This window comes from Gordonia sp. LMA167, assembly GCF_058130025.1.
On sequence record NZ_CM176708.1, the window covers coordinates 1,488,916 to 1,947,071 of the forward strand.

At 67.0% G+C, this 458,156-nt stretch carries 404 protein-coding genes, 1 tRNA gene, 2 pseudogenes and 1 riboswitch (2 of these 408 only partly in view); of the genes and pseudogenes, 230 read left to right on the forward strand and 177 right to left on the reverse strand.

From position 1 onward, the window contains the following. The 15 genes from ACVT6V_RS06710 to ACVT6V_RS06780 form a co-directional block, all read left to right on the forward strand. Window positions 1–559, forward strand: partial view of a hypothetical protein gene (locus ACVT6V_RS06710; RefSeq protein WP_489899019.1) — the 3' portion only. The gene continues 512 nt to the left of window position 1, outside the view; 559 of the gene's 1,071 nt are visible here — the last part of the coding sequence; the start codon falls outside the window, past its left edge; the stop codon is at window positions 557–559. Between the two features lie 98 nt (window positions 560–657). Further along, window positions 658–951 (forward strand): metal-sensitive transcriptional regulator, encoded by a 294-nt coding sequence (locus tag ACVT6V_RS06715; protein ID WP_489899020.1) that lies wholly within the window; start codon window positions 658–660, stop codon window positions 949–951. 76 nt (window positions 952–1,027) lie between these two features. Beyond that, window positions 1,028–1,231 (forward strand): heavy-metal-associated domain-containing protein, encoded by a 204-nt coding sequence (locus tag ACVT6V_RS06720; RefSeq protein WP_489899021.1) that lies wholly within the window; start codon window positions 1,028–1,030, stop codon window positions 1,229–1,231. Further along, window positions 1,228–1,374 carry a hypothetical protein gene (locus tag ACVT6V_RS06725; RefSeq protein ID WP_489899022.1) on the forward strand — a complete coding sequence of 49 codons (147 nt, stop codon included), beginning with the start codon at window positions 1,228–1,230 and terminating at the stop codon, window positions 1,372–1,374. The genes ACVT6V_RS06720 and ACVT6V_RS06725 overlap by 4 nt, the downstream gene beginning before the upstream one ends. Before the next feature lie 15 nt (window positions 1,375–1,389). Further along, window positions 1,390–3,657: a heavy metal translocating P-type ATPase gene (locus ACVT6V_RS06730; RefSeq protein WP_489899023.1), complete on the forward strand. Its 2,268-nt coding sequence runs from the start codon at window positions 1,390–1,392 to the stop codon at window positions 3,655–3,657. A gap of 456 nt (window positions 3,658–4,113) precedes the next feature. Then, on the forward strand, window positions 4,114–5,457 hold the full coding sequence (locus ACVT6V_RS06735) for an IS4 family transposase (protein WP_489899024.1): 1,344 nt from the start codon (window positions 4,114–4,116) through the stop codon (window positions 5,455–5,457). A gap of 433 nt (window positions 5,458–5,890) precedes the next feature. Further along, window positions 5,891–7,348, forward strand: a complete 1,458-nt coding sequence (locus tag ACVT6V_RS06740) for an FAD-binding protein (protein ID WP_489899025.1) — start codon at window positions 5,891–5,893, stop codon at window positions 7,346–7,348. 73 nt (window positions 7,349–7,421) lie between these two features. Continuing rightward, window positions 7,422–8,984, forward strand: coding sequence for a molybdopterin-dependent oxidoreductase (locus ACVT6V_RS06745; RefSeq protein ID WP_489899026.1), 1,563 nt, complete (start codon window positions 7,422–7,424; stop codon window positions 8,982–8,984). Window positions 8,985–9,098: 114 nt separating this feature from the next. After that, window positions 9,099–10,424 carry a PE-PPE domain-containing protein gene (locus ACVT6V_RS06750; protein ID WP_489899027.1) on the forward strand — a complete coding sequence of 442 codons (1,326 nt, stop codon included), beginning with the start codon at window positions 9,099–9,101 and terminating at the stop codon, window positions 10,422–10,424. A gap of 84 nt (window positions 10,425–10,508) precedes the next feature. Then, complete coding sequence (locus ACVT6V_RS06755) at window positions 10,509–12,059, forward strand: hypothetical protein (protein ID WP_489899028.1); 1,551 nt, start codon at window positions 10,509–10,511, stop codon at window positions 12,057–12,059. A gap of 236 nt (window positions 12,060–12,295) precedes the next feature. Continuing rightward, window positions 12,296–13,378, forward strand: a complete 1,083-nt coding sequence (locus ACVT6V_RS06760) for a Re/Si-specific NAD(P)(+) transhydrogenase subunit alpha (RefSeq protein WP_489899029.1) — start codon at window positions 12,296–12,298, stop codon at window positions 13,376–13,378. Then, on the forward strand, window positions 13,378–13,698 hold the full coding sequence (locus tag ACVT6V_RS06765; protein ID WP_489899030.1) for an NAD(P) transhydrogenase subunit alpha part 2: 321 nt from the start codon (window positions 13,378–13,380) through the stop codon (window positions 13,696–13,698). Before ACVT6V_RS06760 ends, ACVT6V_RS06765 begins: the two co-directional genes overlap by 1 nt. A 23-nt stretch (window positions 13,699–13,721) precedes the next feature. Continuing rightward, window positions 13,722–15,221, forward strand: a complete 1,500-nt coding sequence (locus ACVT6V_RS06770; protein WP_489900731.1) for an NAD(P)(+) transhydrogenase (Re/Si-specific) subunit beta — start codon at window positions 13,722–13,724, stop codon at window positions 15,219–15,221. A 132-nt stretch (window positions 15,222–15,353) separates the two neighbouring features. Then, window positions 15,354–15,785 (forward strand): DoxX family protein, encoded by a 432-nt coding sequence (locus tag ACVT6V_RS06775; protein ID WP_489899031.1) that lies wholly within the window; start codon window positions 15,354–15,356, stop codon window positions 15,783–15,785. Window positions 15,786–15,934: 149 nt separating this feature from the next. Next, the gene (locus tag ACVT6V_RS06780; RefSeq protein WP_489900732.1) at window positions 15,935–16,960 is read left to right on the forward strand and encodes a YdcF family protein; all 1,026 of its coding nucleotides are present in this window, start codon (window positions 15,935–15,937) and stop codon (window positions 16,958–16,960) included. Between the two features lie 422 nt (window positions 16,961–17,382). Here ACVT6V_RS06780 and ACVT6V_RS06785 read toward each other — a convergent pair whose 3' ends face one another. Both ACVT6V_RS06785 and ACVT6V_RS06790 read right to left on the reverse strand, forming a co-directional pair. Further along, complete coding sequence (locus tag ACVT6V_RS06785; RefSeq protein WP_489899032.1) at window positions 17,383–18,633, reverse strand: HNH endonuclease; 1,251 nt, start codon at window positions 18,631–18,633, stop codon at window positions 17,383–17,385. Window positions 18,634–19,019: 386 nt separating this feature from the next. Then, the gene (locus ACVT6V_RS06790) at window positions 19,020–19,727 is read right to left on the reverse strand and encodes a GntR family transcriptional regulator (protein ID WP_489899033.1); all 708 of its coding nucleotides are present in this window, start codon (window positions 19,725–19,727) and stop codon (window positions 19,020–19,022) included. Window positions 19,728–19,896: 169 nt separating this feature from the next. Between ACVT6V_RS06790 and ACVT6V_RS06795 the strand changes: the two genes are divergently transcribed. The 6 genes from ACVT6V_RS06795 to ACVT6V_RS06820 are packed head-to-tail and all read left to right on the forward strand — an operon-like array spanning window position 19,897 to window position 25,971. Further along, window positions 19,897–20,880, forward strand: coding sequence for a BMP family ABC transporter substrate-binding protein (locus tag ACVT6V_RS06795; RefSeq protein ID WP_489899034.1), 984 nt, complete (start codon window positions 19,897–19,899; stop codon window positions 20,878–20,880). 12 nt (window positions 20,881–20,892) lie between these two features. Beyond that, the gene (locus ACVT6V_RS06800) at window positions 20,893–22,440 is read left to right on the forward strand and encodes an ABC transporter ATP-binding protein (protein WP_489899035.1); all 1,548 of its coding nucleotides are present in this window, start codon (window positions 20,893–20,895) and stop codon (window positions 22,438–22,440) included. Beyond that, window positions 22,437–23,591, forward strand: a complete 1,155-nt coding sequence (locus tag ACVT6V_RS06805; RefSeq protein ID WP_489899036.1) for an ABC transporter permease — start codon at window positions 22,437–22,439, stop codon at window positions 23,589–23,591. The genes ACVT6V_RS06800 and ACVT6V_RS06805 overlap by 4 nt, the downstream gene beginning before the upstream one ends. Further along, the gene (locus ACVT6V_RS06810; protein WP_489899037.1) at window positions 23,588–24,514 is read left to right on the forward strand and encodes an ABC transporter permease; all 927 of its coding nucleotides are present in this window, start codon (window positions 23,588–23,590) and stop codon (window positions 24,512–24,514) included. The genes ACVT6V_RS06805 and ACVT6V_RS06810 overlap by 4 nt, the downstream gene beginning before the upstream one ends. Before the next feature lie 24 nt (window positions 24,515–24,538). Further along, window positions 24,539–25,519 (forward strand): ornithine cyclodeaminase family protein, encoded by a 981-nt coding sequence (locus tag ACVT6V_RS06815; protein ID WP_489899038.1) that lies wholly within the window; start codon window positions 24,539–24,541, stop codon window positions 25,517–25,519. Further along, window positions 25,516–25,971 carry a nucleoside deaminase gene (locus ACVT6V_RS06820; protein WP_489899039.1) on the forward strand — a complete coding sequence of 152 codons (456 nt, stop codon included), beginning with the start codon at window positions 25,516–25,518 and terminating at the stop codon, window positions 25,969–25,971. The genes ACVT6V_RS06815 and ACVT6V_RS06820 overlap by 4 nt, the downstream gene beginning before the upstream one ends. 9 nt (window positions 25,972–25,980) lie before the next feature. On the opposite strand, the gene ACVT6V_RS06825 is transcribed toward ACVT6V_RS06820, so the two are convergent. Further along, window positions 25,981–26,739, reverse strand: coding sequence for a metallophosphoesterase (locus ACVT6V_RS06825; RefSeq protein ID WP_489899040.1), 759 nt, complete (start codon window positions 26,737–26,739; stop codon window positions 25,981–25,983). 137 nt (window positions 26,740–26,876) lie between these two features. Between ACVT6V_RS06825 and ACVT6V_RS06830 the strand changes: the two genes are divergently transcribed. Further along, window positions 26,877–27,728 carry an SDR family NAD(P)-dependent oxidoreductase gene (locus ACVT6V_RS06830; protein WP_489899041.1) on the forward strand — a complete coding sequence of 284 codons (852 nt, stop codon included), beginning with the start codon at window positions 26,877–26,879 and terminating at the stop codon, window positions 27,726–27,728. A 6-nt stretch (window positions 27,729–27,734) separates the two neighbouring features. On the opposite strand, the gene ACVT6V_RS06835 is transcribed toward ACVT6V_RS06830, so the two are convergent. After that, the gene (locus ACVT6V_RS06835) at window positions 27,735–28,490 is read right to left on the reverse strand and encodes a dienelactone hydrolase family protein (RefSeq protein WP_489899042.1); all 756 of its coding nucleotides are present in this window, start codon (window positions 28,488–28,490) and stop codon (window positions 27,735–27,737) included. 17 nt (window positions 28,491–28,507) lie between these two features. Then, window positions 28,508–30,898, reverse strand: coding sequence for an ATP-dependent DNA ligase (locus ACVT6V_RS06840; RefSeq protein WP_489899043.1), 2,391 nt, complete (start codon window positions 30,896–30,898; stop codon window positions 28,508–28,510). 72 nt (window positions 30,899–30,970) lie between these two features. On the opposite strand from ACVT6V_RS06840, the gene ku reads away from it, so the two are divergent. Together ku and ACVT6V_RS06850 are read left to right on the forward strand one after the other, a co-directional pair. Beyond that, complete coding sequence (ku, locus tag ACVT6V_RS06845; RefSeq protein ID WP_489899044.1) at window positions 30,971–31,951, forward strand: non-homologous end joining protein Ku; 981 nt, start codon at window positions 30,971–30,973, stop codon at window positions 31,949–31,951. Between the two features lie 544 nt (window positions 31,952–32,495). Continuing rightward, the gene (locus tag ACVT6V_RS06850) at window positions 32,496–33,794 is read left to right on the forward strand and encodes an MFS transporter (protein WP_489899045.1); all 1,299 of its coding nucleotides are present in this window, start codon (window positions 32,496–32,498) and stop codon (window positions 33,792–33,794) included. Window positions 33,795–33,940: 146 nt separating this feature from the next. Here the strand turns inward: ACVT6V_RS06850 and ACVT6V_RS06855 are convergent, their stop codons facing one another. Continuing rightward, window positions 33,941–34,864: a LysR family transcriptional regulator ArgP gene (locus ACVT6V_RS06855; RefSeq protein WP_489899046.1), complete on the reverse strand. Its 924-nt coding sequence runs from the start codon at window positions 34,862–34,864 to the stop codon at window positions 33,941–33,943. Window positions 34,865–34,945: 81 nt separating this feature from the next. Here ACVT6V_RS06855 and ACVT6V_RS06860 point away from each other — a divergent pair, with 81 nt between their 5' ends. Then, window positions 34,946–35,566: a LysE/ArgO family amino acid transporter gene (locus ACVT6V_RS06860; protein ID WP_489899047.1), complete on the forward strand. Its 621-nt coding sequence runs from the start codon at window positions 34,946–34,948 to the stop codon at window positions 35,564–35,566. Between the two features lie 21 nt (window positions 35,567–35,587). Here ACVT6V_RS06860 and ACVT6V_RS06865 read toward each other — a convergent pair whose 3' ends face one another. Together ACVT6V_RS06865 and ACVT6V_RS06870 are read right to left on the reverse strand one after the other, a co-directional pair. Then, the gene (locus tag ACVT6V_RS06865) at window positions 35,588–37,828 is read right to left on the reverse strand and encodes an MMPL family transporter (protein ID WP_489899048.1); all 2,241 of its coding nucleotides are present in this window, start codon (window positions 37,826–37,828) and stop codon (window positions 35,588–35,590) included. Window positions 37,829–37,962: 134 nt separating this feature from the next. Beyond that, window positions 37,963–38,880: an oxygenase MpaB family protein gene (locus tag ACVT6V_RS06870; protein WP_489899049.1), complete on the reverse strand. Its 918-nt coding sequence runs from the start codon at window positions 38,878–38,880 to the stop codon at window positions 37,963–37,965. Between the two features lie 94 nt (window positions 38,881–38,974). On the opposite strand from ACVT6V_RS06870, the gene ACVT6V_RS06875 reads away from it, so the two are divergent. The 5 genes from ACVT6V_RS06875 to ACVT6V_RS06895 all read left to right on the forward strand — a co-directional run bounded on the left by ACVT6V_RS06875 (window position 38,975) and on the right by ACVT6V_RS06895 (window position 43,438). Next, window positions 38,975–39,655 carry a TetR/AcrR family transcriptional regulator gene (locus tag ACVT6V_RS06875; RefSeq protein WP_489899050.1) on the forward strand — a complete coding sequence of 227 codons (681 nt, stop codon included), beginning with the start codon at window positions 38,975–38,977 and terminating at the stop codon, window positions 39,653–39,655. Between the two features lie 57 nt (window positions 39,656–39,712). Next, window positions 39,713–40,366 carry a TetR/AcrR family transcriptional regulator gene (locus tag ACVT6V_RS06880; RefSeq protein ID WP_489899051.1) on the forward strand — a complete coding sequence of 218 codons (654 nt, stop codon included), beginning with the start codon at window positions 39,713–39,715 and terminating at the stop codon, window positions 40,364–40,366. Window positions 40,367–40,471: 105 nt separating this feature from the next. Then, entirely contained in the window at window positions 40,472–41,686 is a 1,215-nt protein-coding gene (locus tag ACVT6V_RS06885) for an acyl-CoA dehydrogenase family protein (protein ID WP_489899052.1), read from the forward strand. Continuing rightward, window positions 41,683–42,708, forward strand: a complete 1,026-nt coding sequence (locus ACVT6V_RS06890; RefSeq protein ID WP_489899053.1) for a phosphotransferase family protein — start codon at window positions 41,683–41,685, stop codon at window positions 42,706–42,708. The genes ACVT6V_RS06885 and ACVT6V_RS06890 overlap by 4 nt, the downstream gene beginning before the upstream one ends. After that, a complete protein-coding gene (locus tag ACVT6V_RS06895) occupies window positions 42,701–43,438 on the forward strand; it encodes an SDR family NAD(P)-dependent oxidoreductase (protein ID WP_489899054.1) in 738 nt (245 codons plus the stop codon). Before ACVT6V_RS06890 ends, ACVT6V_RS06895 begins: the two co-directional genes overlap by 8 nt. Before the next feature lie 374 nt (window positions 43,439–43,812). On the opposite strand, the gene ACVT6V_RS06900 is transcribed toward ACVT6V_RS06895, so the two are convergent. Continuing rightward, window positions 43,813–44,499: a histidine phosphatase family protein gene (locus ACVT6V_RS06900; protein WP_489899055.1), complete on the reverse strand. Its 687-nt coding sequence runs from the start codon at window positions 44,497–44,499 to the stop codon at window positions 43,813–43,815. A gap of 109 nt (window positions 44,500–44,608) precedes the next feature. On the opposite strand from ACVT6V_RS06900, the gene ACVT6V_RS06905 reads away from it, so the two are divergent. Continuing rightward, the gene (locus ACVT6V_RS06905; RefSeq protein WP_489899056.1) at window positions 44,609–45,025 is read left to right on the forward strand and encodes a VOC family protein; all 417 of its coding nucleotides are present in this window, start codon (window positions 44,609–44,611) and stop codon (window positions 45,023–45,025) included. Between the two features lie 28 nt (window positions 45,026–45,053). Here ACVT6V_RS06905 and ACVT6V_RS06910 read toward each other — a convergent pair whose 3' ends face one another. Then, window positions 45,054–46,100: a sigma-70 family RNA polymerase sigma factor gene (locus tag ACVT6V_RS06910; protein WP_489899057.1), complete on the reverse strand. Its 1,047-nt coding sequence runs from the start codon at window positions 46,098–46,100 to the stop codon at window positions 45,054–45,056. Window positions 46,101–46,744: 644 nt separating this feature from the next. Between ACVT6V_RS06910 and ACVT6V_RS06915 the strand changes: the two genes are divergently transcribed. Beyond that, window positions 46,745–47,908, forward strand: a complete 1,164-nt coding sequence (locus ACVT6V_RS06915; RefSeq protein ID WP_489900733.1) for an ROK family transcriptional regulator — start codon at window positions 46,745–46,747, stop codon at window positions 47,906–47,908. 97 nt (window positions 47,909–48,005) lie between these two features. Here ACVT6V_RS06915 and ACVT6V_RS06920 read toward each other — a convergent pair whose 3' ends face one another. Next, window positions 48,006–48,854: an ABC transporter permease gene (locus tag ACVT6V_RS06920; RefSeq protein ID WP_489899058.1), complete on the reverse strand. Its 849-nt coding sequence runs from the start codon at window positions 48,852–48,854 to the stop codon at window positions 48,006–48,008. Then, complete coding sequence (locus ACVT6V_RS06925) at window positions 48,851–49,867, reverse strand: ATP-binding cassette domain-containing protein (RefSeq protein WP_489899059.1); 1,017 nt, start codon at window positions 49,865–49,867, stop codon at window positions 48,851–48,853. The genes ACVT6V_RS06920 and ACVT6V_RS06925 overlap by 4 nt, the downstream gene beginning before the upstream one ends. 244 nt (window positions 49,868–50,111) lie before the next feature. Here ACVT6V_RS06925 and ACVT6V_RS06930 point away from each other — a divergent pair, with 244 nt between their 5' ends. From ACVT6V_RS06930 to ACVT6V_RS06945, 4 genes are all read left to right on the forward strand, one after another. Beyond that, complete coding sequence (locus ACVT6V_RS06930; protein ID WP_489899060.1) at window positions 50,112–50,513, forward strand: TOBE domain-containing protein; 402 nt, start codon at window positions 50,112–50,114, stop codon at window positions 50,511–50,513. An 83-nt stretch (window positions 50,514–50,596) separates the two neighbouring features. Next, entirely contained in the window at window positions 50,597–51,355 is a 759-nt protein-coding gene (gene modA / locus ACVT6V_RS06935) for a molybdate ABC transporter substrate-binding protein (protein WP_489900734.1), read from the forward strand. Window position 51,356: 1 nt separating this feature from the next. Continuing rightward, a complete protein-coding gene (locus ACVT6V_RS06940; protein WP_489899061.1) occupies window positions 51,357–52,139 on the forward strand; it encodes an ABC transporter permease in 783 nt (260 codons plus the stop codon). Further along, window positions 52,136–53,242 (forward strand): sulfate/molybdate ABC transporter ATP-binding protein, encoded by a 1,107-nt coding sequence (locus ACVT6V_RS06945; protein ID WP_489899062.1) that lies wholly within the window; start codon window positions 52,136–52,138, stop codon window positions 53,240–53,242. The genes ACVT6V_RS06940 and ACVT6V_RS06945 overlap by 4 nt, the downstream gene beginning before the upstream one ends. Here ACVT6V_RS06945 and ACVT6V_RS06950 read toward each other — a convergent pair. Together ACVT6V_RS06950 and ACVT6V_RS06955 are read right to left on the reverse strand one after the other, a co-directional pair. Then, complete coding sequence (locus tag ACVT6V_RS06950) at window positions 53,182–54,144, reverse strand: adenylate/guanylate cyclase domain-containing protein (protein ID WP_489899064.1); 963 nt, start codon at window positions 54,142–54,144, stop codon at window positions 53,182–53,184. The genes ACVT6V_RS06945 and ACVT6V_RS06950 overlap by 61 nt on opposite strands. Before the next feature lie 80 nt (window positions 54,145–54,224). Further along, on the reverse strand, window positions 54,225–55,394 hold the full coding sequence (locus ACVT6V_RS06955) for a TetR/AcrR family transcriptional regulator (protein WP_489899065.1): 1,170 nt from the start codon (window positions 55,392–55,394) through the stop codon (window positions 54,225–54,227). A 129-nt stretch (window positions 55,395–55,523) separates the two neighbouring features. On the opposite strand from ACVT6V_RS06955, the gene ACVT6V_RS06960 reads away from it, so the two are divergent. From ACVT6V_RS06960 to ACVT6V_RS06970, 3 genes are all read left to right on the forward strand, one after another. Continuing rightward, window positions 55,524–56,735 (forward strand): acetyl-CoA C-acetyltransferase, encoded by a 1,212-nt coding sequence (locus tag ACVT6V_RS06960; protein WP_489899066.1) that lies wholly within the window; start codon window positions 55,524–55,526, stop codon window positions 56,733–56,735. A gap of 267 nt (window positions 56,736–57,002) precedes the next feature. Next, on the forward strand, window positions 57,003–59,177 hold the full coding sequence (locus ACVT6V_RS06965; protein WP_489899067.1) for a 3-hydroxyacyl-CoA dehydrogenase NAD-binding domain-containing protein: 2,175 nt from the start codon (window positions 57,003–57,005) through the stop codon (window positions 59,175–59,177). Window positions 59,178–59,343: 166 nt separating this feature from the next. Further along, entirely contained in the window at window positions 59,344–60,300 is a 957-nt protein-coding gene (locus tag ACVT6V_RS06970) for a hypothetical protein (RefSeq protein ID WP_489899068.1), read from the forward strand. Window positions 60,301–60,352: 52 nt separating this feature from the next. Here ACVT6V_RS06970 and ACVT6V_RS06975 read toward each other — a convergent pair whose 3' ends face one another. The 10 genes from ACVT6V_RS06975 to sfnG form a co-directional block, all read right to left on the reverse strand. Then, window positions 60,353–61,210, reverse strand: a complete 858-nt coding sequence (locus tag ACVT6V_RS06975; protein ID WP_489899069.1) for an alpha/beta fold hydrolase — start codon at window positions 61,208–61,210, stop codon at window positions 60,353–60,355. Window positions 61,211–61,406: 196 nt separating this feature from the next. Beyond that, complete coding sequence (locus ACVT6V_RS06980; RefSeq protein WP_489899070.1) at window positions 61,407–62,363, reverse strand: R2-like ligand-binding oxidase; 957 nt, start codon at window positions 62,361–62,363, stop codon at window positions 61,407–61,409. A 163-nt stretch (window positions 62,364–62,526) separates the two neighbouring features. After that, window positions 62,527–64,581, reverse strand: a complete 2,055-nt coding sequence (locus tag ACVT6V_RS06985) for an MMPL family transporter (protein ID WP_489899071.1) — start codon at window positions 64,579–64,581, stop codon at window positions 62,527–62,529. Window positions 64,582–64,663: 82 nt separating this feature from the next. After that, the gene (locus ACVT6V_RS06990; RefSeq protein ID WP_489899072.1) at window positions 64,664–65,179 is read right to left on the reverse strand and encodes a hypothetical protein; all 516 of its coding nucleotides are present in this window, start codon (window positions 65,177–65,179) and stop codon (window positions 64,664–64,666) included. Then, complete coding sequence (locus ACVT6V_RS06995; RefSeq protein ID WP_489899073.1) at window positions 65,160–65,462, reverse strand: hypothetical protein; 303 nt, start codon at window positions 65,460–65,462, stop codon at window positions 65,160–65,162. The genes ACVT6V_RS06990 and ACVT6V_RS06995 overlap by 20 nt, the downstream gene beginning before the upstream one ends. A gap of 32 nt (window positions 65,463–65,494) precedes the next feature. Beyond that, window positions 65,495–66,943, reverse strand: coding sequence for an LLM class flavin-dependent oxidoreductase (locus ACVT6V_RS07000; RefSeq protein WP_489899074.1), 1,449 nt, complete (start codon window positions 66,941–66,943; stop codon window positions 65,495–65,497). Window positions 66,944–67,011: 68 nt separating this feature from the next. After that, the gene (locus tag ACVT6V_RS07005; protein WP_489899075.1) at window positions 67,012–67,539 is read right to left on the reverse strand and encodes a flavin reductase family protein; all 528 of its coding nucleotides are present in this window, start codon (window positions 67,537–67,539) and stop codon (window positions 67,012–67,014) included. A 28-nt stretch (window positions 67,540–67,567) separates the two neighbouring features. Then, window positions 67,568–68,731 carry an LLM class flavin-dependent oxidoreductase gene (locus ACVT6V_RS07010; RefSeq protein ID WP_489899076.1) on the reverse strand — a complete coding sequence of 388 codons (1,164 nt, stop codon included), beginning with the start codon at window positions 68,729–68,731 and terminating at the stop codon, window positions 67,568–67,570. 26 nt (window positions 68,732–68,757) lie between these two features. Further along, window positions 68,758–69,942: an SfnB family sulfur acquisition oxidoreductase gene (locus tag ACVT6V_RS07015; RefSeq protein WP_489899078.1), complete on the reverse strand. Its 1,185-nt coding sequence runs from the start codon at window positions 69,940–69,942 to the stop codon at window positions 68,758–68,760. Then, on the reverse strand, window positions 69,942–71,051 hold the full coding sequence (sfnG, locus tag ACVT6V_RS07020) for a dimethylsulfone monooxygenase SfnG (protein ID WP_489899079.1): 1,110 nt from the start codon (window positions 71,049–71,051) through the stop codon (window positions 69,942–69,944). The genes ACVT6V_RS07015 and sfnG overlap by 1 nt, the downstream gene beginning before the upstream one ends. Before the next feature lie 185 nt (window positions 71,052–71,236). Here sfnG and ACVT6V_RS07025 point away from each other — a divergent pair, with 185 nt between their 5' ends. The 3 genes from ACVT6V_RS07025 to ACVT6V_RS07035 all read left to right on the forward strand — a co-directional run bounded on the left by ACVT6V_RS07025 (window position 71,237) and on the right by ACVT6V_RS07035 (window position 75,106). Then, entirely contained in the window at window positions 71,237–72,442 is a 1,206-nt protein-coding gene (locus tag ACVT6V_RS07025; protein WP_489899080.1) for an acyl-CoA dehydrogenase family protein, read from the forward strand. A gap of 52 nt (window positions 72,443–72,494) precedes the next feature. Beyond that, window positions 72,495–73,844 (forward strand): styrene monooxygenase/indole monooxygenase family protein, encoded by a 1,350-nt coding sequence (locus ACVT6V_RS07030; RefSeq protein ID WP_489899081.1) that lies wholly within the window; start codon window positions 72,495–72,497, stop codon window positions 73,842–73,844. A 134-nt stretch (window positions 73,845–73,978) separates the two neighbouring features. After that, a complete protein-coding gene (locus ACVT6V_RS07035; RefSeq protein ID WP_489899082.1) occupies window positions 73,979–75,106 on the forward strand; it encodes an NDMA-dependent alcohol dehydrogenase in 1,128 nt (375 codons plus the stop codon). Window positions 75,107–75,342: 236 nt separating this feature from the next. Here the strand turns inward: ACVT6V_RS07035 and ACVT6V_RS07040 are convergent, their stop codons facing one another. Both ACVT6V_RS07040 and ACVT6V_RS07045 read right to left on the reverse strand, forming a co-directional pair. Next, window positions 75,343–75,924 (reverse strand): potassium channel family protein, encoded by a 582-nt coding sequence (locus tag ACVT6V_RS07040; protein WP_489899083.1) that lies wholly within the window; start codon window positions 75,922–75,924, stop codon window positions 75,343–75,345. Continuing rightward, a complete protein-coding gene (locus ACVT6V_RS07045) occupies window positions 75,881–77,869 on the reverse strand; it encodes a M13 family metallopeptidase (protein ID WP_489899084.1) in 1,989 nt (662 codons plus the stop codon). The genes ACVT6V_RS07040 and ACVT6V_RS07045 overlap by 44 nt, the downstream gene beginning before the upstream one ends. A 76-nt stretch (window positions 77,870–77,945) precedes the next feature. On the opposite strand from ACVT6V_RS07045, the gene ACVT6V_RS07050 reads away from it, so the two are divergent. Continuing rightward, window positions 77,946–79,397: a dihydrolipoyl dehydrogenase family protein gene (locus tag ACVT6V_RS07050; RefSeq protein ID WP_489899085.1), complete on the forward strand. Its 1,452-nt coding sequence runs from the start codon at window positions 77,946–77,948 to the stop codon at window positions 79,395–79,397. Between the two features lie 36 nt (window positions 79,398–79,433). On the opposite strand, the gene ACVT6V_RS07055 is transcribed toward ACVT6V_RS07050, so the two are convergent. After that, a complete protein-coding gene (locus tag ACVT6V_RS07055) occupies window positions 79,434–80,180 on the reverse strand; it encodes a pirin family protein (protein WP_489899086.1) in 747 nt (248 codons plus the stop codon). Window positions 80,181–80,330: 150 nt separating this feature from the next. Here ACVT6V_RS07055 and ACVT6V_RS07060 point away from each other — a divergent pair, with 150 nt between their 5' ends. Then, the gene (locus ACVT6V_RS07060) at window positions 80,331–81,971 is read left to right on the forward strand and encodes an NTF2-like N-terminal transpeptidase domain-containing protein (RefSeq protein ID WP_489899087.1); all 1,641 of its coding nucleotides are present in this window, start codon (window positions 80,331–80,333) and stop codon (window positions 81,969–81,971) included. On the opposite strand, the gene ACVT6V_RS07065 is transcribed toward ACVT6V_RS07060, so the two are convergent. Both ACVT6V_RS07065 and ACVT6V_RS07070 read right to left on the reverse strand, forming a co-directional pair. After that, window positions 81,964–82,437 carry a DUF3054 domain-containing protein gene (locus ACVT6V_RS07065; RefSeq protein WP_489899088.1) on the reverse strand — a complete coding sequence of 158 codons (474 nt, stop codon included), beginning with the start codon at window positions 82,435–82,437 and terminating at the stop codon, window positions 81,964–81,966. The genes ACVT6V_RS07060 and ACVT6V_RS07065 overlap by 8 nt on opposite strands. A gap of 6 nt (window positions 82,438–82,443) precedes the next feature. Continuing rightward, entirely contained in the window at window positions 82,444–83,595 is a 1,152-nt protein-coding gene (locus tag ACVT6V_RS07070; RefSeq protein ID WP_489899089.1) for a lysylphosphatidylglycerol synthase transmembrane domain-containing protein, read from the reverse strand. Window positions 83,596–83,629: 34 nt separating this feature from the next. Here ACVT6V_RS07070 and ACVT6V_RS07075 point away from each other — a divergent pair, with 34 nt between their 5' ends. Beyond that, window positions 83,630–84,931 (forward strand): AI-2E family transporter, encoded by a 1,302-nt coding sequence (locus ACVT6V_RS07075; protein WP_489899090.1) that lies wholly within the window; start codon window positions 83,630–83,632, stop codon window positions 84,929–84,931. Between the two features lie 78 nt (window positions 84,932–85,009). Here the strand turns inward: ACVT6V_RS07075 and ACVT6V_RS07080 are convergent, their stop codons facing one another. The 4 genes from ACVT6V_RS07080 to trmB form a co-directional block, all read right to left on the reverse strand. Further along, a complete protein-coding gene (locus ACVT6V_RS07080) occupies window positions 85,010–86,368 on the reverse strand; it encodes an MFS transporter (RefSeq protein ID WP_489899091.1) in 1,359 nt (452 codons plus the stop codon). Window positions 86,369–86,502: 134 nt separating this feature from the next. After that, window positions 86,503–89,634 (reverse strand): MMPL family transporter, encoded by a 3,132-nt coding sequence (locus tag ACVT6V_RS07085; RefSeq protein ID WP_489899093.1) that lies wholly within the window; start codon window positions 89,632–89,634, stop codon window positions 86,503–86,505. 139 nt (window positions 89,635–89,773) lie between these two features. Further along, a complete protein-coding gene (locus ACVT6V_RS07090; RefSeq protein ID WP_489899094.1) occupies window positions 89,774–90,502 on the reverse strand; it encodes an NYN domain-containing protein in 729 nt (242 codons plus the stop codon). Further along, on the reverse strand, window positions 90,499–91,278 hold the full coding sequence (gene trmB, locus ACVT6V_RS07095) for a tRNA (guanosine(46)-N7)-methyltransferase TrmB (RefSeq protein WP_489899096.1): 780 nt from the start codon (window positions 91,276–91,278) through the stop codon (window positions 90,499–90,501). Before trmB ends, ACVT6V_RS07090 begins: the two co-directional genes overlap by 4 nt. A gap of 102 nt (window positions 91,279–91,380) precedes the next feature. On the opposite strand from trmB, the gene ACVT6V_RS07100 reads away from it, so the two are divergent. From ACVT6V_RS07100 to ACVT6V_RS07130, 7 genes are all read left to right on the forward strand, one after another. Further along, entirely contained in the window at window positions 91,381–92,229 is an 849-nt protein-coding gene (locus ACVT6V_RS07100; protein ID WP_489899097.1) for a hypothetical protein, read from the forward strand. After that, window positions 92,226–93,692, forward strand: coding sequence for a GTPase domain-containing protein (locus ACVT6V_RS07105; protein WP_489899098.1), 1,467 nt, complete (start codon window positions 92,226–92,228; stop codon window positions 93,690–93,692). The genes ACVT6V_RS07100 and ACVT6V_RS07105 overlap by 4 nt, the downstream gene beginning before the upstream one ends. Before the next feature lie 104 nt (window positions 93,693–93,796). Then, window positions 93,797–94,126: a DUF6802 family protein gene (locus ACVT6V_RS07110; protein WP_489900736.1), complete on the forward strand. Its 330-nt coding sequence runs from the start codon at window positions 93,797–93,799 to the stop codon at window positions 94,124–94,126. Window positions 94,127–94,289: 163 nt separating this feature from the next. After that, the gene (locus ACVT6V_RS07115; protein WP_489899099.1) at window positions 94,290–96,119 is read left to right on the forward strand and encodes a phosphoenolpyruvate carboxykinase (GTP); all 1,830 of its coding nucleotides are present in this window, start codon (window positions 94,290–94,292) and stop codon (window positions 96,117–96,119) included. 223 nt (window positions 96,120–96,342) lie between these two features. Further along, window positions 96,343–97,362 carry an esterase-like activity of phytase family protein gene (locus ACVT6V_RS07120; protein WP_489899100.1) on the forward strand — a complete coding sequence of 340 codons (1,020 nt, stop codon included), beginning with the start codon at window positions 96,343–96,345 and terminating at the stop codon, window positions 97,360–97,362. A gap of 104 nt (window positions 97,363–97,466) precedes the next feature. Continuing rightward, a complete protein-coding gene (locus ACVT6V_RS07125; RefSeq protein ID WP_489899101.1) occupies window positions 97,467–98,366 on the forward strand; it encodes an ABC transporter ATP-binding protein in 900 nt (299 codons plus the stop codon). Window positions 98,367–98,370: 4 nt separating this feature from the next. Continuing rightward, window positions 98,371–100,929 (forward strand): ABC transporter permease, encoded by a 2,559-nt coding sequence (locus tag ACVT6V_RS07130; protein WP_489899102.1) that lies wholly within the window; start codon window positions 98,371–98,373, stop codon window positions 100,927–100,929. A gap of 30 nt (window positions 100,930–100,959) precedes the next feature. Here the strand turns inward: ACVT6V_RS07130 and ACVT6V_RS07135 are convergent, their stop codons facing one another. Then, window positions 100,960–102,558, reverse strand: a complete 1,599-nt coding sequence (locus ACVT6V_RS07135; protein ID WP_489899103.1) for an MFS transporter — start codon at window positions 102,556–102,558, stop codon at window positions 100,960–100,962. Window positions 102,559–102,610: 52 nt separating this feature from the next. On the opposite strand from ACVT6V_RS07135, the gene ACVT6V_RS07140 reads away from it, so the two are divergent. After that, entirely contained in the window at window positions 102,611–103,231 is a 621-nt protein-coding gene (locus ACVT6V_RS07140) for a TetR/AcrR family transcriptional regulator (protein ID WP_489899104.1), read from the forward strand. Between the two features lie 314 nt (window positions 103,232–103,545). Continuing rightward, complete coding sequence (locus ACVT6V_RS07145; RefSeq protein WP_489899105.1) at window positions 103,546–104,289, forward strand: hypothetical protein; 744 nt, start codon at window positions 103,546–103,548, stop codon at window positions 104,287–104,289. A gap of 66 nt (window positions 104,290–104,355) precedes the next feature. Here the strand turns inward: ACVT6V_RS07145 and ACVT6V_RS07150 are convergent, their stop codons facing one another. Further along, window positions 104,356–105,129: a class I SAM-dependent methyltransferase gene (locus ACVT6V_RS07150; protein ID WP_489899106.1), complete on the reverse strand. Its 774-nt coding sequence runs from the start codon at window positions 105,127–105,129 to the stop codon at window positions 104,356–104,358. Further along, window positions 105,122–105,799: a TetR/AcrR family transcriptional regulator gene (locus ACVT6V_RS07155; protein ID WP_489899107.1), complete on the reverse strand. Its 678-nt coding sequence runs from the start codon at window positions 105,797–105,799 to the stop codon at window positions 105,122–105,124. Before ACVT6V_RS07155 ends, ACVT6V_RS07150 begins: the two co-directional genes overlap by 8 nt. 251 nt (window positions 105,800–106,050) lie before the next feature. Here ACVT6V_RS07155 and ACVT6V_RS07160 point away from each other — a divergent pair, with 251 nt between their 5' ends. Continuing rightward, window positions 106,051–107,205, forward strand: a complete 1,155-nt coding sequence (locus tag ACVT6V_RS07160) for a glycosyltransferase family 4 protein (protein ID WP_489899108.1) — start codon at window positions 106,051–106,053, stop codon at window positions 107,203–107,205. Here ACVT6V_RS07160 and ACVT6V_RS07165 read toward each other — a convergent pair. Together ACVT6V_RS07165 and ACVT6V_RS07170 are read right to left on the reverse strand one after the other, a co-directional pair. After that, window positions 107,138–108,877, reverse strand: coding sequence for an MmpA family trehalose lipid delivery protein (locus ACVT6V_RS07165; RefSeq protein ID WP_489899109.1), 1,740 nt, complete (start codon window positions 108,875–108,877; stop codon window positions 107,138–107,140). The genes ACVT6V_RS07160 and ACVT6V_RS07165 overlap by 68 nt on opposite strands. A gap of 12 nt (window positions 108,878–108,889) precedes the next feature. Beyond that, complete coding sequence (locus ACVT6V_RS07170; protein ID WP_489900737.1) at window positions 108,890–109,816, reverse strand: HpcH/HpaI aldolase/citrate lyase family protein; 927 nt, start codon at window positions 109,814–109,816, stop codon at window positions 108,890–108,892. Between the two features lie 121 nt (window positions 109,817–109,937). Here ACVT6V_RS07170 and ACVT6V_RS07175 point away from each other — a divergent pair, with 121 nt between their 5' ends. Continuing rightward, window positions 109,938–111,170: a polysaccharide biosynthesis protein gene (locus ACVT6V_RS07175; protein ID WP_489899110.1), complete on the forward strand. Its 1,233-nt coding sequence runs from the start codon at window positions 109,938–109,940 to the stop codon at window positions 111,168–111,170. Here the strand turns inward: ACVT6V_RS07175 and pgfA are convergent. After that, window positions 111,097–112,287 (reverse strand): cell envelope lipid trafficking protein PgfA, encoded by a 1,191-nt coding sequence (pgfA, locus tag ACVT6V_RS07180; protein WP_489899111.1) that lies wholly within the window; start codon window positions 112,285–112,287, stop codon window positions 111,097–111,099. The two genes, ACVT6V_RS07175 and pgfA, sit on opposite strands and share 74 nt — an antisense overlap. 58 nt (window positions 112,288–112,345) lie before the next feature. On the opposite strand from pgfA, the gene ACVT6V_RS07185 reads away from it, so the two are divergent. Continuing rightward, window positions 112,346–113,608 carry an acyltransferase family protein gene (locus ACVT6V_RS07185; protein WP_489899112.1) on the forward strand — a complete coding sequence of 421 codons (1,263 nt, stop codon included), beginning with the start codon at window positions 112,346–112,348 and terminating at the stop codon, window positions 113,606–113,608. Window positions 113,609–114,489: 881 nt separating this feature from the next. Here the strand turns inward: ACVT6V_RS07185 and ACVT6V_RS07190 are convergent. Continuing rightward, window positions 114,490–117,738 (reverse strand): annotated as a pseudogene (locus ACVT6V_RS07190) (alpha-(1->3)-arabinofuranosyltransferase); the annotation flags it as partial. A gap of 29 nt (window positions 117,739–117,767) precedes the next feature. Continuing rightward, window positions 117,768–117,968: a DUF2613 domain-containing protein gene (locus ACVT6V_RS07195; RefSeq protein ID WP_489899114.1), complete on the reverse strand. Its 201-nt coding sequence runs from the start codon at window positions 117,966–117,968 to the stop codon at window positions 117,768–117,770. Between the two features lie 315 nt (window positions 117,969–118,283). Here ACVT6V_RS07195 and hypA point away from each other — a divergent pair, with 315 nt between their 5' ends. From hypA to ACVT6V_RS07275, 16 genes are all read left to right on the forward strand, one after another. Next, window positions 118,284–118,658 (forward strand): hydrogenase maturation nickel metallochaperone HypA, encoded by a 375-nt coding sequence (gene hypA / locus ACVT6V_RS07200; protein WP_489899115.1) that lies wholly within the window; start codon window positions 118,284–118,286, stop codon window positions 118,656–118,658. Further along, entirely contained in the window at window positions 118,616–119,545 is a 930-nt protein-coding gene (gene hypB, locus ACVT6V_RS07205) for a hydrogenase nickel incorporation protein HypB (protein WP_489899116.1), read from the forward strand. Before hypA ends, hypB begins: the two co-directional genes overlap by 43 nt. Window positions 119,546–119,654: 109 nt before the next feature. Further along, window positions 119,655–120,713, forward strand: a complete 1,059-nt coding sequence (locus ACVT6V_RS07210; RefSeq protein WP_489899118.1) for an NADH-quinone oxidoreductase subunit B family protein — start codon at window positions 119,655–119,657, stop codon at window positions 120,711–120,713. Window positions 120,714–120,728: 15 nt separating this feature from the next. Next, window positions 120,729–122,525, forward strand: a complete 1,797-nt coding sequence (locus tag ACVT6V_RS07215) for a nickel-dependent hydrogenase large subunit (protein ID WP_489899119.1) — start codon at window positions 120,729–120,731, stop codon at window positions 122,523–122,525. Next, on the forward strand, window positions 122,518–123,423 hold the full coding sequence (locus ACVT6V_RS07220; protein WP_489899120.1) for a NifU family protein: 906 nt from the start codon (window positions 122,518–122,520) through the stop codon (window positions 123,421–123,423). The genes ACVT6V_RS07215 and ACVT6V_RS07220 overlap by 8 nt, the downstream gene beginning before the upstream one ends. Then, on the forward strand, window positions 123,420–124,067 hold the full coding sequence (locus ACVT6V_RS07225; RefSeq protein ID WP_489899122.1) for a DUF5947 family protein: 648 nt from the start codon (window positions 123,420–123,422) through the stop codon (window positions 124,065–124,067). Before ACVT6V_RS07220 ends, ACVT6V_RS07225 begins: the two co-directional genes overlap by 4 nt. Further along, a complete protein-coding gene (locus ACVT6V_RS07230; RefSeq protein ID WP_489899123.1) occupies window positions 124,067–124,711 on the forward strand; it encodes a DUF6084 family protein in 645 nt (214 codons plus the stop codon). Before ACVT6V_RS07225 ends, ACVT6V_RS07230 begins: the two co-directional genes overlap by 1 nt. Next, window positions 124,708–126,030, forward strand: a complete 1,323-nt coding sequence (locus ACVT6V_RS07235) for a hypothetical protein (protein WP_489899124.1) — start codon at window positions 124,708–124,710, stop codon at window positions 126,028–126,030. Before ACVT6V_RS07230 ends, ACVT6V_RS07235 begins: the two co-directional genes overlap by 4 nt. Window positions 126,031–126,048: 18 nt before the next feature. Further along, window positions 126,049–126,168 carry a DUF6893 family small protein gene (locus ACVT6V_RS07240; RefSeq protein ID WP_489899125.1) on the forward strand — a complete coding sequence of 40 codons (120 nt, stop codon included), beginning with the start codon at window positions 126,049–126,051 and terminating at the stop codon, window positions 126,166–126,168. Window position 126,169: 1 nt separating this feature from the next. Next, entirely contained in the window at window positions 126,170–126,673 is a 504-nt protein-coding gene (locus ACVT6V_RS07245) for a hydrogenase maturation protease (RefSeq protein WP_489899126.1), read from the forward strand. Between the two features lie 4 nt (window positions 126,674–126,677). After that, window positions 126,678–126,923 carry a HypC/HybG/HupF family hydrogenase formation chaperone gene (locus tag ACVT6V_RS07250; RefSeq protein ID WP_489899127.1) on the forward strand — a complete coding sequence of 82 codons (246 nt, stop codon included), beginning with the start codon at window positions 126,678–126,680 and terminating at the stop codon, window positions 126,921–126,923. Then, window positions 126,920–129,238 carry a carbamoyltransferase HypF gene (hypF, locus tag ACVT6V_RS07255; RefSeq protein WP_489899128.1) on the forward strand — a complete coding sequence of 773 codons (2,319 nt, stop codon included), beginning with the start codon at window positions 126,920–126,922 and terminating at the stop codon, window positions 129,236–129,238. The genes ACVT6V_RS07250 and hypF overlap by 4 nt, the downstream gene beginning before the upstream one ends. A 19-nt stretch (window positions 129,239–129,257) precedes the next feature. After that, a complete protein-coding gene (locus tag ACVT6V_RS07260) occupies window positions 129,258–129,572 on the forward strand; it encodes a HypC/HybG/HupF family hydrogenase formation chaperone (RefSeq protein WP_489899129.1) in 315 nt (104 codons plus the stop codon). Continuing rightward, window positions 129,569–130,693 carry a hydrogenase formation protein HypD gene (gene hypD, locus ACVT6V_RS07265; RefSeq protein ID WP_489899130.1) on the forward strand — a complete coding sequence of 375 codons (1,125 nt, stop codon included), beginning with the start codon at window positions 129,569–129,571 and terminating at the stop codon, window positions 130,691–130,693. Before ACVT6V_RS07260 ends, hypD begins: the two co-directional genes overlap by 4 nt. Further along, window positions 130,686–131,747, forward strand: coding sequence for a hydrogenase expression/formation protein HypE (hypE, locus tag ACVT6V_RS07270; RefSeq protein ID WP_489899131.1), 1,062 nt, complete (start codon window positions 130,686–130,688; stop codon window positions 131,745–131,747). Before hypD ends, hypE begins: the two co-directional genes overlap by 8 nt. Continuing rightward, window positions 131,741–132,469, forward strand: coding sequence for a DUF6390 family protein (locus ACVT6V_RS07275; RefSeq protein ID WP_489899132.1), 729 nt, complete (start codon window positions 131,741–131,743; stop codon window positions 132,467–132,469). The genes hypE and ACVT6V_RS07275 overlap by 7 nt, the downstream gene beginning before the upstream one ends. A 120-nt stretch (window positions 132,470–132,589) precedes the next feature. Here the strand turns inward: ACVT6V_RS07275 and ACVT6V_RS07280 are convergent, their stop codons facing one another. Further along, window positions 132,590–133,156, reverse strand: coding sequence for a universal stress protein (locus ACVT6V_RS07280; protein ID WP_489899133.1), 567 nt, complete (start codon window positions 133,154–133,156; stop codon window positions 132,590–132,592). Window positions 133,157–133,185: 29 nt separating this feature from the next. Here ACVT6V_RS07280 and ACVT6V_RS07285 point away from each other — a divergent pair, with 29 nt between their 5' ends. Continuing rightward, entirely contained in the window at window positions 133,186–134,388 is a 1,203-nt protein-coding gene (locus ACVT6V_RS07285) for a glycoside hydrolase family 3 N-terminal domain-containing protein (RefSeq protein ID WP_489899134.1), read from the forward strand. Window positions 134,389–134,429: 41 nt separating this feature from the next. Then, window positions 134,430–134,909 carry a hypothetical protein gene (locus tag ACVT6V_RS07290; protein WP_489899135.1) on the forward strand — a complete coding sequence of 160 codons (480 nt, stop codon included), beginning with the start codon at window positions 134,430–134,432 and terminating at the stop codon, window positions 134,907–134,909. On the opposite strand, the gene ACVT6V_RS07295 is transcribed toward ACVT6V_RS07290, so the two are convergent. From ACVT6V_RS07295 to ACVT6V_RS07305, 3 genes are read right to left on the reverse strand one after another with little or no spacing between them, the layout of a single operon-like run. After that, complete coding sequence (locus ACVT6V_RS07295; protein ID WP_489899136.1) at window positions 134,888–136,369, reverse strand: dynamin family protein; 1,482 nt, start codon at window positions 136,367–136,369, stop codon at window positions 134,888–134,890. The two genes, ACVT6V_RS07290 and ACVT6V_RS07295, sit on opposite strands and share 22 nt — an antisense overlap. Continuing rightward, window positions 136,366–138,162 (reverse strand): dynamin family protein, encoded by a 1,797-nt coding sequence (locus ACVT6V_RS07300; protein WP_489899137.1) that lies wholly within the window; start codon window positions 138,160–138,162, stop codon window positions 136,366–136,368. The genes ACVT6V_RS07295 and ACVT6V_RS07300 overlap by 4 nt, the downstream gene beginning before the upstream one ends. Window positions 138,163–138,191: 29 nt before the next feature. After that, the gene (locus ACVT6V_RS07305; protein WP_489899138.1) at window positions 138,192–141,251 is read right to left on the reverse strand and encodes an IniB N-terminal domain-containing protein; all 3,060 of its coding nucleotides are present in this window, start codon (window positions 141,249–141,251) and stop codon (window positions 138,192–138,194) included. 237 nt (window positions 141,252–141,488) lie between these two features. Between ACVT6V_RS07305 and ACVT6V_RS07310 the strand changes: the two genes are divergently transcribed. Beyond that, on the forward strand, window positions 141,489–143,162 hold the full coding sequence (locus ACVT6V_RS07310) for an Hsp70 family protein (RefSeq protein ID WP_489899139.1): 1,674 nt from the start codon (window positions 141,489–141,491) through the stop codon (window positions 143,160–143,162). A gap of 1,480 nt (window positions 143,163–144,642) precedes the next feature. Beyond that, window positions 144,643–144,837, forward strand: a pseudogene (locus tag ACVT6V_RS07315) (helix-turn-helix domain-containing protein); the annotation flags it as partial. Here ACVT6V_RS07315 and ACVT6V_RS07320 read toward each other — a convergent pair. Continuing rightward, entirely contained in the window at window positions 144,828–145,760 is a 933-nt protein-coding gene (locus ACVT6V_RS07320; protein ID WP_489899140.1) for a LysR family transcriptional regulator, read from the reverse strand. The pseudogene ACVT6V_RS07315 and the gene ACVT6V_RS07320 overlap by 10 nt on opposite strands. Window positions 145,761–145,863: 103 nt before the next feature. Here ACVT6V_RS07320 and ACVT6V_RS07325 point away from each other — a divergent pair, with 103 nt between their 5' ends. The 7 genes from ACVT6V_RS07325 (at window position 145,864) to ACVT6V_RS07355 (ending at window position 152,093) form a co-directional block, all read left to right on the forward strand. Then, window positions 145,864–146,931 (forward strand): MBL fold metallo-hydrolase, encoded by a 1,068-nt coding sequence (locus ACVT6V_RS07325; RefSeq protein WP_489899141.1) that lies wholly within the window; start codon window positions 145,864–145,866, stop codon window positions 146,929–146,931. A gap of 11 nt (window positions 146,932–146,942) precedes the next feature. Then, window positions 146,943–148,298 (forward strand): MFS transporter, encoded by a 1,356-nt coding sequence (locus ACVT6V_RS07330; protein WP_489899142.1) that lies wholly within the window; start codon window positions 146,943–146,945, stop codon window positions 148,296–148,298. Further along, complete coding sequence (locus tag ACVT6V_RS07335) at window positions 148,295–148,699, forward strand: YidH family protein (RefSeq protein WP_489899143.1); 405 nt, start codon at window positions 148,295–148,297, stop codon at window positions 148,697–148,699. The genes ACVT6V_RS07330 and ACVT6V_RS07335 overlap by 4 nt, the downstream gene beginning before the upstream one ends. Further along, window positions 148,696–149,061 carry a DUF202 domain-containing protein gene (locus ACVT6V_RS07340; protein WP_489899144.1) on the forward strand — a complete coding sequence of 122 codons (366 nt, stop codon included), beginning with the start codon at window positions 148,696–148,698 and terminating at the stop codon, window positions 149,059–149,061. Before ACVT6V_RS07335 ends, ACVT6V_RS07340 begins: the two co-directional genes overlap by 4 nt. 102 nt (window positions 149,062–149,163) lie before the next feature. Beyond that, a complete protein-coding gene (locus tag ACVT6V_RS07345) occupies window positions 149,164–150,582 on the forward strand; it encodes a hypothetical protein (RefSeq protein WP_489899145.1) in 1,419 nt (472 codons plus the stop codon). 113 nt (window positions 150,583–150,695) lie between these two features. Continuing rightward, the gene (locus ACVT6V_RS07350; protein WP_489899146.1) at window positions 150,696–151,310 is read left to right on the forward strand and encodes a TetR/AcrR family transcriptional regulator; all 615 of its coding nucleotides are present in this window, start codon (window positions 150,696–150,698) and stop codon (window positions 151,308–151,310) included. Window positions 151,311–151,484: 174 nt separating this feature from the next. After that, entirely contained in the window at window positions 151,485–152,093 is a 609-nt protein-coding gene (locus tag ACVT6V_RS07355) for a DedA family protein (protein ID WP_489899147.1), read from the forward strand. Window position 152,094: 1 nt separating this feature from the next. On the opposite strand, the gene ACVT6V_RS07360 is transcribed toward ACVT6V_RS07355, so the two are convergent. Next, window positions 152,095–153,090 (reverse strand): MaoC/PaaZ C-terminal domain-containing protein, encoded by a 996-nt coding sequence (locus ACVT6V_RS07360; RefSeq protein WP_489899148.1) that lies wholly within the window; start codon window positions 153,088–153,090, stop codon window positions 152,095–152,097. Next, on the reverse strand, window positions 153,090–154,445 hold the full coding sequence (locus tag ACVT6V_RS07365) for a 3-oxoacyl-ACP reductase (protein WP_489899149.1): 1,356 nt from the start codon (window positions 154,443–154,445) through the stop codon (window positions 153,090–153,092). The genes ACVT6V_RS07360 and ACVT6V_RS07365 overlap by 1 nt, the downstream gene beginning before the upstream one ends. Before the next feature lie 100 nt (window positions 154,446–154,545). Here ACVT6V_RS07365 and ACVT6V_RS07370 point away from each other — a divergent pair, with 100 nt between their 5' ends. The 5 genes from ACVT6V_RS07370 to ACVT6V_RS07390 all read left to right on the forward strand — a co-directional run bounded on the left by ACVT6V_RS07370 (window position 154,546) and on the right by ACVT6V_RS07390 (window position 159,514). Then, entirely contained in the window at window positions 154,546–155,841 is a 1,296-nt protein-coding gene (locus ACVT6V_RS07370) for an acetyl-CoA C-acetyltransferase (protein ID WP_489899150.1), read from the forward strand. A 384-nt stretch (window positions 155,842–156,225) separates the two neighbouring features. Further along, window positions 156,226–157,926, forward strand: a complete 1,701-nt coding sequence (locus ACVT6V_RS07375) for a VanW family protein (protein WP_489899151.1) — start codon at window positions 156,226–156,228, stop codon at window positions 157,924–157,926. Between the two features lie 70 nt (window positions 157,927–157,996). Continuing rightward, a complete protein-coding gene (locus ACVT6V_RS07380) occupies window positions 157,997–158,773 on the forward strand; it encodes an SDR family NAD(P)-dependent oxidoreductase (protein WP_489899152.1) in 777 nt (258 codons plus the stop codon). Window positions 158,774–158,877: 104 nt separating this feature from the next. Continuing rightward, window positions 158,878–159,111, forward strand: coding sequence for an AbrB/MazE/SpoVT family DNA-binding domain-containing protein (locus ACVT6V_RS07385; RefSeq protein WP_489899153.1), 234 nt, complete (start codon window positions 158,878–158,880; stop codon window positions 159,109–159,111). Continuing rightward, entirely contained in the window at window positions 159,095–159,514 is a 420-nt protein-coding gene (locus ACVT6V_RS07390) for a type II toxin-antitoxin system VapC family toxin (RefSeq protein WP_489899154.1), read from the forward strand. The genes ACVT6V_RS07385 and ACVT6V_RS07390 overlap by 17 nt, the downstream gene beginning before the upstream one ends. A 19-nt stretch (window positions 159,515–159,533) precedes the next feature. Here ACVT6V_RS07390 and ACVT6V_RS07395 read toward each other — a convergent pair whose 3' ends face one another. Genes ACVT6V_RS07395 through ACVT6V_RS07405 form a run of 3 tightly spaced genes read right to left on the reverse strand, consistent with a single transcriptional unit; the run spans window position 159,534 to window position 162,630 of the window. Then, a complete protein-coding gene (locus ACVT6V_RS07395; RefSeq protein WP_489899155.1) occupies window positions 159,534–159,908 on the reverse strand; it encodes a hotdog family protein in 375 nt (124 codons plus the stop codon). Further along, the gene (locus ACVT6V_RS07400; protein WP_489899156.1) at window positions 159,905–161,575 is read right to left on the reverse strand and encodes a flavin-containing monooxygenase; all 1,671 of its coding nucleotides are present in this window, start codon (window positions 161,573–161,575) and stop codon (window positions 159,905–159,907) included. The genes ACVT6V_RS07395 and ACVT6V_RS07400 overlap by 4 nt, the downstream gene beginning before the upstream one ends. Window positions 161,576–161,634: 59 nt before the next feature. Next, complete coding sequence (locus tag ACVT6V_RS07405; protein WP_489899157.1) at window positions 161,635–162,630, reverse strand: alpha/beta hydrolase; 996 nt, start codon at window positions 162,628–162,630, stop codon at window positions 161,635–161,637. A gap of 161 nt (window positions 162,631–162,791) precedes the next feature. Between ACVT6V_RS07405 and ACVT6V_RS07410 the strand changes: the two genes are divergently transcribed. Genes ACVT6V_RS07410 through ACVT6V_RS07420 form a run of 3 tightly spaced genes read left to right on the forward strand, consistent with a single transcriptional unit; the run spans window position 162,792 to window position 165,626 of the window. Continuing rightward, window positions 162,792–163,448, forward strand: a complete 657-nt coding sequence (locus ACVT6V_RS07410; RefSeq protein WP_489899158.1) for a hypothetical protein — start codon at window positions 162,792–162,794, stop codon at window positions 163,446–163,448. Then, a complete protein-coding gene (locus tag ACVT6V_RS07415) occupies window positions 163,441–164,814 on the forward strand; it encodes a glutamine synthetase family protein (protein ID WP_489899159.1) in 1,374 nt (457 codons plus the stop codon). Before ACVT6V_RS07410 ends, ACVT6V_RS07415 begins: the two co-directional genes overlap by 8 nt. Further along, window positions 164,811–165,626 carry a gamma-glutamyl-gamma-aminobutyrate hydrolase family protein gene (locus ACVT6V_RS07420; protein ID WP_489899160.1) on the forward strand — a complete coding sequence of 272 codons (816 nt, stop codon included), beginning with the start codon at window positions 164,811–164,813 and terminating at the stop codon, window positions 165,624–165,626. The genes ACVT6V_RS07415 and ACVT6V_RS07420 overlap by 4 nt, the downstream gene beginning before the upstream one ends. A gap of 31 nt (window positions 165,627–165,657) precedes the next feature. Here the strand turns inward: ACVT6V_RS07420 and ACVT6V_RS07425 are convergent, their stop codons facing one another. Next, window positions 165,658–166,332 (reverse strand): TetR/AcrR family transcriptional regulator, encoded by a 675-nt coding sequence (locus ACVT6V_RS07425; RefSeq protein ID WP_489899161.1) that lies wholly within the window; start codon window positions 166,330–166,332, stop codon window positions 165,658–165,660. 227 nt (window positions 166,333–166,559) lie between these two features. Between ACVT6V_RS07425 and ACVT6V_RS07430 the strand changes: the two genes are divergently transcribed. The 6 genes from ACVT6V_RS07430 (at window position 166,560) to ACVT6V_RS07455 (ending at window position 174,915) form a co-directional block, all read left to right on the forward strand. Next, window positions 166,560–167,465 (forward strand): phytanoyl-CoA dioxygenase family protein, encoded by a 906-nt coding sequence (locus ACVT6V_RS07430; protein ID WP_489899162.1) that lies wholly within the window; start codon window positions 166,560–166,562, stop codon window positions 167,463–167,465. A gap of 91 nt (window positions 167,466–167,556) precedes the next feature. Then, window positions 167,557–168,279 carry a transporter gene (locus ACVT6V_RS07435; protein ID WP_489899163.1) on the forward strand — a complete coding sequence of 241 codons (723 nt, stop codon included), beginning with the start codon at window positions 167,557–167,559 and terminating at the stop codon, window positions 168,277–168,279. Between the two features lie 20 nt (window positions 168,280–168,299). After that, the gene (locus tag ACVT6V_RS07440) at window positions 168,300–170,711 is read left to right on the forward strand and encodes an AMP-binding protein (RefSeq protein WP_489899164.1); all 2,412 of its coding nucleotides are present in this window, start codon (window positions 168,300–168,302) and stop codon (window positions 170,709–170,711) included. A gap of 2 nt (window positions 170,712–170,713) precedes the next feature. Further along, entirely contained in the window at window positions 170,714–171,814 is a 1,101-nt protein-coding gene (locus tag ACVT6V_RS07445) for a Zn-dependent alcohol dehydrogenase (protein WP_489899165.1), read from the forward strand. A 25-nt stretch (window positions 171,815–171,839) separates the two neighbouring features. After that, a complete protein-coding gene (locus ACVT6V_RS07450) occupies window positions 171,840–173,303 on the forward strand; it encodes an aldehyde dehydrogenase family protein (RefSeq protein ID WP_489899166.1) in 1,464 nt (487 codons plus the stop codon). 142 nt (window positions 173,304–173,445) lie between these two features. Beyond that, window positions 173,446–174,915: an MFS transporter gene (locus ACVT6V_RS07455; protein ID WP_489899167.1), complete on the forward strand. Its 1,470-nt coding sequence runs from the start codon at window positions 173,446–173,448 to the stop codon at window positions 174,913–174,915. Window positions 174,916–175,000: 85 nt separating this feature from the next. On the opposite strand, the gene ACVT6V_RS07460 is transcribed toward ACVT6V_RS07455, so the two are convergent. The 4 genes from ACVT6V_RS07460 to ACVT6V_RS07475 all read right to left on the reverse strand — a co-directional run bounded on the left by ACVT6V_RS07460 (window position 175,001) and on the right by ACVT6V_RS07475 (window position 180,440). Further along, window positions 175,001–177,133: an MMPL family transporter gene (locus tag ACVT6V_RS07460; protein ID WP_489899168.1), complete on the reverse strand. Its 2,133-nt coding sequence runs from the start codon at window positions 177,131–177,133 to the stop codon at window positions 175,001–175,003. A gap of 169 nt (window positions 177,134–177,302) precedes the next feature. Further along, window positions 177,303–179,138, reverse strand: coding sequence for an acyl-CoA dehydrogenase (locus ACVT6V_RS07465; protein WP_489899169.1), 1,836 nt, complete (start codon window positions 179,136–179,138; stop codon window positions 177,303–177,305). A gap of 272 nt (window positions 179,139–179,410) precedes the next feature. Next, window positions 179,411–180,181, reverse strand: a complete 771-nt coding sequence (locus ACVT6V_RS07470) for a deoxyribonuclease IV (RefSeq protein ID WP_489899170.1) — start codon at window positions 180,179–180,181, stop codon at window positions 179,411–179,413. Window positions 180,182–180,224: 43 nt separating this feature from the next. Further along, window positions 180,225–180,440 (reverse strand): hypothetical protein, encoded by a 216-nt coding sequence (locus ACVT6V_RS07475; protein WP_489899171.1) that lies wholly within the window; start codon window positions 180,438–180,440, stop codon window positions 180,225–180,227. A gap of 167 nt (window positions 180,441–180,607) precedes the next feature. Between ACVT6V_RS07475 and ACVT6V_RS07480 the strand changes: the two genes are divergently transcribed. The 3 genes from ACVT6V_RS07480 to ACVT6V_RS07490 all read left to right on the forward strand — a co-directional run bounded on the left by ACVT6V_RS07480 (window position 180,608) and on the right by ACVT6V_RS07490 (window position 182,953). After that, window positions 180,608–181,792 carry a phosphatase PAP2 family protein gene (locus ACVT6V_RS07480; RefSeq protein WP_489899172.1) on the forward strand — a complete coding sequence of 395 codons (1,185 nt, stop codon included), beginning with the start codon at window positions 180,608–180,610 and terminating at the stop codon, window positions 181,790–181,792. A gap of 10 nt (window positions 181,793–181,802) precedes the next feature. Further along, entirely contained in the window at window positions 181,803–182,216 is a 414-nt protein-coding gene (locus ACVT6V_RS07485; RefSeq protein WP_489899173.1) for a hypothetical protein, read from the forward strand. 104 nt (window positions 182,217–182,320) lie between these two features. Next, window positions 182,321–182,953: a DUF305 domain-containing protein gene (locus ACVT6V_RS07490; protein ID WP_489899174.1), complete on the forward strand. Its 633-nt coding sequence runs from the start codon at window positions 182,321–182,323 to the stop codon at window positions 182,951–182,953. Between the two features lie 72 nt (window positions 182,954–183,025). Here ACVT6V_RS07490 and ACVT6V_RS07495 read toward each other — a convergent pair whose 3' ends face one another. Both ACVT6V_RS07495 and ACVT6V_RS07500 read right to left on the reverse strand, forming a co-directional pair. Next, window positions 183,026–184,099 (reverse strand): glycoside hydrolase family 183 protein, encoded by a 1,074-nt coding sequence (locus ACVT6V_RS07495; RefSeq protein WP_489899175.1) that lies wholly within the window; start codon window positions 184,097–184,099, stop codon window positions 183,026–183,028. A 50-nt stretch (window positions 184,100–184,149) separates the two neighbouring features. Further along, window positions 184,150–185,031 carry an acyl-CoA thioesterase domain-containing protein gene (locus tag ACVT6V_RS07500; RefSeq protein WP_489899176.1) on the reverse strand — a complete coding sequence of 294 codons (882 nt, stop codon included), beginning with the start codon at window positions 185,029–185,031 and terminating at the stop codon, window positions 184,150–184,152. 66 nt (window positions 185,032–185,097) lie between these two features. On the opposite strand from ACVT6V_RS07500, the gene ACVT6V_RS07505 reads away from it, so the two are divergent. Further along, window positions 185,098–185,667 carry an HdeD family acid-resistance protein gene (locus ACVT6V_RS07505; protein WP_489899177.1) on the forward strand — a complete coding sequence of 190 codons (570 nt, stop codon included), beginning with the start codon at window positions 185,098–185,100 and terminating at the stop codon, window positions 185,665–185,667. A 664-nt stretch (window positions 185,668–186,331) separates the two neighbouring features. Here ACVT6V_RS07505 and ACVT6V_RS07510 read toward each other — a convergent pair. Next, a complete protein-coding gene (locus tag ACVT6V_RS07510; protein WP_489899178.1) occupies window positions 186,332–186,910 on the reverse strand; it encodes a hypothetical protein in 579 nt (192 codons plus the stop codon). An 85-nt stretch (window positions 186,911–186,995) separates the two neighbouring features. After that, entirely contained in the window at window positions 186,996–188,111 is a 1,116-nt protein-coding gene (locus ACVT6V_RS07515) for a DUF2189 domain-containing protein (protein WP_489899179.1), read from the reverse strand. A 156-nt stretch (window positions 188,112–188,267) separates the two neighbouring features. Here ACVT6V_RS07515 and ACVT6V_RS07520 point away from each other — a divergent pair, with 156 nt between their 5' ends. After that, window positions 188,268–188,777, forward strand: a complete 510-nt coding sequence (locus tag ACVT6V_RS07520) for a DUF5709 domain-containing protein (RefSeq protein ID WP_489899180.1) — start codon at window positions 188,268–188,270, stop codon at window positions 188,775–188,777. Between the two features lie 27 nt (window positions 188,778–188,804). On the opposite strand, the gene ACVT6V_RS07525 is transcribed toward ACVT6V_RS07520, so the two are convergent. Continuing rightward, window positions 188,805–189,548 carry a Clp protease N-terminal domain-containing protein gene (locus ACVT6V_RS07525; protein ID WP_489899181.1) on the reverse strand — a complete coding sequence of 248 codons (744 nt, stop codon included), beginning with the start codon at window positions 189,546–189,548 and terminating at the stop codon, window positions 188,805–188,807. Between the two features lie 271 nt (window positions 189,549–189,819). Between ACVT6V_RS07525 and egtB the strand changes: the two genes are divergently transcribed. The 3 genes from egtB (at window position 189,820) to ACVT6V_RS07540 (ending at window position 192,759) form a co-directional block, all read left to right on the forward strand. Next, window positions 189,820–191,247, forward strand: a complete 1,428-nt coding sequence (gene egtB / locus ACVT6V_RS07530; RefSeq protein WP_489899182.1) for an ergothioneine biosynthesis protein EgtB — start codon at window positions 189,820–189,822, stop codon at window positions 191,245–191,247. After that, entirely contained in the window at window positions 191,244–192,200 is a 957-nt protein-coding gene (gene egtD / locus ACVT6V_RS07535; protein WP_489899183.1) for an L-histidine N(alpha)-methyltransferase, read from the forward strand. Before egtB ends, egtD begins: the two co-directional genes overlap by 4 nt. 178 nt (window positions 192,201–192,378) lie before the next feature. Further along, window positions 192,379–192,759: an SHOCT domain-containing protein gene (locus ACVT6V_RS07540; RefSeq protein WP_489899184.1), complete on the forward strand. Its 381-nt coding sequence runs from the start codon at window positions 192,379–192,381 to the stop codon at window positions 192,757–192,759. Between the two features lie 334 nt (window positions 192,760–193,093). Here the strand turns inward: ACVT6V_RS07540 and ACVT6V_RS07545 are convergent, their stop codons facing one another. After that, complete coding sequence (locus ACVT6V_RS07545) at window positions 193,094–193,876, reverse strand: HAD-IIA family hydrolase (protein WP_489899185.1); 783 nt, start codon at window positions 193,874–193,876, stop codon at window positions 193,094–193,096. A gap of 106 nt (window positions 193,877–193,982) precedes the next feature. Between ACVT6V_RS07545 and ACVT6V_RS07550 the strand changes: the two genes are divergently transcribed. The 5 genes from ACVT6V_RS07550 to ACVT6V_RS07570 all read left to right on the forward strand — a co-directional run bounded on the left by ACVT6V_RS07550 (window position 193,983) and on the right by ACVT6V_RS07570 (window position 200,886). Continuing rightward, complete coding sequence (locus ACVT6V_RS07550) at window positions 193,983–194,972, forward strand: ABC transporter permease (RefSeq protein WP_489899186.1); 990 nt, start codon at window positions 193,983–193,985, stop codon at window positions 194,970–194,972. Between the two features lie 28 nt (window positions 194,973–195,000). Beyond that, on the forward strand, window positions 195,001–196,017 hold the full coding sequence (locus ACVT6V_RS07555) for an ABC transporter permease (protein ID WP_489899187.1): 1,017 nt from the start codon (window positions 195,001–195,003) through the stop codon (window positions 196,015–196,017). Further along, window positions 196,014–198,146, forward strand: coding sequence for a dipeptide ABC transporter ATP-binding protein (locus ACVT6V_RS07560; RefSeq protein ID WP_489899188.1), 2,133 nt, complete (start codon window positions 196,014–196,016; stop codon window positions 198,144–198,146). Before ACVT6V_RS07555 ends, ACVT6V_RS07560 begins: the two co-directional genes overlap by 4 nt. 11 nt (window positions 198,147–198,157) lie before the next feature. Then, a complete protein-coding gene (locus tag ACVT6V_RS07565; RefSeq protein ID WP_489900738.1) occupies window positions 198,158–199,813 on the forward strand; it encodes an ABC transporter family substrate-binding protein in 1,656 nt (551 codons plus the stop codon). A 209-nt stretch (window positions 199,814–200,022) separates the two neighbouring features. Continuing rightward, window positions 200,023–200,886 (forward strand): hypothetical protein, encoded by an 864-nt coding sequence (locus ACVT6V_RS07570; protein WP_489899189.1) that lies wholly within the window; start codon window positions 200,023–200,025, stop codon window positions 200,884–200,886. A gap of 547 nt (window positions 200,887–201,433) precedes the next feature. Here ACVT6V_RS07570 and thiD read toward each other — a convergent pair. Together thiD and thiC are read right to left on the reverse strand one after the other, a co-directional pair. Beyond that, window positions 201,434–202,294 carry a bifunctional hydroxymethylpyrimidine kinase/phosphomethylpyrimidine kinase gene (thiD, locus tag ACVT6V_RS07575; RefSeq protein WP_489899190.1) on the reverse strand — a complete coding sequence of 287 codons (861 nt, stop codon included), beginning with the start codon at window positions 202,292–202,294 and terminating at the stop codon, window positions 201,434–201,436. A 12-nt stretch (window positions 202,295–202,306) separates the two neighbouring features. After that, window positions 202,307–203,965: a phosphomethylpyrimidine synthase ThiC gene (gene thiC / locus ACVT6V_RS07580; RefSeq protein WP_489899191.1), complete on the reverse strand. Its 1,659-nt coding sequence runs from the start codon at window positions 203,963–203,965 to the stop codon at window positions 202,307–202,309. After that, a riboswitch (TPP riboswitch) is annotated at window positions 203,957–204,071 on the reverse strand. It overlaps the preceding gene by 9 nt. 237 nt (window positions 204,072–204,308) lie before the next feature. On the opposite strand from thiC, the gene ACVT6V_RS07585 reads away from it, so the two are divergent. After that, window positions 204,309–204,656 carry a GNAT family N-acetyltransferase gene (locus ACVT6V_RS07585; RefSeq protein ID WP_489899192.1) on the forward strand — a complete coding sequence of 116 codons (348 nt, stop codon included), beginning with the start codon at window positions 204,309–204,311 and terminating at the stop codon, window positions 204,654–204,656. A gap of 83 nt (window positions 204,657–204,739) precedes the next feature. Further along, window positions 204,740–205,519 (forward strand): siderophore-interacting protein, encoded by a 780-nt coding sequence (locus ACVT6V_RS07590; RefSeq protein WP_489899193.1) that lies wholly within the window; start codon window positions 204,740–204,742, stop codon window positions 205,517–205,519. A 45-nt stretch (window positions 205,520–205,564) separates the two neighbouring features. Here the strand turns inward: ACVT6V_RS07590 and ACVT6V_RS07595 are convergent, their stop codons facing one another. After that, window positions 205,565–207,253, reverse strand: a complete 1,689-nt coding sequence (locus ACVT6V_RS07595; protein ID WP_489899194.1) for a (2,3-dihydroxybenzoyl)adenylate synthase — start codon at window positions 207,251–207,253, stop codon at window positions 205,565–205,567. Window positions 207,254–207,427: 174 nt separating this feature from the next. Here ACVT6V_RS07595 and ACVT6V_RS07600 point away from each other — a divergent pair, with 174 nt between their 5' ends. From ACVT6V_RS07600 to ACVT6V_RS07610, 3 genes are read left to right on the forward strand one after another with little or no spacing between them, the layout of a single operon-like run. Continuing rightward, on the forward strand, window positions 207,428–208,768 hold the full coding sequence (locus tag ACVT6V_RS07600; RefSeq protein WP_489899195.1) for a salicylate synthase: 1,341 nt from the start codon (window positions 207,428–207,430) through the stop codon (window positions 208,766–208,768). Continuing rightward, window positions 208,765–212,319: a non-ribosomal peptide synthetase gene (locus ACVT6V_RS07605; protein ID WP_489899196.1), complete on the forward strand. Its 3,555-nt coding sequence runs from the start codon at window positions 208,765–208,767 to the stop codon at window positions 212,317–212,319. Before ACVT6V_RS07600 ends, ACVT6V_RS07605 begins: the two co-directional genes overlap by 4 nt. Beyond that, window positions 212,319–213,632, forward strand: coding sequence for a SidA/IucD/PvdA family monooxygenase (locus tag ACVT6V_RS07610; RefSeq protein ID WP_489899197.1), 1,314 nt, complete (start codon window positions 212,319–212,321; stop codon window positions 213,630–213,632). Before ACVT6V_RS07605 ends, ACVT6V_RS07610 begins: the two co-directional genes overlap by 1 nt. Before the next feature lie 8 nt (window positions 213,633–213,640). On the opposite strand, the gene ACVT6V_RS07615 is transcribed toward ACVT6V_RS07610, so the two are convergent. Next, entirely contained in the window at window positions 213,641–214,282 is a 642-nt protein-coding gene (locus ACVT6V_RS07615) for a GNAT family N-acetyltransferase (protein WP_489899198.1), read from the reverse strand. An 80-nt stretch (window positions 214,283–214,362) separates the two neighbouring features. Here ACVT6V_RS07615 and ACVT6V_RS07620 point away from each other — a divergent pair, with 80 nt between their 5' ends. From ACVT6V_RS07620 to ACVT6V_RS07645, 6 genes are all read left to right on the forward strand, one after another. Continuing rightward, on the forward strand, window positions 214,363–215,172 hold the full coding sequence (locus tag ACVT6V_RS07620) for a thioesterase II family protein (protein ID WP_489899199.1): 810 nt from the start codon (window positions 214,363–214,365) through the stop codon (window positions 215,170–215,172). Next, on the forward strand, window positions 215,172–216,491 hold the full coding sequence (locus ACVT6V_RS07625; RefSeq protein WP_489899200.1) for a beta-ketoacyl [acyl carrier protein] synthase domain-containing protein: 1,320 nt from the start codon (window positions 215,172–215,174) through the stop codon (window positions 216,489–216,491). Before ACVT6V_RS07620 ends, ACVT6V_RS07625 begins: the two co-directional genes overlap by 1 nt. After that, window positions 216,484–219,642 (forward strand): nocobactin polyketide synthase NbtC, encoded by a 3,159-nt coding sequence (gene nbtC / locus ACVT6V_RS07630; RefSeq protein WP_489899201.1) that lies wholly within the window; start codon window positions 216,484–216,486, stop codon window positions 219,640–219,642. Before ACVT6V_RS07625 ends, nbtC begins: the two co-directional genes overlap by 8 nt. Before the next feature lie 71 nt (window positions 219,643–219,713). Beyond that, the gene (locus ACVT6V_RS07635; RefSeq protein WP_489899202.1) at window positions 219,714–220,598 is read left to right on the forward strand and encodes an MTB12 C-terminal domain-containing protein; all 885 of its coding nucleotides are present in this window, start codon (window positions 219,714–219,716) and stop codon (window positions 220,596–220,598) included. Between the two features lie 43 nt (window positions 220,599–220,641). Further along, complete coding sequence (locus ACVT6V_RS07640) at window positions 220,642–225,945, forward strand: amino acid adenylation domain-containing protein (RefSeq protein WP_489899203.1); 5,304 nt, start codon at window positions 220,642–220,644, stop codon at window positions 225,943–225,945. After that, complete coding sequence (locus tag ACVT6V_RS07645; protein ID WP_489899204.1) at window positions 225,942–230,531, forward strand: amino acid adenylation domain-containing protein; 4,590 nt, start codon at window positions 225,942–225,944, stop codon at window positions 230,529–230,531. The genes ACVT6V_RS07640 and ACVT6V_RS07645 overlap by 4 nt, the downstream gene beginning before the upstream one ends. Before the next feature lie 365 nt (window positions 230,532–230,896). Here ACVT6V_RS07645 and ACVT6V_RS07650 read toward each other — a convergent pair whose 3' ends face one another. The 8 genes from ACVT6V_RS07650 to ACVT6V_RS07685 all read right to left on the reverse strand — a co-directional run bounded on the left by ACVT6V_RS07650 (window position 230,897) and on the right by ACVT6V_RS07685 (window position 238,405). Next, the gene (locus ACVT6V_RS07650) at window positions 230,897–232,147 is read right to left on the reverse strand and encodes an HNH endonuclease (RefSeq protein ID WP_489899205.1); all 1,251 of its coding nucleotides are present in this window, start codon (window positions 232,145–232,147) and stop codon (window positions 230,897–230,899) included. 415 nt (window positions 232,148–232,562) lie between these two features. Then, a complete protein-coding gene (locus ACVT6V_RS07655) occupies window positions 232,563–233,942 on the reverse strand; it encodes a SagB family peptide dehydrogenase (protein ID WP_489899206.1) in 1,380 nt (459 codons plus the stop codon). Between the two features lie 7 nt (window positions 233,943–233,949). Beyond that, on the reverse strand, window positions 233,950–234,927 hold the full coding sequence (locus ACVT6V_RS07660; RefSeq protein WP_489899207.1) for an ABC transporter substrate-binding protein: 978 nt from the start codon (window positions 234,925–234,927) through the stop codon (window positions 233,950–233,952). 43 nt (window positions 234,928–234,970) lie between these two features. Then, the gene (locus ACVT6V_RS07665) at window positions 234,971–235,756 is read right to left on the reverse strand and encodes an exodeoxyribonuclease III (RefSeq protein ID WP_489899208.1); all 786 of its coding nucleotides are present in this window, start codon (window positions 235,754–235,756) and stop codon (window positions 234,971–234,973) included. Window position 235,757: 1 nt separating this feature from the next. Next, on the reverse strand, window positions 235,758–236,264 hold the full coding sequence (locus ACVT6V_RS07670; protein WP_489899209.1) for a barstar family protein: 507 nt from the start codon (window positions 236,262–236,264) through the stop codon (window positions 235,758–235,760). Further along, window positions 236,261–236,713, reverse strand: a complete 453-nt coding sequence (locus ACVT6V_RS07675; protein ID WP_489900739.1) for a guanyl-specific ribonuclease — start codon at window positions 236,711–236,713, stop codon at window positions 236,261–236,263. The genes ACVT6V_RS07670 and ACVT6V_RS07675 overlap by 4 nt, the downstream gene beginning before the upstream one ends. Before the next feature lie 53 nt (window positions 236,714–236,766). Beyond that, window positions 236,767–237,774, reverse strand: coding sequence for an N-acetylglutamate synthase, CG3035 family (locus ACVT6V_RS07680; protein ID WP_489899210.1), 1,008 nt, complete (start codon window positions 237,772–237,774; stop codon window positions 236,767–236,769). A 22-nt stretch (window positions 237,775–237,796) separates the two neighbouring features. After that, window positions 237,797–238,405, reverse strand: a complete 609-nt coding sequence (locus tag ACVT6V_RS07685; protein ID WP_489899211.1) for a peptide deformylase — start codon at window positions 238,403–238,405, stop codon at window positions 237,797–237,799. Window positions 238,406–238,625: 220 nt separating this feature from the next. Here ACVT6V_RS07685 and napA point away from each other — a divergent pair, with 220 nt between their 5' ends. The 4 genes from napA to ACVT6V_RS07705 all read left to right on the forward strand — a co-directional run bounded on the left by napA (window position 238,626) and on the right by ACVT6V_RS07705 (window position 241,454). Further along, window positions 238,626–238,985 (forward strand): nucleoid-associated protein NapA, encoded by a 360-nt coding sequence (gene napA / locus ACVT6V_RS07690; RefSeq protein WP_489899212.1) that lies wholly within the window; start codon window positions 238,626–238,628, stop codon window positions 238,983–238,985. Window positions 238,986–239,053: 68 nt separating this feature from the next. After that, entirely contained in the window at window positions 239,054–239,542 is a 489-nt protein-coding gene (locus ACVT6V_RS07695) for a LytR C-terminal domain-containing protein (RefSeq protein WP_489899213.1), read from the forward strand. Window positions 239,543–239,600: 58 nt separating this feature from the next. Then, window positions 239,601–240,302: a superoxide dismutase[Cu-Zn] gene (gene sodC, locus ACVT6V_RS07700; RefSeq protein WP_489899214.1), complete on the forward strand. Its 702-nt coding sequence runs from the start codon at window positions 239,601–239,603 to the stop codon at window positions 240,300–240,302. Between the two features lie 27 nt (window positions 240,303–240,329). Beyond that, window positions 240,330–241,454 (forward strand): glutamate--cysteine ligase, encoded by a 1,125-nt coding sequence (locus tag ACVT6V_RS07705; protein ID WP_489899215.1) that lies wholly within the window; start codon window positions 240,330–240,332, stop codon window positions 241,452–241,454. Between the two features lie 8 nt (window positions 241,455–241,462). On the opposite strand, the gene mnhG is transcribed toward ACVT6V_RS07705, so the two are convergent. Genes mnhG through ACVT6V_RS07735 form a run of 6 tightly spaced genes read right to left on the reverse strand, consistent with a single transcriptional unit; the run spans window position 241,463 to window position 247,925 of the window. Continuing rightward, entirely contained in the window at window positions 241,463–241,795 is a 333-nt protein-coding gene (mnhG, locus tag ACVT6V_RS07710) for a monovalent cation/H(+) antiporter subunit G (protein ID WP_489899216.1), read from the reverse strand. After that, window positions 241,792–242,055: a monovalent cation/H+ antiporter complex subunit F gene (locus ACVT6V_RS07715; RefSeq protein WP_489899217.1), complete on the reverse strand. Its 264-nt coding sequence runs from the start codon at window positions 242,053–242,055 to the stop codon at window positions 241,792–241,794. Before ACVT6V_RS07715 ends, mnhG begins: the two co-directional genes overlap by 4 nt. Beyond that, window positions 242,052–242,816: a Na+/H+ antiporter subunit E gene (locus ACVT6V_RS07720; protein WP_489899218.1), complete on the reverse strand. Its 765-nt coding sequence runs from the start codon at window positions 242,814–242,816 to the stop codon at window positions 242,052–242,054. Before ACVT6V_RS07720 ends, ACVT6V_RS07715 begins: the two co-directional genes overlap by 4 nt. Further along, window positions 242,813–244,426, reverse strand: coding sequence for a Na+/H+ antiporter subunit D (locus tag ACVT6V_RS07725; RefSeq protein WP_489899219.1), 1,614 nt, complete (start codon window positions 244,424–244,426; stop codon window positions 242,813–242,815). The genes ACVT6V_RS07720 and ACVT6V_RS07725 overlap by 4 nt, the downstream gene beginning before the upstream one ends. Then, complete coding sequence (locus ACVT6V_RS07730) at window positions 244,423–245,016, reverse strand: Na(+)/H(+) antiporter subunit C (RefSeq protein ID WP_489899220.1); 594 nt, start codon at window positions 245,014–245,016, stop codon at window positions 244,423–244,425. Before ACVT6V_RS07730 ends, ACVT6V_RS07725 begins: the two co-directional genes overlap by 4 nt. After that, a complete protein-coding gene (locus ACVT6V_RS07735; protein ID WP_489899221.1) occupies window positions 245,013–247,925 on the reverse strand; it encodes a Na+/H+ antiporter subunit A in 2,913 nt (970 codons plus the stop codon). The genes ACVT6V_RS07730 and ACVT6V_RS07735 overlap by 4 nt, the downstream gene beginning before the upstream one ends. Window positions 247,926–248,002: 77 nt before the next feature. Between ACVT6V_RS07735 and ACVT6V_RS07740 the strand changes: the two genes are divergently transcribed. Both ACVT6V_RS07740 and ACVT6V_RS07745 read left to right on the forward strand, forming a co-directional pair. Then, complete coding sequence (locus ACVT6V_RS07740) at window positions 248,003–248,422, forward strand: hypothetical protein (RefSeq protein ID WP_489899222.1); 420 nt, start codon at window positions 248,003–248,005, stop codon at window positions 248,420–248,422. A gap of 134 nt (window positions 248,423–248,556) precedes the next feature. Continuing rightward, complete coding sequence (locus ACVT6V_RS07745; protein ID WP_489899223.1) at window positions 248,557–249,159, forward strand: hypothetical protein; 603 nt, start codon at window positions 248,557–248,559, stop codon at window positions 249,157–249,159. A 13-nt stretch (window positions 249,160–249,172) separates the two neighbouring features. Here ACVT6V_RS07745 and ACVT6V_RS07750 read toward each other — a convergent pair whose 3' ends face one another. Both ACVT6V_RS07750 and ACVT6V_RS07755 read right to left on the reverse strand, forming a co-directional pair. Further along, window positions 249,173–249,583, reverse strand: a complete 411-nt coding sequence (locus ACVT6V_RS07750; protein ID WP_489899224.1) for a YybH family protein — start codon at window positions 249,581–249,583, stop codon at window positions 249,173–249,175. Continuing rightward, on the reverse strand, window positions 249,555–250,106 hold the full coding sequence (locus ACVT6V_RS07755) for an antibiotic biosynthesis monooxygenase family protein (RefSeq protein ID WP_489899225.1): 552 nt from the start codon (window positions 250,104–250,106) through the stop codon (window positions 249,555–249,557). Before ACVT6V_RS07755 ends, ACVT6V_RS07750 begins: the two co-directional genes overlap by 29 nt. 65 nt (window positions 250,107–250,171) lie before the next feature. Here ACVT6V_RS07755 and ACVT6V_RS07760 point away from each other — a divergent pair, with 65 nt between their 5' ends. Further along, entirely contained in the window at window positions 250,172–250,810 is a 639-nt protein-coding gene (locus ACVT6V_RS07760; RefSeq protein WP_489899226.1) for a TetR/AcrR family transcriptional regulator, read from the forward strand. Between the two features lie 45 nt (window positions 250,811–250,855). Here ACVT6V_RS07760 and ACVT6V_RS07765 read toward each other — a convergent pair whose 3' ends face one another. The 4 genes from ACVT6V_RS07765 to moeA all read right to left on the reverse strand — a co-directional run bounded on the left by ACVT6V_RS07765 (window position 250,856) and on the right by moeA (window position 256,318). Then, the gene (locus tag ACVT6V_RS07765; RefSeq protein ID WP_489899227.1) at window positions 250,856–253,213 is read right to left on the reverse strand and encodes an AAA family ATPase; all 2,358 of its coding nucleotides are present in this window, start codon (window positions 253,211–253,213) and stop codon (window positions 250,856–250,858) included. Continuing rightward, a complete protein-coding gene (locus tag ACVT6V_RS07770) occupies window positions 253,210–254,262 on the reverse strand; it encodes a CDP-alcohol phosphatidyltransferase family protein (RefSeq protein ID WP_489899228.1) in 1,053 nt (350 codons plus the stop codon). The genes ACVT6V_RS07765 and ACVT6V_RS07770 overlap by 4 nt, the downstream gene beginning before the upstream one ends. 4 nt (window positions 254,263–254,266) lie before the next feature. Next, window positions 254,267–254,986, reverse strand: coding sequence for a phosphatidylserine decarboxylase (locus ACVT6V_RS07775; protein ID WP_489899229.1), 720 nt, complete (start codon window positions 254,984–254,986; stop codon window positions 254,267–254,269). Window positions 254,987–255,103: 117 nt separating this feature from the next. Beyond that, window positions 255,104–256,318 (reverse strand): molybdopterin molybdotransferase MoeA, encoded by a 1,215-nt coding sequence (moeA, locus tag ACVT6V_RS07780; protein WP_489899230.1) that lies wholly within the window; start codon window positions 256,316–256,318, stop codon window positions 255,104–255,106. A gap of 66 nt (window positions 256,319–256,384) precedes the next feature. Between moeA and ACVT6V_RS07785 the strand changes: the two genes are divergently transcribed. Then, a complete protein-coding gene (locus ACVT6V_RS07785) occupies window positions 256,385–257,185 on the forward strand; it encodes an HAD-IIA family hydrolase (protein WP_489899231.1) in 801 nt (266 codons plus the stop codon). A gap of 822 nt (window positions 257,186–258,007) precedes the next feature. Here the strand turns inward: ACVT6V_RS07785 and ACVT6V_RS07790 are convergent. From ACVT6V_RS07790 to ACVT6V_RS07805, 4 genes are all read right to left on the reverse strand, one after another. Then, the gene (locus ACVT6V_RS07790; RefSeq protein WP_489899232.1) at window positions 258,008–258,481 is read right to left on the reverse strand and encodes an SRPBCC family protein; all 474 of its coding nucleotides are present in this window, start codon (window positions 258,479–258,481) and stop codon (window positions 258,008–258,010) included. Window positions 258,482–258,585: 104 nt separating this feature from the next. After that, on the reverse strand, window positions 258,586–259,014 hold the full coding sequence (locus ACVT6V_RS07795) for a DUF350 domain-containing protein (RefSeq protein ID WP_489899233.1): 429 nt from the start codon (window positions 259,012–259,014) through the stop codon (window positions 258,586–258,588). 124 nt (window positions 259,015–259,138) lie between these two features. After that, complete coding sequence (locus ACVT6V_RS07800) at window positions 259,139–260,251, reverse strand: acyl-CoA dehydrogenase family protein (RefSeq protein WP_489899234.1); 1,113 nt, start codon at window positions 260,249–260,251, stop codon at window positions 259,139–259,141. Window positions 260,252–260,304: 53 nt separating this feature from the next. Next, a complete protein-coding gene (locus ACVT6V_RS07805) occupies window positions 260,305–261,501 on the reverse strand; it encodes an acyl-CoA dehydrogenase family protein (protein WP_489899235.1) in 1,197 nt (398 codons plus the stop codon). 171 nt (window positions 261,502–261,672) lie between these two features. Here ACVT6V_RS07805 and ACVT6V_RS07810 point away from each other — a divergent pair, with 171 nt between their 5' ends. After that, window positions 261,673–262,287, forward strand: a complete 615-nt coding sequence (locus tag ACVT6V_RS07810) for a TetR/AcrR family transcriptional regulator (protein WP_489899236.1) — start codon at window positions 261,673–261,675, stop codon at window positions 262,285–262,287. 82 nt (window positions 262,288–262,369) lie between these two features. Here ACVT6V_RS07810 and ACVT6V_RS07815 read toward each other — a convergent pair whose 3' ends face one another. After that, entirely contained in the window at window positions 262,370–263,626 is a 1,257-nt protein-coding gene (locus ACVT6V_RS07815; RefSeq protein ID WP_489899237.1) for an MFS transporter, read from the reverse strand. Window positions 263,627–263,819: 193 nt separating this feature from the next. Here ACVT6V_RS07815 and ACVT6V_RS07820 point away from each other — a divergent pair, with 193 nt between their 5' ends. Beyond that, the gene (locus ACVT6V_RS07820; RefSeq protein WP_489900740.1) at window positions 263,820–264,353 is read left to right on the forward strand and encodes a TetR-like C-terminal domain-containing protein; all 534 of its coding nucleotides are present in this window, start codon (window positions 263,820–263,822) and stop codon (window positions 264,351–264,353) included. Between the two features lie 9 nt (window positions 264,354–264,362). Further along, window positions 264,363–265,772: an amidase gene (locus ACVT6V_RS07825; protein ID WP_489899238.1), complete on the forward strand. Its 1,410-nt coding sequence runs from the start codon at window positions 264,363–264,365 to the stop codon at window positions 265,770–265,772. A gap of 92 nt (window positions 265,773–265,864) precedes the next feature. Here ACVT6V_RS07825 and ACVT6V_RS07830 read toward each other — a convergent pair whose 3' ends face one another. The 14 genes from ACVT6V_RS07830 to ACVT6V_RS07895 form a co-directional block, all read right to left on the reverse strand. Then, on the reverse strand, window positions 265,865–267,505 hold the full coding sequence (locus ACVT6V_RS07830; RefSeq protein WP_489899239.1) for a solute symporter family protein: 1,641 nt from the start codon (window positions 267,503–267,505) through the stop codon (window positions 265,865–265,867). Continuing rightward, window positions 267,502–267,861 (reverse strand): DUF485 domain-containing protein, encoded by a 360-nt coding sequence (locus ACVT6V_RS07835; protein ID WP_489899240.1) that lies wholly within the window; start codon window positions 267,859–267,861, stop codon window positions 267,502–267,504. Before ACVT6V_RS07835 ends, ACVT6V_RS07830 begins: the two co-directional genes overlap by 4 nt. Window positions 267,862–268,097: 236 nt before the next feature. Next, window positions 268,098–269,840, reverse strand: coding sequence for a sodium/solute symporter (locus ACVT6V_RS07840; RefSeq protein ID WP_489899241.1), 1,743 nt, complete (start codon window positions 269,838–269,840; stop codon window positions 268,098–268,100). Window positions 269,841–269,846: 6 nt separating this feature from the next. Then, window positions 269,847–270,218 carry a hypothetical protein gene (locus ACVT6V_RS07845; protein ID WP_489899242.1) on the reverse strand — a complete coding sequence of 124 codons (372 nt, stop codon included), beginning with the start codon at window positions 270,216–270,218 and terminating at the stop codon, window positions 269,847–269,849. Window positions 270,219–270,225: 7 nt separating this feature from the next. Next, window positions 270,226–271,014 carry a LytR/AlgR family response regulator transcription factor gene (locus ACVT6V_RS07850; protein WP_489899244.1) on the reverse strand — a complete coding sequence of 263 codons (789 nt, stop codon included), beginning with the start codon at window positions 271,012–271,014 and terminating at the stop codon, window positions 270,226–270,228. Window positions 271,015–271,041: 27 nt separating this feature from the next. Next, a complete protein-coding gene (locus ACVT6V_RS07855; RefSeq protein ID WP_489900741.1) occupies window positions 271,042–272,274 on the reverse strand; it encodes a sensor histidine kinase in 1,233 nt (410 codons plus the stop codon). A gap of 136 nt (window positions 272,275–272,410) precedes the next feature. Continuing rightward, on the reverse strand, window positions 272,411–273,988 hold the full coding sequence (locus ACVT6V_RS07860) for a polyamine aminopropyltransferase (protein WP_489899245.1): 1,578 nt from the start codon (window positions 273,986–273,988) through the stop codon (window positions 272,411–272,413). Between the two features lie 15 nt (window positions 273,989–274,003). Next, a complete protein-coding gene (locus tag ACVT6V_RS07865) occupies window positions 274,004–274,429 on the reverse strand; it encodes a DUF350 domain-containing protein (RefSeq protein WP_489899246.1) in 426 nt (141 codons plus the stop codon). Between the two features lie 61 nt (window positions 274,430–274,490). Continuing rightward, window positions 274,491–275,063, reverse strand: coding sequence for a DUF4247 domain-containing protein (locus ACVT6V_RS07870; RefSeq protein WP_489899247.1), 573 nt, complete (start codon window positions 275,061–275,063; stop codon window positions 274,491–274,493). Next, window positions 275,060–275,614 (reverse strand): DUF2617 family protein, encoded by a 555-nt coding sequence (locus tag ACVT6V_RS07875; protein ID WP_489899248.1) that lies wholly within the window; start codon window positions 275,612–275,614, stop codon window positions 275,060–275,062. The genes ACVT6V_RS07870 and ACVT6V_RS07875 overlap by 4 nt, the downstream gene beginning before the upstream one ends. Continuing rightward, on the reverse strand, window positions 275,611–276,243 hold the full coding sequence (locus ACVT6V_RS07880) for a DUF4178 domain-containing protein (protein WP_489899249.1): 633 nt from the start codon (window positions 276,241–276,243) through the stop codon (window positions 275,611–275,613). The genes ACVT6V_RS07875 and ACVT6V_RS07880 overlap by 4 nt, the downstream gene beginning before the upstream one ends. Before the next feature lie 135 nt (window positions 276,244–276,378). Further along, window positions 276,379–276,852: an Hsp20/alpha crystallin family protein gene (locus ACVT6V_RS07885; RefSeq protein WP_489899250.1), complete on the reverse strand. Its 474-nt coding sequence runs from the start codon at window positions 276,850–276,852 to the stop codon at window positions 276,379–276,381. 101 nt (window positions 276,853–276,953) lie between these two features. Next, the gene (locus ACVT6V_RS07890) at window positions 276,954–277,571 is read right to left on the reverse strand and encodes a response regulator (RefSeq protein WP_489899252.1); all 618 of its coding nucleotides are present in this window, start codon (window positions 277,569–277,571) and stop codon (window positions 276,954–276,956) included. Continuing rightward, window positions 277,568–278,800: a sensor histidine kinase gene (locus ACVT6V_RS07895; protein ID WP_489899253.1), complete on the reverse strand. Its 1,233-nt coding sequence runs from the start codon at window positions 278,798–278,800 to the stop codon at window positions 277,568–277,570. The genes ACVT6V_RS07890 and ACVT6V_RS07895 overlap by 4 nt, the downstream gene beginning before the upstream one ends. A 172-nt stretch (window positions 278,801–278,972) precedes the next feature. Between ACVT6V_RS07895 and ACVT6V_RS07900 the strand changes: the two genes are divergently transcribed. Together ACVT6V_RS07900 and ACVT6V_RS07905 are read left to right on the forward strand one after the other, a co-directional pair. Continuing rightward, a complete protein-coding gene (locus ACVT6V_RS07900) occupies window positions 278,973–280,013 on the forward strand; it encodes an FtsX-like permease family protein (RefSeq protein WP_489899254.1) in 1,041 nt (346 codons plus the stop codon). A gap of 28 nt (window positions 280,014–280,041) precedes the next feature. Further along, a complete protein-coding gene (locus tag ACVT6V_RS07905; protein WP_489899255.1) occupies window positions 280,042–280,776 on the forward strand; it encodes an ABC transporter ATP-binding protein in 735 nt (244 codons plus the stop codon). Window positions 280,777–280,847: 71 nt separating this feature from the next. On the opposite strand, the gene ACVT6V_RS07910 is transcribed toward ACVT6V_RS07905, so the two are convergent. After that, window positions 280,848–282,026, reverse strand: a complete 1,179-nt coding sequence (locus tag ACVT6V_RS07910; RefSeq protein ID WP_489899256.1) for a nitrate ABC transporter substrate-binding protein — start codon at window positions 282,024–282,026, stop codon at window positions 280,848–280,850. A 297-nt stretch (window positions 282,027–282,323) separates the two neighbouring features. Here ACVT6V_RS07910 and ACVT6V_RS07915 point away from each other — a divergent pair, with 297 nt between their 5' ends. From ACVT6V_RS07915 to ACVT6V_RS07955, 9 genes are all read left to right on the forward strand, one after another. Next, entirely contained in the window at window positions 282,324–283,103 is a 780-nt protein-coding gene (locus ACVT6V_RS07915; RefSeq protein ID WP_489899257.1) for an ABC transporter ATP-binding protein, read from the forward strand. Between the two features lie 197 nt (window positions 283,104–283,300). Continuing rightward, window positions 283,301–283,999: an ABC transporter permease gene (locus ACVT6V_RS07920; protein ID WP_489900742.1), complete on the forward strand. Its 699-nt coding sequence runs from the start codon at window positions 283,301–283,303 to the stop codon at window positions 283,997–283,999. A gap of 281 nt (window positions 284,000–284,280) precedes the next feature. Next, window positions 284,281–285,312, forward strand: a complete 1,032-nt coding sequence (locus tag ACVT6V_RS07925; protein ID WP_489899258.1) for an isopenicillin N synthase family dioxygenase — start codon at window positions 284,281–284,283, stop codon at window positions 285,310–285,312. Continuing rightward, window positions 285,309–285,962 carry a GntR family transcriptional regulator gene (locus ACVT6V_RS07930; protein WP_489899260.1) on the forward strand — a complete coding sequence of 218 codons (654 nt, stop codon included), beginning with the start codon at window positions 285,309–285,311 and terminating at the stop codon, window positions 285,960–285,962. Before ACVT6V_RS07925 ends, ACVT6V_RS07930 begins: the two co-directional genes overlap by 4 nt. A 441-nt stretch (window positions 285,963–286,403) precedes the next feature. Next, the gene (gene groL / locus ACVT6V_RS07935; RefSeq protein ID WP_489899261.1) at window positions 286,404–288,029 is read left to right on the forward strand and encodes a chaperonin GroEL; all 1,626 of its coding nucleotides are present in this window, start codon (window positions 286,404–286,406) and stop codon (window positions 288,027–288,029) included. A gap of 270 nt (window positions 288,030–288,299) precedes the next feature. After that, window positions 288,300–288,788, forward strand: coding sequence for a hypothetical protein (locus ACVT6V_RS07940; RefSeq protein WP_489899262.1), 489 nt, complete (start codon window positions 288,300–288,302; stop codon window positions 288,786–288,788). Between the two features lie 538 nt (window positions 288,789–289,326). After that, a complete protein-coding gene (locus tag ACVT6V_RS07945) occupies window positions 289,327–289,731 on the forward strand; it encodes a hypothetical protein (protein WP_489899263.1) in 405 nt (134 codons plus the stop codon). A gap of 336 nt (window positions 289,732–290,067) precedes the next feature. Beyond that, window positions 290,068–290,874, forward strand: coding sequence for a tyrosine-protein phosphatase (locus ACVT6V_RS07950; protein WP_489899264.1), 807 nt, complete (start codon window positions 290,068–290,070; stop codon window positions 290,872–290,874). A 177-nt stretch (window positions 290,875–291,051) separates the two neighbouring features. Beyond that, window positions 291,052–291,549 (forward strand): hypothetical protein, encoded by a 498-nt coding sequence (locus ACVT6V_RS07955; protein WP_489899265.1) that lies wholly within the window; start codon window positions 291,052–291,054, stop codon window positions 291,547–291,549. A 224-nt stretch (window positions 291,550–291,773) separates the two neighbouring features. Here ACVT6V_RS07955 and ACVT6V_RS07960 read toward each other — a convergent pair whose 3' ends face one another. Beyond that, window positions 291,774–292,250 carry a PaaI family thioesterase gene (locus ACVT6V_RS07960; RefSeq protein ID WP_489899267.1) on the reverse strand — a complete coding sequence of 159 codons (477 nt, stop codon included), beginning with the start codon at window positions 292,248–292,250 and terminating at the stop codon, window positions 291,774–291,776. A gap of 123 nt (window positions 292,251–292,373) precedes the next feature. Between ACVT6V_RS07960 and ACVT6V_RS07965 the strand changes: the two genes are divergently transcribed. From ACVT6V_RS07965 to ACVT6V_RS07995, 7 genes are all read left to right on the forward strand, one after another. Beyond that, window positions 292,374–292,913: a TetR/AcrR family transcriptional regulator gene (locus ACVT6V_RS07965; protein WP_489900743.1), complete on the forward strand. Its 540-nt coding sequence runs from the start codon at window positions 292,374–292,376 to the stop codon at window positions 292,911–292,913. A gap of 116 nt (window positions 292,914–293,029) precedes the next feature. Next, the gene (locus ACVT6V_RS07970) at window positions 293,030–293,707 is read left to right on the forward strand and encodes a DUF4166 domain-containing protein (RefSeq protein WP_489899268.1); all 678 of its coding nucleotides are present in this window, start codon (window positions 293,030–293,032) and stop codon (window positions 293,705–293,707) included. Window positions 293,708–293,817: 110 nt separating this feature from the next. Beyond that, window positions 293,818–294,258: an SRPBCC family protein gene (locus ACVT6V_RS07975; RefSeq protein WP_489899269.1), complete on the forward strand. Its 441-nt coding sequence runs from the start codon at window positions 293,818–293,820 to the stop codon at window positions 294,256–294,258. A gap of 145 nt (window positions 294,259–294,403) precedes the next feature. Then, window positions 294,404–294,922, forward strand: coding sequence for a DUF6764 family protein (locus ACVT6V_RS07980; protein WP_489899270.1), 519 nt, complete (start codon window positions 294,404–294,406; stop codon window positions 294,920–294,922). A gap of 86 nt (window positions 294,923–295,008) precedes the next feature. After that, window positions 295,009–295,971, forward strand: coding sequence for a polyphosphate kinase 2 (ppk2, locus tag ACVT6V_RS07985; RefSeq protein ID WP_489899271.1), 963 nt, complete (start codon window positions 295,009–295,011; stop codon window positions 295,969–295,971). A gap of 53 nt (window positions 295,972–296,024) precedes the next feature. Further along, window positions 296,025–296,840, forward strand: coding sequence for a hypothetical protein (locus ACVT6V_RS07990; protein ID WP_489899272.1), 816 nt, complete (start codon window positions 296,025–296,027; stop codon window positions 296,838–296,840). A gap of 625 nt (window positions 296,841–297,465) precedes the next feature. Beyond that, window positions 297,466–298,140: a rhomboid-like protein gene (locus ACVT6V_RS07995; RefSeq protein WP_489899273.1), complete on the forward strand. Its 675-nt coding sequence runs from the start codon at window positions 297,466–297,468 to the stop codon at window positions 298,138–298,140. On the opposite strand, the gene ACVT6V_RS08000 is transcribed toward ACVT6V_RS07995, so the two are convergent. The 4 genes from ACVT6V_RS08000 to ACVT6V_RS08015 form a co-directional block, all read right to left on the reverse strand. Beyond that, entirely contained in the window at window positions 298,104–300,146 is a 2,043-nt protein-coding gene (locus tag ACVT6V_RS08000) for a prolyl oligopeptidase family serine peptidase (protein WP_489899274.1), read from the reverse strand. The genes ACVT6V_RS07995 and ACVT6V_RS08000 overlap by 37 nt on opposite strands. A 50-nt stretch (window positions 300,147–300,196) precedes the next feature. Next, the gene (locus ACVT6V_RS08005; protein WP_489899275.1) at window positions 300,197–301,690 is read right to left on the reverse strand and encodes an amidase; all 1,494 of its coding nucleotides are present in this window, start codon (window positions 301,688–301,690) and stop codon (window positions 300,197–300,199) included. Continuing rightward, the gene (locus ACVT6V_RS08010) at window positions 301,687–303,066 is read right to left on the reverse strand and encodes a purine-cytosine permease family protein (protein WP_489899276.1); all 1,380 of its coding nucleotides are present in this window, start codon (window positions 303,064–303,066) and stop codon (window positions 301,687–301,689) included. Before ACVT6V_RS08010 ends, ACVT6V_RS08005 begins: the two co-directional genes overlap by 4 nt. Before the next feature lie 90 nt (window positions 303,067–303,156). Then, on the reverse strand, window positions 303,157–303,870 hold the full coding sequence (locus ACVT6V_RS08015; protein ID WP_489899277.1) for a GntR family transcriptional regulator: 714 nt from the start codon (window positions 303,868–303,870) through the stop codon (window positions 303,157–303,159). Between the two features lie 463 nt (window positions 303,871–304,333). On the opposite strand from ACVT6V_RS08015, the gene ACVT6V_RS08020 reads away from it, so the two are divergent. Continuing rightward, on the forward strand, window positions 304,334–305,989 hold the full coding sequence (locus ACVT6V_RS08020) for a serine hydrolase (protein WP_489899278.1): 1,656 nt from the start codon (window positions 304,334–304,336) through the stop codon (window positions 305,987–305,989). 83 nt (window positions 305,990–306,072) lie between these two features. Continuing rightward, window positions 306,073–307,479, forward strand: a complete 1,407-nt coding sequence (locus ACVT6V_RS08025) for a DUF1254 domain-containing protein (RefSeq protein ID WP_489899279.1) — start codon at window positions 306,073–306,075, stop codon at window positions 307,477–307,479. Between the two features lie 19 nt (window positions 307,480–307,498). Here ACVT6V_RS08025 and ACVT6V_RS08030 read toward each other — a convergent pair whose 3' ends face one another. Together ACVT6V_RS08030 and ACVT6V_RS08035 are read right to left on the reverse strand one after the other, a co-directional pair. Next, window positions 307,499–308,740, reverse strand: a complete 1,242-nt coding sequence (locus ACVT6V_RS08030) for an oxidoreductase (protein ID WP_489899280.1) — start codon at window positions 308,738–308,740, stop codon at window positions 307,499–307,501. After that, window positions 308,737–309,339, reverse strand: a complete 603-nt coding sequence (locus tag ACVT6V_RS08035; RefSeq protein ID WP_489899281.1) for a TetR/AcrR family transcriptional regulator — start codon at window positions 309,337–309,339, stop codon at window positions 308,737–308,739. Before ACVT6V_RS08035 ends, ACVT6V_RS08030 begins: the two co-directional genes overlap by 4 nt. Before the next feature lie 225 nt (window positions 309,340–309,564). Here ACVT6V_RS08035 and lpdA point away from each other — a divergent pair, with 225 nt between their 5' ends. Further along, window positions 309,565–310,974, forward strand: a complete 1,410-nt coding sequence (gene lpdA / locus ACVT6V_RS08040; RefSeq protein ID WP_489899282.1) for a dihydrolipoyl dehydrogenase — start codon at window positions 309,565–309,567, stop codon at window positions 310,972–310,974. 441 nt (window positions 310,975–311,415) lie between these two features. Then, window positions 311,416–312,294, forward strand: a complete 879-nt coding sequence (locus ACVT6V_RS08045) for a DNA-3-methyladenine glycosylase family protein (protein WP_489899283.1) — start codon at window positions 311,416–311,418, stop codon at window positions 312,292–312,294. Between the two features lie 7 nt (window positions 312,295–312,301). Here the strand turns inward: ACVT6V_RS08045 and ACVT6V_RS08050 are convergent, their stop codons facing one another. Both ACVT6V_RS08050 and ACVT6V_RS08055 read right to left on the reverse strand, forming a co-directional pair. Next, complete coding sequence (locus tag ACVT6V_RS08050; RefSeq protein ID WP_489899284.1) at window positions 312,302–312,943, reverse strand: class I SAM-dependent methyltransferase; 642 nt, start codon at window positions 312,941–312,943, stop codon at window positions 312,302–312,304. 30 nt (window positions 312,944–312,973) lie between these two features. After that, on the reverse strand, window positions 312,974–313,510 hold the full coding sequence (locus ACVT6V_RS08055; RefSeq protein ID WP_489899285.1) for a carboxymuconolactone decarboxylase family protein: 537 nt from the start codon (window positions 313,508–313,510) through the stop codon (window positions 312,974–312,976). Between the two features lie 25 nt (window positions 313,511–313,535). On the opposite strand from ACVT6V_RS08055, the gene ACVT6V_RS08060 reads away from it, so the two are divergent. Further along, the gene (locus tag ACVT6V_RS08060; RefSeq protein WP_489899286.1) at window positions 313,536–314,003 is read left to right on the forward strand and encodes a MaoC family dehydratase; all 468 of its coding nucleotides are present in this window, start codon (window positions 313,536–313,538) and stop codon (window positions 314,001–314,003) included. 274 nt (window positions 314,004–314,277) lie between these two features. On the opposite strand, the gene ACVT6V_RS08065 is transcribed toward ACVT6V_RS08060, so the two are convergent. The 3 genes from ACVT6V_RS08065 to ramB all read right to left on the reverse strand — a co-directional run bounded on the left by ACVT6V_RS08065 (window position 314,278) and on the right by ramB (window position 318,849). Beyond that, window positions 314,278–315,681: a lipase family protein gene (locus ACVT6V_RS08065; protein WP_489899287.1), complete on the reverse strand. Its 1,404-nt coding sequence runs from the start codon at window positions 315,679–315,681 to the stop codon at window positions 314,278–314,280. A gap of 185 nt (window positions 315,682–315,866) precedes the next feature. Beyond that, the gene (locus ACVT6V_RS08070) at window positions 315,867–317,282 is read right to left on the reverse strand and encodes a lipase family protein (RefSeq protein ID WP_489899288.1); all 1,416 of its coding nucleotides are present in this window, start codon (window positions 317,280–317,282) and stop codon (window positions 315,867–315,869) included. A gap of 148 nt (window positions 317,283–317,430) precedes the next feature. Continuing rightward, window positions 317,431–318,849 carry an acetate metabolism transcriptional regulator RamB gene (gene ramB / locus ACVT6V_RS08075; RefSeq protein WP_489899289.1) on the reverse strand — a complete coding sequence of 473 codons (1,419 nt, stop codon included), beginning with the start codon at window positions 318,847–318,849 and terminating at the stop codon, window positions 317,431–317,433. 41 nt (window positions 318,850–318,890) lie between these two features. Between ramB and ACVT6V_RS08080 the strand changes: the two genes are divergently transcribed. From ACVT6V_RS08080 to ACVT6V_RS08095, 4 genes are all read left to right on the forward strand, one after another. Beyond that, window positions 318,891–319,685, forward strand: coding sequence for a hypothetical protein (locus tag ACVT6V_RS08080; protein WP_489900744.1), 795 nt, complete (start codon window positions 318,891–318,893; stop codon window positions 319,683–319,685). Window positions 319,686–320,079: 394 nt separating this feature from the next. Continuing rightward, window positions 320,080–321,375, forward strand: coding sequence for an isocitrate lyase (gene aceA, locus ACVT6V_RS08085; RefSeq protein ID WP_489899290.1), 1,296 nt, complete (start codon window positions 320,080–320,082; stop codon window positions 321,373–321,375). A gap of 157 nt (window positions 321,376–321,532) precedes the next feature. Next, window positions 321,533–322,417: a 3-hydroxybutyryl-CoA dehydrogenase gene (locus ACVT6V_RS08090; RefSeq protein WP_489899291.1), complete on the forward strand. Its 885-nt coding sequence runs from the start codon at window positions 321,533–321,535 to the stop codon at window positions 322,415–322,417. A 359-nt stretch (window positions 322,418–322,776) separates the two neighbouring features. Continuing rightward, complete coding sequence (locus ACVT6V_RS08095) at window positions 322,777–323,535, forward strand: heparin-binding hemagglutinin (protein ID WP_489899292.1); 759 nt, start codon at window positions 322,777–322,779, stop codon at window positions 323,533–323,535. Between the two features lie 79 nt (window positions 323,536–323,614). Here ACVT6V_RS08095 and ACVT6V_RS08100 read toward each other — a convergent pair whose 3' ends face one another. Continuing rightward, complete coding sequence (locus tag ACVT6V_RS08100) at window positions 323,615–324,142, reverse strand: helix-turn-helix domain-containing protein (RefSeq protein WP_489899293.1); 528 nt, start codon at window positions 324,140–324,142, stop codon at window positions 323,615–323,617. Between the two features lie 72 nt (window positions 324,143–324,214). On the opposite strand from ACVT6V_RS08100, the gene ACVT6V_RS08105 reads away from it, so the two are divergent. Beyond that, window positions 324,215–325,393 carry a benzoate/H(+) symporter BenE family transporter gene (locus ACVT6V_RS08105; protein WP_489899294.1) on the forward strand — a complete coding sequence of 393 codons (1,179 nt, stop codon included), beginning with the start codon at window positions 324,215–324,217 and terminating at the stop codon, window positions 325,391–325,393. A 6-nt stretch (window positions 325,394–325,399) separates the two neighbouring features. Here ACVT6V_RS08105 and ACVT6V_RS08110 read toward each other — a convergent pair whose 3' ends face one another. Genes ACVT6V_RS08110 through ACVT6V_RS08120 form a run of 3 tightly spaced genes read right to left on the reverse strand, consistent with a single transcriptional unit; the run spans window position 325,400 to window position 327,925 of the window. Then, complete coding sequence (locus ACVT6V_RS08110; RefSeq protein ID WP_489899295.1) at window positions 325,400–326,269, reverse strand: polyphosphate kinase 2 family protein; 870 nt, start codon at window positions 326,267–326,269, stop codon at window positions 325,400–325,402. Beyond that, entirely contained in the window at window positions 326,262–327,080 is an 819-nt protein-coding gene (locus tag ACVT6V_RS08115) for an SDR family NAD(P)-dependent oxidoreductase (protein ID WP_489899296.1), read from the reverse strand. Before ACVT6V_RS08115 ends, ACVT6V_RS08110 begins: the two co-directional genes overlap by 8 nt. Beyond that, window positions 327,077–327,925 (reverse strand): TetR/AcrR family transcriptional regulator, encoded by an 849-nt coding sequence (locus ACVT6V_RS08120; RefSeq protein WP_489900745.1) that lies wholly within the window; start codon window positions 327,923–327,925, stop codon window positions 327,077–327,079. The genes ACVT6V_RS08115 and ACVT6V_RS08120 overlap by 4 nt, the downstream gene beginning before the upstream one ends. A gap of 40 nt (window positions 327,926–327,965) precedes the next feature. On the opposite strand from ACVT6V_RS08120, the gene ACVT6V_RS08125 reads away from it, so the two are divergent. The 6 genes from ACVT6V_RS08125 (at window position 327,966) to ACVT6V_RS08150 (ending at window position 333,199) form a co-directional block, all read left to right on the forward strand. Continuing rightward, on the forward strand, window positions 327,966–329,318 hold the full coding sequence (locus ACVT6V_RS08125; RefSeq protein ID WP_489899297.1) for a DUF445 domain-containing protein: 1,353 nt from the start codon (window positions 327,966–327,968) through the stop codon (window positions 329,316–329,318). A gap of 61 nt (window positions 329,319–329,379) precedes the next feature. Further along, entirely contained in the window at window positions 329,380–329,877 is a 498-nt protein-coding gene (locus ACVT6V_RS08130) for a helix-turn-helix domain-containing protein (protein ID WP_489899298.1), read from the forward strand. A 2-nt stretch (window positions 329,878–329,879) separates the two neighbouring features. Next, a complete protein-coding gene (locus ACVT6V_RS08135; RefSeq protein WP_489899299.1) occupies window positions 329,880–330,815 on the forward strand; it encodes a heparin-binding hemagglutinin in 936 nt (311 codons plus the stop codon). 77 nt (window positions 330,816–330,892) lie between these two features. Further along, the gene (locus ACVT6V_RS08140; RefSeq protein WP_489900746.1) at window positions 330,893–331,198 is read left to right on the forward strand and encodes a DUF2516 family protein; all 306 of its coding nucleotides are present in this window, start codon (window positions 330,893–330,895) and stop codon (window positions 331,196–331,198) included. A 59-nt stretch (window positions 331,199–331,257) separates the two neighbouring features. After that, entirely contained in the window at window positions 331,258–332,103 is an 846-nt protein-coding gene (locus tag ACVT6V_RS08145; protein WP_489899300.1) for a MerR family transcriptional regulator, read from the forward strand. A gap of 22 nt (window positions 332,104–332,125) precedes the next feature. After that, window positions 332,126–333,199, forward strand: a complete 1,074-nt coding sequence (locus ACVT6V_RS08150; RefSeq protein WP_489899301.1) for an alpha/beta fold hydrolase — start codon at window positions 332,126–332,128, stop codon at window positions 333,197–333,199. Between the two features lie 469 nt (window positions 333,200–333,668). Here the strand turns inward: ACVT6V_RS08150 and ACVT6V_RS08155 are convergent, their stop codons facing one another. Continuing rightward, the gene (locus tag ACVT6V_RS08155; protein ID WP_489899302.1) at window positions 333,669–334,766 is read right to left on the reverse strand and encodes a UDP-N-acetylmuramate dehydrogenase; all 1,098 of its coding nucleotides are present in this window, start codon (window positions 334,764–334,766) and stop codon (window positions 333,669–333,671) included. A 46-nt stretch (window positions 334,767–334,812) separates the two neighbouring features. Between ACVT6V_RS08155 and ACVT6V_RS08160 the strand changes: the two genes are divergently transcribed. From ACVT6V_RS08160 to ACVT6V_RS08185, 6 genes are all read left to right on the forward strand, one after another. Further along, on the forward strand, window positions 334,813–335,307 hold the full coding sequence (locus tag ACVT6V_RS08160; RefSeq protein ID WP_489899303.1) for a DUF2505 domain-containing protein: 495 nt from the start codon (window positions 334,813–334,815) through the stop codon (window positions 335,305–335,307). A 69-nt stretch (window positions 335,308–335,376) separates the two neighbouring features. Beyond that, window positions 335,377–335,886 carry a DUF2505 domain-containing protein gene (locus tag ACVT6V_RS08165; protein WP_489899304.1) on the forward strand — a complete coding sequence of 170 codons (510 nt, stop codon included), beginning with the start codon at window positions 335,377–335,379 and terminating at the stop codon, window positions 335,884–335,886. Window positions 335,887–335,926: 40 nt separating this feature from the next. Next, on the forward strand, window positions 335,927–336,676 hold the full coding sequence (locus tag ACVT6V_RS08170) for a class I SAM-dependent methyltransferase (RefSeq protein ID WP_489900747.1): 750 nt from the start codon (window positions 335,927–335,929) through the stop codon (window positions 336,674–336,676). A gap of 127 nt (window positions 336,677–336,803) precedes the next feature. Beyond that, window positions 336,804–337,622: a carbon-nitrogen hydrolase family protein gene (locus tag ACVT6V_RS08175; protein ID WP_489899305.1), complete on the forward strand. Its 819-nt coding sequence runs from the start codon at window positions 336,804–336,806 to the stop codon at window positions 337,620–337,622. 12 nt (window positions 337,623–337,634) lie between these two features. Beyond that, a complete protein-coding gene (locus ACVT6V_RS08180; protein ID WP_489899306.1) occupies window positions 337,635–338,666 on the forward strand; it encodes an LmeA family phospholipid-binding protein in 1,032 nt (343 codons plus the stop codon). A gap of 177 nt (window positions 338,667–338,843) precedes the next feature. Next, a complete protein-coding gene (locus tag ACVT6V_RS08185; protein WP_489899307.1) occupies window positions 338,844–339,671 on the forward strand; it encodes a DUF1542 domain-containing protein in 828 nt (275 codons plus the stop codon). A 238-nt stretch (window positions 339,672–339,909) separates the two neighbouring features. Here the strand turns inward: ACVT6V_RS08185 and purU are convergent, their stop codons facing one another. Next, a complete protein-coding gene (purU, locus tag ACVT6V_RS08190; RefSeq protein WP_489900748.1) occupies window positions 339,910–340,758 on the reverse strand; it encodes a formyltetrahydrofolate deformylase in 849 nt (282 codons plus the stop codon). Window positions 340,759–340,896: 138 nt separating this feature from the next. Between purU and deoC the strand changes: the two genes are divergently transcribed. Beyond that, complete coding sequence (deoC, locus tag ACVT6V_RS08195) at window positions 340,897–341,571, forward strand: deoxyribose-phosphate aldolase (RefSeq protein ID WP_489899308.1); 675 nt, start codon at window positions 340,897–340,899, stop codon at window positions 341,569–341,571. Window positions 341,572–341,576: 5 nt separating this feature from the next. Here deoC and ACVT6V_RS08200 read toward each other — a convergent pair whose 3' ends face one another. Together ACVT6V_RS08200 and ACVT6V_RS08205 are read right to left on the reverse strand one after the other, a co-directional pair. After that, window positions 341,577–342,548, reverse strand: coding sequence for an NAD(P)/FAD-dependent oxidoreductase (locus ACVT6V_RS08200; protein ID WP_489899309.1), 972 nt, complete (start codon window positions 342,546–342,548; stop codon window positions 341,577–341,579). Between the two features lie 29 nt (window positions 342,549–342,577). After that, window positions 342,578–343,516 (reverse strand): methyltransferase domain-containing protein, encoded by a 939-nt coding sequence (locus ACVT6V_RS08205; protein ID WP_489899310.1) that lies wholly within the window; start codon window positions 343,514–343,516, stop codon window positions 342,578–342,580. 48 nt (window positions 343,517–343,564) lie between these two features. Here ACVT6V_RS08205 and ACVT6V_RS08210 point away from each other — a divergent pair, with 48 nt between their 5' ends. Both ACVT6V_RS08210 and ACVT6V_RS08215 read left to right on the forward strand, forming a co-directional pair. After that, on the forward strand, window positions 343,565–344,128 hold the full coding sequence (locus ACVT6V_RS08210) for a helix-turn-helix domain-containing protein (RefSeq protein ID WP_489899311.1): 564 nt from the start codon (window positions 343,565–343,567) through the stop codon (window positions 344,126–344,128). Between the two features lie 116 nt (window positions 344,129–344,244). Continuing rightward, window positions 344,245–345,513 (forward strand): L,D-transpeptidase, encoded by a 1,269-nt coding sequence (locus ACVT6V_RS08215; RefSeq protein WP_489899312.1) that lies wholly within the window; start codon window positions 344,245–344,247, stop codon window positions 345,511–345,513. A 725-nt stretch (window positions 345,514–346,238) separates the two neighbouring features. Here ACVT6V_RS08215 and ACVT6V_RS08220 read toward each other — a convergent pair. Then, on the reverse strand, window positions 346,239–346,985 hold the full coding sequence (locus ACVT6V_RS08220) for an SDR family NAD(P)-dependent oxidoreductase (protein ID WP_489899313.1): 747 nt from the start codon (window positions 346,983–346,985) through the stop codon (window positions 346,239–346,241). 48 nt (window positions 346,986–347,033) lie between these two features. Here ACVT6V_RS08220 and ACVT6V_RS08225 point away from each other — a divergent pair, with 48 nt between their 5' ends. Genes ACVT6V_RS08225 through ACVT6V_RS08235 form a run of 3 tightly spaced genes read left to right on the forward strand, consistent with a single transcriptional unit; the run spans window position 347,034 to window position 350,133 of the window. After that, window positions 347,034–348,149: an ROK family protein gene (locus ACVT6V_RS08225; RefSeq protein ID WP_489900749.1), complete on the forward strand. Its 1,116-nt coding sequence runs from the start codon at window positions 347,034–347,036 to the stop codon at window positions 348,147–348,149. 54 nt (window positions 348,150–348,203) lie between these two features. Next, a complete protein-coding gene (locus ACVT6V_RS08230) occupies window positions 348,204–349,016 on the forward strand; it encodes a transglutaminase-like domain-containing protein (RefSeq protein WP_489899314.1) in 813 nt (270 codons plus the stop codon). Window positions 349,017–349,020: 4 nt separating this feature from the next. Further along, a complete protein-coding gene (locus ACVT6V_RS08235; RefSeq protein ID WP_489899315.1) occupies window positions 349,021–350,133 on the forward strand; it encodes a zinc-binding metallopeptidase family protein in 1,113 nt (370 codons plus the stop codon). Here the strand turns inward: ACVT6V_RS08235 and otsB are convergent. The 4 genes from otsB to ACVT6V_RS08255 all read right to left on the reverse strand — a co-directional run bounded on the left by otsB (window position 350,096) and on the right by ACVT6V_RS08255 (window position 354,159). Continuing rightward, window positions 350,096–350,884: a trehalose-phosphatase gene (gene otsB, locus ACVT6V_RS08240; RefSeq protein ID WP_489899316.1), complete on the reverse strand. Its 789-nt coding sequence runs from the start codon at window positions 350,882–350,884 to the stop codon at window positions 350,096–350,098. The genes ACVT6V_RS08235 and otsB overlap by 38 nt on opposite strands. After that, a complete protein-coding gene (locus ACVT6V_RS08245) occupies window positions 350,881–352,416 on the reverse strand; it encodes an alpha,alpha-trehalose-phosphate synthase (UDP-forming) (protein ID WP_489899317.1) in 1,536 nt (511 codons plus the stop codon). The genes otsB and ACVT6V_RS08245 overlap by 4 nt, the downstream gene beginning before the upstream one ends. A gap of 4 nt (window positions 352,417–352,420) precedes the next feature. Further along, complete coding sequence (locus ACVT6V_RS08250; RefSeq protein WP_419219850.1) at window positions 352,421–352,582, reverse strand: hypothetical protein; 162 nt, start codon at window positions 352,580–352,582, stop codon at window positions 352,421–352,423. Window positions 352,583–352,707: 125 nt separating this feature from the next. Further along, complete coding sequence (locus ACVT6V_RS08255; RefSeq protein ID WP_489899319.1) at window positions 352,708–354,159, reverse strand: threonine/serine exporter family protein; 1,452 nt, start codon at window positions 354,157–354,159, stop codon at window positions 352,708–352,710. 4 nt (window positions 354,160–354,163) lie between these two features. On the opposite strand from ACVT6V_RS08255, the gene ACVT6V_RS08260 reads away from it, so the two are divergent. Then, a tRNA-Thr gene (locus ACVT6V_RS08260) sits at window positions 354,164–354,238 on the forward strand. 96 nt (window positions 354,239–354,334) lie between these two features. On the opposite strand, the gene ACVT6V_RS08265 is transcribed toward ACVT6V_RS08260, so the two are convergent. Continuing rightward, window positions 354,335–355,174 carry a formylglycine-generating enzyme family protein gene (locus ACVT6V_RS08265; protein ID WP_489900750.1) on the reverse strand — a complete coding sequence of 280 codons (840 nt, stop codon included), beginning with the start codon at window positions 355,172–355,174 and terminating at the stop codon, window positions 354,335–354,337. A gap of 297 nt (window positions 355,175–355,471) precedes the next feature. Here ACVT6V_RS08265 and ACVT6V_RS08270 point away from each other — a divergent pair, with 297 nt between their 5' ends. Continuing rightward, window positions 355,472–357,016 carry a carboxylesterase/lipase family protein gene (locus ACVT6V_RS08270; RefSeq protein WP_489899321.1) on the forward strand — a complete coding sequence of 515 codons (1,545 nt, stop codon included), beginning with the start codon at window positions 355,472–355,474 and terminating at the stop codon, window positions 357,014–357,016. 120 nt (window positions 357,017–357,136) lie between these two features. After that, window positions 357,137–357,403: a hypothetical protein gene (locus ACVT6V_RS08275; RefSeq protein ID WP_489899322.1), complete on the forward strand. Its 267-nt coding sequence runs from the start codon at window positions 357,137–357,139 to the stop codon at window positions 357,401–357,403. A 126-nt stretch (window positions 357,404–357,529) separates the two neighbouring features. Here the strand turns inward: ACVT6V_RS08275 and ACVT6V_RS08280 are convergent, their stop codons facing one another. Further along, window positions 357,530–361,318, reverse strand: a complete 3,789-nt coding sequence (locus ACVT6V_RS08280) for a WD40 repeat domain-containing protein (RefSeq protein ID WP_489899324.1) — start codon at window positions 361,316–361,318, stop codon at window positions 357,530–357,532. 427 nt (window positions 361,319–361,745) lie between these two features. On the opposite strand from ACVT6V_RS08280, the gene ACVT6V_RS08285 reads away from it, so the two are divergent. From ACVT6V_RS08285 to ACVT6V_RS08305, 5 genes are all read left to right on the forward strand, one after another. Beyond that, window positions 361,746–362,144, forward strand: a complete 399-nt coding sequence (locus ACVT6V_RS08285; RefSeq protein WP_489899325.1) for a RidA family protein — start codon at window positions 361,746–361,748, stop codon at window positions 362,142–362,144. Continuing rightward, on the forward strand, window positions 362,144–363,346 hold the full coding sequence (locus ACVT6V_RS08290) for a winged helix DNA-binding domain-containing protein (protein ID WP_489899326.1): 1,203 nt from the start codon (window positions 362,144–362,146) through the stop codon (window positions 363,344–363,346). Before ACVT6V_RS08285 ends, ACVT6V_RS08290 begins: the two co-directional genes overlap by 1 nt. Before the next feature lie 298 nt (window positions 363,347–363,644). Then, window positions 363,645–364,370, forward strand: a complete 726-nt coding sequence (locus tag ACVT6V_RS08295) for a response regulator transcription factor (protein WP_489899327.1) — start codon at window positions 363,645–363,647, stop codon at window positions 364,368–364,370. Continuing rightward, window positions 364,367–365,854, forward strand: a complete 1,488-nt coding sequence (locus ACVT6V_RS08300; RefSeq protein WP_489899328.1) for a sensor histidine kinase — start codon at window positions 364,367–364,369, stop codon at window positions 365,852–365,854. The genes ACVT6V_RS08295 and ACVT6V_RS08300 overlap by 4 nt, the downstream gene beginning before the upstream one ends. A gap of 57 nt (window positions 365,855–365,911) precedes the next feature. Beyond that, entirely contained in the window at window positions 365,912–366,589 is a 678-nt protein-coding gene (locus ACVT6V_RS08305) for a DUF899 domain-containing protein (protein WP_489899329.1), read from the forward strand. A 31-nt stretch (window positions 366,590–366,620) separates the two neighbouring features. Here ACVT6V_RS08305 and ACVT6V_RS08310 read toward each other — a convergent pair whose 3' ends face one another. Genes ACVT6V_RS08310 through ACVT6V_RS08320 form a run of 3 tightly spaced genes read right to left on the reverse strand, consistent with a single transcriptional unit; the run spans window position 366,621 to window position 369,078 of the window. Then, entirely contained in the window at window positions 366,621–367,460 is an 840-nt protein-coding gene (locus tag ACVT6V_RS08310) for a hypothetical protein (protein WP_489899330.1), read from the reverse strand. Then, window positions 367,457–368,071, reverse strand: coding sequence for a hypothetical protein (locus ACVT6V_RS08315; RefSeq protein ID WP_489899331.1), 615 nt, complete (start codon window positions 368,069–368,071; stop codon window positions 367,457–367,459). Before ACVT6V_RS08315 ends, ACVT6V_RS08310 begins: the two co-directional genes overlap by 4 nt. A 5-nt stretch (window positions 368,072–368,076) precedes the next feature. Then, window positions 368,077–369,078 (reverse strand): DNA adenine methylase, encoded by a 1,002-nt coding sequence (locus ACVT6V_RS08320; protein ID WP_489900751.1) that lies wholly within the window; start codon window positions 369,076–369,078, stop codon window positions 368,077–368,079. Window positions 369,079–369,254: 176 nt separating this feature from the next. Between ACVT6V_RS08320 and ACVT6V_RS08325 the strand changes: the two genes are divergently transcribed. Continuing rightward, window positions 369,255–369,683, forward strand: coding sequence for an HIT family protein (locus tag ACVT6V_RS08325; protein WP_489899332.1), 429 nt, complete (start codon window positions 369,255–369,257; stop codon window positions 369,681–369,683). Window positions 369,684–369,746: 63 nt separating this feature from the next. On the opposite strand, the gene ACVT6V_RS08330 is transcribed toward ACVT6V_RS08325, so the two are convergent. Further along, window positions 369,747–371,867: a RecQ family ATP-dependent DNA helicase gene (locus ACVT6V_RS08330; protein WP_489899333.1), complete on the reverse strand. Its 2,121-nt coding sequence runs from the start codon at window positions 371,865–371,867 to the stop codon at window positions 369,747–369,749. Between the two features lie 132 nt (window positions 371,868–371,999). Between ACVT6V_RS08330 and ACVT6V_RS08335 the strand changes: the two genes are divergently transcribed. The 3 genes from ACVT6V_RS08335 to ACVT6V_RS08345 all read left to right on the forward strand — a co-directional run bounded on the left by ACVT6V_RS08335 (window position 372,000) and on the right by ACVT6V_RS08345 (window position 376,854). Continuing rightward, a complete protein-coding gene (locus ACVT6V_RS08335) occupies window positions 372,000–373,295 on the forward strand; it encodes a bifunctional glycosyltransferase family 2/GtrA family protein (protein WP_489899334.1) in 1,296 nt (431 codons plus the stop codon). Beyond that, window positions 373,292–375,463 carry an ArnT family glycosyltransferase gene (locus ACVT6V_RS08340; protein WP_489899335.1) on the forward strand — a complete coding sequence of 724 codons (2,172 nt, stop codon included), beginning with the start codon at window positions 373,292–373,294 and terminating at the stop codon, window positions 375,461–375,463. Before ACVT6V_RS08335 ends, ACVT6V_RS08340 begins: the two co-directional genes overlap by 4 nt. 173 nt (window positions 375,464–375,636) lie before the next feature. Then, window positions 375,637–376,854, forward strand: a complete 1,218-nt coding sequence (locus ACVT6V_RS08345) for a low temperature requirement protein A (RefSeq protein WP_489900752.1) — start codon at window positions 375,637–375,639, stop codon at window positions 376,852–376,854. 9 nt (window positions 376,855–376,863) lie between these two features. Here the strand turns inward: ACVT6V_RS08345 and ACVT6V_RS08350 are convergent, their stop codons facing one another. Next, entirely contained in the window at window positions 376,864–377,745 is an 882-nt protein-coding gene (locus tag ACVT6V_RS08350; RefSeq protein WP_489899336.1) for a hypothetical protein, read from the reverse strand. 161 nt (window positions 377,746–377,906) lie between these two features. Between ACVT6V_RS08350 and purD the strand changes: the two genes are divergently transcribed. Next, window positions 377,907–379,160, forward strand: coding sequence for a phosphoribosylamine--glycine ligase (purD, locus tag ACVT6V_RS08355; RefSeq protein WP_489899338.1), 1,254 nt, complete (start codon window positions 377,907–377,909; stop codon window positions 379,158–379,160). 336 nt (window positions 379,161–379,496) lie between these two features. Here purD and ACVT6V_RS08360 read toward each other — a convergent pair whose 3' ends face one another. From ACVT6V_RS08360 to ACVT6V_RS08405, 10 genes are all read right to left on the reverse strand, one after another. After that, on the reverse strand, window positions 379,497–380,456 hold the full coding sequence (locus tag ACVT6V_RS08360) for an alpha/beta hydrolase (protein ID WP_489899339.1): 960 nt from the start codon (window positions 380,454–380,456) through the stop codon (window positions 379,497–379,499). A 68-nt stretch (window positions 380,457–380,524) separates the two neighbouring features. Beyond that, entirely contained in the window at window positions 380,525–381,325 is an 801-nt protein-coding gene (locus tag ACVT6V_RS08365; protein WP_489899340.1) for an ABC transporter permease, read from the reverse strand. Next, complete coding sequence (locus ACVT6V_RS08370; protein WP_489899341.1) at window positions 381,325–382,308, reverse strand: ATP-binding cassette domain-containing protein; 984 nt, start codon at window positions 382,306–382,308, stop codon at window positions 381,325–381,327. Before ACVT6V_RS08370 ends, ACVT6V_RS08365 begins: the two co-directional genes overlap by 1 nt. Further along, window positions 382,305–382,832, reverse strand: a complete 528-nt coding sequence (locus ACVT6V_RS08375; RefSeq protein WP_489899342.1) for a GbsR/MarR family transcriptional regulator — start codon at window positions 382,830–382,832, stop codon at window positions 382,305–382,307. The genes ACVT6V_RS08370 and ACVT6V_RS08375 overlap by 4 nt, the downstream gene beginning before the upstream one ends. 66 nt (window positions 382,833–382,898) lie before the next feature. Next, window positions 382,899–383,162, reverse strand: a complete 264-nt coding sequence (locus tag ACVT6V_RS08380; RefSeq protein ID WP_489899343.1) for a DUF8730 family Cys-rich protein — start codon at window positions 383,160–383,162, stop codon at window positions 382,899–382,901. Continuing rightward, window positions 383,053–383,667, reverse strand: coding sequence for a mycothiol-dependent nitroreductase Rv2466c family protein (locus tag ACVT6V_RS08385; protein ID WP_489899344.1), 615 nt, complete (start codon window positions 383,665–383,667; stop codon window positions 383,053–383,055). The genes ACVT6V_RS08380 and ACVT6V_RS08385 overlap by 110 nt, the downstream gene beginning before the upstream one ends. Window positions 383,668–383,679: 12 nt before the next feature. Further along, window positions 383,680–384,090, reverse strand: a complete 411-nt coding sequence (locus tag ACVT6V_RS08390; RefSeq protein WP_489899345.1) for a DUF302 domain-containing protein — start codon at window positions 384,088–384,090, stop codon at window positions 383,680–383,682. A gap of 28 nt (window positions 384,091–384,118) precedes the next feature. Further along, complete coding sequence (locus tag ACVT6V_RS08395) at window positions 384,119–384,388, reverse strand: metal-sensitive transcriptional regulator (RefSeq protein WP_489900753.1); 270 nt, start codon at window positions 384,386–384,388, stop codon at window positions 384,119–384,121. Window positions 384,389–384,455: 67 nt separating this feature from the next. Continuing rightward, complete coding sequence (locus ACVT6V_RS08400; protein WP_489899346.1) at window positions 384,456–386,603, reverse strand: MMPL family transporter; 2,148 nt, start codon at window positions 386,601–386,603, stop codon at window positions 384,456–384,458. Window positions 386,604–386,845: 242 nt separating this feature from the next. Next, window positions 386,846–387,424 (reverse strand): TetR/AcrR family transcriptional regulator, encoded by a 579-nt coding sequence (locus ACVT6V_RS08405; protein ID WP_489899347.1) that lies wholly within the window; start codon window positions 387,422–387,424, stop codon window positions 386,846–386,848. A gap of 86 nt (window positions 387,425–387,510) precedes the next feature. On the opposite strand from ACVT6V_RS08405, the gene ACVT6V_RS08410 reads away from it, so the two are divergent. Next, window positions 387,511–388,416, forward strand: coding sequence for an SDR family oxidoreductase (locus ACVT6V_RS08410; RefSeq protein ID WP_489899348.1), 906 nt, complete (start codon window positions 387,511–387,513; stop codon window positions 388,414–388,416). A gap of 18 nt (window positions 388,417–388,434) precedes the next feature. Here ACVT6V_RS08410 and ACVT6V_RS08415 read toward each other — a convergent pair whose 3' ends face one another. Further along, entirely contained in the window at window positions 388,435–388,905 is a 471-nt protein-coding gene (locus ACVT6V_RS08415) for a nucleoside deaminase (RefSeq protein ID WP_489899349.1), read from the reverse strand. Between the two features lie 138 nt (window positions 388,906–389,043). Between ACVT6V_RS08415 and ACVT6V_RS08420 the strand changes: the two genes are divergently transcribed. The 3 genes from ACVT6V_RS08420 to purB all read left to right on the forward strand — a co-directional run bounded on the left by ACVT6V_RS08420 (window position 389,044) and on the right by purB (window position 391,585). After that, a complete protein-coding gene (locus ACVT6V_RS08420) occupies window positions 389,044–389,637 on the forward strand; it encodes a TetR/AcrR family transcriptional regulator (RefSeq protein ID WP_489899350.1) in 594 nt (197 codons plus the stop codon). Between the two features lie 95 nt (window positions 389,638–389,732). Then, the gene (locus ACVT6V_RS08425) at window positions 389,733–390,101 is read left to right on the forward strand and encodes a hypothetical protein (RefSeq protein WP_489900754.1); all 369 of its coding nucleotides are present in this window, start codon (window positions 389,733–389,735) and stop codon (window positions 390,099–390,101) included. Window positions 390,102–390,157: 56 nt separating this feature from the next. Continuing rightward, the gene (gene purB, locus ACVT6V_RS08430) at window positions 390,158–391,585 is read left to right on the forward strand and encodes an adenylosuccinate lyase (protein WP_489899351.1); all 1,428 of its coding nucleotides are present in this window, start codon (window positions 390,158–390,160) and stop codon (window positions 391,583–391,585) included. A 514-nt stretch (window positions 391,586–392,099) separates the two neighbouring features. On the opposite strand, the gene ACVT6V_RS08435 is transcribed toward purB, so the two are convergent. Continuing rightward, a complete protein-coding gene (locus ACVT6V_RS08435; protein WP_489899352.1) occupies window positions 392,100–392,384 on the reverse strand; it encodes an Rdx family protein in 285 nt (94 codons plus the stop codon). 34 nt (window positions 392,385–392,418) lie between these two features. Between ACVT6V_RS08435 and ACVT6V_RS08440 the strand changes: the two genes are divergently transcribed. Together ACVT6V_RS08440 and ACVT6V_RS08445 are read left to right on the forward strand one after the other, a co-directional pair. Then, a complete protein-coding gene (locus ACVT6V_RS08440; protein WP_489899353.1) occupies window positions 392,419–393,309 on the forward strand; it encodes a phosphoribosylaminoimidazolesuccinocarboxamide synthase in 891 nt (296 codons plus the stop codon). 3 nt (window positions 393,310–393,312) lie between these two features. After that, entirely contained in the window at window positions 393,313–395,463 is a 2,151-nt protein-coding gene (locus tag ACVT6V_RS08445; RefSeq protein WP_489899354.1) for a S9 family peptidase, read from the forward strand. Window positions 395,464–395,884: 421 nt separating this feature from the next. Here the strand turns inward: ACVT6V_RS08445 and ACVT6V_RS08450 are convergent, their stop codons facing one another. Both ACVT6V_RS08450 and ACVT6V_RS08455 read right to left on the reverse strand, forming a co-directional pair. After that, the gene (locus ACVT6V_RS08450; protein ID WP_489899355.1) at window positions 395,885–397,438 is read right to left on the reverse strand and encodes a DHA2 family efflux MFS transporter permease subunit; all 1,554 of its coding nucleotides are present in this window, start codon (window positions 397,436–397,438) and stop codon (window positions 395,885–395,887) included. Further along, a complete protein-coding gene (locus ACVT6V_RS08455; RefSeq protein WP_489899356.1) occupies window positions 397,435–397,995 on the reverse strand; it encodes a MarR family winged helix-turn-helix transcriptional regulator in 561 nt (186 codons plus the stop codon). The genes ACVT6V_RS08450 and ACVT6V_RS08455 overlap by 4 nt, the downstream gene beginning before the upstream one ends. Window positions 397,996–398,136: 141 nt before the next feature. Here ACVT6V_RS08455 and ACVT6V_RS08460 point away from each other — a divergent pair, with 141 nt between their 5' ends. From ACVT6V_RS08460 to ACVT6V_RS08480, 5 genes are all read left to right on the forward strand, one after another. Further along, window positions 398,137–398,619, forward strand: a complete 483-nt coding sequence (locus ACVT6V_RS08460; RefSeq protein WP_489899357.1) for a glutathione peroxidase — start codon at window positions 398,137–398,139, stop codon at window positions 398,617–398,619. A 672-nt stretch (window positions 398,620–399,291) separates the two neighbouring features. Continuing rightward, window positions 399,292–399,531, forward strand: a complete 240-nt coding sequence (purS, locus tag ACVT6V_RS08465; RefSeq protein WP_489899358.1) for a phosphoribosylformylglycinamidine synthase subunit PurS — start codon at window positions 399,292–399,294, stop codon at window positions 399,529–399,531. A 12-nt stretch (window positions 399,532–399,543) separates the two neighbouring features. Beyond that, window positions 399,544–400,224, forward strand: coding sequence for a phosphoribosylformylglycinamidine synthase subunit PurQ (purQ, locus tag ACVT6V_RS08470; RefSeq protein ID WP_489899359.1), 681 nt, complete (start codon window positions 399,544–399,546; stop codon window positions 400,222–400,224). Then, window positions 400,224–400,901: a hypothetical protein gene (locus ACVT6V_RS08475; protein ID WP_489899360.1), complete on the forward strand. Its 678-nt coding sequence runs from the start codon at window positions 400,224–400,226 to the stop codon at window positions 400,899–400,901. Before purQ ends, ACVT6V_RS08475 begins: the two co-directional genes overlap by 1 nt. Window positions 400,902–400,911: 10 nt before the next feature. After that, window positions 400,912–402,180, forward strand: coding sequence for a M18 family aminopeptidase (locus ACVT6V_RS08480; protein WP_489899361.1), 1,269 nt, complete (start codon window positions 400,912–400,914; stop codon window positions 402,178–402,180). Window positions 402,181–402,193: 13 nt separating this feature from the next. On the opposite strand, the gene ACVT6V_RS08485 is transcribed toward ACVT6V_RS08480, so the two are convergent. Next, window positions 402,194–403,510 (reverse strand): hypothetical protein, encoded by a 1,317-nt coding sequence (locus ACVT6V_RS08485; RefSeq protein ID WP_489899362.1) that lies wholly within the window; start codon window positions 403,508–403,510, stop codon window positions 402,194–402,196. Further along, window positions 403,510–404,490, reverse strand: coding sequence for a cupin domain-containing protein (locus ACVT6V_RS08490; protein WP_489899363.1), 981 nt, complete (start codon window positions 404,488–404,490; stop codon window positions 403,510–403,512). The genes ACVT6V_RS08485 and ACVT6V_RS08490 overlap by 1 nt, the downstream gene beginning before the upstream one ends. A gap of 144 nt (window positions 404,491–404,634) precedes the next feature. On the opposite strand from ACVT6V_RS08490, the gene ACVT6V_RS08495 reads away from it, so the two are divergent. Both ACVT6V_RS08495 and ACVT6V_RS08500 read left to right on the forward strand, forming a co-directional pair. Next, window positions 404,635–405,474 (forward strand): NAD(P)H-binding protein, encoded by an 840-nt coding sequence (locus ACVT6V_RS08495; protein ID WP_489899364.1) that lies wholly within the window; start codon window positions 404,635–404,637, stop codon window positions 405,472–405,474. Then, window positions 405,471–405,950 (forward strand): anthrone oxygenase family protein, encoded by a 480-nt coding sequence (locus ACVT6V_RS08500; protein WP_489899365.1) that lies wholly within the window; start codon window positions 405,471–405,473, stop codon window positions 405,948–405,950. Before ACVT6V_RS08495 ends, ACVT6V_RS08500 begins: the two co-directional genes overlap by 4 nt. Before the next feature lie 25 nt (window positions 405,951–405,975). Here ACVT6V_RS08500 and ACVT6V_RS08505 read toward each other — a convergent pair whose 3' ends face one another. Then, complete coding sequence (locus tag ACVT6V_RS08505; RefSeq protein WP_489899366.1) at window positions 405,976–406,842, reverse strand: NAD(P)H-binding protein; 867 nt, start codon at window positions 406,840–406,842, stop codon at window positions 405,976–405,978. 115 nt (window positions 406,843–406,957) lie between these two features. Between ACVT6V_RS08505 and ACVT6V_RS08510 the strand changes: the two genes are divergently transcribed. Then, on the forward strand, window positions 406,958–407,377 hold the full coding sequence (locus ACVT6V_RS08510; RefSeq protein WP_489899367.1) for a winged helix-turn-helix transcriptional regulator: 420 nt from the start codon (window positions 406,958–406,960) through the stop codon (window positions 407,375–407,377). Between the two features lie 35 nt (window positions 407,378–407,412). Here ACVT6V_RS08510 and ACVT6V_RS08515 read toward each other — a convergent pair whose 3' ends face one another. The 3 genes from ACVT6V_RS08515 to ACVT6V_RS08525 form a co-directional block, all read right to left on the reverse strand. Continuing rightward, entirely contained in the window at window positions 407,413–408,750 is a 1,338-nt protein-coding gene (locus ACVT6V_RS08515) for a VOC family protein (protein ID WP_489899368.1), read from the reverse strand. After that, a complete protein-coding gene (locus ACVT6V_RS08520) occupies window positions 408,747–409,298 on the reverse strand; it encodes an RNA polymerase sigma factor (RefSeq protein WP_489899370.1) in 552 nt (183 codons plus the stop codon). Before ACVT6V_RS08520 ends, ACVT6V_RS08515 begins: the two co-directional genes overlap by 4 nt. A 443-nt stretch (window positions 409,299–409,741) precedes the next feature. After that, the gene (locus ACVT6V_RS08525) at window positions 409,742–410,593 is read right to left on the reverse strand and encodes an alpha/beta fold hydrolase (protein ID WP_489899371.1); all 852 of its coding nucleotides are present in this window, start codon (window positions 410,591–410,593) and stop codon (window positions 409,742–409,744) included. A gap of 70 nt (window positions 410,594–410,663) precedes the next feature. On the opposite strand from ACVT6V_RS08525, the gene ACVT6V_RS08530 reads away from it, so the two are divergent. The 5 genes from ACVT6V_RS08530 (at window position 410,664) to ACVT6V_RS08550 (ending at window position 416,848) form a co-directional block, all read left to right on the forward strand. Continuing rightward, window positions 410,664–411,266: a TetR/AcrR family transcriptional regulator gene (locus ACVT6V_RS08530; RefSeq protein ID WP_489899372.1), complete on the forward strand. Its 603-nt coding sequence runs from the start codon at window positions 410,664–410,666 to the stop codon at window positions 411,264–411,266. Between the two features lie 75 nt (window positions 411,267–411,341). Next, the gene (locus ACVT6V_RS08535) at window positions 411,342–412,304 is read left to right on the forward strand and encodes a VOC family protein (protein WP_489899373.1); all 963 of its coding nucleotides are present in this window, start codon (window positions 411,342–411,344) and stop codon (window positions 412,302–412,304) included. Between the two features lie 249 nt (window positions 412,305–412,553). Next, complete coding sequence (locus ACVT6V_RS08540; protein ID WP_489899374.1) at window positions 412,554–415,100, forward strand: ATP-dependent Clp protease ATP-binding subunit; 2,547 nt, start codon at window positions 412,554–412,556, stop codon at window positions 415,098–415,100. Between the two features lie 113 nt (window positions 415,101–415,213). Next, window positions 415,214–415,639: a hypothetical protein gene (locus tag ACVT6V_RS08545; protein ID WP_489899375.1), complete on the forward strand. Its 426-nt coding sequence runs from the start codon at window positions 415,214–415,216 to the stop codon at window positions 415,637–415,639. A 363-nt stretch (window positions 415,640–416,002) separates the two neighbouring features. Continuing rightward, entirely contained in the window at window positions 416,003–416,848 is an 846-nt protein-coding gene (locus ACVT6V_RS08550; RefSeq protein WP_489899376.1) for a crotonase/enoyl-CoA hydratase family protein, read from the forward strand. 188 nt (window positions 416,849–417,036) lie between these two features. Here ACVT6V_RS08550 and ACVT6V_RS08555 read toward each other — a convergent pair whose 3' ends face one another. Together ACVT6V_RS08555 and ACVT6V_RS08560 are read right to left on the reverse strand one after the other, a co-directional pair. After that, entirely contained in the window at window positions 417,037–417,696 is a 660-nt protein-coding gene (locus tag ACVT6V_RS08555; protein ID WP_489899377.1) for a DUF305 domain-containing protein, read from the reverse strand. Beyond that, window positions 417,693–419,273 (reverse strand): LVIVD repeat-containing protein, encoded by a 1,581-nt coding sequence (locus ACVT6V_RS08560; protein WP_489899378.1) that lies wholly within the window; start codon window positions 419,271–419,273, stop codon window positions 417,693–417,695. Before ACVT6V_RS08560 ends, ACVT6V_RS08555 begins: the two co-directional genes overlap by 4 nt. Before the next feature lie 193 nt (window positions 419,274–419,466). On the opposite strand from ACVT6V_RS08560, the gene ACVT6V_RS08565 reads away from it, so the two are divergent. Further along, complete coding sequence (locus ACVT6V_RS08565; RefSeq protein WP_489899379.1) at window positions 419,467–420,372, forward strand: SGNH/GDSL hydrolase family protein; 906 nt, start codon at window positions 419,467–419,469, stop codon at window positions 420,370–420,372. 189 nt (window positions 420,373–420,561) lie between these two features. Here the strand turns inward: ACVT6V_RS08565 and ACVT6V_RS08570 are convergent, their stop codons facing one another. Both ACVT6V_RS08570 and ACVT6V_RS08575 read right to left on the reverse strand, forming a co-directional pair. After that, entirely contained in the window at window positions 420,562–421,974 is a 1,413-nt protein-coding gene (locus ACVT6V_RS08570; protein ID WP_489899380.1) for an acyltransferase, read from the reverse strand. Window positions 421,975–422,178: 204 nt separating this feature from the next. Then, on the reverse strand, window positions 422,179–422,802 hold the full coding sequence (locus tag ACVT6V_RS08575) for a TIGR03086 family metal-binding protein (RefSeq protein ID WP_489899381.1): 624 nt from the start codon (window positions 422,800–422,802) through the stop codon (window positions 422,179–422,181). Window positions 422,803–422,890: 88 nt separating this feature from the next. Between ACVT6V_RS08575 and ACVT6V_RS08580 the strand changes: the two genes are divergently transcribed. Further along, the gene (locus ACVT6V_RS08580; RefSeq protein WP_489899382.1) at window positions 422,891–423,829 is read left to right on the forward strand and encodes a helix-turn-helix transcriptional regulator; all 939 of its coding nucleotides are present in this window, start codon (window positions 422,891–422,893) and stop codon (window positions 423,827–423,829) included. A gap of 110 nt (window positions 423,830–423,939) precedes the next feature. Beyond that, window positions 423,940–425,070, forward strand: a complete 1,131-nt coding sequence (locus tag ACVT6V_RS08585; RefSeq protein WP_489899383.1) for a T6SS phospholipase effector Tle1-like catalytic domain-containing protein — start codon at window positions 423,940–423,942, stop codon at window positions 425,068–425,070. Window positions 425,071–425,158: 88 nt separating this feature from the next. On the opposite strand, the gene ACVT6V_RS08590 is transcribed toward ACVT6V_RS08585, so the two are convergent. The 5 genes from ACVT6V_RS08590 to ACVT6V_RS08610 form a co-directional block, all read right to left on the reverse strand. Beyond that, on the reverse strand, window positions 425,159–426,538 hold the full coding sequence (locus ACVT6V_RS08590; RefSeq protein WP_489899384.1) for an NAD(P)/FAD-dependent oxidoreductase: 1,380 nt from the start codon (window positions 426,536–426,538) through the stop codon (window positions 425,159–425,161). Window positions 426,539–426,626: 88 nt separating this feature from the next. After that, window positions 426,627–428,075, reverse strand: a complete 1,449-nt coding sequence (locus ACVT6V_RS08595) for an APC family permease (RefSeq protein WP_489899385.1) — start codon at window positions 428,073–428,075, stop codon at window positions 426,627–426,629. A 356-nt stretch (window positions 428,076–428,431) separates the two neighbouring features. After that, window positions 428,432–429,886, reverse strand: coding sequence for an aldehyde dehydrogenase family protein (locus tag ACVT6V_RS08600; protein WP_489899386.1), 1,455 nt, complete (start codon window positions 429,884–429,886; stop codon window positions 428,432–428,434). Window positions 429,887–429,918: 32 nt separating this feature from the next. Then, window positions 429,919–431,415 carry a GMC family oxidoreductase gene (locus ACVT6V_RS08605; protein WP_489899387.1) on the reverse strand — a complete coding sequence of 499 codons (1,497 nt, stop codon included), beginning with the start codon at window positions 431,413–431,415 and terminating at the stop codon, window positions 429,919–429,921. A gap of 239 nt (window positions 431,416–431,654) precedes the next feature. Beyond that, window positions 431,655–433,166, reverse strand: a complete 1,512-nt coding sequence (locus ACVT6V_RS08610) for a PAS domain S-box protein (RefSeq protein ID WP_489899388.1) — start codon at window positions 433,164–433,166, stop codon at window positions 431,655–431,657. A 145-nt stretch (window positions 433,167–433,311) separates the two neighbouring features. Here ACVT6V_RS08610 and ACVT6V_RS08615 point away from each other — a divergent pair, with 145 nt between their 5' ends. The 6 genes from ACVT6V_RS08615 to ACVT6V_RS08640 all read left to right on the forward strand — a co-directional run bounded on the left by ACVT6V_RS08615 (window position 433,312) and on the right by ACVT6V_RS08640 (window position 438,474). Next, the gene (locus ACVT6V_RS08615) at window positions 433,312–434,484 is read left to right on the forward strand and encodes an acyl-CoA dehydrogenase family protein (RefSeq protein WP_489899389.1); all 1,173 of its coding nucleotides are present in this window, start codon (window positions 433,312–433,314) and stop codon (window positions 434,482–434,484) included. 40 nt (window positions 434,485–434,524) lie between these two features. Further along, window positions 434,525–434,887, forward strand: a complete 363-nt coding sequence (locus tag ACVT6V_RS08620; protein WP_489899390.1) for a hypothetical protein — start codon at window positions 434,525–434,527, stop codon at window positions 434,885–434,887. Between the two features lie 67 nt (window positions 434,888–434,954). Further along, entirely contained in the window at window positions 434,955–436,232 is a 1,278-nt protein-coding gene (locus ACVT6V_RS08625) for an aromatic ring-hydroxylating oxygenase subunit alpha (protein ID WP_489899391.1), read from the forward strand. Next, complete coding sequence (locus ACVT6V_RS08630; RefSeq protein ID WP_489899392.1) at window positions 436,225–436,719, forward strand: aromatic-ring-hydroxylating dioxygenase subunit beta; 495 nt, start codon at window positions 436,225–436,227, stop codon at window positions 436,717–436,719. The genes ACVT6V_RS08625 and ACVT6V_RS08630 overlap by 8 nt, the downstream gene beginning before the upstream one ends. A 9-nt stretch (window positions 436,720–436,728) precedes the next feature. Then, entirely contained in the window at window positions 436,729–437,490 is a 762-nt protein-coding gene (locus ACVT6V_RS08635) for an SDR family NAD(P)-dependent oxidoreductase (RefSeq protein WP_489899393.1), read from the forward strand. Between the two features lie 33 nt (window positions 437,491–437,523). Continuing rightward, complete coding sequence (locus ACVT6V_RS08640) at window positions 437,524–438,474, forward strand: PDR/VanB family oxidoreductase (protein WP_489899394.1); 951 nt, start codon at window positions 437,524–437,526, stop codon at window positions 438,472–438,474. Here ACVT6V_RS08640 and ACVT6V_RS08645 read toward each other — a convergent pair. From ACVT6V_RS08645 to ACVT6V_RS08655, 3 genes are all read right to left on the reverse strand, one after another. After that, window positions 438,468–439,124 carry a response regulator transcription factor gene (locus ACVT6V_RS08645; protein ID WP_489899395.1) on the reverse strand — a complete coding sequence of 219 codons (657 nt, stop codon included), beginning with the start codon at window positions 439,122–439,124 and terminating at the stop codon, window positions 438,468–438,470. The two genes, ACVT6V_RS08640 and ACVT6V_RS08645, sit on opposite strands and share 7 nt — an antisense overlap. Before the next feature lie 76 nt (window positions 439,125–439,200). After that, complete coding sequence (locus tag ACVT6V_RS08650; protein WP_489899396.1) at window positions 439,201–439,494, reverse strand: hypothetical protein; 294 nt, start codon at window positions 439,492–439,494, stop codon at window positions 439,201–439,203. A 29-nt stretch (window positions 439,495–439,523) separates the two neighbouring features. Further along, window positions 439,524–440,813 carry an amidase gene (locus ACVT6V_RS08655; RefSeq protein ID WP_489899397.1) on the reverse strand — a complete coding sequence of 430 codons (1,290 nt, stop codon included), beginning with the start codon at window positions 440,811–440,813 and terminating at the stop codon, window positions 439,524–439,526. A 167-nt stretch (window positions 440,814–440,980) separates the two neighbouring features. Here ACVT6V_RS08655 and ACVT6V_RS08660 point away from each other — a divergent pair, with 167 nt between their 5' ends. From ACVT6V_RS08660 to ACVT6V_RS08680, 5 genes are all read left to right on the forward strand, one after another. Further along, window positions 440,981–442,444, forward strand: coding sequence for an MFS transporter (locus ACVT6V_RS08660; RefSeq protein ID WP_489899398.1), 1,464 nt, complete (start codon window positions 440,981–440,983; stop codon window positions 442,442–442,444). 2 nt (window positions 442,445–442,446) lie between these two features. Next, the gene (locus tag ACVT6V_RS08665; RefSeq protein ID WP_489899399.1) at window positions 442,447–443,658 is read left to right on the forward strand and encodes a flavin reductase family protein; all 1,212 of its coding nucleotides are present in this window, start codon (window positions 442,447–442,449) and stop codon (window positions 443,656–443,658) included. 22 nt (window positions 443,659–443,680) lie between these two features. Continuing rightward, window positions 443,681–444,235 (forward strand): nuclear transport factor 2 family protein, encoded by a 555-nt coding sequence (locus ACVT6V_RS08670; protein ID WP_489899400.1) that lies wholly within the window; start codon window positions 443,681–443,683, stop codon window positions 444,233–444,235. Between the two features lie 104 nt (window positions 444,236–444,339). Then, window positions 444,340–444,942, forward strand: a complete 603-nt coding sequence (locus tag ACVT6V_RS08675; protein ID WP_489899401.1) for a TetR/AcrR family transcriptional regulator — start codon at window positions 444,340–444,342, stop codon at window positions 444,940–444,942. Between the two features lie 79 nt (window positions 444,943–445,021). Beyond that, a complete protein-coding gene (locus ACVT6V_RS08680; RefSeq protein WP_489899402.1) occupies window positions 445,022–446,248 on the forward strand; it encodes a hypothetical protein in 1,227 nt (408 codons plus the stop codon). A 17-nt stretch (window positions 446,249–446,265) separates the two neighbouring features. On the opposite strand, the gene ACVT6V_RS08685 is transcribed toward ACVT6V_RS08680, so the two are convergent. The 3 genes from ACVT6V_RS08685 to ACVT6V_RS08695 all read right to left on the reverse strand — a co-directional run bounded on the left by ACVT6V_RS08685 (window position 446,266) and on the right by ACVT6V_RS08695 (window position 449,563). Then, entirely contained in the window at window positions 446,266–447,342 is a 1,077-nt protein-coding gene (locus ACVT6V_RS08685; protein WP_489899404.1) for an NADH:flavin oxidoreductase, read from the reverse strand. Next, the gene (locus ACVT6V_RS08690) at window positions 447,339–448,640 is read right to left on the reverse strand and encodes an MFS transporter (protein WP_489899405.1); all 1,302 of its coding nucleotides are present in this window, start codon (window positions 448,638–448,640) and stop codon (window positions 447,339–447,341) included. Before ACVT6V_RS08690 ends, ACVT6V_RS08685 begins: the two co-directional genes overlap by 4 nt. Window positions 448,641–449,128: 488 nt before the next feature. After that, complete coding sequence (locus tag ACVT6V_RS08695) at window positions 449,129–449,563, reverse strand: DUF1330 domain-containing protein (protein ID WP_489899406.1); 435 nt, start codon at window positions 449,561–449,563, stop codon at window positions 449,129–449,131. Window positions 449,564–449,799: 236 nt separating this feature from the next. Between ACVT6V_RS08695 and ACVT6V_RS08700 the strand changes: the two genes are divergently transcribed. The 4 genes from ACVT6V_RS08700 to ACVT6V_RS08715 all read left to right on the forward strand — a co-directional run bounded on the left by ACVT6V_RS08700 (window position 449,800) and on the right by ACVT6V_RS08715 (window position 453,932). Further along, entirely contained in the window at window positions 449,800–451,473 is a 1,674-nt protein-coding gene (locus ACVT6V_RS08700; RefSeq protein WP_489899407.1) for an APC family permease, read from the forward strand. 52 nt (window positions 451,474–451,525) lie between these two features. Beyond that, on the forward strand, window positions 451,526–451,978 hold the full coding sequence (locus ACVT6V_RS08705) for a MaoC/PaaZ C-terminal domain-containing protein (protein ID WP_489899408.1): 453 nt from the start codon (window positions 451,526–451,528) through the stop codon (window positions 451,976–451,978). Window positions 451,979–452,065: 87 nt separating this feature from the next. After that, the gene (locus ACVT6V_RS08710; protein ID WP_489899409.1) at window positions 452,066–453,163 is read left to right on the forward strand and encodes an enoyl-CoA hydratase/isomerase family protein; all 1,098 of its coding nucleotides are present in this window, start codon (window positions 452,066–452,068) and stop codon (window positions 453,161–453,163) included. Next, window positions 453,132–453,932, forward strand: coding sequence for an enoyl-CoA hydratase (locus ACVT6V_RS08715; protein WP_489899410.1), 801 nt, complete (start codon window positions 453,132–453,134; stop codon window positions 453,930–453,932). Before ACVT6V_RS08710 ends, ACVT6V_RS08715 begins: the two co-directional genes overlap by 32 nt. Before the next feature lie 19 nt (window positions 453,933–453,951). On the opposite strand, the gene ACVT6V_RS08720 is transcribed toward ACVT6V_RS08715, so the two are convergent. The 4 genes from ACVT6V_RS08720 to ACVT6V_RS08735 all read right to left on the reverse strand — a co-directional run bounded on the left by ACVT6V_RS08720 (window position 453,952) and on the right by ACVT6V_RS08735 (window position 457,624). Next, window positions 453,952–454,839 carry a vWA domain-containing protein gene (locus ACVT6V_RS08720; protein WP_489899411.1) on the reverse strand — a complete coding sequence of 296 codons (888 nt, stop codon included), beginning with the start codon at window positions 454,837–454,839 and terminating at the stop codon, window positions 453,952–453,954. Window positions 454,840–454,947: 108 nt separating this feature from the next. Further along, window positions 454,948–455,856, reverse strand: coding sequence for an AAA family ATPase (locus ACVT6V_RS08725; protein WP_489900755.1), 909 nt, complete (start codon window positions 455,854–455,856; stop codon window positions 454,948–454,950). A gap of 44 nt (window positions 455,857–455,900) precedes the next feature. Continuing rightward, window positions 455,901–456,755, reverse strand: a complete 855-nt coding sequence (locus tag ACVT6V_RS08730) for a mycofactocin-coupled SDR family oxidoreductase (RefSeq protein WP_489899412.1) — start codon at window positions 456,753–456,755, stop codon at window positions 455,901–455,903. Window positions 456,756–456,796: 41 nt separating this feature from the next. Then, window positions 456,797–457,624, reverse strand: a complete 828-nt coding sequence (locus tag ACVT6V_RS08735; RefSeq protein ID WP_489899413.1) for a mycofactocin-coupled SDR family oxidoreductase — start codon at window positions 457,622–457,624, stop codon at window positions 456,797–456,799. A gap of 127 nt (window positions 457,625–457,751) precedes the next feature. Between ACVT6V_RS08735 and ACVT6V_RS08740 the strand changes: the two genes are divergently transcribed. Continuing rightward, a protein-coding gene (locus tag ACVT6V_RS08740) for an acyl-CoA-like ligand-binding transcription factor (protein WP_489899414.1) crosses the window boundary here: on the forward strand, window positions 457,752–458,156 show its 5' portion. Its footprint extends 240 nt past the window's final position; the window shows 405 of its 645 coding nt (coding positions 1–405); the start codon lies at window positions 457,752–457,754; its stop codon lies off the right edge, out of view.

The window sequence follows — 458,156 nt, forward strand, 5'->3', positions numbered from 1 at the left end:
GCAGGGGTCGGGCCGGCAGACCCCACCTCCGCGCGCGCCGGGACAGACCGGACCCATGCCGCCGCCGACCGGGCCGCATCGAGTCGCACCACCGAACCGGCCGACCCCGCCCGGACCGCCGGCGGGACCGGCGCCACAACCCGCACACATGACCGCCGACTCACAGCGCCCTGACACCCGGGCGTCGTCGACCGCGTCGCCGACATCCGCGCCGCCGACATCCGCGCAGCCGCGGCCGTCGGGCTCGGACCCTCGCACGTCCTTTGCAACCGCCACGGCCGGCGGCCGCACCGGGTCAGGGCAGCTCGGTTACCGCCCGGGACGCCGTTCCACCGGGGCGGAGCCGCCCGCTGATACGGCGGTGCGACCGACCAATCGTCATCGGCTCCCCGACGCGGACGGCGGTGCGCCGTCGGCGGGCATGGAGCGCCCCGAGCCCGCGGCCCCGCGTGCGCAGCCGGGAGATCGGGACGGCACCGACGTCGCGGCCGCTCTCCGCGAGGTGGCGGCAGCGCTCGAGACGCTGGCCGCGGCGTTGCGCCCCTCGCGCGAGGACTGATCCAGACCTCTTCTGACCGGCGTCGCCGGCGGTGGGCAGGGTTGCGCCCGGTGTGTACCCTAGGGGGGTACCGGTATTTCGGGAGACAGGGCGGACCCATGGAACAGGCGCAGCACGGCTACATCGGCCGCAAGGACGACTACCTCCGACGCTTGCGTCGGATCGAAGGTCAGGCGCGGGGTCTGCAGCGCATGGTCGACGAAGAGGCTTACTGCATCGACATCCTGACGCAGGTCTCGGCGATGACCAAGGCGCTGCAGGCCGTCGGCCTCGGGTTGCTCGAGGAGCACATGAACCATTGCGTCGTGCACGCGGCGCAGGAGAGTGATGCCGCGGGGCAGGAGAAGGTCGACGAGGCCATGGCCGCGATCACCCGCCTGGTCCGGTCCTGAATCGACGAGAACCACTGCACGGCAACGTGTTGACAGCGGCGTCGACAGACGGCGTCGAGACTATGAGGAGGTACGGATGGCAACGGCGACCTACACGGTGACAGGAATGACCTGCGAACACTGCGTGTCCTCGGTCCGCGAGGAGATCGGCGAGATCGCCGGCGTCGAGAACGTGGACGTGTCACTCGACACCGGCTCGGTGGAGGTCACCAGCGACCACGAGCTCGACCGGGCCGCGGTGGAGGCCGCGGTGACCGAGGCGGGCTACCAACTGGCATGAACCCCGGCTACCGGATCGTCGGTTTCGTCGTCGCGCTCGCGGCGGTCTTCGGCGTGGCCTTCGGTATCGGCCGTGCCGTCGACCCGTGGGGCGACGACGCTCCGACCCAACCACCGGGCATGCACCAACAGCACGGCGGATAGGCGGCAATCGGGATCGTGACGACCAACAGCATCGACCATATCGACTTCGACATCGAGGGAATGACCTGCGCATCCTGCGCCGGGCGCATCGAGCGCAAGCTCAACCGCCTCGATGGCGTCAGCGCGTCGGTCAACTATGCCACCGAACAGGCGCACGTCGAATTTCCGACGGGCCTCGACGCGACGGACCTGATCACCGTGGTCCGCGACGCCGGGTACGACGCCTCCCCGGTCCGAGCGGCCGGCGATGAGGACACCGGTGCCCCGTCCACACGCGATCGTGAGGATCGCGAACTCGACGGTTTGCGGCAGCGGCTGATCGTGTCGGCGCTGCTGACACTGCCGGTGATCGTGTTGGCCATGGTTCCGGCCTGGCAGTTCACCTACTGGCAGTGGCTGTCGTTGACGCTGGCGGCGCCCGTGGTGGTGTGGGGTGCCTACCCCTTCCATCGGGCGGCGTGGATCAACCTCCGACATGGTGCGACCACGATGGACACCCTGGTGTCGATGGGCACACTGGCCGCCTTCGCATGGTCGGTGTACGCGCTGTTCTTCGGCACCGCCGGCGAGCCCGGAATGCGTCACGGGTTCGACCTCGTCGCCTCGCGCGGCGACGGCACCGCCAACATCTATCTCGAGGCCGCGGCCGGTGTGACCACCTTCCTGCTGGCCGGACGGTACTTCGAGAAGAGATCCAAGCGGCGCGCAGGCGACGCGTTGCGGGCGTTGATGGATCTGGGTGCCAAGGACGTCGCGGTGATCGTCGACGGTGTCGAGCGCCGGGTTCCGGTGTCCGAGCTCGCTGTCGGCGACGAGTTCGTCGTCCGGCCGGGCGAGCGGATCGCGACCGACGGCGTCGTGGTCGACGGTGTGTCCGCGGTGGACGCGTCGATGATCACCGGAGAATCGGTGCCCACCGAGGTCGCCGAAGGCGATGAGGTCATCGGCGCCACCGTGAACGCCGGCGGCCGGCTGGTGGTGCGCGCCAACCGTGTCGGCGCCGATACCGCGCTGGCCCAGATGGCGAAGATGGTCGCCGACGCCCAGGCCGGCAAGGCTCAGGTGCAGCGCCTCGCCGACCGGATCTCGGCGTGGTTCGTACCCGCGGTCATCACGATCGCCGTTGCGACACTGGGTTTCTGGCTCGGCGCAGGGGCTGATGCGAACGTGTCGGGTGGTGTGACGTTCGCCTTCACGGCGGCCGTCGCCGTCCTGATCATCGCGTGCCCCTGCGCGCTCGGACTCGCCACACCGACGGCCTTGATGGTCGGCACCGGTCGCGGCGCCCAGCTCGGCGTGCTGCTGAAGGGGCCGGAGGTCCTGGAGAACACGCGCCGTGTCGACACCATCGTGCTCGACAAGACGGGCACCGTGACGACCGGGGAGATGACGTTGCAGTCCAGCGTCATCGTGGCCGACGGACCCGACGAGAAACGGGTTGTGACGTCGGCGGCCGCGGTCGAGGCGGGTTCCGAACATCCGATCGGGAAGGCGCTCGTCGACGGCGTAGCGCGTCGATTCCCGGGTTCTCCGGCGAAGGTCACCGACTTCCGCGCGGTCGAGGGGGCAGGCGTCACCGGCACCGTGGACGGGGTTCACGTAGCGGTCCAGAAGCCTGGTGCGCTGGGCGGTTCGTTGCCAGGATCGTTCGCCGACGCCGTCACCCAGGCTCAGGGCGAAGGCGCCACCGCGGTGGTCGTGTCGTTCGACGAGCGGCCGGTCGGTGTGGTCGTCGTCGGGGACCGGATCAAGGAGACGTCGGCGGATGCGATCGCCGAACTCCGCCGGATGGGCCTGACGCCGGTGCTGCTGACCGGTGACAACGCCGGCGCGGCTGCGCACGTCGCCCGGGCCGTGGGCATCGACACCGTCATCGCCGACGTCACGCCGGGCGAGAAGCTGTCGGCCATCACGGACCTGCAGCGAGATGGCCACGTGGTGGCGATGGCCGGTGACGGCATCAACGACGCCGCTGCGCTCGCCCAGGCGGACCTCGGGATCGCGATGGGCACCGGCACCGATGTGGCCATCCAGGCCGGCGACCTCACCGTCGTCAGTGGCGACCTGTGGGCCGTGGTCGATGCCATCCGGCTAGCCCGCCGCACCCTGGGCACCATCAAGGGCAACCTGTTCTGGGCGTTCGCCTACAACGTCGCCGCACTTCCGATCGCCGCGGCCGGCCTGCTCAATCCGATGCTCGCCGGTGCTGCGATGGCACTGTCGTCGGTGTTCGTGGTCGCCAACAGCCTCCGATTGCGACGCCTCCGAGCCCATCCCCGCTGACAGAACCGAAGTCGCGCTGAGAGACCCAAAATCGCACCGTCACCCGATCCTTGAGGAGCAGCGCTTGCGTGGGTCCGTCACCCGATCCTTGAGGAGCAGCGCCTGCGTGGGTCCGTCACCCGATCCTTGAGGAGCAGCGCCTGCGTGGGTCCGTCACCCGATCCTTGAGGAGCAGCGCCTGCGTGGGTCCGTCACCCGATCCTTGAGGAGCAGCGCCTGCGTGGGTCCGTCACCCGATCCTTGAGGAGCAGCGCCTGCGTGGGTCCGTCACCCGATCCCTGAGGAGATCCGGAGCGCTAGCGGCAATGCCGCGCAGTTAAGGATGTGACTTCTGATGCAGAAGTGACACGCGGTATCGGCGTGTCGGGATTATAAACAACGGAACTCACGGTATCGATTGGATCGTCCGCCAAGACCATCCATCAACCAGGAGTTCCGTTGCCTGATCAGTCTGTCATGCCGACCACCGTTGTGACCGGTGTCGACCCGTTTGCTGCAGGTCAGCTCGGCGAGTTGACCCAGATCATTCCCCCTGAGATGGTCGATGCGGCACTGGCCGAAACCCGCACCACCCAGCGTCGGGTTCGGATGCTGCCCTCCCGAGTCGTGGTGTATCTGCTGCTCGCGGCCGGGCTATTCGCCGAGCTGGGCTATCAGCAGGTGTGGGCTCGGTTGACGTCCTCAGTACCCGCAGCGGCCTGCCCGGGCAGCTCGGCGTTGGCCCAGGCCCGCCGCCGGATCGGCCCGGCACCATTGCGCGCGTTGTTCGAGTTACTCGCCGGCGACACCGGCGGCGCCGCCCGCTGGCGCGGACTGCACGTGTGTGCGATCGACGGCACGACGATGGTGATCCCCGACAGCCCGGCCAATGGTGGCCGCTACCGACACGTCAAAGGCACCCACGGTGGCTCGACCTACCCGATCGTGCGGCTGGTGGCGCTAGTTACCTGCGGTACCCGCACACTGTGTGATGCGGTGTTCGGACCCGACACCATCGGCGAAATTGACTACGCAACACAACTATTACGATCAATCAGGCCCGGGATGCTCATCCTCTACGACCGCGGATTTGATGCCGCGGACCTGATGACCGCCATCCACGACACCGGCGCCGATTTCCTCATCCGCGGCCAGCGCACCCGCAAATCGCCCCGGTATGGCAGCTACCCCGACGGCAGCTGGCACACCATCATCGGCGGTGTCACGGTCCGCATCATCGACGCCGTCATCACCGTCAACACCACCACCGCCGACGGCCACACAATCGTGGGCACCGGACACTACCGGCTCCTGACATCGCTGACCGACTACCGCAGCTACCCCGCGGCCGACCTCGTCGAGCTGTATCACCAGCGATGGGAGATCGAAATCACCTACCTGGAACTGAAATCGAGCATCCTGGGCGGACGGGTGCTACGCGCCCGGACCCCGTCCGGGATCACCCAAGAGGTCTATGCCCTGCTCGTGGTGTACCAAGCACTACGCCTGGCCATCGCCGAGGCAACGATCAGTACCGACACCCAACCCGACCGCGGCAGTTTCACCGTCGCCCTCAACACCGCACGCGACGAAATCATCAAGGCCCGCAACATCATCGCCACAACCACCAGCACCGTCGACCTCATCGGCGCCATCGGCGCCGCCGTCCTTGCCCACCTACTCGGCCCCCGCCGCAACCGCCGATGCCCCCGCGTCACCAAACGTGCCATCTCCAAACACCGCGCGAAAGGAACCATCGACCGCACCAACTACCAGACCACCTACAACCTCACCATCGAACAATCTGCACCCGACGGTTGACAACACACCCCGAACACTAACTACGCGGCATTGGCGCTAGCGGAGGATCGTCACGAAGGGTCGCCCTTCGTGACGCATCGCTCGTTCCTCGCGAGGCTCCTCAGGGATCGGGTGGTGAGGTTTTGCTCGTTCCTCGCGAGGCTCCTCAGGGACCGAGTGGGAACGCTTCGCTCGTTCGTCGGGAGCGGGTGGTGAGGCATCGCTCGTTCCTCGCGAGGCTCCTCAGGGAGCGGGTGGTGACGTTTCGCTCGTTCCTCGCGAGGCTCCTCAGGGATCGGGTGGTGACGTTTTGCTCGTTCCTCGCGAGGCTCCTCAGGGATCGGGTGGTGACGCATCGCTCGTTCCTCGCGAGGCTCCTCAGGGGGCGGGTGGGAACTCCTCGGATCGGAGCCAGAACTAGAACATGTTCTAGTCGATCGTCTACCCTGTGGACATGGCTGGAACTGAGATCCCGGACACGATCGCATTGGACACGGTGGAGTCCTTCTCCGACGACGTGGACGTCCTGGTCATCGGGTGTGGCGTGGCCGGTGGCAGCGCCGCGGTCGAGGCGGCAGCCGCGGGTGCACGGGTGCTCGTCCTGGAACGTGCGGCGGCGGCCGGCGGCACCAGTTGCATGGCCGGCGGGCACTTCTACCTCGGCGGCGGTACCGCGGTGCAGCAGGCGACCGGTCACGACGACAGCCCCGAGGAGATGGAGAAGTACCTCACGGCGGTGTCCCGGGAGCCCGAGCCGGACAAGATCCACGCCTACTGCACTGACAGTGTCGAGCACTTCAACTGGCTCGAAGGACTCGGCTTCAGCTTCGAGCGCAGTTTCTACCCGGAGAAGGCGGTCATCCAGCCGCAGACCCAAGGGCTGATGTTCACCGGCAACGAGAAGGTGTGGCCGTTCAAGAACATCGCGAAACCCGCCCCTCGTGGCCACAAGGTCCCGGTTCCCGGTGACACCGGCGGAGCGTCGATGGTCGTCGACCTGCTGGTCAAACGCCTCACCGAACTCGGCGCCGAGATCCGTTACGAGACCGGCGCCCGGCACCTCGTCGTCGACGACGAGGGTGCGGTCGTCGGTGCGGCATGGCGAACGCCGGGGACCGAAGGAGTCATCCGCGCGAAGTCGGTGATCATCGCGGCCGGCGGGTTCGTGATGAACGAGGACATGGTCGCCCGCCACGTGCCGCACGTCGCGGAGAAGCCGTTCACCCTCGGCAGCACCTACGACGACGGCCTCGGCATCCGGTTGGGTGAATCGGTGGGAGCCGCCCTCAAACACATGGATCAGGCGTTCGTGACCGCCCCGATCTACCCGCCGAGCATCCTGCTCACCGGCATCGTCGTCAACAAGAACGGCGACCGGTTCGTCGCGGAGGACTCCTATCATTCGCGGACATCGGGCTTCGTGATGGATCAGCCGGATTCGGCCGCTTTCCTGATCGTCGACGAAGCGCACATGCAGCGTCCCGAGGTGCCGCTGATCCACCTCATCGACGGCTGGGAGACGGTCGCCGAGATGGAATCCGACCTGGGAATCCCCGAAGGCCGGCTGCAGAAGACGCTCGCCGACTACAACGCCAACGCCGCCGAGGGCCGGGACCCCGACTTCCACAAGGCGCCGGAGTTTCTCGCGGCACAGGATCACGGGCCGTGGGGAGCGTTCGACCTCAGCCTCGGCAAGGCGATGTACTCGTGTTTCACCATCGGCGGAATGGCGACGAGCCTCGACGCCGAGGTACTCGATGCCGACGGCAAAACGATCGGAGGCCTCTATGCCGCCGGAGCCTGCGCGGCCAACCTCGCGCAGGACGGCAAGGGCTATGCGAGCGGCACCCAACTGGGTGAAGGCTCCTACTTCGGCCGACGTGCCGGACGGCACGCCGCCGCGCGCGGCTGACCAGTTTGTGACCGAAGGATGACGGCCTGGCCCGGGCAGAACCATCGGCGCGATTACTGAGGTATCAAAGGATGTGACCTCCACATCGCGCGCGGCCGGACATCTCGCGGCGGCCGCCCTGGCCGGTGTCGTCGCCGTCGGATCAGGCCTCGCGTTCGGCGAACTCGTCGCCGTCACGGTCGATCCTGCTGCATCGCCCTACTTCGCGGTCGGCGCGGCCGTCGTCGACCACACACCGACGTCCGGTCGGGAGTTCGCGATCGGCACCTTCGGCACCTCCGACAAGTCCGCGCTGTATGTCGGCATGACCATCCTCATCGTGCTCATCGCCGCGATCTGCGGTGTGGCCGAACGGCTTCGGCCGCCGGTCGGGACAGTCATCGTCGGTGTGTTCGGTCTGGTCGGTGTCCTCGCGGCACTGGACCGCCCGGATTCCCGATGGACCTTCGCGATCCCGTCGGTCTTCGGTGCGGTGGTCGCCGTGATCGTGCTGCGGGTGCTGATCGGCATGCTGGCCTCCCGTACCACCGAGCCCGCCGGCGACGCATCCGACGACGAGTCGACCGTACGCGGGATCGACCGGCGGTTCGTCTTGACGGCGGCGGGCATCGCCGCGCTGGCCGTCGCCGTCGGCGCAGTCGGACGGCGCATGCTCGCCGACACCGCCCGTACGGTCGCCGACCGCACAAAGGTCGTCCTGCCGACTCCGCGAACGCCTGCGCCGCCCATTCCCCCGACGGCCGATCTCGATGTCCCCGGGGCGACTCCATTCGTCACGTCGAACGCCGACTTCTATCGGATCGACACGGCCCTGCAGGTGCCGAACCTGACGACGTCGGGGTGGTCGTTGCGCATCCACGGCATGGTCGACAACGAGGTACGGATCGGGTGGGACGAACTGATCGCGATGCCGATGACCGAGCGGCTCGTCACCCTGACTTGTGTATCGAACGTGATCGGCGGCGACCTGATCGGCAATGCGCGATGGCTGGGTGTGCCGATGAGAACTCTCCTCGACCGGGCGGGTGTGCATCCGCAGGCGGACATGCTGCTGTCGACGAGCTCGGATGGATTCACCTGCGGCACGCCCGTCTCCGCGGTCACCGACGGCCGCGACGCCCTGCTCGCGATCGGGATGAACGGGGAGCCGCTGCCCGTGGAGCACGGTTATCCGGTCCGGCAAGTCGTGCCCGGCCTCTACGGGTATGTCTCCGCCACCAAGTGGGTCGTCGACTGGGAACTGACCCGCTTCTCTGATGCGAAGGCCTATTGGACAAGCCGCGGATGGTCGGCGCTGGGCCCGATCAAACTCGCCTCGCGGATCGACCGCCCGGTGGGGTCCACGCAGCGGCGCGGGGAGGTCGTCGTTGCCGGTACCGCGTGGGCACAACACACCGGGATCGAGGCCGTCGAGGTGCGCGTCGACGACGGTGTGTGGCAGCCCGCCGACCTGGCCACCGAGTATTCGATCGACACGTGGCGCCAATGGCGGTTCACCTGGGTCGCCACTCCCGGAGAACACACCGTCTACTGCCGCGCGATCGACAAGAACGGCAAACAGCAGATCGAGGAGCACGCGTCGCCCATTCCCGACGGTGCGACCGGACTCGACTCCCGTCGGTACACGATCACGTAGTCCATTTGATCGAACACAGACCCACGGTCTGACTGAATCGTCGACTACGACACATCCAGTCCGCCGGGCGATACACTCTGCTGACTTCGTGGCATTTCGTGCGGGAGAGGGATCATGCGCCGAGTTCTTCTGTCGCTGAGCATTTTTCTCTCCGTTGCGGTGCTTCTCCAGCCGGGTTTCGGATCGGGTCCCGCCGACGCACTGAGGATCGGGCCGATCACGTTTCCGGACTCGGACTCGCCCGACCTGATCGAGCAGAAGCCGACGGTGGAGGCGAAGCCGGACTGGATGCCGGCGCTGAGCAGCCGTGACACCGTGATCCTGGTGCCGGGTACCACCGACTACGACGGCGCAGATCAACTCGGGCGCACCCGCGACATCGGCATGTTCGGCGTCGCACCCGCGACACGGCCGCCGGTACGGGTGGTGAACTATCCGGCTGCGTTCGGTCTGACCATCGGCGACTTCCCGATCTACCTGGCCGGCGAGGGCACATTCAACGACTCCGTCGAAGTCGGCACCGCGAAGGGGGTCGCCGCCGCCGAGGCCGCCTATGCCGCCCACCCGGATCAGACGGTGGTGATCAACGGTTATTCGCAGAGCGCGCCGGTCGCGATGAACATCGCCCACGTGCTGCGCCAGCGCGGGACGATCCCGGACGATCGGATCGTCGTCGTGGTCGGTGCCGATTCCCGATTCCCCACCACCGGAGTCGAGAACGTGGTGCCCAGCGTCATTCCCGGCATGTACACCAATGGTGACCGCGACCCGTCGGACACCGGTGACATCCCGGTGTACTCGTACTGTGTCCGCGGTGACGCGACCTGCGGCGTCGGCAATCCCTTCGCCAACCCGCTGTCCACGTTCTTCTACCTGGTTCCTGGCTTCTATGTGCACGGGTTCTTGACGTATCGCATCAACGAATACGACATCGCCAAGGAATGGGACAGTCCCGAGGGGAACACCCACTACGTCGTCTATGACGGCGGAAATCCGTGGGGCATGATGCTGCGTGACCTCGGCGTCCCCGTGCCGAAGGACGCCGACGACGTGGTGAGTGCGCTCGTTCCGGTCCCGATGCCCGGCCGCCAGGCGACGAACGCCGGTCACGCCGTTCCGACGCCACGCGAACTACAGGACACCATCTACGCCAGGCTCGGCTGGCCGGTCCCGGTGACCGATCCCGACACGAACCCCCAAGTGAACGATCGCCTTCGGGCCGATCGCACTGTCGACGACTCGTCGGTGGCCCCACCGGCGACGAAGAAGAAGCAGCAGCCGCCCCCATCGCCACCGCCGCCCCCGACGCTGGTCCGCGACATCGTCGAGCGCTACCTCGGACGGTCTCATCCCGGGGTCGGACGCCTCACGATGGCAGTACCAAATCGCGGCGCTACGCATGTGCGCACGCCGCATCATTCATCCAAATCGACGAATTGACGGCCGCACCGGTTTCGCTGTCCTACATCGCAGATTAATCGCCGTTAGACTCACCTCACCATTCCGCCGGAATCGAGGGTCCGCGTGCGTCGAGTTCTGTTGTCACTCACCGTCTTTCTGACGGTGTCCCTGTTCCTGCAGCCCGGTTCGGCGACGGGCGCCACGATCGGCGGGATCACCCTGCCGGAGGTCTCGGTCCCGGCGGACTGGACACAGGCGCAACCGGTGCGCTCCAAGCCCGTCTGGCTGCCGACGAACCTCGGCGACGATGCCACAGTCATCCTCGTGCCCGGAACCGACGACTTCGACGGCGCCGACCAGTGGGGCCGGACCGTGGCCATCGGCTTCTATGATCTCGGCACGGACGCCAGTGGGAACATCGATCCCACACGTGTCGTCATCGTCGGATATCCGGCCGCCTTCGGTTTCTCCTTGTTCGGGCAGCCGATCTATCTGGTCGGCGACGCGACCTACAACGACTCGGTCGATGCCGGGACATCGGCCACGGTGGCGGCAGCCGAGCAGGCATGGGCGAACGCCGCGGATCCCAGCCAGGTCATCATCATCAACGGATACTCCCAGAGCGGGCCGGTGGCGTGGAACGCTGCATACCTCCTGCACCAGAGCGGCAACATTCCCGACGAGAACATCGTCGTGTTGTTGGGGGCCGACACCCGCTTCCCGAACACCGGTGTGGAGACGGTGATCCCCAGCTTCATACCGGGCCTCTACATGAACGGTCCGCGTGACGAATCCGATACCGGTGACATCCAGGTCATCTCGTATTGCGTCCGCGGCGACTCCGCCTGCGGGCTCGGCAACCCGCTCGTACACCCGTTCACCACCCTGTTCTACCTGCTTCCGGGCGCCTACATCCATGGGGCCAACGGGGATTACGTGAACCAGTACACGGTCATCAAAGAGTGGCAGAGCGACGACGGCAACACGACCTACGTCGTACTCGACGGGGGCAACCCGTGGGGGATGATGCTGCGTGGACTGGGGATTCCGGTGGCGCCGGAGTTCGACACCGTGTTGAGCACTGTCGTGCCGGTCCCCATGCCGGGCGAGGCCAGCACCATTGCCGGGTATCCGGTCCCGACGCCGCGCGAGATCCAGCAGGACCTCTACGACGCACTGGGTTGGACCGTACCGGTCACCGATCCTGATGCGCTCGACAAGCAGGCCGCTGCGTCGGGCTACTCCACGATGCTCAGGACATCGAGTGCGGAGTCGACCGGTCCGCCGGATGTCGAGTCGATGAGCGGGGCGGTCGCCGCGGAGGAACCGGAAGGACCGCCTGCCGCTCTGACAGCACCTGAGGCGCCCGCCATTCCGGAGACCCCGGCCGCACCCGAGGCGCCGGCAACGCCGATGACCCCGCAGGCGCCGTCGCAGTCGACCACCGCCGCGGACGGCGGGGCCGACGGGGCGAACGCCGGCGACGACCCGGGCGACGGGCCGGGCGAGGACTCCGGGTCTCACGATTCGCCATCACCGAACGATTCGTCCGCCGACCTGGGGGAGGGTGGTGCGTCGAGCGACGCGACCGCCTCCGAACCCGCCGCCGACGAAGTATCGAATTCATCCTCGGCCACGTCCTCGAACGACGGTGTCTCCGCAGCTGACGAGTGATGTATTGGACAAGTGTCCAATTCTGGTAGAACGTGTTCCGTCAAGGGCTGAGTGACCAATCTGACTGACACGCCCCTTGCGGTTGTCCCCATGCTATGTTCGTCGCACGTTTTTGTGAGCCGGGTGACAATGCACTGTTCCGGCCCATCGCAGCCGCGATCCGAATGCGATGGAAGGGCGACCGCCGGGGTCCGGTCTGCCAGGTGCGTACCTGACCAGAACTAAGGGTGAGAACTATGAGTGTGGGTGTCGTGCGCGAGTCTGCCGCGGGCGAACGTCGGGTGGCGTTGGTCCCGAAGGTGGTCGGCTCGCTGGTCGGAAAGGGTGTCCCGGTGGTCGTCGAGTCGGGTGCCGGGTTGGGGGCGTTGATCCCTGACGAACATTACGTGGAGGCCGGCGCGACGATCGGCGACCCGTATTCCGCGGATGTGGTGGTGCGGGTTGCGCCACCGACCGATGAGGAGATCGGCAAGCTGCGGAGCGGACAGAAACTGATCGGTTTCCTGGCGCCGCGTAACGTCGACAACCAGATCGATGCGCTCAAGGCGGCGGGTGTGGAGGCCTATGCGGTCGAGGCGATCCCGCGTATCTCGCGTGCGCAGGTGATGGATGCGTTGAGTTCGCAGGCCAACGTGTCCGGCTACAAGTCGGTGATCGTGGCGGCCGATCTGTCGACCCGGTACTTCCCGATGATGACGACTGCTGCGGGCACGGTGAAGCCGGCGACGGTGCTGGTCCTCGGTGTGGGTGTGGCCGGGCTGCAGGCGCTCGCCACGGCCAAGCGCCTCGGCGGTCGGACGACCGGATATGACGTGCGCCCGGAGGTGGCCGAGCAGGTCCGTTCGGTGGGTGCGCAGTGGCTGGATCTGGGTATCGACGCGGCCGGTGAGGGCGGGTATGCCCGCGAACTCACCGATGAGGAGCGTGCGCAGCAGCAGCAGGCGCTCGAGAACGCGATCAAGGGTTTCGACGTGGTGATCACCACCGCGCTGGTGCCGGGTCGTCCGGCGCCGCGGCTGGTGACCGCGGCCGCGGTGGAGGGCATGAAGGCCGGCAGCGTGGTGATCGATCTGGCGGGTGAGACCGGCGGCAACTGTGAGTTGACCGAGCCGGGGCAGACCGTCGTCAAACACGATGTGACGATCTGTTCGCCGTTGAACCTGCCGGCGACGATGCCCGAGCATTCCAGCGAGCTGTATGCGAAGAACCTGCTCGCGTTGATCGAGCTGATGCTCGGCGACGACGGTGCGATCAACTCGAACTTCGACGACGAGGTGCTCGCCGCGTCGTGTGTGACACGCGAAGAGGCGGTGGCCTGATGTACAACGAACTGCTCGCGAATGTCGCGATCCTGGTGTTGGCCGGGTTCGTGGGGTTCGCGGTGATCTCCAAGGTTCCCAACACCTTGCATACCCCGTTGATGTCGGGCACCAACGCGATCCACGGCATCGTGGTGCTCGGTGCGCTGGTGGTGATGGGTTCGTTGCCGGCTGATGCGTCGTGGGGTGTTCGGGTCATCGCGTTCGTCGCGTTGGTCTTCGGAACCCTGAATGTGGTGGGTGGCTTCCTGGTCACCGACCGCATGCTCGGGATGTTCAAGGGCAAGAAAGAGACTGTGAGCAAGGAGACCGCGAAGTGAGCCCCCGTGTTGAGAGTCTTGGCGTGGTGAATCTCGCCGCCGAGTCGAGCGGTCAGGTGTCGGCGGGCCTCGGTTACGGGGTCACGGTTCTCTACATCGTCGCGTTCTCCATGTTCATCTACGGTCTGATGGGTTTGACCGGCCCGAAGACCGCGGTGCGCGGCAACTGGATCGCGGCCACCGGTATGGGGATCGCGGTGATCGCCACGCTGTTGGGTGTCTACAACAATGCCGGTGACGTCGGGGTGCCCGGCATCAACTGGGTGCTCATCGCGCTCGGCCTGGCGGTCGGTGTGGTGCTGGGTATTCCGCCGGCGTTGAAGACGAAGATGACGGCGATGCCGCAGCTGGTGGCGCTGTTCAACGGGGTCGGTGGCGGCACGGTCGCGTTGATCGCGTGGGCGGAGTACATCGAGTCCGATGGCTTCACCGCGATCGCGGAGACCCCGGACGTGCATGTGATCGTCGGGTCGCTGTTCGCGGCGATCGTCGGGTCGGTGTCGTTCTGGGGTTCGTTGGTGGCGTTCGCCAAGCTGCAAGAGATCATGCCGAAGGGGCTGGAGAAGGCGTTTGTCAAGAACGCCAAGGGCTTCCAGTTCGCGAACATGGTGCTGGCCATCGCGGCCGTGGCGATCGCCATCTACATCGGTGTGTCGGCCGATTCGCTCGATGCGACGGCGTGGTTCTGGATCGTGCTGCTGTTGGTGGTCGCGGGTCTGATGGGTCTGTTCGTGGTGTTCCCGATCGGTGGCGCGGACATGCCGGTGGTCATCTCGCTGCTCAATGCGATGACCGGTCTGTCGGCGGCCGCCGCGGGTCTGGCACTGAACAACCAGGCGATGATCGTGGCCGGCATGATCGTCGGCGCCTCGGGTTCGATCCTGACCAACCTGATGGCCAAGGCGATGAACCGGTCGATCCCGGCGATCGTGTTCGGCTCGTTCGGCGGCGGCGGCGATGCCGGCGGCGGTCCGACCGGCGCTGCGGGTGGCACGGTCAAGGCGACCTCGGCCGCCGACGCCGCGATCCAGATGGCCTATGCCAACCAGGTCATCGTGGTGCCCGGCTACGGTCTTGCGGTTGCCCAGGCCCAGCACGCGGTCAAGGAGATGGCGGCGCTGCTGGAGGAGAAGGGTGTCGAGGTCAAATACGCGATCCACCCGGTTGCCGGTCGGATGCCCGGGCACATGAACGTGCTGCTGGCCGAGGCCGATGTCGAATACGACGCCATGAAGGAGATGGACGACATCAACGGTGAGTTCAACCGCACTGACGTCGCCATCGTCATCGGCGCCAACGACGTCACCAACCCGGCCGCGCGTAACGATCCCGGCTCACCGATTCACGGCATGCCGATCCTCAACGTCGACGAGGCCCGCTCCACGATCGTGCTCAAACGATCGATGAGCTCGGGCTACGCCGGTATCGAGAACCCGCTGTTCTACGCCGACGCCACCAGCATGCTCTTCGGCGATGCGAAGAAGAGCGTCGACAGCGTCATCGAAGAACTCAAGGCGCTGTAACCCCCCTCCGAGGCCTGCCTCCGTTTGCCCCGACATCGGGGGAACGGAGGCAGTTCTCGTTTGGGCCGATGAGTTTTCCGGCAGTGGTGTGTCTATCCCGGCAGAACCACACACCACACACCGGAGGGCATCATGACCGCATCAACCATCGACACAACGTCGCACGCCACCGACCGGGTACGTGCCCGGAGTTGGCGTCACACAACGGGAGTCGCGATCAGCGTGCTGATCGGCGCCTTCCTCGTCTTCGACATCGTCGGGAAGCTGACACAGCCCGAGGCCGTCATCGAGGGCACCGCGAAGCTCGGGTTCCCGATCGACCAGGCCTATGTGATGGGCACCGTTCTGCTGGTCTGCCTTGTCGTGTACGCGATTCCCCGGACTGCCGTTCTCGGGGCGGTCGGGATCACCGCATACCTGGGTGGTGCGGTGACAGCGAACATGCGGATCGAATCGCCACTCGTCAGCACCACCTTGTTCGCGGTGTACCTCGGTGTGCTGATGTGGATCGGGCTGATCCTCCGGCGGCCGGAGCTGTTGAAGGTGGCCGGGATTCGGCGCTGAGCTGTCGTTGTTCGCAGGCAGGAGCTGCCCGTTTCCGTCCGAACTCTCGGACGGAAGCGGGATTTCTGCTGTGGTGGGTGTTATCGACTTGCGACCGGACAGGTGCGGGCCTGTAGCCGCTTGCCGATACTGTTACGCAAGTGACTCATGTGTCCAAAGTGAAGCGGACCAAGCTTGCTGCCGTGGCGGTGATCGCTGCCTCCGCGGTCGGCGGTGTGGTGGTCGGCACGCTCCCCGTCGATCGGTCGGTCCATGTCGACGTGGCGCCGGCGGTGACCGCGGTCGACCCGGCAGGACTCTACAATTCGGCGCAACAGAAGTTCGCGGCCGGGGATGTCCCGGGTGGACTCGACGCGCTGAAGCAGATGCTGACCATGGCACCGGCCGACGCCTACGCACTTGCGTTGCAGGCGATCTGGTCGGACCAGGCCGACGACCCCACGACCGGGCGTGCGGCGCTGTCCCGCCTCGGGGTGATCAACCCGGCGCTGTCCACCACGGCACGCAACGTCATCGACGGCGTCGCCGCCGCAGCCCAGATCGTTCCGGACACCACGCCCAAGACCGTGTCGGGGCGGACCGCGATCGTCGTGCTCGGGTACGGCCTGAACCGCAACGGAACGATGGCACCTGAACTCGTCCGACGGGTCACCGCCGGCAAGGCGCAGGCCGAGACCACCACGACGGCACCGATCGTCGTCACCGGTGGCGCACCGAAAGCGGGTGTCACCGAGGCCGCGGCGATGAAGAAATGGCTGGTTTCCAGTGGGGTCGACGCCACCCGCATCACCGAGGAGGGCAAGTCCGGGTCGACGGTCGCCAATGCCCAGAACACAGCAGACATCTTGCGTACCCAGGGCATCAGCACCATCATCCTGGTCACGTCTCCCAACCATATTCGCCGCGGGGCAGCAGATTTCGCGGCCGCAGGGTTGCGCACCGTCGCGACCGTGACGACCGCGACCGATCTCGCGAAGTATCAGACTCCCCTGACGAAGGATCAGCAGCGAGGCATTCGGCTCGAGGCCACACGTACCGCGAAGATTCCGGCAACCCGTGAGGCGGGACTGCCCGTCCCCGAGAATCTGCCAGACACCGGACCCGGGCTCATCACCGAGTTCGGTGGAAAGCTGCTGGAAACACTCCTCGGCACGGGGTCGTCGGCGACAGGGTGAGGCCAACGCCGGCCGACACACGGCGCCCGGTGTCGCGTACCGCGCACCACTGTGGTCCGGTTGTGGTGACCGGGTTTGGGTGGCCGTCGGGTACGCGACACCGTGTGGCGCCGTGTGTGTTTCACTCTATGGAGTTCTCAAGGGACAGATGCGGTCCCGGCCAGGGGTCGGGTGCGTGGGAAGTCGTTGGGTACGTGGGTTTACGCGCGTCGGGTGGGTCGCTCTTTTGCTGGTCGAGTAGCGGCGAACGAAGTGAGTTGCGTATCGAGACCGGGGTTGGGTGATCTCGATACGGTGCCTCGCCTAGCGGCTCGGAACCTACTCGATCAGCGGTGGGGTCGTCGGCGGGCGGCTCGGAACCTACTCGATCAGCGGTGGGGTCGTCGGCGGTGGTCTGGCGGTTGTGGTCACCGGGTTTCGGTTCAGGCGGCGGTGGGCAGGTTGTCGAGGTTGAGGGTGCGCCGGTTGTGGGCGGGGATCGGGCGTCGTTGCGGGTCGACGGATGCCGGTGGGATGAGCCAGGGGTGTTTGTCGAGTCCCATCACGACGTCCCAGCCGTTGTGGTGGACGTCGTGGTGACATGAGGGGCAGAACAGGCAGCCGTTTTCCAGGTAGGTTTTGCCTCCGTCGGCCCAATGTTTGATGTGGTGCGCGTGGCAGCGGGTGGCGGGTGCCCCGCATTTGATGCAGCCCCGATCGCGTTGGTGCAGTGCTCTTCTCAGAGGTGCGGGGAACAGGCGTTTGTCGTGGCTGATGTCGAGGGGGACGGCTTCGTCGTCGACGATCATGGTGGTGATGGTGCCGTCACAGGTCAGGGTGCGCAGGGTGGCTTCGGTGATCGACCCCATGAACTCGAGTTCGGCGTCTGCGGGTCGTTCGGCGGGTACCGTGATCAGGGTTTGGGTGCGCGGTGCGGACGCGGCATCGCCGCCGCGAGCAGCGATGTCCAGCAACGTTTCCAATGCGTCGGCTTGGCGACGTTCAGTGGACCGGGCGTCGGGGGAGCCGTCGGGTTCGGGACGGGGTTTGGCCAGTTCTTCGATGGCGGCGTGGAACTTTTCGCCGACGTCGGTGTTGAGGTCGGCGTGCACTTCGAGTCGTCCGTCGCTGGTGATGGCTTTGGACAGGGTGTTGAGGTTGCGGTCTTCCGAGGCGGGCAGACCACCGGTGTCGTCGGCGGCCCGGTTGCCTAACGCGCGGGCGTGTTTGGTGATGTCGGCGGGGGTGGCGCCGGAGAAGAACTGTCCGAGAAGATCTGTCACAAATCTTAGACGCGCTGCGTCGTCGATCGGTTCCGCTGATCTCTTGGCAATATGATCAATCCCTTTGACCACCGCGTCGGCGTGTTCACTGGAGATCGCACCGTCGGCGGCATGCGCGTGCAGGGTGGGCAGCGAGGACGTCGTGGCGGCGATGCGCTGTAGGCGAGCCGCGACCGCGGGTGCCAGGCCCATCACGATCAGCAACTCACTCATTGTGCGGCCGTGGTCTTTCGCCACACCGAGGCGGTCGAGGTGGCCGACCATGATCGCCAGGTGGTGGGCGATCAGGTTGCCCATCACGATCAGTGCCTGGGTCGTGTCGAAGGCCGACTGTTTGGTCAGGTCGGCCTCGACGATGGGTAGGTCACGGAGTGTATCGACAAGCGGTGAGAGTTCCCCCGACGTTCTCATGCCATCCAAGGTATTCGAACTGGCGTTCGATGTCAAGGGGTTTGTGGAGGAAGGTGCAGAGAATTTTTCGGGCGGTCGGGGTTTGTTGGTGTCGGGGCTGAATGGTTGTGTGGCAGGGGATCTCGATACGTCTCCTCGCTGCCGCTCGTCGACTACTCGATCAGCGGGAGGGTTGCGTCGTCTACTCGATCAGCGGAAGGGTTGCGTCGACTACGGGATCAGCGGGAGGGTTGCGTCGTCTACTCGATCAGCGGAGGGGGTTTCCGCGTTCGCTTATCGCCCAACGATCAGTGGATGGGTCTCCGCGCCGCTCATCACCCGCTCGATCAGCGGAACCCTTGATGCCTGGGTTCGGCCCTTGTCTCGTGTATCCCGCTCTTGCGCGCCTAGCGCCGTCGGCTCTTGGTGAGCGCAACCGGATCCAGGGCTGTACGTGACCATTCCGCTGCCATCGACAGACTCGCGTCGCGCCCGGAGTGGACATGATGAAACGCCGAACGTGCCGCGCGGTCGGGGTCGTGTGCAGAAATGGCGGCAAGGAGCTCCTCGTGCTCGCGGCACTGCACTCCGGGGTCGCGGTCGCGGGTCAGATGGAACAGCCACTGCGTGCGCGCCTCGAGTGGGCGCAGGATGTTCTCCAGCAGTGGGTTTGCCGCCAGATCGACGATGATCGTATGAAAGTGTGCGTTCGCGGCAGCGATGGCAGGTTTGTCGTCACGGGCGGTGGCGTCGCGGGCGATCTCGAGCTGAGCAGCCAGGGACGCGAGCCCCTGTTCGTCGGCGCGCTCGGCTGCCAGCCGGGCCGCGAGTACCTCGAGGCTTTCGCGGACGTCGAAGAGGTCGCGAACATCGTCGGCGGTGAAGGGTGCGACGATCGCTCCCTGTCGAGGTACCACGACCACCAGCCCGTCCTGCTGCAGCAACTGCATCGCCTCCCGCAGTGGTATCCGTGACACTTTCAGTTCGTCGGCCAGGTCACGCTCCACCAGCCGCGTTCCCGGTGGCAGGTCGAGGCCGACGATGCGCGCACGCAATTCGTCGTACACCTGCTCGCGCAACGACTTCTTTGTCGAATCGGAAGCGGCACTCGTCACCGGGGTCTCCTCTGTAGGGCGTTGAGGGACAGCTTAACCGGCTGAAAGTTAACGGTATACCGTTAACTGCTCTCTTACGGTCGCGTAATGCAGCGGAAATGAGCCGGGCGCACTCTCATTCATAACGGTATACCGCTAATGGTGCCGAAGGATTCAGGAGGGGCTGTCCATGAAACGCACACTTCCCATCGCGCTGGCAGTGGCCGGTGCACTTGCTCTCGGCGTCACCGGCTGCGGATCATCCGATTCCGGCGGGGGCGGCGACACGCTGTCGGTCGGAGTCTTCCTACCCGGCTCGGTCAACGACACCGGCTTCATGCAGTCGGCCTATGCCGGATATCAGCGGGTGAAGGAACAGATGGGCGACAAGGTGGATGCAAGCGACGTGGAACAGGTTGCCGCGGCCGACTACCAGCAGGCCCTGCAGCGGTTCGCCTCGGAGAACGATCTGGTGATCTCCGTCGGCGGACAGACCGATGCCGACCTCCGTAAGGTCGCACCCCAGTTCCCCGACGTGAAGTTCGTCGAGATCGGCGGGCCGTCCGATGCCGAACCGATGCCGAACCTGGCGTACTACGATCCGCAGCAGGCCGAGGCCGAGTTCGTCGCAGGCGCAGCGACGGCAGCAGACTCGAAGTCCGGCACCGTGGGATTCGTGGGTGGCGTCGAGCTTCCCGCAATTGTGAACTCGGCCAAGGCTTTTGCCAACGGTGCCAAGTTCGCCAGGCCGGACGTGAAGGTGCTGGCACCGCAGTACGTCGGCGACTTCAACGACCCGGCCAAGGCAAAACAGGCTGCTGCCACAGCCTATGCCGGTGGCGCCGACGTGCTGAGCCAGATCGTCAACCTCGGTAAGCAGGGCATGGAGCAGGCCGCGCAGGAGACCGGGAAACAGATGAGCGGCGGCCCGATCCCCGGTGACTGCACGAATTCCGTCTACAGCGGATACGTCAAGACCGACATCGGCACCGAGGTCGAGTATGCCGTCACCTCGACGCTCGACGGATCGTGGCAGGCCCAGCAGGTTCCATTCGGGTTGACCAGCGACAAGGCCGGTACCGACTACGTCGTCTGCTCCACCGATCCTGCGGTGAAGGACACTGTCGATCGGGCCAAGGCCGGCATCGCCGACGGCTCCATCACCCCGTACTGACGGCGGGCCACGATGACGATCACCACGGACGTGATGGCACGAAACGATTCTCCGCTGCTCACCCTCGACGGCATCGCGAAATCGTTCGGAACGGTGCAGGCACTTCACGACGTGAGCCTGTCGGTTGGCTCCGGGTCGGTGCACTGCATCCTGGGTGAGAACGGTGCCGGCAAGTCGACCCTGTGCAACACCATCTTCGGCACGGTGTCGCCGGATGCCGGCGCGATGAGACTGAGCGGGGCACACTACCGCCCGCAGAACCCCAGAGAAGCACTCACCGCGGGGGTCGCCATGGTGCATCAACATTTCTCGCTGATCTCGACGATGTCCGTCGCCGACAACCTCCTGCTGTCATCCGACGGGCTCCGGCCACCACGCCGACGGCTCGGCGCCGACCTCGACCGCATAGCCGACCTCTATGGATTGAGGATCGATCCGAAAGCGACGGTGAAGGATCTGAGCGTGGGCGCACGCCAACGTGTCGAGATCGTCAAGTCCCTACTCGGTGATCCACGGCTGATCCTGCTCGACGAGCCGACGGCGGTTCTCGATCCGTCCGAGATCGACGCACTCATCGAAACCTGTGTGGCGCTCACCGATACCGGCAAGTCGGTCGTTCTGATCACCCATAAGCTCGGCGAGGTGGCGCGGGTTGCCGACGAAGCCACGGTGCTTCGGGCGGGTACCGTCGTCGGCGGCGGCAAGCTCTCCGACGTCACGCCGGAGAACCTGCTCGAGCTGATGCTGGGCGACACACGACCACTCGAGCGTGCGGTCCGGCCTCCTCGCGCGATGCCGTCGGATGCGCCGATCTGCCTGCAGGTCAGGGGGATAGGGGTCACTCACGACGACGGCCGTCAAGCGCTCTCCGGCGTCGACCTCGACATCCGGTCCGGCGAGATCGTCGGGATCGCCGGTGTGGAGGGCAACGGGCAGTCAGAGTTGACCGGGGTGCTCTCTGGTGCGTTAACGCCCGACCGCGGGTCGGTGCGCCTCGACGGTGCCGACATCACCGTCGCCACGCCGGGCCGGCGCACCGATGCCGGGTTGGCGGTCATCCCGGAGGACCGCCACGCCGAGGGGATCATCGCCGAGATGACCATCACGGAAAATCTTGCCATGCCACGGCTGAAGCAGTACCGCCGCCGCTGGGGACTGCTCGACCGTTCCCGGATGCGTGCGGCGGCCGACGATGCCATCGCGGCTTTCTCGATCCGGGCATCGGGACCGGATGCGACGATCGGCGAACTGTCCGGCGGTAACCAGCAAAAGGTCGTACTCGCGCGCGAATTGGCCACTCCGGGCTTGCGCGTCGTCATCGCGGCGCAACCGACCCGGGGGCTCGATGTCGGCGCCGTCGCGTTCGTCCTCGACCGACTACGGGAGGCAGCCGACGACGGGGCCGCCGTGCTGGTCACCTCCAGCGAGATCGACGAACTCCTCGCCGTGTGCGACCGCGTCGTGGTCGCCTACCGCGGTGCGTTGAACGGGTCAGTCGACACCCGGTCACCCGATGCTGCACGCGAGATCGGCAATCTCTTGACAGGAGTGGCGGTGTGAGTCTCCCCCAACCACGGATCCGATCCGGCGGTAACCGCGCCGCCCTGCACCCCCGACATCCGGCAGTGGTGGCAGTCGGTGCGCTGATCATATCCGCAGCAGTCGGATTGGCACTCGCGGCCGCCGCCGGAGCCGATCCCGCCGAGGTGATCGACGCACTCGTCGACGGCACGTTGGGTTCGCCGTTCGCGATAGGCACCTCGATGAACAACGCGGCCATCCTCATGCTCGTGGCGATGGGATTCACGATCGCCTACCGTGCGGGGCTGGTGAATGTCGGTGGAGAGGGCCAGATCTGCCTCGGTGGAATCGCCGCCACAGCTGTCGGCGTGTCCTTGCCGACGTCGCTGCCGCCGGTCATCGCTCTTCCGGCCACTCTGTCGGCCGCCGTCGTCGGCGGCGCTGCCTGGGCGGCGATAGCCGCGTGGCTGCGGGTGCGGCGCGGTACGAGTGAGATCATCACGACGCTGCTGCTGAACTTCGTCGGCCTGGGGTTGGTCGTGCTCGTGGTGCACGAGCCTGCACTGCTGCGGCAGCCGATGACGTCGTCGGAGACGTTGCCGCAATCGGAGTCGCTCGTCGCATCGGCCCATCTACCGCTCCTCGGGCTGCCCAAGAACCCGGCCACGGTCGCGGTGGTGCTGGCCGTACTCCTCGCATGCATCGTCGGTATCATTCTGCGGCACAGTGCGGTCGGGCTCCGCCTGCGCGCGGTGGGATTGTCGCCCGGCGCGTCGGCCCGCTTGGGTGTACCCGTCGGTCGGACGGCCTTTCTCGGTCTGGCGGCCGCCGGTGGGTTCTCCGGGTTGGCCGGGGGCGTACTGGTCTGCACCGCGCCGTTCGTGCTCGCCGATGGCTTCTCGTCGGGCTTCGGTTTCAGCGGACTGGTGGTCGGTCTGCTGGCCCGTGGGTCGATGACAGCGGTCGGCGCGGTCTCACTGTTGTTCGGACTGTTGGTCTCCGGCGGTATCAATCTGCAACTCGAGGCCGGTGTACCGTCCTCCACCGTCACCGTGGTGCAGAGCGTACTGATCATCCTCATCGCCGGTAGCGCGTGGTGGGCGGCCTCCGCTCGGAAACGCCCACGCCCCGAACCCCTCGACGACCCCTCACCGACGACGAAATCCATGACCGAGGAGGTGTCGGCATGAATGTCGCCATGATCACCGAAATCCTCTCCAGCGGAGTCGCCTTCGCCATTCCGCTACTGCTGGCAGCAACCGGCGAATCGATCAGCGAACGGGCCGGAGTCCTCAATCTCAGCATGGAGGGGATGATGCTCTGTGGCGCGTTCGCCAGTGTGCTGGCTGCGGTCACCACCGGTTCTGCGCTCGTAGGTGTGGCGGCCGCAATTGTCGCCGGCCTGCTCTTCGGTCTGGGTAATGCGCTGCTCTGCGTGCGGTTTCGCGCCGATCAGATCGTCATCGGCATCGCCGCCAACGCCCTGGCGCTCGGGCTGACCACGTTCGGTTCGCGCATCCTGCTGGCCGACGGGAAGGGAAACGGTGTGCCGGCCTTCCACGATGTGCACATCCCGGTCCTCAGCGACCTACCGGTGATCGGACCAGCTCTGTTCGGGCAGACCCTTCTCGGCTATCTGTGTGTCGTGGTCGTGGGATTGCTCGCGGTCGCATTCTCCGGCCGGACCATGGCCGGTATCCGCGTCGACGCCGTCGGCGAGGATGCGACATCGTCGGGATGGACGGGTCTGCCGGTCAACCGGATCCGGGTGCTCGGGGTGCTGGTCGCGGCGGGCGCCGGTGGGCTGGCCGGTGCGCAACTCGCCCTGTCGGAGGTGCGTTCGTTCAGCGAGAACATGACCGCCGGCATGGGCTATCTCGCGGTGGTCGCGGTGATCGCCGGGCGCTGGCGGGCCTCCGGCATCCTGGTCGCGACGTTCTTCTTCGGCGTGGCCCGTGCGCTGCAGTTCGCCCTGCCGGCGGTCGGCGTCGACATTCCCTACGCCCTCCTGGTCATCCTGCCGTACGTCATCGCGATCATCGCGGTGGCAGGTTTCGTCGGTGGACGAAAAGCGCCGTCGTGCTTGACCGTTCCCTACGTGGGTCGAGTCTGACCCGTTTCTTGAAAGGTGCCGTTCATGGCCATCATCCTGACCCACCACGACATAGCCGAGCTGATCGACCGGCCGGCTGTCTACCGCGCGGTCGAACAGGCGCACATCGATCTGTCGACCGGCGACGCGTCCAACCCCGCGCCACAGGTACTTCCGATCGATGCGGGCTCCGTGTTGCCGATGGCAGCGACCGCTCGGCGCCAACGGTGCAGCGCGGTGAAACTGCTGTCGGACATGCCGCTGCACCGTGACGCGGGGCTTGCGGCCCAACGGTCGACCATCCTGCTGGTGTCGGCGGAGACCGGCGAATGTGAGGCGGTGCTCGACGGTCGGCTGATCACCGCCATCCGCACGGCCGCCGCAAGCGCCGTTGCCACGGCCCACCTCGCGCGTGCATCGAGTACATCGCTCGGATTGGTCGGAGCGGGAACGCTCGCCGTCGAGCACACCCGCGCGATCTCCCGCATCCGGGCGATCGAGAAGGTGTTCGTGTGGTCGAGGAGTCAACGAACCATAGACGAATTCCGTCGTCGCACAGAAGATATCGATGTGCAGATCGAGTCGGTGGAATCGCCGCGGCAGGTGGTCGCCGCATCCGACATCGTGTGTACGCTCACGCCGTCACGAGATCCGATCGTCTCGGGTGCGTGGTTCCGGCCGGGTATGCACATCAATGCGGTGGGCGCACCGCCGCGCCCCGACCATCGCGAAATCGACGGGATGGCGATGGGTTCGGCTCGTCTTGTGGTCGACAGCACGCCGACCGCCCTGGCGAAGTCGGGGGACGTGGTGCTCGCCCTGGCCGAGGGGCATCTCGGCACGGGTGACGTCGAGCTGGAGCTGGGCGACGTGATCATCGATGCCGCCAAGGGACGTCGTGACGATGACGATGTGACACTGTTCAATTCCGTCGGCATCGGGCTGCAGGACCTCGTGACCGCCCGCCTGCTGCTGGACGCGGCGCGGGAACGCGGTGTCGGTACGCGAGTGGAGATGGCCGGATGAGCCCGGACGAGCGGTATATCTCGCGGGCCATTGCTCTGGCTCGGGACGCCGCCGGTCACGGTGATCGACCGTTCGGTGCGGTCGTCGTGGCCGCGGACGGAGATGTGCTCGGGGAAGGGCGCAACAGTGCCTCGTCGTCCGGCGACATCACCGCGCACGCCGAGTTGGTCGCCATCCGGGCCGCCATCGACGCGGGTCAGGGAGAGCGTCTCGCAGGTGCGACAGTGTATGCCAGCGGTGAGCCGTGTCCGATGTGCGCCGCTGCGTGCGTGTGGGCCGGGGTCGGCCGGATCGTGTTCGCGGCGTCCACCGCGGCATTCTCGGTCATCCTGCCGGAGGGACCGCATTTCGGACTGGGGTGTGCTGATGTCGTCGGGGCGTCCGACAGCGTGATCGTGGTGCAGGGACCTGTCGCCGAGGATGAGGCGTTGCGGGTGATGGGCGGCGGGTGACGCCGACCCTCAGAACATCACCGAACGAAAATGGGTGATGAGTCGCCAATCGTCCGGGCCACCGTCGAGCCCGTGCAGCATGTGGAAGGCGATGCCCGGCGGCTGCCCGCGGTTGACGATCTCGGTGCCCTCGAAGGGCAGATTGAGAGTGGAGGCGACCCCGGGTGCGACGGCGAGGTGGCGGCCGGCGAACGTGGTGACGGCAGGGGTATGAGCGTGGCCGCACACGAAGCCGACGATGTTGGGGTGCCGGTCCACCAGTGCGGCCAGGCGCTGCTCCTCGGTCTGCCGGATGGAATCCATGAACGGCATGTCCAAGATCACCGGCGGATGGTGGAAGGCGACCACCACCGGCGTCTGCGGACCTGCCGAGACGATCTGCTCCGACATCCACGCCAGCGTCTCGTCGGTGAGGTACCCGTCGTTGCGCCCTGGGATGGAACTGTCGCAGACGACGAACAGCACTCCGTTGATGATCTCGGCGCTGTTGATCGGATCGCTGCCGGGCTTTCCCAACAGGCCGGCGTTGAATCGTTCGCGGTGGTCGTGGTTGCCGGCGGTGATCATCATGGGCAGCGGACTGTAGAGGACACCGAAGGCCTCACGGTATTCGGACTCGGTACCCTCGTCGGTGATGTCACCGGTCACCAGCAGCGCGTCGATGCCGTGCGCCCGCGCATGAATGTAGTCCAGCGTCGCTTCGATCCGGCGGCGGCTGTACCGCGTGCCGTTGAAATGCAGGTCGCTGATGTGGGCGACGACGAACACACACGCTCCTTGATCACTGACTGATCTGAGGCTAGTCAAGCGACACGGTATCGGCGCGCCGAGGGGCACCGATGGTGATCCGCGTGGGCGCAACGTCGTTGGTTGACACGCATCACCGTGCGTGTCAGGTTTGGCGAATGAAACGTGTTCTACCCCGCATTGCGTCGGATCGCTTCGCGGGTCATACCGCGATCGTGACCGGTGGTGGATCCGGTATCGGCGCGGCGCTCACCCGGGCGTTGGTCGAGGTCGGCGCGGACGTGGTCTGCACTGACCTCGATGTCGATGCGGCGGGTCGGGTCGCCGCCGAACTGGCCGACGGTCGGGGGACGGTGCGCGCCGCGGCCCTCGACGTGACCGACGGCGAGGCCGTGCGCGCGACGGTCGATGCCGTGGTCAGCGACCGCGGACGCCTCGATCTGATGTTCAACAACGCGGGTATCGCGCTGGGCGGCAACACCGAATTACTCACCGCCCGACAGTGGGACTCCATCATCGACGTGAACATCCGCGGTGTGGTGCACGGGGTCACCGCGGCGTATCCGCACATGATCCGGCAAGGTTCCGGACACATCATCAACACGGCGTCGATGGCGGGTCTGGCCGCGGCGGGTCTCCTCACGAGCTACGTGATGACCAAACACGCCGTCGTCGGGTTGACGTTGGCATTGCGATCGGAGGCCGCCGCCCACGGCGTCGGTGTCACCGCGCTGTGTCCGGCTGCCGTCGAGACGCCCCTGCTCGACGGCGAAGGGGTCGGCGGTTTCACCGGCCGTTCGTATTATCTGTCGGGGCAGGGCGTGCGGACGGCCTACGGCCCCGACCGCCTGGCGGCCGAGGCGCTCGAGGCCGTCGACCGCAACAAGGCGTTGCTCGTCGTCCCGGCCCAGGCGCGATTCGCGTGGCGGTTCTCGCGGTTCGCACCCGGACTCATGCAGGCGGTGACGACGAGGTTCGTCGAGCGGCAGCGGGTCGCGCAGGGTCTGTAGTCGCGCTCAGTGCAGGGTGCGCTTGAACAGCGCTTCGAGTTCCTCGAAGTGGCGTTCGGTCGCCTCCGGATGGAAGACCGCGGTGTCGGCCATCGTGTACCCGTGCAAGGCGCCCGGGAACACCGACGCCGAATGGGTCACGCCACACGAGGTCAACGCGTGCTCGAACACCGCAACCGCCTCCGGCGGCAGGAAACGGTCCTGGTCGGCGTGGATTGCCACGACGTCGGCGCGAACGTCCGGCAGGCGACGATGAGGACTGTCGGGATCGTCGGTGACCAGTCCGCCGGTGTGGAACATGCCGACAGCGCCGACCACGTCGGGGCGAGTCGCCGCGGCCAGCAGCGCGAGTCGACCGCCCATGCAGTAGCCGGTCACGCCGACGTCACCCTTCCCGACGCCGTCGAGCCCGCGCAACGTGTCCAGGTAGGTCGACAAGTCCGTCGTGGCCAGGTCATCGGTGAGGGCCTTCACCCGGGGCATCGCTTCGGCGAAGAAGGCACCACGACTGTCCGGATCGGTGAGGTCGACGGTCGGCTCGAGCTCGGTGGCGGTGCCGTTGCGATAGAACACGTTGGGTGCCATCACGACGTAGCCCCACGAGGCGATCCGGTCGGCCATCCTCTTGGTCTGTGGCCGTAGGCCGATCGCGTCCATGATGAACAGCACGCCCGGGAGCGGACCGGAAGCGTCGTCGGGTCTGGTGACGTAGGCCTCCGCGACCCCGTCTGCGGTGTCGATGCTGATCATCTCGTCGGTCACAGTGCACTACCTCTCTCTCACAGGTCGCCGGGAAGTTTGTCCCGGCGGATTCCGCGCCAACTCGGGTGGCGGAGGTGCCCGGTACTGGTCCAGTCCATGAATCTGACCTCGCCCACGATCTTCGGCAGCACCCAGATCGCACTCGACGCGACCGGACGGTCGAGCTTGTCGACGAAGGGACAGCGGTTGATGCGCAGCGGTTCGAGTTCGGCTGCCAGTGAACGTAACTGGGCGTCGCTGAATCCCGTCCCCACCCGGCCGACGTATCGGAGCCCGGTTTCCTCGGGCAGGCCGAGCAGTAGCGATCCGATGGTGTCCGAACGGTTTCCGCGACCCGGTCGGTATCCGCCGACGACGACCTCGATGTCGCTCCAGTTCTTGTGCTTGAGCCATTTCGTGGTGCGGCGGCCCTGTTGGTATGTCGACGAACGACGTTTCGCGACAACGCCTTCCCAACCCTGCTCGCGGCTCTGTTCGATTGCTGCGCGGCCCGGGCCTGGTAGCAGCGCGGGTACCTCCGCGAATGGGGAGCCCGAGAAGGCCGGCGCGAGTTCCTCGAGCAGTTCGCGTCGCTGCGACCACGGCCGCCGCAGCAGCGATGTCCCGTTCAGATACAGCATGTCGAAGACATAGAGCTTGAGAGTGAGGTCCTCATCGCTGTTCTTGCGCGCGGAGAGCAAGGTGAAATTGGTGCGGCCACTGGCATCGAGGGCCACCACCTCGCCGTCGAGGACGACGTCGATCAGCCCGAGGTCGTCGGCGATGGCACGCAGCTCCGGGAAATCGGCGGTCATGTCGATTCCCGAGCGCGACGTCAGACGGAAATCGCCATCGATGTAGCGCAACAGGATTCGATAGCCGTCCCACTTGCCCTCGAAGGCCCAGTCGCGTCCGTCGAGGTTCTCGATCGACTCATCGGTCGCCAGCATCGGTCGAGGATCGCGCAGACTGTCGGGCAGAATCGGGCGCGGCTCGTCGCTCATGAGATGGGCGAGCCAGTTCTTGTCGCCCGTCTTGATCAATGCGTAGCGGCCTTGCACGCGTTCGCCGTGAAGCCGGACGATCACCTCGTTGTCGCGCCATTTCTCCGTCTCGTACGTGCCGCGATCCCAGATCTCTACGTGTCCTCCGCCGTACTCGCCCGCCGGGATGTCGCCGGAGAAGTCGGCGTAATCCATCGGGTGATCCTCGGTGTGGACGGCGAGCCGGTTCTGGTCCGGGTCGTCGGGCAGATTCTTGGGGACGGCCCACGACACGAGGACACCGTCACGTTCGAGCCGGAAGTCGTAGTGCAACCGGCGGGCGTGGTGTTCTTGGATGACGAAGATGGGGTCGGTCTGCTCCTCGTCGGCGCGTTGCCGGTCACGATGGGCGTCGTCGCCGAAGGGTTCCGGGGTCTTGGCGGAATCGCGCTTGCGGCGGTATTCGCCGAGACTGACGACAGGGTTACCGGTCACCTCGATCAACTCGCGAGCCGACGGCGCGGCCTCGTCGTCGAGCTCGCCCTCGTCACCGTCGGTGGTGGCGAGGTGATGCGGGGCATCCAGGCCCGACAGCAGATCTCCGTCAGCGTCGACACGGTCGAGGACCTCGTGGAACAGGAGCTGTCCGATGTCGGGGTCGGCGAGTTCCTCCCAGCTACGCGGCGCGGCCACCCAGGGTTGCTCACGACCTCGCATCGAGTACGGAGCGAGCGTCGTCTTCGATCCGCTGTTCTGGCTCCAGTCGATGAAGACCTTGCCGCTGCGCACGGCCTTGGCCATCGTCGCGGTGATGGTGTCGGGGTGCGATGAGGCCAGGCTGGTGGCGATCTGTTTCGCCACGGTCCGGGCCGCCTCGGGTGACACGGGCCGGTCGAAGCGGGCGTACATGTGAAGTCCCTTGCCGCCGCTGGTGACCGGGTAGGAGGTCAGTCCCGCCGCCGACAACATGTCCCGGATCATCAGTGCCACCTCGGCACACTGCGACAGGGGGACGTCGGGGCCGGGGTCGAGGTCGAGGACCAGGCGGTCGGCCTTGGGTCGGGTGGCTTCGTGCTCGGGCACCCGCCATTGCGGGGTGTGCAATTCGAGCGCCGCCATCTGCCCGAACCACACGAGGTCGGCGCGCGAGGTGGCGAGCGGGTAGGTGATCACTCGTTTGCTGTGCTGTTCACCGAACCGTGCGAGCCAATCGGGTGCCGACGATGGCAGGTCCTTCTCGAAGAACGGCATCGACTCCACACCGTTGGGCCATCGCTTGCGGGTGACCGGGCGCCCCGCCAGATGCGGCAGCATGACATCGGCGATGCGGGTGTAGTAGTCGATGACCTCGTACTTCCGCGTGCCGGCGGCCGGGTAGAGCACTTTGTCGAGATTGGTGATCGGGATGCGACGACCGTCCACGTCGAGGCTCTCACCACCACCCATGACGACCATTGTCCACGGTGTGTGCCGCATTGTGTGCCGAGGATTTCCCAAACCGGTGGCACAATGAACGCCATGCGCTCGATCTGGAAGGGCGATCTGAGCTTTGGCCTGGTCAACGTGCCGGTCAAGGTGTACTCGGCGACGGAAAGTCACGACCGGAAGTCCTTTCAGGTCGACTCGAAGGACGGGACACGCATTCGCTATCGGCGTGTCCGCGAGGGCACCGACACCGAGGTGGACTACGCCGACATCGCCAACGCCTACGAAACCGACTCCGGCGAGACGGTGATTCTCACCAAGGAGGATCTCGCGACGCTGCCGGTGCACAAGAGTCCGGAGATCTCGATCCTGGAGTTCGTGCCAACCGAACAGGTCGATCCGATCTACTTCGACAAGCCCTATTACCTGGAGCCGGCATCGAAGTCGCCCAAGGCGTACACGCTGATGGCGCAGGCATTGGAGAAGACCGACCGCCTGGCCATTGCGACCTTCACACTGCGGAACCGGACCCGCCTTGCCGCGCTGCGGGTGGTCGACGGTGTGATGACCTTGCAGACGCTGCTCTGGCCCGACGAGGTGCGTGCTGCGGACTTCGGCTTCCTCGGCGAAGAGACGGAGATCCGTCCCCAAGAGCTCGACATGGCGGCCTCGCTGATCGAGACCATGGCCAAGGATTTTGACCCGTCTGAATTCGAGGACACCTATCAGAACGAGCTGTCCAAGCTCGTCGAGGCGAAAGCCGAAGGCGCCGAGGCGTTCCCGGAAAGTGACGAAGAACCGGCCGAGGACGAGGACTCCGAGGTCGCCGACCTGCTGGCCGCGTTGCGCGCGTCGGTGAAAGACAAGGGTGGGTCGAGCGATTCCGCCGGGAAGTCCGACGACGCCGAGGAATCCGAGTCGGCGAAGAAGACCACCGCCAAGAAAGCCCCCGCCAAGAAGGCTCCGGCGAAGAAGGCCGCTGCCAAGAAGACGGCGGCCAAGAAGTCGGCGTCCAAGTCCACCGCGGCCAAGAAGACCACCGCCAAGAAGTCGGCGGCGAAGAAGTCGGCGTAGGGATCAGTACGGTTCCCGAGCCGCGGTCCACTCGGTCCCTGAGGAGCGTCGCGAGGAGCGAGCGAAGCGTCCCCACTCGGTCTCTGAGGAGCCTCGCGAGGAACGAGCGATGCGTCACCACTCGGTCCCTGAGGAGCCTCGCGAGGAACGAGCGATGCGTCACCACTCGGTCCCTGAGGAGCCTCGCGAGGAACGAGCGATGCGTCACCACCCGCTCCCTGAGGAGCCTCGCGAGGAACGAGCGAGGCGTCACGAAGGGCGACCCTTCGTGACGATCCTCCGCTAGCGCTCCGGATCTCCTCAGGGATCGGGGTGGCCATCCCGCTGGCGCTCCGGATCTCCTCAGGGATCGGGGTGGCCATCCCGCTGGCGCTCCGGATCTCCTCAGGGATCGGGGTGGCCATCCCGCTGTGCTCCGGATCGTGGAGGATCGCGCTTGGCACTCCTCACGCTGCTCAGCCTGGGGCTCGACGCGACTCGACCACCAGCGGGCCGCCGGAAAAATCAGTGGCCGATACCAGAGGACATGCGAGAAACTCGTACCGTGAGCATGTCGGTCGATACCCGCCTGCCCGCGGCGTTGAAACCGTTTGCGCTGCGGCAGTACCGTTTGCTCGCAATCGGATTGGTGCTGGCGATGTTCGCCGATGGTGTGTGGACCGTCGGCGTGGTCTGGCAGGTCATCCAGATGGGCGGTGGCCCTGGGCAACTGTCGATGGTCACCGGCGTTGCTGCGGTGGGCATGGTGATCTCCACCCTCGGTGGGGGAGTCCTGGCCGACCGCGTCTCGCAACGGCGCATCATGATCGGACTCGAGATCGTCAAGCTCCTCGCGTTCGCTGTCGTCGGCGTCGCCGGCATGCTCGGCATGCTGAATCAGCCGACACTGCTCGTCGCCTCGCTGCTCGGTGGCATCACCATGGGCATGTACTACCCGGCCTACTCGGCATTGCTACCCAGTGTGGTGGAGGCCGCTCAATTGCAGGCGGCCAACGGAATCGAGGGCTTTCTGCGGCCGGTGATATTCCAGGCGTTCGGTCCGATGGTGGCGGGCGGGGTCATCTCGATCGCCTCCCCGGCCATGGCGATCGTGCTCGCAGGATTCGCCAGTGCGGCGTCGGCGCTCACCTATCTCGCGATGCAGCCGGTTGCGGTTCGCCGTGAGGCGACACCGTCGGGGCATCCCGTTCGTGATGTCCTCACCGACATCGCAGAGGGGTTCGCGTACATGTGGCGAACGCCGTGGCTGTGGGCGACGTTGTTCTTCGCCTGCATCCTGGTCCTCGCCGTCATGGGGCCCATCGAGGTGTTGGTGCCGTTCGCATTGCAGGAACGTGCGCACGGGGGCGCCGGCGATCACAGCCTCGTGCTGGCCGGATTCGGGCTCGGCGCAGCGTCGGCGTCGTTGGTGTTCGCATCGATCCCCATGCCGCGGCGGTATCTCAGCGTCATGTTCGGGATCTGGGGCTTCTCCAGCGTTCCGCTGGTCTTCATGGGTCTTGCCGAGAGCACCTGGATGTTCGTGGTCGCGGGTTTCCTGATGGGAGTGATGTTCGACGGCCCGATGGTCCTGTGGGGCACTCTCCTACAGCGTCGCGTGCCGCCCGCACTGCTCGGGCGGGTGGCGAGTCTCGACTTCTTCGTCTCGGTGGCGCTGATGCCGGTGTCGATGGCACTCGCCGCACCGGTGAGTCATGCCATCGGACTGTCGGCGACATTCGTGCTGGCCGGGTTGCTGCCGGTGCCGGTCGCCGGATGCTTCTACCTCGCCGCACGTCTGTGGCGCGACGAGACCGAGCATCCGCTGCGGTTGGAGATGCACGAAGTTGCGCCGCTGCGCTGAACCGGGGGAGTGCGGCGGCGCACCGCATCTCGGGCTCAGGGCGTGAGGACGACGAAGTCGGTGCTGTGTATTTTGCTGATGCGGCACCCCATCGCTCCGGCACACCCATTCGGTCACCAAGGTGCTCGACGAACTTGTCGGCGGTATCAGGACCAGTGCGGTGCTGTAGGTGTGGGCACCAGATGCTCGGCGGCCGCTGCGACCGTCAGTTCGGTCAACGAAGCGAGAAGCGGTGAACTGAGTTTCCAGTACTGCCAGAACAGTGGCACGTCGACGTGATCGTCCACGATCGGTGTCACGCGGCCGGCGTGCAGGGCGTCGGATATCTGGACTTCGGGCACAGCGCCCCAACCGATCCCGAGTTCGATCGCCCGATGGAACTCGGTCGATGCCGGGATGTAGCTGATCGGCGGCGACACCGGCCTGTCGGCGAGTCGGGTCAGCACGTTGCGTTGGATGTAGTCGTTGCGGTCGAACAACACCATGGGGGCGTTGGACAGTGCTTCCGGCGACGGCCCATCGGGCATCCAGCGTTCGATGAACTCGGGCGTGGCGACCGGCAGATAGCGCATGGCGCCGAGCGCGCGGGTGGTACACCCACGAACGCCGAGAGGGTCAGAGGTGATGGCGCCCAGTACTTCTCCCGACTGCAAGAAGCGGCTGTTCTGACTCTCGTCGTCGCGCAGCACTTCGATGGCCACCGGATACTCGGCATGCATCCGCGCCAGCACCGGCAGGAACCACGTGGCCAGTGAGTCGGCATTGGCGGCGATCGGCAGATGAATCCGCGAACGATCGGCGTCGCTGGTCCCTCCGCCGAGTAGTTCGGCACGTGCTTCGGCAACCAACAACTCCCATTGTTTGGCGAGTCGAACCAGGGCTTCACCGTCGGGGGTGGCCGTTGCGGGTTTCGTGCGGCGCACCACCACCCTTCCGACCGAGGCCTCCAATGCCTTGATCCGCTGACTCACCGCGGACGGCGTGATGTGCAACGCCGCCGCGGCCGCGTCGAACGTGCCTTCCCGGAGCACGGCCGACAGGGTCTGCAGACCTTCTTGGCTGATCTCCACCCAGTGATCTTAAGTTCTTCTGATGATTCATGAAAAACATTCGCTGGATTGTTGGCGAGGTCGTCTTTAACGTCTGTGGACATGACGACGTATGTGCTCGCGGCGATCGCGGGTTTGCTGACCGGTGCCGGTCTGATCATCGCTATCGGCCCACAGAATGTGTTCGTGCTCCGACAAGGAGTGGCACGAGCCCATGTGGTGCCGGTCGTCGTGGTGTGCGCGGTCTCCGACGTCATCTTGATCATCGCCGGCGTCGCCGGCCTGGGTGCGCTGGTCGCCGCGCATCCGGCCGTGGTGACCGTCGCGAAAGTCCTCGGGGGCGGATACGTGATCGTGCTGGGGTTGATGGCTGCCCGGCGCTGCCTGCGCAGCAACGAGGCGATCGTCACCAACCCCGGTGAGGCCTCCACGGCGACCCGCTGGGCGGCGATCGGGATGACGCTCGCGCTGACCTGGCTGAATCCGCACGTCTACCTCGACACCGTGCTCACCATGGGCGCGATCGCCAACAGTCACGGCAGCGCCAAATGGGCGTTCGCCATCGGCGCCTGCATCGCGAGCCTGCTCTGGTTCGCGTCGCTCGGAGGTGGCGCCAGCAAGTTGTCCCGATTCTTCGCCTCACCCCGCGCGTGGCGCGTGCTCGACGCGATCGTCGCGGTCGTGATGCTGGCGATGGGCACGATGCTGATCGCGTCGGTCTGATCGGCCGATCTCACACAGCGTTCAGACCCGGCTGGTCTCCGACTCCCACAGATCAGGGTCGACCTCGTTCTCGATCGGGATCTCGCGGATCGCGGTGCCCTCGACGTCGACGTTGGGCAGGATGCGGTCGAGCCACTTCGGAAGCTTCCACGCGGCGTCGCCGAGCAGGGTGATGATCGCCGGCACGACCACCATTCGGACGATGAAGGCGTCGAAGAACACCGCTGCGGCCAGAGCGAAGCCCATCATCTTGGCGGTGGTGTCCGGGGCGAGCATAAAGGCTGAGAACACCGAGATCATGATGACCGCAGCGGACGCGACCACCCGGGCGCCGTGCTGGTAGCCGATGATCACCGAGTCCTTGGCGGAGACGCCGTGTACGTATTCCTCGCGCATTCGGGTCACCAGGAACACCTGGTAGTCCATCGCCAGCCCGAAGACCACTCCCACCAGGAATATCGGCATGAAGGAGATGATCGGTTTCGTGTGGTCGATCAGGCCGAAATCGCCCTCCTGGAAGATCGCGACGGTTGCACCGAATGTCGCGCACACGGAGAACAAGAATCCGATCGTGGCGATCAGCGGCACGAGCAACGACCGGAAGACGATGGTCAGGATGATGAACGCCAGCCCGACAACGACGATGAGGAACGGAATCAGCGCCGAACTCAACTTCGACGAGATGTCGGACATGATCGCGGTCTGACCGCCGACGTTGACTGTCGCCCCGTCCGGACTCGTCGCGGCATAGTCGCGGATCTGCTCCATCAGCGCGTGCGTCTCCGGGCCGCTCGGGGACTGCTCCGGAGTGACCGAGATCAGCGCGGCACTCGCACCGGCCTGAGGATTCGCCCGATCAGGACCGTTGCCGATCCAGGTGATCTGCGTCGGGTTGGCGACGTTGTCGAGGGTCTTGACGTGAGCGACGACATCGTTGGCCGCGCCGGCGACGTCGCCGCCGTTTGCATCGCTGACCACCACCAGCAGCGGACCGTTCACACCCTCGCCGAACCCACGCTGCAGAAGCTGGGTCGCGGCATACTCGCTGTCGGTCGTCGACGACATGCCCAGTTCCATCTTGGTCATCGGAATCGCTGCGATGGCGAGCAACACCAAGCCGACGATCGCGACGGGCAACGGGTAGCGCGTGATGAACCGTGCGACCCGAAGACCGTTGGAGGGTTGTGTGTCCGGCTCGTCGCCGTGCCGGATGCCCGGAATCCGCGGACTGAACGCGAATCGGCCGAAGGCACCCAGCAGGGCCGGGATCAGCGTGATCGCGCCCAGAACCGCGATGAACACGGCGACCGCGGCAGCGATACCCATCTGCGTGATGAACGGGATGCCCACCACGCCCAGTCCCGCGACCGCGATCATCACGGTCAGCCCGGCGAACACGACCGCCGACCCCGCGGTGCCGACGGCCCGCCCGACGGCCGCCTCACGGTTGCCGTCCAGGTTCAGTTCGGACCGGTATCGGGACACGATGAACAGTGCATAGTCGATCGACACCGCGATACCGAGCATCGTGATGATCGTGGTCGCGCTCTGCTGGACGTCGATGATCTTGGCGCTCAACGTGACCAGAAGAATGGTGATGCCGACGCCGAGGATGCCGGTGATGATGGGGATGAAGGCGGCGATCAACGCGCCGAACGCCACGATCATGATCACGAAGGCGACCGCGAAGCCCAACAGTTCGGACACACCGCCCTGCTCGAAGACCTGCATCAGCGAGCCGGTGCCCTCGACTTCGAGTCCGTTGCCTCGGAACTCGGCGAGGAGATCTTTGAACTGATCCATCTCCGCGGCCGTCAGATCCTGGCGGGGGATGTCCTGGTGGATCTGGATCAGGCCGACTTTTCCGTCGTCACCGAGAACCGCCGACGCGATCGCCGGGTTGGCTTGCGCCGCCGTGACGGGGTTGACGATCGTTTGCGGCTCCAGCACCTTCGGGAGCGTGCGAGCCTTGGCGACCAGAGCGTCGATCTGGTCCGTGTGGTTCGCCAAGCCGTCGTCGGCGGCGACCACGATGCTCGTCGATGCCTCGAGTTGTTGTTCGTTGATCGCAGGGAAGTCGGACTTCATCACCGACATGGCGCGATCGGAGTCGGTACCCGGGAGTTCGAAATCCGTGGAGAACTTCGGTGCCACGGCCCCGACGATCGCACCGAGGGCGATCACTATCGCGAGCCAACAACCGACGAACCACCACTTGTGCCGGAACGCGAATCGTCCGAGCCGGTACAACCACAACGCCACGGCAACCTCCCCTTGAGTGTGTGAACCAGGGTAGTCGCGCGAACGGACCGGGCGATGTGACCGCGAGCACAGGAATGCCCGCGGATTTCGTGGCAGTGACCGGCAGCGATGGCGTGCCGGTCACTGCACGGGGATCAGACCAGCGGCCGACCCGTCCGGATGCGCCACCGGACGTCCCACAGCAGCACGTTGAAGGGGAACTCGCGCAATGGTTTCGGCAGACGGTCGCAGATCGCCTTGGCCAGAGTGTTGTGTGCGTCGAAGAGTCGGCGCTGCCACGGCGTGAACTCGAGACCCATCTTGTCGCGGAAGTTCTCCGGCAGGAAGCCGATGGTGAGCAGCTCGAACCACCAGCCGAAAATGGTGCTGACCCACCGGGGCAGGAACTCGGCGCGGGTGATGGACATGAGGTGCTCACGGATGATCGGGTCGATCTCGAAGGTCTCGACCGTCTCGTTCCAGTAGGTCTCGAACTCGGCCCGCGTCGCCGGCCACATCTCGCGCGGCACCTGCAATGTGGTGCCCAGCACCGCACCGTTCTGGTAGGCCTCCTCGGTGATGTCTGCGGGGTCGCCGTAGATGCGCTGCATGTCTTCCCACCCCTTGTAGAGGCAGGCGGCGACCCACAGCTGCAGTTGCGGATCGAAGGCGTTGTACTTCACCGGGCTGGTCTCGGTGGACCGAACCTTGGCGTGGGCCTTGCCGACCGCATGGCGATAGGTCTTGCGATCCTTCGGGCTGCCCATCATCGCGACCGCGAGATAGCTCAGCGTTGTGCGAGTCCGCTTGACGGGATGCTTGAACAGGTTGCCGGTGTCGACGCGGCTCTCGTAGACGCCATAGCCGACGGCGGGCATCGCGAGTTGCATGATGACGTTGGCGGGTCCGGCGAGCGTGGAGATGCCCTTCATCTCGTTCATGCGCGTCGGCAGAGCGTCGAGTTCCCCCCGGGTCATCCTCGCCTTCGGCGGTAGGTACTCGGTATCGGGCTCGACGGCGGTGAATGCCGGCGGCAGATCGATGTCGTCGTAGATGATGGGCTCGGTGCTCATCGTGACCCCCTTGACTCGCCAGAACCAAATTCTGACAACAGACGTTTTCTCTTACATTCAACGATGTCAAGATCATCGATGTCAAGATAGGTGGGTGGCGAGCACGGACAGTGAGACCTCGGTGACCAAGTCCGTCGGCGGCACCACCGTCGGTGACAACCTGCGTGCCTACGGGGGCGAGGACGGCGAGAGTCGGGTGGCTCGTCGGCGGGCGACGCTGATCGACGCTGCCCTGGAACTGTTGGGAGCCTCGGACGGTGGGTCGGTGACGGTCCGCGGAGTGTGCCGGGAGGCCGGACTGACCACGCGCTACTTCTACGAGAGCTTCGACTCGATCGAGGCGCTGGTGGGTGCGACGTTCGACGAGGTCATCGCCGAGATCTCGGCCGACGGCCTGGCCGCGTTCGCGGCCGGCGACGACGTCGAAGGCAAGGTCACCGCCGCGATCGGCGCCATCGTCCGCATCATCGACGAGGACCGCCGCAAAGGCAGGCTGCTGTTCTCGCAGTCCCTGCTGAGTCCGACGATCGCCGAGAAGCGGATGGAATCCACCGCGCTGTTCGCCGGGCTGACACTGCAGTCGGCGTCCGGGGTCATCGAGGTTCGGTCCGGTCCGAAGAGTGTCGCGGCGGCGCAGTTCCAGGTGGGCGGCCTCGCCCGGGTGCTCGGTGCGTGGCTCGAAGGGCACCTCGACCTGGACCGTGCCGGGGTGGTCGATGTCAGCGTGGGGCTGCTGATGGCACTCGCCGACGGTGTCGCCCGCTTTGCCGACTAGGCGTGCCCCGATGCTCCGATGGCGGACCGGTGGATGGCAACGACTATGTTGGAAGCCATGAGTAGTGGGGCCGGCGACACGGATGTCCGTCCAGAGTCCCTCGGCGAATGGCGAGACTACGGCGAGGCCGAGCTGCCCGTTCCGTTGGCGGCAGCGCTTGCCGCATTTGCCGAGCATGGCTATCACGGGACGTCGGTGCGGGAGATCGCCGCGCGGGCGAACCTGTCGGTGCCAGGTCTCTACCACCACTACCCGTCCAAGCAATCACTGTTGCAGGGGCTGCTCGAACGCACCATGACCGACCTGCTGCACCGCTCGGAGATGGCCATCGCCGAGGCTGGTGATCAGCCCGTCGACCAGTTCGACGCGGTCGTCGAGTCGTTGCTGCGTTTCCACATGTATCGGCGTGAACAGGCGTTTGTCGGCTCGACGGAGATCCGCAGCCTCGATGACAGCTACAAGCAGACCTACATCGGTCACCGCGACAGGCAGCAACGCATGGTCGACGAGATCGTCTTCGCCGGCGTCGCGGCCGGGGACTTCGCCACGCGCTATCCCAAGGACGCCTCGCGTGCGGTGGCGACGATGTGTGTCGGCGTCTCCACCTGGTTCAAGCTCGAGGGTGAACTCGGCGCGGACGAGTTGATCGCCCGGAATCTGCAGCTCGCCCGCGACACCGTGGGCTATCGGCCGGCCACTGTCGCCGACTGAGCGCATCGCCGCCATCGGCGCCTGGACTTGACCATCGAGGTCGCAGCTGGCATCGTGACGGTCGCCGAACGATCGCTCGGTCGGCGAACCTGATGAGGAGATGCGATGCCCGTGAATCTGCGATACGACCCCGAGGTCTCGGAGGTCGTCGACAAGACGAGCCGGTTCGTGCGCGAGTACGTCCTGCCGATCGAGGATGAGCACGGGGGAGACATCAACGCCGCCGGCGGTGACGAACTCCGGCGTGAGATGAATGCGAAGGCGAAGGCCGAAGGAATCTTCGCGCCGCACGCGCCGATCGAGTTCGGTGGTCTCGGACTGAACATGTCCGACCGGGTGCCCGTGTTCGCAGCCGCCGGCTACTCGACCTTCGGCCCGATCGCCCTGCACATCGGAGCCCCCGACGAGGGCAACGTGCACATGCTCGCCCATATCGCCAGCGATGAGCAGAAGCACAAGTATCTGGCCCCGCTGGCCGCCGGTGATGTCCGTTCGGCATTCGCGATGACCGAACCCTCACCCGGTGCCGGGTCGGACCCCAACGCGCTGAGCACCCTCGCGACAAAGGTCGATGGTGGCTGGAAGATCAACGGGGAGAAGCGATTCATCACGGGCGCGGAAGGCGCGGGATTCTTCATCATCATGGCCCGCACCGCGGGCTCGCCCGGTGACCGCGGCGGCGCGACGATGTTTCTCGCCCCCGCCGACACCCCCGGCATATCGGTGGACCGCCACATCGTGACCACCGATCGGTCGATGATCGGCGGGCACTGCGAGGTCAACTTCACCGACGTCTTCGTGCCCGATGAGGACATCCTGGGTGAGGTCGACGAAGGCTACCGATACGCGCAGGTCCGCCTGGGCCCGGCCCGGATGACCCATGTCATGCGGTGGTTCGGTTCGGCGCAGCGCTGCCACGACGTCGCCGTCGACTACGTGGCGCGCCGCGACGGCTTCGGCGGCAAGCTGGGTGACCTCGGCATGATCCAGCAGATGGTCGCGGACAACGAGATCGACCTCGCCGCGAGTATGGCGCTGCTGGTCAAGGCATGCCATGAACTCGATGCCGGCAGCCACGCGTCCAACGAGACATCGATCGCGAAAACCTTTGCGGCCGAGGCCTACACCCGGATCGTTGACCGCAGCATGCAGATGTGTGGCGGGATGGGTGTCTCCGACGACCTCCCGTTGGCGCGGCTGCAGCGTGAACTCCGGCCGTTCCGGATCTACGACGGCCCATCCGAGGTACATCGCTGGGCGATCGCCCGGCGTGCGGTTGGCCGGGCCAAGAAGGCCGCCCAGGCGGAGTCCAACGGATGAGCGACCATCCGGCCCTGAATTCCGCACTGCTGCGCGACTTCCTGGTGAATCGTGGCGTGGCCGTCGTCGGCGATCTGCGCGTGGACCTGATCAGCGGCGGCAAGTCCAACCTGACGTTCAGCGTCCGTGACGACGAAACCCGCTGGGTGGTGCGACGTCCGCCGATGAGTGGGCTGACTCCGTCTGCACACGACATGAACCGGGAGTGGGCGGTGACCAGTGCGCTACAAGCCACCGACGTCCCGGTCGCGACGACCGTGGCGATCGACGCGGACGGCGACGTTCTGGGCGCACCCTTCACGGTGGTGGAGTTCGTCGACGGCCGCGTGGTACGGACCGCGGAAGATCTGTCGGCACTGTCTGATGACGACGTGGCACGCAACCTCGACGGTCTCGTGGAGACATTGGCCCGCCTGCACGAAGTCGACTACCAGGCAGTGGGTCTGGGCGATTTCGGCCGCCCCGAAGGTTTTGCGGCTCGTCAGGTGAAACTGTGGGCCCGGCAGTGGGGCCACGTGAAGACGCGCGAGCTCGACGACGTCGACCGGCTGGTCGCGGAGTTGAGCGATCGGGTGCCGACGCAGGCGCGCAGCACGATCGTGCACGGTGACTACCGGGTCGACAACACAATCCTGTCCGCCGAGGACCCGGGTGTTGTTCGCGCGGTGGTGGATTGGGAGATGTCCACATTGGGCGACCCGATCACCGACGTTGCGTTGATGTGTGTGTATCGGCGTCCTGTGTTCGACCGTGTGGTCGGGTTCGAGGCGGCCTGGACCAGTGACCGCTATCCGTCGGCCGACGAGATCGCGCAGCGATACGCCGTGCGCGCGGGTCAGGATCTCGGCGACTGGGACTTCTACCTGGCGCTGGCGAATCTGAAACTCGGCGTCATCGCCGAGGGCATCACGCATCGGGCGCTGTCCGGGGCGGCGTCGGACGGTGCGGAGCGCGCCGCCGAGTCGACCGGCGATTTCATCGCCGCGGGTTTGACCACGTTGAGGGGGAAGAATCGTGTCTGACAACAAAGTTGCACTGGTCACCGGTGCATCCCGCGGCATCGGTGCGGCGATCGCCGAGCGATTCGCCGCCGACGGCTGGGATCTGACGATCTCCTCGCGTGGCCGGGAGGCGTTGGAGAGCAAGGCGAGTGAACTCGACGAGCTCGGCGCCGGTCGGGTCGAGGTGATTCCCGCTGACATGACCGATGCCGACGCCGTCGAGGCGCTGGCCACCGCTCACCGTGATGCGTTCGGTCGTTGCGATGCGCTCGTCATCAATGCGGGCATGGGTCAGAAGGGTCGCGTCGCGGATCTGCCGGTGCGTCGCTTCGACCGCTTGTATCAGGTCAATGTGCGTGCGCCGTACATCCTTTTGCAGTCGCTGATCCCGACGCTGCGGTCGACCGCGGAGGCCAACGGCGCGGCGAAGGTGATCGCGGTCGCATCGATCACCGGCGTCTATCCGGAGCCGGAACTCTCCGCATACGGCTCCACCAAGGCCGCGCTGATCTCGCTGTGTGAGACGTTCAATCTCGAGGAGTCGGGTAATGGTGTCAGCGCCACGACGATCGCGCCCGGATACGTGGACACCGACATGTCGGACTGGCTCAAGGACGAGATCCCCGGCAGCGAGATGATCACCGTCGCCGACGTGGCGACCATGGCGTACTCGGTCACCCAGCTGTCGCGGTATGCGGTGCTGCCCAACGTGATCCTGACCCGGCCGGGGACGAACCTGCACCGTGCGTGACCGGTGCCCTTCGTGACGCTTCGCTCGTTCCTCGCGAGGCTCCTCAGGGACCGGGTGGCGTTTGCACGCCTGCGGACGCGTGGCTTCCCGGGTGGTGAGGTGGCGTTCGCACGCCTGCGGACGGGTGGCTTTCCGGGTGGTGAGGCGAGGTTCGCTTTTTCGGTGAGTGGGGTGATGCCCGCGAACGGAGTGGCCGACAAACCCGCTCCCTGAGGAGCCCGCGAACGGAGTGGCGGCCAAACCCGCTCCCTGAGGAGCCCGCGAACGGAGTGGCGGCCAACCCCGCTCCCTGAGGAGCCCGCGAACGGGGCGGCCGCCCAACCCGCTCCCTGAGGAGCCCGCGAACGGAGTGAGCGTGCGTCACGAAGGGCGCGTCACCGGAAGGTGGCGACTCCCCCGTCACGGTCGGCGAGGTGGGCGTGCTCGTTGAACGACACCACCGACACTCCGCTGCGGCCGACGAGCAGTTTGGACACCGACGCGTTGACCATCGTCCGCGACAGAGCGGGCCAGGCCAACGGCGGGATCTGCCACAACTGGGCGAGCCACTGGGTGATGGTGCCGGCCGAGGAGACCACCACGACGGTCTGTCCGGAACCGGCCATCGCTGTCGCCCGCTCGGCAGCCGCGGACACACGCTTGGCGAAGTCCGCGTAGGTCTCACCCGTGCCGTGTTCGGTGTTGCCGGAGATCCACTCCGCGAGACCTTGGTCGAGCCGTCGTTGATAGTCGCGCCCGTCCCGGTACTCCTCGGCGCTCGCCGAGCCGACCAAGGCGGGGAGCGCGTACTCGTTCCAGTCGGGGTCGGTCTGGGCGGCCGGGGCGTTGTCGAACTGGCCGAGAACGCCGGTGAGCGTCTGCGACTGGCGGGCCAGATCGCCACTGACCGCAGTGGTCACCCCGTCGGTCAGACTCGCCAGCAGCGCGCCGCTGAGTCGCGCCTGCATGACACCCGTGTCGGTCAGCCCGCCGGGACCGTTGGGAGCCGGGTCGTCGGAATCGTAGATGCCGTACGCGTTCGGGTCCGCTTGTCCGTGCCGGACCAGGTAGATCACGCCCATGACTCACACCCTATGGCGTCGGCGACGTCCGCGATGAGTTCGGGTTGCCCGCACAGTCGGTATTCGTGTGTCCCGCGTGGCGTGGTCGGGCACCGAAGGAGTGTGCGATTTGTCGACGATGATGTTCGTCAATCTGCCCGTGGCCGATGTGGCGAGGTCGCGGGCCTTCTTCACACGGCTGGGTTTCCGGCTCGACGTCATGTTCTGCGACCGCGGCACCCTCTGTCTGGAGATCAACGAGAACTGTCGCGTCGTGCTCCACCGGACGGCGCGGTTCGCCGGTTACGCCGCCGGTGCGGTCGCCGATCCCCACAGCGGAGGGCGGGAGACGTTGGTGGCGGTGTCGGCGTCATCCCGCCGCGAGGTCGACCGATGCGTGGATGCCGCCCTGGCCCACGGCGGAACGGTGCTACGAGACCCCGAGGACCTCGGCTTCATGTACTGCCGAAGCTTCTGCGATCTGGACGGACATGCCTGGGAACTGGTGTGGATGGATCCCACCCAGATCCCCCAGGACGACGACTGACTGATCTCTCGGTACAGACCCGTCCGGGTCAGTGGAATGGGCTCGGCGCCGTGCGCGCCGGCGCCTCATACGGCGTGGCGGGCAGGCCGAACCGCGCGAAGTCCTCTTCCATCGTCGAGCTGAAGAATGCCACCACGTGATCGACCGCGCCGTCGCTGTCGAGCTCGAGTACCTGCAGCTGGAACGGTCGGTGCACCCCGTCGGGCTCCAGCATGTACAGCCCGAACGCAGGTTGCCCGTTCGCCGTGGTGGGCAGCAGGATCTGGTCGCCGTCCTTCTCGGCCGGGCAGTTGCGACGGATCAGGGTGCCGATCGCGTCGGCGCCCTGATACCAACCGGTGAACGGCGGCATCTCCCAGATGGACTTGTCGGTGAACATCTCGACGATGGCGTCGACGTCGTAGCGCTCGAACGCCGAGACGTACTTGGCCAGCAACTCACGCTTCGTGGCGTCGTCGAGCTCGCTCGGAGACTCATCGCGCGCCGGGACGTTCTTGAGCTGTTCGCGTGCGCGCTGGAGCAAGCTGTTCACCGTCGCGGTGGTCACGCCGATGGTGTCGGCCACCTCGGCGGCCTTCCACTGGAGCACGTCCCGCAGGATGAGCACGGCCCGCTGACGTTCGGGCAGATGCTGCAGGGCCGCGATGAAGGCGAGCCGGATGGATTCGCGGGCACCCACCACGAACGCGGGGTCGGCGTCGTCGCCGGGAGCGATCTCGTCGACCGTTCCTGCGAACGGCTCGAGCCACGGGACCTCGTGGTCCTGCAAGAGGTCGTCGGTCGGGTCGTATGCGTCCCCGCCGAGACCGGATGGCAGCGGACGCCGCTGTCGGCTCTGCAATGCCGTGAGGCACGTATTGGTGGCGATCTTGTGCAGCCAGGTGCGGACCGATGCCCGACGATCGAATTTCTCGTAGCCACGCCACGCCCGCAGATAGGTCTCCTGCATGAGGTCCTCGGCGTCGTGGTGGGACCCCATCATGCGGTAACAGTGCGCCAGGATCTCACGCCGAAACGGCTCGGAGACCTGGAGAAACTCTTCGTCGGAGGCGGTGCGGGTGGTCGCGGTGGACATGTGACCAAGGTTACTGGAACGCACCGACAGGTTCAGCCCCGAAAAGGTCGGCGTCATCTATGGAACCGATCCGTGCGTCGGTGCGTCCAAGAAGTACTCGTCGGCCCGGCGATCGTGAGGGGGATCGCCGGGCCGACGACGGTTTCCTCGGTGCCGGCCGTTTGAATCAGCGTGCGCGCAAACCGCGCGAGCGATGCCGCGTCGGCCTATCGTCGCCGGTGAGCGCCCATATCCGCCGCACGCCCAAGGCTGCGGCGCGGGCTCATCACGGGTTGCCACCCCGGTCGATCCGTTGCTAGCTTGATCGTCATGACGAGCCGCCAGCCCTACGTCCCAGAGGTCACGTATGTGACAACTGCTCTGGGCTGTCGGCTGCCGTTTGCCCGCGTCCTGTGTTGTCGCCGAATGCGCTGACCCCAGCATTCGATCCCTCGGGCCGTCGTCGGCCCAGATCTTCCCGCCCATCCGGGTGGCCTGCGCCGCATCAGGCGCGGAGCCGGTCCGGATGTGGCACATTCGATGAGGACACACAGATGACCGCCACGCTCGACCATCACACCCGTTCGATCACCTCCGCACCCCTTCGACCTCACGTTCGGTTGGCGTCACCCGCGAAGGCGCCGGTTCGGAAGGGGGTAACCGAGATTCACGTCGCCACCCCGCAATTACAGCTGTCGTCGAAGCCGGCCGCCCTGGTGCTGCGCACCGCTCGTCTCTCCGGCCCGGTGTTCCGTGATGTCGCCGCCGAGCAGACCGGGCTGAGTATCTCCACCGTCAACCGTCAGGTCGGCGCCTTGCTGAAGGCAGGGCTCATCCGCGAACGCGCGGATCTCGCGCCGGCCGGCGCGATCGGTCGCCCGCGGCTGCCGTTCGAGCTCAACGTCGCCGACTTCCTGACCCTCGGCATCCACATCGGCTACAAGGTCACCTCGATCACCACCCACGATCTGTTGCACCGGGTCGTCGGCGCCATCCAGATCCCCACCCCGGTCGCCGACACGCCCGAGCAGACGCTGTCCGCCATCGGAGAGAGCGCGCGGCGGTTCGTGTCCCGCTGGACGGGGCGGCGGGTGCTGTGGGCCGGTGTCGCCCTCGGTGGCCGCGTCACAGCGGGCGGCTTCGTGGACCATCCGCGACTGGGCTGGTCCGGCGCCCCGGTCGGCCGGATCATCGCCGAACGCGTCGGCCTGCCGGTCTCGGTCGCCTCGCACGTCGAGGCCATGGCCGCCGCCGAGCTCGTCGTCAATCCGGAGCAGAAGAAATCGAGCTTCCTGTACTTCTATGCGCGCGAGATGGTCGGTACCGCGTTCTGCGTCGACGGCATGGTGCACACGCCTGCGGCCGGTCCGCCGGTGATCGGCCATTTTCCGACCGGACCCACCAAACTGCTCGATCCCGGGAACACCGGCAGGCTGGAGCCGGCGACCAGCGACACCGGAGTCGTCGATGCGGCGCAGGCCGCCGGACTGTCGGTGAGCGACATCGAAGGAGTGCACGAACTCGCCCGTGGCGGGGACGCGACCGCGCGAGCGCTGCTGGAGGAGCGGGCCGAGGTGCTCGGACGCACTGTCGCGATGATCGCCGACATCTTCAACCCGGACCACGTCGTCCTCGGTGGGCAGGCGTTCACCGATTTCCCGGCGACGTTGCCGACCGTGGCCAAGGCTCTCAAGACCACCTCGGTGGTCGCCAACCGGGATGTGCGCGTGTCGCATTCGGGATCGACGGTGCAGCAGCAGGCCGCCGGCGCGGTGTCGCTCGACGCCATCTACGCCGATCCGCTGGAGGCGCTCGCCATCACGGCGTGAGCGGCCGATCGTTCGTCCGCCGGTTCTCCGCTCGTCCGTGCGAAATAACAGGGGACGAATGGGGCACCGGCGGACGAACTTCGGGGTATCGGGCAGCTCAATCGGAGGTGCGCTTGGTGTAGGCGCGCAGTGCGAACGGTGCGAACACGATCGTCAGCGCGATCGCCCAGATGATCGTCGCGATCTCGGGATGCTGCAGCGGCCACGGTGCGTCCGGGCCAGCCGCGGGTCCGTTGCCCCACAGCACTCGCATCGCTTGGACGAGCGCGGAGATCGGGTTCCACTCCGCGATCGTCCGCAGCCAGGTGGGCATCGGGGCCGTGGGCACGAAGGCGTTCGACAGGAACGTCAGCGGGAACAGCGTGGTGAACATGAAGCCGTTGACCGCCTCCACCGAGGTCAGCCACGAGCCGACGAGGATGCCGAACCAGATCATCGCGAAACCGAACAGCAGAACGAGCGCGAAGCCGAGCACCGCCTCACCGAAACCGTTGTGGATTCGCCACCCGATGGCCAGGCCGGTGATCGCCATGACCACGATCCCGATCGACGAATGCAGCAGACTGGCGATGCTGCGGCCGATCAACACCGACGAGCGGCGGATCGGCAGCGAGCGGAACCGGTCGATGATCCCCTTCTCGAGGTCGGCGGTGATACCGGTCGCCACGATGAACGCGGTGAACACGATGGTCTGACCCATGATGCCCGGCAGCAGGAACTCCTTGTAGGAGACACCTCCGGTGTTGGTGATGGATGCGCCGAACACGTACGCGAACAACAGCACGAACATAATCGGCTGGATGGTCACGTCGGAGAGCATCTCCGGCATGCGTCTGGTGTGGATCATGTTGCGTTTCACCATGATCCAGGACTGTTGCCAGATGCTGGTCTGATGTATCTCGGGACGCTGGGTCACCGAGTCGGTGGTGGTGATCGTGCTGGTCATGCGGATTGCTCCTCTTCGGAGGCCGAGTCGTCCTCGGCACGGTGACCGGTGAGTGACAGGAACACGTCGTCCAGGCTGGGTCGGGCGAGACCGAGGTCGTCCACGGCGATGCCGCTCTCGTCGAACCAGGCGACGACCCGGGTCAGATCGCCGAGTCCGTCGGCGGGTGCGGTGAGTCGTCGGGCGCCGTGGTCGATGAAGACGTCGGTGCCGGTCTTGCGCAGGAGTGCCTCGGCCTCGGGGATGTCGTCAGGGTCGGACACGGTGAGAACCAGACTCGCCGCACCCGCCTGCTGCTTGAGTTGCAGCGGGGTGCCGTGCGCGATGATCTTGCCTTTGTCGATCACCACGATGTCGTCGGCGAGTTGATCGGCCTCTTCGAGGTACTGGGTGGTCAGCAACAGGGTGGTGCCGTCGGCAACCAGATTCCGCAGTACCTCCCACAGCTCGGATCGGCTGCGCGGATCGAGGCCGGTGGTCGGCTCGTCCAGGAAGAGCACGGGTGGCGCCGCCAGCAGGCTGACCGCGAGGTCGAGTCGCCTACGCATGCCACCCGAGTATGACTTGACCTGTTTGTTCCCGGCGTCGGTGAGTGAGAACTGCTCGAGCAGGCGATCGGCACGGCGCGCAAGCTCCTTGCGCCCGATCCCGTACAGACCGCCGATCATCCGGATGTTCTCCCGGCCGGTCAGGATCTCGTCGACGGTGGCGGCCTGGCCCGTCAACCCCATGCTCCGGCGGACCATTTCGGGTTGGGTCGCCACGTCGTACCCGGCGATGCGAGCCGAACCGCTGGTGGGCGGTGACAGCGTGGTCATCATCCGCACGATGGTGGTCTTGCCGGCGCCGTTGGGCCCGAGCAATCCGAGGACGGAGCCCTGCGGCACGGTGAAGCTGACTCCGTCGACCGCGGTGAAGTCACCGAACCGTTTCACCAGATCGATGGCCTCGATGGCGACGTCGCGCGTTGCCGGGTCCGCGGCTGCCACTGCTGGGACGGTAGGTGAGCTCATGTTTCTCCACGCTATCGATGGGGTCGGACAATTGGCGAGCGATTTTTCGGCGGGAACCGGGTCATCGTCCTCGTTTCGTCAGACCCGATCGGCCGCCGGAAATCATCGGGTGATCGCCGGTCGATGTCCGATTTGCCTGACCAGGCTAGAACCTCAAGTCGGGTTGAGGTCAAGATCCTGACAGAAGTGCGCACATGCGTCGAAAATATGGAGAAATACCAGCAACTGCGGATACTCTCGTTGAATGACAGGGGTTCGGATTCGAGATGCGGCGACGCTGCTCGGGGTCAGTGACGACACCGTGCGGCGGTGGGTTGCCGCGGGACGACTCGAGGCGACCACGGCGGAGCATGGAGTCACCACGGTGGATGGTGCTCAACTGGCGGCTCTGGCATCCGAGCGTGCGGGACGGCAGCCGGATGACGGCAGCGGCGTCCTGAGATCTGCTCGCAACCGATTCACCGGGCTCGTCACCGAGGTCATCGCCGACGGCGTCATGGCTCAGGTGACGATGCAGTGCGGGCCGTTCGAGGTCACGTCCTTGATGAGTTCACAGTCGGCGCGTGACCTGGCGCTCGAGCCCGGGGTGATCGCCACCGCGGTGGTCAAGGCCACCACGGTGATCGTGGAGCGCTCGGCCGGCTGACCGACCAGTTTCCGTGAGATCCGATGTTTCGTGAGACACAGAGTTCGTGATGACGAGGAGGCGACAAGGTCGTGCGAGTGAGAATGCGGCGAGGGCCGGCCGTGATGGTGGCCGTCATGACCGTGGTGGTCGGGGCGGTGGGATGTTCGGGCAACGGCGACGGCAGCGGCAAGGAGGTCCTCGACGTCTACGCCGCGGCATCGCTGCGGGATACATTCACCGAGATCGCCGGGTACTACGAGAAGGCACACACCGACGTCGACGTCCGGCTCAACTTCGCGGGCTCGTCGGCGCTGGTGAACCAGATCCAGCAAGGCGCAACCGCCGATGTCATCGCGACCGCCGACCAGGCGACGATGGCCAAACTCGGTGACACAGCCGTCGATCCGAAGGTCTTCGCCACCAACACGCTGACCATCGTGACCACACCGGGCAATCCGAAGAACATCAGGGCCTTCGCGGACCTGGGCAATCGCGAGGTGAAGACCGTCGTGTGTGCGGTTCAGGTGCCGTGCGGCGCGGCGACCGCGACGGTCGAGAAGAACACGGGTATCGACGTCACACCCGTCAGCGAAGAGTCGTCGGTCAGTGCGGTCCTGGCCAAGGTGACCTCCGGTCAGGCCGACGCCGGTCTGGTCTATGTCACCGACGCCGAGAGCGCGGGCGACAAGGTGTCGTCGGTGGGTGACGCCGCGTTCGCCAAGGTCGTCAACTCCTATCCGATCGCGACGGTGAAAGGTACCCAGCACGAACAGGATGCGCAGATGTTCGTCGACATGGTGCTCGGGGAGACGGGGGCAGAGGTGTTGAGCAAGGCCGGGTTCAGTCCCGCGCCGGCCTGAGATGCGCCGCGTCCCGCTGTGGCTGCACATTCCGGCGCTGATCGGGATCGGGTTCATCCTGATCGGTCCGGTCGCGGTGATCGTGCGTATGCCGTGGGCGGAGTTCGTGTCGTCGGTGACGTCACCGGAATCGCTGGATGCGCTGCGGCTGTCGCTGCTGACCGCGTTGGTGAGTACCGTGTTGTGTCTGCTGTTCGGGGTTCCGATGGCGATGGTGTTCGCCCGATCGAATGGTGTCGTGGTGCGAATCGTCCGCGCACTGGTGTTGTTGCCGTTGGTGTTACCGCCGGTCGTGGGCGGCCTCGCCCTGCTCTATGCACTCGGACGTCGGGGCATCGTCGGCGAGTACCTCGACGACGCGGGTATCACCATCGCCTTCACCACGACTGCGGTGATTCTTGCACAGACCTTCGTCGCCCTGCCGTTCCTGGTGATCAGCGTCGAGGGTGCGCTGCGGTCGACCGATGCGGAATACGAGCAGGTGGCCGCCACCCTCGGTGCCGGACCCACTCGCACGCTGTGGAAAGTGACACTGCCGCTGGTGGTCCCGTCGCTGCTGGCAGGCACCGTGCTGGCGTTTGCGCGTGCCCTGGGGGAGTTCGGTGCGACGATCACCTTCGCCGGGAATCTGCCCGGAACAACGCAGACCGCGCCGCTGAAGATCTACCTGGACTCGATCACCGACCCTGCCCAGGCGCTGCCGTTGGCGCTGTTGCTGATGGCGGTTGCGCTCGTGGTGGTCGTCGCCGTACATCTTCGACCGAGCCGCGCGGTCGCGACATGAGTGGATTGGCGGCGCAGGTCAGATCCGAAAGGCCATACGTCACTGTTGATCTCGATGTCGAAAAAGGCACGACACTGGCGATCATGGGTCCGAACGGGGCCGGCAAGAGCACGACACTGGCTGTGCTGGCCGGGCTGCGGCGAACGCCCGGGTCGACGATCAGAGTAGGCGACGCCGTCCTGCAGCAGGGACGACATTTTGTCGCGCCGCACCGACGATCGATCGTCCTGCTGGCCCAGCGAGCGCGATTGTTCCCGCACCTGAACGTGCGTCGCAACGTCGCCTTCGGACCAGGCGCGGCCCGCCTCGGCCGAAGCGAGATCGTCGCGCGCACCGACCACTGGCTGGATGCGGTCGGAGTCGCCGATCTCGCTGACCGCATGCCGAATCAATTGTCGGGTGGGCAGGCTCAGCGTGTCGCGGTGGCCCGTGCGCTGGCCGCCGAACCCGACGTGTTGTTGCTCGACGAGCCGTTCGCCGCGCTCGATGTGTCTGTGGCGCAGCAGATCCGATCATTGTTACGTGATCTCCTCGCGGGACGGGCCGGTGTGACAATCCTGGTCACCCACGACCTGATCGACGCGGTGAGTCTGGCGTCGGATGTGCTCGTGATGGATCATGGTCGGGTGGTCGACGGCGGCCCGACACGTGAGGTCCTCACGTCGCCCGGGCACCCGTTCACCGCCTCGTTGTCGGGACTCAACCTGTTCGTCGGCAACCATGTCGATCACGGCGTCGACGACGGAGCCGGACATCGGGTCGTCGGGATCGCCGAGGACGTGCTGGCCGCCGGTGCACCCTGCGCGGCGGCGTTCTCCCCGCGTGCGGTTGCGGTCTATCTCGAAGCGCCGCACGGGAGTCCACGTACCGCGATGCGCGCCAGGGTTTCCGAGGTGCTGCCGCGCGGCGACCACGCGGTGGTGCGCACGCTCTGCGGCGAGCAGGTCGTTGATGCGGAGGTCACCTGGGATGCGGTCGCCGATCTCGCGATGGCGCCCGGGTTGGAGGTGATGCTGGTGGTCAAGGCGAGCGAGGTGCGGATCTACGGCGTCGCGTCGTCGGTGGCCGGGGCCTCGGGATCGGACTCGATCGGACCGTCATAGTATTTGTTGGCCTCGAGGGTCTTTGCCTTCAGCCGGCGATAGCCGCGGACGCTCAGCGACGGTATGGATTTGACGTAGAACCGCTCGTCGTCGGCAAGGCTGTCGGCCATCGACTCATCGACGAGAGTCGTTCCGGGGCGGGCAGATCCGGCCAGTCGGGCCGCGATGTTCACCGGCTCGCCGAACACGTCGCCGAGCCGGCTGAGCACATGACCGCGCGCGAGGCCGACCCGAAGCGGCGGAATGCGCTCTTCGGTGGACAGGGTGTGCAGCGCCAGGGCGATCGCCGCGGCCGCGACCGGTTCGTGGCAGGTGAACATGACCGCGTCGCCGAGGGTCTTCACCACGTGTCCGCCGTTGGCCGCGACGATCTCGAAACTGTCCTCCTCGAACGACTCGAGCAAGGACTCGAGTTCATCCAGAGCGATGCGGCGCGACAAGCTGGTGTAGCCGACGATGTCGGCGAACCCGACCACCAGGTCGTGACTCTCATCGGTCTCGTGCGCGATGTGGTGCTCCAGCGCGAGTGCGAGGTGTCGTCGCCAGATGAGTTGCTGGACCTGGCCGAGTGCGCCACTCATCTGGCCGACGGACCAGGGCACATCGGGGTTCCGATCGAGGTCGCGGAGCTGGTCGGCCTGCCAGTCGGCGAGGCGGGCCATCGTCTGCCCGATGGCGCGTGCGATGGCAACCTGCGCATTCTGCGGCATCGTGCGCTCGGAATCGGCAAACAGGCGCAGAGCGTCGAGGTCGGTCTCGGTGAAGATCTTCTCCGGCGTCGATGTCCGAGCGAAACCGAAAGCGTTCCAGATCTTCTCCGCATACTCGGGACTCAGGCCGAGTTCGGCGATCAACTCGTCACGGGTGTAGCGGGGTTCGTTTCCGCCGCTGGATCCGGTCACGGTCTGAGCATAGTGATACAAACCTCCGACCGAGTCTCAACCGCTGATCGAGTCACGTCGAGCGGGGCATCGACCTCGTCTCACACCCCCAGCACGCCCTTCATCAGATACGCCATCTGTGCACCGAATTCAGGCCGGGTGGTGCCGCGACGCATCCGTATGGCGTCGTTCACCACGGACAGGGCCGCATGCACGGCGACGGTCGCTCGTTCGCGGGTCAGCGCCGGGTCGGCGTCCATCAGCAGGTCCACCCATCGGGAGACGTAACGCCGTTGGATGTCGATGAGGTCGGATGCGTTGGGCTGGCCGGACAGGGCGTAGGAGTTGTTGAAGGCCACCGAGAGGTCGGGCGTCGTGGTGATGACATTGACGTACGAATCCACCAGCAATGCGAGAAGTTTCGCCGGGTCGGAGGTCGAGCCATAGGCGGCCATCACTCCGGCTTCCAGGCGCGTCGCACTGCGTTGGCCGATGCCGAGCAGGATCGCCAGCTTGGAGCTGAAGTGTTTGTAGACACTCGGGCCGGTGATGCCCACGGCAGCGCCGATGTCGTCGACGCCGACGCCGGCGTATCCCCGATCGGCGAACAGGGTTGCTGCCGCATCGAGGATCTGGTCGCGACGGGTGGGTTCGCCGACCCCCGTCGGTGGCATCGGCGGCAGCGGGGGCGCGGTGCTCGGCCGGAGAGCGACCACCCGACGCACCAGGAGGTCGATCTCCTCGAGTGCGCGTGTGGTCGACATCCGGGTGTTGTGCACCGACAGGCTGCCCGCGACGCTGAGCGTCGCCCACGCCAGGGTGACGGCCTCCCGCTCACCCAGGTCGGTTCCATCGGCCAGCGCCGCTCCCCACCGGTGCAGGATCGCTCGGGTGCGCAGCACCACCTCGCGGTTCTGTTCGTCGGTGAGGTGTTGGCTGGCCCACCGCCACAGCGACGTCGATTCGGGGCGTCGCACGCCGAGGGTGCAGGCGGCCTCGATGAGATCGGCGGTCGGCGATTGACCGCTCAGGGCGCGGTCGGTGCAGATCTGCAGATCGTCGACACCCGCCAGCACGGCGGCCGCGAGCAAGGCCTGCTTGTCGTCGAAATGCCGGTACACCGACGGTGCGGTGACCCCGGCCGCGCGTGCTATGTCGGCCAACGACACCTGCGTGTAGCCCCGCTCGGCGAACAGTGCCGCAGCGTGCTGGACCAGCTGACCTTTGCGGTCGGTCGGTCGCGCGCGCCGGGTCGGTTTCGGAGTAGCCATGGTGAATCGACCATAGCGCATAATTAGCGGTGCAAGTGAGTCCCTGACCACCCGGTATGGCCAAACAAGTTATTCCGCGTTAGCCTGGGAGGGTAACCACACATGGTTCATGCGAAAGGAACACTCAACGTGGCTGAGCAAGCATTCATCTACGAGGCGATCCGTACGCCCCGTGGCAAGCAGCGCGGCGGTTCGCTGCACAGCATCAAGCCGGTCGATCTGGTCTCCGGGCTGATCGACGAGGTTCTCGCCCGGCACGGATCGCTCGATCCGGCCGACGTCAACGACGTGGTCCTCGGCGTCGTCTCGCCGGTGGGCGAGCAGGGTGCGGTCATCTCCCGTACCGCCGCGCTGAACAGCGGCTTGCCCGAGAGCGTCCCCGGCACCCAGATCAACCGGTTCTGCGCATCCGGCCTCGAGGCCACCAACCTGGCCGCGGCAAAGGTCGCGTCGGGCTTCGACGACCTGGTCCTCGCCGGTGGTGTGGAGTCGATGTCGCGCGTCCCGATGGGCAGCGACGGCGGCGCACTGTTCACCGACCCCGCCACCGCCTACGACAACTACATCGTTCCGCAGGGCATCGGCGCCGACCTGATCGCGACCATCGAGGGCTTTTCCCGCGAGGACGTCGACGCATTTGCCGCCGAGTCACAGGCACGTGCCGAGAAGGCCTGGACCAGTGGCTACTTCACCAAGTCCGTGGTCCCCGTCCGGGACATCAACGGCGTCATCGTGCTCGACCAGGACGAGCATCGTCGTCCCGGCTCGACCGTCGAATCGCTCGGCAAGCTCAAGCCCGCCTTCCAGGCGCTGGCCGACATGGCCGGATTCGATGATGTCGCGCTGCAGAAGTACCACTCGGTCGAGAAGATCAACCACGTCCACACCGGTGGCAACAGCTCCGGCATCGTCGACGGTTCCGGACTGGTCCTCCTCGGCAGCGAAGAGGCCGGCAAGCGCAACGGGCTCACCCCGCGCGGCCGCGTCGTCACCTTCGCCGAGATCGGTTCCGAGCCGACCATCATGCTCACCGGCCCCACCCCGGCCACCGAGCTGGCGCTGAAGAAGGCCGGCCTGACCGTCGACGACATCGACGTCTTCGAGCTCAACGAGGCGTTCGCGTCGGTCGTCATGAAGTGGATGAAGGATCTGAAGATCCCGCACGAGAAGGTCAACGTCAACGGTGGCGCGATCGCCATGGGTCACCCGCTCGGCGCAACCGGCGCGATGATCTTCGGCACCTGCCTCGACGAGCTCGAGCGCACCGGCGGCCGCTACGGCCTGGTCACCCTGTGCATCGGCGGCGGCATGGGCGTCGCGACCATCATCGAGCGTCTCTGACCTTCCCGACCGTCGTCATCGGCCCTTCGTGACGCCTCGCTCGTTCCTCGCGAGGCTCCTCAGGGAGCGGAGGGACGCGCTCGTTCTTCGCGAGGCTCCTCAGGGAGCGGAGGGACGCGCTCGTTCCTCGCGAGGCTCCTCAGGGAGCGGAGGGACGCGCTCGTTCTTCGCGAGGCTCCTCAGGGAGCGGGGGGACGTGCTCGCTCCCCCGCGGGTGGGGGCTGGCTTCTCAGGTCGAAACTTCACAGAAAGAACATTTCAAACAACATGAGTGACAACATGATTGCGTGGGAGAAGGACGCCGACGGGGTCGTCGTCCTGACCATGGATGACCCCAACCAGGGCGCCAACACCATGAACGACCTCTACCGGTCGTCAATGGCGGCGACCGTCGAGCGACTGGAGGCCGAGAAGGACGACATCACCGGTGTCGTGCTCACCTCGGCGAAGAAGACCTTCTTCGCCGGCGGCGACCTCAAGGACATGACCAGCGGCAACGGTGGCAAGTCGAAGGAAGAGGTCGCCACCGAGATCACGCACAGCGCCAACGAGATGAAGCGGGTGCTGCGACGCCTCGAGACCCTGGGCAAGCCCGTCGTCTCCGCCATCAACGGCGCCGCCCTCGGTGGTGGCCTGGAGATCGCGCTACACACCCACTACCGCGTCGTCGCCGACGTGAAGGGCGTACAGATCGGTCTGCCCGAGGCGACCCTCGGTCTGCTCCCCGGCGGCGGTGGCGTGGTCCGCACCGTCCGCCTGCTCGGCATCCAGAACGCCCTGATGGGTGTGCTCCTGCAGGGCACCCGCTTCAACCCCACCAAGGCCAAGGAGACCGGCCTGGTCGACGAGGTCGTCGGCTCGATCGAGGAACTGGTCCCGGCCGCCAAGGCGTGGATCTCCGCGAACCCGGAAGCCGCGCAGCCGTGGGACAAGAAGGGCTACAAGATCCCGGGTGGTGCTCCCACCAACCCGGCCTTCGCCGCCAACCTCCCGGCACTGCCTGCGCTGCTGCGTAAGCAGATCAAGGGTGCCAACATGCCGGCTCCGCGCGCCATCCTGGCCGCCGCAGTCGAAGGTGCCTACGTCGACGTCGACACCGCCGACATCATCGAGACCCGCTACTTCGTCTCGCTGGTGACCGGGCAGGTCGCGCAGAACATGATCAAGGCGTTCTTCTTCGATCTGCAACACATCAACGGTGGCGGCTCGCGTCCCGAGGGCATCGAGAAGTACACCGCCAAGAAGGTCGGTGTGATCGGTGCCGGGATGATGGGCGCCGCGATCGCGTACGTGTCGGCCAAGGCCGGCATGGAGGTCGTCCTCAAGGACATCGACCTCGACGCCGCGAAGAAGGGCAAGGCGTACTCCGAGAAGCTCGAGGAGAAGGCACTCGCCAAGGGCAAGACCACGCAGGAGCGCAGCGATGCTCTGCTCGCGCGGATCACGCCGACCGTCGACGCCGCCGACTTCAAGGGTGTCGACCTCGTCATCGAGGCCGCCTTCGAGTCGGTCGAGGTCAAGCACAAGGTGTTCCAGGAGATCGAGGACATCGTCGAGCCGGACGCGATCCTGGGTTCGAACACCTCGACGCTGCCGATCACCAGCCTCGCGCAGGGCGTCAAGCGCCAAGAGGACTTCATCGGTATCCACTTCTTCTCGCCGGTCGACAAGATGCCGCTGGTGGAGATCATCCGTGGTGAGAAGACCTCCGACGAGGTGCTGGCCAAGGTCATCGACTACACGCTGCAGATCCGCAAGACGCCGATCGTCGTCAACGACAGCCGTGGCTTCTTCACCAGCCGCGTCATCGGCACCTTTGTCAACGAGGCCATCGCGGCCGTCGGCGAGGGCGTGGAGCCGGCATTCATCGAGCATGCGGGCACCCAGGCCGGTTACCCGGCCGCGCCGCTGCAGCTCATGGACGAGCTGACCCTGACGCTGCCGCAGAAGATCCGCAAAGAGACCGAAGCGGCTCTGGCGGCCGAGGGCAAGGACGTCCCGCAGCACGGCAGCAACGCCGTCGTCGACTGGATGGTCGAGAACGGCCGCACCGCCAAGAAGGACGGCAAGGGCTTCTACGACTACGACGAGAACGGCAAGCGCGCCGGCCTGTGGCCCGGACTGCGCGAGCACTTCAAGTCGGGCAGCAAGCAGATCTCGTTCGAGGACATGCAGGAGCGGATGCTCTTCGCCGAGGCGCTCGAGACCGTGAAGTGCTTCGATGAAGGCGTGCTCACCTCGGTGCCGGATGCCAACATCGGTTCCATTTTCGGCATCGGCTTCCCGGCGTGGACCGGCGGTGTCATCCAGTACATCAACCAGTACGAGGGTGGCCTGCAGGGCTTCGTCGATCGTGCCCGCGACCTCGCGAGCAAGTACGGCAGCCACTTCGAGCCGCCGCAGAGCCTGGTGGACAAGGCTGCCAAGGGCGAGAAGTTCTAGGCTGAACTGAATTCGTCGAAGCCCCGACCGGACGCGTTCCGGTCGGGGCTTTAACGTGCGCCGTATTTCTGAGTCGGATAGTGACTCATATGTACGGCGCGAGTGGTTATCCACAGGCTGCTGACGAGAACGGTCGGTGGGCCGGGTGCGGCGCGAGACTGATGCCATGGCCGATGCCGCCCGACTGCACGAGTTGCTCGACGCCCAAGACGGTGTGGTCGCACGCCGGCAGGTCCTGGATTGCGGATTCACCGTGTCCTATATCCGATGTCGGATCCGCCGTCGAGAGTGGACCACCATCTATCCCGGGACATACGTCGATCACACCGGCCCGCTGACGTGGCGGCAGCGGGCGTGGGCGGCGGTCCTCGATGCGTGGCCGGCCGCGTTGAGCCACGCATCGGCGGTCGGTGACGCAGACGATCAGGGCGCCGGCCCGATCCACATCGCGGTCGCCCGCCACCGTCGGGTGACTCGACGCACAGGTGTCGTCGTGCACTATGCAGCTGGATTCGACGAGCAGGTACTCGTCGACGCCCACCCACCGCGGCTTCGGCTCGAGGAGGCGGTCCTTGACCTGGTCTCGCTGGCGAACTCCCAGACGCGCGTCGTGGCATCTCTCACTGATGTCATACAAGCTCGAAAGACCACTGCCGAGCGACTCCTCGCTACGTTGCAGTCGCGCCCACGGATGCGTTGGCGCGTATTTGTCGAGCAGGTTCTCTGTGATGCCCGCGACGGGACATGCTCGGTACTCGAGCACGAATACCTGGCCAAAGTCGAACGCGCGCATGGTCTGCCGACACCACGTCGACAGGCGCCCACGGGCGTGGGGCGGAGGGGGTTTCGAGATGTCGACTATCCCGAGTGGAACGTGGTGGTGGAATTGGACGGGCGGCTGGGACACGACGACGGTGTTGCGCGCGACAGAGATCTGGAGCGTGACCTCGACGCGGCAGCGGGTGCCGACCGAGAGACACTCCGGATTGGTTGGGGGCAGGCATATGCGCGAGCGTGCTCGACAGCGGTGAAGATCGGAAAGGTATTGAATCGCCACGGTTGGCCGGGCTCGGTGGCCCCGTGCCCACAGTGCATCGGCGCGACTGAAATCTCTGCGCCGTAGATCCGAGTCAGATAGTGACTCGGATCTACGGCGGTGACGATCAGGGCGGGCTTCAGCGGGATAGGAAGGCGGCCACCGTCGCCTCGAACGCCTCCTTGGCCTCGATCATCACCCAGTGCCCGCACTTGGGAAACACATGCAGCTCGGCGTCGGGGATGAGCCGCATGGGCACCATCGCCATGTCGGGCGGGCTCACGCGGTCGTCGCGGCCCCACGTGAGCAGCGTCGGGCAGGCGACCTTGTGCATCATCGACCAGTAAGGCGGGGTGTCGGAGGCAGCCATGAACTGCTGCTGCATCTCGAAGGCGGCCGATCCGTACATCATCTGCGCCGTCTTCTGCGCGTCCGGATGGATCGCGGCTTCCCAGCGTTCCTCGATGAGTTCCTCGGTGACGAGCTTGCGGTCGTAGACCATCGCCGACAGCCAGCGCACGAGTTTGTCGCGGCTCGGGTCGTCGGTGAACTCCTGCAGCAGGCGCAGGCCCTCGCTGGGGCTCGGACTGAACACGTTGGGTCCGACGCCGCCGATCGTCACCAGCTTCTCGACGCGGTCGGGCTTCTTGATGGCGAGGTTCACGCCGACGACGCCGCCCATCGAGTTGCCGATCATCGGCGCCTTCTCGATGCCGAGGGCGTCCATGAACCGGATCACCGACGACCCGGCGGTGAGTACGGGGTGTCCCTCGACCGGGTCGCTCACCCCGAAGCCCGGGAACTCCAACACGTAACAGTGATGGGTCTGGGCGAAGAAGCCCAGGTTGCCGCGGTAGTTACGCCAGCCGGTGACGCCGGGGCCGGATCCGTGCAGCAGGATCAGCGGGGGTGCGGCAGCGTCGCCGGCCTCGTGGTAGCGAAGCGTGCCCTGGTCAGTCGATAGTTCGCGCTTGGTCGCGTCGTAGGTGACATCCACCTTGCCAGGGTAGAACGTGTTCTAGTTTGTTGGGAAGGGTGGTCGCGGGGTTTCGATACGCGGCGGGCTCGCAGGCTCGCGTGCTGCTACTCAACCAGCGGTTGGGGCAGCGGGCTCGCGGGCTCGCGCGCTGCTACTCAACCAGCGGAGGGGCGGCGGGCTCGCGCGCTGCTACTCAACCAGCCGTCGGGAGGTCTCACTCGGCGATCGCAGCGATGTCCTCCTCGCCGAACTGGTCCTCGAGCACCTCGGGTGAGTAGTCGAGGTCGATCTCGGCGACGGGGCGGCCGCGGGCAGACTCGATGGCACTCATCCGGCGCTGGCCACGATCGGCGGCGTAGGCGATGAACTCGTTGTTGTCCAGGCCGAACGGCTGCTCGTCGAACTGCTCGTTCACCCAGTTGATCATCCCGAGCGCCAGGGGCATCAGTTCGCCCATCCGGGCGGTGACCACGTCCCAGAGGCTGTCGTCGGCGGCGACGAGCCGTCGGCAGGTGAAGGTTCCCCAGGCCATGTGGCGCCGCTCGTCGTTGCCGATGAACTTGATGAGCTTTTGCATCCCGGGGAAGATGCCATGCCGCGAGCACACGGTCTGCCATGCGTGGTAGCCGGTGAGCGCCAGGCTGCCCTCGATCACGTGGTTGTAGGTGACGCTGGCGCGGATCTGGTTCGCCGGTGACGGGTCCTCGTCCAGCTTGTGCAGCGACGCGGGTAGTTCATCGTAGAAGAGCTGCCGATAGTACGGGTTGTCGGCGACGAACGGCTGCAGGTCGCCGGTCAGGCCGACGGCGTCCATCCACATCCGGAACACCTGCGTGTGCTTGGCCTCCTCGAAGCAGAACTGCGTGAGGTACATCTCGTCGCCGAAGCGGCCCTCGGCCGCCATCGCCTTCATGAACGGTTGGATGTCCTGGGTCACGGCTTCCTCGCCGGCGATGAACTGACTGACGAGGAAGGTGGTGCTGCGACGCTGCTCCTCGGTGATCTCGGTCCAGTCCGCGGCGTCGCGACGGAAGTCGATGGCTGCCGGATCCCAGAATCGGGCATTGCCTTTGATGAAGAGGCGCAACGGAAACGACTCCCAATTGAGGCCCCCGCTGCGCAGGGACGCGAAGTCTTCACGGCCATGTGCTTTGTGTTCGGCGAGTGTCAAGGGATCACCAACTAACGATCATTCGGAAGCGATAAGACGACGCTAGTCTGCGCGCGAATGAAACGCGTTGATTTCACCGATCTCTCAGGATCGCTTTTTGGTATCGGAGCTGGGCAGATGTCCGGATCAGCGGGTGTGTGATCACCCCGGGAAAGCGAGATCCTCAGCGGGACAACGAACTAGGCCACCAGACACGTTTGCCGATATCGAGCGTCAGTGCGGGCACCAGAAGAGTGCGAACGATCAGCGTGTCGACGAGGACGCCGAAGGCGACGAGGAAGGCGATCTGCGCCAGGAACAGCAGCGGGATCACCGCGAGGGCCGCGAACGTGGCCGCGAGAACCACGCCGGCGGACGTGATGACACCGCCCGTGGCGGTCAGCCCCCGCAGCATCCCGTCCCGGGTGCCGTGCGTCTTGGTCTCCTCGCGGACGCGCGTCATCAAGAAGATGTTGTAGTCGATGCCCAGGGCGACGAGGAACACGAACGCGAACAGCGGTACGACGGGGTCGGCTCCGGCGAAGCCGAATGGCCCGTTGAACAGCAGGGCGCCCACCCCGAGGGTGGCGGCAAAGGACAGCACGGTGGTCGCCAGCAGCATCACCGGCGCCGCGATGCTGCGCAGCAGCAGCATCAACACCACGAGGACCACCACCAGCACGATCGGGATGATCAGGTTGCGGTCGTGGATCGCTGTGGTGCGGGTGTCGAGGTCGATGGCGGTGGTGCCGCCGACCATCGCGCCGGCGTCGTCGATGGGATGCACCGCGTCGCGGATCGCCACCACGGTGTCCTGCGCGGCCAGGGAGTCGGCGGTGTCGGTGAGCGTCGCCTGCACGGCCACCTTGCCGTCCACGACGACGGGGCTGCCGCCCTGCTCCACGAGGTCGGCGGATGCGACACCGTCGACGCCGCGGACGGCGTCGAGCACGGTCTCGCCCTGCGCCTGATCAGCGATGATCCAGGTGGGCGACCCGCTGCCGGCATCGAAGTGCTTCGCCTGGATCTCGGCGCCCTGGACCGAGTCGACCGACCCCAGGAAGTAGTCGGTCTGGGCGATGCCGTCGGACTTGAACGTCGGCGCAAAGGCGGCGCCGATGAGCAGCACCACGAGCGTGCCGATCCAGATGGCGCGCGGGCGTGCGGCGACCCGGTCGGCGATGCCTGCCCAGAAGCGGTGGGTGCTTCCCGGCTCCGAGCTGTCGGTGTGTTTGGGGGCCAGCGGCCAGAAAGCTGTGCGACCGAGCAGGGCGAGCGCGGCGGGCAGAAATGTCATCGATGCGATGAACGACGCGGCGATGCCGATCGCGGCGACCGGCCCGAGACTCTTGTTGGAGTTGAGATCGGAGAACAGCAGACACAGAACGCCGAGGATGACGGTCCCGGCCGACGCACTGACCGGTTCGATCGTCGCGCGCCAGGCGGCGCGCACGGCGCGGTACTTGTCGTCGTGGGTCAGTTCTTCACGGAACCGGGACACCAACAGCAGCGCGTAGTCGGTGGCGGCGCCGAACACCAGGATGAACAGGATGCCCTGGCTCTGCCCGTTCAGCTCGAGGATGTCGTTGTTCGCCAGCAGGTAGATGGCGCCGGAGGCCAGTCCGAGCGCGAACACGGCGGAGATGATCACCACGAACGGCAGGATCGGGCTGCGGTAGACCACGAACAGGATGAGGATCACCACGGTGCCGGCGACCAGCAACAACAGACCGTCGATGCCGGCGAACGCCTCGCCGAGGTCGGCGATCTGACCGGCGGGACCGGTGACCAGGACGGTCAGCCCGTCCGGGGGAGAGCTCAGCGCGTCGCGCAGCTTCTCAACGGTGTCGCCGGGTTCCCCGGAGGTGGCGATCGGGATGAACATCTGGGCCGCCTCGCCGTCCTTCGACGGGATCGGCGGCGAGAACTCGGCACCGAATCCTTCGGTGCCGGCGAGCGGGGCGGTGGCGGAGGTGAGAAACGATTGGTCCGCCGGGGTCAGCCCGCCGGTGCGCTCGGCGATGACCACCGCGGGGACGGTGTCGGTGTCGGAAAAGCCGCCGAGCAGGTCGTTGACCTCGGTCGACTCGGCGGATGCCGGCAGGAAGGCGGTGTTGTCGTTCGTCGACACCGACGCGAGCTTGCCGGCGTAGGGGCCCGTGATGCCGCCGATGACGAGCCAGGCCAGCAGTAACAATGCGGGGAGCAGCCAGCGGAGCCGCGGCCTCGTCGTCGCCATGTCCCAATTTCTACACGAGTCGGACATGCCGCATCCTTCCGGCGCATCGCCGGACGACGCCCGTGGCGGCGGCGCGGCGAGCTCATCCGGTGGCGAGCGTCGCCTCCGACTTGCCGGCCTCGGTCCGATACGTCGGGACGGCGTCGCGAACGATGTGGCGTTGTCGAGGGTCCAGCAGATCGAGGATGACCCCGTCCGCGACATCGGTCACCCGGATGTCCGAGATCAACCGCTTCAGGCCGTCGAGCGTCCCTAGAAACCGCACGCTCCGAGCCGGATGCGGGTGCGCCAGCCGAGCGTCGAGGCGGTGCAGGGTCGACCGGGCGCGATGTGCGGTCTCGCCGAGCAGGACCTCCACCCGAAGCACTGTTCGGGTCGCCGCCGGACCGCCATCGGGATCCGGCACCCGACGTCGACGCGTGATCGTCTGTGCCTCCTGGAGGTGATCGGCGTCGATGACCAGTCCCGATCGGATCGCACCGGGGTGATCGGGCGTCGACACCGTCGGCGACACGACATGGGCCGACGTCCGATCGATGGCCGGGTGGGTGCCACCGCCGCTGATGCCGACATAGAACTCACCGCGAACAGCTGTCATCTCGATCTCCTTCTGGATCGGCGTCGGTTGACGCGGCACCTCCGGGCGCATCGACCTCGCCGGCGGTGGGGCGGACGAGCATGGGGAACGCGTCCCCGGATTCGTCCGACGTCGTCGTCCACGATCCCGGCCGCGGCGGCGCGATCGCGGTGTCCGGACGGCGTCGGGAGACCGGACCCACCAGCATCGAGTACACATCCCGAGGCTGATCCGGGGTCAGGCCGAGGGCGGCCTCGATCTGCTGGACGGATCGCGACCTGGCCATCCGCGCGAGGGCACGCATCCGCGGCACACTCGATCCACTCGCATGCGGTGTCATCCGCGAGCGGGTTGCGACGCGACCGATGAGGACGAGGAGGGCGCCGTCAAGGGCCGGTCGACGATGGTCGATCGTGGACCACCCACCCGGTACTGCGCTCCGCGGTGGTCGGCGGCCAGTCGGTCACCCGCACCCAGCAACTTGTTGCGCAGCGTGCCCGGCGCATATGCCGATTGGTACGCACCGCGCGCGGTCAACACCGGAACCACATGGTCGACGAAGTCCGCGAACGACCCGGGGGTGATGGCGTAGGCGAGGTTGAAGCCGTCGACGTCGGTCTCGTCGACCCATTCCTGGAGTGTGTCGGCGACCCGTGAGCCCGAACCGACGATCCGCGGACCGAGTCCGCCGATCTCACCCCACTTCGCGATGTCGCGCACGGTCCATTCGCGGCCGTCCGGGTCGGCGGACTGGAAGGCGGCGACCGCCGACAGGATCGCGTTGGAGTCGACATTGCCGACCGGGTCGCCGAGTTGGTGGCGCGCGAGGTCGACGCCCATCCATCCCGACATGAACACCAGCGCACCCTCGGGGTCGCCGTAGGCGGCGTACTCGGCGTGCTTCGCGCTCGCCTCGTCGTCGGTCGCTGCGGTGATCACGGTGGCGAGATTGAAGATCTTGGCGGAGTACGGATCGCGACCCGTCAACTCGAGCTCCCGGCGTATCGTCGAAACTGTCTCGCGCAGGATTGCTTTCGTGGGTGCCGCGGTGAAGATCGCCTCGGCGTTCTCGGCGGCGAAACGGACCCCGCGCGGCGACGACCCCGCCTGATAGATCACCGGTGTCCGCTGGGGAGACGGCTCGGCCAGGTGGATACCAGGCACCCGAAAGTGCTTTCCCTCGTGCCCGATGTGGTGGACCTTCGACGGCTCGGTGAAAACTCCTCGCGCACGGTCACGCACCACCGCATCGTCTTCCCACGATCCCTCCCACAATTTGTAGAGCACTTCGAGATATTCGTCGGCGTGGTCGTAGCGGGCGTCGTGTGCCGGTTGATCGTCCTGCCCCATGTTGCGTGCCGCCGACGGCAGGTAGCCGGTGACGACGTTCCAGCCGACGCGGCCGTTGGTCAGATGGTCCAGCGTCGACATGCGGCGGGCGAAGGGGTACGGATGCTCGAATCCGGTTCCGGTGGTGATCCCGAACCCCAGGTGGTCGGTGACCGCGGCCATGGCGCTCACCACTAGCAGTGGGTCGTTCACCGGGACCTGTGCAGCGTGGCGGATCGCGGCTTGGTCACTGGCGCCGTACACGTCGTAGGTGCCCAGCACGTCGGCGATGAACAGGCCGTCGAACCGCCCCCGCTCCAGCAGCGCGGCCAGCTCGGTCCAATAGCTCAGGTCCTTGTACCGCCAGGACTGGTCGTCGGGGTGCCGCCACAGGCCGGGGGACTGGTGGGCGACACAGTTCATGTCGAAGGCGTTGAAACGGATTACGCGGGTCACGGTTGCGATACTCCCTGATGGAACCGACTTGGAGACCAGTTGTGTTCAGCGCGATTGTTTTTCGACCGTCACAAGATGCGGCCGGCGCTGGGGATGTGCCCGATGCCGACCAGTCGACTGAAGCTGCTCCGGTGAAAGATCAAGGGATTACCCGAGTCCGGGTGCTCGACCGCCTGCAGGTGGAGTAGGACGATGATGTGGTCGCCGGCCTGAACCTCGCGGTAGATCGTGGTGTCGAATCGTGCGATCCCCTCGTCGAGAAGGACTGCGCCATCGGTGGACACCGAGATCGGGATGCCGTCGAAGCGCGCCTCGACCGGGCCCGCGAGCTGCCGGCAGACGGCGCCGTGTTGCTCGGCCAGGATGGTGACACCCAGGTGGTCGGCACGGCGCAGGTCCGGCCACGTCTTCGATGCGCTCGCGACCGAGAACGACACCAGAGGCGGATCGAGGCTCACGCTGGTGAACGAACTGGCCGCCAGGCCCCGGAGATGTCCGTCGACCTCGGCCGCCACTGCGACCACCCCGGTGGGGAACACTCCGAACGCGGCACGCAGCTCGGCCGGATCGAGGTCCTGGTTGGTCCGCAGCGTCATCGAGCCGCTCCCGGCGCAGTTGAGTCGCTCACGATGCCGCCACCCGGGCGGTCGGAGCGGATCCGAACGGTACCGTGGCCCGACCGACTACCGGCGCCGGATGCTGCCACAATCCTCGTCGGGTCAGCTCGGGGAGCACACCCTCGCCGAACCAATACGACTCCTCCAGGTGCGGATAGCCCGACAGCACGAACTCGTCGATTCCCACCGCGTGGTAGGCCTCGATGAGATCGGCGATCTCCGTGAAGGAACCGACCATGGCCGTCCCCGCGCCGCCGCGCACCAGGCCGATCCCGGCCCAGAGGTTGGGGTAGATCTCCAGGCCGTCCTTGGAACCCTTGTTGAGTTCGAGCATGCGCTGCTGTCCTTCGGAGGCGCTTCGCTTGAGACCTGCTTGGATGCGGTCGATCTCGTCGTCGGTGATGTGTTCGAGCAGCCGGTTCGCCTCGGCCCACGCCGCCTCGGAGGTGTCGCGCGCGATGGTGTGCAGACGGATACCGAATTTCAGTTCCCGGCCCACGTCGGCGGCCGCCTTGCGCACCCGCTCCAGCTTCTCGGCCACCGCCTCCGGCGGCTCGCCCCAGGTGAGGTAGACATCTGCGTGCTCGGCCGCCACCGCGATCCCCGCCGCCGACGACCCGCCGAAGTAGATCTCGGGCAGTGGATCCGGGATGTGCTGCAGGGTGGCATCGTTCACCGAGAGGTGGCGGCCCGCGAACGTGACGGTCTCGCCGGTCCACAATCGCCGGACGATCTCGAGGAATTCGCCGGCGCGCGCGTACCGCTCCTGTTTGTCGAGGAAGTCGCCGAACATCTGCTGCTCGTGATCCTCGCCGCCGGTGACGACGTTCAGGAGAAGCCTTCCACCGGTGAGATTCTGGAAGGTGCCCGACATCTGGGCGGCGAGATACGGCGCGATCGCGCCCGGACGGAACGCCACCAGGAACTTCAGCCTTTCCGAGAGGCTGCTGATCATCGCGGTGGAGATCCACGCGTCCTCACACCAGGCGCCGGTGGGGGTGAGTGCAGCCTCGAATCCGAGTTGCTCTGCGCTGCGGGCGATCTGACCGAGGTACGGAACAGACGCGGGGCGCCCACCGGTTCCGGCGGAGACACCGTGTCCACCTCCGACGACATGACGGCCGTCACCGCCGTTCGTCGGTAGGAACCAGTGAAACTTCAAGGCACTCATGAACTTGTTCACTTCCTTCAACGTGGTCAGAGCTGTCCGGTGCGTGGGGGTAGGGTGCCGTCGACCGCCCAGCGGCCGAGGTGCTGGACCTTCCACGATGCGGGGTCGTGCAGGGTGTGGGTACGGGCGTTGCGCCAATGTCGGTCGAGTGACTCGCCGGCCACGGCCGAACGCGTGCCGGCGACCTCGAACAGGCGACTGGCGACATCGACCGCGGCCTTTGCGGCCGCCGCACGTGCGGCGGCCACGGCAAGTGTGGCCGCCGCTGCGGTCGCCACATCGAGATCCGCATCGGCGTGATCGACCGCCCGGCCCGCCTCGACGAGCAGGGCTTCGGCGCCACGGACAGCGAGTTCCATCTCGCCGAACGCGTGCACGACCAGCGGGTCGTCGGCGGCGCGATCGACCCCGGCGTCCGGGTGTGGCCGACTCTTGGTCGTCACGAACTCCGCGGCGTCGTGCAGGGCCGCCCGGGCGATCCCCGCGTCGATGGCGCAGTGGAGCAACTGCGCGAATGCCCCGTAGGTGGTGGGGCCGGTGAAGGTTGCCGCGAAGTCGGTGATCAGGTCGTCGGCGACGCGCACATTGCGCAACCGCACGGTGCCGCTGGCGGTCGTCCGCTGGCCCAGCGCATCCCAGTCATCGACCACCTCGACGCCGTCGGCGTCGCGTCGCACCCACGCGACATGGAGCGGACCGTCCTCACCGAGGTGGGCCAGGGTCGGGATCCAATCGGCGAAGAGCGCTCCGGTGCAATAGAACTTGGTGCCGTCGAGCCGCCAGGCGTCGCCGTCGCGCCGCAATGTGGTCGTGTACTGACGGATGTGCCTGGTGCCGCGTTCGGATTGCGCGTTGCCGAGCGTCGCGCCGGCCAGCACCGCGGGGAGGATGCGCGCCTGCTGCTCGGGTGTCCCCTGCAGCCGCAGCTGATTGACGAACACGAAGTGGCTGTGCGGGATCTGCCCGATGTTGGGGTCGCCCTCGGAGATGAGACGGAAGACCTCCGCGACGGTGCTCGCCGGGAGGTCGGCACCACCGAGTTCGGCCGGCACCGTGATCGCCAGGAGCCCGGAAGCTGCGAGGCGTCGGATCTCGTCGACGGGCAGGATCTTGTCTCGATCCCGGTCGGCGGCCCCTTTCGCGAACACCTCGCCCAGGTCGGCCGCGACCGCGATCGCCTCGTTGCTGTCGAGTACGGGTACAGACCTCATCAGATCCGGCTGGACCTCTCCGATGCCTCCAGCTCACGCACGAGGGGCAACACCCGGCTACCGAAATACTCGATCTCTTCCTGGAAATGGAGGAATCCGCCGAGGATCAGGTCGACGCCGAGGCGTTTGTAGGCGACGATGCGCTCGGCGATCTGCTCCGGCGTGCCGATCAGCCGGCTGCGGAACCCGTCGTTGTATTGCACCAGGTCCTCGAAGGACGAGTCCGCCCACATGCCCTTGTGGTCCGATGTGGAGCTGCCGGCGTGGCGGACGGCGTCCCGGAAGCCTTCGACCGCAGGTCGATTGGCCTTCTCGATGATCTCGCGAAGGGTGTCCTGCGCCTCGGCCTCGGTGTCGCGAGCGATGATGAAGGCGTTGAGACCGAACCTGACGTCGCGGTCATGGGCCCGGGCAACGGCACGGAGATCGTCGATCTGCTCGGTGACCCCGTCGAAGTCCTTGCCGTTGGAGAAGTACCAGTCCGCGTAGCGACCGCCGTTGTTGCGGGCCGCCGTGGAGTTACCACCTTGGAAGAGTTCGGGATTCGGCCGCGCAGCGGTGTTGAGGGGCTTGGGCTTGAGAGTGAAATCATGGATGCGGTAGAAATCACCCCGGAAGTCGACGTTGTCCTGCGTCCAGATCTCGCGGATGACCTGGAGGAACTCCGCGCTGCGGCGATACCGTTCGTCGTGCTCGAGCCACGGTTCGCCGAGGTGCGTGAACTCGTCCTTGAACCATCCACTGACGACGTTGATGGCGAAGCGTCCGTTGGACAGGTGGTCGGCGGTTGCGCCGAACTTGGCCAGGACGGCCGGGTGCCACAGTCCTGGGTGAACCGCCGCGATCACCTTCAGCCGCTCGGTGGCCAGCAGCAGGGCGAGGCTGAAACTGGTGGACTCGTGCTGGTATTCGGCACCGTAGCTGGCCTCGTACCGCACCTGGGACAGGGCGTAGGAGAACCCGTTGTTCTCTGCGATTCGGGCGAGTCGGACGTTGTAGTCGTAGTTCCAGTCCGTTCGCTGCTCGATATCACTCGTGACGAGTCCGCCGCTCACATTGGGTACCCAATAGGCGAACCCGACCTCGTCGGCGATTCTTTCCGTGGACATCGGCTTCTCCAAAACGTTTGATGGACATTCGACGCCAAACCCTCGCGGATTCCGCACCGCGCGGGAAGGGTTGGATTCACGCTGGGCCGAAGCGTCGTGGCCGCTCCGATGTCGAGCCGACGCGGTTTCGCGCGCCCAGATTCCAATGGGTGCGTCGGTCTCGAGGGTTTGGCATGGTGCCGCACATGACGATTGACACCGATCACCGTGTGCGCTCTGCACGACGGTCACGACTTCCCGCCCGTTTCACCGACATCTATGCCGAGATCGCGAACGGGTCGGTGCAGCGGGAACGCGACCGTGCGTTGCCGCACGCCGAGATCAGGCGGCTGTGGGACAACGGGTTCGGTTCCCTTCGCCTGAACGGGGGCGTCGGCGGATCGGGTGTCTCCGTGCGCGAGCTGTTCGCCGAGCTGGTGGATCTCGCGGCCGCCGATTCCAATATTCCCCAGGCGTTGCGGGTGCACTTCGCCTTTGTGGAGGATCAGATCATCTCCGGTGACGAACGACTGCTCGCGGCGATCGCGGACGGCATCCTCGTGGGCAATGCGATCACCGAGGCGGGCGACGGCGCCATCGACGGATACCGCACTCGACTGACGCGGTCGGGCGACCGCTGGCTGCTCAACGGGGAGAAGTTCTACAGCACGGGTTCGTTGTACGCCACGCACATCCTCGTCGCCGCGGACCGGGCCGGCGAGCGGGTCAGCGTCCTGGTGCCGGTGGACCGTGAGGGTGTGGACCGGGTGGACGATTGGCGCGGGTTCGGGCAGCGCCTCACCGCCAGCGGGACAACGATCTTCACCGACGCCGTCATCGATGACGCCGAGATCGTCGGTGCCGGCTACGGGACCGCGGGACCGACCTATGCCACGTCGTACCTGCAGTTGTTCCAGCTCGCCGCGCTCGCCGGGATCGCACGTCGTGCGCAAGACGATGCGATCGCCTGGGTTGCCGCCCGCACCCGGACCTTCACCCACTCGGTTGCGGATCGGCAGCGCGACGACCCGTTGGTGCAGGAGGTGATCGGCCGCCTGTCGTCGGCGGCCTTCTGTACCCGGGCCGCGGTGTTGTCCGTCGCCGACCTTCTCGACGACCTGCTCGCGGGCGACCCGAACGACCCGGATGGGATCGCTGCGGTAGAACTCGCGGCCGGGCAGGCGCAGGCGGGTGTTGCGGCTCAGGTGCTCACCGCGACCACCGAACTGTTCGAGGTCGGCGGCGCGTCGATCGTCGCGGAGGATCTGGCACTCGACCGGCATTGGCGCAACGCACGCACCCTCGCAGTGCACAACCCGATCAACCAGAAACTGCGGGCGATCGGCGACCACCTGCTCAACGGCGCCGACCTGCCCTATGCGTGGAGCGCGGGAGTGCGTCCCGGCGTCTGAGCCCGAATGAAACATCCACGGGCCACATCACATTCACAATTGAGGAGATTGTATGTCTGACAGAAGATCAGCCGCCGTGATCGGCGCCGGCATCGCCGGGGCGTCTGCGGCTATGGGCCTGGCCAAGGCGGATTTCGACGTCACGCTGTTCAGCGATCGCGATCGGAGGTCGCTGCGCGATGACGTGCCGCCGACCGGCGTGGCGATCCTGTTCGGCGCGTCGCGGGAGTGGGACGCACGGATCGTCGAGGACCGCTATGACATCGGCAACACGACCGGGATCAGCGTGCGCCTGTACGCCGACGACGACGGTGCGCGGCAACGGGTTCTCGAGTTCAACCCCGAGTTCGGATACCAGGCGCAGGCCGTGGACGTCCGACTGCGCGCCGATGACCGCATCGGCGAGTTCCTCGATCTCGGAGGCCGTCTGCAGGTGGAATCGGTCGATCCCGATCGGCTCGATCAGATTGCGGCAGATCATGATCTGGTGTTGGTCGCCACCGGCAAGGGTGGGCTCTCGGGTGCGTTCGAGATCGACAGGGAACGGACGCACTACGACCGTCCACAACGTCACCTGCTACAGGTGACACTCGCGGCCGACCCCGAGCTCGACCTCGGTTATCGGACGCGTCCAGGCGCCGCCGAGAATCTCTTCAACCTCGACGCTGCGAACGGCGAGGTCTTCTTCGGGCCGTTCCAGCACAAGGATGCCGGCGCGACCTGGTCGTTTCTCGGCTTCGCCAAGCCCGACGGACAGTGGGCCGAGCGGTTCGCCCGGGTGAACGACGCACGGTCCGCGCGGGACACGGTCGTCGGCCTGTTCCGGGACTTCTTTCCCGAGGATGCCGCGGAGATCGAGAAGTTGCACGTCATCGACGATCCCCAGAGCTGGTTGACCGGTGCGGTCACACCCACGGTGCGACACGCGGTGGGTCGCACCGTCGGCGGCCGGCCGATATTGGCGATCGGGGACACCGCGATCGCCGTCGATCCGGTCGCCGGACAGGGCGCGCAGAACGGTCTGATCCAGGTTGCCGAGTTGGTGGAGGCTGCCGCCGCCCACCAGGGGCCGTTCGACGAGGCATTCCTGCAGCACGAGTGGGAGAAGCACTGGAGTCGTCGGGGGCGCGCCGCCGTGGAGGTCACCCGGCTGTACCTCGGCGACCCCGATTATGCGGACCACCTCGAACTCGCCTTCCCGGCCGCATCGCAGAGTCCAGAGGTGGGGCGGTCGCTGTTCGGACTGCTGTCGGACCCCACCCCGCTGCTCGACATCACCAGCCGAGCAGATGTGGTCGCCTTCCTGGAGACCGTGAGCGGCAGGACCGTCCCTGACCTGCTGGAACGGTTCGCGCCCGCGGGCGACTTCCGCGGTGCCGGATCGGCGGCGTCTGTGCACTGAGCAGGGAGTCGCCGTTGACGGCTGCCAAACCCTCACCGCCCCAACGTGTCCAGCGGTTTCGTATGCGCACTGGTGCATATGCGGCAACGATGTGAGTCAGATCGCACATCGTTGCTCATAGAAAGGTGCGCTATATGAAGACCAAGGGTGCAATTCTCCGCAATCCGGGCGAGAAGTGGCAGATCGAGGAGTTCGAACTCGGCGACCCGGTCGCGGGTGAGGTCCAGGTCAAGCTGGTCAGCTCGGGTCTGTGTCACTCCGACCATCACCTGCGCACCGGTGACAGCCCGGCACCCATGCCCGTCCTCGGCGGCCATGAGGGCGCAGGCGTGGTCACCAAGGTGGGGCCCGGCGTCACCAACCTGAAGGAGGGTGACCACGTCGTCACCGCCTTCATCCCGGCGTGCGGTGTCTGCGACCCCTGTTCCCGGGGCGACCAGAACTTCTGCGACGAAGGTGCCCGTCTGCTCACCGGCCTGTCGATCTCCGACGACACCCACCGTGCGCACACCAGCGACGGCGAGGGGCTGACCCAGATGTGCCTGCTCGGCACGTTCGCGCCGTACATCACGGTCAACCAGGCGTCGCTGGTCAAGATCGAAGACGACATCCCCCTTCAGCAGGCCGCGTTGCTGGGCTGCGGCGTGGCGACCGGATGGGGCTCGGCCGTCGAGATCGGCGGAACGCATGCCGGTGACATCGTCGTGGTGGTCGGGGTCGGCGGTGTGGGCATCAACTCGGTGCAGGGCGCCGCGGCGGCGGGTGCGCGCATCGTCGCCGCCGTCGACCCGGTGCCGTTCAAGCGTCAGATGGCCGAGAAGTTGGGTGCCACGCACACCTTCGAGTCGATGGAGGAGGCGCTGCCGGTTCTCGGTGAGATCAGCTGGGGCAAGATGGCCAACACCACCATCCTGACCGTCGGCGAGATCGACGGATCGATGATCCAGCCGGCTCTGAGCCTGACCGGTAAGGGTGGGCAGGTGATCGTGACCGGTATGGGCAATTTCGCCTCGATGGACGCGCAGATGAACCTGTTCGAGCTGACGCTGCTGCAGAAGCGGGTGCAGGGCGCGATCTTCGGTGGCGCGAGCCCGCGCACCCAGGTGCCGACGCTGCTCAACGAGTTCCGTGCCGGCAAGCTCAATCTGAGTGATCTGGTCACGCAGACCTACAAGCTCGAACAGATCAACGAGGCCTATGACGACATGCTGGCGGGCAACAACATCCGCGGCATGGTGGTCTACGGCGACGACGACTACTGAGGGAACGACCGCCCGTCAGCGCTTAACGCATCATCACGAAGGGCCGTCCAGTCGTGGGCGGCCCTTCGTGACGCATCCTCGCAAGCTCGGAGGCTCCTCAGGGGCCGGGGTGGGGGCGGGTGGTGATGCTCGCACGCTCGCTCCTCAGGGGGCGGGTGGTGACGCTCGCTCCCCGGGGAGCGGGGTTGGTGAGGTCGCTCATCGGGGGGCGGGGGGCTGTCGCTCGTGATTCGGCGTCAGCGTTTGACGCGGGCGTTCACCAGCAGGTTGAGGAACCGCAGGCCCAGGCCCAGCAAGACCAGGGTGCTGACCATCTGGATCGATACGGCCACCCGCGCGCCCTGCGACACCGCGGAGATGTCCCCGAATCCCGTCGTGGTGAACACCGTGAGGCAGAAGTAGAGCGCATCGATCCTGGTGAGGTGTGTGTTCATGCTGCCGGCGGAGTACTCCGAGAACAGGTAGTACACGGTCGCGAACGCCACGATGTAGAACGCGGCGATCGCGACCAGCATCTCCACCGCGGTGGCCACCGGATACGGCGACCGGATGAAATGCCGGATCTCCCAGGCGCAGAAGGCGGTCAACACGATGGCCCCCAGGGACAGTCCGACGATGTTGACCGAACTGTCCTTCTGGATCGGCAGCAGGAAATAGCAGGCCAGCAGGATCACCGCCGCCAGGATCGGCCTGACGATCGCCTTCACCACCTGTCGGCGGCCGACGTTGGCGCGCGCGTCGCCGAGTCCCCCGATCTCGTGCGCCACCGGACGCCTACCAGATCCGGACGCGTTCGGATTCGTCGAGGTAGAGCGCATCGCCGGGTCCGACATCGAACGCGTCGTAGAACGCGTCGACGTTGCGGACCACCCCGTTGCACCGGAACTCCGGCGGCGAGTGCGGGTCGATCGACAGGCGGCGGATCGCCTCGGCGTCACGCGTTTTGGTGCGCCAGATCTGTGCCCAGCTGAAGAAGACCCGCTGCGTGCCGGACAGTCCGTCGATCGTCGGCGGCGTCTGAGAATCGGTCGCGAGTTGGTAGGCGACGAGCGCGATCGACAGACCTCCGAGGTCGCCGATGTTCTCACCGATGGTGAACTCGCCGTTGACCTTGTACTGCTCGTCCAGCCCGAGTGGGGTGAACTCGCTGTACTGGTCGATGAGTTTGCGTGTCCGGGTGGAGAACTCGGTACGGTCGTCGTCGGTCCACCAGTCCACCAGATTGCCGTCGCCGTCGTACTTCGCGCCCTGATCGTCGAAGCCGTGGCCGATCTCGTGGCCGATCACGGCGCCGATCCCGCCGTAGTTGGCGGCGTCATCGGCGTCCGGGTCGAAGAACGGCGGCTGCAGGATGGCGGCCGGGAACACGATCTCGTTCATGCCCGGGTTGTAGTAGGCATTGACCGTCTGCGGCGTCATGAACCACTCGTCGTGGTCCACCGGCTGACCGATCTTGGCGAACTCTCGGTCCTGCTCGAAAGACGAAGCGCGGGCGACGTTCCCGATGAGATCGCCGCGGTCGACAGTCAGCGTGCCGTAGTCGCGCCACCGGACCGGATAGCCGATCTTGGGGGTGAACTTTGCCAGCTTGGTCAGCGCCTTCTCGCGTGTCGTCGGCGTCATCCAATCCAGATCGGAGATGTTGCGACGGTATGCCTCGACGAGGTTGTCGATCAGCTCGTCCATCCGGGCCTTGGCCTCCGGTGGAAAATGCTTGTCCACGTAAAGCTTTCCGACGGCGAATCCCATCGCGCCCTCGACGAAACCGACCCCGCGCTTCCAGCGGTCGCGGATGGTCTCCGTGCCGGTGAGGGTGCGGCCGTAGAAGGCGAAGTTCTCGTCGACGAACTCCGAGGACAGGTACGGCGCGGCCGAATGCAGCAGTCGCCAGGCCAGCCAGGTCTTCCAGTCCTCGAGAGACCGGGAAGCGATGAGTTCGCCTGCGCCGGCGACGAACGACGGCTGCCCGACCACGACCTCGGCGAAGGTCGAGTCACTCGTGGTCCCCAGCCCGCCGAGCCACGTCGTCACGTCGAAAGTGCCTGCCGTGTCGGCGAAATCGGCGAACGTCATCAGGTTGTAGGTCTTCTCGGCGTCGCGCCGGGCAACCACATCCCAGTGGTGGCCGGCGAGCGCGGTCTCGAGTTCCAGCACAGTCCGGGCGCGGGCCTCGGCGTCCTCGAGTCCGGCGAGTGTGAACATTCGTCCGACGTGCGCGACGTAGGCGTCGCGGGTCTCGGCGTGCTTGTCCTCGCGGTAGTAGGACTCGTCGGGCAGGCCCAGGCCGGATTGCACAACGTGCACCAGGTAGCGGTCGGACTGTTTGGCATCGGTGTCGACGTAGAAGCCGAACAGCCCGCTGACTCCGTGTCGTTGCAGCCGGCCGAGGCGGAGGCTGAGTGTCTCGGTCGAGTCGATCGCGGCGATCTTGTCCAGCTCACCACGGATCGGTCCGATGCCGAGCGCGTCGATGTGGTCGGTGTCCATGAAGGACGCGTAGAGGTCGCCGATCTTCTGGGCATCGCTGCCGCTGGAGGAGTCGGCGTCGGCGCACTCGGTGATGATGTCGCGCACGTTCTCCTCGGCGCGGTCACGCAGCACATGAAAGGCACCGTCGAGCGGCCGGTCGTCGGGGATCACGTGACTGGAGAGCCATTTGCCGTTCACATGGGTGAACAGGTCGTCCTGGGCGCGGACACCGTCGTCGACCCAGCTGAGATCGATTCCGGATGCCTGCGGGGTGTCAGTCTGCGAAGCGGTCACCCGTTCATCCTGTCATCGCATCCGGGATTCGTCAGCCGGCTCTGCCGAGGGCTGAATCTCTTCTACGGTGGTCGGCATGGATGACTCGGCCGGGAACAACACCTATGACGTGATCGTGATCGGCGGCGGACCGGTCGGGGAGAACGCGGCGGACTACGCCATCCGCGGCAGCGATCGCACCGCTGTGATCATCGAACACGAACTGGTCGGTGGGGAGTGCTCTTATTGGGCATGCATGCCGAGCAAGGGTCTGCTGGGACCGGGGGCGGCGCTGGCCGCCGCCGCCGCGTTACCCGGCGCGCGTGAACGATTGAGCACCACGGTGCCCGATCGGGAGCCCACGCTCGAACGGCGCGACACCATCACCGGGTCGCGCGATGACACCTCTCAGGTCGAGTGGGCACGCCGATCGGGCATCGACGTCATCCGCGGGCACGGGCGGATCGCCGGCGAGCGTGAGGTGCAGGTCGGCGGACGCCGTGTGGTCGCGCGGCAGGCGGTGGTGGTCGCCACCGGCAGCACCGCCTCGATCCCGCCCATCACCGGGCTGCGCGCGGCGCTGCCGTGGACATCGCGCGACGCGACCAACCTCGTCGAGGTGCCGGATCGCATGGTGGTGCTCGGCGGTGGGGTCGTGGCGTGTGAGGCCGCCACCTGGTTGCTCGACCTCGGGGTGCGGGACCTCACCATGGTGGTGCGGGGCAGCCGGTTGCTACCCAAGACCGAACCGTTCGTCTCCGAGCGGGTCGCCGCCGCGTTGACCGAGCGCGGCGCCGACATCCGGTTCGGTACGCAGATCGACCGTGTCGAACGGCCCGACGTCGCCGACACCGGATACGGCCGTGTGCACGGAGGTCCGGCACGGGTGACGCTGACCGGGGACGATCGCCCCGGCGAACTCGAGGTCGACGAGATCCTCGTCGCGGCGGGCCGAGCCCCGGCCACTACGGACATCGGGCTGGACTCGATCGGCATCGAGGTGTCGGGCCCGCTGCGGGTCGATGACCACATGACCGTTCCCGGTCATCCGTGGCTCTACGCGGTCGGCGACGTCAACGGCCGGGTGGCCCTGACCCACATGGGCAAATACCAGGGCCGAGTGGCCGGGGACGTGATCGCCGCCCGCTCCGACGGCCGCCCGATCGACGGATCCCGGTTCACGGCGTCGGCGGACCGCAACGCGGTCCCACAGGTCGTGTTCACCCGGCCGGAGATGGCGGCCGTCGGGGTGACCGAGGCGCAGGCCCGTGCCGATGGTGTCGACGTCGTGATCGCCGAGACCGAAATCTCCGTGGCCGGCTCGTACCTCGTCGACCCGGACTATGCGGGCCACGCAAAGCTCGTCATCGACCGGGGGCGTGATGTGCTGGTCGGCGCGACGTTCGTCGGTGCGGACACGGCCGAACTCGTCCATTCGGCGACGGTCGCGGTCGTCGGGGAGGTCAGCACCGAGCGCCTCTGGCACGCTGTGCCGTCGTATCCCACCGTCAGCGAGGTGTGGCTGCGACTGTTGGAGTCGCTGCGGTGAGCGCCCACGAGCAGCCGCCGCGATCGCCGATGGGGCTCACGTCATGAGCTCGGCCAGGTCGCGGTCCATCGCCCAGATCAGCACCTCGGCGTCGGCGGTGGCGGTCAGCTCCTCACCGCCCAGATCTGCACCGCGCACGGCGTCGCCGACGTCCAGCGTGCTGCCCGCCAGCTCGAGCGTTCCGTCGACCACGTAGACGTGGACATGACGCCCGGCCGGGAGGGCGATCTCTCCGCCGGGGCCGACTCGTGCGGCATACAGCGTGGCCGATCTGTTGGCGATCCGTATCGCCGAATCCACCTTCGGATCGCCGGACGCGATGGGGACCAGACCTCCACCGGCCAGTTCGTCGGCGACATCGGACTGTGCGTAGGAGGGAGGCAGTCCCAGCTCATCGGGCATCACCCACATCTGCACGAAATTCACGGGCGTTGAGCCCGCCTCCGGACGGTCCGGCCAGGTGTCGTTTCGTTCGGAGTGCAAAACGCCGGTGCCGGCGCTCATCCGTTGTGCGAGACCGGGATAGACGACACCTGAGTGTCCCTCGGAATCCTGATGAACCAGTGAGCCGGACGTGACCCAGGTGACGATTTCAGACTCGCGGTGCGGATGTTGGTCAAAGCCCTGTAACGGAGCGACCACATCATCGTTATTCACCAACAGAGATCCGTAATGCGTGTTGGATGGATCGTAGTGATCGCCGAAGGAGAAGCTATGGCGGGACGTGAGCCACTCGGTTGTCGTGACCGCGCGGTCGGCGGCCGCCATCACTCGAAAGTCCATGCCCCATTATGGGCTGAGGAGGGGCGTGAGATGCTGCTCACACTTCCCGATACCGCGGCTTCGACGCGAGACCCGATCGTGACCGGTCGGATCCCCGAATGGAAGCTGACGGCATCCAAAACCAGTGTGACACGAGTGAAAATTGAGACTATGAAGATCTGGGTCAGGCGTTCGCCGAAGGTGGCTTGCGTCGCGGCGGTGGGCAGCCTCGTGCTCGCGCTCGGTGCGTGCGGGATCGGCGGCGGCAGCGACGACGCTGCCGGGGCGATCCGTCATTTCGCCGATGCCATGGAACGGCAGGATGCCGGTGGCGCCGCGAAGTACACCACCGCGCCCGGCCAGGCAGGCGAGGCGCTGACCCAGACCTTGCAGGCGATGAATGCCGAGCACGTCGACATGATGGTCGAGAAGCCGGTCGAATACAGCGACGGAACTGCATCGTTCTCGTTGAAGACCACCTGGCGCTGGCAGAAGGGCCGGATCTTCGCGACGACGACGTCGGGTACCGCACGCCACCTCTCGACGGGCTGGAAGATCACCTGGGAGCCGAAGATCATCTACCCCGGGCTGCCGAACGGCGGGCAGCTGCGGGAGATCCGCACCGACGCCACGCCGGCGCCGCGGGTCCGGAGCCGGTCCGGCAAGACCTTCATGTACCTGCAGCCCGTCAACGACATCATCCTCGATCCCACGAAGACGAAGGACGTCGGACGGTCGGCGCGGGCGCTGGCGCGCACCCTGGAACCGATCGCACCGCTGATCACCACGCAGGTGATCTCGGAGAAGCTGGCCCAGGCGTCGGGGAAGCCGATCACCGCGGTCACGCTGCGCGACCCCGACATGGCGGTGCTGCAGTCCGATCCGAATGCGGTGCCGGGCGTGATCGTCCGGAAGGCCGGCATGCTCGTGATGGCCGACCGGCGACTCGCGTCGCCGCTGGAGTCGGGGCTGACGAACTACTGGCAGGCGATCCGTGACGCCACCGCGGGCTGGCAGGTGCAGATGGTCGCGCCGGGCATCAAGCCGCGCAAGCTGGCGGGTGACCAGGGGCCTCCGGGGCCGGACGTGAACACCACCGTCGACCAGAACATGCAGCTCACCCTGGGAGACGCGGCCGTCGAGGTGGGGCAGCCCGCGACCATCATGACGCTCGACGCGGCCACCGGCGCGATCCTCGGTATGGCGCGCAACAGTTATGCGATCGACCGCGGCGTCAACGTCGACACCACATACCCGGTGGGCAGCACGCTCAACCCGGTGCTCACCGAGGTGGAGCGGACGGCCAACGCCAACCAGGAATCCGGCGACGCCATCATGGATCGGCTGGGTCTGGGTGTGCAGTTCACCGTGCCGGGGGCGAGCACGCCGACGGCGGATCAGCCGGGCGTCGCCACGGTGGACTTCCGGCCGGATGCGATGCGCATGTCGATGATGAACATGGCTGCCCTCGGTGTGGCGATGGCGCGCAGTTCGATGGGACAGATGACATCGGTGGCGCCCTATGTCATCAAGGGGGTGCCGACCAATGTCGCGGCGGGCACACTCGGTGAGCTGGACCCGGCGACGACGGGCCCGATCCTGCAGGCCATGACCACCACCGCCAAGACCGGCGATGCCAGCGATCTCACACAGGCCCCCGGGTTGAAGGCGCTGGTCGGGACGAACGGCCCGCAGGGACCGGGCTGGTTCGTCGGCCTGCAGGGCGGCAAGGTGATCGTGATCTACTGCGAGGGCGAGAAGTCGGGTACGGCCGCGTTGCAGGTGGCGCAGAAGTACTTCCGGATCAAATAGCCGATCGGTTTCGGGTGGTCGCACGTCGTCGCGCGACGACGCCGACCAGAGCACGCCAACCGATCAGGAACAGGCCGAGCACGATCGTCGCCACGATGACGAAGCTGACCGCGACGCCCTGATGCAGCAGATATCGCAGGACCATCCCGACCGCGACCGCGCAGAACCAGATCATCAGCCCGGCGGGCACGATGCGCTCCGGGTGGAAATCGTGACCGAACCAGTCACTCGAACGGACATGGGAGAAGACGTAGGCGATCGACCATCCGGCCGCCGCACCCACCGCGAACGGCCACAGCGTCTGCAGCACGCCGATGATCGCCAGGCCTTCGGTGTGACTCGATCGGCCGATGAGGACGAACACCGTGATCGCGACGAGATCGATCAGCGCGCTCACCGGTACGGGCACCGCCACCCCCGACGACGTCGGGGGGTCGGCCGTGGCGACAGTTGGAGACCTCGACATGGTCCTTTACGGTAGCGGGTCGTCGGGGCGTGGACTATCTCCGGCGCCCGCGTCGTGCTCGCCGGCCTGCTCCGGCGCGGTCGTCTCGTCCGATTCGAGGTCGGTTTCCAGTTGTTCCTCGAGGGTGTCGCCCTTGCGGAAGCTGTTGCGGAACATGACCACCACGACGACCCAGCCGATTGCCGCAACCAGCACGTAGCTGATCAGACGGTAGACCAGCACGGCGGTGATCGCGTCGGCGGCCGGCATGCCGGCGCTGGTGAGAGCCGGGACCAGCACGGCGTCGACGACCCCGATGCCCCCGGGCAGCAGCGGCACGGCCGTGCCGACGGCCTTCCCGGCCGCATAGGCGACCATCAGCCCCGAGATGCTGGGGTGCGCGCCGACCGCCCAGCAGGCGAACGCGAGGCAGGCGACGTCGGCGATCCAGTTGAACAGGCTCCACGCGAAGGACACCGCCAGGTCACGTTGGGTCAGCTGCACCGCCCGCAACTGCTCGAGGGTGTCCATCACCCGGTCGTGTCCATGCCGGGCGGGCTTGTTGCGGATCTGGTTGACCCAATCCATGACGCGCAGCACCGTGCTCTGCAACGACTCCGGATGGCTCGCGAAGTACTGGAAGACGACTGCGACCGCGATGAATCCGACGATCGAGAAGATGACCGAGAAGGGGCTGGTCTTGGCGCCTGCCAGCAGTGCTCCGCCGAATCCGAGAACGGCCAGCCCGACACCGGCCAGCAGGCCCGACATCACGACCTGCCAGGACGCGACCACCGGTGTCGCGCCCCACTTGCGGGTCTCGCGGTAGACGAAGGCGGGGGAGAGCACGGGGCCGCCGGGCATGGTCTGGCTGACCGAGTTCGACGCCAGGACCACCGAGAGCGACTGCCACTGCTTCACCCGCACGCCCGCGGATCGCAGCAGCGCGCGCTGGACCTGCGCAAAGCTGTCCATCGAGAGCAACGCGGCGCCCAGGCTCGCGAGCAGCCAGACCCAGTCGAGGTCGCCGATCCGCTCCCACGCCTCCTCGAGGCTCGGCGCGATGAACACGATCTCGACGGTCAGCACGACGAGCACGATCGCGAGAAGGAGCCACCGCAGCCACCAGAAGCGTGGCCGAGTGGCGACGCTCCCGGTTCGGGACCCCTCCGACGACATAGTGCACACCATATCCACAGCTACGCTGATAACCGTGAGTGATGCCGACTCCGCGGGACGAACGCGGTCAGAGAATCGTCCCGTCGGCATCGCGACGTCGGACCGCGAAAAAGTCCATCCGTTGGTCCGCGCCACGGCCGAATGGTCGTGGCGGCTGTTGGTCATCGCCGCCGGCGTCTACGTGCTGCTGATGATCTTCAACAGGTTCGAGGAAGTGCTCGTGCCGGTGGCGCTCGCGATCCTCGGCGCCGCGATGCTGGTGCCGGTGGTCGACTGGCTCGACCGCATCGGTTCTCCGCGATCCTTGGCGGTCGTGATCACGATGGTTGTGGCCCTGGGCCTGCTGGCCACGGTGCTGACCTTCGTCGTGCAGGAGTTCATCAACGGGTTCCCGGAGCTGACGAGGCAGATCACGGTGACCGTCGACCGGTCCCGTGACTGGCTGGTGAACGGGCCGTTCGGGGTGAATCGCGACCAGGTCCAGAACATCGGCAATGATGTCACCGACTTCTTGCAGCACAACCAGGACAAGGTCACCAGCGGCGCGCTGGCCACCGCGACCACCGCCACGGAGATCATCACCGGTGCGCTGCTGTCGGTTTTCCTGCTCATCTTCTTCCTCTACGGCGGCGGCCACATCTGGACGTTCGTGACCAAGGTCATCCCCACGGGCACTCGCGGACGGGTCCGAGCGGCCGGGACAGCGGGCTTCGGCACCCTTGTCGGATACGTCCGGGCGACGGTCGCGGTGGCGTTCGTCGACGCGCTGGGCATCGGGGTGGGGCTGGCGATACTCGGGGTCCCGCTGGCGTTGCCGCTGGCGTCACTGGTCTTCCTCGGCGCCTTCATCCCGATTGTCGGTGCCCTGGTGACCGGGACGCTCGCGGTGATGGTCGCCCTGGTCACCCAGGGGTGGATCGCCGCGGTCATCGCGCTCGGCATCGTCGTCGGCGTCATGCAGTTGGAGAGTCATGTGCTGCAACCGTTCCTGTTGGGCCGTTCGGTCCGGTTGCATCCGGTGGCGGTGGTGCTGGGTATCGGTGCGGGCATCGTCGCGGCCGGCATCATCGGCGGACTGCTCGCGGTCCCGTTGATCGCCTTCGCCAACACCGCGGTGCGGCATCTGGCCGGGAGCGCCGACAGCGCGCGACGCCGGGCCGCCCGCGCCGACGAGCGCATGTACGCAGCCGAGCCGGACGAGCCGCGATGGGACCGGCTCGACGAGGTGGACCGGGCCCCCGACACAGGCCCTGAACCCGACGCAGGCTCCAAGCCCGACGCAGGCTCCGATGCAGGGACCGCGGGTGCACCCGAGAAGCCGCCCACCGACGACTGAAACACGCGAAACTCCCACATACGCACGATGTTTCGCGCGTATGTGGGAGTTCGTCGTGGTGACGCCGGCCGCGGTGGACTACTCCGCGGTGGCCAGATTCGCGGCCGGTGCGGGTGCGCCCAGGGTGGCGGGCTGAATCAGCTTCTGCGGCACCAGCATGGTTGCTGCTGCGCCGGCCAGCGCGATCGCGCCGAACAGGTAGAAGGCCGCGCTCGACGAGATCCCGGCGCCGATGAGCAGTCCGGCGATCACCGGTCCGACGATGCCGCCGAGACGGCCGAAGCCGGCGCACCAGGCGACACCGGCAGCCCGCGCCGACGTCGGATAGTAGTTGGAGACGTAGCCGTAGATGAGCACCTGGGTGCCGATGGTGCCGGTGCCGGCCACCGCGACGGCGGTCAGCAGGATCGGCAGTCCGAACCCGAGCGTCAGGCACACCAGGGCCACGGTGGCGAGGCAGAACGAGGTCGCGACGATCCGCTGAGGTCCGCGCCGATCGGCCAGCCGGGCTGCGATCAGTCCGCCGACGATGGCGCCGCCGTTGAGGACCAGCAGGAACGACAGCGAGCCCTTGGCGTTGAAGCCCGCCGACTCCATGATCTTGGGCAACCAGGTGTTCAGGCCGTAGGTGAGCAGCAGCCCGGCGAAGCTCATTGTGCCCAGGAGCAGTGTCGGAACTGCGAACCGCCGTGACGCGAGGGCGCGTAACCCGATCTTCTCGACCTCGGCCGGTGCCAGATCGGCAGCGCGGGCCGGGGCCGTGTCGACCGGAATGCGGGTGCGGTCCCCGATGGCGACGGCTTCGTCGATCCGGCCACGCGAGACCAGCCACTGCGGCGATTCCGGCATCTTGAGCACGGCCAGCGGCAGCAGCGTGACGAGCGGCAGCGCGCCGACCCAGAACAGTCCGCGCCAGCCGATGTGGTCGGCGAAGGCCATCGCGAGCACCGCGGCGATGACGCCGCCGGCCGGCACACCGCTGTACACGATCGCGTTGAAGAGGTTGCGCTTGGACGTCGGCGCGAACTCGGCGATCAGGGCGCCGACCGTCGCGACCAGGCCGCCGATGCCGATACCGGTGAGGCAGCGCAGGATGCCGAAGGCGACCAGATTCTGTGCCAGTGCGGTTGCGGCCATGCCGATCGAGAACCAGACGATGTTGAACAGCATCATCTTCCGACGGCCGACGCGGTCGCCGAAGGTGCCGGCGATGAAGGCGCCGACCATCATGCCGACCAGCGCATAGGAACCCAGTGCCCCGGCGGTGGCAGGTGTCAGCTCACCCAGCTGGGTGGGATCGCCGAGCAGTGTCGGTAGGACCGTGCCGTACACGACGAGGTCATAGCCGTCGAAGACGATCGCGATGGCCGCGAGGGACACGATCCAGAGCACACTCCTGCGGTGCTCCGGTCCGGTCCAGGTCGATGGTGCGTTCATGGGCTGCCTCCGTGGTGGGTGTGCTGGGAGACAATCCTGCGGGGTTGTGTGGTCGATCACACCGGGTCTTTACCCAGTCCTGACCAAGGGTCCGATTGATAACCGGACACGTCCGATTGATAACCGGAGAAGCCTCAGCTGTCCGACCGGCTGCGCCGGAGCAGTTCCTGCACGCTGATCTGCGTGCCGTCGCCCTCGTCGTCCGAGCGTGCGTGCCGGTCCGTGCTCCGTCGCCGGCCCTCCGGTGCCGAAGCCGCGCGGTCCTCGGTGAGCGGCGTGCCGTCGCCGAGTCCGCGGTCCATCGGAGAATCGCCGGTCCGGGTGCTCGCCGGGCGGTTCGAGGTCGCCGGGGCGGCCCGGTGTGCTTCCGGGGCCAGCGAGGCCGCGAGGGGCCGTTTGCCCGTCGTGTCCAGCGCTGGGCGGCGGCCGAGCGCCGAGTCCTCGGGTCGCCGCGGCGGGCCGGGAGGCGGTCCCGCCGGCGACGGCGCCGGGCCCGCGGTCGGAGCGGTGGCCGGCCGCGCACTCGGGGTCGGGGGTGCGGCGGGGGTAGAGGGACCCGGACCCTCGTCGTCACCGAGGCGGATTCCGCCGGCCCCCAACCGCCAGCCACCGGTGTCGGGGCCGTTCGACTGGGACCGGCCGCGCCGGCTGAAGGCCGGTGCCGGCCGCGCAGTGGTCCGGGACGGGGCGTCCGACGGCGGGTTGGCGGGTCCGACGCGTGCCGGGATCGGTTCCCGGGGAGCCGGATTCGGTTGCGGCGCACGCGGTTGCGGAGCGCGCTGCGGCGGCGCGGCCATCGGTCGGCCCGTCTGCGGAGGTTGTGGTCGGGGGGCTTGGGGTCGCTCGGCGGTCCGCGCGGGACCCCGGGGCTGAGCTCCTCGGGCTTCGCCATGCCCGGAGGCCTCTACTCGTGCGGATCGCGGAGCCGCCCGCATGGCGGAGGTGGGGGCCTCGGCGACGATCGTCCCGGCCGAACGCACCCGGGCCGCCGCCGCGGCATCCCGCATCTGATCGGGCTCGTCGTCGAGGACCGTCTCGCCGAGCCCGATCTTCTGCTGCATCACACGCATCCAGCGCGGTGCCCACCAGCAGTCGTCGCCGAGCATCTTCATCACCGACGGCACCAGCAGCATCCGGATGATGGTGGCGTCGAGGATCAGCGCCGCGATCATGCCGTACGCGATGTACTTCATCATCACGATCTCGGACAGACCGAACGCGCCGGTGACCACCACCAGGATCGCGGCCGCGGCAGTGATGATCCGACCGGTGTACGCGGTGCCGACCCGCACGGCCTCGGTGGTGCTGGCACCCTTCTGTCTCGCCTCGACCATGCGCGACAACAGGAATATCTCGTAGTCCGTCGACAAGCCGAAGATGATGGCGATGATCAGCACGAGGACCGCGGCGAACAGCGGTCCGGGGGTGAAATTGGCGAGCGCGGCGCCGTGGCCGTCGACGAAGACGAACGTCAGGATGCCCAGCGTGGCGCCCAGGCCGAGCGCGGTCATCAACGCGGCCTTGATCGGTAGCACCAGGGAACCGAACGCCAGGAACATCAGGAAACCGGTCACCAGCACCAGCAGGACGGCCATGATCGGCAGTCGCGACAGCAACGCGTCGATGGAGTCCTGGGTCAGCGCCGGAGTGCCGGCAACCCACATCGTCAGGCCCTGGGTGTCGATGGCACGGAGATCCTTGATCGCCTCCGCAGCGGTGTCCCGATCGACCAGTCCGGCCGACATCTGGATGACCTGTGGACCGTTGTCGCCGTACTGTCCGGTGAGTGCACCCCCGTCCGACGACGGGCTGAACTGCTTGGTGAAGCCGGGGATCTTGTTGGCCTCGTCGGCCACCTGCTGGATCTTCTCGCCGCTGTTCGCGTCGTTCGGGTCATACGCGATGACCAGCTTGATCTCTTCGGTCCGCTCGGTGGGGAAGTACTTGTCGAAGTTCTCCTGCGCGACCCGGTTCGGGTTGTCCGGCGGCAGGTAGGCCTCGCTGATGCCGCCGAACTTGATCCCGCCGAACGGGATGGTCAGAACCAGCAGGAGCAGCACGGTGGGCACCGCGGTCGCGACCGGGTGCTTCATCACCCAGCCGGCCAGCCGTCCCCAGAAGCCGTTCTCGATCTCCTGCTTGGTCTTGGTGCGTCGCAGGAACGGCAGGCCCAGCGCGTCGATGCGGGGCCCGAGGATCGACAGGATGGCCGGCAACACCGTGATCGACAGCAACGCCGCCAGCGAGACCGAGGCGATCGCGCCGTAGGCCACCGATTTCAGGAAGCCCTGCGGCATGATCAGCAGGCATGCGAGGGCGGCCACGATGATGGTCGCCGAGAACACCACGGTCTGCCCCGACGTCATCACCGTTCGTCGGACCGCGGCCTTCGTCGAGTAGCCCTCGGCGAGTTCTTCGCGGAAGCGGCTGACGATGAACAGCCCGTAGTCGATGGCGATGCCGAGACCGATCAGCGTCACGACCGACTGCGCGAAGATGTTGAGCTCGGTCAGCTGCGCGAGGATCTTCATGATGCCGAGCGACCCGGCGATGGTCAGGCCACCGATCAGGACCGGCAGGCAGGCGGCGACGACGCCACCGAAGATGAAGAACAGCATGATCGCCACCAACGGCAATGCGATCACCTCGGCCCGGCGGATGTCCTGGTCCATCCCGTCGGCCATGCTGCCCGCGACCGGTTGCAGCCCGGCGAGTTCGAAGGACGTCCCCTCGAGGTTGTATCTGGACGCGATGTCGTCGAAGAACGGCTCGATCGTCTTGTAGTTGTTCAGGACCGTCGTGTCGTCGTCACCCTTGACGCCGATGCTGATGAAGGCGTGCTGTTTGTCGTCGGTGAATGTCCGGGCGCGGATGGTCTCCTGCGCCGCCTTCGAGGTGGCGGTCTGATCGCGCAGGTAGAACGGGTCGATGACGCCCGGATCCTCGCGATTGACGATGTCGGGGTGCGCTGTGATGAGGTCGTCGACGAAGTTCTCCACCTTGGTCCCGAACTCGGGGTCGTCGACGGTGGTGCCCTGCGGGGGTGTGATGAGCAGGATGATGTCCGAGCGATGGTCGCGGCCGAGTGCGGTGTCGGCGACCACCGATCCCTTCACCGATTCCGACGTCGGGTCGAACCAGCCGCTCTGACTGAGGTGTTTGCCGAGATCGAGCCCGTAGAGGCCCAGTCCGCCCATCAGTGCGATGAGGACGGCGATGACGGCGAAGCGCATTCGATAGACGAAAGTGCCGATGGCTCCGAACACGCCTCGTTCCTTTCTCGTTCGCGGGCTGGTCCTGCGGGCAGGTCGACGGTGATACCTACCGGAGCCGGACCGTTTTACTAGCGGATTCTTACAAGCCGTCCTGAGTTATCCCTGAGTCGGGAGCCGTCACGACCACGCATCAGTGCAACAGTGCCTGCAGCGGGCGGAACGGTGTGAGCCATGCCCCATCATCGGGCAGCGAGTCGAGGCCGATGCGTGGCAGGGGCTCGCGGAACACGGCGGGGATGTCTTCTAGATCGACGAACTCCAACTCTTCGGTGGTCATTGCCCAGCTGGCATGCTCGCGGAAACCGATCACGGTGACCGGGATTCCCTCGGCGGCCACGTCGAGCAACGGCTCCCGGAACGCCTGTCCGTCGGCCGAGGCGATGATGAGGCCAGCTAGTCCCACAGTGTGCCTGCGAAGTTCGATGTGGTCGAGCATGTCCGGGTCCACATCACTGTCGTCGGACAGTTTCGGCTTCGCGAACACCGCATAGCCGACATTGCGCAAGGCGTCCACCCAGGGGCGCACCACGTCCGCGCTGCCGGGGACGATGTTGGTGAAAACGGTGGCCTCGGGCTCGACGATCGCGCCGTCGGTGCGCTGGGCGGACAGGTCCGCGGTCCTGCGCAGCAGCCACCGCCCGAGGGCGTCGAAACGCGGCCGATGAGCGGCCGTCGGCCGACCGCCGAGAATCGCGCCGAGACCCATGTCCATGTTCGGGGCGTCCCAGACGAGCAGGACACGCGGTGAGCCGACCTGTCCGGAGATGGTCTCGGAGAATTTCTTGTCCGTCTCCGAAATCGGCGCTGACGTGGAGTTCTCCTCCACCGAGGACTGGGACGCGATCACATCGTCGCTCATGCTCCGCCGCTTTCGGTGGGTCGAGGAGTCGGGGGTTGGGGCCGAACATATACGAACTCGTTGACGTCGCGCCCGTCCCGTTCGGCGCGCCCCTCGAATTTGGTGGTGGGGCGGTCCAACAGGATCGGGGCGTCCGTCGTCAGTTGCACGACGTGAGGACGGTCGCGGTCTTGGGTGGCCAGATGTTCGGCGATCCACTCCGCGTAGCCCGCATGGTCGGTGGCGATGTGCAGGACGCCACCGGGCTTGAGTCGCTCGGCCATCAGTTCGATCGTGCCGCTCTGGATCAGGCGACGTTTGTGGTGACGTGATTTCGGCCACGGATCCGGGAAGAACACCCGGATTCCGGTCAACGACTCGGGCCTGAGCAGTTCGGTCAGCACCACCACCGCGTCTCCACGCACCATCCGGACGTTGGTGAGGCCGCCCCGGTCGACCAGACCGAGCAACTGCGCCAGGCCAGGCTTGTAGACCTCCACCGCGAGAACGTCGACATCCGGCTCGACAGTCGCCATGGCCGCGGTCGAGACGCCGGTCCCACTGCCGATCTCGAGAACAGTCGGGGCCTCGCGACCGAAGAACGCGGTCAGGTCGAGCGGCTCCTCCGGAACGCGGTCCACCCCGATCGTCAGATCATGGCCCAGACGTGGCCAGAGTTCGGCCCAGTTCCGCTGCTGACCCGTCGTCAGGGTGCCGCGGCGGAACCGGAAACTGGTCACCCGGGGATACCGGCGGGACTGATCGACACTCTCGCTCACCGGACCATCGTTGCGCATCGGGTGCCGTCGAGGACAGTCGACACCGCTTTTGCGCCGGTCAGCGGCGCGAGGGCAGCAGTCATGGCCGACATTCCCAGTGATGCCCTAGATTCTCCAGTCATGCCGAACGCTTCGACGAGCGCGCCCCCGAGTGCACTGGCCGCCGCGGCCGAGGCGGGTCGGTTGGTCGAGGTCGTGGGGCCGTCCTCACCCGCTCGAGCCGAGCTCGACGCGGCCGCCCGGCGATACTCGCGTCCTCTGCAGGTGAGCGTCTGTGGCCGACCGGGGACGGGCCGCGTCACGCTGGCGCGGGCACTGCGCGAACGTTTGTCGGTGACCGCTGCCGGTTCTGAGGACCCCGGGGCCTCCGGGGACGCGGATCTGTGGATTCAGGTGCTGACCGGGCCGCCCCGGCGGGCCGACCACGCGATCCTGGATCGGCTGCCGACGGACCGGACGATCGTGGTGCTCGGCAAGGCGGACATGAACCGCGACCGCGCCGACGCTGTCGCGGCCGACTGCGCGACGCAGCTCGATCGTCACGTCCACCCTGTCTCGGCGTTGCTGGCCTGTGCAGACGTCTCCGACGTCGAGTTCGGATTCTTGTGTCGGCTGGCCGACGACGGGAAGTCCATGCCGGCGATGGTGGGTCAGTTCCTGGCCGGCGCCGACGACGAGCGTTCCGTGCGCGCTGATCTGCTGCGCCACGTCGACGGGTACGGGATCAGGTTCGCGCTCGCCGCGATCCGGGCGGGGGAGCCGGCGGGCGCGGATGCCCAGTCGCTCACCCGCGCGCTGCGGGCGCAGAGTCGCATCGGGGATCTGGTGCCGCCGATCCGGGAGCGCGTCGAACTCGTCCGCCGGTGGCGGCTGGTGGAACTGCGGACCCGGCTGGAGGTGATCGCGGCCCGCGGATACGAGCGCGATGCGATCGAGCATCTTCTGCAGGACACGGAGGTCTCCCGATGACAAACGCCCCGCCGGCCGCCGACCTCCTCACCCGGGTGCACCGTCTGACCGGATTCGATCCGATGACGGTGTCGGGCGCCGGCAGCGACGTCGCGGTGTTCGGGATCGGCGGGACCGGGGTGACGAGCCTGGTCCAGGCCATGCGTGCGACCGACCCGGGCATCGTGGTGAGAGAGGGCCGCTGGGATCGCCGACCCGGCGACGCCACCATCGGGGTCGCGCTGATGGTCGTCGACCCGTCGTCCTCGGTGGGCGACGAAGAACGTGACGCGGTGGACGAACTCAGGTCCCGATTCGGTGTCGTGGGACTCGTCTGCTCGAAGATCGACGCGTACTGGGAATGGCCGCGGGTTCTGCGCGCACACCGCGAGCTGCTCGACCCGCACGAGGATCTGCCGGTGTTCGCGGTGTCCTCGGTCGTCGCGCAGTCCGGCGCCACCGGCGAGTCGGGTGTGCCGGACCTGACGTCCTGGGTGGCCGATCAGCTCGGCGCGCCGACGGATGTCCGTCGGGAGCGCGCACGGGTCGCCGCGGCGCTGGGCGCGGTGGCGCGGGCCGAGGCCGAACTCGTGCGAAGTGCCGACCGCGATCTCCGTGCGGACACCGAGGATCTGGCGCGACGTCGGCGGGTGCTGCTCGAATCACGCGACCGTGGTCGGGCCGATCGGCTCGCCGCCGCCCGATCGGGCCTGGCCAGGGTGCGTGGCGAATCGTTCGCCGAGGTGGCAGCCGAGATCCGCGCCCTCTCTGCGGAGGCGACGGCACGCACGGCGGCGCTGACCGGACGTTCGAAGGACGACCACGTGCGGTGGCTCACGCGGTCGGCGACGGCGCTGCGCGAGCGTGTGGATGCCGACACCGATGACCGCATCGACGAGGTGCGGTCCGCGACACTGCTGGGCATCGACGGTGCGCCGCCGGAGAACGCGGGCGAGGTCGGGGACCGTGGGGCGGAGCCGCCATTCGGGCGTGAGGTCCCGGCTCCCCGCCGCGGTGGGGAGGATCTGTTGCTGGTGCTGATCGGGGCATCGACCGGGCTGGGCGTCGGACGCCTGGTCGTGGCACCGATGGCGTCGGTGCAGACGTTGCAGTGGGTGAGCATGCCGCTGACGCTGGTACTGGGGGTCGTCGTCGCTGCGCTGGTCATCCGGGTCCGACGCACCTCGGCGCTGCGGGCGGACATGCGTGCGTGGAGCACCGACGCGCTGGTGGAGACGCGCGGTCGGCTCGAGCATCGAGTCGGACTGCGCATCGCGGCTGCTGAACCCCACCTGACCAGCCAGATCGTCCGACACTACGAGCGGCGTGCGCGGCAGGTCGCTGCCGAGGTCGCCGAGCTGGAGGACCGCCAACGCCTCGTCCGTTCGGGAGCGGCGGAGCAGGCCGAGCGGGAGCGGATCGGTCAGGTCCGCGACGCGCGTCGTGCCCTGGCCGAGTTCGCGGGGAACCGTTTCGCGACCTGATGCGTCCTATCATCACGGTGGGATGCGGCAAGTGGGATGCGGCAGGCCATCGCCGCAGGTGGATCACGTGCAGGGCGACTCGAAGAGGGAGAGCGTTGATGGACATGTCATTTCTCGGCGGGGACCATCCACATGGGAACGATCAGGCCGGCGAACCCACGGCCGATGTCACCTCCCCGGAAGATCACCTCTGGATGCACTCCGACGGCCGGATCTGGGACCTCGGACCGGCCGACGTGGACACCGACAACGACGGCATCGCCGACTCGTTGACCCGCAGCGGTGACGGTGGCGTCACCGTCTACACCGACTCCGACCACGACGGCCAGGTCGACAAGATCACCGAGGTCGACGCCGACGGCATCTTCTCCTCACGCGTGTTGGACCCGAACAGCGGAACGTGGGTCGCCACCGACACGGGTCGGCTGGGCTGACCGCATCTGACGGCCAGTGGGGTTGGACCGTTTCAATAGTGTGGGATTTGCCGCATCTGGATCACCCCGGTACCTAGCGGGCGCTCGGTGAACGTATTCTGTGGTGACGACGACATCGCGACGGCTCAATGCACCGTGCCGTCACCCCGGAGGAGACCCCATCATGACCTCAGCCACCATTCCCGGCCTGGACCCGAACACCGCCCCGACGAAACACGCCGGCCTCCTGGCCTGGGTCGCGGAGGTCGCCGAGTTGACGCAGCCGGAGCGGGTCGTGTGGTCCGACGGCAGCGACGAGGAGTGGAACCGCTTCACCGAGCAGCTGGTCGAGTCGGGCACCCTCATCAAGCTCAACGAGGACAAGAAACCGAACTCGTTCCTCGCCCAGTCCGACCCCGCCGATGTCGCCCGCGTGGAGTCCCGGACCTACATCTGCTCGAAGACCCGAGAGGATGCCGGCCCCACGAACAACTGGGTCGATCCGGACGAGATGCGCGCCACGATGACCGGGCTCTACCGCGGGTGCATGCGCGGTCGCACGATGTTCGTCATCCCCTTCTGCATGGGACCTCTCGGGTCCGACGACCCCAAGCTCGGCGTCGAGATCACCGACTCCGAATACGTCGTGCTGTCGATGCGGATCATGACCCGGGTCGGTCCACAGGTTCTCGAACTTCTCGGTGAGGACGGCTTCTTCGTCAAGGCGCTGCATTCGGTCGGCGCGCCGCTGGAGCCCGGTCAGGCCGACGTGCCGTGGCCCTGCAACTCCGAGAAGTACATCTCGCACTTCCCCGAGGACCGTGAGATCTGGTCGTTCGGTTCGGGTTACGGCGGCAATGCCCTGCTCGGCAAGAAGTGCTACGCCCTCCGGATCGCCTCGGTGCTGGCCCACGACGAGGGCTGGCTGGCCGAGCACATGCTCATCCTCAAGCTCACCAGCCCGGAGAAGAAGGTCTACTACGTGGCCGCCGCCTTCCCGAGTGCCTGTGGCAAGACCAACCTCGCGATGATCCAGCCGACGATCCCGGGCTGGAGTGCCGAGACCGTCGGTGACGACATCGCCTGGATGCGCTTCGGCGACGACGGCCGCCTGTACGCGATCAACCCCGAGTTCGGGTTCTTCGGTGTGGCGCCGGGGACCAGCGACGACTCCAACCCGAACGCGATGCGGACCATCGAGGCGGGCAACACGCTCTACACCAACGTCGCACTCACCGACGACGGCGACATCTGGTGGGAGGGCATCGGCGGCGAGACGCCGGCGCACCTCACCGACTGGCTCGGCAACGACTGGACGCCCGATTCCGACCACAAGGCCGCACACCCGAATTCGCGGTACTGCACTCCGCTGGACCAGTGCCCGTCGCTGGCTCCGGAGTGGGACAATCCCAAGGGCGTGCCGATCTCGGCGATCCTGTTCGGTGGACGCCGCAAGACCACCGTTCCTCTGGTCACCGAGGCTCGCGACTGGCAGCACGGGGTCTTCATGGGCGCCACGGTGGGCTCCGAGCAGACCGCGGCCGCCGAGGGCAAGGTCGGCACCGTGCGTCGCGACCCGATGGCGATGCTGCCGTTCCTCGGCTACCACATCGGCGATTACTTCGCCCACTGGCTCGACCTGGGCAAGAACGCCGACGCGAACAAGCTGCCGAAGGTCTTCTACGTCAACTGGTTCCGTCGTGGCGACGACGGCCGCTTCCTGTGGCCCGGATTCGGCGAGAACAGCCGTGTCCTCGAATGGATCGTCGGCCGGATCGAGGGACAGCACGAAGGTGTCTCGACCCCGATCGGCATCGTCGCGAAGCCGGAGGAGATCGACGTCGACGGGCTCGACGATGTCGCCTCCGAGGACATCGCGGCGGCTCTGGCGGTCAACCCCGACGAGTGGCGTCAGGAGATCCCGCTGATCGAGGAACTGTTCGAGTTCGTCGGCGACAAGCTGCCCACCTCGCTGCAGGACGAACTGGATCACCTCAAGCAGCGCCTGGCCTGACGCCGCACCTGGCTCGGCGGAGCCGACGTCGCGAACTCGCCCGACGGTAGCCGAGGGAACCCAAGAATTGGTCGAGAGAACCCAGCCCACATCGCGGCTGGGTTCTCTCGACGCAAATCTCGGTTCTCTCGGCCAATTCTTGGGTTCCCTCGGCCCCCATCGGGCCAGTGTGGCCCTTGCGTCACCACGGGGAGACCAGCGGCATCGGGTAGGGTGCACCCCTATGAGACTTCGCTTGTGGGGGGCGGCGATTGTGTCCGCTTGTGCTGTAGGTCTTTCCGCGACGACGGCGGGTGGGGCCGTCGCCGCGCCGCCGAGTCCGTCGCAGGGCGCGGTGGCCCTGTACCGCGATTCCACGGTGATCAGCGGTGTTCCGACCTTTGGCGCCATCTCGGGTCTGGACCGCACCGGTAACGGCACGTACGTCCTGATCTCCACCGACGTCGGTCGATTCGGTCCGGCTCGCACGTACTCCGCATCCATCCCGTTCAACTCGGTGACCGGATTCGCCGGTACCGGTCAGATCACCGGTGGCGGCACGGTCCTGGCTCCCGGCAACCTCCCGATCCTGCCCGGCGGTGCGCAGTTCGAGGGCATCCGGCGGGTCGGCGACGACTACGTGGTCGCCAGCGGCGGCGCGAACCAGTTCGTCCGTGTCGTCGGCCCCCTGGGCAATCATCTTCGTGACCTGCCCCTTCCGGCCGCGTACCGCGTCAGCTCGAAATCCGGTCTCAACGGCCAGCGCGGGTTGACCGGCGTCGCGGTGTCGCCCGGCGACCGGATCAGCGCGATCACCGCCGGCGGGCTGAAGCAGGACCCGACCAACTCGGCCCGCCTGGTCACATGGGCCGGCCGCGGCACCTCGGAGTACGTCTACCGCACCGATCGGGACAAGGTCGCCGCGGATGTGCTGGCGGTGAACAACACCGACTTTCTGGTTCTCGAACGCGGCAAGGGTCGGGTCGCCCGCATCTATCTCGCGACCACCCGGGGCGCGCAGCGGGTGACGGGTAAGAAGCGGCTGTCGGGGAACGAGACCGCGATGCCGAAGAAGCAGATCTTCTCCACCGCCCCCCTCACCCGGCTGGACACCGGCAATATGTCGGGATTGGCGTGGGGCAATTGGCTTCCGGACCTCCCATGGCTCACCTACCGGTCACGGATTCTGTACATCGTGACCAACGACATGTTCGCCGGACCGACCCGCGTGCACGCGCTCGAAGTCCATCTCCCGAAGCACTGATCCGTCGGTCTGGGTCATCCGTGTGATCGACCCTGAGATTTCCGGTGGCCACTCAGGGATATTCCTGATGGCCAACCGGGCCGAGATTTGGCACGGTTGATGCCATGACATCGGCTAAAACGGACGAGGCTTCGTTGCACACCCCCACGGTCGCCGCCGGCGCGACGGATCTGACCAAGGTTTACGGGACGGGTGACACCGTCGTCGAGGCACTACGTGGTGTCACCATCGAGTTCGCCAGTGGCGAGTTCACCGCCATCATGGGGCCTTCGGGATCGGGTAAGTCCACCTTGATGCACTGCCTGGCCGGACTCGACGTCGCGACCGGCGGCCGGGTGCACATCGGTGATGTCGACCTGACGGGCCTGTCGGACAAGGCGATGACCATGTTGCGGCGCGATCGGATCGGCTTCGTGTTCCAGTCGTTCAATCTCGTCCCGACCCTGACCGCGCGGGAGAACATCACGTTGCCGGTCGACATCGCCGGCCGTGACGTCGACACCGCCTGGTTCGACACGGTGGTGGACCGGTTGGGCATCACCGACCGTCTCAGTCACCTGCCGAGCGAACTGTCCGGCGGCCAGCAGCAGCGTGTCGCCTGCGCCCGGGCGCTGGTCGGCCAACCGGACATCATCTTCGGTGACGAACCCACCGGAAACCTGGATTCCCGTTCGTCGGGCGAGGTGTTGGAGATCCTGCGCGCGGCGACCGACGAGTTCGGGCAGACGGTCGTGATCGTCACGCACGATCCCCGCGCCGCCTCCTACGCCGACCGGGTGGTGTTCCTGGCCGACGGTCAGATCGTCCGGGAGTTGGCACGCCCGTCGGCCGATGACGTGTTCGAGGTGATGAGGAATCTCGACGGCGCCGGGAGCGGAGCGAGCGGGCCGGGTGTGTCGGGCGCCGGGAGCGGAGCGAGCGGGCCGGGTGTGTCGGGCGCCGGGAGTGCAGCGAGCGGGCCGGGTGTGCCTGCCGCGGAAGAGAATCCGTACGAGGTCCGCTGACACCATGGCAACCGCATCGGTGATGCGCCGGGTTTCGCTGCGAAATCTGCGCGCACACAAGCTCCGTCTGTTCTTGACGGTGTTCTCGATCGTCCTCGGCACGTCGTTCGTCGCGGGCTCGATCGTGTTCACCACCACCATCTCGAAGGCGTTCAACGACATCTTCGACTCGGCCGCCCCGGGGGTCGCGGTCGAGATCACCCCGGACAACAACCAGTCGCCGGGCGTGCCGCAGACGGTCATCGACGACCTGCAGAATCGCAGTTCCGAGCTGGGGATCGATCGGATCGTCCCGAATTACACGGGTACGGTGACGATCGCGAACTCGGAGGGCAAGGCGCTGCAGACCGGCGGTGCGCCCAGTATCGGCACCGCCTACCTGCCGCCCGACGCCGCCCTGTCGCCGGATGCGAGCAAGCTCCTGCCGGGCGGGCGTGGACCGACGAACGCCGGTGAGATCGCCTTGAACGCGTCGGCGGCTCAGAAGGCGGGACTGGAGGTCGGATCGACGACACAGCTGGTCTTGGGGCAGGGGTCGGCGCAGCCACGCGAGGTGAAGGTCGTCGGGCTGATCGACCTGCCGGGTTCCACCGGCGGATACGTGAACGTCCAGTTCGATCAGGCCACGGCACGAAGTCTGTTCTCCGACGGTCAGCACGCCGCCCAGGTGGACATGTCGGCGGTGGACGGGGTCAGCCCGACCGAGTTGCAGCAGCGTGTGGAGGCGGCGCTGCCTGCCGACACCTACAAGGTGCGTACCGGTGATCAGGTCCGGCAGGATCAGAAAGACCAGGTCAACCAGTTCCTCACCATCTTCACGGCAATTCTGTTGGCGTTCGCGGCAATCGGGCTCATCGTCGGAACGTTCATCATCTACAACACCTTCTCGATGATCGTCGCGCAGCGGAACCGGGAGTTGGCGCTGCTGCGTGCGGTCGGCGCGAGCCGGCGCCAGGTGTCACGGTCGGTGCTGTTCGAGGCGTTCGTCGTGGGCCTGCTCGGGGGCGTCCTCGGTCTGGGCATCGGGGTCGGCCTGGCAGCAGTGCTGAAGGCACTCACGACGTCCTCATCGGGACTCCCCGATGCGCCGTTGCAGGTGGGAGTCTGGGCGGTGGTGGCCGCGATGTTCGTCGGCGTGGTGGTCACGATGGTCAGCGCGTGGGTGCCTGCGGTCCGTGCTTCACGGGTGCCGCCGGTCGAGGCGATGCGGGCGGGGATGGCCGAGGGGTCCGCCCCGCTGGCGACCCGGACCATCGCCGGGATCGTGATCGGTCTCGCGTCCCTGGTGGCCATCGTGATCGGCGCGATGGGGGTGGGGACCGGTCCGGCGATCGCGGTCGGGATCGGTGCGGCCGGGGGTATCGCGGCGGTGGTTCTCGCCGGGCCCGCGTTGTCCCGGCCGATCGTCGGTGCGCTCGGATCGGTGATCGGTGCACCGTTCGGGCGGATCGGGAGGCTCGCCCGGACCAACGCCGTGCGCAACCCGCGCCGTACCGCGGCGACGGCTTTCGCGCTGACGTTGGGTTTGATGCTGGTCGCGGTGATCGGGACATTGGGTACGTCGTTCAAGGGCACCGTCGACGATGCCGTCGACACCGGCATGACAGCCGAGTTCATCGTCGCCGGCGCGAATCAGATGCCGGTGCCGGGCGCGGTGTCCGATGCGGTGGAGAAGGCCGACGGGGTCGGCTCGGCGGTGAGTTTCGGGATCATCCGTGCGAAGGTCGGCAACGAGACGGTCACCGGTTACGGCACTGTGGGCGGACAGCCGGCCGATGTCGTCGCCCTGTCGATGAAAGACGGTGCGTCCGACCAGTTGCCGGCCGACGGCATGATGGTCAGCGAACGGACCAGCGATGCGAACGGGTGGAAGCGCGGCGACGTGGTCACGTTCACCGGCCCGACCGGCGAGCAGGTTCCGGTCACCGTGTCGGGGGTGTATGCGGACAACGAGGCCGCACAGCCCTGGATGGTCGGACCGGACGTCTACGACCAACTGGTCCCCGCGACGGCCCAGGTGAGCGCGACGATCTTCGTGACGCCGAAGGCCGGGGTCAGCGCGGACACGCTACGCACGAGCCTGGAGAATGCCACCGATTCGTATCTGACCGTGCAGGTCATGGACCGCACCGAGTTCAAGAGTTCGGTGTCGAGCCAGATCGATCAGATGTTGGCGACCCTGTACGCGATGCTCGGCCTGGCGCTGCTGATCGCGGTGCTCGGGATCGTGAACACGCTGGCATTGTCGGTGGTGGAGCGCAAGCGTGAGATCGGCATGCTGCGTGCGGTCGGCATGTTGCGCGCCCAGGTCCGGCGCAGCATCTACCTGGAGTCGGTGCTCATCGCGATCTTCGGAGCGCTGATCGGGGTGGTCCTGGGCAGCGTGATCGGGGTGGCGCTGGTGCGGACACTGGCGAAGTGGGGCCTCGGCACACCGGTGGTGCCGTGGAATCTCATCGTCGTCACACTCATCGCCTCGGCCGTGGTCGGCGTGCTGGCGGCTTTGTGGCCGGCTGTCCGGGCCGCCCGGACCCGACCGCTGGAGGCGATCGCGGAGGCGTGAGGTGACCGGTCGGCGTGCCGGGTCTCTGCTTCAGTTCCTCGTCGTCGACCTGATCTCTGCGGGCGTCTCCGGCACCGTCCGAGGGTCGGTGGCGGCCGACATCGCGCGCGGACTCAGGAACACGAGGATGGTCGCCCCGACCAGCATGATGGCACCCATGACGATGCAGGACGTGTTCAGCGGCCCGACGAAGGCCTGTCTGGCCTCGGCGGCGATCTGACCCAATGCGGTTGCCTGCCCGGGGTTCTGGGCGATGAGCGCATCGATCGTCTGCAGGGCCTCGGCGAGCGAGCGGGAGATGTGCTCACCCAGTTCGGTCGAGCCGGATGCCGAGGCGACGCGGTTGGCGACCGGCGCGATGTTGCCGGTGTAGCCGGCCGCGACGATGCTGCCGGTCAATGCGATGCCGATGGCGGCGCCGACCTCGCGGAAGGTGTCGTTGACGGCAGATCCCACCCCTTGGTTCGCCGACGGGGTGTTGGCCATGATCGCGGTGGTCGGCGGGGCGGTCGCGAAACCCTGCCCCGCCGAGCCGAGCAGCAGTAACGGCAGCAGCCCGAGGTAGGTGGTGTAGTTCAGCACGCCCATCAGGATCAGTGCGATGCCGGTGAGTCCGACGCCCAGCACGAGGATGGTCCGCAGTGAGTATCGGATGGCCAGCCAACTGCCCACCGGCGACAGGACCATGATGACCGCGATGAGCGGCAGCAGTGCGGTGGCGGCCATCAGCGGTGACATCCCGAAGTCGAGTTGCAGGCGTTGCAGAACGACGAAGAACAGACCCAGGGAGGCGAAGAACTGGACCAGGATCGTGAACGCGCCCGCGGAGAACGCGCGGTTGGCAAACAGCTGGACGTCGAGAAGTGGTGCGTCGCGGCGGTATTCGATGAGGACGAAGAGTGCCGCCAGTGTCAGCCCGACGATCAGCGCAGCGATGACGAGAGGGTCATCCCAGCCGCGGCTCGGCGATTCCAACAGGCCCAGGACGAACAGGAACACAGCGGATGTCGACAGGACGGCACCGGGCAGGTCGAACCGTTTCGGTTCGTCGTCCCGCGACGACGCGATCGTGCATGACGCCAGCGCCAGCGCCGCCGCCACGACCGAGAAGCTCACGAAGATCGAGCGCCAGTTGAACAGCTCGAGCAGGAATCCACTGACGAAGAAGCCCGCGATGCTGCCTGCGCCCGCGACGCCGGCCCAGATGGCCACCGCGAGGGGACGTCGGGCCTCGGGTAGCTCCGAGGTCAACAGGGACAACGTGGACGGCATGATCATCGCGGCGGCGGCCCCGGCCAGAGCACGGCTCGCGATGACGGCCGTGGGGTCGTCGAGCCAGAGGGGTGGCAGCGAAGCGATGGCGAACAATGCCAATCCGGCGATCAAGAGGCCGCGGCGGCCGTAGCGGTCGCCGAGCGCGCCACACGGAAGAAGGAGTGCGGCCAGCGCGACGGTGTAGGCATCGATCAGCCACGTCATCTGGGTGGAACTGGCACCGATGGACGGTCCGATGTCGGGCAGGGCGACGTTCAGTGCGGTCATCGCGCCCGCCACCAGCGACAATGCGGCGCAGGCCACGCACAGCAGCCAGATCCCGCGCGCCCCGATCCGCTCGTGATCCGTCACCATCTCGGTGACCATACACTCATTTACCTCTGTATGTTCAGGTTAGAGTGGCGCCATGGTGCGGCGAACGGGCTGGGGTGGCGTGCTGCCCGCCAGCGACGCCGACGCCGTCGCGCGCATCCTCGCGGCGACGCGTCGGGTGATCGAATCCGAGGGCGTCGGGGTGAGCGTCACGCACGTCGCGAAGGAACTGCAGGTCACCAGACAGACCGTGTACCGGTATTTCCCGAGCCTGCAGGCCCTGGTGCAGGCGGTTGCACTCGAGTCCGCCGAGGCGATGGTGCCGGCCATCCTCGACCGTGTCCGATCGACCACCGACCTGCCCGGTGCCGTGGTGGAACTCTTGGCGTCGGGTATCGAAGCACTGACCACCGACCGGGTGCTGGTCTTCTTGCTCGGTCAGGGCGCCACATCGGGTCTGCTCGGTGGGTCGATGACCGGCCCGGCGGCGCGCGTCCACGCGCGAACCATCATCGAGCGACTCGACATCGACTGGACCGGTCTCGGACTGGATGACGACGAGTTCGATCAGCTGCTGGAGTGGTGTCTCATCATCACGAGCGCCTACATCCAGCGTCCCGCCGACGAGATAGCCCGGCCGGATGAGTTGCGCACCTATCTGACCGACTGGCTGGCGCCGGCCATCCGGGCGAGAACGGCGCTCCGACCTGCATGAACTCCGGCGGCGTAGAGGAGCGCTCGCGGACGTGCGAAGGGCGGTCCTTCGTGACGCATCGCTCGTTCCTCGCGAGGCTCCTCAGGAACCGGGAAGAGTTGCATCGCTCGTTCCTCGCGAGGCTCCTCAGGAACCGGGAAGGGTTGCATCGCTCGTTCCTCGCGAGGCTCCTCAGGAACCGGGAAGGGTTGCATCGCTCGTTCCTCCCTCGGTCCCTGAGGAGCGGGCTTGCGCTGTTCCTCCCTCGGTCCCTGAGGAGCGAGCTTGCGAGCGTCACGAAGGGCCGACCGGGTCGCAATGACACAATCGGTGCCATGACCCGACCACCCGACGACCCCTGGGATCCGAATCGTGAAACCCCGGAGACGCGACGCTTCGAACCGTCTGACGACACCGCGGCGTACGACGAGACGGCAGCGTATGGGCCGACCGATGAGCTGCCCGGCCAGCCGCAGCCTCCCCAGCCCCCGCCACCCACAGCGGGGCATCCGGGTCAGTACGACGCGCCGCAGGCCTACACCCAGGCCGCGTACGGCCCGGGCTACGACCAGCCCGGATACGGGGAGCCGCCGCGACCCAAGAACACCGGGCGAACCGTCGGATTGATCTTGGCGGCACTGGTCGGCGTGGTGGTGGTGGCGCTGGTGGCGGTGCTGATCGCCCGTGGCTCCGGCGGCGACGACAGTTCCAGCGCCGGGGCGGCATCATCGACGACGAGCGACACCACGACGAGTGACGAGACGACGACCACCACGACCACCACCGACGAGACCACGACCACAACCACACCGACCGTCGCCCCGGGCGCGGTGGTCTATCAGTTGACCGGCAACGGGGACGTCGTCGCCATCCGCTACCTCAACGAGGGCAGTTCCGTCGTCGTCGCGGCCGCGGGCACACCGTGGTCACAGGCTGCGACGGTCGGCGGATCGTCGGCGGAGATCACCGCGATCGTCATCCGCGGTCCGGTGACCTGCAACATCCTCCGCGGACGGGATCTGTTGGCGTCGTCGACCAGCAACGGGGGGCCGTTGCGCTGCGCGGCGACCCTGCGCTGACGACACCGCGCTGACGACACCGCGCTGACGACCGTGCGCTGACGACCGGTGCCGAACAACCGGTCGTCAGTGCTTGCGCATCACCAGGACGAGATTCGTCCCGACGACCTCGCGGAGTCCCGGTACCCGCATCACCCACCACATCCAGTGCGGGAGATAACGCGGAAACGCGGCGACCAGCTCTGCCCGCGACCGGGTGGCTGCGGCCCATCGCAGGCCCTGACCCGCGGTCACCGGGAACAGCGACGTACCGAACAGATTCTTGGGCGGGTGACCATGCCGGCGCGTGTACCAGCGCGCCGCCCGGTGCCCGCCGACGTAATGGGTCAACCCCATCTCGTGCCCGCCGAACGGACCCCACCACAGTGTGTAGCTGATGATGACCGTGCCCCCGGGCCGCGTGACCCGTAGCATCTCGTCGGCCATCTGCCATGGCCGCGAGGTGTGCTCGACGACGTTCGACGAGAACGTCACGTCCATCGAGCAATCGGCGAACGGTAGGTGTTGGCCGGAACCGCGGACCGTTGCACGGTGGTCCATGCCGCCGGCGTGCATCTCGGCCGGATCGGGCTCGACGGAGATGTAGTGCGCACCTTCCCGGCCGAAAGCGTCGGCGAAGTATCCGGGCCCACCGCCGACGTCGAGGACCACCGCCCCGTCCGTCGACCCGGCGTGCCAGTCCGCGGTCATCCGCGCGGTGTCGGCGGCGATCGCGCCGTAGAACCGGGCGGGATCGGACTGTTCATAGCGGAAGTCGTTGAGCAGCCGTGCCGCGCGGCGCAGGGTGGCATGCCGCGCGAATGGGGCGGTGTTCGTTCGGGGCATCGGTCGATCACGCATCACTGTCGAGGGTGCCCCGTGACGTGGCGACGAGTTCACGCAGCCCGGCCATGAAGGTCTGCAGTGCGAAGCCGAACTCAGTGCCGAGATCCTTCGGCAGGGCGGGCGCCACCGTCGTGATCGCCGGATACTGGTCGGTGTCGAGCGCACGGTAGTAGTCCGCGGCGGCCGTTCGGTCGGCGATCTCGTCCTGAGTGAACTGCAGGGCGTAACCGATGATCAACCGGGCGAGCGCGTGATCGGCGGCCGCGGCGTCGGTGGGCGACAATCCCGCCCCCATCAGCAGGCGCAGCGACGTCTCGTAGCGCACCAGACCCATCGGACCGAACTCGAGCTGGCCGGCGAACAGTTCCGCGGAGTGTGGGTGCCGGCACAGGACGTCGAAGGCGATCACCGCCGATCCCTCCACGATCGCGCCCCACTCGTCGCCGAGGTCAGCAGCGCCGATCTCGGCGACGACCTCGGTGAGCACGTGTTCGGCGAGGCGCCGGCACAGCTCGTCCTTGCCGCCGGGGAACTGTCGGTACAGGGTCGACGTCGACGAGCCGAGGCTGCGGGCCAACGCCCGCATACCGAGGGTCGCGACGCCTCCGGTGGACAGCAACCCGAGCGCGTCGGTCAGGATCGCCTCGGCCGGTAGCGGCGGGCGTCCTCGGGCTGGTTCGCTCATCGGGGTGTTCTCGTCCTTCGGCCGACAATTCTGTGGGTTCGCTCCCACGACTGGAACGGCGGAAACGTCTCAACTATCGTTGTAGACGTCCGTGGGATTATCGGCTACAGTGTAGCCGAAACGATGGCCACGGCCCGTTTTGCGGAAGGACTCCCAGAGGTCGGACGCGGTGTGGAGGGGATGCCACGTACGACCCTGGGATTTCCGTCCACACATCCTTCGCTTACCCACATCACCTACGCTGTTCTGCGATGACCGAGACCACCCACGTGCTCCTTCTGTGCTGGCGTGATACCGCGCACCCGCAAGGCGGCGGTAGCGAGCGTTACCTCGAGCGGGTCGGCGCGGAACTGGTCGAACGGGGCCTGCGGGTCACATTGCTCACCGCGGCCTACGAGGGCGCTCACGCGGAGGAGATGCGTGACGGGATCCGCATCCTGCGCGCGGGCGGACGGTTGTCGGTGTATCCACGGGCGTTCGCGACGATCCTGGCGGCCCGCTTCGGTCGCGGTCGGCTCGGGCGCTCGGCGCCCGACGTCGTCGTCGACACCCAGAACGGAATCCCGTTCTTCGCTGCGCTGGTCTCACCTGCGCCGACCGTGGTGTTGGTCCATCACTGTCATCGTGAACAGTGGCCGGTGGCCGGTCGGCTGCTTGGACATCTCGGCTGGTTCCTCGAGTCGCGGGTGTCACCGTGGGTGCACCGTCGCAACCGCTACGTCACGGTGTCCGGTCCGTCCGCGGGCGAGCTCGCCGGTCTCGGAGTCGGCGACGACCGGATCACGGTGATCCGTAACGGCGTCGACCCGTTGCCCGATTTCGGCTTCGACCCCCGTGGGGAAGATCTCGGACCGCGTCTGGCCGTACTGTCCCGTCTGGTTCCGCACAAACAGGTCGAGGATGCGCTGGCAGTGGTGGCCGAGCTGCGGCACACGCGACCCGATGTGCGCCTCGACGTGATCGGTGGCGGCTGGTGGTCGGATGAGTTGCGCAGGCATGCAGAGCAACTCGGCGTCGAGCGATTCGTCACCTTCCACGGGCACGTCGGTGAGGTCCGCAAACATCAACTGCTGGCGCAGGCCGATGTCCATCTGCTGCCGTCCCGCAAGGAGGGGTGGGGTCTGGCGGTCATGGAGGCGGCGCAGCACCGGGTGCCCACGATCGGCTATCGCAGCTCGGTCGGTCTGGTGGAATCCATCGAACACGGCGAGACCGGGCTCGTCGTCGACGGCGTCGACGAATTGGTGAGTGCGGCACGCAAACTCATCGACATTCCGGAGGAGGCGGCACGGCTCGGCGGCAACGCCGCGCGCAAGGCGGCCGGGTACTCGTGGTCGGTCACCGCGGACGGATTCGTCGAGGTGTTCGACGACGTGCGGCGTACAGCGCGAGGCCGACACCGCTGAGAATCGATGCCGACCAGATGACGTGGGCGATGATGACCGACGACCGCGCGGACGTCGAGGCGCCGAGATCGGCGACCGGCCCCGGCACGCGGTAGAGCGTGAGGTCGTGCCCGCGGAACGCGACGATCCCGTCACGCGCGAGATCCTCTGGCGGCGAGTCGTTCTCCACCACCACCCAGCCGATCCCGAGTGCTGCCAACCTCGCCGTCGATCCGCCGTGCGACAGCGCCGCGTCCACGTCCGCGCCACGTCCTGATGCGGGGTCGACGACCACCGAATCGACCGTGAGCTCACCGGAGTCGGTGACGGGTGCACGGACCATGCGCGGCAACGGGTTCAGTGACGGTCCAGTGGTGAAGGAGTACTGCCGCACCGCGCCGGTGGGCCACACGGCGACGGCGCCGGCGTCGGCCGGGACCAGTTGCGCGACCGCAGCCCAATCGGACGGATAGGTGACGGTCGAGATCTTGCCCCCGACACCCCAGGCGAGATCCGGAAGAGGCGCCGCGATCAGCAGGATCGCTGCGGCGAGCGCGAATCCGGCGGGCACCCAGCGGCGGGCCTCTGCGACAGCGGCGGCAACCGCCACGGCGAGGAACGGTACGAGCAGTGCAGAGTACTTCTGGGTGTCGCGGAACAGGCCCAATCCGGGGACCGTCGCGGCGAGCTGCGACAGGCCGTCGGCGACCGGGCCGATGGCGGCGACCGCCAGGGCCGCCGTGGTGACCGCGGCGAGGACGGCGAGTGCCACGACCGTCCCACTCTGCTCGTCGCGGCGTGTCCACAGCCACACAGATCCCAGCGCGACGACGATCAGCAGCGCCGCGGTCGCCACCGCCGCCCACCAGATCGTCCGGCTCGCCGGCACCGCGTCGGCGTTCCAGATACCGCCGAGACCGACGATGGTGCCGAGCGTGCCCAGGCCCGGCTCGGCACGGATACCGAACACCGCGAACCCGTCGGAGCCGCCGGTGGCGGTTGCGTTCCCGACGATCGTCGCGGTCAACCACGGCAGTGCACCGAGCAGCCAGATCCCGCAGGCGATCACGAACGCACGCAGGCGTCGGGCGATCAGCAACGGGATGGCCAGCACCGCGATCATCACGATCGCCGACAACATCGACCCGGTGGGGGTGAAGCCGGCGAGACCCGAGGCCGCCACCAGGTGTGCCCACGGAGCCCATGGCGCCCGGCCCCCGTCGTCAGGACCACCGCGGACGATGTCGACGGCGGCGACCACGATCCAGCCCAGGGCGGCGTAGGACACCAGCAGGCTCCAGTGGCCCTGCAGGAGACGTTCGGCCACATAGGGATTCCACACCGCGAGCACCGCCGCGGCCACCGCGCCGGTGCGGCCCGCCGCCCCGACGACTCGACCGGCGAGACGTCCGTACCCGACTCCGGCGAGGGTCAGGGCGGCAAAGGTGATCGCGGTGACGACCACACCACCGTCGACCACGCGGCTGAGGCCGGCGACCACCCAGTCCTGGGGCACGGCACGCGGGGCCACACCGCCGATCCCGAGCGTCGTGTCGGTGACGAACGAGCGTGGGGTCGACACCGCATCCCGGTACAGGAGATGCCCGGAGCGCAACAGCGGCGCCAGGATGACCGCACTGCTGCTCGCGCTGACGACGAACAGCAGAGGCAGCACACCACGTCCGGCAGCCACTACAAGAGCGGCTCAGTAGTGGTGGGTGTCCGACGGCGCCGGTGAGTGCACCGGATCGTCGTCGTAGGCGGTGGCCTCGATACCGTAGGCGCGGGCCAGGTCGAGGATCTTCGTGGCCCGGGCGATGCGCGGCAGGTCCGAGCCGTTGCGGATCTCGCCTCCGTCGCGTTCGAACTCCGCGAAGAATTCCTTGGCCCAGCTGATCTCGTCCTGCGAGGGCGACAGTCCCTCGTTGACCGGGTGGCACTGGTCGGGCGTCAGGCAGATCTTGCCGGTCATGCCGAACTCGGCGCTGACCGCGGTGGCCTCGGACAGTTTCAGCGAACTCGATCCGACGGTGGGGCCATCGATTGCGCTCGGCAGGTGAGCGGCCTTGGCGGCGATGGTGAATCGCGATCTCGCGTAGGCGAGGGTGGCGGGATCGTCGCCGAATCCGGTGTCGCGGCGGAAGTCGCCGATACCGAACGCCAGCCGGAATGTGCCCTTCGCCGAAGCGATCTCGCTGATCCTCTCGAGTCCCCGAGCGGTTTCGACGAGTGCGACGATCGGGACGCCGGGCAGCCGCTTGGCGGTCTCGGTCACATGGTCGACCGATTCGACCATCGCCAGCATCACCCCGCCGACGGAGGTTTCCGCCAGGGCCTCGAGATCGTCGGCCCACCAAGGTGTTCCGAAACCGTTGACCCGGACCCAGTCGGAGTGGCCGTCGGCGAGCCAGGCGACCACGTTGTCGCGGGCGGACAGTTTGTCCTTCGGTGCGACGGCATCCTCGATGTCGAGGACGATGATGTCGGCGCGGGAGTGCGAGGCGGTCTGGAATCGGCCGGCCTGGGCGCCGTTGACGAGCAGCCAACTGCGCGCGAGCACCGGGTCGATGCGGAAGCCGAGGGGGGCATCCGGCCCGGTCGCGGCGCCGGTGTCAGGGTTCTGGTCGTACATCGGTGGCTTTCTCACGGTCGGGATGCTGCTCGAGGAATGCTCACCATCGTTGCCTATCGTCGACGCGCCGCGCAAAGCGCCCCGTTCCTCGCCCGACGCGGCGACGTGCAGACTTGATCGCATGGAACAGACCGACCGTGGTGGCCTGGCCGGTGCGCTGGGCTGGGTGGCCGCGGGGTCGATGATCGCCAATGTCTGTTCCTATGTGATCCATCTGACGGCGAGCCGGTGGTGGCTCGACACCGCCGACTACGGCGAACTGGCGGTCGGGCTGACCGCCATGTTGGTGCTCACGGTCGCGGCTCTGGCGCTGCAGGCCGTCGTCGCCCGGGCGGTCGTCCGCCATGCCGATCCCGCCCGGATTCGTCGCGTCACGGTGCAGACCTCGGTCGCCATGGTCGGCGTGGTCGTCGTGGCCACCCCGCTGGTGGCGTGGGTGGCGTCGATGGGGCTGGTCACCTCGGCCGCCGCGCTGGCCGCTGCTCCGCTGCTGACGGTGATCGGCGCCGGGCAGGGGGTGTTGCAGGGCCGCGGGCAGTTCCGGTTGCTCGGCTGGGTGCTGGCCGGCGTCGGACTCGTGCGTACGGTCCCGGTGATCGGGGCGCTGGCGGCCGGTGCGGGCCCCACCGGGGCATTGGCTGCGGGGGCGGGTGGCGCCGCCGTCGCCGCGGTTCTGGTGTTGTGGGCGACGCGGTTCTCGGATCGGTCCCGGCCGACCGTCCCGGCCGTGGACAGCTCCGGCCTCGACCTGCTCGACGTGGTGCGTGCCTCCGGTGTGCAGCTGGTGCTGATCGTCGCCGTCTCCATCGACCTGCTCCTGTCGCGGACCGTCCTGTCACCGGACGCCGCCGGCATCTACGCTCTCGGTGCCATCGCCACCAAGGTGGCGTTCTGGCTCCCGCAGGCCGTCGGTGTGGTCTTCTATCCGCGACTCGCCGATCCGGCCACCTCGCGGCGGTCCCTGAGACACGCCGTCGTCGTGGTCGCCGTGATCGGCGTCGTCGTCACCATCGGCGCAGGTGTCGCGGGTCCGCTGGTGCCGGTCGTCGTCCGTCCCGAATATCAGCCGCTGGTACACATTCTGTGGCTGTTCGCCTACACCGGATCGATGCTCGCCATCCTGCAGGTATCCCTGCTGTCCGCGATCGCGCGGCGGGAGACGGTGGTCTCGCTGGTGACATGGCTGGTGGTCGGTGCCGAGGTGATCGTGATCCTGACGGTCGTCCACGGCATCCTCGCGCTCGCGGTCACCGCTGCGGTGGGCGCCACGGTGGCCGCGGTCACGACGACGCTGGCGGGTCTGCGTCGGGTGCCGAGCGGGGACGCCGTCGTCGCGGGCGCCACGCCGGATTGACGATGACCAGCCCGGCGCCGATGGCGGCGACACCGGCGACGACGGCCAGCAACGGTATGACGCGACCCCAGATCGTGATCGGGGTGGCCAGCGCCGTGGCCCGCTCGCTCAGTCGGTGTCGGGTCCGCTCGTCGTAGGCGAAGGTCGCCGACAGGTTGGTCAGCCGCTGGTCGGGCAGGCTGGTGTCGATGAACCGGTAGGTCTCGTCGACGGTGATCCGGGCGTCCAGGATGGTGCCGGTGGTGGGGTCCACCGAGAGTTCCCATCGGCCGGCGTGATGCAGCGTGGCCGTCACCGGTCGTGCCGGGTCGACTCCGTCGAGACCGAACCAGGATGCGGGGCGGGTGATGATGGTCGGCGGAGTGCTCTGCGCGGTGCCGTTGCCGATCTGGTGCAGGTCGGTGTCGGGGACGTCGGCGACGAATCGGCCGGCGTCACGGCCGTGGACGGTGGTGTCGCCGGTGTAGCGCAGGGGCACCGTCCGGCGGGTGGTGACGTCGAAGAAGAGGTGATCGGTCGTCGACACCCCGAACGGGAGCAGATAGGTGTAACCACGGCGGTCGGGCACCCGGATCGGGGCGGCGTCACTGTCGTACTGGATCTCCGAACTGCCCGGCTGACCGTCGGTGGAGTGGGTGAGGTCGGGCAGCGCCGTGGTCCGGTCGAGGGTGACGCGATCACGCACCGCGTTGACGGTCGGGTCGGTGCACGGCGACTCGCCGGCCGGGCGCGCGACCTCGCTGCCGGGCCGCGGTGCGCCGGGGTCCACCTCACGGCCGTCGATCGTGAGGTGTTCGGCCTGGATCGAGGTGCCCGCCTGCAGGGTGACGCGATCGGCATCGGCGGGTCGGACCGCCACGAACCGCTGTTGGTGGACGAGTGCGGCGTCGACGACACGGGCCTTCGGTGTCGCCAGCGAGCACCGGTCGAGGATGCGGGCGGGTTCGGTGGTCGCCGCCGCGGTGGTGACGTCGGTGCTCAGCGGAATGGTGCGCAGATTGTCGACGAAGACGGTCGGCAGGGCGATGGCCGCCGCCAGCAGGAAGCCGCCGACGAAGATGAGGACCGGCCCGATCAGATCGCTCGTCGACAGACGACTCGGACCGGCTGAAGGCATAGGGGCGAGCCTACTGATCACGGTCGGGGCCCCTTCGCGGCTACCCTGGTTGACCAGCATGGCCACCATCGAGAGCACACCCGACGCCGTCACGGCGACCCGGCGTTTCTTCCCGCAGCTGGAGGGGATGCGCGCGTTGGCGGCGATCGGTGTCCTGACCACCCACGTCGCGTTCCAGACCGGGACCGTCTCACTGCCGGTCATCGGTCCGCTGCTCGGTCGCCTCGACCTCGCGGTGGCGTTGTTCTTCGCGCTGTCGGGGTTTCTGCTGTGGCGGCCGTGGGTTGCCGCTGCCACCGCGCCCACCCACGCGGCCCGACCGTCCGTGCGGCGTTATCTGGCGCATCGCCTCGTCCGTATCTGGCCCGCCTACCTCGTCGTGGTGATCGTGGTGCTGACGCTGGTCCCCGATGCGAAGGGCGCCGACCTCACCGTGTGGCTGGCGAATCTGACGCTCACCCAGGTGTTCGTGCCGCTGTCGCTGACCGCTGGGCTCACCCAGATGTGGAGTCTGTCGGTCGAGGTCGCCTTCTACCTTCTGCTCCCGGTGATCGGGTTCGCGTTGGCGCGTCTGCGGGCGGACAACGGGCGGCTGAGGTGGCGCATTCCCGCGTTGGCCGGACTCGGCGTGCTCAGCCTCGGATGGGCGTGGCTCGCGATGGTGCTGCCGGTGGCGGCCGGAGTGGAACCGAAGAACTGGGTGTTCGGCCATCTGCCCTGGTTCCTGGCCGGCCTGGTGCTCGCCGAGCTGGCCGGGGCGATCGAACTCGACACGCACCGGCCGGCGCGCTGGGTCCGGATGATCGTGCGGCTCGGTGCGCGACGTCGGCTCATGGCGGCGACGTTGGTGCTCGCCTACGGACTCGCCTGCACGGCGCTGGCCGGGCCGACCGGCCTCGGCGACCTGTCGGCGCTGCAGTTCGCCACCAAGATGGTGCTCGGCGCGGTCTGCGGTTTCGCCCTGCTCGCGCCGCTGGTGCTCGGTGCCGGTCCGTTCCGGCTGTTGACCTCGCGGGTGATGCTGGCCCTGGGCCGGTGGTCCTATGGCATCTTCATCTGGCATCTGGCGGTGCTCGCGGCCGTCTTCCCGCTCTTCGGCATCGTCGCATTCAACGGGGACTTCCTGCTCGTCTGGACCATCACGCTGCTGCTGACCATCGGGGTGTCGGCGGCGAGTTATGCCTTCGTCGAGGAACCGGCCCGGCGGTGGCTGCGCGACCGGGAGCGCCGAGATAGCCACGATGCCGCGTCGTCCGGCGATGCGTCGCCGACAACGGCCGACCACACGGTCAGCGACACCGCGATCAACGCCGGCAGCTGAACCCACCACTCGAAGCCGTGGTAGCCGGTCGACGCGTGCCACGGGCCGCTCGCCAGGCCGAGGGTCGCGAGCAGCATGGCGATGAACACGAGGACGACCCCGACACGGGGTCGGACCCACAACGCGACGCCACCCAGCACCACCGACACGGCCAGACCCCACCAGCCCGCCAGCAGCCAGGAGGCGGTGAGCCACGACGCGGCGCCGGCGACCCGCAGCCACGGTTGCGGGCCGACCTCTCGGCGGGATCGCGATTCTCGAGGTCGAGGTCTCGGCCACCACGCCGCCACGAACAGCAGCGCCACCAGCACCAATCCGATGCACAACGCCCACCGGTAGACCGAATCGAAGCGGTAGGTCAGGGTCAGCGTGCCGGCGGTCCCGGCCGGCACCACCCATCCCTGCTGCCAGCCGTTGACCACGACGGGGGTCAGATCCCGGCCGTCGAGCCTGGCCTCCCATCCCGGGTTGGTGCTCTCCGGCACGACGAGGAGCCGTTCGGCCGCGGCCGCGTCGACGGACACGCTCCGATGGGTGGCCGACCAGTCGGCGACCCGGGGGACCACCGGAGCGGGCGCAGGTGAGGTGTCACTGCCGGACACCGGCAGCGACACCTGCTCGACGGTGAACGCGTCGCCGGGGTTGGCCGACAGCTCCTGCTCACCGGCGCCGAGGCGCACCGCTGTCGGGTCACCGCGCCCGGCACCCGACTGCGCGGACGGGCACGGCCGGGCGACAACGGGTTTCCCGGACCGCAGGTGACCCGCGGTGGTGTGCACCGACATCCCGATCACCTGCCCCGACACGGTCAGACCGATCCCGGCGTCGCAGCCGATGTCGATGCCCCGGTCGTCGTCGGTCGTGGGCGGTGACGTCGGCAGGATCTGCACCTCACTGATCCCGGCCGGCGCCGGCCGGGCGAAACCGAGGCTGTTCACGTCGATCAGGTCGGCGGTCTTGGTGACGGTCAGCCGGATCCGGTCGGTCACGGCGGGGTCCAGCCCGATCACCCCGTCCCGCCCGACGTCGCCGGCCTGCGTACCGGTTCCGAGATCGACGGTCACCCGCCGTGGGGCGGCCGGATAACGCTGCGGAGTGACGAGCCGTAGACCGGTCACCCGCTGCTGGTGCGGAAGGGTGATCACCAACTCCGGGTCGTCGTCCTTCGTGCCGGTCGAGTCGGCCGCGGGTTCCGGTGCGGTCCAGGTGGTTCCGATGTCGCCGTCGACGGCGGCAGCGGCGTTGCCGCGCGGGTCGTCGACGGCGGTGGGGCCGTCGGCGGTAACCTGACCGGGACCGGAGATCAAGGAGCGCAACGCATCACCGGATCTCGGCCGCAGCACCATGGTCGGCGTGACGGACACCGGTGACGGCACCGACAGTGCGCGGGTGAGGATCCCGGGTGACTCCGGCGCCAGACCGAGACCCGGTGCGCAGCGGACCGACGCTCCGTCGGCGACACATGCCGAGCGGCCGCCGAGCTCCTGGGTGAGCAGCCATCCGGACACCGGCGTGCCTCGCGGCGGGTCGGGGAGGGTGACCCGATGGCGGATGACGAGCGGCGCATGGGTGGACAGATCGGTCAGCGACACCTCGCCGAGCGCGAACTGGTTGCCCGCCAGCCCGTTCGCGGTGCTGATCGCCCGGATCTGCACCCAGTGGGTCGGCCCGCTCGGCGCGGTCACGGTGACCGGCTTGCCCGGACGGACACCCTGGGCGACGGCGCTGCCGGCCTCGGTGGAGACGAGCAGGCCCGACACATCCGGCCCCAGCGCCTTGCTCGTCGTGATCGTGAGCGCCAGATCTGCGCGGGGCTCGGTGAAGTCCAGGCGCAGCCACTTTCCGACGGCGGAGTCGAGATCGTTGGACACCCAGGCGGTGTCGGGGTCGCCGTCGAACGCCGCGGCCGGCGAGTTGGCCGGCGACGTCTGACCCAATTGGGTTGCGTCGGAGGCTGATCCGGAGGTGCTGACACGGATCTGGCCGGGTTGGTTGTTCAGCAGCCACTCGCCCTGCACGAGCGGTTGTCCGTCGACCGGATAGTCGGGGACGGCGTTCTGGGTGCGCCGTGCATCGCCGTCGGCGCGGATCGCGGAACTGTGGTCGTCGACGCGCCCGAAGTCGGTCTCGCGGTCGGCCGGCGTGTCGGTGATCAGCACTCCGCGGCCATCCGTCAGACCGGCGCGGCGGGCGTCGGCGTCGAGGAGCGCGGGACCCATCGGCGGCAGGCCCGACCAGGCCCGTTGCGCCTGGACCGCGGCGAGCGCCTCCGGTCCGCCGGCGACGCGCGGCGCCGAGGCGGCGTCGACGAGTACCGGCCCGGTCCCTGGGAATCCGGTGACGTCGCGGACCGCGTAGATCTGGATGGCGCGCATCGTGGGGCGTAACCCGTTGTCGCGCACCACCCCCGGAACACTGCCCGGCCCGACCTCCGGGCCGAAGACCGCCACCCGCTCGAGCCCCGGTGACTGCTCGAGGGTCTGCTGGGCGACCAGCGGGCGGGCCGACCGGGACGAGTCCGGGTCCAGGTCTGCGCGCAACACCACGTAGCCGATGCCCTGCTGTGCCAACGTCGCGGCCAGGCCGGGCGAGCCGCGGCCGTCGGCGATGTCGCGTTGCACCGAGTCCAGCGCGCGGATCGCTCCCGGCGGCGTCAAGGGTATGGCATCGCGGACCGCCCAGGGGCCGTCGGCGAGCGGCTGCAGGGGTTCGTCGCGGGTCAGACCCCACAGCTGGTCGGCGAACGGTGCGCCGGGGACCACCAGACTGCGTACCGGGGCGCTGCTGCCGGGCGGATCATCGTGCGCGGAAAGCCATTTCGCGGCGCTGGTCCAGTAGTCGGGGATCGCGCGGTAGGTGCCGGCCGGCGCCAGTTGTCCGGTCCACATCAGGGAACCCGCGCCGATCGCGGCCACCACCACCACGATCGCCGCCGCGACGGGGCGGGAGCGTTGCGGGTGGGCGAACGCGGATGCCGTCTCCCGGAGTGGGGCGGCGCCCGGCAGCGGGACCCGGCCGAGCAGATGAGCGATGCCGAGAACGAGCGGGATCCGGACGAACGGCTCGAACTTGTGGATGTTGCGCAGCGCGGCGCCGGCTCCGTCGAGGAAGACCCGGACCGGTTCGGCGATCGGCGAGCCCAGTTCCCCGGCGAAGCCGACGCACATCAGCAGCAGACCCGTCACCAGCACCGTGACCAACCGTCCGCGGGACGGGATGTGCCGCATACACAGGCCGGCGAGTCCCGCGGCGGCGAGAACGCCGGTGGCGACCACGGCGGCGGGCTGGGTCACCAGCACCGCGCCCGCCACCCGTTCCGGTGACACGAACGGCGTCCAGGAGCTCGTGCCGCGCAGCACCTCGGTCAGTGAGGTCCATTCGGTGGTCACCCGCGACGACTCGATGAAGTCGAGGAACGGCGGACTGACCCGCGACAGGATGAGCAGCGGCACCACCCACCACGCGCAGGCCATCGTCAGGCCCACCGACCACCACGCACCGAACCGCCACCAGCGCGCAGTGGGCACCGAACTCAGGAACGGTGTGTGCAGAACCCACCACAGCGCGGCGACCCCGAGGGCGGCGAGGGTGGCCACGGCGTTGACCGCGCCCATCAGGGCCACCGCGGCGGCCGACTGCAGCGCCGATCGCCAGATCGGGCCGTCGTCGCGGTCGAGGACACGGACGAGCGGCACCATCACCCACGGCGCCAACACCGTGGGCAGGGTCTCCGACGAGATCGAGCCGATCGTCGTGAGGACCCGCGGGCTGAGCACGAAGATGATGCCCGCGACCATCCGGGAACCCGGCGAGCCGATGCGCATCGCCTCGGCCAGCCGCACGATCCCGACGAAGCCGACGACAAGCAGCAACGCCCACCACAGACGTTGCACGACCCATGGCGGCAGATGCGCGACGTCACCGAGCGCGAAGAACGCCCCGTGCGGGAAGAAGTAGCCGTATGCCTGGTTCTGGACCTGCCCCAGCGGGGCGTTCGGGGTCCACAGATGGGCCGCGCGGGCCAGGAAGCCGAGCGGATTCGCGGTCAGGTCGAGCTTGGTGTCGGCGGAGATGCGCCCGGGCGACTGCAGGAATGAGATGACGAGCGCGCAGAGGGCCGCAATGGCCACGCCGCGCCGCGACAGGCGTCGCTCGAAGGTCAGTTCTCGGCCCCGGTATCGCCGCGCGAGCCGTAGTCCACCGAGCCCTGCACGAAACCGTTGTTGGGGTTGATCGAGTTCACGTCCGTCGACGGGCTCGTCTCGGTGGAGAGGAATCCACCGAGGAACACAGCGCCGAGTCCCACCAGGATGCCGGCGACCCCGGCCACAGCTCCGGCGACGAGGCGGTTGTTGGTCATGGCGACGAAACTACCATCGCGCCGAAACCCGGCCCGGCAAGCGCCGCTCGAAACCCCCGGTCGAGGTACCCGCTCGAACCCGACCCGACTCTGAAAACCGCCCGACCCGCCGTCCGAACTCCGAAAACCGCCCGACCCGACTCTGAAAACCGCCCGACCCGCCGTCCGAACTCCGAAAACCGCCCAGGAGGGGCCGCTGGTCGGCATTTCGCCGACGGATGCCCGCTCCGGGGTGGTTTTCGGCGGCGGTTTCCCCGAAACCGGCGGCTTGCGACGGAGTATGGTCAGGGCCACGCCAGGGCGAATCGAGGCGCGATGCACGAGATGGCGATAACACAGAGCGTGATCGAGGCCGCGTGCGAGCATGCCGCGGGCCGGCAAGTGCACCAGGTCACCGTCGAGGTCGGTGCGCTGTGCGCCGTGGAGCCCGACGCCATGCAGTTCTGTTTCTCTCTCGCCGCCGAGGACACCCTCGTCGAGGGTGCGGTGCTGGAGATCGTCATCACGCCGGGGCGTGCGCGTTGCCGCAGCTGCGGCAACGAGACCACACTGCGCGACTTCATCCTCCTGTGTCCGTGCGGCAGCGCCGACCTCGACGTCACCGCCGGCCGAGAACTGAGGATCACGTCGATGGAGGTGAGTGACGAATGTGCGCAACCTGCGGATGCGGCGATGACTCGGGACCGGTGATCTCGAAACCCGGCCACCACGAGAACTCGCACGGTCGCGACGACCCGAATGACCACGACGACCCGCACCACCACGACGACCCGCACCACCACGACGACCCGCACCACCACGACCATGGCCATCGGCACCACCATGACGATGCGCAGCACCATCATGCGCACGACCATCCGCACCCCCACTCCGAGCAGCACGTCGCGCCCCGCACCGAGACGATCACCCTGGAACAGAAGGTGCTGGATCGAAACGACCTCCTGGCCCAGGAGAACCGGGAATGGCTCGCCGCTCGCGGCATCGTCGCGCTCAACATGGCGAGCTCGCCGGGTGCCGGGAAGACCTCGTTGATCGAACGCACCATCCGGGAGCGCTCGGCGGACTTGCGTTTCGCGGTCATCGAAGGAGACCAGGCCACGCTGCGCGACGCCGAACGAATCTCGGCGACCGGATGCGACGTGGTGCAGATCAACACCGGGGCCGGATGCCACCTCGACGCGCAGATGGTCCGTAACGCCATCGACTCGCTGAGCCCGGCGACCGGATCACTGCTCCTGATCGAGAACGTGGGCAACCTGGTGTGCCCGGCACTGTTCGACCTCGGCGAGCGGATGAAGGTCGTGGTCATCTCGGTCACCGAGGGGGACGACAAACCGGTGAAGTATCCGCACATGTTCGCGGCGGCCGGGCTCGTCATCATCAACAAGGTCGATCTACTGCCCTACGTCGACTTCGACCTCGACCTCTGCACAGCGCATGTGCGAGCGGTCAATCCGCGCGTACCGGTCATCCCTCTCTCGGTCACCAGTGGTGAAGGTGTGAACCATTGGTACACATGGCTTTCAGAAATCCATCAACATTCCGGGCCGACGCCGGTGCCCACCGGAGGCGATTGACAACTCACACTCGTCGGCGTAATGCTGTGACAAGCGTCACACAAGCGTGCCGACGGTCGACTCCCGTGACGCCAGGGGCCGTGTGCGGGGTCCCGGAAAGCGGCATCTCATGCCCGATGAGCTTGCGCAGAAGGCGGAGGAGACCCTGATCCACGTTCTGTGGATCAACGCAGGACTCAGTTGCGACGGCGACTCGGTCGCCCTGACCGCAGCCACCCAGCCCAGTGTGGAGGAGATCGCCCTCGGCGCCTTACCGGGTCTGCCGAAGGTGGCCGTGCATTGGCCGTTGATCGACTTCGAGTGCGGACCCTCCGGTGGTGCCGACGACTTCCTCGAGTGGTTCTTCAAAGCCGATCGCGATGAACTCGATCCGTTCGTCCTGGTGGTCGAGGGCTCGATCCCCAACGAGCAACTCCACGACAGCGGCGGATACTGGTGCGGCTTCGGCAACAAACCCGGCACCGATCAGCCGATGACGACCAGCGAGTGGCTCACCCGGCTCGCGCCCAAGGCGACAGCTGTCGTCGCCGTCGGAACCTGTGCCACCTACGGCGGCATCCACGCGATGGCCGGAAACCCGACCGGCGCGATGGGGGTGCCCGACTTCCTGGGCTGGGACTGGCGCAGCAAGGCCGACATCCCGATCGTGTGCGTGCCCGGCTGTCCGATCCACCCGGACAACCTGTCGGAGACCCTGACCTATCTGCTCTACATGGCCACCGGACAAGCGCCGATGATCCCGCTCGACGACGCACTGCGACCCAAATGGCTCTTCTCGGCGACCGTGCACGAGGGCTGCGATCGCGCCGGTTACTACGAGCAGGGCGACTTCGCGACCGAATACGGTTCACCGAAATGCATCGTCAAGCTCGGCTGCTGGGGGCCGGTCGTGAAATGCAATGTGCCCAAGCGGGGTTGGATCAACGGCGTCGGTGGCTGCCCGAATGTGGGCGGCATCTGCATCGGTTGCACCATGCCCGGCTTCCCGGACAAGTTCATGCCCTTCATGGACGAGCCGCCGGGCGGCAAACTCTCCTCGACGGCCTCCGGCCTCTACGGGACGGTGATCCGCAATCTGCGCCACATCACCGGTGCGACCGTCGACAAGGAGCCGCGATGGCGCCACAAGGGGCAACGACTGGAAACCGGCGCGACCAGGACCTGGTAGGAGAGGCATCAGACGATGACAACCATCATCCCCGAGCCGTCGCACAAGAAGGTCGATCCGGACAGCCTCGTCGAGATGGCGTGGGACCCGATCACCCGGATCGTGGGCAGCCTCGGCATCTACACCAAGATCGACTTCGAGAACCGGGAGGTGGTGGAGTGTCACAGCACGTCGTCGATCTTCCGCGGTTACTCGATCTTCATGCGGGGCAAGGACCCTCGCGACGCGCATTTCATCACCAGCCGAATCTGCGGGATCTGCGGTGACAACCACGCCACCTGCTCGTGCTACTGCCAGAACATGGCGTACGGGGTGAAACCGCCACACCTGGGTGAGTGGATCGTGAACCTCGGCGAGGCCGCTGAATACATGTTCGACCACAACATCTTTCAGGAGAACCTGGTCGGCGTCGACTTCTGCGAGAAGATGGTCTCCGAGACCAACCCGGGCGTGCTGGCCAAGGCGGAGAACACCGAGGCGCCCCATGCCGGCGACCACGGCTACCGCACCGTCGCCGACATCATGCGGGCGCTGAACCCGTTCACCGGTGAGTTCTACCGCGAGGCATTGCAGGTCAGCCGCTACACGCGAGAGATGTTCTGCCTCATGGAAGGTCGACACGTCCACCCGTCCACGTTGTATCCGGGCGGAGTGGGCACGGTGGCCACCATCCAGTTGATGACCGACTATATGACCCGCCTGATGCGGTATGTGGAGTTCATGAAGAAGGTCGTCCCGATGCACGACGACCTGTTCGACTTCTTCTACGAGGCGCTGCCCGGCTACGACAAGGTGGGTCTGCGCCGGACACTGCTGGGATGCTGGGGTTCGTTCCAGGACCCGGAGGTCTGCAACTTCTCCTACCGCGACATGGAGGACTGGGGCCGCAAGATGTTCGTCACACCCGGTGTGGTGGTCGACGGCAAACTGGTCACCACCTCGCTGGTCGACATCAATCTGGGCATCCGAATCCTCTTGGGCAGTTCCTACTACGACGACTGGACCGACCAGGAGATGTTCGTCAAGACCGATCCGCTGGGCAACCCGGTGGACCGGCGGCACCCGTGGAACCAGCACACCAATCCCAAACCCGCCAAGCGCGACATGGACGACAAGTACAGCTGGGTGATGTCGCCACGCTGGTTCGACGGCACCGACCACCTCGCGCTCGACACCGGCGGCGGACCGCTGGCGCGGCTGTGGTCGACCGCACTGGCCGGCCTCGTCGACATCGGCTATGTGCAATCCACCGGTCACAGCGTGAAGATCAATCTGCCCAAGACCGCGCTCAAGGGCCCCGCCGAACTCGAATGGACGATCCCCGAGGCGGGCAGCAACACCATCGAACGCAATCGGGCGCGCACCTACTTCCAGGCGTACGCGGCTGCCTGCGCACTGCATTTCGCGGAGCAGGCACTCGCCGAGATCCGGGCCGGACGAACCAAGACCTGGGAGCAGTTCGAGGTCCCCGACGAGGGCATCGGCTGTGGCTTCACCGAGGCCGTGCGCGGTGTGCTGTCGCATCACATGGTGATCCGCGACGGCAAGATCGCCAACTATCACCCGTATCCGCCGACACCCTGGAATGCCAACCCGCGCGACAGTTTCGGGACGCCGGGGCCGTACGAGGACGCCGTTCAGGGGCAGCCGATCTTCGAGGAGAACGGCCGCGACGACTTCAAGGGCATCGACATCATGCGTACCGTGCGCAGCTTCGACCCCTGCCTGCCCTGCGGCGTGCACATGTACCTCGGCCAGGGACAGACACTGGAGAAACTGCATTCGCCGACGCAGGCGTTGACGGGTGACTGACGACCCGGATGCCGAGGACGGGCGCTGGCGCGGTGCCGGGGACCGTATCGAGAACCTGCTCGACGCTTCGTCGGCGCAGGGCGGTGCGCTCGCGCGCGAGCGGGCCGAGGCGCTGGTACGGGAGGTCGCCGACCTCTACGGCGCCGGACTGACGCGCATCGTCGCCAAGCTCGACACGGCCGCAATCGATGCGCTGGTCACCGACGACCTCGTCGCAAGTCTCCTGCTGGTACACGGGTTGCACCCCCATGACGTGCGCACCCGCGTCGAGACCGCCATCGACACCGTGCGGCCCTACCTCGGCTCGCACGGCGGCGACGTCACCGTCCTCGACGTCGTCGACGGCGTCGTACGACTGGAACTGTCCGGTAGCTGCCGAAGCTGTCCGTCGTCGTCGGTGACGCTCGAACTGGCCGTCGAGGAGGCGGTCCGGGCGGCGGCGCCCGAGATCGAGTCCATCGAGGCCGTCGCAGCCGAACCCGACCAGCCCGGCGTGATCGCGGTGGAGTCGCTGTTCAGTCGGGTGCACACCGACGATCTGCACGCCGGTGAGGCGTCGCGTGGTAGCTGGGAACCGATCCCGCAGGTGGCCGAGCTGGCACCCGGTGAGGTCGGGGGCTTCGCGGTCGGTGGCCTGGTGATCCTGGTGTGCCGGATCGGCGAGGGCTGGTACGCCTACCGCGACCGATGCCCCGGGTGCGACGACTCGATGGCCGGGGCGGGACTGCACAGTTCCCCGCAGGGCGTGGCGATCCTGCGGTGCCCGAACTGCGGGGCCCGGTTCGACGCCGTGCACGCCGGTGCGCGACTCGATGGCGACGGCCACCTCGAGCCGCTGCCGATGTTGACCCGCGATGGCCTTGTGTCGGTCGCGATACCGGCGGGCGCGGCACCGTGAGCAGCCCGTTCGACGTGATCCGGCGGATCACGAGCACTCGGCCCCCGGCTCCGTCGGGGGAGGTGTGCGAGATGTGCGCCGACCCGATGGGCACACGACATCAACACGTCGTCAACGTCGAGGACCGGGCGCTGATGTGTGTTTGCCGTGGCTGCTATCTGCTGTTCGTCGACCAGGGCGCGTCGCTGCGCTACCGCGCGGTGCCGGACCGTTTCCTCTGCTTCCCCGACGACACCGTCGCGCCCGCGGACTGGGCGGGACTCGAGATACCCGTGGATCTGGCGTTCTTCTTCCGCAACTCGGTGCTCGGCCGGATGGTCGCGTTCTATCCGGGACCCGCCGGCGCGATCGAGTCGGACCTGCCTCTGCAGGAGTGGGATTCGCTGGTGCAGCGGTGCCCGGAACTCGACATCGTCGCGGCCGACGTGGAGGCACTGCTCATCCGGATGCCCGGTGACAGTCCGGGTGCGGCCCGACCGGGCGAGGCCGCCGGCTGCCTGCTCCTGCCCATCGACGTCTGCTACGAGTTCGTCGGGCAGGTGCGCACGCGATGGCGCGGTTTCGACGGCGGATCGGACGTGCACGACTACATCGACGAGTTCTTCACCACGATGTCGCGCCGTGCGGCACCGGTAGGTGCGTGATGGTCGGCGGCGGCACCCTCCGGCTCGAGGTGCTCGACGTCGCGCCCGAACGGTACGCGGCGACACCTACCCTGATCGCGCACACCCGGATCAGCAGATTCGACGGTGTCCGGGTCCAGGCGATCGCGCTGCGCGCACAGGTCCGCATCGAGCCGGCGCGCCGTGCCTACGACGACGCGGAGGCAGCCGGGCTCGTCGACCTGTTCGGCGACCGCGAGCGCTGGGCCGGCACGCAGCGTGCCTTCCTCTGGATGCACACCTCGACGATGGTTCCCGCGTTCACCGATCAGATCGAGGTGGACCTGCCGATGCCGTGCACCTACGACCTCGAGGTGAGCGGGTCGAAGTACTTCCATGCCCTGGCCGACGGATCCGTCCCACTCCTCTTCCTGTTCAGCGGCACCGTGTTCGTCGACGGCCCCGCGGGATTCTCGGTGGAACACATCTCCTGGGATCGGGAGAGCCGCCATCAGCTCCCGGTCGCGGTGTGGCGAGAGTTGATGGCCACCTCCTACCCCGGCCAGGGCTGGGTGCGATTGCGCGAGGAAACCCTTGCGGCGCTGCGCGACTACAAGTCCGCACACGGCCTGCTCGGCTACGACGACGTCGTGACCACCTTGCTCTCGAGGGAGGCGATCCGATGACGATCGCGGACGTGCGGGCGGTGGCCGACGCGGTGCTGTACGAGGGCTATCTCCTCTACCCGTACCGGTCGACGTCGGCGAAGAACCAGGCACGCTGGCAGTTCGGCGTGCTGGGCCCGCCGGGAGCGGCGAACGCCGGCCTGGGCGAGCCGCCGAACCTGTCCGCGCAGTGTCTGATCCGCACCGACACCGACACCGACACGACGGTCACGGTCGCCACCCGCTTCCTGCAGCTGCAGCGCCGCACGGCTCGCGACGCGTCGGCGAATCCGGTGGAGACACTCGTCGTCGACGGCCGACGTCACGTCAGCTGGGACGAGGCGGTGCCGTGCGAGATCACCAGCGACCCACTCGCGCTGCAGGACCTGATGAGTGCGGAGAGCGTCGGTCGGATGGACATCGCGGCGGGTGCGGAGGTCGAGGAGCTCGATGGCGGGAGCCTCCTGCGCACGCGACAACCCCTGTGTGGGTGTCTGCGGGTATCGGCGGTGAATGCGGGCGACCTCGTGCGGCTGACGGTCTCGGCGGAGAACGTCGGCGACCCGGCCGTCGATGCCGACGATGCGATCGCGCGCTCGTTCATCGGCGCGCACATGATCGTCGAGGTGCGCGGCGGCTCGTTCGTATCGGTCATCGACCCACCGGAACCGTTCGCGCCCCTCGCGCGGGACTGCGTGCACCACCGGGCGTTCCCGGTGGTGGCCGGACCCGACGGCGAGGACCATCTGATGCTGATCTCGCCGATCATCCTCTACGACCATCCCGAGGTGGCCGCACAGAGCCCGGGGGCACTCTTCGACTCCACCGAGATCGACGAGATCCTCACGCTGCGGGTGATGACCATGACCGACACGGAGAAGGAACAGGCCCGGGCCACCGATGCCCGGGCCGCCGAGATCATCGACCGTTGTGAGGCCATGTCCCCCGAGGCGATGGCGCAGCTGCACGGCGTGCTCCGCGAACCGCACCTTCCCGAACCTTCTTCACCGCAACTGGTTCCGGAGGTGCCCGACGGGATGGACTGGTGGGACCCCGCAGCCGATGCCGCCGTCGCGCCGGAGTCCGACGCGGTCCTCGTCGGTGGTGTCGCGGTCGGTCGCGGCAGCCGGGTCCGGTTGCGGCCGTCGCGTCGCGCGGATGCCCACGACGTGTTCTTCGCCGGCATGACCGCCCGCGTGATGACCGTGCACGGCGACGTCGACGGCGACATCCACGTCGGGGTGGTGATCGAAGACGACCCCGCCGCCGATCTCCACGAATCCTTCGGTCGCTACTTCTATTTCGCGCCCGACGAGATCGAGCCTCTCGACAACCCCTGAGGCGGAAAGGAACCCATCATGCGAAGAATCGGACAGATCGCGACGCTGCTCGCGGTCGTCACGGCCGTGGCAGGAGTGGTCATCGGCATCCGCTCGGTGCCCGACCTGCAGCGGTACCTGCGGATGCGCCGAATGTGAGATGACGGCGGCCACGGTGCCGACCGCGACCGTCCTGGTCGCCGGGATCGGCAACATCTTTCACCGCGACGACGGGTTCGGACCCGAGGTCGTCCGGAGATTGGCGCTGCCCGCCGACGCGGCGCGGGTTGTCGACTACGGCATCCGGGGGCTACACCTCGCCTACGACCTCCTCGAACGATGGGAGGCGCTGGTGCTCGTCGACGCCGTGCCCGACCGGGGCAGACCCGGAGAGGTCGAGGTCATGGTCGTCGACAACGGATCAGCCGCGGCGACAGACCTGTCCGCGGCGAATCTCGACGCGCACGGGATGGATCCGCTGACGGTGTTCGCCGAAGTGCGTGCCCTGGGCGGCACCCTGCCACCGACCTATGTGGTCGGATGCCAGGTCAGCTGTGTCGACGACGGGATCGGACTGTCGGCGCCGGTCGCCGCCGCCGTGGAACCGGCGATGGACGCGGTGGTGTCCGTCCTCGACCGCCTTGCCTCGACCCGGCGGGAGTGACGTCATGTGTCTGGGTATCCCGGGGCAGGTCATCACGGTGCTCGACGAGTACGCCGGTCAGATCGCGCTCGTCGACGTGAGCGGTGAACATCGCAAGGTCAACATCGGTCTGCTCGACGACGGGTCGGCGCTCGGCAACGGGGACTGGGTCATCATCCACATGGGCTTCGCGGTGGAGAAGACCGATGCCGACGGCGCGCGCGAGGCACTGGCCGGACTACGCCTGATGGGTCGAGGTGAGGCCGAATGATCGGGATGTACGAGACGCGGGTTCGACTCAGGCTGCAGATCACCGGGTTGGTGCAGGGCGTGGGATTCCGACCGTTCGTCTACGCGACCGCGACCGAGCTGGGACTGGCCGGCCACGTGCACAACGACACCACCGGTGTGGTCATCGAGATCGAGGGAAGGATCTCGGCCGCCGACGAATTCACCGAACGCCTCCGCAGCCGACCGCCACCCCTGGCAGTCGTGGAGGAGGTCACCGCGACCCGCGTGCCGGTGCGCGGGGGAACCGGCTTCTGTATCGACGACACGACCGTGCGGGCCGCAGGCCGCACCCTGGTGTCGCCGGACGTCGCGATCTGCGTCGATTGTCTTGCCGAACTCCGCGACCCGGCCGATCGGCGACACCGGCATCCCTTCATCACCTGCACGAACTGTGGCCCTCGCTTCACCATCGTGGAACGCATGCCCTACGACCGGCAGAACACGACACTGGCCGGCTTCCCGATGTGCGCGGCCTGCGCCGCCGAGTACCACAACCCGGCCGATCGGCGATTCCACGCGCAGCCGATCTCGTGCCACGACTGTGGACCGACCCTCGGTTATGCCGGACCGGGCGATCCGTCCGACGACCCGGTCGGCGCCGCCCGGGCGCTGCTGCGCGCCGGCGGTATCGTCGCGATCAAGGGCATCGGCGGATATCACCTGGCCTGTGATGCCACCGACGAACACGCGGTGAGCACCCTGCGGGCACGGAAGCGCCGGGGCGACAAGCCGTTTGCCCTCATGGTCGCCGACCTCGATGCCGCCCGACGACTCGTCGCGCTCGATGACGCTTCCTGCCGTGTCGTGGCGGGACCGCAGGCCCCGATCGTGATCGTCCCGCGCGCCGGTGAGCCGGTCGCGCCATCGGTCGCGCCGGGGAATCCGGACCTCGGCGTGATGATGGCCTACAGCCCATTGCACATGCTGTTGTTCGGGCTCGACGGTGACGAGCCCGGACCGCAGGTCCTGGTCATGACATCGGGAAACCTCGGCGGCGAACCGATCTGCTACCGCAACGCCGACGCCCATGATCGACTCGCGGGCCTTGCAGACGGGTTCCTGGAGCATGACCGGCCGATCGTCGTGCCCTGCGACGACTCGGTGGTGCGGGTCGTCGGCGACATGACGGTCCCGATCCGCCGGTCTCGCGGCTATGCGCCGATGCCGCTCGCCCTGCCGGTGGCCGCGCCGGCCGTCTTGGCGACGGGCGCGGACCTGAAGAACACCTGCGCGCTCGCGCAGGGCCGCTACGCGTGGCTGAGCCAGCACATCGGCGACATGGACGACCTGGCCACCATCGAGGCGTTCGGCGCCACGGAGCGCCATCTCGAGGCGGTCACCGGGATCGAGCCGGACCTGCTGACCGTCGACGCGCATCCCGGCTACCGATCCGCCGCGTGGGCGCGACGTCACGCGGGCGGGCGCGAGATCCGTACTGTCGGACACCATCACGCCCATGTCGCGGCGGTGATGGCCGAGCACGGTCTCGACGCGGCCGACAGTGTGCTCGGCGTCGCATTCGACGGCACCGGGTACGGATCCGATGGCGCCATCTGGGGTGGCGAGATCCTGCACTGCCGGTACAAGACGTATCAGCGGGTCGCACACCTGAAGTACGTGCCACTTGCCGGCGGCGACGCGAGCGTGCTGCGTCCGTACCGGATGGCCTTGGCGCATCTGTGGTCTGCGGGCATTCCGTGGTCGGACGGGCTGCCGGCGGTGCAGGCGTGCCCGAACGTCGAACGCCGCGTGTTGCGCCGGCAGTTCGAGACCGGCGACGGCTGCGTGCCGACGTCGAGCATGGGCCGGTTGTTCGACGCGGTCTCCGCCATCGCCGGGATACGGCAGGGCGTCGACTACGAGGCCCAGGCCGCGATCGAACTCGAAGCGGTGTCCCGGACGTCGGGCTGCGACGGGCAGACGTATCGGTTCGCGATCACCGACAGCGCAGTGACAACCGACGATGCGAGGACGGCCGACGGCGCCACGATCATCGATCCCGCACCGGTGATCGCGGCAGCGTCCTCCGATCGGCTCTCGGGCGTGGGTCCCGGGGTGATCGGCGCACGCTTTCATGCCGCCGTGGCCGCGGCCGTGCTCGATGTCGTCACCCGGTTCGGTGAACTGTCGGGGACGGTGGCGTTGACCGGAGGGGTCTTCCAGAACGCGCTCTTGCTGTCGATGACGCAGAAGATGTTGCTCGACAACGGGTTCGAGGTGATCACACACCGGCTCGTACCACCGAACGATGGTGGTGTCGCGTTCGGCCAACTGGTCGTGGCGAGTGCCGGCTGAGGCGAAGGAGGCAGGACTGATGTGTCTGGCGGTACCGGGCAGGATTCTGTCCATCGACCGGGTGGACGACACGCTCATGGCGGTCGTCGACTTCGGCGGACTCCACAAAGAGGCGTGCCTGCAATACATTCCGGATGCGGCCGTGGGCGACTACGTGATGGTGCACGTGGGCTTCGCCATCCAGCGGCTCGACGAGGAATCCGCGCTGGCGACACTCGCCGAGTTCGAGCATCTCGGCGTGCTGAACGAGGAGTTCGGTGACGGCTTCGCGCTCGCGGCCAAACAGGCCGGCGTCGCCGATCCACGTACGACCGATCCGGAGGTGGCCCCATGAAATATCTCGACGAATTCAGTGATCCGACGCTTGCCAGGCGATTGATCGACGAGATCCGCGCAACCACCGATCACCGGTGGGCGATCATGGAGGTCTGCGGCGGCCAGACCCATTCGATCGTCCGTCACGGGATCGACCAGTTGCTGCCCGACTCGATCGAGATGATCCATGGCCCGGGCTGTCCGGTCTGCGTGACGCCGCTGGAGGTGATCGACAAGGCGTTGGAGATCGCCTCGACGCCCGGCGTGGTCTTCTGCTCGTTCGGAGACATGCTCCGGGTTCCCGGGACGAGCCGAGACCTGTTCTCGGTGAAGAGTTCCGGCGGGGACGTCCGCGTCGTGTACTCGCCGCTGGATGCGTTGAAGATCGCCAAGGCGAACCCGGATCGCCAGGTGGTGTTCTTCGGCATCGGTTTCGAGACCACCGCACCCGCCAACGCGATGACCGTCTACCAGGCGCGTCGCCAGGGCCTCACCAACTTCTCGATGCTGGTGTCACACGTCCTCGTGCCGCCGGCGATCGCGGCCATCATGGAGTCACCGACCTGCCGGGTGCAGGCGTTCCTGGCTGCCGGACACGTCTGCAGTGTGATGGGGACCGCGCAGTATCCGCCACTCGCAGAACGATATCGGGTGCCGATGGTGGTCACCGGGTTCGAACCCCTCGACATCCTCGAGGGCATCCGCCGCGCGGTGCGCCAGCTCGAGGAGGGACGTCACGAGGTCGAGAACGCCTATCGGCGTGCGGTTCCGCCCGAGGGAAACCCGGCGGCGCAGGCGATGTTGGCCGAGGTGTTCGAGGTCACCGACCGCGTGTGGCGCGGCATCGGGATGATCCCCGACAGCGGCTGGCGACTGTCGCCGGCGTTCCGCGACTTCGACGCCGAATACCGCTTCCACGTGGACAATCTGCACGCCGAGGAGTCCGCCGTCTGCCGATCCGGTGAGGTCCTCCAGGGCATGATCAAACCTCACGAGTGCGCCGCCTTCGGCAAGGAATGCACACCCCGGCACCCGCTCGGCGCGACCATGGTGTCATCGGAGGGGGCGTGCGCGGCGTACTACCTCTACCGTCGGCTCGATCTGCCCGATCCCAAACCCGCGGCGGCCTCCCATGGCTGATACCCAGGTGGACATGGAGAACTGGGTGTGTCCGCTCCCGCTGCGGGATTCACCCACCATCGTGATGGGCCACGGGGGCGGCGGCGCGATGTCCCAGCAGCTGATCGAGCACCTGTTCCTGCCGTCGTTCGGGGCGGCTGCCGACGCGGGGATGGGAGACTCGGCCGTCGTCGACATCGGTGGCGCGCGTCTGGCCTTCTCGACCGATTCCTACGTCGTGCGGCCGATGGAGTTCCCGGGCGGATCGATCGGCGATCTCGCGGTCAACGGGACGGTCAACGACCTCGCGATGGTCGGCGCCCGACCGGTGGTGCTGTCGACCGCGTTCATCCTCGAGGAGGGTACCCCGCTCGCCACCATCGCACGGGTCGCCGAGGCGATGGGAGCCGCGGCGCTCGCGGCCGGGGTGACGCTGGTGACCGGAGACACCAAGGTGGTCGACGCGGGCAGTGGCGACGGTATCTTCGTCAACACCGCGGGCGTGGGGCTGATCGGGCCCGGGATCGACATCGGTCCGCATCGGGCGAGAGTCGGGGACGCGGTGGTGGTCAGCGGCGACATCGGCGTGCACGGTATGGCGGTGATGAGCTGTCGGGAGGGCCTCGGGTTCGGAACGTCGATCCGCAGCGACACGGCGCCGCTGGCCGGTCTGGTGTCGGCGATGATCGAGACCGGCTCGGACATCCACACCCTGCGTGACCCGACGCGCGGTGGGCTGGCGGCGAGTCTCAACGAAATCGCGTCGTCGGCGGGAATCGGGGTTCTGCTGCAGGAGAAGGATATCCCGGTACCCGCGGCGGTCCGTGACGCATGCGGGTTGCTGGGCCTGGATCCCATGTACGTGGCGAACGAGGGCAAGCTGGTGGCCTTCGTGTCGCCCGAGGATGCCGACACCGTGGTGGCGGCCATGCGCGCACATCCGTTGGGTGCCGACGCCGCGGTCATCGGCACCTGTGTCGGTGATCATCCGGGCATGGTGGTGGCGCGCACCGCGCTCGGCGGCACCCGCGTGGTGGATCTTCCGGCGGGTGAACAGCTTCCGCGGATATGCTGACCGACCTGTCGGGCGTGGAGACGTTCGCGCGCTACGCGTTCGCGCCGAACGAACTCGGATACTGCGGACCCGAGGACTTCGTCGAACTCATGCGTGGCGACCCGCGCCGCCTCGCCGAGCGCGCCGACGAATTCGAGGGCGCCTGGGCCTATCTGGCCACGCTGGCCGAGGCGATGGGGGATCGCCCACCGCTGCACCCGGAGCTGGTGCGGGCCTACTGGGTGGGCAATGCTCTTCTCGAGCAGGTGGATTCGGAAATGTTGCTGCACACCCTGCGGCAGGCGATCCGGGGTCCGGCGACCGGTTTGCTGGGGTCGATCGAGGCCATCGACAACCCGCCGGCGCACCACAACTTCCACGTCCTCGCCGTCTATCCCTGGATCACGTTGCTGCGCATCGACGCGACCACCCCGCTGTCGATCCTGCGCAACTGCTGTATCCGGCCCGGCCGGATCGAGTCGGTGGCCGGCGACGTCGTCGAGGTGTCCCGTCGTGAGCTGGTGTACGACGATGGCCGACTGGCTCTCGGCGATGCGGCGGCCGGGCCCGCGCGTTGGCGACTGCCCGGCTACGAGATGATCGCCGAACCGGAGGTGGGTCAACACGTGTCGTTGCACTGGGACTGGGTGTGCGACGTGCTGACCGGGGCGGAGGTGCGGACGCTGAACGCGGTCACCGGGCAGGTTCTCGGGATCGTGAACCGGCATCTGAGGGGAGCGTGACCGGCGGCCCGGACCGGGTCGTCGCTGAAAACCGCCCGAGACAGGTGCGTCGTCGGCTGATCGCCGACCTCAGCCCTGCCCAGGGTGGTTTTCAGTGGCTGAACGGTCGGACTGGTCGGCTCAGGGGGTGACCGGCGGCAACTTCTCGCACTGCGCCGGCACGATGAACACCGGGCGGTGACAATGCTTGAGGACACGCTCGGCGACGCTCGAATGCAACAGGGCTTTGAGGCCGGACTCGCCTCGCGTGCCGGTGACCAGCAGGTCCACCTTGAGCGCGTCGGCCGCGGCGACCAGAGCGCCCCACACCGTGGACTCGACCTCGACGAGCGAGCCCTGGGCGCGCATGCCCGCGGCCGCGGCCAACTCGACTCCCCGGCGGTTGATGGTCTCCGCCTCCTCCTCGAGCGCCTCGTCCACGCCGGCCTCGAGTTGGGTGTCGATGAAGGGTTGCATCCCGCCGGCGAGGGTGGACAGACGTGTCGGTGACAGTTCGCCCGGCTGCCACGCGGTGACGACGTAGGCGGTGTCGGCGCGGAGGAATTGGCCCGCGTAGCGGATGGCGCGGTCGGCGTTCGGTGAGCCGTCGTAGGCGATCATCAGGGTCTGGTGCGCAGTGCGTCCCCGGCCACCGTTGCCGTCGGACGTCGCGGTGGCGGGTTCGGTCGGGTCGGACCCCACGTCCATTGCCCCAGGTTACATGCCAGACTCGTCACATGGGCTCAACTGCGCGAGGGTGCGGCATTCGTGGCGTGTTGTCGATGATGGTGGTCGCGGTCGTGGCGTTCACGGCTGTGGGCTGCGCGAACGCGGAACCATCCGGCTCGACAAGCAGTTCGTCGTCGGTCTATAGCGTGGCCACATCCGGCTCGCCGGCGTCGTCGTCCGCGGTTCCTGTCGCTTTGGCTTGCGGCGCAGACCAACTCGACCGGATGACGCTGCGACAGAAGCTGGCGCAACTGATCGTCGTCGGCGTGACCGGCGCGGCAGACGCCCAGGCCATCGTCGATTCCGAACAGATCGGTGGGATCTTCGTCGGCAGCTGGACCGACAAATCGATCCTCACCAGCGGTGCGGCGACACGTATCTCGCGACGCAGCAAGTTCCCGCTGATGGTGACGGTCGATCAGGAGGGCGGCCGGGTGTCGAGGCTGTCCGAGCTCGGGATCGACAGTCCGTCCGCGCGTGTCCTGGCGCAGACCAAGACACCCGCACAGGTTCGTGAACTGGCGGCGTCGATCGGCCGGCAGCTGCGTCGGCTGGGTGTGACGGTGGACTTCGCGCCCGACGTGGACGTCAGCAACGAACCCGACGACGAGGTGATCGGCGACCGGTCGTTCAGCAACGATCCGGCCGTGGTCACCGAGTACGCACAGGCGTTCTCCGCCGGTCTCCAGTCGGCCGGCATCACACCGGTGTTCAAGCACTTTCCGGGACATGGTCACGGGTCCGGCGATTCGCATCTCGGCGTGGTGGTGACGCCGCCGCTGTCGTCGCTGGAGCAGAGCGATCTGGTGCCGTACAAGACGCTGCTGCGCGACCCCGGCAACGCGGCCGTGATGGTCGGGCACCTGATCGTGCCCGGTCTGACCGGTCCGGAAACCCCGGCCAGCATCAGCCCGAAGGCGATCGGCATGCTGCGGACCGGCAGGCCCTACGGCGGGCCCCCGTTCAACGGGGTCGTCTTCTCCGACGACCTGTCCGGCATGGCGGCGATCAGTGCGCGATATCCCATCGAGCAGGCAGCGCCGATGGCGATCCGCGCCGGGAGTGACATCGCGCTGTGGTTGTCGACGGATCGGGTGTCGTCGGTGCTCGACGCATTGGAACAGCAGGTGGCGACCAAGCGGCTCACCGAGCAGCGCATCGACCGGTCGGTGGTGCGGATTCTGCGGTCGAAGGGCGTGCTGACGTGCTGAGTGACGGTCCTCCGCCGCGGCCGGGGATTCAGATCACGCCGATGCGCCCGGAGCGACCGGCCCGTGGCCGTCGAACTCCGGTGGTGATCGGACTGTGGATCGGTGCGATCGTCCTGCTGGTCACCACCGCACTGATGGTGGCACTGCACCTGACCGAGATCCGCGTCGCGCTGGCGGTCGATCTGTCGGCCGACCGTCCGGAGGCGACCGGTGACGAGGTCGTGCGGGCGGTGAACATCGCGTTGGCCGCAGGGGCGGTGCTGGTCGCAGTCGTCGTCGTGACCGCTGTGTTCGGGTGCGCACGGATCTGGGACGGTCGGCGATCGGGGCGGGCGTGGCTGCTGGTCGCGGTCATCGTCAGCGCCGTACTGACGGCCGGGAGTGCGATCCTGATCGCGCCGTCGGCGCAGGCGGTGGCCGAGGCCGGACTGCCGCAGCCGTTTCACTGGATCGTGCCGGGCGTGGCGTGCGTACTCGGTGCGGTCGCGACGACGATCGGCTACGTCGACACCCGCACGTGACCGTCGAGTCGGGCCACGATGCCCTCCGCGCTTCGGACCGCCGCCGCACACGCCGAGGCGGCCTCGGCGGACAGCAGCGGATGTGCACCCCGCGAGCGCCACAGACCCACCGCGTCCACCGCTGCGGCCCGCAGATCCCTGGGATCCGAACGGGGGTCGAGGTGAAGACGGGAAGCCGGGTCGACCCCGTGTCCACCGAGGATTCGGACCAGCTCGTCGACCTGATCGGCCGGGAGTGCCGTGCCGCCGGAGCGCAGAGCGTTGAGCAGACGCAATTCCCGGAACCCGTGGACGTCGGCGAGAGCCCGACGGACCGAGGCGCGTAGGTCGGCGGCCCCGGCGCCACCGGTGCGGGCCAGGACGTGATCGAGCGTGACCAGCACCGAATGCGCCTTGAGCTGATCGGCGCGTTGGCCGAACGCGACATCGATCACCTCGCTGAGTTCGAGCAGACCGCTGCGTTCGACGAGCTCGGCGGCCAGCTGTGTCGACGTCGTGGCGCCGAAGCGGATCAGGGTGACGCCCAGGCGTATACCGAAGACACCGAAGCGGTCCGCCAGCTTGCGTCGGACGGCGGGATCGATGTGCGGCAGCAGGTCCGGGCGCACGAAGCGGTCGACGGTCAGCAAGGCCGACTCCAGGTCGTGGCCGGGCACGGCGGCCAGATCGGTCAGCGCGCGGAACTCGATCTCGCGCATGGTCCGGGCGCCCAATGCCAGCAGGCCGGCCACCGGGACGACCGCCTGACACAGTCCGGTGCGCGAGAGTTCGCCGGCGAACCGTCCGGCGATCTCGTGGGCCGACAGCATGGCGTCCATCCGTCCCGCGCCGAGTTCATCGGCGCGGGACACCACGCCGATCACGCCGAGTGGCCCGGAACCGCCCCCGATCGAGGTGGCGATCCGGCGCAGCATGGCCGTGTCGGCCGCGGTCAGGGCGCGCATGAGGTAGACGACCGCATCCACGCCGGATTCGCCGTCGTCGGGCGCCAGTAACCGGATGGTCGACGCCGACAACTCCGTCGACAACGACGCCGTGCCCGGCGTGTCCACGATGGTCCGCGACCCGAGGGCACTCGCCGGCCACCCGACGTCGAGGTGATCGACCCGGTCGGCGGTGAGGCCGCCGAAGTCGAATCCGAGGCGTCCGTCGGTGCGGGTCACCGGGATCGGCATCGACGTCCCGTCATCGATCGCAGCGGTCACCGACGCGATCCGACCCTGGTGATACCAGGTGACGACACGCGTGCACTCGGTGGCGTCGGTCGGCGCGATATCTTGTCCGACAAGGGCATTGAGAAGTGTCGACTTGCCGGCTTTGAGTGATCCGGCCAGAGCGATGCGGATGGGCTCGGCAAGCCGTGCGGCGCATCGGTCGATGATCTCGACGGCGCCGCGATCGGGTGAGACGACGTCGCGGGCCGCATCGACGAACGCCGCTGCCTGCTCGAGATCGGTCATCGCGCCGTCACCTGTGCCGCGTCCAGCCGGTCGGCCGCACGGCGCAGTGCGGCGACGTTCCCCAGCTTCGACTCCACCTGGGTGACCCGCGATTCACGTTCCGAATCGGCCAGCGCCGCAGCGGATTGCGCCGCGCTCAGTGACTCCGAGATCGATCGCGACGTCTGTTCGGCCACGGTGGTGAAGTGATCGCGCAGCACCCGCTGGATCACGCGGAGCCGGTCGCGGGATTCCTTGCCGACCTGGAAGCTGACGTCGTCGGTGAATCCTCGGACGGCGACCTTGGCCCGGGCGCGTCGTTCGGCCACCTTCGCCTGTTTGTCGTCTCGGTATGCTTTGCTGCCCAACAGCACCCCGGCGCCGATCGACACCGGATTGATCAGCGCCATACCCATCATCGTGGAGATGAGTCCGAACATCAGGACGCCGCCGTAGGACCCGCGCATGCCCACGAGGAGTTTCTGGGTGATGCCGGTCCGCCCGGTGTCGAGGTCCGCGAGATCGGCGACGGGGTCGAACACACCGTCGAGATCGGCGATGTCGATGTCGGGGAGCCAGTCGTGGCCCGCCTCGGCGAAATGTTCCGCCACACGCTGCGCCAGCCACACCGAGCGCTCGTGCGCCCAGACGAAGTTGTCGCCGACGACGCTCGCCGTCTGTTCGGCCAACCATTCGCCGAACCGGTCCCAGTCCGTGCCCGGGTCGCTGTCGTCGATGGCGCGTTCGGCCTCTCGGGTCACCGCACGCAGTCGATCCCGCAGATCATGATCGATGTCGGCGGCGAGGTCGCCGATGCCGTCGGCCAGGGTCTGCTGCCACTGGGCCGACTGCTTACGCATGGCCTCGGCTTTCGCCTTGGCCTCCTGCAGTCCGGTGACCGCCCGTCGGGCGGTCTCCTCGCTGCGCAGGCCGGCGAGTTCGCTGCCGAGAGTGAGAGCGAGATGTTCGGAGACGACTCGTAGATCGGTTGCGACGGCTCCTCGGGCCGCCTGCTGTGCGGTCGGCACCACCTGCTCACGGAGATATCGGTAGAGCTCGACGAACCCGGCCTCGGCGTTGAGTTGCTCGTCCTGGAGCCGCAGTGCGTGAATCCGCAGCGTCGACGACAACGGCAGGATGGGGATGTCGAGGTCCTTGCGCCGCAGATGTTCCCGATTCGCCTGTTCGATCGCGCGCCAGTGCGGATACAGGTCGATCTTGGTGAGCAGACACGCGACCGTCGGGCACAGGCCGACGACCTGCTCGAGGAAGCGCATCTCCGGCTCGGTGAACTCCTGACTGGCGTCCGAGACGAACAACACCGCGTCGGCGCCTGCGACCATCCCCAATGTCGCTGCGGCATAAGGATGACCGTGTCCACCGACGCCGGGCGTGTCGACCACGACGAGACCGTCGGCGAGCAGTGGGCCGGGCGCGGCGATCTCCAACCGGGCCACCTCCCGCCCGCCGGCCCGACTCGCTGTCGGCGTGACCGAGGTGATCTCGGCCAGCGGGATACCGATCGTGTCCTCGGTTCCGCCGACGACGAGATGCGCTGTGGGTTCGGTCGCGTGGCTGATCACCGTGGGCACCGCGGTGGTCTCGTCGTCGCCGACCGAACAGACCTCGAGGTTGAGCAGTGCGTTCACGAACTGACTCTTGCCCTGCTTGAGCTGCCCGACCACGACGATGCGCAGTCGTGGATCGATGAGCCGTGTGCGCGCCCCGGCCAGGCGCGCCACCAGGTCACCGCGTCCGGTTTCGTCGGCCATGGCGCTCATCTGGTCGAGCAATTCGGGCACGTTCGTCGTCATGGTGTCCTCACGGTATCGGTGAGTGGGACTCAGCCGCCGAAGATGCCGCCGTGATGGTCGGCCGATTCGGTCGTGGTGGCGTCTGTGTGGGTGTCGGTATGATCGTCGAGGCCGCCGCCGAGGCCGCCGCCGAGTCCACCGCTCAGGCCACCGGCGAGACCTCCGGTCAGATCGGAGGTGAGCCCGCCGGCGGTGTCCGCGGTGCCGCCGAGGACACCGTCGACCGCACCGCCCGCGGCGCCGCTCACCGAACCGTCGGCGGCTGCGCCGGTGTCCACGTCGGTCTGGTCGGTCACCTCACCGGACGCATCCGCGCCGCTGTCGACGGCCCCGGAGCCGGTGAGGTCCGACACCGGCCCGGTGACCGCGGCGCCGAGTCCCGCCGAACCGTCGCTGTGGCCGGTTCCGGTCAGATCGCCGCCCAGCTCTCCGGTCAGGGCGCTCGACTGGTCGACTGCCCCGGACAGCCCGCTGTTCAGTCCCAGCCCGTCGTGCAGGCCGAGGTCGTCGGTCGCTCCGGTGACGGTGGTGCCGAGATCTCCACCGCCGGCCCCTGCTCCGCTCAGCCCGAGGTTCGCGGCCAGGCCGTGATCGGGTGCGGTGATGTCGAGCGCGTGGTCGATGGGTCCGGTAGCCGTGTCGAGTCCCAGTCCACCGGTCAGGCCGCTGTCGCCGGTGAGTCCCAATCCGCTGGTGATGCCGGCGTCGCCGGTGAGTCCGAGACCGGTGTCGAGCAGTCCGTCCGACTGCAGACCCGCCGCCGACGTCAGCGCCCCGCCGACAGAGACCGGGCCGGTGGCCGAGATGCCGTGCTCACCGATGCCCAGGGTCGGGTTGACCAGTGCGTCGACCTGTCCGGTGACCAGCGTGCCCAGCCCGCCGGCCGACTGCAGACCGGCGTCGAGCGTGGCGGTGATGCCGTCGGTGGTCGAGGTATCCAGATCGAGTGCGGTGCTCAGCGTCGAGGTGACCGCCGCACCGAGGTCGGTGCCTGCGGCCAGCTGCCCGGCCAGGTCGCCGCCGAGATCCCCGGAGAACGCGGCGCCCAGTACCGCGCCGAGCGAGCCGCCGAGCTGCGCGCCCAGGTCGCCGCCCGCACCCAGCGCCGTCGACAGCACCGCTCCGAGATCGCCGGTGGCGCCGGTGACCGCATCACCGGCGAGGTCGCCGTCGAGCGCGGTGTCCAGTGCGCCGGCGAGATTCGCGACCAGGCCGCCATCGACGCCCAGCGCGGCACCCAGATCGGCGGCCAGCAGCTGGCCGACGCTGACACCGGACACCGCACCGAGAAGACCGTCCACCCCGGCCGCGGCGCCGAGCATGCCGCCCAGCGAGGCGCCGAGTGCCGCCGCGACGTCGCCGCCGGCCGCGCCGACGGCGCTCAGTCCGGCCGCGAGGTCCCCGGTCAGTCCACCGTCGAGAAGGGCACCCAGGTCCGAGCCGACGACACCGCCTGCGTCCAGGACGCCGGACAAGGCGGTGCCCAGGTCCGCGCCACCCTCCGTGCCGAGGGAGCCAGAGAGCACCGTCGACAGCGACGCGTCCAGTCCGGCTCCCGCCGAGAGCAGCCCGTCCAGGGTCGCGCCCGCGGCACCGTCGAGCGCGACACCGAGTGCACCGCCCAATGCGCCGCCGAGATTCGCCGCGATCTCACCGCCGGCACCCAGCGCGGACGACAGTGTGGACCCGACCGCGACCTCCAGGTCGCCGCCGGCGCTCAGCACTGCGTCCAAACCGGTGCCGAGGGCTGCATCGAGGGCCGCGGACAGACCCGCCTGGGCGCCGCCGCCGACGCCGAGTGCCGCGGCGATGGCGCCGCCCATGACGGCGCCGAGTCCTGCGCCGCCGGTCAGCGCGATGCCGCCGACGGCTGCTGCGCCGCCTGAGAGCACTGCGGTCAGTGCGGTCCCGAGTTCTGCGGCCGCGCTGCCGCCGGCGCCGAGGCCGGCGCTCAGCGCACCCGACAGGGTGGCGCCGAGCTCACCGGACAGTGAGGTGATGGCCTGGGCGTCGAGCAATCCGGACAGCGCGGCCTCCACGCCCCCGGCCGCGGCGAGAGTTCCGTCGAAGGCGGCGCCGAGTTGGGTGGCCAGTGCGGCGTCGAGGCCGGCCGAGACGGCACCGCCCGCGCCCAACCCGGCCGACAACGCCGCAGCGAGGTCGGCTCCCAGGCTTCCGCCCGCGCCGACCGTGGCCCCGAGCAGGCCGCCGAGCGTCGCGCCGAAGGCCCCGGCCGCGGAGCCGCCGAGTTCGAGTCCGGATGACAGGGTGGCGGCGAGGCCTCCCTGGACGCTTCCGGCCACGGCGAGTACACCGTCGACGGCGGCCGCGAACTGTTCGATCAGCGCGCCTTCGGCGCCGATCGCGCCGGCGAGGGCTGCGGCGATCTGGCCGCCCATGCCTGTACCCACCTCGAATCCACCGGCGATCAGGCCGTCGAGTGCGGCACCGAACGCCGCGCCGAACGTAGCCGCGACGGTCCCGCCGGCGGCGATACCGGACGCCAGTGTCGCGCCGAGAGCGACCGCGAGCTGCCCGGCGAGATCGAGCTCGCCGACGGCGATGCCGCCGAGGTCGAGATCGGCGAGTTGGAAGCCGGACAGGTCCAGCCCACCGAGTCCGATTCCGCCGAGCATCCCGCCGAAGTCGATGTCGCCGATGGTGAACCCGCCGAGATCGAAACCACCACCGGCGGCACCGCCGAGATCGGCACCGCCGAGACCGGCACCGCCCAGACCGATGCCACCCAGACCGATGCCGCCCAGACCGATGCCGCCCAGACCGATGCCGCCGCCACCCACCGAGCCGCCGGCGATTCCACCGCCGAAGCCACCGCCGGCGCCGCCACCGAAGCCACCGGCACCCACACCGCCGGCGGCACCGGCGATCGCGCCGAGCCCGGCACCCGCTCCCGCCGTCACCAGGCCGGCGTCGGCGACGAGTGGCGCAGCCGCCGACACGTCGGCGGGCGTCACGCCGTGCAGTCCTGCGTCGGCGAGTGCGGCCTGCGGATTGCGGCAGTACGCGTTGATCGACTCGTCGTCGCGGAGCAGACCGAGAATGAAGTCGAGAATCGCGTTGGAGGCCATCGGGAACGTCCCCTCGTCAGACGAGACCGCGGTCGATCCCGTGTTGTCATCCGACGCTAGGTGGCACCGTCGATCGGGGCATCGGGGAAAATCCCCGGTTCTGTTCTCACCCCCGGGCACCCATCGGGACTTCGCCCCCATCCTGCGGCCCGGGGCTAACGGCCCACCCGGCCGGCACGACAGACTCACCAGGACAGCACCGCGCCGTTCCATCGGCGACGGGACAGGAGTGGGGCGATGACCTTCGAAATCGGTGTCACGATCGGGGCGGACACCTCTGTGGCGACTGCGGCGTCCGACGACGCCTGGGAGGCGACGGTGACGTCGGCGACCGCAGACCTGACCGGCCGGGACGACTTCATCGGGCGGGTGGGCGATCCGGTCGACATGATCGACGACGACGGCGCACCCGTGGTCGCCGCAGACCTCTACGCCGTCAGCGTCGAGCGCATGGTGGCCGCGGTGGAGGCCGAAACAGAAGGTATCGACGACGCTCGCGTCGCCATCGCGTATCCCGACACCTGGCCGGCCGAAGCCCTCGCCGAGGTGCGCACCGCCCTCGGCGGTCGCGGGCGGCTCGCCGACGTCACCTGGGTCTCGCACGCGGCCGCGTCGACCGCGGCCGCCGAACACACCCACGGCGCCTTTCCCGACGACTCGATCGTGGTGGCCTACGACCTGGGGGCGTCGAGTCTGACCGTCTCGCTGGTGCGGGCCGGCGACGTCCCGGAGGTCATCGGGCGTCCGCTCTCGTCGTCGGCGATCAGCGGGCGCGAGTTCGATCGGCTCATCCTCGCCGATGTCCTGGCGGTCACGGGTGCGGCCGATGCCGCGGGCACGCTCGACCCGTCGGTGATCGACGACCTCGTCCGACTGCGGGCGGCGTGTCGCGCGGCCAAGGAGCAGTTGTCCGCCGACACCGAGGCGGTGGTCGACGTCGCCGTCGGCAAGGAACGCACGCAGGCGCGAGTCGTTCGCGAGGACGTTGAGAACCTGCTGCGCGGACCGATCCTGGAATCGGTTGCACTGGTGCGCGAGGCCCTGCTGGCCGCCGACGTCGATCTCCAGGCCGTCACCGCAGTCGTCGCGTCCGGGGGCGGCTCGTCGATCCCGCTGGTGACCGAGCTGCTGAGCACGTCGCTGCACCTCCCGGTCGTGCCCGACCCGGATCCCGCGGCGGCGCCCGCCGTGGGCGCCGCATTACTGCTGTCCCGGCTGGCCCCCCGACCCGCGAACGCGGACATCGCGGCATTGCCGGCCCAGCCGCCGCTGCGCGAGATCATTCCCGCGCCGAGTGTTCCGGTGGCCGACCCGCCTGCGCGGGTGACGCGCCGCCGGGGGATTCTCATCGCCGCCGGGACCGGGGTGCTCGCCGTGATCACCGCCGCCGGACTCTCGGTCGGTACGGGGCTTCTGGGTTCGTCGGACCCCGCCGTCCCGGCGCCGGCCGACGCGGCCACCTCGGGTCCGTTGTCGCCCGGTCGCTCGACACCGGCGGGCACCACCGGTGCCGGGCACTCCACCCGTGGGCCGGCCGGCACCACCACGGCTGCCGATGTGGCCGCCGAGGCAACTCGACGCGGTCCGGCGCGGCCGGCGCCGACGGATGCGGCGGCGCCCGGGACGTCGCCGACGCCGTCGCCCAATGCTCCGGGTAGCGCTCCGGGAACCACCCAGAACACCGCCGGCCCGACCGCAACGGTGCCACCGGCGCCGAATCCCGGAACCCAGACCCCCAGTCCCTCGAACCCGCCGCCGGAGTTCCCCGAAGATTCGTCGGGGAACCCGAACACGGGCGGAGGCGGCAACTCCGGCGGTGGCATCGGCAGCGGCGTCACCCAGCTACCGGGACGTATCGTCGACGGCACCGGCGAGACCGTCTGTGGCGTCGCCGGCGTCCTGTGTCGGTGAGCCGGTGGACCTCCTGACCACGCCCACCGCGCGTCGCGCCTCGCAGCTCGCATGGACGACCCGCGTCGTCGCGGAACTCGGTGTCGAGGGCAGCGGCCTGGATTGCGCGCTGATCATCGGGCCGCCGGGCAGCGGAAGATCCCGGACACTGGCCATGCTCGAGGCGACGCTTCGGGCCGACGGAGTGCGGGTGATCGTGGGTTCCACCGAGGTGTCCGCGGCCGACGGCGATCGACGTCGGCCGGTCGTCATCGCCGACGACCTGCACACGTGGCCCACCGACCTGCTCGACGACCTCGTCCGGCGAATCGACGCCGGACACGCGGCCGTCGTCGGCACCACCGAGGCGAGGGAACGGGATCCGCGGATCACCGGACTCATCGCACGCGCCCGGCGAAGCGGCGCCGATCGGGTCTGCGGCCCGATCTCCACCGGCCAGGTCATCGAACGCGCCATGGCCCTCGGTCTCACCCTCGAACCGCTCGACGCCGCGCACATCCGGCGGCGCTGTATCGGGGCGTCGGCGCTCGTCGACGTGGTCCTCGACGTCATCCACACAGACGATCTCGACGACCCCGACGCCCGTACCGTCCTCGACCCGGTCGCGATGGCCACGGGCGTGGCCCGCGACTGGCATCACCTGGTCCTGCGCGGTCTCGACGACCACACCCTCGCCGTCCTCGCACTTGCGGCAGGCCGGTCCGCCCTCGACGTGCCGGCCATCGCCGACATCCTCGAGATCGCCGTCGACGACGCCGCCGCGGCGCTGGACCGTGCACGTGGCACCGGCTTCCTCGGTGGCTCCGACGTCTTCCGCTCGGTTGCGCTTGATCCGCTCGCCGACGTCGTCGGGGCGGCGTGGCTGAGCGAACTGCGTCGACGGGCGGCCCAGCAGCGACTCGGTGCCGGAGAGTTGTCGGTCGACGATGCGGTGCGCGCCGCGGAGGCAGGTCTGGCCGATCCGCGAATCGTGGCCGTGCTGTGCGACGCGGCCGACGACGCCGACCCACATCGGGCGGCAGCTCTGCTCGCCGCCGCGGAACGTGCGGGTGGTGCGGTCGAGATCATCCGGCCGCGTCGAGCCCGGTTGGCACTCGACGCCGGGGATGTCGCCGGTGCCGCGATCCTGATCGACGACGTCCTGACCGGGTTGAGCAGCCCATCGCCGGGTGCCGCCGACGCGGTGATCGTCGCCGCAGAGGTGGCCGGTGCGTCCGGGCGGCACGCCCACGCGGCGGACCTGATCCGCTGGCTCGGCCCCGATCACTGCGGTGCGCATCGGGTGGCCGCCGTGACCGCGCTGCTCACGGTCGGGGACCGCGAAGGAGCGCAGGAGTTCGCCGCGGCCGGCGGGGGCGTGCCCTCGATCGCCCGGCACATCGACGACGCACGCATCGCCGAGCTGCTGGCGAACACATCGGAGCCCGGGACAGGTGAGGCGGTCGACCGGACGGCAGCGGGCCCGGCGACGAATGTCGCCGACGGTCCCCTCACCGAGCGAGAGGCCGACGTCGCCCGCGAGCTGTTGGCCGGATACACCCACCGGGAGATCGGGGAGCGGCTGTACATCTCCGCGAAGACCGTCGAACACCATGTCGCGAACATCCGCCGACGTCTGGAGGCCGGGTCGCGCTCGGAGCTGCTCGCGGCCATTCGCGCCGCCGGCTACCGCTGAAGGCGCCACCCGGCGGGATCGGTCTGTTCGTGGATCTCGCGCAGGCAGGCGATGGCCTCGGCCACCCGCCGCGACCTGGCCCGGTTGGCCGTCGTCACCGCGATCGCCGGGTTGTCGTCCATGTCGGCGACCGGGCGGTGGACGACCTCGAGTCCCTCGAATGTCCGTGTGGCCGGATGAGGGACCGCATTCACGAGCGAGAACCCGAGACCTCTGGCCACCAGGGAGCGAATGGTCTCGGCGCTCGACGACCGCCATCGGACGTCCACCTCGAATCCCCGCGAACGGATCCGGTCGACCAGGAGATCGGCGGTCGGAGGGATGTCCAGCAGAATCGCCGGAAGACGAACCAGATCCGCCAAGGCAACCTCGTCGTGCTCGGCCAACTCCGAGTCGCCCGGCAGCAGGGCGTGCAGTCGGACGCTTCCCAGATGATGTGTCACGAGCTCATGCCGCACCAGTTGGCGGGAATAGAGCATCGCGACATCGAGGCGACCGGTCGCGACGAGGTCCTGCAGATGCCGGGGTGCCTCCTCGATCAGCGTGAGATCGACTCGCGGCCAATGCTTCTCGAAATGCTCCACCAATCCGGGCAGCATTCGCGGACTGGCCGTGTGCAGGCACCCGACCGACAGTGGGCCACGCAACTGCGCCGCGGTGTCATCGACGGCGTCGACCGCGTCGTCGACCGCGGCCAAGATCGCCCGTGCTCGTGCGGCGAACTCCTCACCGGCCGCGGTCGGGCGCGCCCGACGGGCCGGACCTCGGGCGAGCAGCACCGTGTCGAGGTTCTTCTCCAGCTGGGACAACGCGGCCGAGACCGTCGCCTGGGAGACGTGCACGGCCGCCGCGCCGGCACTCACCGAGCCGTGGTCGAGTACGGCGATCAAGTACTCCATCTGTCGCAGGGTCAGCTCATTCATAGTCAAAGACTATGTTGATGGCCAATTATTTTTGCTTTTTCTTTCGTTGTGGCCTGCGGCACTCTCATTGGAGATCATTGATCCAGGTCACGTAGGAGCCCGCATGAACTCGACCAGCCCAGCGACCGGCACGACCCGCGTCGTCACACTCGGCACCACCGGCGGCCCCCGATGGTGGAAGGGCGATCCGCGCGATCGCTCCGGCATCGCGACCGCTGTGGTCGTCGGCGACCGGTTCTATCTGGTCGACGCCGGTCATGGCGTCGGCAGGCGGATTCGGCAGGCGGGTCTCGAACTCGCCGACCTCGGGGGCATCTTCCTGACCCACCTGCACTCGGACCACACCATCGATCTCCCGTCGCTGCTCGTGCTCGGGATGCACGAACTGCAGGGCCGCGCAGACGATCCGGTCCGCGTGTTCGGCCCCGGAGACCGGGGAGCGCTGCCGCCGATCTCACCGCATGCCACCACGCCTCCGCGGCCGGTCGCCGCCGACAACCCGACGCCGGGCACGGTGGACATGGCCGAATCCATCGTGCGGGCGTTCGCCACCGATCTCAACGACCGGGTGCTGGATTCGTTGCGTATCTCGCCGCTGGAGTTGTTCGACGTGCGTGACATCGCGATCCCGTCCGACATCGGCTATCACCCGAACGACAACGCGACACCGGAGATGGAGCCGTTCGTCGTGTTCGAGGACTCGCGGGTTCGGGTGACCGCGATTCTCGTCGAACACCCGCCGGTCGCGCCGGCATTCGCGTTCCGATTCGACTCCGACGGTGGTTCGGTCACGATCTCCGGGGACACCTGCGAGACGGCGAACATGGTCACCCTGGCACGCGACACCGACCTGTTGCTTCATGAGGCGATCGATTTCGACTGGGTGGACGGTCTCTACGGCCATCGCACCGACGACGAGGGCCGCGCCTCGCGCGCACACCACTACAAGTCCCACACCTCGGTGGAGGGTGCCTGCCGGATCGCGCAACAGGCCGACGCCCGTCGGCTCGCGGTTCATCACCTGGTACCCGGCTCCACCGACCCGGCGGTGTGGGCTCGAGGCAACGACCTCCTACCCGGACGGTTCCTCGTGCCCGACGATCTCGACGTCATCGAACCCCGGCCCGCGGGCACGCGGACCCCGCTTCTCGCCGACATGGCGATCGGCTGAAGGCGGCAGTGATGACATCGACCAACGAGAACAACCCGGCGCCGGCCCGTCAGACCTCGATGAAGACAACCGAGATGCGGCGCGTCCTCACCTCGGCCTTCGTCGGCTCGGCAATCGAGTTCTACGACTTCATGCTCTATGCGACCGCGTCGTCGATCGTCTTCCCCAAGCTCTACTTCGCGGAGTTGGGCCCCGGCCTGGCGCTGGTGGCGGCGTTCGCGACATTGGCCGCCGGATATTTCGCGCGGCCACTCGGCGGCATCCTCTTCGGCCACTTCGGCGACCGGTACGGCCGCAAGAAGGCTCTGGTCGTCTCGATGGTGTTGATGGGTTCCGTCACGGTGGCGATCGGCCTGATGCCGACCACCGCGGCCATCGGCGTCATCGCGCCGGTATCACTGCTGCTGTTGCGGGTGATCCAGGGGCTGGCCGTCGGCGGTGAGTGGGGCGGCGCGGCACTGATGGCGGTCGAGCACGCACCCAAGAACCGACAGGGATTCGCCGCGGCATTCGCGAATGCGGGCGGGCCGGCCGGAGCCGTGATCGCCACACTGGTGCTCTCGCTGATGACCGTGCTGACGGGTGACCAGTTCATCGTGTGGGGATGGCGGATCCCGTTCCTGCTGTCGGCCGTCCTCATCGCGATCGGCCTGGTGATCCGGCTCAAGGTCTCCGAGACCCCGTCGTTCCGAGCCCTGCAGGCCTCGAGCGAGGCCCGGCGGCTGCCGATCGCCGACGTTCTGCGGCATCATCTGGGCGCGGTGGCCGCGGCGCTGCTCGTGACCATCAGCGTGTACACGACACAGGCGATCGTCACGGTGTGGGGAGTGGCGGTGGCGGTCGACGCCGGAGAGGACAAGACGACCATTCTCAACTGGAAGGCCGCCGCGGCGGTCCTGACGATCATCGTCACCTTCCTGTCGGCACGGGCGAGCGATCGGGTGGGTCGACGGCGTGCACTGGTGTTCGGATGTCTGGTGACCGCGGCGTCGGCCTTTCCCCTCGCGTTCATGATCGGCAGTGGTGACCTGGGGCAGTACGCCGTGGCCATCATGCTGGGCAACGGGGTGGTGCAAGGCCTGGTCTACGGTCCGATCGCGGCGTACGTCACCGGGCTGTTTCCTCCGGACGTGCGGTACACGGGCGCGTCGATCGGCTACCAGGGCGCCTCCGCACTGGGTGCGGGTCTGACCCCGATGATCGCATCGATGCTGGTCCTGTTGCCGTCCGGCGGTCTGTGGTGGGTGGGCGCGTACTGGGCCGGCCTCGCCCTGGTCAGTGCTGCGGTCGCGGCGTGCTACCGACGCCGGCCGGCCGCAGAGTCCGCACCGCCCGTCCCGGCGCGCGTGGCGACCGTCAGCCGATGAGCGTCGAGCAGATGCAGCCGACACGCGCCGCGGGTTCTGACCGCGGCGCGTTGTCGCGGCGTGTGTTTCCCGGCGGCACCGAACCGGACCCACGCTTCACCCTCGCCAACGAACGGACATTTCTCGCCTGGATACGCACCGCGCTGGCCTTCGTCGGGGCGGGTGTCGCGCTGGAGGCGTTCGCCTTGGGAGACCTCGATCCCCTCGTCCGCAAAGCAGTGGCCGTCGCCCTGATCATCACCGGCGTGCTCGGCTCGGCGGGCGCGGGAGTGCGGTGGTGGCGCGCCGAGACCGCGATGCGGCACAACCGGCCGCTCCCGGTGCCGGCGGTGGTGCCGCTGCTCGGGATCGTCGCCATCGTCGGTGCGATCGGCGGCGTCATCCTGGTCCTCGCGGCATGAAGCGGTCCGCGGGCTCGCGTCGTGCGGTGGGACCGGCCCCCGGTGACCCGGGGCTCCAGCCCGAACGAACGCTGCTGGCCTCGGTCCGGACCGCGATGTCGTTCGCGGTGATCGCACTGCTGGGACTGCGGATGACGGGATCGGTCGGCGGTGTGCTGCTCGGGATCGTCGCCATCGGAGTTGCCGCGGTCATCGTGATCGTCGGTCGCCTGCCCGCCGACATGCGCGAATTCTCCGACCGCGTGCAGGCGCACCGGGACATGTCCGAACCGCTCGGTCGCGCCATTGTCCGGATCGCGGTTCTCGTCTCGGCGACGGCGTGTACCGGTGTGGTCGCCGCGACAGCGGTCGCTCTGGCGTGATCTCGCCCGTCGACCGGCACGCACTCGGTTACCGACGCTAACAACTGCGTCCCCGGCAGCGACTAACACTGCAGAAGGTTGGGGGACAGGAGTGTGTGGGCGATGACGCTCTGTATCGGTGTGCAGATCGGCGACGACAGCAGCGTGGGGACTGCGGCGTCGGAGGGTGCCTGGGAGACGACCGTCCGGGTCGAGAACGAGTCGTCGATCGAGCATGCGGCCGATTCCGCGGCCGATGGCTACGCCGACCGGGTGGCCGGCGTGGTGCGGGCGATTCGGGCATCGACCTCCGAGACGACGACCGGCCTAGCCGTGGCTCATCCGGACGATTGGTCGGCCGACGAACTCGACGCTGCGCGCGCAGCCGTTTCCGGGCACGAGGAGACGGCAGGCGTCGACGTCACCTGGGTGCCACGCGCGGTTGCGGCGGTCGTCGCCGCGGAACACACCTACGGCACCTTTCCCGACGGCGTGCCGGTGGTCAGCTACGACCTCGGCGCGACGGGGCTCACGGTGTCGGTCGTGCGTACCGGTGAGATCCCCGAGGCGATCGGCCGACCGATGACCGCTGCGGTGGCCCCAGTACCTGTCGAGCCTGCCCTGGCCACCATGCGGGATCGCTCCGGCGACGGCATGCGGGTTTCGACGGCGGCGTCGGCGGACGTCGTCAGGGAGGCGCTCACGACCGCCGGGCTGACCCCGGAGGAGGTCACCGCGCTCGTCGTCACCGGCGCCGCCGCGACGAATCCGATGGTGTCCGAACTCCTGCGGGACACCCTGCACATTCCGGTGGTCCTCGACCCTGATCCCACCTCGGCGGCCGCAGGCGCCGCCCTGCTGAACATCCGCGGCAGTCTGGCTCCGACTGCCGCGTTCGCCGTGGACGACGCCCCGACGTCGCCGCTCGCCGTGGCGGCAATGGCCGACGGTGCCGCCGACGTCGTGTCGCCGTCCGCCGGCACCGCGGCGCAGGCGCGCAGTCGTCGCACGGTCGCGCTCGCCCTCGTGGCAGCAGCGTCGGCGGCCGTCGTCGGCGCCGGGCTGTGGGCGGCGATCGTCGGGAAGTCCGAGCACCACACCACGGATGCCGCGAACGTGGAGCGCGGGGCCACCACGTCGTCGACCGTCGTGCCGCGGACGACGCACCCGTCGCCGCGAACCGCCATCGACGTGCAGACGGTGCCCTCGGCACCCGCCGCCGCACCGCTGGAGACGGTGACGCGTCCGGCTCCGACCACCACCGCGTCACCCCGCAGCGTGATTCCGCCGTCGCAGACGTCGACGACCCCCACCGCACCTCCGGTGCCGGTGCAGCCCTCGACTCCGCCGACCGCGGATTCGACCACTCAGCCACCGGCTACCGAAGATTCGACACCGGAGGAGACGACCCCCGGCCAGGGCATATCCGGCGACTCGTCGGCGAGCGATCCAACGACCGCGGAGGACTCGACCGCCGACCGCACCGCGGGCACCACGACGACCCCGCAGCCCGCATCCGGCGTCGACAGCGCTGCCGAGTAGTCTGCAACGACACCCGTACCAGATTTCGTACCAAGCGCCCCGTTGAACTTACCGCACGGTAAGATGATCCGAACGCCACGAGCGTGGCGGGATGAGCGGCGAAGGAGTGATCGATGGCGGGCGGTACCAAACGGCTGCCCCGCGCGGTGCGGGAACAGCAGATGCTCGACGCCGCCGTCAAGGTCTTCTCCGAAAACGGGTTTCGTGAGGCGTCGATGGATTCCATCGCCGCCGAGGCCGCGATCAGCAAACCGATGCTGTACCTCTACTACGGCTCCAAGGACGAACTGTTCAGTGCGTGCATCGAACGCGAGTCGGCCCGCTTCATCGAGGCGATGGCGGTGGGCTTCGATCCGGCACTGCGTCAGCGCGAACAGGCCCGCACCGTGGTCAAGGAGTTCCTTCGCTACGTCGACGAACACCGGCAGTCCTGGAAGGTGCTCTATCGCGTCGCCGTCGGAACCCAGACCTTTTCGCACTTCGTCTCCGACAGCCGCAAACGTGTGACCGAGATGGTCACCGAACTCATTCGCGCCGGCACCACCGTCGAAGGCGCCCGCGACATCGACTTCGAGCTCACCGCCGTCGCGCTCGTCGGCGCGGGCGAGGCCGTCGCCGATCGCATCACCGAGGGCGACGTGGATCTGGAAACGGCCACCGACCTGCTCGTCGGCATCACGTGGCGTGGCCTCAAAGGTGTGGGGACCGCGGATCTGCCGATCGACTGAGCGTTCCGCGGAACGCCGAGCGTCACCCGGGGCCTGTTCGTCCGCCGGATTTCGCCTCCTCCCCTCAAAACTTCCGCCGGATGAATGCATTTCCGACGCACGAACGGTCACATTGGGATCCACGCAGTGGGATCGGCTCCGATGGGCCGTCGTGCCGGTGGATAGTCTCGTCCCGTGCACGCAATCGCCGACTGGCTCGTCGAGATCGTCCAGTCGGTACCGGAGTGGGCGGTCTATCTCGTCGCGTGCGGCGTCGTCTACGCCGAGACCGCGACGCTGATCCTGGGATTCATCCTGCCCAGCGAGGCCGTGCTGCTCGCCGCGGGTGTCGCCGCCGGCGTCGGCTCGACCCAGATCGCTGGCCTGGTCGTCGCGGTGTGCGTGTCCGCGATCGCGGGCGATCTCACCGGCTACTGGGTGGGACGCTCGTCCGGTCATCGGGTCAAGGCGTCCCGAGCAGGCCGGAGGTTCGGTGAACAGCGATGGAAGCGGGCCGAGGAGCGAATCGGCCGCGACGGACTGGTGGCCGTCGCCACCGGCCGATGGATCGGCTACGTACGCACGCTGGTCCCACCCGTGGCCGGGATGGTCCGGATGCACCCGCCGACATTCCTCGTCGCCGACCTGATCGGCGCCACCACCTGGGCGACCACCGTCCTGCTGGTGGGGTACTTCGCCGGCGCCGCGCTCGGCACGACACTGTTGCTCTATGCGGGCGTCGCGGTGGTCGCGGTCGCCGGCGGGTGGTACCTGTGGCGGTGGTGGGAGGCCAGGCGGGCCTGAGTCAGGCGCCTCGGGTTGTCGCGGTCAGGTGAGGTGCACCCTTGCGGCGATCGAGCACTGACAGGTCGAAGTCGCCGGTCACATTCGGCCCGCTCGCTCCGCTCCCGGCGCCAGTCGCATTCGGCCCGCTCGCTCCGCTCCCGGCGCCGGTCACATTCGGCCCGCTCGCTCCGCTCCCGGCGCCGGGCCCATCGATGCGCCGCGTGTACAGATTCACCTTGGCGGGCAGCAGGATCGGCTTGCCGAACCGGACCGTGTAGGTGACCTCGTCGGGGAGCTGCGCCTCCACGTTCGCGATTGCCGCTGCGGCACTCCACATACCGTGGGCGATGGCCTTCGGGAAGCCGAAGGCCTTGGCCGGCAGGTTGCCCATGTGGATCGGGTTGCGGTCGCCCGACGCTTCCGCATAGCTACGGATGCGGCCCAGGTCCACCGACAGGATGGAATCCGGTGGTGGCGGTGCGACCTGCTTCGGCTCGGGGCCGCGCGGCTCGTCCGACAGGCGCGTCCGCTGCTGTTTGAGGAAGGTCGCCACCTGCGTGGTCACCAGCTCCGAACCGACGCTGATCCGCGAGACCATGTCGATCAGCAGCCCCTTGCGGTGCTCACGCAGATTCTCGGCGTGTGTGTCGATGGTCAGCGGTTCGTCGACCCCGATCGGCCGAAGCCGGTGAATGCTGTTCTCGACGTGGACGGAACCGACCGCACCGAACGGGAAGTCGCTGTCGGTCATGACCTTCATCGCCAGGGGGAACTGCAGCACGAACGGATACGTGACCGGCAGTGTGGAGCCGAAACGCTGACCGGTGACACGGGTGTACGCGTGCAGCCGGTCCACGTCCACGCGGACGTCCTCCAGCCGGTAGTGCCGGTCCGGGATCGTCGCGTCGGCGCGCACCGTGGCAGGTTTGCCGATGACCGGCAGCATGGCGCCGACCGCTTTCGAGTAGACGTCGACGGTGCTCGGGGCGCTCTCGAGTGTGATCGTCTTGGTCATCAGGCACCCAGGAATCCCTGGCCGCAGACGCGGACCACATTGCCGGTGATGGCGCTCGACGCCGGGTTGGCGAAGTACGCGACGGTCTCGGCGACGTCGACGGCCTGGCCGCCCTGCTGCAGCGAACTCATCAGGCGACCGGCCTCCCGGGTGGCGAGTGGGATGGCCGCCGTCATCTTGGTCTCGATGAAACCGGGCGCCACCGCGTTGATGGTGATGCCCTTCTCCGCCAGGATCGGCGCGTAGGTGTCGACGAGCCCGATCACACCGGCCTTGGAGGCGCCGTAGTTGGTCTGGCCGCGGTTGCCGGCGATACCGGCGATCGACGAGACGTCGACGACCGCGCCGCCCGTGCGGATCGCGTTCTTCTCGACAAGCGCATTGACCAGCTGCTGGGGGGCGATCAGGTTCACCGCGATCACCGAGTCCCAGCGTGCGGCATCCATGTTGGCGAGCAGCTTGTCGCGGGTGATGCCCGCGTTGTTGACGATGATGTCGATGCCGCCGTGGCGTTCGAGGGCATGCTCGGCCAGCTTGGCGCCGGCATCGTCGGCGCTGACATCCAGCGGGAACGATGTTCCCTTCACCCTGTTCGCGGTCTCCGTGAGAGCCTCGCCGGCGGCCGGGATGTCGGCGCAGATCACGTGGGCACCGTCGCGGGCCAGGACCTCGGCGATGGTGGCCCCGATGCCGCGTGCCGCGCCGGTCACCACGGCGACCTTGCCGGTGAGCGGCTTGTCCCAATCGGCGGGGGCGACCGCGTCGTCGGACCCGACCCGGATGACCTGTGCATCGACGAACGCGGACTTGGCCGACAGCACGAAGCGGATGGTGGACTCCAGGCCGGTCAGGCCGGTCTTGGCGTCGGGGTCGACATAGACGAGCTGCACGGTCGCGCCCTTCTGCAGCTCCTTGCCGACCGAGCGGGTGAAGCCCTCCAGCGCGCGCTGGGCGACGTGCTCATTCGGATCCTTCACCAGCTCCGGGGTGGTGCCGATCACGAGGAAGCGTGCGCAGGGGGCCAGCGAGCGCATGTTCGGCCCGAAGAACTCGAAGAGCTGGCGCAGTTCTGCGGGCGAGGTGATGCCGGTCGCGTCGAAGACCAGGGCGCCGTATTTGTCGGCGCCACGGCCCGTCGTGGCGTTCTGGATGACGTCGTAATCCGGGGACGCGAGGATCTCACGCAGCGGCTCGACGACCCGTCCGGCGCCGCCGAGCAGCACCGGGCCGGTCAGGGCCGGTTCGGACGCCTTGTAGCGGCGTAGCGTGGGCGGGACCGGCAGTCCGGCCTGCTTCGCGATGAACGAGCCCGGTGCGGAGTGGACGAAATTGGAGTACAAGCCAGTGGCTGCCACGGGAGATCTCCTATGTCTGCGAGTGCAGGTCGACAACGAACTTACTCATGAGTAAGAATAGCCTACAGATACCGCACAACACCCCCTGGGAGAGATCGAAGTGGCTCAGACACCCAAGACCCGCACGATGCGCCCGGTCGCGATCCTCGGCGGCAACCGCATCCCGTTCGCGCGCCAGGACAAGGCCTACGCCGAGGTCAGCAACCAAGAGATGTTCACCGCTGCCCTCGACGGCCTGGTGAGCCGCTTCAACCTGCAGGGTGAGCGCCTCGGCATGGTGGCCGGCGGCGCCGTCCTCAAGCATTCGCGCGACTTCAACCTCATCCGGGAATGCGTACTCGGATCGGCGTTGTCGCCCTACACCCCGGCCTTCGACATCCAGCAGGCCTGTGGGACCGGTCTGCAGGCGATCGTCGCCGTGGGTGACGGGATCGCGTCGGGCCGGTATGAGGTCGCCGTCGGCGGCGGCGTGGACACCACCTCCGACGCCCCGATCGGCGTCTCGGAATCGATGCGTCGTCAGATGCTCGAGGTCAACCGGGCCCGCAGTGCCAAGGATCAGGCCCTCGCGGCGCTGAAACTGCTCCCGAAACTCGGCATCGAGATCCCTCGTAACGGCGAACCGCGAACGGGCATGTCGATGGGCGAGCACGCCGCCATCACCGCCAAGGAGTTCGGTATCAGCCGCGCCGACCAGGACGCGCTCGCGGCGGCCAGCCACCAGAACATGGCGCTGGCCTACGACGAAGGCTTCTTCGACGACCTGATCACCCCGTTCCTGGGCCTGACGCGCGACCAGAACCTGCGCGCGGACTCGTCGGTGGAGAAGCTGGCCACGCTGAAGCCGGCCTTCGGGGTGTCGCTGGGCGACGCCACGATGACCGCAGGTAACTCGACCCCGCTCACCGACGGTGCGTCGACGGTCCTGCTCTCGAGCGAGGAATGGGCCGAGACGAAGGGGCTGCCGGTGCAGGCCTACCTCGTGGACAGCGAGACCGCGGCCGTCGACTACGTCAACGGTCCCGACGGCCTGCTGATGGCACCGACGTACGCGGTGCCGCGGCTGCTCGAGCGCAACGGTCTCACTCTGCAGGACTTCGACTTCTACGAGATCCACGAGGCGTTCGCCTCGGTGGTGCTCGCCACACTCGCCGCCTGGGAGTCCGAGGAGTACTGCAAGGAGCGACTCGGCCTGGACCACGCGCTCGGGGCCATCGATCGCGCGAAGCTGAACGTGCACGGCTCGTCGCTGGCCGCGGGACACCCCTTCGCGGCCACCGGCGGGCGGATCGTCGCTCAGGCGGCCAAGACCATCCGGGAAAACGGAGGTGGGCGAGCGCTGATCTCGATCTGCGCGGCGGGCGGCCAGGGCGTCACGGCGATCGTCGAGGGCTAGTGTCCCGCACCGGAAATTCGTTGATGATTTCGACGGCCAGGCGGCGCCTCGCTTCGTTGGCGTCGTCGCAGGTACATCCAGTACCTGCTCCTCCGCCGCCTCGCGATGCATCCACCTGGACCGCCGAACTCATGAAACGAATTTCCGGCGCGGGACACTAGGGATGCACCACCAGAACCCCTGAACGTGACCCGATCGTCACCTCGACAACGATCGGATCACACTCGCCGAAAATTAATTCGCGCAGAGATGTAACGCGACGGGAAGTAGCGTAGATATACGAGTAGCTCCGGCTGAGCTGCCAGACCCCCGACCCGGCAGCTCGGTCGGAGCGCCTACGTTTTCGGCGTCTCCTCCACGGCGCGCGATCGCAGTTGTATCCCTATGGTTGTCTCCGTGATCAAGTACCCGGCCGTCCGCACTGCTGTGCGCGTGGTGGTCGGCGTTCTCGCGATGGCCGGGGTGATCCTCGCAACCGACCTCATCATCACCAAGAACTCGACCGCGCGCGGTGTCGTCGTCGCCGGCATCGCTGCCGGAGATCTCGACGAGGCGCACGCCAAGGCCGTCATCGACGATCTGTCCGACCGGGCGATCCGGCGGGTGGCGCTGCGTACGTCGTCGGGGACCGTCACCGTCGCCCCCGACGCCCTCGGCCTGGAGTTCGACGCGGACGCCACCCTGGCGCGACTGATGGAACAACCACGCAATCCGGTGACCCGGGTGCTCACGCTGCTCGGGGCGAAGCGGACCGTGGCACCCGTGGTCACGGTGGACCGGGCCGCCGTCGCCGCCACCCTCGACGAGCAACGGCCGACGCTGGAGGAGGCCGCTGTGGAGGGCGGGGTCCACTACGACGGCGTCACCCCGGTCCCCGATCTGCCGGCGTCGGGCAAGCGTGTCGCCCGGGCCGCCGCCGTCGACACGATCGCCGCCGACTGGTTAGAGGACACACCCATCGACCTCCCATTGGAGGATTTCGCACCGTCCGTGTCGGCCGATGTCGTCAACGCGACCGTCGCCGGTCCCGCGGTGCGCGCGGTCGCCGAGCCGATCACGCTGCAGGGGACGGGAGAGACGTCGGTGCGGGTCGAGCCGTCCCAGCTCGCGTCGGTTCTGTCATTCGTCGCCGACGGTCGTGGCGGATTGAAGCCGGTGATCGACACCAAGGCCGGCGCCGCGTTGCTCGGTTCCCGGTTGGCCCGCACCGAACGCAAACCTGTCGACGCCACGTTCTCACTGCGTACGGGGAGCCCCACCGTGGTGCCCGCGCGCGACGGAGCACGGGTGGATTGGGAGAAGACGTTCGCCTCGGCCGCCGCGACCGCGGTCGGCACCGACGCCTCGGACACGCGCGTCGTCGAGGTCGCCTACGAACCGATCAAGCCACGTCTGAGCACCGCGGCAGCCCGCAAACTCGGTGTTCGCGAGGTGGTCGGTGAGTTCACCACCTCCGGCTTCAGCAGCGCATCGGGGGAGAACATCCGGCTGGTCGCCGAGGACGTGGACGGCGCCCTGGTCCGGCCGGGAGAGGAATTCTCCCTCAACTCCTACACCGGCCCCCGGGGTGCGGCCCAGGGCTACGTGGTCTCCACGATCATCGACCACGGCCACGCCGACAAGGCTGTCGGCGGTGGTATCTCACAGTTCGCCACCACGCTCTACAACGCCGCCTATTTCGCCGGCCTCGAGGACGTCGACCATACCGAGCACAGCTACTACATCTCGCGATATCCCGAGGCCCGCGAGGCCACGGTGTTCGAAGGCGCGATCGACCTGGTCTTTCGCAACAACACCCGACACGGCATCTACATCGAGACCGGGTGGTCGCCGTCCGGTGTGACGGTTCGGCTGTGGGGCACGAAGTCGGTGGAGGTCCAGTCGATCACCGGTGAGCGCTACGCCTACACCGATCCACCCACACTGAAGCTGCCGAAGGGCGACAACTGCATCGCATCCACCGGCAGTCGCGGTTTCACCACCTCGAACACCCGGATCATCACCGATGGGCGCACCGGCGACGAGATCAGTCGTCACACCCGCACGGTCCGCTACGACCCGGCACCCACCGTCGCCTGCGTGTGACGTTGCACCGACCAAGCGCTCGGTGGCCCCCTCTGGACTGAGCTATGTAACGCTCGATAGGCTCCGCTTCGTGGATATCAATGGAGCAAGTGCAATAGTCACGGGTGGCGCGTCGGGTATCGGCGAGGCCGCGGTCCGCCAGCTGGCGGCCAAGGGTGCCAAGGTCGTCGTCGCCGACCTGCAGGCCGACAAGGGAGAAATCCTCGCCAAGGAGGTCGGCGGTACGTTCGTGCGCGTCGACGTCACCGACACCGCGCAGATCGAGGAGGCCGTCAACACGGCGACCGAACTCGGTCCGCTGCGGGCGCTGGTCAACTCCGCCGGCATCGGCTGGGCGCAGCGCACGATCGGCAAGGACGGCGAGTTCGCGTCGGCGCACAACCTGGACGCGTACAAGAAGGTCATCGCGATCAACCTGATCGGCACCTTCGACTGCATCCGGCTGGCCGCGACCGCGATGAGCCGCAACGAGCCGCTGGAGTCCGGTGAGCGCGGTGCCATCGTCAACATGGCGTCGGTCGCCGCATTCGACGGCCAGATCGGGCAGGCCTCCTACTCCTCGTCCAAGGGCGGCGTCGTCGGCATGACCCTGCCCGTGGCCCGCGATCTCGCCGCCGTCGGCGTGCGCGTCAACACCATCGCCCCCGGCCTGATCGACACCCCGATCTACGGCGAGGGCGAGGCCTCGGAGGCGTTCAAGGCGAAGCTGGGCGAGTCCGTACTGTTCCCGCATCGTCTGGGTCAGCCTGCAGAGCTGGCGTCGATGGTCGTCGAGCTGGTCACCAACTCGTACATGAACGCCGAGGTCATCCGCGTCGACGGTGGCATCCGGATGCCACCGAAGTAGGTCCTCCGACCGAGTAGACCCCGAACAGCCCACGATGTCCGCGTCGTGGGCTGTTTCTATGCGGGTGCGGTCGTCAATGCCATTCCGATGGTAACGTCGATGCCATGCGGACCACCATCGATCGTTCGGGTCGATTGGTCGTGCCCAAGGAGCTGCGCGATCGTGTCGGACTGGTACCCGGGGAGGTCGAGATCACCGTCTCCGGGAGCGGGTTGGTCCTCGAGCCGGTGGCCACCGACGATCTGGTGGACGACGACGGCTTGCTGATGCTGCCGGAAGGTGGCGCGCAACTGTCGGCGGACGACATTCGAGAGCTGCGCCTTGGCGACCAACGCTGAGGTCATCCTGCTGGACACGAGTGCCGCGATCGCACTGGTGCGTCCGGAACAGCACGGCCATTCCGAAGTCCGCGCGGTGACGAGGGGATTGACGCTTGGTCTCAGCGGGCACGCGGCGTTCGAGACGTACTCGGTGCTCACCCGGCTACCGGCGCCACAGAGGCTGACCGCTCGAGCCGCGGCCCGGCTGATCACGACGAACTTCCCGCATCAGTGTCACCTGAGCCCGCAGCAGACAGCGGACCTCGTCGAGCGGTTCGCGTCGATCGGCATCTCCGGGGGCGCGGTCTACGACGGACTCGTCGGAGCGGCCGCCGCGCACGCGGGCAACACTCTGCTGACCATGGACCGTCGGGCCGAACCGATCTACCGTGCGCTGGGAGCTCGTCTGAAGCTGCTGTGAACAACGATCATTCAGCCGATCATCTCAAGGTGGTGGTGCGGGGCAGCACCCCGGTTCCGCGCGCACGCATCGCAACCAATGGCTGGTCGAGGACTACTGCCGACCCGTCGGCGCCACGCGAACGACACAGCACTCGCAGCTCGAAATCAATTGTTCGGCTGCGTTCTCCCTTCCTCGCGAGTGCGGCCTCCACCTCGATGATGTCTCCGCCACGGATCGGTGCGAGGAACTCGACCGACGAATATCCTGCGAAGAGTCCTTCGTGGCCGTCCACGACGATCCCGAGATGCGTTCCGGCGTCACCGAAGAGCTTCAGGCCGTAGGCGCCGTCGACGAGATTGCCCGCGTAATGAGCGTCCGAATAGGCGACGTAGCGCTGGTGGGTGACCTTCATGCGATCTCCTCGTCGATACGACCGATTCCGCGGTCGACGGCCTCGCCGCCGATCTCGATCCCCGGGTACCCGCGCTTGGCGAGCTCGGTGCACATCCGCCGGTACTTTCCGACGCCACCGACATAACCGAGGAAGGTGGATGGCTTGCCTGCCACATTGGATCCGCGGTACCAGGAGTCGGTGGTGGCGTACAGGGTCTGACCCACTGTGTCCTCGGTGATCTCCACCCAATCATCCTGTGCCTCAACGGTTGCCTCGACCATGTTCTCGCGGTTGGCCTGGGTATGCTCGATGAGATCGGTGATCCAGTCCACCGACTGCTCGATGGATACGACGACATTGCTCGCCAGGGCGGGGCTCTGCGGGCCGGCGATCATGAAGAAATTGGGGAAGCCGGCGGTCATCATGCCGAGGAAGGTGCGGACACCGTCACCCCAGACATCCTGCAGGAGGCCGGCTTCCGGTGTCGACACATTCAGCGCGTAGAGAGGTCCGGTGAACGCGTCGAACCCGACGGCCAGAACGACGGCATCGATCTCGTAGGCACCCTTCGCGGTGATGATGCTGTCGTCGGTCATCGTCTCGATCGGCTCCTCACGCAGCGATACGACCGAGACATCGGAACGGTTGAACGTCTCGTAATAGTCGGTCCCGAAGCAGCTCCGTTTCGCGCCCAGCGGATGGAAGGTGGGTACGAGCAATTCCGCGGTCTTCGGATCGGACACGATCTGACGGATCTTGTCGCGCACGAACTCCGATGCGGTCTCGTTGGCCTCGCGGTCGGTGAGCAGGTCGGAGAACTCGTTGCCGACACCGTTGAATCCACTGCGCTCGTAGGCGCGCTCGTAGCGTCGGGCGCGTTCCTCATCGGACACGTCGAACGCCTTGGCGGTCGCCGGTCGGTCCGGGATCCCGCCGGGTGACTGGCGGCACTCCTCGCGGATGGCCGGGTAGTTCTCCTTGATCTGCTCGACGGTGTCGGGTGTGAGCGGGGCGTTGCGGGCGGGGAAGACGTAATTGGGCGTGCGCTGGAAGACGATGGTTCGTTCGGCCACCTTCGCGATGTGCGGAATGCACTGCACTGCAGATGATCCGGTGCCGATCACGGCGACACGCCTATCGGCGAGATCACTCAACCGAATGTTCCACTTGCTCGTCGACACCTGAGTGCCGGTGAAGTTCTCCAGGCCGGGGACGTCGACGTCCTTGGGTACCGACAGTCCACCGGCGCCGACGATCAGGTAACGCCCTCGACGCGTCTGTCCTGAGTCAAGCGTGATCTGCCACAGATGCTCGTCGGGAAGCCAGTTGGCCGCGCTCACCGTGGCGCCGAAGGTGAAATGCCTTCTCAGGTCGAAGCGATCGGCGACGTGGTTGATGTAGGCGAGGATCTCGGCCTGTGGCGCGAATCGCTCGGTCCACGTCCACTCCTGTTGGAGCTCTTCGCTGAACGAGTACGAGTAGTAGATGCTCTCGACGTCGCAACGCGCACCGGGATACGTATTCGCAAGCCAGGTACCGCCGACATCCGATGCCTTCTCGAAGCCGGCGAAGCTCCATTCCTTCTCCGTTGCCTTGTGTGCGGTGTAGAGGCCCGAGAATCCGGCGCCGACGCAGAGGATGTCGACGTCGTCGACCGCGGTGGCGGTGCGGGTGGGGTCAGCCATGGGAGCTCCTTCGAAGGCGATCAGATGATCAAGTCATATGACTACGAAACATAGTCCGACTATCCGCGAGGGTCAAGGGTTCGATGCGAATCGCCGTCCGGTGCGCCGAATCCGCGGAGGTGACGGCAGACGTCGGCGATGGCCCGCTCGGTCTTCGCGAAGACGCCGACCTCGGTGAGGAAGCCGTGGAACACGCCGGGGTACCGGATTGCGGTGACCGCGACCCCGTGCTCGCGTAGTCGACGCGCGTACGCCTCCCCGTCGTCGCGCAGAGGATCGACGTCGGCGGTGAGAACAAGAGCGGGAGGTAAGCCGGTGAGGGACTCGGCCGACATGGGTGCCGCCAGGGGATCGGCACCGGGACGGTAGCCAAGCCCGCGGTAGCGTTCCATCAACCACCGCGCATCCGAGCTGGTCAGCAGCGGTGCATCGGCGAATTCTGTCCACGAAGGGCTCGAGCAGGTGTCGTCCACCGCTGGGTACGCGAGCACCTGTGAGGCCGGCGGTGCCAGCGCGGTGTCCCGCATCGCGAGGCAGAGCGCCGCAGCCAGATTGCCGCCCGCCGAATCGCCGCCGACCGCGATCAACGTCGCATCGATGCCCAGCTCGGGCCCGGTCTCGCGGAGCCAAGCGTAGGCGTCGATGCAGTCGTGGAGGGCCGCCGGGTAGGGGTGCTCGGGTGCGAGACGGTAGTCCAGGGAAACGACGGTCCAGCCCGACCCGGCCGCGACGGCCCGGCAGAGCTCATCCACGCCGTCGAGGGTGCCGAGCACGAATCCACCCCCGTGCAGATAGAGCAGGGCCGGCGATCGAGTCGCGGGCGCGGGCCGGTACACGCGGGCCCGCCGGCCGCCGGCCCGGGTGGACACGTCGATGTCTTCGACCTGGTCAAGCGGTGTCAAGGGATCCTGGGCGCGAGGAGTTGCGAGAAGGCGCCGGGCGGCGGCGACACCCAGTTCTCGGATCGATGCCGGCATCGTCGCGGCCAGCGCCTGTGCTGCGGCCCAGGCATCCGGATCGAGTCGATCCCGGTAGCGGTCGGTTGATGCGTTCATCGGGGGCCTCCGTGGAAATCGTTGACAACGAGTGACGCGTGCCTCACCATCATAGTCATGTGATCAAGACGAATGATCGTGAGATCGCATATCGGTCCGAGGTCGGCAGTGGACGGTCGACGACGTTCACACGGTCTCGGGTAATCGAAAGGACTCAGAAGATGACCGAAACCATCATCGACCGCGCGGTGTCGCAGGCCCGCGACATCGATGTGCGGATCGAGGACGATGCGAGCCCGATCGCCCGGCTGATCGCCCGTACCCTGCGGGATTCGGCGCGGGCTGGACATGCGCAGGTCGCGTTGGAGAATGCGAACGGAATCGTCTCGCTGCGATCCCACGACACGCCGCAGGCCGTGACCGTCGCCGTCTCCGACGGAGTCGTCGATGTCTCGAGTGGCGTGTTCGTTCCGGCGGACGCAGAGCTCGTCGTGGATCTGAACTCGCGATTCGCGCCGGTCGGCGACCCGGCCGGCGATGCGGATCTGGCCGCGGGCCTGCTGCTCGCGTTGTCGCCGCCGCTGCCCGACTGGCGGACCGCCGCCGAGAACTTCTGGACGGTGTCGCGCTCGGTGCCGGGTATTCCGGATGTACTCATTGCCGTCACCGAAGGTCCCGACGGTGTCGAGCAGGCGATATGCGGCGACGGCGATTCGCAGTATCTGATCGCAGGCGCCCCCGAGGCGCTGGTCGGCGTCTTCACCGGTGCAGATGATCTGTTCGCCACCCTGGCTTCCGGTGTCCTCGGCATTCAGGGCACCCTCTCCCAACTCTCCGTCATGATCGGCGCATCCTGGAAGGTCCGCTACGATGTCTGAATCCACCGAAACCGTTGTCCCAGTTGATGGTCAGGGCGCCGGTCTGAACGCTGTCCGCCTGGAGGCCACCAACCACGAGGGATGTTTCCTCGGCAAGACCGTCTCGCCGGCCAAGTTCGGCTCGGGCGCCGCGTCCGGATTCAACTTCGCCGACCTCCTGTTCGGCCTCGACCTCGGCAACGCACCGGCGTTCGGCTTCGCCTATCCCGAGTGGCGTGGGCACCTCGACGACGTCAGCTTCCGACCGGATATGGCCACCCTCGTCGAGTGGGAGCCGGGTCTGCGATCGGTGATCGGCGACTATTGGCTCACCGACGACACACCGGTGCCGCTGTGTCCCCGCAATCTGACGCGCAGGATGACCGACCGTCTCGCCGGGCTCGGCTACTCCGCGATCATCGCCGTCGAAATCGAGGCAACCGTCTTCGAGGAGTCCATCCACGAAGCCCGGGAGCGCGGATACCGGAACCTGACGCCCCTCGGCGGATCAGCCGGTACCGCATACCATCTCGCCAAGTCGAGGGACTGGGTCGACTACATGACCGAGGTCGCCCGACGCCTGGACGCGATCGGGATCGACTGGGAGGCCTTCAGCGACGAGGACGCGGCCGGCCAGGTGGAGCTGAACCTGCCGCCGGGCGACCCGATCACGGTCTGCGACGCATGGGCCCGGACCCGTCAGGTGATGCGCGAGGTCGCATTCGAGCAGGGGCACACCGTCACCTTCATGGCAAAACCCACCGAGGGTTACGGACAGTCATCGCACATCAATCTGTCGCTGCACCGCGACGGCGTCAATGCGTTCTACGCACCCGACGGGCCGTCGGCGGTGATGCGTCGGGCCGTCGGGGGCCTGCTCGCGACAATGGCCGGGAACACGTCGATCGTGCTCCCACAGATCACCTCGTTCCGTCGGCTCGTGGACCTCAGCGGTCCGCCGACCACCATCAGCTGGGGTATCAGCAACAAGACGACGTCGGTCCGCGCGGTGTGCGGGCACCCGTCCTACTCCCGGTTGGAGTACCGCGTTCCCGGGAGTGACGCCAATCTGTATCTCGCCGCCGCGGGCGTCCTCGCGGGCGTCATCGGCGGTCTCGAACGTGAGATCGAGCCGCCGGAACCGGTGTCGGACATGGCCTGGTGCATGCCCGACGGCCTCGGGATCTCCCGACTGCCGGAGACGATGTCCAAGGCCGCCGACGCGCTGGACGCCGACCCGATCCTGCGAGAGATTCTCGGCGACGACTTCGTCGACTACTGGATCGGAACCCGCCGGTGGGAATGGATGCAGTTCCACACCGCCGGCGGCGACCAATTCACCGAGCTCTCGGAGTGGGAGTCGTTGCGCTACTTCGAGTTCCCATGAGCGGCATCACGGAGTCACCGCGCCTGCCTCGGCCGCTTGTCGGCATCACCGGCCGACGATTCCGGCTGGGCCTCATCGCAAGCGCAGATCCCCGATACGGCGACCGATGCACAGATGCGTACATGTCGGACTTCGCGATCCGAATCGCCAGGGCCGGTGGGCTTCCGGTGCACCTTTCCTACGACACCGACCCGGTCGCCATGTGCGACTGGCTCGGCGGTCTGATCGTCACCGGGGGGCAGGACATGCGTCCGGAACTGTGGGGCGGTGCGCCGACAGCGAGCCGAGATGTCGACCCGCGTGGTGACACGATGGCCTATGACAGCGACCGTGATGCGTACGAGATCGACCTCGTGCGCGTCGCGATCGACCGGGGGATTCCGGTGCTCGGGGTGTGCCGCGGCCTGCAGATCCTGAACGTCGCACGCGGTGGGACCTTGATCGCCGATCTCCCGCCCGGGCCCGTGCAGCATTTGTCGGAGCGTGCTGCGCTCAGCGACGGCGGAGACGATCACGTGGTGTCGTTCGAGCCGGGTTCGTTGGCGCAGGCGGTGTTCGGCGACCACGCGGTGACCAATTCGTGGCACCACCAGGCCGTCGACCGATGCGGCGACGGGCTGACGGTGACCGGTCGGACACCGGACGGGGTGGTCGAGGCGATCGAACTACCCGGGGCGCCCGTCCTCGGTGTCCAGTGGCATCCGGAGTGGATGGAGCGGGACGACTGCTCGATGCGGTGGGTCGTCGAGGCGGCCGAGCGTCGTCAGGTGAACTGGGCCCCTCACCGTCACACGCTGACCGTCACGCACTGACCGTCACGCACTGACCGTCACGCACTGACCGTCACACGCTGACCCAGGAGACGAGCGTGCCGGTGGTGGGTTTGGCGTCCACCACCGGCGCCTTCGGGTGCTCGACTGCCGTAGGCCGGGCGAGCTTGGAGGCCAGCCAGACGTCGAGGACCTCGACGGTGGTCTCGATCTGTCGCAATGCCGTGGCCCGATCGCCGGACGCGATCCAGTTCAAACCGAAGCCGTCGGACAGTGCTGCGACGGTGTACGAGATCTCGTCGATCGTGTCGGCGGAGACAGTCTGATCACCGGCTGCCGCTGTGAGGATCGTGCGCATCACGTCGTATGCCTCGTTGTAGACGATCGCCGCCTGATTGCCTTCCTGACGCTGGGCCCAGCTGATCAGTTCGACCGACGCGGCCGAGTAGTCGGGTGTGTCGAGGTACCAGTTCATCAACCCGCGCAGGATTTCTCGTGCGGTGGTGTGCAGGTCGGAGTGCGAATCGTTGCGCACGAGCACTTCTCGATACTCGGCCGCCACCCGCTCGAAGACCGCGGCGAACAGGATCTCTTTGGTTGCGAAGCAGTAGTGCAGCGTCGCCAGCGGGGCGCCGGCGGACTCGGCTATGCGACGTGTGGTGGCGCCGTCGACACCGTGTGTCGCGATCATGCGCACCGCTGCGTTGACGAGGTCGGTGCGCCGTTCCGCAGCCGGAATCCGTGCCATGGCGCCTCCCGAGTTGAGCAAACGATCAAGTCAACTTCGAGATTAGCACGTCTCATCGCCGCTGTTCGGCGCCCGCGGCCTGGTTACGATCAAATAACATGATCAAATGCCTTGATCAAATGATCATAAACGGATAGGTTTATGACCGGCATCACACATCGATCGGCTTCCCTGGCCCTCCATCGCAGCAGCGGATTCGACTGTCGATCTTGATCAAAGGAACAACCATGACGATGACCAAGCCCCAGCTGACACGGCTCACTCCCGAGGCATCTCCCGACGAGGCAGTCGAGATCATCATGCGCGACGGCGGTGTGATCATCGAAGGGCTCTTCGACGAGGCCACGATCGCGGGATTGCGCAGCGACCTCGATCCGGTGCTCGACGGCGTCGACACCGGATACGACGAGTTCTTCGCCGGCAGTCGCACCAAGCGTGCCGGCGGGCTGTTCGCGAAGACCGACCACATGGTCACGGTGGCCATGAACCCGCTCTACCGCGGGGTGGCCGACAAGATCCTGAACAAGCCGCTCACCGTGTTCATGGGGTCCGAGCCGGTGCCGAACCCGGCGGGCAAGCACATCGGGGCGACGATGGCCATCAAGATCGGTCCGGGTCAGGGCGCACAGCCTCTGCATCGTGATGACTCGGTCTGGCTATGGCGTCATCCCGGTTACGGACGCGAGGCCCGCGTGCAGATCATGGTCGCGGTCAGCGACTTCACCGCGGAAAACGGTGGGACCTTGGTCATTCCGGGCTCACATCGGTGGGACGACGACCGCGTGCCCAGTCTCGATGAGGCGATCCCGACTGTGATGAAGGCGGGCTCCGCGCTCATCTGGATCGGGTCGACCTACCACGCCGGCGGCAAGAACACGACCACCGACTCCTACCGGTTCGGCCTCTCGATGGGCTACGACCTCGCATTCCTGCGGACCGAGGAGAACCACTTCCTGACCTACAACCTCGAGCAGATCCGCCGTCTCCCCGACGAGATCCAGCGTGAACTCGACTGGTCGTCGGAACACTACGTGGGCTGGGCCGAGGTCGCCGGGCAGATGTACGACCCGATGGACCTGCTGAAGCGCGACGACTACACCTCCATCGACGCCGGGTTGCCCACCACGATCTGACCGGCGCCGCCCGGCCGAAACCTCGCCGGTGGTCGAGTGCAGAGACCTCGACCACCGGCGAATCACCACCGAAAAAGCATGGGAGACAACCATGGCACTGCGAGAGTTGTTGTTCACACTGGCCGACCTCTGGATGATCGTCGCCGGCTTCGTCTTCGGAGTGAAGTTCATCCGCAACTACCGGAATTACCTGCTCGGCATCGAATGGATCATCATCGCCACATCGGGCACCAACTTCCTCATCTACGGCATCCTGAAGGCCACCGAGGAGAGCCCGATGTACACGGTGGCGCACTTCCTCGACGCGTTCTCACGCTCGGTGGGGATCACACTGATCCTGGTCCTCGGGCTGATGAAGGTGACGCATCGGTACAAGCCGTCGCTGATCGTCGACGTCGGGGTCTTCGCCCTGGCGGCCGTGGTCGGCCTGTTCCTTCAACTGTTCGGTGAGCAGTTGGGCGTCGCCACGGCACTCCTCTACATCGTCGTCAACGTGTTCACCACATCGTTCCTGTTCTATTTCACGGCCCGGTTGTGGAAGGTCGGTGAGCGAGCCATCGCGATCGGAACGGCCCTGGCCACCACCGCCGCGTTCGTGATTGCGGTGACCTACGACTTCGCGCACATTCCCGGCGACGACGATGCGCACACTCTCTTCTACATCGGCGCGCTGACCACCTGGGGCTGTCAGCTCGCGATGTACTACTTCGCCTATCGCGCACTGCACCAGCACAACGAAGCACAGGACCACGCCGAAGCGACCGCGTCCCGCGTCGGTTCGAACGTCGATCGCGTGTCACCGGCGTCGTCCTGATGTTCACGAAGGAGTCAGATATGAGTGACGCCGCAGCAGCACTCGAAACACCTGCGGTCGCGCGTGAACGGATGGCGGAGGATCCGCCGACGCCGACCTTGGTCGAATTGCTTTCCGAGCGTGCACGATCCGCACCTGATCGCGAGTTCTTGCGGTTCGGTGACGAATCCTGGACCTTCGCCGAGATCGATGCCTGGACATCTCGCCTGGCACATCGGCTCATCGAGGTGGACGGAGTCGGCGTCGGCGACCGGGTGGCGATCATGCTCCCGAACGTCGTGCACTGGCCGGTCGTGTGGCTCGCCGCGCTGAAGGCCCGGGCGGTGGCGGTACCGGTGAACTCGTCCTACCAGAAGGAAGATCTAACCTTCATCCTGAGAGACTCGGGTGCTCGGATCGTCTTCTCGACCGGGTCGATGATCGGACTGCTCGACGACGTGGCGCGGACCGAGCCCGATCTGGCCGGCCTGCGCATCATCGATGTCGCAGACGATGGCTCCGACCACCTGTCCTCACAGACACCCGATCTCGAAGTGGTGGGCAGCACGCTCGCGAACCTGCAGTACACCTCGGGAACCACCGGCTTTCCGAAGGCCTGCATGCTCACCCACGACTACTGGGTGCGACTGGGGTGGGTGTGCGCTGCCGTGACCGGGCTCGGTGCCGACGACGTCATCCTCACCGCACAACCCTTCTCGTACATGGACCCGCAGTGGAACACGGCCCTTGCCTTGACGATCGGGGCACCGCTGGTGGTGCTGCCGCGGTTCTCGGCATCAGGGTTCTTCGCCGATGTACGCCGTCACCGGGCGACATTCTGTTACGTCCTCGGGGCAATGCCAACGTTGCTGTTGAAACAGCCACCCGACGGCGATGACCGCGACAACGACCTCCGGCTGGTGCTCTGCTCGGGAATTCCGGCCGGACTCCACCGGCACCTCGAGCAACGGTGGGGAGCGCCGTGGCGGGAGATCTACGGGATGACCGAATCGGGCTGCGATCTGGTCAGTGTTCCGGAGGCGACGACCGATGTGGCCAGCGGTAACCTCGGGCGGCCGATTCCCACCAAACGGGTGAGAGTGGTGGACGCGGACGGAGTCGATGTCGCCGACGGCGAACCAGGCGAGCTGATCACGTCGGGGAAACCGGTGATGCTCGGCTACTGGAACCGGGAGGATGCGACGAGTCGAACGCTCCGCGACGGATGGTTGCACACCGGCGACGTCGTCGTGCGGCGCGCGAACCGCTATCACCTCGTCGGCAGGCTCAAGGACATGGTGCGCCGAGGCGGCGAGAACATCGCCAGTGCCGAGGTGGAGGCAGCGCTCGAGCGCGACGACCTGGTCGTCGCCACGGCGGTCATCGGTGAGGCCGACGAGACCTTCGGCGAAGAGATCAAGGCCTTCGTCCAGCTGCGCGCCGGTGTGCCGGCGGAACGTCGGACCGCCGAAGAGATCATCGATCGAGTTCGAAATCAGTTGGCTCGCTTCAAGGTTCCGAGGTACGTCGAGTTCGTCGAGGATTTTCCGCGCACACCGTCGGAGCGTGTCGCCAAACCGGCGTTGGTCTCCCGGTCCGTCGAGAACCCGGGAGTGACCCACGACGTCGGGCAGAAGTCGTCGGCCGACCATCTCGAGATACGGATCGAACGTGGGGTCGCCGTCGTGACATTGTGCCGCCCGGACAAGCTCAATGCGATCGATGTCGCCACGCGGGTGCGGCTGGCTTCGACGATCCGGGCGATGGGTACCGGTGACGACGTGCGCGGAATCGTTCTGACCGGGACCGGTCGGGCGTTCTCGGCGGGCGAGGACCTCGATGCCGCCCCGGCATCCTTCGCCGACGTGCGTGCCGCCGTCGAGACCTTCCACGACATCACCCGCGCGATCCTGCATACCAAGGTCCCGGTTATTGCCGCAGTCAACGGAATCGCCGTCGGTGGCGCGTCCGAGATCACGCTGTGTTGTGACGCCCGGATAGGCACGCCCGCCACCGAGTATTTCCAGCCGGAGAACGGGCGCGGCATCGCCATCTCCAACGCGTCGAGCGTGCTGCTGCCACGTCTGGTGCGCAACCATGCGATGCGGATGGTGCTCGCATCGCCGCGGATCGGTGCCGACGAGGCGCTGCGGATCGGACTCCTCGACGAGATCGTCGCACCGGACAGGCTTCTCGATCGGGCGATCGAGCTGATCGTGGCGTGGACGCCGCCGCACAACACCACCGATCTGCACCTCGCGCTGCTGCGTCCGCAATCAGACGAGATCGAGGCGGCGTTCGCCCGTGAGGACGTCGCCGCGAAGAAAGCCTGGGAGACAGGTGTGTTCAGCGCCGGGATCGCCGATTTCCGGTCGGCGCAGGGCGCTCGGGATCAGCCCCGGTCGCCACGGACGCGGACGCGCACACCCCAAACGACAACCGACAGGAGTTGACCATGATCGTCACCGAAGCAGCCGTGCTCACCGCGGCGAACGAACCGCTCGAGATCACCACGATCCACGTCGATGAGCCCGAACCGAACGAGGTGCGCGTCGCGGTCTCGAACGTCGGTCTGTGTCACAGTGATCTGCACTACATGACCGGAACCGTGCACGCCGACCTCCCGATGGTCGTCGGCCATGAGGTGGCAGGTGTCGTCGAGGCAGTAGGAGCAGAGGTCAGCGGGTTTCGGCCCGGTGACCGAGTCGTCGGCGCACTCACGCCTTCGTGCGGCCGGTGCCTCAACTGCGAGGCGGGTCGGCCCACCCAGTGTCTCCGTGTCGCCGAGATCCGCCGCCGTCCCCGGCCCGCCTTCAGTTTGCCGAGCGGACAAGCGCTCGAGCGACTCGGTGACGTCGGCGCATTCTCACGGCACATCCTGATGCGAGAGAACACGTTGGTGACCATGCCCGACGACGTGCCCCCGCACGTGGGATGTCTGCTGTCCTGCTGCATCATCACCGGCGTCGGCGCAGTGTTCCGGGGAGCACAGGTACGACCGGGCAGCACCGTCGCCGTGATTGGCTGCGGCGGAGTCGGTTCGGCGATCATCCAGGGCGCCAGGCTCGCCGGGGCGTCCGCCATCATCGCGGTCGATCTCGACGAGATCAGACTCGAGTCCGCTCGCCGGTACGGAGCCACGCACGTCATCGATGGCGGCAATCCGGACGTGGCCGGTCGGATTCGAGATCTGTTGGGGCAGGGGGTCGACTACTCGTTCGAAGCGGTCGGTTCGGCACGAACCGCCGCCACCGCGCTCGCGGTGCTGCGACCCACCGGCACCGCCTGCCTGGTCGGCATCGCCCCCGACGGCACCGAGCTGGCGCTGCCCGCATCGGACTTCTTCTTCGGCGAGAAGCGCCTGATCGGCTCGTATATGGGCTCGGGCCACGCACATCAGGACATCACCCAGTTCGCGCAGCTGTACCTGCAGGGACGACTCCGGCTCGACGAGATGGTCACCCGAGTCATCCCGTTCGGCGAGATCAACAAAGGCTTCGACGAGATGCGTTCCGGTGACGTGACGCGCATCGTCGTCGATCTCGAATCCTCCTGACAACACGACTGCGAAGGGCAATCACATGACGACAGAGAACGTGTCGATAACGGAGCCGTTGAACTACATCGCGGACGACTGGATCGACTGCGAGACGGTAACGGGTGAGTGGAACGTCGACCCCAATACGCGCAGGCATCTGCACCGGGCGGTGACGACGGGGGACCGCGATGTCGAGAGGGCACTCGTGCACGCCGAGCGTTCGTACACCGTGGGGCGCTGGGATGACGACGCGCGGTCCGAGCGTGCCGACGTCCTCGAGCGGGTCGCCTACCTCCTCGAGGCCCGCATCGAGGACATTGCGCATACCGACAGCCTCACCAGTGGCGTGACGATCGCCAACACCCGACGGGCGGCGGCCTTCCTGCCGGCCAGGATTCGCGGGACGGCGGCCGAGCTCCGGAACATTCCGCGCGTGCAGGCGCTGGCGGCGGGTGGTCGTGACGTCCGGCTCTACAAGGTTCCGTGGGGACCGGCGGCGATACTCACGCCGTGGAACGGCCCCAGTTTCATCCCAGCGGCCAAGGTCGTGAGCGCGGTGGCTGCCGGGTGCCCGGTGATCCTGAAGCCGTCCGAACACGCCCCGAGCAGCGCGCAGATCGTCGTCGAGTGTTTTGTTGCGGCCGGATTGCCCAGCGGAGCGCTGCAGCTCGTTCACGGTCGGGGTGATGTCGGCGCCGCCATCACGAGTGATCGCCGAGTGAAGATCGTGTCGTTCACCGGCGGCCCGAACGCCGGTCGGGCGATCGCGCGGGCGGCGGCCGAGGACTTCACCGTCCTCCAACTCGAACTCGGCGGTAACAATCCGGCGCTGGTCCTCGACGACGCGGATATCGACGTCGCGGCCGACGGCATCGTCGAGGGCATGACCAAACTCAACGGGCAGTGGTGTGAAGGCCCGGGAAAGGTGATCGCGGACAGGAGCGTGGTCGAGCCGCTGCTCGAAGCGTTGGTCGTTCGGATGTCGAAGGTCACCGTGGGTCATTCACTGGACGAGAACGCAGAGGTGGGGCCGATCTCCAACGCACCGCACTTCGCGACGCTTCAGAACCGCATCGCGGACCTGAGCGCCGCAGGGGCGATCATCCACCAGCCTGCCCGACTACCCGATCTCGACGGCTTCTTCCTGTCGCCGACCGTCGCGTCGGGGCTCGATGCCCGCGATGCCACGCACGAACTGTTCGGACCGATGGTGACGTTGCACGCCGTCGACTCCGTTGACGAGGCGCTACGCGTGGCCAACGCCAACCCGTCGGGACTCGACGCCTATGTGTTCGGCCGGGACACCGACCGCGCGATCGACGTCGGATCGCGACTGCTGTCCGGTGAGGTCCGGGTCAACGGGGCCAAGGTGGCCGACCTCGCCGAGGGATCCGCTCAGAGTTTCTGGGGCTCTGCGGGGATCGGTGGCCACGGGCCGGCCGAATCCGTGCGGGTCTTCTGCGGTGACAGGGTGGTCGGCGTCGACTCGCCGGATCTCCCGATGTAGCTGCGGGACAGGCGTGGCGAGGAACGCCCGCGGACCCGGACTCACGCTCAATCGATCACCTCTTCATGCGTTACGACGCGAACCACATTCAACCGACCCGTCGCGGTGAACGACGGCTGCACACACGATCGGAGAGACCACCATGACCGAGACCAACCATGTGGGGAGCCTGGGCGAGGGGGTGAACCTCGGAGTCACGCGACGACGGACGGCACTCATCGGGGTCGGCGCGCTGCTGGTCATCCTGACCAATGCCGTCATCTTCGTTCTCCCGCCACTGTTGCCGATCATTCAGGCGCAGTACGAGCTGGCCACGGTGTCGGAGACGACCTGGATCTTCACCGTGTTCACGCTGGGCGGCGGGGCGGGGTTCATCCTGTTGCCACGACTCGCCGACGTCTACGGGGACCGCAACGCATCGGTGTTCGCCGGCGTCTGCCTCACGATCGGCGCACTCATCCCGGCTGTCGGCGACTCCTACCCCGCCTTGCTCGTGGGATGCACGCTGATGGGCATCGGCGGGGCCGCGCAGCTCCTGCCACTCGGATTTCTGCGGCGCAACCTGGCGGAGAACGCGACCACGACCGCGGTAGCCGTGCTGGTGATCGCAACCGGCGTCGGCATCGTGGTGGGCATGATCGGCGGTGGGCTGATCGTCGAGAATCTGTCGCTGCGCAGCTTCTTCGTCGTCCTCACTGCCGCGTTCGCGATGTCGATGGTTGCCTCCTACGTCGTCATTCCACACCGTCCGCCGGCCCAGCCGGCAGGTCGCATCGGCGTGCTGGGCACCGTGTGGATGATCGGCTGGGTCGCCGCGCTCCTGCTGGCATTGACGCAGGGGTTGGTGTGGGGCGGTGCAGCGCTGATCCCGTTGCTCGTGGGTGCCGGCGGCGGGTTTGCGTGGATGCGCGTCGAGCGACGGTCATCGGCGGCCGTTTTCGACGTCGCGATGCTGAAATCGCCTTTCGTCGCGGCGGCGTGCGGATGCATCGCCCTGTTCGCGGCGGTCAACGCGGCGTTCTTACTGCTGCTCAGCACGTTCAGCCAGGTCGATCCGGCATTTCTTCCCCTCGGCGACGCCTACGGCCTCGGTCTGTCGGCCCTGCAGACGGGCCTGCTGATGCTGCCGTTCGCCGCGATGTTCACGGTGGGCGGCGCGATCGTCGATCGCCCGGTGGCCAACGGGCGTGCCGGTGAGGTCTCAATGCTGAGCGCGCTCGTGTGTGTTGGCGGACTGATGTGGCTCGCGCTCGCCCACGATCACTGGTGGCACTACCTCGTGGGCGCGGCCATCATGGGGCTCGGGTGCAGCATGGGATACGCGGCAGGCTTCACCGTGGTGCAGCTGGCGGTCCCCGAGGAGAAGGCGGGGATGGCTGCAGGTGTGGCCGGCACGGCCATGGCGATCGGTTTCGCCTTCGGTACGGCGCTGATCACCGCCATCCTCAGTGCGTCGGTGATCCCGGTTCCGGGAACGAATGTGACGGTTGCCGAGGCCGGTCTGTACAGCGTGGGCTACTGGATCGCTGCCGTACTCGCCGCCCTCGTCGTGGTCGTCGTGCTGATCTCTCGCGCACGCAGCCGTCGGCGCGCCGGAGACGTGCTGTCCTGAGTATCACGCGATCAGGACGTGGGACCTCTTCTCGCTCACCTCATTCTCATGCGAACCACGTGATTGGGGTTCACCGGATGTCGGATCAGGCTTGTCCGCCGTGTGCGGCCTCGGATTCGGCGGTCTCGGTCCCGGTCGCAGACTGTCGCGTCGGCCACCAGAACGCCCCGCGCTGGATGATCGACAACGCCGGTACGAGCATCGGGGCCATCACACACGACGCCAGCAGCACGCCGATCGCGACACCGGCGCCGAGCTCCTCGAGGTTCTTCAGTCCGGTCAGCGTAAGGGAGGCGAACGTCAGGGCGAGGATCACTCCGGCAGCCGCGGCGGTCTGACCGTTCTTCGTGATCGCGATCCGGGCCGCGTCGCGCGGTGACTCGCCGGCGACGAACTCCTCGCGGACGCGCTCGGCCATCAGGATGTTGTAGTCGGTGCCGATCGCCACGACGAACAGGTAGAGCACGATCGGTGTGGAGAAGTCGATGCCCACGTAGTCGAGGAGATACTGGAACACGATCACGAGCGCGCCGAGGGTCGCGGCGAACGTGACGAATACGCTGACGATCAGGTTCAACGGTGCGAGCAGCGCCAGCAACAGGGCGCCGAGGATCACCCACACGATCACCACCGCCACCGGGAACACATGTCGGGTGTCGGAGTGCAGTTGCGAACGTACGTCTGCCAGGGTCGCGGTCTGCCCGCCGACGGCGACCACCGCACCCGGTACGGATTCATGCGCGACGGGGCGGATCGAGTCGTCGATGGTGTCGAGCGAGCCGGTGGCGAACGGCGACTCGTCGAGGACGACGTTGACCACGGCGGCCGTGCCGTCGGAGCTGAGTCGTGGCGGGGTCACCGCAGCGACACCGGCCACACCCTCGAGATTGGTGGTGAGCGTGGCCAATTCGTTCTGTGGAATGGGTCCGGACGTCTTGACGTACACCTGGGTGGGACTCAGATCGCCTGGTGGCATCGACGCGGCGAGCGTGTCGAACGCCTGCTGCGACGGAGTGTCCGACGGCATCTCACCGAGCGTGTCGTAGGTGGCCTTGTAGCCGGAGCTGAAGACCGCGAGGACGATGAGCAGGATGGCGATGGCCACCGCCGTGATCACCGGACGATGCGCGACGCCCCGGCCGAGGGCGCCGAACGCCGATCGTCGGGGCTCACGTCCCGGCCCGAGCGGCCAGAACATGACCTTGGAGAGGATCGCGATGACGGCGGGGATGAGGGTCAGCGCGGTGATCAGCATGACGGCCACGGCGATGATCAGGCCGGGTGCCAACGAGTTCAGCGATCCGAGCCTCGCGAAGAACAAGGCCGCGAATGCGCCGATGACGGTGAGCGCCGACGACGCGATCACCCGGCCCACCGCGCCCGTCGCCGCGACGAGCCCGTCGAGGCGTCCCTCGCCGTCCCGCAGGTGTTCGCGATATCGGAACAGCAGGAACACGGTGTAGTCGGTACCGACACCGAACAGGACCACCACCAGGATGGCGTCGAGGGTGGTGCTGACCTCGAAGTCGAAGATCTGGGTGGCCCAGGCTGTGGCGCCGCGCACGGCGAGGAAGACGACACCGATCACGATGACCGGGAGAATCGCGATCAACGGGCTGCGGAACAGGATGCCGAGGGTGGTCAGGATGACGATGACGGTCGCGATCGAGATGATGCGCTCGGCCTTGTTGTAGGCGGCGTTGCTGTCCACCAGGATCGCTGCGTTGCCGGTCAATCCCGAGGTGAGGTCGGTGTTCTCCAGTGCGGAGGCCGCAGCGTCGCGAACCGCGGGCACGGCGTCGTTCACATCGGGTTCACCCGGCTGGCCCGCGAAGGCGACCTGGATGGCCACCACCTTGTCGTCGGGTGAGACCGATTGCGGCCCTGCGGAGACCGTGGTGACGCCGGCGATCTTGTCGTTCTGCAGGGTGGTCGCGAGCCCCAGCGCGGTCTGCTGGTCGGTGGGGGTGAGCTGTCCGCCGTCCTTGCGGGAGACCACCACGGTTCCGGTGGCCCCGGCCGTCGCCGGGAAGTACTCGTTCCCGATGTTCTGGGCGTCCACGGACTCGAAGGACGACGGCAGGAAGTCCTGCTGGTTGCCCGTCGTGTGGTCGGACAGGTTGGGGGAGAACAGGATGATCGCGAGGGCAGCGATCACCCATACGCCGGCCACCCGCCAGGGATGGGCGACGACGACACGGGCGAGCGCAGCGAACATCGCTGATCCTCTCGTGGGCCACTACGGAGGTTACCCGCCGCGGTGCCCGTCCGACCCCGAAAACAGTTCTTCCCCCGGGTATCAGTTCCCTCTCCACGAGCTTGTGGAGAGTCTGGCGATACCCGGGGGAAGAGCAGAGTGAGACTCGGTGAGGCGTCAGGCGCGGCCGTCAGAACACCGCTTCGTCGACCTCCATGACGTCGGCATCGATGTTCTCCACGGTGCCGCGGACGGCGGTCAGCAACGGCAGGTTGGTCTTCGCGAAGAAGCTCGCCACGGCGACCTTGCCCTCGTAGAAGGCCTTGTCGTCATCGGAGACACCGGAATCGAGAGCGGCGAGCGCCACCTCGGCCTGACGCAGCAGCAGCCAGCCGATGAGCAGGTCGCCGACCGCGAGCAGGAAACGAACCGACCCGAGGCCGACCTTGTACAGATCCTTCGGGTTCTCCTGCGCGTTCATCAGGAACCCGGTCAGGGTGGCCGTCATGTTCTGCACGTCATCCATCGCGGTCTTGAGCAGCGCGCGCTCCGACTTCAGTCGACCGTTGCCGCCCTCGGAGTCCAGGAACTTCTGGATCTCGCCGGCGACGTGCGCGAAGGCCTGCCCCTTGTCGCGGATGATCTTGCGGAAGAAGAAGTCCTGCGCCTGGATGGCCGTGGTGCCCTCGTAGAGCGAGTCGATCTTGGAGTCACGGATGTACTGCTCGATCGGGTAGTCCTGCAGGAAGCCCGAGCCGCCCAGGGTCTGCAGCGATTCGTGGGAGAGGACGCTGTAGGCCCGCTCGGAACCGACGCCCTTCACGATCGGCAACAGCAGGTCGTTGACCTTGTGGGCCAACTCCGCGTCGGCACCCGAGACGATCTGTGCGGCAACGGCATCCTGATGCGATGCGGTGTAGAGGTAGATCGCTCGCAGACCCTCGGCGTAGGCCTTCTGGGTCATCAGCGAACGACGCACATCCGGGTGGTGGGTGATGGTGACGCGCGGCGCTGCCTTGTCGGTCATCTGGGTCATGTCGGCGCCCTGCACCCGCTCCTTGGCGTAGTCCAGAGCGTTGAGGTAACCGGTCGACAGGGTCGAGATCGCCTTGGTGCCCACCATCATTCGGGCGTGCTCGATGACGTCGAACATCTGCGCGATGCCGTCGTGCACCTCGCCGACGAGCCAGCCGACCGCCGGGGTGCCGTGCTGGCCGAAGCTCAGCTCACAGGTGGCCGACGACTTGATGCCCATCTTGTGCTCGACGTTGGTGACGAAAACGCCGTTGCGCTCGCCCAATTCGCCGGTCTCGTGATCGAAGTGGAACTTCGGCACGAAGAACAGCGACAGGCCCTTGGTGCCCGGCTTCGCGCCCTCGGGGCGCGCCAGCACCAGGTGGAAGATGTTCTCGGTCATGTCCTGATCGGCCGACGTGATGAAGCGCTTCACGCCGTCGATGTGCCAGGTGCCGTCTTCCTGCTTGACTGCCTTGGTGCGGGCGGCACCGACGTCGGAACCGGCGTCGGGCTCGGTGAGCACCATCGTTGCGCCCCAGCCGCGCTCGGAGCAGATGGCGGCCCACTTCTTCTGCTCGTCGGTGCCGTTGTCGAAGAAGATGTTGGCGAAACCGGAACCGGCGGCGTACATGAACACCGGCGGATTGGCGCCCAGGATCATCTCGCCGATGGCCCAGTAGAGCGAACGGGGTGCGGGCAGGCCGCCGAGCGCCTCGTCGACACCGATCTTGTCCCAGCCGCCCTCGACGAGCGCGTTGTAGGACTTGGTGAAGGCCTCCGGGACGGTGACGCTGTGGGTCTCCGGGTCGAACACCGGCGGGTTGCGGTCGGCCTCGGCGAACGACTCCGCGATGGGTCCCTCGGCCAGTGCCTTCACCTCACGGAGCATGTCGACGGCGGTCTCGTGGTCGAGGTCGCCGAAGTCCCCTTCTTCGAGAACCTTGTCGAGGTTGTACATCTCGAACAGGTTGAAGTGCAGGTCACGCATGTTGCTCTTGTAATGGCCCATGAAAGTTCCTTGTCTGACGCTGGGTGGGCTACGAGTCTTGGCACGAGGGTAAGTTACTCGCCGGTAACAACAGAATACCGCGAACGTTGCAACAGGGCAATTGCACGAAGTGTGATCTCGAATCGAGCCTGAAAACCGCCCGTGTGAGAGGCGCTGTAGGCGATACGCCGACGTCACCCGCGGTGCGGGTGGGTTTCAGGGGCGGGTTTCAGACCGGCAGGGTTCAGACCGGCAGGGTTCAGACCGGCAGGGTTCAGACCGGGGTGCGTCTTCTACAGCGCGTCGCGCAGATACGACAGATCCGCCGGGATTCCCTCGGCCGGGGTCTCCAGGATGACCGGCGCATCCGCGGCGGCGGCCACGGCGACGAGCACGTCCGGGTCGATGTGTCCGTCGGCCAGGTTGGCGTGCCGATCGCGTCCGGAGTCGAACTCGTCGCGAGAGTTGTTGAGGTGGATCAGGTCGATGCGGCCCGTGATGCCCTTGACGCGTTCGACCAGGCCGACGAGATCCTCCCCACCGGCCCACGCATGGCAGGTGTCCAGGCAGAAGCCTGCCTGCTCGAAGTCGCCGACCGATTCCCACAGCCGGTCGATCGCCTCCAGAGTGCGGGCCATCGCGTGGTCTCCGCCCGCGGTGTTCTCGATCAGGATCGGGACGCCGAAGCCGCCCTTGTCGACCTGGCGGTCGAAGAGTTTGCGCCAGTTGGCGAATCCCTCTTTCGCGTCCTCACCGTCGCGCAGATGCCCACCGTGCACGACCAGACCGAACGCGCCGAGTTCGGCGGCAGCGGTGGCCTGTTGCTCGACCGCCTTGCGCGAGGGCATCCGTAGACGGTTGTTCAGGCTCGCGACGTTGATCTGATAGCTCGAGTGCACGACGACGTCGACCTCGGAGTCGCGGATCGCTGCCGCGTCGGGCCGCGGTACCGGCTTCTTCCAGCCCTGGGGGTCGGTGACGAACATCTGGAACACGTCGATGCCGAGTTCGCTCGCGGTGGTCAGGGGATCGGTGTCCTCACGCAGATGTGCTCCGATGCGCATGGCTCAACGATAGTGGCCGACGATGCGCGCGATGTCCGCGGTGTCAGTCGTCGACGCCTGGCACCGTCTCGATGGTGATCGGGACGCCGGTCGCGATGAGCAGCCGGCACGGGGCCTCGCTGCCGTGATAGAGCTGCAGCCACTCATGACCGCGGCTGCCCTCGGAGTACACCGAGTCGAGAGCGCGGTTGAGACGGGCCTCCGCCTCCTTGGTGATGATGTAGCGCTGGTCGCCGTATCGCAGGTAACGGTCGGGCACGGAAGTCCTCCCCACGGATGTGATACCGGTCACCATCCTAGGGGAAATCCTGAAGTCGCCTGCAGTTGTACGGCGGTTTACCGGTTCGCCAACGTCCGGTGATCACTAGGCTTACGCAAAGTGACGTGCAGGGTGCCCCGCCGGGGCGTGGGTGGGCAGGAATCACGGTGAGCATTGACGACGCGGTTGACGTCCCGACCGGGGACGAACCTGCGCGCTCCCGGTCCGCCGGAGGCGGCGTCGAACCGCTGATCGACGACGTCGGCGCCGCGGCGGCGAACGAACTGCCCGACAATCCCCGCGACTACACCTGGGTTCGGCGAGGCGCGATCGCGGCCTGGCTGCTGTTCATGCTCGTCGAGATCTTCACCGAGGGACTCGCGTTCGACCGCACTCGTCTGATCATCTTTCTGTGCCTGGGCATGCTCGCGGCCACGATCGGGCGTCGGCGGGCGCTGACCGTCATCATCGACTGGCTCCCGTTCGCGTTGATCCTGCTGCTCTACGACTGGACGCGTGACGTCGCACGGATCGTCGACATGCCGACCCAATGGCACCTCGCGCCGGACGTCGATCATCTGATGTTCGGCGTCAACCCGACGGTCTGGCTGCAGGAACACATCAAGGAGCCCTCCCCGCCCTGGTGGGAGGTCATCACCAGCGTCATCTACATGTCGTACTTCATCATCCCGTACGCCGCCGCGGCCGTGCTGTGGCTTCGGGACCGGTCCGCGTGGCGACGTTACGCCGCGTGCTTCGTCGCGACGACGTTCCTGGCGCTGGTCGGCTACACCCTGGTGCCGGCCGCGCCGCCGTGGGCCGCGGCACGGTGCACCGCCGAGCAGGTCGTCGATCATCCGCGCGAGCCGGCCTGCATGGCCAACGAAATCGCGCCGGGTGGCGGCATCCTCGGTGAGGTCACTCCGACCAACCCGGACGCCGCACCGTATGTCGAGCGGATCTCCGCACGTGGGTGGAACTTCCTCAACATCCACGCGGCCTCCACGCTCGTCGAGGTCGGTCAGGGCAAGGCCAACCTCGTCGCCGCGATCCCGTCGTTGCACGCGGGCCTGACCATGCTGCTCGCCTTGTTCATGTGGCCGCGGGTCAAGGCACTCGGCCGAACCCTGTTCCTGGGATACGCCGTCGCCATGGCGTTCACGCTCGTCTACACCGCCGAGCACTACGTCTTCGACATCCTGCTCGGGTGGGCGCTGGCGGCCTTCGTGATCTTCGTCGCGCACATCGTCGACAAGAAGTGGCTGATTCCGCGTCAGGAGCGGCGCAAACAGCTCGACGACCCCGATGACGCCCCCGATCCGGCGCGGTCCGATTCGCCCGTCTCCGGGTAGGCTCGCGGCCGTGCGGACCGTGCGAGCGCGCCGACCGAGTCGGGGGACACTGCGCCGTGGCCTGCTCGTGTGCGTGGCCTTCGCGATCGTGCTCATGCACTCGGTGATCGCCCACGGGATGACCGAACGTCACCACAGTGCGGGCGCCGAGCACGTATCGATGGCCGTGATGGACTCGGCGCGCGACACGATCGACGGTCCGTCGATGCATTCGTCGGGTGACTGTGACCTGCACGAGCATCCGTGTGTGTTCCTACGAGCCGACGACCCCGTCGTCATCGCACTCGCCGTACTGGTTCTCGCCTGGGGATTTCCCATCCCGCCGCTGTTGCGGTCGATCCGCGCGCGATTGATCAACCGCTCCGGGCGCCCGCCTCCGTGGGCGATGCCGACACATCTCCAACTGCAGGTGATCCGCTGCTGACTCGGCGCCAGCCGGACGTCTGATCCGGTCCGCCGTTCTATCCACTCGGCCCGGGAGTCTCGGGTGTGAGTGGATCCTTCACTTCTGCAAAGGATCACCATCAAATGAAACGACAGATTCTCGCATGCTCGGTCGCCATCGTCACCACCGTGGCGGTCGCGGCCTGCTCGACGCCCGACGACCCCTCGGCGTCGTCCACACCTCCGGCGGTCACGACGACCTCTGTGTCGATGGACAGCGCGACGGCACAGCCGGGTACGCACAACGATGCCGACATCGCCTTCAACCAGAACATGATCCCGCATCACACGCAGGCACTCATGATGTCCGATCTGGTTGCGGCCCGAACCACCACGCCGGCCGTCCGTGATCTGGCCGCCCGGATCTCTGCCGCGCAGAAACCGGAGATCGACGAGATGACGGCCCGACTCGACGACTGGGGTGTCACCGCGAGTGCCGGTCACATGGCCGGGGGCCACATGTCCGGCACCGACTCCGATCACGACATGTCGGGCATGATGACCCCCGCGGAAATGACCGCGTTGAGTGGCGCGCGCGGAGCAGAGTTCGATCGGTTGTGGCTCGAGGGGATGATCCGTCACCACCAGGGCGCGGTGGAGATGGCCGACGAGGAACTCGCGTCGGGCATCGACGGGCCCTCGCGCGAACTCGCGGAGCGGATCAAGGCCGCCCAGCAGGCCGAGATCGACGAGATGAACCAGATCATGCGCCGCTGAGCCGCCGAAAGCAGAGGCCCGACACGCAGACAAACGCGTGTCGGGCCTCTTCAGACCAGGGTCATGGCCACATCAGGGCTGACGCAGCGGCACCCGCATCAGGTAGACCTGATAGCCCGCCGAGATCGAATAGGTGAAATAGAGGCTGCTGCCCCGCGACCACGGGTGGATGAACGGCGCATAGCCGGAGTACGGATCGTTGGCCGGCACCACGTTCTCACCTGACGACCACGGCCCCCAGGGGTTGTCGGCGGTACGCAGGACGACCCCGGTGTCGTTCTGGCCGAGCGAGATGTACTTGCCGAGGTAGTCGTTCCATGCGACCGACAGTTCGCCGGTCGGCGCCGACATCACCGGCGTGGCCGAATCGGGATTGTTGCGCACCCAGTGACCCCACGAGAAGTACTCGTACTTGCCGAGGTGCTCGATGTCCTTCGCGTTGACGCGGGCGAGGTACACCGCGCCCCAGCGGCCATCCGGTGTGCCGTAGGTGTAGATGGTGTCGCCGACCTTGAGGTATGCCGACATCTGGAACTTGTGGTTGCCGCCGCCGTTCGATCGGAAGGCATTGACCGCGTGCCAACTGCCGCCGTTGTTGTTCGAGACCACCAGCCCGGACCAATTCGTGTACCAGATGCCCGGCGATCCCCAGTGCTTGACGGACATGACGTTCATGTACTGCTTGCCGTTGGCCGCGATACCCGCGGTCGGGATGATGGTGATCTCCTTGCGCAGGTCCGGCTTGAGGAGACGCTTGGCGTGCCCCGGCGGACCGGCGTGGCCGGTGAACGACATGCCGTCGGCGAGATTGCGGTCGGTGCTGCGCAGCAGGACATTCGAACGCCAGTACCAGAGCTGGCCGTAGAGCAGCGACCAACCGTTGAAGGTCTGGGTGTCGCCGAACGCGGCCATGATCTCGCCGTGACCGTTGTCCCAGAGGACCCCCAGGTCGGTCCCGACGATGTTGTACCGGCCGAAGGTGTCGTTGATCGATCCGGGACCCGTGAGTCGAGCAACGATCCGACCGTTGGCCGCGGCCACCGGCGCGCCCTCCGCCGAGGGCGCCGCCGCCAGACCCGCGGTGAGGGTCGTGGCGAGTGCCGAGATCGCTAGGGCCGTCCTCCATCGTCCTGTGCGCCGCGTCATGCGCGTGACCTTATCAAGACCTGAGAGAGATGGAGGTGTGACGTCGGCGATCAGGCCTCACTGTAGCGGTCGCCGGTGTTGACGGCGGTGAAATCGATGGCGGCGGTGGCATTGTTGACGCCGGTGACGATACCCACCCCGAATTGTCCGTCGACGTCGTACAGGTTGGCGGTGCTCGTGGAGATGCCGTCGACCTCGACGTGGCTGGCCGCCTCGACACCGATCCGAGGCCCCACCGGCAGGCGCGAGAGCGCGACGGTCAGATCGCAGTTGATGAATGCGATACCTTCGCTACCCCAATTGCACACCAGACTGGTCGATTCCCCGCTGATCACCGACCGTTCGAACGGGGTGGGGCGTTCACCGGTCACGGTGGAAACCGCCCGTGTCCACAGCCATTTGCGGCCGGCATCTTGATGCGATCCCATGTCCTGGCTCCAGGTGATCTCGCCGTTCGCCGCGGCGGCGCCGTACCAGGGAAACGGGTCGTCGTCGTCGGTCTCGGGCGGTCGGAACCGGATCATCTCCGGCGACCGCACCCAGCGCTCGCCGGGTGGGTTGCTGGTCTCCTTGACGAACACCGTGGTGCTGCGCGCGACGAGGACCTCGGCGCCTTCGGAGAACTGGACGACATCGACCTCGACCACCTTGATCCGGCCGCCGTCGCGCACGAGCCGTCCACGTGTGGTGGTCGGGACATCACGGGCGACCTTGAACAGGTCGATGGTGTAGCGCGCCGGACGGAAACCGGGGATCGTGAAGTCCCGCTCCGCCGTCCGGGCGGCGATCGCACAGACGGCCGGGCCGTGCAGCGTGCCGGGCGCCCAGAGGCTCGCCGCATAGCGAGTCGGTGTGTACAAGTCGTCGCCGGCCGGTGCACCAAGGGAATCCGTGGCCTCCGAATCGTGCGAGAAGAATGCGATCGGCGACACGAATTTCCCTTCTGTTCGACAAGAGAATGTGGTGTCGAACCGTTCGACACGTACTAATCTTCGTCCATGACAATTGCAGATTACGCAAGACAGATTCCGAACGAGCTGGTGGCCGCGGTCCGGATGTCGATGATCGTGACCTCCATCGTCGGAATCGTTCTGGGCATCATCGCCCTCGTCTGGCCCACTGCGACACTGCTGGTCATCGGAGTCCTGTTCGGCATCTCTCTGATCGTCGCCGGATTGTTCCGGCTCTACGAGGCTTTTGCGTCGTCATTGTTGTCCGGCGGCTGGCGCTTCGCACTCGGACTCATCGGTGCCCTGATCCTGGCCGCGGGAATCATCGCGCTGTTCAATCCTGAAGAGTCCGTGGTCTTTCTCGCGATCTTCATCGGAATCGGCTGGATCTTCCAGGGCGTCGCCGATCTCTCACGTGCGGTCTCCGGATCGTTGCACACACCGAGGTGGCTGCTCCTGCTGTCCGGCGTCGTCTCCATCATCGCCGGCATCGTGATGATGGTGATTCCCGGACTCGCCCTGGCGACGTTCCTGATCATCGCCGCGATCATGCTGATCATCATCAGTGTCGTGACGCTGCTGACGTTGCCCAAGAAGGTCGACGAAACCTTCGTCTGAGGCCTCGGCCCGGTCCCTGAGTTGGGGAGTGAGCCTGCGAGGATGCTTTCCACTCGCTCCCTGAGGAGCCTGCGAGCGTGCGCGTCATCCTCCGCTCCCCGAGGAGCCCTGGCGACGAACGAGAACACTCCGCCCGCTCCCTGAGGAGCCTCGCGAGGAACGAGAACACTCCGCCCGCTCCCTGAGGAGCCTCGCGAGGAACGAGAACACTCCGCCCGCTCCCTGAGGAGCCTCGCGAGGAACGAGAACACTCCGCCCGCTCCCTGAGGAGCCGTGACGACGAACGAGAACACGCCACCCGCTCCCTGAGGAGCCGTGACGACGAACGAGAACACTCCGCCCGCTCCCTGAGGAGCCTCGCGAGGAACGAGCGATGCGTCACGAAGGGGCCCTTCGTGACGCATCCTCGCAAGCTCGGAGGCTCCTCAGGGAGCGGAGGGTGACGCGCAAGCTCGGAGGGCTCAGGGAGCGGAGGGTGACGCGCAAGCTCGGAGGGCTCAGGGAGCGGAGGGTGACGCGCAATCTCGGAGGGCTCAGGGCGCAGATGGAGTGGGGGAGGGGTCTCGTTTCGAGCCTCGACCCGATGGCGTGAAGTTCGTTCCGTCGCCAAGATTCGTCGGTTGAGGACCTACGGGGTCGCGTGCGTGCCCCTCGCTCACTCTGGTCAGGTCAGATCGAGTCCGTCGATGGTCACCGACGCCTGCGCGGTCTGCATGTTCGCGGGCAGTCGTTCGATCAGCTGATTGAGCGCGACGAGGACGTCATGGCTGTGCGTCAGCCGGGCGTTGTCGATCAGGGCCGCATCGGATCCCATCATCGTGACGGGGTCCACCTCGGTGCGATGGGCGACGGCGGCACCGAGCAGCCGGCGCGCCTGGACCGGGTCGTCGTCCCATAGTGCGTCAGCAGTCATCAGGTACAGCCGCACTGCCGGCGGATAGTCGTGTAGATGGACCAGTGCCCACGCCCAGTGCTTGGCGACGTCGACGGTGTCGGACTGTGACCGTCCGTGGGTGCGAACGTATTTGCCGTGCAGCTCCCGGCACAGCGGGGTCGAGTCGGCCCACAGCTGCAGATGCGACATGCACCGAACGCAGTCGTGCAGATTCGACAGGTACATGACGGAATACGGTCCCTCGCGGCGTGATCGGATCTCACGCAGAACCGAGAATTCGGCGAGCGCATGCGAATACTCGCCGGCCGACAACAGTGCTTCGGCCTCGTCTTGCATCTCGGAGAGCATGTCTCAATTGTCGCGGAGACGGGCGTGTCGCGGGTGGTTTCCTGTAGAAAACCACCCGCGACACGTGGGTCGGTATCGGTACCGGTCAGTACTGCTGGTTCGGCGGATACGGCGGCGGTGCCATCGGTGCGGCCGCACCCACCGGCGCGATCTGCCCGCCGGTCAGGAAACGGTACGCGTAGGTGCTGCCGATGATCACGATCGGGACGGTGACCAACAGGCCGACGCCGCACAGCAACGCCCCCAGGATCAACAACCCGACATTGGCGAGGGCGAGCAGCAGGAGCTGGCCTGCGTTCTTGCTGACCAGCGAGAAGCTCGACTTGATCGCCTCGATCGGATCGGCGTCCCGATCGACCACGAACGTCATCGAGTACCACGCGAAGAACGCGAAGACGATGGCGCCGATGATGATCAGGATGAGCCCGAGAATGGTGCCGATGGCGACCAGGAACGCGGTGAGGATGATGGCGCCGTAGTTGGTGAGGTTGAAGAACGCGCCGTATTGCGGCTTCTGGCCCGAGACCTCATCCAGGGCACCGCGGACATAGACCGCCTGGAAAATCCAGCCGACAACGGTTCCGATGATCCCGATGATCGCGCCGAGGTACCAGGCGTCGCCGTTGTCGAACGCGCGGCCGATGGCGTTGATGACCCCGGTGACCACGAATCCGGTCAGCAAGATCAGGATCCACGACAGTGCGTTGTCCTTGAACCGGTTCCATCCGTAGCTGATGGCGTCGCCCACCGAGAACTGTGCGGCCGTCTGTGCCCCGTAGCCACCCGCACCGTAAGGGTCGGGAGCGCCGTAACCGGTTGGGGGAGGGCCGTACCCGCCCTGGGGAGGTCCGTAGCCGCCGCCCTGGGGTGGCGGATAGCCACCGGGAGGTGCACCGTAGCCACCTGACGGCGGCGGGGGATAGGCACCTCCCGACGGCGGGCCGGCGGGCGGCGGATACGACGGCGGTGGTCCCGACGGGGGTGGGTAGGACCCGGGCGGTGGGGTCGACGGCGGCGGGTACGAGCCTCCCGGCGGCGGGTAGTTCCCCGGTGGCGGCGGGGTGGAACCGGGTGGCGGATACGACGGTGGCTGGCTGCCACCGGTCGCTGGGTCCGGGGTCTGCCCGGGCGAGGCGCCGGCGCCGGCGCCGTCGTCGGGTTCGGGCGTGCCGGAATTGCGTGGATCGGGCGGAGTTGTCATGGCACGGAGGATACGGAACACAGCCCGAGGTCAACAGTGTTTCGAGCTCCGCGTCGCGTCAAGAGATGACGAATTGTGCCCAGAGTCCGCCGTTGGGGCGCTTCGGGTCCGGCGATCACCTGGTTTCGGTCAGTTCGGGCTGGCATCGTGGGAGTCGTGAGTGACATCGGCAGCACCCCCGAAGGTTCCGACGGCGAATACAGCCTCGACGACGATGACCAGCTCCAGCCGGAGGACACGCTCGACGATCGCGGCGTCGAAGACGTCCTCGACGAGGGATATTCGCCGCCCGATCACCGGCCCAGCGGAGCCCGCCACGGACTGACGGCGCAGGAGCAACGTGAGCGCGAGACACTCGACGAGCGGCTCGCCGAGGAAGAAGCCGACGTGGGCGCGACCGACCCGCTCGATGACATCGAAAGGGATTGGCGCTCACATGAATCCGACCACGACGACGACTATGACGAGGCCGATCAGGCGGGCAACGGCAGAGCCGGCCGTCTGATCGCGCCCGACGAGGGCAGTGGGATCGACGAGGAGTCGGACGCGGTGGCCGTCGACGCGGGAATCGACGGCGCGGGTGCCTCGGCGGAGGAGGCTGCCGTGCACTACATCGACGTCGACCAGGTCGAGGAGTCCGAGGACGCCGACGGCGAGCGGGACTGAGCACGAGGAAAACCCGCGCGGATGGGGTCAGTGCTTCAGCTGCGTCAGGGTCTCGGTGATGTGGGAGCGCGACGCGTCGGCGTCGGCCCCGAGTGACTGCAGGATCGCCGACATGGTGGCGTCGGTGAACAGCGCGAGCAGCAGATGCTCGGTACCGACGAAGTTGTGACCCATCTGCACCGCCGTCGTCACCGTGGCCTCGAGGATCGCCCGAGCCCGATCGTCGTAGGGGACAACGGTCTTGTCGGACGTGTCGTCGCCCGCGGATTGCCCGGGTCGATCGGTGGTGCACGCCTGCACAAGGGCGGAGAGTTCGATTCCCTGGGCGCGCAATGCGAGGTCGGCGACGGATTCGGGGGCCACCGACAGCCCGCGGGCGAGGTGTTCCGGTGTGACGAACTCGCTGGAGTCGGCGACAGCGAGGTTGTGTGCCTCGACGATCACGTTGCGGGCACGAGGTGTGAACCGGGCGAACGGGTTCGCTTCCTGGTCGAGTGACCTGTCGGGATTCGTGGCCGGCGTACGCGGGACGAATCGCTTCTGCGCGGCCTGCTTGCTGACGCCCATGCTCGCGCCGATGTCGGTCCACGACGCTCCGGCACGACGGGCTTGATCGACGAAGTGGCCGATGAGGTGATCGGCGACCTCACCCAGGTGCTCGGCCGCGACGACCGCGTCGGAGAGTTGCTCGAGCGGATCGTCGTGGACGGAACGGATGCCGGCGATGAGGTCGTCGAGGCGGACCTGCTTCAGGATCTTCGGTTGGGTCATGCGTCAACCATAAGTTGACGATCTAGGTGCGTCAACCAGTGGTTGACGGATGGGCGTGGCGCGTGTCGACGGCGCACGGATTCGGTGCGATCAAAAATGTCATAGGCGTGTGATTGCATGGTGGGCGCTGCCCGATGTATCCGCTCAACCTGCCCCGATGGGCGTCGGCGAATGAGTTCGTTGACAGCCGTCGTGAGGCTGGTAACGATGGATGCCAGGGTTGCCCGTCCGTCCGGTCCAGCGCCGGTTCGCACCGAAACGGGAGGTACCGGTGAGCATCACCAATCGCACTGCGTCGAGCGAGGTCACGTCGTCGCACGCCCGCAGGTTTCTCGACGTGAGAGCCTTGACCGACACCCTGGCCGCGAATCTGTCCGCCGAGGATCAGACGCCGCAGTCCATGACCGACGCGAGTCCGGCGAAGTGGCATCGGGCCCATGTCACCTGGTTCTTCGAGGAGTTCATCCTGCGCGGTGATCCGAACTACGTGGTCTACGACGACACCTACCGCTACCTGTTCAACAGCTATTACGAGGCGGTGGGTGCCCGGCATCCACGGCCCGAACGTGGTTTGGTGACCCGTCCGGGCGTCGCCGACATCGGGCACTACCGCGAGTACGTGGACAGCGCGATGGTCGACATGCTCGAGCGCGGCGCGCTCGACGATGACGCACTCGCGCTCGTGGAACTCGGCTGCAATCATGAACAACAGCATCAGGAACTGCTCCTGATGGACATCAAGCACCTGTTCTCGACGCACGCCTTCGATCCCGTCTACGTCGACCGGGAGTTCGACGAAACCGGGGCGCGAGAGCCGATGACCTGGCGATCGATGGCCGGTGGGATCACGGAGATCGGCGCCGGGAGCTTAGCGAGCGGGCCGGGTGTGATCGGCGCCGGGAGCGTAGCGAGCGGGCCGGGTGTGATCGGCGCCGGGAGCGTAGCGAGCGGGCCGGGTGTGATCGGCGCCGGGAGCGTAGCGAGCGGGCCGGGTGTGATCGGCGCCGGGAGCGTAGCGAGCGGGCCGGGTGTGATCGGCGCCGGGAGTGGGTTTTCCTACGACAACGAGGGCCCGCGTCACCGGGTCTTCCTGGAGGACTTCGAGATCGCCGAACGTGCGGTCACCAACGCGGAATGGCTCGAGTTCATCGCCGACGGTGGTTACCGGCGTCCGGAGCTCTGGCTCTCCGACGGTTGGGCGCAGATCACCCAAACAGGTTGGCAGGCACCGGGTTACTGGAAGTTCACGGACGGTGAGTGGACGACGTTCACGCTGTCGGGACGGCGCCGGCTGGTCCTCGACGAGCCGGTCGTGCATGTCTCGTTTTATGAGGCCGACGCATATGCCCGATGGGCAGGCGCCCGGCTCCCCACCGAATTCGAATGGGAGGCCGCGGCGGTGACCGGAGGGTCGACGCGCGGACAGCTACTCGACCCGGCGCGCTGCCATCCGGGTCGGGCCGGTGAGACGATGATCGGCGACGTCTGGGAATGGACGTCCAGCGCGTATCTGCCGTACCCGGGCTTCGTTCCCGCCAACGGTGCGGTCGGTGAATACAACGGCAAGTTCATGTCTGATCAGCACGTCCTGCGAGGTGCCAGCGCAGTCACGCCGCCAGGGCACGAGCGCGAGACGTATCGCAACTTCTTTCCCGCGCAGGCCCGCTGGGCCTTCTCCGGTCTGCGGTTGGCGCGATGACCCTCGGCATCGAGAATCCGCTCGCAGCGGATGCCGCATCCGGATTGTGGTCCAATCCGCCGACGCTGCCGACGAAATGGCTGTACGACGAGCGCGGCAGTCGGCTCTTCGACGAGATCACCCGGCTCCCGGAGTACTACCCGACCCGACGGGAGACCGAGATCCTGCACGCCCGTGCCGGAGATATCGCCGCGGCCACGGATGCTGCGACGATGGTCGAATTCGGCTCCGGGACCTCGACCAAGACCCGACTCCTGTTGCAGGCGTTTGCCGATCGTGCCGCCGCCGGCGGTCGGTCGTTCACCTATGTCCCACTCGACGTGAGCGTCGAGATCCTGGAATCGTCGGCGGACGAATTGGCCACGGATTACCCGGGGATCGAGGTCGCGCCCGCGGTGGCCGATTTCACGGCCGACGAACTGACGTTGCCACCGTCTGCGGGCCCGAGGATCGCGGTGTTCCTCGGCGGTACGATCGGCAACTTCGACGACACCCAGCGTGCGGCATTCTTGAGTCGACTCTCGAAGGCGCTCGATCCCGGGGATTACTTCCTGCTCGGCGCAGATCTTGTCAAGGACACGGGACGTCTGGTAGCGGCCTACAACGACAAGGCCGGGGTGACCGCGGATTTCAACCGCAACATGATCGAGGTGCTGCGTACCGGTCTTGATGCCCACGGGCTCTACGTCGACGACTTCGACCACATCGCACGATGGAATCCGGCTCGCCACCGGATCGAGATGTGGTTGCGGGTGCGCCGCGACATCGACGTCTATTTCGAGAAGCTCGAGCGGAGGTGGCGATTGCCGCGTGGCGCCGAGGTTCTCACCGAGATCAGCACCAAGTTCGACCAGGCCGATCTCGCCGGCGACCTCTCGGCGGCGGGCCTGACCGTCGAGCAGACGTGGACCGACGGGGCGGGTGATTTCCTGCTGTCCCTCAGCCGCCGCTGAGAAGTCCACGCGCACGAGCCGTTAGCCAGGCGAAGATGTCGACATCGTTCGCGCAGAAGCGGATCATCTCGAAAGCAAATACCGGTCAATGCGCGCTGTGGTAGTGGCGATGTGAGAAGCTATGGAACGCACCGACGACGGGCGTCGGACCTCGACCTCTTAGGTAAGGAGTGTCCCCATGTGGGATTCGTTCTGGGACTTCATCTGGTACACGATCGTCATCTTCGCGTTCGTCGCCTACCTCATCGTTCTCTGGCACATCATCATCGATCTGTTCCGTGACAAGACCTCCGGCTGGATCAAGGCCGTCTGGATTGTCTTCCTGATCCTCATCCCGTATCTCACGGCCCTGGTCTACCTGCTCGTCAAGGGCCGCGGAATGGCTGACCGCCAGGCAGAAGCGGTCCAGGAGGCCAAGGCGGCGACCGACAGCTATATCCAGTCGGTGGCAACGCCGAAGAGCCCGGCCGAGCAGATCTCCGACGCCAAGCAGCTGCTCGACTCCGGCGCCATCACCCAGCAGGAGTTCGATGCGCTGAAGGCCAAGGCGCTGAGCTAGGTTTCGTTTCGGCGGTTTCCGTTCGCGCGGGCAGCGGAACTCCCTTTCGCGGCGAGAGCGGAACTCCCTTTCGCGCGCAGAGCGGAGTTCCCTTTCGCGCCGAGAGAACCCGGAATTTCACCGACAGCACCCTCTCCCCTGGTGGAGAGGGTGCTGTTTGGTTGTTGGGAGGGTGCTGTCGAAGAAATTTCGGGTTCTCTCGGCCGCCGTGCTGGGCGCGGTGGCGCGCTTGGGTGCGGTGTCGACCGCGGTGGCGCGCTTGGGGGCGGTGAGCGACCCTGGTGGGTGTGGTGAGCGACCGTGCTGAGTGCGGTGGCGACCGTGCGGGTCGGAGCTAGCCCGTGAAGGGGTCGGTGGTGTGGCCGACCAGGTCGGCCACCGACGCGATCACCTTGGTGGGGCGGTAGGGGAACAGCTCCACCGATTCCGACGTGGAGATGCCGGACAGGACGAGGATGGTTTCCAGTCCCGCTTCCATTCCGGAGATGACGTCAGTGTCCATTCGGTCGCCGATCATCAGGGTGTGCTCCGAATGCACCCCGATCTGCCGGAGCGCCGACCGCATCATCAGCGGATTGGGTTTTCCGACGTAATACGGTTCGCGACCGGTCGCCCGGGTGATGAGCGCCGCGACCGCACCCGTCGCCGGCAACGAACCACCTGCCGACGGCCCGGTCGCGTCCGGGTTGGTCGCGATGAAGCGCGCACCGAGTTCGACGAGTCGGATCGCAGTCGTTATCGCCTCGAACGAATAGGTCCGCGTCTCGCCGAGGACCACATAGTCCGGCGCCGAGTCGGTGATCACGTAGCCGATCTCGTGCAGGGCTGTCGTCAGTCCCGACTCGCCGACGACGTAGGCGGATCCGCCAGGACGTTGGGAGTCCAGGAAACGGGCGGTGGCCAGCGCCGACGTCCAGATCGCCTCTTCCGGGATGTCGAGCCCGGTGCGCAGCAGACGTGCCCGGAGATCGCGCGGAGTTCGGATCGAGTTGTTGGTCAACACGATGAACGGGATCTCGTTCTCCCGGAGTTCGGTGAGGAACGCGTCGGCGCCGGGGATCAGGTGTTCCTCCCGAACCAGCACACCGTCCATGTCCATCAAGTAGTTCCACGCCATGCCCCGAATTATCGCCGGGTTGATCGATCCGCGCGTGGAACCCGGCGGATCGAGGGCTTCGCTGACACAATGATGCGACGTTCCAAGCTCGAGTCAGAGGTCGTAGGTGATCGGTTACCTGTGCAAACGCATCGCTGCGTGGGCAGTCTTGGTGTTCCTCGCCACGAATCTGACCTTTTTCCTTGCCTCCTGGTTACTCGACCCGCGGTCCAACTACGCCCAGCGCAAACCGCCGCTGCCGCCCGCGGTCGTCGATGCCACCCTTGACGGTTACAACCTCAACGACAAGACCATGATCCTGCAGCGCTGGTGGACGTGGATCGACGGCGTTGTGATGCATTGGGATTGGGGCGCGACACCCGTCGGGACAAGCGTCAACGCCCAAATCGGGTTCCGGCTCGTGGCGTCGGTGCAGTTACTGGCGGGCGCCACGGTGATCTCCACTCTCATCGGTATCGGGCTCGGCGTGTACACGGCGTTGCGGCAGTACCGGCTCTCCGACCGCGCCTGGCAGTTCGCCTCGATCGTGATGATCAACGTGCCGGTGGCGGTCGCAGGTCTGGCAGTGGTTCTGATCGGCATCACCATCAACCAGCAGGTCGGGCACACCGTGTTCCTGGTGTCGGGCTCGTCGAGCGTAGATGTTCACGGCTTCTTCCCTGTCCTGGTCGACCGAATTCAGCACCTCATCCTGCCCACGATCACGCTGGTGGTGGTGTCCTACGCGGGCCTGCACATGTTGCAACGCACGTTGCTGCTCGACACCATTAACGCCGACTACGTCCGTACCGCCCGTGCCAAAGGGATCACCCGCGGGGTTGCGGTACGACGACACGCCCTGCGCACCGCGATCATCCCGGTCGCTGTCGGCGTGGCCTTCGCGATCCCGGCCGTGTTCACCGGCGCGGTGATCACCGAGACGATCTTCGGGTGGGAAGGCATGGGCCGCTACTTCGTCACCTCAATCAACACCAACGACGTACACGGCGTGGTCGCAGTCGCGGCGTTCGGTGCATTGGCGACGGCGGTCGGCGCGATCCTCGCCGATATTGCGGTCGTCTACCTCGATCCGCGGGTCCGGGTGAGGAACGCATGATGGCCGGGCGACCGAGAAGGAGGCCGACGTGGTGATGCTACCGCCGGAGCCCAACCGCCCCGCGTGGCCGGCGAATCGGAACCAGCCCGAACCGACCGCGAACACTCCGTTGGTCGGCGAGACCGGTGGCCTGATCGCCGACGGTGTCGGCCCCACCCAGGAGAGCATCGAGGTGCCGGTCGCCCGCCGACGTCGCGGCCGGATGCGACTGATCGCCACCCGATTCGCACGCAATCGAACGGCGCTCGGGGGTCTTGCCGTGTTCGTGCTGCTGGTGCTCTTCGCGCTGTTCGGAGGCTTGCTGACGCAGTACAGCTATTCCGACGTCGATTTCGCCGCCCTCGGCGTCCCGCCGTCGCCGGAGCACTGGTTCGGCACCAACGATGCCGGTAACGACCTCTACGCACAGGTGGTGCACGGGCTGCAACGGTCGCTGGTCATCGCGTTGACGGTGTCGTTGGCCACCACCGCGATCGCCGCTTTTGTCGGTGCCACCGCCGCCTACTTCGGCGGGTGGGTGCAGAACGCGGTGCTCGCCCTGCTGTATCTGCTGCTGGTGGTGCCGACCTTTCTGATCCTGGCGCTCATTTCCAGCCGCACCGGAGGAGACTGGCGCTGGCTCATCGTGGTGCTGACGGTGTTCGGATGGATGATGCTGGCCCGGGTGATCCATTCGATGGCGCAGTCCATCCGGGAGAACGACTATGTCCGCGCTGCGCGGTATCTCGGTGAGCCGCCGCTGGTGATCATCGCCCGGCACATCGTGCCGAACCTGGCCTCCTTGCTGGTGATCAATTTCGCGCTTGGGGTGGTGGCCACCGTGCTCGCCGAGACCGGACTGTCCTTTCTCGGGTTCGGCGTCGCCATCCCCGACGTCTCGTTGGGTTCGTTGCTCCAGGAGGGCACGGCCACGCTGACCTCATCGCCGTGGCTCTTCTACTTCCCCGCCGGCACCCTGGTGCTGCTTACCGTGTCGATGGCGTTGATCGCCGACGGATTGCGTGACGCGCTGGACCCGACGTCGACGGCGGGAGGGCACGCGTGAATCACGTCGAACCCGTTCTCTCGGTTCGCGACCTCGACGTCGAGTTCGGCAGTGAGGCGGGACGCGTGCACGCGGTCCGGGGCGTTTCGTTCGACCTCGCGCCGGGGTCGGCGACCGCCATCGTCGGCGAATCCGGCAGCGGGAAGTCGGTGACCGCACTCGGTGTCCTCGGACTGCTGCCGGATACCGCACGGATGTCGGGGTCGGTGCGACTTGGAGGTCGCGAACTGATCGGTCTCGATGACAAGGAGATGTCGGCGGTGCGCGGCACCGAGATCGCGATGATCTTCCAGGACCCACTCTCGTCGCTCACCCCGGTCTTCACCGTCGGCGATCAGATCGTCGAAGCGCTTCTCGCACATCAGGACATCCCGAAAAGGCAGGCTTCCGAGCGGGCTGCTGAACTACTCGAACTGGTGGGCATCCCCGACCCGTCTCGACGGGCGCGGGCATACCCCCACGAGCTGTCCGGCGGGATGCGGCAGCGGGTGATGATCGCGATGGCCATCGCCAACGACCCGGCCGTCATCATCGCCGACGAACCGACGACGGCTCTCGACGTCACCATCCAGGCCCAGATCCTCGAGGTGCTCGGGCGGGCCCGGCGGGAAACCGGTGCGGCCCTGCTGCTCATCACCCACGACCTCGGCATGGTCGCCGGTACCGCCGACGACGTGGTGGTGATGTACGCCGGTCGGGCCGTCGAGAAGGCCGGTGTCGAGGCCCTGTACGCAACTCCGCGGATGCCGTACACGATCGGACTCCTCGGCGCGGTGCCCCGGGTCGACCGCCGCACCGACGCGTTGACCCCGATCCCCGGTGTGCCACCGCTGCTCATCGATCTTCCCGATGCCTGTCCGTTCGCACCGCGATGTCCGATCGCCATCGACGACTGCCAGGAACGCGAGCCGACACTCGACCCTGTCGCCGACGGTCATTCGGCGGCGTGCCTGCGCTCCGCCGAGATCGACGACGACCGGACCATCGACGGTTCCCCGGTCTTCCCGCCAGTCGTCCCCGTCGCACCCCGTATGCCCGAGCAGGTCTCCAGCGTCGGCGCCGAGCCGTCCCGAGATGCTTCCCCGGAGTCGAGGCGCGCGGTGTTGCAGGTGCGCGACCTGCACAAGGTGTTCCCGCTGACCAGCGGACTGCTCCGCCGCCGAGTGGGGACCGTGCGCGCCGTCACCGGAGTCTCCTTCGACATCCACGCCGGTGAGACGCTGGCGATCGTCGGGGAGTCGGGCAGCGGAAAGTCGACGACGCTGCGCGAACTCATGGACTTCACCCAACCCGAGGGTGTGGTCCGAGTCGACGGCACCGACCCCGCGACCATGCGCCGCAGAGCCGCTCGCGTCCTACGCCGCCGCATGTCCATGGTGTTCCAGGACCCGGCGAGTGCCCTCGACCCGCGGTTCACCGCCTTCGACGTCATCGCCGAACCGCTACGTGCACTGGGGATGTCACGGTCGGAGGTCGCAGAACGGGTCGCCGAACTCATGCGGCGCGTCGGACTGGAGCCGGCGCACGCCGACCGGTATCCGACGGCGTTCTCCGGGGGCCAACGACAGCGCATCGCGATCGCGCGTGCATTGGTCACCAACCCGGCGTTGGTGATCCTGGACGAGCCGCTGTCGTCGCTCGACGTCTCGGTGCAGGCCGACATCGTCAATCTCATCCGACGCCTTCAACAGGAGTCCGGGATCGCGTATCTGCTGGTGGCCCACGACCTCTCGGTGGTGCGGCACATCGCCCATCGTGTCGCGGTGATGTATCTGGGTGGCTTCGTGGAGGTCGGTGATACCGAGCAGATCTTCGATGCGCCCGCCCATCCGTACACCCGATCCCTCCTGTCCGCTGTACCGATACCCGACCCCGTACTGGAACGCGATCGGCGGCCGATCGTGTTGACCGGCGAACAACCCTCGCCGACGGCGGAGTATGCCGGATGCACATTCGCCGGACGATGTCCGCTCTATGCCGAGATCGACGAGAACAGTCGGGGTCGTTGCCGGACAGAGGTTCCCCTACTGCGCCTCGTGGGCGGTGAGGGCGCCGACCTCGCCTCGCATCAGGCGGCCTGTCACCATGTCGAGAAGAGCCTTTCGGAGATTCAGGAGGTATCACGGTGAAACGTCACGGTATGGCCCCGGCGGTCGTCGCAGTGGTGATCGCGGCGATGGTCGCGCTGATCGCGGGCTGCGGTTCGAGCGACAGCGGCTCGGACACCGCCCCGAAAACCTCCGGTGCGGAGCTCAACGAGCAACCGCGAGAGAACATCCGCGACGGTGGTACGCTGACCACATCGCTGCCGGAGGTATCGCCGCAGTGGAACACCTTCCACGCCGACGGGACGGCTTACACACTCGGGCTGTGGCGTTGGTACAACCCGACTCTCGCGTATTTCGCGCCCGACGGCACGTACTCGTTCAACCGTGACTACCTCACCGACGTGCAGACGAAGCTGGAGAACGGAAAGACGGTCGTCACCTACACCATTAATCCGAAGGCGTTCTACAACGATGGCACCCCCATCGACTATCGCGCCTTCGTCAACACCTGGGTCGCCTCGCGCGGCGCCGATCCGTCCTACGTGGTGAGTTCGTCGGACGGCTACGACCAGATCGAATCGGTGACCCGAGGCGCCGACGACCGGCAGGCCATCGTCCGGTTCAAGGGTGTGTGGGCTTGGCCCAACGGGCTTTTCAACTATCTGCTGCACCCCAAGGTGGCCACTGCGGACCAGTTCAACAAGGCCTACATCCAGCAGCCGCACCCGGAATGGGGGGCCGGCCCGTACACGGTGAAGTCCTACGATTCGCAGAAGGGCGTGGTGATCTTCGAGCGCAATCCGAAGTGGTGGGGCAACCCCGGCAAGCTCGATCAGCGCATCTTCCGACAGCTCGAAGACCAGGCGTCCATCAATGCCTTCCGCAACGGCGAACTCGACGCCATCGGGGTGTCCACGAAGGAGAACCTGGCCCAGGTCAAGACCATGCAGGGTGTCGACATCCGCTCGTCGGCCTCGACCGGGGTGTCGCTGATGGTGGTCAATCTCGATGCGCCGCTGCTGGGTTCGTCCGCTATGCGCGAGGCGGTCCTGGCCGGTGTCGACCGCGAGACCCTGGCCAAGGTGCGGTTCAACGGACTCGACTACAGCGAGGAGCTACCCGGTTCGCTGTCACTGTTCCCGTTCGAACCCGGGTATGAGGACAACCTGGAAGGCGTTGTCGGCTTCGACCCGGACAAGGCCACGTCGCTGCTGGACGCCGAGGGCTGGAAGCCGGGATCCGACGGCATCCGGATGAAGGACGGCAAGCGCCTCACCCTGTCGATGCCCGTCACCGGAGATTCGCCGACCATACAGAATCTCGCGCGGTCGTTGCAGGCCATGATGAAATCGATCGGCGTCGACCTCGCGGTCCAGTCGCGTAGCAGCGCGGAGTTCTCGAAAGTCGTTGTGAACAAGGAGTTCGACGTCTTTCTGATGGGCTTCACCTCGTCTGATCCGTACGGTATGGCCTACCTGTGCCAGATCTGGTGCGAGGGTTCGCAGCTGAACAAGGCGGGTGCGGGCTCGCCGGAGCTCGACGCCAAGATCCACGACGTCGCGCAGATCCCGGACCCGACCGAGCAGATCAAGGCCGGCAACAAGGTGGAGCGGGAGGCGTTCGGACAGTTCTCGGATCTGCCGCTGTTCAACGGTCCGTCGATGCTCGCGGTCAAGGAGAAACTGGCCAATTACGGTGCGGGCCAGTTCTACATCGGCCCGATCGAGGACATCGGCTGGCAGAAGTAGCGGCTCCGCTCTTACCTCCTCCCGAAAACCACCCGTCAGCGGGCGAGTGCCGGCGATATGCCGACAGTCTGCGGCTGCTGGGTGGTTCTCAGGTGATGAGACGGCCGGGTGGGTGCCGCGTCTGTCCACAGTCCGCGATTTCTCCCCAGAATTCCGGTCCGCCAGGCGTGCTCTTCGGACCGTGTGCGATTCGCGTCGAGACTGTGCCCATGACTTTCGGGGAACTCGTCGAGCGCTTCGGTGGGGTGATGTCGACCAGGCAGTTGATCGCATCGGGCGAGACCGCCGCGACGATCCGAGCCGCCGTAGATGACGGCGTACTCGAACATCTGCGTCACGGCTGGTACGCGGCCAAGGATGCCGACCCGCCGGTTGTTGCCGCGGTGCGTGACCAGTGTGTCGTCTCGTGTGTGGATGCACTTGCCAGGCATGGACTGTGGGTTCCGGAAGGGGTGGGCGGTCCGCACAAACGGGTCACCCGTCATGAGCGTCGGCGGTCCAACGATCGGTGTCGTCGGTACGGTCGTCCCACACCGGTCGTCGGGGTCATCGACGATGTGGCGACGGCCCTCCAGTACAGCGCCCGATGTCTGGACGAGGAGGGATTCGTCATCGTGTGCGATTCGGCTCTGCAGAACGGGAAGCTTACGCCCGATGAGCTCCGCACTGCGTTCGCGCACGCACCGAACCGCATTCGGCGGGCCGTTGCCAAATGTGATCGGCGCTCGGGCTCAGGGACCGAAACCGCCGTACGGCTTCGGTCACGCGCCGCGGGCATGCGTGTCGAGGTGCAACACGAGGTGCCGGGTGTCGGATTCGTAGATCTGCTGATCGGCGACCGGATCGCGCTCGAACTCGATAGCAGGGCATATCACACGGGCGAGGTGAACTACGAGTCCGACCGGGTCCGGGACGCCGAGTTGGTCGCCCGAAGCTATGTGCCCCTGCACTTCACCTACGCGCAGGTCTTCCACACCTGGCCGCAAACGTACGCCCGGCTGCAGCGAATCGTCCGTGACGAGCGACATCGAGGGCGTGGCCGGCGGACGAACCCGAGGCTTCGGGCTGTGTGAAGTCCGGCCGAACCTGAATCCGCGCGAGAACCATTAGCTCACCGAAATCCGCCCTGGAGCGGGCCCGTCCCGCTGGAAACCGCCCTGGAGCGGGCCCGTCCCGCTGGAAACCGCCCGGGAGCGGGCCCGTCCCGCTGGAAACCGCCCGGGAGCGGGTCGATGTCGGCGATTGGCCGACAGGCGTCCGCTGTTGGGTGGTTTTCGGTCGCGCGCGGGCGGGCGGGCCGCGCTGGCCTCTGAGTCGGCCACTGCCCGTCCCGCTGGAAACCGCCCGGGAGCGGGTCGATGTCGGCGATTGGCCGACAGGCGTCCGCTGTTGGGTGGTTTTCGGTCGCGCGCGGGCGGGCGGGCCGGCCGGGCTGGCCTCTGCGTCGGCCACTGCCCGTCCCGCTGGAAACCGCCCGGGAGCGGGCCCGTCCTGCTGGAATCCGCCCGGGAGCGGGTCGATGTCGGCGATTGGCCGAGCGTCGTCCGCTGTGGGGTGGTTTTCGGTTGCGGGCGGGGCCGGGCGGGGCGCGAGCGGGGCCGAGCGGGGTCGAGAGGCGGGTCAGTCCTGCTCCGAGCCCACCCGCCACAGCGGGTTGACCGGGCCATGCCCGGCTCCCAGCGGATAGGCCGCCTGCAATCCGCGGGTCACCCATTTCTTCGCGAAGCCGATGGCATCGGGAACCGCATAGCCGTGGGCCAGAGCGCAGATCGTGGCCGCAGCGAGGGTGTCGCCGGCCCCGTGATCGTGCGGTGTGTCGATTCTCGGGTGGTCGAACTCGCGGAAATCGGTGCCGTCGAACAACAGGTCGGGACTGTGATCGGAGCCGCGCAGGTGTCCGCCCTTGACCAGGGCCCATCGAGCACCCAGGGCATGCAACGCGCGCGCCGCATCGCGTTGCGTGTCGGCATCCACCACCTCGATCCCGGTGATCAGCCGCACCTCGTCCAGGTTCGGCGTGATCACGGTGGCCAGGGGGATCAGCGTGGTGCGCAGGGTGTCCAGCGCCTCGTCCGCCAGCAGCTGGTCACCGTGCATCGACGCGCACACAGGGTCGACGACGAGCGGGACCGATCCGCCACGCCCGATACCCAACTCGGTGCAGGCCGCGGCCACCGCGTCGATGATCGGCGCGGACGCCAGCATCCCGGTCTTGGCTGCGCCGACGCCGATGTCGGTGACCACGCTGTGGATCTGCGCGGCCACCGTCTCGGGCGGGATCTCGGCAAAGCCCTGGACGCCCAACGAGTTCTGCACAGTGACGGCGGTGACCGCCACGCATGCGTGCAATCCCAACAGGGCGAACGTCCGCATGTCGGCCTGGATGCCGGCGCCGCCACCGGAATCCGATCCCGCGATCGTCAGAACGCGGGTCGGAGTGGTACCCGGTGCGGCGGTGGGCAATCGGAGATCAGCCTGCACGGCTCGGCCCCATCACGAAATGGTGGCGTCGATCGGGAGGTAGACGCGATTGCCGTGCTCGGCGAACTCGGCCGACTTCGCCGCCATCTCCTCGGCGATCTTGCGGTCGATGTCCTCGGCGGTCACCAGGCCGTTCTCCTCGGCATACGCGCGGACATCCTGGGAGATGCGCATCGAACAGAACTTGGGTCCGCACATCGAGCAGAAATGTGCGGTCTTGGCGGGTTCGGCCGGCATCGTCTCGTCGTGATATTCGCGAGCGGTGTCCGGGTCGAGCGCCAGGTTGAACTGATCGGTCCAGCGGAACTCGAAGCGCGCCTTGGACAATGCGTTGTCGCGGTCTTGCGCGCCGGGATGCCCCTTGGCGAGATCCGCAGAGTGGGCGGCGATCTTGTAGGTGATCACGCCCACCTTGACGTCGTCGCGGTTGGGCAGCCCCAGGTGCTCCTTGGGCGTCACGTAGCACAGCATCGCGGTGCCTGCCTGCGCGATCATCGCGGCACCGATCGCCGACGTGATGTGGTCATAGGCGGGTGCGATGTCGGTGGCCAGCGGTCCGAGCGTGTAGAAGGGTGCCTCCTCGCAGAGTTCCTCCTCGAGGCGCACGTTCTCGGCGATCTTGTGCATCGGCACATGGCCGGGCCCCTCGATCATCACCTGTACGCCATGGGATTTGGCGATCTTTGTCAACTCGCCGAGGGTACGGAGTTCGGCGAACTGTGCTTCGTCGTTGGCGTCCGCGATCGACCCCGGCCGCAGTCCGTCGCCGAGAGAGAACGTGATGTCGTAGCGACGGAAGATCTCACACAGTTCGTCGAAGTGCGTGTACAGGAACGATTCCTCGTGATGAGCGAGACACCACGCGGCCATGATCGATCCGCCCCGCGACACGATGCCGGTCACCCGGCGGGCCGCCAGCGGCACGTAGCGCAGGAGGACTCCCGCGTGCACGGTCATGTAGTCGACGCCCTGCTCGGCCTGCTCGATCACGGTGTCGCGGTAGATCTCCCACGTCAGTGCGGTGGGGTCGCCCTTGACCTTCTCGAGGGCCTGATAGATCGGGACGGTGCCGACCGGCACCGGCGAGTTGCGCATGATCCACTCGCGGGTCATGTGGATGTCCTTGCCGGTGGACAGATCCATGATGGTGTCCGCGCCCCAGCGGGTCGCCCACACCATCTTCTCGACCTCTTCGGCGATCGAACTGGTGACCGCCGAGTTGCCGATGTTCGCGTTCACCTTCACGGCGAACCGCTTGCCGATGATCATCGGTTCGGATTCGGGGTGGCGGTGATTCGCCGGGATGACGGCCCGCCCCGCGGCGACCTCGCTGCGCACGAGTTCGACGTCGACGCCCTCGCGTGCGGCGATGAACCGCATCTCGTCGGTGACGACGCCCTCGCGTGCCCACGCGAGCTGCGTCGACGCGCCGTCGATCGGTTCCGGTCGGTGCCACGCATCCCGTGTCCGCGGCAGGCCGCGTTCGACGTCGATCGTGGCGGCCGCGTCGGTGTACGGGCCGGACGTGTCGTAGACGTCGAGGTGCTCGCCGTTGGTGAGGTGGATGCGCCGCTGGGGAATGCGAAGGTGATCGATCTCGAGGTGGTGCTTGCTGCTGCCCTCGATCGGACCGGTGGTCACGGTCGAGGCGGTGGATACAGAAGTTCCCATGGTGCGGCTCCCTACGCCGGCATTATCCGGACAGGTTCAGGCGGTCGGCGACCGCCTGTCGCCATCTCAGCCCCCGGTGATCGTGGGAGCCCCCGCGTGTGTAATTGTCGCCCGACCCAAGCGGGCCGGACACCGCCCACCCTACGTGTCATGACCGCCCGCTGGTGGAGGTGGGCCAAAGTTCCTGCTCAACGCCCATGTCGGCGCGATGTGCGGCGACTGGGCCGGGAACCTACGCGATCGTAGGGTAGTGTGTGACCCGGATCACAGGGTGTGATCCCCGCCGTCGTCGAGAAGGGGAGTCCCGGCAGCGGCGATCAGTGACGCGTGCAGGAGGGGAATCGTGCAGCGAAAACATCGACATCGCCCACCGCAGTCCGCGCAGGCGATTCTGCAGCAGATCGCCCAGGTCGTCCACAATCCGGATCGGGATCGATTCGAGCTGTGGGTGGCCGGCGACCTCGTCGGTGTGCTCGGCTACAGCAGGGATCTCGTCGACGGCAAACCCACGATCACGATCCTGCACACGGTGCTCTACGACGAGTACACCGGGCATGGTCTCGGTACGCGCCTGATGGTCGGCGCGATCGCGTATGTCCGCGATCAGGGTGCACGTCTGCGGCCGGTGTGTTCGTTCACCAAGCAGTATCTCGACGCTCACCCCGGGATCGTGCCGCTCGCGCCCGCTTGATCGGGCCTTCCGGCAGTACGGCTGTCAGGTTAGCGTAGGCTATCCTGACAAATGCTGTTGCTGTGGAGGGGAAGGCCGTGCGCATGACGAATTCCGACGAGCTCGATCCAGCGGATTCGACGAAAGCCAAGTCGAAGGGGTGGCAGGGCGCTGTCCTCAAACTGCTCGGCGCCGACGAGTACGAGCTCACCGTCACCAGCACCGAGAAGGTCACCGACGACTACATCAGGCTGGGGATGACCGGCGGTGGCCTGCTCGCCGACCGTCCGGTTCACCCCACGATGTGGGTCCGCATCTGGTTCGAGAACCGCAACGGCAAGTTACATCAGCGTGCCTACACCCTCGTCGACCCCGATCCCGCCACCGACTCCTTCTTCCTCGAGTTCGCGATCCACGACGGCGCGGCAGCGCGGTGGGCGCTGGCGGCCCGGCCCGGCGACACGATCGCGTCGACGTTCATGGGCTCCAAGTTCGCCATCCCCGATCCGACCCCGGCGGGGTGGCTGATCGCAGGCGACACGGCCTCGCTGCCCGGCATCAACTCACTGCTCGACGCGATCTCCGCGTCCGCCGATCCGGCTGCGCCGGCGACCATCTGGTTCGAGTATGTCCACGAGGCGGACAAGGCGTTGCCGCTGCGACTGCGCGATCACGACACCATCAATTGGATCCGGCGCGACGGCTCCGCGCTGGCCGACGCGGTCCGCGGGTCCGCATTCGACGCGACCGGCCATTTCGGTTGGGTCGCTTTGGACATGAAGGGCACCCGCGCGGTCGCGGGTGTGTTCAAGAACGATTACAAGCTCGGCAAGTCCCGGGTGAAGTCGCAGGCCTACTGGCGGGAGAACGGTCCCGCATCCTGAATCACCAAGGGCCGTCAGGTCGTCGGGAGCCGACGGATCGCCGGGTCAGGTGATGTTCAGCGAATTCCGTAGCGCGGCCTTGTCGATCTTGCCGACGGCTGTCACCGGCAGGCTCCGCACGACGACGAGCATGTCGGGGATTTTGAACGATGCCAGGCCGCGGCTGGTCAGGAAGGCCCGGATGTCCGGGAGTTCCACGGGCTGGTCGGTCGGATGATCGTGCGCAAGGACGACGGTGGCGCAGATCCTTTCTCCGAGTGACTCATCGGGCACCCCGATCACTGCAGCCTGTCGGATCGCGTTGTGCGCGAGCAGGTTCTCCTCGACATCGTCGGCGGCCACGTTTTCCCCCGCCCGGACGATGGTGTCCTTGATCCGTCCGGTGACCGCGAGGTGTCCGGACGGCAGCCGACGTACGCGGTCACCGGAGCGGTAATAACCGTCCGGGGTGAACGAGCGTGCGTTGTGGTCGGGGGCCCGGTAGTAGCCGCGGATCGTGTACGGGCCGCGAACCACCAGTTCACCCTCGACGCCGTCGGCCACATCGACCCCGTGCTCGTCCACGATCCGCACCTCGTCGAACTCCGACATGGGGGCACCCTGCACGGCGTGGACCAGTTCGCGCGGATCGTCGGGTCGGGTGTAGCAGATGAGTCCCTCGGCCATCCCGAAAACCTGCTGGACCACATCGCCGAGCGCCGCGTCGAGGGCGATCGCGTCGGGCTCGGCCAGCTTGGCCCCGCCGACCTGCAGCAGCCGGAGCGAGCTGATGTCGGCGGGCTCCCACTCGGTGGCGGCGCACCACACCTGCGCGAGTGCGGGCACGAGTGCCGTGACGGAGACCCGGTGCTGTTCGATGAGGTCGAAGGCGTTGTCCGGACTGGGATCGTCGGTGAGCACGACGTGGGCGCCGACGCTCACCGCGCCGAGGATGCCCGGGCAGCAGAGGGGGAAGTTGTGGGCCCCCGGCAGAGCGACGAGATACGTGTCGTCGGAGGTGAGTTCGGCGACCTCGGCCGACCGGCGGGCATTGAGGGCGTAGTCGTTGTGGGTGCGCGCGATCAACTTCGGCAACCCCGTGGTCCCGCCGGAGATGAGGAACAGGGCGGGGGCGTCCGGGTCGACATCGTCGGCCGTCGGCAGGGCCACCGTGCCGGGATCGGCGTCGGGTAGCGGCAGGAAGTGCCCGGGATCGCCGTCGACGAAGACGGTACGCACCCCGTCGGCGCGGGTCTCGAGTTCGGTTGCGAGGTCACGGTAATCGTGACCGCGTCGACCGTCCTCGGTGACGTAGGCGACGGCGCCGGATCCGTCGGCGAGATGGGCGATCTCGGAGATGCGATGTGCGGGCAGGGTCATCACCGGAACGAGGCCCGCCCGGAGCAGGCCGAACAGGGCGACCACGAAGGAGGCGGAGTTGTTCTGCTGCACGATGACCCGCTGACCGGGGCGCAGGCCGGCCGCGCTGAACCCCGCCGCCCGGCGCATCGCGGCGGCGTGCAGTTCGGCGTAGGTGAGCGTGCCGCTGCGGTGTGTCGACGCGTCGGTCACCGCGGGTGCGTCCGGTCGCTCGGCGGCGGCCCGGTCGAGCAGATGCCACAGGGGCTGGTCGGTGAACAGGCCGGCCCGTCGGTACCGTGCGGCGGCGGCCTCGGGATGCGGGGTGAACCCGGTCAGCAGGTCGGTGGTGCAGTCACTCACCGGCGGCTTCCATGAGGACTTCGGTCGGCTCATGACCCGTATTCAAGCACATCGACGGTTAGGTGAGGCTAACTACACCTCCCGCGTACCGGCGACACCCAAGGTAGTTTAGGCTGTCCTAATAGTCGAGGCTCCGGCGCTCCGTGAGCAGCGGCTGGCTCCACCGTCACTGTCCTGCTCGTCGGATCATGCAAGGAGGTCTCGGTCATGTCGCTGACCATCGACTCGACCGCTTCAGGCGCGCCGCGCTCGGAGATCACGCCGGAAACCGCAGCACGGGTCTGCGCCGCCTGGGCGGCATCCGGCGAGTTCGGCGAATACCTGGTGTATGAACGTGAGGGCCGCTGGGTGTTCGCCGCCGGGGTGCGCGCCCGCATCGTCCTGACCGCGCGGGCGGTGGAGATCACCGACGGCGACGCACGATCCAGTATCGCCTGGTCGGCAGACCCGTCGTCGGCGATCACCGAGGCCCTGGCGTCGCTGTCGCTGCCGAGCTGGCGTGCCTACGGCTGGGTCGGATTCGACTACTGCGCAGCCCAACACGACGAACTCGCGCACCACGTGCACGACGACGAGGTACTCGCACATCTCATCGTCCCCGAGATCGAGGCGGTCGTCGACAGGTACGGCATCGACACCGCCGACATCGAACCCGCGGTGGCCGATCGGTTGCGGGAGATCGCCGATGCCCTGGACGACGTGCCCGAACCGACACCCGTGGACGTCGCAGACGATCCCGACGACTACCGCGGCCGGGTGGCGCGTGCCGTGGCCGAGATCGGCCGCGGTGACTACCAGAAGGTGATCCTGTCGCGGCGCGTGGACATCCCGTTCGGCGTGGATCTGCCCGCCACCTACGCCCGGGGTCGCGAGCGGAACCGACCGGCACGCTCCTACCTGTTCCGCCTCGGCTCGCTTGCCGCCGCGGGCTTCAGTCCCGAGCTCGTCGTCGCCACCGATGCCGACGGGTCGGTGGTGACCGAACCGCTGGCCGGCACCCGGGCGTTCGGCCGGACCCCGGATCTCGATGCGGCCGCCCGCGACGAGTTGCTCGCCGACGCCAAGGAGATCGCCGAGCATGCGATCTCGGTGCGCGCCTGCTTCGACGAGATCGCGTCGATCTCGCTGCCCGGCACGACGTCGGTGAGCGAGTACATGGTGGTCCGGGAACGAGGGAGCGTGCAGCACCTCGCGTCGACCGTGCGCGGTGAGCTCTCCCCGGAGGCGGGGCCGTGGCGGGCGCTCTCGGTGCTCTTTCCGTCCATCACCGCGTCCGGGATTCCCAAAACGCCTGCCCTGGACGCCATCTACCGACTCGAGCCGGGCCGGCGCGAATTGTATTCGGGCGCTGTGGTCACCGCATCGTCACAGGGCGATCTGGAGGCGACACTCGCCCTGCGGACGATCTTCTCCACCGGCGACCGGTCCTGGTTGCGGGCCGGCGCAGGCATCGTCGGACTGTCCGACCCGGACCGTGAATTCGAGGAGACCTGCGAGAAACTTCGCAGCGTGGCGCCCTACGTCGTGCGGCGGGAGGGCGGCCGATGAGTGCATCGAGAAACGCTCATCAGGAGGTCCGGGCGGCGATCGCCGATACCTTGGGCCTGCCGCCGGACGAGATCGCGGGTGACACCGATCTGATCGAGCTGGGCCTGGACTCGATCCGGATGATGAAGATCGCCGGTGGCTGGCGTAAGCGTGGCCACCGCCTCAACTTCGCACAGCTGGCCGCGCAGCCGACCGTCGACGACTGGGCGGCCATGCTGGCCGAGAGTGCACCGGAACCGATCGCCGCGGAGGGCGTCGGCATCAAGGCGCCGACGGCGACAACCCCGGTCGCCCAGAGTGATTCCGATGGCGAGCCGTTCCCGCTCGCGCCGATGCAGCACGCGTACTGGATCGGCCGCACCGACGCCGCCGATCTCGGAGGAGTCGCCGCCCACCTGTACGTGGAATTCGACGGCGCCGGAATCGATCCCGATCGGCTGCGGGCGGCGATGCACCGACTCGTCGACCGCCACCCCATGCTGCGTGCGCGATTCCTCCCCGACGGCACCCAGCAGGTCGTCTCGCAACTCCCGCACGACCCGTTCTCGGTCAACGATCTCCGCGACCTGGCCGCTGCCGGCGTCGAGGCCGAACTCGACCGTATCCGCGACGTGAAGAGTCATCAGATGCTCGACGTCGCTGCGGGGCAGGTGGTGGACCTGACCCTGACACTGCTGCCCGATGGCCGTCACCGGCTGCACTTCGACATCGACATGCTGGCCGCCGATGCGATGAGCTACCGCGTGCTGCTGGCGGACCTGGTCGCACTTCACGACGGTGAGACCCTGCCCACCCCGGGCTACACCTACCGTGACTATCTGCAGCATCGCGCCGACAATCCCGACCCGGCGCGCGATCGTGACCGCCAGTGGTGGGCTGATCGCCTCGATGACCTCCCGTCCGGTCCCGCACTGCCCGCCCTGCCCGCACCGTCCGACGCCGCTGGCCGCACGAATCGCGTGGTGCGCCATCATCACTGGATCGATGCGGAAGCCAAGGAGACGCTGCTCGCGGCCGCGCACGAACGGGGTGTCACCCCGGCCATCGCGTTGGCGGCGGTCTTCGCCGCCACCATCGGCGCCTGGTCGAGCGACGATCAGTTCCTGCTGAACGTGCCACTGTTCCATCGCGAACCGCTGCATCCGGAGATCGACCGGGTTTCCGGGGACTTCAGTTCGTCTATCCTCCTCGATGTCGATGTCCGACACGCGCAGTCCGTCCTGGATCTGACCCGGATGCTGCAGAAGTCGATGCATGCCAACGGTTCCCACGCCAGCTACGGGGCGCTCGAGGTCCTGCGTGACCTCGGCCGGGTCCGGGGCGAACAGGTGCTGGCACCGGTCGTGTACACCAGCGCCCTCGGACTCGGGGAACTGTTCTCCGACGCGGTGCTCGACCGGCTGGGTGAGCCATCGTGGATCGTCTCGCAGGGGCCGCAGGTCACGCTGGACGCCCAGGTGACCGAGGTTCGCGGCGGGCTGCTCCTCAACTGGGACGTGCGTGCGTCGGCGTTTCCGCCGGGCATGGTGGATGCGATGTTCACGCAGTACATCTCGGCGATCCGCCTGCTGGCCGACGGTGATGCGGGATGGCTCGCGACGTCGGCGCCGCAGCTGCCGGCCGACCAGCGGGTGGTGCGTAGTCGGGTCAACCACACCGCCGCAGCCACCACCGGGCGGGTGCTGCATGAAGAGTTCTTCACCGCCGCCATCGCCGAGCCGGCCCGGACGGCCCTGATCTGGCGGAACGGTGAGATGTCCTATGGCGAGCTGGCCGCCGACGCGCTCGCCGTCGCCGGTGCACTGCGCTCGGCGGGTGTCCTGCCCGGCGATACCGTCGCCGTTCAGATCCCCAAGGGTCCGGACCAGGTCGTCGCCACCCTCGGAGTGTTCGCCACCGGTGCGGTCTGGGTACCGATCTCCTACGACCAGCCCGAGCGGCGGCGTGCGACGATCCTGCAGACCGGCGATATTCGCGTACTCCTCGGCACGGACAGTGCGCTCGACGGACTTCCGCGCAACGTCGCCGGTGTCGATCTGACCCGCGCCCGCGCGCATCACACTCCGTTCACCGAGCCGATACTCGCAGACCCCGAGTCGGTCGCCTACATCCTCTTCACCTCGGGGTCGACCGGGACGCCCAAGGGCGTGGAGGTGCCGCACCGGGCCGCGATGAACACGATCGAGGACATCAACGTCCGCTTCGACGTGGGCCGCGACGACCGCTCGCTGACCGTGGCGGCCCTGGAGTTCGACATCTCCGTCTACGACATCTTCGGTATCTACAGCGCGCGCGGCGCCGTGATCGCCGTCGACGCCGACTCGGCGCGGGACCCGTCGGCGTGGCTCGATCTGGTGCGAACCCACCGCGCATCTGTGCTGACGTGCGTCCCCAGCGCACTGGACATGCTGCTCACGGTTGCCGAGACCGATTCCGGGGGAGAAGGACTGGGAACATCGCTGCGCGCGGTACTCCTCGGCGGTGACTGGGTGGGCGTCGACCTGCCGCGCCGGCTGCACGCCCTCACCCCGACGACCCGATTCGCCGGGCTCGGCGGTGCGACCGAGATCGCCATCCACGGCACCGTGTGCGAGGTGACCGACCCGCCGGAGCACTGGACCTCGGTGCCGTTCGGCACCCCGTTGCGCAACGTCGAATGCCGCGTGGTGGATTCGTCGGATCGCGAGTGCCCGGACTGGGTCACCGGCGAGCTGTGGGTCGGTGGCGCCGGCGTCGCGCGTGGCTACCGCAACGATCCCGAACGGACAGCGCAACGGTTCGTCGAGCGTGACGGCCAACGCTGGTATCGCACCGGTGATCTCGCGCGGTACTGGCCGGACGGCACCATCGAGTTCCTCGGGCGGGCCGATCATCAGGTCAAGGTGCGTGGCTTCCGGGTCGAGCTGGGTGAGGTCGAAGGGGCGCTGCGGTCCGTCGAGGGGGTACGTCAGGCGGTCGCAACGGTGGTCGGCGACACGGGTGGGTCACGTTCCCTCATGGCCGCGGTGGTGATCGACGACGGTGCCGTTGCGCTGACAGCGGAGTCGATCGAGGGTGACCTGCGCACGCGGCTGCCCGCCTACATGATCCCGACGCGCAGCGAGATCCTCGACGCGCTGCCGCTCACCCCGAACGGCAAGCTCGACCGGGCGGCGATCGACGCCGTTCTCGCCGACGTGGATCCCCACGAGCGTGTCGGACCCGACGACGACCTGGAACGCGCGCTGCTCGCCATCGTGGGCGAGGTTCTGCACGCCGATCCGGACCGGCTCGGCGTGACCGACGACTTCTTCGCGATCGGCGGGGATTCGGTCCTCGCCACCACGGTCGTCGCGCGAATCCGGGACTGGCTCGACGCGCCGCAGACCGGGGTGATCGACATCTTCGCCGCCCGCACCGTCCGCGACCTCGCGCGCCGCATCGATGCGGCCGACGGGCAGCCGGGACGGCTCCAGCAGGTGGCGGCCGTCTACCTCGAGGTCGCCGCGATGGACGACGACGAGATCACCGAGGCAACCATGAGCGACGACACATTGACGAGGAGGCGTTGATGGCACACCGGCAGACGGAGACCCTCCTCGTGGTCGGTGGCGGTCCGAAAGCCCTTGCCGTGGCGACCAAAGCCAGGGTGATGCGCGATCTCGGTCTGCCCGCCCCGCACGTGCGGGTGGTGGAGGCGCATTCCGTCGGAGCCAATTGGCAGTCCGTCGGTGGCTGGACCGACGGCCGTCACCGACTCGGTACCAGCCCGGAGAAGGACATCGGGTTCCCGTATCGCTCCTCGGTGGCCGGACGTGGTGCCGGCGGAGACCTCGACGCCGAGATCAGCCGCCGCATGCTCGAATACAGCTGGATGTCGTTCCTGGTGGAACACCAGACCTACGCCGAGTGGGTCGACCGGGGTCGCCCGCACCCGCACCACCATGTGTGGGCACGCTACCTGCAGTGGGTGGCGACTCGGGTCGATCTCGACCTCGTGATCGGTACCGTGCGGGCGATCTCGGCCGATGACGACCAGTGGGCGTTGGATGTCGTCACCGCCGACGGGGAAGCCAGTGAGGTTGTCGGGGACGCCCTGATGATCACCGGGCCCGGTTCGAGCGCGACAGCCCTGCTCGAGGACGACCGGGTCCTGTCGGTGGCCGACTTCTGGGACCGGGTGTCGCGACGAGACCTCCCGCTCGCCTCGCGTGCCGCGGTGATCGGCGGCGGCGAGACGGCCGGGTCCGCGCTCGACGAACTCGCCCGTCACGAGGTCATGTCGGTATCCGTGATCTCGCCGGGGGCAACGATCTACACCCGCGGCGAAGGCTATTTCGAGAACGCGATGTTCAGCGACCCGACCGGATGGGCGAACATCTCCGCCGACGAACGGCGCGACGTGATCCGTCGGACCGATCGCGGCGTGTTCTCCGTCCGTGTGCAAGAGAGTCTCTTGGGAGACAGTAGGATTCACCATCTCCAGGGTCGGGTGGTCGCGGCCCGGCGCGTGGGTGAGTCGATCGCGGTGACGCTGTACAACGAGGGTCGGCCTGCGCAGTCACTCACCTTCGATCTCGTCGTCGACGCGACCGGTGGTCAGCCACTGTGGTTTCTCGATCTGTTCACCGACGACGCCGCCGACCTGGTCGAGTTGACGCTCGGATGGCCGCCCACGGTCGAGCGGCTCGAGTCCGCCATCGGCCACGACCTGGCGGTGACGGGATTGACACCAAAGCTGTTCTTACCCAATCTCGCCGGATTCGCTCAGGGGCCGGGGTTCCCGAACCTCAGCTGCCTCGGTGAGTTGTCCAACCGGATCTTGCGGATAGCGGCCCGCCAAGGGCGCGACGCGCGCAGCGCCCTCTCCGCCGAGGCCCGCTGATGTGGACGCTACCCGGACGGGACGTCCGCAGGGGTACGGCCCAGGATGTGCAGCGCGATGCGGCGGTCGGGACGTACATCGAACTCGCCGACGTCGGTCCACCCGTACTTCGTCAACGCCCGACGCATTCGTCGGTTGCGGGCATCCGGTTCCAGAACGACCCGGCGGCAACGGGGATCGGCATCAAAGATCGCGCGAGCGAGTTCGGCCATCCACGCCGACATCACGCCGCGGCCCAGCAATTCGGTTGCTGCAGTGGCGATGTGCAGACCCATGTCGTGCGGGTCGGCCGGGTACAACCGGGAGATCTCGTCGCGGGCCGGCCGGTACAGCTCGATGTAACCGATCTCGACGCCGTCGAGGGAGACGATCAGGGGTCGCGAGTAGTCGCCGGCCTGTCGGTGGGCGGAGTCCGCGCGCCACTTCTGCTCCGACCATTCCTGTTCCCAGGACTGCACGAGGTGTTCCCGCGCGAACCACGACACCAGCATCGCCGGATCGCTGCCGGTCGGGTCCACCGGCCGCAGCCGGAACGGGCCGGTCAGCTCCGGGACGACCGGTGCGCCTGCGGCGACGACTTCCGCAGGGACATCGGTGATCTCGCGGCCGATCGCATACGTGGCAAGCAGTCTGTTGTCGGCGGAATCCATGCGGATCGGCTCCGTTCGGTCTCGAGGGAATGCTTCCGTCAGGCTAACCCATACTCCAGCCCCCTCCGAAAGACGACATCATGATGCACAACCAGAACACCCCACCGCGCCCCGCACTGAGCCCGGTACGCCAGTTCCATCAGCCGCTGCGCCCGGATCTTCCTCCGCTGCTGCTCTTTCCGCACGCCGGATCGGGGGCGTCGGCGTATCGCGCACTGTCCGAACTGTTCAGCCGCGAGTTCACGGTGCTGGTCATGCAGTATCCCGGCCGACAGGATCGGATGGCCGAACCCGCCGCGTCCGGCCTCGGCGACCTGGCCGCCGAAGCCCACGCGGCGTACACGGCGCGCGCCGACTGGTCGACTGCGCCGCTGACCGTGTTCGGCCACAGCCTCGGCGCCATCGTCGGATTCGAGTTCGTCCGGTTGGCCGAGCAGACGGCGATCCCGCTGACCGGGCTCGTCGTCTCGGCCGCGACGGCACCGAGCAAGGTGGCCGACCTGCCGCCACACCCCACCGATGACGAGGGTCTGATGGCACACCTGTCGGTGCTCGAGGGAACCGGCGACGGCGTCATGGGCAGCGAAGCGGTCATGCGGATGGCCTTACCGGTGCTCCGCGCGGACTATCAGGCCTTCGACGCCTACCGCGCCACCACCGATGACCGGATCTCCGCGCCTCTCACGGTCATCGGTGGGGCCGACGATCCGGCTATCAAGCCGCACGACCTGCACACCTGGAGCGCCCATGCCGACGATGTCTCGGTGAGCGTGCTCGACGGCGGGCATTTCTATCTGCACGACAACGGCCCCGAGGTCCTCGAGGTGTTGACCGAGGTGCGCGATGCGGCACGCGGCTCGGTGGGCGCCGGACAACGGGCAGGCCGCTGATGGAGGCATCGGACCCGATCGTCATCTCCGGTGTGGGCGTGGAGGCGCCGGGTGGAATCGAGACACCCGAGGCATTCTTCACGGCGCTCGCCGACGGTGTGGAACTCATCGAACCGTTCCCACGTGACCGGGATTGGCCGGTGGACCAACTCCTCGCACTCGGTGCTCTCGACGGCTGGGGTGAGGTCCCCGACGCCGGAGGATTTCTGAGCGGCGCTGCCGACTTCGATCCTCTGTTCTTCGGTGTCAGCCCGCGCGAGGCGGTCGCCATGGATCCGCAGCAGCGGGTGGCGATGAGGGTGGCCTGGCGGGCGCTGGAGAACGCCGGTATCAATCCGGCCGCGCTCACCGAGGAGGAGGTCGGCGTCTACATGGGGGCGTCGATCTGCGAGTACGGTCCGCGCGCCGCGGCGGTCAACGAATACTCCGGTCACCGCATCGCGGGCACCGCCCTGGGTGCGGTTGCCGGACGCATCTCCCACACCCTCGGGACGGTCGGCCCGTCGATGACCGTGGACACGGCCTGTGCATCGTCGCTGACCGCACTGCATCTCGCCGCGAACGCGATCCGCAACGGCGATTGCGAATGGGCGCTCGCCGGTGGTGTCTGCGTGATGGGCTCTCCCGGCGCGTTCTTCGAGTTCGCCAAGAACAACGGTCTCTCCGCCGACGGACACTGCCGCTCCTACAGCGCATCGGCCACCGGCACGCTGTGGGGCGAGGGCGCCGGAGTCGTGGTGGTGGAGTCCGAGGGGCGTGCACGACGACTGGGCCACCGCATCCTCGGTACCGTGCTCGCCACCCGGGTCAATCACAACGGCGGTGGCGGTCCGATCGTGGTCCCGGATCAGCGGGCCCAGCAACGACTCGTCGAACGGACCATCGCTGCCGCCGGGATCTGCCCGAGCGACATCGACGTCGTCGAAGGCCACGGGACCGGCACCCCGGTCGGTGACCCGATGGAGCTGGCGGCATTGCAGAACACCTACGGGATGGCCCGGCCGGCCGACGACCCGGTGCTCCTCGGCTCGGTGAAGTCCAACGCGGGACATGCCCAGGCGGCGGCCGGCATGCTCGGGCTGATCAAGGTGCTCCTGTGCGGTCGCCAGGGTGTCACCGTGCCGAGCCTGTTCGCCGATGACCCCACCGACAAGCTCGACTGGGAGCGCGGCGCACTGCGACTGTCCACCGAGCGGCAGGTCTGGGAGCCGCGGGGATCGCACCGCTACGCCGCCGTGTCGAGCTTCGGGGTGTCCGGCACCAACGCCCACACCATCATCGGGATGCCCGTGTCCGAGAGCGAGGTTGCGCATGTCTGACGATTCTGCGAAGGCGGTGGGGCCGACGCTGCCCGACGGCCGTGTGGCGGTTCTGGTGTCGTCGGACGCCGCCGAACTCGTCGCCGCCGAAGCCGCCGCGATTCGCGACTACATACGCGCGCACCCGTCGGTGCCGGCCGCAAGCATCGGAGCACATCTGCTCCGTACCCGCCCGGCCCGGCGTCATCGGGCGGTGGTGATGGCCACCGACTCGACGCAGCTGGCCGACGCTCTCGACGCACTCGCGGACGGGCGGCCGCACCCCGACATCGTCGCCGGTAACGGGCCGGCGGGCCCGCGGCGCGTCGCGTACACCTACCCTGGCCAGGGCAGTCAACGGCCCGGCATGGGGCGGCGGTATCACGAACTCTCCGAACACTATCGGCGCGCCGTCGACATGTGTCACGACGAGTCGCTACGGCTGTTCGGGACATCGCCGCGGGACTACGTCCTCGGAGCCATCGACCCGGAAGAACCCTCGGCCACGGATGTGCGCGTGGTCCAGCCCGCCCTGTTCATGCAGATGGTCGGGATCACCGCGATGTGGGATGCGGCCGGTGTGGTCCCCGCGCTCACCGTCGGCCACTCCCAGGGCGAGATCGCCGCCGCCTACCGTAGCGGGGCGATGACGCTGTCCGACGCCCTGACCATCGTCACCATCCGGGCTCGCCTGGTGCATGAGCTGGCACCGCGCGGACACACCATGGCCGTGGTCGGAATCGACACCGACGAGTGTGAGGACATGCTGGCCCGCCATTCGGGATGGGCCCAACTGTCGGTGGTCAACTCCGCGCACATCCTGTGCATCTCCGGTAAGCGCGACGTGGTTGTCGACATGGTGGATTCGCTCACAGCGCAGGGAAAGTTCGCCAAGGAGATCCGCGTGGAATACCCGGCGCACACCAGCATCGTCAGCGAGTACCAGCCCGGCTTCCTCGATGCGCTGGGTACCTACCTCGAGAACGACACGATGCAGGCCGGGACGATGCCGTGCATCGGCGCCACGCTCGGCGCCGCGATCGACGAGTCGATGGCGTTGGGTGATTACTGGTTCTGGAATCTGCGCAACCGGGTTCGATTCGACAAGGCGATCTCTGCTGCCGTGGCAGACCACGGGGCCGACTTCTTCATCGAGATGTCCGAACACCCGACCCTGCTGCTGGCCTTGGGGGAGACCCTGTCGATGGTGGACGATGGCGGAATTGCGGCGCGGCCGGTGATCGGGACCTCGCGGCGGGACGCCGACGGACTCGAGGAGTTCACGCGTAACGTCGCCGCACTCGCAGTGGCCGACACCGGATTCCGTTGGGAAGCAATGCTTCCTGAGGCGAGCTCGACGGGTGCGGCGATGGCCCCCCTGGAGGGCTTCCCGAATACGGTGATGCGTCGCGTTCACCTGTGGGCGGACCGGGAATCCGGGGTGGGTGACGAGGTGAACACGCCGGACTGGGCATCCCACCAAGCGGGTCGCTCGGTGCACCGGCTGACCACCTCCTGGCGGCCGCTCAAGCGCCGGACGTTGCTGCCGCCGCGGCGGATCGCCGTCCTCGATCCCACCGGTCAGTGCGGCGACCTCGCCCGCGAGATCTGTGCGGCCGCCGCCGACAATGCCGCCGTGGCCGTCGTCGTCGACCCGGACTCTGGACCGGGCGAGGGCGTCGATCTCGCCGACATCGACACGGCCATCCTGCTGACCGGACCGCAGGGAACGAAAACCGATGCGGTGCAGGATCATGTGGCGCACGTGTTGGCGGACGGCCGCTGGCGCTCGGGCCTGGACCGGATGCCCGAGCAGTTCTGGTGGGTGACCGTCGGCGGCGAGAACGTGGTGGCCTCGGATCCGGTGCCCGACGTCGTGCACGGTGCGATGACCTCGGCGCTGCGGTGCGCGGCGGCCGAGTACCCGGGGGTTCGATTGCGGCACCTGGATCTTGCCGCCGACACCGACGAATCATGCGGCGCCGCTGTGGTGTCCGCGATTCACGTGGCGCGCGAACCGGAGCTCGCCCTGCGCGATGGAACGTTGTACGTCAAGCGCCTGCTGCCGGCCGACGCCGTCGGTGACGCGTCGCAGCCGAACGTCGATCATGTCCTGATCACCGGTGGCACCGGCAAACTCGGTCTCGAGTTCTGTGAGCATCTCGCCGCGACCGGGGCCGGCCGCATCAGCCTTGTCAGTCGATCGGGGGGCTCGGCCGACACCGCGCGCCGACTCGATGCACTCCGCAGACGGACCGGCACCGCCGTCGACGTCCTCACCTGCGACCTCGGTGACGAAGCGGCAGTTGCGGATCTGGCCGAGTCTCTGGCTGTGCCGGTCTCTTTCGTGATCCACACGGCGATGACCTATGTCGACACCTCCATTGACGCCATCTCGCCCGCTCTGATCGCAGACGCGATGCACGCCAAGGTCGTCGGCCTGCAGAACCTGCTCGGCGTCATCCGGCGGTCCGACGATCTGTCGGTGGTGCTGTGCTCGTCGATCGCCGCGACACTCGGTGGCCGGGCCCAGCCGCTCTATGCCATGACGAACCGGATGCTCGACATCGCCGCGACGCAGCTGCGCGCCGATGGGACGGCAGCCGTCGCCATCGAGTGGGGTCTCTGGCGGGTGCAGGGACCGCTCGACGAGGACGGCGTCGCCAGGGTCGAGGGCGCGGGCATGGTGCCGATGGCACCGTCGGCCGCGATCGCCGCAGGACTCGCGGACCTGTCCGGCGACAGCATCGTGGCGGCGGCGGATTGGTCCGAGGTGCGCGACGTGCTCGCCCTGTTCGGGGCGGATCTCGTCCTATCCGAGGTTCCCGACACCCCGGTCTCGCGGCCGGTGTCGACGGCGAATCGGCCAGTGGCGGAATCAGTGTGCGTCGAACCCGATGGCGCGCACGCCGACCTCGCCGAGCAGACATCGACCGCGGCGCCGGCCGTCGGCGCACTCCCGGATGCCCTGCGTGCCGAACTGGCCGTGGCGATGGGTTTGTCGGGTGGAGACGACCTCGACCCGGATCTCCCGTTGGTGGCGCTCGGTCTCGATTCGCTGCAGGCGCTCGACTTTCGCAAGCGCGTGAAGTCGTCGCTGGACCGTGATCTCCCGATCGAGGCGATTCTCGGTGGCGCGTCGCTGCGCGACGTCGTCGCTCTCATGCGGTGATGCCCTCGCAGGGCAATGAAGTAAGGTTAGGCTAACGACTCAAAACGAGTCCAAGCAAGGGAGTGGGTCCAATGTCGCGTGCATACGACGAGACAGACACCGGGCCGATCGGTGGGCAGGCATATAGTGCTGCGACGCAGCGCGACGACGTGGAGACCGATCAGGCGCCCGCCGGTGGTGGCGCCTCGGGTCAGGCGAGGAACGGTTCAGGGGGAAGTGTCAACTGGCCGACGGTGATGATGGCCGGCGGTGTCTCCGCGATCATCTCGGCCCTGGTGGTGACCATCGGTGTCGTCGGGCTCCTGCTGTCCGACGTCGGGCGAGATCGGACGTCGGCCGGTGCGCAGCCGACGGTGGTCAATCTCGGATCCGCGCAGAATGAGTCGTCTCCGGCAGCTGCACCCGCCGGTACGCCGCAGGCTGCCGCCCCCGCCGCCACCGGCACCGCACCCGCACCCGCGCCGGCTGCGGAGGAGGACGGAAGCAGTGCCGATCTGCCGACCGGGGGTGGCGCTTCCGGTGGCGGACTCGCACCCGGCGCGATTCCGCAGGCGGCGCCGACCCAGACCCAGTCGCAGCCGACACCCCGGACCACCCAGGTGTCGCGCTCCACGCCCACCGTCGCGCAGCTGCAGAATGACCTCGACGTCCTGGTGGGCGGCGGCTCCAACGCACAGAAGGCCCAGCGGCTCGAGGGTGGACAGCGCGCGGTCAACCAGGCACAGCCGGTCGTGATGTTGCTGCAGCGCTTCAAGCCGCTCGGTTTCACCTACCGGGTCGTCGGCCCGGTCTCTGTCAACGGCAACACGGTCAAGGCCACCCTGGAACTGAAATCGCCGGGCTATCAGCCGGCCCGCATGCCGGTGTATTGGGTCTGGAAGGGCGGGCAGTGGAAACTGTCCAACCGTTCGATCTGTGACATCGGCGCGTACGCGCAGATTCCGTGCTCGCTCTAGGCCACCGCGAGTGTGGTTAGGCTTACCTTGGTAGACTTTCGGCATGGCTGACGACGTCACTCGACGCAGGAAAGAACTCCTCCGCAAGCGGCTGGAGGCCGGTGGGCTGGGGAGTGCCGAGGCCGAATCGGTAGGCGGGGACGCAAGGCCGGACGGGGCGACCAGCGAACTGTCCCCGGCGCAGCGTCGACTCTGGTTCGTCTCGCACCGCGACGCCGCGGATACGACGCTGAACGTCGGGGTCGCGTATCGGCTCGACGGCCCGCTCGACGCCGACCGGCTCCGCGCCGCATTCGACGGCGTGGTCGCGCGACACGAGATCCTGCGCACCACTTACGAAGTCGGCTCGAACGGTGATCCCGTGGCACGCCACCGCGCCGCCGCCGACATGCCATGGCAGACCGCCGACATCGCCGAACTGTCCGGCCGCAGCCGGGACCGCCGCCTCGCCGTCCTCGCGCGCCGTGAGTTCGGGACGTCGTTCGACCTGAGCAGCGCGCAACCCATCCGGGCACTGCTGGTCCGACTGGGCGACGAACAGCACGTGCTCATGCTCACGGTCCACCACATCTGCTGGGACGACGAATCCTGGCCGGTGCTGTTCGGGGAGGTCAACCGGGGCTACAACAAGGACTCCGACATACCGCCACCGCCGGCGCGGCAGTACGTCGACATCCCGACTGTTGATATGCAGACTGTTGCAACAGATCTGGCGTTCTGGCGAGAAGAACTGACGCCCATTCCGGAACCGCTGGCACTCCCGACCCGCGACCATGCAACGACTGCAGGAGCGCGCACCAACGCACGCCTGGCGCGCGAGCTGCCGACGGCACTGGTCGATCGTGTCGAGAAGGCCGCGCGCGCAGCGTCGGTGAGCCCGTTCACGGTGCACGCGGCCGCACTCGATGCCCTCGTGCATCGAATCGCCGGTGCCGACGACTTCACCGTCGCAATCCCGGTCACCCACCGCCCCGCGCAGGCGTCGGGCCTGATCGGCTATTTCGGCAATACGTTGTTGTGTCGGACGCGCATGTCCGCCGACGATTCGTTCACCGGACTGGTCGCCGCAGCAGGCGACCGCCTCGTCGACGGCTTGGCCCACCAGAGTGCACCGGTCGACGTGGTCGTCGGTGCCATCAATCCCGAACGCGCCTCGGGCGAGGACGGTCTCGGCCGGCTGGTGTCGGTCAGCCTCAGCGCACGATCGGCGGCCGACGGATTCGCGCTGGCCGGTATCACCGCCACCCACCTCGATGAACTGGGCACCCCGAACGGTCAGCTGCCACTCGAGTTCAGCATCGTCTCCGGTGCGACGCCGATGTTCGAGATCGAATACGACACAGCGATCTTCGGTGAAACTCTTGCTGCGGACGTGGCCGACGCGTACCTGTACCTGCTCGACCGGATGCTCGCCGAACCCGACCGTTCCATCCGTGACCACGACATCTTGAGCCCGGTGGGGCGCGACCAGGTGGTGGCACGCTCCACCGGACATCGATCGGCGGTGGCCGAGACGACCGTGGTGGACCTGTTCGCCGCAGCGGTGGCGGCCCGGCCGGATCACGAAGCGGTCGTATCCGACGGCACCGCCCTCACCTATCGGCAGCTCGACGAACGATCCAACCGGTTGGCGCACTGGCTGATCCGATCCGGCGTGGGCCCCGAGCAGCTGGTGGGGCTGCGACTCGGCGCGTCCGTGGAATTCGTCGCTGCCGCGCTGGCCGTGCTCAAATCGGGAGCGGCGTACCTCCCGATCGACCCGGACTATCCGGCGGACCGAACCGACTTCCTGATCGCGGACGCTGCGCCATATATCGTGCTCGATGCCGACGATCTTGCCCGCGCAGAGGCGGCGGTGAGCGACGAACGCTCGGTGGCCCCGACCGACGCCGACCGTCTCTCGCCGCTGCGTCCGTCGAACGTCGCCTACGTGATCTACACCTCCGGCTCCACCGGCACGCCCAAGGGAGTCGCGGTGGCGCACGATGCCATCGCCGACCACCTGATCGGCTTCGGTGCGGGTGAGGTCCTCGGTGCTGACGACCGCCTCGTGCAGACGTCGTCGGTGAGTTTCGACGCGTCGATGTTCGAGATCTTCTGCACGTTGGCCGTGGGAGCCACGCTCGTCGTGCCGAAACCCCGTGCTGTGCAGGACATCGCCTACATGGCGGATCTGCTCGTCCGGCAGCGTGTCACCGTGATGCACATGGTGCCGACCCTGCTGGCGACATTGCTGATGGTGCCCGAGGTCAAACAGTGGACGATGCTGCGGACCGTGCCGGTCGGTGGTGAGGCGTTCTCGGGTGAGGTGGCCGACGCCTTCACCACGACGTTCGATGCTGCACTCTCGAACAACTACGGACCGACCGAGGCTGTCGTCGCGGCCACCCACTACCCGGTCAACACGCACCAGGGCAGTGCGGTCGTGCCGATCGGCACGCCCAACACCAACGTGACCAGCTATCTCCTCGACCCGGGACTGCACCTCGTGCCCGACGGAGTCGTCGGCGAGATCTATCTGGGTGGCCCGCAACTCGCCCGCGGCTACCTCGGCCGCCCGATGCTGACCGCGACACGCTTCGTCGCCGACCCCTTCACTCCCGGCGGACGCCTCTACCGCACCGGTGACCTCGCCCGCCGAAACGCTCACGGCGATCTCGAATTCGTCGGGCGCGCCGACGAACAGGTCAAGGTGCGCGGATACCGGATCGAATTGGGAGAGGTGGAGGCCGGTCTCACCGAGCATCCCGACGTCGCCCACGCGGTGGTGCTCGTCGAATCCGACGACGCCGGCGCCCGCCTGATCGCCTACGTGATCCCCGCGGCACACGCCGCCATCGATCTCGACGATGTGGCCCGGTACGCCCGCACCCGATTGCCGGACTACATGGTGCCCTCGGCGTTGGCGGTGATCGACGAAGTGCCACTGACCGCGCACGGCAAGCTCGATCGGGATGCGCTGCCCATCATCGCGGTGGCATCTGAGTCCGATCGTGCTCCCGAGACACCGACCGAGAAGCGGATCGCTGCGGTGTATGCGGGCCTCTTCGGCCGCGACGACATCACGGCTGGTGCATCCTTCTTCGACCTCGGCGGGCACTCGCTGCTGGCCGCGCGATTGGTGACCACGCTGACCACCGAGTTCGGAATCGACGTCGATGTGCGCCTGCCGCTGGACAATCCGACCGTCTCGGCGCTCGCCGCCGCTGTGAACGCAGCCGTACGGGACGAATTCGGTATCGATCTCGACGAGCTCGGCGACATCGACGACTCCGTCGACACGATGGAACCGATTGCGCCGACACCATTCGTGTCCGACCGTCCGTTGCTGGCGCACACCGACCACACCGGCCCCGTCCCACTGTCGTTCTCGCAGCTCGCGATGTGGTTCCAGCACCGGTTCTCGGGACCCGGCGCCGCGGGCAACATACCGCTCGCGCTGCGGATCGACGGACCCCTGGACACAATCGCGCTGCACGCCGCACTCGGCGACGTCGTCGCCCGGCATGCGGCGCTCCGCACCACCTTCGCCGAACTGGACGGGCTGCCAACGGCCCACGTGGCCGACACCGTCGAGCTCGATCTACCGCTCATTGAGCTCGACGGTTCCGACGCGATCGACGCCGCGCTCGCGGATGCTCGACATCACGCCTTTGATCTCGGATCCGGCCCGCTGCTTCGTCCGGCACTGTTGCGGGAGAGCGAGACCCGGCATGTGCTGTCCCTCGTCGTGCACCACATGGTGATCGACCACTGGTCCACCGACGTGCTGCTCGCCGACCTCATCGACGCCTACCGGGCACGCACAGCGGGCCGCGACCCGGAGATGCCCGCGCCCGAGCTCACCTACACCGACTACGCCCGATGGCAGCACCGCGTCTTCCCGGTCGGTGTCGAGTCGGGGCAGCACGTCGATGACGAGGCCGCGGACTTCGGTCGCCGGCAGATCGATCACTGGCGTGCCGCACTCGCCGGGCAGCCCGACGCGATCACCGTGGCCGCCGATCGTCCACGGCCGCAGGCGTTGACCAGAGCCGGGGTGCTCGCCGACCTGTCGCTGTCGCCGCAGGACCGCGCGCGCCTGCGTCGAGTCGCAGACGACTGCGGCGCAACCGAGTTCATGATGGTGACGACGGCGCTGACCGCCCTGATCACCCGGCTCGGTGGGGGTGAGGACATCGCCGTCGGCACACCGGTCGCCGGACGCGTCGACCCCGGAACGGAGAACCTCGTCGGCCTGTACGCCAACATGGTCGTCTTGAGGACCCGCACCGACGGCGATCCGACCGTGCGCGAGCTCATCGGTCGGTGCCGGGACACGGTGCTCGACGCCTTCGCCCATCAGGATGTACCGATCGAACGGCTCGTCGAGGCGCTGAACCCGCGACGAACCCGATCCCGCAACCCGTTGTTCCAGAGCATGATCCACTTCCGGGATCGGGATCAGAACACCGCCGGGCGACCGCTGGCCGCCGATGGACGATCGACGATCGCCCTGCTGCCGGTCGAACAGGACACATCGTTCCTCGATCTCAACGTGATCCTCACCGTCACCGAGGACGGCGGCCTTGACGGACGCGTGGTCGGTACCGCCGACCTCTACGAGCAGCAGACGGTCGACGGGATCGCCCGGTCCCTCGAGACGATGCTCGGATCGTTCGGCGAGGACGCCCGAACCCGTCTGAGCGACATCGCATTACCGCCGCTGCCCGGGGTGATCACCGCCGACCAGCACAACGAGGACCCCGCCGAACTCGCGGACCTGATCACCCGTGAACGTCCACACCGGGTGTACGCCGGGCCGCGAACGCTGGCCGCCCTGCAACACGCCGGGACCACTGACCTCGGCTCGGTGCGGGACTGGGTGGTCACCGAACCGGGAGCCGCAGCGGCACTGGGCGAGACGCTGGCAGCACTCGCACCGGGATCCTCGCTGACGGACCCGTTCGGCGACACCGAACCGGCCCCCGTGGTGCAGGCGATGGCGGCAACCGCGGGAGGCGGCGCACAGACACCCACCGAGGAACGCCTCATAGCGATCCTCTCCGACCTGCTCGGAGTCGACGGCCTGGGCCGCGACGACAACTTTTTCGCTGTCGGTGGCGACAGCGTCATCTCGATCCAATGGTCGGCACGCGCGACTGCCGAGGGTCTTGCGCTCGCGCCACAACAGATCTTCGACCATTACTCGATAGCCGAACTCGCCGCCGCCGTCGATGCCGCAGACGGTGGGACCGACGATCCCACTGAGACGCCCGCGGAGGTTGACGTGGCGCCGATGAGCGCCTCGGGCCTCAGTGATGACATGTTGGCCTCGATCGGTGCGGCCTGGGAGTCGCAGCGGTGAGCGCGGCATCGGAGATCGAAGACGTCCTCGCCCTCAGCCCACTGCAGGGGGGTCTCTTCACCCTGTCGGAGATGAGCGGCGACGGACTCGACATCTATACCATGCAGTTCGTCGTGGAGGTCACCGGAGCGCTCGACTCCGATCGGCTTCGTCGTTCGGTCGCAGCGATTCTCCAGCGACATCCGAATCTGCGGGTATCGCTGTGGGACAAAGATATTCCGAAGCCGGTCCAGATCGTCCCGCGATCGGTGACCGTGCCGTGGGAGGAGGTGACGATCACCGCGGCCGCCGAGTTCGACGAACTCGCCACCGCGGAACGCGCACGCCGGTTCGATCTGCGGAACGGCCCGTCGCTGCGAGTCACGCTCGTCGCACTCCCGGGTGAACGATGGCGCTTGCTGGTCACCGCTCACCACATCCTGATGGACGGCTGGTCGATCGCACTCTTCTTCCGAGAACTCCTCGCCATCTATGCGGCAGACGGGTCGAGCGAGATGCTGGCACCGGTTCGCCCGTACCGCAACTACATCGCCTGGCTGGCGGCCCAGGACACGGAGGCTGCGCGGGCCCGCTGGCAGCGGTATCTCGCCGGTGTCGAACCACTCATGCTCGGCTCGGCCGGCGCGCAGGCGACCGAACACGTCACCGAACCCGTCCGCAGCCGACATCGGCTGCCGGAACCGGAGACCGGGCGGCTCGTCGCGTGGGCGCGATCGGCCGGGCTGACGGTGAACACCGCGGTCCAGTACGCCTGGGCCACCGTGCTCGGCCGACTGACCAACCGCGACGACGTCGTGTTCGGCACCACCATCTCCGGTCGGCCACAGGGACTGGCGGGCGCCGACGAGATGATCGGCCTGTTCATCAACACCGTCCCATCCCGCGTCCGGTTGACCGCGGACACCGGCGACACCAAGACCGTGGCCGACAAGTGCGCTGCACTACAACGGGAATCCAGTGCGATGCGCGACCAGGGGTACCTCGGGCTGTCCGAGATCCAGCGCACCACCGGACATCCGGCCTTGTTCGACACGCTGTTCGTGTTCGAGAATGCACCGATCGGTGCCGCGACCGAACCGATCAGCACACCCGACGGCACACGTTTCCTGCCGCTAGCGATGGAGAGCCTCGCGCACTATCCGCTCACCATTGTCGCCTACCTGCTCGACGGCGAACTCATCGTCATCACCGAGGCGATCGAGGGGGCGCTCGGCACGATCGAGGCTGCCGACGTGGCTCGCCGCGTTCTCCGGGTGCTCGAACAACTCCCCGAGGCCGGCAGCCGTGACCCCGACGACCTCGACATTCTGCTCCCGGCCGAGCGGGCGTTGTTGTCGGCGGCAGCCGAGAAGCGCGTCGGCGACGATCTCGTGGACCTGTCGCGCACCGTGGTGTCGGCCTTCCTCGACCAGTGCCGCCGCACTCCCGCCGCACCCGCGATCGTCGAGGGCGACGACATCCTCAGCTATCGGGAGCTCGCTGCGCGCGCCGCGCGACTCGGCGTGGAACTCTCCGCACAGGGGGTAGGACCGGAGTCGGTTGTGGCCGTGGCGGTACCACGGTCAACCGAGTCCGTGGTCGCACTCTTGGCGACGATGTTTGCCGGCGCAGCATATGTGCCGATCGACGTGGCGCTGCCGGATCAGCGCATCGCGACCATGCTGGACCAGGCCGGGGTGGCCGTCGCGATCACCGACGCCGCACATGAACATCGTTTCCGTTCATCGACGGCAGGCCTGGTGGTGGTCGACGAGCCCGCCACGGCCGAACGGATCGCCGGTCACCCCGACACCATCGAGCCGCCCGCCATCCACCACGGCAGCGCCGCGTACGTGATCTTCACGTCCGGATCGACGGGGGAACCCAAGGGCGTCATCGGAACCCACTCCGCACTGGTCAGCTACTGCCGCGACCATCGCGACCACATGCTGGCACCGGCGCGGGCGCGGCTCTGCAGGCCGTTGCGTATCGCGCATGCCTGGACGTTCAGTTTCGACGCGTCCTGGCAGCCACTGGCCGGTCTGCTCGACGGTCACACCATCCATCTGTTCGGCGACGAGGCGATGCGCGATGCCGGTCAACTCGTCGCGGGATTGTCCGAGCAGCAGGTCGACATGATCGACACGACGCCATCGATGTTCGGCCAGTTGGCGGCCGCCGGCCTCGTCGGCGACACCGGCGCGGGCACCAGCACCGGCACCGGACAAGGACATCTGACCGTGCTGGCACTCGGCGGCGAAGCCATCGGACCGGCGTTGTGGCAACAGCTCGGTTCGTTGCAGGACACCGCGGTGCACAACTGCTACGGCCCGACCGAGACGACCGTGGAGGCGGTCGTCGCCCGCGTCGCAGATTCGGCGGTACCGGTCATCGGCACACCGACCGACCGGATGGGTGCCTATGTCCTGGACGCACGCCTTCGACACGTACCGAACGAGGTGGCCGGCGAACTGTATCTGTCCGGAGCGCAGGTGGTCCGCGGCTATCAGGCGAACCCCGCGATGACGTCCACCAGATTCGTCGCCGATCCCTTCGTTCCCGGCCACCGGATGTATTGCACCGGTGATCTGGTGCGCCGCAACGCCCGTGGTGAACTGGTGTTCGTGGGCCGCAGCGACGATCAGGTGAAGATCCGCGGCTATCGGATCGAGACCGGGGAGATCGAGGCTGCGATGCGGCAGGTGCCCGGTGTGGCATCCGCCGCAGTCGTCGTTGTCGAGCGCACGGCCGGCCCGGCGCTGGTCGGTTTCGCAGCCGGAGACGGTCTCGACTCTCGCGCCGTGCGCTCATCACTCACGGATGTCCTTCCGTCGCACATGGTGCCGTCGCGGATCGTCTGCCTGGCCGTTCTGCCGATGAACAGCAATGGCAAGATCGACAATCGGGTGTTGCAGGAGTCGGCTTCCCGCGCGTTGCAGAGCAGGCCGACAGGACGCGCCGAGCCGCTGACGCCGACCGGGCATATCGTCCACGACGTGGTCTCTGAGCTTCTCGGAACCGCACCCGATGCCGACGAGGACTTCTTCGATCTCGGCCTGGACAGCATCGTCGCGATGGCCGCCGTGAACGCGCTCCGCGACCGCGAACTGCTCGTCACGCCGCGAATGGTGATGTCGAATCCCACGATTCAGGATCTCGCCGACGCGATCGATCGTGCGGTCGATGTGACGTCGGACGGAACCCATGCCGGGCCGGGTCTGGTGCCGGCGCTGCCGGTGGTGGAGTGGATGTACGAGTACGGCAACCATCGTCGATTCACACAGACTGTGCTGTTCGCAGTGCCCTCCGGCGTGTCGGACGGCGACCTGCGTCGGGTGCTACAGGCGCTGATCGATGCCCACGCCATGTTGCGCGCCGTCCAGACCCCCGACGGGGTCATCACCAGAGATGTCGGCGCCGTCGACGCAGACGCGGTTCTCACGTCCATCGAGGTGACGGACCTGACCAGCGCGGTCTCTGCCGCCGCCAGGGCCGCCAACGACCGGGTCGACCCCACAGCGGGACGGATTGTCGCCGCAACCCGCCTGTGCCGTGAGGATGCCGATGATGTGCTCCTGCTGGCGATCCACCATCTGGCCGTGGATGCGGTGAGCTGGCAGATCCTGTTCGGCGACATCGCCGAGGCCGGCGCGGCTATCGCTGCCGGGAGGGCGCCGGCGGTCTCCGGTGAACCCACGGACTACCGCCACTGGTGCCAGCGGGTCGTATCCCGGTCCGCGGACGCAGCCGTGGTTGCCCAACAGACGTATTGGGAACGTCACGTCGTGGGTACCGACCCTGCGATCGGTGCCCGCCGCCCCGATCCCACCTCCGACACGTGGTCATCGTTGCGGTCGGCCGTCACGCTCACCGACGTGCCGACGACGAAGCGGATTCTGCAAGCCGTCGACCGGCGGATCGGTATGCGTGAGTTCCTGCTCACCGCGTTGACCGTCACCCTCGCGGGATGGCGGCGGAAACGTGGCGAAGATCCCGCATGTGGCGCATACATCGCGCTCGAGGGACACGGCCGCGAGGACGAGCTGGCCGGGCCGGAGATCGACACGACCCGCACGCTGGGCTGGTTCACCACCGTGTTCCCGGTTCGGCTGGGTGTGGATCGGGAGGTGGACGCCGCTCAGGTTGCGGCGGACCCCCATAGCGGGCGTGAATTGCTCACCGAGATCGGCGCACAGCTCGCTGAGATTCCGAACCACGGTATGGATTTCGGCGTACTGAAATACGTCGCGAACGACCCGCAGTTGCGGGCGGCCCCCGAACCACAGGTCGAGTTCAACTATCTCGGACGCTTCGACCTGCACACGCCGGGCACCTCGCGGCAACCCTGGTCGCCGATCACCGATCTGGAAATCAACGACCACCTGCCGACGGACCCGGAACCCGACCTCCCTCTGCGCTACACCCTGGACGTGGTCGCCGTGGTCCGGGCAACCGACGATGGGCCGCAGCTGGTGACCAACTGGCGCTACGGGGCCGATCTGCTGGCTGCTCACGAGGTCGATCAGCTCACCGAGCTCTGGCAGCGTTCGGTGACGTCTCTCGCTGCGGCAGTGGCGATGCCGGAGTCTGACCGTCCAGATCGCTGACGCGTGTGCTCGGCGCCGGTGTCGCGTACCACGCACCACCTGGGACCGGTCGTCGTGGTGACCGGGTTTGGGTGGCCGTCGGGTACGCGACACCGTGTGGCGCCGTGTGTGTTTCACTCTATGGAGTTCTCAAGGATCAGATGCGGTCCCGGCGTGGGGTCGCTCTTTTGCTGGTCGAGTAGCGGCGAACGAAGTGAGTTGCGTATCGAGACCTGGGTTGGGTGATCTCGATACGGTCCCTCGCCTAGCGGCTCGGAACCTACTCGATCAGCGGAGGGTGTCCCTCGCCTAGCGGCTCGGAACCTACTCGATCAGCGGAGGGGTCGGCGGTGGTGGTCTGGCGGTTGTGGTCACCGGGTTTCGGTTCAGGCGGCGGTGGGCAGGTTGTCGAGGTTGAGGGTGCGCCGGTTGTGGGCGGGGATAGGGCGGCGTTGTGGGTCGACGGATGCCGGCGGGATGAGCCAGGGGTGTTTGTCGAGTCCCATGACGACGTCCCAGCCGTTGTGGTGGACGTCGTGGTGACATGAGGGGCAGAACAGGCAGCCGTTTTCCAGGTAGGTTTTGCCTCCGTCGGCCCAATGTTTGATGTGGTGTGCGTGGCAGCGGGTGGCGGGTGCCCCGCATTTGATGCAGCCCCGATCGCGTTGGTGCAGAGCTCTTCTCAGTTGTGCGGGGAACAGGCGTTTGTCGTGGCTGATGTCGAGGGGGACGGCTTCGTCGTCGACGATCATGGTGGTGATGGTGCCGTCACAGGTCAGGGTGCGCAGGGTGGCTTCGGTGATCGACCCCATGAACGCCAACTCCGCATCGGCGGGTCGTTCGGCGGGTACCGTGATCAGGGTTTGGGTGCGCGGTGCGGAGGCGGCATCGCCGCCGCGGGCGGCGATGTCCAGCAACGTTTCCAATGCGTCGGCTTGGCGACGTTCAGTGGACCGGGCGTCGGGGGAGCCGTCGGGTTCGGGGCGGGGTTTGGCTAGTTCTTCGATGGCGGCGTGGAACTTTTCGCCGACGTCGGTGTTGAGGTCGGCGTGCACTTCGAGCCGTCCGTCGCTGGTCAACGCTTTGGACAGGGTGTTGAGGTTGCGGTCTTCCGAGGCGGGCAGACCACCGGTGTCGTTGGCGGCCCGGTTGCCTAACGCGCGGGCGTGTTTGGTGATGTCGGCGGGGGTGGCGCCGGAGAAGAACTGTCCGAGAAGATCTGTCACAAATCTTAGACGCGCTGCGTCGTCGATCGGTTCCGCTGATCTCTTGGCAATATGATCCATCCCTTTGACCACCGCGTCGGCGTGTTCGCTGGAGATCGCGCCGTCGGCGGCATGCGCGTGCAGGGTGGGCAGGGTGTCGCGGGTGGCGGCGATGCGCTGTAGGCGAGCCGCGACCGCGGGTGCCAGGCCCATCACGATCAGCAACTCACTCATTTTGCGGCCGTGGTCTTTCGCCACACCGAGGCGGTCGAGGTGGCCGACCATGATCGCCAGGTGGTGGGCGATCAGGTTGCCCATCATGATCAGTGCCTGGGTCGTGTCGAAGGCCGACTGTTTGGTCAGGTCGGCCTCGACGATGGGTAGGTCACGGAGTGTATCGACAAGCGGTGAGAGTTCCCCCGAAGTTCTCATGCCATCCAAAGTATTCGAACTGGCGTTCGACGTCAAGGGGTTTGTGGAGGAAGGTGCAGAGAATTTTTCGGGGATGCCGAGGATTGCTTGCGTCGGGGCTGAATGGTTGTGTGGCAGGGGATCTCGATACGTCTCCTCGCTGCCGCTCGTCGACTACTCGATCAGCGGGAGGGGCCGCCTCGCTGGCGCTCTCGTCAACTCGACAGCGGAGGGCCGCGTCGCTGCCGCTCGTCGTCTGCTCGATCAGCGGTAGGGGGGTTCCGCGCTCACTCGTCGACTACTCGATCAGCGGATGGCGTCTGCCCGATCTGCGGCAGGGGCTCTCGCTTCCCCTGGTCCTCGACCATCGGCGGCACGCTGCGATCCGCACCATCCGATCTCGGGTCGGCGTGACCGGCAACCGCCTCAACCCAGGTCAGCGACATGTCCCGACCACGAAGCTGCCGACGTTGCATTCTTCCAACTCGTCGGCACCTGTCGCCTCGGCAAACGCCGCGGTGTCGCCGTATCCCTGCGCGACACCGCCCAAGCCCATTGCGGTAGAGGTGAGGTACAGCGTTTGGGTCAGCACGCCGACGTGCTTCAGGATCACTGCATACGGCATCTGCTCGTACGTCCACATGATCCGCCCGGGCCGTGCGGCCAGGACGAACAGCACCTGCGGAAGCTGGCCGTCCGCCAGCGTGAGCGCGGCCGGGGCGATCAACTTCGATACGGCGACAGTGTCATACGACGCCACGGGGCGAAGGACGTGATCGAACGAATCGTAGTGGTACATGCCCGCCGGTACGCCGTCGGCGGTGCGCACCACCGGATAGATCTCCAACTCGTAGAGGGACCCACCCGACGGGTACGGGCGCGACGGTAGTTCCTCGGCGACGGGCCGGTCCGCATTGATGGTGCGCACGTCGCGTGTGCGCGCACAGCGAAACAGCAGCTCGCCCAGCTGCTGCTTGGTGATCGGGCGGTGATCGTCGAAGTCGCGGACCGACGTCCGATCCTCGACGACGGCGGCGAACGGGCGGTCGTGCTCGCGAAGCTCTGACAGATCGGGAGCGGGAAGGGTGATCGCTTCTCCCGGGTACGTGGCCGGCCGTGCCGGGACGGGTTCGAACTCGCCGTCGGCCCAGCGGGTCGGACCGAAGTGTGCCCAACTCGTCCCACGGTCGCCGACGGTGCTGTGTCGATGAAACCAGAGCTCGTGTGGACTCCAACTGCGCGTGGCGAATTCGTGATCCTCGGCGTCGCCGGGCACCGCGTGGCCGGCCCAGATGAGGTCGGCGGCCAGTCGGTCGCGCAGCGATGCCGTCCTCGAATCCTCTGGGTTCCGGCCGATTCCGGTCATGACGGCGAGCATCGTCGGATCGTGCACCGCGATGTCGCACCAGGACCGTGGATTCTCCGAGATCATTTCGTCGTCGACGCGGCGGAGAACGGTGAACCGGGACAGGCGCACCGTATCGGTCGTCGCAACTGGCCCCGGTCGGGCACCGGGCGGCCGGCGAAACGGTCTCAGCGAGTACATGTCCCGGCCATCGACCCGCACCGTCGTAGACAGCGCGCCGCTCTCGATGAGCCGGTTCGTCAACTCGCTGACGGACGGATCGGCGTCGTCGACGGCAGTGGGGCCGGCGTTCAGCGTGCGCAACAGTGCGATCTGCGGTGCCGACAGCCTGTCGAGTCGTTGCTTGGCGGGCAGGATCACCGCGACTCCACCGCCACCGAGCAGGCATCGTGCGCCGTCGGTGAACCGGTAGATCGTCTGGATCGTCGTGGTGTCGGCGGCGGTGCTCATCGGTCTGTCACGCCGCCGCGTGCTGCAGCGCCGGATACATCTTGTCCAGCACATACGGGATGGACAGGGGTGTCGGCTCGTTGAGGCCACCGATCTCGGCCACTGTCAGCCGGCTGACGGCGTCACTCTTCACCGACTGCAGCCCCTGGTAGCCGGGCAGCTTCTCCAGTGCCTGCATCTGTTGATCGGTGTTCGCGGTGATGACCAACAGGTCGGAGTTCAGCAGCGGAACGTTTTCGGTGGAGATCGGGAAGCGCGGCTGGCCACTCTTGCGGAACTGGGCGACCAACTGCGGCGCGATACTCATGCCGAGCGAGGAGAACAGGTAGGTCGAACCGTCGTCGGGATCGGCCATGACCTGGATCTGGTCGCCGGAGAACATGTACGCCATCGTGTAGGTCTTGCCCTGTAGGCCGGGCATGTCCTTCTTCGCCGCGTCGATCTTGGCGTCGACGCCGGCGGTGATCTCCTTGGCCTTGTCCGGTTCCCGCAGGACGGTTCCAAGGAAGGTGACCATGTCCTGCCACGGATCGATCTGCTTCCCGGTGATGCCGGGGATCGTCGGCGCGAGCTTGGCGACGCTGTCGTAGATCTCCGGTTGATCGTCGGCCATGTACGAGGTCGCGAGGATCAGGTCGGGCTTGGCCTTGGCCACCTGTGCCACGATGTCGTCGGTGCTGATCGGGGTCGATTCCGTGAGCTTGTCGCTCGACCACGGTGGGGGATTGCCGGTCAGGACCTGGATGTTGTCGAGATAGGCGACGGGCGTGACACCGAAGGACAGCGTGACGTCGATCCACTGCGCACCCAGCGTCACAATCCGTTTCGGCACACCGTTGATGGTCACCGATCCCTTGGAGGTGTTGACCTGGATCGGCGCCCCGCCGTCCGCCGACTCCTCCGGTGAACTGCAGGCGCTGAGGGCGAGAACCGCCACCAGGAGCGCCGCGATCACTGCCGGGAAAGCCCGCAACCCACGTTTCATATGTGAAGCCTAACCTAAGTACCGAACGGCACTCGGCGGGGCCTCACACCTCGATGACGACCGGCGCGTGATCGCTCGCACCCTTGCCCTTGCGCGCCTCGCGGTCCACATAGGCGCCGCGCACCCGATCGTCGAACGCCGGCGAGCACAGCAGATAGTCGATGCGCATGCCCTCGTTGCGGGGAAACCGCAGCTGCGTGTAGTCCCAAAAGGTGTACGCGTCGGTGTAAGGGAGGGCCGAGTCGACGAAGCCGGCGTCGCGGATCGCCCCCAGCGCAGCCCGCTCGGGACCCGACACGTGCGTCTTGCCCTCGAAAGCCGCACGGTCCCAGACATCGCCATCGGTGGGGATGATGTTCCAGTCACCGGCGAGGACGATTTGAGCAGCCGGATCGTGTGCGAGCCACAACGCACCGATGTCGCGCAGCTTGGTCAGCCAGTCGAGCTTGTACTGATAGTGCGGGTCATCGAGTGCACGCCCGTTGGGTACGTACAGGCTCCACACCCGCACACCGCCGCACCGTGCGGAGATCGCCCGCGCCTCGCGGGCGGGAGTGGTGTGCTCGGCGCCGAATGTCGGCTGCCCCTCGAAGCCGATCTCCACCTCCTCGAGGCCGACCCGCGACGCGATCGCGACGCCGTTGAATCCGCCGGTGCCCACGTGCATGACGTCGTACCCGGCGGCCAGGAAGCTCATGACCGGGAACTCGTCGTCGCGACACTTGGTCTCCTGCATGGCGAGGACATCGATGTCGCTACGTTCCATCCAACCGACCACGGCCTCGGAGCGGGCGCGGATGGAGTTCACGTTCCAGGTGGCGATGCGCATATCAGCTCTCGATCACGGCGACGGGTGATTTTGCCTCGCGCCAACGGGTCTGGACCCAACCCAGCAGCGGTGACGGGGTCAGCAGGATCACCGCGAAGGACGCCGGGGGAGTGGCGCTGTCGCGATAGTGGTCCCGGTAGAACTCGAGTGATTCGCCGAACCACCGCAGTTCGTCGGGCTCGCGGCGCAGCAGGCTCTCGGCGTGTGTGATCGCCGTGATGTACGACGTCGGCGGCGGCTCGTCGGGGGGACGGTCGCCGCCGAGGTCGCGCATGCACTCGTCGAATGCGTCCCGGTTGTGGCCGAAATGATCCCCGAACTCCCAGGATCGGGCGAACTCGTCGAACAGCGTCGAAACTGTCGGCATCTCGCGACCGTTCACCTGCCGGACCACAACCTCGTCGTCGAGCCGGGGAAGCTGTTCGCCGACAAGGACTCCGACGACGGGTCCACTGTGCCCCGCATCGAAGATGAACCGGCGTAACGGCGTCGGTTGTGACTTGCTCACTGGTCGGGCCCCCGGATGCGCACGAAGGTCCGGTAGTGGTCGTCGGTGTACCAGGCGGTGCCGTCGCTCCCGGTGACGATCCGTTCGGCATCGCGGCTCTGGCCCGGTTTCTTGGGGTTCACATCCCACTCGCGGTAGGTGATCCGCCGACCCTGCGCATCGGTGGCGGGCAGGTTGCCCTCGCTGTTGCGAAAGACGTCGCCGCCGTGGGTACCGGGCGCGTTGGCGGCCTCCGGCCACTCACCGGCATCGATGAAAGCCAGTGTGGTCAGGACATGATCCGGGACCGCCGGGTTCGTCGACGACGCGCGCCCCGCCGCCGCCGACGTCGCGCTCGGGGCCGCACCAGGGGTCGCACTCCCGCCGCCCGCCGGATCGCCGCCATCGGCGAGGAGCCACGCGAGCGCCGCGACGATGACGACGACCACGAATCCGGCCACGGACAGCATCGCCCGTTGCCGCGTCGCCCTCGCCCCCGTCACGCGCTCACCCTAAGCACGATTCACAACTCGATGTAGCGGGACCGGTGGTGCAGGCCGAAACCGAGGGCGCGATACCACGTCCCGGCGATCCGGTTGTCGACCTCGACCTGTACATAGATCCGCCGCGCATCGTGCTGGGCGCCCCAGGCCACCAGCGATGACATGACCTCGGCGGCGAGACCTCGGCGCCGGTGCCCCGGTGAGGTCCACAATGCGGTCAGCCCCAGCCAGCGGGTGCCGTCGGTGGCCTCGGTGACGGTGGCGCGTCCGATCGAGATCGGGTCGTCGTCGGCGATCGAGGCCACCACGACCGGTCCGCGCGATGCGCCGACCACCGTGGCCGCCGTCGTCACGTCGACGTCGGGGCCGCGGTAGGCACGCAACCATGCGGCATCAGGGGTGTCGTCGAGGCGTACGGAGGTTCCGCCAGTGGTGCGGGCGAAACCGTCGACATCGCGGACCAGGATCTGGATCTGGCCGCTGGCCGGACGGCCGTCGAGCTGACCGGCCGGGATGAGCCGTTCCGGCAGCGCGACCAGCGTCGGGAGGCCCCGATCCCGGTACCAGTTCCGGATCGCGGCCAGGGTGGACGCGTCGGTGCCCGCCCCGAACTCCAGCGGTACGGCCGAATTGGCCCGACGGGTGAAGCCGTGGCCGGCGCGCAGCATCCATCCGGCGACCATCGCCGACTCGACACCGGGCCAGGCGGTGGCGGCCGCCTCCTCGAGCGCCCGGATCTCCGAGTTGCGCACCGTCACCCGCGACAGCAACCGGATCGACGTGATCGCCGACCTCGGAATCGATTGCGGTCCGTCCCGGTCGACGACCAGCGGGTCCGAGTCGTCGAGCAGAACTCCGGTCACGTCCGACAGCGCCGCCGCCGGGTCGCGGCGCCAATCGGACGGCGTCGCCTCGCCGAGGCGATACCGCACGACGACACGATCGCCCACGAAGGGGACACGATCGCCCACGAAAGGCGCACGGTCGCCGCCGGCCAGCCCGTCCGGAGTGCTCGACGTCCCGTTCACCAGGAAATCACCCGGTCCGCCATCAGTCCTCGTCGTCGTGGCCGAACGGATCCTCGACCGCCCCGGGCAACCAGGTCAGCCCGGGCACGCCCCAGCCCTGCCGTTTGATCGCCTTCTTGGCAGCGCGGGCGTTGCGTCCGATCAGCACGTCGACGTAGAGGTAGCCGTCGAGATGCCCGACCTCGTGCTGCAGCATCCGGGCGAAGAAGCCGGTGCCCTCGATGTCCACTTCCTCGCCGTTGCGGTCGACGCCGGTGACCCGCGCCCAGTCCGCCCGGCCGGTGGGGAACTGCTCACCGGGGACCGAGAGGCAGCCCTCGTCGTTCTCGTCGGGGTCCGGCATGGTCTCGGGGATCTCCGAGGTCTCCAGCACCGGGTTGATCACCTCACCGCGTCGCCGCCGCGCCTCGAAGCGCTCACCATCGGGGCAGTCGTAGACGAACATCCGTTTGCCGACACCGACCTGGTTGGCGGCCAGCCCCACGCCGTTGGCGGCATCCATCGTCGCGAACATGTCGTCGAGCAGTGTCACCAGCTCCGGAGACGGCCGCCGCTGCGCATCGAGCTCGACGAGTTCCGTCGGGTGATGCAGGACGGGTTCGCCGACAATGCAGATCGGGAGAATTGCCATGCCGGATAGATTACCGAGCGCGTTGTCGGCATCGTCGAGTCGTGGCGAGTCACACCGCGAACCGGCTCGCCGATCGTGGTTAGATGATCAGCGAACCACATTGCTGTGATTTGTTCGGTGACCTGAATTCTCCGGTCGGTGGTGTTGATCGATCCGGTCGGGGAGGACCGCCGATCGGATCGGTGATGTGATGTGCACGAGGCGATCTTGAGGGAGCGAGATGGACGGCGCAGCTGCGCGAAGCCAGAAGCAGGGCGATCAACCCACACCCACAGAAGTTCCCGCCGACGCGACCAATGCCGCCGACCCGCATGAGGTCGGCGCGGACGGCCTGTCCCGTCGTGAACACGACATCCTGGCGTTCGAGCGGCAGTGGTGGAAGTACGCCGGTGCCAAGGAAGAAGCCATCAAGGAGCTCTTCGGGCTCTCGGCGACCCGCTACTACCAGGTGCTCAACGCGCTCGTCGATCGGCCCGAGGCGCTGGCCGCGGATCCGATGCTGGTGAAGCGTTTGCGGCGTCTGCGTGCATCCCGGCAGAAGGCCCGTGCGGCCCGCCGTCTGGGCTTCGAGATCACCTGATCCGACCCATCCGTTGACACCGCGACCGCGGCGGGCCCGCCCTCGGATGTGAAGTAAGGTTCTCGGTGATGAATGCTGATCGCGAACCGAGTCGACTGCCGTTGCGGGCCGGCGCCATGATGTTGTTGGCGGTCGCCATCGTCTGCCTCGGGTTGGGGTGGCACTCCGCGGCGACCAGTGGCAACGACCCGGAGAAGGAGCTGCAGGCGGCGCAGACGCAGGTGGCCACCACGACGACCGCGAGCAGTAGCGCTGCCACCTCCTCGGGCACGGCGTCGGCCGATGTACCGGAGTTGTGTGTCTTCAATGCCGGCTCGGTCTCGGGTCTGGCCTCCGAGGTCACCGACACCCTGAAGTCCGCCGGATTCCAGACCGCGGAGCCGGGCAACCTGTCGACGTCGTCGATCACCGAGAACACGATCTTCTACGACGACGGCCAGAAGTCGGCGGCCGACGAGGTGGCCTCCGCGCTCGGCGGCGACGCCAGCGTGGACCCGCGTCCGTCGTCGTTCACCCAGTGCTCCGACGGTATCCCCGTCATCGTGGTCACACGATGAGCACCCGGCCCCCGCAGACCGACAAGATCACGGCCCGTTGAAGATCACAAGGAGTGAGATGATCGTCAGTTCGAAATCAGGCAAGACGACCGGTGCCCGGACCCGCGGCTCCGCTCGGCGTACGCTCGCCGTGCTCGCCTCGGTCGGCATCGCCGGCGCGGCGCTGGCGGCATGTACTCCTGACGAACCGCCCACGGACGTCCCCGGCACCACACCATCGGTGGTCACCGGCAACCAGGCGCCTCCCGGCGAGATCGACGACGCCGACGGGGTCAGCCAGTCCCCGAAGGGCGACGCCACCGCCAAGATCATCGACGACACGGGCAAGTCCGTCGGCGAGGCGACCTTCACGCCGAGCGGCTCGTCGGTCAAGATAGACGTCCGCGTCAACGCCGACAGTGGCCTGCCGGCCGGTTTCCATGGGATGCACATCCACGAGAACGGCGTCTGCGACACCGGCGGGGACAGTGCGTTTTCCAGCGCGGGCGGCCACCTCCAGGTGGACGGGCACACCGGCCATCCTGCGAGTGGCGACCTGGTGTCGCTGAACATCCTCAAGGACGGCACCGGCGAGACGGTCACCACCACCGATGCGGTCAACCTCGGGCAGATCGTCGGCAAGGCGATCGTGATCCACGAGAAGGCCGACAACTTCGGCAACATCCCCACCCGCTACACGCCACCGGCGGACGAGCAGACCATGTCGACCGGCGACGCGGGCAGCCGGATCGCGTGTGGGGTGATCGAGGCCAACGAGTGACCCGACACGCCAAGGTGACCTGACGTCGTGGTCACCCCGATCGAATTCGACCGTTCGCCGACCCCGTCACTGGGGGTCGAATGGGAATTCGCGCTGACCGACAAGGGAACCGGCGATCTGTCGAATTCGGCGGCGGACCTGTTCGCGCTGGTGTCCCAGCGCTGTCCGTCGCGGCGTGACAAGGTGCACAAAGAGCTGTTGCGCAACACCGTCGAGATCGTCACGGGTGTCTGCCGCGACACCCCGCAAGCGATCGCGGATCTGTCGGCGACCTTGCATTCGGTGCGTGACCTCACCGAGGAACTCGGCGTCGACCTCTACGGCGCGGGTACCCACCCGTTCGCGAAATGGTCGACACAGCTGCTCACCGAGGGGCATCGGTACGCGGAGCTGATCGAGCGCACCCAGTGGTGGGGCCGGCAGATGCTGATCTGGGGTGTCCACGTCCATGTGGGGATCAGCCACCGGGACAAGGTGTTACCGATCCTGGACGCGCTGCTGAACTACTACCCCCACCTGTTGGCGCTGTCCGCGTCGTCGCCGATGTGGGGCGGCCAGGACACGAGCTACGCGAGCAACCGCGCGATGATGTTCCAGCAGCTGCCGACGGCCGGCCTGCCGTTCCAGTTCCGCACCTGGGCGGAGTTCGAGGCGTTCGTCACCGACCAGAAGACCACCGGGATCATCGACCACATCAACGAGATCCGGTGGGACATCCGCCCCTCCCCGCACCTGGGCACGATCGAGGTGCGGGTCTGTGACGGGATGACCAACCTCACCGACCTGTCCGCCGTGGTGGCGCTGATCCACTGCCTGGTCGTCGAACTGGATCGGCGACTCGAGGCGGGCGAGGAGTTGCCCCGGATGGCGCCGTGGCTAGTGCAGGAGAACAAGTGGCGGGCAGCACGTTACGGACTCGATGCCATCGTCATCCTGGATTCGGACTGCAACGAGCGACTGGTCACCGAGGACGTGGCAGATCTGGTGGCCCGCCTCGAACCGGTGGCGCGAGACCTGAACTGTGCCACCGAACTCGCCCGCGTCCGCGACCTCGCCGCCGGCGGCGCGAGCTACATGCGGCAACGGGAGGTCTTTCGGCGCACCCAGAGCATGCGTGAGGTGGTCGCGTCCGTGGTGGGGGAGTTGGACTAGGGCACGCCTTAGTCCCGCGCGGGGTTCTCCATCTCCTCGCGCGTGATCACGCCGTCGCGGGCGCGCTGCTCCTGATAGACCAGCCGGCCGATGCGGTGGGCGATCACCGGTGCGGTCATCAGTGCGAACATGCCCGCGAGGATGAGCATGCCGATGTCGACGCTGTGGCCGAGGCGGATGATGGCGCCGATCAGCATCATCAGCAGTCCGAAGGTCTGCGGTTTGGTCGACGCGTGCATGCGGCTCAGCGTGTCCGGGAAGCGGAGCAGGCCGATCGATGTCGTGAGGGCCAGGGTCGCGCCGAGCAGCAGCAGCACCGACGAGATGATGTCACCGATCATGTCTCGTCATCCCTCACCCGGAAACGCGCGATGGCGACCGATCCGACGAAGCTGAGCAGCGACAACGTCACGATCGCCGGGACGACCGTCGAGTCACGACTGTAGGCGGCCCACGCCGCGAGTCCACACATGCAGAGCGCGATCATGGTGTCGAGTGCGACGAGCCGGTCGAGCGAGGACGGACCGCGAAGGACGCGGATGGTCGTCAGCACCGCGGCGACCATCAGCATGGCGCTCACGGTGATCCAGACACCGATCATCGGTTCCTCCCGTCCGAGGTGACGTCGTTCAGCGCCTCGGTGGCGGTCTCGTCCCGTCCGAGGTACCGCACGCGGTGATACTCGTCGTCGATCCCGTGGTACGGGCTCGGATGCCACTCGCTGTCCCGCTCGAAGGCGCGGATGAAGGACCGTTCGACGAACTCGACCTGCTTGTAGAACGCCTTCACCTGCTTCTCGGTGCGGACGTCGAAGACGTGGATGTAGAGGATGCGACGGCGGTGGTCGATCTCGAGCACCATCGTGCCGGGTACGAGGTTCAGGTAGTCGACGGCCAGGGTGAGCACCATGTCGGACTTGATGGCCACGCGGACCCGGATGACCGCACCCAACGGCGGTTTGCCCGGCCGGACCGCGGCCCATGCCACCTGCGCACTCGAGATGAAGAAGTCGACCACGAGTCGCGCGACGATCGCGACCAGGGCGACCACATGGATGCGGCCCTCGACCGGGACGCGCGGCAGCGGCAACAGCGTCACGATCAGGGTCGCCAGGATGAGTCCACCGATGATGTTGGCCCAGGAGATGGTGCCCCACAGCAGTACCCAGACGAAGGTCAGCCACGCCAGCGTCCACAGCCGGACGGCCATCTCGCGGGAGTCGCTGCCCAGCCAGCTCGGTATCCGCACGTGTTCGCGGAACCAGACGAAGCCCTTCACCACATTCCAGAAGATGAACAGCAGCGATGTTCGCCAGACGACGATGATGCGGGCGCGGAGGCCAGGTGTGGGTTGCGAACTCATCGGCCCTCACCCCCGAGTACAGCTTCGATGTAGATCCCGCGGTCGGTGATGTCGGTGGCCGCGCGTTCGGTGAAGCCGAGGATCGGGCCGGCCCAGATCGTGAGGACCAGGCCCGCGCCGACCATCGCGACGGTCGGCAACACCATGCCCAGCGGCATCCGCCCGACGTCGGCGCGGTCGTCGAACGAGATGTCGTCGGTGCTCTCGTCGATGAGCGCCGACGGCGCGACGTCGGCGAGGTCGCCCTCCGGGGCGTCGGCACGTGGGCGCCAGAAGCCCTTGGTCCACACCCGGGCCACCACGTACAGCGTCAGCAGGCTGGTGACCACCGACCCGGCCACCAGCGTCCAGGCGAGCACCGATCCATCCTGCACGCCGGCCTCGAGCAGGGCGGTCTTGCCGATGAACCCCGAGAACGGTGGGATGCCGCCGAGATTCAACGCCGGTATCAGGAACAGTGCGGCGAGCACCGGGCTGGCGATCAGACCGCCGAGGCGGCGCAGCGACGATGACCCGGCCTGGCGTTCGATCAGTCCGACGACCAGGAACAGTGTGGTCTGCACCAGGATGTGGTGGGCGACGTAATAGATGGCCGCCGACAACCCGAACCGCGACGACAGCGCGATCCCGAACACCATGTAGCCGATGTGGCTGACCAGCGTGAAGGACAGCAGTCGTTTGATGTCGGACTGGGCGATCGCGCCGAAGATGCCCACCAGCATGGTGAGCAACCCGGCGATCATGAGGACGTTGTCCATCGATCCGCCCGGGAACAGCAGGGTGTGCGCACGCACGATCGCGTACACGCCGACCTTGGTGAGCAGGCCCGCGAACACCGCGGTGACCGGTGCGGGTGCGGTGGGGTAGGAGTCCGGCAGCCACGTGGACAGCGGGAACACCGCCGCCTTGATCCCGAACGCGACCAGCAGCACCGCGTAGAGGGCGGTACGGGTGCCGTCGGGGACGTGGTCGAGGCGTGCGGCCATCTCCGCCAGATTGAGCGTGCCGGTCGTCGCGTAGGCGAACGCGATGCCCGACAGGAAGATCAGCGACGACACCATCGACACCATGACGTACGACGCGCCCGCACGGACACGGTCGGGGCTGGCACCCAGGGTCAGCAACACGAAGCTCGCCGCGAGCAGAACCTCGAAGGAGACGTACAGGTTGAACAGGTCACCGGCGAGGAATGCATTGCAGACGCCCGCCGTCAGGATGAGATAGGTCGGCAAGAAGATGGAGACCGGCTGATGCGACGTGCCGTCCCGGATACCCTGCCCGATCGCGTAGACGACGACGCAGAGCAACACGATGGTGGAGACGACCAGCATGAGTGCGGCGAGTTGATCGACGACCAGCGTGATGCCCAGCGGTCCGTTGCCGAAGCCCTTGGCATCCCACCCACCGATGGTGACCGCGAAGGTGCCGTGCTCGTTGGTCAGGTAGAGCAGCATGCAGGACGCGATGAACGCGACCAGGATGGCGCCGACCGAGATCGGTCGTTGGAAGCGGGGACTGCGGCCCCGCAGCAGGGTGAGGGCGGCCGCGATGATCGGCACGAGGGTGGGCAGGGCGATGAGCACCGGGACCCACGACGGCTGCGGGATCATCGGGTCACTCCGCTGGTCGGGTCGTCGACATCGTCGATGCCGCCACCGAGTTCGTCGAGCACGTCCGCATCGGCGGGCATGAGGTCGGTCTCGATGACGTCTGCGTGGGCGGCCGCGTACTCCTCGGGGGTGAGCGGGTTGCCCTCGTCGTCGAAGAAGTCGCCTGCGGTGGTGTCCGCGAGTGTGACCGGATCGTCGCTGCGGTCGCGGTCGGGCGCGGTCTGCAGCGAGCCGGTCACGATCTTGCGGTCCTCGGTGTCGTCCTCGACGTCCACGTCGTCCCGGTTGATGACGAACAGTCGGTAGACCAGCGAGAGCACGAATGCCGCGATGCCCATCGTGATCACGATCGCGGTGAGGATCATGCCCTGCGCCAGCGGATCGGAGTCCAAGGGACGGTTGTCCGACGCCCGGCCCATGATCGGGGGATTCCCCATGCCGCCGGACACGACGATGATCAACAGGTTGACGGCATTGCCGCACAGCAGCAGCCCGAACAACATACGGATCAGGCTGCGCTCCATCAGCAGGTATGCGCCGCACGCGGCGAGCACTCCGACGACGATCAGCAATCCGAGATTGACACTCATCGCGAAACCTCCCCCGCGACGATGCGGACGGGCGCCTGCTGGTTGTCGACGGCGCTCGACTCGACGTCGAGTCGCGCGCCGAGGCTGCGCAGCACGTCGAGGACCAGTCCGACCACGATGAGGTAGATGCCGAGGTCGAAGAACAGCGCGGTCACCATCTTCACGTCACCGAGCACGGGCAACGTCACCTCGAAGACCGCCGACGACAGCGCCGGTGCACCGAGGAACAACGAGGTGACCGCGGTCCCGGCCGAGATCGCCAGGCCGGCGCCCAGGATGGTGCCCGCTTCGACCGGGAGCGCCTCGCCGAGCTCATATCGACCTCCGGCGAGGTAGCGCAGGACCAGCGCGAGGCCCATCGTGAGACCCCCGGCGAAACCTCCGCCGGGCGCATTGTGACCCGCGTAGAAGAAGTAGACCGACAACACGACCATCGTCGGGAAGATCAGCCGGGTCGTCGCCTCGAGCACCATGGACCGGTGGCGGGGGTCGCGGAAGTCGCTGCCGAGCAGCCATCGGGTGCGATCCGGTGGGATCGGATCGTCGACGTCCTCGCCGTTGCTCCCGGACTGCATCCGCGCCGCGTCGGCGATGCGGGGAGCGGCTCCGAAGCGTCGATTGCGGAACACCATCGACGCCACACCGGTCGCCGCGACGATGAGCACGCACACCTCGCCCAGGGTGTCCCAGGCACGGATGTCGACGAGGAGAACGTTGACGGCGTTCGAACCGTGTCCGTACTCGTAGGCCGCCTGCGGGATGTCGACGTGCAGGGGCTGCTCGGCGCGGGCCGCCGCGGCGAACAGACCGATCACCACCAGCGACGCCCCGAAGGCGATGCCGATCAGGGCGCGCACCGGTTTGAAGCCGGTGGCATGACGTGGTTCGGGTTCGGCAGGCAGCTTACGCAGCACCAACACGAAGATGACCAGGGTCAGTGTCTCGACCAGGAACTGGGTGAGTGCGAGGTCTGGCGCGCCCCACAGGGCGAACAGCATGCCGGCGCCGTAACCGGTGAGGCCCACCACGAGGGTCGCTGCGAGACGGTTGCGCAAGAACACCGACGCCAGCGCGGCGACGGCGATGATCCCGCCGATCACGAACTGGGGGGCGGTGTCGAAACCGACGATCTGCAGCCGGTTCCGGGCTCCCCAGAACAGTGCGGCGATCGGCACGATGATCGCCGTGGACAGGATCACGCCCTGTGTGATCGGCAGGGAACCGCGCTGGGTGTTCCGGGTCAGCAACAGCGACACGGTGTCCGCGCCACGCAGGGTCGCGTCGTAGATGCGGTCGGCGTTGAGGAAGGGGCGATACCGGAACAACCGTCCCCGCAGCGCGCGGATGACCAGGAACAGCAGGGCGCCGGCGACGATGACGATGATCGAGAAGACCACCGGCAGGCCGAAGCCGTGCCACATCGCGAGATGTTCGAGTTCGTGGCCGTAGGCGGGCAGCGTTTGGGCGTATGGCTCGAACAGATCTCCGATCTGCGGGCTGAGGAAACCTGCGACCACCCCGGCCGCGGCCAGCAGAACCGGCGCGGCGTAGAACATCACGCCCGGCGGATGCATCTTGACCACGGCCGGACTAGGGGTGGCCCGGACCTTGCGGCCGAACGCGCCCCACAGGAACCGGCAGGTGTAGGCGAAGGTCATCACCGACCCCACCAGCAGGACGATGTCGATGGTTTCCGACTGCCAGGGCAGATACGCGCCGGTGTCCCACACCGATCCGAACGCGGTCTCCTTGCCGACGAACCCGATGGTGAACGGCAGCCCGGCCATGCTCGCGCCCGCGACCGCGGCGGTCAGCGCGAGCACCGGTAGCCGCTGTCCGAGCCGGGCGAGTTTGCGGATGTCGCGGGTACCGGTCGAGTGGTCGATGATGCCGACGACCATGAACAGCGCGGCCTTGAACAGGGCGTGCGCCACGAGCATGGCGAGACCGGCCATGGCGACGTTGGCATCGCCGATGCCGACGAGAACAGCGAGGAATCCGAGCTGCGACACCGTGCCGAAGGCGAGTATCAGCTTGAGATCGAGCTCCCGCAGCGACCGCCACCCGCCGAGCAGCATCGTGACCATGCCGAGTACGACGACGGCGACATGCCAGCTCGGCGTGGTGGAGAACGCGGGCGAGAGTCGCGCGATCAGGTAGATGCCTGCCTTCACCATCGCGGCCGCATGCAGGTACGCGCTGACCGGTGTCGGTGCGGCCATGGCGCCGGGGAGCCAGAAGTGGAACGGCACGATGGCCGACTTGCTCAGCGCGCCGATCACCAGCAGGACGACAGCGCAGTCGACGTAAGCGCCCGAGGCCGGCGGGTTTGCGATCAGATCCGAGAGCAGATAGCTGCCGCTGCGCTCGCCGAGCATGATGATGCCGACCAGCATCGCGAGACCACCGGCCGTGGTCACCAGCAGGGCCTGGGTGGCGGCGCGGCGTGCGGTTGCCCGGATGCCGTAGAAGCCGACCAGCATGAACGACAGCACGGTGGTCAGTTCCCAGAACACGTACAGGACCAGCATGTTGTCGCTGACGACGAGGCCGAACATGGCTGCCGCGAACGCGATCATCTCGCCGCCGAACACCGCGACACGCGGTCGCGCGTCGTCGAAGTAGTGGGCGCAGTAGCAGAGGACCAGTGCACCGATACCGAGGATGAGGACCGACAGGATCGCGCTGAGGGTGTCGAACCGCAGGACGATGTCCATGTGCAGTACGGGCACCCAGGAGATCGTCTGGACGAGTGGTGTCTGCCCGGCCTGCGGCCAGTTCACGATGACCCACACCAGCGCACCCGCGGGGGCGAGGGCGAGGACGTAGAAGCCGCGGGTACCCAACCGTCGGATCACCGGAGGTGCGCACAGCGCGCTGAGCGCGAGCGCAGCCAGCACAGGGATCAAGTTGGCACACCGTCTTTCGAATGTCGGGCGGGGTGTCACGGGCACTGCCCGGCGCTGTCTACTTTACCGTTGCGGACATGATCCGCTTCGACAGGCTGTGGTTGGCGCTGGCCGTCGCGGTGGCGGGACTCGTCTTCCTCGTCGGGTGCGGCGGGGGTGGCGACGACCGTCCGGACGGCGCGGCGCTGCCATCGGATTTCCCTTCCCAACAGGTTCCTTTGGTCGCCGGGACCGTATTGACCGCCGACGGCAACCGCGGCGACGGGTGGTCGGTGACCGTGCAGGGCACTCGTGACGCCGGCAACGTTCTCGACGCGGCGGTGAGGACACTCACCGACAACGGGTTCACCGAGTCAGACCGCGCCACCGAGGGCGGGCAGCGGGTGGTCGTGTTGTCCGGGGCAAAGGACGGGACAACCTACTGGGTGCAGGTGGGCAGCACATCCGGGGCAGCCGGCGGGGGATCGTCGGTGTTCTATCAGGTGTCTGTCGGCTGAGCTGAGAATCTCCCCGGGCCCGCTACGCCCGGTTCGTCCGATCTCACAGGCAATTGGCAGGTCCGTGGCAGTCGACGGCCAGCCATCGTCAGCACCGTGGATGTCACTTTTCCCTCGCAGAAAGTGAGACATCGATGTCCACACCTCATCAGAGCATCGCTGAGCCGAGCGAACAGCCGGTGGATCAGCCGCACGACGAACATGGCGGCCGGCAGGCCGATCACAACTGGCTCTCTCAATCGGAGAATGCGCCCACCGAGCCCATCTCGTCGACGCCGTCGGGACCCAACCCGCCGTTCCCGCCCTATCCGCCCGCCGGGGCGCAGTCGAGCGCGTATCCAGCACCGACGAACGATTCGAACGGGGTCAGCGACAAGCTGCGCAACGCCGTCATCGCCGGCGGGATCGGTGTCGCCGTGGTGTTCGCCGGGCTCGGTTTCGGGGCCGGCTATGTCGTGGGCGACTCCTCGTCGTCGGACCAGGGCCCGGGCATGAACATGCAGGGCGGTGGCCGGATGGGCCCCGGCGGCCAGGGCGGGTTCGGTCAGATGCCTCCAGGCCAGAGCGGCGGCACGGGGCAGGTCCCCGGGCAGGGCGGTATGGGACAGATGCCGCAGGGTGGCCTGCGGCAGATGCCGGGTCAGACCCAACAGGGTCAGGGACAGTCGGGTCAGCTGCCCGGCGAGAGCGGGCAGACCGCACCGAACCAGACCACACAGGGATCGAGCGGCGCCTGATTCGGACTGCCGGTCAGGGAGTCGGCGCGTGGTCGCCGTGCCGGTGCACGATGCGCCACGCGCCGTTCTCGCGTCGGTATATCTGGGTGACCCGTAGCTCGTTGTGGACCGTCCGGCCGTCGGACCTGGTTGCTGTATAGCGCTCGAAGCCGCAGGTGTAGGCGATGTCACCACGGACGTCCGCGGTCACCAATTGGTACTCGTAGGCCTGACAGTCAACGCACATGTCGGCCACCCAGGTGATTGTTCGGTGCACCTCCGGCCACCCGGAGCGAGCCCGGACGCCGGCGCCGAACACCGACACCGGCTCCCGGTGGGACCAGGCGTCCATCCAGGAGGACGGGTCACCGCTGTGCACATCCCGCCCGGTGGCGGTCTGTATCGGGAGCCACTCGTCAAGAAACGCTGTGAGCTGCTGGGACATCGGAGCCTCCACAGGGATCCGTGAGGGGCGCGCCGCAGTCGGTGCAGCGCGACTCGGTCGATGGCATGATGCCGTCGCAGTTCTGGCAGAAGAACAGCCGCCGGTGCTCTGAGGCGACCTGCCACAGGCCGGCGAAGTGGGTGTAGTTCCAGCGCTGTGTGAATGTCGAGCGCATCGCCGCCTGATGCTCGGGACGGTCGAAGAATCTGATCGCGTCCTCCAGTGACCGCCAGAAGGCGATCATCGTGTAATGCGGGCCGTCGGCGAAGTTGTACCGACGGATGAACCCGGGCGCGGTGGTGAGCAGCGCGAGGACCTCGGCGGCCTGCCGCCAGAACTCGTCGAACCGGCCCCGGTCGACGAAGGTCCCCTGCAACACCAGGATTGCCGCGGCGCTCTCCGGGCCGAGTCCGCCGGCAGGGCCGGTCTGTGTGGTCAGCACGGCCGGGGTGATCCGGACACCGTCGACCTCTGCCATCGCGGTGACGACCTCGTCCGGGGGCGGTCCGGTGATCAGGTCCATGGTCGTGCCTTCTCGTATTGATCCGACTTAGAGTCGGATGATTACATCAACTGTAGGATCAATGGATGGACGACGTCAAGGGTTCCCGCACGTACTCGTCCCGAGTGCGCGAGGAGCAAGCGGAGCGCACCCGTGTCCGGATCGTGCAGGCGGCCGACGAGCTCTTCCGCGAACGCGGCTACACGAAGGCGACGATCAGGGACATCGCGGAACGTGCCGGGGTCGCGCGGGATACCGTGCACGCGGTCTTCGGCACGAAGGCGGAGCTGGTCCCGGCGATCATCGATCTGCGGCTGGTACCCGATGAGTCCGTCGCGAATGTCGCGGAGAGCCCCGAGGGGCAGGCAGTGATGAACGAAACCGACCCGATCCGCCAGATCGAGCTGTTCGCCGACTTCATCACCAAGCTCAACGTGGTGCTTCGGCCGGTCTTCGAGGTGATGCGCAGCGCTGCGCAGAGCGAGCCGGCGGTCGCGGAGACGATGGCGACCCTGGAGCGGAATCGGATGCGCAACATGAGGCTCTATGCGCGTTGGTTCGCTGCACGTGGACCGTTACGGATGAGCGAGGAGGCCGCCGCCGAGACGATCTTCGCGCTGGTCAGCCCGGATGTCGGCCGGTTGCTGTGCGATGAGCTCGGCTGGAGCAGGCGAAAGCATGCCGACTGGGTCGCCGACATGCTGCGGCGCGCGCTGCTCGGGTGATCGACCTGCGGGGTCTGCGTCCCGTGATCGAGTCACCCATCGGCGCTAACTCAGACGCCGCTCGGCATAGCCTTTCAGGTTCTCCACCTGTGCGGCGTCCAGCGACGGCCGGACCCGGCTACGGGCTTCGGCGATGTCGTCGGGGCCGACGGTGGCGGTGTTGATGTCGCGCCGCATCGCGGCCAACGCCGCCTCGCGCAGCAGCGCCGAACAGTCCGCGGCCGAGTAGCCGTCGAGGTCGTCGGCCAACGACTGCAGGTCCACACCATCGGCCAGCGGCACATTGCGTGCCGACGCCCGCAGGATGTCACCTCGCGCGGCGCCGTCCGGTGGCGGGACGAAGACCAGACGCTCGAGTCGGCCCGGCCGGAGCAGTGCCGGGTCGATCAGATCGGGACGGTTCGTCGCACCCAGGACGACGACGTCCTGCAGGGGTTCGACGCCGTCGAGCTCGGTCAGCAGAGCCGCCACCACCCGATCCGCGACGCCGGAATCGCTGGACTGGCCTCTCCGCGGAGCCAACGCGTCGACCTCATCCAGGAAGATCAGCGACGGCGCCGATTCCCGGGCGCGATCGAACAGGTCGCGAACCGCCTTCTCCGACGACCCGACCCATTTGTCCATCAGCTCGGCGCCCTTCACCGTGTGCACCGACAACCGACCGGACGCCGCCAGCGCCCGCACGACGAACGTCTTGCCGCAGCCCGGCGGGCCGAACAGCAGTACGCCGCGGGGTGGGTCGACACCGAGGCGGGTGAAGGTGTCGGGATGCTGCAGGGGCCACAACACCGCCTCGGTCAGCGCCTGCTTGGTCTCCACCATGTCGCCGACCTCGTCGAGCGTGATCGAACCGAGCGTGACCTCCGGTGAATCGGTCCGCGACACCGGCCGGATGACATCGAGCGCGCCGAGCAGATCGTCGGTGCGCAAGGCCGGGGCGGGCCGATCTCCGTCAGCGGCACCGGTCACCCGCGCGGCCGCCCGCAGGGCCGCCTCCCGGGCGACGGCGGCCAGGTCGGCGGCAACGAAACCCGGCGTGCGTGCGGCGATGAGGTCGAGGTCGAGGTGTCCGTCGGCGGGTACGTCGGTGAGGATGACCCCGAGCAGCCGGGCGCGAGTCGGGGCGTCGGGCAGGCTGATGATCAGCTCGCGGTCGCACAGTTCGGGGTCGCGCAGCCGACTGTCGAGGCGGACGGGCTCGGCGGAGGTGGCGATCAGCGCGATCCGCCCGTTCTCCGGATCGGCGCCGGGCGCATCGATGCCGCTGTCGGCGATGGCTGTGCGCAGCTCGTCCAGGATCAGGGTGGACACCGGTTCCGGCGCTGCGGACTCCCTCGGTGCCGGGAGTAGTGCGTCCGCGTCGGTGATCAGCAGGACGCCTCCGCTCCGACGCAGCCCAGAGATCGCCGTGCGTACCGCCGCCAAGCGTGCACCGGCCTCCAGTGCACCGACCGTCGGCCCGTCGACCACTGTCAGCGGACGTTCGGCGCACACCGACCGCGCCAACGTGGACTTGCCGCCGCCCGCCGGGCCGGTGATCAGCACGCCGAGCCGGGGTGCGGCGCCCAGGGTCCGCAGCACCTCCGGTTCGTCGAGCGTGATGGCCAGCCATTCGGTCAGCTTCGCGATCTGGGTGTCGACGCCGACGAGAGTCGACACCGGGCGGATGGTGCCGACCGGGGGCATACCGGATCGAACGCCCAGGCTGCCGGCGGATCGCGTCGCCTCCGGCGCTGTCGCCCCGGCACGGGACGGCACGGCCGGGCGAGGCGGCGTCGCGGCGGCGAAGCCCATCGTCGACCCCGCCGGTGGGATCTGTGATGTCGGTGACCCGTCCACCTGGTCGCCGGCCCACAGCACGGCGGTGTTCGTCTGCACGCTGACCGGTCCGTCCGGTTCCGTCGCGGCAACTGTCAGCAATTCGTTGGTCCAGGTGATGCCGACCGACACCGCGAGCGCCCGGGTGGCCGGCGCGGCGGTGAACTCGGGACCGAGGTCGCGGGGGAGCAGGGAGACCGAATCGCCGACCGAGACGACCTTGCCGAGCAGGGCACGGCGCAGCGTTGTCTCGTCGACCGACCGCGTGGCCAGCGCAGATCCGGAGACCGTCAGGCGCCCGGCACCGCGGATCCCGACCGGGGCCACCACCACCGACGCGTTCTCCCGGACACCGGCGTTGGAGAAGGTGATGTCGTCGAGAAGCGCGGTCCCCGGTGGTGTGTCGGGGCCGGCCGCCGCGACCACCGCCGCGGTCACCCGTGCCCCCGTGATCGAGGCGGCGTCCCACTCGCGCAGACCCAATGCCGCGAGCACCTCGGGATGCACCCGCACGATCCCACGCCGTGCCTCGGCGGCCGACGGGTTGACGCGCGCGGTGAGCGTCAGTTGGTGGGGTCCGGTCATCCGCGGCTCTCCTCGGCCGACGTCTCGAGCGATTCGGTCGAGTCCGCCGGGACAGGGCCGGTGGGTCGTCGCAGACCGAGGCGCGCCTGCGACTTGGCCGCGCCTCGACGTTGCCGTCGTGGCTCTCGCCTCGGGTGTGACCGGGCGATCGCGCGGCGTTCGGCCCGTCGTTCGGCCGGGCGGGCGTCCCAGTGCTCCGGCCGCGAGGCCACCCACCGCTGATTGCGCCACGCGAACGGGATGTGCAGCAGATATCCGCCGATCGCGATCATCATCAGCACGTAGGGGAACGTCAGCAGAAGTGCCGCGCCGATGACCACCAGGATCAGGAGTCCGACCAACGCTCGCGGCGGGATGGAGGACGTCTTGAGCGATGACGTCGGGATGCGGCTCACGGCCAGGAATGCGACGAACACCAGCCAGCCACCCACCACCGGCAGCGACGTCCACCAGCCGGAACCGAACTGCTGGGACAGTCCGATCGGCAAGAGCGCGATGATCGCCGCGGCGGGAGCAGGGACACCGACGAAGAAGTCCCGGGTGTAACCAGGCGCATCGTCGTCGTCGAGCAACGTGTTGAACCGGGCCAGCCGCAGCACGATCGCACAGCAGTAGATGAGGGTGAACAACCAGCCGATGTCGGTGCCGGGCATCAGATGCAGATAGACGATGATCGCCGGCACGACTCCGAAGTTGATGGCGTCGGCGAGCGAGTCGATCTCGGCACCCATCCGGGTCGCCGCACCCATCAGCCGGGCGACGCGTCCGTCGATGCCGTCGAGGAGCGCCGCGGCCACCACCAGCGCCATCGCGGCATCGATCTGGCCGCTGTCGGTGACCCGGATGGCGGTGAGGCCTGCGCAGATGGCGAGGATGGTCAGCGCCGACGGCACGAACATCCGGCCCGCGGCGGCCTGCTTGGAGAACCTGGCGCGGTCGGTGTCCGGTGCGCCCGGGGCGGTGGCGGTGGTCCGTGAGCGCCGGGTCGCGTGCGTGGTCGGCGTTCGATGCGACGTCGGATGGTGGTGATTGCGGGCGGTCGGTGGCATCGGTTCAGACGAGGGTCGCGAAGACGGTCTCGGCGCCGACCGCGCGCTGCCCCACCAGTACCTGCGGCGCGGTGCCCGCGGGCAGGTAGACGTCGACGCGCGATCCGAAACGGATGAGGCCATAGGTGTCGCCGACGGTGAGGTCGGTCCCGACCGTCGGCTCGCACACGATCCGTCGCGCGATGAGTCCGGCGATCTGGACGACCGCGACGTCGTGGGTGGACTGCGCAGCGCCGGGGCAGCGCAGGGTCATGGTGGTGCGCTCGTTGACCGAGCTGGCCTCCGGCAGATCGGCCGACACGAAGGCGCCGGGCGTGTGCGTCACCGAGGTGACCCGGCCGGAGACGGGGACGCGCTGCACGTGGACGTCGAAGATCGAGAGAAACGTCGAGACGCGGGGCAGAGGCGCATCGCCGAGTCCTGCTTCCGGTGGCGGAACGGCCTCGTCGACCAGCGAGATCGTTCCGTCGGCGGGAGCGACGACCGCACCCGGTGTGGTCGGGGGCACCCGTTTCGGGTGGCGGAAGAACGCTGCACAGGCACCGGCCGTCACCGCAGCCGGTCGGGCGATCCAGGGATGTCGGCGGCCGAGTATCGCGACCGCAGCCGGGGCGGCCACGAACGGCAACCCCGCCGGGTGGACCGGGGGGATGGTCTCGCGTGCCAGGTCGACGAGATGACCCACTCCGCTGCGCGATCCGTCTGGCCGCGGGCGCCTGGCCACCATCAACCTCCTGCTGTCGCCGGGGGCTCGTGCGTGATCACGGCCCGTTCGCTACAGCTTAGAGCGTGCACGCCGACGGCCCCGGCGGTGGAGTCGGGCACGAGGCCATCGCCGGACTCAGAGGACGATCACGTCGACCGACGACCCGGCCGCCACCGACTCGATCCCGGCCGGGATGTCGATCAGGGCGTCGGCCCGGGCGAGGTAGCGCAGATGATGCGACGCCGGTGGCCCGATCGGGTCGACGACCGGCTTGTCGCCGTCCTTGCCGAGGACACCGCGCAGGAACTGGCGTTTGCCGGCCGGTGAGCGGACGTCGGCGTTGAGCCGGGCGGTCACCGTGTCGCGATCCGCGGGCAGTCCCATCGCGGCACGCAGGGGCGGGCGGATGAACACCTCGAACGACACCAGCGAACTGACCGGATTGCCGGGCAGTGTGATGATCGGTACGTGGCGCCCCCGCGGCGAGGTGTAGCGACCGCAGCCCTGCGGCATGCCGGGCTGCATCGCCACCTTCACGAACTCCATGTCGTCCGAGGTGATCAGCGCATCCTTGACGACCTCGAACGCCCCGGCGCTGACGCCTCCGGATGTGATGATGACGTCGGCCTCGTCGCTGATCTCGTCCAGGCGTGCGCGGAACGCGTCCACGTCGTCGGTGACGTAGTGCAGGTGGGTGGCGTCGGCGCCGGCCTCCGTTGCCGCAGCCGTGAGCATCGGTCCGTTCGACTCGTAGATCTGGCCATGCCGGAGCGACTGACCGGGCGTGACGAGTTCGGAACCGGTCGAGAGCACCACCACCCGCAGCCGGGGCCGTACCGCGACCTGGGTGACGCCGAGGGCTGCGAGCAGCCCCACCTGGGGTGCGCCGAGGCGCGTACCGGCGGGCATCGCCGGCTCGCCGGCCCGGATGTCGGAACCCGCGGTGCGGATGTGGCGGCCGCTCGGCACCGTCGAGCGGATCGCCACCCGCTCGACGCCGCCGTCGGTCATCTCCACCGGGATCACCGCATCCGCGCCGGCCGGCATCGGCGCACCGGTCATGATGCGGTGCGCGGTACCTGCGGCCAGCGACAGCTGATCGGTACGGCCGGCCGGGATGTCCTCGGCGACCGGCAGGGTGACCGGGAATTCGTCTGTGGCCGAGGCGATGTCGGAGGCCCGGACGGCGTAACCGTCCATCGCGGAGTTGTCGAAGCCGGGAAGCGCGACGTCGGCGACGATCTCATCGGCCGTCACGCAGCCGAGGGCCCGGGTCACGGGCAGTCGGACAGAGTCGGGCGCGTCGAACAGCGCGGCGACGACAGCCTGGTGTTCGGACACCGTTCGCATCCGCTCAGCATGCCATCCGTGACTCTCGGTCGTGCAGGGTGTCGCCGACGGGACTAGATTTTCACTATGGCTCTGGGTTTGCTGCTGGATATCGACGGGGTGATGGTCACCTCGTGGAAGGCGCTGCCGGGAGCGGTGGAAGCTGTTGCTGCCCTGCGTGAGCAGGGGTATCCGCGCATGTTCCTGACGAACACGACGTCGCGGTCACGCGGTGACATCGCCACGGCACTCAACGAATGCGGGTTCGAGGTCGATGCCGAGGAGATCCTGTCGGCGGCCAAGCTGACCGCGGAGTTCCTGACCGCCAATCACCCGGGCAAACGGGTGTGGGTGCTCAACCAGGGTCCGATCGCCGAGGACATGAGCGGGGTGGAGCTCACCGACGAGCCGTCACGTGCCGAGGTGGTGGTGCTCGGCGGTGCGGGCCCGGTCTTCGATCACCAGGCGTTGTCGCAGGTCCTCGAACTCATGGTGTCCGGGGTACCCGTGATCGCCATGCACCGGTCGATGACCTGGTCGACCGCGAACGGGCTCAGCATCGACACGGGCGTCTATCTGGAGGGTCTGGAGAAGGCCGCGGGCCGCAAGATCAAGGCGATCGGCAAGCCGTCCCCGCTCGGCTTCCGCGCCGCCGTCGACCTGATGCAGCTCGAACCGACACAGGTCGTGATGGTCGGCGACGACATGCACAACGACGTCCTCGGTGCCCAGGCGGCGGCGCTCATCGGCGTGCTCGTACGGACCGGCAAGTTCCGCGAGGAGGCCCTTCGGGCGTTGCAGCGCGACGAGTTCGGGCCGGTGCCGGACCACATCATCGACTCCATCGCGGATCTGCCGGACCTGATGAGCAAGCTCGCCGAGGGGTAGGGACCCTCCGCTGGTGATGGGCGAGCCGGCCGAGGGGTGGGGACCACCCCGCTGGTGATGGGCAAGCCGGCCGAGGGGTGGGGACCACCCCGCTGGTGATGGGCAAGCCGGCCGAGGGGTGGGGACCACCCCGCTGGTGATGGGCAAGCCGGCCGAGGGGTGAGGACCACCCCGCTGGTGATGGGCAAGCCGGCCGAGGGGTGAGGACCACCCCGCTGGTGATGAGCAAGCCGGCCGAGGGGTGGGGACCACCCCGTTGGTCGAGTAGCCCTGAGCCGCTAGGCGAAGGGCGTATCGAGACCTCATGGGCTCTGGGTAATCGAGAGCGATCCTGTGTCACAGCGGGGTCTCGATACGCAACCTCGCCTAGCGGCTCGGTGGCTACTCGACCAGCGGAAGCACCGGCGAGCTGCCTAGCGGAAGCGCCGGCGAGCTGCTTAGCGGAAGCGCCGGCGAGCTGCTTAGCGGAAGCGCCGGCCAGCTGCCTAGCGGGAGCGCCGGCGAGTTGGCCACCGGGAGCGCGGGCGAGTGACGAGCGGAAGCGCGGGCGAGGTGACCGCCGGGAGCGCGGGCGAGGTGACCCCAGCGGGAGCGCGGGCGAGTTGGCCACCGGGAGCGCGGGCAAGCTGCCTAGCGGGAGCGCGGGCGAGTTGACCAGCGAAAGCGCGCGCGAGGTGGCTACCGGGAGCGCGGGCTACCCGGCTACCGGGAGCGCGGGCTACCCGGCCAGCGGGAGCGCGGGCGAGGTGACCAGCGAGAGCGCGGGCGAAGTGACCAGCGGAAGCAGCGACTACTCCACCAGCGGCAGCACCCGGCTGGGGATCAGGCGGCGCGCGACGCTCCCGCCTCGGCTGCCTTCTTGATCTTGCCCAGCGTCTCGGCCATGCCCAGCTTGAGCTCGACCTCGAAGTTCTCGGTGCCGCCCATGACCTTGTCGACCAGGAACGACGACACCTTGGTGGTGCCGTTGCCGACCTCACGCTTCTCGGTGACCTTCACCCCCGAGCCGGACGGTTCGATGGTGTAGCTCCACACCGTCCGGTTCTCCGTCACGCGGAATGCCAGTTCCTGCGCCGGGGCGAAGCGGACGACCTTGGCCGTGGTCGGCCAGACCAGCGGGCCGCGACGGTTGATGTTGATGGTTTTCGTGCCCAGGCCGACGGTGCCGCCGCGGATGATCATCTTCTTGCACTGCGGGCTCCACTCGCCCATCCGCTGCAGGTCCGAGATCACCGCCCATACGTCCTCCGCGGAGGCGTCGATGACGATGGATTCCTCGATCAGTGGCGCAGCCATGCGTGTTTTCCCCTCGATGGTGTTCAACCTTCGAGGCACGACCCTAGGAGCTTATTGTCTCACCGTCAATAGCGTGGTGAGGCTCGTTGGGGCGGGGTGGTGGCTCACAGCCCGATGGCCGCACCGATCACCGCGCCGACACCGATGAAGACCGCACCACAGATCCACCCCGCGGGGTGCTGATCGTCGTCGAGCAGGAGGGTCCCGAGTTTGCCGGGGGTGAGCCAGTCGATGAGGACGAACGACCACATCATCACCGCGATCGCGAGGACGACATAGGCCGCCGTGTAGAGCACTCCACGCCACAGTTCGAGAGCCATCGAGTCCCGGATGCCGGCGACGAGGACGATGGACAGTCCGATCACCTGGGCGGTGACCAGCATGACCGCGTTGCGGTTGTGTTCGAGCCAGATCAGGTTGCGCAGCCGCCCCGGCGTGACGAGGTCGAGGGCCAAGAACCCGACGACGAGGAGCACCACCCCGACGATGCTGTAGGCGGCGGCGTCGCCGAGGTTGTCGCGCAGCAGGTCCATCGAGGCTCCCGTCGGAATCGGCCCGCGGCGTCCGGCCGCATCGAAACACTCAGGCTCCTACCCTAATGCGCGGGTTGAGTGCCGCGCGGAAGGTAGGAGCCCGAGGGTTGCGAAGCGTGTCGGCTCAGCCGACCATGACCATCTCGTAGTCGCCGACCGAGCGCGCCAGCGCCGACAGGTGATCGGTGGCGTCACCGAGCGTGTGCGAGATGGCGGTGAGCCGGCTCAGGTAGTGGCCGACCGGGTATTCGGCGGTCATGCCGATACCGCCGTGCATCTGCACCGCTTCCTGACCGATCAGCCGGGCCGAGCGGCAGATCTGCAACTTCGCCCGCGACGCGATGATCGGGTCGCAGATGCCGTCGGCCAGTGCGGTCGTCGCGTACAGGCTCATGCTGCGGGCCAGCTCGAGCTGTGCGTACATGTCCGCGGCGCGCTGGGTGAGTGTCTGGAACTGCGACAGCGTCACGCCGAACTGCTTGCGGGTCTTCAGGTACTCGACGGTGAGGTCGAGCGAGCGTTCCATCGCTCCGACGGCCTCGGCGCACAGGGCGGTCTGGATGCCGACCTCGGCGTTGGCAATGACCTCGGATGCGTCGCCGCTGCCCAGGCGGGTGGCCACGGCATCGGAGAACTCGATCTGCGCGCCGCGACGACGATCGTGGGTGCGGTACGCGGTGCGGGTGACACCCTCGGCATCGGCATCGACGACGAACAGGCCGACACCGTCGTCGGTGCGTGCCGACACGACCAGTTTGTCGGCACAATCACCGTGTCCGACAAGGACCTTGGTGCCATTGAGCTTGCCGTCGGTGGCGGTGGTGGCGACCTTTGCCCCCGGCCAGCGGTCGCCGGCCTCGAGGTGGGCGAACGCCATCAGCAGCTCACCCGAGGCAAGCCCGCCGAGAAGCTCTGCGCGGGTGTCGTCGTCACCGGTCGCGGCGACGAGCGATCCCGGCACGAGGACGGTGTCGAGGTAGGGCTCGGGTGCCAGTGCGCGACCGATCTCGGTCATCACGCTGGTGAACTCCACCGGGCCGGCGCCCATGCCGCCGTCGTCCTCCGGGAAGGTCAGGCCGAGGATGCCGATGTCGGCCAACGACTTCCACGCACCCTTGTCCCAGCCGAGTTCGGTGTCGGTGACGGCGCGCAGCGTCTCGATGTCGTACTTGCGGGTCAGCACCTCGCGGACGGTGTCCCGCAGCATCGTCTGTTCGTCGGTAAGTTCGAAATCCATGAAAAAGGTTCCCAGGTTCTTGTGTGTCGTGAAAGGTGATGAGGCGGTGGCTGTTACAGACCCAGCACGGCCTTGTCGATGATCTGGCGCTGAACCTCGGACGATCCGCCGTAGATGCTCACCTTGCGGTAGTTGAGGTAGGTCGGCACGGACATCTGCGCCCACTCCGGCGAGTCCACCTCGGCGGTCCCGTTGGCGGCGGACGCGTCGAGGCCGGCGACCGGCAGCGAGTTCGCGCCGGCGACGTCGGCGAGCAGTTCCATGGCATCCTGCTGCAACTGGCTGCCGCGCAGCTTCAGCAGCGACGAGGCCGGGTTCGGCTTACCGTCCGCCGACGACGCGGCGACCCGCAACTGGGTCATCTCGAGGGCGAGGAGATCGTTCTCCAACTCGGCCAGACGGGCCGCGAACAGGGGATCCTCCAGCAGCGTGCCGCCGGACGCGGTCGTGATCTGGCGCGCGAGTTCCTTCGCCTTGGCGAGCTTGGTCTTGGTGTAGCCGACGCGGGCGATGCCACTGCGCTCGTTGCCGAGCAGGAACTTGGCCTGGGTCCAGCCCTCGTTCTCGTTGCCGACGAGGTTCTCGACCGGCACCCGGACGTCGTTGAAGAAGACCTCGTTGACCTCGAAGCCGCCGTCGATGAGCTGGATCGGGCGCAGTTCCACGCCCGGTGTGTCCATCGGGAACAGCAGCATGCTGATGCCGGCCTGCTTCTTGGCGTCGGGATCGGTGCGCACGAGGCAGAAAATCCAGTCGGCGTACTGGCCGAGCGTGGTCCAGGTCTTCTGGCCGTTGACAACGTAGTGGTCGCCATCGCGGACCGCGCGGGTCTTCAGCGACGCGAGGTCAGAACCCGCTTCGGGCTCGGAGAAGCCCTGGCACCACCAGATGTCGAGGTTGGCGGTCTTTGCCAGGAAGCGTTCCTTCATCTCCGGCGAACCGAACTGCGCGATGACCGGACCGATCATGCCGACGTTGAACGCCAACATGTCCGGGACGTGCGCGAGGCTCATCTCCTCGCGGTAGATATGACTCTGGATCGGGGTCCAGTCCCGGCCGCCCCACTCGACCGGCCAGCCCGGGGTCGCGACGCCGTGCTCGTTGAGGATGCGGGTCGTGGTGACGAGGTCCTCGGGGAAGTTCAGCTTGCCGGCCTCCGATCGACGCCGGATGTCCTCGGGCACCTTCGCGAAGATCGTGCGCAGTTCCTCGCGGAACGCTTCTTCCTCGGGGCTGTATTTCAGCTGCATGTCTTCTGTCTTACTCCTGGTCAGGGGATGTGGGGTGAAGACGCGACACTCGGCGGGGCCAGGCGGTGCGTCGCTGACTAAGCGCTTGCTTAGTGATACTCTAACACTATGCCGCGCCCAGCGGCGCATGTCAATGTCATCGGGAATTCATGAGAAACGGAGGCCGGCGACGTGTCAGTCGTGGAACCGTCGACCCGCGCCGCCCAGGCGCGCTCACGGCTGTTGCGAGCCGCGGTGGAGGCGTTCGCGGCCAAGGGATTCGCCGCGACGACCACCCGCGACATCGCGACCGGAGCGCAGATGAGTCCGGCTGCGGTGTATGTGCATTTCCGGTCCAAGGAAGAGGTGCTCTACGAACTCTCCGACGCCGGGCACCGGGCGTTCCTGGAGTTGATCGACGATGCCGACGACCCCGCGCGGCCGCCCGCCGCGCGGCTCCGGGCCGTGATCGGCGCGTTAGCAGCCCACCATGCTCGGGATCACGTGTGGTCGAGGGTCGTCAACTACGAGTTGGACTCGCTGTCGGCGGAGCATCGTGAGGCCATCGCAGTCATGCGCCGTGAGGTCGCCCGGCGTGTGGGGGTGATCGTCGACGTCGGCGTCGCGAGCGGCGCCTTCGACGTCGACGACCCCCAGGCAACAACGACGCTGCTGCTGTCGATGGGGGTCGATGTGGCGCGCTGGTACCGGGAGTCAGGTGCGATGACGCCGGAGCAGATCGGTGAGTTCCAGGCGGACATGGCCGCGCGAATCGTCGGCGCGGGTGTGCAGGGGTCACCGACCTGATGCCGCTGCTGGTCCGTCCGGGGAGTTCTCGACGGCCGAGTTGCTCGCAGGCGAGTTGGTCGGGCCGGCGACGTGCGCGATCTCAGCGCCGCGCTGAGATCGCGCACTCGGACTCCGCCGGGACGGTCGTCGTCGAGCCGCTGCTTCGCGTCGACCGCCGACGGATGCCGGCGTTCGTGAGCGCGCCGATGACCGCCAGCACCAGGACGTAGGCCACATAGCCGAGGACCGTCTCCCGCAAACCGATGTGCGACACGATGATCCCGGCCACGACGGCGGGCAGGCTGAACGCGAGATAGCTCGCGACGAAGACCGACGAGAAGACCTGGCCTCGCTGCTGCGCGGGTGTGGCGGCGCTGATGCTGTCGAGTGCACCCAGGAATGTCGCCGCGAAACCGGCGCCCGCGATGACCGAACCGGCGACGTAGAGCGGCAACGCCTCGCCGAGTACCCCGGCCAGCGAGACGATTGCGCCACCGGCAAGGGCCGGGTAACCGAATGCGAGTTTGGTCGCCGCCGAACGCCCGGTGATCACGAGCGAGGTGACCGCGGCCGAGGCGAAGAACACGAACAGCAGGACTCCGGCCTCGGCGTGGTTGTCGACGCCGAACACACGCGCGACCACCGAGGAGCCGAGTGAGAGGTAAAGACCGCCCAGTGACCAGGTGGCGACCAGCGACGGCACGGCCGCGAGGAACACCCGTCGCACCTGTGCGGGCAGTCGCACCTGCGGGGCCAGGGTCGCGAACAGGTGACGTCGGGAGGTGAATCCGATCCGGTCCGAGGTCTCCGGGACCAGTAGTAGCGCGATCAGCAGGACCGCGAAGAGTGCGAGGATGACCTCGTACACCAGGAACCGCGGAGCCGGGGCGTACTCGACGAAGAGTCCGGCGACGGCGACGCCACCGGCCAGACCGATCGCCGGTGCGGCGCCGGTGATCGCCGAGCCCAGTCGCGGCGTCGGCTGCAGGTCGACGACCGTCGCGGTGAGCGTGCCCATCGCGGCGCCGGTGGCCAGACCCTGTAGTGCGCGGGCCGCCATCAGGACGCCGACGTCGTCGGCCGAGACGAACAACACCATGCTCGCGATCAGCAGGACCAGGGAGGCGGCGAGCACCGGTCGTCGTCCGATGTGGTCGGAGAGCGAGCCGACGGTCAGCAGGCTGACCAGCATCGTCGCGACGTAGATCGCGAAGACGGCGGTGAGGGTGAACGCCGAGAAACCCCACAGCTGCTGGTAGACGGGGTAGAGCGGTGAGGGTGCAGCGGAGGCGAAGAGGACCATCACGAAGGTTGCCGTGATCACCCAGAACGCGCGGTGCGGATGCAACCGAGTCATCGTCATCTCCTAAAGCAAAGACGTTTGCGTTAGATTGAACATAGCCACGGCTCTGCACAAAAGCAACTCGATTTGCAATAATGGTTGCATGAGTAGTTCCCACGCGGACGTCGGCACCGATCCCGGCACGACCGAGACCCGCACTTCCGCAGGGTCGTCCCGGTCGAAGCGCCCCGGCGGTCGCAGTGCACGGGTGCAGTCGGCGGTCTACGCCGCGGTCGGGCAGCTCGTCGGGGCCGGCCGGCGCGACACCATGACCATCCCGGAGGTCGCCGAACTCGCCGAGGTGAACCCGACGAGCATCTACCGCCGGTGGGGCACGATCGAGGCCTTGCTGGGCGAGGTGGCCGTCGCGGCGCTGACCCAGGGCGAATTTCTGCCCGACACCGGCGAACTCGCCGACGACCTCGCCGAGTGGTCGCGGATCATCGCCGCAGACATCGGTCGCCCGAAGCGTCGCGCGTACCTGCGCGCAATGGTGTTCGCCCGCAACGACGTCGTCGAGGAATGTCCGTGCTGGGAGATCCGCCGGCAGCAGGCCGAGGAGATGGTCGGCCGCGCGACCACACGCGAACAGGATGCGCCGACGGTCCGGCAGATCCTCGATCACGTCATCGCACCGCTCTATCACCATGCGGTCTTCGGCCTCGCCCTCGACGCCGCGTATGCGGAGGCTCTGGCGTCCGATGTCATGCGCATGACCGATCGGAGCGCCCGATCGCGCTAACCTCAGCGCATGAAGTACGTCCACGCGTTCGGTGACGACGTTCTCGGCGACCGCGACGGGGTGGGAATCGCGGGCGCGATCCGCGCCGGTGAGTTCTCCGCCGCCGAGGCGCTCGAGGCGGCGCTGGCCCGCATCGATTCCGTCAACCCGGCACTGAACGCCGTGGCGGTCGACGACCGGGACCGGGCCCGCAAGCGGGTCGCCGACGATACCTTTCCGGCGGGGTCGTTCGCGGGCGTGCCGTCGATCATCAAGAACAACACCCTGTTCGAAGGGCTGCCGGTGGGCAACGGTTCGGCGGCCATGCCGGATCTGACCGCCAAGGCCAACGAGCCGTTCACCGATCAGTTCCTCTCCACGGGCGTCAACATCGTCGGCGCCTCGACCCTGCCCGCGTTCGGTCTCACCGCCACCACCGAGTTCGTCGACCGTGAACCCACCCGAAACCCGTGGGACACCGACTTCTCGTCGGGTGCCTCGTCGGGCGGTGCCGCCGCGCTGGTCGCGTCGGGAGCGCTGCCGATCGCGCACGGCAACGACGGTGGCGGGTCGATCCGCATCCCGGCGGCCGCCTGCGGCCTGGTGGGGCTCAAGCCGTCTCGCGGCCGGGTCGCTCCGTCGCCGACCGGCCGCGTGCTCCCGATCGACATCATCTCCAACGGAGTCCTCAGCCGAACCGTCCGGGACACAGCGCATTTCATCGCCGACGCCGAGACGTTCCGGTCGCCGACCGACCTGCCGGCGGTCGGCCTCGTTGAGGGGCCCGGTGCGCGTCGCCTGCGCATCGGGATGATCGATTCGACGGTGACCGGGCAGGACATCGATGCCGACACCAGGGCCGCGCTCACTGCGTCGGCCGAGTTGCTCACCGGGCTCGGCCATCACGTCGAGGTGATCCCGGTACCCCTCGACGCCACCTTCGTTCGTCAGTTCACCGAATACTGGTCGATGCTCGCGGCATCGATGGACCACCTCGGAAGACTCCTGGTGGGCAAGGACTTCGATCGCGATGCGCTCGACCCGTTCACGCGCGGGCTCTCGCGGCGCTACCTGCGTGCGTTCTGGCGAACCCCGTCGACGATCATCGGACTCAAGCGTGCGACCGCAACGCTACGTATGGTCTTCGACACCTTTGACCTGCTGATGACACCGACCCTCGCGCACACCACCCCCAGGATCGGATATCTCGACCCCGGAGGCGATTTCGACGAGATCTTCGAACGGTTGATCCACTATGTCGCCTTCACGCCGGCCAACAACACCTCGGGGACACCGGCAATCAGCCTGCCGATCGGCCAGACGTCGGACGGTCTGCCGTTGGGCATCCACTTCGCCGCCGACATCGGGCGCGAACGCACACTGCTCGAGCTGGCCTTCGAACTGGAGGCGGCGCAGCCCTTCGCGCGGATTCAGGACTGAGCAGTCGGCGCGACCTCGTTGTCGCGGATCCGTTTCGTTCCCGCTGCATCGATCGATGCAGCGGGAACGAAACGGGGGAGCGGGCAGCGAACCTAGTGCACGACAGCCTTTTCCGCGCCCACACCGGTCAGCGAGCGGACCTCCATCTCCGCATTGCGTTCCGGGGTTCCGGTATCCGCCGGTGAGGTCAGTGTGCCGACGATGCCCAGGATGAAGCCGATGGGGATAGAGATGATGCCCGGGTTCGACAGCGGGAACCAGGCGAAGTCCGCGCCGGGGATCATCGCGGTCGCCGAACCGGAGACGGCCGGGGAGAAGATGATCAGCACGATCGTGGAGATCAGGCCACCATAGATGCTCCACAGTGCGCCACGGGTGTTGAACCGCTTCCAGTAGAGCGAGTACAGGATGGTCGGCAGGTTGGCCGCCGCGGCGATCGCGAAGGCCAGCGCCACCAGGAACGCGATGTTCTGGCCGTTGGCCAGGATGCCCAGGATGATGCCCATGATACCGAGCACCACCACGGTGTAGCGCGACACCCGAACCTGGTCGTCCTCACTTGCCTTGCCCCGCTTGATCACCGAACCGTAGATGTCGTGGGCGAAGGACGCCGACGCGGTGATGGCGAGGCCGGCGACGACGGCGAGGATGGTGGCGAACGCCACCGCGGAGATGATGCCCAGGAGCACCACGCCACCGAGTTCGAATGCCAGCAGCGGTGCGGCCGAGTTCTGCTTGCCCGCGGCGGCCATGATCTTGTCCGGCCCCACCAGGGCTGCGGCGCCGTAGCCGAGGATCAGGGTGAACAGGTAGAACGCGCCGATCAGGGCGATCGCCCAGACCACCGACTTGCGGGCTTCCTTGGCGGTCGGCACGGTGTAGAAGCGCATCAGCACATGCGGCAGGCCGGCGGTGCCGAGGACGAGCGCGACGGCCAGCGACAGGAAGTTGATCTGCGAGGTGAACGAGCCGCCGTACTGGGCACCCGGCGCGAGAACGTCACGGGCAGCGACCTTTTCATCCGCCGAGCCGGTGATGGCGTCCTGGGCCGAGCCGAGGATCGATGACAGGTTCATGCCGAACTTGGCGAGCACGATGAACGTCATCACCGCCGCGCCGGCGATCAGCAGCACCGCCTTGATGATCTGCACCCAGGTGGTGCCCTTCATGCCGCCGATGAGTACGTAGACGATCATCAGCGCGCCGACGATCGCGATCACGATCGACTGACCGACGCGGCCCTCGATGTCGAGGAGCAGCGCGACCAGGCCACCGGCACCGGCCATCTGCGCCAGCAGGTAGAACAGGGAGACCGCGAGGGTGGAGATCGCGGCGGCCAGTCGGACCGGCCGTTGCTTCAGACGGAAGCTCAGGACGTCGGCCATGGTGAATTTGCCGGTGTTGCGGAGCAATTCGGCCACCAGGAGCAGCGCCACCAGCCACGCGACCAGGAAGCCGATCGAGTACAGGAAGCCGTCGTAGCCGTAGACCGCGATGGCGCCGGCGATACCCAGGAAGCTCGCGGCGGACAGATAGTCGCCGGCGATCGCGATGCCGTTCTGTGGCCCCGTGAAGCCGCGGCCGCCGGTGAAGAAGTCGGCGGCCGACTTGTTGTTCTTGCTGGCGCGGATCACCACATACATGGTGATCGCGACGAAGGCGACGAAGATCGAGATGTTGGCGACCGGATTGCCGACCGCGGCTGCCACGACGTAGGTCTGCGAGGAACTCATGCGACGACCTGCTCTTCCATCTCGTCACGGATCGCGGATGCGCGCGGATCGAGGTCACGGTTCGCGAACCGCACGTACATGCCGGTGATCACGAAGGTCGTGACGAATTGCAGCAGACCGAGGATCAGGCCGACGTTGATGTTGCCCCACACCTTGGTCGCCATGAAGTCGTGGGCGAACGCGCCGAGCAGCACGTAGATCGCGTACCAGATCAGGAAGAAGGCCGTCAGCGGGAAGACGAACCGCCGCAGCCGGGTACGGAGATCCTGGAACTCCGGACTTGCCTGTACCTCGAGAAACTGTGCGCCGGTCGGCGAGTGCGGCGCCGGGCCCGGTGGATGTTCGATCGTGGACACGCCTACCTCCTGATTGGTGTGTGATGCCTTGTGAATCAGAAGCGTATTGAGGTGCAGCTCACACCAGAATGGGGTGGCGTGGATCACACGCCGAAGCCGGGCGACTCTGCGGTGGACGGTCGATGTGGCCCGACGAACGGTTCGGCGGTTCGGCTCGTCCCCGGGTATCGCCACATCCCCCAACTGCACAGCCGGGGGATCTGGCAACACCCGGGGGAGGAACCGGAGGGGACGCGTCACTCTTTGGGCAGCCGCTCGATTCCCATGCCCAGCCGCTCCGGAACGTGCATCCGGGCGAAGGTTCGGGACAGGTCGGTGGGCAGGTGACGTTTCGTCGCCAGACTGACGACGATCATCGTCGCGAAGGCCAACGGCACGGTGACTGCGGCCGGATAGCCGATGATCTCCGCCGGCCAGCCGCCCAGGACCTCGGTGTCGACGACACCTGCGATGGCCAGGCTCGTGGCCACTCCCGACGACACGCCCCCGACGGCGAGGCCGGTGATCGCTCCCGCCGCCGTGAGTCCGCGCCACCAGATCCCGAGCACCAGCAGCGGGCACAGCGTCGACGCGGCGACCGCGAAGACCAGACCGACCGTGCGCGACAGTTCGAGCGACGAGGCCGCCAACGACAGTCCGATCGGTATCAGCCCGCCGATGAGCGCGGCGATGCGGAAGTCGCGGACGCGCCCACGCAACACGTCGGTGGCCAGTGCACCGGCCACACTCACCAGCAGTCCCGACGATGTCGCGAGGAAGGCGGCGATCGCGCCGGCGGCGACGAGCGCGGCGAGGATCTGCCCGACCAGGCCGCCGACGGCGGCGCTCGGCAGTAGCAGCACGGCGGCATCGGACGTCCCGGTGATCAGCAGTTGCGGCACATACAGTCGGGCGAGCACACCCAGCACCGTCGGGAACAGATAGAACAACGAGAGCAGGGCGATCACCGTCAGGGCGGTCCGACGTGCCGACCGTCCGTCGGGATTGGTGTAGAACCGCACGAGGACATGCGGCAGACCCATCGTGCCGAGGAAGGTCGCGACGATCAGCGAGAGCACCTCGAACAGCGGATGTGTGCCACCGAGGCCGCGGCCGGATGCGATCCAGTCCTCCCCGGTGGTCGGCGCGCCCTCGACAACCGGAGTCGCGGCGCCGGCCTCGAGGTGGATGACGGTTCCGGCCGCGAGGTCATGCTCACCCGTGGTGGGGATCGGCGCGGCGTCGACAGGATTCCCGTCGAGCACACCGGTGACCGAAAGCCCGCCCAGTTCGGTCACCGTCACGGTCACGTCGGTGGTGACGTCGACCGTCGTCGCATGGTCCACACGCGGGGGAACCGGGTCCCCCAGCGCCGACCGATCGCTCAGGAACACCCCGAGCAGCACGAGCGCCGGCACGGCGATGGCGGTGAGCTTGAGCCAATACTGGAATGCCTGCACGAAGGTGATCGATCGCATCCCGCCGCCGACCACGTTGACGATGACGATGGCGCCCACGGCCACCGCCCCGGTCCACACCGGTACGCCCAACAAGATGTGCAAGGTCAGGCCGGCGCCCTGTAGCTGGGGGATCAGGTAGAGCACACACACCACCACGACGACGGTCATCGCGGCCAGCCGGGCGCCGGATGAGTTCAGGCGGAACTCGGCGAAGTCTGGCACGGTGTAGGCGCCCGATCTGCGCAGCGGCGCGGCCACGAAGAGCAGCAGTCCCAGATAGCCCGCGGTGAAACCGACCGGATACCACAGGGCGTCGGCGCCGTACTTGGCGACGAGTCCGGCCACGCCGAGAAATGATGCGGCCGAGAGGTATTCACCCGAGATGGCGGCGGCGTTCCAGCGCGGGCCGACACTGCGCGACGCGACCAGGAAGTCTGACGTGGTGCGTGAGCGCCGACCTCCGTACGCCCCGACCGCGACGGTCGCGATGGCCGCCAGGGCCAGCGCGGTGGCGGTGAGGCCATCGACATCGGTGCTCATGAGTGCTCACGTGTCGTCATCGACGACTCCCAGGAAGTCGCGCTCGGCCTGCTCGGCGAGACGTACGTAGATGCGGCCGGTGGCGTAGAGCAGGGGATAGAGCGTCACCACCAGGATCACCCAGTTCAGTCGGATCCCGGCGACGCTCACAGTGGTCAGCCAGGGAAAGATGCTTCCGGTCAACGGGATGGCGACGATGATCGTGATCACGGCCAGGGCCAGCCGCAGGGCCAGACCGAGTTGTGCGCGCATCAGCCCCCGCACCAGTGCGTCGCCGACCTCGGTCTGCTCCTGGACCTCGACGCGTGTGCGCACCATCCGTGCCCCGCGCCGCTGGGACAGGATGACACGTTCGCGACGTGGTGTCTGATCACTCATGGTGGCATCAGGTGTCGGCGTCGGATCGGAACTGGCGCATCGGATCGCGGATGAGCAGGTCCTTGAGCTCGCGGAGTTGTCGTCGGCTGACCGGTAGTTCGACCGCCTCGGAAACGCCGTTCGCCCGGACACACACGACCGTCGTCGAACCGGATGACCGCAGTCCGGTGACCATCCGCAGCGCGACCAGGTACGAGCGATGCACCCTCCGGAAGCCGTGCTCCTGCCACCGGGCCTCCAACGTGGACAACGGTATCCGCACCAGGTGTGCACCGGATTCGGAGTGCAGCCGGGCATAGTCGCCGACCGCCTCCACCCAGGAGATCGTGTCTCGACGGACCAGTGAGGTCACCCCGGACAGTTCCACCGGGATCACCTCGTCGGAGCCGGTCGGTGTGGGCGTGGCGGCCTCGGGTGCTCGAGGGGCCGCTTCGCGGGAGGCGATGACGCGGGAGATGGCCTGCGCGAGACGCTGTTCACGCAGGGGCTTGAGCAGGTAGTCGACGGCACCGACGTCGAACGCATCGACGGCCTTGTCGTCGTGCGCGGTCACGAACACCACGCTCGGTGGATCCGAGTAGCGCTGCAGTACCCCGGCGAGTTCGAGGCCGCTGAAGCCCGGCATGTTGATGTCGAGGAAGATCGCGTCGATACGGCGTTCGTTGAGTTCCCGCAGCGCATGGGTCGCATCACCGGCAGTGTGGACCTCGGTGACCTCGGGTTGTTTGCCGAGCAGGTACGCCAATTCGTCGAGCGCCGGCGGTTCGTCGTCGACGGCGAGGACCACCAGGGACATCGGCACCTCCTTCAACGGCCGCAGCACCTAGGCGCGAATCCCGGCTCGGAACTTCGGTACCCGCATGCCGACCCGGGTCCCCGCGCCGATCCCCGTATCGACCACTAGACCGTAATCGTTGCCGAATGCGGCTCGCAGCCGATGGTCGACATTGGTCAGTCCGACGTGGGCGCCCTCGGACTCGTTGCGTTCGGAGCGCTCCGGGGAGGAGCTGCTCGTCGCGGGGTCCAGCGCGTCGATGTCGCCGGACCGCAGGAGTTCCGGGTCCATCCCGACCCCGTCGTCCTCGATGGTGATCACACAGTCGGCGCCCTCGTCGATCGCGGTGATGGAGACCGTGCCCCCGCCTTTTCCCGCCAGCCCGTGGCGGACGGCATTCTCCACCAGCGGTTGCAGTGCCAGAAACGGCACGACGACATTCAGGACCTCCGGCGACACCTGCAGTTTCACGGTCAGCGCGGGCCCGAAGCGGGCCCGTTCCAGGGTCAGGTAGCGGTCGATGTTGCGCAGTTCGTCGGCGAGCAGGGTGTACTCGCCGGCCGCCCGAAAGGAGTATCGGGTGAAGTCCGCGAAGTCGAGGATCAGTTCGCGGGCGCGATCGGGGTCGGTCCGGACAAACGACGCGATGGTGTTCAGCGCGTTGTAGATGAAGTGGGGGCTGATCTGCGCGCGGAGCGCCAGCACCTCGGCGCGGTCGAGCCGGGCGCGCGATGCCTCCAACTCCGCGAGTTCGATCTGACTCGACACGTAGCGGGCCACTTCGCCGACGGCGCCGAGCATGCCGGGGCCCGGCCGGGCTTTGGTGGCCACCACCAGCACCCCGACGCTGACGTCGTCGCCGACGAGCGGTTGCGCGATCAGCGCCCGAACGGGAGATTCGGTGCCGCAGGGGTCGTTGACCAGGAGCTGTCGCTGATCGGATTCCGCGGTCGTCGCCGCACGTGCGGAGGCGTCGACGAGTTCGTCGTCCCACAGCGGACCGTCGGCCGGTTCGTGTGCGAGGAGTGCGCCGTGTTCGTCATAGAGCGCAACGCCTTCCGCCGCGGTGAGTGCACGCAGATGCGGGAGGGCGTCGCGCGCGGAGTCGACGGACAGCCCGGCACGCAGGGAACGCGCAGCCTGCGAGGCGGTCTGCAGCGCGAAGTGCACCGCGCGTTCGGCGGGGGTCGCAACCACCCGCCGGGTGCGGACGAGGACGATCACCGCGACGATGATCAGCACGGCGACCACCGCGAGGGCGACGCCCAACCCACCGGACATGGATTCCACTCTGTCATCCTCTCGCGGTCGTGGTGTCGGCGATCGATGACGGGAGTCGATCTGCCCGGCCATGCGGTCCACCGATCGCCGCGGTACTCGGATCGGCTGATCGGCCGCCCTACGACGAGCATGCAGTTCAGTACACCGACCACTCGCCCTGTGCGTACCGCAGAATCCGCGGGTCCATCAGTGTCGACGGCGGGAGGTCGAGCCGCGGGCGGTCGGCGGGGAACACTGCGGCGGAGGCGAGTTCGTCGGCGGTGAGAAAGCGTAGCGGTCCGGGCGCGTCGAGCCCGAGTGATGGTGGGGTGCGCCCGACCAGGAAGTACCCCCAATCGCCGAACGACGGCACGTCGACGTGATACGGGGTCGTCGCGAACCCCGCATCCCGCAGGGTGGAACCGATGCACCAGAAGGACTTCGGCGCGAAGTACGGGGAACCGGCCTGCACCACCGCGCGACCACCGTCGGAAAGGTGTGCCCGCACCAGCGAGTAGAACTCGGTCGAGTAGAGCTTCGCGGTGGCCGACTCGTCGGGATCGGGCATGTCGACGATGATCACGTCGAACAGCTCACGACTGCCGCGCAACCACGTGAACGCGTCGGCCGTGACCACCGTGCTGCGCGCGTCGGTCATGGAACCGCGGTTGAGCGACAGCAGCCGAGCGTCGGTGCGGGCCAGCCGGATCATCTCCGGATCGAGCTCGACCAGCGTGGCCGACGCATCGGGGTAGCGCAGCACCTCGCGCAGGGCCAGACCGTCGCCGCCGCCCAGGATCAGCACCGAGGCATGTGGACCCGCCATCGCCGGGTGCACCAGCGACTCGTGGTAGCGGTACTCGTCGATCGAGGAGAACTGCAGGTCGCCGTTGAGGTAGAGCCGGGTGTCCGCGCCCACCGGAGTGCGCCGTTCGGTGATCACGATGTCCTGATACGGAGTGCGTTCGGCCGCCACGATCGGATCGCGGAACATGGCCTGCCGGGCCGTCACCTCGAACCGGCCCGCCAGCATCAGTCCACCGACCAGGACTCCGATGACGACGACGGACGCGACGCCGAGGACTGTCCGCCGAGCGCGTCCCAACTCACGGCGGAACACCACGAACACCAGGAAGCAGCCGGCCGCGGCGTTGACCAGCCCGACGATCAGTGCACCCTCGAGTTGACCGAACAGCGGTAGCAGCAGGAACGGGAAGCACAGCCCACCGATCAGTGCGCCGATGTAGTCGACGGCGAACATGTCCGCGACCGCGCTGCCGGCGTCCTGACGTCGGATTCGTTGGAGCAGCACCATCAACAGCGGAATCTCGGCGCCGATCAGCAACCCGAGTACGAACGCCACGACCACGAGTGCCGGTGTGTAGAGCGACAGATACGCGAAGGCGGCGTACAGGACCAGCACCGACAGCCCGCCGAGCAGTGCGAGCGCGAGTTCCACGGCGGCGAATGCGGTGATCGCCCGGGACTGGAGGGGTTTCGCGGCAAGCGAACCCACGCCCATCGCGAACACCATCACCGCGAGCACGATCGAGGCCTGGGTGGCGGTGTTGCCGATGAGGAACGAGCCGAGCGAGACGAGCGCCAGCTCATAGACGAGCCCGCATGCGGCGCAGACGAACACCACCGCGAGTAATCCGGCGCGCGCCCAGCGTGCCGGGCTCGCGACGCGGTCAGGGGACTGCGTCGACGGGGCGGACTCTTCGGTGGTCGTCACGATCGCGAGGGTGTGTCAGAGGATCGACACGGCGACGATGAGTGCGATGCCGATGTGGACCACACCATGCACCCACACCGCCGGGTGGCTGTCGGGATGGACCACCAACTCGCCCAGCTTGCCGGGCGTGAAGAGGTCGATGACGAGGAACATCACCGTCATGATGGCGATGCCGATGATGGTGTAGACGACCGTGTAGGTGAGGCCTTCCACCAGCCGGCCCTCACTGGCCACGATGGCGGCGGCGACGATGATGGCCACCGCGAAGGCATTGGAACCGACCAGAATTCCGGCATTGCGATTGCGGTCGGCCCACAGCAGGTGGCGGAGATTGCCGGGCGTCAGCGCATCGATCACCGCAAATCCCACGAGCATGAGGATCATGCCGGTGCCACCGTAGGCCGCTGCGGCGTAAGCGTTCTCGATCAGTCTCGTGAGCACGGTGTCTCCTCCGGTTCAGATGATGGTGCGCTTGCGATGTGCAGGTGGGCGGTGATCACGATCATTTGCCACCGCCACCGGATCCGCCGCCGCGATAGTTGCTGCCCGACCCACCGTAATTCGGTGTCGGAACCCAGAATCCGCCGACATAGGGGTGGTAGTGACGGTATCCGGATTGGTAATCGCGACTGAGCATGACACGCGTCGTGCCGGCCGCCAGCGGGAACAACCCGATCAGGTACTCCGGATACTGCAGGAACTGCGTCCCGGCGACGTTCGCCGTACCCGACGTGTCGCCGGCCCGTTGATCGGTCGGTTGCTCAACGTCATCGAGCTCGGCGGCCACCGAACTCGGTGTGCCTTGTGCGACATAAGCATCGACGTCGCTCTCGTCGAGCGATGGGTCTCGCTGATAGTGCGACGTGATGTAGTTGCGGGCGCTGGCAGTGTCGCCGCCGAGACCGCGGACGGCCTTGACCGAGCACGACCCGACGATGGCCAGCAGCGCGACCACCACGATGACGCCGATGATGATGTTGCGGGTGCGGCGGATTCCGCGGCGTGGGTCCGGGGCGTTCGGGTCCGGGCCGAAGCCGGCCGGTGGGCCGAAACCCGGTGGGGGAGGACGCGTCATCGGCTCACCCGCGAGGACAGGTGCAACACGCTCGATGTCACGACGAGCTCGGCGCTCTGCGGGTAGGTGTGCCAGGTCTCCCAGCGGAGGACGTCGCAGGACGTGTGGTCGTCGGTGCCGACGTGGAGCTCACCGTTCGCCAGGACAGCGGTGACGGCCAGCGGGCGGCCGGGGAAGTGTCCGAGGATCGCGGGCGCGCCGACGGCACGGTGTGCCTCACAGCGCCGCGTCAACTCGCCGACCACATTCTGCATCTCGGTGCGATCGCAGGGCTCGATGCGGGAGGTGAACGTGTACCCCCGCTGCTCGAATCGTCCGGGCAGATGCCCGTCGAGTCCCGGCAGACAGGCGACGGTCTCGCACAAGCGATCGGCGCCGTCGTCGATCACCACCTGATGGCTTGCACCGAGCAGTCGCAGCGAGATCGTCCGGCCGCCGACGACCTGGTCACAGCGGGCCAGCGCCTGCTGCAGGCCGGCGTGGAGGGAGAACCCGAGTTGTCGTGCGCTCGTGTCGGCGTAGGGCACCTGCAGCCGGGTCTGGGCGGTCACTGTCCCGGCGTGGGGTCGCTCGGGTAGATGCGGTACTCGCTGCGCGCGATCACCTCGCCGCGAGCGCATTCCCAGCCGGAACCGAAGTCCTCGAAGGACAGTCGCTCGGTGCCGGCCTCGTAGTCGTGGTACCGCATCGAGCCGTTCGCGGCGAGGCCGGTGGTTCCGGCGGAGGTGAACCGGGCGCCGCCTGATTCGTCGAAGGTGTAGCGACGTCCGTCGAGTTCGACGGTGGATGGCCCGGGGCTCAGGGTCACACCGGTGAGCTCGTGCCAGAGGACGACTTCCAGATCCGGGTCGTCTTCGACGGAGATCCATGCCTTGCGGCCGGTGCCGGTGTCGAGAAAGTTCTCGCTCCAGACATAACCGTCCTGGGCCAGACGCAGCGTGCCCCGGACCGCGTAGGTCTCACCACGCAGGTCCACCAGGTCGCCGGGCTTGAGCGCGCGCGGATCGCCGCGAACGGCGTCGTCGTCGGCAGTGGAGAACGGGTCGCCCGGGCGGTAGGCGCGCTGACGCAACGCGTCGGCCTCGGCTTGCCGGAGCTTGCGATTGCCCAGGAAGTTGAACACCACGACGACCGCGATGATCAACAGCAACGCCACGATGATGATCAGCAGGATCTCCACGCGCCCGACCCTATCGGTCCGGGCGCAACTCCGACATACCTGGCGTCGATGAGGTGAATGACCAGCGCCGACCGGCGCGACACACCGGCGGTCACCCGCCTGGTACGGGCGACCGCCGGTGTGTGATCGGTGTGCTCAGTTCTCGGTGATCTCGATCGACCGCGGCTTGGCCGGGGAGGCCTTCGCCAGGTTCAGGCGGAGGACGCCGTCGGCGAGTCCGGCCTCGACCTTGTCGGCGTCGACCTCGCCGGGCAGCGACACCCGGTAGTCGAACCTGCCGGTGCGGCGCGTCTGATGACGTACCTCGCCCTTGCGCTCGACCTCGGTGGTCTCGCCGTGCAGATGGACGACGCCCCCGTCGAGCTCGACGTGGATATCCTCGCGCTTGATGCCCGGGAGCTCGGCCTCGAGGACATATGCCTCGTCGGTCTCCTCGATCGTCACCGCCGGTGTCCACCCGCGCATCGGCTCGACGCCGGCGAATGCGGCATCCACCAACTCGTTGAAACGTGAACCGAACTCGGCGAGCTCGCGACCCCGGGCGTCGTCGAAGACGCGGAAGGGACTCCAGAACGCGATGTCGGATGCACGTCGTGCAGGAAGTGCCATGGTTCCAACCTCCTTGTTTGGGAACAGCGTGTTTGACACTAAGTTGAGCGCAGCACACTCAACTTTTATTCCGGCGAATCCGGCATGGATCGGTGCTGGGTTCAGATCATCCCGCGACGTCGCGCCTCGGCGACCACCCGAGTGCGACTGTCCACCCCGAGCTTGTCGAAGATGTGCACCAGGTGCGATTTCACGGTGGCCTCGGAGATCGTCAGCGCCCGGGCGATGTCACGGTTCGAATCGCCCTCGGCGAGGTGGCCCACGATCTCCAGTTCGCGCCGGGTCAGCGATGTGTCCGGCGATTGCATCCGCCCCAGGAGCCGAGCGGCAACCGGTGGCGCGAGGACGGTCTCGCCGTCGGCCGCGGCCCGGATGGCGCGAATGAGATCGTCGGGGTCGGCGTCCTTGAGCAGGTATCCGATGGCACCGGCCCGGATCGACCGCAGAATGTCGGTGTCGGTCTCGAATGTGGTCAGAACCAGCACCTGCGGCGGATCGGGCAGCGCCCGGATCGCCTCGGTGGCGCCGACGCCGTCTTCGTCAGCGCCCAACCGCAGATCCATGAGCACGACGTCGACATCCCCGCCGGCCGCCGCGGACACCGCATCGGCGGCGGTGCCCGCCTCCGCGCACACCTCGATCCCGGCGGCCGGTGCGAGGACTGCACGCAGGCCGGCACGAACGACGGGATGGTCGTCGACCAGCAACACCGAGATCATCGGCCTGCCGCCCCCGCGCTGGTGCCCTCGCCGATCGGCACCGTGGCACGTACCGCGGTGCCGGCGCCCGGATCGGACTCGACGATCACCTCTCCGCCGATGTCGGCGATACGCCCACGCATCGCCGCGAGCCCGTAGCCGGAACCGTCGGGTCGCACCGCGACCGTCGATGGATCGAACCCCTCGCCATCGTCGACCACGTCGATGCTGACCTCGTCATCGTGATAGGTCAGCGTCACGGTCGCCGACCTGGCTCCGGAATGCCTGCGCGCATTGGCCAGGGCCTCTTGTGCAGCCCGCAGGAGTGCGAGTCGCGCGTCGGGGGAGAGCTCGCGGCGGATGCCGTGCTCGGAGAATGCGGTCGGCATCCCGAGGGCGGATGTGTCCTGGGCGAGCATGCCCAGCGTGTGGGGCAGGTCGTTCTCGTCGACCGCGGGCGACGTCAGCCCGAGCACGAGGCGACGGGTTTCGGCGAGTGCCGACGAGGCGATCTCGAGGGCGGTACGCAGCTGGGTCGTGTGGTCCGACGCGCCGGTGGTGCGCAGCGCCGCCCGCAGCAGCATGATGACAGTGGCCAGGCTCTGTCCGACGGTGTCATGGATCTCGCGGGCGACGCGCTCCCGCTCGGCCAGGCGCCCGGCCTCGCGTTCCCGCTCGGCCAGTGCCTCCTGCGCGCTGGTGAGCTCGTCGAGAAGGCGACGTCGTTCCTCCGACTGCGCGCGCATGCGCTGATAGATCTCGGTCATCGCCGCTGCGCAACCGACCCCGATCACCGGGCCGATCACTGCGCCGCTGACCCAGCTGCCCTGGTGGGACTCGAAACCGACGGCCGAAGCCAGCGCGATACCGATCTCGATGAGGATCGCCGCCCGGACCGGAAACAGGTGCCATACCAGCAGGGCGAGCAGGAACGCCAGCCATACGAATTCGCCGGAGATCGCGAGCAGACCGAGCCAGATCACCACCAACCCGGCGAGCCAGAGTTGGGCCACGGGACCGCCCCGTCGGGAGACCCACACCGCCCCGGCGCAGTACCACGCAGCGATGCCGATCGCACCCAGAATCGGCGGCCACGGTGTCGACGACGCGAGCGATGCTCGGACCGTGCCGAGGAGAAGCAGGATCGCAAACAGGATGTGTCCGGCCGTCAGCACGTAACCGTCGGCGGGCGCGGATTCGCCGCGCGGCGGCTTCCTGACGGTGCCATCGCGATCGGAGATCAGGTCCACGACCCCGAGTATCCCGGGCGCGCGCGGTCACCGCCTCCAACTTTCGATGGACTTTCGTCTCGCACGAACGATTCGCGCGAACCCGTCGGTACATCGATGCGGTTTGGCCGCCGACGGCGAAGGCTGGACAGCAGGTCGGCTCGGGCGACAGTGGCGACGAAAGGACGACAGAGTGTTCATCGGATTCCGTGACATCAGATTTGCGCGAGGACGGTTCGCGTTGATCTGTGCCGTCATCACCATGATGACCTTGATGGTGGTGGCGCTCTCCGCATTGACGAGTGGCCTGCAGGGCCAATCCATCTCGGCGATCATGCGATTGCCGGGCGAGAGTCTCGTACTCGCCTCACCTGGCGCAGGCCAGGAGCCGTCGCTGTCTCAGAGCGACCTGCCGCAGCCCACCGTGCGTCAGATCGTCGACGAAAGTAAGGGTGACGCAGCCGAACTGGGTGTCGCCGCGACGCGGCTCTCCCATGACGGGGTGGCGGTCGGCATCTCGGTGTTCGGTGCCGACGCCCGACTCATGCCGGCGGCGGACGCAGGAGTGCTGCCCGGCCCGGGCGAGGTGATGCTCGCACCGAAGCAGGCCGCCGAGTTGGGCGTGGCCATCGGTGATCGGATCATGGTGGGTACGACTGCACTCCGCGTCGCCGGGTTCGCGACGACCGGGCACTACGCGCACACGCCCGTCGCCTATACGACCATCGGGACGTGGCGCGAACTCACGGACGGACGGTATGCGAGTGCGGTGGTGTTGTGGCGTGGTCCGGCGTCGGTGGCGGGGACCGCCGCTCTGCCCATGTCTTCCGCGGCAGACGCCGTGCCGGGCTACGGTTCCGAACGCGGCTCGCTGGTGGCCATGCAGCTGATGCTGCTGATCATCTCGGCCCTCGTCGTCGGCGCGTTCTTCGCGGTGTGGACGATCCAGCGACTGCGGGATCTGGCCATCATCCGGGCGATGGGAGCGAGCCGTGCCTACCTGCTGCGCGACGGTCTCGGGCAGGCGGTGCTGGTACTGGTCGCCGGTGAGACCCTCGGGACGCTGCTGGGTCTGGCGCTGGTCGCCGCCGTCTCCGGGTCCGTGCCGGTGTCCGTGAGCGCAGCGGTCGTCGCCATGCCCGTGGGTGCGCTCGCTGTTCTCGGCACCCTCGGGGCGCTACTCGCCGTGCGCCGCGTCACCGCGGTCGATCCTCTTGTCGCCTTGGCCCGATGACGGATTCCGAACAACAGAGAGTGAGCAGATGAGCCTGTCCTTGACCCATGTGATGTTGAGCTATCCCGATGGTCGCGAGCGTGTCCAGGTCCTCGACGACGTCTCCGTGGCGGTCGCCGACGGGACCATGGTCGCGATCACCGGCCCCTCCGGATCGGGGAAGACCAGCCTGCTCGCGGTCGCGGGCGCCTTGGTGACGCCCGATGGCGGGGGTGTCTGGATCGACGACATCAACCTGTCGGTGCTCTCGGACGCCGAACGGGCCGAGGTCCGCCGCGAGCGGATCGGCTTCGTGTTCCAGCAGGACAACCTGCTGCCCGCGCTGACCGCCGTCGAGCAGGTCATGCTGGCGGCCGAGATTCGCGGCAACGGACGGGGGAGACGCCGGCGCGGAGCACGGCGTGGACATCGAGGAGAGGCGATGGAGTTGCTCGACGAGGTCGGACTGTTGGATACCGCGCACCGGCGGCCCCACGAGATGTCGGGCGGGATGCGGCAACGGGTCAATATCGCACGCGCGCTGATGGGTTCGCCGTCGGTGCTGTTGATCGATGAGCCGACCTCGGCTCTCGACACCGACCGGGGCCGAGCCGTCATGGAGCTCATCGTCGGGCTCGTGCGCCGCCGCGATCTCGCGGCCATCCTCGTCAGCCACGACCTGGAGGTGCTCACCCCGAACCGGGGTGTGGACACCGTCGTGTCCCTCCGTGACGGACGGATCACGCGGTCCCCTCAAGCCCACTCGCGATCACCGGTTCGTTGACCTCGCCGGACAAGCGTATGCCCGGGTCGCCAACTCTCGGTTGATGACCCGGGCACTAGCGTCAGTGCGTGTCAGCGCACCTGATCACTGATGAACTGGCTGCTGAACAATTGGTCCGCCGGCAACTGGGCAGGCAGGTTCGCACCATCGGCGTTCAGGATCGGCACCAGGTCGCTGATGATCTTCTGCGACTTGGCCGGGTCGTAGCTGCCCCACACGCCGTCGGGGCCGGGCGCGATCACGGCCTTGTCCTTCAGCAGTTTCGCCGAGTAGGCGGCCTCGCCGGCGCTGTAGGGGGTGAAGCTCACGTCTTGCGACACCCAATCGACGATGGTCGCGTTGATGGCATCCGGTGAGTTCACGTAGTCCTTGCCGGTCTGCTGGATCATCGGGACGAGCTTCTCCAGGCAGGGCGAGAGTGTCTGCAGCTTGTCGGCGCGTACCGAGACGTTGGAGGCGTAGACGTCGTAGCCGGCGTCCTTCACCATCTCGTAGGCGATCGGCTTGTTCCACGACGGTGTCTCGTGCTCGTAGGTGTAGGGCTCGGAGTTCGCGAAGCCCTGCTGCGAGATGGATGGGTCGCCGACGAAGCGGGCGGGCGCGCCGTCGTAACCGGTGTCGAGCTGGCTCTTTTTGAGCAGCCCCTTCGCGACGAGCCACTGCGGGAAGATCTGATCCTTGCTCACCACGACCGTCTCGTCGGTCTTGCCGATGTCGGCGATCGTCTTCTGATCCGGGTGGGTCGTCGGGTCCCACATGAGGATGGTCGGGTTGTACTGCAGCAGCGGCGTCACGCCGACGACCCGCTGGTCCTTGGCCGCGGCGATCAACTGATCGCCGTGCACCAACCCGAGATCGATGGAGTCGTCGGCGTACATCGCCGACGGCACGGACTGGAAGCCGATTGCCGGGCCGCCCGCCCTGAGTGTGATGTCGACGCCGGTGTCCTTGCCGTCGAAGGCCAGTGGGCCGGTGACCGACTTCTTGTCGGTGTCCACCTGATAACCCGGGCCCAGCAGGCCGATGACGCCGGCCATGTCCGACTGCGGCTGCCATTGGAGCTGGACGTTGACGTTCTGCGGACAGACGTCGGCGAGGTTGTACTCGGCGGGGGCGGGCGGCAGGCTCGACGCCGCCGAGGTGTCCGACTCGGAGTCGCCGCAGGCGGCGAGGGTCGCGGCGCAGATGGCCGCGGCCGCGACGGCCATCACGCGTGTTCGGCGGGCGGCGAGCAATGGACGTTTGGTCATGGGAGCTCCTGAGAGGCCGATGGAATGTCGCAGTCACTGCGATCTACATGTAAACGTAGAGGTCTCCCGGCTTCGGTGCCAAGTCGCTACATGCACGCTGGAGATCTGCGGATCGCTTGTGGTCGACGCCATATTTCCAGCTAGAACAGCATTTATTCGCTGGTTGAACCTGCCACAGCCGGCGCCGTCGTCATCCATTGTTTACACGCGGACACAACAGCGCAATACATGTAACGAATAGTAAGACAGGACAGATGAAAGACCATCTACATGTACTTCCGACTTGGGGATGTATTCATGAGCCTTTTCGACACGATGAATGACGCCGACGCGCGTCACCTGACCAAGGGCATCGTCATCTCGGTGTCCGGCGTCGCCAAGCAGTTCGACTCCGGAACCCGGGCGCTCGACGGCATCGACCTCGACATCGCCGACGGGGACTTCGTCGCGATCGTCGGCCCGTCCGGCTGCGGCAAGTCCACCCTGCTGCGTATGGCGGCGGGCCTCGAGCGGCCCACCGAGGGCAGTGTCGCACTGTCGACGGACTCGGTCGGCTTCATCTTCCAGGAGCCGACCCTGCTGGGCTGGCGGTCGGTGCGCGCCAACGTCGAGCTGTGCGCCGAGATCGCACGACTACCCAAGGGCGAGAGGCGGTCTCGGGCGCAGAAAGCCATTGACGCGGTCGGGTTGACCGGGTTCGAATCGCAGCTGCCACGCATGCTGTCGGGTGGTATGAAGATGCGCGCCTCCCTGGCCCGGACCCTGACCTCCGAGCCGCAGGTGATGCTGCTCGACGAACCGTTCGGCGCGCTCGACGAGATGACCCGCCTGGACATGCAGACCGAACTGCAGCGGCTCTACGCCGAGCGGAAGTTCACCGGGATGTTCATCACGCACTCGGTCTCCGAAGCGGTGTTCCTGGCCAATCGCGTGATCGTGATGTCGGCGCGGCCGGGACGGGTCGTCGCCGACGTCGCGATCGACTTCCCCTACCCGCGCGATCCCGATCTGCGCTACGACCCACGATTCACCGACCATGTCGCCGAGATCTCCGAGACCCTGCGAGGCGCACGATGACCGCTGCAACAACCACCACCGCGATCACCACCGACCAGACCGGGACGCCGCCGTCGCTGCCGGTGGACACCGTCACGCCGGCTCGGTCCTCCGGTCCGCAGACGAGTCCACGCGTCCGCCGGTCGTTCCTCGCCCCGATCGTCCGCTACGGCCTGCCGCCCGCGCTGTCGTTCGCCGTCGGAATCGGCCTCTGGTACATGGTCAGTTACCTCATCCTCAGCCCGTCGCGCCGGTTCCTGCTGCCCCCGCCGCACCAGGTGCTGACCAACTCGCTGCTCGACCCGGATCATGTCGGTCCGATGCTCGACGCGCTCGCCGTGACGGCCAAGGTCAGCTTCGTCGGCTTCGTCTTCGCGGCACTCATCGGTGTGTCCATCGGTGTGGTGATGAGCCGGGGATCGTTCTTCGAGCGCGCGATCTATCCGTGGGCCGTTGTGCTGCAGGTTATCCCGGTGCTGGCCATCGTCCCGCTGATCGGTCTGTGGTTCGGCTACGGCATGGTGGCCCGCACGATCGTGTGCGTGATCATCGCAATCTTCCCGATCATCGCCAACACCCATTTCGGGCTCGTCTCGGTCGACAAGGGCGCCCACGAGTTGTTCACCCTGACGAAGGCGTCACCGGCGCAGCGGCTGATGAAACTCGAGTTCCCGTCGGCGATGCCGTCGATGATGACCGGGTTCCGTACCGCGTCGGGGCTCGTCGTCGTCGGCGCCATCATCGGCGACATGTTCTTCGCCAAGGGTGAGCCGGGAATCGGCACGCTGCTCGACATCTACCGTGCGCGTCTGCAGTCCGACGACCTCATCGCCGCGATCGTGCTCGCATCACTGTTCGGCATCGCCGTCTTCGGCATCTTCAGCGTGCTCAACGCGATGGTGAACCGTCGTCGCTGAGATGCGCTGTGTGCCAGTGTCACCGGGGTCTCGATACGCCCTCCGCTAGCGCTCCGGCCTACTCGACCAGCGGAGAATGCCGTCCGCCGGCCGATGGCGGCGGGCCGTATGTCTGCTGACCGAGTGGTGGCGGGTCGTATGTCTGCTGATCGAGTCGGCGGGTCGTATGTCTGCTGATCGAGCAGGTGACGAACGGCGGGCCGTATGTCCGCTGATCGAGTAGGTGACGAGCGCAGCGAGGAACCGTATCGAGATCCCCCCAACCCCCCGAAGGAGACACCATGTTCACCGTTCCCACCGTCGACATCTCCAGCTACGTCGATCCGCACGGATCGACCGCAGAGCGCAAACAAGTCGCGGAGCAACTCGACCACGCCTGCCGCGAGGTCGGCTTCATCCAGATCATGGGGCACGGCGTCGACGCCGCCACGATCGGCGGCCTGGCCGACGCCCTCGACCAGTTCTTCGCGCTGCCGTTGGAGGTCAAGAAGGACTACACCCGGCCCGGGCAGAACCGCGGCTACAGCCCACCCAAGAGCGAGTCGCTCAGCATGAGCCTGGGAGTGGCCGCGGCCAACCAGATGAACGACTTCTACGAGGCGTTCACCGTCGGCTCCGAGCGATCCTGGTTCGACGGCGTCGAGCTGCCCGAGACGAGCTATCCCGACAACACGTGGCCGGTCGCGGCATCGGGCTTCCGACCCTCGGTCGAGGCGTGGTTCAGCGCAGCCCAATCGGTGTCGCGGGTGTTGCTGACCGCCTTCACCGACGCACTCGGTCTCGCACCCGGCTATTTCGACGAGCTGGTGGATCACTCGATCGATGCCCTCAAGATGAACAACTACACGCTGCCCGAGGGCGAGATCGAACTCGCGGGGGAACTCACCGGCATGGGTGCGCACACCGACTTCGGCATCCTGACGGTGCTGTGGGCCGATCAGGTTCCCGGCCTGCAGGTGCTCGACCAGGCCGGTACATGGCACGACGTGGAGCCGGCCGACGGTGCGCTGCTGGTCAATCTCGGTGACGCGATGGCACGCTGGACCAACGACCGTTGGCTGTCGACCGTGCACCGGGTCGACCCGCCCGTCGTCGACGGACGGATCATCCGGCGGCGATCGGCCGCATTCTTCTTCGACGGCAACCACGACGCGGTGATCGAGACGTTGCCCGGTTGTGCCGGCGAGGATCGCCCGGGATATCCGCCGATCACCGTCGCAGCCAACATCGATGCGAAACTTGCGGGTATGAAGGCCGGCATCGCCCCCGAATTCGCCGATCGCGAGGCGCAGCGTGTGATGGCCGCGCGATGAGCGTGCCGGCAGCGTCGGACGGCGCCCTGCTGACGGAGGCGGTGCTGCGGCAGCTGCGTGACGAGATCTTCTCCGGGAAGCTGGAGCCGGGCACCTCGCTGTCGGTGCCGGGTCTGGCCGCCAGGCTGGAGGTGTCCCGGAGCCCCGTGCGCGAGGCCGTGCAGCAACTCGTCGTCGACGGCCTGGCCGTCTATACGCCGCGGGCGGGCGCGAAGGTGGCCCACCTCGACGACGACATGTTGCGCCACGTCTTCGATGTCCGCGAGGTCCTCGACGGCCTGGCCGCGCGGGAGGCGACCACCCGGGTGACCCTCGCCGACCTGGCAGAGCTGTGGGAGCGCGTCCAGGAACAGGAGGCGCTTCTGGACACCTTGCCGGACCATCGTCGCGATGCCGACCTCGACCTGGACTTCCACACGGCGGTGCGCGCGCACTCGGGCAACAAGCCGCTGTGCGATGCGCTGCTGCGGCTCGACACCCAGACGCACCTGTACCGCTCGGACATGTGGTCACACGACGTGAACCGCAGGCTCGCCGTCGCCGAGCACCGACGGATCGTCGCGGCGCTCGAGGCCGGTGACGCGGAGGAGGCCGAACGTGCGGCGAAGGCACACGCCGCTGGTGTGCTGGTTCGGCTGCTGCGCAAGTGAGCGATCGCCGGGGACCGCGGCGGCCGCCCGCTGACCCCCGCCCAGATCTGCTGGCCCAGATCTGCCGCCACTGAAAACCGCCCGCCCGGATCCGCCCACCACTGAAAACCGCCCGCCCAGATCTGCTGGCCACTCAAAACCGCCCGCCCAGATCTGCTGGCCGCTGAAAACCGCCCGACTCCGGCCCGACGTCGGCGATTCGCCGACGTCGAGCTTCTCAGGGGCGCTTTTCAGGCGCGCTTTACAGGCGCCTGCCGCCGGCCGTCCCGGCCTTGCACTCTCCCTGGGCGAGTGCTAAAACGGTCTTTGGCACTCGCAAGCTGTGAGTGCCAGGTCGGGACGGTGAGACCGGTACCGAATGACACACCGGTCGTCCGTCGCGGGCACCGAGTTCCGGCCATAGATACCTGGTGTCACCCCCTATCGGAGGATCACTTACCCATGGCCAAGCAAATCGCGTTCGACGAAGAGGCCCGTCGCGGCCTCGAGCGGGGCCTGAACAGCCTCGCCGACGCAGTCAAGGTCACGCTGGGACCCAAGGGTCGCAACGTCGTCCTGGAGAAGAAGTGGGGCGCCCCCACGATCACCAACGATGGTGTTTCCATCGCCAAGGAGATCGAGCTGGAGGACCCGTACGAGAAGATCGGCGCTGAGCTGGTCAAGGAAGTCGCCAAGAAGACCGACGACGTCGCGGGCGACGGCACCACCACCGCCACCGTTCTGGCCCAGGCTCTCGTCCGTGAGGGTCTGCGCAACGTCGCTGCCGGCGCCAACCCGATGGGTCTGAAGCGCGGCATCGAGAAGGCCGTCGAGGCTGTCACCGAGTCGCTGCTGAAGAGCGCCAAGGAGGTCGAGACCAAGGAGCAGATCGCTGCCACCGCGGGCATCTCGGCCGGCGACCCGTCCATCGGCGAGCTCATCGCCGAGGCGATGGACAAGGTCGGCAAGGAAGGCGTCATCACCGTCGAAGAGGCTCAGACCTTCGGGCTGCAGCTGGAGCTCACCGAGGGCATGCGCTTCGACAAGGGCTACGTCTCGGGCTACTTCGTGACCGACGCCGATCGTCAGGAAGCCGTCCTCGAGGACCCGTACATCCTGCTCGTGTCGGGCAAGGTCTCGACCGTCAAGGACCTGCTGCCGCTGCTGGAGAAGGTCATCCAGGCCGGCAAGCCGCTGCTGATCATCGCCGAGGACGTCGAGGGCGAAGCCCTGTCGACCCTGGTCGTCAACAAGATCCGCGGCACCTTCAAGTCCGTCGCCGTCAAGGCTCCGGGCTTCGGTGACCGTCGCAAGGCCATGCTGGCCGACATCGCCATCCTCACCGGTGGCGAGGTCATCAGCGAAGAGGTCGGCCTCTCGCTCGAGGGTGCAGGCATCGAGCTGCTCGGTACCGCCCGCAAGGTCGTCGTGACCAAGGACGAGACCACCATCGTCGATGGCGCCGGCGATGCCGACGCGATCGCCGGCCGCGTGGCCCAGATCCGCAGCGAGATCGAGAACAGTGACTCCGACTACGACCGTGAGAAGCTGCAGGAGCGTCTGGCCAAGCTGGCCGGCGGTGTTGCGGTCATCAAGGCGGGCGCGGCCACCGAGGTCGAGCTCAAGGAGCGCAAGCACCGCATCGAGGATGCTGTCCGCAACGCGAAGGCTGCCGTCGAGGAGGGCATCGTCGCCGGCGGCGGCGTGGCCCTGCTGCAGTCGGAGTCGGCCATCTCGGGTCTGTCGCTCGAGGGCGACGAGGCCACCGGTGCCAACATCGTGCGCGTCGCGCTCGAGGCCCCGGCCAAGCAGATCGCGATCAACGCCGGCCTCGAGCCGGGCGTCGTCGCCGACAAGGTCCGCAACTCGCCCACCGGCACCGGCCTGAACGCCGCCACCGGTGAGTACGAGGACCTGCTCGCTGCCGGCATCAACGACCCGGTGAAGGTCACCCGCTCGGCGTTGCAGAACGCTGCGTCGATCGCGGCTCTGTTCCTCACCACCGAGGCCGTCGTCGCCGACAAGCCGGAGAAGAACCCGGCTCCGGCAATGCCGGGTGGCGACGAGATGGGCGGCATGGGCTTCTGATCTGATCAGAACCTCTGCGTCTCCACGCACTCAGGACGAAGGCCGGTCACCCGCGAGGGTGGCCGGCCTTCGGCGTATCTTTGCGGGCGTTCCCCCTTTTTTGCACTGCACCAAGATGATTCGACGATTTGGTGGATATCGGGCAGGGATCTTTCCGGTTACGGTTCACCCCATCATTCGTCCGATTTGAGGGGTATGCCCATGTCTGTGCGAAAGTCCTCGCGAAAGTTTCGTCGATGCTCACGTTGCTTGGTCGTCGCGGCGGGTCTGGTGACCGCGGCAAGCCTGATTGCCGCACCTGGCCTAGCGGCCGCCGCACCCTCCACCGGCAGCGACTCGGGCTCCGCACGCGACTACCTGGACTTGATCCCGGAGGTCATCGACAAGTTGCCGCCCGGGCTGCTCGAACAGTTGGATCTGGGCAGCCTCGACGGCAAAGAGCCGCCGCCGGTGCAGCGATGCAACCAAGAGACCAAGTCCGGGGGACAGGGCGTCACCGAGACGAAGTACCTGTTGGGACGGACCGGGCCCACTGCGTTCACCCTGAGGTATGAGACCTACGATCAGCCCGACAAGATTCAGGTCTTCTACCAGGGCCGGATCATCCGCGACACCGGGTTTGTCGGCGACAACGTAAACCAGGGGACCGGCAGGGTCCGTGTCGAGGTACCGCCCGGACTCCAGAACTTCGTCACCGTGAAGATCACGGGGCCTGAGCAAGGAACACTCTGGGAGTACACGGTGAACTGCCCGTCGTGACGGCACTCTGCCGCATCAAATCTCGGGATCGGCCCTCCGCACGCACTCAGGACGAAGGCCGGTCACCTACGAGGGTGGCCGACCGTCGGCGTCGGTGCGGCCATCAGTCCCCGCACCGCGCGCCAACTGAGGATCGACAGGACCGAACACGCCGAGAGCACGCTGAACGCCGACGCGAACGAGGCGGTCGAGCCGACCGAGAACGACGATCCCACGCACCCGATCGATCCGAACGACCCGATCGATCCGATGCTGAGGGCAGAGTTGCGCGACCACAGACTCAACACGGAGTCGGTCGATCCGATCGACCACAGCGAGCCGTGATCGTCTCTGGGCGCCGAGGAGGATCTCATGTCGGTGCAGTCAGACCCTCGCGTAGACGCCGACATCGTGCAGGCCGCCGGCATGGAAGTCCCTGAACAGTCTTGCCACCGACGTGACCCAACTCCGGAAACCAGGCTTGTGGATCACTCACCTGAGATGGGCTCTCGGGTACGGTGTGGCCGCCTCGAACAGAAGTCGATGAGGACCGGTCGCCGTGGCGACCGCGTCCACCGGCCTCGAGCGCTGCGTCGCCATCGGGGGCGACACCGTTGCTGTCCGGCGCTTCATCAATCAAATGTGGCACCTCGAACTCCGCATGGCAATCCTTCGAATGTGGGGTGGTCGGCGTGTGTCCCCCCTCAAATCTGGGATGGGAAACATTGCGAGCGCCGGTGACAATCATTCTGTGCGATCAAGGACCTTCGTTTGCGTCTGCGCCGAGATTCCAGTGCGCCGAGCCATTTTCGGCGCACTGGAGGCCACCGATGTCGTTTACACGACCATGCCCGATGAATCGCACGTAATCGTCGTATCGGCGGCCACCGACGCCGCGGCGTGCACGGTGCGACAGATCTTCTGCGCAGCGGAATCGATGACGTGCACGTTCATCGAAGAATGAGGCACGGCCGCCGGGACACCGGCGCAGTCGCACCTGTGGCCATCCTGAACCGATTGATGGACAAGCGAACCCACTCCAGTTCTGCCGAAAGGAGATGATGAAATGACCGCGCTGGTCCAACCCATCGAGGCGGAACGGCCCGGCTCGGCGAACTCATCGGCGGCGCGGTCACTTTGCCCGCGGGCTGGGACCGCGTTCTGAGTGCAGGGAACCCCAACTACAGCGACGCCGACGCCACGCAGCTCGCGGAGATCGCCGCCGTGCTCGATCCGCTGGGCATCGTCGGCTGACGGTGCTCAGACCCGGGTGGTCGGGTCGGTCTGCCAGGATGGAGCCATGACCGACCCGACCACGGAGCGTTTCGAACTCACCACCGTCGCGAACTTCCGCGACATCGGGGGCCGTCAGACCGCCGACGGCCGGCGCGTGGTCGCCGGTCGGCTGTTCCGGTCCGCAGCCCTCGACAAGGCGTCTGAAACCGATCGTGCCTTCCTCGCCGGACTCGGGCTCCGCGCGATCTACGACCTCCGGTCGGTCGCCGAGACAGACGCCGAACCCGACCCCGCCATCGACGGCGCGATCGGCGTTCACCTCGACGTCCTGGCCGACGCACAATCGGTCAGCGCACCGGCCAATCTCGACAAGGTGCTCGCGGACCCCGAGACCGTCGCGGCCGCCAACGAGAAACTCGCCGACGGCAGCGGGGTCGAGCGCATGATCGAGGCGTACCGCGAGTTGGTGAACCTGCCGAGTGCGCTGCGCTCCTACGCCGACTTCTTCCGCGGTCTCCTCGACGGATCGCCGGTTCTGTTCCACTGCACCGCCGGAAAGGACCGGACCGGCTGGGCCGCTGCTTCATTCCTCACCCTGTTGGGTGTCGACCGCGACTCTGTCTACGAGGACTATTTACTGACGAATGAGATGTTTCTGCCGGCGATTGCGTCGGTGTTCGACGGCTTCGAGGCCGCCGGCGGTGACCCGGACCTGCTGCGGCCGTTGCTCGGCGTCCAGGAGTCCTACCTCGACGCAGCCTTCGCGGAGATGAATCAGAGATTCGGCACGATCGAGAACTACTTCGCGGAGGGTCTCGGCATCGACACCGACACCCAGGCTGCGCTGCGGGATCGTCACGTCGAGGGCTGAGATTCGGAAGAATTCTTTGCACAGCAGAATTCACTGAAACGCAATCCGATATCGGCTGATGAATAGCACCGAATTCGTCACTGACGATCGAGGACGATTCTATTCTCGATAAACGTGAGGAAAATCGGAATCCAGTTTGTAGCTGCTTTTGTTTGCGTTATCGCGATTGTGTTCGCGGTGCCGGGAGCCGCCTCTGCCGCCGGCTCCTCGGACTTCGGTTTCGGTAGTGGTTCGGGGTCGATCGGAGGCTCCGATCCGGACCGGGTTCATCTGACCGCCGACGGCCGTGGCGGCCGGCTCGACTACACGGTCACCAACGTCCCGAAACCCCCGGGCCGGCTCACTCCACGGGCGTGCAACACGGTGGCCATCGTCGCGGTTCCGGCCGTGCTGGCGGTGCTGCCGTCGCTGTTCGACTACCTCAGCACCGGATCGATCAGCTTCAACGATCTCGTGGCACGGATCCGCCAGAACGGTGCGCTCGCCGGGGTGGACCTCCTCAAGGGCGCCGATGACAACGGCGTGGTCATGGGTTCGTTCGACGTCCGTGCCGGGTTCTACGCCGTCGCTTCAGTCTGCAACATCAGTCCGACATCGCCGATCGGAAGTCTCGATCGGTCGTTGATCGGTGTGGCGTTCGCGGTCGTCGGACCGGGGTTCGGCTCGGGGTCCTAGTGGGGTGTCTCAGAAATAAGCGACTGGTCTCCGGCGTTCGATCGACGCCTGGCCGCGTTGTCGTCGGTCGAGATAGCGCCGCTATCACTCCCTCCTCCGCCTTGCCAGACGCCGATCGCTCCACCGGATACCGGCCACCTATTTCCGAGACACACCACTGGTGGTGGCGCTTGCCGGCGAGTCCGCGCCCGCGGCCCGACATACTTCCCGCAGATGCTCCAGGCTCAGCGGAACACGATGCAGGTCGTGGTCCCGTGTGCGACGAGCTTGCCGTCGTCGGAGTACACCTTGCCCTCCGCTGTCGCGGTGCGCCCGCCCACATGGATGACGCTGCCGATCGCGGTCAGTTCGCCGGCGTCGACGGCCACCGCCCGGATGTAGTTGATCTTGAGTTCGAGCGTCGTATAGCCGACGCCTGCGGGCAGCGTGGTGTGCACCGCGCATCCCATCACCGAGTCGAGCAGGGTTGCACAGATGCCGCCGTGGACCGTGCCCAGCGGATTGGCGAAGTCGGCCTGCGGGGTCACGGTGAAGGTCACCCGGCCCTCCTCGATCTCCTTCGCCGACATCCCGAGAAGCCGCCAGATACCGGGCCGATCGGGGTCGGGTTCGCGCATCGCCGCGCGCAACAGTTCCAGGCCGCTCATGGCGGAAGGCTCCAGAATCTCCGTGTCAGCGCTCATGACTATGTAGGATGGCATAGATAGCAGCGATTATGAAGGCCTGCATAGGGGAGTGTGATGAATTCGAGCGACGGGCCCTTTGCGGCAACGTCTCTGGATGAATCGCGGGTCCGTGCCACCGAGTGGGGTCCACGCGAGCGGATGGTGGTCAACGCGGCGGATCTGATCGGCCGTGACGGCGTCGCGGCCACGTCGATCGGTGATGTCATCGCGGCGAGTTCAGCGCCGCGCGGGTCCATCTACCACCACTTTCCCGGCGGAAAGACGCAGCTGATGACCGAAGCCGTGCGCTACGCCGGCGACTTCATGGCCGCGCGCATCAGCAGGGAGAGCTCGGCCACCCCCGCAGAGGCAGTTGCCGAGATCGGCGACGTCTGGCGGCGGATGCTGGTGAACACCGATTACGAGTTCGGCTGCCCGGTCCTGGCCGGGGGATTGGCGCGCCGGTCCGAGCCCGCGGTCGCCGACGAGGCAGAACAGATCTTCGCGCGATGGACCCGGCTGATCTCGGCTCGACTGGTCCACGAGGGTGTGGAGGTCGAACGGGCCGACGCGCTGGCCGACCTGGTCATCGCCGCGATCGAAGGGGCCGTCGGGCTCTGCCAGACCCAGCGGACGGTCGAACCCCTCGACCGCGTGATCGCCGAATTATCCCGGCTCTGCGACGCTGCGGCCACATGACGGGGACGCCCGAGATGTACGTCACCCTCGCGATCGCGTAGGTTCTTCTCCCAAAGCACGAGTGCGTCTGGCGGTTCACCGCGGCGACGCCTGGGTGTCACGGGGAGGTAGACGTCATGACGCCGGTGTACCGGCACATCCTGGGCTCGGATTTCGATCGCCTTCATCCCAATGTTGCATGGCGGTACAGCATCGATTCGACCTCGGGGGTGGCCCAGATGGCCACCGGGATCTATGAATCGGTCTATGTGACCTCCGCCTTGCCGCCACCGTTCTTCTGGCATTACGCGAAGCGCAACGCCTTGCCGTCCAAGAGCAGCAGAATGGTCCCGTTCACGCAGGGCCACTACTGCTACGTCGACGAACTCGGCCGCGAATGCCTTGCCGTCCTGCGCGACTTCCAGTACACGACGGGCACCCGAAGTCTCAATTCGTTGTTGGTCTCCGGCAGCGGTGGCCTTGTCGACTACTTCGGTGACGGACCCGAACTGCTGTACCCGATCGAGCCGTCGGTGACCAAGTCCGGCGAACTCCTGCTGGAGAGCGGGCCGATGCGATGGCTCGGGCGCGGCCCCAAGATCGGGATGCGGGGCATGTTCGCCACACAGATGAAGTACATCGAGGGCTGGGACGACGCGCGGCAGCGGTTCCGGTGCGATGCGACGGTCCGCAACCCGGTCATCGGCGAGATCCTGCACTTCCGTGGCTGGTTCACCGCCACCGACCAGGCATGCACTGTCCGTGACATCCCAGACGAGGCCTGGCCACTCAACCTGGTCGATCGGGAGCAGTAGGCGCCACGAGACGGCGGTGCCCGACTCCGTCGTGAGCGCGGTGCGATCACGAATCGGCACACCGCGTGGTTCGACCCACCACGCTCGCGCGGCACGGTAGGTTCTCTGCCATGGCTGTCTCCGCGAAAACCGAGTTCGATGTTGCTGCACCACCGTCGGTCGTGATGGAAGTGCTGTTGGATGTGGAGTCTCTCCCGGAATGGTCGGGTCCGCACAAGGAGGCGGAGATCCTCACCTCGCACGACGACGGCTCGCCCGACCAGGTGCGCGTGGTGGTGACCGCTGCGGGTATCTCCGATGAGCAGACCCTCAACTACAGCTGGACCGAGAACACCTGCACCTGGGACCTCATCAAGGCCAATCAACTCAGTGATCAGCACGGTATATACGTTGTCACCCCGACCGAGGACGGTTCGCACATCGAGTTCACCCTCGACGTCGAGTTGAAGATCAAGATGCCCGGCCTCATCGTCAAGCGGGCCCAGAAGATGGCCGTCGACACGGCCCGCAAAGGATTGACCGCAGAGGTCGAGCGCCGCGCTGCCGGCTGACCCGGGGGCCGCCTGGCCTGTTCGGCGTCGATGCGTTGGACACAGTTCGGCCACCCGCTCCGCAGGGTGCGCGGGTTGGTGGGTACGCTGACTCTCGGATGCTGGCGCACTGTGCGTCCCGCGGCGAACGAGGAGGTCAAATCCTATGCGTATCAACAACCTTGGGACCCGCGCTGCGGCGCTGATGATCGGTGGGTCGGCGTTGGCCGCGATGATCGGACTCGGCGGCGGTCATGCGGCTGCCGCGACGACGTGTTCGGCGGCCGACGGGCATCAGATCGAACATGTCGTGGGCACGGGTGGGTGCGGCGCCAAGGCCGGTCCCGGCAGCCATGCGCAGGCCGAGGAATCCAGCGGCGCCGGGACTGCGGTCGCCGTGGCCGATTCCGGTGGCAACGCGAACGCGCGTAATCTGCAGCCCGGTTCGACGGCGCTGTCGGGAGCCAACACGGGCGGTAACTCGTACTCGGTGACCACCGGGCCCAAGGCGTTCTCGCTCGCCCAGGCGCGACAGGGCGGAACGACAGTCGCTGTCGGCGGTTGGGGCGGCGCGGCGATCGCCGGTGCGGGCGGAGTGCTCTGCCAGGGTGGTTTCGCCACCGCCTATGACAGCACCACCGGCAAGGCATGCCTGCGATCGGGTTCGATCGACCTGCGCAACTGAGTCGGATCGGACCGGATCACATTCCGGGTCTGGCGCGTTCACCTGCTTGCAACCCGTCATTCGGTCGATACGCATATCGTTGAGGGGTGACCGAGTTACACGATCCTGTCCTGGGTTCCTCAGCCGAGATCGGGCCCGATTTCAGTGTCCTGAACGGCCGCGAGGCGTTGCAGAAGCTCGTCGATCTCCGTAATACCGCGCAGTTCACGGTGAACGACGACGATGACGACGACCCGGTTTTGCTCACGCTGCCGGAACGTAACGTCGTCGACACCTGGCGCCAGGACTACCCGTACGACGAGCGGATGAGCCGTCGCGAGTACGAGGTGACCAAGCGTCGACTGCAGATCGAGCTGCTGAAACTGCAGAAGTGGTCCAAGCAGACCGGGCAGCGCCACCTGCTCGTGTTCGAAGGACGGGACGCCGCAGGCAAGGGTGGAACCATCAAGCGGTTCAACGAACATCTCAACCCCCGCGGCGCTCGCACCGTCGCGCTGGAGAAGCCCAGCGAACGCGAATCGACCGAGTGGTACTTCCAGCGGTACGTGCAACACCTGCCGGCGGGCGGCGAGCTGGTCTTCTTCGACCGCTCTTGGTACAACCGTGCCGGAGTGGAGCGCGTGATGGGCTTCTGCACACCGGATCAGTACGACCAGTTCATGAATCAGGTGCCGGCATTCGAGAAGATGCTCGTCGACGACGGCATCAACCTGGTCAAATTCTGGTTCTCGGTGACCCCGCTCGAACAGCGCACTCGGTTCGCGATCCGCCAGATCGACCCTGTGCGGCAGTGGAAGCTGTCGCCGATGGATCTGGCGTCGCTGGACAAATGGGATGCTTACACCGGTGCCAAGGAAGCGATGTTCGCCGCCACCGACACCGACCACGCACCGTGGACCGTGGTGAAGAGCAACGACAAGAAGCGTGCCCGCATCAACGCGATGCGCTATGTGCTGAGTCTGTTCGACTACGAGGGCAAGAACGCCGAGTTCGTCGGTGCCCCTGACCCGTTGATCGTCGGACGTGCAAGCGATCTGGTCGACGAATAGCCATCTGAGCGACCTCCGCGTCGACCTCGCCGTCGGCCGGTAGCCTCGTGACCGTGCGGACATTTCTGAGCGGACTCCTGACCTTGGTGGCAATGGCCGCGATCGTGCTGGCATTCCCGTCGCTCTGGGTGAAAGAACGTCTCGTCGATCCCGATGGCTTCGTCGCCACGATCACGCCGATGGCCCAGAACGAAAAGGTCCAGGACTATCTGGCCGGTCAGATCGCCGACGAGATCACGAACAGGGTGGGTATCCCGGCGACGTCGGTGGTGGCCGAGCCCGCGGCCCGCGCCTACACGCACAGTGATCAGTTCGAGGCGGATTTCGTCGATGTCGTGTCGCAGCAGCACGCCTGGTTGTTCGATCCGCCGCCGCCCGACGGGAACACCTCGGTGATGCAACTCGACATCACCGACATGGTGAACCGGGTCATCGCCCAGACAGGTGTGGGTGCGCGAGTCTCCGGCCCCATCGTCGTGCCGCTGAACCGCGGCGGTTCGGGGCTCGAGGCCGGTCGCTATCACGATGTCGGCAAGCAGATCACCTCGACGGCATACCTGTCGCTCGTCGTGGCCGTGGCGGCCGGCCTGTTGGCCCTGCTCATCGCGCGCCGACGATCCGTGGTCGTGGTCTGGCTGGGTGTCGGTGTGATCCTGTCGGCCGCATTCGCCTGGGCCGTGGCACTGTTCTTCGCCGACCGGGCCAAGCAGGAGGTCGAAGCAGCCGAGGAAGGCGGACGTGAGGTCGCCTCGGTGGTGATCGACGGTGCCGCCGACAACCTCCAGCATCTGGCGCTCATCGTCGGTGCGGCCGGGGTCGCTGTGGTGGCAGTCGGGATTCTCGGCCGTGTGATCATCGGCCGACGGTGACCTATTCCGATCCGATTACGGGTGACGCGTGGCTGCCACGACCGCGTGCCCAGGTCTGGTGCCGTACAGATCACCGCAGAGCGATGTCGAGTGGATGATCCACTCCGCGACCCGCTCCGGTGATCCCGGTGGACCCTGTGAAGGGTGGTGCCTCGGGGACCGGGGAAGTGAGCTCGCTGAAATCGACGGGCGACCCCCCCGATCCCTGAGGAGGCCCGGAGCGATAGCGAAGGCTATGCCCACCCCGATCCCTGAGGAGGCCCGGAGCGATGGCGAAGGCTATGCCCACCCCGATCCCTGAGGAGGCCCGGAGCGATGGCGAAGGGCCGTCACGAAGGGTCGGCCCTTCGTGACGCTCGCAAGCTCGCTCCTCAGGGACCGGGGGACGCTCGCAAGCTCGCTCCCTTCGTGACGCTCGCAGGCTCGCTCCTCAGGGCGGCGCCTCAGGGACCGGGGGACGCTCGCAGGCTCGCTCCCGTCGTGATGCTCGCAGGCTCGCTCCCTTCGTGATGCTCGCAGGCTCGCTCCTCAGGGCGGCGTCTCGGGGCGGCGCCTCGGGGCGGCTCCTCAGGGCGGCACCTCGGAGACAGGGACCGAAAGGCCGCCACGTCATTACGATGGATTCGTGACCGCCGTGTGGCGCTACCTCCGCAGCGCGCCCCTCACCTTCATCTGGTTGGTGATACTGCTGGTCACGACGATCGTTCAACGATCACTGAGTGAGCACGAACTCGACGAGGTGCTCGGCGAGCGGTCGACAAACCTGCATCACCTCACCACCGACCCGGTGGATGTGCTGGTCACCAGCCTGTTCTGGATCGACGGAGAGTACTGGTTGCCGTACCTGGTGCTGTTCTGCGTGTTCCACCAGCCGGCCGAACGTTGGCTCGGGTCTGGTCGTTGGCTGATCATCGGACTCAGCGCGCACGTCATCGCCAGCTACGTGAGCCAGGGTCTGCTCGGCCTGGCCATCCGGCTCGGCTCGGCAAGCACCTCGATGGTCAATGTCACCGACGTCGGCGTCAGTTATTTCCTCGCGGCCATCGTCGGAGTTCTCACCTACCGCATCGCCTACCCATGGCGATGGATCTATCTTGTCGGCATTCTCGTGGTGTACGGCCTACCGCTGGCGGTCGATCTGAATTTCACCGCCATCGGCCACTTCACATCGCTGGTCATCGGTCTGGCGTGGTATCCGATCACGCGCGGCCGCGATGCGGCGCCGTGGAATCCGATCGACACGGTCCGCCGCATCGCCGGCAGTCATTCCTTGGACAGGGTGCGCCACAGGAACTCGTAGGCCAGCGCCGACTTGAACGCCGCCTGCTTGTTGTCCGCGGCGCCGCCGTGGCCGCCTTCGATGTTCTCGTAGTAGGCGACCTCGTGCCCCAATTCCTCCAGCCGCGCAACAAGTTTGCGGGCATGGCCGGGATGCACACGGTCGTCACGGGTGGATGTGGTCACCAGTATCGCCGGGTAGTCCGCGTCGGCAGAGAGGTTCTGATAGGGCGAGAACGGCTCCATATACGCCCACTGTTCGGGATCGTCCGGGTCGCCGTACTCGGCCATCCACGACGCACCGGCCAGCAGCAGGTGGTAGCGGCGCATGTCGATGAGCGGAACCTGGCAGACCAGTGCGCCGAACAGGTCTGGGTACCGCGTCAACATCACACCCATGAGCAGGCCGCCGTTCGACCCCCCCTGGGCACCCAGCTGCTCCGGCGTCGTCAGCCCGGCCTCGACCAATGCCCTTGCAACGCTTGCGAAGTCCTCGTAGACGAGATGTCTGCCGGCCTTCTGTGCCTGGGTGTGCCAGGACGGGCCGTACTCGCCGCCGCCACGAATGTTGGCGATGACGTAGATGCCGCCGCGGGCAACCCAGCCCCGCCCGGCGATCGCCATGTACCCGGGGGTCAGCGAATTCTCGAATCCTCCGTATCCGTACAGCAGTGTGGGTCCCGATTCCACCTCGCTGCGGCGGACGACGAAGTACGGGATCTGGGTGCCGTCATCGGACGTGGCGAAATGTTGCTCCGCCACAACGTCGTCGGCGTCGAAGAACGACGGCGACTGCTTGATCACGTCGGGCCCCGAGCCCGACTCCCCGTGGAGCAAGCTGGGCGGCGTGGTGAATGAACTGGCCGACCAGAAGATCTCATCGCTGTCGTCCGGGTCGGTGTCCAACACGGAAATCGTTGCCAGGGCGGGCAGTCCCGGCGTCTCGATCGGTTCCCAACTCCCGAGACGGAGCGTCGACACCTGCGTCTGCACATCGTGCAGGGTGGTGAGGATCAGATGGGACTTGGTGAACGAGTAGTCGCTGAGGCTGGTGTGGGCGTCGGGCTCGAACAGCACGGTCACCTCGCGACCGCCGGCGAGATAGTCCTCATAGTCGAAGCACATGAGGGTTCCCGGGGCGTAAGGAGTCTCGCCGATGACCCACTCGGTTCTGGGCATCACGAACAGCCAGTCGTACCGCACGCCAGAGTGGGCGTCGGTCGGCACGTCGATCAGGATCTTCTCGCCGTCGCGGAGTTCGTAACGCAACGAGTTGAAGAAATCGGTGGCCCGACTGGCGAAATGGCGTTCGTAGCCCGGCGTGTTGTCATACCCGACACCCGCGGACACATCGTCGACCTCCCCGGCGAACACGTCGACGGCATCGGCCAACGGCGTTCCGCGCGTCCATCGGCGGGTGATCCGTGGGTAGCCGGACGTGGTGAGCGCCGACGTCCCGTCCGGCTGTTCACCGAAATCGGTTCCGACGTAGACGGTGTCACGGTCGATCCAGCCGATGCTGGATTTGTTCTCCGGCAACTCGAAACCGTCGGTGACCCAGTCGCGTGTCACCAGATCGAACTCGCGGATCACCGTGGCGTCGGCGCCTCCACGCGACAACGACACCAGCGCGTGACGGTACTCGGGGCGCAACACGGCCGCACCGGACCACACCCAGTTCTCGTCCTCGGCGGCTGCCAGCGCGTCCACATCGATCAGCACATCCCACTCGGGCGAATCGGTCCGATAGGACTCCAGCGTGGTCCGCCGCCACAGCCCCTTCGGATTCGTCGCATCGCGCCAGAAGTTGTAGAGGTACTCGCCGCGACGGCGCACATAGGGAATGCGGTCGTCGGTGTCGAGAATCTCCAGCGCCTCCGCCTCCAGCGCAGGGAACCGGTCACCCGACGACAGGTCATCGACCGTGGGTTGGTTGTGAGCCCGCACCCAGTCGAGCGCCCGATCGCCGGTCACGTCCTCCAGCCAGAGATACGGGTCGTCGGTGTGGGCGTCGTTCGGTGCGGACATCGTGCGTACAGCCTTTCCTCGTCACGGTGGCGCGGCGAGTTCGGTACTGCTCAGGCGTGCCGCGCGCCGAGATCCAACCTAGCGCGTTCGCCCATATGGACGTCGGGTGAGCCGGTCGCATCGGCCAGGATGGATTCGCACGCCGCCGCGACCCGCAGTACCGCGGCATCGCCGAGGTGGCGTCCGACGATCTGCATCCCCACCGGCAGCCCGTCCCGGGTGCGGCCGACCGGCACGCTGATGGCCGGCTGACCGGTCAGGTTGGCGACAAAGGTGAACCCCTGCCACGCGGTGTCGGACACCTGCCGACCGTCGATGACGGTGGGTCCCTGAACATCCACCTCGAACGGCGGAACGCAGGTCGTGGGGGTGATCAAAATGTCATGCCCGCCCATCAGCGCGGCCATCCGGTTGACGATGGACTTGCGCCACATCGTCGCACCGGTGAAATCCTCGGCTGACCACCCCCGGCGCAGCATCCCGACCAGGTGCGGCGACATCTGATCACCGATCTCGTCGACCATCCTGCGCATGCCCACCAGGTCGGTCTCGGACATGATCAGTGCGGTGAACTCGTCGCCGGGTTCGCTCCAGCCCGGGTCGACGGGGTTGACCGACCACGACAGAGTGTCGGCCAGCCGGGAGACCGCTTGCTCGATCGCCGTGCGAACCTCGCGATCCACCGCCAGATAGCCGAAGTCCATGCTGAACGCCACCTGCAGGTCACGAGCTCCTGACGGATCGCGTCGCAGCCCGGGAACGATCGCATCCCAGTCGACGTCACCGGACGGGATCGTGTGGCGATCTCGTGGGTCGGGCCCGGCGAGCACCGCCATCACCGAGCACACGTCCTCGACGGTTCGGCAGATCGGCCCGATGTGTTCGATGCTCTCCCAGCCGGAGACGCCGGGATGGCGGGGATCACGGCAGCCCGGGTACACCGGCACGCGGCCCATCGACGGTTTGAAGCCGACGAGTGAGGTGAACGCGGCGGGAATCCGGATCGAGCCCCCGCCGTCGCTGCCCAGTGCGAACGGGACGATGCCGGCGGCCACCGCGGCCGCCGACCCTGCGCTCGACCCGCCGGGGGTGAGCCGGGTGTCCAGCGGATTGCGGGTGGTCGGGAACAGTGGATTCGTACCCGTTGCGCTGTAGCCGAATTCGCTGGCATTGGTTTTGCCCAGACTGATCGCCCCGGCCGCGGAACACCGCTCCACCACGATGTCGTCCTCATCTGGGACGAAGTCGCGGTAGGCGACCGAACCCGACGTCGTACGAACGCCTTTCGTGCAGATGAGATCCTTCACACCATAGGGCACGCCGGCAAGCCGACCCACTGGCAGGTCCGCCGCGACGTGGGCGTCGATCGCGGCGGCCGCCTCGAGTGCGAGATCTGTTGTCGGCGTGCAGAAGGCGTGGATCTCATGATCGATGGCGGACTGCCGTTCGACTGCCTCGGTGACGATCGAGGTGGCGGTGGCCGCGCCGCGGCCGACGGCGTCGGACAACTCCGACACCGGCGGCCATGGCTGCGGACCGATCATGCGGGTACCGCCGGCGCAGCCGAACGCTCGGCGGTCGTGTCCGCGTCGGCGGGCGACGACGAACGGTCGAGCGCCTTCTCGTAGATCCAGAACACCAGGGCGGCAACGACGATGCCGACCAGCGCATCCACCGATCCGGGCACCATGTAGTGCGACACCGTCGCGACGGCGGCGCCGATCACCCACGCGGTGAAAGCACTGGCCCGCAGCCGCGTGGCCGCCCCGGCCGACCGCTTGAGGACCAGCTGATCGACGATGAGGATGGCGCCGATCGGCGGCACGAAGATCCCCAGGATGTTGAGCCAGTCGAGGAAGTACGACCACACGCCGGTCAGGGCGATCGCCGCACCGAGGACGCCGAGACCGACGGCGACCGGACGCATCGTCAGCTTGGTGATGCCTGACCAGCCGACCGCGCCGTTGTACAGACAGTGGCTGGCCACGCTGCCGAGATTGGCGAAGACGAAGAACACGGCCACGGCCGTCAGGATCGTGCTGTGTCCGGTCAACAGGCCCAGGAAGCCGCCGCCGTTGGACGCGGGGTCGGTGGACCCGCCGACCGCGACGACCAGACCGCCGATCGCGTAGGCGACGAAGTTGGACACCGGAAAGGCGGTGAATGTTGCTGCGACTGCCGACTTTCCGGTCTTCGACCAGCGGGTGAAGTCGGCGGTCATGGTGCCCGAGTCGGCGAATCCGGCGATCACGATGCCGACCGCGGCACCGAATGTGAGTGCGGTTCCGGAGCCCTGGTATCCGACGACGTCGCCGACGGACAGACTGTTGCCGGTGGCGCCGTAGTACAGGGCGATCCCGCCGAGGATGAGGAACAGCGGGGTCGCGATCATGCCGAGCCACGAGAGTGCGCGGATACCGACGGTGGTCAGCCCGGTGTAGATCACCGCGCCCAGGGCGGCCGCAAGGATCGGCGACCACCCGAGGGCGTCGTGCATGGTGGTGCCCGTGAGCCCGATCTGGAAGGAGAACCAGCCGATGACCACGGTGGCGAGGAAGCCGGTGGCGATCAGCCGGCCGGTGGAGCCGAATGTCGCGAGCGCCTGCAGGGAGAAACTCCGTCCGGTCTTGCCGGCGATGTAGCTGAGCGCGCCGACATAGCCGAACAGGACGAGATTGCCGAGGAGCAGGGCGATCATCCCGTTGGTGAAGCCGAGGTTGTAGACGACCACCCCGCCGAACACGGCGTTGCCGAGGTTCATCGGGAAGCCGAACCACACCGCCGCGATCGACGCCAGGCTGCGCCGGGCACTGACCGGGACGGGCTCGTGCTCATACTCTTCGCCGAGTTCGGCGGCCAGGTCATGGTGATGACCCTCTGCATGCTTCTCGGCGTGGTGTTGATGGACGTCATGTGTCATGATGTGATTCCTTGCAGGAGGCCGCATGCTGGCACATGCGGTGTTCGGGTGGAGTGAAGAGCGGTACGCGGCGACGGGTACCGAGCGAGATCAGCCTGCGACGGCTGCGTCTTTGGAGCGATCCCCAAAGAGGTGTGTGAGTACGCGGCGGCGATTGACGCGTACATGTTCGGCGGCGAGCCGGGCCGATTGTTCGCCGTCCTTGGCGATGATCGCCTCGAGCAGTTCCTCGTGCTCGGCCCAGAGCTGTTCGGGTTCGCTGTTCTGGCGGAATATCCAATGCAGGCGCCCCTCGAGAGGTTCGAGGATCGAGGTGAGCAGATCGTTGCGCGACAGACTGTTCACTGCGTCGTGAAACTGTTCGTTGAACTCGTGGAGTGCCGGTCCGTCCCCCGACTCCAGGGCCTTGCGGGCACGGTTGCGCAGGGCGACCAGGCGCGCCGCGTCCTTCTTCGTCAGCTGCTCGGCGGCCCTGCGGAACACCAGGCTCTCCAATGCTTCCCGGACGTCGAACAACTCCAGGACGTCGCGCCGCGAGAGCTTCTTGACGATGACACCGCGGGTGGCCAGCATCTCGACGAAGCCCTCGGTGTTCAACATGCGCAAGGCCTCGCGGACGGGGAGTCGTGAGACGCCGAAGTCGGCGGCGACGTCACGCTCCACGATGCGGTCACCGGGCTGGTAGGTGCCGTCGATGATGCGCTCGCGGAGTTGATCCCTGATCGACTCGCGCAGCGGCCGTCCGGCGGACTCGTCCGCCGACACCATCTCCAGCTTTGAGCCTGTGTGGTGATGTTGTGCCATCGCCTGGTGACTTTCCGTGAGGTTCGGGACCCGCCTGTTTGGGATCCCAAAATCAAACTAGGGAGCCGTGCCGTCTGCGTCAATCGTTGGTGTCGCCGCAGCTCAACGGGGCGTTTGTAACGTCATAAGCCCAGCTCAGGCCCCGATTGAAGGATGATCTCGTGCGCGATCTGTTCAAGCGCATCGCATCAGTGAAAGATATTGGTAGACAAGGAGATAAGAGAAAATATGGCGACATCATCGGTCAGTTTTGGGATTCCAAAAGCGTAACCTGACGTTCCCATTCGGCCGATTCTGAGTAATACCGCTGTAACACGACGAAACCCGACTCCGACCGAGGGCGACGCCGCCCGAGTCCGGCGAAAGTGCCACCACGCAGGGCGTTCGTAGATATTCTGGGCGCGGTCGGACGTCGTGCCGTCCCTGCCGCTGATGGCATGCCTCGAGGAAGCAGGTTGGGCTCATGGTCGTTCGATCGTCGGCGGGCCGGCGGGATCGCCGCTCGGTCGCCATCGTGGGCGTGGCGGTGGTCGCAGTTGCCGGACTCGTCGCTGCCTGTGACACCGGGTCGTCGGGTTCGGGGTCGTCGGAGTCGGCATCGTCGTCGCCATCGTCATCGGCTCCCGGAAATCCGAACGCCGCGGTCGCTGATCCGTTACCGGACAACGCCGTGGACAACGCGGTCGGACAACTCGACGATCTCGTCGCATCGCTGATGGACTCGACCAAGATCCCCGGCATGGCGGTGGCCGTGGTGCATGGCGATCAGACCGTGTACGCGAAGGGGTTCGGCGTCGACGAGGTGGGCACCGACCGAAAAGTGGATGCCGACACGGTGTTCCCGCTGGCGTCGATGTCGAAGCCGATCGGGTCCACGGTGATCGCCACTCAGGTGACCGACAAGGTCGTCGACTGGGACACGCCTGTAGCGGCGAATCTGCCCGGCTTCGCCCTGTCCGATCTCTATGTCACGCAGAACGTGACGATCGGCGACATGTACGCGCATCGTTCAGGTCTGCCCGATCATGCGGGGGACAAGCTCGAGGACATGGGTTACGACCAGCAGCAGATTCTCGCCCGCCTGCGCTATGTGCCGCTCGACCCATTCCGGATCACATACAACTACACCAACTTCGGTGTCACCGCGGCCGCGGAATCCGTGGCACGTAAGGCAGGGGACGACTGGGGTGCGTTGTCGGAGAAGACGATCTACGGACCCCTCGGCATGACCCACACCAGCTCCAGCTTCAGTGATTTCGAAGCACAGTCCGACCGGGTCGTCGGCCATGTGAAGGTCGACGGCAACTGGGTCAAGACTCCCGCACAGCGCGACCCCGACGCGCAGGCCCCGGCGGGTGGCGTGTCGTCGTCCGTCGACGACCTGACCCACTGGCTGGCGATGCTGCTCGCCGAGGGCAAGTATCAGGGCAAGCAGATCGTCGGCGAGGAGGCTTTGACGACCGCGGTGACGCCTCAGATGATCTCGTCGCCATCAGCGTCCCCCGACGCCCGCGCGGGTTTCTATGGCTACGGATTCAACTCCTCGGTCACCGAGGGGGGTCGCACCCAGTACAGCCACTCCGGCGCATTCGGGATGGGCGCCGCCACGAACTTCCTGGTCCTCCCGTCGGCCGATGTCGCGATCGTCGCACTGTCGAACGCGTCGCCGATCGGAGCGGTGGAAGCGCTCACGGGCGAGTTCGCCGACCTGGTCCAGTTCGGCGAGGTCCGCCATGACTGGCGCGCGCTCTATGGTCATGCGTTCGACGAGATGAACCAGCCGTCGGGGAGTCTCGTCGGACAGCAGGCACCCGCGAATGCGGCCGCGGCGCAGCCCCTGTCGTCGTATGTCGGTACCTACCGCAACGACTTCTACGGACCCGCCGTCGTCCGGGAACAGGACGGAAAGCTCGTCCTCGCGATGGGGCCCGACGGTAAGACCACCCACGAACTGACCCCCTGGGACGGCAACACCTTCACTTTCACGCTGCGCAACGAGAACGCCGAACTCGGATCGATCTCGAAGGTCAGCTTCGAACCCGGGGCGACGAGCCAGCGGATGACCATCGAGTACTACGACGACGAATGCAGCGACGGGGTGTTCACCCGAGCCGGCTGACGAGGTCCACCGCGCACCGGACTGTCATCAGATCCTCACCCAGATGTCGCAGCCTGTGCCGTGGCGCCGATTACGCTCGTCGCATGCTCACGGTGTACACGCCGCTCGGAAGGCTGGGTCGTCGCCGACTGTCGGTGGCGGTCCTCGGCCTGATCGCCGTTCTGGCCGCCGGTCTGCTGATGTCGCCGACCGCCCGATCCGCGCCGACGGCACCGGGGTCCGATGTCGCGACCGCCGCGCGCGGCTATGTGTACGGGTATGCGCCTGTCGCGATGGTCCGAACCCGATCACAGCTGCTCTGCCGACGGGCGCCGAATGCGTTGACGAACGTCCCGATCGCGGCGAACCCGCTGATCCGTGCGGTCGTCGCGCCGAACTCGGACACCCTGTACACGACGGCGTTCCTCGATCTGCGCAACGGCCCGGTGACCGTGAGCCATCCGGCGACCGGCGGACGGTACCTCGTGCTGCAGTTCCTGGACATGTACACCGACGTCATCGGGAACGTCGGCGCGCGGACCACCGGGTCGGGAGCCACGGCGGTGACCGTCGTGCCGCCGGGCTACACCGGGCCGATTCCGGCACACTCACGCCGGATGGAATCGTCGACCTGGGATGTATGGCTGCTCGGGCGAGTGCTCATCGCCGGAGACCAGCGCCCTTCCGCTCGTGAGCTGCAGGCCGGCATCCGGCTGACCGTCGGGGCACGCACCGGCCTGCCGGCCGTGGTGCCGCCGCGACTGCGGACGCCCACCTGCACCGGTCGATCCCCACAGAATCTCGCCGCCGACGGGTCGGTCTTCTTCGACGAACTGGCGGACGTGCTCGCTGCCGATCCGCCGCCTGCCCGCGACCGGGCCGCGGTGGCCGGACTCGCGGCGGTCGGCGTGACGCCCGGGTCCGCGCCCAGCCGGGGGCGGTACGCCGGCGTCCTGGGTTCGGCCATTCCGGTGGGAGAGCGCATGGTCGACGTCGCGGTCACCCGGAATCTCGTGCGCCGTGGTTCGTGGAGCACGGTGTCCACCGCCGGGCACTACGGCACCGATTACGCCACCCGGGCGGCGGTGGCGCGCTGGGGACTCGGCGCCAACGAGGCGGCGGAATCGAGGTATTTCCTGGCATCGACGGACACCGCGGGCAGCAGACTCGACGGCTCACGCACCTACGTCATACATCTCCGCGCTGCCCAGCCGCTGGTTCCGGTCAACAGCCGGGAAGGTGGCTGGTGGTCGATCACGATGTATGACGACGGGAACTTCCTGGTACCCAATCTGATCGGTCGTTACTCGCTGGGACCCGACGCGGCCGGACTCACCCGCAACCGCGACGGCTCGGTGGACATCGTGTTGTCGGCGTTGCCGCCGCGTGACCCACGGCAGTTCGCGAACTGGCTGCCCGCGCCGCCCGGGCGGTTCCGCCTCATCTTCCGGCAGTACGTGCCGAGCGACCAGGCCTGGTTCCCGCCCTCGCCGAAGAACCGCGGGAGCTGACGCGGCTCAGACCGTTTGCTCAGACCCGCACGAGCGGATCGGGGACCTCACCCTCGCGGATGGGGCATCGGGTGCGCGAGTAGATCGTCGGCATGCAGAGGTTGCAGTGCACACACCGGGACGTCTTGGTCGGATCGGCCTGGATACGCAAGGGCAGATCGGGCTCACGCAGCAGCGCACGACCCATGGCGACGAAGTCGAATCCCGCCGCCATCGCTGTCTCGATCGAGGCGCGATCGGTGATGCCGCCGAGCAGGATCAGCGGCATCCGGACCGCCGCACGCAAGTGTCGGGCCAGCGGTAGCAGATAGGCATCGTGGTAGTCGTAGTGCTTGAGGAACATCGGACCCATCGCCTTGAGTCCCAGGCGCATCGCGCCGCTGAAGGCGTCGGCGAACTCCTCGCGCGGCGCATCTCCGTGGAAGAGGTACATCGGGTTGAGCAGTGAACTGCCCGCGGTCGGTTCGATCGCGTCGAGATGGCCGTCGGACTCCAGCAGTTGCGCCACCGCGCAGGCCTCGTCGATGTTGAACCCGCCGAATCGACTGCTGTGCCCGGGGCCAGGCGCGCCCACGCCGTCGTACATGTTGAGTTTGGCCCACACCGCGGCCTCATCGCCGACCTCGTCGCGCACCGCCTCCATCACCTCGCGGGCGAAGCGTGCTCGGTTCACCAGCGACCCGCCGTAGCCATCCCGGCGATGATTGAGCATCGGCGACAGGAAGCAGCTGATCAGATAATTGTGGCCGCAGTGGATCTCGAGGCCGTCGAAACCGGAGTCGACCGCGATCCGGGCGGCACGGCGGAAGGTGGCCACCATCTCGGTGATCCCGGCGGCATCGAGCTTGCGGGTGACCGACATCCCCATCGGGGCCGGGATGCGCGACGGTCCGAGGGCCTTGCGTCGATTCGACACCGAATTGGCGACCGGGCCGGCGTGCCCGAGTTGCGCGGCGGCCAGCGCGCCCTCGGCATGGATGGCGTCGGTCAGTCGGCGCAGGCCGGGCATCGCCTCATCGCGCAACCAGATCTGATGACGGTCGGTGCGACCCTCGGGAGCGACGGCGCAATACGCGACCGTCGACATCGCCACCCCGCCGGCAGCGACCTGCCGATGGAACTCGATCAGGTCGTCGGTGACCAGCGCGTCGGGTGTGGCGCCCTCGAACGTGGCGCACTTGATCAGGCGGTTGCGCAGAGTCAGCGAGCCCAGGCGGGCGGGTGCGAACGGGTCGGGGCCGACGGGATCGGGCGCGGTCATGGGAGCTCCTCGGTTGCGGTGGGCCGGGTGGACGCGGAGAGACCGGCGACCACGAAGTCGCGGAGTGTGACGATCGCGGCGGGTGACTGGGCATGGTCACCGCCGAACTGCGCCAGGATCAGGCCGAACGCCAGTCCCCAGCGGCGTCGTGCCTCGACGTCGGAGATGCCGCCGACGAGGCGACACAGCATGCCGGACCACCGGTCGAGCTGGAACCACGGCTGCGTCCAGTAAGCCTGCGGATGTGTGTGGACGAATCGATCCAGCAGTTGCAGGTGCAGGCGTCCCACCGGCTGGGCCGCGATGTCGACGAAGGGGCGCAGGATCTCATCGACGAGGTCGGCGACCGTCGATCGGTCCGGGTCGAATCGGTCCAGCGGATCGGCCCAGTGCGGAGCCATACGGTCCTCGAGGAGTTCGACGGCGAGTCGGTCCTTGGACCCGAAGTGGTAGTGGACGGCCGCCGGGTTCGCGTGGGCGTGCGCGCAGATGGCCCGCACCGAGACCTGCTCGTACCCGTCGGTGAGGAACAGCGATTCCGCCGAGGTGAGGAGGGCGGTGCGCGTCGTCGCGCTGCGCGAGAGGGTATTGGGCGCCATGACGTCGATGCAAGCACAGTTCCATCACTGATTCAATCAATGATGGAAATCAGTCGGAAGGAGAGTCCTTGGGCGATTCCGCGAGTCGGCGGCGATGGCGCGGGTCATGTCGGGTGGCGCGTGTCGTCGACGATTCGCGCCACCCGACACGATCAGGGTTGTCGGAATCGACCCGCGGGAACGGGAAAGTTACCCCCGGGTACGGGGACGCCCTGCGGCCACGACATGGTCCGACGTAGGCTGGCAGGCGTGTCTGAACACTTTCAAACAGTTGTCCTGGGTGCAGGTCCAGGTGGGTATGTGGCCGCGATCCGGTCCGCCCAGCTGGGCATGAAAACCGCCGTCATCGAAGAGAAGTACTGGGGCGGCGTCTGTCTCAACGTTGGATGCATCCCATCCAAGGCGCTTCTGCGGAACGCCGAGTTGGCCCACATCTTCAACCATCAGGCGAAGACCTTCGGCATGTCCGGCGACGTCTCGTTCGACTTCGGCGCGGCGTTCGACCGCAGCCGCAAGGTGTCGGAGGGGATCGTCAAGGGCGTCCACTTCCTGATGAAGAAGAACAAGATCACCGAGATCGACGGGTACGGGAAGTTCAAGGACGCCAAGACCATCGTCGTGGGAGATCGGGAGATCACCTTCGACAACGTCATCATCAACACCGGCTCGACGGTGAAGCTGCTGCCCGGCGTCGAACTGTCGGACAACGTGGTCACCTACGAGACCCAGATCCTGACCCGTGAGCTGCCGAAATCGATCGTCATCGTCGGTGCCGGCGCCATCGGTATGGAGTTCGGCTACGTGCTCGCCAACTACGGCGTCGACGTCACCATCGTCGAGTTCCTCGACCGGGTGCTGCCCAACGAAGACGCCGACGCGTCCAAGGCCATCGCCAAGGAGTACAAGAAGCTCGGCGTCAAGGTGCTGACCTCCACCAAGGTGCAGTCCGTCAAGGACAACGGCGACAGTGTGACCGTCAGCTACAAAGACGCCAAGGACAACGACGGTGATATCACCGTCGACAAGGTCCTCATGTCCGTCGGTTTCGCCCCGCGTGTCGAGGGCTTCGGCCTGGAGAACACCGGTGTCAAGCTGACCGATCGGGGCGCCATCGACATCGACGACTTCATGCGCACCAACGTCGACGGCATCTACGCAATCGGCGACGTCACCGCCAAGCTGATGCTCGCGCACGTCGCCGAGGCCCAGGGCGTCGTCGCGGCGGAGACGATGGCCGGCGCCGAGACCATGACGCTCGGCGACTACCGATTCATGCCGCGCGCCACCTTCTGCCAGCCGCAGGTCGCGTCGTTCGGACTCACCGAGGCCCAGGCCAAGGACGAGGGGTACAACGTGAAGGCGACGACCTTCCCGTTCAGCGCCAACGGCAAGGCCCAGGGCCTCGGCGAGACGGCCGGTTTCGCCAAGCTGCTGACCAACGCCGACACCGACGAACTGCTCGGCGGGCACCTGGTGGGCGACAATGTCTCGGAGATGCTCCCGGAGATGACCCTGGCCCACAAGTGGGATCTGACCGCCAAGGAGCTCGCTCGTAACGTGCACACCCACCCGACGCTGAGTGAGGCGCTGCAGGAGACCTTCCACGGCGCGATCGGGCACATGATCAATTTGTAGGTTCGTGTAGCCGGGTTGGGATTCGAATCGTGTCGAGTTTCGAACCGCGGCGGGTTTCGAACGGCGGCGAGTTTCGGATCGTGTCGAGAGAACCCGAAATTTCGCCGAGAGAACCCAGATTTCCGTCGAGAGCATCTGTTTCGTGGGCGGGCTGGGTTCTCTCGACGAAATTTCGGGTTCTCTCGACCGCCGTGCTGGGCGCGTTCTGTGCGTGAGCTTCCGAATGCCGTGCTGGGGCCCACCCGTGGGTGAGCTTCCGACCGCCGTGCTGGACCCTCCCGTGGGTGAGCTTCCGATTGCCGTGCTGCGAGCGTCACCCATCCGGTCCCTGAGGAGCGAGCTTGCAAGCGTCACCCATCCGGTCCCTGAGGAGCGAGCTTGCGAGCGTCACGAAGGGCCCACCCGTGCGTGAGCTTCCGATTGCCGTGCTGGGGGCATCGGATGGGTGAGCTCGCCCGCGAGTGGGCGCCCGGCTTCGCGCTCGATATCCGGGCGACCGTCGGGCTGCATCGTCGGGGGTCCGGGGACCCGGCGTTCACGTACGCGCGCGACGGATCGGTATGGCGCGCGGTGTACACCCCCGACGGGCCGGGCACCCTGACCATCCGATCGGACGGCACGACGATCGCCGCCCGTGCGTGGGGGCCGGGCGGCGAGTGGCTACTGGAACAGATGCCCGACTTTCTCGGTGCATCCGACGACCCCGGGGCCCTCCGACCGCGTGATCCCGTCGTCGAAGCGCTCGTGCGTCGGTCCGACGGGCTCCGCATCGGCCGCACCGACCGCGTCTGGGAAGCACTGGTGCCCGCCATCCTGGAACAGAAGGTCGTCGGCCGGGAGGCCTGGCGTGCGTGGCGATATCTGTTGCGACGCTTCGGTGAACCGGCTCCCGGTCCGGTCCCGGACACCATGCGGGTACCACCGCCGCAGTCGGCGTGGGCGCGGATCCCGAGTTGGGACTGGCATCGCTCCGGTATCGAACCCGTGCGGATGCGTACGATTCGTGGCGCCGCGACGATGGAGGTGGAACGCCACCCCGACCACCTGCGTCTGCTCCACGGCGTCGGCCGATGGACCGAGGCGGAGACCCGATCGCGTGCCGTCGGCGACGCCGACGTCGTCAACGTCGGCGACTATCACATCCCGAAACTGGTCGGCCTCACCCTGATCGGCGAACCCGTCGACGACGACGGCATGCTCGAACTGCTCGAACCCTATGCGGGACAACGGCAGAGACTCATCCGGATGATCGAGCTACACGGCGCCCGTCCGGAGCGTCACGGCCACCGGATGTCGGTCCGCGACTACCGGGACATCTGAGCCGCGCTCAGGCCGTCTTGGTTGCCAACAGGTACTGTCCCTGGCCGGTGATCGTCTGCTCGACGTGTTCGGCCCCGGCGGCCCGAAGGCGGTCGATGATCTCGTGCCTGTCGAAGATGTGATAGCCCGACAACTCGGCGACGGTGCGTACGCCGGGAAGCGCTGCGAGATCGGTACTGACCGACGTGAAGATCGCGATCTCGCCGCCCGGTCGGGTCACCCGCACGAGCTCGTCGACCACAGGCAGCGGGTCAGGGATGAGGTACAACGCGGCAAGGCAGGTTACGGCGTCGAAGACGTTGTCCGCGAACGGGATCGCATGGGCGTCCGCACGGATGAAGGTCGCCCGCGACGTCGCGTTCGTCTCGGCGGCCTTTGACAGCATCGCCGGTGAGTAGTCGATTCCGATACACCGGCCGTCACCGGTCAGGCCGTCGGCGAATCGTCGCGTGTAGTTACCTGGACCGCACGCGACGTCGAGCATCAACCTTTCGCCCGGGCGCGACAGGTATGCGGTCAGCGCCCGGTCGAAGTCCGCCGTCCCCGTGCCGCCCAGGCTGAACAGTCGGGTGAACACCGGCCGCCAGAGGTCCTCGTACACATGCGAGAACACCGCGTTGTGCATCATCCGCTGAGCAATCGAATTCACAGTGATCCCCCCAGAACCCGGTGTCCTCGATCAGACCCGGGTGTCGCGCTCGACCCGCAATGTGCCGATCGTCGTCGCCAGCATGTCGTATTGACCGACCAGGAGCACGAACTCGACCAGTCGTGCATCGTCGAGGTGGCGCCGCAACGCCGACCATGTCGCGTCGGAGATGTCCCGGGTGCCGACCAACTCATCCGCGGCCTTCAGGAGGGATCGTTCGCGGTCGCCCCATCCCGCGTCCGGGCCTTCCAGTACGCGGTCGAAGATCTGCCCGGTGATACCGGCACGCGCGCCCAGTCGACGGTGATGATCGAGTTCGTAGGCGCAGTCGCGCAGGTGGGCCACCCGGATGATGATCATCTCGGTTTCCTTGCGCGACAACGAACCAAATGGCATCAGCCGCGCACCGAAGTGCAGCCATCCGCGGAACAGGCCCCTCGCCCGTCCCAGGGTGGAGAAGATGTGTGCATCGTCGACCCCGATGACGCGGGCGGCTGCGCGAGCGAACAGCCAGTTGAACGGACCGAGGTCACCGAAGCCGCCCGGTGTGACTCGAGGAGTGCTCATGAGGCCACGGTAGACTACCTGAACTATGACGAGCACCACACCACGTACGTTCACCAGTGTCGAGGAAATGAAGGCAGCCATCGGGGAGGACCTGGGCTCCGGTGAGTGGATGGAGATCGACCAGGAGCGGATCAACGCCTTCGCGGATGCCACCGGCGATCACCAGTGGATCCACATCGATCCCGAACGGGCGAAGGACGGGCCGTTCGGCGCGACGATCGCCCACGGATATCTGACGCTCTCACTTCTCCCGGTTCTGGCAGGCGGCATCTTCACCGTCGAGGGCCCCAAGCTGGTCATCAACTACGGGCAGAACAAGGTGCGCTTCCCCAACCCGGTCAAGGTCGGCTCGCGGATCCGTTCCAACGCTGTCATCAAGTCCGTCGACGAGACCCCGGCGGGCGTCAGCATGGTCGTCACGAACACCATCGAGATCGAGGGCGTCGACAAGCCCGCCTGCGTCGCGGAGAGCGTCCGCGTCATGGTCTACTGACCTGCCTCGGGGTGCCCTTCGTGACGCATCCTCGCAGGCTCGGAGGCTCCTCAGGGACCGGGTGGCGGATTCCGATGTACGTCGCCGACTCTTGAGCCAGGGACGTGTGCTTTCCCGTTCGCTGAGGAGCCCCGGAGCTTGCGACGGTGCGTTGCCCACCGATCCCTGAGGAGCCCCGGAGCTTGCGACGGTGCGTTGCCCACCGATCCCTGAGGAGGTCCGGAGCGCTAGCGGAGGACCGTCACGAAGGGCCCCTTCGTGACGCACCGTCGGATCACTTCGCCGGGCATCCGTTCTGCGCCGGGTGTCCGGCGAGGCGGTCCTCGAGCCACTTCATCGCGTCGGGGAACGCCACGAAGACGGTCGTCATGTGTTCGCCCGGGTACTCGCGGTAGGTGGCATCGGTGCCGAGCCGGCATTGCTCATCGAACAGATCGCGGGCCTGGCTCGCCGGAATCCACCACTCCTCGGCGCCGTGGTAGATGAACTCCGGCATGGCCGACTTCATCCCGGCCATCCTGGTGACCTCGAAGATCTTCTCCGCGACCGGCGAATGGTAAGGGTCGGGGTCGTTGGAGAGCGCCTGGGTCGGCACGAACGTGGCGCCGAAGTTACCCATCGTCCCGGTACACAGATTCTTGAAGAAGTCGTTGGACGCCAGCCAGCGCGCCACGTTGTTGGCCATCGGAAGCAGTTCCGGCCGCTCACGGGCGATGCCCAGGATCGCCGCGTGGTAGACACCGGTCGCGAGATTGGCGTTCATGCTCGCCGCGAGTACCCGGTAGTCGGCGGGGACGCCGCCGATCGCGGCGCCCACGAATCGGCCGGCCACGTCGGGCGCGTACGAACTCGCGAGCTTGGTGGTCGCGTTGGTGGCGATCGCGCCTCCGGAGTAGCCGAGCATCCCGATCGGACCGCGGCCGAAGTTGCGCTTGTCGTACGAGGCCGCAGCACGGACGGCGTCGAGCACGACGTGCGCGGCGACGTATGGCTCGGCGTAGGCCATGCGCGGGCCGGTGTGGTCCGGAACGATCACCGCATAACCCTTTTCGAGCGAATCCTGGGTGGTCGGCGGGTTCAGATCGGTGTTGTTCGTGTCCCCGCTCTTGCCATGCGAGAGCGTGTACCCGGTGGTGCAACGGGTGCCCAACGCGACGATCGGCGGGTTGTTCACCATGACCGGCCGGGCGCCGGGGCCCTTCCACGGTGTCGGGGGCACGAACAGGGTGGCGGTGCCGAAGATCGGGCGGTCCGCTGCGTCGCGGGTCGCGAACTTGAGCTGACGTGCGTAGCCGACCTTGACCTCCAGCAGCGGTGCCGCGACCGAGGCGACATCACGGGTCTGCAGGATCTCGCCGGGTCGATGCTGTGCCAGGTCGGCCGGCCAGTGATCGAAGAAGGAGTCACCGGTGGGGGACGGCATGACCGCTTCACGGAATTCCTGGAGCTCGCGCGATGCCCCTGGCGTCACCGCCCGAGCCGGTATCGACTTCAGTTGGGGAACCGGGGGCGGAGGCACCATCGAATCGACCTGGTTGGGGAACTGTGCCGGGGCCGGCCTCAGATTCGGCGGTTCGGCGAGGGCGGTGCCGGTCCCGATGGTCGTGGCGGCGGCCAACACCGCGATCAACGACGTTCGCAGCATCGTTCTGACGGACTTGGACGGCCGCGCCGGCATCGGTGACTCCTCAGTGCTGTAGCGAGTCTCCGGACGCGTGCCGTCGATCCGACAGCAGTTGTCCGAGTTTTCACTTCTCAAACATTTCTCGAAGGATTCTAAGCGCGCGCACAGACAACTGCCGCGTGGGTGCCGACTGGGTCAGATGTATTAGTACGTTTGGTCTAACGTCAACCGCGCGGGGTTCATTGGCATTCGTTGGGCGCCGGGATGCCGCGTAGCCGCTGGTCGAGCCAGTCGAGTGCCCCCGGGTATCCAAGGACGGCGGCAGACAGGTGCTCACCGAACACCTCGCGATATGCGGCGCTTCCGCCGAGTCGGCACTGCCGGCGGTACAGCTCTCGCGCGCCGGCGGCCGGGATCCACCACTCGTGGGTGCCTTGGTAGATGTACAGCGGCACCACCGACCGGAGATCGGCCATCGTGGTCACCCGGTAGATGTGCTCGGCGACGGGGGAGTGAAACGGGTCAGGGTCATTCGACATCAACTGCATCGGCCAGAAGGTGGCGCCGGCCAGTGCGGTCGGCGTGGTGCAGACGTTCTTCAACGGCGAGGTGGCGAACCACTGTCCGAAGTGATTTGCCATCGTGAGGATCTCGGGTCGTTCGCGGGCGATGCCGAACGTCGCCGCATGGAACAGGCCGGTGGCGAGATTCGCGTTCATGCTGCCGACCAGCATGCGGAAATCGGCCGGTACGCCGCCGAGTGCGGCCCCGACGACACGGTCGGCCAGTTCCGGTGCGTAACTGCTCAACAACTTCGTCGCGCCGTTGGTGGCGATGGCACCACCTGAGTATCCGGTCATGGCGATTCGCGAGGCCCCGAACGACTTTCGATCCAGGTTCGTCAACGCTCGGATCGCATCGAGCACGACATGGCCGGCGACCACCGGCTCGGCGTAGGCCATCCGAGGGCCCTGATGGTCGGGGATCAACACCGTGTATCCACGGGTCAACGCGAGTTGAGTGGTCGGCGGGATCAGGTCGGTCATATTGGTGGCGATCGAGAAACCGTGTGCCAGTGTGAAACCCGGATCGCAGGCGGTGCCGAGTGAATCGATGGGCAGATTGTTGACGACGATGGGACGTGGGCCGCGGAAAGTCGTGCGGCTCACCAGGACGGTCGCGGTGCCGAACGACGGGTTGCCGGTGGCGTCGGTGCTGCGGAACTTGATCAGCCGCGCGTAGCGGATGGGTGCGGTCACCACTGGTGCGGCCGTGACGGTTACGTCGCGGGTCGCGATGATCTGGCCCGGGGAGCGCGCCGCGAGGTCATCGGGCCAGCGGTCGAACATGGGGTCTCCGGTCGGCGACGGGAGAATGGCCTCTCGCAATTCCTGGATGCGGTGGTCGAATCCGTGTGCCTGCGCCCGTAGCGGGATTCGTTCCAGATGCGGGACCGGTGCTCCCGGGAACGCGTCGTTGATGGCGGCCGGCACCTGCGCCGGAACGGGCAGCATGTTGGGTGGATCAGAGGCCGCGGGAGGTGCTCCGATCGTAGTGGTCAGTGCCGCCACCATGGTGCACGTCACCACTACGCCGAGGGTGGCCACACCACCCCGGAATCGCAGGGCCGCAAGGTAAGAGCGTGTCCGCGTCATTGCGCACTCCCTCTTCAGGGGTGAGGGGAATCCCCGATGACCTCCTCACTGCACGCAGCGTACGACCATTTTCAGGTCGATTGACCGGGACGAGCGACCCACTGGTCGAACTGTGATGTATTTGTGACGTGTGTTACCAGAGTTGTGATCAGCTCGTCATGTATGGCGATACGGTGCTGCGGTGTTCGTTGATCTGCAGCGCGGCACCGAGCGCCGGAAAGGCGCGCTGCGGACAGTTCTGGCGCTCGCACACCCGGCAGCCGGCGCCGATCGGTGTGACAGTGGCCTGCGGGCCGATCTCGAGGCCGTCGGAGTAGATCACCCGACCCGCGTGGCGCAGTTCGCATCCGAGTCCGATCGCGAAGGTCTTCCCGGGTTGTCCGTAGCGCGCCGCCCGACGTTCCACGGTGCGGGCCACCCAGAAATAGTCACGGCCATCGGGCATCTCGGCGATCTGGGTCAGAATCTTGCCCGGGGAGGCGAAGGTCTCGTAGACGGCCCACAGTGGGCAGGTGCCGCCGCTGGACGAGAAGTGGAATCCGGTGGCCGACTGTCGCTTCGACATGTTGCCCGCCCGGTCGACGCGGACGAACGACCACGGGATACCGCGCAGATTCGGTCGCTGCAATGTCGAGAGGCGGTGGCAGATGGTTTCGTAGGACAGCGAGTAGAACGCTGAGAGGCGCTCGATGTCGTAGCGGAAATCTTCTGCGGCGCCGTGGAACTGGCGGTAGGGCAGGACGGCTGCTGCGGAGAAGTAGTTGGCCAGGCCGAGCAGTGCCAGCGATCGCGCGTCGTCGCTCGTGAAGTTTCCGTCGTCGGCGAGTTTCTCCAGAAGGTCCCGGTATTCGAGGAAGCACAGCTCGGTGGCGAGTTTCATGGCGCGTTGACCGGCGGACAGCGCGGCGGAGAACTCGAGACGTCGGGTCTCCGGATCGAAGCGGTGCAACGTGTAGTCGCCGAGGTCGACGCGGCGCACGATGCTGACGCCGTGGACGTTCTCCAACCGGTTGGCGATCTCGCGGCGGATATCGCCCGAGTGCATCCGCATCCGGTCGGTCATCTCCTCGGCCGCGATGTCGAGTTCGTGGATGTAGTTGCGCCGCTGATAGAAGTAGTCGCGCACCTCTTCGTGCGGTGCGGTGATGGCGCCGCGCATGCTCCGGTCGCCGCGTTCATCGGTGGCGGCGGCCAGCTGATCGGTGGCGATCCGGTAGCGCTGGTGCAGGTTGACCATGGCCTGCGCGATCTCCGGGTGTGCGGCGACGACGGAACTGATCTCGTGGGCCTCGATGGCCGCCGGCGGCGCCTCGACGTCGTCGTCGAGCAGCACCTCGCGCAGTTCGGCGACCAGGCGCACGTTGTCCTGCGTGTCGAAGAACTCCTCATCGATGCCGAAGACCTCGGTGATCTTCGACAGCACGGGAACGGTCAGCGGCCGCGCGTCGTGCTCGATCTGGTTGAGATACGACGGTGAGATGGCCAGCGACTGGGCCAGGGCCACCTGCGACAACCCGCGTTCCGAACGGAGCTGGCGCAGTCGAGAACCGACGTAGGTCTTGGTCATGGCAACCTCCACGTCCAGGGTACGGTGACCGCGTGCGAGTCATGGCGCTGCGTCGACGGGGGGAGTCGAGTCGACGTGCGGGCTCGGTTCGGGGTCGTGCCGGCGGCGTGGTCACCGCGATGGCCGTGGCGATGGCGATGGTCTCCGGGTGCGATGTGGGGCCGACCAGCGGGGCCGGGTCGTCCATGTCTGCGGTCCCGGCGGATCTCCTGCTCAGGCCCGATCAGCTCCCGGGCGGATTCGCCACGACGCAGTTGTCGGTCGCCGAGCTCGTGGCCGGCAATCAGGCGCCCATCGATGTGGCGAAGGCGGCCGCGGTCGCCCCGCCGGAGTGCCGGCCGACTGCCGACGCCGAACTCAATCCGCAGCTGACGGCCGCCAACTCGGCGGTCATCGCGGCACGCACCGACTCCGCCTCCCTGGTCGAGCTGGTGACGAGTGCGCGCCGCGACATCGAGTCGGACGTGCGGGTCAGCACCGGCCGCTGCGCGACGACGACCACGGTGGTCGGGAGCGGCAGTATGCGAGGCGCCCACATCGTGACCCGGTACACCGAACTGCCCGAGGCCGTCCGCGAGTCATCGGCGGTCGACCTGTCGCTGCTGCTTCGCTCGGAGGTCACGACGACGCTGCCCGATGGCGCCGCCACCACACAGGTGGGCTACGCGGCGTACGCCGCTGTCGTCGACGACGGCGCTCAGCCGATGACCGTGCAACTCACCGCCGCGGGCTCTGCGACACCTGCCGCCGACCCGCCGACCGCACCGTCTCCACCGATGAGCGACGCGACGTTCACGGCCTTGTTCGGTGATGCGGTGGCCGCCGCCACGCGCTGAGCGACACCCGGCCACGGAGTGAAAGCCGTCACATATTCGGCGACTCGGCACCGGGGTTTGGTTTCTCGATCGCAATCCGGGACGCCGCTCGCGAGAACCGGTAGGCTGGCAAAAACGCAGTACGCGCGTACTTTTTGGGATGCGAACCCACAACTTTCGCATCCGATGATTCGCAAAATTTGCAAAACCACACCGAAATATGGCCCGATTTTGCATCTCTCAGGGGTTGGACCAGCGTGTTTGTCGTATGGCACCCTTGTCTCAGACACCGCCGGATGACGCGGATTTGTTCGCACAATTTGCGCCACAGATTCTCGTCGCGAGAGCTCTGTCTGTCAGCAGACCGTCCCGGGCGCCACCGGGGCGAAGCAGGACAACGAAAGCGAAGTAGGCAATGAGCAACGTCGGAAAGCCACGTACCGCCGCCGAGATCCAGCAGGATTGGGACACCAATCCGCGTTGGAAGGGCATCACCCGCGACTACACCGCCGAGTCGGTCGCCGAGCTGCAGGGCTCGGTCGTCGAGGAGCAGACCCTCGCCCGCCGCGGCGCCGAGATCCTCTGGGACGGCGTCACCAAGGGCGACGGGAGCTACATCAACGCACTCGGTGCACTGACCGGTAACCAGGCCGTCCAGCAGGTCCGTGCGGGCCTCAAGGCCGTCTACCTCTCCGGCTGGCAGGTCGCCGGCGACGCGAACCTCTCCGGGCACACCTACCCCGACCAGTCGCTCTACCCGGCGAACTCGGTGCCGAGCGTTGTGCGTCGTATCAACAACGCGCTGCTGCGTGCCGACGAGATCGCCCGCGTCGAGGGCGACGACTCGGTGGACAACTGGGTCGTGCCGATCGTCGCCGACGGTGAGGCCGGCTTCGGTGGTGCACTCAACGTCTATGAGCTGCAGAAGGCCATGATCGCCGCGGGCGCCGCCGGTACCCACTGGGAGGATCAGCTCGCGTCGGAGAAGAAGTGTGGTCACCTCGGTGGCAAGGTGCTCATCCCCACCCAGCAGCACATCCGCACCCTGAGCGCGGCCCGTCTGGCCGCTGACGTCGCCAACGTCCCGACCGTGGTCATCGCCCGCACCGACGCCGAGGCCGCAACCCTCATCACCTCGGACGTCGACGATCGCGACAAGCCGTTCGTGACCGGTGAGCGCACCGCCGAGGGCTACTACCACGTGAAGAACGGCATCGAGCCCTGCATCGCGCGTGCGAAGTCGTACGCCCCCTATGCGGACATGATCTGGATGGAGACCGGTACCCCGGATCTCGAGCTCGCCCGCAAGTTCGCCGAGTCCGTCAAGTCCGAGTTCCCGGACCAGCTGCTGTCCTACAACTGCAGCCCGTCCTTCAACTGGAGCAAGCACCTCGACGACAGCACCATCGCCAAGTTCCAGAACGAGCTGGGCGCCATGGGCTTCACCTTCCAGTTCATCACGCTGGCCGGCTTCCACTCGCTCAACTACGGCATGTTCGACCTGGCCTACGGCTACGCCCGCGAGCAGATGACCGCCTTCGTCGACCTGCAGAACCGCGAGTTCAAGGCAGCCGATGAGCGTGGCTTCACCGCCGTCAAGCACCAGCGTGAGGTCGGCGCCGGCTACTTCGACAATATCGCCACCACCGTCGACCCGACCAGCTCGACCACCGCGCTGAAGGGTTCGACCGAGGAAGGCCAGTTCCACTAGGAGCTGATCCGCCTCTCCGGAATTTAGCGAGCTGTCAGGCGGTCCGCGGCTATCGCTGCGGGCCGCCTGCTGGCATATCGGCGGGTTTGCCCGTACCCCTGCAGGGTTACCCGCATCTCGCCGGATCTGTTGTCACGTAAGCATTTCAGGAGCGTTCATGGCCAGCGAGAAGATCTCCCGGGTGGGCGTCGTCGGTGCGGGACAGATGGGGGCCGGGATCGCCGAGGTGTGTGCACGCGCGCACGCCGATGTGCTGGTCTATGAGTCCACCCGCGAACTCGCCTCGGCAGGTCGCGCTCGCATCCTGCGATCGTTGGACCGTGGTGTCTCGAGCGGCAAACTGACCCAGCGGGAGCGTGAGCAGGCCTCGGGTCGCCTTCGGTTCACCTCTGACCTCGGGGATTTCGCCGACCGTCAACTCGTCTGCGAGGCCGTCGTCGAGGACGAGGCGGTCAAGACCGAGATCTTCACCGAGCTCGACAAGATCGTCACCGATCCCGACGCCGTGCTGGCCTCCAATACGTCGTCGATCCCGGTCATGAAGCTGGGCATGGCCACGGCCAATGCCCATCGGGTGATCGGCCTTCACTTCTTCAACCCGGTACCGGTGCTGCCGCTCGTCGAGCTCGTCACCACCCTCATGACCACGCCGGAGGTCACCGAACGGGCAGAGGCCTTCGCCCATGACGTGCTCGGCAAGCAGGTCGTCCGGTCGGCCGACCGCTCCGGCTTCGTCGTCAATGCCCTCCTGGTGCCGTATCTGCTGTCGGCGATCCGTATGGCGGAGAGCGGTTTTGCCACCGCCGAGGACATCGACAAGGCGATGGTCCTGGGCTGCGCACACCCGATGGGTCCACTGAAACTCGCCGACCTCGTCGGGCTCGACACCGTGAAGGCCATCGCGGACAAGATGTATGAGGAGTTCAAGGAACCCCTCTACTCGCCGCCGCCGTTGCTGCTGCGCATGGTGGAGGCGGGCCGGATCGGCAAGAAGGCCGGTCGCGGTTTCTACCACTACGGCGAGAACGGCTCGAATCGCTGAGCTCAGCGCACCTGCGTTGGTCGCGCGGCCGCATCGAGCCGCCGGCCCGGCCCGCCCCCGTTCGCATGCGGCGCCACACCCGCCCGTTCGCCGGGCGGTCTTTGTCATCTGTGTAGACAACAGATCAACGAGACGTGACATCTCCCACCTGCGCTAGCACTCTGCTTGCATTTGCTAGCAAGACGTGGATACTGGTTAGTGGAACCAAGGAAGCGGCACCGAAAACGCCGTCGACATGGACGACACGTCGGATGGCCCGTGGGGTGGCCATCCGGTAACCCGGCGCCGCAGCGTTCAACGCCGCAGCGCAATTGGTGACCAACACAATCAACCGCACATATGACTTGAAGGAGTTAGCTGTGAGCGAATCGACACGCACGCTGGCCAACCCGATCTACGCCGCCGTGGGCGCAGGTGACTACGTCGTCACCCAGTTCAACGACATCATCGCGCAGCTGCGCGAGCGCACCGAGGCCGCGACCGAATCCGCGCAGGCCCGTCTCGAGGAGACCCGGGGCACCGCGCAGGCGCGCTTCGAGGAGACCAAGACCACCGCGCAGGCGCGCTTCGAAGAGACCAAGACACGCATCAACTCGCTGCCCGAGGACGTTCCGGCCGGCATCGAGGAGCTGCGCGGCAAGATCAGCACCGAGGAACTGCGCAAGGTTGCCGAGGGCTATCTCGACACCGCGACCGAGTTCTACAACTCGCTCGCCGAGCGTGGCGAGGAGACCGTCGAGCGTCTGCGTCAGCAGCCGGTCGTCCAGGAGAACCTGGGTCGCGCGGAGAAGTACTACAACGAGGCCGTCGACCTGACCGAGGACGCTCTCGGCGTCGTCTCCTCGCAGACCCGTGGGGTCGGCGAGCGGGCGGCCAAGCTCACCGGCATCGTGAGCAGCAAGGTCGAGGACGTCGCCGCCGACATCGAAGAGGCCGGCGAGACCATCAAGAGCGAAACCGCTGACGTCGCCTCCGAGATCGGTGGCGCCGCAGGCACGGTCGAGGCGAAGGCTCGTACATCCAATGCGTCGCCGGCCAAGAAGGTCGCGGCCGCCAAGAAGGCTCCGGCCAAGAAGGCTCCCGCCAAGAAGGCTCCGGCCAAGAAGGCGACCAGCTGACCTGAGATAAGTTCTCGGTAAAGATCATTCGACCCCGCTCGCGCCACCGCGAGCGGGGTCGAATGCTGTCCGGGGTGCGTCAGCGGGACGGTGAACGGATGGTCAGCACGGCGGTGGCGCCGTCGTCGCTGCGATAGGTGTGGTCGGAGTCGCTGAGCCATCGCAACGATTCGCCCGGCTCCGCGTGTGCCTCGAATCCGGCCGGTCCGGCGGTGAGAATCCCGGTCACCACGAGCACGTGCTCGCTCACGCCCGGCCCGTGGGCGGGCGAGACGCGGGTTCCGCCGGGCAACACCGTCAGCCAGAAGACCTCGGTGGTCGAGCCGTCGGCGTGATGCTCCACATGCAGCAGTTGCGCCCGGAGGTGCTCGCCGCTGCCCTCGGTCCCGGCCTCCTCGCCGAGCAACGCGGTCAGCGGGACGCCGAGCGGGCCTGCGACGGCGTACAGCGTGTCGAGCGTCGGATTGCGCTGTCCGGTCTCGATCTCGGACAAGGAGCCCTTGCCGATGCCGGCACGTCGCGCGAGCTCGGACAGGGAGAGCCCGCGGTCGTTACGCAACGCGGCGATGCGATTGCCGACGGCTTGTCGGCGTCGTTCGACACTCACTCTGGACGCTCTCACTCTCGTCGGGACGCGGTGGCGTTCTGTTTACGGAACGTTTCGGGTATTCTCGCTCGGGTGACCATCACAGCACAATCCCGGCTGCAGCAACCCATCGTCGCGGGCATCGTCACCGCACTCGTCGGGTTCACGTCGTCGTTCGCGGTGGTCATCGCGGGTCTTCAGGCTGTCGGCGCCTCGCCGGAACAGGCGGCCTCGGGACTACTCGCGCTCACGGTTCTCTTCGGGCTCGGCATCATCGTGCTCTGTGTTCGGTCGCGCGCGCCTGTCACGCTCGCATGGTCGACTCCTGGCGCCGCCCTGCTCGCGAGCATGGGTGCCTCTTATCACGCGGGTTGGGCCGCCGCCGTCGGCGCGTTCGCGGTGGTCGGGGTGCTGATCGTGCTCACCGGACTGATACCGGTGCTCGGCGAGTTGATCTCGCGGATCCCGACAGCGATCGCCCAGGCGATGTTGGCCGGTGTGCTGCTCACGCTGTGTCTGGCCCCGATGCACTCGTTGGTCGCCGAGCCGCTGCTCACCGTCCCCGTGCTCGCGGTGTGGTTGATCGCGACGCGGTGGCTGCCGCGGTGGGCGTTGCCACTCACCTTGGCCACGGCGTTGCTGGTCATCGGGGCGTATGTCGCCGTGCGTGGAGCCGGCAGCACGACCACGGCCCATTGGCTTCCCACCCTGACGATCACGGTTCCGCACCTCGACGTCGGGGCGATCGTGGGCATCGCGGTGCCGCTGTACATCGTGACCATGGCGTCCCAGAACATCCCGGGCGTCGCGGTGCTCTCGTCGTTCGGGTACGCGACGCCGTGGCGCGCCGCGATGAGCGTCACGGGGATGGGGACGATCGTAGCGGCGCCGTTCGGCGGTCACGCGATCAACCTCGCCGCGCTGTCGGCGGCGCTGGCCGCAGGCGATGAGGCCGGACCTGACCGGTCGCGCCGATGGATCGCCGGTGTGTCCGCGGGAATCACGTACTTCGTCCTGGCGGGACTGTCCGGAACGCTGGTCACCATCGCGGCCATCGCCCCGGGCGGACTCGTGGAAGCCGTTGCCGGACTGGCGCTTCTGGGCACGTTCGCCGCGGCGATCGTCGGCGCCTTCACGGCGGTGCACACGCGCGTTCCCGCTGCGCTGACGTTCGTCGCCGCCGCCTCGGGCGTCACCTTCTTCGGGATCGGTGGCGCGTTCTGGGGATTGATGATCGGTCTGCTGGCGTATGCAGTGCTGAGAGGTCGATAGGAATGTTCAATCGCTCAGTGCGGCAACACGTTTCTTTTCCACCTCGAGGTCGAAGTCGGCCCGGGGCCAGGTGAGGTCGAGGCCCTCGAGCGCGTGGATGAGCAGTTCGCAGACCGCGAGTCGTGAGAACCACTTCCGGTCGGCCGGGATGAGGTACCAGGGCGCCGAATCGGTGTCGCAACGGTCGAAGATCGCTTGGTACGCCTCGAGATAGGAATCCCAGAAGGCGCGCTCGTCGATGTCACCGGGATTGTATTTCCAGTGCTTGTCTTCTCGTTCCAGGCGCTCGGTGAGGCGACTCTTCTGCTTGGACCTCGACACCACCAGGCAGCACTTGATGGTCGTGGTCCCCGACGCCACGAGGTCACGCTCGAACTGGTTGATGACCGCGTACCGGTTCTCCCACTCCGATCGCGGAACCAGATTGTGCACGCGAACCGGCAGCACGTCCTCGTAATGGGAGCGGTCGAAGATGCCGATCCGCCCGCCCGGCGGCAGCGCCTTGTGGATTCGCCAGAGAAAGTCATGCGACAGCTCTTCCGGTGTCGGCTTGCCGAAACCCTTGATGGACAGCCCCTGTGGGTCGACCATTCCGCCGACGTGGCGCACGATCCCGCCCTTACCCGCGGTGTCCATGCCCTGCAGGACCAGCAACACCGAGCGATGGTCGCCCGACCTCCCGTTGGCGTACAGGAGTTCCTGGAGGTCGGCGAGCACCTGGCCTCGTTCCGTCAGCAACTCCTCGCCGTCGTCCTTGTCGTCCGTGAAACCCGGTGTGGAGGACGGATCGAACTCGGCGATCGGCCCGGTCGCAGTGACCCGCAGCGCTTCGGCCGCCGGCGTCGCCCAGCCCGACTTCGTGTCGTGCTCACCCATGAACGTTCTGCTCCTTGATCACAGATGCGCGAGGCGGAAACAACGGCCCGCCGCCGAACGCGTCGCGATGGGAGTCCGGCGGGGTGCCGTCGTTGTTCGTGATGCCATACGCCGCACCGAGTTCGGCGGTCACCAGGGTATGCCCGTTGCGTTCGGCCAGGTCGGGGTCGTCGGCCAGCGCGGCGATGACACGTCCGACGAACTCGGGGTCCTCGGCCCGCTGTAGCGAAAACCCGGCGAACTCGTCGACTCCCAGTGAGAGCAGCAGTTCGGTCCGGATGAGGCCCAGCCACAGCGACACCGCGGTCACCCCGGTTCCGTGCAGCTCATGCCCCATGTCGAAGGCCATCTTGTCCAGACCGCTCTTGCTCATGCCGTACAGGACCGAATGCAGGTGTCCACGTGAGCCGAACGACGAGATCGACGCGATCAGTCCGGTGCCGCGATCGACCATCATCCGGGCCGCATGCACCGAAGCGACGTAGTGCGCTCGCAGACCCACGCCGATCAGCGTGTCCCAATCGTCGACCGGCCGCTCCCAGAAACGGTCGGAGAATCCGCCGAAACCCTTGGGCGCCGCCCAAGCGTTGTTGACCAGCAGATCGAGGCCGTCGGTGTTGCGTTCGAGGTGGGCGAAGACCTCCGCGACGGCGTCGTCGTCGGTGTGGTCGCACGCCAGTGCCGTCGCCCCGTCCGGGCCGGTCCCGTGCCGCGACGTCACGAAGACCGACCATCCCGCTTCGACGAGTGCGGTGGCGACGCCCTTCCCGACGCCGCGGCTGCCACCCGTGACCAGTGCGGTACGGCTCATTCGGTCTCCACGTCCTCGAGGTGCACGATGTTCTCGGAATCCGCCTTGCTGTCGGTGGTCGCGCGTGGGCGCGGAAGATCCGTCGGATCGGGGAGGGGTGGCGGCGCCGCCACGAACGCCTCGCGCGACCCGTTGACCGCGGCGATCCCGACGATCGAACTCCACGACAACATGGTCAGGTAGTCGATCAGGTCCGCGACCGGGATGGACCGGTCCGCCATCCACCAGTCCACGGCGCGCTGGATCGCCCCGACGAGGGCATTGGACCAGACCGCGGCGCCCGAGGTGTCGGCATCGCGCTCGGCCATCCGCATCACGAGCACATTGGTCATCAGTTGGGCCACCAGCTTCTCCGAGTCCGCGGTGGCCGCGGATGCCGGTGTGCCACTGAGCGCGAACTTGTACAGGTTGGGCTGGTCGGCGACCGCTTCCACGTAGACGCCGATGACGGTCCGGGTCAGCGTGTACTCGTCGACGTCGTCGGTGATCGCGTCGGTCAGGCTGGGGAGCAGCGTCGTCTCGAAGAACCGGACCGCAGTGGCCACGCCGAGGTCGTTTTTGTCGGAGAAGTACCGATAGAGCACGGTCTTGGACACCCCGATGTGGGTGGCGATCTCGTCCATCCCGACGTCGGGACCGAGGGTGCGGACCGCGTCCATCGTGCCGTCGATGAGTTCTGTGCGCCGGGCGGCCTTGTGCTTTTCCCACCGCTGGCGACGGCCGTCGGGCTTGTCGACTTGGTCGCCACCCGAACCCAACAACGCGTGTTCGAGGCCCCGGGTCACATTCGCGGCGGCGGCCACGGCGGCGCGAGCGGCAGCCGCGGGACTCGGGCGGTTGGGCATCACCTGGCTAGCGTAGTGGGTGGGGGGTAAAACTGGTCCAATGCCGCCAACAGTCATTTCGGACGTATCCGATCGGTCGGATGGTCCTGCCGCGGCGGGGCCGCCGCGGACGTCTCCCGGCTTCGGGGCCGACAGCGCGGGCGATCCTTCGCGTCGCCGTGACCTGCGCAGAATGAAGGCGGTTGCGACCGGGTTCCTCCTGCTCGCCGCCGTCATCTACCTGTTCACGCGCTATCTCGAGCACCGTGACGGCGTCGACGTCGCGGCCTGGGTGGGGTATGTCCGCGCGGCATCCGAGGCGGGCATGGTGGGTGCGCTCGCCGACTGGTTCGCGGTGACCGCGCTCTTCAAACACCCGCTCGGTCTGCCCATCCCGCACACCGCGCTGATCCGGAAGAAGAAGGACGACATCGGCGACCAGCTCGGTGGCTTCATCGAAGAGAACTTCATGACGCCGGAGGTGATCGAACACCGGGCCGAGAGCCTCGACCTCCCGCGCCGGCTGTCGTCGTGGTTCGCCGACCCCGTCAACGCGCCGCGGGTCTCCGACGAGGCGGCGCGGCTCATCTCGCTCGCCGCGGAGATGCTGCGCGACGAGGACATCGAGCAGCTGATCGAGCATGCGATCCGATGGGCGGGGGAGCCGGAGTGGGCGCAGCCGCTCGGCCGGATCCTCGAACAGCTCATCGCCGAGGACCGGCTCGAACCGGTGTTCCAGCTGGCCTGCGATCGCGCCCACGACTGGGCCCTCGGCAGCCAGGATCTGATCGATCGGGTGGTCGATCAGGACGTCGGGCCGTCGTGGAAGCCGAAGTTCGTCAACGTGCTGCTCGGTGACAAGATCTATCGGGAACTGGTCGACTTCACCTACAAGGTGAAGACCGATCCGCAGCATCAGCTGCGTCGGTCGATGCATCAGTTCGTCGAGCAGTTCGCCGACGACCTGCAGCACGATCCGGAGATGATCGCTCGGTTCGAGAACATCAAGCAGGAACTGATCGGGCGCGACGAGGTCTCCGATGCGGCGTCGACCGCGTGGAAGACCGGCAAGGCGGTCATCGAGCAGATGCTCACCGACCCGAACAGCACGCTGCGGAACTCGTTGTCGGATGCGGCGATCCGCCTGGCGATCCGGATTCGCGACGATCGTCCGTTGCAGGAGAAGATGAACGGCTGGGTGGTGCGCGCTGCCCGCCACATCGCTGCCAACTACTCCCAGGAGATCATCGCGGTGATCACCGAGACGGTGCGCGGTTGGGACGCCGACGACACCAGCCGGAAGATCGAGTTGCAGGTCGGACGTGACCTGCAGTTCATCCGGATCAACGGGACGGTCGTCGGCGCACTGGCCGGTCTCGCGATCTACACGGTGTCGGTACTGATCTTCGGTTAGCGGTTTGCTTGCACGTGCTAGCACACCCGGCCGATACTGATGAAGACGAAACGGGAGTGTGATGAAGCCGGTCGAGGACCCCGAGGATGCAGACGGCCAACAGCCGTCGGCCGAGGTGCCGTCGGTTGCGCCGCAAGACGTGGAGGATGACAGCAGCTCCGGTGGCGCGGTGGAAACCGTGGAGGCGGTGGCCACGGCCGCTCAGGATGCGGTTGCCACGGCGGCGCAGGACATCGGCGGATTCATCCGCACCCAGCGAATCGCCGCCGAGGTGTCGCTGCGGCAGCTCGCCGAACGCGCCGGCGTGAGCAATCCGTACCTGAGCCAGATCGAGCGGGGCCTGCGTAAGCCGTCTGCCGATGTCCTGGCCCAGATCGCGAAGGGTCTGCGCCTTTCCGCGGAGGTGCTGTACGTCCGGGCCGGAATCCTCGAGGAGCGTCCCGCCAGCCCGGTACGCGACGCGCTCCTCGCCGATGACTCGATCAGTGAACGTCAGAAGCAGATGCTGCTCGAGATCTATGAGTCGTTCAGGAGAGAGAACATCGACGTCAAGGAGTGAACATGCCGGAGAACCCACTGAACACGGTCATCGAGCAGGTGACCGCACTGCTCACCGACCTCCGCGAACGGAGTGAGGCGGCCGGGGAGGAGGCGCAGAAGCGTCTCGGCGATGCCCAGGCCATCGCGCAGAATCGAGTGGATGTGACCCGGGATTCGGCACTCTCATTGTTCGAGGATGCGCGGACGAAACTGTCGTCGTTGCCGGTCGAGATGCCGACCGAGATCGACGATCTGATCGCGCGATTCAGCCCGGAGGAACTCCGTAAGGTGGCCGAGGCATACCTGGCGGTGGCCGCAGGCCTGCTCACGGCGCTGTCCGAACGCGGCGAAGAAGTGGTCGAGAAGCTCAAGACGCAACCACTCGTCGAGGAGAACCTGCCCAAGCTGGAGAAGGTCTACAACGACGCCGTGGGGCTCACCGAGGATGCTCTCGGCACCATCTCCGGGCAGACCCGTGCGGTCGGCGAGCGGGCCGCATCATTGGCCGGTCTGGCGCCGGGGAAGGCCGACGAAGTGGTGCTCGACAAGCCGAAGGCTCCGGCGAAGAAGACTGCCGCGAAGAAGGCGCCGGCGAAGAAGTCGCCGGCGACGAAGGCCGCGGCCAAGAAGGCGGAGTCGGTCAAGGCTCCGGCCAAGAAGGCCGCTGCGAAAAAGGCTGCTGGTGAGAAGGCCGCTGCTGCGAATGTGCCGGCCAAGAAAGCTGCGGTGAAGAAGGCGGAGTCGGTCAAGGCGCCGGCGAAGAAGGCAGCCGCCAAGAAGACCGCCGCCAAGAAGACCGCCGCCACTAAGACTGCCGAAGCGTCGGCCACGAAGACGGCTGCCAAGAAGGCGGCTGCCAAGGCAACCGCCGCGAAAGCGCCGGCCAAGAAGACAACCGCGAAGAAGACAACCGCCAAGAAGACGACTGCCAAGAAGGCCGCGCCGCGACAGGCCTGATCGCTGTGCAGACGGTCTGAGGCGTTCGCCCGAATCGCGCAGTCCGTCGACATGTCTAAGCTGGTGTCGTGGACCTGATGAGTGTGATGGCCTACGGGCAGAACCTGATCCTGCTGCTGCTCACGTTGGTGGCCGGTATCGCGTCGGCGATTGCCCTGATCCACGCTGCGTTGCAGCGCAAGGATGCGTTCCCGGCCGTCGACCGACAGAGCAAGGTCATCTGGGTGTCGATCCTGGCAGCCGCAACGCTGTTCATCTGGTTGTTCGGCGCAGTCGGCTTCCTCGGCATCATCGGTGTGGTGGCGATGCTCGTCTACATCGTCGACGTGCGTCCTCGCGTCGATGACATCCAGGGCAAAAGGTGGTTCAGCAAGAAAGCCTGACGCCATGTGGTCGGCCGGTCGCTTAGGGCTGACGGTGGCTGACTGAATAGACTGGCGGCGTGGCCGAGTACCGGATCAACGACCTGGCGCAGGCGTCAGGGGTCAGCGTGCGGAACATCCGCGTCTACCAAGACCGCGGACTGTTGCCGCCGCCGACGATCCGCGGGCGGACCGGCTGGTACTCCGATGAGCACCTCGTTCGCCTGAATCTGATATCCCGCATGCTCGAGCGTGGGTACACCTTTGCCACCATCAGCGAGCTGCTGCAGGCCGCCCATCACGGGATGCGTGTCGAGCATGTGCTGCGCGGCGCGCCCAAGGGCGGTCGGTTCCGCAACTTCAAACGAGCTGCCACGATCACCATCACCGAACTGCGCAAGACCCTGAACGCCACCGACCGGTCGATCGCGCTGAGCCAGAAGCTCGGGCTGCTCGCCAAGGACGGTGCGCACTACGCGATCCGCAACCCCGAGCTGCTCGAGGGCGCGGAGACCCTGGTGAAAGCCGGCATCGACATCGACGTCCTGCTCGATCGGTGGGTGCGGGTCCAGGACGACCTCGAGGACGTGGCGAAGAGCTTCGTCTCGATCATCACCGACAAGTACTTCGACGAGAACCTACCGGACCTCGGCGAGGAGCAGGTGAGCAAGATGGCCGAGCTCATCCAGACGGTTCGGCCGATGGCCCACGAGATCGTCGAGACCACCTTCCGCAGAGCGCTCGACCAGCAGATCTCGGTGGCGATCGGCGAGGCCAGCACCTACTTCGACGCGTCCACCGCGGACGGTGACGTCGGCAACACCGAGTCCGATGCCGGCAACCTCGACCGCACCGCCGACGTTGACCACCCAGACATCGATGACATCGCCGACCCGGCACCGAGCGGGACAGATCGCTCCGACTGAGATCGGCCACGAGGGGGACGAGATGAAGAAACGAACAATCGCGCTGTCCGCGTTCGCCGCGGGCGCAGGGGTGGCCGCGGCCGGGATCGGCACCATCTTCGCCGGTCTGCTCCGCGACGCGTTCCGGGCCGAGCGCGCCGTCGACGACGGCCCCGACGACCTGCTGTCGGTGCCCGGCGTCGAGCCAGAACGCATCGCCGTCGAGTCGGTTGGCGGCGCGCGGCTCAACGTCGAACGGTACGGACCCACGGACGCCTCGGATTCCGAAGGCGACGTCGTCGTGATGGTGCACGGCTGGACCTGCAACATCGCGTACTGGTATCCGCAGATCAATCACCTCGCCGACACCCGCGAGGTGGTGGCCTACGACCAGCGGGGACACGGTCTGAGTCAACTCGGCCGGACTCGGCCCACGATCGCGATGCTGGGCCAGGACCTCGACGCGGTGCTGTCGCGCGTCGTGTCCGACGGTCGCCGCGTGGTTCTCGTCGGTCACAGCATGGGCGGCATGACGATCATGTCGTGGGCCGCGCAGTATCCGGAAAAGGTGGCGTCGTTGGTCTCCGGCGTCGTCCTCACCTCCACCGCGGCCAAGGCGGTCATGCAGAACCACCTGCTGATCCCGGTCGATCTGCCTCGCTATACGAAGCCGTTCGAGGCGGCGGTCGGCAAGCTGTTCACGTCGGCGCCGGTACCGCTCCCGCGAACCGGCCAGGGTTCCGTGCTCTCGCATTACATCGCGCTGGGACCAGGCGCGCGCAAAGCGCACGTCGACTTCGTGGACGCGATGATCATGGCCTGCCCGCCCCGATCGCGTGCCGGGTGGGGATCGGCGATGGGCAAGCTCGACGTGACCGCCGGTCTGGACGCACTACGAGTGCCCACGACCGTGGTCGTCGGCACTCATGATCGGCTCACCCCGCGCGTGCACGCCGAGCAGATGGCCGACGTGTTGCGCCGTAACGATGCTCTGCGTGACCTCGTCGTCTTGGAGGGCATCGGCCACATGTCGAGTATCGAGGCCGACGTCGCCTACAACGAGATGCTCGACGCCGTGCTGGCCGAGACAGCGCGGACCTCCAGTCCGGTCGGCTAGGGCAGAGGGGCCTCCACGCCTGCGGGGATGCGTCGCCACCCGGTCCGTGAGTAGGTCGAGCGTGCGGGGAGCGTCGCCACCCGGTCCCTGAGTAGGTCGAGCGTGCGGGGAGCGTCGCCACCCGGTCCCTGAGTAGGTCGAGCGTGCGGGGAGCGTCGCCACCCGGTCCCTGAGGAGGCCCGGAGCGCCAGCGGAGGGCCATCACGAAGGGCCGCCCTTCGTGACGCTTCGCTCCTCAGGGATCGGGGGGTGACGCTTCGCTCCTCAGGGATCGGGGTGACGCTTCGCTCCTCAGGGATCGGGGTGACGCTTCGCTCTTCAGGGATCGGGGGTGACGCTTCGCTCCTCAGGGATCGGGGTGACGCTTCGCTCTTCCCCTTCGAGACTCTCGCAGGCTTCGCTCCTCAGGGATCGGGGGGTGACGCCTCGCGAGGCTCCTCAGGGATCGGGAGATGCTTGCGAGGTGCGGTCAGAGCTCGCAGTTCACCAGGACCGGTTCGGGGTGCAGGCTCACGCCGAACGCCTGACGGACGCCGTCCCGGACGTCGCGCGCGAGATCGAGGAGTTCATCGGTGGTGGCGTCACCCCGATTCGTCAGTGCGAGAGTGTGTTTGGTCGACAATCGCACCGGCGAGTCCGGCCCGGGGTAGCCGCGCGCGTACCCCGCGCGTTCGATCAGCCATCCGGCCGAGAGCTTGAGCCCCTCGCCGGCCGGGTAGGTGGGGATGGTGATCCCACTCCCGACGCGATCGCGGATTCGATCCAGCGTATGTGCCGCATCCTCGGGTGCCAGTATCGGATTGGTGAAGAATGAACCCGCGCTCCAGGTGTCGTGGTCGGCGGGGTCGAGGACCATTCCTTTGCTCCGCCGCAGGGCGAGTACCTGCTCGCGCACCGCTGACCCGTCGGCCCGCTCGCCGGCCTCGACGTCGAGTGCCGTCGACAGTTCGCGGTATCGGATTGGCTGACTGGCGCGGTTGTCGTTGAGCCAGAAGGAAACCGCGACCACCACGTGGTCGTCACGGTGCTTGAGATTGCTGGTCCGGTAACCGAGGCCGAGTTCGTTCGGTGACACCCAGCGCAGGTCGCCGGAACGTCGATCAAGGACATGGACGCTGCGGAGCAGGTCGGCGACCTCCACCCCGTACGCACCGACGTTCTGCACCGGCGTCGCGCCGGCAGCGCCGGGGATGCCCGAAAGGCATTCCAGCCCACCGAATCCCGCATCGAGTGTGGTCGCGACGAGTTCATCCCAGTTGACGCCGGCGTCCGCGGTCACGTGCGCGCGGCCCGATTCGCGACCGGTGCCGAAGTCGATGCGAGAGCTCTCGATGACGACGGCGGTGCCGTCGAAGCCCTCGTCGGCGATCACCAGATTGGAACCCCCGCCGATCACCAGGGTGCGTTCCCCGGACTCGTCCAGTGCGGAGATCTCGTCGACCAGGTCACGGGTACGCGGGCAGCGGATGATCGCACGCGCGGGCCCGCCGAGACGCAGCGTGGTCAACGACGACAGCCGGGTGTCCGGGGCCGGCGGAGCGCTGGGGTTCGACGCTGAGTCGGTCACCCGAGTAACCGTAGCCGCTGTCAGCGGCTCGGGTAATCTCCCCCTCATGGCCAGCAAGATGGAGCACGACGTGTCCTATCCCTTCTCGGTATCGCGGCTCTGGGAGGTGCTGTCGACCGAACAGTACTGGCGTGACCTGCTCGAGGCGATCAACTCGAGCCACGGCAAACTCGAATCGTTCGAAGCGTCGGGTGACACGATCACGGTGGCCATGCAGCAGGGCGTGCCCGCCGAGAAGCTGCCGTCCGTGGTCTCCAAGGTCCTCAACGGCGACGCGCAGATCCCGCGTCGCAGCACGTTCCGCCTCGCCGGGGACCAGATCACCGGTGAGATCACCGCGACGGTGGCCGGCGCTCCGGCGAAGGTCAACGGACGACTCGTGACCAGCGGCGACCCGGCCACGACGCGCTACACCGCCGACGTCGACGTCAGCGTGCCCTTCGTCGGCGGCAAGATCGAGAAGGCCATCATCGACCAACTCATCGAACTCCTCGACGCCGAACACGAGCAGACCGTGACGTGGGAGGCATCACACCGCTAGCCCTTGCGCGGGGCATCTCGCCTGGTGGCGACTTGGGTCGCCGACGTGTGCTCACGTAGCCTGTTCGACATGGCACGACGGCTCAGCTACTCGGCGCGCTTCACCCATCCCGCAGAAACGCTCTACAAGGCGCAGAGCACCCGACAGTACTGGGACGACATGATGGCGGGATTCCAGATGATCTCGCCACACTGCGAGGTCGAGAATTTCGTCTCCGACGAAACCGGATTGCGCGTCGTGCTCAAGCAGACGATCGGGCGCGACCAGCTTCCCGCGTTGGCCCAGACGGTCCTGATGAAGGACATGGTCATCACGCGGGAGGAATCGTTCGGTCCGTACGATCCCGACAACACCAAGGGCAACTACAACGCGTCGATCCCGGCCGGTCCGGGCAGCCTGCAGGGCTGGCAGGAACTCTTCCCCACCGAGACCGGCTGCACGATCCGCAAGACCACCGAGGTCAAGGTGTTCATCCCGTTCGTCAATGGGAAGCTCGAGCAGTTGATGCTCGTCAACCTCGTCGACCTCTTCCGCGCCGAGGCGGAGTACGCGGCCGACTGGGTCAAGAAGAACCTGTAGCCGCAGTACCAGGGTGGTGCGCTCTCGCCCCTCGGGCCGGATCACCCGGGGCACCACGAACATCAACCGGCTGCGCCGGGTGGATCGGTGGATGGCGCACAGCCCGGCGGTCATGGCCGCGCTCACCACCTCGCCGCGCCCGCTCGTCATCGATCTCGGCTACGGTGCGCGCCCGGACACCGCCGTCGAGATGGCTCGACGCTTGCGCGCGGTGGCACCCGGTCTGGAGATGGTGGGCCTCGAGATCGACCCCGAGCGTCTCGTCGACCCCCGCGATGGCGTCCGGTTCGCCCTGGGCGGCTTCGAGTTGGCCGGGCTGACCGCGAACCTGGTGCGGGCTTTCAATGTGTTGCGCCAGTACGACGAGACCGAAGTCGGCGACGCCTGGTCGCAGATGCAACGCGGACTCGCACCGGGCGGACTGATCGTCGAGGGCACCTGCGACGAGATCGGCCGCCGCTGCTGTTGGATCGTGCTGGACGCCGCCGCGCCCCGGACACTGACATTGAGCTGGTCACCCGAGCACACCGAACGGCCGTCCGACCTCGCCGAACGCCTCCCCAAGGCCCTCATTCACCGCAACGTGCCCGGTGAACGGGTTCATCGACTGCTGGGCCAGGCCGACCGCTGCTGGGACGTCGCCGCGACCCACGCGTCGTTCGGACCCCGCATCCGCTGGCGGCGGGCGCTGACACTGCTGCGTGAGCAGGGAGTCGACGTCGCGATGCCGCGAGGCCGCAGCGTCGACAACGTGCTCACCGTGCCGTGGTCGGAGGTCGCACCGCGGTAGCAGGTCCGCGCGGCAGAGTCCGAGCGGTCGGATGCCCAGCCGTCGACCGAACAGCCGTCGACCGATCGGCCGTCATTCAGTCGTTCGTATGGTTGTCAGCACCTTCGCGGTCATTACCCTGGGTGCCATGCGAATCGCGATGGCGCAGATCACGTCGGGTACCGACCCGGCCGCCAACCTCGAACTGGTCGACTCGGCCGCGGCAGAGGCGGCTGCCGGTGGTGCTGAGCTGGTGGTGTTCCCCGAGGCCACCATGTGCCGGTTCGGTGTCCCGCTCGGTCCCGTCGCCGAACCGTTGGACGGCCCATGGGCATCAGGGGTGTCGGCCATCGCCTCGCGCCATGGCCTCACCGTCGTCGCCGGGATGTTCACCCCCGACGGGGACCGCGTCCGAAACACCCTGGTCATCGCCGCGCCGGACGGAACGAGGACGTCTTACGACAAGATTCACCTCTACGACGCGTTCGGATTCAGCGAGTCGCGGACCGTCGCACCCGGCGACGAGCCGGTCACCTTCACCGTCGGCGACGTCACCGTCGGCGTGGCGACCTGTTATGACATCCGGTTCCCGGCTCTGTTCACCGAACTCGCCAGGCGCGGAGCCGAGCTCATCGTGGTGCCCGCGTCCTGGGGCGCCGGGCCGGGCAAGGTGCACCAGTGGGAGGTGCTGGCCACTGCGCGGGCGCTCGATTCGACCTGCTTCGTCGCGGCCGTCGGGCAGGCGGTGCCCACCGATCCGTCGGTACGGGAGTCCTCGGCACCCACTGGAACAGGTCACAGCCAACTCACAGATCCCGTGGGTAGCGTGGTCGCCGCATACGACGACGGCGTACAGGTCGGGGTTCACGATGTCGATGTGAACGTCGTGACCAAGGCACGCAAAGCCCTGGCCGTACTGGACAACCAGCGGCCAATTCCACAGGTCTCGGCACCGATCACCAACTGAGGACCTCACGACATGACCGACAACGAGCACACCGACAAACCCGGCGGCGGCAGCGAACAGCAGCCTGACACCTCCGGTGAGCACACGGCGAAGTTCGACCCCGCCCCCACCGACGAGTCCCCGCGTGCCTACTCCCAGGTCCCGCGGACCGAGACGGCACAATTCGAGCCGGGACATACCGGCGGATTCCCGCCGTCCGACGGTTTCGAGCCGATCCCCACGGGCGCCCAACCGGGCGTCGTCTCATCATCGCCCGCGCGGCGCAACACCGGAAAGATCATCGCCGGCGTCTCCGCCGCGGTGGTGTTGCTGCTGGTCATCGCGGCGGTCGGCAGCGAACTCTACCTGCGCAACAAGGCCACCGACTGCATGCAGAGCGCCTTCTCCGACCTCACCGGCACCGAGACGACCGTGTCGTTGAGCCGCAAACCGATGCTGCTGCAGGGCCTCGGCAACGACATCCCGTTCGTCCAGATCGACACCGCCGACAAACCCGGCGAGATGCGCCTGCATGCGCGGGCGGAGGACATCAAGGGTGACGGCGACAGTTCCACCATCCGCTCCCTCGTCGGCACCGGCTACGTGCCCTTCGACCGCGTCGTCGCGATGAGCAAGTCGGCCACCACGGGTGCGGATTCGCCGGCGGCCGGCAACAGCGCCTCGGGTGCCGCGGGTCTGATGAGCAACGCCAGCATCGAGTCGATCACCGGGAACGCCGCCGACGGCACGATCGAGGTCGACTCGGCGGTCCACCTGGCCTTCCTCCCGATCCCCGTGTCGACGACGATCCGTCCGGTACTGCAGGACGGGCGGGTCCACTTCGATGTGGTGAAGGCCAACGCGTTCATCTTCGGCATCCCGTCGGACTTCGCGCAGCAGGTTGTCGACAGTGTCTCCGATTCGATGTTCGGCAAGTTCTTCGACGAGGTCACCGTCAAGAATCTCACGGTCACCGACCAGGGCGTGGACTTCGCGGTGGACGGCCAGAACGTGCGGCTCGATGGTCAGGTGACGGGCGGATCGGACTCCTGTTCGGCCGCGTGAGGCGGCCGGGATCGGCACTGTCGGCCCCGGACCTGCGGTGACTCCCGCGTCCAACGATCGTCGGTACGCTGGTGGATGTCCGATTTGCCGGTCTGGCGAAAAGCTCTTGTTCGTGATGGGTCACCCCTCGGAGCTGCGCGAGATGTCAGGTGAGGTGTTAGGTCAACGGAGGAGAAGATGAGCGCACTGATCCTGATCGCTCTCGTGGTACTGGTCGTCGTCGGCATCGTGGTGGTGTCACAGCAACGATCGGGCGCGAATGCCGTGCGGGAACTCGACGACGCCAAGGCCGACGCCCGGCAGGCGATCGAGCGTCTGGGCGGCCAGGTGTTCATGCTGGTCGGCGACGGCCCCGCCTCGAAGCAGGCGCTTGCCGACGCCGGTGAGCGGTACACGGCCGCCGGGTCGCAGATCGAGCAGGCCGCGTCCCCGGCTCAGGCGCGGCTGGCCAAGCAGACCGCCATCGAAGGCCTTTACTACATCCGGGCTGCGCGTACCGCGATGAATCTCGATCCCGGACCGATGATCCCGGAACTCGACGGCCAGAAGAGCGCGGGCGCGGTCACCGAGGACCGTACTGTCGAATTCGAGGGCCGTCAGGTCGAGGCGTCGCCCGGCCCGTCATCGCGGACCCCGAACTACTACCCGGGTGGCCGTGTCGCGGGCCGGCCGGTGCCGGCCGGCTGGTATTCCGAGCCCTGGTGGAAGCCTGCCCTGGTGGCCGGCGCGTGGGGTATCGGGTCGATGTTCCTGTTCTCGGCGCTCTTCTCCGGCATGTCCGGGGTCGGCTATGACGCGAATGCCTTCGAAAGTGGTGCCGGCGACGGCTCCGACGCCGGTGCCCTCGATGGCGGGGACGGCGGCGGCGATGCCGGCGATGGTGGAGGTGACGGCGGCGACTTCGGCGGAGACGGTGGCGACGGCGGCGGTGGCTTCTTTGACGGCGGCGGCGATGGCGGTGGCTTCTTCGATGGCGGCGGAGACTTCGGCGGCTTCGACTTCTGAGTTCGCGGGCCCGACCCCGGAGCGTTCAGGGGGCCGGTAGCCCGCCGACAGAACCCAAGATCTCGCCGACAGAACCCAAGATCCTGCCGACAGAACCCAAGATCCTGCCGACAGAACCCAAGATCCTGCCGACAGAACCAAGATCCCGCCGACAGAACCCGGAAACGCGCCGAGAGAACCCGGAAACGCGCCGACAGAATCTCGATCGCGTCGAGCAGCCCCGGGGTCGGCCTCCGGTCTAGGTGAAGACCACCGTCTTGCGCCCGTGGACCAGGACACGATCCTCCAGGTGCCAGCGCAGCCCGCGAGAGAGCACCATCGTCTCGATGTCGCGGCCTTGGCGCACCATGTCGGCGACCGTGTCACCGTGGTCGACGCGGATCACATCCTGTTCGATGATCGGTCCGGCGTCGAGATCGGCGGTCACGTAGTGGCAGGTCGCTCCGATGAGTTTCACTCCGCGCGCGAACGCCTGGTGATATGGGCGGGCGCCGACGAAACTCGGCAGGAAGCTGTGGTGAATGTTGATCGCCCGACCGGCCCACGCCTCGCACACCTGCGGCGGCAGGATCTGCATGAACCGCGCCAGCACGACGGCGTCGGGGGAGTAGCCGTCGACGATGCGCGCCACCTCGTCGAACGCCTGGGCCTTCCGATCCGCCGGGAAGGGAACGTGATGGAACGGCACAGCGAAGCGTGTCACGAGGTCTTCCAGGTCGCGGTGGTTGCCGATCACCGCGGACACCGTCGCGGGTAGCTCACCGCGATGCGCGCGGCCGAGGAGATCCACCAGGCAGTGGCTTTCCTTGCTCACCAGCAGCACCACCGATTTCTCGGCGCCGGTGTCGGTCAGCCGCCATTCGGTGGCGGGTCCGATCTCGGCCGCGACCTCGTCGGCGAATCGCGCACGCATCTCGTCCAGGTCGATCGCGATGGAACCCGCACGAACCGTCTGTCGGGTGAAGAACCACCCGGTCTCCTCGTCGGAGTGGTAGCCGGCCTCGGTGATCCAGCCACCGATCTCCGCGAGAAACCCGGAGATGCGGGCCACGATGCCCGTCCGGTCGGGGCACCCGAGCGTGAGCACGTATCGACGTTCGGGGTCGGCCGGCGGTGATGGGGTCGCTGCCGGGGATGTCGATGCCGAAGATGTCGTCGCCGAGGAAGTTGCTGCCGAGGTCGGCTCTGGTGCTGCCACGTCTGTCAGTGTGCCAAGCTCGTCTGTGTGATCACCACCGACCTGACCCGACGCGACGTCGCGGCCCTCATCGACCACACGTTGCTCAAGCCCGAGGCGACCCGTGCCGCCGCCGAGGCCACTGTTGCCGAGGCGGCGGAGCTCGGTGTGTACGCGGTGTGCCTCTCGCCGTCGATGCTGCCCATCGACACCGGTGTCCAGAAGACCTGCGTGGTTGCCGGGTTCCCGTCCGGCAAGCACCACTCGCTGGTCAAGGCAGCCGAGGCGCGGCTGGCCGTGGACAGCGGCGCCGATGAGATCGACATGGTCATCGATGTGGGGGCGGCCGTCGACGGTCGGTTCGACGAGGTGTTCGCCGACGTCCTGACCGTCCGTGAGGCCATCGGTGACGTCCTGCTCAAGGTCATCATCGAATCCGCGGCACTACTGGAATTCGCCGGGCCGGACACGGTCACCGAGGTGTGTCGCCGGGCGGTGCAGGGTGGTGCATCGATGGTGAAGACATCCACCGGTTTCCATCCGTCCGGGGGCGCCAGCGTGGAGGCCGTCCGTCTCATGCGCGCCGCCGTCGGAGACCGGGTGGGCGTGAAGGCCAGTGGTGGCATCCGGACAGCGGAGTTCGCCGCCGACCTGCTCGCAGCGGGCGCAACCCGACTCGGTCTGTCCTCGTCGCGCGCCGTGCTCGACGGGTTCGCCGAGTAGCGCGGCTACCCGGACATGCTCGTCTGCCGTGCCTCGACCGCCGCGCGGGTGTCCTCGGTGATCAGATCCATGTTGATCGCCGCGCCGGCACTGACCCCGGCGCCCATCGAGACGGGGACCGTTGCCGACAGGTCCGCGACGTTGCCGGCCGCCCAGACGCCCGCGACGTCCGTCATGCCCATCGGGCCGGTCGGGACATGGCTGCCGCCCATCGGGTGGTCGGCGAGTGTGCCGCCCAACTGGGTGTAGAGCTCGGACCGTACGACGAATCGTGGCGCCACCACGAGCGCATCGCGCTGGTATGCGGTGCCGTCGGTCAGGACCACCGTCCGCAGCGTGCCGTCGGCGATGTCGAGTCGTTCGACCGGACCGTCGACGACTCTGATGTTCAGAGCCGAGAACTGTTCGGACTCATCAGGTCCGAGGGGTGGCATCGCGTGCGTGAAGAAGGTTACGTCGTCGCTGAGTTGGCGGAACATCAGCGTCTGATGCACCGACATCGGACCGGTGCCGAGTACGCCGATGCGCCGACCCCGTACCTCCCATCCGTGGCAGTACGGGCAATGCAGCACCGACCAGCCCCAGAGTTCCTGTACGCCTGGCACCTCAGGTAATTCGTCGACGAGCCCGGAGGCGATGAGGATGCGCCGAGCGATGACCGTGGTGCCGTCGGCGAGAGACAACACGAAGTGGCCGTTGGCTTCCCGGGAAGCGTCGACGACGTGTCCGGGCCGGATATCGACTCCATAGGCTCGCGCCTCCGCCCGGCCCTTCTCGAGCAGTTCGAGCGGCGAGATGCCCTCCTGCCCGAGCACGTTGTGCGCGCCCTCGGCGGGGGCGTTGCGCGGATGCCCGGCATCGAGAACCACCACCGACCGCAGGGAGCGGCCGAGTGTGGTGGCCGCGCTCAGGCCGGCGGGACCACCACCGACAATGGCGACGTCGATGACATCGGAGTCGAAGTTCTTGTTGTGCATGGGTTTTCCTCCAGAGTCGGGTGGACGAATCAGGGCCGCCGGGCGATCCAGGCGATGCGGCGGGCGCGCACGATCAGGTCGTCGCGGGTGTGCAGGGAAGACGGATGATCGTCGGACAGCAGCTCGTCGACGACGGCGCGATCGGCCGGCGACATCTGCTCGGACAGCGCGTCGCGCACGCGGGTCAACCAGGTGGCGGCGTAGTCCGCCGCCTTCGGCGGTGCAGGCAGATCGGTGACGATGTCGAGGGTTTCGACCACCTCGTAGCCCGCTGCCGCGATCGTCGACGACCAATCCGGATGTGAGTTCCAGCCCTGTGCCTCGACCGTGTCGTGGAGGCGTTGCTCCACAACGCCTTCGGGCGAATCCGGCGGCAGGAACATCGGTAGATCCTCGATCTCGATGACTGTCAGCACCCCGCCTGCACGCTGGGCCCGGTGGGTGGACCGCAGCAAGGCCTCGGGATCGGCGAAGTGGTGCATCGTCGATGACGCCCACACGACATCGATGTCGGTGAGGTCTGCGGGAAGTGCTGCATCGAGGTCGGCGACCACGGTGCGGACGCGGTCGCCGAATCCGGCATCACGCGCCGCGGTCGAGACCCGATCAAGAAGGTCGGTCGCGTTGTCGAGTGCCATCACCTGGGCCGTCGGGAATCGACGCGCCAGAGCAAGAGTCCCGGTGCCGGTTCCGGAGCCCAGATCAGCGATGGTTCGCGGGTCTGCAGCCAATGTGTTGATTCGATCGGATACCTCATCGAGGTAGTGGCCGGTCACCGCTGCGTCGAGGTCCAGCAGGGTGGCCATGTGCTCGGCGTCGGGCTGCTCGAGACCGTGTTGCGGGCCGCCGTGCTGATGTGGACCGTGCTGATGTGGACCGTGATGGTCGGCGTGCTGGTGCTGCGAGTGTGCTTGATGTGCGTTTGCTTGATGCTCGTCGTGTCGATCCAAATGGTCATGCCCTGTCATGACAACAACGGTAGCGGGGCCATGCGTAGGACGCATATAGTCTTGCGTATGGAGCAAGAAATCGATGCTGTGGTCCGCCAGCGCATCCGGGGTCTGCGGCTCGCCAAGGGGTGGACGCTGGATTCGTTGGCCACTCGGTGTTTTCTCAGTCCGTCGACCTTGAGCCGGATCGAGACCGGTCATCGGCGCGTCGCGTTGGATCAGTTGGTGCCCATCGCGCGTGCGCTCGGCACGTCACTTGATCAGCTCGTCGAGCCGGTGGGGGACGAGGACGTCGTCATCCGGCCGGAACCGCACTCATCAGAGGGGATGACGATCTGGCTGTTGTCCCGGGAGGGCACTCCCGGTGGGGTGACCGTGGCCAAGATGCGGGTCACGCCCGAGCACCGTGTGGATCCCGACAACCTCGGCGTGCACCCCGGACGGGAGTGGTTCACCGTCATCTCCGGAACGATCAGGCTCTTTCTCGGAGATCGGGTGATCGCCGTGCCCCCTGGTCAGGCCGCGGAATTCTCGACGATGACCCCTCATGGCATGACCGCCGTCGACGGCCCCGCCGAGATCGTGTCGATCTTCGATCACGACGGTGAGCGTGCGCATCTGCCCGGATGAGTTCCTGCGGTGCGTGGCGGCCTCGGATTCGGCAACCTCAGATGGGGTCGATGCCAGGGACGTCACAGCCCGCACCCAGCGTTTTGCAGGGGATGGTCGGTATTCTGGGGACTGTTATGAGCGCCCAACCTCCCATCACCCGCCGAACCATTCTGGCGGCGGCCGGTCTCGGCGCCGTCGGAGCCGCCGTCGCTGCCTGTTCCAGCGGCGGCACGTCATCCGATGACGCGGGCCCCAAGCAGGCGACCGTCAAGATCGTCTACACGCCCGATCTGAACTCCGACGACGCGCCCAACCCGACAGATACCTTCTCGGTCAAGGCCGACAACGGCCAGCTCAACCCGGACATCAAGTTGGTGAACGCGAACGGCAAGGTCGTCGCCGGGACGATGTCGGACGACCGGAAGACCTTCACGATCAGCGAGCCGCTCGGATACGGCGCCCAGTACACGTGGCAGGGCAGCGCGACCGGCTCGGATCGATTGACCGCGCCGGTCGAGGGGTCGTTCACCACGCTCGAACCCGATTCGCAGACCAATGTCGTGGTCAACATCGGAGACGGTCAGGAGGTCGGCATTGCTGCGCCGATCATCCTCAAGTTCGACGCCACCGTCGAGGACAAGGAAGCGGTGGAAAAGGCGCTGAAGGTGACCACCGATCCGGAGACCGAGGGTGCCTGGGCGTGGCTCGGTGAGGACAACGGATCGCGGGTTCACTGGCGGACCAAGGAGTATTGGGCGCCCGGCACCAAGGTGCACGTGGACGCCAAACTCTACGGTGTCGACTATGGTGGCGGGGCGTACGGCGCCGCGGATGTGACCAGTGACTTCGCCATCGGGCGATCGCAGATTGTCAAGGCGGAGGCGTCATCCCATCAGATTGTGGTGGTTCGCGACGGCGGAGTCCTGATGACCCTTCCGTGCAGCTACGGCGAAGGTGACCTCGACCGCAACGTCACGCGGTCGGGCATCCATGTGGTCACCGAGAAGTACGAGGACTTCTACATGAGCAACCCCGCCGCGGGGTACTTCAATGTTCGTGAACGCTGGGCGGTCCGGATCTCCAACAACGGCGAGTTCATCCATGCGAATCCAGAAACCATTGGCGTGCAAGGGTCGTCGAATGTGACGAACGGCTGTATCAATTTGTCTCTGGAAAACGCGCAGCGCTACTTCGAGAGTGCCGTCTACGGCGATCCGGTTGAGGTCACCGGGACCCGAATCCCGCTGTCCGAGGCTGACGGCGATATCTTCGACTGGATCTTCGACTGGTCGAGCTGGACGGGAATGTCGGCGATCAAGGGAGATCCGTCGCAGGTTACTGCGCCGGCAACCCCGTCGGGCGCGCCGACCTCCAACGCGCCTGCGCCGGCCCCGGCCGGCTGAAACCCGTTGCGGCCCAATCGTACAAGGACTCCACCACCCGCTCGCTGAGGAGCCTTCAGGCTTGCGAGGGTGCGTCACCACCCGCTCCCTGAGGCCTGAGGAGCCTCCGAGCTTGCGAGGGTGTGAACTCACCGGTCCCTGAGGAGCCTCCGAGCTTGCGAGGGTGTGAACTCACCGGTCCCTGAGGAGCCTCCGAGCTTGCGAGGATGCGTCACGAAGGGCGGCCCTTCGTGACGGTCCTCCGCTAGCGCTCCGGACCTCCTCAGGGAGCGGTGGGTACGGTCCTCCGCTAGCGCTCCGGACCTCCTCAGGGAGCGGTGGGTACGGTCCTCCGCTGGCGCTCCGGACCTCCTCAGGGAGCGGTGGGTACGGTCCTCCGCTCGCGCTCCGGACCTCCCCGGGGATCGGGGATGGCGGGTCTTTCGCTAGCGCTCCGGACCTCCTCGGGGATCGGGGCGTAGCCCGCAGATTTCAGCGAGCATCACGACGGGACCTCAGAGAACGAACTCGGAAACCGACAGGACAGCAACAACATCAGCTCGTCATCGAAAGAAAACGCCCGCATGTGAATCACCTGAATACAAACAGCCATCGACAAGAAGAGCTGGTCGGCGGCACGAGGGTCTCGATACGCACGCTCGCACGCTCGCGGGCTACTCGACCAGCGTGACATCGCCTCCTGCCCAGCAAGTGTTGGTAATCGACTCCTCGAACAGGGCTGCCCGCTAGCCCGTCTTGATGTTGCGTCGCGCCGACGCCTGGTCGCGCGGCTTGATGATGATCTGATCGAGGTCGACGTGCGGCGGCCGGGACGCGACGAAACCGATCACCTCGGCGACATCATCGGCCGACAGCGGGGTCAGGCCCTCGTAGACCGCGTCGGCACGTTCCTTGTCGCCCTCGAATCGCACCAGGGAGAAGTCGGTTTCGACCATACCCGGGGCGATTTCGGTGAGCCGTACGGGCTTTCCGAGGAGCTCGTAGCGCAGGGTCCGGTGCATCACGCCCTGCGCGTGCTTGGCCGAGGTGTATCCCGAGCCGTTGTCGTAGGCCTCGAGTGCGGCGATGGAGGTTATGGTCACGATGAGTCCATCACCCGATCCGATCAACGCGGGCAGCAGCGCCTTGGTCATGCGGAGCGTGCCCAGAACGTTGGTCTCCCACATCCACCGCCAGTCGTCGAGATCCGCGGTGGCCACCGGGTCGAGCCCCTTGGCGCCGCCGGCGTTGTTGACCAGTACGTGGACGGTGTCGAGGCCGGAGACGAACGCCGCCACCGAGTCCTCGTCGGTCACGTCCAGATGACGCCCGGTTCCGCCGATCTCTGCGGCGAGTTTGTCGACCTGCTCGGTCCGACGTGCGCCGAGCACGACGTGATATCCCTGACCTGCCAATTGGCGTGCCGTCGCGGCGCCGATCCCCGAACTCGCACCGGTGACGACCGCAACCTTCTGCTCCGCTGTGCTGCTCATGGGTTCAGCTTAGCGACGTGACACCATTGCTAAATTCGTTCCATGACGATGACCGGAGTCGTGCCTGCGGCACTGCAGGTCGGATCGACTCCGGCGGCCGCGGTACTCCAGGCGATCCGAGTCGGCGGTCCGGTCACACGCGACCACCTTTCGACAGCCACCACGCTGTCGCCGGCCACCATCAACCGTCAGGTGACGGCGCTGTCCCGGCTGGGCCTGGTGGTGGAGCGGCCAGATCTGGTCGATCCCGGTGGCATCGGCCGTCCGAAGAACCCGTTGACCCTCGATCGTGACAAACTGTGCGTCGCGGGGATGCACATCGGCGCGCACCGTACGCTGCTGGCGATCGCCGATCTCGGCGGGCGCACCCTGTACAGCCATGCCGTCGCGACCCCGCACGATGCCGCCTCGGTGGGTGATCTGTGTCGTCAATTGCGTGACCTCGCAGGCCGTTTCAGTGGTCGTCGGCTGCTCTGGGGCGGTGTCGCGTCCGGTGGTGTGGTCGACGCGACGACCGGTTGCATCGACCATCCGGTGCTCGGCTGGCAGCGCGTGCCGGTCGGTTCCACCTTGGCCGCGGAGCTGGGCGTCCCGGTGTCGGTTTGTGAACACGTGCAGGCGATGGCGGCCGCGGAACTGCTGCTGACCTTCCCGCGTGAATCTGATGTCACCGGGCTCTTCTTCTACGCCCGTGAAACCGTCGGCATGGCAATGTCGGTGGACGGCAAGGTCCTGATGCCCCTGCACGGCGCCGGCTCCATCGCCCATCTCCCGGTCGTCGCCCCACACCTCGCACCAGGCGGGAGGGCCGTCCTGCAAGAGGTGATCGGCCGAGGGCCGGCCCACCTCGCGGCGCAGCGACTCGGGGTCGAGGACGACGCGTCGGTGATCGTCGATGAGCGGGCCGAGGTTCTCGGCGGCGTTGTCGCGATGATGCGTGATGTGCTCAACCCGGATGCCGTCGTGGTCGCCGGCGACGCCTTCGCTGCTCACCGCGACGGGCTCGCCCCGGTGCAGGCGGCGTTCGACGCGGCCACCACGAACAGGCGCCCGTTGGAGATCACCCCGTCGCGGTTCGGAATTCGGGTGCAGGAGAGCGCTGCAGTGGTGGTCGCCCTCAGCGTGATCTACGCGGATCCGATCGCGGCGACCGCGGCCGGCTGACCGCCGGTCCAGGTCATGTCACCGAACGGACGGTCATCACCTACCGTTAGGGGCATGAGCACACCCCCACGTGAAGTCGCGGCCACCCTCGAGGTCAGCGTGACTGCTCCCACGGAACTGGAAATGCAGATCGCCGTGGCGAAACTCCCCGGACTGACGATGACCGAATCGCTGACCGTCACTGTGGATGGCAAGACCGTGGTACCCGAAGAGATCATCGGTGAGCACAGCAGCCGTATTCACCGTCTGCAGGTCGAGTCAGGGTTGGTCGCGATCGAGTACTCCGCGGACATCACCACGCCGGCAGACCCCATCGACGTCGAGGCGAAAGACCGCTCGATCTACCTGCGGCCAAGCCGGTATGCGGAGTGCGACAAGTTCTTCGGCTTCGCGGCGGGTCAGTTCGACCTCGACCTGCCACCCGGGGACCTCCTGGTCGCGGTGACCACGTTCGTCGAGGATCGCCTCAGCTACATCCCCGGGGCGAGCGACCCGATCGACGGGGCGGCGGACACGTTGCTCGCGGGCGCCGGGGTGTGCCGTGACTACGCGCATCTCGTGGTGGCGCTGCTGCGGGCGCTGAACATTCCCGCCCGACTTGTCGCGGTGTACGCGCCCGGCTGCGACCCGATGGATTTCCACGCCGTGGCCGAGGCGCTCATCGACGGCGAATGGGTGGTCGTCGATGCCACGGGGCTGGCGCCCAGGCAGAGCCTGGTCCGGATCTCGACCGGACGCGACGCCGCCGACACGGCCTTCCTGGACAATCATCAGGGCACGATCAACCTGGATTCCTACCAGGTCACCGCTATCGTGCGCGGAGATCTGCCTACCGACACCGGAAAAGAGCGGCTCCGCATAGGCTGACAGCGTGCACGCGCTCACATGTCCGGTCTGCAACGCACTGTCGGGCTTCGTCAATGACCAGTGTCCGCGGTGCGGCACGACCGTCGGGGTCCATCTGGAGTCCCGGTCGCTGGCGGTGATCTCCGGTGGCAGCGCTGAGATCGAGGGACGCGGTTGGGTCCGATGTTCCAACTGGTCCCGAACCGGATGCAACTGGTTGACCCTCGCCGAGCTGGACGACGAGTCGGCAGGCTTACGGGGCAAGTGCTTTCCCTGTTCCCTCGTCCGTCGCCAACCCGCTGCCGACGACACGATCGCGCTGGAGAAGCTGAACTCGACCACCATGGATCTCCGCATGCTGGTTTATCAGCTCGTGGATCTGGGACTGCCCGTCGAACCCTGGTGGCGAACGGAGGGCGGGCTCGCCTTCGACCTGCTGTCGAGTCTGACGAACGGGCAGCCGGTGATCATCGGTCACGCCAACGGGGTGATCACCATCGACCTGGCCGAAACGCTGGACGCCCACCGTGAGCGGCTCCGGGTGGATCTCGGCGAGGCCTACCGGACCATGTTGGGCCATTTCCGGCACGAGGTCGGCCACTACTTCGAGCACATTCTCGTCGAGACCGGCGCGGGCGCAGAGCTTTACCTGGACCGGTGCCGGGAGATCTTCGGCGACGAACGGGCCTCCTACAGCGACGCCATCGACCGTCACTACACATTCGGACCGCCGCAGAATTGGCGCGACTCATACATCTCCGAGTACGCGACGATGCACCCGTGGGAGGACTTCGCCGAGTGTTTCGCCCACTATCTGCACATCACCGGGACCATCGACACCGCGCGCGAATCCGGTCTGATGCTCGAGAGCGATCAGGTCCGGTTCACCATGGACCGCGACATCGTCCCGCTGGCATCGTATGCGGACGTGCCGATCGAGCGGCTCATGTATGACTGGAAGTGGTTGTCCACCATGTTCAATCGGGTCAACGCCGCGATGGGTGCCCGACCGCTCTATCCGTTCGACCCGCCACTGCCGGTGATCCGGAAGCTGGGATTCGTACACACGGTGATCCGGGAGTCCGCCAAGAGGGCCCAGGTCAGCTCTGCGCCAGCCACTCCCGACGCTGTGCCGTGATGAACTCCAGAACGGTGGCCACATCATCGGTGTCCTCGATGCGGAAGGTGGCCGCGGTGTCGCCGGTTCCCACCTTGATGCTCACGTCCCCCTGGTCGGGGTGCAGATGCGCGAACGCCTTCTCGTCGGTCACATCGTCACCGAGATAGATCACCCGATCGGCGCCGACCCGCTCGCGTAGGACGTCGAGGGCGTGGCCCTTGCTGGTCTCGATTACCGCCAACTCGATGACCTCTTTGCCCTCGGTCACGTGCACACCGGGCCAGGCGGCCGGACCCGACCGCGCCTGCTGCAGCGCGACCTCGGCGTCTGCGGGAGCGGCATTGCGGACGTGCAGCACGGTGCTCGCGGGTTTTGTCTCCACCCGGGTTCCCGGGTGCTCTTTTGCGATGGAACGCAATTCGTCGATCAGCCGGTCCAGGAGAGAGCGATGTCCGTCGGTGATCTCGTCGACGAATCCCGTGTCGAACTCGCTGCCGTGGCTGCCGACCAGCGTCACCGGCGGTGTCAGCCCGGACAATTCTGCGAGCACGGCGAGTTCGCGGCCGGACACCACCGCCGCGTGCGTGTCCGGAAGGGTCGCGGCGGCCTCGATCGCAGCGATCGACGCGTTGTTGGGAACCGCATCCTCGGGCCGTGACACGAGGGGTGACATGCAGCCGTCGTAATCGGAGGAGACCAAGAGCACGGGCGCACTCGCCGCCGCCAGGACGGCCTCGCGAAGGTCCGCCGGGAGGCCGGTCGCGCTCATCGGTCGTCGTGGGCGGTGTCCGATCCGCCCTGTACGAGGTGGACACCACGGTTGGCGTCGGTCGCGGTCTCCGACAGCGACTGAAGGGTACCGAGGAAACTCTCGGCCCACTTGGCCACGTCGTGGGTGAGCACCTGTCGCCGCAGCGCACGCATTCGTCGTCGTCCCTCGGTGGGGGACTGCGCGATCGCGGCCTCGATCTCGTCCTTGACCCCATCGAGGTCGTACGGGTTTGCCTGATATGCGCTACGCAATTCGGCTGCGGCGCCGGTGAACTCGCTGAGCACCAGGGCGCCGCCGAGGTCGCTGCGACAGGCCACGTACTCCTTCGCGACGAGATTCATTCCATCGCGCAGCGGGGTGACCAGCATGACGTCGGCGGCCACGAAGAACGCGATGAGGTCGTCGCGGGGGACCGGCCGATGGAGGTACTGCACCACCGGTTGCCCGACCGACCCGTAGGCGCCGTTGATGTTGCCGACGAGTTGCTCGATGCCCGAACGCATCCGGACGTAGCTGTCGACGCGCTCGCGGCTCGGCGTGGCCAGTTGCACCATCACGGTCTGTTCGGGATCCACTCGCTTCTCGGCGAGCAGCTCGGACAGGGCCTGGAGCCGGACGTCGATGCCCTTGGTGTAGTCGAGCCGGTCGACGCCGAGCATGATGGTCTTCGGATTGCCGAGCTCCTTGCGGATCTCGGTGGCCCGCTTGCGGATCTCTTTGGACTTGGCCTTGGCGTCGAGTTCGCCGGAGTCGATGGAGATGGGAAAGGCGCCGACCCGGACCGTGCGGAAACCGACCTGCACGACACCGAATCGCGATCGCACACCCACGGTGCCCTTGCTGGTCGCCTGTCCGGCGAGTCGTCGCGCGAGGAAGAGGAAGTTCTGGGCGCCGCCGGGCAGATGGAAGCCGATCAGGTCGGCGCCCAGCAGGCCCTCGACGATCTCGGTCCGCCATGGCAGCTGCATGAACAGTTCCACCGGCGGGAACGGGATGTGGAGGAAGAAGCCGATGCGCAGATCAGGTCGGAGCATCCGGAGCATCTTGGGCACCAGCTGGAGCTGATAGTCCTGGATCCAGACGATCGCACCTTCACCTGCGGCCTTGGCCGCTGCCTCGGCGAACCGCCGATTGACCTCCACGTAGGTGTTCCACCATTCGCGGTGGTACTCCGGTTTGACGATGACGTCGTGATAGAGCGGCCACAATGTGGCGTTGGAGAAGCCCTCGTAGTATTCGGCGATCTCCGACGTCGACAACGGCACCGCATGGATGTCGATGCCTTCGATGTCGGGGTTGTCGTCGGAGTCGGCGATGCCTGACCAGCCCACCCACGCTCCGGTCTGTGACCGGAGGATGGGCTCGAGGGCGGTGACGAGGCCGCCCGGGCTACGTTTCCAATTGACGGTGCCGTCCGGGAGGACTTCCTTGTCGACCGGGAGGCGGTTGGCGACGACGACGAACTGCGCGTCCCCTATGTGCTGTTCGGCGGTGGTCCCGCCGTTCGAAACGTGCTCGGACTCCGCCATGCTCTCAGGCGTTCTCGCCGGGTGCGATCCCCAGCATCGCCAAAAGCATCCGGCACTCGTCGGCGTCGGTCGCGTAAGCGGCGACGACGCGGCGCGCCGAACTGGCGGTCTCGTCGGCTACCGGCTCCAACTCGTCGTCGGTGATGTCGGTGGTCTTCGCAGGCATTCGAGTCCTTCTACTTCACGTCGGTCTGCCATCGGCGGTGGCCGCTGGCAGAGTGCACGCCTGGTGTGAGTGTGCGCGACACCCGATTCTACCTGTTCCGCAGGACCGGATCGGCCGAGACCGCGCTAGCGTCGGCGGTACGCCTGCAGGCGATTGCGCCGCAGCATCGACATCCACGCCGGGCGCACCGGTAGCTGCGGACGGCGCAGCGACCTGGCGATGAACTCGCCGAGCGTCACGCCCGCGGCGAGGGCGCATCCGATGGCGAGCGCATTGGTCATCCAGGTGATCCCCTCGACCGTCTGATCGCCGAGGATGCCGTAGAGCGAGCGATACACGGCCAGACCGGGGAGCAGAGGCGTGATGCCGGCGACCGCGACGACCAGCGGTGGAGTGAGTGCGCGCCGGGCGAGCAGGCCGCCGACGAGGCCCACGAGCGCCGCGGCGATGCCGCTGGCCACCACGTCGCCCATCGCAGCGACGAACGACGCTGTGGCGACGACTGTCGCACCGATCGCCCCACCCAGGAACGCCACCGGCAGCGCGCGCTTCTCGGCATAACTTGCCAGGGCGAACGCGAACGCCGCGACGGCACCGGCCAGGATTCGGACAGGCAACTCGACCGCGGGGAACGTGGTCTCCGGGGTGATCGTGGGCAGATAGATGCCGGTGTGCTCCAGGAGGCTGATCGCGATACCGACACCGGCGATGAGTCCGCCGGTCATCAACAGCAGCTCGAAGAACCGGGCCACACCGGTTATCGGCGCGCCGGTGATGGCGTCCTGGACCGAGCCGACCAGGGACAGCCCGGACAGGAGCACGACGATGCCGGCCGCGATGACGAACGACGGCGAGAGTTGGACACCAAGGTTCTCGGTGAGCCCGAACGTCACCGCGGCCGGAACGACAGCGATGATTCCGCCCGTGACCTGCTGAAAGAAAACCGGTGTGCCGATCCGGTTGAGACGGCGGTTCACAGTGACGATGGCCATCGTGGTGAGGAACGCCAGAACTGCGCCGAAGGCGGCGCCACCGAGCAGGACCGAGACCGCCGACGCCATCAGTCCCCAGGCCAACGTCGCGACCCGGTGTGGATAGGGGTGCGGAGCCGTGATGATCTCGTCGACCATCCGGTGCGCGGTGGACGGTGTGAGCGCCATGTCGCGGATGCGGCGGACGAGTCGGTCGATCTGTGCGAGCCGGGTGAAGTCCATCGAGCGGTAGTAGACCTGTTCCATCGCGGTGATCGGTGGCAGTGTCGCGCCACGTCGGGCACTGACCACGATGGTGTTGTAGGTGACGTCGACCTCGACGTCCTCGATACCGTAGACACCGCACACGAACGCGATCTGCTGCTGCGTGTCGATCGCGGCGGTGCCGGAGTCGAGCAGTACGGCCCCGATCTTGGTCGAGAGATCGAGAACCTCGGTGATGGCCGCGACGTCGAATCGGTCGATCGGTTTACGCGGCGAGACCATGATGCTGCCGGGCTCGATCGTGTCGATCGTCGCCTGGCTGTCTCCGATCAGCCGGACGGGGTTCACGTACCCCAACGCGCGGCCGATATACTCGCGCACGCAGGCCTCCTTAGCTCAGTGGTAGAGCACTCGCCTTGTAAGCGAGCGGTCGTCAGTTCAATCCTGACAGGGGGCTCCAACAGTTTTCCTCGGTGTGGGGCCCGACAGTGAACGCTTTCCGGGGCCGCCGACGTTCCGTCATGTGATCAGTCTCATCTCGGCCGTCGGGCCCGGGTCAGACCACGCAGCGGAACCCGAGGTGAGAGGTCGCCGAATCGTCGGACTGTGCCGATCGCGCGGCCGGCCGATACCGTTGGCAATATTCGGGTGCACACAGGTGCGAGCCGCCCTTGGTGACCCGCATGATGTGGGGAGATGTGGTCGGCGCGAGGAGATCGGGCCGCCCTTCTGCCTCGACGACCGGCGTCTCGGGTACGACGTGACGAGGCGTGTACACGTCGACACATCGCTCCCACACGTTGCCGATCATGTCGACCAGGCCGAAGCCGTTCGGCGGATAGGTCCCGACCGGTGATGTGGTTCCCCAGCCGTCGTTCTGGTACGGGAATCTGCCCTTCCACGTGTTGGCCATGTCCACACCGTCGGGCCGTAGTTCGTCACCCCACGCGAAGTCGAGTCCGTCGACACCACCGCGCGCCGCGTACTCCCATTCGGCCTCGGTCGGCAATCGTCGGCCCGCCCACTCCGCGTATGCCGTCGCATCGCGGTAGGCGATGTGCACGACCGGATGGTCCCCGCGGTCGTCGGCGTCGTCGTCGCCCTGCGACCGTCGCCACGAGGCACCCGGTTGCCAACGCCACCATTGCCGCCAGTCGCGGAGATCCACCGGCCCGGCCGTCGGGGTGAAGACCACCGAACCGGGCACCAGTTCCGCGGGATCGGCGTCGGGGAACTCGGCGGGGTCGATGGTCTCTTCGGCGACGGTGACGTACCCGGTCGCCGAGACGAAGGCGGCGAACTGCGCCGTCGTGACCGGATGGCGCTCGATCGCGAAGGGCGCGACGACACGTTGGTGCGCACGGCGCTCCTCCGGGTAGTGCCGGTCCGAACCCATGGTGAACGGACCGCCGGGCAATGAGATCAGCTCGGTGGGTGTCACCCCTCGACACTAGTGCTGCGTCTCGGAAACAGGTGACTCGTCTCCGGCGTTCGATCGACGCCTGGCTGCGTTTGGCTGCGTTGTCGTCGGTCACGACAGCGCCGCTATCGCTCCCTCCTCCGCCGAACCAGAACGCTGATCGCTCCACCGGATACGGTCACCTATTTCCGTGACACACCGCCCGGAGACGCGCCAGAGAGACACGACCCACTTCTGCGGGCGTCACAAGGCGAAACCGGCCACGATGGACCCATGCCATCGGATTCACTTGTCGTTCCCACCACTGGTGGAATGGTGCGCGGGACCACGCGGTCCGGCGTCGACGTCTGGCACGGCATCCGCTTCGCCGCGGCGCCGGTCGGTGACCTGCGGTGGCGCCGCGCCCGTCCCCCGGAGCCCCACGACGGCATCGTCGACGCGACGAACTTCGGCCCGGTCTGTCCGCAGGAACGCAATCCGGCGATCGGCCTCGGCAAGGACGCCACCATGGACGAGGACTGCCTGTTCCTCAATGTCTGGCGACCGGCCGTCGAGGGCGAGACAGGATTGCTGCCGGTGATGGTGTGGCTGCACGGCGGCGCATACGTCTTCGGGTCCGGCAGCCAGCCGCTCTACGACGCGACGAAGCTGGTCACCGACGGCGCCGTCGTGGTCGTCACCATCAACTACCGGCTGGGTGCGCTGGGGTTCGCCGACCTCACGTCGCTGAACGATCCCGCATCTCCACGCTACGAGTCGAACGCCGCGCTCAGTGACGTGCTGCTCGCGCTGACCTGGGTGCGCGACAACATCGCCGGGTTCGGCGGCGACGCGGCCAACGTCACGGTGTTCGGCGAATCCGCCGGCGCGGGCATCGTCACCACGCTGCTGACGATGCCCACCGCACACGGCTTGTTCCACAAGGCGATCGCCGAGAGCTCACCTGCGACGTCGATGTACGACCATGAGCGTTCTGCGCGGGTCGCCGAGCGGTTCCTGACCGCCGCCGGGATTCCCCGCGACGGCGCCGGGGTGGAGGCGCTCGGCATCGACGAGATCACCGCGGCGACGATGCAGACGTTCACCGACGTCCCGGCCGAGAATCCGGGCACCATCGCGTTCGCGCCGGTCATCGACGGAGATCTGGTGCCCCGACACCCGATGGACGTGTTCCGGGCCGGCGAATCGCTGTCGGTGCCGTTGTTGATCGGGACGAACAAGGACGAAGCCGCCCTGTTCAAATGGATGAAATCGCCGCTCATGCCGATCACCCCGGCCGACATCGAGCGGATGTTCGCCGCCATGATCGCCGAATACCCCGACGTGACATTGCCCGCGCGGGCACAGATCACCTCGGCGTACTCCGGCATGCGCCCCAAGGTCGCCGGTCTCGGCGTCGCCCGCGACATCGCCTTCCGGATGCCGACATTGTGGCTCGCCGAATCGCACAGTGGGCACGCGCCCGTCTACCTCTATCGGTTCGACTGGGCGACGCGCATGTTGCGGGCACTTCGCGTGGGCGCCACACACGCGACCGAACTGCCGTATTTGTGGGGAAATCTGGTCGCCGGGCCCGCCGACATCACTTTCAAGCTCGGCGGACGAAAGGTCGGCGAGGAGATCTCCGCACGCATGCAGCGACGCTGGACAAGGTTCGCGCACCACGGTGAACCGGCCGCGGAGCCGACGCTGGGATGGCCGGTATTCGATGCGCACACCCGAACCACATTGGTGATCGACCAGACCGATCGCATCGTCGACGACCTCGACGGCGACATCCGACGGGCGTGGGGCGACGAGGTGCTGAGCTTCCGATAGATAACGATTGTGACGTGAACCATGTCGGTGGGCACCGTCGCTCGTCGACCGCCTACATTGGTTCACTGCAGCATTCATCACGATTCTCGCCGTGGTGCGGGGGGAGAGGCGGTCGACGCGATGGGCAAGGAAATCAACGAGCGACGTTCGCGGCGCATGTTCGGACGCGTGGTCGGCGCAGGGTTGGCCGGGGCGGCCATGGCCGGTGCACTCGCATTCGCGGCGGCACCGGCGAGCGCCGAGCCGCTACCGAAGATCGAGCCGACGGTGGAGAACGCCGCTCCGACGCTCGACAACATCAAGCTGGGCATCGACCGTGCGGTCGCAACCAACCCGGAACTGGGCCCGGTCGGCGAGCTGGCGCTGTCACTGTTCCCCAAGTACTGAGTAGGCCCAAGTACTCAATAGGCCCGAGTACTGGGTCCACAGCACCCGACAGTTCGGGTGCCGAACAAACGAAACCCGCCGGAGCTCGTTCCGGCGGGTTTCGTCGTGTGAGGGTGCCTCGGCGCGCTACTCACATTCGTCGGGGATGTCGGTGTGCGGCAGGTACGTCGACCGTTGCGGCTCGGTCAGGGGTGCTGTGCTCGCGCAGATCCAGTGGCGCGCCGTGTCGATGTCGGTGGTCTGCAGGTGGATGCTGCCGGTCACGTCCCCGGCGGTGATGATCGTGTCGTCGATCGACAAGTGTTCGGGTAGCTGCCATTTCGTCGTGGTATCGGTGGTGGTGATGAGGGGGACGATGGCCTGCTGGTCGCTGAGGCGGCCCTCGTCGAGGGCGAAGGTGATGAGGTGGTGGGTTGCCGTACCGACGACCAGTCGCGACGGAGTCAGGGACAGGGTCGCGGCGTGGATGTTCGGCTTGCGGTCGATCAGTGTCCGCCGTCCGTCGCGGACGTCCCAGGTGGTGAGATCTCGGGCGGCGATGATCAGGGTCCCACCGTCGCGGCTGAAGATGGCCTGTGCGGCCGGACTCGTGTCGGTGATCACTGCCGACGGGGACATCCGATCGCCGTCGAGGTCGTACAGGTAGGTCCGTTTGTCGTCGGAGGCGACCGCCAGGCGACGGCCGTCGGGACTGAATGCGACGCTGCGGATCAGATCGCCGGGGCCCGTGATGGGCGCACCGATGCGTACCGGACGGCGCGGTTCGGCGGTGTTCCAGAGTTGCACGGTCCGGTCGGTGGCCCCCGCCGCCAGCACATCGGCGTGGGGCGCGAACGCGATCGCGTTGGTGTAGCGCGTCGCCACCCTCAGCTCAGCGGCCGGTCGGACCGATTGCCGGTCGCTGATGTCCCAGAGCTGCACGACCCCACCGTTGTTGTTGGCGGTCGCCGCCTGCGTCCCGGCGGCGTTGACGCTGACCGACGGGTGATCGTTCACGCGCCGCTCGATCGGTGTGCGTGACTGTCGAATCCAGCCGTCCGGCCCGGTCGTCCAGATGTTCAGCGAGGTGTCGGTGCCGACGCTGCCGAGCACGGTGGCGTCCGAGTCGTTGGACAACCCGGTCACGGTTCCGCCGCGGTCGGGGATGACCCCGGTGGGCAGGTTCCACTCGTCGATCGTGCCGTCCGACCGGCCGACCAGCAGGCAGGTGCCGTCGGGGCTGAACGCCGTGGAGAACGTGCGGACCGAACCCTGCTCCGGGGTCCCCTGGTCGCTCGACGACTGCAACGCCCACAGGGTCGCCGGCATGGTCGGATCGATGGTGTTCCACACCGTGACCCGGCCGTCCGAACGGGCCGTGGCCAGCTCGTCGCCCTGCGGGCCGAAAGCGATCGACCACGAGCCTGCAGTGGTGCCGGGCAGCGACGTGGTCAGTGCCACGGGATGTCGCGGGTCGCCGACATCCCACAACTGTGCGTTGGGGCTGTCGCCGGTCACCGCGAGGGTGTGGCTGTCGGCGCTGAAGGCCACCGAATGGGTGATGCTGGGGAATCCGGTGATGGGCGGTCCCGCGGGAACCGGCAGGTCGGGGTCGCGGGTGTCGTAGAGGCGCACCACGCGGTCGTCGCCGCCGGTGGCGAGAAGGCGTCCGTCGGGGCTGTAGGCCACCGTCCGCGCGGCGCCGCCATGCGCGGGCAGTACTGCCGTCTCGCGAAGTCCGCCGTCGTCGGCGACCGCGTAGATGGTCACCGACCCGTCGTCCGACGACGCGGCCAGGTGACGTCCGTCGGGGGCGAACCGCACCAGGTAGACGGTTCCGTGGCCCGGGCTGACGGTGGTGTGTTGTCGGGGTGCCGCGGGGGTCCCGATGTCCCAGATGCGCACCGTGCCGTCGCCGCTGCCGGTGGCCAGCAGCGGTCGGGATGGATGAAACGCGGTGGATGTCAGATAGTTTCCGTAGCCGGTGAGGGTGGCCACCGAGTGGAAGGATCCGTCGCTCCCGCGTGCCCAGACGCGGGCCGTGCGGTCGCCGCTGGCCGACGCGAACATGCTTCCGTCGGCGGCGAAGCTGACGTCGTAGACGGGTCCGGTGTGGCCGTCGAGCGGGCTGGCCAGGGGACTCGTGGCGGCACCGAGAACGCGTTGGCTGACCGTTGGATCATCGGGGTACAGGCTCTGGGCGACGAGCAGCAGCCGCGCCGCGAGCGACGGATTGGACTGTTGCAGGCTGTCGATGTGCGACAGCAGCGCGGCCCGTTCGGCGTTGTTGCGCTGCTGGGTCAGGTCGTGCGCCTGCCGGAACCCGATGGCCGCGGTGATCGTCGACACGACTGCGAGCACGACGACGACGGTGATGGAGAACAACCGCACCACCCGTCGACGGCGTTGTTGTGTGAGCGCGGCGTCGAGGAAGGCCTCGCTCTCCGCGGACAGCAGGTGCTGATAATTGCGGCGTAGCGCGGCCCGATGTTGCCTGGCGTCGTCGAGGCGGGAACCGGTGTAGAGGAACGAGCGGCTGCGTCCGGTCTCGACCCAGGCGGTCGTGTCGGTGTCGAGTTGCTGTCGCCAGAGGTGGATTCCGGAGTCCGCGGCGATCCATTCGGCCAGGCGCGGCCACGCCGTGAGGACGACGTCGTGGACGAGCAACACCGAGTCCGACGTCACGATGAGCAGTCGGGCCTGCGCGAAGATGTCGATCACCGACGAGATGCGGGTGGGAAAGCGGTCGGCGATGGTGTCGGTGTGCAACGGCACGCGCAGCGCGACTCCGCCGGGGCCGACATGGACGAGCGCCAACAGCAGCGCCCGGGCGAGGTTGCGATCCTCCGGCTCGACGGCCGACCACGCGGCCTCCGCGGTGTCGGCGACGGCGCGGGCGATCCCGCCGGTGGCCCGGTATCCGGAGATCGTCATCCGATTGCCGGATCGACGCGCCCACGTCGCCGCGAGGACGTGGGCGAGGAGCGGAAGTCGTCCGGCGCGGTCGCCGATGGTGGTGGCGGCGTGCAGGTCGTTGATCATCACGTCCGCCAGTCCGGACTCGATCCGCCCGCCGGCAAGGCGCACCGGACCGGTGATGACCTCGCGCAGCTGTCCACCGGTCATCTCGGACACGATCACGCATCGTGACTGCCAGGCCTGGGTGAGGAACGGGAACTCGACGCACGGTCCGAAGAAGTCGGCCCGCACACCCAGTACGACGACGGCGTCGGCGGCCAGGGCCTCGACGTCGCGCATGGTGTCGACCACGGTCTCGTCAGCCTGCGCAAAGACGTCTTCGAACTGATCGAGCACGATGACGTCGACCTGATCACCGTCGGAAGCATCCTCGTCACCACCCCGTCCGGTGGGCCTCCGGGCGTCCACGTGCACACCCGCGGCGGTGATGGTGGCACGACGCGGGCGTACCACCCGTGGCCCACGCCCGAGACCGGCACCGAGCAGGGACGATTTCCCCGACCCGGACACGCCCGCCACGATGACGACGCGCGGGCCGCTCGGCGACGCCGCTGCCTCGAGGATGGTGTCCACCAGGGTGGCCACCAGATGGTCGCGCCCGAAGTACACAGCGCTGTCCGCGACGGTCAGGGTGGCGAGGCCCGCGTACGGCCGGTTCACCGTGGTGGACGCCGACGTCACCGGGTCCGGGTCGCCGTCGTCGGCCTCGGTCAGGTGTTTGTCCCAGAGCTCCCGCCACTGCGGAAGGCTGAGCACATCATCCTGTCCGCTCGCCACGGCGCGAGTGGTGAGCCACAGCAGGAGGGGCTCGACCGTGGCGAAATCGCGGGGCAGATGTCGCCCGTTGCGCCAATCGCTGATTCGCTGGGCAGAGACCGTCGACCGCGCGGCCGCGGCCCGTAGAGTGGGCCGCCCGGCCTGTACGAACAGCCGCGCCAACGCACTACCGAAGTCCACTCACCATCACCGAAGATCCCCCGACCGTTACTTGGCCCAATCATGCGCTCACCGAGGCCGCGACCGCCATTCGAGTGAGCGGGGACACGCCCGACCGGCCAGCTCGGCTCCCCGGCGGACGGACCGTTACGTGGTGATCCCGCGTATCCGGCGACGTCCGGTGTCCGGTCCGGAATGTTCGATTCCACGCTGAACTGCGTCGATGTCGCGTCCGACGACCGGCGGCTGGCTTACCGAGCGGTGCCGGGGTGGACTGGTATCAGCGCGTGAGACCGCCGTCGAGCGCGTGGCTGCAGCCGTTGTACGACGCGCGGTGGCGTGACGGACGCCGCTTGAGTCGGGGGTGCGGGTCGCGCAACGGCTGCAGCGGATTTCTCGCACCGAAGGGCACCCGGGAACGTCGGAGCCGGCACGTAGGATCACCCGCATGACGCGTGTTCGGCTCAACGGTTCGGCAGCTCTGCACGACGGTGGGTTCGCCTACAGCGCGAGTGTGGCGCCCGGTCCGCTGTTGTTCACCGCCGGGATCAGCCCGCTCGATGCCGAAGGCGGCGTGGTCGCGCCCGGGGATGTGGTCGGCCAGACCCGAAGATGTCTGCAGAACCTCGCCACGGTGCTCGCCGAGCAGGGCGCCTCGATGGCCGACATCGCGAAGCTCACCATTTACGTCGCCGAGCATCTCCAGGCGGATCTGGTGGTCGCCTGGCAAGCGGTCGCCGACGAGTTCGCCGACGGGGTGCCGCCGGCGATGATGCTCGGCGTGACGGTCTTGCCGTACGACGACCAGGTGGTGGAGATCGAAGCGATCGCGGCACCACCGGTGTGATGACAGTTCGTCCCTGCATCAGTGACGCGGCCCGGAGGAGTCGCCTGTTGCGGCGTCACCGACTCGTCGCCGACGCCTGGGCGTCCACGGTCACCGAGGTCGCCGACGATCTGGTCGGTTTGCACGCCACCACACCGTCGACCGTCTACCTCTCCGCATGGGCGCGCGTCGACGGGTTCGTCCCCGACCTGATGGACGCCGCCCTCTATGAGGATCGGTGCGTCGTCAAGCAGCTCGCAATGCGCCGCACCCTCTTCGTGTTCAGCCGGCCGGTCCTGGCTGAGGCAGTCGGAGCGGTTGGCCCTCGGGTCACCGCGTCGGAACGCACCAACATGCTGCGCGACCTGCGGCGCAGTGACGACTTCGACGACCCGGAGGGATGGATCGACCGGGCCCGCGCGGCAGTATTGGGCGACCTCGCCGACGGAGCGGCCCGCACGTCGAGCGAACTGCGGGAACGTCTCCCCGAACTCGACGGCCACATCGTCTACGGCGTGGGCAAGTCCTGGGGTGGCAAGGTCCCGATGGGGCCGCGTGTGCTGAACATGATGAGTGCCGCCGGTGACATCGTCCGCGGACCGAACTCGGGGTCCTGGATCCTGTCGCGTCCGTCGTGGGTGGCGATGACGAGTTGGCTCGGCGAACCCCTTGTGCCGATGAGCGTCGAGGACGGCCACCGTGCCCTCATCGGGCGCTGGCTGCGATCGTTCGGGCCGGGGACCGAGGCCGACCTCGTGTGGTGGACGGGATCGACCAAGCGGGCGGTCCGGGCGGCGTTGGCCGAGCTGGACGTCGTCGAGGTGGATCTCGAGCGCGGTGAGGTCGGCTACCTGCTGGCCGACGACGTGACCGGCGACGAGATCGGCGGCGACGTGGAACCACAGGCGCTGCTGCTGCCGGAACTGGACCCCACGACGATGGGCTGGAAGCAGCGCGAATTCTACCTCGGGCCGCACGCGTCGCACGCATTCGACAGCAACGGCAACGGTGGACAGACCGCCTGGTGGGATGGGCGCATCGTCGGTGGTTGGCGCCAGGACAAGGCCGACGGTCGGATCGACGTGCACACGTTCGAGAAGCTCCCGAAGGTTGCGACCCGAGCATTGAGAGATCGGGCGGACGCGCTCGGTGAGTGGCTCGGCGACGTGCGCCCGTCGCCGGGCTACCCGGCACCATTCATGCGCGGGGCCGCCCCTTCGTGACGCATCCTCACAAGCTCGGAGGCTCCTCAGGGATCGGAGAGATAGGGTCCTCGCTGGATCGGAGGACGGGCGGGGCGGAGCTGCGAACGTCACCCACCCGGACCCTGAGGCGTTGCCCTGCAGAGCGAGCGTCACCAACTCGGTCCCTGAGGCGCCGCCCTGAGGAGCGAGCTTGCGAGTGTCACGAAGGGAGCGAGCTCGCGAGCGTCACGAAGGGCCATCCCCGCAGGTGAACACTCACAGAAAGCTCCCAGCAAGATTGCAGACTCGTGGCAGCCTGGTCATGGAAGGTGATGGCATGAGCGAATCTGTGAATGGTCAGGCAGCGGGTCAGGGAGCCAAGGTGCTCGTCGTCGACGACGAGGAGAACATCCGTGAGCTGCTGTCGGTGTCGCTCAAGTTCCAGGGCTACGACGTGGCGACCGCGGAGAACGGGCCGGCGGCCATCGACAAGTGCCGAAGCGTCAAGCCGGATGTGCTCGTCCTCGACGTGATGATGCCGGGAATGGACGGATTCGGACTGTTGCGGCGACTGCGTGCCGACGGAGTCGAGGCGCCCGCGTTGTTCCTCTCGGCCCGCGATTCGGTGGAGGACAAGATCAACGGCCTGACCATCGGTGGTGACGACTACGTGACCAAGCCGTTCTCCCTCGAGGAGGTCGTCGCACGACTGCAGGTGCTGCTCCGCCGCAGTGGGTTCGATCAGCAGGCCAAAGAGTCCTCGCGGATCACCTTCGCCGACATCGAACTCGACGACGAGACACACGAGGTGTGGAAGGCCGGTGAACTCGTCCCGCTCTCGCCCACCGAGTTCACGCTGCTGCGGTACTTCATGGTCAACGCCGGCACCGTGTTGTCCAAACCCCGCATTCTCGATCATGTCTGGAACTACGACTTCGGTGGAGAGGTCAACGTCGTCGAATCGTATGTGTCGTATCTGCGCCGCAAACTCGACACCGGGGACAAGCGACTGATCCACACCCTGCGCGGCGTCGGCTATGTGATGCGCGAGCCCCGGGGATGACCAGCACAGCCGTCGCCCCCCGCCCGACCGGGCCGCCGCCGGCGGAATCCGAGGAGGGGCGGACGCGAAAACGCGGTATCCCGCTGCGACTGTCGTTGGTCGGACTCACGCTTGTTCTCGTCGTGCTCGGGCTGCTCGCCTCCGGCCTCGCCGTCACCTCGGCGATGAAGCAGGACCTGCTGTCGCGCACCGACGAAGGGCTCATCAACGCCGTGCACACCTGGGCCCGCCCGCATGACCCGGGCTCGATGCCCACCGAGGGACCGCCCGCCGGCCCGCGACGACCACCCTCGCAGTACTACTCGATGATCACCATCAGCACCGGCGACACGATCGTCAACAACGACTTCAGCAACGAACCCGATCTGGACGGGCTGCCCGACGGCGACACCCGACCGACGACCGTGAACTCGGTCGACAGCGGCGGTCCGAAGTGGCGGGTCGTCAAACAGGCCAATCCCTACGGCGAGTCCATCGTCGCGACACCGCTGAGTGACGTCAACGCGACCCTGTCCCGCTTGATGTGGCTCCAACTGGGGATCGGGGCGCTCGTCGTGGTGGCGATCGGTGTGCTCAGCTATTTGTTGGTCCGAACGAGCCTGCGGCCGCTGCGGCGCGTCGAGGAGACGGCGCACGCGATCGCGGCCGGCAACCTCAACATGCGCGTGCCGTCGGCGCCACCCAACACCGAGGTCGGCAGCCTGTCCGGGTCTCTGAACACCATGCTCGGCCAGATCCAGCGGGCGTTCGCACGGACCGCAGCCTCCGAACAGCAGGCCCGCGCCTCCGAGGAGAAGATGCGGCGGTTCATCGCCGACGCGAGTCACGAACTTCGCACCCCGCTCACCTCGATCAAGGGATTCGCCGAGCTGTACAAGCAGGGTGGCGTGCCCGATCCGGGTGACGCGATGCGGCGGATCGACACCGAGGCAGGTCGGATGGGGCTGCTCGTCGAGGATCTGCTGATGCTCGCGCGCCTCGACGCGCACCGCCCGATCGACCAGTCGCCAGTCGACGTGCTCGCCGTCGCCACCGACGCCGTGCACAGCGCGTCTGTCGCCGCGCCGCAACGAGAGATCCGGATCGAGATCGGTGAGTCGGAGGAACCACCCATGGTGACCGGCGATGCACCCCGGTTGCTGCAGGTGCTGCGCAACCTGATCAACAATGCGATCGCCCATACGCCCCCGGAGGCGTCGATCACCGTCGGCGTCGCGGTCGAGGGCGGCAACGGCCGCGACGACGTCGTCCTGAGTGTCACCGACACCGGCCAGGGCCTCACACCAGACGAGGCCTCGCACGTTTTCGAACGGTTCTATCGTGGTGACTCGTCGCGCCATCGCGGGGGCAACGGCGGTGGCAGCGGGCTCGGACTGTCGATCGTCGCGGCACTCGTCCAGGCACACAACGGCACTGTCGGCGTGGACTCGACGCCCGGGAAGGGCTCGACCTTCTGGGTTCGATTGCCGCGGCGGACCGAATGAACCGATGAGTTGACGGCCCACCGTTGGTCTACCCGGTAGGCGACGAAAGGGAATTCCATGACGAACGGCATACCTCGTGTGGTCGATGAGCAGACCTGGCGGGCCGAACTGGGCGAGCTGAGAACGCGGGAGAAGGCCGCGACACGCGAATTGGACGCGATCGCCGCCCAGCGGCGGCGCCTGCCGATGGTCGCGATGCCGGACTACACACTCATCGGGCCCGACGGGCCGGTCCGGCTCGTCGACGTCTTCGACGGGCGATCGCAGCTGATCATCTACAACCACATGTGGTTCGACGACGCCGAGTTCCAGTGCGGCGGCTGCACGAGTTTCACCTCGCAGTTCACCCGGCTGGACTTCCTGGACAATTACGACGCCCGGTTCGTGATCGTCACCAACGGGCCCATCGACGAAGCGCTCGCCTACAAGGCGAAGGTCGGCAACAAGATGGACTGGTACTCGTCCTCGGAGAGCTCGTTAGGGAAAGATGTCGATGCCGGCCCCGGGGAAGGATTCGCGCTCAACGTGTTCCTGCGTGACGGTGGCACCGTGTACCGCACCTGGCACACGACCGGGCGCGGGGTGGAACAGCTGGCGCACACCTTCCCGCTGATCGACATCCTGCCGTGGGGCCGGCAAGAGGTGTGGCAGGACTCCCCGGACGGTTGGCCGCAGAAGCCGACCTACTCCGGCTGGCTGGACTCCCCAGACGTCGCCCGTTTGTACGGCCGCTGACGGACAGAGGGGTTCGCTGGCGATGAAACGCTCAGATGAGCTTGCGGAGCGTGGCGAACTCGCGGACGTCCTCGCGGAAACGGTCCAGGCTCACGAGCGTGTACATGCCGTCGATCTGTCGATCGGCCCACAGTTGGTGAATACGCCTGAGGTCGGATTGACGTGACTTCCAGCCGATTCCGTCGATGACGGCCAGGACGAGTTGCTTGGGGAGGCGGACCTCCGCCATCTCCTCGATCTCCCGGACGGCGTCGGTGAGTTTGCTGCCCGTCGAGTCGAAGCCTTTGGCCGCGACCACGATGTCCGCGGTGTCGGGGTCGCCGATGATGAGGTCGGCGGGCGCGGTCCGTCCGTTGCGGCCGGTGAACCGTGAGCGTGTCACGTAGTCGAGGCCGAGATCCTGTGCGATCGCCTCGATCTCGTCCTCGATGCGGCGACCCGATGCGCCGGCCCGGGTCGCGGTGACGCGGCTTCCGGCCCGGGCGACCAGGATGTCGGCGAAGGTATAGGTGCGGTCGAGTTGGGTTCGGAGCATGCGCACGAGATCGAACTCGGCGTCGAGCCAGGTGATCAGGTCGACCGGCTGCGATCGCGCCACGCCGTGCCAGCCGGTGGTGCCGAAGCGGTCGCGCAGGACGTTCTTCAGCTTCTCCTGCGACAACCCGACCGCCAGCCCGAGAACAGGGACGTCGGTGGGGTGGTCGCGCACCCAGGCCGCGAGACCGGCGATGTCGGTGTCGAGGACGTCGCCGAGGCTCGCGGTGGCCTGGGTGATGCGTTCGGCCTCGGGCGTGGACGCCGTCGGGTCGACGTGAGAGGTCAACCGACCCAACGTGTTCAGGTAGTCGTCGAACTCGCCCGCGTCACTCATCGCGCTTGGGCCCAACGGTGGTTCGCGTGGCCGTCGTCCTCGCCGATCGAGTTGCCGGCGCAATCTTCGCTGGTCGGGTTGCGCGCGTAGCTTTCGCTGGTTGAGTTGCTGGCGCAATCTTCGCTGGTCGGGTTGCGCGCGTAGCTTTCGCTGGTTGAGTTGCTGGCGCAGTCTTCGCTGGTCGGGTTGCGCGCGTAGTCTTCGCTGGTTGAGTTGCTGGCGCAGTCTTCGCTCGTCGGGTTGCGCGCGTAGCTTTCGCTGGTCGGGTCGCTCGCGTAATCTTCGCCGATCGAGTTGTCGGCGCAATCTTCGCTGGTCGGGTTGCGCGCGTAGCTTTCGCTGGTCGGGTCGCTCGCGTAATCTTCGCTGGTCGAGTTGCCGACGCAATCTTCGCTGGTCGAGTCGCTCGCGTAGCTTTCGCTGGTCGAGTTGCTGGCGCAATCTTCGCTGGTCGGGTTGCGCGCGTAGCTTTCGCTGGTCGAGTAGCCCGCGAGGTACGAGCGTGCGTATCGAGACCTCGTGACGTGGTCTCGATGCGCGGGCTCGCCCTGGGGGGCTAGCTCGCTACTCGACCAGCGGGAAACTTGGTGTGTGGGCGAACGAAACACCATCTGGGTCAGTCGCGCCCGATGAACAGGTATTCGCTCACGTCGCGCCGGGTGGCGGCGACGTGGGTGCCGAAACTGTACTTGTGGTCGATCGCGATCACCTCGACAGACGGTTTGACCTTACCGAGCAGGTCCACGATGCGGTCGGCACCTGGCAGCGCGTTCGATGAGTAGGACAGCACGATGGCGCCGGCGTCCTCGAAGTGCTCGAACGTGCGGACGAGTGCGTCCTCGATGCTGTGCTTGTAGGCGAACGGCGTGTAGCGCTTGGTGAGCTTCTTGGTCTTGGTGTGCTCCATGATCGTCATGCCACGCCAGTAGGCGGACAGGCCCTCGAGGAAGTGATACCGCTTGATGTAGTCGTTGTCGTCGGTGGGCGGTGCGTACGGCGGGTCGAGATAGACCAGGTCCGGCGGGCCGTCGAGAGCCGCCAGGTCCAGTTCGAAGATGTCGCCGCTGACGCTGCGGTTGGATCGGCCGTTGCTGAACACCGTCGCGTTGTACTCGGCAACCGAGCGGAGCCGGAAGTGGTCGCGCAGCGACATCCGCAGATCGCGGCGCCCGTCGGCGTAGCGGGTGGAGTCGGTGAAGGTGAAGACCCCGCGAGGTTGTTTGCGGGCAGCGGAGAGCACCAGAGCCGAGATCGCCAGGTCCCGGCGATAACCACGCAGGCGGTCGATGTGCGACCAGGCGGAGTCGAGGAAGGCGCGATCCTCCGCGGTGAAGTACAGGCCGTCGAAGGTGGTCTGGATGAAGTCGCGGTCGTCGGCGGGTGGCCCGCAGATCTCCTCGACCAGTTCGGGTTCCAGCCGAACGCTGGAGTTGGCGACGGTCGCGCGGGTGATGATGTGCGGGAACGTCAGGAAGTCGTTGCTCATCACCTGGAAGCCCTGGGCCTTCAACAGGTAGGACACCACACCCGAGCCGGAGAACGCATCGACCGCGGTGGCCCCGCCGATCTCGGCGAAGGTGCGTTCGAGGTGGGGGAGGAGTCGATACTTGGAACCCATGTAGCGCAGGCGCGGAAACCGTTGCGCGGTCTCGACGACATCCACCGACCCCACTGCGTGCTGGATCGGCCCGCGCGCTCCGCGGGTGAACTCTGGTCGACTCACACGAAAAGAATGTCATGGAGCTCTGACAGGGCGTCGACAACACGGCGACTACCGGAGATACAGTGACTCCCATGGCATCGGTCTTCACCATGATCATCAACGGAGAACTGCCCGGACGATTCGTGTGGAAGGACGGCCAGGCCGTCGCGTTCCTCACCATCAACCCGGTGACCCCCGGCCACGTGCTCGTCGTGCCGCGCAAGGAGGTCGACCACTGGGAGCAGATGGACACCGCGTCCTACCTGCATCTGGCGGATGTTTCCCAGAAGATCGGCCGGGCAGTCAAGGAGGCCTTCGGTGCGTCGCGGGTCGGCACGATGATCGCCGGACTCGAGGTGGCGCACGTGCACCTGCATGTGTTCCCGCTGGAGAGCATGGACGTCTTCGACCTGGGCAATGCGGACAAGGATCCCGACCCGGAAGAGCTCGACTCCGCCGCCGAGAAGATCCGCGACGCCCTGCGTAGTACCGGCTACGGCGAATACGTGGCCAACGCCTGATTGTGCCGGTTGGGTACAGGCGAGTCCGGGCCACGCAGCCGTTGGCTCCGGGATCAAGTCACGTCACACCGTGCGATGGATGAGCAGCGGCATCACCGCCGCCGCACCCGCCTTCCGTAGCGCGGCCGCGGCCAGTGTGATCGGCCAGCCGGAACTCGTCTCGTCGGCCACGAGCAGCACGTTCTGGCCCACCACGTCGGGCATCTCGCCGAGATGGTCGCGCCAGTAGACGGCCTCGGTGGCGCCGGTCGCGTCCCGGCCGGGCGGATCACCCATGCGCACGGGGACCGCCAGACCGGGCCGGCGTCCGACCGTACACAGATGCTCGGCGACACGTTCGGCGAGCAGCGTGCCGGTCAGCCGCAACGATCCGATGACGTCGGGCCGTATCCCGGTCTCGCGTACCCATGCCGACAGCGTCGCGACAGCCGCATCACCGAGATCGGACAGTGCCTGGGCGTCGCCGCGGCGGGCGCCGTCGAGTAGGTCGGTCCATTCGGGCGCATCGGCATGTGCGAGCACCCGTCCCGGTTCGGCCGCCAGGTCGGCCGGAATCCGGCCGCGGGTGCCGAATGCGCCGCCCGGCCACATCTTTCGGGAGTCCAGGACCAGGGCCGACCGCCGCAGCGCGGCGGTGATCGTCCGCACCGTCTCGGCCGGCACGTCCGCCGACAGCGGCTCGGTCAGCGTCCCCCGGCACACCGAGCACCTTCCGCACGGCTCCGCGGCCGGGTCGTCGAGTGACGAGGTGAGCAACTGCATGAGGCACTGTCGACCGGCCACATACGAACGCATGATGTCGGCCTCGCGGCGGCGCACCTCGATCACACCGTCGTAGTGCTCCGCGTCGTAGGTCCACGGTGTCCCGGTCGCCGACCATCCGTCGGGGCCACGTTCGGTCGCGCCATCCACAGCGAGCTGCTTGAGCATCAATTCCACACGGCCCCTTCGGAATCCGGTGGATGATTCCAATTGCGGCACCGACATCGGCCCGTCTGACGCGGCGAGCGTGTCCAGCAGCACCCGCATCCTGTCCGGATCGGGGATCGTGGCCGTCGCGAAGTGATCCCAGATCGCGTCATCGGTCCGCGACGCCAGCAGCATCACCACGGCGTCGTCGAGAGCGCGGCCGGCACGGCCGACCTGTTGGTAGTAGGAGACCGGTGACGGGGGTGACCCGACGTGAACGACGAAACCGAGGTCGGGTTTGTCGTAGCCCATGCCGAGCGCCGACGTCGCGATCAGCGCCTTCACCTCGTTGCGCAGCAGCGCGTCCTCGAGTTGGTGGCGTCGATCGCCGTCGAGCTGACCGGTGTAGGCGGCGACCGGGAAGTCCTGGCCGTGGACCGCCTTCACGGCGTCGACGAGCCGGTCCGCGTCGGCGACCGTCAGCACGTAGACGATGCCGGAGCCCGGTAGGTCGGGCAGGTACTGGGCCACCCAGCCGTACCGTTCGATCGGTGCCAGCCCGTCGATGACATTGAGGTGCAGGGACCGTCGGGCCAGTGCCCCGCGCAACACCAGCGTGTGACTGCCCAGCTGGGCTGCGACGTCGTCGGTCACGCGGGCATTCGCGGTGGCCGTGGTCGCCAGCACCGGTGTCTGCGGGTTGAGAGTCTGCAGAACGTCGGAGACGCGTCGGTAGTCGGGCCGGAAGTCGTGTCCCCAGTCGGAGATCGCGTGCGCTTCGTCGATCACGAGCAGACCGAGCTGGCCGGCGAGGGCGTCGAGGACGCGACGGCCGAATCCCGGATTGGCCAGACGCTCCGGCGACACGAGCAACACATCCAGTTCCCCGGATCGCAGCTCATCCTCGATGGCCGACCACGCGTCGAAGTTCGACGAGTTCAACGTCGCGGCTCGCAGGCCGGCCCGCTCGGCGGCGCTCACCTGATCGCGCATCAACGACAGCAACGGGGAAACGATCAGGGTGGGTCCGGCGCCTTCTCCGCGGCGGATGGCCGTCGCCGTCCAGTACACCGCCGACTTGCCCCAACCGGTCGCCTGCACGACCAGGACACGTGCTCCCGACTCGGGCCCGCTGCCCGAAACCGGCCGTACCAAAGCGGCCACCGCGGTCTGCTGATCGTCGCGCAGGCGGGCGCCGGGACCGGCCAGGCTCTCGATCACCCGGTCGGCGGCCTGCTGCTGGTCGGAGGACAGGGTCGCTGCTGGGGAGGACATGACGCCAACCTATCGGTCCGCACGGACACCGGCCCGGGCCACGTGCCGGTTGTCCACAACGGGCCCGCGCTCACAGGAAGCTGACAGCTTCGATGCAGAGTGGGCGAAGTTTGCGGCCCGAAGCTATGAGTCATGACAGCAGAAGCGCTCCCGGCGACCGGCGATCGGTCGGTGATCGTCGCCGACAGTTCGACACCGGTCCCCATCCTCGACATCGTGGTCCCCGTCTACAACGAAGAGGCCGACGTGGCCGGCTCGGTGCGTCGACTGGCCGACCACCTGCGGACCAACGTGCCCTACCCGGCCCGGATCACCGTCGCCGACAATGCGAGCACGGACGCCACCCTGGCGATCGCATCGGCGCTGACCGATGAGATCGACGGCCTGCGCGTGGTGCATCTCGAGCAGAAGGGTCGTGGCCGCGCACTCAACGCGGTCTGGCGGGCCAGCGACGCGCAGATCGTCGCCTACTGCGACGTCGACCTCTCGACGGATCTCAACGCACTGATGCCGCTGATCGCGCCGCTGATCTCGGGTCACTCGGACATCGCGATCGGTACCCGGCTCGCGCGGTCGTCGCGGGTGGTCCGCGGACCCAAACGCGAGTTCATCTCCCGTTCCTACAACCTGATCCTGCGGACCACGATGCGCGCCAAGTTCTCCGACGCGCAGTGTGGTTTCAAGGCGATGCGCACCGACATCGCACGCCAGGTGCTGCCGTACGTCGAGGACACCGGCTGGTTCTTCGACACCGAACTGCTGGTGTTGGCCGAGCGGATCGGCCTGCGTATCGCCGAGGTCCCGGTCGACTGGGTCGACGACCCGAACAGCACCGTCGACATCGTCTCGACCGCCGTCGCCGACCTCAAGGGATGTGCGCGAGTCGGATACGCGCTCACCACCGGTCGGCTTCCGATCGCCCAGCTGCGCACCACCATCGGCCGCGACCGCGCTCCCGGTCCGGCCATCGACGGTGTGCCGTTCGGACTCGTCGGCCAACTGGCCCGCTTCTGCGTGATCGGTGTCGCGTCCACGGTCGCCTATGCCGTGCTGTACCTGCTGCTCCACTCCTTCCTGGGTGCGCAGGTCTCGAACTTCGTGGCACTCGCGGTCACCGCGGTGCTCAACACCGCCGCCAACCGGCGCTTCAGCTTCGGCATCTCGGGCCGTGAGGGTGCCGTCCGGCACCAGTTGTTCGGGTTGGGTGTGTTCGTGTTCGGATGGCTGGTCACCTCCGGAGCCCTCGTCGCGCTACACGCGTTCGCGCCGGAGGCCACCAAGCATCTCGAGCTGTTGGTGCTCGTGATCGCGAACCTGGTCGCCACCCTGACCCGCTTCGTCGGGTTGCGCTGGGTGTTCCGCGGTCACCTCAATCCGGCGGGCCCGAAACCCGGTCCGAACCCGCTGGTCGAAGGGGCCGCCGAATGAGCACCACCATCGATCGTCCGACGTCGTCATCCGTTCCGCCCGAGGCACCCGCCTCCGGGCGGAACGCCCATGTCTGGCGGCGTATCTCACTCGCCGTCCTGTTGGTGGGCACCGGTGTCGTCAACATCGTGAACCTGTCCGCCAACGGATGGGCCAACTCGTTCTACTCGGCGGCGATCCAGGCCGGTTCGGAGTCATGGAAGGCCTGGTTCTTCGGCTCGTCGGACATGGCGAACTCGATCACCGTCGACAAGCCGCCTGCATCACTGTGGATTCCGTCGTTGTCCGTGCGGATCTTCGGACTCAACTCCTGGTCGATCCTGGTGCCCAACGCCTTGATGGGTGTCGCCTCGGTGGCGCTGCTGTACCTGATCACCAAGAAGTACTTCGGCCACTGGGCAGGCATCCTGGCCGGCGCGGTGTTGGCGCTCACACCGGTCGCGGCGATGATGTTCCGGTTCAACAACCCCGAAGCGCTTCTCATCCTGCTGATGATCGCGGCGGTCTGGGCCATGCTCAAGGCGATCGAGGACGGGCGCATCCGGTGGATGATCCTGACCGGTGTCTTCGTCGGTTTCGGTTTCCTCACCAAGCAGTTGCAGGTGATGCTGATCGTGCCCCCGCTGGCCGTCACCTACCTCGCCTTCGGGCAGCACGCCTGGGTCAAGCGACTCGGGCATCTGTTCGCGGCGCTCGGCGCGTTGATCGTCAGCGCGGGGTGGTGGATTCTCGCCGTCGAGCTGTGGCCGGCGTCGTCGCGGCCCTGGATCGGTGGTTCGCAGAACAACTCGATCCTCGAACTCACACTCGGTTACAACGGTTTCGGCAGGCTCAGCGGTAACGAGACCGGCAGCGTGATGCCGGGCGGCGGTGGCGGCTACACCGGCGCGATGGGCGGCGCCGGCGGATATCTGGGTGCCGCCGGCGGTCCCGGTGGTCCTGGTGGCGGCCGCGGCGGTATGTGGGGTGAGACCGGGTGGCTGCGCATGTTCGAGCCGGCCCAGGGCGGCCAGATCGCGTGGCTGATCCCCTCCGCGCTCGTCCTCGGGATCGCCGCGCTCGTCGTCATCGGCAAGGCCCGCCGCACCGATCTCCGTCGCGCATATCTGGCGGTGTGGGGACTGTGGCTGCTGGTCACCATGGTCACCTTCAGCTTCATGGCCGGAATCTTCCACAGCTACTACACGGCCGCTCTTGCCCCGGCGGTGGCCGCGGTCGTCGCGGGTGCTGCGGCGGTGTGCTGGTCGGCGCGGGATCGTCTCTGGGTCCGGATCGTGCTCGCAGCCGGTGTGTGGATCGCGGCGATCTGGGGCTTCGCCCTGTTGAATCGCTCACCGGACTTTGTTCCGTGGTTGCGGTGGCTGGTGCTGCTCGTCGGCATCGTCGGCGGTGCCGTCACGCTTGTCGCACACCGCACCTATCTGTCGGGGCTGGCCTTGGTGACCGCACTGGCCGCGGCGTTGGCGGGGCCGGTGGCGTACACGATCGACACCGTTGCGACCGCCAAACAAGGCTCGATCATCAGCGCCGGACCGCGTGTGGAGGGCGAGTTCGGTCCGGGTGGCGGGGGCCCGGGTGGTCACCGATGGGGCACGATGCGCGGGGGCGTCCGTGGCCAGGCGATGCCGGGCGCGGCGCGTGGTGGCGGCACCAACACCCCAGGCGGGGCGATGGCCGGTCCGGGCGGCACAGGCATGCCCGGCGGGATGGGCGCCGCCGGCGTTCCCGGTGGCATGGCTGCGGGCGGCGGGCTGTTCGGAGCCGAGGGCGGACCAGGAGGGATGGGCGGCCCGGGTGGACTGTTGAACGGCTCGAAACCGAGCGCCGAACTCGTCGCGATGCTGCAGGCCGACGCAGATCGCTACACCTGGGTGGCCGCGGCCGTCGGCTCGAACGAGGCATCCGGATACCAGCTCGAATCGGGATACTCGGTGATGCCGGTCGGCGGCTTCAACGGCACCGACCCGTCGCCGACCCTGGATCAGTTCCAGAAGTTGGTGTCGGAGAGGAAGATCCACTATTTCATCGGTGGTGGCCGCGGATTCGGCGGGGGGTCTGATGGCAGTCGTCCATCCGCGGAGATCGCTGCGTGGGTGCAGGAGCACTTCACCGCGACGACCGTCGGTGGGACCACGGTCTACGACCTGACCGACCCCACCGCCGGCTGACGTCGGCCCGCATCGAGCCCGACTGTCGCCGGTCACCACGTGCATGTGCGAGGTGACCGGTGACAGGAGGCGTGGATTCAGATCGCTCACCGGCGTCGCATCGACGGCTGCCTGCCGCCGGCTTCGCTAGAGTTCCGACCGTGAGCATCACCATCGGACATCCGCTGCGGCGCATGACCGGCCGTGACCCGCATCAGGAAGGCCGGGCCGCGACCAGTCTGGAACTGTTCTACGACCTGATCTTCGTCGTCGCCTTCTCCGCTGCCGGAACCTCGGTGGCTCACCAGATCGCCGAAGGGCACTATTCGGCTGCCGTCTTCGGCTACCTGCTCTGCACATTCGCCGCGATCTGGGCGTGGATCAACTTCGCCTGGTTCGCCTCCGCATTCGACACCGACGACTGGTTCTTCCGGCTGGTGACGCTGGTGCAGATGATCGGCGTCGCGATCATCGCGCTGGGTATCCCACCGATCTTCGAGTCCCTGGCCGGGCACGAGCACGTCGACAACCGGGTTCTCGTCATCGGCTACATCGTGATGCGGGTCGGGATGGTCGCCCAGTGGCTGCGTGCGGCGGCCCAGAGTGTCGACTGTCGGCGGGCGTGCCTCATCTATGCGACGATGACGCTTGTCGCTCAGATCGGCTGGGTCGCGGTGCTGATCGCGGACATGAGACCCCTGGCGACGTTGTTCGCGATGATCGGGTGCATCGCCGTCGAACTGCTGGGCCCGTTCATCGCCGAGCGCACTACCTCTGGAACTCCGTGGCATCCACACCACATCGCCGAGCGCTACGGACTGTTGACCATCATCACTCTCGGCGAGGGCGTCGTCGGTACGGTCGCGGTGCTGGGGGCGCTCATCGAAGTTCAGGGCTGGTCGGTGGAGACCGCGGTGCTGGGCCTGGCGTCGATGGGCGTGACGTTCGCGATGTGGTGGATGTACTTCATCGTGCCGACCGGCGATGCCCTGCACGTGCATCGGGAGAAGAGCTTTGTCTGGGGTTACGGGCACATCCTGATCTTTTCGGCCGCGGCGGCCGTCGGAGCCGGACTGCATGTCGCCGCGCTCTACATCGAGCACGAAGCCCACATCGGTGCGGGGGTGGTGGTGGCTAGCCTGGCGATCCCGTTGGGTGTGTACTGCCTCGGTGCCCTCGCCATGTACGACTATCTGTTGCCGTTCGATCCGTTGACCGTGCTCCTCGCCCTGGGGGCGATCACGTTCCTCGTCGCCGGCGTCTGGCTGGCTGCGGCGGGGGTCTCGGTGGTCGTCGCGATCGTCGTCGCATCGCTGGCACCGGTCCTGATCGTGGTTGTCGACGAGGTGTTCGGGGTGCCGCGGCGGGCGGAGGCGTTGGTGAGCATGGGTGTGCAGGTGGTCCACGCCTGAGTCGTCGGCTCAGAGGGGTGCCACGTCCTCGGACCGCGGAATCAAGCGGCGCCGGTCATCGATATTCCACAGTTCGACGGTCTGGACGATCCAGAACAGCGAGAACTCGAACAGCAGTAGGGCTTCGGCGAGGATGATCGCGTACGGCCACCGGGCCCAGAGGTGCAGGATCACCACCAACGCGGCGGTCACGATCATCGCGATCGCGATTGCGCCGTAGATCAGCGAGTATCGGTTGCGCCATGTTCCGTACTGCTTGGCGGCGAGGTAGGCGTTGCACGCCACGACGACACCGATCAGCACGAACATGGTCACCGCCGCGATGCCGTGGGCGTAGCGCGCGAAGAAATCCGCGAACCAGAACATCACGAACATGGTGATCGCGATGACGCCTCCGACCACGCGTGCCACGTTGCCCAGCGGCGTCCACGGCTGCGTCGTCCGCGTCAACCGACCCACCACGATCTGACCGACGAGCGCCACCACCGTCACGATGAACAACGCCGTCGTCGACGTGCGGATGCTGGCATCGCTCAGGCCTGCGTCGAAGCCGAACGGTTCGCACGCCGTCCCCGGCTGTCCCGGCCTGGCGGTCGGCACGAATGCGACGATGAACGCGAGGAATCCGGCGGTGTCGAGCAGCACGTCCTCGGTGTCGGAGTTGCCGCGGTAGGCGATGAGGCACGCGCCGAGCGCACACACCATGCCGAGGAAGACGGCGTGGATCGCGGTGAAATAGTAGGCGCTGATCGAGGTCTGGAAGCACCAGTCGTGCCGGCCGGCGTCGACGAGGACGCCCACCGCGAGCATCAGCACCAGCATGACCATGCCCAAGCGCAGGGTCCGGTACGTCCCCAAGGCGTTGCTCACCCCGCGGGGCGGTGCTGTCATGGTGACCTCCCGAGCCAACTCTAGGCCCGCGTGCTGTTCGTCCTCCCGAATTTCATTCATCCGCCAGAAGCTTCGGGGGGAATGGAGACCAGGCGGACGAACCGGGTGGCGGCCCGCGCCCAGGCTGACCTCGTCGGTAGGTGCACACTAGAGTCGTCACCGTGCGCGTACTCGTGATCGGCTCGGGCGGCCGCGAACATGCCCTGCTCATCGGACTGTCGGCCGACCCGTCGGTCACCGAACTGCACGTCGGTCCCGGCAACGCCGGGACGTCGGCGATCGCCACCAACCATCCGGTCGATGTCGCGTCGGGCGAGGCCGTCGTGGCTCTGGCCACGAGCGTCGACGCCGACCTGGTCGTTATCGGCCCGGAGGTCCCACTTGTGCTCGGTGTCGCAGATGCCTTGCGTGAGGCGGGTTTCGCCACGTTCGGTCCGAGCGCGGCCGCGGCCCGCATCGAAGGGTCGAAGGCGTTCGCCAAGGACGTGATGGCGGCCGCCGGGGTCCGGACCGCGCACAGCGAGATCGTCGACAACCCGGCCCGCCTCGACGCCGCACTCGACCGGTTCGGGCCGACCTGGGTGGTCAAGGACGACGGCCTGGCCGCCGGCAAGGGCGTCGTCGTGACCGAGGATCGGATGGCTGCCCGTGACCACGCGGCGGAACTCCTCGAGAACGGCCACCCGGTGCTGCTGGAGAGCTTCCTCGACGGACCGGAGGTCTCCCTGTTCTGTCTCGTCGACGGCGAGACGGTGGTCCCACTACTTCCCGCCCAGGATCACAAGCGGGTGGGGGACAACGACGCCGGACCCAACACCGGCGGCATGGGCGCCTACACGCCATTGCCGTGGTTGCCCGATGAGATGACCCAGCAGATCGTCGACGAGGTGGTGAAACCGGTCGCGGCCGAGATGGCGAAGCGGGGAACCCCTTTCTCCGGGTTGCTCTACGCCGGGCTCGCGATCGGCAAGAACGGTCCCGCCGTCGTCGAGTTCAACTGTCGCTTCGGTGACCCCGAGACACAGGCCGTCCTCGCATTGCTCAAATCCCCACTCGGACAAGCCCTCAACGCCACAGCGACGGGAACCCTGGATCAACTCCCGAAGCTGGAGTGGTCCGATGGTGCCGCTGTCACCGTTGTCGTCGCAGCGGAGAACTACCCGGGCAAGCCACGCACCGGGGACGTGATCTCTGGTGCCGACGGCGAGGGTGTTCTGCACGCCGGTACGGCACACAACGACGACGGTGCCGTGGTGTCGGCGGGTGGGCGCGTGCTGGCCGTGGTCGGGACCGGCGCCGATCTCGCCGAAGCGCGCGCCCAGGCCTACGAGCGGATCGCGGGCGTCAAACTGCCCGGCTCACATTTCCGCACCGACATCGGCAAAGCGGCACTCGAGGGCCGGATCTCGCTCTGACGCTGGGTGGTGGTTGCGGCCCTTCGTGACGCATCCTCGCAAGCTCGGAGGCTCCTCAGGGACCGGTGAGTGCACGCTCGGAGGCTCCTCAGGGACCGGTGAGTGCACGCTCGGAGGCTCCTCAGGGACCGGTGAGTGGACGCTCGGAGGCTCCTCAGGGACCGGTGGGGACGCTCCGCCGCGGTGACGGCGACGGTCGAGGTGGGAAGGCTTGACCGGTTGGGGGGGGTGCTCGGAGGCTCCTCAGGCACCGGCGGAAAAGCGCAAGCTCTGTATCCGGTGAGGAAGCTCTGTATCCGGTGGGGGAGCTCAGTAACCGACCGGGCCATCGCCGGCTCACCGCGCCAGATTGCGCCCCAGGAATTCGACCTGTTCGGGCAGCACGCTGCGCCAGTAACGGTTGGTGTGTCCGCCTGCCGACGTCCCGAACGCGGCCGGTGGATGCAGCCCTGCGGCCCATTGCCGGGTGTAGGTGAAGAACTGGTCGGACGAGCCGATGCAGATCAACAGGGGGATCTTCGTGAACGCGGGCTGCTGCCCGAACAACGAATTCGCCTGGTAGTCGTCGTAGGAGTCGAAGGCGCGAGCTGGGAAGTTTCGGGGATCGGCCCACAACGCGGGTGAACTGACCGCGACGGCGGCAACTTTCGGTGCGCCGAGCAACGCGCCGAGTCGCAGCGCGCCATACCCGCCCATCGACCAGCCGAACAGCCCGATGCGTTCGGTGGACAGATTCAGCTCCGGGCTCGACGACAGCATGGGGAGGAACTCGTCGAGGATCATCGCGGCCCCGTCGGTACCGTCGGCGCGCGCGTGGAAGTAATTTCGGCCTACGTCGGCGGCGGCCAGCGCGAACGGGGCGTTGCCGGCATCGACATACTGCTGCAGGACATTCTGCATCTGCAGCTTCGACGAGAAGATCGACTTCTCGTTCGTGTTCAGCGCGTGCATCACCAGGACCACCGGCAGCTGCCCGGACACACCTTCGGGTCGCGCCACCGCCCAGCGGGTGTTGCGCCCCGCCATCTTGGCGGAGACGAAACTGCCGGTGATCAGCGGCGGTCCGCCCTCGGCGATGCTCGGCGGACTGGTCTCCGACGGGAGCTCGTCGTCGGCGGCCCGGGTCTCCAGCTTGCGCGGCTCGACCGTCGTCGGCGACTGGTTCGAGCACGCCGCCAAACCGCCGATCAGGGCCGCACCCATGCCGCCCACGAGGACCGAACGACGACTGACCCGGCCGAGGCGATCCTCGGTCGGGTCAGTGGCGTTCGTCGGCGAATCACGTTCGGCAGTCATTGCCTCCCCAGATTACTGGTCCACCGCTGTTGTCTCCCGACACCACCGCCGGGTGCGCGGCGTGGCGTCTATGCGACGCGCCGACGCCCGTACGTCCGCACCGCGGCGATGTAGGAGACGACCGCGATGCCCACACTCCACGCCACGGCGGCCACCGCGGTCCCGGTCCCGATCGCCGTGCCTGTCAGCAGCCCGCGCAGCGTCTCGGTGACCGGGGTGAACGGCTGGTATTCGGCGAACTGCCGCAGTCCCGGCGGCATCGAGTCGGTGGGTACGAACCCGCTACCGAGGAACGGCAGCAGTGTCAGCAACATCGGTGTGTTGCTGGCGGTCTCGACACTCTTGGCGGCGAGACCGAGGTACACCGCGAGCCAGATGAGCGCAACGCTGAACAGGACGATCAACCCGGCCGTGGCCAGCCATTCCAGTGCGTTCGCGTTCGGTCGGAAGCCGAGCGCGAGTGCGACGGCGAGGACGACAATGATGCTGAAGACGGTTTGGATGAGGCTGCCCAGCACATGACCGGTCAAGACGGCCGACCGGCTGATGGCCATGGTCCGGAATCGCGCGATGATCCCCGACGTCATGTCCATCGCGACGTTGATCGACGTGCCCTGCACCGCCGCCGCGACTGTCATCAGCAGGACACCGGGCACGACGTAGTTGACGTAGGCCTGCCGTCCGGTCTCCCCGGTGGGGGTGGTCATGTCGGCGCCGAGTTGCCCGCCGAACACGTAGACGAACAGCAGCAGGAACACGATCGGCATCCCGATGAGCAGCACCGTCATCGACGGATACCGGACGATGCGGCGCAGGTTGCGGCGCAGCATGGTGGTCGAGTCGGTCACGGTGTAGGTGAGAGTGGTCATCACGCGGCCCCTGTCTGGTCGGCGGTCTGGGGTTGCTCGGTGGTCTGCTGGCGCCCGGTCAGGGCGAAGAAGACGTCGTCGAGACTCGCGGTGTGCACGGAGATGTCGGTGACCGCCAGGCCGGCGGACTCGATGTGCTCCAATGCATCACGCAAGGTCACCACGGTGTCGTCGGCGGGTAGGTCGAGCCGATGCGCGGGACGGTGAGCGATCCCTTCCGGGAACAGTGTGATCGCCCGCGAGAGGTCGTCATCGTCGGCGAACGTCAGGTGGATCGACGAGCCACGGACGCGGCGCTTCAGTTCGGCAGCGGTACCCTCGGCGACGATACGGCCGTCGTCGAGCAGCGCGATACGGTCGGCCAGCTGATCTGCTTCGTCCAGGTACTGGGTGGTGAGGAAGATCGTCACACCGCTGCGTGCCAGCCCCGCGATCGTCTCCCACAGTGTCCGGCGGCTGCGCGGGTCGAGTCCGGTCGTCGGCTCGTCGAGGAAGATCACCTCGGGTGTGGCTACCAGTGACATCGCGAGATCGAGCCGGCGACGCATGCCGCCCGAGTACGTCGACACCGCACGATCAGCGGCATCAGACAGGTCGAACTGGGCCAGCAACTCGTCGACCCGTGCCTTCCCGGTCGCCTTGGGAAGGTGATGCAGGTCGGCCATCAGGCGCAGATTCTCCCGACCGGTGAGTAGGTCGTCGAGCGCGGCGAACTGTCCGGTGACGCCGATGACCGAACGGATGCCGTCGGGATCGTCGGCCAGATCGTGCCCGCCGACGGTGACGGTGCCCTCATCGGCGGGGAGCAGCGTGGACAAGATGTTGACCGTGGTCGTCTTGCCCGATCCGTTCGGGCCCAGCAGCGCGAAGACCTCGCCCGCGGCGATCGTCAGGTCCAACCCATTCAGAACCACCTTGTCGCCGTAGCTCTTTCGCAACCTTCTGGCGCTGATCGCAAGGGCGGTACCACTGGACTCGTTCATGATTCACTGCTCCCGTCATTCGATGGTGAACTCCATGGATCGACCAGTTCGCCCGACGCGATCAACGAGGCGCGGTGTTTCTTCCACTCCTCGTACAGCGCCGGGATTCGGTCGGTGAGGAAGTCGGCGAGCGCCGCGACCTCGGTCAGGGCGGCCCGTCGGTTGGCATCGGCATCGCGCAGGACGTCAAGCCCTTCGCGGGCGAGGGTGGCCAGTTCCTCGAACTCGCCGATGTCGAACCCCAGTGACTGGGGTGAGGAGAGGTCGATGCTGACCCGGTCCATGCGCTCGCCGGCGGTTCGCGTCCGCTTGACGACGTCGAGCCGTTCGAGGGTTTCCAGAGCGCCGGTGATCGCAGACCTGCTCGCGAGCAGCGCCTCGCTGAGTTCGCTGATGCTCTGCGCCGGCGGGTCGCAGACCGAGAGATATCCGATGACCCGCCCGACCATGGGCGGAAAGCTGAATCGGCGCGCGTAGTAGCGCGCCATGTGGTCGGCGTAGGTGAGCTGTTCGTCGCTGGGCACGACAACAGTATGCAGTGATATCTGAGATAACACAAATTTGTGTTATCTCAGATATCAGAGCTGGTATCAGCGGCGGCCGAAGAAGCCCCGCTTCTTTCCGTCAGCGTGCCCGGGGCACCACTGAGCAGGAGGGACCGAGCGCCGGACCGCGTCGACATGCATGCCGCAGCCGGACCAGGTGGTCTTGCCGCACTGGCGGCATCGAGTGGGATGGCACATGTCAGGCGGCGGCCTCTCGCAGGTCCGGCGGGCCGACGCGCGGCCGCTCCACCTGGGCAAAGGCCGGCGTTGCCGCCAGGGCGACGAGCCCGTCGAAAAGTCGATCGGCATCCTCGGCGTCCGGGATCTCGGTGAGTACGGGGCCGAAGAAGGCGCGCCCATCGATGACGATGATCGGGCTGCCCCCGCCGCCGCCGAGCGCGTCCTGACTCGCCTGGTGCGCGGTCCGAACGGCCGGATCCCAGCGCTCGTTGTCCATCGCGCCGACCGCCGAGGGGTCCAGGCCGCACTCGTCGAGTACTTCGCGAGCGACTTCATCGGTCAGTTCGCGGCCGTCGGCGTGCAGACGCTTGCCGAGTGCCAGGTACACGGGTCCGATGTCGGCGGGATCGGCCACTGCGGCGATGAGCCGCCCGGCACGACGCGACGTCGCGATGCGTGCAGCGTGCGCGCCTTGCGCCTCCGCGCCCTCGTTCAGGACGGCCAGGCTCATCTGTTTCCACGTGACCGACGCGTCGCGGCGCTCGGTCACGCCGACGAGCCATCGCGATGCCGCCCAGGCGAATGGGCATACCGGATCGACGAAGATCTCGACCTGCGTTGAGCTGTCAGACATCTCTACCCGCCTTCAGCTCGCGACCGGGGTGCCGAGTGTCGACACGGCCGCCCGCAGCTTCTCGGCGGCGTCGGCCGCGACTTCGGGCAGGCCCGGCGCATCGGTGACCGCGACCATGATGTCGGGGTTCATCGCCTCGACGATGACCCGTCCCGTGTTTTCGGTGTCATCACGGACGACCACGTTGCATGGCAACAGAAGGCCGATCTGTCGGTCGACGTCGAGGGCACGATGGGCCAGTGGTGGGTTGCACGCGCCGAGGATCAGATAGTTCTCCATGTCCTTGTCGAGCTTCTGCTTCAGCGTGGCCTTCACGTCGATCTCGGTGAGGACGCCGAAACCCTGTTCGGACAGGGCTTCTCGGGTACGTGCCACCGCGTCGTCGAAGGTGGTCTCCATGGTCGTGGTGTAACCGAGCTGCATGATGTGTTCCTTTCTGTCGATTTCTACGTCAGGCCAGGGCGAGGAACAGCTTCTCGAGTTGTTCCTCGGTCATGGGTTCGCGGTTGTCGGCATCCTCGCCGGTGAGGCACTGTCGGAGGCCGGTCGCCACGATCTTGAAGCCGGCGCGGTCGAGTGCCCGCGACACGGCGGCCAGCTGGGTGACCACGTCCTTGCAGTCGCGGCCTTGCTCGATCATCGAGATCACGCCGGCCAGCTGGCCATGGGCACGGCGTAAACGGTTCAGGACCACCGTGATCGATTCTTCGTCGCCAACCATCACTTCTCACTTCCTCCGGGGGGTATGGAACCATCCTATACCCCATGGGGTATGTAGAAGCTGAGGATCAATGCCGGAACGAGATGTTCGGCAGGATGCGCCGAAGCCACGCCGGACTCCACCACGCGCCGTGCCCGGTGATCCGCAAGAGCACAGGGAGCAGGACCAGTCGGATGAGGGTGGCATCGAGCAGGACGGCCACGCCCAGGATGATGCCCATCTCCTTCGGCGGAAGTGGCTGGGCGAGGGCGAAGGTGAAGAACACCGCGACCATCACCGCCGCGGCGGCGAAGATGACGCGTCCGGAGTACGCCAGTCCGTCGACGTGCGCGACCTTGGGATCGTTGGACCGTTCATAATGCTCCTTTGCCGTCGCCAGCAGGAACACCGTGTAGTCCATCGCGATCGCGAAGATCATCGCGAAGAAGAACACCGGACCCCAGCCGTCGAGGAAACCCTGTGGTTCGAAGCCGAGCAGGCTCGCGCCGTGGCCGTCCTGGAAGATCAGCCGTGCGACGCCGAACGCGGCCGCCGTGGAGAGCAGGCTCACGATGGTGCCCAGCAGTGCGATCACCGGTGCCTGCAGTGCGATGAGCAGCAGCAGGAATCCGAGGGTCAGGATCACCGCGACGATCACCGGGAACCAGTCGTTCAGCGCTTGCTGGAGATCGATGTTCTCCGCCGGGGCGCCGCCGACGAGTGCGTCGGCCGGCAACGAGTCCCGCAGGTCGGCGACGATGCCGTTCATCTGCTGATCGGACGGATCGACGGTCGGGATCGCCTGCAGCATCGCGTAACCGGAGCCGTCGGTGGCCTGCTGGGGAGGTGTCACCATGGCGATGCCCGGTGTTGCGGAGGCGATCGACGCGGTGTCGGCGGCCTGCGCTTGCGGGACGACGATCTGCAGCGCGCCCGGGGCGCCGTCCCCCATCGCCTCTTGGACCACTGCGTAGCCCTGGCGGACGGGGGCGTCCTCGGGGACAACGTTGATCGAGGGCATCGCCACCTTGAGTCCGATCACCGGCAACGCGAGGGCGATGAGGATGACCAACGATCCGATGGCGAAGGGCCACGGGTGGCGGTGCAGCAGGTTTCCCCACTTCGCGAACAGCGGCGAGCGATGTTGTTGGCGTTTGGCCCAGGGCAGCGACAGTGCGTTGACACCCGTGCCGACCGCGCCGAGGACCGCGGGCAACAGGGTCATCGTGGCCGCCAGGACGAACACGACCGCCATCATGATCCCGACCGCCATCGTGCGGACCGCCGGCGCGGGGACCAGCAACACCGCCGACAGGCTGACCAGAACGGTCAGGCCCGAGAGCAGGATCGCTTTGCCTGCGGTGTCCATCGTCTCGACGACGGCCGCTCTCGAGTCCTTACGTGCGGCCATCGATGCGCGGAAGCGCGACACCAGGAACAACGCGTAGTCGATGCCCAGGGCCAACGCGAACATCATCGCGAAGTTCATGGCCCACACCGAGATCGGGGTGACCATGTTGAGCAGGACCAGCGCCCCGGCGGATGCGATCAGGCCGGCGATGGTCAACAGCAGTGGGAGGCCGGCAGCGACCAGGGAACCGAAGGCGACCACCATGATGGCCAGCGTGATCGGCCAGGACACCATCTCGGCCTTGATCATCGCCTCGTGGTTGGCCTTGTTGAAGTCACTCCACAGCGCAGACGCGCCCGTCGGATAGACATCGATCCCGTTGCCGGACAATGCCGTGAGTGCGTCCTTGTGCTCGTCGACCGCCTTCACCATGTCGTCGGGTGTCGCGGCGGCGCCGACCAGGACGATGCCCGTGTGGCCGTCACTGCTGATCGTCATACCCGGCTGCGGTGGGACGACCTCGCCGAACCGGTTGTCTGCGTGGGCGATCGTGGTGATCTCGTCGACCACCTGAGCGACCTGCGGACTCGAGATCGACTGGTCGTCGGAGTGGATCACGACCTGCACGGCCGCCGACGAGTTGCCACCGAAATGTTCCTGTGCGAGTTCGCGGACCGCGACCGACTCCGAGCCGTTGGCCTGCCACCCCGCACCGGCCAACGAACTGAAAACCGACGGTGCGGCGACGCCGAGGCCTATCACCACGAGCGCCCAGATCCCGAACACCCACCGTCGGTGGTTTGCGGTCCACCCGCCGAGGCGTCCCAGTGGGCCGGGACGCTTGGTCTGGTGGGCTTCTGTGCCCACTTCTGTCGTTGCGGTCATGTCTCCTCCATATACCCATGGGGGTATCTCTAGGTCGTCGACGACCATACCCCAGGGGGTATACATCCGGCAAGGAGTGGCGCCGTGGCGCGCGCGGATCTGGTGTGGCAGAAAACCGCCCCAGAGCGGGCAGAGCTCGGCGATACGCCGAGCTCTGCGCTGCACCGTGCGGTTTTCGAAGCCGATCTCGTGTGGACCCGCCGATCGGCAGGGGGTCATTCAGACGATCGGACGACGGGAGGTCAGTTGTCGGGTGTGTGCGTGGCCACGCCGCGGAGAGTGCGCATGGCGGCCGCCAGCTTTGCGTTGAGTGGCTCGGAGTTGTCCGGCGCCACCCAGGCGGCGAAGGCGGTCTTGAACACCGCGATGCCCATCTCGGCCACGAGACGGGCGGTCGTGTCGTCCAGCCCTTGGGCGACAAACGTTTTCGCCACGGCATCGGTCAGGGCCGTCATCTTGAGCGCTTCACGCTCTTGGAGTTCTGGATTCGCGTCGATGACGCTCTGGCGGATGCGCGAGAACGGCTGTCGGTCGGAGAAGAAGGCGTCGGCCGCGTGATCGAGTGCAATGGCGATGGCGTCGAGGGGTGCGAGTGAGGCAGGGCATTCGGCCAGTCGCTCGACGATCTCGTGCTCCAGTGCGCGGCCGCCGTCGAACAGGACCTCGCGCTTGTCGCCGAAATGTCGGTAGAAGGTGCGTTCGGTGACGCCCGCCGCCTCGGCGATGTCGGCGACCGATGTGGCGTCATAGCCGCGTTCGACGAACAGTGTCAGTGCCGCCTGCTGCAGGCGCATGCGTGATCCCGCCGGCCAGCGTCCCATGGGCCCAGGATACGTGATGACAGGTTGTGACATCAGGCGTACGGTAGGTGATGTCACAACCTGTCATCAAGGACGAGGAGAGTCTCATGCAGGTATTTGTCACCGGCGCATCCGGGCACATCGGTTCCGCAGTGATTCCCGAACTGATCAACGCGGGACACACGGTCGTCGGATTGGCCCGATCCGACGCCTCCGCCGCGGCGATCGAGGAGTTCGGTGCGCAGGTCAGACGGGGAGACCTGGACGACCTCGACATATTGGCCGACGCGGCAGCCAACGCCGACGGCGTCATCCACCTGGCCTTCAAGCATGACCTGATGCAGACCGGCGATCTCGCCACCGCGGCGGCCGCGGACCTGACGGCGGTGCGGGCGATGGCTGATGCACTCGTCGGCACGGGCAAGCCCTTTGTCGGCACGTCCGGCACTGCGCTGATCGCACTGATGGGCGTGACCGGACGCCCCGGAACCGAGGACGACGTGTTCGACGGCGGGTACCGCATCGACACCGAGAACGAGATCATCGCTCTCGCGTCGCGCGGGGTCCGATCGTCGGTGCTGCGGCTGCCGCCGTCGGTGCACAGCGATCTCGACCATCACGGATTCGTCCCGGGGCTGATCGGTTTCGCCCGCGAGAACGGATTCTCCGGCTACCCGGGCGATGGCACGAACCGCTGGCCGGCGGTGCACACCCGCGACGCCGCCCGGCTGTACCGGATGGCGCTGGAGTCGGCGCCCGGCGGGACACGTCTGCACGCCGTCGGTGACGAGGGTGTCGCGTTCCGGGAGATCGCCGAGGCCATCGGTCGTGGACTCGGAATACCCACGGCCACAGTCGCGCCCGATGACCTGGCAGACCGGTTCCACTATCTCGCCGGGTTCGTCACCGCGGACAACCCGGTGTCGGCCGCGCTGACCCGTCAGGTGATGGACTGGAAGCCCGAGCGGCCGGGCCTCATCGAGGACATCGACTCGGGGCACTACTTTCGGTAGGCCGAGGAGGCCTGGCGGTCAGGGCCGCCAGAAGCCGGCGTGGACCTCGCGGGCGGCGGGGATGTCGTGGGGGCCGCGCACCGACGTCGGGTGTGCCCCGTGGGCGAAGACGTCGCGGCACGGCAGAGACATCGTCGGGTTCTCGGGATCGTCGCCGGTCATCGACCGGAGATCGGTCTCGCTGAGGGCGTACGCCACCGTCGGGATGCGCGCCCAGCAGATGGCGCCCGCGCACATCGCGCACGGTTCGGTACTGGTGTACAGCGTCAACGCCGCCCGCGCCCGCACGTCGAACCGTCGCCCCGCGGCACGCACGAGGTTCGTCTCGGCGTGGCCGGTCGGGTCTGCGTCGGTGATCACCGTGTTCAGTGCGGTCAGCACCACCTCGCCGTCCGCGTCGACGAGCAACGCGCCGAATGGGTGATCGCCACGGGCGCGCGCCGCTGCGGCGAGATCGATCGCCTGGCGGAGGAAGGTCTCGTCGTCCATGTATCGATCGTCTCAAGATTCGGGCGAACCGACCGCATGTAGTGGGTCGCTGTGCGTCGAGGTGTCGAATTCGTTGACCGCGTAGCGGCTTTTGCCAAAGCAACACCCGGCAGGCGAGCGCTTTGGCAGCATGATTCCATGACTTCGGCGGCGACCCCCAAGGGGCTGCGACGTCGGTCCCGACTCATCGAGGCCGCCGGTGAGTTGCTGCTCGAAGGCGGCTTCGATGCGGTCCGGCATCGTGCCGTCGCCGAGCGCGCTCAGCTGCCGCTGGCGTCGACGACCTACTACTTCGGTTCACTCGAGGATCTGATGGCCGAGGCCGCCGCGCACGTCTGCCGCAACGACGAGGACTGCATCGCGGCGCGCCGTGACGCATTGTCGCGCCGTCGGCGCGGGGGACACGCCACCGCCGATGCTCTTGCCGAGGTGTTCGTCGGTCCCGAGACGACCATCCAGATGCTGGCCGCCCGATACGAGACCATCACCCTTGCGGCGCGCTACCCGCGTCTGCGTGACGTCGTCACCGACCGGCGGGTGCTCTTGTCCGAGATGCATTCCGATGTGCTGCAGAAGTCCTTCCGGGTGGCCGACCCGGTCCACGTCGAACAGTTGATCGCTGTGGAGGACGGCGCGGTGATGGGTGCCCTGGGGCTGCCGCAGGTGACCCCGTACGCTGCGGCACGGGACGCGTTGATCGAGGTCATCGAGGTGCTCGCACCGCGCGGATGACCCGCCGGATGAGGACAGGGGGAGAGATCATGTCGAGGTTCGACACAGCCGGGACCGGGAGGGGGCGCCGGAGAAGGTCCACGGTGTCGGCGATGATGGCCGGTGGGCTCATGGTGCTCGGGTTGTTTGCTGCCACACCGGGATCCGCCGGTGCCGCGCCTGTCGGCAAGGTCGACGCCGGTGTGCCGTTCTCCTCGGTGGTCTATGGAACCGGGTGTCTGTACGACCTGACAGTTCCGGTGAACTCGTCGGGGAGGGTCACATTCTTCGAACGCGCCCAGGGGTATCCCGAGCGGCTCATCGGCACGGCCCAAGCCGACGGCGCCATCGCGACCATCCGTTGGGTACCGCGCCGCATCGGGGATCGATTGCTCTACGCCAAGCAGGGTGGGGTGACGGGACCGGTGACCGTCATGCGCGTCCACCAGGGCTACGGCTCGGGCTGGGCCTGCTTCGCGCTGTAGGGCGGGTCTCCCGCGCGGATTCCCGGGCTGAGGGGCCGCACGACTACACTGTGTGCGTGTCGAAGCCTGCCATCTCCAACGTCCTGGCCAGTCGTTATGCCTCCACCGAGCTCGCTGAGCTGTGGTCGCCACGCAACAAGATCGCTCTCGAGCGCCAACTGTGGATCGCGGTGCTCAAGGCACAACGCGACCTGGGTATCGACGTCCCCGACGGCGCGATCGCCGACTACGAGAAGGTCGTCGACCAGATCGACCTCGACTCCATCGCCGACCGTGAGCGGATCACCCGACACGACGTGAAGGCGCGGATCGAGGAGTTCAACGCGCTGGCCGGACATGAGCAGATCCACAAGGGAATGACCAGCCGCGACCTCACCGAGAACGTCGAGCAGCTGCAGATCCTGCGGTCGCTCGAACACGTGTATGCCCACGGCGTCGCCGTGCTCGCCCGCATCGTCGACCGCGCCGCTCAGTATTCGACCATCGTGATGGCCGGTCGAAGCCACAATGTCGCCGCGCAGGCGACCACGTTGGGCAAACGTTTCGCCAGTGCCGCCGACGAGCTGATGGTCGCGCTGACCCGTGTGCGTGAACTCATCGATCGGTATCCGCTGCGCGGTATCAAGGGCCCTATGGGGACGTCGCAGGACATGCTCGACCTGCTCGGCGGGGATGCCGCCAAACTCGCCGATCTGGAGAGCCGCGTCGCCGACCATCTCGGGTTCGCCCGGTCCCTGACGTCGGTCGGACAGGTCTACCCGCGCTCCCTCGACCACGACGTCGTCTCGGCGTTGGTGCAGGTGGCGGCCGGTCCGTCGTCGCTGGCTCACACCATCCGGCTGATGGCCGGGCACGAGTTGGTGACCGAAGGCTTCCAGCCGGGGCAGGTCGGCAGCTCGGCGATGCCACACAAGATGAACACCCGCAGCTGCGAGCGGGTCAACGGTCTTCAGGTGATCCTGCGTGGCTACGGCTCGATGGCCGCCGAGCTTGCCGGTGCGCAATGGAACGAGGGCGACGTCTTCTGCTCGGTGGTACGCCGGGTGGCGTTGCCCGACGCATTCTTCGCCATCGACGGCCTGATGGAGACCTTCCTGACGGTGCTGGCCGAGTTCGGTGGATATCCGGCCGTGATCGCCAACGAACTCGACCGCTACCTCCCGTTCCTGGCCACGACCAAGGTGTTGATGGCCTCGGTGCGTGCCGGTGTCGGCCGGGAGAGTGCCCACGAGGCGATCAAGGAGAACGCCGTCGCCGTCGCCCTCGCGATGCGCGAGGAGGGCCGCGAGCCCGATCTGCTGGACCGACTCGCCGCCGACGATCGCATCCCGCTCGACCGGGCCCAGCTCGACGAGCTGCTCGCCGACAAGTCCGTGTTCGTCGGGGCCGCCGAAGCGCAGGTGGCCGAGGTCGTCGCCGCGGCGGAGAAGATCATTGCCCAGTATCCGGACGCCGCGGCCTACACGCCGGCACCGATTCTGTAGTTCCCGTTCTTGCTCTGAGGCGTCACCCCACCCGTCCCTGAGGAGCCTCGCGAGGAACGAGCGCTGCGTCACCTCATCGGTCCTTGAGGAGCCTGGTGAGGAGCGAGCGCTGCGTCACCTCATCGGTCGCTGAGGAGCTTCGTGAGGAATGAGCGATGCGTCGCCCCATCGGTCGCTGAGGGGCTTCGTGAGGAATGAGCGATGCGTCGCCCCATCGGTCGCTGAGGGGCTTCGTGAGGAGCGAGCGATGCGTCACCTCATCGGTCGCTGAGGGGCTTCGTGAGGAACGAGCGCTGCGTCACCTCATCGGTCCTTGAGGAGCCTGGTGAGGAATGAGCGATGCGTCGGCCCATCGGTCCCTGAGGAGCCTCGCGAGGAACGAGCGATGCGTCGCCCCATCGGTCCCTGAGGAGCCTCGCGAGGAACGAGCGATGCGTCACGAAGGGCGCCCGTCGTGAAGCTCGCTCCTCAGGGGGCGGTTTGCGGGTTCGAGCAGGGATCAGTTGGCCCCTCCTCAATCCGCCGCTCGATCCGCGTGCCCCAGACTCCAATCGGGTAGGGCGACGTCACGCACCAGCCGTTTCAGGGTCACCACATCGGGGAAACCACCGTCGCGTTTGCGCTCCCAGACCCGCTGGTCATCGACATCGATGTGGAAGACGCCGCCGGTGCCGGGGACCAGCGTCACCGAGCCCAACTCGGTACCGAACGTGTTCAGGAGCTCCGAGGCCATCCACGAGGCGCGCAGCAGCCAGTTGCACTGGGTGCAGTAGGTGATGGTGATCTGTGGACCGGTCATGCGATGCAGACTGTCATACCTCTAGGGTCGATGCATGCGTCCCGAACTGCACTCCTATACGCACGTCGCGTCGGGGAAGGTCCGCGAGATCTACGAGATCGACGCCGACACCCTACTGCTGGTCGCCTCGGACCGGATCTCCGCCTATGACCACATCCTGAGTCCGGCGATTCCGGACAAGGGCCGCATCCTCACGGCGATGAGCTTCTTCTGGTTCGACGTGCTCGGTGTGGCCAATCACCTGGCCGGCGGCCCGACCGACGAGCGCATCCCGGCCGAGGCGGTCGGCCGCGCGATGGTCGTACGCAAGCTGCCGATGGTGCAGGTCGAGTGTGTCGCGCGGGGATATCTCACCGGCTCCGGACTGCTCGACTATCGAGCGACCGGGTCGGTCTGCGGCGTCGAACTGCCCGAGGGCCTAGAGGAGGCGAGCAAGCTACCTGCGCCGATCTTCACACCTGCGACGAAGGCTGCGCAAGGTGATCACGACGAGAACATCAGCTTCGAACGGGTTGCCGAGCAGGAAGGTGCCGAACTCGCCGAACGTCTGCGTGCAGCCACCCTCGACATCTACGGACGCGGCGCGGCGCTGGCGGCCGACCGCGGAATCATCCTGGCCGACACCAAGTTCGAGTTCGGGCTCGATGAGGACGGGCAGCTCGTCCTCGCCGATGAGGTGCTCACGCCCGACTCGTCGCGGTACTGGGAGGCCGCCACCTATCGACCCGGCGAAGTGCAGCCGAGCTTCGACAAACAGATCGTCCGCAACTGGCTCACCGGCCCGGACTCCGGGTGGGACCGGGTTGCCGATGCGCCCCCACCGCCGCTGCCCGAGCCCGTCGTGTCACGCACACGAGCACGCTACATCGAGGCCTACGAATGGATTTCGCAGAAGTCCTTCGCCGACTGGCCGGATCACGAGTAGGAGATGGATGTGAGTACCGACGTCACCGCGCCGGTGGCCAAGAAGGTCCCCACCGAGCGCACCCACCACGGCGACACCTTCGTCGACGACTACGAATGGTTGCGGGACAAGGACGATCCTGAGGTGATCGCCTACCTCGAGGCGCAGAACGCCTTCACCGAGAAGCACACCGACCAACTCGCCGATCTACGCGCCCAGATCTTCTCCGAGATCAAGAGTCGCACCCAGGAGACCGACATGTCGGTCCCCAGCCGGCGCGGCAGGTACTGGTACTACGCACGGACGCAAGAGGGCAAACAGTACGCGATCCGCTGCCGTTGCCCCATTGCGGCAGAGGATGATTGGACGCCACCCGAGGTCGCCGCCGACGCTGCGCTGCCGGGCGAGGAAATCCTCCTCGACGCGAACGTCGAGGCCGAGGGTCACGACTTCTTCAGCCTCGGCGCGCTGACCGTCAGTGACGACGGCGACTGGCTGGCCTTCAGTACCGACGTCGTCGGTGACGAGCGGTACACCCTGCGATTCAAGAACCTCGGCACCGGCGAACTGCTCGACGACGTCATCGCCAACACCGCGGGTGGTGCGGTCTGGTCGGCCGACGCCAAACACGTCTTCTATCAGACCGTCGACGAGGCGTGGCGGCCGGACACGGTGTGGCGTCACGATATCGGGTCGGGTGGCGACGATGTCCGAGTCTTCCACGAACCCGACGAGCGGTATTGGGTGGGAATGGGTTCCACCCGCAGCGACAAATATCTGATGATCGGTGTCGGATCAAAGATCACGTCCGAGGTGTACGTGCTTCCCGCCGACGACCCGACCGGCGAATTCCGAAGCGTCGCCGAACGGGTCGAGGGCGTCGAGTACAGCGTCGAGCATGCGGTGATCGGCGGCGACGACTATTTCGTCATCGTGCACAACGACGTCCGGGACGGGGTGAAGGCGGAGAACTTCGCGATCGACATCGCCCCGGCCGCCGATCCGTCCAACCGCCGGGAACTCATCGCGCACGACCTGGATCTGCGGATCGAGGATCTCGACGCCTTCCGCGACTATCTCGTGCTGTCCTACCGCCGTGACGCGCTGCCCAAACTGGCGATCGCCGATCTCCGGACGATCGACGGAATCCCTTCGCGGACAGACTTCCACGAGGTCACCTTCCGAGAGGAACTGTGTTCGGCCGGGCTGGGTGGCAACCCGGAGTGGGTGACACCCCGGCTGCGCATCGGCTACGCGAGTTTCGTCGATCCGACCGAGATCCTCGACCTCGACGTTGCTTCCGGCGAACTCACACTGTTGAAGCGCCAGCCCGTGCTCGGCGGCTACGACGCCGAAGACTATGTCCAGTCACGGGAATGGGCCACCGCGGCCGATGGGACCAAGATCCCGCTGTCGGTCGTGCGGCGCAAGGGCGTCGACGAATCTCGTCCCGCGCCGCTACTGCTCTACGGCTACGGCTCGTACGAGACCAGTATCGATCCATCGTTCTCGGTGTCGCGTCTGTCAATGCTCGATCGCGGGGTGGTGTTCGTTCTGGCCCACATCCGGGGCGGTGGCGAGATGGGGCGGCACTGGTACGAGAACGGTAAGACGCTCACGAAGAAGAACACCTTCACCGACTTCGTCGACGCCGCCCGCCACCTCGTCGACAGTGGGTGGACGACACCGGAACACATGGTGGCCGAAGGCGGCTCGGCCGGTGGGCTGCTGATGGGAGCGGTTGCCAATCTGGCGCCGGAGCTGTTCAACGGCATCCTCGCCTCGGTGCCGTTCGTCGACGCGCTCACCTCGATCCTCGACCCGTCGCTGCCGCTGACCGTGATCGAGTGGGACGAGTGGGGCGATCCGCTGCACGACCCGGACGTGTACGCGTACATGAAGTCCTACTCGCCCTACGAGAACGTCGGTGCCAAGCCGTATCCCCCGATCCTGGCGTTGACATCTCTGAACGACACCCGCGTGCTGTTCACCGAGGCCGCCAAGTGGGTTGCGCGTCTGCAGGAGCTGAGCACCTCGGACAACCTGGTCCTGCTCAAGACGGAGATGTCGGCCGGCCACGGCGGTGTCAGCGGCCGCTACAAGCAGTGGGAAGAGGTTGCGTTCGAGCTGGCCTGGATACTGCAGCAGACGGGGGCGGTGAACGCCGACTCGTAGTCGGGTGGGTCCCGGCGCCGAGAGAACCCTGTTTCGCGCCGAGAGAACCCTCCGGTACGCCGAGAGAACCCGCTGTACGCCGAGAGAACCCGGAATAACGCCGAGAGAATCCTGTTTCGCGCCGGCAGCACCCAGCGGTACGCCGAGAGAACCCGCTGTACGCCGAGAGAACCCGGAATAACGCCGAGAGAATCCTGTTTCGCGCCGGCAGCACCCAGCGGTACGCCGAGAGAACCCGGAAAAACGCCGACAGCACCCAGATCTTGTGTGTCTGGGTGCTGTCGGCGTTGTATGGCTGGGTGCTGTCGACGTTTTTCCGGGTTCTCGGCCCCATGCTGGGCACGTTGAATGCCCTCGGGTGCCGGGTGCCGGGTGCCGGGTGCCGGGTGCCCGATGGCTCGAGCGCCGAGCGCGGTGCGAGCTAGTGCATCATGACCGGCGCGGCGGCCATGTCCTCCTCGACCAGCGGGGACTTGATCTTCTTGCGCGGCAGGAAGAAGGCCGGGATCAGGCACACGGCGATCAGCACCGACGTCACCACGAAGGTGGAGCCGAAGGCGTTGGCCGCGGCCTCGAAGAACGACGTCGGGATCGGCGTGTTCTGCATCTGCTCGGGCAGGCTGTCGGGCGCCGTGTTCGACGCGATCGCCAACATGCCCTCCGGTGCGTCCTTCAGGTTGGTCGCCAAGATCACGGCGATGACGGCCGAACCGATCGACGATGCGGTCTGCTGGACGACGTTCATCAATGTCGAACCATCGGGCACCTGGGCGTTGGTCAGGGTCGCCAGGGCGGCAGACATGATCGGCATCATGGTCATACCCATGCCGAGGCCCTGCACGAACAGTGCGCCGCAGAGCACCCAATAGGTGGTCGTCGCGCCGACGAACACGAACGTGCCCATACCCAGGAACATGAGCACGATGCCGACGAGAACGAACTTGCCGGGGCCGATCTTGTCGGTCATCCGTCCGGCGATCGGCATCGTCAGCATGGCGCCGATACCCTGCGGAGCGAGGAGCAGACCGGCGGACAGGGTGGTCTCGCCGCGGACCCCGATGAAGTACTGCGGGAACAGCAATGACGCTCCGAAGAACGCGATCATGAAGAACGTCATCGAGATCACCGCGATGGTCAGCGTCCGATTGCGGAACAGGCGCAGATCGAGCAGCGGCTTGTCGCTGCGCAGTGCGTGCCCGATGAACGCGGCGATCAGGACTGCGCCGATGATGGCCGGGACGAGAACCTTGGCCGAGATGAACGTGCCCGCCTCGTTGCTCGACGAGATGCCGTACAGGAACAACGCCAAACCAGGTGACAACAAGAGCAGTCCGACGAAGTCGATCGACGGCCGCGACGTCTCCTCATCACCACGCAGAGCGAACCACGAGTAGATGATCGCGACGATGCCGATCGGCACGTTGATCAGGAATACCCAGTGCCACGAGGCCTTCTCGATGAGCAGGCCGCCGAGGATCGGACCCGCGATCGGGCCGAGCAGCATCGGGATACCGAGCACAGCCATCACCGAGCCGACGCGTTCCGGTCCGGCCGCCTTGGTCAGGATCATCATGCCGATCGGCATCAGCAGGCCGCCGCCGAGACCCTGGATGACGCGGAACGCGACCAGGGATCCGATGTTCCATGCCAGTGCGCAGAGCGCGGAACCGAGGACGAACATCACCAGCGAGGTCAGATAGACCTTCTTGGTCCCGAAACGTGCTGCCGCCCAGCTGGACAGCGGGATGACCGCGGCCAGGGCCAGCGTGTAGCCGGTCATCGTCCAGGCCGCACCGGCCGCGTCGGTGTTGAACTCCTGCTGGAAGGTGTTCTGCGCCACCGACACCACGGTGACGTCGAGAATCGACATGATCGCGCCGAGCACGACCACACCGGCGACGATCAGCACGTGCCTGTCGAGTTTGGTATCCGGTGGACCCGCGTGCGCGTGGGCCGGAGTGGATGCAGAGGTCATGAACCGACTTTCTGTGACGTATCCGGTGATGAGGAATCCGTCGGTATGGAGTCACCGACGTGGGAGAAGAAGTCGACATCGCTGTCGATGATCGGGCCAAGCGCGTCGTGTAGGCCGTTGCGAAGCCGCTCGGGCAGTCCGGTGACGAACGTGCGGACGATGTCGTGCTTGATGTCCAGTTGGGAATCGACGAGGGCGCTGCCCTCGGTGGTCAGCGACACCCGCTTGACCCGTCGATCCGTCGGGTCCTCGCGGCGGTCGACGAGACCCGCGACAACGAGTTTGTCGACCGTCCGTCCTGCCGCGGCGAGCGACAGGGACACGTGGTCGGCGATCTCGTTCAGGGACATGCAATCGACGCCGTCGCCGTGCGCTCCCAGTGCGAACAGAACCCGCATCTGCGAGAAGGTGAGATCGGTCGCGGCGAGGTTGTCCATCGCGTGTGCCTTGCCGATGCATGCCAACCGGTCGAGGAAGCCGAGCAACGTGGTGCAGGCAGTCTCGACGGACTCCGCGGTGCGGGCGTCGTCGCTGGTCGACGGAGGGGTTTCGGACACCCAATAAAACTAACGCCGACGCAACTATTTCGTGAACGCAATTAATGGTGAGATCGGACATATCGGTGCTGCCGTAGTGATGGGGGTCATATGCGCGACGAAACGGGCCGCCCTCTACCGGCCTGCGCTAGCGTCGGTGGGGTGAGCAACATCAAGGACATCCCCGTCAACGCACTCGATGGCAGCACCCTCGACCTCTCCGGCTTCGCCGGTCCGATGCTGGTGGTGAACGTTGCCAGCAAGTGCGGTTTGACCCCGCAGTACACCGGGCTCGAGGAGATCGCGACAACCTATCGCGACCGCGGTCTGACGGTTGTCGGCATGCCGTGCAACCAGTTCATGGGCCAGGAACCGGGCACCGCGGAAGAGATCGCCACGTTCTGCTCGACCAGCTACGGAGTGACGTTCCCGCTGCTGGAGAAGGCCGACGTGAAGGGCGACGATCAGCATCCGCTGTATGCCGAACTCACCAAGGCCGCCGACGCCGAGGGCGAGGCCGGTGACGTGCAGTGGAATTTCGAGAAGTTCCTGGTCGACGCCAACGGAGCGGTCGTCAACCGTTTCCGCCCGCGTACCGAGCCGACCGATCCCACGGTCATCTCCGCGATCGAAGCCGTTCTGTAGTCGCCGCGCTTCGACCACCTGGTCTGTAGGAGCCGGCGAGGTTGCGACCACCTCGCTCCCTGAGGAGCCTCCGAGCCTGCGAGGTTGCGACCACGTCGCTCCCTGAGGAGCCTCCGAGCCTGCGAGGATGCGACCACCTCGCTCCCTGAGAAGCCTCCGAGCCTGCGAGGATGCGTCACGAAGGGGCGGCCCTTCGTGACGCATCGCTCGTTCCTCGCGAGGCTCCTCAGGGATCGGGTGGTGACGCATCGCTTGTTCCTCGCGAGGCTGCTCATTGTTCGGGTGGTGACGCGTCGCTTGTTCCTCGCGAGGCTGCTCAGGGTTCGGGTGGTGACGCGTCGCTTGTTCCTCGCGAGGCTGCTCAGGGTTTGGGTGGTGACGCGTCGCTTGTTCCTCGCGAGGCTGCTCAGGGTTTGGGTGGTGACGCATCGCTGGTTCCTCGCGGGGCTCGTCGGGGATCGGGGTTGACGCATCGCTGGTTCCTCGCGGGGCTCGTCGGGGATCGGGGTTGACGCATCGTTCGTTCCTCGCGAGGCTCCTCAGGGTTCGGGGTGGGTTGAGGTCGGCGGCCGGTCCGGCGGCGGGTCGCCGCACCGCGGCGCGCGTGCGACCTCAGCCCACCCGGTAAGGTGTTCGCTGAACAGCGCACCAGCGAGAACGGAGCAGTAGCCCATGGCGCGAGTGGTGGTCGATGTGATGCCGAAGGCCGAGATTCTCGATCCCCAGGGCCAGGCGATCGTGGGGGCGTTGGGGCGGCTCGGGTTTGCCGGGATCGGCGACGTCCGGCAGGGCAAGCGTTTCGAACTCGAGGTCGATGACTCCGTGGACGATGTGATGCTCGAGCGGATCGCCGAAGAGCTCCTCACCAACACGGTGATCGAGAACTTCAACGTCTCCCGCGTCGCTGACTGAGAGGCCCGGATCATGAGTGCTCGTATCGGGGTCATCACTTTCCCCGGGACTCTCGACGATGTCGACGCGGTGCGCGCGGCCCGGATCGCCGGCGCAGAACCGGTTGAGTTGTGGCACGGCGACGCCGATCTCAAGGGTGTCGACGCGGTCATCGTGCCCGGAGGCTTCTCCTACGGTGACTATCTGCGCGCCGGCGCCATCGCCCGGTTCGCGCCGGTGATGGGTTCGGTTCTCGACGCCGCCGCCAAGGGTATGCCGGTGTTGGGCATCTGCAACGGATTCCAGGTGCTGTGCGAGGCCGGACTGCTGCCGGGTGCGCTGACCCGCAACGAAGGTCTGCACTTCATCTGCCGCGACCAGTGGTTGAAGGTCGAGTCGAACACGACAACCTGGACCAGCCGATTCGAACGCGGCGCCGAGATCCTCATCCCGCTCAAATCCGGTGAGGGGCGGTTCGTCGCGCCGCAGAGCAAGCTCGAGGAACTCGAGGGTGAGGGTCGGATCGTCTTCTCCTACGCCGGCGGTAACCCCAACGGTTCGGTCCTCGACATCGCGGGGATCGCGAGCCCGGACGGCCGGATCGTCGGTCTCATGCCACATCCCGAGCACGCCACTGAGCCGCTGACCGGGCCCAGCGACGACGGCCTCGGCCTGTTCTACTCCGTCATAGATTCGGTCTTGGCCGCCGCCTGATGACATCGGTGCTCATGGCGGTGTTCGGTATCGCCATGCTGGGCCTCTTCATCGTCACCCTGCGCCTGCTGCCGAAGGTGGGCGGTGTTGGCCTCCTCGTCGGGGCGATCCTGCTCGGACTGGCCTACGACAACTTCGCGGTCGCGGTCGGCCGGTTCGTGGGGTACGGCGACACCCTGATGGCGATCAACGTGCCCCGCTTCTGGATTCACGCGATCGCCACCCCTCTGCTGATCATTGTCGTGGGTATCCTGGTCGCCCGGCTGCCGGTGGAGCAGGTGCGCTCGCGCAACGTCGCGATCGGCGGATGTCTCCTGGTCGCCATGCTGATCGCGATCGGGATCGTCAACGACGTGGTCCGGCTGGACCTCGAGCCCGAGGATGCGGGTGATGCCCTCCGGTACATCAACACTGGGGTCGACGGGCCGGCCCTGCCGGCGATCATCACCGTGCTCGCCATCCTCGTTCTCGGCGTGATGGCCTTGCGGTATGCGGGTTTTCCGTGGCTGATCGTCGGGGCGCTGGTGATGTTCGCAACGGCGGTCGTCGGCTCCTCGGTCCTGTGGGTGGCCAACCTCGGGGAGCTCGTGCTGATGGCATCGGTGGTGGCCACGATGGCGGTGGTCGGTGGTGTCCGCATCCCGGCCGCACACCTTTTCGTCGGAGGTACGAGATGAGCGGAGTTTCATGGTGAGCACCAAGACGAGTGCCACGGCCGAAGGCCTCGGCACATTCATCGACGCGTCGCCGTCGCCATTCCACGTGTGCGCCACCGTTGCGGGGGAGTTGGAGGCCGCGGGTTACACCAGAGTCTTCGAGAGCGAGGAGTGGGCCGCGGCCACGGGACGCAACTATGTCATCCGCGGGGGGTCGATCATCGCGTGGGATACCGGGGACGGCAATGCCTTTCGGATCGTCGGCGGCCACACCGACAGTCCCAACCTGCGCGTTAAGCAGCGCCCCGGACGGACCTCGGCCGGGGTCGGCATGGTGGCGCTGGAACCGTATGGCGGTGCCTGGCTGAACTCGTGGCTCGATCGCGACCTGGGATTGTCCGGACGTCTGGCTTATCGGTCCGGTTCGACCGTCGAGCATGTCCTGGTGCACGTGTCCGAACCCGTTGTGCGGGTGCCGCAGCTGGCGATCCATCTCTCCGAGGATCGCAAGGGCGTAACGCTGGATCCGCAACGGCACGTGGACGCGATCTGGTCTCTGAACCCTGATGCCCCGGACGTCCTGGGATGGGTGGCCTCCTACGCCGGCATCGACCATTCATCGCTCCTCGGTTGGGAGCTGATGACCCACGACGTCGCGCCGTGCCGACTGATCGGCGCCGACAACGATCTGCTGAGCGCGCCGCGACTGGACAATCAGGGCACCTGCTACGCGAGCCTGCGTGCGTTGCTCGACGGGGAACCCTCGATCGACACGCGCGTGCTCGCGCTGTTCGACCACGAGGAGGTCGGCAGCGGATCCGAGCGGGGTGCCGCATCGGATTTCCTGGCCACGATCTGTGAACGGATCGTGTTGGCGCGTGGCGGTAATCGCGCCGACTTTCTGCAGGCGATGGCCGCGAGTGTCTGCGTCTCGGGGGACATGGCGCATGCCACGCACCCGAACTATCCCGAACGGCACGAGCCGGCGCATCGGATCACCATCAACGGCGGCCCCGTGTTGAAGGTGAACCAGAATCTGCGCTATGCCTCGGATGCGGTGGGCGAGGCCATCTTCGCCGTCGCATGCGACACCGCCGGCGTCCCCATGCAGCGATACACCCATCGGGCCGACCTGCCGTGTGGGTCGACGATCGGCCCGATCACCGCTGCACGCACCGGACTCACCACCATCGACGTCGGGGCGCCGCAGTTGGCGATGCACAGCGCACGGGAGATGATGGGGGCCGCCGACGTCGGCATGTACTCGGCTGCGCTGCAGGCGTTCCTGACCGCATCCTGAGCCGGCGCGTGAGTCAGTTGGGCCGCAGCACGGTGATCGACGTCCCCTGGTGGATGACGATGTAGCCGTTGACCGCTTCGGTGGACCCGATCACCGGTCGGGTCCAGGCGATCTCGCCGCTGGTCGTATCGAAGGCCGTCACCTGGTTCGGATTGGCGAAGACGACGTCGGAGCCCGACGATCCGACGCAGTTCAGTTGATCGATGTTGGCGTCCGGATCGTCGAAGGCCGGAGGCGCCATCGTGCCGAGGCTCGTCCCGTCGGCGAGGGTGTAGAAGATGCGCGACCGATCCTTGAGCGCGAACGCGACCAGCGTGCCGCACGGCTTGGTGTTCGCCTTCGACAGTTCCGGGTCGGTGATCTGCCACAGGGCATCGGCGGCCGCCGGGTCGCGGATCTCGTAGCGGCCCTGGGTGACCTGGACCTGACTCTCGCCGACACCGGTGAGGACGGGCAGGGTCGACGGGCCGCTGAGGACCCGAAGTCCGTCGGACTCGGCGGTTGCCGGTGTACGGAGCGCGCCGTCGTCGACGGCGTAGGTCGCCACGCGTTCCTCACCGAACCGGTCATACTGCACCGTGATGCCGCTCGGGTAGGCGGCAATGGTGCACTGGGTGCACGACAGTCGGTCTGCGCCGGTGGTCGGGTCGACGATGAACCGGCCGCCATCGGAGGTGGCGATCGTCAGGATTCCGTTGTCCGCGAGCGTGGCCCGTGCCGCGGCCGCGAAGGTTCGCGACCAGAGTTGGCGTCCCGTCGACGTGCGCAGGGTGACGCGGTAGCCGGCCTGGTCGATACGTAGGAAGTTCGGGCCGACGCCGACGACCTGCTGGGTGTCGTCGAGCGCGGTGGGTGACTCGGGTGTGCCGTTCTCGCCGATGAGGTAGAAGCCGTCGGGGACGTCACCGAGCTTGACCGCGCATCCCACCTGGCCGAGATCATCGATCGCGCAGCTGCCCAGCCCCGTCACGACGGGGGCGTCCCACATCGGGGTCCCCGACGTCTCGTTCACCAGCAGGTAGGCGCGACCGAGCCCCGACGGATAGCTCAGCAGCCACTGGCCGCGCCAGGTGTCGGCGACCTCGATCCCGCCGTTCGATCCGTAGCCGGGCAGATTGTCGCTCGATTGGGTCCACGCATCCTCTGGTTGGTGGTGGTAGCCGCGTAGCTGTCCGTTCGCATGGTCGGCGGGGGCGTCGGGTGTGCCGATCGCCAGAACCACTCCGACGGCGGCGATCATCGCCGCGATCAGGATCATCGTCACGGTGCCGATGCCGAAGGGCAGGCGCCGGGTGAGGCCGGCAAGCGTTGAGCGGGCGGACATGGCCATCAGTGAATCATGGTGGCCGCGGCGCTCACCTCCCCACCGTCGCCGACCGTCTGGGCGCGGAACGCTGCCGGACTGAGCCCGCGGTGCCGTTTGAAGGCCGCGCTGAATGCGAACGGGCTGCTGTAGCCGACCTGCCGGGCGATACCGCTCAGCGATCGGCTGCGGTCGGCGAGCAGATCAGCGGCCACCGACAGGCGCCAATTCGTCAGGTAGGTCATCGGCGGCTCGCCGACCAGCTCGGTGAACCGCCGTGCCAGCACGGCCCGTGAGACGCCTGTGGCGGTGGCCAGCGAACCGACGGTCCAGGGGCGGTCGATGCCGTTGTGCAAGAGGCGAAGTGCCTGTCCGACAACCGGATCGGAGTGAGCGCGGTACCACTGGGTGGCGCGGACCTGCCCGGATTCCATCGATTGGCGCAGGCCGGTGATGAGCAGCAGATCCAGCAGTCGGTTCAGCACCGCCTCCTGCGCCGGTGAATCCCGCACGATCTCGGTCTCCAGCAACGCCACCAACGGGTGTTCGTGCATGGAGACGACGGTGAAGCGGTCCAGTGCATCGAGGAGGCGTTGACTGACCTCGCCACTGGAGTAGGTGCCGATGAGCATGATCGCGTCGGCCTGCCCGTCGTCGCCGCAGTTGCCCCACGATCGGACCCCGAAACACATGTCGTCGGCGACGCTGTGCGTGCCGGTGGGGTCGAAGCAATCGCCGTTCGCGTCGATCCGGGCGACCCAGTCGTGCGCGGGTTCGTCGGCGATCGTGTACGGATGTGTACCCCGGATCAGCGCGACGTCGCCGGGGGTGACCCGGTGGTGGGCACCGTCGTCGTAGGTCAGTGTCGAGGCTCCCCGCGTGACGGCGACGACGGTCAGCGGAGCGGTGTCCTCGATACGCACCGACCACGGCGAGCGCATCGCCATCCGCAGCATCATCGGGGTCTGCGCGCGCGGACCGTTGAGGAGGCTACCGAGGGCGTCCATGCGTCGAGTGTAGATCGATCGAGACGATCTCGTATGAAACTGAGCCGATCGACCATGGATCGTCTCGTCAGGGCGCGGTGAACTAGGAGCATGACTCAACACAGCACTCGTACCCACACATCCCGAACTCACCGAGCCGACCTGATGTCAGAACGCCCGATTCTCGTCATCGGCGCCACGGGCAAGACCGGCCGCCGCGTCGCGGACCTTCTCGCCGCTCGCGGTATCCCCGTCCGCCGCGCCAGTCGGACGAGCGTCACGGTGTTCGACTGGACCGACCGCGCGACGTGGGCCCCGGCGCTGGCAGGCGCCGGTGCCGTCTACCTCTCCTACCAACCCGACCTCATCGTGCCCGGGGCCACCGAGGACATCGCCGAGTTCGTCCGCCTCGCCGAAGGCGCGGGCGTGCATCGACTCGTCCTGCTGTCCGGCCGTGGCGAGCCCGAAGCGGCGCAGGCAGCCCGGATCGTGCACGCCGGTGACATCGACTCCACCGTGCTTTCCTGCGCGTGGTTCGATCAGAACTTCTCCGAGGGTGGTTTCGCGCCGGAGATCGCCGCCGGCTCATTGACGCTGCCGGTCGGTGAGGTGGGGGAGCCGTTCGTGGACGCCGACGACATCGCGGAGGTGGCGGTCGCGGCGTTGCTCGACGCCACGCCGGACGGGGCCAACCCACACGCCGGGCAGACCTACGAGCTGACCGGCCCGCGGTTGTTGACCTTCGCCGACGCCGTTGCCACGCTCGCCGCGACGCAGCAACGTCCGATCGAGTTCACTCAGGTGTCGCTGCAGGATTATCGGGATCTGTTGTCGGAGCTGACTGTCCCCGATGAGGAGATCGGGCTCCTGGTGGCGTTGTTCGGGACCTTGTTCGACGGGCGGAACGCGCAGGTGTCCCACGATGTCGAGCGGGTCCTCGGCCGTCCGGCAACCGATCTCGACGACTTCGCGAAAAGTGTGGCACGCGTGCAGGTGTCGAGATGACTCAGTTCCGTGACACGATCCTCGTGCTGGCCGTGACCACTCTCGGCCTGTCGGCCGGCTTGCTCTCGGCGTTCGCCTATTCGGTGATGCCCGGCCTGCAGCGAGCCACGTCGGCGACGGCGGTGGCCGCGATGCAGCGGATCAACGTGGCAATCCTCAATCCGGTGTTCGCGCTGATCTTCTTCGGTGGCCTGGTGTTCGGTGTTCTCGGTGTCGTTCTCTGGTGGGGAGATCCGGTGCGGTGGTGGCTCGTCGCCGCCGTCGCGCTCTACGGCGTAGCGCTGCTGATCACGATGGGCGTCAATGTGCCACTGAACAATCGGCTCGAGGACGCCGGTTCGGTGTCGCCCACCGACGCACCCACGGTCTGGGCGGATTTCGTCGGACCGTGGGTGCGCTGGAACATCGTGCGGGCGCTTGCCGCGGTGGCCGGGTTCACGGTGATGATCGTCGGCCTGCTGCACACGCGCGGATGATGGGGGCCGAGTGCTTGTGCCGGTGTCAGCTGTGGATGTCGAGGCCCCGGCGGACGACGTTCGCGAACGAGGTCGCCGGTCGTCCGAGCAGGTCGACGAGGTCGGTCGACGTGGAATCGAGGGCGCCGGACGCCGCTCCCGCATCCGAGTCGGCGAGGATGTCGGCCATCGGTGCAGGCACGCCTGCCCCGGTAAGGGCAGCGGCGTAGTCCGCTTCGGCCAGATCCTGGTAGCGCACCGATTGTCCGCTCACCTCGGCCAGGGTGGCGGCGATGTCGTCATAGGACAGGTGCTCGGACCCGGCGAGCTCGAAGACCCGGCCCGGCTCCGCAGAGATCAAGGCCGCGGCCGCAGCGTCGGCATAGTCGGTGCGGGCGGCCGGAGCCACTCGGCCGTCACGTGCACTGCCGTAGAGGACCCCGCCGTCGATCGCCGTCGGTGCGGACGCCAGATAGTTGTCGGAATACCACCCGTTGCGGAGCAGGATGAACGGAATCCCGCTGTCGGCCAGCGCCTTCTCGGTGGCGATGTGCTCGGTCGCCAAGCTCAGCGGCGAGGTGTCGGCGCGCAGGATGCTCGTGTAGGCGATCACGCCGACGCCGGCCTCTGCCGCGGCCGCGATGACGTTGGTGTGCTGTGGCAGTCGCTGCCCGATCTCCGAGGAGGAGACCAGGAGAAGCTTGTCGACGCCGGTGAGGGCCTTTCCCAGCGCCGCCGGATCGGTGTAGTCGGCGACACGAATGTCGACGCCCCGGTCGCGGAGATCGGTCGCCTTACCGGCGTCCCGGACGATCGCAACGATGTCACCGGCGGCGATACCGCGATCGATGAGGGCGGCGATGGCGCCGCCGCCCAGGCCGCCGGTGGCTCCGGTCACTGCGTACGTGGTCATGTCTGAACTCCGATCGGTTGGCGGTAGGTGGTTCCTCCTCATCATGCACTTACTAGAAGTAAGTGCCAATGTGATGGTAAGCACAGTTCGAGTAGTGCGCCTACACTTGGGTGCCATGAGCGTTGCGAATCCGGCCGGCGGAGGTCTCGGCGAGGACATTGATCCGTCGTTGGAGGCCGACGTCTTCGCCCGTGACTGTCAGTCGCGGGACATCCTGCAGAACGTGACGAGTCGGTGGGGTCTGCTCGCCTTGGCCGCGCTCGGCGAGGGAGACCTCCGATTCAGTGCGTTACGTCGGAGGGTCGACGGCGTCAGTGAACGCATGCTGTCGGTCACGCTGCAGTCACTCGAGCGCGATGGATTCGTGACACGAACTGTGCTGCAAACCATCCCGCCGAAGGTCGAGTACTCGCTCACCGAGCTGGGACGTGAGATGGCCGGGGTGCTGACCGGCTTGATCGAGATGGTCGAAAGCCGGGTCGGCGAGGTCGAGGTCGCTCGTGCCGATTACGACGGCCGACGCGACGCCCGCTGAGCGCATCTGGCCTGGCCGCGGACGTCGCTCGAGGCTCAGAACAGCTGTCCCAGATAGAACTCGGCTCCCTGGTCGTCGGCGCAGTAGGCCATGACCCCGTACGCCTGGGTGTCGGGTTCGGAGATGACCCGACCGCCGGCCGTGCGGACCCGTTCGACAGCGGCATCCATGTCCGCGACGTTCCACATCGGCACGGACATGGACTTCTCGGCACCGCCGGCGATCCCGACCTGCGGGCGCACGTCGTCGACCTCCCAACCGTCGTCGATGCGGCCTGCGTGGAACGTCCAGCCGAGGGCGCTGCCGTAGAAGTCACGGAACCGGGCGCTCGACGGTGTGTGGACCGTCAGATACGACATCTCGCCGACACCCCGCGGATGCTGATCGGGTCGTGGTTCGTCGGACGCTGCCACGTGCACCGAGAACGCCACGCCCTGATCGTCGACGGCGTCGATGACGCGGGTGCCGTCACGGGACACCTCACTCGCCTCGCCTGCCTGCCCGCCGGCCGCGACGATGGCCTCGCGCGCGGTGTCGAAGTCCTCGACCGCATATACGCAGTACACCGAGCCCGGTGCGCCGTACCCGGGCGTATCCGAGATGCCCAGGCGATGGCCGAGATTCGTGACCTGACGCGTCGCCGGGTCGAACTCCCACCCGAGGACAGCGCCGTAGAAGCGTGCCGCCCGGTCGATGTCGGGTGTCTGCAGGGACAGGTAGACGATGTCGCCGGTCTTGATGCGATCGGTCGGCGCGGCAGCGGTCTTCGACGGCCCCGTCAGCATCCAGCGATGACCGAACGGGTCGATGATCGTCCCGCTGCGATGACCGTAGCCCTCGAACGGTTCTCGGGTGACCGCGGCGCCACCGCGTTCGGCGGCCGACACGGCGGCATCGGCATCATCCACCGCGAGCATCAGACTGACCGAGACCTGGCCGGGCCGTGGCGCCCGGATACCCATGTCCGCGAACTCATCGGCGAGATAGACTGCACCGCCACCGATCTCGAGCTCGGCGTGGCCGATCCGGCCGTCTTCCATCACGATCGGTTCGCCTCGGAGCCGGGCGCCGAGATGTGCCACATACCAGTCGATGGCGGCACGACCGTCGGCGACGGTGAGGTAGGGAAGCGCGCCCGGTCGCTCGACCGCTGGTGCGGCGGTACTGGTGGTGGTCTCGATGGTGGCGGTGCTCATGACAACTCCCTTCGGTAAGGTCGTCCCGCGCTCGAGTCGGTCCCGCAAGGTGCGGGCGAACTCGGCGTCGGGAGCGACCGGATCGGTCCAGCCCGGGGTGTCGGCGGCCCGCAGGACGACGAACGGATCGGGCGGCGTTGCGGTACCGCGATTCTCGGTGTTGTTGTGCTCGTTCATGCGTGGCCTCCTCTCCCTGTGGTGGACTGGCCGGACCGTGGTTCGGATTCCGGATAGGCCGCGCGGAAGGCTCGCTTGGCCCTGGTGAGCAGCGCCTCGGTGGCGCCTACGGTGCGGTCGAGGACGCCCGCGCAGTCGCCGACGGTCAGGTCGTCGACATAGCGCAGAGTGAGCACCGCTCGATGTGTGGGTGACAGTTGCGCCAGCGTGTAGTGCGCGAGCATCCGGTCGAGGTGGACGTCCCAGTCGTCGTCGACGGATTCTGGGAGGTCCTCCACCGGTTCGGGCGTCCGTTGCATCGCCCGCCAATGGTCGGCGAGCTTGTGCCGGGCGACCCCGATCAACCAGGGCGTGGTCGGTCGGGCGTCGTCGTCGCGACGCACGGTGTCCATCGCGGCCAGGAAGGTCTCCGAGGTGAGGTCCTCGGCGACCCGCCGGTCCGAACACCGACGCAGCAGGTAGCCATACACGGCCGGCAGCGCCTCGTCGTACACCGCCAGCAGTGCGGGTGCCCCGCCTTCGGGCGGACCCTCTTGTTCGCCACTCACACCCTCATCGTCGTTCGCCGGGACCGGAATCCGACGCCCTATCGCAGAATTTCTTCGCGCCGGCCGGCGTGTATACAACCTCCCGGTTCCCTGCGGAGCGGCCCTTCGTGACGCTCGCAGGCTCGCTCCTCAGGGACCGGGCTGATGAGGCTGGCGGGTTTCCCTCGCGGTCCCTGAGGAACCCCGGAGCGCTGAAGGCAGATTTCCCTCCCGGTCCCTGCGGAACCCCGGAGCGCTGGTCGGCAGATTTCCCCTCCCGGTCCCTGAGGAACCCCGGAGCGCTGGCGGCGGGATTCCCTCCCGGTCCCTGAGGAACCCCGGAGCGCAAGCGGAGGGGTGTCACGAAGGGCGGCCTTTCGCGACCCTCACTCGTCAATGGCCGGACTGATGCAGGTTCGACCATCGCTCACCAACTGCCGATCAGCGACCGGGGTTTACGCAGGTCAGATCCGCGCCGATGTGGCAACGATCGCGTCGGCGACCGCGCGGGGCTGGTCCAGCGACACGAATGTCCGCGCGTGCGGGACGTCGACGAAGCGTGAATTCTCGAACACCGCTGCCAGGCGCCGCCCGTGATCGGGGGTGAAACACCGATCGTCGGTTCCCCACACCACGGTGACCGGCAGGTCCACCCGCGACAACCGGGGCGTGACCTCGGCGAGTTCGGCCGGATGGATCTCCCGCAGGAAGGCGATGAGGTCGTCGCGGATGCGCGCATCGGTGCGAAGGGGCTCGAACATCGAGAGGGTCAGCTCCGGATCGGGGTCGGTGAGCAGGAGTCCGAGCCCGAGCGGCGAGTGGCGCAGGGCACGAAACCGCATGGACTCGATCATCGGCCGCAGCAGCGCTCGCTGACGGAGCAGTGCGAACACCACACGGAACGGCTGGGGCGGGAACAGCTCGAAGGCGTCGCAGTTGGTGAACACGAGTGCACGGACGAAGGCCGGGTCGCTGTCGAGCGCGAACTGGGTGATCGCGCCACCGGTGTCGTTCGCCACCAGCGTCGCGTCGGAGAGGCCGAGCGCGGCCACGAACTCGCGAACGAGGCGGGCGGCGCCGCGTGGACTCCGATCGGCGGTCGGCCCCCAGGGGATGTGGTGGGACCCCAAGGGGAAAGTCGGTGCATAACAGCGATACCCGGCCTCGGCGAGAATGGTCGCGACCGGTTCCCACAGCCGGTGATCGACGACAGCGCCGTGCACGAAGACGATCGGCGGGTGCGGCGAGGTCTCTGGTCCGTACGTCGCGTACTCGATCGTGCCGGAGGCGAGGTCGATGGTTGTCGTCGTGGTCATGGCTTTCCGCCCTTCGACTATGCTTGTCGCGACTTACGAACACTCTGTATGAAAGTTACGTGCAACCTGTATGAAAGTCAATCGTCGAACTCAGGCCGAGCGCACGGCAGCCACCCGTGCGGCGCTGATCGCCGCGGGGCGCAAGCTGTTCGGCGAACACGGTTACGCCGAGGTGGGCACGCAGGCGATCGTGGACGAGGCCGGCGTGACGCGTGGCGCCCTGTATCACCAGTTCAAGGACAAGCAGGGCCTGTTCGCGGCCGTCTATGACCAGGTCGAACAGGACATCACCGCCGAGGTCGCCGAGCGGGTGGGCGACGTCGCGGTGACGGACCCGATGTCGGCGCTCAAGGCCGGCGTGCGCGTCTTCCTCGAACGGGTCACCGATCCGACCGTGCACCAGATCTCGTTGGTGGATGCGCCGTCGGTGATGGGCTGGAGTGAATGGCGGGCGCGGGGGGAGGAGTTCGGTTTCGCGCTGGTCGAGGGCATCCTGCACGCGGCGATCGCGGCGGGACAGATCGCCGAGCAGCCGGTGCGTCCGATCGCGCATGTCGCCATCGGTGCGCTCGACGAGGCAGCGCTCTATGTGGCGGCCGCCCAGGACAAGGGCTCCGCGGCAGATGAGGTCCTCGCCGTGCTGGACCGGGTCATCGACTCATTCGGTCGATGACCGAGGGCTGACCGGCGATGAATTGCGGCGCCGGCGACGGTCAGTCCGAGTATGGCCACCGCAACGATTTCCTCCATGCTCCTGTCCAGTGACGACCCGAAGCGTCTCGCGCGCTGGTACGCGACCGCATTCGAGGGTGAGATCCAGACCGATCCGGATGCGCCCGGGTACGAGATCCTCGAACTCGACGGTTTCTACATCATGTTCGACAAGCGGGACGACGTGTCCGGCCCGAACGTGGGCGGTGCCCGCGCGATCCTGAACGTCGAGGTCGACGACCCGGTCGCCACGGCCGCGCGCATCGACGAGCTCGGTGCGGAATGGGTCAGCCCGCTCGAGGACAAGGGGGGAGGCTCGTACTTCGGGACCGTGACCGATCCGGACGGCAACTGGCTGCAGATCGTCCGCATCTCCGACGAGCTCGAAGCGCAGATGAGCACACCGACCTCGCCATACAGCGGTTTCGCGGTCCGCGACCTCGCGGAGGCCGAGGCCTTCTACCGCGGAGTGTTGGGGATGCGGGTGCTGAGATTCGAGATGGGCGCCGGGAGCGCAGCGAGCGGGCCCGATGTGGCGGGCGCCGGGAGCGCAGCGAGCGGGCCCGATGTGGCGGGCGCCGGGAGCGCAGCGAGCGGGCCCGATGTGGTGGGCGCCGGGAGCGCAGCGAGCGGGCCCGATGTGGTGGGCGCCGGGAGCGCAGCGAGCGGGCCCGATGTGGTGGGCGCCGGGAGCGCAGCGAGCGGGCCCGATGTGGCGGGCGCGCCGATGACCATCCTGGGCATACGCATCAACCGCAACACGACGGTGCTGGTCTATCCCAAACCGGACCACGAGCCGGCGAACTTCACCATCCTCAACATTCCCGCCCGCGACCTCGAACAAATGGTCGACGACCTGGCCGGCAAGGGCGTGGAATTCCTCCGATACGACGACTTCGAGCAGGATGGCCGGGGCATCGCGCGGGGCGACGGACGGGGCCCGGATATCGCCTGGTTCGCCGATCCGTCCGGAAACATCGTCGCAGTGCACCAGAAATAGGGGCGTCAGCAGCGCGTTCGCTCTCGGCGTAGCGCCCATGGAACATAGCGCCCAAGTGCACGGTTGTAGTGCGCAGATCCCCGCCGTGACCACCACGGAAATCGTTTCTGACCGACGTTAACTGTAGCTGCACTCCAAGCGACCACTAGAGTGGAGGCAGGCTGGTCGTCACGTACACGGACACCGCTGCAGTTGTCGCCGCTGTGGTTGTCACCGACGGCCGGGGCGCAAGCTATGTGAGGGAGCACAATGTTCGAACGGTTCACCGACCGCGCACGTCGCGTCGTCGTCCTGGCGCAAGAAGAAGCCCGGATGCTCAACCACAACTACATCGGCACCGAACACATCCTCCTGGGTCTGATCCACGAGGGTGAGGGCGTGGCTGCCAAGGCGCTCGAGTCCCTCGGGATCTCGCTGGAAGGTGTCCGCAGCCAGGTCGAGGAGATCATCGGCCAGGGGCAGCAGGCGCCGTCGGGCCACATCCCCTTCACCCCGCGTGCCAAGAAGGTGCTCGAGCTGTCGCTGCGTGAGGCGCTGCAGCTCGGCCACAACTACATCGGCACCGAACACATCCTGCTGGGTCTGATCCGCGAGGGTGAGGGCGTCGCCGCCCAGGTCCTGGTGAAGCTGGGCGCCGACCTGAACCGGGTCCGTCAGCAGGTCATCCAGCTGCTCTCGGGTTACCAGGGCAAGGAGCCGCAGGAAGCGGGTACCGGTGGCCGCAGCAGCGAGACCGGCACCCCGTCGACCTCGCTGGTCCTCGATCAGTTCGGTAGAAACCTGACGGCCGCCGCGGCCGAGGCGAAACTCGACCCGGTCATCGGCCGGGAAAAAGAGATCGAGCGGGTCATGCAGGTGCTGAGCCGCCGCACCAAGAACAACCCGGTGCTGATCGGCGAGCCGGGCGTCGGCAAGACCGCCGTCGTCGAGGGTCTCGCGCAGGCCATTGTCAACGGTCAGGTGCCGGAGACGCTCAAGGACAAGCAGCTCTACACCCTCGACCTCGGGTCGTTGGTGGCCGGCAGCCGCTACCGCGGTGACTTCGAGGAACGCCTGAAGAAGGTGCTCAAGGAGATCAACACGCGCGGCGACATCATCCTGTTCATCGACGAGCTCCACACGCTGGTCGGCGCGGGTGCCGCCGAGGGTGCGATCGACGCCGCGTCGATCCTGAAGCCCAAGCTGGCCCGTGGCGAGCTGCAGACCATCGGTGCGACGACCCTCGATGAGTACCGCAAGTACATCGAGAAGGATGCCGCTCTGGAACGCCGGTTCCAGCCGGTGCAGGTCGGCGAGCCGTCGGTGGAGCACACCATCGAGATCCTCAAGGGTCTGCGCGACCGCTATGAGAGCCACCATCGGGTGTCCATCACCGACGGTGCGCTGGTGGCCGCCGCGACGCTGGCCGACCGCTACATCAACGACCGGTTCCTGCCGGACAAGGCAATCGACCTCATCGACGAGGCGGGGGCGCGCATGCGTATCCGCCGGATGACCGCGCCGCCAGACCTGCGCGAGTTCGACGAGCGTATCGCCGACGCGCGCAAGGAGAAGGAGTCCGCGATCGACGCGCAGGACTTCGAGAAGGCCGCCAATCTCCGTGACAAGGAGAAGCAGCTGGTCGCCGAGCGTGCCGAGCGGGAAAAGCAATGGCGCAGTGGCGATATGGACGTCGTGGCCGAGGTCGACGACGAGCAGATCGCCGAGGTCCTGGGCAACTGGACCGGTATCCCGGTGTTCAAGCTCACCGAGGAGGAGACCACCCGTCTGCTCCGCATGGAGGACGAGCTGCACAAGCGGATCATCGGCCAGGAGGATGCGGTCAAGGCCGTCTCCAAGGCGATCCGTCGTACTCGTGCCGGCCTGAAGGATCCCAAGCGTCCATCCGGTTCGTTCATCTTCGCCGGTCCGTCCGGTGTCGGAAAGACCGAGCTGTCCAAGGCGCTGGCGAACTTCCTGTTCGGTGAGGACGACGCGCTCATCCAGATCGACATGGGCGAGTTCCACGACCGCTTCACCGCGTCGCGTCTGTTCGGTGCCCCTCCCGGTTATGTCGGCTACGAAGAGGGCGGCCAGCTCACCGAGAAGGTGCGGCGCAAGCCGTTCTCGGTCGTGCTGTTCGACGAGATCGAGAAGGCGCACTCGGAGATCTACAACACGCTGTTGCAGGTGTTGGAGGACGGGCGCCTCACCGACGGTCAGGGACGTACGGTCGACTTCAAGAACACCGTGCTGATCTTCACGTCGAACCTCGGTACCAGCGACATCTCCAAGGCGGTCGGCCTCGGCTTCACCAAGGGCGGCAGCGAGGGCTCGCAGTACGAGCGGATGAAGCAGAAGGTCAACGATGAGCTGAAGAAGCACTTCCGGCCCGAGTTCCTCAACCGTATCGACGACGTGATCGTGTTCCACCAGCTCACGCGTCAGGAGATCATCGAGATGGTTGACCTGATGATCAACCGCGTCGAGACGCAGTTGAAGAACAAGGACATGGCCATCGAGTTGACCGACAAGGCCAAGGGCCTGCTCGCGAAGCGTGGCTTCGATCCCGTGCTCGGTGCCCGGCCGCTGCGTCGGACCATCCAGCGTGAGATCGAGGACCAGCTGTCGGAGAAGATCCTCTTCAACGAGATTCACGCGGGCCAGATCGTGCTCGTCGACGTCGAGGGCTGGGACGGCGAGGACGACGGCGAGGACGCCAAGTTCACGTTCACCGGGTCCGAGAAGCCCCGCGAGCTGCCCGACGCTCCCGCCGAGCTCACCAAGGCCGGCGACAGCAAGGGTGAGGCCAGCTAGCCAGCCGTAACTACAACCAGCACCGGAGCGGTGCGTCGCGACGATCACCGTCGGGACGCACCGCTTCGGTGTATCTGGGGGGATGACGTGGGCCCATCACGTACTGTGGGCGGATGTCATCGGGGGAGACGCAAGCACAAGTTTTGGGTGCCGAGCAAAATCCGGGTTCGTTCATGTATCGCCGAAGTCTGTGGGTCTCGGTCACAGCGGCGTTATGGATGGCGGGAACCTGGGGAATTTTCATGATGCTGTTCATGGCCCCGGACTCGACGTCGTCTTCTGGGCGGGTGGTCTACGCCTGCAATGCCATTCTCGGCGACCAGCACGGCATTGCCAGGTCGGGCTCGGAGCGTCGCTACATCGTGGAGAATCGGGACTTCGAGTATGCCTTCGACGATTGCACCGTCGCGCGCGAAAAGCGCATCGGCTGGACGATCTTGCTTACCGGACCGACGCTCATTGCGGCCGCCGCGTGCCTGATCATCGCGTCGGGTGCGAGAACCGCACGCACGCGTTACGAAGTGGCCGACCCTTCGTGACGGTCCTCCGCTATCGCTCCGGACCTCCTCAGGGATCGGATGTGGACGGTCGTACGCTATCGCTCTGGATCAGGGATCGGATGTGGAACTCGCGTGCGTCACCACCCGGTGCCTGAGGAGCCCGCGAGGTACGAGCGTGCGTCACGAAGGCCCTTCGTGACGGTCCTCCGCTATCGCTCCGGACCTCCTCAGGGAGCGGATGTGGCCGGTCGTGCGCTATCGCTCCGGACCTCCTCAGGGAGCGGATGTGGCCGGCCTTGCGCTATTGCTCCGGACCGCCTCAGGGAGCGGATGTGGCCGGTCCGACGAGTGGAAACACCAGTCTTCACGAACGATCGCTCGGTCATCGCGTAGGTTGAATCGGTGACCACACATGCTCAGCAGATCGACGATCAGCCCATCATCATCGAGCGCGACGACGAGATCGCGATCATCCGCCTCAACCGGCCAGACCGGCTCAACGCCTTCACGCACCAGATGGGCGAGGAGATCCAGGCGGCGTTCGACGAGACCGACGCCGACGACTCGATCCGCGCGGTGGTGATCACCGGCACGGGGCGCGCCTTCTGCGCGGGAGCGGATCTGGGTGGCGGCGCGAACACCTTCGAACTCGAGTCGACCGCGCCCGGCGAGATCCCTCGGGACATGGGCGGTCAGGTGACGCTGCGCATCTTCGATTCGCTGAAACCCGTGGTGATGGCGATCAACGGCGCGTCGGCGGGCGTCGGGGTCACAATGACCCTCGCGGCCGATGTCCGCATCGCCTCCGACGACGCCAAGTTCGGTTTCGTGTTCGCTCAGCGCGGCCTGGTGCCCGAAGCCTGCTCCACCTGGTTCCTGCCGCGGTTGGTCGGGCTCCCGACCGCGCTGCAGTGGACCATGGGCGCAAAAATGGTCCCGGTCGCCGAGGCGCACGAGCGTGGCCTGGTGCAGCAGGTGGTGCCCAAGGACGAGGTGCTCGCCACCGCGATCGGGGTGGCCAGGGAGATGACGTCAGGGACCGCGCCGGTGTCGGTGGCGCTCACCCGACAGCTGTTGTGGCGCATGGCCGGTGCGCCCAGTCCGCGCGATGCCCATGCGGCCGATTCGAAGGCGATCTACTACCGCGGAACGATGGCCGACGTCGCCGAAGGCGTCACGTCGTTCCTCGAGAAGCGCCCCGCGACGTTCACCGATCGCGTCTCCACGGACCTGCCGCACATCTTCTGATCCGGTCGTCTGATCCGACTCGTGGCTGCCCGCTGGGTGATACAGGACGCGGGTCCGTTCGGCCGGCGCGGGTCGGGTCCGCTCGCGCGGTCCGTCGACAACCCGCGGGCACCCGACAGGCCCGCGCCAACCGACCCGACCCGCGCCAGCACCCGTGGCCGGCAGCCCCGGGTCGGCGGCCACGGTTGTCAGGGGTGGGGCAGCGGCTCAGCGCCACGATCGCGCAGCAGCATGGTCATCTGGCCGATCTCGTCACCCTGGTCGCTGATCATTGTCAGCGCGAGCTGTTTGGTCACGGAACTCGCGGTCGGTGCGTTGTGTGCGGCCACCGCCATCGTCAGCCCGCCTTCGTGGTGGCGGATCATCAACTGCAGGAACAGGATCTCGGCCGCACGTCCGCGGAGGGCGGCCAGCCGGGTGAGTTCGTCGACGCTGGCCATCCCCTCCATGCGCGGTTGTGCGGTGCCGGATGACCCGGCGGCGTGGTGGCGAGCGCGGCCGCCGCCCATCCAGGCCATCGGCGTCGACGACGTCATCGGCAGCCCGAACCAGGTCAGCATGCCACGCATCTGCGCGACCTCGGCTGTCTGCGTCGCGACGATACGGTCTGCCAGGCCACCGATCTCCGGAGCCACATCTCGCGACAGCGAGCGTCCCATCAGGATCGCCTGATCGTGGTGGACCGACATGTCCTGCGCGAAGCCGATGTCGGTGGCGGTGGGGGTGTGCGTCTGCTCGTCCGATGACCGATGGTCCTCCCATGCGGCGCCGACAACCCCTCCGATGGCCAACACCATCAGCAACGCCACACCGACGGCGGCAGTCGTGAGCGTGCGACGTCCGGTCACGTTGTCCCCAAGGTGGATTCCTGATCGGCCGGCGGAGCGTACACCTGCGGACTCAGCGCCAGCGCGTAGAAGCCGCCGTCGGAGCAGGTGGTCCAGATCTGGTTGCCATGGAACTCCGGTGGGGAGAAGCACCAATCGGTGGCCATGTCGCCGCCGACGAGCATCCCGGTCCGCGGACCGATCACCTGATCGAGACGCACCTTGCCGTTGAGCACCGACATCCCGAAACTGAGGAACTCGACGGCGGGCGCACCCGAGATGGATGCGAGGACGTGGGCGGAGTTGGGGAGGTCGGCCACCGTCGCGCCCTTCTGCGCCGGCGGGTTGTAGTAGGCGATCTCGGAGATCTTTCGCGGGTCACGGATGTCGAAGACGCGGATGCCCGATGACTCCCACGAGCAGGCGAGTGCCGTCGGGTTGCGGGGACGGTCGGCCGAACAGTAGTGCGGATTGCTGCTGAAGATGCCCCCACCCATCGACGACCGCAGGTTGGTGTCGAGGTTCTTCGGGAGGTTGATCTCGAGCTTGATCTGCGAGACGTAGCGCGGGCTGTTCGGTTTGGTCACGTCGAAGACCTTCACGCCGCCGGAGCCGAGTTCGTCGGCGGTCAGGATGTAGGGCCTGCCGCGATAGGTGACCGGGATGGTGTGCTGATTGACCTGACCGTCGGGCCACAGATACGCGGCCACGTGCGGCACCTGCGGATAGGGCTTGCGGTCCTGGATGTCGCTGATGTCCAGAATCGTGATGCCGGCCCCGTTCGACAGATACATGCGGTTGCCGTCGGGCGAGATGCCGAAGCCGTGGCCGAGGAAGCCGTGCAGGCCTTGCCAGATCACGGTCGGGACGGCCGGATTCGAGATGTCGATGGCGCTCAGATGGCCTGGGAAGATACCCGACGTCCAATAGGTGCGCCCGTCCGGAGAGAACCCGCCCTCGTGGGAATCGAACGGCAACGGGGTGGCCGTGCCGGGGCCGTGGTTGAGCAGTCTGGGGTGCGCGCAGTCGGAGATGTCGTAGACGGAGAAGAACCCGCCGCCCCAGTTCAATGGCACCGACGTCGCCGCCAGTAGTTTGCGTTTGTGGTTGACCTTCAGGGTCTCCCAGGTGCCGCCGCGCATCGCTGGTTCGTCGAGCGATCCGACGATCCGCGGGTGACGGGGATCGGCGACATCGACAACCTGGACCCCGGGCTGGGGAACGAGGTTGGTGCCCGGGAACAGGCTGCCGGTATAGCTGCAGTGATCGAAGGTGACCGACACGATGCCGCCGCCGGCGCCGCGGACATTGCCCAGTTTGGTGAGGTTGCAGCGGTAGCCGAGACGGCTGCGGCCGGAGTTGCGGTCCTCCGCACTGACGTCACCCTGCAAGCCGGGTTCGGGAAGTGATCCGGGGCCGCAGGTCGCCCTCGGGACCGACACCTCTGAGATGTCGGGATAGTAGTGCGTCGCGGCGTTGGCCGGTACCGCGCCGAATGCTGCGACTGTGATGAAGGCGATCGCCACCACGACCGCCGGCACGGACCGACGGACCGACAACCGATTGTGTGGGCGTCCCAACACCCGATGACCTGACATGCTGACTCCCCCCGGAGTTCTGCGGCGCTTGCTCGGCGACGTTAGTCGGTCAAGTGACCCGGTTCGGGCGTTTTCGGAGAACTGGGTTCTTTGCGGGGTGTATTCAGCTTTCGGGTGTGTGTTTCGTCGTATGCGGCCGCGGTTGCGCGTGCCCGCCCGGACGGCCGCGGGCGCATGTGTGAGACTGTCCGTCATGCGTCGAGCGTTCCTCTCCCGCGTTGTCACCATCGTCGCCTCCGCTGCGGCGGTGGCTGCCGTGGTGCTCTCCGGGACCGCGACGACGGAGGCGGCCGGCAGCCAGTCGCCGGCTCCGGCCACCCCCGTGGCGAAGGCGTCGATCTGGTCCGGCAAAAAGTATGTGGCGCTGGGCAGCTCGTACGCATCGGGACCCGACGTGGCGCAGATCGTGAATGTGCCCTGCATGCGGACGGGCAACGACTATCCCCATCAGGTCGCCCAGGCGCGCGGTATGCGACTCACCGACGTCTCCTGCTCGGGTGCGACCACCGCCAACATCCTGCGAAAGTCTCAGCGCGGGGTCGCCGAGCCGCAGATCGTGGCGGTGACACCCGACACCGATCTCGTCACGATCACCGTGGGCGGCAACGACATCGAATACATCGGCAGGCTCACCACGTTGAGCTGTGCGAACGCCATCCCGCCCGGCCTGCGCGTGCCCGGGTGCCGTCACCGTCACGCGCGCCCGGCGCCCACCTCGGCCGACTACGCTCGGGTCGAGCGATCACTGGTCGATGTCGTGACGGCGGTGCGGCAGAGGGCACCGCACGCGGAGATCCTGATCGTCGACTACCTACCCGTTCTCGACGGCGCCGGTGACGTCTGCACGCAGATCCCGCTCACTCATCCGGAGGCGCGCGAGATGGCCCGTGCGTTCGACGGCTTGACGGCAGCCACCGCACGAGCCGCACAAGACACCGGTGTCCGGCTGGTCAAGGCATCGGCGGCCGGTGCCGCACACACGGCCTGCTCAGCGCATCCCTGGGTCAACGGTTTCGAGATACCCGTCCCGTATCACCCGACCTCCGCGGGTAAGGCCGGCGTCGCGCGGTTGATCCTGGAAGAACTCGGCTCGCGCTGACGTCCCGAGCGGCGCCCCGGGCGTCACCTACCGCTCCCTGAGGAGCCCGCGAACGGAGTGAGCGAGCGGTATCTACGGCTCCCTGAGGAGCCCGCGAACGCAAGTGAGCGAGCGTTTCCTACCGCTCCCTGAGGAGCCCGCGAACGCAAGTGAGCGAGCGTCACGAAGGGCGCTCAATCACTCGGACCCTCAGACCGGCTCTTCGACGTAGAGCCGCTGATTGCGGTGTGACCACTGCCGCCAGAACACAACTCCCGCGGACACCATCAGCAGCGCACCTGCAGCGGCCACGAGATCGCCCGCAGGGATGCCGAAGGCGTCGCGCAACACGATGCCGACGATGACGGCGCCGATGCCGGTCAGCATCGACCGCACGGGATTCTGCGACCGCCAGTCGATGGTGCTGCGCCCGGTCGTGATCAAGCTGATCGGGCTGCGCCGCAGCACCTCCACGATGAACACCGTCAGTACCACGGTCGCGATGAAGGAGATCACGATCAGCAGGCCGGGCGGCAGGCCGAGGTGCTGGTGGATTGTCGGCTCCAGTTCGGCCAGGGCCAAGGCGTGCGCGAGGTAGATGCCGAAGGAGCGGTCCGCTGCCGTCCGCATGAAGGTGTCGGTGACCGAGCCCGCGCGACGGTGGTCCTGCCACATCGTGCCGAGCGAGTACAGCATCAGGATGATCGCGATGTAGGCGAACGAGTTGTGCGCCATGAAGACGTTTGTCGCCCGGAAGATGGACTCGCCGGTGTGGACGTCGTCGAGGTAGTAGAGGGCGGTCAGCGTGATGGCCCCGGCGCCCAGAGCCAGGATCACCCAACGCCAGCGGAGCATGAACGCCTGGAACGCCTCGTAGTGCATCGCCGCGACACCACCGGCGAGGATGAAGAACTGGTACGGCAGGATCGTCACCACGAGGTGGCGCCACAGCAGGTCCTGCGGCCCATGGGTGAAGAACTCCAGGGGTGGGCGGACCATCAGATACATCATCGTCATCTGGATGGCGAAGCTCACCGCCAGCAGATAACGATGCCGTCCCCACGTCTTGCGTAGCAGCCACAGCATCGCCGGGAACACCGCGTAGATCTGCATGCTCACCGACAAGAAGTACAGGTGGTACCAGGCGTTGCCGGTGATCAGGTCGTAGGTGATGCTCTTGGCCGCCAGGCCGATGTCGGCGGCGCTGTCGAACAGATCGCGCAGGCCGGCGAATCCGCCGCCCTCATAGCGGCCGTAGACCCAGTAGAACAGGCTCCAGGTCACGAACGGCAGGCCGATCAGCTTGTAGCGCCGCCGCCAGAACGCGACAGGCCGCAGGTCGCGGTGGCGGTATTGATAGGTGAGGACAAAGCCGGTGAGAGCGAAGAACGAATAGCGCGTGTAGCGCAGGAAGAGTCCGACACCACCGGCCGCGACGTTCACCGGCGACGCGATGCCGAGGATCACATGATCGAGGATGACTCCGGCAAACGTGACCAATCGGACAAGGTCGATCTGGTAGAGATGCTTGTCCTTCTTCTTGGGCGCAACCGCCGATGAGGCGTTGATCTCCGGTGTCGGCGCGTCCGTTTCGCCGGATTCGGCGGATTTCGGTAGGGTCACCGGTGGTTGTTCCGCGACGATGTCCGACCTCCATCCACTCGGCCACAACGCTATTCGGCACGCGTGGCCACAAATATCCGGAGCGAGGCTACTCCGCGAATCTGTGAAACTCCTTGTTGGGTCTCCAGTATCGTGCGTGGACACGGTCGGGCCAGGCCGAAGTCCGATACGTCCGTGTCGTCGCTTATGCCCGATTGGTCCCGATCACGGAGTTGCGGCCGACCGCGAGATCGTATCCTCGGAAACCCACTTGGCGGACTCCCGCCCGGTCCAGTTGGCCAGCCGCTCGGTCAGCCCGGCCCCCGGACGGGATTCGGCGACGGCGTCGAACGGGATGTCAGGGTTGCTGCGAATCTCGGCGGGAATGAACTGGCGCGCGACGGCCAGGGTCGGCTCCACGATGGCGGGGTCGGCCTCGGCAGGTTGGCCGGTGGCGACGGCGAGATCCCACCCGTGAACGAGGGTCTCGTTGACGTAGCCCCAGAGTGCGCCTGCGCCGGGTACCTCGCCCCAGGGCACCCTCACCATCGCGGTGAGCTTGGCGTCGTCGGACCACAGGTCGACAGCTCGGCTCACCAGAGATGAGTAGGTCCCTGCGTCGTGCTCCTCGGCGATGCGCGGCACCGCCATCACATCGGTCCCCTCTCCGAGGGCGACGGCCCGGCCCGCTGTGGCGACGATGTGTGCGGCCAGGGTGCGGACATCGAACTCGTCACACGGTGTGGGCGCATCGAGCTGGTCATCGCGGACCGCCGCGAGCAGGCCGGTGACCCAGGTTGTGGCGGCGGTATAGGCGGGACGGGGGTCGGTGGGCTGGATGTTCGTCATGGTTCTTCCTGTCGTTGTCGGGCTGATGTGACCAGTCAATCGGCTAAACACGACACCTTCTGTCATGTATTTGCGGGAGGATTCCGGTGTGCGGGCCGAACGACTGATCGCTGTGCTCATGCTTCTCAAGAAGCACGAGCGGCTCACCGCAGCCGCGATCGCCGAGGAACTCGGTGTATCCGAACGAACCGTGTTGCGTGACATCGACGCGCTGTCACTGTCCGGGGTTCCCGTGTACGCCGAGCGCGGTCGCCATGGTGGGTTCGCGCTGCTCCCGGGATATCGCACCGACCTCACCGGATTGACCGTCGATGAGGCCACGTCGCTGCTGGCCGGAACGGGTCGGCTCGACTCGCCGGCGTTCGCGAGCGCCATGCGCAAGGTGGCGGCGGCGCTTCCGGAGGCATATCGGGACAGGGCGGTTGACGCGGCGCAGCGTGTATTGGTGCGGCCCGAGGGCTTCGTCCGTGACCCGGAACAGCTCGATGCGCTCGGGCCGGTGCAGCAGGCGGTGTTCAGTGGCCACCGGATTCGTGTGCGCTATCAGCGGCGCGGAGATGACCGGGCACGTCCACGGGTTCTCGATCCCATCGGGCTCGTCGTGGCCGGGGACACGTGGTACCTCGTCGCGGCCGCGAGCGATGGCGAACGGATGTACCGGGTCTCGCGGATGTCGGACGTCGAGGTTCTCGACGAGGAGGCGCACCGGCAGCGGCACGTCGATCTCGACGAGATCTGGCAGCGGCACCGAGCTGCTTTTCGTGCCTCGTTCGAACCTGTCGACGTGGTCATCGATTGTGCGCAAACAGATCTGGAGAATCTGACTCGAGACCTCACCGTCCTCGACACGGAACTCCATGCGCCGGAGTCGATCCGGATCAGAGTGTGGTTCGGTGACCGCACACGTGCCCTGACAATGCTGTGGACGATGTGCCTGGAGCATTCGTTCGAGGTACTCGAGCCGGATTGGATCAGAGAGGCCCTGACCGCCCGCGCACAGGACGTGCACACCCGTCATACGAAGTAGGGCCACCGTCGCCGCGAGCATCCGTGTCGGTCGTTTGCGGGACGCCTGACGCGCCGCCGGCAGCATAGGATCTCACCAGACACTCGCGCGAGAAAAGGGGCCAACGCGTCATGGCGAAACGGCTGATCGTCTGTTGCGACGGCACGTGGAACGCGTTCGGGCAGAAGCATCCGACGAATGTGGTCAAGATCTTCGAGGCGATCGCCGACACCGATGACAGCGGGACGATGCGGCAAGAGCGAATCTACGTGGCGGGCGTGGGAACCAAGCCGTGGGAGAAGGTCCGCGGGGGCGCGATGGGGTTCGGGCTGTCGAAGAACCTCAAGGATGCGTACCGACAACTCGTTGACCTCTACGAGCCGGGGGATGAGATCTTTCTGTTCGGCTTCAGTCGTGGCGCCTACACCGCACGCAGTCTCGCAGGCTTCATCCGCAACAGCGGCTTGCTCAAACGAGAATACGCAGATCAGGTCGACGCGGCCTTCGAACTCTATCGCGACCGAGACGAATCGTCGGCACCCAGGCAACAGCGGGCCACCGAGTTCCGGCAGCAATTCTCATACGAGACCCCGATCCATTTCATCGGAGTGTGGGACACGGTCGGATCGCTGGGCATTCCGATCGACGGCTGGAAGTTCGCGGAGAAGGTCAACCGGCGGTGGGCATTCCACGACACCCAGCTCAGTTCCAGGGTCGGGGCGGCCTATCACGCGTTGGCGATCGACGAGAAACGTCGCCCGTTCGAACCGACCCTGTGGCAGCCCCAGCCGGATCGGCCCGCCGAGCAGGTCATCGAACAGGTGTGGTTCACCGGAGTGCATTGCACTGTCGGCGGCGGGTACGCCGACAGCCGAGTCAGCGACATCCCGCTGGTCTGGATGATGGACCGCGCACGCAAACACGGACTCGCCTTCAGAGACGAGGAGCCGGCTCCGACGGCAGGCACTTCCGACACCGACGCCGACACCGCAACCGGCGGCGTCGTTGGCGCGATCATGCGATTCCTGACCGGCACCGACGCTTTCGCGATCCCGTTGCAGGAGTCGCGGAAGGGTGTGTATCGGGTCTTCGCGCCTTTTACGCGCCAGTTGGCCGCCGTCGACGAGGAACACGAGCGCGTCGCGTCCAGCGCGACGAGGCGCATGGATACCGTCGACTCGTATGACCCCGCGAACCTGGCCGCATACCGGCAGCGAGGTGGCCCCGAGGTGCCCGTCGACTTCCGGCCGGCCGACATCTGAACGACAGACCACACACGACCGGTGCCCCGGTTCGGCGTGGTGCCGAACCGAGGCATCTGCTCGGCTGACGTCCGGGCGGGTGAGATCCTTACCGCGAAGTATCGTCGACCAGTCGTGCGCGATCGGGCTTCAGATCGTTGATGATTTTGCGGGCGTTGGTGATCCCGGATTCGATCGCGCCGTCGACCACGACGCCGTTCCATCCCTTGGCGTAGTCCGCGCCGGCGAAGACCAGTCGGCTGCCGGTGTTGTCGAACTGGGACCAGCCGTGAAAGAACTGACCGGACTTGAGGGTTGCCCAGGTCTGGCCCGACCACTTGTCGGCCACCCAGTCGTGGCCGCCGCAGTCGATCACCGTGAGATCATCGCGCCAGACGTCGATGGCTCGCTGGGCCGAGGCCGTGTCCTCCAGATCGATCGCAGTGTGATCGGAGCCGAATCCGACCAGAATGGTCGCGTCCTCGTCATCGAGGAAGTACTCGCTGCGCAACAACGAGATCGGATGATTGCCGGGTGCGCCGGCGATGATGGAGTGGTGGCCTTGCACCTTGACCCAGATCTTGAAGCCCACCGAGTTGGTGCCCTCGTCGATCACCTTCTGCTGTGATGGGGGAAGAGCTGGTTCGAACTCGATGTTCCCGAGCGCGCCGATCGGGACCGTGACGATCACGGCGTCGGCGGTTGCGACTTCGCCGTCCGCGAACGTGACGTCGACGCCTGTCGCGTGGTGGGCGACGTGGGTGACCGCAGTGTTGAGTTCGACGCTGGTCTGCAGATCTGCGGCGATCGATTCGTAGAGCCCGCGCATCCCTCGTGTGAGCTTGAAACGCAGGGTCTGCTCGTCCATCAATGAGCTGCGATGATCGCTGAGTGCCGCCCAGTGCTTGGCCATCAAGGGTGACGCCGTGGCGGTCGGCCCCTGGTAGCCCGCCGACCAGTAGGAGTCGGCGAGGTCGATCTCCTCCCGGGTGTATCCGCCGTCGCGCAGGCAGTCCAGAACGCTGCCCTCATCGGCACGCCGGAACCGTTCCACGAGTTCGGGATCCGCGGACTCGTCGGCGAGCAGGGCGAACGGATCATGGGGGTATGGGAAGAACTCCCTCGAACCCTCGAAGATCTTGTCCTGCAGGCGGCTCAGGGCCTCATCGAGGTCGTGCTCGGTGCCGTGTCGCACGATTCCATCACTGACCCAGTAGGCGTCGGAGATGTCCGGGCTCGGATAGATCTCCTGGCCGTAGCGGGTGATCTCCGTCCAGATGAACGGCTGCATCCAGTGCACCCAGGTGGCACCCATCTCCAAGGTGTGTCCGCCGAGACGTTCATCGGTCCAGGCACGCCCGCCGATCCGGTCGCGCGCTTCGACGATGCGCACCCGCACCCCGGCGGCCTCGAGCTCGCGGGCGGCGATGAGACCGGAGAAACCGGCCCCGACGATGATGACCGACGGCGCGTGATCGTGAATCGACATTGATTGTTCCTTGCTTGCAGATTGGTATTTCGGAATGGGTACGGCGGAATCCGCGAAACGACGACGGGACAGCGGATTCCGCCGTGGTTCAGGGGGTGTTCGGTGTGACGCCCCGGTTGTCGGAGGTGCGGCGTCGTAGCATCATGCGCCCGCCGAGGACGCCGCCGACGAAGGTGACCGCGACGATGGCGAGGAACAGGTCGGCCAGAATCCTCGAGCCGCCGATCAGCGTGGTGAAGTTGGCGATCACGAGCGCGGTGATGCCGACCAACCCTATGGTGCCGAGCACGGGTGCGATCTTCGTGTGCCACAGACGCTTGTCGACAGTGGACCGGCGGAAGTAGGCGATGATCGCGATGCTGGTGAGCACCATCACCACGAGAATCGCGACGATCGCGACGCCCGCCATCCAGGTGAACAGTTGCAGGACGGGATCGGCCCCGGCCAGCGCGAACGCACCGACGAGGATGAAGGCGGTGGCGGTCTGCAGCAGCGAGCCCTCGTGCGGGGAGCCGTGTTTGCTGTGCACGACCATGAAGCGCTGGGGTGCGAAACCGCTGCGCGACAGGGCAAATGTGTATCGTGCGATGGCATTGTGGAAGGCGAGCAGGGCGGCGAACAGGCTTGTCACCAGCATGACCATCATGATGTCGGCGGCCATCGAGCCGAGGAATCGGGACGTCGCGGTGAACGTGAGGTCAGCGGTGTCGGCTTGTGCTGCGGCCGTGACCTCGTCGCTGCCGAAGGCCACGACCACGGCCCAACTCGCCAGGGCGTAGAGCACGCCGATGGTGATCACCGCGACATAGGTGGCGATCGGTACGGTGCGCTTCGGGTTCTTCGCCTCCTCGCCGTAGATCGCGGTCGCCTCGAATCCGACGAAAGAGCCGATGGCGAACATCAGCGCGATACCCGGGGACCCGGACAGGAACGCCGAGGGGGTGAACGAGACGGTGTCGACGCCGTGCGCGCCACCCTGGGCGAGGACTGCGACGGTGAGGGCGACGATCAAGGCGATCTCCGCGATCAGCAGGACCCCCAACACCTTGGCGCCGAGGTCGATGCTGCGATACCCGAGCACCGCCACGATCGCCATCAGCACGAACGCCCAGAGCCACCAGGGCAATTCGGGTCCGCCGAAGCGGACGACCACACTCTGCAGTGTCGACGCGGCGAGGCCGTAGATGGCCGCCTGGATGGTGGTGTACGCGAGCAGCGCCAGTGCCGCCGCGCCGAGGCCGGCTGGTCGGCCGAGGCCTTTGGTGACGTAGGCGTAGAAGGCGCCGGTGTCGGTGACCGAACTGCTCATCGCCGCGTAGCCGACGCTGAAGACGAGCAGCACCACCGCGGCGAGGATGTACGCCGACGGGGCGCCGGCACCGTTGCCGATGGCGATCATGACGGGCAGCGAGCCCGCGACCGCCGTCAGCGGCGCGGCCGCGGCGATGACGAGGAAGACGATGCCGGCGACACCGATGGATCCCCGCAACGACGATCGGTTGTCGGGCGGCGATGTGGTCGTGGGGTTCTCGATCATGATTGACCTCTCTCCGAACACATGAGGGGAGTTCATGTGAGCTTCAGGCTGCTGCCACGGCTGTGATTCAACGACTGTAGAACCATGGCGTTGTGATGCAGACTACAGTGCGGGAGTGGGGGCCGGAAGGTCCCCGGGGATCGGGAAAACCTTTACTCGGCTGGTGACGGGACGAAACGCCCGATGGGCGACGTGCGTGTGCACGTCGCCCATCGGGGTGGTGGGACCTCGGTCTGGGATCTCGATACGCCGCTCGCAGGCTCGCGGTTACTCGACCGGCGGTTGGGTGGGCAGGCTCGCGGTTACTCGACCGGCGGTTGGGTGGGCAGGCTCGCGGCTACTCGACCGGAGCTGGTTCACAGAACGACGGTGACCGTCTTCGTCTCGGTATAGGCGAGGATGCCCTCGTAGCCGAGCTCGCGACCGACTCCGCTGGCCTTCACGCCGCCCCAGGGCAGCTGGGGAGCCAGTGGTGACCAGCCGTTGACGCCGATCGCACCGGCCTCCACCTGCGCGGACACACTGTGCGCACGCGACACGTCGCTGGTCCAGACGGTGGCCGACAGACCGTACTGATTGTCGTTGGCCAGCGCGATCGCCTCCTCGTCTGAGTCGAACGGCACCACGACGCCGACCGGTCCGAAGATCTCCTCACGCGCGACGGCCATGTCGTTGCGGCCGGCCAGCACGGTGGGCTCGACGAAGAAGCCCGGACCGTCGGGTGCGGAGCCACCGGCGATCACATCGGCGCCCTCGTCGGCGCCCTTCTTCAGGTAGTCGACGACGCGGTCGCGCTGCCGCTCGTTGACCAGCGGTCCCATGGTGGTCGCGGGATCGAACGGATCACCGATGACCTGTGCCTGTGCGGCACCCTTGAGGCCGTCGAGGACGGCGTCGTAGACATCACGATGCGCGAGGATGCGGGTGCCCGCGGCGCACACCTCGCCTTGGTTGAAGAACAGGCCCATCGCACTGCCCTGGATCGCGGCCTCGAGGTTGGCGTCGGCGAAGATGATCTGCGGTGCCTTGCCGCCGAGTTCGAGCGCCGTGCGCTTGAAGTTCGTCGCGGAGTTGCGGAGGATCGCGCGTCCGGTCTCGGTGGAGCCGGTGAACGAGATCTTCTTGACTCCGGGATGCAGCGACAGCGCCTCGCCCGCGACCTTGCCGATGCCGGGGAGCACGTTCACGGTGCCGGCGGGGAACCCGGCTTCGTCGATGAGCTCCGCGAGCCGCAGGATCGACAGTGACGCATCCTCGGCGGGCTTGATGATGACGGTGTTCCCACAGGCCAGGGCCGGAGCGAGCTTCCAGCCGAGGATCATCAGCGGCGCGTTCCACGGCACGATCGCGGCGACCACACCGAGCGCCTCGCGCCGGGTGTACGCGTGGGTGGGTGCCGGCCCGCCCATGTAACCGTCGTTCGCGATCTGCTCGCCGTTGATCTTGTCCGCCCATCCGGCGTAGTACCGCAGGGTCCCGATCAGATTCGGGATCATCAGCGCCGCACTGGCACCGACGGGACGCCCCATGTCCAGCGACTCCAGCGCGGCGAGCTGCTCGAGGTCACGCTCGACGAGATCGGCGAGCCGGTTGAGCAGGACGCCCTTGCGCGACGGGGCCAGGGCACCCCACTCGCCCCGGAAGGCCGCGGTCGCCGCGGCCACGGCCGCGTCGACCTCGTCGGCGTTCGCGGCGCCGAGTTCGGCAAGCGCGGCGCCGGTCGCCGGGTTGAGGGTGGTGAAGGTGTCACGGGCGTCGCGCCATTCGCCACCGATGAACAGCCCGGTGTGAAGGTTGGAAATGTCGATCATTGCGGATACTCCTTGCTGATGCGGGTTGAGGATCAACCCGCGGTGATCAGTTCTGCTGCTCGTTCGGCGATCATCGCGGTGGGTGCATTGGTGTTGCCGGTGGTGACCATCGGCATCACCGAGGCGTCGGCGACCATCAGGTTCGCGACTCCGGTGACGTGCAGATCCGGCGACACGACGGCGCCGGCGTCCGTGCCCATCCGGCAGGTGCCTGCCTGATGGTGGTAGGTGTTGACCGCGCGTCGCACCCACGCCTCGATGGCCTCATCGGAGTCGTCGACCTCCGGTCCGGGCAGGACCTCGTGGGCGCCCCAGGCCTCCGCGAGCGCAGCCTGCCGACCAACCTCACGGCATTGACGCACCGACCGGATGAGGGCGTCGAGATCGCGACGGTCATCGAACACATTGAAATCGATGACCGGAGATGCCGTGGGGTCGGTCCCCGACAGCGTGACAGTGCCCGCGCTGTGTGGCCGGATGAGACCTGCGTGCAGAGTGAATCCCGATGTGGGGCCGGTCATTCCCTCGTCGTAGTAGAAGGGGATGCTGAAGTTGATGGGTTGGGTGTCCGGGACCGGCAGGGACGGGTCGCTCTTCCAGAACCAATGTGTCTGGGTGACGGGCTGGAACGGTTGCGGCGGATCGATCGGCCTGCCGGTCCCGAAGATCACCGGGACCAGGAAGTGATCCTGCAGGTTCTTCCCGACCCCGGGGACGTCGGCGACCACCTCGATGCCCAGGGCCTCGAGCTCGGCGGCCGGGCCGATCCCACTGCGCAGCAGGATGCTCGGCGAACCCAGGGCGCCGGCGCACAGCACCACCCGGTCGGCGCGCAGCTCTCGGGACACACCGCCTTGGATCACCCGGACCCCGACCACTGCTCCGTCGATGACGACGAGCGAGTCGATGAGCGCATCGAGTTCCAGTGTGAGCTTCGGGTGGTCGAGGACCGGGCGCATGTACGCCGCCCACGTCGACAGCCTCTTGCCGTCGCGCAGGTTGAGTTTCATCCGCGACGCCCCCTCCTGATCGCCGGAGTTGTAGTCGGCGTTGAGGGGCAGCCCCCATGAGACCGCTGCGTCGAGGATCGCCTGCTGGATGGGGGCGAGTTCGGGTTCCACCGTGTCGATGAAGCCCTCGTCACCCAGACCCCGCTCGATCTGCTTGAACAGCGGGGCAACCGATTCCCAGTCCCACCCTGAGTTACCGGCAGCCGCCCACTGGTCGTAGTCCCACGGGGACCCGTGCACCCAGATGGTGCCGTTGAGCTGGTTGGAGCCCCCCACCACCTTGCCGCGGGGCACGTGCAGTTTCCGGCCGAGTGCGTTCGCCTGCGGCGACGAGAAGTATCCCCAGTCCTCCGGGCCGAGCCACAGCTCGCCGACACGGGACATGTCGTGGACGGCCGGGTTGGTGTCGAGTCCGCCCGCTTCGACCAGGGTCACGGTGTGTCCGGCATCGAGCAGACGACGGGCGATGACCGATCCGGCGGTGCCGGAGCCGAGCACAAGAACGTCGGGGGTGGGCATGGATCCTCCTGTATCTGCACTGCTCGACATCCTCGCGGTCCCGATCGCGGCTCGCGCGGGACGCGTCATGAAAGACGCTGTCGAAAGCGAGGTTTCGTCAGCGGTGCGGTTGACGGTTGGCGACGCCGTTGTCGGTGCAGATCAACCTATCCAGCACGGTCGCCGCCGAACACCCCGATGTTGCCAACGCTGCACTACAGAAACCTTTAGGGCGTCCCGACAGGCGGAGTGGCCCGCCGTCACACCGAGGGTGGCGTCTCGACCAACGGGAGAGACACCCGCGCCGTCGTTCCACGAGGCTCGTTCGGCAGATACTCGATCGAACCGCCGTGGCGTTCCACGATGTGTTCGGAGATGATCAGGCCGATACCCGAACCGTCTTCCTTGGCGGAGAAGGCACCTGACGCGAGTCGGTCCGACGGAGCGGCGCCGGCGGCGTCACTCATGCCTCTGCCCTGGTCACGGATGCAGACGAAGGCCGTGCCGTCAGCCGTTCCGGTTTCGACCGCGAGTTCCTTGATCTCCGTCGTGGGACGAACGATCTCGTCGATCGCGTTGACGCACAGGTTGATGATGACCTGGCCGATGAGGACACTCTCACCCTGGACCGGCAGGGTGCGCTCGGGGATGTCCGCGAAGACCCGTACACCCTGTTCGGCGGCCCGCAGGCGCACGAAATACAGGCTTTCCCGAACAGTGTCGTTGAGATCCATGAGCACCGAGGTGCTCTCGATGCGCCGGACGTAGCGCTTGACCGACGTCACGATGTCGGCGGCCCGGTGGAGCTGCTTCTCTATCTGATCGATGCCGTAGGACAGGCTGCGGGCGTCGACCGTCTCCGCGGAGAGGCGGTTCTTGAGCCCGCTCAGATAGTTGGTGGAGGCGGCCAGTGGCTGGCCCAGCTCGTGCGCGAGGATCATCGCCATGTCACCCATGGCGTGATAGCGGCTCAGATACTGAAGATTGGCCTCCTGATAGGCGTTTCGACGTTCCCACTCGACGCGGTCGGTGACGTCGCGGACGGTCAGCACCCGCGACCGCATGCCGTCGTGATCGACGATCTCCAACTCCCCGGCCAGCCATGCGGTGGTGCCGTCGTCCTTGACGATCGCCTGCTGGACCGTGACCGAGCCGGCACCGGTTTCGAGCCGCTGCACGACCTGCTCATCGGTCAGCCGGGGTTCGCATTTGCCGAGGTCCTCCAAATGCACGCCGGACAGTTCCGCGGGCGTGCGGCCGAACAGCTGCGCGGCAAGAGGGGAGATGTCGTCGATGCAGTTGTCGTCGTCGAGCAGGACGATTCCCGCGGCGGTGTGGGTCATGATCCGCTGCAGGGACTGCGACACCCAGCTGAGTTCCTCCTGCAACTCGACCTCTTCGGAGATGTTGCGGAACTCCACCATCACGACCGGCCCGTCCTCACAGGTCACGAGGGTGGCACGGGCATCGGTCAAGAAGTCGGTGCCGTCCTTGGTCCGGTACTTCCACTGCTTGCGGCTCGAGCCGTGCACCACAGCCGACTGCAGCCAGGCGACGCCCACCTCCCGCCGGTAGGCGCGTTCCTGTGCGCTCATGTGATGCGCCTTGAGTGGCTTCAACTCTTCGAGGGTGAAGCCGAACATGCGGCATGCGGCGGGATTGGCCCACAGGATGTTCTTCGAGCTCGCCTCGTGGATGAGGATGCCGGTCCCCGTGTTGAGGACCATCTGTTCGAAATCGCGGCGTGTCGGGAACAACGCATCGCCTCCCATCTGACGAAACTCAGCATAGGCCGCTCGGGTGGGCGCGAAGGTAAGGAATTGCTTAGCCGTCGCGTGGGAAATCCCGATACCGGCGATCGCCGGCGGTCCATAGTGTAACGCCCATAAGGATTCTCGAATCTGAATGGAGAGACTCATGACCACGCAGAGCATGACCGATCGGGTGGTCGCGGAACCGGCGGGACCGGCGCGCGCGGCCGCGTTCGATCAGGCACTCGAGGTGCTCCGCGATCGGCGGGACGAGTTCAACGCGCAGCGTTATGTTCCGCGCGAGTTCATCGCCCTGCTCAAGCGGGCGGGAATGTACCGCGCGTCGACCCCCGCGGCGTTCGGCGGTGAGCCGTTGCCGCCGTCGACATTCATGAAGATGGTCGAGCAGATCTCGGCGGTGGATCCCGCGACCGGGTGGGTGTCGAGCTTCGGTTCGTCGCTGGTCTACTTCGCGGCGCTGCCGGTCGAGACGCAGCGCACGATCTACGCCGCCGGCCCCGACGTCGCCTACGCCGGTGGGTTGTTCCCCATGCAGGAGGCCGAGAAGGTCGACGGCGGCTACCTGTGCACCGGGGTGTGGCAGTTCGCCAGTGGGTGTCGCGGAGCGGACATCCTCGGCATCGGATTGGCAGGCGGGCCCGAGACGGCCGGCAAACCCCTGACCGCCCTGGTCGATCCGAGCGACGTGGAGATCCTGGACAACTGGGATGTCGCGGGCATGAAAGCGACCGGCTCCCACGCGATTCGGGCGGACCGACTGTTCGTCCCGGAGGAGATGACCTTCGTCCGTGGTGGTCCGGCACAGATCGACGAGCCACTGACCCGCTACCCGTCGCTGGCCTACGCCGCGCAGGTGTTGGCAGTGGTGACCCTCGGCGCGGCGCGGGGTGCACTCGATTACGCCACCGAGGTCGGGGCCGCGCGGACGTCCATCACCGGTGGTGCCAGCAAAGGCAACCGGCCTGCCTACAAGACAGGGCTGGCCGAGGCCGAAGCCGAACTGCGTTCGGTACGGGCGTTCTTCTACGACGCCACCGACCAGGTGTGGCAGAAGGCGGTCGACGAGACACCGCTCACCACCGAGGACCTCGCTCTGCTTCGCCTGAGCGCGACGCACGCCGCGCACGTCGGCCGCCGGGTCGTCCTGCGGGCGTTCGACCTCGCCGGCACCGGCGCCATCTACGAGACCCACCCCCTGCAGCACTTCCTGCAGGATGCGCTGGTCCCGGCGCAGCACGCGATGCTGCAGACCAACACCTACGAGGCGGCGGGGGCCTTGCTCCTGGGCCTCGACGCGGGTATCCCCAGCTTCCCCTGACCGGCCACCGGCACCCACACCACACTGAGGAGGAGTCCCCATGGCCAGCGAGCCGCTCCGCACGATGTTCTGTATCGGCAACAACCAGAACTTCTTCGACCTGCCCAAAGCCGAGATCGGCCCCGTGTGGGTCGGGATCTCCACGATGCTGTCGACCTTGAAAAACATGGACGGCGTCGACATCATCGGCACCTTCGACGACGATGCGCACATGGTCGGCCCCTCGGACGGCTGGCCGTGGACCTGCTACGTCCTCGCCGACGTCCGCGATCAGCCGACCGTACGTGATGCGTGCAATCTGCTGCGTACCACGATGATCGGTGAGTACGCGCTCTGGAAGTACTTCAAGATCGAGGCCCGGATGGGTCGCGAACTGACCATCCGCGACGACGTCGAACTCTGACCGTCCACGCCACCGCCGGGCACGTCGACACGCTCGGCCGCAGCGACAACGAACAAGGAACGCGCACATGACCACCATCGAACGGCCCACCCGGGCGTTTGCCGATCTGGCCGAGAAGGACCGGGTCGCCGGACAGCTCTACACCGACCCGGAGATCTTCGCCGAGGAGATGACGAAGATCTTCCATCGCACCTGGGTGTGGGTCGCGCACGAGAGCGAGGTGCCCGAGGCGGGCTCCTTCAAGACCACGCAGGTCGGCGACCAGCCCGTGATCGTCACGCGAGATCGCAAGGGCAACTTCAACACTCTGCTCAACCGATGCCGACACCGCGGCGCCACGGTCTGCGACCAGCGCAGCGGCAAGGCCAACGGCTTCACCTGCCCGTACCACAACTGGTCGTACACCCTCGACGGTCGGCTGCGCGGCATCCCGTACCCGGACGGCTACGAAGGGGTCGTCGAGAAGAACGATTTCCCGCTGCAGAAGCTCCGCACCGAGAGCTATCTCGGGATGATCTTCGCGACCTTCAACGCCGAGGCCGAGTCGCTCGAGGACCACCTCGGTGACGCCAAGATCTGGATGGAACGGTTTCTCAAGCAGTCCAACGGTTTCCCCACCAAAGTGCTCGGGACACATAAGTTCCGGTTCAAAGGGAACTGGAAGATCCAGCTCGAGAACACCACCGACGGCTACCACTTCCCGATGGTCCACAAGTCGTGGATGGCATCGGTCGACGCGGAAACCGCCAACATGATGTCGTTCATGGACGACCCGTCCGCCGAGACACACGCGCTGGGGAACGGACATTCGGTGGCGATCATGGCCGCGGCGCACGCCGACCTCGACGTCGACAGCGGCGATGAGGAGATCCAGCCGCGCTTCGCCCATCTCGTCGAGGAGCTGACCGAGGCCGGCGAGAGCCCGGAACGGATCCGTCGGTACATGCGGTCGATGCACGGCTGTGGTTTCAACCTGAACATGTTCCCCAACATCGCGATGTCGTCGTCGTTCTTCCGTGTGCTGATCCCCATCAGCGTCGACGAGACCGAGGTGTGGCACATGGCCATCGGCATGGACGGCGGACCGGAGAGCATCAACCGCGAGCGGCTGCGCATCCACGAACACTTCCAGGGCCCGTTCGGCTTCGGCAGCCCCGACGACGCCGAGGGCTGGGACCGGGTGCAGATCGGCGCGGGCGGCAACCCCACCATGCCGATCCTGGTGAACCGCGGCGAGAACCGCGAATACCTCACCGAAGAAGGCTGGCCGACTTCGCATGTCACCGACGAGACCGGGATGCGCGAGTCGTACGAGATGTGGAAGAAGATGATGAGCAATGACTGACGTTTTCGCCTTCAGCGACCCGCGGGTACTGCGCGCGATCCAACTCGTCTGGCACGAGGCCGCCGTGCTCGACGCCAAGGACTACCGGATCTGGGAGGACATGTACACCGACGAGGCCCTGTACGTGATCCCGATCGATCCGGACACCGACGATTTCGAATCGTCGTTGAACATGGTGTACGACGACAAACGGATGCGGCGTCTGCGCGTCGAACGCATGATGCAGGGTTACGCACCCTCGGCGGTCGCGGCCGCACGCACGGTACGCGTCGTCTCGCGGTTCACTGTCGACGAGGTCACCGACACCACGGTCACGTTGCGATCAGCCCAGATACTCAACGCCTTCAAACGCGACAAGTTCTCCACGATCGGCGCCGAGATGACCCACAAGGTCAGCCTCGGCGACGATGGCGACAAGATCGCGCTCAAGGTCGCGCGTCTCATCGACAGCGAAGACGCGGTCAGTGCGTCCGGATATCTCCTCTAGGAGGCCACGATGACATCATCGACCTCATCGAACGCCGGGATCGCGGTCGTCACGGGTGCCGCCGGCGGCATGGGCAGCCACATCGCGCACCGACTCCACGCCGACGGCCACCGGGTGCTGTTGACCGACATCGACGTCGACTCGGCCGCGAGGATCGCCCACGATCTCTCGCCGGACGGTTCCACAGCGCAGGCCGCGACACTGGACGTCGCTCACCGCGAGAACTTCGTGGACACGCTCGCCGAATGCGAAAAGATCTGGGGAACACCGACGATCCTGGTCAACAACGCGGCGATGACCCAGGCGGCAGATCTGATGACGCTCGGGGAGGACGACTTCACGCGCGTGCTGTCCACCAATGTGAACAGTATCTTCTTCGGCTGTCAGGTCTTCGGCGCGGCGATGGCCGGCCGTGGCTACGGACGGATCGTGAACATGGCGTCGCTCGCCGGCCAGAACGGCGGCACCGCCACCGGTGCTCACTATGCGACCAGCAAAGGCGGAATCCTGACCGCCACCAAGGTCTTCGCGCGTGAGCTCGCCGGGAGCGGCGTCACCGTCAACGCCATCGCACCCGGGCCGCACGACCTGCCGATCGTGAAGGCCACCGTACCGCCGGACCGTCTCGACGCGGTGATCGCCGGTATTCCGGTGGGCCGACTCGGTAATCCGGGCTTCGTCGCCGACATGGTCGGCCTGCTGACCGCCGAGAACGCCTACTTCGTCACCGGTGCATGCTGGGACGTCAACGGCGGACTCTACGTGCGCTGATCCTCACACCCCTTGTTCACCAGGAGAATTCCCATGGCACTCATCGATGTCATCGTGTCCGACATCGTGCAGGAGACGGCGTCGATCAAGACGTTCTACCTCTCGCACCCCGACGGCAGTCCGATCGGGAAGTACGTGCCCGGCGCACACATCGATGTCGTCGGTCCGACCGCCATCACCCGGCAGTACTCACTGTGCAGTCGGCCCGACGGCCAGGAGACCTTCGCCGTCGCCGTCAAGCGCGAGGAGGACTCGCGCGGCGGATCGGCCGCGCTGCACGAGGTGTCGGTAGGGGACTCACTGAAGATCAGCGAACCGCGCAACCTCCTCGCGATCGCCCCCGACGCGCGTCACCATGTCCTGGTCGCGGCCGGCATCGGGATCACCCCGATGCTGAGCATGGCCCGGTACATGGACGTGCACGGCATCAGTTTCGAACTGCACTACTTCGCGCGGACCGCGCAGGCAGCGGCCTTCCTGCCCCTGTTGCGTGATCGCTGCCCGGAGAAACTGCACGCACACCTCGGCGTGGACCGCGGCGAACAGGAGGATCTGGTGTCGGCCGCACTCGCCGCCGCAGTCGCCGGAACACATGTGTACGTCTGCGGCCCCGAGGGCTTCATGACGAAGATGATCGCCTGCGCCGAACGCTACGTGTCGCCAGATGCCGTGCATTCCGAGAACTTTCACGCCGCCGAGCAGCCCGGCGAGGCTGCGAACACCGCATTCGAGGTCGAGCTCGACGGCGAGACCTATCAGATCGCGTCCGACCGTTCGATCGTCGAGGTGTTGACCGAAAACGGCTGCGACATCGACACCTCGTGTGAGGAAGGCATCTGCGGTACCTGCATCATGCAGGTGCTCGCCGGCGACCCGGATCACCGCGACAACGTGCTCACCAAGGCGGAGAAGGAATCGGGTGAGGTGATGGCGGTGTGCGTCTCGCGGACCGCCGGGAAACGAATCGTGCTGGACTACTACTGAGCCGGTCGGTCCACGGGCACGTCGACGTCGAAGCGGAGGATGTCGCGGACCAGCGTGCTGATGCTGTCGGCGTCGGTCTTGGCCTTGATCCGCGCGCGATGGACGTCGACGGTCTTGACGCTCATGCCGAGCTTGCGTGCGATGTTCTGACTGGGCAGACCCTCCACCACCAGCGCCAGGATCTCCCGCTCCCGCGGCGTCAGCAGGGCAACCTTGTCCTGGATCGACCGCTTGCTCTGGAAGGTCGCGAAGCGCTCGGTGGCCTGCTCCACGCCCCGCTGCACGGCGTCGAGCAGTCGCTGAGGATCGTAGGGCTTCTCCAGGAAATCCATCGCACCGGCCTGCAGGGTCGACACCGACATCCGGATGTCGCCGTGCGCCGAGACGAAGATGATCGCCACGTGCGGCGCGAACTCGTTGAGCTTCTCCTGCAGACGGGTCCCGCTCATCTGCGGCATGCGTACATCCAGGACGATGCACGCCGGATGGTCACCCGTGTAGGCGGCGAGAAACTCGTCGGCGCTGTGACAGATGGTCGGCTTGATGCCAATGCTGTCGAGGAGCCAGTCGACGGACTCGCACAACTCCGGATCGTCGTCGACCACATACACCGTTGTGGGATGTTCGGCCGGTGTCAGCGCGTCCGGCACGATCCGACCCTCGACAAACCCGCGGACGGGCGATGGGATGGGGCTTGGGCGCGCACGATCACAAGCTTAGCGGCACTCAGGTATCTGCACGGTCGGCCCAGGCAGCTTCGGCTGTCCAATAGTTCATGCCGACCGCGCTCACGCGGTGTCGCCAGTCGCTGGTGCGTAACAGAGCGGGTTCCTCCTGTCGCACGGATTCGTCGGCGGCTTCCGGACCATCGGCCTCGACCGTCCAGTGAACCCAGTTGACCTCGCGGCCGTACTCGTCGTGCACGAACAGGTCGACGTGGTGCCAGCCGTAGTTGAAAGTGTCCTCGTAGCACGTGAGGAACATGTGGTGATGAGCGGTCGGACGTGGTTTGAGGGCCATCGCAGTTCCTTCGTGTGCGGAGCGTGTGCTCACGCCTCTATGGGTGGCAGGGATCGCAGGATCGGTTCGAGGAGGGCCGCCACGGCGAAGAGTTCGGCCTCGGCACCCGGCAACGCGATCAGCTGAACGCCCAACGGCAATCCCGTGGTGGTCCGCGCACCGGGAACGACCACGACCGGGGCGCCGAGTAGTTGCCAGGGGCGGCTCAGCACGGGAGAGCCGGTCGCGGTCAATCCTTCTGGGGCGGGTCCGAGCGCGGCCGGGCCGACGATGATCGTCTGCCCGCCCAGAATCTCCCGCAACAGTGCCCGCGAACGATCCCGGCGGATCAGTGCCGAGGCGCGTGACTCGCTGGTGGTGGCTCGACCGGCCTCGACGAGCGCCTGCAACGGTGCGCTGAGCGCCGCGGCGTGGCTGTCGTAGGTGCCGTCGAGTGTCTGCGCTGCCTCATAGGACATCACGGTCACATGGTCATGGGCGAGGGTCTGTATGTGATCGTCCCACTCGAGATCTCCGGTCTGCAGCCCCACTTGTCCGAGCACGTCGGGAATGGCCTTGAGCAGCCCGGTCATCGACGGGTCCAACGTGTCCAGTCGGCTGCCGTGCCACACCAACGCGGTGTGTGCGGGAGCCGTTGTCTCCGCGGGTCGGCCGACGAATGCCGAGTACACGTAACGCAGGTCGGCGATCGTCCGGGTGAGCATTCCGAGCGTGTCCAGAGATTCGCTCAATCCGGCGATCCCGGCCAGGCTGGTGGTGCCCTGAGCGAGGACGAGTCCGGCAGCACCGCAGTAGGAGGCGGGTCGTGTGAGCGACCCCGCCGTCTGGGTGCCCAAGGCGATCGGGACGGTGCCCGCACCGGTCGCCGCGGCCGAGCCGCTCGACGACCCGCCCGGGGTGTGGTCGCTCGCATGCGGGTTACGCGTCGGGCCGGGCGCGAAGTACCCGAACTCCGTGGTGACAGTCTTGCCCTGCACGATCGCGCCGAGATCGCGAAACCGACTGACACAGTCGGCATCTGCTGCCGCGGGTTGGTCTGAGGTGGTTGTCGACCCCGCACGCGTGGGCAGCCCGGCGACGTCGATGAGGTCTTTAACCCCGAGCGAGATCCCTTGTAGTGGCAGCGAGACCTCGCCGTGGTCGAGTGCGCGGGCCTGCTCGACGTGATCGTCGGACAGCGCGACCCAGGCGGACAGGTCCGGCTCCCGACGGACGATCTCATCGCGCACCTGCACGACAAGGCTTTCCGCCGAGACCACACCTGCGTTGACCGCGGTCACCTGGTCGCTGATGGACTGATTCCAGTAGGCCGAGCTCACCGATCCTCCTTTGTCCGGTGACTATGAGTGTGCCCGCCCGGCGGTGCCGGCAACAGTAAAGATTTCCCTCCTATCCCTGTAGGGGCACTCCGACTTAGGTTCACGTCAGTCGATTTGCATCACGCAGACATCCGTGTCACCCGACAACGCAATCACGAGGAATCACGATGGCCACGAACACAACCGACGCCCGATCCGCCCCGACCGTCACCGCTGGGCCCCGTCGTGTCGACTTCCGGCGGATGACCGGACGCGCATGGCTGGTCACCGGATTGCTGGTGCTGTTCCAGATCGTGGCATTCGCCGACAAGGCAGTGCTCGGGCTGGTGTCGGCCGACGCGATGCCCGAGCTCGGTCTCAGTGCGGTCGAGTTCGGGTTCATCGGCAGCGCCTTCTTCTTCCTCTACGCGATCGTCTCGGTGATCACGGGATTCCTGGCGTCGAAGTTCTCGGTCAAATGGATTCTGTTCGCCATGGGCATCACCTGGGCGGTCCTCCAATTCCCCATGGTTCTCGGGGGTGGAGCAGCGATTCTCCTGGTCACGCGCATCGTCCTGGGCGGTGCGGAGGGGCCGGCCACCGCCATGTCGCTCACCTCGGCGCACGGGTGGTTCGCCCCGGCACGTCGTGCGATGCCGTCCAATCTGATCGCCGCGGGCTCCACGCTGGGTCCGGTGATCGCCGCGCCCGCGCTGGCCTGGGTCATCTCGGCCTGGGGGTGGCGATGGGCCTTCGGTGTCCTCGGGATCGTCGGCCTGATGTGGGTCACCGCGTGGCTGCTGCTCGGTGCCGACGGACCGTACGGGAAGGGCAGGTCGGGCCGACGTCGCGTCGACGCGGCGGGGCGTGACCAGGCAGCTCGCGATGCGGACCAGATCGACACGGACGCGGTCGACGACCAACAGCCGGTGGTGATCTGGCGCGCGCTGGCGAGCCTCGCCTTCCTCTCGGCGGTCATCGGAGGAGCGTCCAACTTCTGGGTGCAGGGCTTCCTCACCACCTGGCTGCCGCAGTACCTCGGTACGGTGGTCGGGCTCTCGCTCGGCGAGGTCGGCTCGGTGACCACGTTCCCGTGGGTCATCGGGGCGGTGGTTCTCCTCGCGCTCGGTGCGGTGGGCCATCGCCTCATGCGTGCCGGTCACAATGCCCACCGCGCGATCGCCGTTCCGTTCGGATGCGCTGCCGTGGTCGCGGGTGTCTGCTTCGTCCTCATCCAGGCCACCTCGGGTCCCCTGGCGGTCGCCCTGCTGTGCATCGCCGGCGGATGCAGCCTGGCGTATCCGATGACGGCCTCGGCCATCGGCTTCGCAGTGTGTGCACGCCAGCGGCCGATACTGATGGCGACCCTGGGCGGTGTCGCATCCCTCGGTGCGGTGGTCTCCCCGATACTGGTGGGCTGGCTGATGGGCCGGGCCGGGTATGTGTCACCTCCCAAGGGAGAAAAGCCATCTGTCGAGATGGCTGCGAACATGGCCGTCGGCGTCCATCAGGCGTTCACCATCACCGGCATCGTGCTGCTGATCGGCGGAGCGCTCTGCATCGCCTTCCTGCGCCCGGAGAAGTTGGCGCACACCTTGCAACAGCGATTCGCCCGCCCCGAGCGAGCTCTCGCCTCCGAGAACCAGGAGTGATCATGTCCAGTACCGCACCCACGACCGTGGACCCCACGGCCTTCCGAGACGTGTTGGGGCACTACCCGACCGGTGTTGTCGTCGTCACCGGACGCGACGTCGACGACCAGATCCTGGCGATGGTGGTCGGGACCTTCAGCTCGGTCTCCCTCGATCCCCCGCTGGTGTCATTCATGCCGATGAAGACCTCACGCACGTTCGCCAAGATGCAGCAGTGCTCGTCGCTGTGCATCAACATCCTCGGTGCCGAACAAGAGGACATCGTCCTGACCGTGGCTCAGCGGTGGGAGAACAAGCTCGACGGGATCGACTGGTTCGAGTCGCCATCGGGGGATCCTGTCCTCGCCGAGTCCGTCGCATGGATCGACGCGCGGATCGCCAACACCGTCGAGGCGGGCGACCACTGGATCGCCCTGTGCGAGGTGCGTGACATGGCGGTGACCAATCCGGTGTCGCCGCTGATCTTCTTCCAGGGTGGGTACGGCAGCTTTGTCTGCACGTCACTCATGGCCCGCATGGATCACGAGATCCTTCCGGCCATCCACGCGGCTCACTCTGCCCGTGCCCAGGTCGAGGATCTCGCCACCGAGATCGGATGTGAAGTAACAGTTTTCACTGCGGTGAGCTGTGACGAGATGGCGACGGTGCTGTCGGCGGCCGCGCCCGGGGTCGATCGGGAACTCGGGCTTGCCGGCCGGATACCGATGGTGCCGCCCATCGGCGACACCTACTTGTTCGATCTCGGCGAAGAAGCCCGGGAACACTGGGTTTCCAAGCTGCGTGGCGCCTCGGACGAAGTCAAGCAGATACATCGGGACCGATTGACGTTCCTGCGTGAGAACGGTTACCTGATCTCGTTCCTGCCCTCCGAGGGCGACGCGGCCTACGACGAGATGCGCCGGGCCACACGCGAATACGAGAGCGGCCGACTCACGCCGTCGCAGGAACGACGTATTCGTGAGTCCATCGCCGGGTCTGCGGTCGACTATCGCGCCCGTCGGCTCGCCGACAACGATATCTACGACGTCGGCTCGCTCGTCATTCCCATCCGGGACTCCGGTGGCGGGCACTCCATGACGATCCGACTCGCACAGCTCCCGGCAGGCGCCACCGGCGCCCAGGTCACGGACTGGCTGGAGCGGGCACAGGCCGTCGCGAAGATATTGGAACGGACCGACTCGTCCGCGTCGCCAGTGGATGCTGCCGCGTCGTGACCAGCCGGACAGGAAGGGAAGAATGAACGCGAACACCATCACAGCCCTGGTCGCACGGGTGGAGGCGCTGGAGGCGGAGGCGGAGATCCGGCGCATCCAGAGTCGCTACATGTTCCTCTGTGACACGCCGTGCCCCGAGTTCGGCGTGCGTGACGACGAGCACCGAATCGATCTCATCCTCGATCTGTACACCGATGACGCAGTCTGGGAGGGCGTGGGGGAGTACTACACCGGCCAATTCGGCCGGGCCGAAGGGACGGCGGCGATCCGCGATCACTTCCGTACGTTCTGGGGTGAGAAGCAGGAGCCCGCACTGGTTCTCAACGCGCACTACCTCACCTCGGAGCAGATCCACGTCGACGGTGACGACGCAACGGGGCAGTGGATTCACATGCAGCCGTGGCTCTTCTCCGACGGCCGAGGTGTCCTGCGGTCGAGTCGACTGAACAATGCGTTCCGTCGCACCGATGACGGGTGGCGCATCACTCGTACCCGGACCGAGAACGTCTTCATCGCGGATCTGCCGAACCAGTTCACACAGAGTCATCCGTCCTCTTCGGTCCTGATGGGGCCTTGAACCCGCGGCACACCCGCCTGCTACCCGAACGCTTGGTCGTACACTTGTAGAAGCAACGACGTGGCGGCGCAGCGACCCCCGTCGCAACGGGGAACGGAGGGGCGATGCCACGCCTGGTCGATCACGCCGAACGGCGGCAGGCCATCATCAGCGCGGCCTGGCGGCTGATCGCGGCCCGCGGCATCGACGGCATCAACATGCGGGATCTCGCTGCGGAGGCCGGATACGCGAACGGGGCTCTGAGCCATTACTTTTCCGGTAAAGACGAGATCCTGCAGAGCGCGTTCGACCATGTCCTGGCCGAGACCAACCGGCGCATCGACCAGTCTGCCCGAGGACTGCGCGGACTGCGCGCGTTGCGAAAGGTGTGCCAGGAGATCATGCCGCTCACCGAAGAGGCCCGACTCGAGGCGAGGATCGCCGTGTCGCTCTGGCAGCGGGCGCTGGCCGACCGGCAGATGGAGTCGGTCAACAACGCTGCGGTCGCGCACTGGCGGCTCCGGCTGGCCCGACACATCACCGAGGCGATCGAGGACGGGGAAGCACGCGACTGCGATCCGGCGATCCATGCCGACGCCCTGATGAACATGATGGTGGGCCTGCAGGTGACCGCCGTGCTCGATCGGAAATCCACGTCCCGGCGAGCACAGCTGGCGCTGCTGGAGTCGATGATCAGCGCCTTCGCAGGCCAAGGCCCGTCCCGTTGACGTACGGCCACGCACTGTCATGGCGAGATCCGAAGTTCGGCTTCTCGTGGGGACCCTGCCCTCCGGTAGCCTATCCGCCATGGCGACTCCGTCCGACCCTGCATCGAACCCGGGCCCGGGCGATGAGCACGCAATCGGCGAGCTGATCCGCCGCGCCGCGCGCCTCAAACATGAGCTGGTCGACTACGGAGAAGGCCGCGAGTTTCGGAGGCAGATCGATGCGGCGTTCCAGGCGAGCGGCCTCCGTCACGGCCATCTGGATGAAGCTCGGGCGACCCTCGTCTTGGATTATTTTGTCCTGCAACATCAGCTACCCAACGGGCGGACGGTCGTCGAGCGATTCGTGGCCCAACGGCGGCCGCGGCTGTCTGACGCCGACCGCGCGATGATGCTCGGCTGGCGCGACGTCATCGAGGGGATATTCGAGGTCAACGGGTTCGACGGCGAGGCCGTCGAACTCCGCAATCTGACCGATGATCTCGACTACCGTGTCTACTCCAACCTTGGACGTGAAGCCTTCCGCACGATCGACCCGGGCACGTTCTTGATCTGCAGAATCGTGCCGCTGTCGCCGACGAGTGGCGTTTGGCTGGTCAGCGGAAATATGGCCCGGTTTCCGGAATCGCACGCGAGCACGCTGGCGCGCACTGCCGTCAAACAGGTGATGGCTGAGCCGACTCTGCTCAGTCGCAACCCACGCCTATGGCGGCGAGCATGGGAAATGCAGGCTGCACATCGCGCCGAGTTCATCGCCCAGACCGGTGCCGACATGGTGGTGGTGTCCGGCGGCGACGTCGAAGCCGTTTACCGCGAGCATTACCGTCGCTTGCGGGACAAGGCGTTACGTGATCTCGCAGACAAGGGTGGCACTGAGCACGAGGCCGCCGAACCGCACTACGAGGGACAGCTGCCCGACGAGGTCGTTGAGGCCGAGTCCGTAGCGATCATCTACGACGAGGTGGACGGGCTGAACTTTTACGTCGGCTTCGGCCGTCTCGACGCCTTCTTTGCCGAGGCTGCCGCAACTGGCGAGGCGACCGATGACCCCGTTGCACTCGATCAACTCGACAGCTACCTCCGCGATGACTCCGTAGAACCGCTGGCGATCCGCCGGCTGGTCGGCCGTCACCCCGGCGGCGCCGACCCGGTGTTCCGGGCGCTGCTCGCGAAACCGGGATTCATGTGGTCGCGCGATGGGGAGCAGCTCTTACGCCGCTACAAGCCAGCGCATTTCGATCGCGAACCGGCACCCGCCATATCGGTGTTGGGTAGTCGTCTTGCGGAGCTGTCCCGAGCCGCCCGCTGACGTGCGGCTCGCGATCCTCACGCCACGAAGTCATCCCAGTTCGTCGCGAGATAGTCGAGGAATCGTGGGCCGACCGATTCGGCCGTCAGGTGATCGGCGGCCACGGGTTGCGCGGCCGCTCGGTAACCGGGGTCGGCGATGACCCGCCGAGCGAAGTCGTGGTGGAGGATTCCCGCGGTGCCGATGAGTACGAAATCGGCTCCTCGATCGAGGCATTCGCGGACGCCGGCGGCGTCTGTGATCTTCCCCGCCACGCCCAGCCGGGTGGCGCCGCGCGGCAGGTCGGTGAAGTGGTCGATTAGTCGTCGACCACGATGGATCTCGTCGTAGGGTTCCTTGAACGCATCCCAGAGGGATAGATCGAGGTAGTCCAGCTGCGCGTCGGCGAGCACCTCGGCGGCCAGCGCACGTGACTCGTCGAGGACGATCCCGTACCGTTCCGGCGACAGCCGCAGTCCCAGTTGGAAATCCGATGACGTGGCCGCGCGGATACCTGCGATGATCTCGTGCACGATCCGAAAGCGGTTCTCGGCCGAGCCGCCGTATCGATCGGTCCGATCGTTGTGGCGGGTGTCGAGGAATTGGGCGACCAGGTAGCCGTGGGCGCCGTGGATCTCGGCGCCGTCGAATCCGGCGCGTTCCGCGCGCACGGCAGCGGCGACGAAGTCATGGACAACCCGTTCGACCTGTCCGGTGGTCAGCGCGGTCGCGCCTTTGGCCGGGTCATCCCACGGGGCGACGGCCGGGCGTCCGGACAGCCGCTTGTCGGCGCGCCGGCCACCGTGCTGCAGCTGGATCGTGGCCACTGCGCCGGCCGCGTGCAGGCCGTCGGCGAGGCGGGTGAGGCCGGGCAGGTGGCGATCGTCGCAGATACCGAGCTGCCCGGAGAATGATTGACCGGCCGGGCTGACATGGGCCGCACAGGTCATCACCATCGCGAAGTCGCCTTCGGCTCGGCGCACCAGCCAGCGATACTCGTCGTCGTGCAGCGTGCCGTCGGCGTTGCTCTGCAGATTCGTCAGTGGCGCCAACGCGAGTCGGTTGGACCACGACGGTCCGTGGGCGAAGTCCAGTGGTGCTGCGGGGTTGGTCATGCCTGTGTCGTCTCTTTCATCCGGATCGTGCGACCACCGTTTCGCCGACGCCACACGGTGACGCCCAATGCGGCGGCCACGAAGCACGCTACCGCGCCGACGCCGAGGCCGACCCGGGCGCTGGTCGCCTCGCAAATCGCCCCGATGATCGGGCCGCCGATGGGTGTCGACCCCATGAAGGCGACCGACCACAGCGACATCACCCGCCCGCGCATCTGTGGGGCGGCATTGAGCTGGAGGGTCGCATTCGCGGTGGACATGAAGGTGACGCTCAGGAAGCCGACGAAGAAGAGCGCGCCGATGGCCACGGGCAGCGTGGGCGCCACGGCGGTGATGGCGATTGTCACGCCGAAGCCGGCGGACGCGATCGTCAGCGGGCGCAGGCCGGTTGTACCGCGTGCCGCGACGAGCAGCCCGCCGACGACCGCACCGACGCCCATCGCCGATGTCATGAAACCCAGTGCCTGCGGGCCACCGTTGAAGGTGTCCTTGGCGGCGGCGGGGAGTGAGACCTGAAACTCGTAGGCCAGGGTCCCGACGAGCGCCATCATCAGTAGTGGGATGGCCAGGGTGGGGGATTTCGCCACGTAACGAAGGCCCTCACGAAGCTGGCCCTTGGCACGTGCGACCGGCGCCTCCTGCTCGATGGTCGCCGTGTTCATCAGGACCAGGGAGATGACAACTGCGACGAAACTGCCGGCGTTGATCGCAAAACACCATCCGGCCCCCACCGCGGCGAGCAGCACACCGGCGACGCCGGGGCCGACGGCACGCGCCGCGTTGACCATCACCGAGTTCAACGTGACCGCGTTGCGGATCAGGGACTCACCGACGATCTGATGGATGAACGCTTGACGTGCGGGGTTCTCGAAGGCGTTGTTGAGGCCGAGTAGTAACGCAAGAACGGCGATCTGCCAGATCTGCACCCAGCCGCCGAGCGCGAGGACGGCGAGTACACCCGCGAGTACGCCCATGACACTCTGCAGCACGATCATCAACCGTCGGCGGTCCACCCGATCGGCGATGACCCCTGCATAGGGGCCGAGCAGCAGGATCGGAAGTGCTTGCAGTGCCACGATCGCGCCGAGGATCGACGCCGAACCGCTGAGGGTGAGGACGAGCCACGCCTGTGCCGTCATCTGCATCCAGGTCCCGACGAGCGACAACGACTGCCCGCAGAAATAGAGGCGGTAATTCGGGTTGGAGAGCGATGCCAGCGCGCCTGTCGGCGTCGCCTGGGGCGCGGGAGTAGGCCGAACGCCCGGTTCGCATATCTCGGGCATTCGATCTTCGGTCATCGGATTCCACTGTATGCCTCGAGGCATATGCGCCACGAATGGGCTGGTCAGCTGGAAGAGTGAGCGAGCCGGTGCGGCCGGCGCCCTAAACCGTTCAGTTCCTGAGGAGGCTCGCGAGGGCGGGCGGTGGGTGACCACCCGTTTCGTGTGGGGCGGGCGGTGGGTGACCAGCCGCTTCGCGTGGGGCGGGCGGTGGGTGAGGACCCGTTTCGTGTGGGGCGGGCGGTGGGTGAGGACCCGTTTCGTGTGGATCGAGCGACGGGTGACCAGCCGTTTCGTGTGGGGCGGGCGGTGGGTGACCAGCCGCTTCGCGTGGGGCGGGCGGTGGGTGACCACCCCGGTCCCTGAGGAGCGAGCTTGCGAGCGTCACGAAGGGCGGCCCAACGTGTGCGGCCCTCCGCTGGCGCGACCTCCTTCGAGGATCGAGTGGTGGGCGGATCGTGACGTTCGTGTCCACCCACTCGTCGGACACGGATCGGTTGTGCCGGTCAGGCGGTCGTTGCGATCAGGCGCGAATCGGCGATCGCCGCGGTGCGGTGTCGCGACAGCGATTGATACTCGGGGTCGGTGACCATGTCGAGGAAGGCGCCCGGAGTCGGGTAGCGGACCAGAAGAATCGAGTCCCACTGTTCGTCGAGCGGACCGATGACCGTCGGTCCGCAATTGCCGTGGTAGAGAACCTCGGCACCGGTCTTGCGGATGTGCGGCATGGCTGCCTCGCCGTAGAGGTCATACGCTGCGGCGCCTGAGATCGGTTGTGCCGGTGCGAGGTCTGCGGCGTGCGAATAGTCCGCGGTGTCTCGAAACCGCAGCAGGTTGAGCATCGTGATCGGTTGGTCTGCAGGCAGTTTCGCGACTTGTGCGAACTGTCCCTTCTGTGGGTCGACGGCGCGGCGTTCGGCGGGCGGAAGATCGGGGCTCATGACGTCCATCGTAGGCAGTAGGTGTGTCCGTCACCGGCGGGCACGGCGACCATCCGTTCGGGCGTTTCGTCCGAAATGCATCTTTTGGGCGAAATGCCTTCCTGTGTAGGACTTTCCGAGTTGGCGAGCACGAAACCGTTTGCCGTCCTAACGTTGAACGGACGGTGTCGTGACCCGACACCGACGACCATCGAACCCGCCCGGCGTTCATCGACAACGCCGGAGAGGAGATTGGCATGGCCACACCCACAAAGAGCGACCCCGCCGCCGAATCCGGTAGTCCGCCTCTGCGGCGGCACGTCGGCCGGATCGGCCTGCTGTTCGCGGGCGTCGGGTCGATCATCGGATCCGGATGGCTGTTCGGCGCCATGAACGCCTCCCAGACAGCCGGCCCGGCCGCGATCATCTCGTGGGCCCTCGGTGGCCTGATGATCTTGATGATCGGGCTGTGTTACGCCGAACTCGGCGCCATGTTCCCGCTCTCCGGTGGTGTCGTACGTTTTCCGCACATCGCCTTCGGATCGTTCTCCAGCTATCTGACCGGCTGGATTACGTGGGTCGCCTGCGCATCGGTGGCGCCCATCGAGGTCGAGGGCGCGTTGACCTACGCCACCAAGTACGCCCCGTTCACCAGTGAGCACACCGTGGACGGATCATCGGTGCATACCCTGACCGGGCTCGGCATGGTGGCGGCGGTCATCGCGATGGCAGTGTTCGTGGTGATCAACTACTACGGCATCCGCTGGTTTGCGCATGTCAACAACGTCGTCGTCTGGTGGAAGCTGGCGATCATCATCCTGGTGATCGTGGCCTTCGCCCTCACCCAGTTCAACACCGACAACTTCACCTCGCAGGGCTTCAAGCCGGAAGGGTGGCATGGTGTGTTCACCGCCATCGCCACGTCCGGAATCGTGTTCTCCTACCTGGGGTTCCGGCAGGGTATCGAGCTCGCCGGTGAGACCGACAACCCGAAGCGCAACGTTCCGTTCGCGGTCATCGGTTCCGTGCTGCTGACCGTCGTGATCTACGTCCTGTTGCAGGTGGCGTTCATCGGGTCGGTCAACCCCAGCGACATCGCCGACGGGTGGAGCAAGATCAGCTTCACCAACGACTTCGGTCCGCTGGCCGCGATCGCCACGATGCTCGGCCTCGGCTGGCTCGCGACGCTGCTCTACATCGACGCGGTGGTGTCGCCCGCCGGTACCGGCCTGGTCTACACCACGGTGACCGCACGGATCTCGTATGCCATGTCGCGCAACGGTAATGCTCCGGACTCCCTGGGTCGCACCACGAGCCGCGGGGTTCCGCTGGTGAGCATGATCCTCGCATTCATCGTCGGACTCATCCTCTTCCTGCCGTTTCCCAGTTGGCAGCAGCTCGTCGGATTCATCACCTCGGCGACCGTGTTGTCCTTCGGCTCGGGTCCGCTCGCAGTGGTGACGCTCCGTAAGCAGATCCCCACTCAGGAGCGGCCGTTCAAGCTGCCCGGCGTCCACGTGATCGCCTTCCTCGCGTTCTGGTCGGCCAACCTGATCGTGTACTGGACCGGCTGGTCGACCAACGAGAAGCTCTTCATCGCGGTGCTGCTCGGTGTGGTGTTGCTCGGTGTGACGGTGGCCGTCAACAAGCAACGGGAACGGCTGCACAACTGGGATTGGCAGGGTGCCGTCTGGTATGTGCCGTGGCTGAGCGGGCTCGCACTCATCTCCTGGCTGGGGGATTACGGTGGCGGCCAAGGGGTTCTCCACTTCGGCACGGCAATCCCGGTGACTTTCGTCTTCTCCGCCGTCATCTTCGGGCTCGCCTGGTGGGTGAAGCTGCCCACCGACCAGGTTGGGTTCTACATCGAGGAATCGCGGAAGGAAGCCGAAGAGGAGGAGTCGCAACTCGGCGGTGCGGTCGCGGGCTGATGCGGTAACCGGGCCGTGAGGACTACCAGGGTGCGACGTTAGCCTGCTCGGTGTGAACGATCTTCCTGGCACCGCCTACGCCGACGATCTACGGATCGGTCATCGGTATCAGCTCGGCTCGCATGCCGTGACCGAGCCCGAGCTCGTCGACTTCGCCCGGCAATGGGACCCGCAAGGGTTTCACGTGGACAAGGAGATCGCTGACGGCGGAGCCTATGGCGGGCTGATCGCGAGTGGCATCCACACCATCGCCATCTATCAACGTCTGGCGGTCGAGGCCGCATTCTCCCGATGGAATGTTGTCGCCGGCCGCCGTCTGGGCGATGTCCGGTTTCTGCGCCCCGTTCGTGCCGGTGACACGCTGAGTGGCGCGATGACGATCGACGACATCATCTTCGACGACCGTCGCCGGGCTCTGGTCACCCTCACCGCCGAAGTGGTCAATCAGCACGAAGCCGCCGTGCTCAGCGCCGCCGTCGAGGTGTTCGTGCACGCGCGGTCATAGACCCGGCGCAATCGGCCCTGTACTCCTTTACTAGGATATGCAACTATCTTGTGAGGGAAACGGACGAATCTGCGAGGAGGCCGAGTCATGGTGGACGAACCGTCTGTGCTGTCGGCGATCGACAACGGGGTCGCGACGCTGACGCTGAACCGCCCGAAGTCGATCAACGCGCTCGACCATCCGATGGTCACCGCGATGGACGACCTGCTGCGGGCGTGGGCCGCCGACGGCAGCATCGATGCCGTGGTCCTCATCGGTGCAGGTGAGCGGGGCTTGTGCGCCGGCGGCGACATCGTCTCGATCCACCGCGATGCAGCGCGGTTGAGCGGCGCCGGTGCTGATGACGCCGACGCGGCCGCCTGTCCCTCGGCACAGTTCTGGGCCGATGAGTACCGCCTCAACGCCGACATCGCGCGCTATCCGAAGCCGTACGTCGCGATTATGGACGGCATCGTCATGGGGGGCGGCGTCGGGATCTCCGCGCACGCCAACACCCGGATCGTGACCGACCGCACCCGACTGGCGATGCCGGAGGTGGGCATCGGGTTCGTTCCGGACGTCGGCGGCACCCACGTCCTGGCCCGGGTGCCCGACAACCTCGGCGCCTACGCGGCGCTCACCGCCGGGTCACTGTCCGGGGCAGATGCCATCGCGATGGGGCTCGCCGACCACTTCGTCCCCGCCGATGACCTCGACGCCTTCCGGCAGGCCATCGGGGAGACCTCGGTCGCCGACGCGCTCGCGAAGTACGCCCAGCAACCACCCGAGTCGAAGGTGGCTGCGCAGCGCGACTGGATTCGCGACGCCTTTGCCGCCGACTCGGTCGCCGGGATCATCGACCGGTGCCGGGCCGTCGGAACCGAAGAGGCCGACAAGGCCGCCGCCACGATCACGGCGAAGAGTCCTCTCGCGCTGGCAGTGACCCTACGTTCGCTACGCGACGAGCAACCCACGCTGACCGACACGCTGCGTCGCGAGTACCGGGTCTCGCTGCGGAGCCTGCTCAACACCGACATGGCCGAGGGCATCCGCGCGCAGGTCATCGACAAGGACCGCAATCCGTCCTGGCGGCACGCCGACCACTCGGCGGTCACAGTGGCCGAGGTCGACGCCTTCTTCGCGCCCCTTCCCGACGAGCTGGAACTGACCATCAATGCTGCACCACAGGAGGATTCGAGTGTCTGACCTCGAGACGATCGTCGTCGAACGTGACGGACGCGTGGGCGTCATCACGCTGAACAGGCCGAAAGCCCTCAACGCACTGAACACGACCTTGATGCGTGAGGTCGTCGGTGCGGCGGCCGAACTCGATCGCGACCCAGATATCGGCGCCATCGTGATCACCGGCTCCCAGCGTGCGTTCGCGGCCGGCGCGGACATCAAGGAGATGTCGGCGAAGTCCTACAGCGACGTCGTCTCCGAGCAGTTCTTCGGCGCCTGGGACGATCTGTCCCGACTGCGTACGCCGCTGATCGCGGCGGTCACCGGCTATGCGCTCGGCGGCGGCTGCGAGCTGGCGATGATCTGCGACATCCTGATCGCCGGGGACAATGCGGTGTTCGGGCAGCCGGAGATCAATCTCGGCGTCATCCCGGGAATCGGTGGCTCGCAACGACTCACCCGCGCGGTGGGCAAGGCGAAGGCGATGGACCTGGTCCTCACCGGCCGGAACATGAAGGTCGACGAGGCCGAGCGCCTCGGTCTCGTGTCACGGGTCGTACCCGCGGAGGACTGCCTGTCCACGGCCAAGGAAGTAGCCGAGACGATCGCCTCGAAATCGTTCATCGCCGCGTCACTGGCCAAAGACGCGGTCAACCGGGCCTTCGAATCCGGACTCGCCGAGGGTATCCGGGCCGAACGTGCATTGTTCTATTCGACCTTCGCCACCGATGACCAGACCGAGGGGATGGCGGCGTTCGTGGAGAAGCGCGAACCGAAGTTCACCCACCGCTGAGCATTCGCCGCCTGATCCGTCATGGCGCGAAGATGCGCTGCAAGGCGGGCGCCACACCTCGGTCGTCGCGGATCGGCACACACCGTCCGTGACCGACGAGCGCGAGATCTCGTCCGAGATCCACATCGTGTTCGCCGGACACGTCGAGCAGCACATCGAGTCGGCCGACTGTGGCTGCGGCCGAACGTGGGTCAGGACCGGCGTTGTGGACGCAATCACTCAACAGCAGGACCCGCGCGTCGGTCGCCGACACCCCGCGCAGTTCGTCGGCCGCTGTCGCGAGCGCGAAGGCCACGTTCGTGAGTCCGCGCGCGGGCAGCGTGAGCAGCCCGTCGACCACCCGATCGGGGTCGACCGGTTCACCCAGTGGTGAGATCAGTGCGGCGTCCGACCAGAACGCGACGACGCCCACCGCATCCCGGGAGAATTCGCCGACCAGCGCGCCCACTGTGGCGGCGGCCGTACGGACCTGCTCGCCGCGGGCAGACCCGGAGATGTCGACCACCAGCATGACCGACGGTCGACGACGGACACGGAGCCGGACCAAGATGTCGTCGTCGGCCGGGAGTGGGTTCCCGGAGACCACCTCCAGGGTGGCGTCGAGGTCGATCTCGTCGGAGTCGCCTCGCCAACGCCTGGTCACCAGCGAACCGGTCGCCGACCGAGGCGCCTCGCGAGTGCGGATGATCTGCGCGAGAGCAAGTTTCCGTGCGATCCGCCGCGCACGCTCGCGGACCTCGTCGTCGGAGACCAGCGGTGCGCCGACGTCGTCGAGGTTGCCGCCTTCGTCGGTCTCGCCGGTGGGACCCGCCGAACCCCGACCCGCCAACCGCTGTTCGTTGCGGCCACGCGATCCGGCCAGGACCAGTCCGCCACCGCGAGAAGCCGGCACGAACAGGTCGGGCACGTCGTCAAGGTGCTTGGGCTTGCGCCGCAACGGCTTCAACGTTCGACGGCCGTGCCGGCGAGGTATGGATGACGGCTTCGTCAGCGGTGAATCCGCCTCGACGGCTCTTCAACCGGGCGCGGCGGCCGCCGGTCTGAGGAAGAAGTGGTCCTGCCAGATCTCGGTGAGGATACCCTCGGCGGTGGTGAAGGCGGTGTCGTCCAGATGGATCCGCCCCGACAGCGACACCTGCATCGCGTCGAGGAATGCCGACGTGTAGCCGTCCGGCAGATCGCGTGGGGGATCGACACTGTCACCGTCCGGGATCGGCACGCCACGCATCGCGCACAGCTGGGCGGCGACCATGGCGAGGTCGATGGCTCCGCGGACGCTGCTGCCTTGTCGAATGTCCTCACGGACTCGTGTCACCCGGGTGACGGCCACCGCGTCGGCAACAACCCGGGGCGCGACTGGGGCGGACCTTCGAGAGACGATCTCGCGTTCGGCATCCGCCTCCTGATAGCCGACGACGAGCCGACACATCCGGTCATGCACGGAGGTCGACAATCGGGTCGTGCCGACATTGTCGTAGGGGTTCATCGACGCGACGACCCGGAAGGTGGGCCGCGCTGTCACGGACCCGACGCGAGGGACGGTGATGATCCGCTCGGCCATCGCGGTCAGCAAGGTGTCGATGGTGTCCTCGGGCGCACGGTTGAACTCTTCGACGTAGAGGAAGCACCCGGCGCGCATCGCCTCCAGGAGTGGGCCGTCGACGAAGTTGTCGGCACTGTAATCCTCACGCAGCACCAGTGACGGATTGTGGTGGCCGACGAGCCGGCTCGGTGTCAGATCCGCATTTCCCTCCACGAGCACGAGGGGGATGCCCCACTCGGTGGTGATCGCCCGCAGCAGTGTGCTTTTCGATGTGCCGGGTGGACCCTCGAGGACCAGGTCGCGACCCGCCGCAACCGTTGCGAGCACCAGATCGAGTTCGCGCTCTCGGCCGACGACCTGCGCCGCGATCCGTGCTCGGATCGCGGCGAGGTCATCGGTGTCGTCGAGCGTCGATGGGTTGACGTTCACATCACCGGTTCCTGGTTGACGCCGGTGAGCAGCATGTGTCCGGCATCGACCGGGATGGTCACCCCGGTGACGGTGGCCGCGAGTTCCGAGTTCAGGTACAGCGCGGTGTTCGCGATGACCTCCGGAGGCATGAAACTGGTGCCCTTGAGTGCGTGGAAACCGTATCCGCCGGCGACGAGATCGTCTGGGGTACCGCCCTCGTGCCCGGCAAACATGTCCCAGGCCGCCTGCTGGTTGGTCATCGGTGTCAGGATCGCACCGGGATTGATGGAGTTACAGCGGATTCCATGCGGGGCCAATTCGAGAGCGATGTTCTTCATCAGTCCGATCACGCCATGCTTCGTCGCGACATAGTGTGCGTAGTTCATTCCCGGCTCGAGACCGTTCACCGACGACGTGATCACGATGGATCCGGTCTGCCTCTCGATCATGTGCGGAGCCACCGCCTTGGCGGACTTCCAGACCCCGGTCAGGTTGACATCCATCATGTCCTGCCACATGTCATCGGTCATCTCCCAGAACGGGGCGCGAGTCCAGATGCCGGCATTGGCGATGAGGATGTCGATCTTGCCGAACTCCGCGATGCCGGCGGCGACCGCCGCATCGAGTTGCGACTGATCGCGGACGTCGGCATCGAAGGACACCGCACGGCGGTCGAGTTCCTCGACCTGACGTACTGTTTCGGCCATGTCCTCGGCGGTGGCGAGAGGATAGTTGGCCGACTCGATCTGCTTGGTGATGTCGAGAAGGATGACGTCGGCACCTTCGCGCGCCGACGTCACGGCGTGTGCGCGTCCCTGCCCTCGTGCGCCGCCGGTGATGAGTGCGGTCTTGCCGTCCAATAAGCCCATGGTGACTCCTTTGTCGTCGGATTCGGTTGCGTGAAAGTGATCTACAGACGTCCGCCGGCGTCGACGACGTGCGTCGTGCCGGTGACGTAGCGCCCGTCGTCGGAGACGAGATAGAGGATGGCGTTGGAGATGTCGATCGGCTCGACCATCGGGACGGGTAGCCGATTCATCTCGCGCGCAGCCTCTTCGAAATCCGCACGGGTCGGGTGTTCGAGGTCGGGTCGGAACAGCTGGTAGGTGGCGTCATTGAGGATCATGTCGGTCGCCACCGTCGTCGGATGCACGGTGTTGACCCGAATGTTCTGCGGCCCCAATTCCTTGGCGAGCACCCGCATCAGGCCGATCAGTCCGTGTTTGGCTGCCGAGTAATGGGCGATGTTCTCGTTGACCGTGATCGCCGCCAGTGAGCTGGTGAGAACGACCGCACCACCACGGCCGCCGGCGACGATGTGGGGCACCGCGGCCCGGACCGTCTTCCACACGCCGGTCAGATTGATCTCGATCATGGTGTCCCACATCTGTTCGTCCATCTCGAGGGTGGGAGCCATGGTGCTGATTCCGGCGTTGGCGAGGACGATGTCGAGGCGCCCGAGTGCGGCAACGCCGTCGGCCGCGGCCTTCGTCAGCCCGGACAGATCCCGGACGTCGACCTCGGAAGCGATGATCCGCCGATCGAGCGCCTCGACCTCCTTGACGGTCTGTTCCAGGTCACCGGGGCGTGCGGTGGCGTAGGGAACGGTGTCGATCTGCTCGCTGACGTCGACTGCGATGATGTCGGCGCCTTCCTGTGCGAGCCGGATCGCGTGACTTCGTCCCTGCCCGCGGGCCGCTCCGGTGATGAAGGCGACCTTGCCATCCAACTTGCCCATCTGAAGTAACTCCTCTTCACCCCGACCGTGTGATCCACGTCTCAGCGCCACGATATGTCACACGGTGTCAAAACGCGGTGAAATCGCAAATCCCGTGGTGGCCGGGCAGTGATGCGACCATGATGCGATGGGAACCGAGACCACGCGCTCCGGAGTCGGCAAGTCGTCTGTCGATGCAGGTGTGGACCGTGGCGGTCGTCCGGCAAGTACCAGCGCACACGAACTCGCGGCCGCGGCGCAACGATTGTTCCTCCGTGACGGGTTCGACGAGACCAGTGTCGAGCAGATCGCGGCCGCGGTGGGGGTGAGCCGGCGTACCTTTTTCCGGTACTTCGCCACCAAGGCCGACGTGGTGTGGGTGGAGTCGGATGCCGAACTCGCCGAGTTCCGCAAGGCTCTCGAGTCGTCACCGCAGGCGGCCGAACCGGCGGATGTGGTTGCGCAGGCGTTCATCTCGGCGATCGACCACGGTCGGCCCGAAGCCGAATGGGCGCGTCAGCGCGCGGAACTGATCCTGAACACCCCGGCGGTG

Excerpts from the sequence above, each read along its gene's own strand:
- ACVT6V_RS06715 (WP_489899020.1), top strand. The coding sequence starts at position 658 with ATGGAACAGGCGCAGCACGGCTACATCGGCCGCAAGGACGACTACCTC.
- ACVT6V_RS06720 (WP_489899021.1), top strand. The coding sequence starts at position 1,028 with ATGGCAACGGCGACCTACACGGTGACAGGAATGACCTGCGAACACTGC.
- ACVT6V_RS06725 (WP_489899022.1), top strand. The coding sequence starts at position 1,228 with ATGAACCCCGGCTACCGGATCGTCGGTTTCGTCGTCGCGCTCGCGGCG.
- ACVT6V_RS06735 (WP_489899024.1), top strand. The coding sequence starts at position 4,114 with ATGCCGACCACCGTTGTGACCGGTGTCGACCCGTTTGCTGCAGGTCAG.
- ACVT6V_RS06740 (WP_489899025.1), top strand. The coding sequence starts at position 5,891 with ATGGCTGGAACTGAGATCCCGGACACGATCGCATTGGACACGGTGGAG.
- ACVT6V_RS06750 (WP_489899027.1), top strand. The coding sequence starts at position 9,099 with ATGCGCCGAGTTCTTCTGTCGCTGAGCATTTTTCTCTCCGTTGCGGTG.
- ACVT6V_RS06760 (WP_489899029.1), top strand. The coding sequence starts at position 12,296 with ATGAGTGTGGGTGTCGTGCGCGAGTCTGCCGCGGGCGAACGTCGGGTG.
- ACVT6V_RS06765 (WP_489899030.1), top strand. The coding sequence starts at position 13,378 with ATGTACAACGAACTGCTCGCGAATGTCGCGATCCTGGTGTTGGCCGGG.
- ACVT6V_RS06775 (WP_489899031.1), top strand. The coding sequence starts at position 15,354 with ATGACCGCATCAACCATCGACACAACGTCGCACGCCACCGACCGGGTA.
- ACVT6V_RS06785 (WP_489899032.1), bottom strand. The coding sequence starts at position 18,633 with ATGAGAACGTCGGGGGAACTCTCACCGCTTGTCGATACACTCCGTGAC.
- ACVT6V_RS06795 (WP_489899034.1), top strand. The coding sequence starts at position 19,897 with ATGAAACGCACACTTCCCATCGCGCTGGCAGTGGCCGGTGCACTTGCT.
- ACVT6V_RS06800 (WP_489899035.1), top strand. The coding sequence starts at position 20,893 with ATGACGATCACCACGGACGTGATGGCACGAAACGATTCTCCGCTGCTC.
- ACVT6V_RS06810 (WP_489899037.1), top strand. The coding sequence starts at position 23,588 with ATGAATGTCGCCATGATCACCGAAATCCTCTCCAGCGGAGTCGCCTTC.
- ACVT6V_RS06815 (WP_489899038.1), top strand. The coding sequence starts at position 24,539 with ATGGCCATCATCCTGACCCACCACGACATAGCCGAGCTGATCGACCGG.
- ACVT6V_RS06820 (WP_489899039.1), top strand. The coding sequence starts at position 25,516 with ATGAGCCCGGACGAGCGGTATATCTCGCGGGCCATTGCTCTGGCTCGG.
- ACVT6V_RS06830 (WP_489899041.1), top strand. The coding sequence starts at position 26,877 with ATGAAACGTGTTCTACCCCGCATTGCGTCGGATCGCTTCGCGGGTCAT.
- ACVT6V_RS06840 (WP_489899043.1), bottom strand. The coding sequence starts at position 30,898 with ATGGGTGGTGGTGAGAGCCTCGACGTGGACGGTCGTCGCATCCCGATC.
- ku (WP_489899044.1), top strand. The coding sequence starts at position 30,971 with ATGCGCTCGATCTGGAAGGGCGATCTGAGCTTTGGCCTGGTCAACGTG.
- ACVT6V_RS06860 (WP_489899047.1), top strand. The coding sequence starts at position 34,946 with ATGACGACGTATGTGCTCGCGGCGATCGCGGGTTTGCTGACCGGTGCC.
- ACVT6V_RS06870 (WP_489899049.1), bottom strand. The coding sequence starts at position 38,880 with ATGAGCACCGAGCCCATCATCTACGACGACATCGATCTGCCGCCGGCA.
- ACVT6V_RS06880 (WP_489899051.1), top strand. The coding sequence starts at position 39,713 with ATGAGTAGTGGGGCCGGCGACACGGATGTCCGTCCAGAGTCCCTCGGC.
- ACVT6V_RS06885 (WP_489899052.1), top strand. The coding sequence starts at position 40,472 with ATGCCCGTGAATCTGCGATACGACCCCGAGGTCTCGGAGGTCGTCGAC.
- ACVT6V_RS06890 (WP_489899053.1), top strand. The coding sequence starts at position 41,683 with ATGAGCGACCATCCGGCCCTGAATTCCGCACTGCTGCGCGACTTCCTG.
- ACVT6V_RS06900 (WP_489899055.1), bottom strand. The coding sequence starts at position 44,499 with ATGGGCGTGATCTACCTGGTCCGGCACGGACAAGCGGACCCGAACGCG.
- ACVT6V_RS06910 (WP_489899057.1), bottom strand. The coding sequence starts at position 46,100 with ATGTCCACCGCGACCACCCGCACCGCCTCCGACGAAGAGTTTCTCCAG.
- ACVT6V_RS06920 (WP_489899058.1), bottom strand. The coding sequence starts at position 48,854 with ATGACCAGCACGATCACCACCACCGACTCGGTGACCCAGCGTCCCGAG.
- ACVT6V_RS06925 (WP_489899059.1), bottom strand. The coding sequence starts at position 49,867 with ATGAGCTCACCTACCGTCCCAGCAGTGGCAGCCGCGGACCCGGCAACG.
- ACVT6V_RS06930 (WP_489899060.1), top strand. The coding sequence starts at position 50,112 with ATGACAGGGGTTCGGATTCGAGATGCGGCGACGCTGCTCGGGGTCAGT.
- modA (WP_489900734.1), top strand. The coding sequence starts at position 50,597 with ATGCGGCGAGGGCCGGCCGTGATGGTGGCCGTCATGACCGTGGTGGTC.
- ACVT6V_RS06940 (WP_489899061.1), top strand. The coding sequence starts at position 51,357 with ATGCGCCGCGTCCCGCTGTGGCTGCACATTCCGGCGCTGATCGGGATC.
- ACVT6V_RS06945 (WP_489899062.1), top strand. The coding sequence starts at position 52,136 with ATGAGTGGATTGGCGGCGCAGGTCAGATCCGAAAGGCCATACGTCACT.
- ACVT6V_RS06955 (WP_489899065.1), bottom strand. The coding sequence starts at position 55,394 with ATGGCTACTCCGAAACCGACCCGGCGCGCGCGACCGACCGACCGCAAA.
- ACVT6V_RS06965 (WP_489899067.1), top strand. The coding sequence starts at position 57,003 with ATGAGTGACAACATGATTGCGTGGGAGAAGGACGCCGACGGGGTCGTC.
- ACVT6V_RS06970 (WP_489899068.1), top strand. The coding sequence starts at position 59,344 with ATGGCCGATGCCGCCCGACTGCACGAGTTGCTCGACGCCCAAGACGGT.
- ACVT6V_RS06985 (WP_489899071.1), bottom strand. The coding sequence starts at position 64,581 with ATGGCGACGACGAGGCCGCGGCTCCGCTGGCTGCTCCCCGCATTGTTA.
- ACVT6V_RS06990 (WP_489899072.1), bottom strand. The coding sequence starts at position 65,179 with ATGACAGCTGTTCGCGGTGAGTTCTATGTCGGCATCAGCGGCGGTGGC.
- ACVT6V_RS06995 (WP_489899073.1), bottom strand. The coding sequence starts at position 65,462 with ATGCGTGCCCTCGCGCGGATGGCCAGGTCGCGATCCGTCCAGCAGATC.
- ACVT6V_RS07005 (WP_489899075.1), bottom strand. The coding sequence starts at position 67,539 with ATGACGCTGCGGACCAACCAGGACCTCGATCCGGCCGAGCTGCGTGCC.
- ACVT6V_RS07010 (WP_489899076.1), bottom strand. The coding sequence starts at position 68,731 with ATGAGTGCCTTGAAGTTTCACTGGTTCCTACCGACGAACGGCGGTGAC.
- ACVT6V_RS07015 (WP_489899078.1), bottom strand. The coding sequence starts at position 69,942 with ATGAGGTCTGTACCCGTACTCGACAGCAACGAGGCGATCGCGGTCGCG.
- sfnG (WP_489899079.1), bottom strand. The coding sequence starts at position 71,051 with ATGTCCACGGAAAGAATCGCCGACGAGGTCGGGTTCGCCTATTGGGTA.
- ACVT6V_RS07025 (WP_489899080.1), top strand. The coding sequence starts at position 71,237 with ATGACGATTGACACCGATCACCGTGTGCGCTCTGCACGACGGTCACGA.
- ACVT6V_RS07030 (WP_489899081.1), top strand. The coding sequence starts at position 72,495 with ATGTCTGACAGAAGATCAGCCGCCGTGATCGGCGCCGGCATCGCCGGG.
- ACVT6V_RS07035 (WP_489899082.1), top strand. The coding sequence starts at position 73,979 with ATGAAGACCAAGGGTGCAATTCTCCGCAATCCGGGCGAGAAGTGGCAG.
- ACVT6V_RS07040 (WP_489899083.1), bottom strand. The coding sequence starts at position 75,924 with ATGCGCTCTACCTCGACGAATCCGAACGCGTCCGGATCTGGTAGGCGT.
- ACVT6V_RS07050 (WP_489899085.1), top strand. The coding sequence starts at position 77,946 with ATGGATGACTCGGCCGGGAACAACACCTATGACGTGATCGTGATCGGC.
- ACVT6V_RS07055 (WP_489899086.1), bottom strand. The coding sequence starts at position 80,180 with ATGGACTTTCGAGTGATGGCGGCCGCCGACCGCGCGGTCACGACAACC.
- ACVT6V_RS07060 (WP_489899087.1), top strand. The coding sequence starts at position 80,331 with ATGAAGATCTGGGTCAGGCGTTCGCCGAAGGTGGCTTGCGTCGCGGCG.
- ACVT6V_RS07065 (WP_489899088.1), bottom strand. The coding sequence starts at position 82,437 with ATGTCGAGGTCTCCAACTGTCGCCACGGCCGACCCCCCGACGTCGTCG.
- ACVT6V_RS07070 (WP_489899089.1), bottom strand. The coding sequence starts at position 83,595 with ATGTCGTCGGAGGGGTCCCGAACCGGGAGCGTCGCCACTCGGCCACGC.
- ACVT6V_RS07080 (WP_489899091.1), bottom strand. The coding sequence starts at position 86,368 with ATGAACGCACCATCGACCTGGACCGGACCGGAGCACCGCAGGAGTGTG.
- ACVT6V_RS07090 (WP_489899094.1), bottom strand. The coding sequence starts at position 90,502 with ATGAGCGACGATGTGATCGCGTCCCAGTCCTCGGTGGAGGAGAACTCC.
- trmB (WP_489899096.1), bottom strand. The coding sequence starts at position 91,278 with ATGCGCAACGATGGTCCGGTGAGCGAGAGTGTCGATCAGTCCCGCCGG.
- ACVT6V_RS07100 (WP_489899097.1), top strand. The coding sequence starts at position 91,381 with ATGCCGAACGCTTCGACGAGCGCGCCCCCGAGTGCACTGGCCGCCGCG.
- ACVT6V_RS07105 (WP_489899098.1), top strand. The coding sequence starts at position 92,226 with ATGACAAACGCCCCGCCGGCCGCCGACCTCCTCACCCGGGTGCACCGT.
- ACVT6V_RS07110 (WP_489900736.1), top strand. The coding sequence starts at position 93,797 with ATGTCATTTCTCGGCGGGGACCATCCACATGGGAACGATCAGGCCGGC.
- ACVT6V_RS07115 (WP_489899099.1), top strand. The coding sequence starts at position 94,290 with ATGACCTCAGCCACCATTCCCGGCCTGGACCCGAACACCGCCCCGACG.
- ACVT6V_RS07120 (WP_489899100.1), top strand. The coding sequence starts at position 96,343 with ATGAGACTTCGCTTGTGGGGGGCGGCGATTGTGTCCGCTTGTGCTGTA.
- ACVT6V_RS07125 (WP_489899101.1), top strand. The coding sequence starts at position 97,467 with ATGACATCGGCTAAAACGGACGAGGCTTCGTTGCACACCCCCACGGTC.
- ACVT6V_RS07130 (WP_489899102.1), top strand. The coding sequence starts at position 98,371 with ATGGCAACCGCATCGGTGATGCGCCGGGTTTCGCTGCGAAATCTGCGC.
- ACVT6V_RS07135 (WP_489899103.1), bottom strand. The coding sequence starts at position 102,558 with ATGGTGACGGATCACGAGCGGATCGGGGCGCGCGGGATCTGGCTGCTG.
- ACVT6V_RS07140 (WP_489899104.1), top strand. The coding sequence starts at position 102,611 with ATGGTGCGGCGAACGGGCTGGGGTGGCGTGCTGCCCGCCAGCGACGCC.
- ACVT6V_RS07145 (WP_489899105.1), top strand. The coding sequence starts at position 103,546 with ATGACCCGACCACCCGACGACCCCTGGGATCCGAATCGTGAAACCCCG.
- ACVT6V_RS07150 (WP_489899106.1), bottom strand. The coding sequence starts at position 105,129 with ATGCGTGATCGACCGATGCCCCGAACGAACACCGCCCCATTCGCGCGG.
- ACVT6V_RS07155 (WP_489899107.1), bottom strand. The coding sequence starts at position 105,799 with ATGAGCGAACCAGCCCGAGGACGCCCGCCGCTACCGGCCGAGGCGATC.
- ACVT6V_RS07160 (WP_489899108.1), top strand. The coding sequence starts at position 106,051 with ATGACCGAGACCACCCACGTGCTCCTTCTGTGCTGGCGTGATACCGCG.
- ACVT6V_RS07170 (WP_489900737.1), bottom strand. The coding sequence starts at position 109,816 with ATGTACGACCAGAACCCTGACACCGGCGCCGCGACCGGGCCGGATGCC.
- ACVT6V_RS07175 (WP_489899110.1), top strand. The coding sequence starts at position 109,938 with ATGGAACAGACCGACCGTGGTGGCCTGGCCGGTGCGCTGGGCTGGGTG.
- pgfA (WP_489899111.1), bottom strand. The coding sequence starts at position 112,287 with ATGCCTTCAGCCGGTCCGAGTCGTCTGTCGACGAGCGATCTGATCGGG.
- ACVT6V_RS07185 (WP_489899112.1), top strand. The coding sequence starts at position 112,346 with ATGGCCACCATCGAGAGCACACCCGACGCCGTCACGGCGACCCGGCGT.
- ACVT6V_RS07195 (WP_489899114.1), bottom strand. The coding sequence starts at position 117,968 with ATGACCAACAACCGCCTCGTCGCCGGAGCTGTGGCCGGGGTCGCCGGC.
- hypA (WP_489899115.1), top strand. The coding sequence starts at position 118,284 with ATGCACGAGATGGCGATAACACAGAGCGTGATCGAGGCCGCGTGCGAG.
- hypB (WP_489899116.1), top strand. The coding sequence starts at position 118,616 with ATGTGCGCAACCTGCGGATGCGGCGATGACTCGGGACCGGTGATCTCG.
- ACVT6V_RS07210 (WP_489899118.1), top strand. The coding sequence starts at position 119,655 with ATGCCCGATGAGCTTGCGCAGAAGGCGGAGGAGACCCTGATCCACGTT.
- ACVT6V_RS07215 (WP_489899119.1), top strand. The coding sequence starts at position 120,729 with ATGACAACCATCATCCCCGAGCCGTCGCACAAGAAGGTCGATCCGGAC.
- ACVT6V_RS07230 (WP_489899123.1), top strand. The coding sequence starts at position 124,067 with ATGGTCGGCGGCGGCACCCTCCGGCTCGAGGTGCTCGACGTCGCGCCC.
- ACVT6V_RS07235 (WP_489899124.1), top strand. The coding sequence starts at position 124,708 with ATGACGATCGCGGACGTGCGGGCGGTGGCCGACGCGGTGCTGTACGAG.
- ACVT6V_RS07240 (WP_489899125.1), top strand. The coding sequence starts at position 126,049 with ATGCGAAGAATCGGACAGATCGCGACGCTGCTCGCGGTCGTCACGGCC.
- ACVT6V_RS07245 (WP_489899126.1), top strand. The coding sequence starts at position 126,170 with ATGACGGCGGCCACGGTGCCGACCGCGACCGTCCTGGTCGCCGGGATC.
- ACVT6V_RS07250 (WP_489899127.1), top strand. The coding sequence starts at position 126,678 with ATGTGTCTGGGTATCCCGGGGCAGGTCATCACGGTGCTCGACGAGTAC.
- hypF (WP_489899128.1), top strand. The coding sequence starts at position 126,920 with ATGATCGGGATGTACGAGACGCGGGTTCGACTCAGGCTGCAGATCACC.
- ACVT6V_RS07260 (WP_489899129.1), top strand. The coding sequence starts at position 129,258 with ATGTGTCTGGCGGTACCGGGCAGGATTCTGTCCATCGACCGGGTGGAC.
- hypD (WP_489899130.1), top strand. The coding sequence starts at position 129,569 with ATGAAATATCTCGACGAATTCAGTGATCCGACGCTTGCCAGGCGATTG.
- hypE (WP_489899131.1), top strand. The coding sequence starts at position 130,686 with ATGGCTGATACCCAGGTGGACATGGAGAACTGGGTGTGTCCGCTCCCG.
- ACVT6V_RS07275 (WP_489899132.1), top strand. The coding sequence starts at position 131,741 with ATGCTGACCGACCTGTCGGGCGTGGAGACGTTCGCGCGCTACGCGTTC.
- ACVT6V_RS07280 (WP_489899133.1), bottom strand. The coding sequence starts at position 133,156 with ATGGACGTGGGGTCCGACCCGACCGAACCCGCCACCGCGACGTCCGAC.
- ACVT6V_RS07285 (WP_489899134.1), top strand. The coding sequence starts at position 133,186 with ATGGGCTCAACTGCGCGAGGGTGCGGCATTCGTGGCGTGTTGTCGATG.
- ACVT6V_RS07290 (WP_489899135.1), top strand. The coding sequence starts at position 134,430 with ATGCGCCCGGAGCGACCGGCCCGTGGCCGTCGAACTCCGGTGGTGATC.
- ACVT6V_RS07295 (WP_489899136.1), bottom strand. The coding sequence starts at position 136,369 with ATGACCGATCTCGAGCAGGCAGCGGCGTTCGTCGATGCGGCCCGCGAC.
- ACVT6V_RS07300 (WP_489899137.1), bottom strand. The coding sequence starts at position 138,162 with ATGACGACGAACGTGCCCGAATTGCTCGACCAGATGAGCGCCATGGCC.
- ACVT6V_RS07305 (WP_489899138.1), bottom strand. The coding sequence starts at position 141,251 with ATGGCCTCCAACGCGATTCTCGACTTCATTCTCGGTCTGCTCCGCGAC.
- ACVT6V_RS07310 (WP_489899139.1), top strand. The coding sequence starts at position 141,489 with ATGACCTTCGAAATCGGTGTCACGATCGGGGCGGACACCTCTGTGGCG.
- ACVT6V_RS07320 (WP_489899140.1), bottom strand. The coding sequence starts at position 145,760 with ATGAATGAGCTGACCCTGCGACAGATGGAGTACTTGATCGCCGTACTC.
- ACVT6V_RS07325 (WP_489899141.1), top strand. The coding sequence starts at position 145,864 with ATGAACTCGACCAGCCCAGCGACCGGCACGACCCGCGTCGTCACACTC.
- ACVT6V_RS07330 (WP_489899142.1), top strand. The coding sequence starts at position 146,943 with ATGACATCGACCAACGAGAACAACCCGGCGCCGGCCCGTCAGACCTCG.
- ACVT6V_RS07335 (WP_489899143.1), top strand. The coding sequence starts at position 148,295 with ATGAGCGTCGAGCAGATGCAGCCGACACGCGCCGCGGGTTCTGACCGC.
- ACVT6V_RS07340 (WP_489899144.1), top strand. The coding sequence starts at position 148,696 with ATGAAGCGGTCCGCGGGCTCGCGTCGTGCGGTGGGACCGGCCCCCGGT.
- ACVT6V_RS07345 (WP_489899145.1), top strand. The coding sequence starts at position 149,164 with ATGACGCTCTGTATCGGTGTGCAGATCGGCGACGACAGCAGCGTGGGG.
- ACVT6V_RS07350 (WP_489899146.1), top strand. The coding sequence starts at position 150,696 with ATGGCGGGCGGTACCAAACGGCTGCCCCGCGCGGTGCGGGAACAGCAG.
- ACVT6V_RS07360 (WP_489899148.1), bottom strand. The coding sequence starts at position 153,090 with ATGACCAAGACGATCACACTCGAGAGCGCCCCGAGCACCGTCGACGTC.
- ACVT6V_RS07375 (WP_489899151.1), top strand. The coding sequence starts at position 156,226 with ATGGTTGTCTCCGTGATCAAGTACCCGGCCGTCCGCACTGCTGTGCGC.
- ACVT6V_RS07385 (WP_489899153.1), top strand. The coding sequence starts at position 158,878 with ATGCGGACCACCATCGATCGTTCGGGTCGATTGGTCGTGCCCAAGGAG.
- ACVT6V_RS07395 (WP_489899155.1), bottom strand. The coding sequence starts at position 159,908 with ATGAAGGTCACCCACCAGCGCTACGTCGCCTATTCGGACGCTCATTAC.
- ACVT6V_RS07400 (WP_489899156.1), bottom strand. The coding sequence starts at position 161,575 with ATGGCTGACCCCACCCGCACCGCCACCGCGGTCGACGACGTCGACATC.
- ACVT6V_RS07405 (WP_489899157.1), bottom strand. The coding sequence starts at position 162,630 with ATGAACGCATCAACCGACCGCTACCGGGATCGACTCGATCCGGATGCC.
- ACVT6V_RS07410 (WP_489899158.1), top strand. The coding sequence starts at position 162,792 with ATGACCGAAACCATCATCGACCGCGCGGTGTCGCAGGCCCGCGACATC.
- ACVT6V_RS07415 (WP_489899159.1), top strand. The coding sequence starts at position 163,441 with ATGTCTGAATCCACCGAAACCGTTGTCCCAGTTGATGGTCAGGGCGCC.
- ACVT6V_RS07420 (WP_489899160.1), top strand. The coding sequence starts at position 164,811 with ATGAGCGGCATCACGGAGTCACCGCGCCTGCCTCGGCCGCTTGTCGGC.
- ACVT6V_RS07425 (WP_489899161.1), bottom strand. The coding sequence starts at position 166,332 with ATGGCACGGATTCCGGCTGCGGAACGGCGCACCGACCTCGTCAACGCA.
- ACVT6V_RS07430 (WP_489899162.1), top strand. The coding sequence starts at position 166,560 with ATGACGATGACCAAGCCCCAGCTGACACGGCTCACTCCCGAGGCATCT.
- ACVT6V_RS07435 (WP_489899163.1), top strand. The coding sequence starts at position 167,557 with ATGGCACTGCGAGAGTTGTTGTTCACACTGGCCGACCTCTGGATGATC.
- ACVT6V_RS07440 (WP_489899164.1), top strand. The coding sequence starts at position 168,300 with ATGAGTGACGCCGCAGCAGCACTCGAAACACCTGCGGTCGCGCGTGAA.
- ACVT6V_RS07445 (WP_489899165.1), top strand. The coding sequence starts at position 170,714 with ATGATCGTCACCGAAGCAGCCGTGCTCACCGCGGCGAACGAACCGCTC.
- ACVT6V_RS07450 (WP_489899166.1), top strand. The coding sequence starts at position 171,840 with ATGACGACAGAGAACGTGTCGATAACGGAGCCGTTGAACTACATCGCG.
- ACVT6V_RS07455 (WP_489899167.1), top strand. The coding sequence starts at position 173,446 with ATGACCGAGACCAACCATGTGGGGAGCCTGGGCGAGGGGGTGAACCTC.
- ACVT6V_RS07460 (WP_489899168.1), bottom strand. The coding sequence starts at position 177,133 with ATGTTCGCTGCGCTCGCCCGTGTCGTCGTCGCCCATCCCTGGCGGGTG.
- ACVT6V_RS07465 (WP_489899169.1), bottom strand. The coding sequence starts at position 179,138 with ATGGGCCATTACAAGAGCAACATGCGTGACCTGCACTTCAACCTGTTC.
- ACVT6V_RS07470 (WP_489899170.1), bottom strand. The coding sequence starts at position 180,181 with ATGCGCATCGGAGCACATCTGCGTGAGGACACCGATCCCCTGACCACC.
- ACVT6V_RS07490 (WP_489899174.1), top strand. The coding sequence starts at position 182,321 with ATGAAACGACAGATTCTCGCATGCTCGGTCGCCATCGTCACCACCGTG.
- ACVT6V_RS07495 (WP_489899175.1), bottom strand. The coding sequence starts at position 184,099 with ATGACGCGGCGCACAGGACGATGGAGGACGGCCCTAGCGATCTCGGCA.
- ACVT6V_RS07505 (WP_489899177.1), top strand. The coding sequence starts at position 185,098 with ATGACAATTGCAGATTACGCAAGACAGATTCCGAACGAGCTGGTGGCC.
- ACVT6V_RS07510 (WP_489899178.1), bottom strand. The coding sequence starts at position 186,910 with ATGCTCTCCGAGATGCAAGACGAGGCCGAAGCACTGTTGTCGGCCGGC.
- ACVT6V_RS07515 (WP_489899179.1), bottom strand. The coding sequence starts at position 188,111 with ATGACAACTCCGCCCGATCCACGCAATTCCGGCACGCCCGAACCCGAC.
- ACVT6V_RS07525 (WP_489899181.1), bottom strand. The coding sequence starts at position 189,548 with ATGACCCAACCGAAGATCCTGAAGCAGGTCCGCCTCGACGACCTCATC.
- egtD (WP_489899183.1), top strand. The coding sequence starts at position 191,244 with ATGACCCTCGGCATCGAGAATCCGCTCGCAGCGGATGCCGCATCCGGA.
- ACVT6V_RS07540 (WP_489899184.1), top strand. The coding sequence starts at position 192,379 with ATGTGGGATTCGTTCTGGGACTTCATCTGGTACACGATCGTCATCTTC.
- ACVT6V_RS07545 (WP_489899185.1), bottom strand. The coding sequence starts at position 193,876 with ATGGCGTGGAACTACTTGATGGACATGGACGGTGTGCTGGTTCGGGAG.
- ACVT6V_RS07565 (WP_489900738.1), top strand. The coding sequence starts at position 198,158 with ATGGCCCCGGCGGTCGTCGCAGTGGTGATCGCGGCGATGGTCGCGCTG.
- ACVT6V_RS07570 (WP_489899189.1), top strand. The coding sequence starts at position 200,023 with ATGACTTTCGGGGAACTCGTCGAGCGCTTCGGTGGGGTGATGTCGACC.
- thiC (WP_489899191.1), bottom strand. The coding sequence starts at position 203,965 with ATGGGAACTTCTGTATCCACCGCCTCGACCGTGACCACCGGTCCGATC.
- ACVT6V_RS07590 (WP_489899193.1), top strand. The coding sequence starts at position 204,740 with ATGACGAATTCCGACGAGCTCGATCCAGCGGATTCGACGAAAGCCAAG.
- ACVT6V_RS07595 (WP_489899194.1), bottom strand. The coding sequence starts at position 207,253 with ATGAGCCGACCGAAGTCCTCATGGAAGCCGCCGGTGAGTGACTGCACC.
- ACVT6V_RS07600 (WP_489899195.1), top strand. The coding sequence starts at position 207,428 with ATGTCGCTGACCATCGACTCGACCGCTTCAGGCGCGCCGCGCTCGGAG.
- ACVT6V_RS07605 (WP_489899196.1), top strand. The coding sequence starts at position 208,765 with ATGAGTGCATCGAGAAACGCTCATCAGGAGGTCCGGGCGGCGATCGCC.
- ACVT6V_RS07610 (WP_489899197.1), top strand. The coding sequence starts at position 212,319 with ATGGCACACCGGCAGACGGAGACCCTCCTCGTGGTCGGTGGCGGTCCG.
- ACVT6V_RS07615 (WP_489899198.1), bottom strand. The coding sequence starts at position 214,282 with ATGGATTCCGCCGACAACAGACTGCTTGCCACGTATGCGATCGGCCGC.
- ACVT6V_RS07620 (WP_489899199.1), top strand. The coding sequence starts at position 214,363 with ATGATGCACAACCAGAACACCCCACCGCGCCCCGCACTGAGCCCGGTA.
- ACVT6V_RS07625 (WP_489899200.1), top strand. The coding sequence starts at position 215,172 with ATGGAGGCATCGGACCCGATCGTCATCTCCGGTGTGGGCGTGGAGGCG.
- nbtC (WP_489899201.1), top strand. The coding sequence starts at position 216,484 with ATGTCTGACGATTCTGCGAAGGCGGTGGGGCCGACGCTGCCCGACGGC.
- ACVT6V_RS07635 (WP_489899202.1), top strand. The coding sequence starts at position 219,714 with ATGTCGCGTGCATACGACGAGACAGACACCGGGCCGATCGGTGGGCAG.
- ACVT6V_RS07640 (WP_489899203.1), top strand. The coding sequence starts at position 220,642 with ATGGCTGACGACGTCACTCGACGCAGGAAAGAACTCCTCCGCAAGCGG.
- ACVT6V_RS07650 (WP_489899205.1), bottom strand. The coding sequence starts at position 232,147 with ATGAGAACTTCGGGGGAACTCTCACCGCTTGTCGATACACTCCGTGAC.
- ACVT6V_RS07655 (WP_489899206.1), bottom strand. The coding sequence starts at position 233,942 with ATGAGCACCGCCGCCGACACCACGACGATCCAGACGATCTACCGGTTC.
- ACVT6V_RS07660 (WP_489899207.1), bottom strand. The coding sequence starts at position 234,927 with ATGAAACGTGGGTTGCGGGCTTTCCCGGCAGTGATCGCGGCGCTCCTG.
- ACVT6V_RS07665 (WP_489899208.1), bottom strand. The coding sequence starts at position 235,756 with ATGCGCATCGCCACCTGGAACGTGAACTCCATCCGCGCCCGCTCCGAG.
- ACVT6V_RS07675 (WP_489900739.1), bottom strand. The coding sequence starts at position 236,713 with ATGCTGTCCGTGGCCGGATTCGTGGTCGTCGTCATCGTCGCGGCGCTC.
- ACVT6V_RS07685 (WP_489899211.1), bottom strand. The coding sequence starts at position 238,405 with ATGGCAATTCTCCCGATCTGCATTGTCGGCGAACCCGTCCTGCATCAC.
- napA (WP_489899212.1), top strand. The coding sequence starts at position 238,626 with ATGGACGGCGCAGCTGCGCGAAGCCAGAAGCAGGGCGATCAACCCACA.
- ACVT6V_RS07695 (WP_489899213.1), top strand. The coding sequence starts at position 239,054 with ATGAATGCTGATCGCGAACCGAGTCGACTGCCGTTGCGGGCCGGCGCC.
- sodC (WP_489899214.1), top strand. The coding sequence starts at position 239,601 with ATGATCGTCAGTTCGAAATCAGGCAAGACGACCGGTGCCCGGACCCGC.
- mnhG (WP_489899216.1), bottom strand. The coding sequence starts at position 241,795 with ATGATCGGTGACATCATCTCGTCGGTGCTGCTGCTGCTCGGCGCGACC.
- ACVT6V_RS07715 (WP_489899217.1), bottom strand. The coding sequence starts at position 242,055 with ATGATCGGTGTCTGGATCACCGTGAGCGCCATGCTGATGGTCGCCGCG.
- ACVT6V_RS07720 (WP_489899218.1), bottom strand. The coding sequence starts at position 242,816 with ATGAGTTCGCAACCCACACCTGGCCTCCGCGCCCGCATCATCGTCGTC.
- ACVT6V_RS07725 (WP_489899219.1), bottom strand. The coding sequence starts at position 244,426 with ATGATCCCGCAGCCGTCGTGGGTCCCGGTGCTCATCGCCCTGCCCACC.
- ACVT6V_RS07730 (WP_489899220.1), bottom strand. The coding sequence starts at position 245,016 with ATGAGTGTCAATCTCGGATTGCTGATCGTCGTCGGAGTGCTCGCCGCG.
- ACVT6V_RS07740 (WP_489899222.1), top strand. The coding sequence starts at position 248,003 with ATGATCCGCTTCGACAGGCTGTGGTTGGCGCTGGCCGTCGCGGTGGCG.
- ACVT6V_RS07745 (WP_489899223.1), top strand. The coding sequence starts at position 248,557 with ATGTCCACACCTCATCAGAGCATCGCTGAGCCGAGCGAACAGCCGGTG.
- ACVT6V_RS07750 (WP_489899224.1), bottom strand. The coding sequence starts at position 249,583 with ATGTCCCAGCAGCTCACAGCGTTTCTTGACGAGTGGCTCCCGATACAG.
- ACVT6V_RS07755 (WP_489899225.1), bottom strand. The coding sequence starts at position 250,106 with ATGGACCTGATCACCGGACCGCCCCCGGACGAGGTCGTCACCGCGATG.
- ACVT6V_RS07760 (WP_489899226.1), top strand. The coding sequence starts at position 250,172 with ATGGACGACGTCAAGGGTTCCCGCACGTACTCGTCCCGAGTGCGCGAG.
- ACVT6V_RS07765 (WP_489899227.1), bottom strand. The coding sequence starts at position 253,213 with ATGACCGGACCCCACCAACTGACGCTCACCGCGCGCGTCAACCCGTCG.
- ACVT6V_RS07770 (WP_489899228.1), bottom strand. The coding sequence starts at position 254,262 with ATGCCACCGACCGCCCGCAATCACCACCATCCGACGTCGCATCGAACG.
- moeA (WP_489899230.1), bottom strand. The coding sequence starts at position 256,318 with ATGCGAACGGTGTCCGAACACCAGGCTGTCGTCGCCGCGCTGTTCGAC.
- ACVT6V_RS07785 (WP_489899231.1), top strand. The coding sequence starts at position 256,385 with ATGGCTCTGGGTTTGCTGCTGGATATCGACGGGGTGATGGTCACCTCG.
- ACVT6V_RS07790 (WP_489899232.1), bottom strand. The coding sequence starts at position 258,481 with ATGGCTGCGCCACTGATCGAGGAATCCATCGTCATCGACGCCTCCGCG.
- ACVT6V_RS07795 (WP_489899233.1), bottom strand. The coding sequence starts at position 259,014 with ATGGACCTGCTGCGCGACAACCTCGGCGACGCCGCCGCCTACAGCATC.
- ACVT6V_RS07800 (WP_489899234.1), bottom strand. The coding sequence starts at position 260,251 with ATGGATTTCGAACTTACCGACGAACAGACGATGCTGCGGGACACCGTC.
- ACVT6V_RS07805 (WP_489899235.1), bottom strand. The coding sequence starts at position 261,501 with ATGCAGCTGAAATACAGCCCCGAGGAAGAAGCGTTCCGCGAGGAACTG.
- ACVT6V_RS07815 (WP_489899237.1), bottom strand. The coding sequence starts at position 263,626 with ATGACTCGGTTGCATCCGCACCGCGCGTTCTGGGTGATCACGGCAACC.
- ACVT6V_RS07825 (WP_489899238.1), top strand. The coding sequence starts at position 264,363 with ATGAAGTACGTCCACGCGTTCGGTGACGACGTTCTCGGCGACCGCGAC.
- ACVT6V_RS07830 (WP_489899239.1), bottom strand. The coding sequence starts at position 267,505 with ATGAGTTCCTCGCAGACCTACGTCGTGGCAGCCGCGGTCGGCAATCCG.
- ACVT6V_RS07840 (WP_489899241.1), bottom strand. The coding sequence starts at position 269,840 with ATGAGCACCGATGTCGATGGCCTCACCGCCACCGCGCTGGCCCTGGCG.
- ACVT6V_RS07845 (WP_489899242.1), bottom strand. The coding sequence starts at position 270,218 with ATGAGTGATCAGACACCACGTCGCGAACGTGTCATCCTGTCCCAGCGG.
- ACVT6V_RS07850 (WP_489899244.1), bottom strand. The coding sequence starts at position 271,014 with ATGTCCCTGGTGGTCCTCGCCGTCGACGACGAACCGCCGGCGCTCGAC.
- ACVT6V_RS07855 (WP_489900741.1), bottom strand. The coding sequence starts at position 272,274 with ATGTCCGGTGGGTTGGGCGTCGCCCTCGCGGTGGTCGCCGTGCTGATC.
- ACVT6V_RS07870 (WP_489899247.1), bottom strand. The coding sequence starts at position 275,063 with ATGACGCGTCCTCCCCCACCGGGTTTCGGCCCACCGGCCGGCTTCGGC.
- ACVT6V_RS07885 (WP_489899250.1), bottom strand. The coding sequence starts at position 276,852 with ATGGCACTTCCTGCACGACGTGCATCCGACATCGCGTTCTGGAGTCCC.
- ACVT6V_RS07890 (WP_489899252.1), bottom strand. The coding sequence starts at position 277,571 with ATGATCTCGGTGTTGCTGGTCGACGACCATCCCGTCGTTCGTGCCGGC.
- ACVT6V_RS07905 (WP_489899255.1), top strand. The coding sequence starts at position 280,042 with ATGAGCCTGTCCTTGACCCATGTGATGTTGAGCTATCCCGATGGTCGC.
- ACVT6V_RS07910 (WP_489899256.1), bottom strand. The coding sequence starts at position 282,026 with ATGACCAAACGTCCATTGCTCGCCGCCCGCCGAACACGCGTGATGGCC.
- ACVT6V_RS07915 (WP_489899257.1), top strand. The coding sequence starts at position 282,324 with ATGAGCCTTTTCGACACGATGAATGACGCCGACGCGCGTCACCTGACC.
- ACVT6V_RS07920 (WP_489900742.1), top strand. The coding sequence starts at position 283,301 with ATGGTCAGTTACCTCATCCTCAGCCCGTCGCGCCGGTTCCTGCTGCCC.
- ACVT6V_RS07925 (WP_489899258.1), top strand. The coding sequence starts at position 284,281 with ATGTTCACCGTTCCCACCGTCGACATCTCCAGCTACGTCGATCCGCAC.
- ACVT6V_RS07930 (WP_489899260.1), top strand. The coding sequence starts at position 285,309 with ATGAGCGTGCCGGCAGCGTCGGACGGCGCCCTGCTGACGGAGGCGGTG.
- groL (WP_489899261.1), top strand. The coding sequence starts at position 286,404 with ATGGCCAAGCAAATCGCGTTCGACGAAGAGGCCCGTCGCGGCCTCGAG.
- ACVT6V_RS07950 (WP_489899264.1), top strand. The coding sequence starts at position 290,068 with ATGACCGACCCGACCACGGAGCGTTTCGAACTCACCACCGTCGCGAAC.
- ACVT6V_RS07960 (WP_489899267.1), bottom strand. The coding sequence starts at position 292,250 with ATGCCATCCTACATAGTCATGAGCGCTGACACGGAGATTCTGGAGCCT.
- ACVT6V_RS07965 (WP_489900743.1), top strand. The coding sequence starts at position 292,374 with ATGGTGGTCAACGCGGCGGATCTGATCGGCCGTGACGGCGTCGCGGCC.
- ACVT6V_RS07970 (WP_489899268.1), top strand. The coding sequence starts at position 293,030 with ATGACGCCGGTGTACCGGCACATCCTGGGCTCGGATTTCGATCGCCTT.
- ACVT6V_RS07975 (WP_489899269.1), top strand. The coding sequence starts at position 293,818 with ATGGCTGTCTCCGCGAAAACCGAGTTCGATGTTGCTGCACCACCGTCG.
- ACVT6V_RS07980 (WP_489899270.1), top strand. The coding sequence starts at position 294,404 with ATGCGTATCAACAACCTTGGGACCCGCGCTGCGGCGCTGATGATCGGT.
- ACVT6V_RS08000 (WP_489899274.1), bottom strand. The coding sequence starts at position 300,146 with ATGTCCGCACCGAACGACGCCCACACCGACGACCCGTATCTCTGGCTG.
- ACVT6V_RS08005 (WP_489899275.1), bottom strand. The coding sequence starts at position 301,690 with ATGATCGGTCCGCAGCCATGGCCGCCGGTGTCGGAGTTGTCCGACGCC.
- ACVT6V_RS08010 (WP_489899276.1), bottom strand. The coding sequence starts at position 303,066 with ATGACACATGACGTCCATCAACACCACGCCGAGAAGCATGCAGAGGGT.
- ACVT6V_RS08015 (WP_489899277.1), bottom strand. The coding sequence starts at position 303,870 with ATGGCACAACATCACCACACAGGCTCAAAGCTGGAGATGGTGTCGGCG.
- ACVT6V_RS08020 (WP_489899278.1), top strand. The coding sequence starts at position 304,334 with ATGGTCGTTCGATCGTCGGCGGGCCGGCGGGATCGCCGCTCGGTCGCC.
- ACVT6V_RS08025 (WP_489899279.1), top strand. The coding sequence starts at position 306,073 with ATGCTCACGGTGTACACGCCGCTCGGAAGGCTGGGTCGTCGCCGACTG.
- ACVT6V_RS08030 (WP_489899280.1), bottom strand. The coding sequence starts at position 308,740 with ATGACCGCGCCCGATCCCGTCGGCCCCGACCCGTTCGCACCCGCCCGC.
- ACVT6V_RS08035 (WP_489899281.1), bottom strand. The coding sequence starts at position 309,339 with ATGGCGCCCAATACCCTCTCGCGCAGCGCGACGACGCGCACCGCCCTC.
- lpdA (WP_489899282.1), top strand. The coding sequence starts at position 309,565 with ATGGTCCGACGTAGGCTGGCAGGCGTGTCTGAACACTTTCAAACAGTT.
- ACVT6V_RS08045 (WP_489899283.1), top strand. The coding sequence starts at position 311,416 with ATGGGTGAGCTCGCCCGCGAGTGGGCGCCCGGCTTCGCGCTCGATATC.
- ACVT6V_RS08055 (WP_489899285.1), bottom strand. The coding sequence starts at position 313,510 with ATGAGCACTCCTCGAGTCACACCGGGCGGCTTCGGTGACCTCGGTCCG.
- ACVT6V_RS08060 (WP_489899286.1), top strand. The coding sequence starts at position 313,536 with ATGACGAGCACCACACCACGTACGTTCACCAGTGTCGAGGAAATGAAG.
- ACVT6V_RS08065 (WP_489899287.1), bottom strand. The coding sequence starts at position 315,681 with ATGCCGGCGCGGCCGTCCAAGTCCGTCAGAACGATGCTGCGAACGTCG.
- ACVT6V_RS08070 (WP_489899288.1), bottom strand. The coding sequence starts at position 317,282 with ATGACGCGGACACGCTCTTACCTTGCGGCCCTGCGATTCCGGGGTGGT.
- ramB (WP_489899289.1), bottom strand. The coding sequence starts at position 318,849 with ATGACCAAGACCTACGTCGGTTCTCGACTGCGCCAGCTCCGTTCGGAA.
- ACVT6V_RS08080 (WP_489900744.1), top strand. The coding sequence starts at position 318,891 with ATGGCGCTGCGTCGACGGGGGGAGTCGAGTCGACGTGCGGGCTCGGTT.
- aceA (WP_489899290.1), top strand. The coding sequence starts at position 320,080 with ATGAGCAACGTCGGAAAGCCACGTACCGCCGCCGAGATCCAGCAGGAT.
- ACVT6V_RS08090 (WP_489899291.1), top strand. The coding sequence starts at position 321,533 with ATGGCCAGCGAGAAGATCTCCCGGGTGGGCGTCGTCGGTGCGGGACAG.
- ACVT6V_RS08110 (WP_489899295.1), bottom strand. The coding sequence starts at position 326,269 with ATGGGTGAGCACGACACGAAGTCGGGCTGGGCGACGCCGGCGGCCGAA.
- ACVT6V_RS08115 (WP_489899296.1), bottom strand. The coding sequence starts at position 327,080 with ATGAGCCGTACCGCACTGGTCACGGGTGGCAGCCGCGGCGTCGGGAAG.
- ACVT6V_RS08120 (WP_489900745.1), bottom strand. The coding sequence starts at position 327,925 with ATGCCCAACCGCCCGAGTCCCGCGGCTGCCGCTCGCGCCGCCGTGGCC.
- ACVT6V_RS08125 (WP_489899297.1), top strand. The coding sequence starts at position 327,966 with ATGCCGCCAACAGTCATTTCGGACGTATCCGATCGGTCGGATGGTCCT.
- ACVT6V_RS08130 (WP_489899298.1), top strand. The coding sequence starts at position 329,380 with ATGAAGCCGGTCGAGGACCCCGAGGATGCAGACGGCCAACAGCCGTCG.
- ACVT6V_RS08135 (WP_489899299.1), top strand. The coding sequence starts at position 329,880 with ATGCCGGAGAACCCACTGAACACGGTCATCGAGCAGGTGACCGCACTG.
- ACVT6V_RS08140 (WP_489900746.1), top strand. The coding sequence starts at position 330,893 with ATGAGTGTGATGGCCTACGGGCAGAACCTGATCCTGCTGCTGCTCACG.
- ACVT6V_RS08150 (WP_489899301.1), top strand. The coding sequence starts at position 332,126 with ATGAAGAAACGAACAATCGCGCTGTCCGCGTTCGCCGCGGGCGCAGGG.
- ACVT6V_RS08160 (WP_489899303.1), top strand. The coding sequence starts at position 334,813 with ATGGCCAGCAAGATGGAGCACGACGTGTCCTATCCCTTCTCGGTATCG.
- ACVT6V_RS08165 (WP_489899304.1), top strand. The coding sequence starts at position 335,377 with ATGGCACGACGGCTCAGCTACTCGGCGCGCTTCACCCATCCCGCAGAA.
- ACVT6V_RS08175 (WP_489899305.1), top strand. The coding sequence starts at position 336,804 with ATGCGAATCGCGATGGCGCAGATCACGTCGGGTACCGACCCGGCCGCC.
- ACVT6V_RS08180 (WP_489899306.1), top strand. The coding sequence starts at position 337,635 with ATGACCGACAACGAGCACACCGACAAACCCGGCGGCGGCAGCGAACAG.
- ACVT6V_RS08185 (WP_489899307.1), top strand. The coding sequence starts at position 338,844 with ATGAGCGCACTGATCCTGATCGCTCTCGTGGTACTGGTCGTCGTCGGC.
- ACVT6V_RS08200 (WP_489899309.1), bottom strand. The coding sequence starts at position 342,548 with ATGCACAACAAGAACTTCGACTCCGATGTCATCGACGTCGCCATTGTC.
- ACVT6V_RS08205 (WP_489899310.1), bottom strand. The coding sequence starts at position 343,516 with ATGACAGGGCATGACCATTTGGATCGACACGACGAGCATCAAGCAAAC.
- ACVT6V_RS08210 (WP_489899311.1), top strand. The coding sequence starts at position 343,565 with ATGGAGCAAGAAATCGATGCTGTGGTCCGCCAGCGCATCCGGGGTCTG.
- ACVT6V_RS08215 (WP_489899312.1), top strand. The coding sequence starts at position 344,245 with ATGAGCGCCCAACCTCCCATCACCCGCCGAACCATTCTGGCGGCGGCC.
- ACVT6V_RS08220 (WP_489899313.1), bottom strand. The coding sequence starts at position 346,985 with ATGAGCAGCACAGCGGAGCAGAAGGTTGCGGTCGTCACCGGTGCGAGT.
- ACVT6V_RS08225 (WP_489900749.1), top strand. The coding sequence starts at position 347,034 with ATGACCGGAGTCGTGCCTGCGGCACTGCAGGTCGGATCGACTCCGGCG.
- ACVT6V_RS08230 (WP_489899314.1), top strand. The coding sequence starts at position 348,204 with ATGAGCACACCCCCACGTGAAGTCGCGGCCACCCTCGAGGTCAGCGTG.
- otsB (WP_489899316.1), bottom strand. The coding sequence starts at position 350,884 with ATGAGCGCGACCGGCCTCCCGGCGGACCTTCGCGAGGCCGTCCTGGCG.
- ACVT6V_RS08245 (WP_489899317.1), bottom strand. The coding sequence starts at position 352,416 with ATGGCGGAGTCCGAGCACGTTTCGAACGGCGGGACCACCGCCGAACAG.
- ACVT6V_RS08250 (WP_419219850.1), bottom strand. The coding sequence starts at position 352,582 with ATGCCTGCGAAGACCACCGACATCACCGACGACGAGTTGGAGCCGGTA.
- ACVT6V_RS08265 (WP_489900750.1), bottom strand. The coding sequence starts at position 355,174 with ATGGGTTCGGACCGGCACTACCCGGAGGAGCGCCGTGCGCACCAACGT.
- ACVT6V_RS08270 (WP_489899321.1), top strand. The coding sequence starts at position 355,472 with ATGCCATCGGATTCACTTGTCGTTCCCACCACTGGTGGAATGGTGCGC.
- ACVT6V_RS08275 (WP_489899322.1), top strand. The coding sequence starts at position 357,137 with ATGGGCAAGGAAATCAACGAGCGACGTTCGCGGCGCATGTTCGGACGC.
- ACVT6V_RS08285 (WP_489899325.1), top strand. The coding sequence starts at position 361,746 with ATGACGCGTGTTCGGCTCAACGGTTCGGCAGCTCTGCACGACGGTGGG.
- ACVT6V_RS08290 (WP_489899326.1), top strand. The coding sequence starts at position 362,144 with ATGACAGTTCGTCCCTGCATCAGTGACGCGGCCCGGAGGAGTCGCCTG.
- ACVT6V_RS08295 (WP_489899327.1), top strand. The coding sequence starts at position 363,645 with ATGAGCGAATCTGTGAATGGTCAGGCAGCGGGTCAGGGAGCCAAGGTG.
- ACVT6V_RS08300 (WP_489899328.1), top strand. The coding sequence starts at position 364,367 with ATGACCAGCACAGCCGTCGCCCCCCGCCCGACCGGGCCGCCGCCGGCG.
- ACVT6V_RS08305 (WP_489899329.1), top strand. The coding sequence starts at position 365,912 with ATGACGAACGGCATACCTCGTGTGGTCGATGAGCAGACCTGGCGGGCC.
- ACVT6V_RS08310 (WP_489899330.1), bottom strand. The coding sequence starts at position 367,460 with ATGAGTGACGCGGGCGAGTTCGACGACTACCTGAACACGTTGGGTCGG.
- ACVT6V_RS08315 (WP_489899331.1), bottom strand. The coding sequence starts at position 368,071 with ATGGTGTTTCGTTCGCCCACACACCAAGTTTCCCGCTGGTCGAGTAGC.
- ACVT6V_RS08320 (WP_489900751.1), bottom strand. The coding sequence starts at position 369,078 with ATGGGTTCCAAGTATCGACTCCTCCCCCACCTCGAACGCACCTTCGCC.
- ACVT6V_RS08325 (WP_489899332.1), top strand. The coding sequence starts at position 369,255 with ATGGCATCGGTCTTCACCATGATCATCAACGGAGAACTGCCCGGACGA.
- ACVT6V_RS08330 (WP_489899333.1), bottom strand. The coding sequence starts at position 371,867 with ATGTCCTCCCCAGCAGCGACCCTGTCCTCCGACCAGCAGCAGGCCGCC.
- ACVT6V_RS08335 (WP_489899334.1), top strand. The coding sequence starts at position 372,000 with ATGACAGCAGAAGCGCTCCCGGCGACCGGCGATCGGTCGGTGATCGTC.
- ACVT6V_RS08340 (WP_489899335.1), top strand. The coding sequence starts at position 373,292 with ATGAGCACCACCATCGATCGTCCGACGTCGTCATCCGTTCCGCCCGAG.
- ACVT6V_RS08345 (WP_489900752.1), top strand. The coding sequence starts at position 375,637 with ATGACCGGCCGTGACCCGCATCAGGAAGGCCGGGCCGCGACCAGTCTG.
- ACVT6V_RS08350 (WP_489899336.1), bottom strand. The coding sequence starts at position 377,745 with ATGACAGCACCGCCCCGCGGGGTGAGCAACGCCTTGGGGACGTACCGG.
- ACVT6V_RS08360 (WP_489899339.1), bottom strand. The coding sequence starts at position 380,456 with ATGACTGCCGAACGTGATTCGCCGACGAACGCCACTGACCCGACCGAG.
- ACVT6V_RS08365 (WP_489899340.1), bottom strand. The coding sequence starts at position 381,325 with ATGACCACTCTCACCTACACCGTGACCGACTCGACCACCATGCTGCGC.
- ACVT6V_RS08370 (WP_489899341.1), bottom strand. The coding sequence starts at position 382,308 with ATGAACGAGTCCAGTGGTACCGCCCTTGCGATCAGCGCCAGAAGGTTG.
- ACVT6V_RS08380 (WP_489899343.1), bottom strand. The coding sequence starts at position 383,162 with ATGCCGATCGACTTTTCGACGGGCTCGTCGCCCTGGCGGCAACGCCGG.
- ACVT6V_RS08385 (WP_489899344.1), bottom strand. The coding sequence starts at position 383,667 with ATGTCTGACAGCTCAACGCAGGTCGAGATCTTCGTCGATCCGGTATGC.
- ACVT6V_RS08390 (WP_489899345.1), bottom strand. The coding sequence starts at position 384,090 with ATGCAGCTCGGTTACACCACGACCATGGAGACCACCTTCGACGACGCG.
- ACVT6V_RS08395 (WP_489900753.1), bottom strand. The coding sequence starts at position 384,388 with ATGGTTGGCGACGAAGAATCGATCACGGTGGTCCTGAACCGTTTACGC.
- ACVT6V_RS08400 (WP_489899346.1), bottom strand. The coding sequence starts at position 386,603 with ATGACCGCAACGACAGAAGTGGGCACAGAAGCCCACCAGACCAAGCGT.
- ACVT6V_RS08405 (WP_489899347.1), bottom strand. The coding sequence starts at position 387,424 with ATGGGACGCTGGCCGGCGGGATCACGCATGCGCCTGCAGCAGGCGGCA.
- ACVT6V_RS08410 (WP_489899348.1), top strand. The coding sequence starts at position 387,511 with ATGCAGGTATTTGTCACCGGCGCATCCGGGCACATCGGTTCCGCAGTG.
- ACVT6V_RS08415 (WP_489899349.1), bottom strand. The coding sequence starts at position 388,905 with ATGGACGACGAGACCTTCCTCCGCCAGGCGATCGATCTCGCCGCAGCG.
- ACVT6V_RS08420 (WP_489899350.1), top strand. The coding sequence starts at position 389,044 with ATGACTTCGGCGGCGACCCCCAAGGGGCTGCGACGTCGGTCCCGACTC.
- ACVT6V_RS08425 (WP_489900754.1), top strand. The coding sequence starts at position 389,733 with ATGGCCGGTGGGCTCATGGTGCTCGGGTTGTTTGCTGCCACACCGGGA.
- ACVT6V_RS08435 (WP_489899352.1), bottom strand. The coding sequence starts at position 392,384 with ATGACCGGTCCACAGATCACCATCACCTACTGCACCCAGTGCAACTGG.
- ACVT6V_RS08440 (WP_489899353.1), top strand. The coding sequence starts at position 392,419 with ATGCGTCCCGAACTGCACTCCTATACGCACGTCGCGTCGGGGAAGGTC.
- ACVT6V_RS08445 (WP_489899354.1), top strand. The coding sequence starts at position 393,313 with ATGGATGTGAGTACCGACGTCACCGCGCCGGTGGCCAAGAAGGTCCCC.
- ACVT6V_RS08450 (WP_489899355.1), bottom strand. The coding sequence starts at position 397,438 with ATGACCTCTGCATCCACTCCGGCCCACGCGCACGCGGGTCCACCGGAT.
- purS (WP_489899358.1), top strand. The coding sequence starts at position 399,292 with ATGGCGCGAGTGGTGGTCGATGTGATGCCGAAGGCCGAGATTCTCGAT.
- purQ (WP_489899359.1), top strand. The coding sequence starts at position 399,544 with ATGAGTGCTCGTATCGGGGTCATCACTTTCCCCGGGACTCTCGACGAT.
- ACVT6V_RS08475 (WP_489899360.1), top strand. The coding sequence starts at position 400,224 with ATGACATCGGTGCTCATGGCGGTGTTCGGTATCGCCATGCTGGGCCTC.
- ACVT6V_RS08480 (WP_489899361.1), top strand. The coding sequence starts at position 400,912 with ATGGTGAGCACCAAGACGAGTGCCACGGCCGAAGGCCTCGGCACATTC.
- ACVT6V_RS08485 (WP_489899362.1), bottom strand. The coding sequence starts at position 403,510 with ATGGCCATGTCCGCCCGCTCAACGCTTGCCGGCCTCACCCGGCGCCTG.
- ACVT6V_RS08490 (WP_489899363.1), bottom strand. The coding sequence starts at position 404,490 with ATGGACGCCCTCGGTAGCCTCCTCAACGGTCCGCGCGCGCAGACCCCG.
- ACVT6V_RS08495 (WP_489899364.1), top strand. The coding sequence starts at position 404,635 with ATGTCAGAACGCCCGATTCTCGTCATCGGCGCCACGGGCAAGACCGGC.
- ACVT6V_RS08500 (WP_489899365.1), top strand. The coding sequence starts at position 405,471 with ATGACTCAGTTCCGTGACACGATCCTCGTGCTGGCCGTGACCACTCTC.
- ACVT6V_RS08505 (WP_489899366.1), bottom strand. The coding sequence starts at position 406,842 with ATGACCACGTACGCAGTGACCGGAGCCACCGGCGGCCTGGGCGGCGGC.
- ACVT6V_RS08510 (WP_489899367.1), top strand. The coding sequence starts at position 406,958 with ATGAGCGTTGCGAATCCGGCCGGCGGAGGTCTCGGCGAGGACATTGAT.
- ACVT6V_RS08515 (WP_489899368.1), bottom strand. The coding sequence starts at position 408,750 with ATGAACGAGCACAACAACACCGAGAATCGCGGTACCGCAACGCCGCCC.
- ACVT6V_RS08525 (WP_489899371.1), bottom strand. The coding sequence starts at position 410,593 with ATGACCACGACGACAACCATCGACCTCGCCTCCGGCACGATCGAGTAC.
- ACVT6V_RS08530 (WP_489899372.1), top strand. The coding sequence starts at position 410,664 with ATGAAAGTCAATCGTCGAACTCAGGCCGAGCGCACGGCAGCCACCCGT.
- ACVT6V_RS08535 (WP_489899373.1), top strand. The coding sequence starts at position 411,342 with ATGCTCCTGTCCAGTGACGACCCGAAGCGTCTCGCGCGCTGGTACGCG.
- ACVT6V_RS08540 (WP_489899374.1), top strand. The coding sequence starts at position 412,554 with ATGTTCGAACGGTTCACCGACCGCGCACGTCGCGTCGTCGTCCTGGCG.
- ACVT6V_RS08545 (WP_489899375.1), top strand. The coding sequence starts at position 415,214 with ATGTCATCGGGGGAGACGCAAGCACAAGTTTTGGGTGCCGAGCAAAAT.
- ACVT6V_RS08560 (WP_489899378.1), bottom strand. The coding sequence starts at position 419,273 with ATGTCAGGTCATCGGGTGTTGGGACGCCCACACAATCGGTTGTCGGTC.
- ACVT6V_RS08565 (WP_489899379.1), top strand. The coding sequence starts at position 419,467 with ATGCGTCGAGCGTTCCTCTCCCGCGTTGTCACCATCGTCGCCTCCGCT.
- ACVT6V_RS08575 (WP_489899381.1), bottom strand. The coding sequence starts at position 422,802 with ATGACGAACATCCAGCCCACCGACCCCCGTCCCGCCTATACCGCCGCC.
- ACVT6V_RS08585 (WP_489899383.1), top strand. The coding sequence starts at position 423,940 with ATGGCGAAACGGCTGATCGTCTGTTGCGACGGCACGTGGAACGCGTTC.
- ACVT6V_RS08590 (WP_489899384.1), bottom strand. The coding sequence starts at position 426,538 with ATGTCGATTCACGATCACGCGCCGTCGGTCATCATCGTCGGGGCCGGT.
- ACVT6V_RS08595 (WP_489899385.1), bottom strand. The coding sequence starts at position 428,075 with ATGATCGAGAACCCCACGACCACATCGCCGCCCGACAACCGATCGTCG.
- ACVT6V_RS08600 (WP_489899386.1), bottom strand. The coding sequence starts at position 429,886 with ATGATCGACATTTCCAACCTTCACACCGGGCTGTTCATCGGTGGCGAA.
- ACVT6V_RS08605 (WP_489899387.1), bottom strand. The coding sequence starts at position 431,415 with ATGCCCACCCCCGACGTTCTTGTGCTCGGCTCCGGCACCGCCGGATCG.
- ACVT6V_RS08610 (WP_489899388.1), bottom strand. The coding sequence starts at position 433,166 with ATGGGAGGCGATGCGTTGTTCCCGACACGCCGCGATTTCGAACAGATG.
- ACVT6V_RS08615 (WP_489899389.1), top strand. The coding sequence starts at position 433,312 with ATGACCACGCAGAGCATGACCGATCGGGTGGTCGCGGAACCGGCGGGA.
- ACVT6V_RS08620 (WP_489899390.1), top strand. The coding sequence starts at position 434,525 with ATGGCCAGCGAGCCGCTCCGCACGATGTTCTGTATCGGCAACAACCAG.
- ACVT6V_RS08625 (WP_489899391.1), top strand. The coding sequence starts at position 434,955 with ATGACCACCATCGAACGGCCCACCCGGGCGTTTGCCGATCTGGCCGAG.
- ACVT6V_RS08630 (WP_489899392.1), top strand. The coding sequence starts at position 436,225 with ATGACTGACGTTTTCGCCTTCAGCGACCCGCGGGTACTGCGCGCGATC.
- ACVT6V_RS08635 (WP_489899393.1), top strand. The coding sequence starts at position 436,729 with ATGACATCATCGACCTCATCGAACGCCGGGATCGCGGTCGTCACGGGT.
- ACVT6V_RS08640 (WP_489899394.1), top strand. The coding sequence starts at position 437,524 with ATGGCACTCATCGATGTCATCGTGTCCGACATCGTGCAGGAGACGGCG.
- ACVT6V_RS08650 (WP_489899396.1), bottom strand. The coding sequence starts at position 439,494 with ATGGCCCTCAAACCACGTCCGACCGCTCATCACCACATGTTCCTCACG.
- ACVT6V_RS08660 (WP_489899398.1), top strand. The coding sequence starts at position 440,981 with ATGGCCACGAACACAACCGACGCCCGATCCGCCCCGACCGTCACCGCT.
- ACVT6V_RS08665 (WP_489899399.1), top strand. The coding sequence starts at position 442,447 with ATGTCCAGTACCGCACCCACGACCGTGGACCCCACGGCCTTCCGAGAC.
- ACVT6V_RS08670 (WP_489899400.1), top strand. The coding sequence starts at position 443,681 with ATGAACGCGAACACCATCACAGCCCTGGTCGCACGGGTGGAGGCGCTG.
- ACVT6V_RS08675 (WP_489899401.1), top strand. The coding sequence starts at position 444,340 with ATGCCACGCCTGGTCGATCACGCCGAACGGCGGCAGGCCATCATCAGC.
- ACVT6V_RS08680 (WP_489899402.1), top strand. The coding sequence starts at position 445,022 with ATGGCGACTCCGTCCGACCCTGCATCGAACCCGGGCCCGGGCGATGAG.
- ACVT6V_RS08685 (WP_489899404.1), bottom strand. The coding sequence starts at position 447,342 with ATGACCAACCCCGCAGCACCACTGGACTTCGCCCACGGACCGTCGTGG.
- ACVT6V_RS08690 (WP_489899405.1), bottom strand. The coding sequence starts at position 448,640 with ATGACCGAAGATCGAATGCCCGAGATATGCGAACCGGGCGTTCGGCCT.
- ACVT6V_RS08695 (WP_489899406.1), bottom strand. The coding sequence starts at position 449,563 with ATGAGCCCCGATCTTCCGCCCGCCGAACGCCGCGCCGTCGACCCACAG.
- ACVT6V_RS08700 (WP_489899407.1), top strand. The coding sequence starts at position 449,800 with ATGGCCACACCCACAAAGAGCGACCCCGCCGCCGAATCCGGTAGTCCG.
- ACVT6V_RS08710 (WP_489899409.1), top strand. The coding sequence starts at position 452,066 with ATGGTGGACGAACCGTCTGTGCTGTCGGCGATCGACAACGGGGTCGCG.
- ACVT6V_RS08715 (WP_489899410.1), top strand. The coding sequence starts at position 453,132 with ATGCTGCACCACAGGAGGATTCGAGTGTCTGACCTCGAGACGATCGTC.
- ACVT6V_RS08730 (WP_489899412.1), bottom strand. The coding sequence starts at position 456,755 with ATGGGCTTATTGGACGGCAAGACCGCACTCATCACCGGCGGCGCACGA.
- ACVT6V_RS08735 (WP_489899413.1), bottom strand. The coding sequence starts at position 457,624 with ATGGGCAAGTTGGATGGCAAGGTCGCCTTCATCACCGGAGCGGCCCGC.